Below are 357,599 nucleotides of genomic sequence, written 5' to 3' on the forward strand. Positions count from 1 at the left end.
TGGAGTTGCGCCTGCCGTCAGAGTGACTTACGCGCAGCCGGTGCTCGCGACGCCCGTCGTCGTCATGCATTGATCAATGCGATCCACGGCCGCCTCCTAGTATGGAGTTGCGCCTGCCGTCAGAGTGACTTACGCGCAGCCGGTGCTCGCGACGCCCGTCGTCGTCATGCATTGATCAATGCGATCCACGGCCGCCTCCTATACTGGATGAACCGCATCGGCGCAACTGCCGATGCGGCGGCGAGCCCGGCGCGTCGCGCCGTTTCATGGCGTTCCAACAGGAGGATCGAGCCATGCTATTCATCGTCAACTGGACTGCGCAACCCGAGGCCGAACGACTCGCGGCCGAGCGATTCCTGCAAACTCGCGGCGCGCCGCCCGACGGCATTCATCTGCTGGGCCGCTGGCATGCGATCGGTTCGATCTGGGGTATCGCCGTGTGCGAATGCGACAACGTCGAGCCGCTCGCGCAATGGGCGCACGAATGGGCCGATTTGTTCATGTTCGACATCAAGCCGGCGATCACGGACGAGCAGGTCGGAAAAATGCTCGCCGAGTATGCGCAGCGACAGTAGCGGGGCAAGCGGCCCGATTCGTCGTACGAACGCGCGTCGAGAGCTTAGGGTTTGCGTGGCTTGCAGCGGCACGGAGAATGCCTCAACATCACAAATGTACTAGTTAGTTCAAATTTGAGCGCCATATACGATCTCCGCGAAGTTGTTTCAAGCATGGCGCCGTCAAGGAGCGAAGCGTGACCCAATCCCCTACGAAAGAACCTTGCGTCATATCGGTTGCGATCACCGGCTCGGTGCCGCGCAAGAAAGACAATCCTGCCGTGCCGATCACGATTGCCGAGCAGATCGAAAGCACGCACGAGGCGTATGAAGCGGGCGCGACGCTCGTGCATCTGCATGTGCGCGACGAGGATGAACGATCGAGCTCGGACCGACATAGGTTCGCGGAATTGCAGGAAGGCATCCGCAAGCATTGCCCGGACATCATCATCCAGTTCTCGACGGGCGGGCGCGGGCGTTCGTTCGAGCAGCGCGGCGCGATGCTGGACTTGAAGCCTGACATGGCGTCGCTCGCGACGGGATCGGTCAACTTTCCGACGATCGTCTACGAGAATCCGCCCGATTTCGTGCGCTCGCTCGCGCAGACGATGCTCGATCACAACGTGAAGCCCGAGATCGAGATCTTCGATCTGGCGATGCTCTATAGCACCGTCGATCTCGTGAATCAGGGTTTGTTGAAATCGCCTGTGCACGTTCAGTTCGTGCTCGGCGTGAAGAACGCATTGCCCGCGCGACGCGAGATTCTCGAGTTCGAGGTCGAGCAGTTGAAGAAGAATCTGCCGGATGCCACGTGGACGGCTGCGGGCATCGGGCGCCATCAGCTCGAAGTGAATCATTGGACGTTGCAATTGGGCGGACATTGCCGAACGGGACTCGAAGACAACGTGCGCTGGGACAAGGACACGCTCGCGAAGAGCAATGCGCAACTCGTGAGCCGGGTGGCGTCGTTATGCGCGGAGTACGGTCGGCCGGTGGCGACGGCGAAGGAAGCGAGGAAGCTGTTGTCGATCTGAATTTCGATGGCGATGGCCGAAGCGCGCTTGCGGGAGACCGCGGGCGCGTTTTTGTTTACGCTGCGCAATATCGCTTCGCATGCCGAAATGTCATTCAACGCTCGCACTTCGCGTGCGGTGAAATACTGAGCATGGGACAGGCGGCTTGCGGTGCCTCGCGCGAAAAATCTGCCTGACAAAATCTTGCCTTACAATCGGTCTCCACCCTGACAAGCACGTCACGCGCGAACATGAACGAGCGTAAGTCATCCGGCCTCGCCGACCGGATTTATAGCGACATCCTCAACAGCATCATCGAAGGCGAGTTCAAGGAGGGCGACCGGCTCCTCACCGAACACGCGCTCGCGGAACGATTCGCCACCTCGCGTCCGACCGTGCGCGAGGCGCTCGCGCGGTTGCGCGCAGACGGCATCATCGTGACGCGGCGCGGATCGGGAACGATCGTGGGTCGCCGCCCCGATCCCGACGTGCGCCGCTTCGCTCCGCTGGAAACGCTATCCGACATTCGTCGCTGCTACGAATTTCGCGTGGTGACGGAGTCGGGCGCGGCGGAACTGGCCGCCGTCAAGGCCGAGGAGCAAGACGTCCGCGCGATTCAGGACGCGTGGGATCAGCTCGAACGCGTCGTCGAAACGCAGGAGGGCATCGGCGCGAAAGACGATTTCGCGTTTCATCTCGCGGTCGCGCGAGCGTCTAAAAATCAGTTCTTCATCACCGTGCTGTCGTTCATCGAAGAACAGGTCGAAGTCAGCATGAACCTGTCACGCAACCTGTCGTACGTGAAGACGCTCGAACGCCAGCGTCTCGTTCAGAGAGAGCATCGCGAAATCCTTGAAGCGATCCGCGCGCGCGATTCCGCCCGAGCCGGGCAAGCGATGAAGGCGCACCTCGAGAACGCGGTCGAGCGCATGTTCGGTGAATAATTTCGACCCGACAGTTGTCACACAACCTTAGCCAACTTGCGATAAACCGGCTCCCTCCCGGCAAAGTTGCTTGACAACTTTAACCCGCCTTGCTACCTTCTGCGGACCTTTTCCGTCGATTCAGCGAGGCGTCATGAATACCGATCCCATCGTCGTCAGCGAGTTTTCCGCATCCGTCATGGCGGTGCCGCCCCTGGCGCGTCGCCCGGATTATTCGCTCGATCCCGAAGCCAACCGCAGGCTGATCGCTCACATCGAGGCCGGCGGCGTGTCCACGCTGCTTTACGGCGGCAACGCGAATCTGTACCACGTCGCCGTCAGCGAGTTCCGGGAGTTGCTTGACATGCTGGCCGGGTCGGCTGGTCCGCGGACTCGCGTCATTCCGGCCATCGGCCCTGACTACGGGAAGATGCTCGATCAGGCGCGCATCCTCGCGCAGACGGGCTACCGCACCGCGATGATCCTGCCGCTCGCGGGTTTCACCACGCCGGAGGGCGTCGCGCACGGCCTCAGACGTCTTGCCGATGTGGCCGGCATGCCGTTCACGCTCTATATCAAGAGCGAGAGTTACATCGACGTGGACAGGCTTGCCGGCCTCGTCGATGACGGCACGCTGCTCGCGGTGAAATACGCGATTCAGCGGGCCAATCCAGCGGACGACGGCTATCTGCGGCGCTTGCTCGAAAGCGTGCCGGCGTCGAAGGTCGTGTCGGGCATGGGCGAGCGCCCCGCGCTGGTTCACACGCGCGACTTCGGTCTCGCGTCATGGACGACCGGCTCGGGATGCATCGCGCCGCACGCAGTGATGGCGCTGCTGCGCGCCGCAAAAGCAGGCGGCACCGGGGCCGATTCCATCCACGAGCACTTTATGCCGCTCGAAACCCTTCGCGACGAAGTCTCGCTGATCCGCGTTCTGCACGACGCCGTGACCTTATCGGGCATCGCCGACATGGGCCCGATACTGCCGTTGCTGAGCGCGTCGCCTGAAGCTGCCTTGCCGGCCATCGAACGTGAAGCGCGCGCGCTGCTCGCATTCGATGAAACCCTCCGCGTCTCCGGGAAACGTGAAGGAAACCCCAGTTAAATACAGGTTAAAGCGGGAGGTAACAAGCGCTCGGGGTATATCCCGAGACGGCTTGCAAAGCGCTATCGGCAGAGGAAAAAAGCCGGTTCGGCTGTTGGTAACAGCATCGGCGGGTTGCGATTTGCTTGACATCCTATAACCTCGTTAGCTATTTTTCAGCATCCAAGCCGCAACGAGGACGCACGCGCACGATAGACACGCAAGAATCAGAACGAAGTACAAACAGGCCGGCGATCAACACAATCGACAACATCGACGATCCGACCGGACCTCTTCCCGACCAGCGGTTGCGAGAGAAGTGAGGAGACAACATGGCTTTCAAGGCAGGACTGTCAGTGAAACTGGCGGCGATTTGCGTCGCCGTGAGCGCGGCTTTCGGCACGAGCGCGGCCCACGCGGCCGATCCCGTGTCGATCAACATCGTCGACGTTGCAGGCAATCTGCAACTGACGCAAAAGGGCTTCGAGGCGTTCAAGGCCAAGTATCCGGACCTCGTGTCCAGCATCACGTTCACGAATGCGCCGGCGCCGCAACTGCCGGGCAAGATCAAGGCGATGCAGGCGGCGGGGCGCTCGGACATCGACCTCGTCGTGACGGGCACCGACGCGCTCGCGGCCGGCATTCAGCAAGGTCTGTGGGAGAAGCTTCTGCCCGACAACGCCAAGGCATTCCCCGGCGTGCTCGACAAGTACGCGCCCGGTCCGCGCAAGATGCAGGACATCGCGCAGGGCTACGGTCTGGAAGTGACGTACATGCCAGCGGGTCCGCTGCTCGAATACAACCCGGCCAAAGTCACCGATGTCCCCAAGACGCCGGATCAACTGCTCGCGTGGTGCAAGGCGCATCCGAACAAGCTGATCTACGCGCGTCCGGCCAACTCCGGTCCGGGCCGCACCTTCCTGATGGGCCTGCCGTACGTGCTCGGCGACAAGGACCCGATGGACCCGATCAACGGCTGGGACAAGACCTGGGCGTTCCTCAAGCAACTGAACGACTGCATTCCGTACTACCCGGGCGGCACGTCGGCCGTGATGAAGGAGCTGGGTGAAGGCACGCGCGACATGACCGTCACCGTGACGGGCTGGGACATCAATCCGCGCGCGCTCGGCATCGTGCCGGCGGAATTCAAGGTCGGCGCATTCGACAACATGACGTGGGTCAACGACGCCCATTACATGGTGATTCCGAAAGGCGTGCCGAAGGAAAAGCTCGACGTGCTCTACAAGCTGATGAACTTCATGCTCGAGCCGGCGCAGCAGGCGCTGACATATGACGATGGCTATTTCTATCCGGGCCCGGCGGTGAAGGACGTGCCGCTCTCGATGGCGCCCGCGAAGAGCCAGGAAGTCATCCAGAAGTTCGGCCGTCCGGAATACGCGAAGCTCCTCGCCGACCGTCCCCACGTACTGCCGCTGAACGCGCAGGCGATGGTCGCCGCGTTCCAGAAATGGGACCGCGAAATCGGCGCGGCGAAGACGAAGTAAGTCGACGTATCGGTGTGATGAGACGGCGACGTTCCTCGCGAGGAGCGTCGCCGCTTGTACAAAAAAGCGCAGGAAATGTCATGAAGCACACTTTTGAGCAGTTGCGCCTCGACTCGGTCTCGCGCAGCTTCACCAACGCCGAAGGTCAGCAACTCGCGGCGTTGAAGGGACTCGATCTGAACATCCAGCGCGGCGAGTTCATCGCGCTGCTCGGACCGTCGGGCTGCGGCAAGTCGACCGCGCTGAACTGCATCGCCGGATTGCAGCCGTTGACCGGCGGCGGCATCTGGCTCGACGACAAACGTATCGACGTGCTGCCGCCCGAAAAGCGCGGCTTCGGCATGGTCTTTCAGAACTACGCGCTCTTTCCGCACATGTCGGTGCTGGACAACGTCGGTTTCGGATTGAAGATGCGCGGGGTATCCAAGGCCGAAGCGACGAAGCGGGCGAAAGCCGCGTTGCAACTCGTGCAACTGATCGGCCACGACGCCAAGCTGCCCGGTCAGCTTTCCGGCGGCCAGCAACAGCGCGTGGCGATCGCGCGCGCGATCGTCATCGAACCGCCGCTCGTTTTGATGGACGAGCCGCTCTCTAACCTCGACACCAAGTTGCGCATCGAAATGCGCGCCGAGATTCGCCGCATCCACGGCAAGCTGGAGCGCGCGACGATCTACGTCACGCACGATCAGGACGAAGCGCTCTCGATGGCCGATCGCATCGTCGTGATGAAAGAGGGCGTCGTGCAGCAGGTCGCGTCGCCGAAGGAAGTCTATTCGCGTCCCAAGAACCTGCACGTCGCGCGGTTCATGGGCTTTCGCAATGTCGTGCAGGCGACGCTCGAAGGCACGCAGGGCGATTGCGTCGCGGTGAACGCGAACGGCGTCAGGCTGCTCGGCACGCCGATGGAAGGCTTCGACAGCAAGCGCGTTGCGGTCGCGCTGCGTCCGGAAGACATGGAGCGCGTCGCGCCCGGCACGGAAAACGCGTTCGACGCGCACGTCGAAGTCGTCGAGTACGGCGGACGCGATTCGCTCATCATCATCGATACGGCGTTCGGCAAGCTCTGGGCGCGCATCGCGGGCGAATGCAGCGAAGGCGAGCGCATCACGCTGCGCGTCGCGCCTTCGAAGACGCTCGTGTACGGAGAAGAAAAATGATCGCGCTTCCCGCGCAGCGCGATCCGAAGGGCTGGCTCGTAGCGCCCGCGCTCGTCTTCATTCTCGCGCTGTTCATCTATCCGTTCGCCTACGGGCTGATGCTGTCGTTCAATCCGATGAACGGCGGCGGCATATGGGCGAACTACGTCACGTTCTTCACCGATTCGTCGATGTGGCCGACGATCATCGTCACGCTCAAGCTCGCCGTGCCCGCGACGATCATCAACGTCGGCGTATCGGTGCCCGTCGCGTTCGCGCTGCGCCGCACGTCGCCGTGGCAGAAGTTCGCGACGACGCTGCTCGTCGTGCCGGTGACGCTCGGCACCGTGCTGATCGCCGACGGCATGCTCACGTACTTCAGTCCGAACGGCTGGTTCCCGCAGGCGTTGCAGGCGCTGCATCTCTACGGCGATGAAGTGCGTCTCACGCACAACTACTGGGGCGTGCTGATTTCGCTGATCGTGTCGGGATTTCCGTTCGCGTTTCTGCTGACGCTTTCGTACGTGACCGGCATCGATCCGACGCTCGCGCGCGCGGCGGCCACGCTCGGCGCGAATCCGTGGCAGCAGTTCCGTCAGATCTATCTGCCCTTGCTGTTGCCCGGCCTCACGATGACCGCGTGTCTCTCGTTCGTGCAGGCGTTCTCGGTGTTTCCGTCGGCGGTGCTGCTCGGCGCGCCGGCCGGCCCGACGCGCGTGATCTCGATCGCCGCATCGGAGGCTGCGTTCGAAAACTACGACTACGCGCTCGCATCGACCATCGCGATCGTGATGGGCTTCGTGCAGTTGCTCGTGGTCGGCGGCATGCTCGGCGCGCGCCGCTTCTTCTATACGGGTCCGGTGACGGGAGGCAAGGGATAATGACGACCGATAACCGCGCGGCGTCCGGCTGGCAGGCCGGCGCCCCGACTCGAAGCACGGGCAAAAAGATGAAACAGCAAGCGAGCCTGCGCGCCAGGCTATGGAAGTTCTTCGTCTGGACGACGATGGCCTTCTTCCTCGTCAACGTGCTGCTGCTGATCGCGACGGTCGCCGTGAATTCGGTGGCGACGCGCTGGTTCGGCACGCTGCTGCCGCAGGGCTTCACGCTGCACTGGTACGCGCAGGCGTGGAGCGACTTCCAGCTTTCGAGCGTGCTGCTCGTGACGCTCGAAGTGGTCGGCGCGGTCGTGCTGCTGTCGATCGCGCTCGGCGTGCCCGCCGCGTATGCGCTCGCCCGCGTGCAATTTCCCGGCAAGCGTTTCGCGATGCTCGTCTTCCTGCTGCCGCTGATGGTGCCGCCCGTGACCTACGGCATCCCGATGGCGACGGTCATGTACAAGTTCCATCTCGCGGGCACGCTGACCGGCGTGATCCTCGCGAACCTGGTGCCTGCGCTGCCGTTCGTCATTCTCGTGATGACACCGTTCATCGAGCAGATCGATCCGAATCTGGAATCGGCCGCGCGCATCTTCGGCGCGAACACGGCGAAGTATTTCCGCTACGTGCTGCTGCCGCTGCTCGTGCCGGGCATGCTGGCTGCCGGCTTGCTGGTGCTGGTGCGGACCATCGGCATGTTCGAGCTGACGTTCTTCACCGCCGGTCCGACGACGCAGACGCTCGTCGTCGCGCTGTACTACGCGGTGTTCTCGACGGGCGTGCGCGCGCCGCAGTCCATCGACGCGATGGCGATGATCTACATGGCCATCACGATGATCTGGGTGCTGATCGCGTTGCAGTTCGTGAGCCCGACGCAGCTCGTGTCGCGCGTGAAGGAACAGAAGCAGTGACGAAATTTCGTGCAGTTGGAGAGCTGAACGCGGAACGGCGCCTGAGTATCGCGAGCGGGCCGCATGTGATCGAAATTGCGCCGATGGCGGGCGGGCGCATCACGCGCTTCGCCACGCGGGATGCGCGCGGATTGCATGACTGGCTCGCGCCGGTGACAGTCGCGAGCTGGTCTTGCGATGCGTGGCCCAAGGGCGGCAGCTATCCGCTCGTGCCGTTTTCGAATCGCGTGCGCGATGCGCGTTTTCCCGCGCCGGACGGTTCCGTCGTCGAACTGGCGACGTTTCCAGGCATGACGCACGCATTGCATGGATTCGGCCAGTACGCGGCGTGGAGCGTCGAGTTGCACGAGGCGGATTGCGTCGTGATGCGTTACACGCATGGCGAGGGCGAGCACGGCTGGCCGTGGGCGTTCGAGGCCGTGCAACTGATCGAGGCCAATGCGGATGGCGCGCGGCTGTCGATGCGTGTCGCGAACCGGTCGTCGAGCCCGATGCCGGTCGGCCTCGGTTTTCATCCGTATTTCGGCGCGCTGGAAGCCGAACTCCATACGACGACGCATTGGCGTCACGAAGCCGAAATCGCGATCGAGCCGACGGACGAACGTCCCGCGCTTCTCCACCAACGCGAGACGGAAGGGTACACGCGCTATCTGAGCGGCTGGGACGGCCGTGCGACGCTGCATTACGCTGACGGCCGCACGCTCGGATTGATCGCCGACGACGCGCTCGGTCACGTCGTCGTGCATTGTCCGGCCGGGGCGGGTTATCTGTGCGTCGAACCGGTGTCGCACGTGAGCGACGGCTTCAATCTCGCGGCGCAGGGCTTGCGCGGGACGGGCATCGCCGTCATCGAGCCAGGTAGTGAAATACAGGCGTCGCTCTCGATGGCAGCCGGCGCGAACCCGGCCCGGCACGACGGCGCCGCCGCCTGACGCGCGCTTCGACACAGGCGCGCTCGCGGACCGCGCGGCAGCGCGATGCGTTCGCGGGCAGCACGCCCCCGACGATGCAAATATCCGTGTTCATGGCGCACCTCCATCGACTCAGCGCGTGAGCGGCATCGAAAAGAACGATTCGACGAGATCGACGATGCGCCACGTCGCGCAAGGCCGGCGGCAATGGGCGTCGAAACCGGCGTCCTTGAGCGTCTGCACCGGATCGGCGGGCCACACGTTGCTCATCGCGACGAGCAGGCGGCCGGTGACATCGCCGTCCGTACTCAACGTGCGCAGAAAGACGTAGCCGGATTCGTTGTCAAGGCTCGTGTCGAGAAGCAGCGCGTGCGGATGCCAGCTATTGACCAGCGCGCGCACCGATTTCAGATCCTGCGAAAGGATGACCTGCAAGCCTTTGAGCCGAAGTTGCACGGCGAGCGAATCGCCGATCGACTTGTCCTTGTGGGCGATCAGCACACGGCGCGATGCGTCTCCGGTACGCGCCCGCTTGATGCGCCACAATGCGAATTCGCTTTCGCTGGCGGCCAGACGGCTTGACATCTCATCCTCCATTCTCGTTTTGGGTTACGTGGTGATTCGACTGCGTTCAGTTTCGGCCGAACGTGCCGGTCGCTAAACCCGGCGCGGGAGGGGAACGCGGGGGATTTTGGGAGACTGCCGAATGTATCCCTGCGAAAGGAGGGTGGAAGTCGGGCAAGGCGCGCGTAATATCGGAACCGTTCTCGGAGCGTCGCAATGGAAAATGGCTATTTCAAAACTGTGTTGCTAGTAGAGGACGAAGGGCTCACCAGGAGCGCGATGAAAAGCCTGATCCTGGCGAACGAGCCTTTGCTCGAAATCGACGAAGCCGATGGAGTCGAGCAGGCGAAAGCCAAGCTTTCCGCCAATACCTACGATCTGATGTTTCTCGACTACCACTTGCGCGGCCAGGCGACCGGCAGGGATCTGCTCAACTGGATCCGCGAAGAAGAACGCGAGGTCCAGACGATCATGCTGTCGGCGCAGGATGACCGCGACACGGTGCTCGAATGCATCAAGAACGGCGCGTGTGGATTCATCTCGAAGGGCAGCGAGCAGGGCGCGGGCGTGTTTCGCGAGGCGCTGAAAACGATCCTGAACGGGCGCGTCTATTTGCCGAATACGGTGCTGGGCAAGGGCGGCCACAGCCCGAAGCCGGTTTCGCCGCACGCGGGCGTGACGATCGAATCGCTCGAACTGCCGCCGCGCCTCACCGAGACGCTGCGCTATCTGCTGCAAGGGCTGTCGAACAAGGCGATCGCGCGAAAGATGAACATCAGCGAAAACACCGCGAAGGAATATTCGAGCGATCTGCTCGCGCGCTTTCACGTGACGCGGCGAACGTTTCTAATCGTCGAAATGGCGCGGCGCGGGATCGAAATGCCGATGAGCAATACGTCGTCGGCCTCCTGAGCCTCCCGTTTCTCTTCCTCGACGCGGGCGCACCGAAAGGGCGTCCGCGTCGTCTTTTTTTCATCGGTCCGATGAATCATCCCGGGGATGGTAAGGTAGAGCCCGGACTAAATTTGAGATGGGGTCAGCGTAGGTGATTCGCAGGATGACGTTCACGAAAATGCAAGGCGCCGGCACGGCATTCACGGTGACAGCGGCGCTGCTTCTTGGCGCATGTGCGCCGCTTCCGCAGCAGAACGACACGGACGCGGCCGCGGCGGCATCGGCGGCATCGGCCGCGCAAGCGGCTCAGGCGGCGGTCAAGGCGCCCGTCGCGCCGGCGCCGCCGGGGGAAAGGCGCATCATGGTCGGCACCGCGAACGGCTATCACCTGATGCTCAAGACGACGCCGCCATCGCAAGTCTGCGACGACAACGCGTTCGCCGACGGCGTGCGCTACGGCTATGCGCTGACATGGAACCGGCTCGTCAGCGAAGACGTGCGCAACGGCGGCAAGGCGAAGCGCAAGTTCGACGCATCGGCCGTTCATTCCCAGGACGATCAATACAAGATCCAGTGGGAAGGAAAGGAGCGCGTCAACGCGTGCGCGTCGGATGGTTATCTGATCGGGCGTGTCGTCGGGACGCATCTCGCCGGCGTCGACATGCGCAACGGCAAGCCCTCCTGAAGCGCGGAAACCGGGTTTAATCGCAGGTGTGCGTCGCGGTGACGTAGCGGCCGGCCGCCGCGATGTCGCCGTAGATCGTGTAGCCCGTGCCGTTCGCCGACGCCTGCGCGATGACGAGCACCAGTGACTGGCTCGTCAGGCCGCCGCTGGGCACGGAGACGGCCAGCGTGTCGGAGCTCGGCGAGTATTCGCGCACGCGCGGCGCGATCGGCGTCCATTTTTCCTTCACGCAGCGGATGAACTCGTACGGCTTGTACTGCGACGTGCCCGACCCGAACGGGACGGTCTTGAGCAGGGCGTCGTCGGTCGAAACGCAGGCGCTCAGGGCGCACGCGCCGATGGCGGCGAACAAGATCGATGTGGTTTTTCTCATGATTCCGATGCCTTTTTCTGTAGTATCCGCTTAAGCTACCGACCCGCGTCTATTCGATGCCCGACAAGCTTCACGGCCGTCGATCCTAACCGTTTCCCTGACAAACCGTAAAGCATGGGCGACCGCTCGTTCGTGCCGGTCGCGCCGTCCGGAACGCCGCGCCAGATCTGAAAGCAAGCTTTCGATCCGTAGTTTTCCCAATATTGGTCAAGTCGGGTCAACCATGGCCGTTATATAGGCGTTTCACACGTTGAAGCCTTTTGTATGGCGCGAGCGCGGGCGGCGGGAGCCGAAATGGCGCTCTCCGTCCGCGCGAAGTCCCGGCAATGCGTGGACCCCGATAACCTTGACGTACCGTTGCCGTCGTCGATTCGCTGACGAAACGCAGCGTGAGCCAGTTTCATAGAACGCATGTCTCGCACAAAGTTGCTCGCCCGGCTTCGCGCCATTTCCCCGATCGGACGTTTGTCCGGCGGCGTCGATCTTCAGCGGCTCGCCGCGCCCGTGCTCACGGTCGTCATCTGCGTGCTGCTGCTCGTCGTCTTCCAGCATCTTTCGCGCTCGGTCGATTACAAGTCGGTCATGCACTCGCTGCGCATGATGACGGCGCAAGCGTGGTTCGCCGCGCTGTTCGCCACCGCGCTTAGCTTCGCCGCGCTCGTCGGGCGTGACGCCGTGGGGCTGCGTCACATCGGCGTCGCGGTGCCGCGCTCTTTGTTGTGGGTCGGCGCGACGGTCGGTTCGGCGCTCGGCAACGTGACCGGTTTCGGCGCGCTGACGGGCGGCGCAGTGCGTTGCCGCGTGTACGGCGCGGCCGATGTCACGCCCGCGCAAGTCGGCCGTCTGACGATTTTCACGAGCATCACGCTCGCGCTGTCCCTCGCGTTCATGGCCGCCGCCGGCATGGTGTTCGGCGCGGAGACGCTCTCCGGCATGATGCACCTGCCGCCGGCCGCGTTGCGCGCGACCGGCGCGGCGCTGCTCGCCGTTTTCGCCGCGATGGTCATCGTCTGCGGCCGCGAGCCGCGCACTTTGCACTCGCGCTGGAAGTGGCTGTCGTTCACCGTGCCGGCGCGCCGCGATTTCGTCGCGCAGGCCGCGCTCGCCGTCGTCGACGTGTTCGGCGCCGGACTCGCGCTCTGGGCGCTCCTGCCGAATCCCCAGGTCGGCTTCGGCAAATTCATGACGGTCTTCTCGGCGGCGATGCTGCTCGGCATGATCGGCCATACGCCGGGCGGCGTCGGCGTGTTCGAGGCGGCGATGGTCTTCGCGCTCGGCGGCAGCGCACAGACGCCGGACGTCGTCGCCGCGCTGCTCGCGTATCGCGCGATCTACTTCGGCTTGCCGCTGATCCTGTCGGCCGGCGTCATGGCCGCCTTCGAAGGCCGCGCGCTGAAAGGCCGCTTCAATTTTCTGAGCCCGCATCACGTTTCGCAGCTTGCGCCGTTGTTCCTGTCGATCGTCACGTTCGCGGCAGGCTCGATGCTCGTCATCTCGGGCGCGACGCCCGCGTTCAAGATGCGTATCGCGCTGTTGCAGACCATCGTGCCGCTTTGGGTGCTGGAAAGCTCGCAACTGCTCGGCTCGGTGCTCGGCGTGCTGCTGCTGTTCGTCGCGCGCGGTCTCATGCGCCGCCTCGACGCCGCCTGGTGGCTCGCGCTGATTCTCGCGGTGGCCAACCTCGCGCTGTCGCTCGCGAAAGGTCTCGCGTTCGTCGAAGTGGGCGTGCTCGCGTTTCTCGTCGTGCTGCTCGTCCTGACGCGCGAGCGCTTCAATCGCCGTTCATCGCTCTTCGCCGAGCGTTTCACCGCGACGTGGCTCATTTCGATCGGCGTCGTGATGGCGCTCGCCGTGTGGATCATGTTCTTCGCCTTCCGCGACGTGCCTTATAGCCGCGATCTCTGGTGGCAGTTCGCATTCGACGAGCGCGCCCCGCGTGCGCTGCGCGCGACGCTCGCGGCGGCGCTGTTCGCGTCCGCGTTCGCGGTGTGGCAACTTCTGCGCCCGGCGGCGGGCCGCTTCGTGAAGCCCGCGCCGCAGGATCTCGCCGATGCCGCACGCATCCTGCGCGCGCAGGAACGCAGCGACGCCGGCCTCGCGATGATGGGCGACAAGAGCTTCCTCTTCTCCGAGTCGCGCGAAGCCTTTCTGATGTACGCGAAACACGGCCGCACGTGGGCCGCGCTGCACGATCCGGTCGGTCCGCGCCGCGAGTGGGCCGAACTGATCCGCAAGTTCGTCGAGCTCGCGCACGCGCACAACGGCCGCGCGGCGTTCTATCAGGTGCGCGCCGATGCGCTGCCGCTCTATCTCGACGCCGGCCTCACGCTGATGAAGCTCGGCGAGGAAGCGCATGTCGCTCTGTCCGACTTCGATCTGAAGGGCTCGCATCGCTCGCATTTGCGCTATGCGATCAAACGCGGCGAGCGCGACGGTCTGGACACCGAAGTCATCGGACCGGAGCGCATCGGAGCAAGCATGCCGATGTTGCGCGCCATCTCCGACGACTGGCTCGGCAGCCGCTCGGCGCGCGAGAAGAGCTTCTCGGTCGCGGCGTTCAACGAGGAATACCTCGCGGCGCAGTCGGTGCTGCTCGTGCGCCAGCAGGGCGAGCCGGTCGCGTTCGTCACTTTCATGACGACCGACATGAACACCGAAGCGACCGTCGGCGTGATGCGCCATGTTTCGGCCGCGTCACCCTATGCGATGGAATATCTCTTCACCAAGCTCGCGCTGCATCTGAAGGAAGCGGGTTTCAAGTCGCTGTCGCTCGGCATTGCGCCGCTGTCGGGCATGGAGCCGACGCCGCTCGCATCGCCGTGGCATCGGATGGCCGGACTGGTGTGGCGCTTCGGCGGCCGTTTCTACAACTTCCGCGGTCTGCGCGGATTCAAAAGCAAGTTCCAGCCGCGCTGGGAGCCGCGCTATCTGGCGGCGTCCGGCTCGGTCGGTGTATTTTTCACTTTGGCGGATCTTTCGCTCCTCGCGGGCGGCTGGCGTTCATGAAATTCCTTTGCAAGAAAGCGGCGGCGCTCGTGGTGGCCGCCGTCTGTGGTGTGTCCGTGACGGGTATGGCGCATGCCGCCGAGTCGATCTCCGGCGGACGTTACGGTCAAGTCCAACTCACGAAGCCTGCGGGCGACATGACCGGCTTCGTCGTGCTGTTTTCCGAGAAGAGCGGCTGGACGCCGGCCGATCAGCAGGCCGCCGATGCGCTCGCCGCCAAGGGCGCGATGGTCATCGGCGTCGACACGCCGCGCTATGCCGCGCGCCTCGCCGCCGACAAGACCGAGAAGTCCTGCCACAACCTCGTCGGCGATGCGGAAAACATGAGCCATCAGCTCGAACGCACCGTTCAGTCGAATCGATATTTTTCGCCGATTCTCGTCGGCAGCGGGCAGGGCGCGATGGTCGCGGAAAGCGCGCTGAAGCAGGCGCCGGACAACACCGTCGCGGGCGCGGTCTCGCTTGCGGCCGACCCGATGCTCGACCCGCGTTTCAATCCGTGCGCGCCGGATGCGACCATCATCCACGCAAAGGGTTTGCCGGGCTTCTTCGAATACACGGCCGTGCTGGAAGCGAACCGCTCGAAGGCCGACGCGCTCGTCGCGATGACGGCGCCGCGTCTGAAAAAAGCCGGGCGTCCGACCGAGAACGATGTCTCCGATCTCCCGCTGATCGAACTGCGCGCCGCGCAACCGACCGACTTGCTGGCGATCGTGATTTCCGGCGACGGCGGCTGGCGCGATCTCGACAAAACGATGGCGCTGGCGCTGCAACGCGATGGCGTGTCGGTGATCGGCGTCGACTCGCTGCGTTACTTCTGGAGCGAGAAGTCGCCGCAGCAAACCGCCGACGATTTGGCGCGAATCATCCGCACGTACAACGCGCGCTGGCATACGAGCCATGTCGCGCTCGTCGGCTATTCGTTCGGCGCGGACGTGATGCCGTTCGCGTACAACCGTCTGCCGGACGCAGTCCGCGCGCAGGTGTCGTATATCTCGCTGATGGGCTTCGCGCCCGACGCTGACTTCCAGATTCGCGTGACGGGCTGGCTCGGCATGAAGGCGAGCGACAAGGCGCTGAAGGTGCGGCCGGAATTCGACAAACTGCCGCCATCGATGGTGCAGTGCATCTACGGCGCGAACGAAGAAGACACGCTGTGTCCCGCGCTGACGAAGACGGGCATCGAAGTGGTGAAGCTGCCGGGCGATCATCACTTCGGCGGCGACTACGATGTGCTCGCGCGGCGGATTCTCGCGGGCTGGCGCAAGCAGATCGCGGCGCGGCAGCAATAACGCAGCGCCGCGACCGGCTTACTTGAGCGGGCCGAGATAATCCCGCTTGCCGATCGGCGCGCCGAGATGGCGCAGGATGTCGTGGGTCGTGACGACGTGGAAATAGAAGTTCGGCAAGCCGAAGCCGAACAGATAATCGTCGCCTGAGAACGAAGGCGAGAAATCCGGGAATTTCAGCGTGACGGTGCGCGTTTCGCAGCCGGCGAGCGAAGCCTTGTCGATGCTCTTCAGGAACGCGATCGTCTTCTCGATGCGCGCCTGCAGCGCCGGAAAGCTGTCCTCGTTGTCCTCGAAGCGCGGCGCCTCGATGCCCGCGAGACGCGCCGCCGAGAGCTTCGCCGTGTCGCTCGCGCGCTGGATCTGCGCGGCGAGCGGCAGCATGTCGGGCGCGAGGCGCGCGTTGATCACATCGGCGTGAGCGAGGCCTTTTTCATCGGCGAAGGCGGCGCCTTTCTTCAGCAGATCCGCGCAGACTTCGAGTCCGCGAATGAAGACCGGAATCGATGCGCGATACATCGTGAGGGACATGGGTTGCGCTCCTTGAGGTTCGGATTCGACAGCGACAGGGGTCACAAGCATAGCGCCGCGCCCGGTTGCCTGCTCGAATCGGCCGGAGTCACTCACGAACGGGAAGCCTGCGCATGCCGCGCTTCCCACGCGCGCACGTCGGCCTCGTAGCGCTCCAGCGCTTCCCTGTACAACTCGAACACGCACTGATTGCAGCCGCTGCGGCAGCAGTCTTCCGGCAGCGGACGCTCGGGCGGCGTCGGGCGAGGATCGTCGGCGGGGTGGGATGGATCGTTCATCGCTTCATTGTGCATCGGCTTCGCTGAGCGGACGCGGGCGGCTAGACTTTGGCTGCGGCGCGCGTCATGCGCAATGCGATACTGCGCGCGGGGCGGCGATTGCGCCCCGTCATCACGTCGATCGGATCGAGGAACTCACGCGATGAATCAGATCGTCAGCCTTGCGATCTCCGCTGCGCTCGCGAGCGCTTTGCTTGGCGGCTGCGCGGCGCCCGGCCAGCAGCCGGAGTCCGGCGCTCAAACAGCCTGGCACGCCGAAATCCGCCGCACGCAGGACGGCATTCCGCATATCCGAGCGGCCGATTGGGGCAGCCTCGGCTTCGGTTTCGGCTACGCGCAGGCGCAGGACAATCTCTGCACGCTCGCCGATGGCTTCGTCACGTATCGCGGCGAGCGCTCGGCGTATTTCGGCGCGGATGCACGCCCGACGTCGGCGGCGACGTTCGGTCAGCCGCGCAACATCGACGCCGATTTCTTCTTTCGTCTGGTCGGCGATCAGGCGGCCGTCGAGCGTTACCGTGCGGCGCAATCGCCCGAATTGCGCGATCTCATCGACGGCTTCGCGAACGGCTACGACCGCTATCTCGACGACCTCAACGCCGGCAAATTTCCCGAGGCACATGCGGCGTGCCGGGGCAAGCCGTGGGTCGACAAGATCAGCGCCGACGATATCTACCTGCGTCTGATCGCGGCGAATCTCGCGGGCGGCTCGGCGCGTTTCGTGACACCGATCGCGCTGGCGCATCCGCCGAAACCGGGCGCGGCGGCCCCGCGCGGCGACAACGCCGACGCCGACGCCGCGCGGACCGCGCTCGATTCGCTGCGGTTTCCGATAGGCGAAAATCCGGGCATCGGCAGCAATGCGCTCGCGTTCGGCGCGCAGATCACGCGCGACCGGCGCAGCATCCTGTTCGGCAATCCGCACTGGTTCTGGCGCGGCCCGGACCGTTTCTATCAGGCGCAACTGACGATTCCCGGCCAGATGAACGTCGCGGGCGTGTCCTTTCTCGGCGTGCCGCTGATCGTCCTCGGCTTCAACGAAAACATCGCGTGGACGCATACGGTGTCGAGCGCGCGGCGTTTCGGCATCTTTCAGTTGACGCTCGATCCCGCCGATCCGACGCGCTATCTCGTCGATGGCCAGAGCGAAGCGATGACGCCCGTGCCGCTCACCGTGCGCGCGCGCCGCGCCGACGGCACGTATGAGTCCGTGTCGCGCACGCTGTACAGGACGCGCTTCGGGCCGGTCGTCGATCTGTCCGCGATGGCGCAAGGCCTCGGCTGGACCGCGCAAACCGCCTTCGCGATCGCGGACGTGAACGTCGACAACACGCGCGCCTTTCAGAACTTCTTCGCGTGGAATCAGGCGCGCTCGCTCGCCGATTTCATGGCGATCCAGAAGCGCTACGCCGGCATGCCGTGGGTCAACACGTTCGCGATCGGTCGCGACGACGTGCGCGTCTGGTTCGCGGACATCGGCCCGATCCCGAACGTGCCTGACGCGCTCGCGCAATCGTGCACGCCGCCCGCCGGACGCGCGTTCGCGGCCCGCGCGCCGGGCGTGCCGTTCCTCGACGGCTCGAAAAGCGCGTGCGCGTGGCGCGTCGATGCGACGAGCGCGCAGCCGGGCGCGTTGCCGCTGGAGCAACTGCCGAGCGCCGTGCGCGGCGACTACGTCGGCAACTTCAACGACAGCTACTGGCTCACCAATGCGAATGCGCCGATGTCTGGCTATGCGCGTATTGCGGGCGCGGCGCGCGTCGAACAATCGCTGCGCACGCGCTACGGCCATCTGCTCGCGGCGCGTCTGCAGCGCGAACGCGGCGGCGTGACGCGCGAGGCGCTCGAATCGGCGGTGCTCGAGACGCACTCGATGTCCGAGCGGCTGTTCCGCCGGCCGCTGCTCGACGCCGTGTGCACGGTGAATGAAGCGGGCGGGCCGCTGCACGAAGCCTGCGAGGTGTTGCGCAAGTGGAACGGCACGGCGGATATCGACGCGCGCGGCGCGAACCTGTGGGACGAGTTCTGGCAGCGCGCGATGCAGATCGCGCCCGAGCGCCTGTACGAATCCGGCTTCGATCCGAACAAACCGCTCGCGACGCCGGGCGGCTTCAACATCGACAATCCTGCCGTCGTGCAGGACTTGCGTCAGGCGCTGGGCGGCGCGGCGCTCGCGCTGAAGCTGAACGGCTTCGCGCTCGATTCGCGGCGCGGCGACATCCTCTACACGACGCGCAACGGCGCGCGCGTGCCGCTTTACGGCGGCTGCGACGAAGCGGGCTATTTCACGATCGTCTGCGCGCGGCGTCCGCTCGATCCCAAGGGCTATCCGATGGACTCAAGCGGCCAGGGCGACAGCTACGTGCAAGTCGTCACCTTCGGCGAAAACGGCGTCGAAGCCGACACGATGCTGTCGCACTCCGAATCGGACGATCCGGCATCGCCCCATTCGGGCGACGCGACGCGCGCGTTCGCGGCGAAACGCTGGGCGCGCTTTCCCTTCACCGAACAGTCGATCGACTCCGATCCGGCGGTGACGCGCGTCGTCGTTTCGGGAACGCGCGACGGAGGGCCGGGCGCGCCGAAACGTTGAAAAAAGTCGCGGAAAACGTGCGCGCGCGGCGCGGTGGCGGTCGAACCGCGGGCAAATCCCGTCTATGATGGAAGTTTGCCTCGAAGGGAAACACAGTCATGACTATCGGCGACAGCACGCATCACGACGAAGCAGTACGGCTCGATTCCGTCGCGCTGCGGGATTTCGTGGATCGCAAATGGAATGACGAAATCGTGCCCGCGCTGACGGACTACATCGCCGTGCCCGCGAAAAGCCCGATGTTCGACAGCGACTGGGCGCGTCACGGCTTCATCGAACGCGTGGTCACGGACGCCGTCGACTGGATCAGGACGCAGCCGGTCAAAGGCCTGAAGGTCGAAATCGTCCGCTTGCCGGAGCGCACGCCGGTCATTTTCTTCGAGGCCCCCGCCACGCGCTCGGGCAGCACCGAAACAGTCGTGCTGTATGGCCATTTGGACAAGCAGCCGGAATTCGAAGGCTGGCGCAGCGATCTCGGTCCGTGGACGCCCAAGCTCGAAGACGACAAACTGTACGGCCGCGGCGGCGCCGACGACGGCTACGCGACCTACGCGAGCATCACCGCGCTGGCGGCGCTGGATGCGCAGGGCGTCGAGCGTCCGCGTTGCGTCGGCATCATCGAGACGTGCGAGGAATCGGGCAGCTACGATCTTTTGCCGTATATCGATGCCTTGCGCGACCGGCTCGGGGATGTCGGCCTCGTGATCTGTCTCGATTCCGGCGCGGGCAATTACGATCAGCTCTGGCTCACGACGTCCCTGCGCGGCCTCGTCGCCGGCGATCTCGAAGTGCAGGTGCTGGACGAGGGCATTCACTCGGGCGGCTATGGCGGCATCGCGCCGTCGGCATTTCGAATCTTGCGGCAACTGTTCGAGCGCCTCGAAGATTCGAGCACCGGCAATCTGCTGCCGGAAAGTTTTCATTGCCCGATTCCGATGCTGCGCCGGCGCGAAGCCGAAATGACCGCGCGCATTCTCGGCGACGATGTCTGGAAGAAGCTGCCGTGGGCGTGCGGCGCCGATGGCGGCAGCGTTCTGCCCACGACGACCGATCCGCGCGAGGCACTGCTCAATTCGACCTGGCGGCCGTCGCTCACGGTGACGGGCGCGTCGGGCCTGCCGCCGCTGGCCGATGCCGGCAACGTGCTTGCGCCGCGCACGGCGTTCAAGCTGTCGCTGCGCTTGCCGCCGCTCGTCGACGCTGCCAGTGCGATCGTCCGCCTGCAGCGGCTGCTCGAAATGGATCCGCCGTACAACGCCAAGGTGACGTTCAAGCCCGAAGCGGGCGCGGCGACGGGCTGGAATGCGCCGGATCTCGCGCCGTGGCTGCGCTCGTCGCTGAATGAGGCGTCGAAACGGCACTTCGGCGCGGATGTCGCATACATCGGGCAGGGCGGCACGATTCCGCTGATGAATACGCTCAAGGAAGGCTTCCCGCGCTCGCAATTCATGGTGTGCGGCGTGCTCGGTCCGAAATCGAACGCGCACGGTCCGAACGAATTCCTGCACGTGCCGTACGCGAAGAAGCTGACGGCGTCGGTGGCCGAGGTCATCGCGGCAGCGCCCTGAGGCCGGGCGGCCGAACTTCTGTCTGGAGAAAGCCCGGTTCATCCGGGCTTTTTTTCGGCCGATTTCAGCGATTTCGTAAAAACAAAGTGGTAAGGCCAGTTGATCGTCTGTAAAGTGATAATCCGCGCGCATCTCGAAAAGCAGAGCGCGAGCCATCAACTATGGAGACGAGTGTCGCAATGAATGCATCCCCCACGTCCACCCCATCCGCCACTGAACGGCGCATCGCCGCCGACACGCTGCACGCGTACGTCCGCGCCATCTGGGAGTCGGCCGGCAGCGCGCCGCGCGAGGCGGAACTGGTCGCGGATCACCTCGTGATGTCGAACCTTTCGGGCCACGATTCCCACGGCGTCGGCATGATCCCGCGCTATGTCGCGTCGCTCTCCGAAGGTCAGTTGCAGCTCAACACGCACGCCGAAATCGTGCGCGATGCGGGCGCGGTGCTGACCGTCGACGGCCGCAAGGGCTTCGGTCAGGTCGTCGCCTACGAGGCGATGGAGCACGGCATCGAGCGCGCGAAGAAGCTCGGCGTATGCGCGGTCGGCTTGCGCAACGCGCACCACATCGGGCGTATCGGCCACTGGGCGGAACAGTGCGCGAAGGCCGGACTCGTATCGTTCCACTTCGTGAACGTGGCGGGCGATCCGCTCGTCGCGCCCTTCGGCGGCATCGACCGGCGCTTCGGCACGAATCCGTTCTGCGCAGCCTATCCGCGCGACGGCAAGAGCCCGCTCGTGCTCGATTTCGCGACGGCGGGCATCGCGTACGGCAAGACGCGCGTCGCCTACAACAAGGGCGTAAAGGTCGCGCCGGGCATGTTGCTCGATCATGAGGGCAAGCCGACGATCGAGCCGAAGGTGATGCACGAGGAGCCGTTCGGCTCGCTCACCGCGTTCGGCCTGCACAAGGGTTCGGGCCTGGCCGCGCTGTGCGAGATCTTCGGCGGCGCGCTCTCGGGCGGCTACACGACGCACGAAGAGACGCTGGAGAAATCGAGTGCGATCATCAACTGCATGACTTCGGTGATCGTCGATCCGAACGCGTTCGATGCGCCCGCCGCGCAAGCAGAGGCCGAAGCGTTCCTCGAATGGATGAAGGCGTCGCCGCGCGCGGAAGGCGTCGATGCGATCTACGCGCCGGGCGAGCCGGAAGAGGCGCGTCGTGCGGACCGCGGCGCGAACGGCATCGCAATCGATCCGACGACGTGGCAGCAAATCCGCGATTCGGCGACGAAATCGGGCATGCCGGAAGCGGAAATCGAAAAGTTCGCGGCCGCGCTGCAGTAATTGCGCGAAGCGGTAGGCGCGGCAAATTGGTCAAGCCAATTTGCCGCGCTAAATTCACTCAAGCAGTCAATTCCTTCTCGATCCATTCGACCACCGACGTGCGCGACGGTTGCCAGCCCAGAATCTCGCGGGTGCGCTTGCTGCGCACGCGGCTGTTCGAGCCGAGGCCGTACGAGGCCATCTCGTAGCCCCATTCCTTGATCGCTTCTTCGAGCGGCCAGTCTTCCGGCCCGCGCAGATCGAGCGCCTTCGCCATCGCGACGGTCATGTCGCGGAATTGCGCCTCGCCGCTTTCGACGAAGTAGAACGTGCCCGCAGGCGACTTTTCGAGCGCGAGCCGATAGATGGTCACGACATCGTCGATATGCACGTTCGACCAGATGTTGAGGCCACGCCCCACATGGCGCACGATGCCGCTCTTGCGCGCCTGTCGTTCCAGACGCGGCAACTGCACGCTCGCGGTATCGCGCACCGCGCCGTGGCCGTAGATCAGCGTGTTGCAGAGCACCGTCGAGCGCACGCCACGCTTGGCGGCGTCGAGCACGAGATTGTCGATCGCTACGCGCGGCGCCTTGTCGGGCGTCGGCTCCGGCAGGTCGTCCTCGGTATAGATCTTCTCCGATGCCTCGCCGCCCGATGCGTCGCCGACGATGCTCGATCCGCTCGTATGCAGAAACGGCTTGTTCGTGCCTTCGAGCGCGCCGATCAGCGTTTCGACCGCGCCGCGATGATCGCTGCTCGCCGCGTTGATGACGGCATCGGCCGCGTGCGCTTCGGCGGCGAGCAAGGCCGCGTCGTCGAGACTGCCGATCACCGGTTCGATGTTCAGGCGTTTCAGTTCGTCGGCCTGTTCCGCGCGACGGATGAGGCCGCGCACGCGATGTCCGTTCCGCGCGAGTCCCGCCGCGATCGAGCCGCCGATGAAACCGCCCGCGCCCGTGATGAAAACGTCCATGTTCTTGCTCCGTTGAATGTTCAAACTGCGATGAACACAGTATGAGCCGCTTCGACTTTCGCAAAAACGGTGATAGTCTCAAATGAAACTTGACTCGGAATCAATAATCCGAGGCCATCCACCCAACGCGACCGACGATGCCACCGATCGAACTCATCAACGCTCCGGGCCTGCCGATTCCCGCCGGACACTACAGCCACGCGACGCGCGCCGGCAATCTCGTCTGCGTTTCGGGTCAATTGCCGATGCGCGCGGACGGCACGCATACCGGCGATCTCCCGTTCGACGAGCAGGCCGAACAGACGCTTTCGAATCTGCGCACCGTGCTCGAAGCCGCGGGTGCGAGCCTCGCGGATTGCATCGAGGTGACGGTGTATCTCGTCGGCGTCGAACACTGGAAAGCGTTCAACGAGATCTACGCGCGTCACTTCGGCGCCTGGAAACCGGCACGCGCCGTCGTGCCGGTCGGCGCGCTGCACTACGGCTATCTGCTGGAAATTTCCGCGCGAGCGTGGGTCGAACGCGTCTAGCCGTTACGCGAGATCGAGCGATTTTGTCAGGTCGCCGAGCGGCGCCTGACCGCTTGCGGCGAACGCGCGATCCCGCGCGGCCACGCCGTCCAGCGGCGCGAGATCGTGCACGCGCGAGATGAAGCGCAGGATCGAGTTCGTGTCATACACGGTGTGATCGACGTAGCCCTTCTTCGCGAACGGCGAAATCACGAGTGCCGGGATGCGCGAACCGGGCCCCCAGCGATCGCCCTTCGGCGGCGAGACGTGGTCCCACCAGCCGCCGTTTTCGTCGACGGTGACGATCACCACGGTGTTCTCCCATTGCGGCCCGCGCCGCAGACGCTCGATCACGTTCGAAATATGCCGATCGCCCGAAGCGACATCCGCATAGCCCGCGTGCATGTTGAGATTGCCCTGGGGCTTGTAGAACGTGACGGCAGGAAGGCGGCCCGCGTCGATGTCCGCGAGCAGCTTGTTCGTCGACGGATCGTCGCCAAGTCCCGCGTCGCGCAAATGCTGCGCCCGTGCGGCCGTGCCCGGCGCAAAGTTGGCGAAGTAATTGAACGGTTGATGGTGGTACTGGAAGTCCGGCACCGCGCCGGTGTCCCGATGTTCCAGTGCGTACTGCCACGCGCCGCTGTACCACGCCCAATCGACGTTCTTGTCCGACAGGCGGTCGCCGATCGTCGCGTACGTCTGCGGCGGCAATACCAGCGCGTTCGAGCGGTCCGCATAGCGCGAGTCGCCGCCTTGCGGAGGCGGCACGTTGCTCGGCTGATACGGCGGGAACATGGTGTTGACGGCGTATCCGTCCGCCGTGAGCGCGCCGTCGCGCACGTACTTCGGCGGGCCCTCGAGCGCGGATTTGGGCGAATCCGGGGCGAGCTTCAGGCGCGAACCGGCAGGATCGTCGCCTTCGACGACCGCGAGCAGCTTCGCAGCCGGGCTGCCTTTGACATCGGGATAGAAGGGCGCCTGCGCGGAAATGAGGAAGATGTGGTTCAGCCAGGAGCCGCCGAACGCCGACATGAAGAAGTTGTCGCAGAGCGTGTATTGCTGCGCGAGCCCCCAAAGTTTCAGCGTTTCGGGTGAGTTTTGGTAGTGCCCCATGACGAGGCCGCCCGAATCGCCCCACGCCGCGAACTGGTTGTTGCGCCCTGCGTTGATCTGCATCTGATTCTGATAGAACCGATGCACGAGATCGCGCGTGATGACGGAATTGGGCAGCGGCGCACCGTGCGCGTCTGCGATCTGGAAGGGCGCGTTGCGCAGATCGATGATCTGCTGCTCGGTGATCGCGTAGCGCTTGCCGTCGACTTCCTGCGCCTGCGGCACAAGCCCGCCCCAGATTTTCGGCAGCGTGGGCATGGGCGTGACGCCATCGCGATCGAGTTGCGTGTAGTGCGATGCCGGCACCGCCGACAGCGGATATTGCACGCCCGGATAGTTGCCGTAGAGATTCGTGAAGCTGCGGTTTTCCGCGTAAATCACGACGATGTGCTGCACTTTCGCGGCGAGCGTGCGGTCGAGTGCGATATCGGCGGCAGTTTTCGGGGTGGTCGGCTTGTTTTCGAACAGATTGCACCCGCCGAGCGACAGCCCCGCCAGGCCCACGCCCGCGGCGAGCAGCCGCCGCCGCGCGGGGTCGGCGGGTGCGTCGCCTGCTGGCGTATCGTTGCCGGAAGGAAGCTCGTGCTGCGGATGATCGTTTTCATTCATCGCCTGACTCCTCGTGAATATGCGGCCCACGCCCGTTGACGCACGCTGCATGATCGACGCCGAAAGATGACGCGCCCGTTACCGGCGCCCCGACTTGAACCGCTCTGCGTGCGGCTCAACTGAGTGGGGATGATGCCGCATCGTCCCGCCGCGGGAAACCCGGCCGAACGACATAGGCAAAAAACAGGAATATCGTACGAATCGGCCTATGTCTTTTGGCCGACTGGAAAGCGCGAACGACCGTGACTAACATCAACTGAACACGAGCTTTGCTCCGACGAGAACGAGCGTCGCGGCGAGAACGTGACGGAGTAACGCTTCCGGCGCCTTGGTCGACAGCATGCTGCCAAGGGCGATGCCGGGAATCGAGCCCACGAGGAGCGAGGCGAGCAAGGACCAGTCGACTGAGCCGAGCATCCAATGGCCAGTGCCGGCAATCAGCGTGAGCGGCACCGCGTGAGCCACGTCCGAGCCGACGATGCGCGCCGTCGCTAGACGCGGATACAGCAGCAGAAGTACAGTCACGCCGATTGCGCCTGCGCCCACGGAAGTGATCGAGACCAGCAGGCCGAGAATCGCGCCGGTGAAGACGGTCCACGCGGCGGTACGCGTCGGGTGTTCGGGGCGGCCATGTCCCTTTTTGTAGGCAAGGCGCGCGAGTTGCGGCCGGAAGATCAGCGAAACCGCCGTGATGAGGAGCGCGGTGCCGAGTATCAGCTGGATGAGCCGCGCGGTGCCCGGCGCTGTCAAACCGTGTTCGTGCAGAAAGTAGAGTGTGATGGCCGCAGCGGGCACGCTGCCCGCCGCGAGACGGCCGGTGATGCGCCAGTCGACCGAACCCTTGATGCCGTGCACGAGCGTGCCGGCCGTCTTGGTCGCGGTGGCGTACAGCAGATCGGTGCCGACGGCGGTCGCCGGATGTATGCCGAACAGCAGGACGAGCAGCGGGGTCATCAGGGAGCCGCCGCCGACGCCCGTCAGGCCGACCAGGAAACCCACTGCGAGACCTGAGGCAGAATAAAGTAAGTCGATATGCGGAAATGACATGCCGGACGCCCGCAACCCTTGCTGGGCGGGGCTGTTTAACGTTCATCCAAAATTTGTCCGAATCGCGACTCTTGGCTTCGGACATCCTTGTACGACTCGGTCATCGCGGCCGACCGACGCCCGAAAATTGCCCGGGCAAAATCCTTTACTTTTTCCTGCAAACGGAGGCGCGCCGAGAGCGGTCGGGTTTCGTGAGAACCTTTCGGCGTCGCGGCTTAGGGCGTCCCGATTTCGCGCGCGTCCGCGAAGTACTCTTTCAGCGATCGGAGCCCAAACGCTGCGCCGGCCTTCTAATGAAACCGTGCGCCTCCCGGCAGACGCCTTTTAGCGCTGGCCGGACAAAAGGGCTAAGAGCATAGCACTCTTCAGCTATGGCTCGCGGAGCCTATGCCGAACTGACCAGCCTGGCCGGCCTAGACCGCAGTTGGGCTTGCGCGTTGTCCCGATTCGATCGAGAACACGCGCGCGATTGCCGGAATGCGTCGAAGCAGGAAAACGAACCCGACGGCTAACGCCATTTCCGAAGCAGCGAAGACGAACCACGGCGTGGTCGGCGCGAACAGCCACTGAGCAAAAAGATTGAGGGGATAGTTGAACGCGAATATGGGCAGCGTGTTTTTACCGAGAAAACTGAGTGCGCGCGACGTCGCGGTGAGCCGGGCTAACCTGGCCAATGCCCATATCCCACATATTGATGCGAGGAGGAACAGCGCTGGATTACCGATAGTCTCGCCGGCGAGGTTCGCTGCTTTGGGATTCCACAGCGAAGCGATGATCCATCCGAGCGCGCAAAGTGGCAGCGTCCAAGCGGGAAAACGCCTGCCGTCCAGCATTTTGGATTCGGCTGCAACGAAACCCAGGTGGAAATAAAAGAGCGCGACAAAAGCGATCTTGATGTTCCAGGGTGAGAAGCCTTTCACGAAGGCCATTAACGTGCAGCCGACGACCAATGATGCGGCGATCACGACATGCACAACGTGTCGCGCGTACCGGGTCAACGCCGCGTACATGGCTTCGGTGCAGAACAGGCAAGTTAGAAACCAGAGCGGCGTGCAATAGAAAGTAAGATTCGATCGAGGTATGGAATACGCCGTACCCCCGAGTTGCACGAAGAATTGGGAGAGACTGGTTGTATTCCCAAATAGAATCGACGGGAAGATCGCGATTGCGGCGGCGACTGCGTACGGCATCAGAAGGCGTCGGGAATTCCTGCGCATGACCTCTAGCGGACTTCTCTTGCCGTTGAAAAGGTATCCAGACAGGAAAAAGAACAGAGGCATATGACACGAGTAAATGACTCGGAAGAGCCACTCTGGCAAACCAATGGCGTGTCCAAGGACAACAAGAACGATCCCGATCCCTCGGGCGGCGTCGATTGTTCTGTTGCGCAAATCCACCTCTGAGTTCGCTCAAAAGGCGCAATTTTAGCCCAAGCCATTGCCACATAAGGCCGAGAGGCTTATGGTCCGACATATCGAGATGACATTGCGCGCGGAGAACGCGTCAGGCGTGGGCGGGTCGAAAGGCTGTCGATGACAGCGGGTAAGCGCCCCCGAACGCCTCGCGAAACCCTTCAGATTACTTTCAGGAAGGTGCAATGAACACACAGGAACAGCAGCAACAGCAGCAACAGCAGCAACAACAGCAGATGCAGGTGTCGCAATCGAAGCTGCCGGACGAAGCGTTCATCCCGACGGAGCACCCGAACATACCGAGCGAACGCCAGTTCGTGCTGAAGTCGGGCAACACGTTCGCCGTCTACGATGCGAACGGCGATATCCGCGGCGACGACGACGGCCTCTTCGTCAACGACACGCGCGTGCTGTCGGAGCTCGTGCTGACGTTCGGCGGACGCGCGCCGTCGCTGCTTTCGGGCAGCGTATCGAGCGACAACGCCGTCTTTACCGCGCACCTGACCAACCGCCCGCTGCCGCCCATCGGCGGAGCACGCACGCCGGAAGGCGTAATCCACGTCGAACGCAAGCGCGTGCTGTCGGGGCATGTGCTGCACGAGAGCATCGTGCTGACGAACTACGGCACGGAGCCGTCCACCGTGCCGCTGTCGATCTCCTTCAAGGCCGACTTCCTCGACATGTTCGAGGTTCGCGGCGCGATACGTGGCAAGCGCGGGGCTTTGCGTCCGCCGGTCGTCGAGAACGGCGAGGTCGTGTTGCGCTATGTCGGCCTCGACGAGGTGGAGCGCACGGCGCGCATCCAGTTCACGCCCGCGCCGGACGTGCTTTCGCCCACCCGCGCCGACTACGCGCTGCATATCCAGTCGGAAACGGCCATTTCCGTGTACCTCTCGGTGACGGCCGTGACGCACGCGCTCTCGGACGCCAGCGAGCAAAGCAAGCGCAACGCCGCGGAAGCGGCCGAATGCGCGCCCGAATCGGGCCGTCCCGCGATCCGCGACGCGCTCGTGGAGGCGCATCGCCGCATGCGCGACCGGCGCCGCGCGAGCGCGCGCGTGCGTTCGAGCAATCCGCTCTTCAGCGAATGGATCGACCGTTCGCTCGCCGATCTCGGGCTGCTCACCACCGATCTCGAAACCGGCCCTTATCCGTACGCTGGCATTCCGTGGTTCTCGACGGCGTTCGGCCGCGACGCGATCATCACGTCGCTGCAAATGCTCTGGCTGCATCCGACGCTCGCGCGCGGCGTGCTGCGCTTCCTCGCCGCGAATCAGGCGCGTGAAGACTCCGCTTTCCGCGATGCCGAAATCGGCAAGATCATGCACGAGACGCGCAAGAGCGAGATGGCGGCAACCGGCGAAGTGCCGTTCGCGCTCTATTACGGCGGCGTCGACAGCACGCCGCTCTTCATCGTGCTGGCGGGCGCATACGCGGAACGCACCGGTGACACCGCCCTGATCGATGAAATCTGGCCGGCGCTGCAGCTCGCAGCGCAATGGGTCGCGCGCCATTGCGACAAGAATCCGCACGGTCTGCTCGACTACCAGCGCGCATCCGAGCACGGTCTGGCGAATCAGGGGTGGAAGGACAGCCAGGATTCGGTCTTCCACGCGGACGGCAAGTTTCCGATCGGCCCGATCTCGCTCGTCGAAGTCCAGGGTTACGCATCGACCGCGTTTTCCACGATGGCGCGTCTCGCCCGCGAGCGCGGACAAGGCGAGAACGCAAGCGAGTTCGAGCGGCGTGCGCGTCACATTCGCGAGCGTGTCGAAGAGATGTACTGGATGCCGGAGATGGATTTTTACGGCATTGCGCTCGATGGCAAGGGCGAGCTATGCCGCGTGCTGTCGTCGAATGCGGGGCATCTGCTCGCGTTCGATCTCGTCGAACGCGAACGCGGCGAGGCTGTCGCCAAGCAACTCGAATCGGCGCTCTTTCACACGGGCTGGGGCGTGCGGACGCTTGCGGCGGGGCAGCCGCGCTTCAATCCGATGTCGTATCACAACGGCTCGGTATGGCCGCACGACACCGCGCTCTGCGCACGCGGCCTCGCGCGCTACGGCGATCGCGGCGCGGCCGTGGGACTGCTGCAGTCGCTGTTCGAAGCCGCCGTCACGTTCGACATGCGTCTGCCGGAGCTTTTCTGCGGATTCACGCGCCAACGCGGGGAACGGCCGATCGCCTATCCGGTCGCGTGTCTGCCGCAGGCGTGGGCGGCGGGCGCGCCTTTCATGATTCTGGAAGCGTGTCTCGGCGTGACCGTCGACGCCGTCAAGGAAGAAGTGCGTATCGACCGGCCGGAGTTGCCCGAAGGCATCGACTGGCTCGAAATCGGCGATCTGCGGCTCGGCGACAAGACCGCGACGATCACGTTCCGGCGCGTCGGCGGGCAGGTCATTCCGTCCGTCGAAGGCGACGTCAGGGTCGTGGCCGTTCTGTAACGTCGACGACGCACGGCGCCGACCAAGCGCCGTGCGACCGGTCCGCGCTTATACCGCGACGCTGCCCACGTAATTTTCGGCGAGGGCAGTGGCGGCCGCGCGCGATGTCGTCACATGTTCGAGTTCGGCCACCTGCAGGCGCTGCTCGAACGGCGACGTATCGTCCAGCTTGTGCAGCATGCGCGTCATCCACCACGAGAAATGCTCGGCGCGCCAGACGCGCTTCAATGCCGCTTCCGTATAGTGGCTGAGCTTCTCGCCGTTGCCTTCCTGATAGAAATCGAGAAGCGCGGCGTTCAGTACGCGCACGTCCGACACGGCGAGGTTCAGGCCCTTCGCGCCGGTCGGCGGCACGATATGCGCTGCGTCGCCCGCGAGGAACAGCTTGCCCGACTGCATCGGCGTGGACACGAAGCTGCGCATCCCGACGATGTTCTTCTGGAAGATCTTGCCTTCGGTGATCTGCCAGCCATCGGCGGTATCGACGCGTGCGTGCAGTTCGGCCCAGATGCGGTCGTCGGACCAGGCATCGACCGTATCTTTCGGATCGCACTGGAAGTACATGCGCTGCACGCCCGGCGAGCGCGTGCTGATGAGCGCGAATCCGCGATCGTGCCGCGCGTAGATGAGTTCATCGGAGGAGGGCGGCGCTTCGACCAAAATGCCGAACCAGCCAAACGGATAGATGCGCTGATAATCCTGCCGCACCGCTTCGGGAATCGACTGTCGCGAAACGCCCTGCGAACCGTCGCAGCCGATGATGAAGTCGCATTCGAGTTCTTCGTCGCGGCCTTCGTGCTGATACTTGATGCGCGGCTTGCGATCGCTGCCATCCTGAAAGTCGTGCAGCGACACATTCGACACGTTGAACTTCAGCTCGCCGTTCGCCGCGAGCCGCGCCGCGACCAGATCCTTGATGACTTCGTGCTGCGCGTAGACCGTGATCGAGTGACCTGTGAGCTCGGTCAGCGCGATACGGCGGCGCTGGCCTTCGAACGCGAGCTCGAAACCGTGGTGCAGCGCGCCTTCGGCCTGCATGCGCGCGCCGAGACCGGCCTGAGTGAGCGTGTCCATCGTGCCTTGTTCGAGCACGCCGGCGCGGATCGTCGATTCGATGTCGTTCTGGCTGCGCGCTTCGAGCACGACCGATTCGATGCCGCGCAAATGAAGCAGGTGCGAGAGAAGAAGCCCGGCCGGGCCCGCGCCGACGATGCCGACTTGAGTACGCATGATTGTCTCCGTGAGGCAGTGGTGATGTTGTGCGTACAGTGTCGGCAGAGCGGCCTTATGCCGCAACGCGATAGGGAGGATAAGAACTATCTGATTCGGAGATAAAGCCCCTAAAACGCGGGAAAATCGCCTGAAGTACGGGTAAATCCCTAGCCGGCGCGGGCCGGTCGCCCGCGCCGGACGGCCTTACTCCGCCGCTTCCTCCTTCAACTGATTACGTCGATATTCGCCCTGGCGCGTGAGCATCCAGCCGGGATATTCCGACGGCAACTGGCTCACCTCATCGAGCGCGGCGAGTTCGTCTTCGTTGAGACGCACGTTGGTCGCCGCGATGTTGTCGTCGAGCTGCTCGACCCGTTTGGCGCCGACGATCACGCTCGACACGACCTTCTGATGCAGCAGCCAGGCAAGGGCGATCTGCGCGACCGATACACCCTTGGATTCGGCGATGCGGCGCATCACGTCGACGCAGTCGTACGCGCGTTCGACATTGACCGGCGGGAAGTCGAACTTGGTGCGCCGGCTGCCTTCTTCCTTGCCGCCTTCGCGCGTGAACTTGCCCGAAAGCAGGCCGCCCGCGAGCGGACTCCAGACCATCAGCCCGACGTTCTCGCTTTGCAGCAGCGGCACGATTTCGCGTTCCAGATCGCGGCCAGCGACCGTGTAATACGCCTGAAGCGACTCGAAACGCGCAAGACCGAGACGCTCGGAAATACCGAGCGCCTTCATGATCTGCCACGCCGCCCAGTTCGAAACGCCGATGTAACGCACGTGTCCATGCTGCACGAGATTATCGAGCGCGCGCAGCGTTTCCTCGATCGGCGTCGCCGGATCGAAACCGTGAATCTGGTACAGATCGACGTGATCGAGCTGCAGCCGCTTCAGGCTCGCCTTCACGCCATCGATGATGTGATAGCGCGACGCGCCGCGCGAATTCACGCCCTTGGTGCCGGTCTCGCCAAGGATTTTCGTCGCGACGACCACATTTTCGCGCAGCACGTTGAGGTTCTTCAGCGCCTGGCCGGTGATGATTTCGGATCGGCCGTCGGCGTAGACGTCGGCGGTGTCGATGAAATTGATGCCCGCATCGAGCGAACGGCCGATCAGCTTGTCGGCTTCCGCCTGCTGCAACTGACCGATGTTGTCCCAGATTCCGCCCGTTCCGCCGCCGAAGGTCATCGTGCCCAAGCACAGCTCCGAGACGAAAAGACCGGTGTTGCCGAATTTCCTGTAACGCATGGTTGCTCCCGAGTGACTGGAATGGCGCGGCATCGCACGACCTTCACGACAGGGTCCGCGCCGGCAATGCAGTATCGTCCCGGCGCGCGGCGGGTTCATAGCCTGATCCTGTTCAATCCTTGCCTGTTCCTGCAAACGCTGGGGGCGCGCGCGAGCAATCACGCGCTCGCGCGAGTAAGCTAACCAGACTTCTCCCATCTTGAAAATGGTCCGCAAACCATGGCTCTGAACGACACGCCCGGCTTCGCCGGAAAAGAAAGTCATGACCAGCCGAAAGAAACGCGTCATGACGCCGCGCTGGATCAGGCGCGCCTCGATCTCGTCGCGCTGCTCGACCGTTTCACCATCGGTTGCGAAGGCTCGGTCGAGACGCCGGTGCCGGGGCTGTTCCTGCATCGGATCATGAATCCGGGCGGGCCGAAGCACGGCATCCAGACGCCCGCGCTCGCGCTCATCGCGCAGGGCAGCAAGCGCCTCATGGTCGGCGACGAGGTCTATATCTACGATCCGATGCACTATCTGGTGTCGTCGGTGGATCTGCCGGTGTGCGGGCAGGTGTCGGTGGCGAGCGAGTCCGAGCCGTATCTCGGCATGCGGCTCGATCTCGATGTCGACGAAATCACGTCGCTGATCCAGGACGAAAGCCTGCCGCCCGCGACGCAGACCGACGCCTCGCGCGGTCTCTACGTGAACCGCCTCGGCAACTCGATGCTCGATGCCGTGTTGCGCCTTTTGCGGCTCGTCGACACGCCCGAGGACGTGCCGATCCTCGCGCCGCTCGTCAAGCGCGAAATCCTGTATCGACTGCTGATGAACGGCTCCGGCGCGCGTCTGCGGCAGATCGCGCTGCAGGACAGCCAGACGCAGCGCATCGCGAAGGCGATCCAGTTGCTGCGCCAGCATTTCGACCAGCCGCTGCGCGTGGAGGACATCGCGCGGGACGTGCACATGAGCGTGTCGTCGCTGCATCATCATTTCAAGGCGGTGACGGCGATGAGCCCGCTGCAATACCAGAAGCAGCTGCGGCTTCAGGAGGCGCGCCGCCTGATGATGCTCGATATCGTCGATGCCGCCACCGCCGCGCATCGCGTGGGCTATGAAAGCGCATCGCAGTTCAGCCGCGAGTACAGCCGGCTTTTCGGTGCGCCGCCGTTGCGCGACACCCGCCGCTGGCGCGACGCGACGGCCGCCGCCGCGGGGGCCTGAGCACCGAAATTTCAACGAAGCACTGGCCGAGCGCGCGCGAATGGTCTTGAATGGATTGCCGACAGGCGATGCGACGGCGCTGCCGCATCGATTTATTTCATCGTCCGCGGAATAGTGCAGCGCTTCCGAACGTTCTACGGATACTTCTACAACAAGGAAGATGAAATGAAGAAGCGTATCCAGATGTTCGTCGCTGCCGCAACGGTCGCTACCGCTTTTGCTTCGCTCGCGTCGTCCGCGCATGCTGCGGCGCCGAAAGAATCGAACGGCATGTTCGTCGATGAAAACGGCATGACGCTCTACACCTTCGACAAGGACACGAAAGGCGGCCCGAGCGCGTGCAGCGGCGGCTGTGCGCAGGCCTGGCCCGCCGCGATGGCGAGCGACTCCGACAAGCCGAGCGGGAAATGGACCATGGAATCCGCCGACGGCGGCAAACAGTGGGCCTATGACGGCAAGCGCGTCTATCGCTTCGCGAAGGACACGAAGCCCGGCGACAAGAACGGGGACAACTTCCGCGATGTCTGGCACGTCGTGAAGCCCTGAGCGCCTTCGCATCGATGCGGGCTCGCGGAATAAATCGGCGAGTCCGCCAGTCTTTCAATCAACAGGTAACGACCATGAAACGATCGATCGGCGTGACGGCGCTCCTGATCGCGCTCGGGCTCGCGCTCGGCACAGCGGGCTGCGCGAGCGGTACGCAAAGTGCGCCGCCTTCTTCTGGCGCGCCGAGCGGACCTGCCGGCGGAGGCAGCTACTGATGGCGAACGCCTCCGGCTCGCCCCGCACGCGCGAGGACGCACGGTCTTGAGCTTCGAGAGCGATCTTCTCGCGCATCTGCCGCAGTTGCGCCGCTACGCGCGCGCGCTGACGGGCGATCGCGCCTGGGCCGACGATCTCGTGCAGGACGCGACCGAGCGCGCGCTCAATCGCGCCCGGTCGTTTCATGCGGGCACGAATTTGCGCGCGTGGCTGTTCACGATCATGCGCAATCTGTATATCGACCAGTTGCGCGGTCGCCGCGATATCGCCGTCGATGATGAAAGCGCGCCCTGGCGGCAGATGGCCGCGCCGCGCGGGGAAGTCGACGGCCTCGTGCTGCGCGACGTGCAGCGTGCGCTGTACTGTCTGCCGGTCGAGCAGCGCGAAGTGATGCTGCTCGTGTGTGTCGAGGAAATGAGTTATCAGGAGGCGTCCGTGGTGTTGAATGTGCCGACCGGAACCGTGATGTCGCGCTTGTCGAGAGCGCGGGAGCACATGCGCGTTCTGCTCGGCGAGGAATCGGGCCGCAAGGCGTCGCCTTCGTCGCTGAAAGTGGTGAGCCGCTCATGACCAATCAAGACCGTCCATCCGAAGGCGGCGACCGTATGGGGCTGCCCAAACCCGATCGCGATCTGCAGGCGCTGTCCGCCTTTATCGACGACGAACTTCCCGGCAATGAGCGCGATGCCGTGGCCGAACGCGTCGCGGGCAATCCCGCGAGCGAGGCGACCGTCGCCGCGTATCGTGCGCAGGACAATGCGTTGCGCGCGCTCTTCGCCGATCAGAGCGAGCCGCAGATCGTGCGTCTGCGGCCGCGCTCGCGCGAGCGTTATCTGATCGCGGCAGGCTTCATGGCCGTCGGGGTCGCGTGCGGATTCCTGTTGCAGATGCTCCTTCCCGCGCTCGGCGACAAGCCGCGCTTCGCGGAACGCGCGGATATCGCGTATGCCGTGTACGCGCCCGAGCAGCGGCACGCGGTGGAAGTGGCGGCGTCGCAGCAAGATCATCTCGTCACCTGGCTCTCGAAACGGCTGAATCGCGCGGTGACGATTCCGTCGCTGGCCGAGTACGGATTTCAGCTCGTCGGCGGACGCCTGTTGCCGGACGCAGAGGGTCCGGCCGCGCAGTTCATGTATCAGAACGCGGCGGGCGAGCGCCTCACGCTCTACATGACGACCGCCACGATCAGGCGCAACGACAGCAAGATCCGCACGCTGAAGGACGGACAACGCACCACGTTCTATTGGGCGTGGAATCGCGTCGGCTATGCGCTTTCGGGGCAGATAGGCGAGGAAAAGCTGCAGGCAATCGCCTATGACACCTGCAAGGAGCTGGGCGGCGATCCGAAGAACTGGTGAGCCGGGAATCGATAAAAAGGCCGCAACGATGCGTGATCGTTGCGGCCTTTCTCATGCGCGATCGTGCTTATCGATAGCGATGCGGCGGAGGCGGCGCGACATGGTGATGATGGCGTTCCCATTCCTGACGCTGCCAGTAACGATGACCGTCCCAGTAGCGCTCGCCATGCCAGCCGACCGTCACGCGATGCGTGGGACCGTGATGGACGTCCGCCGACGCCGCGTTTGCGAGACCCATGCCCAGCGCGGCGGCAAGGGAAGCGATCAACAGGCTTTTCTTCGTCTTGTTCATGATGTGTGCTCCTTGGTCGTTTGCCTGGCGGTGAAACCGCGAGTCGATTGGTCGCAGTTCGGCCAAACTTTGGCGTGTGGTTCAGGACCGGCTTATCAACGGTAGTAATCGTGATGATGGTGATAACCGCCACCGTCCGGCACGACGATGCAGCCCGATAGCGCGCTACCCAACAACACGCTCAACGCTGCAAGGATCGCTAGTTTCTTCATGGGTTTCTCCGTGTGAATCCATGGAGACCAATTTAGCGGTTCGCAAAATGACAAGCCGTGTTCGTTTGTAAGCAAACGTGTAATCTGAAATATTCGCGACGGGCGTCTACAAGCTCCGTCGTGCGCCGTTGTACGGCGGATGCAGGACGCGCTATTCTGAACTCCGATTCGAAATGTCGGAGTGAACATGTCTCACATCAGCACGGGCGTCGAGTACGCGCTGCACTGCATGCTGTATCTCGCGGAGCCGCCACACGGCGTGCGCGAGGCGAGCGTGCGCGATCTGGCGGAATTGCAGGGCGTGCCTGCGGAATACGTCGCGAAGCTCTTCACGAAGCTGCACAAGGCGGGACTCGTCGTCGCGACGGAAGGGGCGCGCGGAGGTTTCGCGCTCGCGCGTCCGTCGAAGGAAATCAGCGTGCTCGATGTCGTCGACGCAATCGACGGCGACAAGCCTCTCTTCGAATGCAGGGAGATTCGCGCGCGCTGCGCCGTGTTCGGCGACGACGCGCCGCCTTGGGCGACGAGCGGCGTATGCGCGGTTCACGCGGTGATGAAGAACGCCGAAAAGCGCATGCGTGAAGCGCTCGCGGCGGATCGGCTGGCGGATCTCGCCGGGCGCATGCATGCGAAAGCGCCGCGCACGTTCGGGCCGCAGGTCGTCAAATGGCTCGGCGGGCGCACGGACCAGCGCCGCGCGGCCAAGCGCTGAAAGACTTTAGCGGACGATCTTCGGCTTCATGTTCGGCGTGAGCGATACGCCGACCACATGTCCGGCGCGCACGCCACAGCGGCTATCGACGCGCGTCCATTGCTCCTTGCCGCGCGCCTTCGCGAACGCGCGCATCACGATGACCTGATCGACCGGAATCGGGTTGCCGACACTGAAGATCGTAGTATCGTCGTCGATCTTCGCGGAGAGCACGCGGCGGTCGGGCACGATGAGCGTGTCGTACTTCGGCGCGTTCTCCACCCAGCGATCGAATGCGGCGACACATTGCGCGACGGCATCCGGTACGTGAAGCCTCGTCAGATACGAATAATCCTCGGGCACGTCCGGCGTTTCCTGCGCCTGGACGAGCTGAAACATCGACGCCGACAAAGCGAGCGCGGCCAGGGCGGAAGCAAGAATGTTCTTCATGCGATGGGCGATGAAAAGGGCGTTCGGAGATGTTCGGGCAGAGCGCGGATCGCCGGAGCACGGATCGCGTGAATGGCGCTGAACGTGCGGTGCGCGCGCCTGCGCAGGAATGGCGCGAAGTATACCGTGTGACGTTTTGTGACGTCGAGCGATTCGCGCAGGTCGAATGCCGATCGAAAGCCTCGCCCGCAGCGATGTATCCTTTGATGCCGATAAACACGCGAACGAGGTGCCCAATGAAAGCGGTGCGATGGTCGCAACAAGACGGCTCAGGGCTCGAGCATCTCGTTCTCGATGAGACGCGCGATGGCATCGTGATCGAAAGCGCGGTCGTGGGCGAAGACGAAGCGCGTGCCTTCGGTCTCGTGTATCGCATCGAATGCGATGCGCGCTGGCAAGTGACGCGGCTCGCGGTGAAGCTCGCGGGCGGCGCATCGCTCGATCTGCATCGCAGGGACGGCGACAACGGCGACGCGCACGCATGGACCGATGCGAACGGCGAGCCGCTCGAGGCGCTGCGCGGCTGTATCGACGTGGACATCACCGCGACGCCTTTCACCAACACGCTGCCCATCCGCCGCCTGAAACTCGAACGCGGCGAACGGCGCGTGATTCGCGTCGCCTATGTGCGCGTGCCCGAGCTCGGCGTGAGCGCGGTGGAGCAGGCTTATACGTGCATCGAGCCGGATTGTCGCTATCGTTACGAAGGGCTCGACACGGGCTTCACGGCGGATATCACCGTCGACGAAGACGGCCTCGTGATCGACTATCCCGGCCTCTTCACGCGCATCCGGCGATAATACGCAGACATTCGCCTCAACCGATTTCCACTATGACCGACACGACTTCCCCCCGGCTCACGAGCCTGTCCCACGGCGGCGGCTGCGGCTGCAAGATCGCGCCCGGCGTGCTCGCCGACCTGCTCAAGCGCGCGACGCCGCTGCCCGCGTTCCCGAATCTTCTGGTCGGCAACGACACCGCCGACGATGCCGCCGTCTACAAGCTCAACGACGAGCAGGCGATCGTCGCGACGACGGACTTCTTCATGCCGATCGTCGACGATCCATTCGACTTCGGCCGCATCGCCGCGACCAACGCGCTCTCCGACGTCTACGCGATGGGCGGCAAGCCGATTCTCGCGCTCGCGCTCGTCGGCATGCCGATCAACGTGCTGCCGCATGAAGTCATCGCGCAAGTGCTGAAGGGCGGCGAAGCGGTGTGCGCGGAAGCGGGCATTCCGGTGGCGGGCGGCCATTCGATCGATTCGGTCGAGCCGATCTACGGGCTTGCGGCGCTCGGCATCGTGCATCCGTCGCGCGTGAAGCGCAACGCGGCCGCGCGCTCGGGCGACGTGCTCGTGCTCGGCAAGCCGCTCGGCGTCGGCGTGCTGTCGGCGGCGCTGAAGAAGGACAAGCTCGACGCGGCGGGCTACAGGGCGATGATCGACGCGACCACCAAGCTCAATCGTCCCGGCGCGGAACTGGCGCAGCTCGAGGGCGTGCACGCGCTCACCGATGTCACCGGTTTCGGCCTGCTCGGTCACACGCTCGAACTCGCGCGCGGCGCGCAACTGACGGCGCGCATCCGTTACGCCGATCTGCCGTGGCTGCCGCAGGTGCGCGAATTCGTGCGCGCGGGCATCTACACGGGCGCGTCGGGACGCAACTGGAGCGCGTATGGCGACGACATCTCGTTGAACGTCGAAGGCAAGGAAGGTGAGGAGGCCCGCGCCTTGCTGACCGATCCGCAGACCTCGGGCGGCCTGCTCGTGTCGTGCGCGCCGCATGCCGTGAACGACGTGCTCGCGATCTTCCGCGCGGACGGCTTTCACGACGCGACAATCATCGGCGAAATGGTGGACGGCCGGGGCCACGTCGACGTCAGCTAAACAAACTCGAAACGCATGAAGGAAGAATCCCCGAAAGCCATTTTCTACGCGCTCGCCGCGAATTTCGGCATCGCCGTCTGCAAGTTCGGGGCGGCTGCCTTCACCGGCTCGGGCGCGATGTTCGCCGAAGCCATCCATTCCACGGCCGATTGCGGCAACCAACTGTTGCTGCTCTTTGGCCTGAAGCGCGCGCAGGCGCCCGCGAACGCGCTGCATCCGCTCGGGTCGGGGCGCGAAATCTATTTCTACGCGCTCATCGTCGCGCTGCTGCTGTTCTTCGTCGGCGGAGCGTTCTCTGTGTACGAGGGCGCGCATCGGTTGATGCATCACGAGCCGTTGTCGAACCCGATCGTCGCGCTCGTGATTCTCGGCATCTCCGTCGTGCTCGAAGCCTTTTCGCTCGCGGGCGCGATCCGCGAAATCCGCAAGGGCGCGCCGAACAAAACCTTATGGCGATGGTTTCGCGAAACGCGCGAATCGGAATTGCTCGTCGTCGCCGGCGAGGACGTCGCGGCGCTGCTCGGCCTTGCGATCGCGTTCGCCGCCGTGCTCATGACGATGCTCACCGGCAACCCGGCCTACGACGCCGCCGGCTCGATCGGCGTCGGCGTGCTGCTGATGATCATCGCGTTTCTCGTTGCGCGTGAAGTGAAGTCGATGATCGTCGGCGAATCGGCGAGCCCGGAAGTACGCAAGGCGATCGACGCGCACTTGCGCACGCGCCCGGAAATCACGCGCATCATCAGCCTCATTACGCTGCAATGGGGCAAGCACGTCGTGGTGGCAGTGCAGGCCGAAATGATCGATTACGCCAGCGGCCGCGCGATGATCGATGCGATCAACATCATCGAAGACGATCTGCAGCGCGCCTTTCCGCAAGTGCGCTGGGTGTTCTTCGAACCCGACGTAGCACGCGATCGCGGCGAGCCGACGGCCGCCTGAGGCGAGGGCAGGCCAGGAGCGCGGCGTGCTACGGCTTTCAGGGTCGTCCGGGACCGCTCCTGCCGCGCGGACGTCATCGCGCTAGCATATGGCGTGCGCGTCGTCCGCATCGAGTCCCTGAAATTCTGTGATCTTCATCCGACCCATGCGCAAATTGTTCCTTGCAGTGCTGCTCGTCGCCGTGGCGAGCATTCTCCCGATCTTTTCCCAGTCCTCGTTCGCCGCAGCCGCTTCCGCGCAGCACGCGTCGCAGCCGGCGGTCGCGCTGACGCCGCAGCAGGCGCGCGATGCGCTTGCCGTGCTCAACGATCCCGCGCGCCGTTCGCAAGTCGCGGATACGTTGCGCGCGATCGCCGCGGCCGGCGCGCTGGCCGCGCCCGCGAGCGCGCCGCAGGCGGCATCGTCCGCGGCGCCGGCATCGGGCGCATCGGGCGTGCTCGCGCATTCGTTGACCGCGAATGGGCTCGCGTCGCAATTGTCGCGGCAGGCGGGGCACTGGCTCGTCGAGATCGGCGCGGGGCTGCGGCATTCGACCGTCGCGCTGCTCGATTTCGGCTCCGTGATTTCGTGGTGGCGCGACCGTACGTCGAGCGACGCGGGGCGCGCGCTCATCGGCCATGTCATGTGGACCGTGCTGGCCTCGCTGATTCCCGCGTTGCTGCTCGAATTCTTATGCTTGCGCCTGCTGAAGCGCCCGCGCGCCCGGATCGCGGCACGCGGCGTCGCCGATGCTGAGGAGCAGGATCCCGACCTCGTGCGCGAACAGCACGCCGCCGAGCGCGCGGAAGACGCCGCCGCGCAAACCGGCGACGCCACCGCGATGCATCTCGCCGAGCGCAAGGCGGACACCGCGCGCGGCCAGCGTCACGCCGCGCGTCACTGGACGCTGTTGCAGCGCCTGCCGAGCGCGCTCCTGTACGGCTTGCTGTCGCTGGTTCCGCTGATCGTGTTCATCGGCGTGGTGACGTTGCTGATGTCGATCTTCATCGACGACAACACGGCCGAGGCGCGCGTCGCGGGCTCGCTCATCGACGTCTATCTGGCGTGCCGCGCCGTCGTGATCGTGAGCGGCTTTTTCGTCGCGCCGCGCGCGCCCGGACTGCGCCTCATCCAGATGCGCGATGCCGCCGCCGCGTACACGCATCGTTGGGTGCGGCGCATCGTGTGCACCGCCGGCGCGGGCATCGCGCTCGCCAATGCCGGCGAACCGATCGGCCTGTCGGGCGATGCGCGCATCGCGGTGCTGAAGGTCACGCTGCTGATCGTGCATCTGATGATCGCATTCGTGATCTTCCAGAGCCGCAATTCGGTGGCGGAGCGCATCCGGCAGCGCGTGCGTTCGAACCGCTCGGTGAGATTGGTCGGCGCGTGGTTCGCCGATATCTGGGCGGGCGTCGCGATCTTCTTCGTGATCGCGCTGTGGTTCGTGTGGGCGCTCGACGTGCAGAACGGCTACCGCACGCTGTTTCATCTCGGCGGCGTGTCCTTGCTCGTGCTGGTCGGCGCGCGCGTGCTCGCGATCGTCGCGTTCGGCGCGCTCGGCCGCGTTTTCCATCAGAACGACGAAGAGGATCTCGCCGGCGAGTCGATCGCGCGGCGTCGCGCGTATCGCTATTACCCGGCGCTGCGGCGCATCGTGCAGGCGCTGATTTCCGTCATCACCGTGGTCGCGCTGCTGCAGGTGTGGCACGTCGATATCGTGCATTTCTTCACGTCGGGCGGCGTCGGCAACCGGCTCGCGTCGGCGCTCGTCACCATCGTGATCGCGGCCGTGTTCGCCGTGCTCGTGTGGGAAGCGGCGAACATCGTCGTCGAACGGCGGCTCGAACAATGGACCGCGAGCGGCGAGCGTCTGCGCGCCGCGCGTCTGCGCACGCTGCTGCCGATGATGCGTACCGGCCTTTTCATCGTGATCGCGATGGTCGTCGTGCTGACGGGCCTTTCGGAACTCGGCGTGAACACCGCGCCCTTGCTCGCGAGTGCGAGCATCTTCGGCGTGGCGCTCGGCTTCGGCTCGCAGAAGCTCGTGCAGGATCTCATCACAGGCATCTTCCTGCTGATGGAAAACGCGATGCAGGTCGGCGACTGGGTGACGCTCGCGGGCGTGTCGGGCACGGTCGAATATCTGTCGATTCGCACGGTGCGCTTGCGCGGCGGCGACGGCTCGCTCTACACCGTGCCGTTCAGTTCGGTCTCGACGGTGAACAACACGAATCGCGGCATCGGCAATGCAGCGGTGCGCGTCTCGATCGCACTCGGTCAGGACGTCGATCTCGCCATTTCGACGCTCAAGGAAATCGGCGCCGCCTTGCGTGACGACGAAGCGTTCCGCGACGGCATTCTCTCCGACTTCAGTTTCTGGGGCGTCGATGCCGTCGACGGCTCGACCGTCACGCTCGCCGGCCAGATCCAGTGCCGCGACAGCGCGCGCTGGCCGGTGCAGCGCGAGTTCAACCGGCGCATTCTCAACGAGTTCACGGCGCGCGGCATCGAGATCGCGAATCCGCAGCGCAACTTCGTGATCGTGAACGGCGGCAATCAGGAAGGCGGCCCGGAAGGCGTTCAGGACGCGGACGAGGCGGGCGCGGATCAGCGCGGCGAGCCGTCGAAGGCCGCGCAGCATCCGACGGGCGAGGCGGCGGGTTCGGCGAACGTCGCGTCGAACGCGCCGCCGCCGCGGTCATCGCAAAGCGGCACCTGAGTTTTCGGTTAGCGCTCCTATAATCGTGCGGGTTGACCGCGCCCTGGCCGGGCGTGGTCTTCTTTCGAAGGTCGAACCCTTACGAGGATCCGCTCGCCATGAGAAAACTCCGCGCGTCACGATCGATAAAGCTCAGAAAAGCCGCCTGTGCGTCACTGTTCGCCGCCGGCCTCGCGACCCTGACAGGTTGCGCGTTCGCCCAGCCATCCGATGACAGCGGCCCCGAAGGCGGCCGCCACGTCAAAGTGATGATCGTCACGATGTTCGGCCCCGAGGGCCAGGTCTGGCTCGACAAGCTCGGTCCGTGGCAGGCGATCAAGGTGCCGGGACTGTCGCCGGATTATCCCGAGGTCAATTGCAATCGCGACGATGTCTGCGTCATCACGACGGGCATGGGTCACACGAACGCGGCCGCGTCGATGATGGCGCTGGCATTCTCCGACCGCTTCAATCTGCGGCACACGTATTTTCTCGTCGCGGGCATCGCCGGTATCGATCCGAAGCAGGGCACGGTCGGCTCGGCAGCCTGGGCGAAGTATCTCGTCGATTTCGGCATTCAATGGGAACTCGACGCGCGCGAGAAGCCCGCCTACTGGCCTTCGGGTTTCCTCGGCATCAACACGAAAAGTCCGTACGAGAAACCGCCGCTCGACTATCGGACGGAGGCGTTCGCGCTCAATGCATCGCTTGCGGATGCGGCCTTCGCGATCTCGCGCAACGTCACGCTCTCGGACAGCGATCAGGCGAAAGTCGCGCGCGCGAAATTCAACTACGCGCCGGCCAACCAGCCGCCGCGCGTGATCCAGTGCGACACGCTCGCCGGCGATACATGGTGGTCCGGCAAATATATCGGCGAGCGGGCGAGGGAGTGGACGCGCCTCCTGACCGACGGGCGCGGTGTCTATTGCACGACGCAACAGGAAGACAACGCGACGTACGAGGCGCTCAAGCGCGCGGCGAGCGTGAAACGGGTGGATCTGTCGCGCGTGGCGGTGCTGCGCGCCGGATCGGACTTCGACCGGCCGTACGAAGGGCAAGCCGCTTCGGACAATCTGCTCAATTACGCCGATCAGGGCGGCTTTGCGCCGGCCATCGAAAACCTGTATCGAACGGGCAATCCATTCATACAGGAGGTTGTTACACATTGGGGCGCCTGGCGCAAAGGCATCCCGCAAAAGTAACGCCACGGCGTTACAAAGCCGGTAACAAGGCCATGTTTCTGGCAGTAACAACTCTGTTACTGCGACCAAGTAACTATTACCTAACCTGCCGCGGATCGGTAATCGCCGATTTCGCGGCATTTTTTTGCTCTTTCACGTCCGATGAATGGCGAATAAAAGCTGGGTCTTGGCGTCAACGGAATCCCGTAAATGCCCGTTATATGGCGCGGAAGGCGATTATCAAGATAAAAACGAAGCCGCGCCGGGCGGACCTCGCAAACGTTAGACAAATACGGACCGGATCAAAGAATCGGTCAAATTCTCCAGACCGAAAAAATTACCGACCTAAAGTGTTGTTTGCAACAAAATATTATTGAGACACTCTTGCGTTAGGTTCAGACTGTTCTTAGAATCCGTCTCACAGTGGTTGTTACAAGATGTAACGCACTGAAACAAAGATTACGCAGTACGTAGCCGGGCAGAACGCGTCCGGTGAGGCACAAAAAAGACATCGGCAAAAAGCCGGCGGGAAATCGGGGATTTACTGGAAGTTGCAACCATGAACGGTCGCGAAACGCTGGAATCGATCCGGGAAATCAATTTGTCGTACATCATGCTCGCGCAGCGTCTGCTGCGCGAAGACCGCGCCATCGGCATGTTTCGGCTCGGTCTGTCGGCGGAACTCGCCGATCTGCTGTCGGGCCTCACGCTCGCACAGGTCGTCAAGCTCGCGTCGTCGGATAACCTGCTTTGCGCATTCCGCTTCAACGATCACACGATGCTGTCGGCCTTGGTGCAGCCCGCGAAGAACGCGGACATCGCGCCGACGCACGCGGCAATCCTGCTGGCTGGCCAGCCGGCCGAACAGTTCGCTTAAGTGATGACGGAGCGAGCCATGCTGAAGAAGAGCCTCACTGAAGACGCCCAGGAAGTGTTCCGCGCCATCGCGCTGATCGAGCTCGGCGCGCGCATGCAAGTGCTGGAGAGCGAACTCACGCTCTCGCGCGATCGCATGATCCGCCTGTATCGCGAAGTGAAGGGCGTGTCGCCGCCGAAGGGCATGCTGCCGTTCTCGGCCGACTGGTACATGACGTGGCTCGCCAATATCCACGCATCGCTTTTCTATAACACCTATACGTTCCTGAAGAACGAAGCCGGCTGTTCGCATCTCGATGCGTTGACCAAGGGGTATCGGCTGTATCTCGAGCACTGCAACCATAGCGGCGCCGAGGCGGTACTCGATCTTACGCGGGCCTGGACTCTTGTGCGCTTCTTCGACGCGGGCATGCTGCAGATGACGGCTTGCTGCCGCTGCACCGGGAAGTTTGTCGCACACAAACATGATTTGCAGAACAACGTGGTGTGCGGGGCCTGCCAGCCGCCGTCACGCGCGGGGAAGACCAAGAAAGCGGCGGCCGCGAAACAGGCCAGCAAAGAAGCCGCGCTGGAGGTAGTGATGTCGAAGAACGAAGTGCCGGAGCATGCGGAGCACACGGTACTCGCTAACGTAGCGGCAGTAGCGGCGTTACAGCCGCAACGAGCTAGCCTGGTCGCACAGGCTGCTTAGGCGGTAGCGGCCGCCGGCTTTCCTTCCGGGGACTGTCCGCGAGGATGGTGGATGTCCGGCTCGCCGCTACCGCGTTTTACTTCTCGTCCGTTTTCCCGAATCCATAGCCCGGCGCCGATTGGCGTGCCGGGCTTTTTTGTTTTGCCGCCCAGTAAAATGCTTCGATGGCACGCGCTCTCGAAGATAACGGCTTGGCTACCGCACAACAGGGTTTTCTGCTGACTCGCCACTGGCGCGACACCGCGGCAGGGACGGAAGTCGATTTCTGGCTCGCGACCGACGACGGCCCGAGAAAGATCCGCATCGCGACGCAGACGAGCGTCGCGTTCATTCGCGCCGAAGATCGCGCGAAGGCGGAGCCTGTCGTCGCCGGCGTGCGCGACACGTATCTGCGCGAGCTGCCGCTCAAGGACTTCCGTCAAAAGCCGGTGCTCGGGCTTTACTGCCCGCAGTATCGTCAGTTACTCGCGCTCGAAAAGAACCTGAGAAGCGCCGGCGTCAATGTCTTCGAGGCCGATATCCGTCCGCACGAGCGCTATCTGATGGAGCGCTTTATCACGGCGCCGGTGTCGTTCGAAGGCGCGCCGCGCGACGGTTACATTTGCAGCGAACTGAAGCCCGCGCCGGATTACCGGCCGTCGCTGAGCGTCGTGTCGCTCGATATCGAAACGAGCGTGAAGGGCGATCTCTATTCGATCGCGCTCGAAGGCTGCGGCGCGCGTCAGGTGTACATGCTCGGACCGCCGACCGGCGCCGCCGAGCCAGCGGATTTCGCGCTCGACTATTGCGACACCCGCGCCGACATGTTGCGCCGCTTCAACGCGTGGATCGCGCATCACGATCCGGACGCGATCATCGGCTGGAATGTCGTGCAGTTCGACTTGCGCATCCTCCAGCGGCACGCCGACGACTACGGCGTGCCGCTTACGCTCGGCCGCGACGGCGGCACGGTCGAATGGCGCGAGCACGGCATGAAGCGCAATCACTGGTTCGTGTCGATCGCGGGCAGGCTCGTCATCGACGGCATCGAGGCGCTGCGTTCGGCGACGTGGAATTTTCCGTCGTTCAGCCTGGAGTACGTCGCGCAATCGCTGTTAGGCGAGGGCAAGGCCATCGACAGTCCGTACGCGCGCATGGACGAGATCGAGCGGCGCTTTCAGGAAGACAAGCTCGCGCTCGCGCGTTACAACCTGAGCGACTGCGAACTCGTCACGAAAGTTTTCGACAAGACCGAACTGCTGCCGTTTTTGCTGGAGCGCGCGACCGTCACCGGTTTGCAGGCGGATCGCAGCGGCGGATCGGTCGCGGCGTTCACGCATCTGTATATGCCGCGGATGCATCGGCTCGGCTATGTCGCGCCGAATCTCGGCGACGTGCCCGAGGAAGCCAGTCCCGGCGGCTTCGTCATGGATTCGCGTCCCGGTCTCTACGATTCCGTGCTCGTGCTCGATTACAAGAGCCTGTATCCGTCGATCATCCGCACGTTTCTGATCGATCCGGCCGGGCTCGCGCAAGGCATGGCGGCTTCCGACGAGACCGCCACGGTTCCCGGCTTTCGCGGCGCGCGATTTTCACGCGACACGCACTGTCTGCCCGCGATCGTCGCGCAAGTGTGGGAAGCGCGCGAAGCGGCGAAGCGTCAGCGCAACAAGCCGCTGTCGCAGGCGCTGAAGATCATCATGAATTCGTTCTACGGCGTGCTCGGATCGAGCGGCTGCCGCTTTTTCGATCCGCGTCTCGCGTCGTCGATCACCATGCGCGGTCACGAAATCATGCATCGCACGCGCGAGCTGATCGAAGCGCGCGGCTACGGCGTCATCTACGGCGATACGGATTCCACTTTCGTCTGGCTGAGGCGCGCGCGCAGCGAGGAAGACGCGGGGCGCATCGGCCGCGCGCTCGTCGCGCATGTCAACGGATACTGGCGCGAGCATTTGCGCGAGACCTTCGGGCTCGACAGCGCGCTGGAATTGCAGTTCGAAACGCATTTCACGCGTTTTCTGATGCCGACGATCCGCGGCACGGAAGAGGGCAGCAAGAAGCGCTACGCCGGCCTCACGACGCGCGCCGACGGCAGCGAGGAAATCATCTACAAAGGGCTCGAAACGGTGCGTACCGACTGGACGCCGCTCGCGCAACGCTTCCAGCAGGAGCTTTACCTGCGCGTCTTCAAGGGTGAGGCATACGCGGACTACGTGCGCGAGTACGTCGGACGCACGCGGCGCGGCGAGCTGGACGAACTGCTCGTCTATCGCAAGCGCCTGCGCCGCACGCTCGGCGACTATCAGCGTAATGTGCCGCCGCATGTGCGCGCCGCGCGCATCGCCGATGAGTACAACGCGCGTGCCGGACGCCCGCTGCAATATCAGAACGGCGGCTGGATCAGCTATGTGATGACGGCGGCCGGTCCCGAACCGGTGGAAGCGCGCCACGCGCCGATCGACTACGAGCACTACGTCAGCAAGCAGCTTCAGCCGGTCGCGGACGGCATTCTGCCTTTCCTGCGCGACGATTTCACCGCGCTGATGTCCGGTCAGAAAGAGCTGTTCTGAGTTCCGAGTCTAGAAACGCACGCCGAAACCCGCTTCGATGATGTCCGCATCGCGGTCGTAACGCGTGACCATGCGATTCCACGTCACGCGCGCGAGCCATCGATCCGAGAAGCGGTAACTCGCCGACACCGATACGAGACCGGAGAAGCGTCCGTCGCCGGTGCGGTTCTGCGCCAGATCGTCGTTCTGCGTGATCGACAGATACGGCCCCGCGCCGACGCCGAGCGTCAGCTTGTCATTCAGGAACGCGCGCGTCGCCCAGAGTTGCGCGGCAACGCCGTCGCGGCGCGACTGGACGTGGCCGCCTTCGTGCAGATACGACGCGGTGAAGTCGAAGTAACGCCACAATCCGCGCCGATATTCGATGCTCTCCGCCAGATTCGTTTCCGAGTCGGGACTGTTGAGGATCGTCGTGCCGAGCATCACCGTGACTTCGTTGTTGGTGACGTTGGTCGTGCGCGACACGGGGCGCGCGCGCGGTCCGCGTCCTTCGGGCGCGTCGAGCTGATAGCCGATGCCGAAGAGCAGCGCGGTCGTGTCGGGACCGCCGAATGCCTGCACGCGATTGAGCTTCATCTCCGCGATCCAGCGGTTGTCGAAGTAATACGCCGCGCGCAGCGTGAACATCGCGCCCCAGCCGTGCGTGTTCGAGTATTCGCCGCCCGACTGCGCCTCGCTCGTATCGAAATAGCGATACGGCCCGGCGCCCGCCGACAATTCCAGCCGCTCGTTCCAGAGCGGCAGGCGTCCCCATAACTGCAGCGCCTGCCCGTCACGGTGATGATCGGGAATATGGCCCTCGTTGAGCCAGGAAAAGCTCCAGGCGGCGTAAGGCCCGAGCCCTTCACGATAATTCGCTTCCCACGAATACGTGTTCTGGCTGCTGCTCTGGAGTGCGCCAGCCAGAAACGAAAGTTCCTGCGAGTGAGCCGCGCTGCTCGCAATGCCGAGTAGCGCGAAAGCGATCGCGCGAAGGGCCGTTCTGCAATGTCGTTCGTTCTGGGTTCTTGTCATCGGCGAGGTCGGATTCGGAAGGTTCCGGCAACTTTCGTGCGGTCTGTTCCGATGCAGGATACAGACTTAGGAAAACTCCCGCAAAATTCTGACTAATTCTCATTTCCACCGACGGCAAGGTGAAACGTTTGCGCGGAACAATCGCTCGGCATGCGTTCGCAGCCACTCACACGCGGGGTTACGCGTTTCGCGGACCTTGCGTAGATTGAGTTCTCCCAGTGCATTCAGGCAAACGAGGTCAGCGATGGACTCCACCCCAATCGAATATCGAGGCTGTGAGCTTTCGGTCATCGTCCAGCATCGGGCTGGAGAATTCGTCGCGACGCTTCTGATCGAGCGGCCGGGCGGTGTGCGGCGCGCGATCGGGCCGATGCGCGCGTTTGCGACGGCGCAGGCCGCCGCGAACTTCGCGTTCGAATGCGGCAAGGCGGAACTCGACGGCGCATCCGCGATGCGCGCGCCGCGCGTGGCGGTGTCGGGGTGATGCCGCCGCTCAGGCGCCGCTCGTGCGCGGCTCGCCCGAAGTCGCCGCCGCGGCGCCGTCCGGCGTCGCCGGATGCCGCGCGCGATACACCGCGAGCGCGCACACGCTGACCGCAGCGATCGCGACCGGCACGGCTACCGCTTCGAAAACGCGCGGCGGCAACCAGGGCGCGCCGAGCATCGCGCCGCCCGTGCCGGTGCCCGTCACAAAGAGCGCACTCAGCGACAGCCACGCGAGCGCCGGTTTCCCCGCGAGATGTCCGAACGACGCGAGACTCGACGTCGCGCACACGAACGCCGCCGCGAGCACCTACTGCGGATTGACAAGAACACACGCAATAGCATCGCTGACCGCGCCGTCGACCCGTCTCAAGAAATGCTGAGAATCGGCCTATTCCTAGGGGCAATCCGCTGATTTGACGCAATAATTTACAAATCCACGAGACGGGCCGGATAAGCTCGGATGTTCCATCCGGGCGGGTCGTCCGTATCTGCTCGCTTTCCGTCTTCCGACTGTTGAACCGCCATGGTGACTCTGGTTAGCTGTTTCTCCGATCGCAACGCGACATCATCGCTCGACAATCACATCGAATATTGCCGGCGCGCGAACGCGAAGCATCGTTTCGAGCCGATATCCGGCTGCGTCGATTCGCTCGAATTGCGCACGCTCTACAAATACCAGTTGCTGAACGACGTACTGCGGGAGGCCGAAGAGGGCGAACTCGTCATTTTCGCCACGGAAAACGCGTTGTTCCTCCGCTTTCACGACTTCGAGCCGATCATGGCGGACCGCGACGTCCTGGTCACGAAAGGGCATTTCGGCATTAACACCGAGATGTTCGTGCTGCGAAACAATGAAGAGAACCGGCGCATGATTCGTGGCTTCGCCGCGCAATGCCGCAAATACTTCGAATACGGCAAGTTCGTCACGGAAGAGGAACTGCTCGAAGCCCTGCCGACCATGCCCGACTGGGACGACCTGAACGGCGTGGTGCCGATCGCGTCGATGTGGGCGAGCCAGCATCCGGATATTCGTGGCCGCGAAGTCGTCGCGGTGTCGATCGTCTACACGCCGCGCCTTTACAGCAAGTACGGGCCGCTGTGGCGCGCGGTGTTCGCGCGGCATGTGAGCGCGTGTCACGCGTCAGGCGATCTTCGCTTTTTCGACGATGCAGCGCCGATGTCGAGCGATTCGAACGAGCCGCTTTCTGTGTATCAGCCGGTACGTCCGATCGCGGTCGTGATGCTCTATACGCCCAACATCGCGAGCTATGCGCGCTTCGGCGAAGCGAGTCTGCGTGCGTACTGCGAGCAGCACGGTTATACGCTTTACGTGCATCGCGAAGTGCCGGCCGATTTCGGCCGCGATGCGTGCGGCAACTGGGCCAAGCCTTTTCTTCTCAGCAAGTACCTGCCGCAGCACGAATGGGTTTTCTGGATGGACGCGGACATCATCGCGATGAACCGGAGCGTGAAACTGGAGAAGTTCACCGAAGGGCGCGAACGCGTGCTGACCGCGGACATCTGCGGCTGGCGTTTCAATTCGGGCGTAATGGGCTTTCGCAACACCGAGGCGAATACGAACGTGCTCGACGCCGTGCTGGCGAAGGTGCGCGAGATCGAGGACATCCAGTACACGTTTTCGAGTCAGGGCGACCAGTATGTGTTCATGGAGCAACTGATCGCGCACGGTCTGTGTCCCGAGATGGATTCGCCCGAACTCGTGAGCTTTCGCGAACTGAACACGCCCTGGTATTACGCGGACCGGAACACGTTCCTCTGTCACTTTCACGGCCTGAGCACCGAGATGCGGGCGCTGTTCATGTCGATGGATTCGGTGCCGGAAGGCGGCTTCGAAGCCATCGAACATGCGGCGCCGCGCACGCCGCTCCTGATCCGCAAACCCGCGTGATCGCGGCTTACGCGCCGGCCATCTTTCTCATCAGGCGCACGCGGGGATCGACTGCTTCCTGCAGCGCCGGCTCCTCCGCGAAATGCCAGGCGAGGCTGCGCGCACGCACGCGGCGCGTCGGCTTGACGTGCTGACGCCGGCGCACCAGCGAGCGCACGGCGCGCCCCAGCGCCAGATCGATGGCTCCGCGCCAGTCGCGCGCAATCGACGTCGCGACGACCTTGTTTTCCCGATTCAACTGCACTTCCACCTGACAGCGCTTGTCGACGCCGCCGCGCGGCCCGTTGATGTCCGACAAGCTGACGGTCGCCTTCGAGATCAGCCACGCGAGACGGCGAAAGACGAATTCGCTGCGCGCTTTCGCAAGCTCGTGCATCGCAATGGCTTCGGGGTCGCGGGACTTGAACAGGACTTTCATTGACGCCTCCTCGTTGAACATGGATTCAGCGTAAAGGCCGGTCGCGATCCGAAAAAGCAGATTGAACGGAACGTGAGCTTCGAAAAAACCGAAGTTAGCTCGTGGCTCGCGCAAGCACCTGCTGAGTCAACGGATGATGCCGTCCGCGCCGCGACACGATCGCGTGCACTTCCTCTTTCACGTCCGGCGAGCGGCCGAGCCAGCGCAGTCCGCGCAACAGCGGCGCATCGCCCGCGCCGAATTCCGCGAGCGGAAACACCCCGAGGCCGCGCGCGCCGAACACGGCCATCAGCGCACTGTCCTCGAATTCGCCGACGATGCGCGGCGCGATGCCTTGCGCCTCCAGCCATCGATCGAGCCTTGCCCGCAGCGACGAATGGCCGGTCGGCAAAAGAATGGGCAGCGACGCGAGACTTTCAGGGAAACGATCGATCGCGCTCTTGCGCACGATCGAAGCCGGCCCGTACCAGTCGACCGGCGAGGCGATCAGCCGCTCGCTCGTGAGACGCAGATTGTGATTGTGCGGCGCGGGGTGGCTCGCGAGCACGAGATCGAGCCGATGCAGCGCCAGTTCGCCGAGCAGTTCGTCGGTCTCGCCTTCGTGACACAGAAGACGCAGCGACGGATTGCCGAGCACTGGCGCGAGCAGCGCGTGCGCAGCAAGCTTCGAAATACCATCCGACAGGCCGACCGCGAGACGCGCGAGCGCGCCGCTCGCCGCCTCGCGCACTTCGTCCTGAATCGACTGCCCGATATGAAAGATTTCCTCCGCACGCGCGAAGGCCACCTGTCCCGCTTCGGTCATCGTGACGCCGCGGCCTTCCGGCTTGAGCAGTTGATGCCCGAGCGATTTTTCCAGCTCACGCACTTGCGCGCTGATGGTTTGAACCGCCATGTCGAGCCGTTCCGCTGCGCGCGCGAACCCGCCTTCCTTCACGACAACCCAGAAATAATGCAGATGACGATAGTTGAGCATGTGCCGTGCGTCCTTTTCGATACATCGAAAAAACCGAAGTAGGGCTTCGATTATCGCTGATTTTTTCGAGTACGAGTTCAGCCGATCATGGCGCGATACGTTCAATCAAAAACCCTGTTGCTCATGGAATATCTCCTTTCGCTCGCCGCCGATCCCGCCGTCTGGGCCGCGCTCGTCACGCTGATCGTGATGGAAGTCGTGCTCGGCATCGACAATCTCGTCTTCATTTCGATTCTCAGCAACAAGCTGCCCGTGGCGCAACGCGCGCGCACGCAGCGCATCGGCATCATGCTCGCGCTCGTCATGCGGCTCGCGCTGCTCGGCACGGTCGCGTGGATCGCGCAACTGACCACGCCGGTGTTCTCCATGTTCGATCATGCGTTCTCGTGGCGCGACATCATCCTGCTCGCGGGCGGCCTGTTCCTCGTCTGGAAGGCGACGACGGAGATGCGTCATCACGTCGGACGCGAGCACGATGTCGTGCCCGGCGTCGCGTCGAGCGTCGGCGGCATGACGGCGTGGGCTGCGATCGGCCAGATCCTGCTGCTCGATCTCGTGTTTTCCGTCGACAGCATCATTACGGCGGTCGGCATGACCGAGCATCTGCCGATCATGTTTATCGCCGTCATCTTCGCCGTCGCGACAATGCTGTTCGCCGCGCAACCGCTCTCGCGTTTCATCGAACGCAATCCGACGGTCGTGACGCTCGCGCTCTCGTTCCTGCTCGTGATCGCGATGACGCTGATCGCCGAGGGTTTCGGCACGCACGTGCCGAAGGGCTACATCTACGCGGCGATGGGCTTCGCGGGATTCGTCGAAGGTTTGAACCTGCTTGCAAGGCGCGCGAAGGGCAAGCGCGAGGCGAGCGTTCCCGCGCGTAATTCCGCTTGCTTCTCGTCGTCCGAGTGACTACGTTATTCGTTAGCGAACGTCTAAGTTCTTTCGGGTCCCGAAATAATCAACCGACAAATTCGCGCGCGTCGCGGCCATGGCGACCAATCGTCGGCGGAATGCAGGCGACAGGAGCGAAGATGAGCCCGCATTGGGAGATCGGCACGGTGAGCGAGGCGTTCGAGCCCATCGCGCGGATCGATCCATACATCGTGTGGGCGCACGCGACGCGCTATCGCGATCTCGGCGGCATGCCGCGCGGCCGAATTCCCATCGCCATCGAGATGAAGCAGGGCGGCGAGACCGCGCAGCAGTTCGCGCAGACGATCGAGCGTAACGGCTGGCAACGCTGGATCTGGATGTCGGCGCTCTATCGCGATCCGCCCGCGGGGCTCGAAGCGACGCGCTTCTGCACGGCTCACGTGACGCGCGAATTCTTCGCGCATCTGAACACCGATCTCGCGGGCAAGTTCGAGCGCTTCACGGAGGCGCTGGCGATTCCAACGCACGTCGATGCGCGTACGGAACGCGTGCCTGCCGATCATGTACCGATGCGCGAAGGGCTGGGCAATGCGATCGTCGGCGTGTGCGATGAAGATATCGCGTTCACGCATCCGCGATTCTCCGAGGATGCAAACGGAACGCGCACGCGCTTTCAATGCTTCTGGAATCAGAACGATCCCGCCGACTCCGCAGCCGGGCTCGGTTACGGAAGCGAGCTGCTCAAACATCAGATGGACGCGCTTCTGGGCGACGCGCGCCTTCATGCGGAAGCGGCGGGCGCATGCATGTACGATCCGTCGCGCACGCAATCGACAGCCGATTGCGACGCGCCCTTGCCGATGATCGGCGTGCAACTCAAACGACGCTATCGCACGATGCGCGACGCGTTCGGCCCTTGCCCCGATGCGGAAGTACTCGACGCCGTCCGCTATGTCGTGCAGCGCGCGCAGGACATCGGCAGTGCGGCGTGTCATGCGCTCGTCAGTCTGAATATCGGCAATGTCGCGTGGCAGCAGGACGGCAGCTCGCTCATCGAATGCGCGCTCGACGAACTGATGGACAGCGGCGCATGCTCGGTCGTGCTTCCGTCCGGCAATGTCGACTTGTCGCGCTGTCGCGGTGCATCGACGCTCGCGGAGCGCGCGGAATCGGAGTGGCGCTGGCGCGTGCGCGCGCATTCCGAATCGCCGAGTCTCGCGGAAATCTGGCTGTCGACCCGTGATGGAACGCCTGGCGTCGACGTGCAGATCGTGCCGCCCGACGACGTCGCGAGTGCATGGATCGGGCTCGGCAACGTCGGCACGTTTACGCGCGGCGGCGATCCCGTGTGCACCGTCGTGCATCTCGGGCGCGGCGCGCGCGGCGAAGGGCACATGATCCTCGTCGCGCTCGCGCCGACCGCCACGCGCAGCGGCGTGCGCCGCGCGACCGCGGGCGAGTGGCTCATCCGCCTGAGGAACAACGCGCGCGCGACCGTCACGGCCTATGCGTGGATGCAGTGCGACGAAACATGGGCGCGCGATCCTGCTCAACCGCGCGCATGAAGCGCGATGATCTCCTGAAGATCGAGGTCGTGCTCCAGCGAATGCAGAAGCTCGTCGTGGATTTCCCCCGCGCGATGCATCCGCAGCAACTCCGTGCGCCCGGCGGCAATCGCGGCGAGCACGACGTCGTAGTGCGCGTGGCGGGCATCCGTCGGGAACTCCTCCATGTCCTCGAAGCGCTTCGTGAGTCCCGCGCGATACGTGTATTGCTCGAGCAGTCGCGGATGGATCACATTGCCATCGGCGTCGTGCACCAGTGGCTGGATCGCCGCCAGTTGCGCGGTCTCCATGCGCGCCCACGCCTGCGGCTCGCTGAGATGGCGTGACGAGCGCTCGTGACCGCGCGTGAGCGACAACAGCGCGATGAGCGGGCCGATTGTTGCGCCCTGCAGGAGCACGGTGACGAGAATCACCGCGAAGCCGGCAAACACAATCAGATCGCGGCCGGGCATCGTCTCGGGCAACGAAAGTGCGACGGCAAGCGTCACCACGCCGCGCATGCCGGCCCAACTGACGACCGTGGCCGCGCGCCAGTCGGGAACGCCTGCGGCGTCCGCACGCTTGCGTCCGGTGACAGTCCACGCGAGCCACTTCATCGCCTCGACGCCGAACACCCAGACAAAGCGCGATAGGATCACGACCGCGATCACCGCCGCCGTCGCGGGTCCGAGGAGAGAGAATGCATCGCCGACGCCGCCGAGCCGCACCGCGATGCCGCGCAGCGACAGTCCGATCAGCACGAACACGAGCGCTTCCAGCACGAACACGACAACCTGCCAGAACGCCGTGCCGCGCATGCGCTGCGCCGCCGTGAACACTTCGTGCTGGTGCCAGCCGACGACCATGCCGCACGTGACCGTCGCGATGACGCTCGATACGCCGAGCTCCTCGCCCGCGATATAGCTGACCCACGACGTCAGCATCGACGTGGTGATGACGAGGTAATCGTCCTCGAGCGCGCGCATGAGCTTCACCGCGATGAAGCCCGCGACGATCCCGACGACGATGCCGCCGATCGCCAGCCCCGCGAAGCTCGCGACGGCGCGTGGCGCGCTGAACACGCCGCTCATCGCGGCCACGAGCGCGAAGCGGAAGAGCACGAGGCCGGCGGCGTCGTTGAGCAGGCTTTCGCCTTCGAGCAGCACCATCAGCCGACGCGGCAGCGCGACGCGCTCCAGCACGGCCTTGGCGGCGACCGCGTCGGGCGGCGAGACGACCGCGCCGAGCGCGAAGCACGCGGCCCAGGGAAGTTGCGGCACGACGAGATGTACCGCGACGCCGACGACGAGCGTCGTGAACGCGACCGCGCCGATCGCGAGCAGCAGAATGCCGCTCAGGTTCCGCTTGAAGTCGTCCCACACGAAGAAGTACGCGCCGTACATCAGGAGCGGCGGCAGGAACACGACGAGCACGAGCTCAGGGTCGAGCTCGAATTGCGGCAGGCCCGGCACGAACGCCATCGCGACGCCGCCGACGAGCAGTGCGGCCGCGGGCGGCAGGCGCACGCGCTTGGCGAGCACTTCGAGCGCGATGATGGCGATCAACGAGACGAGCACCAGATTGAATGCCGTAGCGGCGTGCATGGAATGTCCTCGGATTGTTTGGGATTTTTTTGCGGCAGTGCGCGGCGGCCCACGCAGATGACACGCCTCGCGCTGCTACCATCGACGCGGGACCGGGCCGCGAGCCGGGGTCATCGTATCCGAAAGGGAGGAGTAATGAGACGAAAGTCGTCGGGCGTGGCTGTGGCGGCCGTTCTGGTGGGCGTCGCCGTGGCGGCTGTGGTCTATATCGCGAGCTTCGGCCGTTCGCGTCATGCGGATGCCCCCGTGCCGACGCCTTCCGTGCTCGCCGCGCAAGACGGCGCCGCGAGCGCGGCCGCTTTCGGCGACGCGCCGAAGCATCCGGAGACCGCACCGGGCGACCGGACCGCCGCGCGCTGATTCGCACTGTCTAGCGTTTGTCGCACGCATCGTAGCGGTCGCGTTCGACAGGAATATGACTTGCTCGATTTCCGACGATGTCATTCCACGCTCGTCGGGAGCACTTCGCGATGGGACACCATCCTGAGCAGATTCCACCGGCCGCGCTGCCCGTCGACGGGCGCGGCATGATCGGCAACATGAAGACCGCGGCGCTCGTGTCGCTTTGCGGCGCGATCGACTTCATGTGTTTCCCGCGCATCGACTCGCCCACGGTCTTCGCCGCGCTGCTCGATGGCGATCGCGGCGGCGCTTTCGCCATCACTCCGCGCGCGCCCAACGCGAACGTCAAGCAGATGTATCTGCCCGAAACGAACGTGCTCCTCACGCGTTTCATGACCGGCGACGGCGTGTGCGAGCTGCTCGATCTGATGCCGGTCGCATCGAACGGGACGCGCGCCGATGCGTTGCCGAACTGCGTGCTGCGCATCGTGCGACTCGTCTTCGGACGCATGACGCTCGACGTGCGCTGCGATCCGCGCTTCGATTACGCGCGCGCGAAGCACACGGCCCATGCGGTGGAGAAGGGCGTCGAATTCATGCGCGACGACGGTGCGCCGTCGTTGCGGCTGCGCTCGAATGTGCCGCTTACGATCGACGGCCAGAGCGCATGCGCGACGCTGAATTTGGAAGAAGGCGCTTGCGCCTGCTTCGTGCTCGGCGAGGCCGAAGGGCTCGCCGACATCGACGCGAATCACGACTCGATCCTCACCGAGACCATCGATTACTGGAAGGAATGGTCGTCGCGTTCGACGTATCGCGGGCGCTATCGCGAAGTCGTGCTGCGCTCGGCGTTGACCTTGAAGATGTTGAGTTCGGAAGAATTCGGCGCGATCGTCGCCGCGCCGACCTTCGGCTTGCCCGAGGCGCAGGACGGTTCGCGCCGCTGGGATTATCGCTTCACGTGGATACGCGACGCCGCGTTCTCCGTCTACGCGCTGCTGCGCCTCGGCTACACCGGCGAGGCGGAACGCTTCATGAAGTGGATCGCCGAGCGCAGCCGCGATTGCAGCGCGCACGGCCAGTTGCGTGTGATGTATTCCGTCGATGGCGCCGACGCGCCCGAAGAAAGCGAGCTGAAGAGTCTCGTCGGCGAAGTGCCGGGACGGATCGTGATCGGCAACGGAGCGCGCGAGCAGGTTCAGCTCGATGTCTACGGCGCGCTGCTCGATTCCGTCTATCTCTACAACAAGTACGGCGCGGCCATCTCCTACGATGGCTGGCGTCACGTGACGCGCACAGTCGATTACGTCGTCGAACACTGGCGCGAGCCGGACAACGGCATCTGGGAGTTCCGCAACGGCACGCGCGCATTGCTGCATTCGCGTCTGATGTGCTGGGTGACGGTGGATCGCGCGCTGCGGCTTGCAGAAAAGCGCTCGTTGCCCGCGCCGCTTGCGCGCTGGTTCGAAACGCGCGATGAAATCCATCGCGACATTCACGAACAGTTCTGGAACGACGACATCGAGAGTTTCGTGCAGACGCCCGGCTCCGACACGCTCGACGCCTCTGCATTGATGATGCCGCTCGTGCGCTTCATCGGCCCGAAAGATCCGCGCTGGATCGGCACGCTCGATGCAATCGGCCGCGAGTTGCGCGTCGATCCGCTGATCTTCCGCTATACGCGCGGCTCGACGCTCGATGGCTTGCCCGGCACCGAGGGCGGCTTCTCGGCCTGCTCGTTCTGGTATGCGGAGGCGCTCGCGCGCGCCGGACGTGTCGACGAAGGCCGGCTCGTGTTCGAGAAGATGCTCGCCTACGCGAATCATCTCGGGCTCTTCTCGGAGGAAGTGGCGACGAGCGGCGAGGCGCTCGGCAATTTTCCGCAGGCGCTGACGCATCTCGCGCTCATCAGCGCGGCGTATCAGCTCGACAGGAATCTCGATCGCGTGCACGTTCCCTGGACGTGATCGCATGAAGAGAAGAGGACGGGCGCGACCCCGTCCTTTGCCGATCAGTCGTACAGCACGGCGGCGATCTTCGGATCGTTCATGTTGGACTTGTCGTACCAGTAGAAGCCGGTATCGACCTTCTTCGGCAGCTTTTCGCCCTTGAGCGCCTTCATCGCCGAATCGACGACGCACCTGCCGATGCCGACCGGATTCTGCGTGATCGCACCCGCCATGAGGCCCGACATGATGTCTTCCTTCTGCTCCTTGCCCGAGTCGTAGCCAATCAGCACGAGCTTCTTGCCCGATTCCTTGATGCCGATAGCCGCGCCCGCGGCCGAACCTTCATTGGCGCCGAAGATGCCCTTGATGTTCGGGTTGGCCTGAATCATCGCCTTCGCGATCTCCGCCGACTTCAGATGATCGCCGCCGCCATACTGCACCGATACGATCTTGATGTTCGGATGCTTGGACTTCATCTGATTGAGGAAGCCGTCGCGCCGGTCGATGCCGGTGCGGCTCGTCTGATCGTGAACGATGACGCCCACTTCGCCCGCATTGCCGATGGCTTCGGCCATCTTGTCGGCGGCGAGCGCGGCGGCGGCGAGATTGTCGGTGGCGCAGGTGGTGAGCGGAATGTCGCTATCCACGCCCGAGTCGAATGCGATCACCGGAATCTTCTGGTTCTGCGCCCGCTTGAGCAGCGGAACGGCGGCCTTGCTGTCGAGCGCGGCGATGCCGATCGCCTGCGGCTTCTTCGCGAGCGCTGCGGAGAGCATGTCGATTTGCTTGTCGACCATCGCTTCGGTTTCGGGGCCTTCGAACGTGATGCGCGCTTTCTGCTCTTTCGCGGCCTGTTCCGCGCCCGATTTCACGGCTTGCCAGAACTGATGCTGGAAGCCTTTCGATATCAGCGGAATATACGGCTCGTCCGCATACGCGGCGCTCGTTGCGCCGACGAGCGCGCCCGCTCCGATCAGTGCGCCGATGATTCTTCTTTTCAGCATGATGGATCTCCTCCAAAGGTCAGGTTATCGATTTGTGCTCGCCGTGCGAGCTTTGATGCTCCCTGTCACGCTCCGCCTTTCTTGCGCCGCAGAATGTCCGCATACACCGCGAGAATGATGATGAGGCCGGTCACGACGATCTGCCATTCCTGAGCGACCGACATGATGCGCAAGCCGTTGGTCAGCACGCTCATGATGAACGCGCCGATGATCGTGCCGAGTATCGTTCCCGAGCCGCCCGATAGCGACGTGCCGCCGATGACGACCGCCGCGATCGCATCGAGTTCGTAGCCTTGTCCGAGCGCGGGCTGCGCCGAATTCAGCCGCGAGGCGATAAGCAGTCCGGCGATGCCGCAAATCGCGCCGCCCAGACCGTAGATGGCGATCTTCCATCGGTCCACGTTCACGCCCGAAAGACGCACCGCTTCCTCGTTGCTGCCGAGCGCGAACGTATAGCGCCCGAGCGCGGTGCGATTGAGCGTGATGGCGCTCGCGATCGCGAGAAAGAACAGGATCAGCACCGCGTTCGGAATCGGCACGCTCGGCAGGAAATAACCGATCAGCGAGTCCTGCGAGATCATGTAGAAGTTTTCGGTGTCGGTGAAGTAGATCGGCTTGTCGGACGCGACGACGAGCGACAAGCCCTTCAGCAGCATCATCATGCCGAGCGTCGCGATGAAGGGCGGGATCTTCATCTTCGCGGTCAGCGTGCCCGAGATGGTTCCGCATATCGCGCCGGTGACAATCGCGGCGATCACGCCGATCCACATCGGCAAATGCCAGTAGGTGAGGAACACGCCGCATATCACGGCGGTGAAGGTCATCAACGTGCCGACGGACAAGTCGATGCCGCCCGTGATGATGACGAACGTGGCCGCGATCGCGAGCACGCCGTTGACCGCCGTCGCCTGCAGGATGCCGAGGATGTTGTCCATCTGCATGAACGCGGGCGACGCGAAGCTGAAGAACGCCAGCAGCAAGATGAGGCTCGCGAACGCCAGCAGCTTCTGCAATGCAGTAGGCGAAAACACGCGCGCGCGCAGGCCGCCAATGCGTCGTTCGTTGGTGAGCGGCGCGGTATCCGTGGGTTGTGTCATGAGTTGACCTCGTGTGTTCGAAAGTCCGGCTTATGCCGCTTGCAAAGATTCGCGCCGCGTCGCGAGCTGCATGATGCGCTCTTGCGTCGCTTCGCCCGATGACAGCTCTCCGGTGATGCGCCCCTCGCACATCACGACGATGCGATCGCTCATGCGCAGCACTTCCGGAAGCTCCGACGAAATCATCACGATGGCCTTACCTTCCTGCGCCAGCGCGCGCAACAGCTTGTAGATCTCGCTCTTCGCGCCGACATCGATGCCGCGCGTCGGCTCGTCGAAGAACAGCACGTCGCAATCGCGCTCGAGCCACTTTGCGATGACGATCTTCTGCTGATTGCCGCCCGAAAGCAGGCGCGCGGGCTGAGTAGGCGAGGGCGTGCGGATCGCGAGCAGCTTGATGAAATGCGCGGCCGTCTTGCGAATCTTCGCGCGGCGCAGGAACATGCGGCCCGCGAGAAACTTGCCGAGGTTCGACATCACGATGTTCGATTCGACGTCCATGCCCGTTGCGAGACCGAAGCGCTTGCGGTCTTCCGACAGGTAGCCGATGCCGCGCTTCACCGCATCGCTCGGCTTTCTGATCGCGGCCTTCGCGCCTTTGACGAAAATCTCTCCCGATTCCACCGGGTCCGCGCCGAACACCGCGCGCGCGACTTCGGTGCGACCCGCGCCCATCAGGCCGGCGAAGCCGAGGATTTCACCGCGATGCAACTTGAAACTGACGTCCCGTACCAGCGGCCCGGCGTTCAGATGACGCACCTCGAGCGCCACTTCGCCCTGATGCGCGCCGCCGAGAAACGACGTGAGGTCGGTGAGCGTTCTGCCGACCATCATGCCGATGATCGTCTCGACGCTCGTCTCATGCGTGTTCACGGTCGCGACATATTCGCCGTCGCGCATCACGGTCACGCGATCGGAAATCTGCTTCAACTCGTCCATCTTGTGCGAGATATAGACGATGCCGACACCGCGCTCCTTCAATTGCCGGATGATGCGAAACAGCTCGGCGATTTCCGCATCGTTGAGCGCGGAAGTCGGCTCGTCCATGATGAGCACGCGCGATTCGAAGGACAGCGCCTTGGCGATCTCGACCATCTGCTGGCTCGCGACCGTGAGCGTGCCGACGACAGTGCGCGGATCGAGATTCACATGCATGCGTGCGAGAATCGCGCGGGCGTCGTCGTTGAGCTTGTCTTCGTCGAGCAACAAGCCCATGAGCTTGCGAGGCTCGCGGCCGATGAAGATGTTCTGCGCGATCGTAAGATGATTCATCAGTTGCAGTTCCTGATGAATGATGCCGATGCCCGATGCCTGCGCCTCGCGTGGACTCGTGAAGTCGACCGGCTTGCCGTCGACGAACATGTCGCCGGAATCGCGCGTATACACACCCGCGAGAATCTTCATGAGCGTGGACTTGCCCGCGCCGTTTTCGCCCATCAACGCATGGACCTCGCCCGGCATGACGTCGAAGCGCACTTCATGCAGCGCGCGCACGCCCGGAAAGCGCTTGCTCAACTGATTGACGGAGATGAGGGGTGTCATGGATGTGGCATGAATGCTCGGTTTCGTTGGACCTGTCATACGTGCGTCGAACGGCTATGGCGCGAACTGGTCGGGCCGTTCCTGCGCCGAACGGCGCAATTCCGCGACGACCTGATCGAGATGATCGTGCATCGCCTTCGCGGCAGTGTCGGCGTCGCCGCTGCGAATGGCGTCGAAGATGCGTTCGTGTTCATCGAGCGTATGGACGAGGCGCTCCGGACTCGCGAGAAGCTGTCTCGCGCGATCGAGCGCGCTGCGCGACACGGCGACGATCTCCTTCACGCGCGGCAGGTTGATCGCGTCGAGCAGGATTTCGTGGAAGGCGAGATCGAGCGTATGGAAGGCGAGACGCTGATCGGTCTTCAGCATCATCCGTTGCTGTTCGAGATTGAGCGCGAGCGCGTCGAGCGTCGCGGCCTCGCGAATGCGGGCGACGCCGCGCACCGTCTCGACTTCGAGCGCGCTGCGAATGAACAGATGCTGATGAATGTCTTCGAGCGCGATGGGCTTCACGCGCGTGCCGCGCTGCGGCAACACTTCGACAAGACCTGCGTGCTCGAGCCGGGCCAGCGCGGCGGAAACCGGAAATCGCGAGACGCCCATGCGCTCGCAGACGGCCAGTTTGTCGATCATCATCCCAGGCTCCAGCGCCAGCGTGACGATAGCTTCCCGCAACGCTGCCTCGACTGCATCGGTCAGGCTGCCGCGTTCGCCGCTGCCGATCTTGTGCAGTGCATCATAGGGAGTGCTGACGGTCGTCGCTGTATCGAGAGACGTGTTCACCGGCGCTTGATTTTCGAGATGGATGCTAGCATGCTAGAAAGCATCGACGGCGTTGTCAACGCGTGCATATGCCTAGTTCGAAGATTGGGACGTAGCGACTTTTTCATCGGTTAAATCGCAGACTCGACTTGGTCGACGACGCTTTCGGAGGGCGTTCATATGACAACGATCACCAGGCTGTCCGTGAGGGACATTCGCTTTCCCACATCGCGTTCGCTCGATGGCTCGGATGCGATGAACGCGGCGCCGGACTATTCCGCTACCTACGTCACGCTCGAAACCGATTCACCGGAAGGGCACACGGGCCACGGCCTGACGTTCACGATCGGCCGTGGCAACGAGATCTGCGTGGCAGCCGTGAATGCGCTGGCGCCGCAAATCGTAGGGAAGAAGCTCGCGGACATCACCGCGAACATGGGTGCGTTCTGGCGTGAATTCACGTCGGATAGCCAGTTGCGGTGGATCGGCCCGGACAAGGGCGCGATCCATCTCGCGACGGCCGCGGTCGTCAACGCGGCATGGGACCTGTGGGCGAAGTCGGAGGGCAAGCCGGTGTGGAAGCTGCTCGTCGACATGACGCCGGAAGAGCTCGTGCGTTGCCTCGACTTCCGTTACGTGACCGACGCCATCACGCCGTATGAGGCTATCGCGATTCTGAAGCGTCATGAAAAGACGCGCGGCGAACGTGTGAAGGAAATGCTCGAACAAGGTTATCCGGGCTATACGACGTCGGCGGGCTGGCTTGGCTACGACGACGACAAGATCCGCCGGCTCGCGCGTGAAGGCGTCGCGCAAGGATGGACGCATTTCAAGCAGAAGGTCGGCGGAAACATCGAGGAAGACGTGCGGCGCGCGCGCATCTTGCGTGAAGAGATCAGCGAAAAATCGAAGCTGATGATGGACGCCAATCAGGTATGGGACGTCGACGAAGCCGTGACCAACATGCGACGTCTCGCGGAGTTCAATCCATGGTGGATCGAAGAGCCGACGAGTCCCGACGATGTGCTCGGGCACGCGGCCATCCGCCAGCGCCTGAGTCCGCTGATCGGCGTCGCGACGGGCGAGCACTGCCAGAACCGCGTGATGTTCAAGCAGCTATTGCAGGCCGAGGCGATCGACTTCTGTCAGATCGACAGTTGCCGTCTTGGCGGGCTGAACGAGGTGATCGTCGTGCTGCTGATGGCGGCGAAGTTCGGCGTGCCGGTGTGTCCGCATGCGGGCGGCGTCGGGTTGTGTGAGTACGTGCAGCACATTTCGATCTTCGACTATGTTTGCGTGTCGGCGTCGCTGGAGAATCGCGTGCTCGAATATGTCGATCATCTGCACGAGCATTTTGTCGATCCGGTCGTGATTCGCAATGGGCGATACATGCCGCCGCAGAAACCGGGCTACAGCATCGAGATGAAAGCGGCGTCGCTCGACAGGCATCGCTTTCCGGACGGTGAAGCGTGGCAGGGTTTGAAAAGGAGTTGATGATCGTTTGGCTACGGGCCGTGCGGGTGATACCGGCGGCTCGTGGCGGCTGACACGCGGTATGGCTGCGGTGTTTCTCACTTGGGACCTACAAACAAAACTCCGATAATTTATGTTATGTCAACTTATCGCGACCGCAAGAAACGTCGCGAATCCGCAACAACTTCCACCCTTGCACTTGCTGCCTAACTGATTTATCGATCGATTTCCGCGTCGGGGTACGCGTTTAGCTTCTGCACACAACACGACTATAAAAAGTCAGGAGATCCCGATGCGCGATCTGTTCGGCGAGGTCGTCGTGACATACGACGACCTTTTCTCATGGGTAGAGGCCGTCGCACCCGCATTCACATCCAGCACGCGCGCCTTCGAGCATTATGTCCATGCGTGGAGCGTCGCCGACAAGGTGCGCGACGCCAAACTGCGCGGCACCTTCGAGAGCACCATCGAGAAAGCCCGCGAGCGACAGCAGTCGATCACGTCGCGACTCGGACTCTGGCAGTTCATGCCGCGTCTGCGGCACCCCGGGCGCTGACACGCGCGGCGCGCGCGGCCTTACCGAATCGCGCCGCTCAGCGAGCGTTCTTCCGAAAATGCGACCGAAGCTTATCTGTCGTCGGGTGGAGTTTCCCGCTGCTGCTTCCCCGCAGTTGGAGCGAGCGCTCCATCAGTTGCCGAGCTTCGAGGAAGTTTTCAAGGACTTGACGCATCACGCTCAATAGTTGTTCTGCAGAGACTGCATCGAGCCCTTTTGCGCGTAAATTCCGAACCCGCTCAGCCTGAGCGAGGACCCTCCGACGCCCATCGTTTATACGTTTATCGGCCAGAGCAAGGCAAGACACTTCGTGGTCAATATCGTCCATATGCCCCCCTTTTCGGATCGCCCTTCGATGGGCATAACTCATTCGCTAGTTGCTAAGCTTATGTCACGCGCCCGGATGTCGACCATCGCTGCGCGATCATGCGGCTGATTCAAAGGCCTTCGTAACATTCCTCAGTTCACAGGACCGTCAGAGGTGAGAATGCGGGACACATGGTTGAATTTTCCATACACAGGATATCTCATGGCGGCCGATCGTCTTCGATCCTTGATCGTCGTAGGAGACGTGTCGGACCGCTTTAAGATTCGTGATGAGATCCTGTTCCTGATTGACTTGGTCGATGCACGAAAGTCGTCCTCGCCTATTATCCAGTCAGCGCTGAACGTTGCCCGGTCACATGCAGTGTTAGGTCAACCTTTGCGAGCGTTGGGCCGTCTAGAAACGCTGCTGACGGAGAACCGATAACGTTCCGGACAGGACACGCCCAACGCTCCACCGATATCAGCTCCGTCAACTGCTTGTCTGGAACTGATCGCGACGATCCACTGGCGAGTTCGTGGATGCAGTGGGGGTAATTGCGTCACCGCGCTCCGCGAATTCTCCATTCCGACTCGACAACATCGCCCGGGCCAGTCACGCGCATGTTGGTGGACCAGATTTCGACTGTTACGAGTGAAGCCCCAAACTCGCCAGAAAGCTGCTATCACTTGCCGCTCTTTCGAAAATGCGACCGATGCTTGTCGGTCGTCGGATCGTCGCGCACTTCGAGCTCCAGCGCCGTGATAAATCCTGCATCGCCAGTGACCGTGTGCGTGACTTTCTTCACGAGCCACGGCGTGTCGTCGATGTCGGGCTTAAATCCGCTCACCGTCACGGGCAGCTCTGGAAAGAGCTCGGCGCGACCGCGCGCAAGCGTGTAATCGAGCGTGGCCTGCGAGCGCTGCACGCGCGCGAATTCGGCCTGCGCGGCCGCGCTCGCTTCCGCCTCGCTTGGATAGTCTTCAGGCAGCACCTTTACGTTGTGATTGTTCTCGCCACCGATGACGACCGACTGGCGCTTGCCCTTCCCGTTCGAATGCCAGTGCGCGCGTACGGCCGCATAGCTCTCGCGCTGCGCAATGTGGTAACGATGCTGATCGCCATCGCGACGCGTGAGCGCGATCTCAGAGAGCGTGCGCCCGCTTGCCGTCTTGCCGGTGCCGATTGGCATGAAAAGCAGGTTCAAGTCTTTGACGTTCATCACCGCGTCATAGCGCTTGGCGAGGCGCGTGAGAAACGACATATCGCTTTCGTGTGTCTGATCGATGTGCGCAATCGCGACTTTCGCGAGCGCCTCGGCGACGGCCGCTTTCAGCGAATGACGCGATGCGACGGTGCGCACGATCGAGCCGAGTGTTTGACCGTGCCAGCTCTGTTCGCGCCGCTCGTGCATGGCGTTGGTCATCGAGGCTGATCGTGCGCGAATCGTGATGATATCCGGTGTTCCGCTGTGCTCGACTTCGTCAACCGTGAATGTTCCCTTGTCGACGAGCGGCTCGCCGACCCATCCGATCATCACCCTGATATTCGCGCCTCGCTTCGGAATGGCGAATGTGTCTTTGGTGTCGTCAATGACGAGGTCGAGCATGTCGGATTCATCGGCGCGCGACTCCGACAGCGTGAGGCTGATCAGGTTAGGCGCGATCAGGCGCGACAGATCGCGGCCATCGAGCGTGATGCGATAGTCCGCCTGCGGCTGTTTGCGCGTGCTGTCCATCATGCTGCGGCCGCCGCTTTGGTCAGCACGAGCGCGATCGCGCTGCTCGCGGTCTGACCGTTGAGCTGCGAAATTTCCTTCGCCGCAGACACCACATTTGCGAGCGAAAGTCCGTTAGCAGTGCTCAGCCCCTTCGATACCGCACTCGCCGTGCTCGCGTCGACACCGTCCGTCACACTGACGACCGCAGAACTCAGGTTCGAGACGGTCGAGCTCTTTGCCGCAGTGATAACGGCCGCCGCAACGTTGGCGACTTTCTTCGCGTCCGATAGTACCGTCGACGCTTCGCTCGCCGTGGCCTTGCCAGCGTCGGTCGTCGATTTCACATCGGACGAGAGCGACAGCACATCATCGTCGACGCGCTTAATCGACAGATTGAATTCGATCTTGCGCGCGATGCCTTCGGCTGTGTGATACGTCGCCGTCTCGTTCAGCGAATCGATGATGAATGCGCCGTACACCGTGCCCGATCCGTCGACGAGCACATAGGCGTCACCGGTGTCGCCCATTTTGGCGAGTTCGTCGAGCGACGCGATCGTGCCAATCGAATTGTCCTGCGCGACCATGCCGTTAAGCGTGATCGTGTCATCGCCCGCGCCGGTGTACTGGCTTGCATCGCGCGCGCCGACGCGCGAGCTCGTTCGGTGCTTCCAGTTGCGCTGACGTTGCAGCTCTTTGAATGGTGCAGTCGTGAGACTGAAAACGAACTGTCCGAGTGAGAGCATCATGATCTGCTTTCCTTATCCCCTGTCCGACAGGCTCGACGAGAGGCGCGACTGCTTCGCGCGATCGCGCCGATCGAGCTCGACGGCGACGGCGCGCGCGATCGCCTGCGCGTCCGTGCCGGGTTGCGGGTAGATGTTGATGATCGCCGGCGACGCGGCGGCCGCCGCGCCGGCTGCGGCCGTCCCGCCTGAAAGCGGCCCGCGATTGTCAAACGGTACGGTCGGACGCACGAGCGCGCCCGCGCCGAATGAATTCACCGCGACGCCGGCCAGCCCGCTCGCCGCGCGCGCGACGCGCCCCTGCTCGTCTTCCATGCCGAGCGCTGCGCCCTGGCTGATGAATCCGCCGAGCTCGCCGAACACGCGGCTCGGACTGTGAATGCCGAGCTTCTCTTTGAACCATCCGACCGTCGAGCTCGCGACGTTCACGATCGCATCTTTGACCGTGCCGAGCCCGCTCGTGATTCCGTTCACGAGTCCCGCGATGATGTTCGAGCCGAAAGCGGCGAACGTCGCGGGCAACGTGCCAAACCATGTTGCGGCCGCCGAAAACGTTGCGCGCACGCCGTCCCACAGCCCGCCAAAGAATGTTTTGATCGGCTCCCAATACATATAGACCAGGCCGGCCGCGAGCGCGATCGCCGTGATCGCGAGCCCGATCGGGTTCATCAGCATCGCTCGCCCGACGAACATCACCGCCGAGCCGAGCAGTCGGAACGCGCTCGCGCCGAGGCCGAGCCCACGCGCAAGTAGCCCGCCCTGCATGCCGAGCATGGTCATGCTAAAGCGCAGCACCGCGAGCGGTCCGAGCACACCGGCGGCCGCGATCGTCAACGTGCCGACCACGACGAGCAGCGCGGCGAGCACCGTTAGCGCGGTAATGATCGCGGTCGCTGCTGTGCTGTGCTCTTTCATGAATCCGACGACCTTCTCAGTGATCAGCGCCGTCGCCTGCAGGCCCGCGTTATAGAGCGGCGACACCTTCTCGCCAATTTCTAACTTCAGGTCACGCAGTTGCGCGAGCGCCGCGACTTCGCGCCCGGTCGTCATTTGCTGGCCCTTCGCGTTGAGCTGGTCGATGCCGTCAGCGCCCGCGTTGAGCTTCTCATTCTTGTGAATCTGCGCACTTTGCATGTACATCGTCGTGAACAGATTCGCCGCCGTGCGATTCGTGAAAATCGTCGAGATCATGTCTTTGACCTTATCCGGGTCAGTGATCCCCTTCGCCGCGAGCTTCGGCAGCAGTACCTTTTCGAGCCATTCGAGCGGCGACGCCTTCAGCATGTCGCCGCCGGTCAGCGCGCCCGGCTTCACTTGCTTGAGCGTGCCGATCTTCGTGTATTCGACCATCTTCGGATCGAGCAGCCCGAGCGACATCATTTGCTTGGCAGCGCGAACCGTTGTCTTTCCCTGATAGACATTGCTGTATGCCGACATCAAACCAGTGCCGACCGCATGGCCGCCCATTTCTTGAATGAGCGGCTCCATCTGATAATAGAACGCGTCTTTGCGCAGTTGCTTCGCCGCGACGCCACCGGTCTGAATGAAATTGCGCCATTCATCGCCGCCCACGCGGCCGCCGGTTGCGGTGAGCACCTTCTGCACCATGTTCGCTTCGTCTTTGAACGTCGCTTCGTCTTTGGTGCCGCCGCGCAGCTCGATCACCTTCAACATGTTCATGAACTTCTCTTCGTTCGCGTGCGCATCTTCCGCACCAAACATCGATTCGTTCGCAAACTTCATCTTGGCGAGCGTCGGCATGACCATTTGCGCATGATGCTCGTCGGCAAAGATGGTGAGCGCGTCTCGCATCATCGTGAGATTGTCGGTCGTCGACACGCCATACATTTTCATGGCGCGCGCGTATTTGATCGCGTCTTCCGCCGCATGATCGCCGAGGCCGAGCGCCTTAATGCGCATGCCCTCGTTCTCCGCTTTCTTCGACTCGTCGAGCGTTTCGCGCAAGTCGCCGAGCACATGCGCGCCGGTGCTGCGCGTGGCGTAGCCGGCCACAGCCATATTCGCCGCGAAGCCCTGCACGCCCTGCATGCTCTTGCGCGCCGTGGCGACGCGCTTCTCACGATCGCTGATTTGCTGCAGCTTGGCGGCCTGCTCATTCATGGCCGCGTTGGTCGCCGCGATGTTGGTGCGCAGCTCGCGCTCATGTTGCGCGAGGTTGCGCGTATTGATGCCTGCGCCTTCGAGGCGCGTGCGCAGATCGTTGACCGTCTGCGCCTGTTGCTTTTGCTGTTGCGAGAGCGCGCGTGCGGCCTCGCGTGCGCTCTGCAAGTCCGCGATCATCTTCTGCGACGGCGGCCCCATGGTGCGCAGCGAGCCCGCCAATTCCTTCACGCGGGCGCGCGCGGTCGCGAGCTGCGCGCCGGTTGCTTCGAGGCCGGTGCGCATTTCACGAAACGAGGCGACGGCCTTTTGCGTCTTACCCATTTCGGCGAGCTCGCGCCGCGTTTCCTTCAATGACGCGGCGAGCCCCTTGTTTCCCGCGAGCATGGTTTTAAGGGGCTTGGTGATGTTGTCGACCATGTCGAACATCACGCGGAGTTTCAGCGCGTTATCCATCAGTCTTTTCGCTCGTATCGTTCACGCGCCCGCTCGCGCCAGTCCATCAGCTCCGACAGGCTGAATTCATTCATCGTCGCCGGCGTCCATCCGAACACGAGCGCGATATCGGCCATGGGGTCTTCTACCCGTTCAGGGATTCCAGCTTCGACTTCACGGCCTTCGGCGTCAAAAAACCTGCAAAGATGCCTCCCAGCATCACGAGGTCAGCCGGATCGATGTTCGCGACATCCTGCTCGGTCAGCGTCGGCGTGCTGATGCGCGGCAGCACCTTCGAGAGCGCAACCACGTCGAGATTCACGAGATCGGAGAGCGACGCGCCGCGCAGCTCGCCCGACTTCGGTTTGCGCAACGTGACCTTATCGATGGTCTGATTGCCGCGCACGAGCGGCGTGTCGAGCGTGTGCGTGTTCGGGTCTTCGACGAGCTCGGCGACAACGTCGACGGCGTCTTGCGTATTGGTCTGCTTGTTCGTTTTCATGCTGTCCCTTGTGGCGTGATGTGAATGATCGCGAGCCGGTCATGGCCGGCCCGCGTGTGGTTCGGTTACAGGCCGATCGCGGTGCGCAGCGCCGCGAGCAGATCAGTGCCGCCGACCTTTTCGATCATGTTGACGAAATCGAGCTCGATGATGTCTTCGCCGTTGATGCTCAGCTTGTAGTAGCTGGCGACGGTCGTCACCTTGAAAGACGTGTCTTCCTTCGCCTTCGCTGTGCCCGGATCGATTTCCATGTGACGACCCTTCACGACGATCTCGACGGAGTCGTACGAGGTCGAGTCTTCCGCCTGATAGCCGCCTGCGAATCGCAGCAGCACGCCGTCATGCTTCGTGATGCCGTATTGTGTGAGCACCGATTTCATGAGGCCGCCGGCGGTCCATTCCATCTGAATGCCTTCCTGACCGAAATCGACCTTGATCGGGCCGCTCATGCCGCCGCCCTGCCAGTCTTCCATCTTTCGCGTCAGCTTCGGCAGCGTGATTTCGCCGACTTGCCCGACGAAATTCTCGCCGTTGTGGAAGAGGTTGAACCCCTTCAGCTTACGAGGCATACCCATGTTGTGAGGCTCCTATACGTGCCGATATGGCGTGTGTGGTTACGCGTTCACGCGCGAGGCGAAGTCGGCGAGGTAACGATCGGTGATGCGTTGCTGCAGCACCAAGTTTTCGAGCGGCGGCACCGGCGTGTAGTCATAGTCGATGTACGCCTTGCCCGACTTCAGCACATCGGTCGTGTTCGGCTCCGGGTCAAACCACGACGAACCGCCGATCATGTAACCCTGCGACACCCACTCGCGGAACTTGCCGTTGATCGCTTCGATGATGTCGCGCGGCAGCGACGGATTGAGCGGGCCGTCGATGACAGGCATCTGCGCTTCTGCGATCGAATCCGCGATGACCTGCGCCGTGCGCGTGTAGTTCTCGAACTGAAAGAGCGGATCGTCGGAACAGGTACGCGAGCCCCAAAACCGATAGCCGTCTTTGTTGATGAGCGTCGTCACGTCGAGCTCGTTGAGATAGCCCGCGTCGGTCGCCGGGTCTTGCAAGTCCCACGACACATCAGCCGAGATTCCCACGACGCCATTCACGCCGACATTCGACAGGGTCTTATGCCAGCCGGTGTCGTTGTCGATCTTGGCGCGCAGGCCCATCGCATACGCGACGGCCGGCACTTCGACATTCGCGTTCGCCGTCGAATCCCAAGCGAGGAAATTCGGCCACATGATCATGACTTCGCGCTGGCTGAATTGAGCGCGATAGGTCGTGACTTCCTCTTTCGTCTTGCATCCGCTCGCATAGGCGTACACGAAACCGCGCAGCGATTGCGCGATCGCGGCGAGCGCGGCCGTGACGGGTTGCGTGTCGAGGTCCGGCGCACCGAGAATCCGCGGCTTGACGCCGAGCTGCGCCTGCGCGGCGAGCAGCGCTTTCATGCCGGTGTATTTGCCATCGGCCGTCACCGAACCGATGACGTTCGTCGTCGTCGCGGCCGCGTCCGCACCTTCAGCAACGCGCACGACAACCGTCACCGGCTTGGTTTGCTGACCGATCGCATTGAGCGTCTTGTACAGCGTGCCTTTGGTGCCGGCTTTTCCGAGCGCCGCGATAACGTTCGTGATCAATACTGGCGTATCGAGCGGGAACATCGTCGCGTCGGCGTCTTCGGCCGTGCACACGACGCCCACGACAGCAGTCGATACCGTGCGAATCGGGCGCGTGCCCGAATTGATTTCAACGACGCGTACGCCGTGGTGATAGTCCTGCGCCATGTTGTTTCACTCCGAGGGTGAGGTGATACGGGAAAGTGTTGCGGTCGAATCGTTCGATGCGCCGCTCTGGTTTTCGGGAAAGAGCGCGCGCGCACCTTCATCCGATTCGATCGACTTCAGGCAATGGTCTTTCTGCAGCAGATCGAGGCAACGACAGAGCACGCAGCCCCATCGCTTGCCCTCTTGCATGGCCTTGCCCGCGCGGCTCGATATCGTCTCGTCGGGATCGCCTAATGCGATCGCGTTCGCGAGCTGATCGAGCGCCACGAGCACATTTCGAAGCCAGCACGAGAACATGCTCAGCTCCACGCGATCGCGTTGACCGCGTCGACCGAATCGGCGGCCGCAACTTGCGCAGCGAGCTGCGCATTGCGCGCCATCGCGGCGAGGATTGCGGCTTTGCCGTCCTGGCCTACGCGCTGAATCTGCGCGGCCGTGTGCGCACGAAATTCCCATTGGCCGGATGCATCGGCGCACCAAAACGGCGTCGACCAATCGGCGGCATTGCCGGGCATCAGCGAGGCGAGCACGCTCGATGCGAGGTTTTGCTGATCGGTGTCTTTCGCCGGATAGCTGAAGAGCTCGCCGAGCGCGTTCGACGAAAAGCCTGCGTAGATCGCTGCTTTGCATTCAGCCGACAGCTCGGCGACTTTTGCGTCTTGCGCCGCCGCGATCAGCTCGGCGTTAGACGGTGGCGGCATATCGACGAGCGCGCCATCTTTCACGCCGCGTGTGCCTTGATTGTTGATGCAAAAAATCCATTCGTCATCCGTTATATCGACGACGCTCGCGGCTTCTGGCGCCGGGCTATCGACGGTGTCATAGAAAGCGATGATCGGCTTGACGAGCGCGAGGCTCGTTGCGTCGTATGCGGCTTGTTTTTGGCCCATGATTTACCACCCGAGTGCGATGAACTTGACGTTTGCGGAAGCGACCGCCGCCGCGTTCGCCGCATTGGTGGCAACCGCGACAAGCGCTGAAGCGCTAGAACTGCTCGAAATACTTGCCACGTTAGAAGTAAGCGCCGTTCCACCAACAATGTAGTTGGCCACGGCTTGACCAAGCCCATTAGGGAAGGCGATAGGCAGCGTCAGCGTTGCGACGCCACTGGAATTCGCCACGGCGGAACCCCACTGAATAATCAGGCCGGACGGCAGCTTTTGATAACCGCTCGATGCAAGTGATCTAGTAAATTGGCCGAGATATTGCGCGACGCCCGATCCGAACAGAAACCACGCCGCACCAGACCACACGAACGTGACTTGCTCGGCAATCTGGAGAACAAGCGGCGAAGACGGCGCGGTAGGGCCAGCGTTCATTGGCTCGCTGTTCGCCGCCGCAACGTTCATCGTTGTGGTTGTCGCGTTGATAATATCGACGCGCGCGCCAACGGGAAGGCCCAGCGCCGTTGCGCTAGGAAGGGTCAGCGTGATTACGCTTGTGCCCTTGCCGTACACGGTGCCGCCCACATGCGACAAATCAAGCGCCGTGTTGACGCTGTAGCTTTGGACGTTGGACGACTGAACGCCAAAGCGCTTCAACGCATCCATCGTCGCGACGCTCGTTCCGGTTGCAAACTGCGCCGGCGTAATAGAGCGCCTCACGCCTGCACTGTTCTCGATCAGGACCCATGCGCCGTTACCGCTATTCAACGCGGCATTCCATTGCACCGCGCACAGCCCATTCACGACAATCTCACCGCCGGTCAGTGGCGCGTGGTCGAGCCCATAGATCGGGCTCGGCGCGATGACCGGCGCATCGGTCGCGTTCGGCGTGAAAGTCGTCGCGCCGTTGTTCGCCGACGCGGCTTTGAAGCGCAACACCATGCCGTCTACGCGAGCGGTCACGACCGGCGTATACGATGCAGTGATCGCGTTCGCGGTGCCGCCGGCGAGCGAATAGCCTTTCGCGACGTTGAATATTTCGGCGATGCGATTGAATAGATACTTGGTGCGGTTCGCGAGCTGCTTGAGCGGCTTATTGTCGATGCCGTCCGGGCCGCCTTCGACCGGGTCAGACGTCTCGTACTGGTAAATCCCCGCTTCCCACTGATCCTGATCGACGATATTCGTCATGCTTGGACGCTCCCTCTTGTGTATTGGCCGTTGCGCAGCGCGACGCCGTTATGCCGAATTTCGGCTTGCTGATAATCGAGCGACACGAGCTGCGAGCGCTGCGGCGCATAGCGCTCTAGCACGGCGCGCAGATTCGTCGCTTGGTCAACCGTGATCGGCTGCGAGAGACGCACGATGTATTGCGCCCACGCCGACGCATCGCCATGCAGGTAGTCGCCATTGCGCGTCGTGCTGCCGTCGCGCCGACGAATGCGCCGGCCTTCTACGATCGTCACTTCACCGAATCCGAGCCGCCGAATCACTTCGCGCACCGCCCACGGCGTGCCGCGCTTCTGATGCAGTTGAATCGCGCCCTTGATCAGCGCGCGCCGTGCGGCGTCGGACTCGGCGAGCTCCCATCCGTCAACCGACACTTCGGCCGCGAGATACGGCAGCAGCGCCGCCGGGCACGTGTCTGGATTCCAATAGTCGCGAATCGGTATCGGCAGATCGTCGATCGCGCCGAGCGCGGTCGCGGTGCGCTTTTCGAGCGTGGTCGCATTCGGCGGCAGCAGATTAGGCATAGATTCCGCCGTTCTCGATCACGACTTCGAGGCAAAAGGACGCCTGCGTGTCGTCGATGACAAGGTCTGCGGCCGGCTCGATCAGTTCCGTCTTGGTGAGGCCAGCGGCCTGCAACACGCCGGTGATTGCCGACACTGCGACGCCGACGCCGATGCGGTGCACCTTGTCCGCATACGCCTGCGCATTCTTCGCGGCCTGCGCGAGCAGCACATCAGCACCCACAGCCGATTTCGTGTAGCCCTTCGCGTGAATGCGATACGTGACAATTTCCGCCGAGGCGACAAAGACGGTGTCATTGAGCGGCCGCTGATCTTCCGCGCTCAGTGCGGCGTCGACCGCGTCGATGATCGACTGCGGCACGGTGCCGTCGCCGTCGCGCGCGAGCAGCGTCACAAGCACATCGCCGGGTTGCGGGCGCGATGTCTTCGCATCGAGCAGTTGCCCGTCGACGGCGAGCGCCTTCGAGACATACGCGGCCGCCGGCCCGGCGACGCTGAAGCCTTGCGGCGCGAGCTGAATGCGCCGGCGCAGATCGTCGTCGTCTTCGTCGACTTCGTCGATGTTGTTGTCTGGATCAGCCGGCGTCACGACGAGACGCAGCAGGCCGAAGAGCGCCGCACGCTGTTCCAGGTCGTTTCCGTTCGCAAACGCGAGCATCACGGCGCGCGTCGCGTCGTTGATCCGCTGACGCAGCACGAGCTCGCGATAACTGTTTTCTTGCAGCAGACGCGCGAGCGGTTCGGATTCGAGCTCGACGGTCGCCGCGATATCGGCCTGCTCGTCTTCCGGCCACAGCGCAATGAGCGCGGCCTTACGCGTCGCGAGAATGCTCTCGAAATCGAGGACTTCGAGCACGTCAGGAAGCGGCAGGCTTGCGAGGTCGATCAATGCTGACGTGCTCATAGCGTTTGTCCGGTTGTCAGGTCGACTTTGGTCTGAACCGTGTCGCCGGTTTCGGTCGTATAGCCTTCGATGTCTAATACCTGCGCACCACCGAAAGTCGAATCGTCGGTGCTCAGTTGCACACGCGTGATCGTCAGACGCGGCTCGTAGCGCATGAGCGCCGTCGCGACTGCCGCATAAAGGCGCGTGCGCGCCGCGCCGTTGTTCGGTTGGTCGACGAGGTCAAAGAGCTCAGAGCCGAACGCGCGACGCTTCACGCACGAGGCGAGCGGCGTCGTCAGGATTTTTGCGATCGACTGATAAAGGTGCGAAAGGCCGCCGAGCGAGCGGCCGGTGCTAGCGTTCATCCCTTTCATATCGGCTCACCCACGGTCCCGCCTTGCGGATCGGCGTGCGAGTGGTGCGGCACGCTGACGCCTCCCGACTTCACTTCGCCGCTGAAATCAGCCGCGCCGTCGATCGTCATCGTCTTGCCTTCGCCTCCACTGCCCGTCATGCCCGATTCGAAAGCGAACTGGCCTTTCACCGTGAGTGACTTGGTGACGATCGTATCGCCATCGAGCGTGATCGAATCGGCTTTGACGTTCGCCGTCTGCGTCGTCACATTCACCGCGCCCGGCGCAATTACCTTCACCGTCGCGCCGGCCGGCAACGTCGCCGACAGCTCGTGCGCAGCATGGTCGTACTGCATAACTGCGCCATCTGGATAGACGGTCGTGTGCACGTCCGCGCTATGCGCCGGTGCCGGCGCGGCGTCGGAAAAGATGCCGGGCAGCGCGACGCCTTGCGCCGGATCGCCCATCGGACAAAAGAGCACGACCTGCTCGCCGACAGTCGGCGGATTCCATTCGCGCGTCGCGCCTGCGCGCGCAGCGAAAAACGGAATCCAGTTCGTCGTCAGGCCGGGATTGTTCGTGTCTTCGGGGTCGCCCACCGATACGCGCACGGTCGGCGGGTTCGTCGAGAGGTCGACCGCGAACACTGACCCTTTGCGGATCAGGTTGACAATCAAGCGGCGGAATTCGTTAGCGTCCATATCGGCCATGTTGCCGGCCATGCGCGCGCGAGGCGAGCGACGCGCTATGTGTTTCGTCTGGACACAAAAAAGCCCTGCGAACAGGGCTCGAATCGTTACTTGGTGATGTGCTTCAAGATCATGTCGCGGATCAGTTCGCGGTCTTCTGTCGTGAAGCCGAGCAGCACGCGCGCCGGGTATTTGTAGTCTTTCCCGCCGGGCGCGACGCGATCCGTCTCGCCGAACTGATGCACGCGCGCCACGCGCGACACGCGGCCAGAAAAGCCAATCGCGAGCCCGGTCGCGTCGACTTCTGTCTGCAGGTAACGCGCGGTGCGCAGCTTCATAAACATCGCCGTGCGCTTGATGCGGCCGCGCTTGTCGCGCAGCGCTTTGCCGCCGGGCTTGAGTCGCGGCTTTCGTGCATCGTAGCCGCTCCCGTCTGGATTGCGTTGCGCCGCGATGCGCGCCTGTTGACTGCGGCGCAGCTCACGCGCGATGTCGCGCATCGCCGCACGTCGCGCCGGCGCGTCGAGCTTCGTGAGCAGGCCGCCGAGCCAGTTTTCGAAGAGGTTCAGCTCTTCGGCCACGGTTCACCGGTCCATGTGATCGAGTCGGCAAGCGCTTGCGAATCGTCGATGTGCGTCACGGTGCGCTCGCCTGTCGGGCCGGTGCCGACGACGACGCTTTCTGTCATCTGCAGCTTGATCGACACATCGGCGGTCGCGTTGTCGAGAATGTCGATCTCGAACGTGATGCCGTTCGAGCGTTGATCGAAATTGCTCACGAGGTCCGACTGATACTTTCGCACCCAATCGACGATCGCAATAAAGAGGTCGTCGGCGTCGCCGGCGAAATCCAGCACGATCACGTTGAGCACGTAGCGATACTCGAACGAGCTCGATATCGTGCCGGTCGCTGCGAGCGATCCCTGATCGATGAATACCGTCAGCTTGTCGGGATTTTCCGCAAGCGTCGGGATAGCAGCGACGAGCGCCGCGCGCAGGCTCGCCGGCTTAATCATGCTTCGCCGGCGCGGCCTGCGCGTCGATTTCTGCCTGCGCGGCCGTCTGGCACGAAACGATCATGTCGACTTTGGCCGCACATGCACCCCATGCGCCTTTGGCGGTCGTGAGCGCCGCACGCAGCTCGCCATTAGTTGTCGGAGCCATCGCCGGCAGCGTGCACGGAGTGATCGTCTGACACTGCAGCACCGAAATCCGCGGTGCCGGTGTAAGCGGGGCTTGCTGACAGGCGCACAACGTCAGCAGGCAAAGGAGTATCGGCCCACGTGCGTACGGTCGGATTTTCATTGATCACCTTCTTGATTGCTTGGCGTTCGCTCGTGACGGCCGCATGAACGGCGGTCGTCGACTTGTCGAGCTGCGCTTGCTGCTTCGCTTTTTCGCTCGCGTTGCGCTGCAGGTCGGCGATCGTCTTGTTTCGGTCGACAATTCCCTGCTTCGCGGTTTCGAGCTGATGATTTGCATCGTCTAGCTCGGCGTGCAGCTCGCGCACGTAGAGCACGCCACCCACGAGCGCCGCGATCACGATCGCGCCGGCGACGAGTTTCGCGATGATCGGATTCATGCGGCCGCCTTTTCCGCCGGCGCATAGCGCTCGTACGCGCGCGCCAGCTTCACGTCATAGAGATTTTGCGCATAGGCCGCGCCGTTGTATCCCTTCGCGAACTGAACCCACTTGCGCGCCTTCAGCGCCGCGAGCAGATTCGCATCGGCCGCAACGAACCGCACGAAGGCGTCGAGCTGGTCGCCCTCGCCGTTTTCCATGCGCGACACGAACTCGTCGACGCTTGCATAGCCGAGCCGCTTCCAGTGCTCGCCCATCACCTGAAACGCGCCCCAACTCGCCGACTCGTACGCTGCGCCGGCGTCGATCAATTCGGCCGATGCGAGGCGCATGTATTCCGCCGGTCCGCCCTTATAGCCGCCGCGATCCTGCGCGACGATGTTCGGATAGCGCGCCGCGAGCGGTGCCGGATCGATGCCGCGCGCCTGCAGGCGTTGCCAGAAAATGTGACGCTCGAAGAGAATCACCGGCCGGCCATCAGAGAGGAAGCCCGAACCGCTCGACTCGACTTCATTCACCGCGCGCACGCATGCGACCTGCACGCCGAGCGCGGCGGCCGCCTGGACAATGTCCGCGTCGCCGAGGTGCTTCGGATCGCGCCGGCCGGTCGCGATCGCCGCGAGCGTCTTCGGTCCTGCGATGCCGTCGACGACGAGCCCGGTTTTCGTCTGGATCGCCTTGACGGCGGTTTCCGTTTCGTCGTCATAGACATGCGTCACGGCAAGCGTGTAGCCGGCCCGAATGAGCCGACGCTGCAGCAGGCCGACATCGTCGCCGAAGTCGCCGAGTCGATGCGTTTTCATTGTTCGTTGCTCCACAAGAGCCGCGCGATGTTGCCGCGCGCGGCGTACACGAAGAGCGCCAGTAGGACAGCCGTCGCCGCTTCGAAAAATCCGACGTGCTTCGCGTGCAGTGCGAGCTCGATCGCCGATCCGCCCGACACCGCAACGACCGCCCATGCGACCCACGAAACATGATGGCGGTGTCTGGCGCCGTTGCGCCGATAGAACAGGACACGCAGCATGGCCGCGACGTGAGCCGCGAGCGCGATCACCGCAAACGAGATGTGCATATCAGCCGCCTCGCTTCAGGAATGCCAGTAGATCGATGTTTTTCACGCGCTCGATCAGTTGCAACGTGACAGTTATCACGAGCGCGGCCGCAAAGAAGCCGGCGACGCCCGTCGATCGGATCGGCGTCGCGTTGACGATTTCGGGCGCGGCGAGATAGCCCATCACAAGCGAAATCAGCATGTACGCGATGCGCTGCAAAATGCCGATGTCTTTCGAGGTCACGACGACAAGCGCCGCGCCGGTGAAAGCGCCGATCAGCGCATTGCCGTCGATTCCGGGCGCAAGGCCGGCGAGTCCGATCGCAGCCGACAGCGCTGCGGCGGTTGTGGTGTTCGGTTCGGCCATGTCGCCAGCTCCAAAGATCAGTCAAACAATTGCAATAGCGGCGTCGTGCTCTCGACGGTCGAGAGCGCAGGCATATCGACGACAGTTCCGAGCGGCAGCACGAGGCCCAAATCGGCGAGGCCCGCGTTAGCTTCGAGCACCGCCTCAACGGTGCCATCGGTGCGACCGTAGATGCGCCAGCACAGCGCGTCTACTGTGTCGCCTTGTTGCGTCGTGACCTTCATCAGATCAACTCGACGGTCGATCGCGCGATGCCGCGCAAGTCGTTGAGCGCCCACCTGACGTTACGGCGCGCGCTGCAGATCGTCGCTTCGAGGTCTTCGGCCTTCTGCCCGCCCGACTTTGTCGTGTCCCAATCGCGATAGCGTTCGGTGAGGTCGGCGTGCGTCATGTTGAACACGGCGCGGCGGTATCGCGCGAGCTGCACGCTCTCGCCAGCGACGCGCGGCGCAGGCACATCGGCGAGCGTCGCGAATCCGGCCGCGAGCTTCTCGACGCGCCATGTGTAGAGCTCGGCGTTCACGCTCGCGACCGCGTCGATGGTCGCCTCGCGCAAACGCTCATGTGTCACGGTGCCATCGAGGCGCGTCGATGCGCGCAGCTCGTCGAGCGAGATATCGGGAAAGAAGCCGTCGTTTTCGATCGTCGCCGCGTCGGGCGTCGGCGGATTCGGTTCGGCGGTCGCGATAAAACTGCTCATAGCACGTGACTCGGAATAAGTGGACGGTGGACCGGCGTCGGTATCGCGTAGCGCTCAGCCGTTGCGATCGTCAGCCGGTGCCGTCCATGCCGGGGGGGCTCGTTACGTGCGGCCGGCCGCTTTGGCCGTCGCACTCCTCAACTCGTTTTCGAGTCGAGTGATGTCTTTTTTCACGCCGATCCGATCGTGCAAGTCGACGGCTCGGCGAAACATTTCAAGCGCTCGAACCGGGTCGGACTTCTCCAACGCGTAGCCGAGTGCCTTCTGCAGCTTTGCTCTGATCTGATCGTGCATGTCATACGATCGCGTCAGCTCGTCGACTTCCTGCAGGAAGCCGACCGGGAAAATTTCGCCGGTGCTGAAGGCGCGCAATGCAGCCTCCGCGAATTCTTCTGCGACCGCCGCCGGCAGCGCTCGCTCATAGTGCTCAGGCAATGTCATGGCGTGCCGCAGCGCATAGCGCGCGATATCTAGCGCGCCGGCATAGTCGCCCGCGTCGATACGCCAGATCATGACCGTTGCAATTACATCGTCTTGAGCGCCCCGCCCACCATCAAGCACGCCGGCGACGTAGTCGACGTATTCCGGCAGCACTTCGCGCTTCACATCGATCTTTCGTGCGACCGACTGAATCGACTTCAGTCGACGCTTATCGACCGCGAGCTTTGCGAGCATGAGCTCGTATTGCCGCGTGCCGGCGAGCGTCTTACCGGGCGCGACCGATGCGGCCGCTTGTGCTGCGCGAATGCGCGCTTGGTGTCGGCGAGCAGGGCTAGACATCGTTATGCCGCCTCAATCTCGATGTTTTCCACGACCGCGCCACAGCCGTAGTCTTCGACGACATACGCCTCGTTGCTCGATTCGTAGTTCTCGATCTGATCTCGCTTCGGGTTGTCCACCACCGTGCGACGGCGGCCGCCGTTCTGGTAATAGATCGACAGATTGTCGAGACGCGTGATCGCGAGCGTGTTCGCCGGGAAGAACGGCGCGCTCACGGCCTGTTTGCCGCCGATGCGCTTGCCGCTGATGACCATATCGAGCGCGGCCTGCTCGGTCGCAACGTTCGCCGAGCTCACGAGCGGGAAATACTTGTCATGCAGCAGCGCGCTACCGACCACGACCACCACGGCCGGATCATCGCGATACCACTCGTCGAGCAGTTGCAGCGCGTCGAGCACGAGCGCGTCGAGATTCTTGTAATCGGAGCCGGCGGCCGTGCCGACCTTGACCTTGTTCGAGCCTGCGACGGCTTCGTGCATCACGCGATCGGCGGCGTTTTCGCGCCACTTTTGCAGCCAGCCCTTATTCACGTCCTGCAGCAGCGGATTCGCTGCGCGGTCCGACGATGCGGCGCGCGACGTGCCATTGAAGCCGATGCAAATCCGGTCGAGTGCCGTGCGCTGCACGATCGCGTCGCGAATCAGCGTCTGGAATTCGGGCTTTTGCGCCCACGCATCGAGGCGCGAGTACTTCAGCGCCGTGTCGAAATTGGTCTGCGTGCAGAAGTAGCCGTTGTCGTCGAGCGTCGTCGGATCGACGGGCGTGCGATCTTTCGCGCTCGTGTCGGTCGTGCTGGCGATCGGTGCGCCGATGCCGAGGCCGATTTTCGAACCGGCCTGCTCTTCGACACCAATCATGTTGATGCGCTTCAGGAATTCGCTCGACGCCTGAATTCGGCCTTCGAGTGTTTGCTGCACGGACGGGTCGACCGTGAATTTCACCGACGCATCGGGCACGCCGTTGAGCTGTGCGATCGCGCCGAGATAGGCATTGAACAGCGCGCGGGTATTGTTGCGCATGAACTTCTCCAAACGTTGAGGGGTAAGCCGGGTCAGGTAGCGGAACGATCAGCAGTCGGTCGTTTGCACGCCGCTCGATCCGGTCGCCGGCGCGCGCGGTGCGCTGCTCGGCTGCGTCGACAGCTTTGCGGTGAGCTCTTCGAGTTGCTTCGCGGTCGATGCGTGTGCGCCCTTCTCTGCGTCGAGCTCGGTTCGCAAGGTGTCGAGCTGCGTCGACAGCTCTTCGACACGCGTCGCTTGTTCGTTACTGTGCGTTGCGAGTGCTTCGATTGCCTGCGCCGCATCGGCAAAGCGCTTTTCGTCCGATGCGCCCTTGGTGCGCACGAGGCCGATGATTTCGGCGACACGAGCGAAGAGGCCCGGTGATGTGATGCTCGGCGCGGTCTGCGTCGGCTCGATGCCTTCGAATTCGATCGCGGTTTCTTCCGCGACTGAAAAGACGTTGTCGGGGCTCTGCTTGCGGTGTGCCAGCGGATTCTTTGCGCCGAGGCCGGCCGCGAACTGCAGGATTTCCGTTCCGAGACTCGCCGGGCTATCCGTCACCGCGAGGCCCATGAGATAAGCCTGCTTCGTGTCAGCGAACGAATAGCTGATTTCGATCGACGTATAGATTTTCTGACCGGCATTCACGAGCGCCACGAGCGCCGGCGTCGGCTTGATCTGCGCATACAAAGCGAACTTACCTTTGAGCGGACCATCGGCGAGCGCTTCGGCCTTCAGTGCGATCACGTCGCCGTACGCGCCGAAAGGATTCGTTTCCGACAAGGGGGCATAGCCGCGAATGTGCTCGCAGTTCACGCGTGCGCCGTACTTCTCCGGGTCGTACGACGCGGCCATCTGCTCGATCCATTCGCGTTGAATGTTCCGGCCATCGGTCGTCGCACCTTCGACCGCGACTCGAAACCATTTCGAGGTCGTGTCGGCATGTGCGCCAACGCCAGTGATTTGACCGATGCCGAGTGCTGCGAGACTTGCCGCGCCGAACATCGGCGCGTGGCCGGTGAGCGCGCCGATCACGTCGACGTGGTTCATGAGCGCGGGCACAACGGCAGCGTGCGCGTACGCCGGCACCATCATGCAGACCACGGCGTAAATCCCGGCCGCGACGGCCAGCATCGTTTTACGTTTCATCGAAAAGCCTCTCAGGTTCAATTTGGGCGTTACCACATGTGACATGTGTAAGTGAATGTTGCACTTGGCTAGTCCGACAAACAACGAAGCGCATCAGTAATTCGTCGGAGTACAAACGACTCTTATGCGCGCGCGCGCGAGTGACCGTTACGCTTTCGGCATGCTAGAAAATGCCGAAACCCTCTCGCCTGACATCGAGCCGCGACGCATCGCGCGTGACCTTTACTGGAAAGGTTGGCGCGTGACTTCGATCGCGCGTCATCTGAACGAGCCGCGATCGACGATCGAATCATGGAAGCAGCGCGACGAATGGGATAAGGCCAGCATTGCGGAGAAGGTCGAGGCATCGCTCGAAACGCGCCTGATCCTGCTTATTGCGAAGGAAGTGAAAGACCCGGTCGACTTCAAAGAGATCGACTTGCTCGGACGCGAGCTCGAACGAATGGCTCGCGTGCGCAAGTACAGCGACACCGGCAAAGAGTCTGACCTGAATCCGAACATCAAGACGCGCAACGAAGGACCGAAGAAACGCGCACCGCGAAACCAGATCACGCCCGAGCAGCAGGCGAAACTGCATGACGCCTTTCTTGAATCGCAATTCGACTATCAAAAGGTCTGGTATCGCAATGGTCAGAATCGCACGCGCAATCTGCTGAAGTCGCGGCAGATCGGCGCGACGTTCTATTTCTCGCACGAAGCGCTCGACGATGCACTTGAAACCGGCCGCAACCAGATTTTTCTATCGGCCAGTAAGGCGCAGGTGCATGTCTTCCGACAGTACATTTGCGCGTTCGCGCGCGAGGTCGCCGAGGTCGAGCTCACCGGCGAAACGATCCTGCTTCCGAACGGTGCCGAGCTGATCTTTCTTAGCACCAACGCCAAGACCGCGCAGAGCTATCACGGCAATTTCTATTTCGACGAGTACTTTTGGGTCCACGGCTTTAAGACGCTGAACAAGGTCGCGTCTGGCATGGCGATGCACAAGCACTGGCGCAAGACGTACTTCTCGACGCCGTCGAGCATCACGCACGAAGCCTATACGTTTTGGACCGGCGATCACTTCAATCGCGGCCGCGCGAAGGCCGATCACATTCACCTTGACGTGTCGCACGGCGCGCTCGCAAGCGGCCGCGTATGCGAGGACCGTCAATGGCGGCAGATCGTCACCGTTGAGGATGCTGTCGCCGGCGGTTGCAATCTCTTCGACATGGACGAGCTACGGCTCGAATACAGCGCCGACGAGTATGCAAACCTGCTCATGTGTCAGTTCATCGACGATTCTGCGTCGATCTTTCCGCTCGCCGATCTGCAGCGCTGCATGATCGACACATGGGAAGAATGGGAAGACGTTGAATTCCTCGCCGAGCGCCCTTTCGGCTATCGCCCTGTATGGATCGGATACGACCCGGCGCACACCGGCGACTCCGCGGGCTGTGTCGTGATCGCCCCGCCGAGCGTTCCAGGCGGCAAATTCCGCGTGCTCGAAAAACTGCAGTGGCGCGGCATGGATTTCGAGGCGCAGGCCGAAAGCATCAGGCAGCTCACGAAGCGCTACAACGTCACGTACATGGCGATTGACACGACCGGCATGGGGCAAGGCGTGTATCAGCTCACGCGCCAGTTCTACCCGGCCGCCGTCGCCCTCAACTATTCGCCGGAAGTCAAAGGCCGGCTCGTATTGAAAGGTCTGTCAGTGATCGGCAAGGCACGACTCGAGTTCGACGCCGGCTGGACCGACTTCGCTCAATCGTTCATGCAGATTCGCAAGACGATGACCGCGAGCGGCCGGCAAGTTACGTATCACGCGAGCCGCAGCGAGGAAACCGGACATGCCGACTTGGCGTGGGCGTGCCTGCATGCGCTCGGCAATGAGCCGCTCGAAGGCTCCACGACGAATAACCGCAGCTTTATGGAGATTTCCTAATGAAAAAGAATCGCGGCCAATCCGGCGCGGGCGCGGCAGCAGTGCCGGCCATCGCGCCCACGGCCGAAGCAAGTGCATTCACGTTCGGCGATCCGATGCCGGTCATGTCGCGCGCCGAGATTCTCGATTACGTCGAGATTTATTCCAATGGCGAGTACTACGAGCCGCCCGTGAGCTTTGGCGGCCTCGCAAAATCGCTGCGCGCCGGCACACACCACGCGTCCGCGCTTTTCTTCAAACGCAACGTGCTCGCGTCGACGTTCATTCCGCACGCGAAGTTTTCGCGCGAGTCGTTTCGACGCGTCGCGCTCGATTTCCTGACGTTCGGCAATGGCTATATCGAGCGGCAGCTCAACCGGCTCGGCGGTGTCTTGCGCTATGAGTCTGCGCCGGGCAAATACATGCGCCGCAAGCCCGACATGCAAACGTACGTCATGACGGACGGCTTTCGCGTAAAGCATGAATTCGATCCCGGCTCGATCTTTCACTTGCTCGAACCTGACATCAATCAGGAGGTCTACGGCCTGCCCGAATATCTCGGCGCGCTTCACGCAGCATGGCTGAATGAGTCGTCGACGCTCTTCCGCCGCCGCTACTACGAGAACGGCAGTCACGCCGGATTCATCCTGTACATGACCGACGCAGCTCAGCAGCAAGGCGATGTCGATGCGATTCGCGACGCGTTGAAGTCGTCGAAAGGTCCGGGTAATTTTCGCAATCTCTTCGTGTATTCTCCGAACGGCCACAAAGACGGAATCCAACTGATCCCCGTTTCCGAGGTCGCCGCGAAAGATGAATTCTTCAACATCAAGAATGTCACGCGCGACGACCTTCTCGCTGCTCACTGCGTCCCGCCTCAACTACTCGGCATCGTGCCGAGCAACACCGGCGGTTTCGGCGCGGCTGACACCGCCGCCCGCGTCTTCGCCCGCAATGAGATCGCGCCGCTACAGGCGCAATTCCTCGCCTTCAACGATTGGGCGGGCGAGGAAATCATTCGGTTCGACCCGTACGTGATCCCTGCGGCGGAAAAGGCCGGGCCGGCGGCCTGATTTTTGCCTGATGAAACCCGCGCCGGCTCTGACCGCCGGCGCGTGACCGATGGATTTAGCATGTCGCCCGATTTCAAGCGCCGCATTCGAACATTGATCACCTTCCCCGCCGAGCGCGCCCTGCTCTCGGACGCCGGCCGCGCGCTGCGCACGCTCGTCGACTGCATCGGCGCGCTCTTGCTCTGGATCATCGCGCTCGCCCTCTTCCCGCTCACCGCCGGCGTCATTTTCGCCACCGATCGCGCCTCGCGGCGGCCGAAATCCCGCCGATAACGGTCCGAATTTCGGCCGCCCTGCGCGGCCGGCCCATTTTCAATGTAAACGGTGCATCACGCCCCGCCTTTTCGGCGTCAAATTGCGTCATTTTTACAACCGCGCTTACGGCTCGAACCCGCCAGCCGGCGCGCCTCGACGCCTTGCGCGCCCTTGCATCAAAAGTGGGGAGACAAGAAGCGGGCAGGCGGGGAGGGGGGACCGCGTTTCAGGAGAGCGTTCGTTCGTACGCAACGAGCATCCGGCCGCCCTTCGCCGCCTCGCCGGCCGCGTTTTCCGGCCCGCTGACGGGCCGCCGCGCCCTCGCCGACCCTGCGCGCGCCCCGCGAGCGGCGGCCGCGCCTGCGGCCTCTCCTGCCCTCGCCCCGCAGGACGCAAAAAGGCCGCCGCGTGTCGCCACGCCGGCGGCCTTCCCTGCCCGGCCGGTTCGACCGGCCCGCTATCGATCCGCGTCGACGAACTGCGCGAGCGCGACCGCGATCGCGGCGGCCCGGCTGATGCCGAGCTCGACGGCCCGCGCGTCGATACGAGCCAGTAACACCGGATCAATGCCAAGGCTGATTGTCTCTTTCTTGCGCCGCGCGACGCGCGCCGGCTCGTCGCCGCTCGCCGCGTCAGGCGCACGGCTGATGAATTCTCGGACGGCGGCCGCGCTTGGCGTCGCCGGCCTCTTCGTGATGCTCATGTGCTGATCCCCTTTCGATATTGAAACGATATCGCTTTGATATCGGTTCGATGTTGTTTCGATAGCGCTATGCCGTGAATACGGCGTGCGCGAGTCGGTCGACTTCAGCGCATGCGACAGGATCACGCCGCGTCATTTCTTCGACGTGCAGACCGGCACCGCTCGCGTTCGAGAATGCCTTGCGCCGATTCAGCCGGCAGTCGAGCAGCTCGATCGCGGGAAACTCGCGCATTGCTTCTGCCGCGTCTCGATTGTCCGCGCCTTGCGGATCGGCGAGATTCAGGAACGCCAGCGCGCGCAGCTCGTGCACGCTGCGCGCTTCGTCGACGAGCTCGGCGATGTCTTCCATCGCCCACACATCAAAGGAGCGCGGCAGAAATGGAATGAGCGCCGTGTCGGCGACGGTGAGCGCCGCGCGCAGCGCGCTCGAATCGCGGCCGCCGGCGTCGATGATGACGTGATCGTATGCGCCGGCCTGCGCCGTGACCTGTGCGCGCAGCGTCGGGCCGTGGGAGTAGGCAGACGCGGCGATGATCGAGCGGCCGCTTTCGGCGCGCACGGTGAGCGCGCTGATGCCGGTTTCTTGCCGATCGCCGTCGACGAACCAGACGCGCGCGCCGGCGATTGATAGTCCGAGCGCGAGCTGCAGCGCGGTCGTCGACTTGCCGACGCCGCCTTTCGTGTTGACGACTGCCACAACGTTTTTCATGTGCTCCCCCGAGCGTTGAACCTACATTGAACCGATATCGCCTCGATACCGTTTCACCATCTGTTTGATATCGCAACGTGCCGCGCCATCACCACGACTTTTTTCGTAACTCAAGCTGCTCGCGCTTCCTCGCCTCTTTGATGAATTGCTGCTCGATGTCGCGAGTTCGCGCGATGCGAGCCCGATAGGCACGTTGACGCTCTGCGTTGGAGTAGTGCTTTCTGATTCGGCCCATTTTCGTAACGTGAAGTACTCCGCGATCGCGGCGTGATCTTGGTCCGCGAGCTCCTCTGTTTCGTAACGCGAGAGCCCGCGATCGCACTCTGCGGCTACTGGCGAACCGCGCTAAGGTCTCCGGGCAGCGGCGGCCCGTCTTGCGGCTCGCGGACATACATCGGGCGGCCGTTGAGGCTTTCACGTCGATACGTCCTGAATTTGCTTCCGTCTGGCTCCCATACACCGGCCTCGCGGAATTGAGCAAGCGTGACGCGCTCGCTGATGGCGAGCTGGTGACGCAGCGATTCGACTTCGGATTGCAGCTCTCGAATCTCACGCTTAGCCGCCTCCAATTCCTTGTTGCCTTGTGCCGTCAGCGACAGCATCGAAACGTTCGGTGTTTTCGGCTCTTTGCTGCGTTCGTTCATATGCTCCCCCGAGCAGTTGAAACATCGTTGCTTCAATATCGGACCGATATCATTTCGATGTCGGTCCGCTGTCGATCACATATCGCGCTCGCGCTCCAACGCGATCACACTGGCAACCGCACCTTCGAGGTTTTGCCATGCTCCCCAAGACATGCGGACGCCGGTCACTTCGGCCTGTTCGACGATGTTCGTTTTATAGCGACGCGTCATCGCGAGCATTTCCGCCATGCGGTCGACGCGAGCTCGCATCGCGTATTGCTCGCGTTCCAACTGGCGAATGCGCTCGCGTGCTTCTTCCAATTCCGTACGTGAATGCACGATCGCGCGCAGCGCCGAGGCGTTTGCGCGTCTGGCGCCGTTCATGTTGATTCCCGACTTTCCTTTGTTCATGAGCTCCCCCGAGCCGTTGATACTGCGTTGCTTCGATATCGTTTGATATCGCTTCGATTTCGATCCGCTATTGTTTCGGCATCCAACGGATCGGGACAAGCCGGCACTTCGGATGCCCGGCGACATAAACCCATTCGGGCAGATAGGCGCAATTTCGAAAGCGGCGACGGTGCATGCGCTCATGTCCCGGCTTTTCGTGAGCGTGTTTGCACGTGCGGCAATTGCTCATGCTGCTGCAGCTCGCGCGATTGCAGCGCGCGCGTAGTCGATGCCCTGTAACTTCTCGACTTGCTGCTGCAGCACATACCGCTCGATCAGCATTGCGGCCGCGTCACGTGGCAGAGACGACCACACCGATACACGCGTGTTCGGATGAGTGACTTCCCAAATCAACGCGCGGCCGCCGGGAAGGTATCGGGCGCGTGCTTTCTTCGTCTGCATTTTTTATCTCGGTTGGTGATTGGTCAGAATTCGAGCTCTTGCGTGTCGCGGCGCGGCCGCTTCGGAATCGGCAGCTCCGGCGGAAACATTTCGAGCCGCGTGCGGTACGTGTGACCACATGTCACGTCATCGCACTGAAAATCGATTTGATATTCGGTGTCGGTGACTTTCTCCATCGCGCGCGCGATTCCGCGGGCACCGCAATGCGGGCATGCGATCGTGAATCTCACGGCCGGGCCTCGCGCATCTGCGTTGTCCTGGCGTTCACTGCACCACGCAACATCGTCGACGGCCGCACTTCGAGCTCGACGCCATCACGCGGCCGCGACGATGCGGACAGCGAGTAAAGGATTTCGAAGCCCGCCGGCGTGCGATAGCCGCAGTCTTCGCATACGAAGTACATGCGACGCAGCGTCGTCGACAAACCTTCTGTGTGCCGCGCGTCGATTTCGCCACCGCAGCACGGACATTCAATCTTCATCCCCGTCATTCCGGCCTCCATTCACTCTCGAAGTAGCCGCCTCCGGCCCATTCATCGTTATCGGCGAGCGGCGCACAGTCCGCTCGCGTGCTTGTTTCTCGTGTTTCGGCGTCATCTGCACGCGCGCGCGTACAGTTATTCACACGAGTCCGAGTGCTCGCGGCTGCGCCGCTGCGCTGAACCACCGTCCAAACATGGCGCGTCGCGGGAACGAAAATCTGCGTGTTGACGTGGTATGCGCAGATACCGTCTTGAATGAACGCCGTGCCGTATGCCTCGACGCCGTGCGGCACTTTCACCGGCGCGATGCCGTATCGGCCCTCGCGGTGCTCGGTCGTGTACTTCACGTGAATCAGACGCTTCTCGCCGGCGACGCCGCCCATCGCGCGCGCGTATTCAGCCCAGTTCGCGCGGTGCGTCTCCGTCTTCTGTGCGGCCTTCCATGCCGCAATGATTTCCGGCGACTCGTCTGCGTTCGGCAAGTCTTCTTCCTTGATGCGGCGCAGCTCGCGCCACACGCCGACCGGTGCGCCGCCGAATTGCTGAAATTGTCGAATGCCCCATTGAGCCGCCCACGCTTCAATGCGCTGTGAAGGCGTGATTTCGTCATCGCCGATCATGTCGGCTTGCACGACATAGCCCTCTTTCGTCTTGTGTTCGCCGACCGCGTGGCCGTCGATGTTCTTGCTGACGTACTTTGCGATGTAGCCCACCGCCGAGCCCTTCGCATCGTCGATCTGCGTCGTATGAACGCGATGCTCTGCCGCGCCTTTCTCGTCGCCTGAGTCGCGCAGCGCGTGCTTGCGCATGATTGCTTCGAAGCGCTCGATGTCGTTCGAGAAAACAAGGCCATGCCAATGGGGCGTGCCATCATGATTCGGCTCGGCAACGCGCATTCCGAAGTAGGTCACGCCCTCGCGCTTGAGTTGCGCACGAATGCGAGCCCACACCTTGCGCAGATAGACCTGCGCATCACGCGGCGAGGATTGGTCATATTTAGAATTCGGCCGAAACTTTGCGACGCCCGCTTGTTTAACGGCGTGAAACCGGCTCGGACAGGTCAGCGAGAACATGACGCCGCGAAATTTTGCGTCGACAGCCAAGTCTTCGCAGCCGCGCAGGCGCGTCATTAATTCGCCGCGACGCAATGCCTTGTTCGCGACACCGAACGCCGAGAGCTCGGCGAGCGTGAAACGCTGACCGAGCTCGTTCTCCATCGTCACCGATTCGAGCGTCTTCTCATTGCGGCGGTTTTGCGCGATTCGCCGGCGCACTGCGTCGTCGCTCGCATAGGGCTCCGAGCGGTAATGGACATAGTGCAGGCGAATGTTCGAGTGCTCCAACGCGCGGATATGCAGCCGCCGCAAGCGACGACGCCACCACAATTCACACTTCAGGCGGGCCATGATATCGGCGGCTTTGTCGAACTCTGGCAATTCGACGCCATATTCCGCGCACTTCGAGCTCGCGACAACGAGCGCATCGTCGCTCGACAGCCCGAGCGCGCGCAGCGTGACGTCATCGGCGATGCTGCGCGCCTTCATGCAGATTTCGAAGTCTGAGGCGTCCGGACGCACCGGCAGCGTGTCGGGTGCGTGCTCTTCAACGAATGTGCTAATCGACGCTTCGGCGGCGGCCATATCGAACATATGACTCGCACCGACCTGCACCGCGCTCTTTCTTCCGGCCTGCTTCGCTTGCCATAGAGCGCGAGATAGCCATTTCATCGGCAGACGCTTGCGTGCGCGCTGTGCAGCCTGAGTCTGGGGCAATGCTTGTTCTATGTCGCGAGCGTGAATCCACATGGCCGGGTTCTCGTCTTACGCGCTGCGCTTTACGCGCACGAGCTCGTCGGCCGGCACGCGGACGGCATGACTCTCGCCGGCAAGTTGGCACTCGACGAGCACGAGCCAATCGTCGCCATTCGCGACGCGGCCGCGCATTCCATCGGCGCTTGCGGTTTCGGGGCGCTTGGAATCAACCATGACGGGCTCGCCGATCTTGAATCGAGCGCCTTTCATCGCGCGCTGCCTTTCACGTACTTCAAATACCCGGACGCGTCATAGAACGCATGCAGAGCGTTGCGATAGTCCGCCGGCCGAATAACGCGGCCGCGTCGGGTCGTGCTTTGCCCGGCGCGGTTGCTGGCACGGTCGCGGTTGAGTATCCGATTTATCTGCGCGAGCGCTTCACTGCGAGCCCGGTCAAAATCGGCCGTGCGGCGCGGTGCCCACGGCGTGAAGACCGCGCCGGCTGAACCGACTGAGCCCGGCACGACTCGTGCGGAAACGTCTTCGGTCGTGTCGTCATACATCATCGCTCTACGCTCCCGTTGTCGTTGATGCGGACCATCGAGACGAGCAAAACGACCATCGCAATCGCAATCAGCCAGCCGATCAGGCCGCCGCTCGCGAAGCCGAACCAGTAATCAGCGTTCATTCGGAGCTCCATTCTTTTGCGTGTGCGTAGAGCATTGCGAACGCGCCGGCCACGAGCAGTAGGCCGGCCGCGATCAACAGAGAAAACGAAATCCAGTCGATGTCGACGCTTGCCGCCGTGCGGAGCAGTCCGAATACCGACATCGCCATAGAGAAGAGGACGCGCTTCACTTCGGCCGCCGCGAATAAACGAGGTCCATCAAGATGACGCCGGCGGCGAAGCCCGAGAGAAAGACGACCGTGAGAACTGGCGTCATGCGCGCTCCGCATTGGATTGCGCTTTGGGGAAACGGCGGATTGATGCGACGCGGCCGGCGCGGTATTCCACGCACACGGACACATCGGGAGTCTCGGAACGGTCGTGGGACCAGAACCATACTGGCTTGCCATCGACGATCTCGCGCGCCGGGCGCAGTAGACCGTCGACGAGCACCGGAAGAGTCTCGGACATTTCCGAGCGATTCAGGCGGGCGAATTCTTCGTGCAAACGGCGCACGGATTCCGTGTCGATGTCCGCTTTGAGTTCTGGCGCCGTGCCGCGCTGCTGCGGCCAGAAAGGTGCGTCTTCGAAGGCCTCAGGGGCGGCCGCGCTAGAATCGCCGTCGTCACTACCACCCTCAACAGGACGCACATGACCAAGAAAAAGATGACCAATTCGCCGGCGACGATGAGCGATGTCTTCAACGGCACCGAGGCCGCGCTCGGCTTCGCCGGCGCAGTCATGGCGCGTGTCATTCCGATTTTCCTGAGGCACCAGCCCGTAACCGCGAAGAATTTCAAGGCACTTGAGGAAGACCTTGAAGCGCTTGCCGCTGAGTACGAGAGGATCTCCCCGTACAGCGTCATTGTCATGGATGCGCTTCTGCATACGCTCGAAGTCGACCGCGCGCGCATCATCGGAGAACCGGGAAGCACCGCCTAGCTGGCGACGCTCATACTTGCTGACTTTGGCGTAACCGCCGAACGGCGAGCGACGAATTTGTAACGAATTCCCGCGCATGACGAACCCCCGCGACCCCAAGTTGAAAAAGGTGTCAGACCGCTCTAAAGGGGATCAGCCTTCAAACAGCGGGGTCTTGCTGTCGTTCTGCGGCCTGACGAACGGAAAGTTACGTCAACATCCTGATACAAGTCAACTGGCTGATCCGTTGCGGTCAGTTGACTATTTGCGTAACTTCCGTTTTGACGTAAGCCATTTCGCGCCGGGGGGCGACCATGAAAACCACTGTTGAGTACCTTGACGCCGTGAAAGAACGCCTAGGATTGCCGTCGGATTACGCGGCAGCGAAGGCGCTAAAAGTCACGCGCGCCGCAGTCAGCAAGTACCGATTGGGCAATGCGACGTTCGACGACACCACAGCTCTGCGTGTCGCCGAAATCCTTAATATTCAGGCAATTGAGGTGATCGCGGCCGCGAACGTTGAGCGCGCTCGGGACACTGAAACGCGTTCGCTTTGGGAGAACGCATGGGGAAAAGCGACGGGGGCTATCGCGCTGAACTTGATCGTTGGCGCGGTATTCGTATCGGCGGTAGCCCCCTCTCCGACCCAAGCAGCTACGCGTGGGGATAATCAGACGAATCGCGCAACACTTTGTGTTATGTAAACTGGCGAAGTTGCGGTGGAGCGGTCTTCACGTCCGAAAAATCCTCGATCAAAAATTTTCGCCTGAGAATCCCCACAACGCGAAACTTTCCCCTATAATTCGCGGCTTCCGTAGGCTCGTAGCTCAGCTGGTTAGAGCACCACCTTGACATGGTGGGGGTCGTTGGTTCGAGTCCAATCGAGCCTACCAACGACATTCAGACGCACCGTCGCGATCGTATCGCCACGGTGCGTTTTCATTTCAGGCGCGTCAGTCCCAGCAGTTGCGGAACGCCACCGCGACGATCACCGGCACCGTCAGCACGAGCGGAATCGCGAAGTACGGCACTTCGAGATGGACGATCCACGTATAGATCAACCAGGCGACGCCCAATGCGAGCGTGGCAAGTCCGATGAGCGCCGTCAGCACGTTGAGCGTGCGTGGCGTCATCCGCTTGTGGGAGGCTTCTTTGCCCGACGGAGTTTCCATGGCAGCGGGCGCATTCGAGCGCGATACGAGTACGTCTCAATTTTATACCGCCGTGCTCGCCGTCGTATTTCGAATTCTTTTGACGAAACCGTCCGCAAACATCAGCAATGAATGGCCATGGGAAGACTTTCCGAATCGAACTCGATGTCGTCGGGCAGACGGAATGTCGTTGCCGAAACGATTCGGCGCGCGGTCCATAACGCCGCGAATGCGTCGAGCACATCGTCCAGCGACGCTTGCGCGGGCTTGCGCGCCGCGAGCGCCGTATCGATCGAGCCGCCGAAGCATCGCACGAGCAACGCGCGACGCAATGCGAATCCCGATGCAATCGCCTTGCTTTCGCGCAGGCCGTGCGCCGGACCGCCCTGCTCCATTCGCAGATGCATGAAGCTCAACTCGGGATGCACTTCGAAGACGCGCACATCTTCATCGGCGAGCGTGCGCAGCATGTCATCGACTTCTGCAATCTTGTTGCGAATGTGAAATGCCTGAATGGAGATTCGTTTTCCGGTGACGGCCTGATTGACCGCACACGCTTCTTCATAGCTCGACGAGACTAAAGCCGCGCGAATCGGCGGCGTAAAGACAGAGCTTGCGCGCGGACGTCCGAGTATTTTTCGAGCGAGCGTGTCACACGTCCGAACGCCATTCGATGAAAGACCGATCGGCATATCCACAGCAACGATAGCATTCGCGCGCTTCCATTCGAGCAGATCTTCGAAGCGGCCGATAACTTTCGTCGCGATCGTTCCGGTGCGACCGCATTGCTTCGCGACGAACCAGCCCGCCTTGCAGCCATCGACTCCGTACAGATCGGCATGTACATCGCGCTTAATGTTCATGCTGCGATCGTATCAACGATCATGAAATCATGCGTATCTCTTGAACGCGGGAAAAAAGCCCGGCGGGAAATCGTTCCGGCCGGGTCAAAGCACGCCCCTGGAAATACTTAAAAGTTATGCCGTATGCCGAGCGTCACGGACAACTGGCGATCGCTGTTCGAATTCGGCAGATTGGGAATCTGCGCGTAATTCGCCGGTCCACCCGTCGCCGGATCGATGCCTAGTCCCGCGCCGACCGCCTTCTGCATGATCGCGACGCCATACAGCGCAGTACGCTTGGACAACGCATAGTTCGCGCCGACGTTCACTTGATGAAAACGCGTCGATGACCCCCCGTCCGGCTTCGCATTGTTATAGATATAGGCAAGCCCGAGTTGCAGGAACGGCGTCGCGGCATAAGTCAGATTCACTTCGCCGATATCGATCGCGATGTCGCGGCCCTGCGGATTAGCGCTATCGGCGAAGTACTGGCTATGCTCGAGACGACTATGCGTATAAGTCAGCGCGATAGTCGCCGGCCCGATTGCATAAGATGCGCCCGCGCCATACGCCTTCAACGCTTCCGCGTTCTGCAATTGACAATAGAGTGCCGACGGATTCGAACACGCGAAATCGCCGATGTAGCCGTTTGCTCCGCCCAAAGCCGCATCGAGCGGATTGTGCAGGTTCAGATAACCTGCGCTGATCGAGATGGGCAAACGCGTATAAGCCGCGGCGAACGAATATCCGCGCCGTTGCCCGAAGTCGCCTGCAATGCCGCCGAGGCTATAAGTGCCGCCCACCGAAAAGCCACTCCAGTCCGGGCTCGTGTATTTGATCGCGTTGTTGAAGTTGAACGCTTCGTTAAGGTTATCGACGTCGCCGATATGCGAACCATAAAGCGTCGCCCACGAATTGCTCGATACGTAAGGCCCGAGGAAATCGCTATACGAGTCGTATTGACGTCCGAGGGACAACGTGCCGAACTGTTCGTGCGCGAGGCCCACCCAAGCCTGACGGTTGAATAGCGCCCCGCCCTGCACCAGGCTTCCCGTTCCCGTATAGAAACTGTTCTCCACGTTGAATTTCGCTTGCAAGCCGCCGCCGAGATCTTCCACACCGAGCAAGCCGAAGCGTGAAGGCACGAGATTGCCGCCGGACAACGCGAAGTTATGCCCCGAACCGACGCTCCCGTCCGCATTGGTGACTTGCTGATTGGTCGTATAAGTCAGCCCTGCATCCACCGTTCCATACAGTGTCACATTGCTTTGCGCCGATGCGCTCGCGCACACGGCGAGCGCCGCTGTCGAGACAAGTTGCCGCGCGATCGTTTTAGTTGTCATGCAAGCGTCCTCACGCGTAGTTGATCAGCACCGACTTGGTCTCTGTGTACATGTCGATCACCGCGCGTCCGAGCTCGCGCCCGAAACCCGACTGCTTGAATCCGCCGAACGGCATCGCGTTATCCAGCAGCGAGTGGCAATTGACCCATACCGTGCCCGCCTTGATGCGCGGCACGAGCTTGTGAATTGCCGAGAGATCGTTCGACCAGATGCTCGCGCCGAGTCCATAAGGCGTGTCGTTTGCCTTGGCGACCACGCTGTCGATATCGTTGAACGGCATCGCGACGAGCACCGGTCCGAAGATCTCTTCGCGCACGACCTTCATCGAATGATCGGTATCGACGAGCACTGTCGGCTTCACGAAGAAACCGGCGCCGTCCTTGGGCGCACCGCCCGCGATAGCACGCGCGCCTTCATCGCGGCCCGCTTCGATATAGCTCAGCACACGATCCATTTGCCGTGCGGATACCAGCGGGCCGATCTGCGTCGATTCATCGAGGCCCGGTCCCATCGGCAAGGATTGCGCGATCGCCGCGACACGCTCCATCACGCGATCGAATACTTTCTCGTGCACATAGACGCGCGAGCCCGCAGTGCAGACTTGTCCCGAGTTGAAGAAGATCGCATTGGCGACGCCTTCTGCCGCTTTATCGATATCGACATCCGGCAGCACGATAACCGGCGATTTGCCGCCGAGTTCGAGCGACATGCGCGTCATGTTATCGAGCGCCGCGTGACCGATAGCTTTACCCGTCGGCGTGGAACCCGTGAACGCGATCTTGTCGATGCCCGGATGACGCGCGAGCGCCGCGCCCGCCGTGCGGCCGAGGCCGGTGACGACATTCACGACACCCTTCTCGATGCCCGCCTCTTCGATCAGCATCGCGAGCCGCAATGCGGAAAGCGGCGTGTCTTCCGCAGGCTTCAGCACGACGGTGCAGCCAGTCGCGAGCGCGGGCGCGAGTTTCCACGATGCCATCAGCAGCGGAAAATTCCACGGAATGATTGCGCCGACGACGCCGACCGCTTCCTTGCGCGTATAGCCGAAGAAATCGTTCGACGGGCTATATGGAATCGATGCTTCCAGCGTGCTGCCTTCGATCTTGGTCGCCCAGCCGGCCATATAGCGGAAGCATTGCGCGGCCATCGACACATCGAGCCCGTGGGCGACCGTGACCGGTTTGCCATTGTCGAGCGATTCGATTTCCGCGAGCTCGCGCGCGTTCGCTTCGATAAGATCGGCAACGCGCAGCAAGAGACGCTCGCGATCGGTCGGTTTCATGCGCGACCATGCGGAGTCGTCGAACGCGCGGCGTGCGGCTTGCACGGCGCGATCGACATCGATTTCGTCGGCGCTCGGCACGCGTGCGAGCAGTTCTCCATCGGCGGGATCGATCACATCGAGTGTCGCGCCGCTCGCGCTATCGACCCATGCGCCATCGATGAGCATTTTTTTCGCCGATGCGAGGAATGCGCGCGTGGAATCGAGCATCGCGGGATGCTGGCTGTTATTCATCGGGTTGTCTCCTAGTAATGTTCCGGGACGGCGTTCACGCCGTTCTCCTGCAATTCCTTGACGAGCTTCATGCGGATACGCGCGACATCGGTGAGCGCGGGTCTGCGATGCGCCGCAATTTCTTCCGCCGTATAAGGCTTGAACGATGCGGGCCGCGATTGCTCGTTCATCGTCGCGAGCAACCAGTTCAAGACGTTCGCGAGCTCTGCGTCGTTCAATGCGGAATTGGCAGCGCCCGGTACTCGCATCACAAACTGACGGCCGTCGGGAAGCGAGACGAAATGACCGAGCGAGTTGCGCAATGCGGGCACCTTGCCGGGAATGCCCGAGCCATCGGCGGTGTGGCATCCCATGCAATTGAGCACCCAGTCCTGTCGCGCGCGCGCCGCGTCGTACGCCTGCGTCTGCGATGCCGCCGTCGTCGACAGCGCGGCCAGCGTCCCAGCGACGAGCATCGCGCGCGGCTTCATAGCCCCAGGCCCTTCACGACTGCTTCGCGACGCTGATGCACGGCGGTCTGATCGAGCGGACCCGCGCGCCATGCCTTGACTTCGGCGACGTCGAAAGGCTTCGCTGAACCATGCTGCGCGTTCAGATCGAACACGACGTAGTTCAATACATCCGCGATCTCTTCATCGGAGAGCGATGCGAAGCTCGGCATCTTGAAGTTATAGCTTTTCTCCTTGACCTTGATCGGGCCGAACATGCCATAGAGCACGGTGTGCCCTAATTGCGCGCGGCCATCGGCAGAGCCCGCATATTTGCCGGGATATTCGACGAGCGGCGGCGCAAGTCCGTCCATGCCTTTTCCGCCTGCCTGATGACAGACCGCGCATTTGCCATCGAAGGTCGATTTGCCGCCCGGGTAATGCACTGTCTGTGCATAAGCGCCCGAAGCAAAGCTCATTGCGCCGGCGACCAACGCCGCCATCAAAACGCTTGCAGTCTTCATTGCGTTGCCGCTCCCAACAGGACCGATACCGAGCAGTGGTAATTCGAATTGCCGTTCGCCATGCACCAGTTGATATCGTTATTGAGCGATAGCTTGTAAAGCGGCTTTTCGCGTTCATTGCGATTGCAGAAGCAGCGTCCGCAGCTCGTCTTGCCGCAGCAGTCGTTGTAGGACACGATGTAATCCGAGCCGTCGTGCGGATTGCGGCACGTACCGATCCACGTGATCGGCGAAGGCGTCGTGCCCGGCGGGCAACTGCTCGACGTGCCGCCACAGCAGCTGCAAAGCCAGCCGTCGATCGCGCAATACTTCCAGTAGTCGCAACTCGTCGGATCATCGCTTGCCGATGAACCCGGCTTCTTCGGCTCCGTTGCATAGGCGGTGCGATCGACCGGCAACAGCGGCACCATTGCCGATCCGACCAGCACTTTCCCGAGCTTCGCCATCGCGCTGCGCCGCGAACTGCGTTGCGCGACGCCGCGTGCCTTATGTTCGAAGAATGAATCCAGCCATTTCATGGACGCTCACCTGTAGGAATGGAAAAGTTATCGGCGTCTTCAGGCGTGCTGCCCGACTTGCGCTTCGTGGTCGTGATGGCCGTGATGCGCGTGGTCATCGTGCTTGCCGTGCACGAATTCCTGCAGCGACGCGACACCGCGTTCCTTCGCTTCGAACAGGCTTTCCAGATGTTCACGCGTGTTCACGAGACCTTTCGCGCGGACCTTGCCTTCGTCATCGAGCAGCACGGCATAGGGCAGCTTGCCGATCTGATAAGAAAGGCCGAGTTCCTGCGACAGCACATACGGATATTGCGAAAGACCGGACTTGCGATAGAACGCGGCGTGCTCTTCGAATTCGCCATCGCTGGCAAGCACGATGTCGACCGAACCTTCGCGCGCCTGGATCGACGGAAGCAAAGGCAGCAGCTTCTTGCACACGGGGCACGTCGGCGAAAGGAAGAAGACGAGCGTGTTGCGCTTCGAGTTCGACAGGCCGCCGACCTTCACTGCGCGGCCGGCGATATCGCCGAGTTCGAACACCGGTGCGATCGCGCCGACGGCCGGTCCCTTGTCGATCATGAGCGCGCCCGCGGGCATCATGCGTTCATAGAGAATGCCGACTTGGCGAACAAGTGCGAGACAGATCGCGCCGAGCGCGAGCAAAGCGGCCCACGACAGTGCGGCCGAAATCATCAGGGCGGTTTGCATCATGAATTCCTCAGAGAATCGAGCTTGGGAAGATTGACCAGCAGCACGTCGAGCGTGAACCACGCGGCGACGGCGAAAAGCGTGCAGGCGCCTGCGCTCAGATAGTCGAACCACATCAGCGCGCGGCTCGTAGCGGGAATGAGTGCGGCGGCCGCGAGCGCGGCGAGCATCAGAGCACGCGCGACGTGCCACCATCCGATCGACTTAGGCGTGCGCGTCGATGAGCTTGCTGCGACGAAGCCCGAGCAGCCACAATCGATGTCGGTATGACCGCGCAGCACGTTGATCGCGAGCGCCGCGCCGAAGAGCACGAAAAGCGCGGCCAGCACGATGGCGCTGACCATGCGGGTATCGGCGAACAACACGCCGATCGCGCCAGCCGCTTCGAGTGCAGGCAACGCGAACGACAACGGCGTCACTGCGAACGACGGCAGCAAGGCGAACGCTTCGAGCGAAGCGCGAAAGCGTGATGGTTCGCGCCACTTCGGCGCCGTGCCCGCGAGTGCGATGATCGTCGCGCTTGCGATGCACACCATGAGAATGACGGGATCGATCATCTCGTCACCTCAAGGGTTGAGCAGCAACGTCGACGTCGTGCCGAGTTGCTTTTCGACATGCTGGCGCTTGCCGGTCGTCGCGTCCATCACGACGAGATCGGATGTCGGCGTGAGGCCGTAGAAGAGCGGCTTGTCATCGGTGCTGACCTGAATCGCGAGCAGCGGATCGATCTTCTGCTTCGCGAGATCCCAGCGTGCTACGCGCTTCTTGCTCTGCGTGTCGTAGACCCAGATCTCCGTGCCCGGCTCTTTATGCGAACCGTCCGCGCCCTTGTGCATGGCCACGTAAAGACGATGTGTGCCCACATTCAGCGCGGTCTGCTGCAAGCCTCCCGGACGCCAGCCTGCCTTGCGTTCCTGATCGCTCAGCAAGGACCACGACGTTCCGAACACCGGTGCATCGCCGGAGAAATCGGCGGTACGCACGTTGCCGTTGAACGTGGTGAAGAGATACTGGTTGCCGTCGCGCACCGCGTTGATGAAGGCCGGGTCTTTATCGACGTCGATGAACGCGTCGGAGAGCTTGCGGCTCGCTTCCTTGCCGCTTGCATCGAGCTTGATGGTGAGCGCCTTGCCGCTCTCGCACAGTGCCGAGAAGCGGTCATTGCCGCTCGGATACGCGAGCACGCAAGCATCGGTGTCGATCTCTCCGAGAACCTTCTTCGCGGCCGTATCGATGACCGTGACCGATGTCGACGGCGTGATGTTCGACACGTAAAGTCGGCTACCGTCTTCCGAGAGGATCGTGCTGTAAGGCGTCGGCACGGTCTGACCGTGCTTGGCCGGGATCACGATTTCATCGGTCACCTCGAGCGTCGTGTTATCGATGATCTCGACTACATCGGTGCGTACGCCATGGCTGCCGCGCGCGAAATACGTCGTCGCGACATAGCTCGTCTTGTGGTCGGGGGAGATCGTGAAGCCCGGAGCGAAGCCTGCATCGATCTCGCCGAGGAAGCGCTTCGTGTCGCCGTCGAAGACATGAACGCGCGCATCGGTCATGCTCGCAAACGACACATCCGTCACGAACACGCGATGCGGGCTATAGGGCGGGACCTTCGCAACCGTCAGTTCTTCCGGCTTTTCGGCCGCGCCCGCGTGCGGCTGACACGCAAGCAGTCCATACAGTAAGGCCCCCATGGCGGTGGTTAGCCGTCTCATCTCCATCTGTGCGTCTCCTTGTTTATCGTCGAAACGACTCTAAAGACGACAATAAAAAGAAGCACTTCGGAACCGGCAGCGCGTGCGTGCCGAAATGGAGCATTCGAAAGGGAGCCGACAGAGATCAGGCTTTTCGCGCAGATTTTCGAAGCACGAATGCCGATATCAAGCCGCGACAATGCGGCCTGTTATCGGCAACCAGGAATGCGTGAAGCGCTGTTCAGCGGGCGCGCGGCGTTTGAGAGGGAAGTTCGCCGAACAGGCTTTTGTAATCGCTCGCGAAGTGGCCGAGGTTGGAAAATCCCCAGCGCATTGCAGCCTCGCGAACCGGTACTTCGCTTTGCGATGTCGTTGTAAGAAGCCGTCTCACCTGAGCAAGGCGCACGGCTCGCAGATAACTTACAGGGTTCATCTGCGTGACGGATTGAAAGCTGTTTTGAATGGTGCGGCGGCTCACGCGCAGTTTTTCGCATAAATCCAGCACCGATATCGGCTGCTCCGGACGCGCAAGCACGAGATCGTGTGCGCGCCGCACGACGTCGGCGCGGCACGCATAAGTGAGCCGGTCCTCGCGCGTCGGTACATGAAACGTCAGGAGGTCGAGGATGCCTTCCGTGACCGTATGTGTGAAGCGATGCGCGCCATCATCGGACAAAATCGGATTCCGGTCCGCCAGCACGGTCTCGACCGCCGCGATGATGCGCTTACCCGCACGCGCGCCGGCCGCGCCGGGAATGCTCAGCACATGACGGCTGAGGATTTCGTCCTGCACATCGACGCCCGCCGCGTCCGCCGCTGAAGCAAGCAATTGCGCATCGATGGCGACGCCAAGCATCGACATATCGGGCGGCGAATGCAGAAGAAATTCCTTGTCGCCGGGCGCGACGACGAGCGCGTTTTCGTCGACCCGCACGCCCTGAAACGAGAACGGCGCGCCACCGCCGAGCACGAGTCCGAACGTGACGAATCCGGCCGGCAATTGCCCGCGCTGAACGATACGCACGTTCGCAGATTCCTGAAAGACCTGAACGCCCGCTAATGAAACCTGCTTCACCGTGCTGCGGAATGCGCCCTCGCCCACCTGGTCATAGCGCTGCTCCCACCCCGCCAGCGCATGCGCGTGATGGTCGGCGTCCTCGAAGGTTTCGTAGTTGGCGTACATGCCCTCCTCCTGCTGCTTGCGTCGCCTCGACGCGACTGCTTATAGGTTTTCAATTTTTTTGCGTCAAGCTTTTCGATTCTTCTCCTCTAGTGCCTGTTGCGCAATCCTAGGAATGCACGATTGAAAAACACATGCGCTCATGCGTAGGCGATCACGCGCTATCGCGAAGTTCAGTAATTACTTTAACAACTAGTTCGCAAGGATTGCACCCTGATAGTGCGCCCAAGAAGGTTCGCAGATCAGAAGTCTGCGTTTTGACCTCGCGACACGGCAAATCAGTCAAAAGCGCATCTATCGATAAATGCCGCCGATGTCGATTCAAATTTGCCTCACTGATGATCGCATCCCTTTTCGGCGAATTTGACGCCGATATCCTCCGCATCGACACTGCCTCACACCCGAACCTCACTTCCCAACCACCATGAAGCCCAAAAGCAAGCGCTATACATACGAGTGGTATGTCGTCGTGATCTGCATGCTGGCTTATGTGTTCTCGTTCATCGACCGGCAGGTGCTCGCGCTTATGATCGAGCCGATCAAGCGCGATCTGCATCTCAGCGATACGCAGTTCAGTCTCTTGCACGGCTTCGCGTTCTCGCTTTTCTACGCGGTGATGGGCATGCCGATCGCGTACCTCGCGGACCGTTTCGCACGTCCGCGCATCATCGCTGCGGGCATTGCGCTGTGGAGCGTCGCGACCGCGGCATGCGGCCTGAGTCAGAGCTTCGTTCACATGTTCGTCTCGCGCATGAGTGTCGGCGTGGGTGAAGCCGCCCTATCGCCGGGAACCTATTCGATGCTCGCGGATTTTTTTCCCAAGGAAAAGATGGGCCGTGCAATCGGCATCTATTCGCTCGGCTCGTTCATCGGCGGCGGCATTGCATTTCTTGTCGGCGGTTATGTGATTGCATTGCTCAAGCACGCGAGCGTGTTCGCCTTGCCGCTGGTCGGCGAACTACGCGCATGGCAATTGACGTTCTTCATCGTCGGATTGCCGGGTCTTCTCGTCGCCTTCGTCTTCATGCTGACGGTACGCGATCCCGCGCGCAAAGGACTTGCGCAGGACGGGTCGGGCAAGGTCAAGCGAGTCGCGATGGGCGATGCGCTGCGTTTCATCGCCAATCATCGCAAGACCTTTTTCTGCCACTACGTCGGCTTCTCGTTCTATGCGATGGGCCTGTACTGTCTGATGAGCTGGACACCTGCGTTCTATATGCGCCGTTTCGCTCTCTCGCCGGTCGAAACGGGTTATATGCTCGGCATCGTGATGCTCGTCGCCAATACGACGGGCGTATTCTGCGGCGGCTGGCTCAGCGACTGGCTGCTGCGTCGCGGACACACCGATGCGCCGATGCGCGCAGCGTGGATCGGCGCGGCATGCATGCTCGCTCCTGCGATCGCGTTCACTCAGACGACGAGCCTCGCCGCATCGCTCGCATGGCTCGTCGTGGCGATGTTCTTCGCGTCGTTCCCATTGCCGACTTCGGCCGCCGCCATGCAGGCACTTGCGCCGAACCAGATGCGCGCACAGATATCCGCGATGTTCCTGCTGGTATCGAATCTCATCGGACTGGGTCTCGGCACGACGCTCGTCGCGCTTATCACCGACAAGGTATTCGGATCGCCGCTCGCGGTTGGACACTCGATGGCCATCATCAATGCCGTGGCGATCGGGCTTGCTGCCGTGCTGCTTTTCGTCGGATGCAGTCAATACCGATCGAGTCTCGAACGCGAAACGCGTGAAGCGCGCGTGACGATCGATAGCCCGGGCCTGCATGAGAGCATGCCCAGCGGCGCAACGCCGACGCCTCGATATGCCGAGCGCTTGTGATCCATGTTGCTCACTCAACGCGCAACGTCGTGTCAATCCGTATGGTGCAACAAGGGCAACGCGAAGCAGCATTCCAGTCCGCCGCCCGCCGCGCGTTGCGCCCAGATCCGTCCTTCGTGACGCGACACGATGTTCTTGCACAGCGACAGGCCGATGCCGTTGCCGCCCGCCTTCGACGACGAGAAGCCGTCGAACAGGCGTTCGAGCGCATCATCGGGCACGCCTGGTCCGTCGTCGATCACATGCAGTTCGGCTGTCTTTCCGTTCATCATCGCGGCAAGCGTGACGGTGCCGGCAGACGGTTTCATGCCGCTCATTGCTTCGACTGCGTTGAATGCCAGATTGAGGATCACCTGACCGATAAGCACGCGCTCGCAACGTATCGGCAACGGCTCGTGCGATGGCTCGATCCTGACCGTCACGCCTTCGTCTCGCGCGCGCAACTGGATGAAGTAAGCGACATCCGCGAGCACGTCGCGAAGATCGGTCTGAGCTTCGGCAGGCTCCCGCTTCACGATGAACTCGCGCACGCTCTTGATGATATGCGCCGCGTGCTCTGCTTGCCGGTCCGCTGCACGCAGGCCCCAGATCGCGCTGTCGATGGAATCTGGCTGCGCGAGCCGCTGAATCGCGCCTTCGATGAAGTTGCGCACGGCAGCGAGCGGCTGGCTCAACTCGTGTGCGATCGCGGTCGCCATTTCGCCCATAGCGTTATAACGTCCCGCGTATTCGAGCATCCGCGCTTCGCTTCGCCGGGCTTCCTCGATCGCCACTTCATCGCTGATGTCGCGGAAATGAACCAGTGTGCCGTCTTCGATATCGATGCGCCTGCACGTTATGCGCAGCCATCGTTTCGCGCCGTCACGACGCGTGATCGCATAGCGTTGCGCGGGCGTCGAATGTTGGCGCGTCGCACTGCGCAACTGGGTGACGAGCCGGTCGCGATCGGATCTCGTGCAATAGTCGAGCGCGACGCCGAGCGGCGCATCGTTCGCGACACCGAGCACGCGTCGTCCCGATTCGCTGATGAAACTCACCTTGCCGCGCGGCGTCAGCACTGCAACGCCCTCACCCAGATCCTGCATGTATTCGCGCAAGCGTGTTTCATAGCGGCGCAATTTCTGCCGCATTGCATCTTCAGCGCTGATGTCGCGAAACTGCACCATCACAACTTCGCGTCCCGTGAGCGGTACGTATGTCGCGATTGCCTCGGACAGCATGTCGACGCCCGCGCGCGAGCGATAACACCACTCATAACTTTGCGGACCTTCCGTGATGGAGCGATCCATCGCATTCACGGCAATTTCGCGGCGATACCTGATGTCATCGCGCGTCATATCGTGCGCCTTGAGCGGAAGCAATTCTTCCACCGAAAAACCCAGCGCGATGCATGCTGCGCGATTGGCCCACACGATGGCCTTCGTTTCGGCGTCGTGTAGCAGCACGCATTGCGTCAGCGCATCGAGCAGGCGGTGGAAATCGTCTTCGGTGGGGAAGTTCATGTCGTGGCGCATGGGATACATGGTTGCAACGCTAACCATAGCATCGGCGCGTCCCGCACGTCCCTAAAGATTTCTTTAGCCGGACGGGAGGCTTCACCGAATCGCACGCTCGCCTTCCCAATTGTTTCAGCCTTTTTGCATTCCTAGACTGGCATTACTGCGTGTGGCTCGAAAGCACTTCAACTCAATCTCATGCGCCATACGAACGAAAAGGAGATGTCCCCATGTCAGCATCCGCGATTGCAGTCGCCCTTCGCGACGATCTGTCCAGTCAAACCGACGCGATAGCGCTCGACGATGTGATCGCCGAAATCGCCCGGCGTCGCGATGAATTCGACCGCGTGTCGCACGTACCGCGCGATGTCATCGACAAGCTCAAGCGCGCAGGTATCTATCGTGCGGCCACGCCAAAACGATTCGGCGGTGACGCGCGCGCACCGGGAGAATTTCTGCAGATGATCGAGCGCATCGCTGTCGCTGACGGCTCCGCCGCATGGGTCGCGAGTTTTGGATCAGCGAATCTCTATCTCGCCGCGTTGCCGCTTGCGACGCAAGCTGCAATCTACGCCGACGGTCCCGACCAGGTGTTTGCGGGCGGCCTCTTCCCCGTTCAGAACGCACAGCCAGCATCGGGCGGCTATCGCGTGAGCGGCACATGGAAGTTCGCGAGCGGCTGCAAGGGCGCGGACTGGCTCGGCGTCGGCATCGGCACCAGCAAGCCGGGTGAAGCACCAGGCAAGCCGCGTACGGCCGTGTTTCGCCCCGCGCAAGTCGAGATCGTCGAGAACTGGAACGTCGTCGGCATGCAGGGCACGGGGAGTCACGATTTGCGCGTGACGGATCAATTCGTTGCTGAAGACTGGACCTTCGTTCGCGGTGGCCCATCAACGGTCGATGAACCGCTCTATCGCTATCCGACCATCGCTTATGCGGCGCAAGTGCTCGCTGTCGTGAATCTCGGTCTGGCGCGCGCAGCGCTCGATGTCGCGAATCATATGGCCGGAGGCCGCAAGACAACGACAGGCGCGCCGCAACTCGCCGACCGCGCCTATTACCGGATCGAGCTTGCAAAAGCGGAAGCACAACTGCGCAGCGCACGGGCCTTCTTCTACGAATCGACCGACAGCGTATGGCAATCGATTCTCGCGGGCAATGAAGTTATGCCGGAACAAGTGAGCCTGCTACGCCTCTGCGCAACGCAGATTGCGCGTGAGGGCGCCGATGTCGTGAATCGCGCCTATCGACTAGGCGGCACGATGGCGATCTATCGCACGCATCCATTGCAACGCCTGATGCGCGACGCGATGGTCGTCACGCAACACGCATTTCTCGGCGAAGGGAACTACGACGGCGCGGGTGCCGTGTTCGTCGGTGTGCCGCCCATTCCCGGCTATCTTTGATCCCCATTCATCGCATAACGCATAACATCAGGAGTAACGCTTCATGACCGATAACCGAAACCTGCCTTTGCGCGTGCTCTTTTGCTGCGGCGTAACGCAGAACTTTTTTGATTTGCCGCGCGAGAAGATCGGCGAAGTATGGCAAGCCTACGGCAAGATGCTCGCTGCTGTCGAAGCGATGGAGAACGTGCGCGTGCTGGGCGTGATGGACGACGATCGTCTCGTCGTCGGCCAATCCGATGGCGCGCCGTGGACCTTCTACATCATGGCCGACGTAGCAGACTTCGATACGGCCGCCGCGGTATGCAATCTCTATCGCACGACGCCCGTCGGCGAATACAACCTGTGGCGTTATGGAAAGATCGAGGCGCGTGTCGGACGTGCATTGTCGGTGCCGTAACGCAACGCTCTGCACCGTCGCCGCATGCATTGCGGCCGCTCTCGCTCATTAGAAAGGGAACTCGAACATGTCCAACAGAATCGCGCTCATCACGGGTGCCGCGCGCGGCCTCGGCGCCGTGGTCGCGCGCCGCTTTCATGCCGCAGGCTATAGGGTTGCGCTGGCCGATATCGCAATCGAAGCAACGCAATCGCTCGCATGCGAGCTGAGTGCGGACCAGAGCAGCGCATTCGCCATCAGGCTGGATGTGACGTCGAAGACGGACTTCGAACACGCACGCGATGCCGTGCATGAACGCTGGGGCCGAATCGATGCGCTCGTCAACAACGCGGGTGCATCGAAAGTCGTGCCCGTGATGGAGATTACCGCAGAGCAGTTCGATCAGGTCATCGATATCAATCTGCGCAGCGTGCTCTTCGGCTGTCAGGTATTCGGCCTCTATTTCGCGGATCGCGGCGCGGGTCGCATCGTCAATATCGCATCGCTGGCGGGACAGAACGGCGGTTCGGCGACCGGCGCGCATTACGCGGCCGCCAAAGGCGGTGCGATTACATTGACCAAGGTTTTTGCGCGCGATCTGGCCGCGCGCGGCGTGACCGTCAACGCGATCTCGCCTGGTCCGCTTGACCTTCCGATCGTGCATGAGAGCCTGCCTGCCGACAAACTCGACAAGGTTATCGCCGGCATTCCCGTGGGACGTCTCGGCTCGGCCGATTACATCGCCGACGTGGCCGTGCTGCTCGCATCACCGGATGCGTATTTCGCCAACGGCGCATGCTGGGACGTGAACGGCGGCCTTTACATGCGTTAGCGAGTTCGACTCATGCGCGCTCGTCGCCGGACGGGCTCCATACTTCGAGCACATCGCGCACGAGCGTCGCGATGGATGCAGCTCCGAGCTTGTCCTTGATGCTCGCGCGATGCACGTCGACGGTCTTGACGCTGATCTGCAGATCGGCGGCGATGCGCTTGCTCGCTTTGCCCTCGATCACGCCGCGCAAGACCTCCTTCTCGCGCCCGGTCAGCGAGTCGACGCGCTCGCGCAACTCGCGTTGCCGCTGGTCTTTCGCGTGACGCTGCATCGCGAGCTTCATCGCGCGCTGCACGCGATCGAGCATTTGCTGCGAGTTATAGGGCTTCTCGACGAAATCGATCGCGCCATGCTGAAGCGCGCGAACGGACATCGGAATGTCGCCGTGACCGCTCACGAAGATGATCGGCAAAGTCGCACCGCGGCGGTTGAGTTCGGCTTGCACGTCGAATCCGCTAGCCTCCGGCATCCGTACATCGAGCACGAGACAAGCGGGACGACTCACATCGAATGCGCGCAGAAAATCGGCGGCATTGGCGAACCCTTCCGACTTCACGCCGACTGAATCGAGCAGCCATGCAAGCGAGGTACGCATGCCGTTGTCGTCATCGACGATATAGACCATGGGAGCGGAAGAATTCATTGCGATTGCTCTTTCGATGCGCGCATCAGGGACCAAGCGCGCCGGAGGATTCGGCTGTCTCATCGCAGGGTCTGTTTTTTGATGCGCCAATGATAACCAGCCGAAATTCGCCGCGAAAGTCCTTTCTTTACCTCGATGACGCGAGATAGGTAAAAGCTTTAGTGCGTTCGGTAACTACGCCGGGCGAGCGGGCGGGACGTGCCGATTTTATTTGTGCGGTTCAGCGCGTACGCTTGATTGACCATTTGCTATACACAACCTGAACATGAAACGAACAGGAGACGCTCCCATGTCCGCGCTGCCCCGTCCCGACCTTTCCGATATCGATCAGGTGCGCAAGCTGTTCCGCCAGGCCATGGCTCATCTGGGCGCAGCAGTGAATGTGATTACGACGACAGGCACGCATGGCCGCTGCGGCATTACTGCGAGCGCGGTGTGCTCGGTCACGGATGCGCCGCCTACGCTGCTCGTCTGCATCAACAGGTCGAGCGCCATGCATGCCGCATTCGTGAACAATCGCAATGTGTGCGTGAACGTGTTGCCGGGTCACCTCGAACAGATCGCGCGACACTTCGCCGGTCTCACGCAATTGTCGATGGACGAGCGCTTTTCGTTACCGGTGTGGGACGAAGGCGCGAACGGCGTGCCGGTGTTGCGCGATGCGCTCGCCAGCCTGCAAGGGACGATCGTCGAGGCGAAGGAAGTAGGATCGCACTCGGTGATGTTCGTGCAAACCACCGCGATCCGCGTGCGCGACGACGGCGATAGCCTGATTTATTTCGATCGAAACTTTCATCGCGTGCCGCGTGCATGTGATGCACGGTAGTGCGTGCGCGAGCCTGATTCGTTTTCCGGCTCGCGCACACCGATCAATTCAACGCCGAAAGACGCGTATTCAGCCGCGCACGCGTGATCGCTGCGATTTGCGCGAGCGCCTCATCGAGTTCCTGCTGCGTGCTGCGTCCAATGCGACGTTCGAGCGCGCTGAAGATGCCTTCGCGCGTGTAGTGCCGCACGCAGATGATGAACGGAAAGCCATGCCGCTCGAGATAAGCTCTGTTGAGACGATCGAGCGACGCTTCCTGTTCCATCGACATGGCATCGAGCCCGGCGCTCTTTTGTTCGGTATCGGAATCGGCCGTCATCGTTCCCGAGCGAATGTTTGCGCCCGATAACAACGGATGCAGGTTCAGAAATGCGCGCTGGCTTTTATCGTCCAGATTGCGGATGACATCCATCATTGCGTCATGCAAGGCATTGGCGGATGCGAACGGCCGCACGCTCCACGCGCCCTCCGCCGCTTGCGGAAAATGCTCGAACACGCTTGCGAATGCACCAATGAATGCCGCGCGGTCCAGCAAATTGACCGGCTCCAGGTTAATCGACTGTGACATGCTCGCGTCTCCTATGGCGTGTCGATGGCAATTCGTGCCGAGTATAGGAACCGCGCGATCGGGCGGCGAGACAGCCGATCCTATTGACCGCATAACAGAACACGATAGCGCTACGCGCGATGCATGTCGCGCAGCGCGCGCAATTCCTGAGCGGCCGCCGTCAGCATGCCGCGCAGCCAGACGTGCGATGCCGAGCGATGCCGCGACGGATGCCACAACTGATAAAAGCGCATGAATGGAAATTCGATCGGGGCGTCGAGCACAACGAGCGGAAGATGCTGCGCGTGATAATTCGCGAAATGCCTGCCGGTCGTGAGAATAAGATCGGTGCCCGGAATCAGGCTCGGCGCGAGATTAAAGTACGGGCAGCTCACGCGGTTATCGCGATGCACGCGCATGGTGCTGAGTCCCGTATCGACGACGCCGCGCTGATCGCGCGAATATGGCGTGGGCACGATATGCGATGCACTCAGATAGTCCTGGGCATCGAACTTGCCTGATTGCGCATAGACGCTATCGCGCGCGACCACGCACACGACATCGTCCTCCAGCAATACCGACAAATGAAGATGCTCGGGCGGATTGGGCCAGTTGCCGATCACGATATCGGGCGAGCCTTCGGAAAGCCCCTGTTCGTAATTGAATGAAGCCGAAAGCGGCACCGCAATGAGGCGCGCGCGTGGTGCAGCGTGCCTGAATTCGCGCACGACATGCGCAAAAAACGGGGGCGCCAGGTAATCGGGCATTCCGACGGTAAAGCTTTGCTCGGTTGTCGCGGGATCGAAATGATCGTCGGATACGAGCAGGTTATCGAGCGCACTCAATGCGGCCTGTGCGCTCTGCGCGAGCTGAATCGCGCGTTCGGTCGGCACCATCGCGTTCTTTTCGCGCGTAAGCAGCGGATCGTTGAAGATGGCGCGCAGACGCTTGAGCGCCGAGCTGATGGCCGGCTGCGACTGGTTCATACGAATGGCCGTGCGTGACACGCTGCGTTCCCCGATCAGCGTGCACAGCACGCGCAGCAGATAGGTATCGAATGGATCGTCGGTGCGATTCATGATGATTTCGGTGTCTCTATTGTTCGCGTGGCTGCGCCGCTATTTTGCCAGCCGGCACTGCGGGAACCGCTTCATGCGAGGCGCGCTAGGGTAATCCATAAGGCGTGAAAAGTGCGGCGAAAAACCGTGCAAAGCCCTATCGCACAAGGCTTTCGAACCCATATACATGTTGCTATGGGGCCTATTGGCTCGTCCCCCGTTCCCGATTTTTTGGCCGTTTCTATACTTGCTTCCAACCGAGCGCACGGCCGTGTCCGCGCGACGCAAACCGACTGGAAAGGAGAAACCATGTCGCTCATCAAACAGGAGATGCCGGTTTTCGCGAGCGCGGTCGAAAGCGCCGAAGCAAGCGTCTATCGCAAGGTTTCATGGCGCCTGCTGCCGTTCCTCGGCGTGCTGTGGGTGCTCGCTTGGCTGGATCGCGTCAACATCGGCTTCGCGAAGCTGCAGATGCTCGACTCGCTGCATTTCAGCGAAGCCGTATACGGTCTCGGCGCGGGCATCTTCTTCATCGGCTACTTTCTCTTCGAAGTGCCGTCGAACATGCTGCTGCAGAAGATCGGCGCGAAAAAGACCATCATGCGTATCACGATATGCTGGGGCGTCATCTGCATGTTGCAAACGCATGTCACCACGCCCACGCAGTTTTATGTCCTGCGTTTCCTGCTCGGCGCATTCGAAGCAGGGTTTTATCCGGGCGTCATTCTTTACCTCACTTACTGGTATCCGTCGCAGCGACGTGCGCGCGCCTTCGGCACGTTCATGTCGGCTTCTGCGATCGCGGGCGTGCTCGGCGGTCCTCTCGCCGGCTGGATCATGACGTCGATGGGCGGCGTGCACGGCATGCACGGATGGCAGTGGCTCTTCATCATCGAAGGTATTCCGTCGGTGCTGGCCGGTGTGTTCGCGTACTTCTACATGACCGACAAGCCCGAGCAGGCGCGCTGGCTTTCCGATGATGAAAAGCGCGTCGTGCTCGATGCCCTGCAACGCGACAACGCAGCGATGGGCGAACGCGGTCACGACTGGCGCTCGCTCTTCAAGAACCGCAAGGTGTGGCTGCTGATCGCGATCTTCTTCTGCCTGCTGTGTGCGAACTCGACACTCACTTTCTGGATTCCCACCGTCATCAAGGACGTTGGCATCAGCACGCCGATGGCGGTCGGCTGGATCGCGGCGGTCGCCTATTTGTGCGGTGCTGCGGGCATGATCATCAACGGCGCGCACTCGGATCGCGGCAATGAAGTGCGCTGGCACTTCAGCGGTGCGGCAATCGTCGGAGGCATATCGATGGCCGCGCTCGCGATGCTGATGGGTTTCGACAAGATCTCGCCGGTGATCGCGCTGCTCGCGATGACCGCATCGCTCATCGGCACCATGAGCGCGATTCCCGTTTTCTGGCAATTGCCCAACCGCTATCTCGCTGGCAGTGCGGCCGCAATCGGCGTGGCGCTCATCAATTCCGTCTCCAATCTCGCAGGCTTCGGCGCGCCCTATGTGATGGGACTCATCAAGAACGCGACGGGCAAGGTGACGACCGGCCTGTACCTCGTGGCCGTAATCGAAGTGCTGGCCGCGGTGCTCGTGATCGTCGGCATCCGCAAGCTCGGCAACAAACAAGGGGCCTGACATGCGCGACAAGAACACATCATCCCCTGCATTCGACGTGAGTCGCCGTCGCTTTGCTCTGCAATCTGTGGCACTTGGCGGCAGCATGCTGATCGCGAAGACGGCGCTGTCCGCCGATGCACCCGCGCCGAATCAGACGACCGGCCCGGTGCAACAGGATGGCCTGAGCCCACGCCTCACGATGCACGGCCTGGACACATGGCATGGCACGCCCGCTTCGGGTATGCGCGTCGAGCTGTTTGCGATCGACGACGGGCGTTCGAAGTTCCTTCAGACGATCACGCTGGCTGCAAGCGGACGCAGCGAGCCTCCCCTCCTGATCGGCGATACCTATCGCGCGGGGACTTATGAGTTGTTGCTGCATGTGGACGAATACTTCGCCGCACGCAAGGCGGATCTTCCGCAGCCGATGTTTCTCTCAAAGATCCCGCTGCGCTTTCGCATCACGGACGTCAATCAGCGCATTCATTTGCCGGTGCTGTTCGGACCGTGGAGCTACAACTACTACCGCGGCAGTTGAGCCGGAAAGTACTCGAACGCGAGATCAGGAGAAAACATCATGGCCGCAGGCATTACCACGCACGTACTCGACGTCGCACTCGGCAAACCCGCCGCCGGGATGCAGATCGAATTGTTCGATATCGGCAGCGAGCCGCCCACGCTGCTCGCGCGCACGCGCACCAATCGCGACGGACGCACCGACTCGCCGATCCTGCCGGCGGCGCAAGCGCGAGCGGGGAATTTCGAGTTGCGCTTCTGGGTCGCCGATTACTTCAAGACGCCCGATGTATTCGCGGACGTCGTGCCGGTTCGCTTCACGCTCGCCGATGCGACGCAGCACTATCACGTCCCGCTGCTTTGTTCGCCTTGGAGTTTCGGCACCTATCGCGGAAGTTGAATCAGCGCTTACTGCAATTGACGATTGATGTTTCGCAACATGGAGACGCGCACGAACGGATAAGAAAATGTCTAAAGCAACTTCCATTTCTTATTCGAACCGGAGTGAAATCTGGATTTGCAATGTGCGTCTCACCACTTACCGTCCTGGAGCGATATTCTAGACTTTCCACTGCTACGCATTTACACGAATCTCCTCTAGCGCATTGCGGATGTGCATGGCATAGTGCGATCGACGATATATTAGAGGTAACTCATGTCAACGCTAGAAAGTATTCAGGCGCGTATCGAAGCACTTCAAGCGAAAGCGGATGCGCTCGTTGCAAAACAATCCGAGAATGCGCTGCAAAAGATTCATCACCTGATGTCGAGCCATGGATTGACCATCTCGGACATCGAAAGCTATTCCGGTTCACGCAAGAAGGCGGGCAGTTCGGCTTCCGCGAAGAAGCCCGGCGCAGTCGCCTATCGGGATCCAAAGACCGGTGCGACCTGGAGCGGCCGCGGACGCGCGCCGGGCTGGATCGCCAATGCAAAGGACCGTAGCAAGTTTGCGGTTGGAGCAAGCGCGCAGGGAACCAAGGCTAAAGGAAAAACGCGCGCTGCTGTCAAGCGCAAAGCAAAGGGACAACCGCGCGGTCCTCAACCCGCGCTCTATCGCGATCCGGAAAGCGGCGCAACGTGGAGCGGTCGTGGCCGCGCACCCGCATGGCTCGCATCGGTTAAAGATCGGACGCCGTTTCTGATTGCCTGACACTGTATTCACACAAACGGCGGAGTTCGTGCACGACTCCGCCGTTTTCTTTGCGGTCCGGAGTTTCAATCTATACACGCGGATCGAAATCGAATTCGATCCTGATGCCGCCCGGTTCGTAAATCATCATGTGGCGCTTTGGACCGGCTCCTAGCAGTTCCGGCGCGAATTCCACTGCCACTCCCGGCCATGTCGACACGCGCTCGAGAATCGTCGCGAGTGCGGCTTCATCCGTTGCGCGCAATGCGAGATGATGAAGCCCGATATTCTTTCGCCGATCGAATGCTATAGGCGCCGATTCATCCTTCACCTGCCATAACGTAACCAGCAGCTTTCCGTCCGATACGAATACGGCGGGATACTCGGACCGCTCGCCGACGATCTGCCAGCCGAGACATTGAACGAAAAAGTCACGCGTTGCGTCGAGATTGCGCACAGTGAGACCTACGTGATCGATTCCAGATGTCAGCATCGCTTCCTCCGCGTGCATTCGAGCGTTCAGGAGAAAGGCCCCCGAACATTCGACATGCTTATGCCAGCGTCAATTTGACGTCGATATTATTGCGCGTTGCATTCGAATAAGGACAGACGATATGCGCCTTGTCTACAAGCGCCTGTGCCTCGCTGCGATCCATTCCCGGTAGCGAGATCTTCAATTCGACCTCGATGCCGAAACCGTTCGGGATTTGACCGATGCCCACGCTGCCATCCACCGCGACATCTTTCGGCAGCGTGATCTTGTCGCGAGCGGCGACGAATTTGATCGCGCCGATAAAGCACGCGCTATACCCTGCGGCGAAGAGTTGCTCGGGATTGGTGCCATCGCCACCACCGCCGCCGAGTTCTTTCGGGGTTGTCAGCTTGAGATCCAGATTGCTTTCGGGCACGGTCGCGCGGCCGTCGCGCCCGCCAGTGACATGAGCATGTGCACGGTATAGAACCGTTTCAATCGACATCGCCAGACTCCTGTGCGTTGTGTTGAGCGGATCTCGCGGCGCGCATGTGCCGGACGAAGTCCGCCGACATGAGTTCCCCACTGGACGCTGCCCGATATGGGCACGTTCCAATAGCGAAGGATACTCAAGTCACGGCGAGCTCGCCTGACGCATGACCGACGCGCCGAAGCAAGCTCGCTTCAATCACAAGACGACGGGTTCTCTGCCTGAAAAGACCGGATCTGCAACGGGCGATGTGTTTTCCTTCGCGATACGTTCGCACACCGCAACCACATGCGCCGAACCGGTCGTCATGAAGAGGGCGTGATCGAGGTCCGAAAAGATCGCCATTCGCACGGATGGATAGCGCGACAGTCGCGCGCCCTGCTTGCCGAAATGCGCGGCGATCAGATCCATGCCCGCATCGTACGCGCCATAGACGAGCGCTGTCTTTACGCCTTTGGCATCGAGCGCACGAATGATCGGTCCCGGTTCGGTCGCGAGCTCCGGCGCCGTGCTGCTCAGGCGGTCGAGCCTCAACACATCGACGATACGCGAACGCGCGCGCGTCGCCATATAGCCGAGCACGAAGCGCAATACGCGCATCAACTGCTTTTCGCCGCGCAGGATCGCTTTCCATTTCTGTGGATCGAGCATCGAGAATGCATAACCCGCCATGGAATTGCGCGTCGATTGACGCAAGCCGTCGGGCGCGACGTCCGCCGGTCTTTTAAACGTCGGCAGATTGACTGTGACGACACCGTTGATCGCATTCTCGGCGACCGCCGCCTTGAGCGCGTGATAAGCGCCCGAGCACACGCCGAATGCAAAGATCGACTTGTAGCCCTGCCGCGCGAGCCAGCGTGCGGCGGCCGCGGTGTCGTCAGTCGCGATCTGGTTATAGATTCGGCCGAACGCCGTATCCGATTGCACTGCGCCGGGCGCGGCCGGACTGTCGCCTCGGCCTCGCGCATCGAAACGCAATGATGCGATGCCGCGCCGCGCAAGCTCGCGTGCAATGCGAACGGATAGCCGGCTGTCGCCGACGCGCGCACTCGCCGATGTATTCGCAATGAGAAACACCGGACCTCGCGCGGCCCCCGTGCGCGGCTCGCACAAAATGCCGAAAAGCTTTTCGTCGCCGATGCGTACTGGGCGTTCGATAGCTTCGGGTGTGTCTATCTTTAGAGCGGACCAGTCAAAGGCATCGGCCGACGACGGCGCTTGCCTGTTTGATGAATCCTTGCCAGCGATCCATTCCACGACTTGGGCGAACGCTGCGCGCGGCAATGCGTTGAATGCAGTTTCCTGAAGAAAGCCAGTGAGATCTTCGAACGGACGCGCCTGTGCTTCCACGCCCTTTTCGATGAGCGCGTCGCACAATGGATCCGTGCCGCCCGCCTTCATATTCATGACCAACGCGCGACGCGCTGGTGCCGCCGCAGCGTCTCTTACGCTCGCGACGAGATCGATCGCCTGCAATGAGCCTTTGAATTCATCGCTATAAACCTGGCCGAGGACGTTGAGCCGCGCGTCGTCCTTTTGCATCTCACGCAAAGGCGGTGCAAGCAGTTCGAGCCATGTCTTGCGCACGATGCTCAACTCGCGCATATACACGCGGCCACTCGCAACGGGTGCGAGCAGTACGAGGTCATCGACCGGTTGACGCAATGCGGCCTCGAGCGCGAACGCGGCGCCCACGCGAAAGCCGCATAACGTGACGTGCTCTATGCCTGTCGATGTCTTCAGCCATTCGATGGCCGCGTCGACGTCATCGACCGACGATTGGAATTGATCCGGTGCGAGATCGGCGCCCGCCGAGTCGCCCGTGCCTCGATAGTCGAAACGCAGCACCCATATGCCTCGCGCGGACAGCGCTTCGGCGAGATGCCGCATGCCGCTATATGTCCACACGTATTCGTGCCCATAGGTATTGCAGAGCACTACGCCGCGCGTGCCGCTTCCGGCGTGCAGCCATCCAAATCGGTTCCCGAATACAACCGGTCTCATATCGATCTCGTCCTCGTCTTTGGTGGCGCGCAAGGATCGATGACTCGTCGTCCCGTTCTTGCAATGCCTGGCCGTCAACGTCCCGCCGAATACGGGATCGCGAGGTATTGAGACGATTATATTAAGCGTCCTCTTCGTAACACGGCTTGCACCGGCGAATAGGTGCGAATGAGCTACCTATTGGCGCATAAGACATAGCTTGTGTGAGCTACCGCTCATTTCTTTATGCAAGGTTCGTCGGCATAACGTCAGATTGGCCGCAGACGAGTCACCTCGCCTGCCTATATGACTTTTTGGAAGATCGATTCTCTATCAGAGATCCAATACGAGTACCTTGCTCGTCGCACGCGACACGCACGCGGTCAGAAAGTCGGTCTTTTCTTCTTCGCTCATGATGCAGTCGTTGTGCTCGACGTCTCCTTCGAGATAACGCACCTTGCACGTACCGCACAAGCCCGCGCAGCATGATGTCTCGATGAACACGCCCGCTCCCGCCAGTGCATCGGCAATGCTCTCGTCCTTCGTCACTTCGATTTCCTGTCCTGTGCTCGCGATACGCACGATGAAGCTGTCGTTCGCATCGTTGGCGGCCTGCTCGCCAGCGTTGCGCTCAGGTGCCTTGAAGTGCTCGAAATGCACCGTTCCGGACGGCCAGTGCCGCGCCGCAACCGCGCATGCTTGCATGAAGCCGCCTGGACCGCAGTAATAGACGTGCTCGCCTTCGCCGGGCGCATTCAGCAAGTCCCCGATATCGAGGCCCGCCGATGGATCGCCGCCATCGAAATGAAAATGCAGACGCCCGCTTGCGCGCATGTGCTCGAATTCCTCGGCGAACGCTGCGCTGCCCGCATCTTTCGCGCAGTAATGCATTTCGTATTCGATACCGGCATCGTCGAGTTCATGCGCCATCGCCTTCAATGGTGTGATGCCTATCCCGCCCGCGATCAGCAACACGCGGCGCGCGCCGTCGACGAGATGAAAGTTATTGCGCGGCCGGCTTACACGCACGATGTCCTGCACGCGCAATTGCTCGTGAAGCGCCTTCGAACCGCCGCGCCCGCGTTCATCGCGCAATACGGCGATCACATAGCGATGCCGCTCGCGTGGCGCATTGCTGATCGAATACTGCCGCACGACGCCGCCCGCGAGATGAATGTCGATATGCGCGCCCGCTGTGAAAGGCGGCAATGGCGCACCGTCGGGATCGACGAGTTCGTATGAATTGATGCCTCGGCCTTCGAAGCGGACCTGACGCACGAGCAGATTCAAGGTCTGACTCTGCGCGTCGGTCGAGATGGATTGTGTTGACATGGTCGACATTCCTCGAATCGATGATCCCGCATCGCGAGAGCGCCATGCGCCCTCGCGTCGGCCGGCTTATTGCTTCATCGCGAGTTCGAGTTCCTCGAAGCGTTCGCGTACGAATGCGGCACGCGCATCGCCCTTCAGCTTCTCGCTTTCCGCAAGGATCGCAACGATCTGCTTCGTCACCTTGCGACGGCGCATGACTTCTTCTTCGACGGTTTCGCCTTCGGGGATCTCGAACACATTGCCCGAGCAGAAGCTATTCGGCGCGCCCGCGTTCTCACGAAACCATTCCGCGAAGTTTTGCGCCGACGCGGCCGGATTCGAACCGCGCAACGCGTCGCGCAGCATCTTGCGGAACAGGAACAGGCCCGCGTCGAACTTCGTCGGATTCTCGAGCGCATGCACCGCGATTGGCCCTTGGCTGATGATGGCTTCGTAGTCGCCGGGCGCGTATTGCGCCTGCTTGTAGTTCGCACGCTCACGATGATTGGGCGGAATCGGCACGATGTCCTCGATCGTGTATTCGGCGAAGCGCTCGGGACGACGCATCGCGACCTGGCCGTCGAGGAAGTCGATCGACTCATAGCCCACCAGTTCCTTCTTGCCGATACCGCGCGTATCGATGCCGGGGCCCATGACGCGCCAGCCGATCATCTTGCTGTTTTGGTCGTCGACCGGAACCGTCCATCGGATGATATGAAAGCGGCTGAAGAGCTTCTTCTTCGAACCATCTTCCGATGTATAGGCATGCAGGCTCAGATTTGGCAGCACTTGATGCTGCACGCGCACGAACAAGCGGTCCTTGTTCACGCGGCGCGCGCCCGCGCACGCGAGACTGCGGCCTTGTTGGACCGGCTGAAAATGCATGTCGGGCGCGACTTCCATCGACGCTGCGCCGACTTCGTCGAACGTCGTGCCCTGGAACTGCCCTTTCACCACGTTCTTCGCGGCATGCAATGCGGTCGGATGAAAGTTATCGGCGGCGTTGTCCTGAACCTGCAACCAGTTGCAATGCTGGAAGTTGCTGTAGGGCACGAGTTCGTCGCCGGGCATCACGGTGTAGTCGCCTTCCCACTCCGGAAACGGCGGCTCGTTTTCCGGCGGTCCCATGTAAGCGAACACGAGACCGTGACGCTCGACTGCCTTATACGCACCCTGCCGAATGGAACACGCGTACTTTTCGGCCTCTTTCTCTTCGCCCTTCGGAAACGGCACATGCAGGCACGCGCCGTCCACGTCGAACACCATGCCGTGATAACAGCACATGATGCCGCGCTCTTGAATCGCGCCGTATTCGAGCGATGCGCCGCGATGCGCGCAATGCGCGTGCAGCAGACCCACACGCCCGCTGCCGTCGCGGAATGCCACCAGTTCTTCGTTGAGGATCTTCAGAAAGCGCGGCGTGTCGGTCAGCTCCATCGACATGCAGACCGGATGCCAGAAGGCGCGCATGTATTCACCCATCGGCGTCCCGGGGCCCGTCTCCGTCAGTTCCGGATCGTGGCCCGGCACCTTGTTCACGTAGTAACCGCCGTAGGGCACGAGCTTCTTGACTGTCGCGGCCGCGCCGCCGCTGCTCTGATGCCCTTCCAGCTTGTCCGATTTGATGGTCATGGGAAATCCTGTTTCGAGTGGGGTTGAATCGATCGATGCCTGAGACCTGAATTCTGCCTTCCGAACTCCGAACTCTGTATACAAAGATTAGCGATGTGGATCGGCGTTGTCTCTATGGGTAAACGTGAATGAAAACAGGCACGCGATAACGTTGCGTTGACGCGTAAGGCCGGCCCGCTGTACCCTTGCCGTATTCTGTATCCAGAACTTACGCTCGAATCATGCCCGCCAAACTTCTCAAGCTCCAGGCCCGCACCGACTATGTCGACGAGGTCTACAAAGTTCTGCTCGACGCCATCAGTTCGGGTTCGCTCGCGCCCGGCACGCGCATCACGCAGGAAGAGATCGCCGAACAGCTTGCGGTTTCGCGCTCACCCGTCCTGCAGGCGCTGCGTCTGCTGAAGAAAGACGGTCTTGTCGTCGATGCGCCCGGACGCGGTCTCCTCGTCACTCCGCTCGACCCCGCATGGATCAGTCATCTCTATGAGATTCGCGGCGCGCTGGATTCGCTCGCTGCGCGTCTCGCCGCCGAACGCGGCGCGAAGATCGACAAGGCGATCATCACCAATGGCAGGCGCGCGTCGAAGAGCGACGATGTCAAGGCGATGATCGATGCCGACATGGCCTTTCATAACGCGATCTACGTGGCATCGGGCAATCCGTTGATCGCCGAGACCGCGCAGACGCACTGGGTTCATCTGCGCCGCGTGATGGGCGCCGTGCTGCAGGCATCGGGACAACGCAAATCGATCTGGGACGAACATGCTGCCATCGCGGCGGCCATCGCGGAAGGCAACGGCCACCGTGCCGCCGAACTTACCGATCTGCATACCGCCAACGCGCGAAGAAACCTCGTCGAACGGCTCGGCGTCGTGCTGAGCGAGCAACGCGAACGGGAATCGGAAGCAACGTGATCTCACGCACGGGTTGCGAGTTGCATCGACGGCGAAAGCCCCTGTTTCAAGGGGCCGTTTCGCTTGGCGTGCGCGAGTCAGTCGCTGCGACGGCGGCTGTTCACGAGCGCGGCGGGCACCGCGAACACGAGCAGGCTGCCGATCACGCAACTCGCCGCGAGACCGAGCACGCCGCTGCCCGTCGAACCCGACTGCGTCTGGATCACGCCGATGAGCCAGGGACTCACGACGCCCGAGATGCTGCCCACGGAATTCGCAAGCGCAAGGCCCGCGGCCGCAGCGCCGCCGCTGAGAATCGCGGGCGGCAGAACCCAGAACTGCGAGATGGTCGTGACTACGCCCATCGTCGCGAGCGTGAGACCGATCATGCCGAAGAACGTGGAGTGCGCGTACATCACGCTCATAAAAAGGCCGAGCGCGCCGACGAAACCCGCGCCCGCAAGATGCCAGCGTCGCTCGCCACGCTTGTCCGAGCTATGGCCGACCGCGAGCATTGCAATGGCGCCCGCGGCATAGGGAATCGCCGAGAGCAGGCCGATATCGAGCGGATCGGTCACGCCGCTCGCCTTGACGAGCGTCGGCAGCCAGAAGCTCACGCCGTAGAGCCCCATCGTGAAGAAAAAGTACGTCACGGACAGCAGCAGTACTTTCGGATGCAACAATCCATCCTTTACCGAATGCAGCGCATGCGCCGGCTCTTCGTCGCGCAGATTGGCTTCGAGCATTGCTTTTTGCGAGTCGTTGAGCCACTTCGCATCGGCGACCTTGTCGTCGAGATAGAAGTACGCGACCACGCCCAGAACGGCCGTCGGAAGGCCTTCGAGCAGGAAGAGCCATTGCCATCCCGCGATGCCGTGCGCGCCGCCCATATGCGTCATGATCCAGCCGGACAGCGGCCCGCCAACGACGCCGGACATCGGAATGCCCGTCATGAAGAGCGCGGTTACTTTGCTTCGGCGCGAAGCGGGAAACCAGTACGTGAGATACAGCAGGATCGCCGGAATGAACCCTGCTTCGGCCACGCCGAGCATGAAGCGCATGATGTAGAAGCTCGTCGGCGTCGTGACGAACATCATGCCGGCAGAGATCACGCCCCACGTCACCATGATGCGCGCGATCCAGCGACGTGCGCCCACGCGCAACAGAATGAGATTGCTCGGCACCTCGAACAGCAGATAGCCGACGAAAAACACGCCCGCGCCCGCACCGTAGACGGCGTCGCTGAAATGCAGATCGTTGAGCATCTGCAACTTCGCGAAGCTCACGTTGATGCGATCGAGATACGCGCACAGATAGCACACGAAGAGAAATGGCAGCAGACGCCATGTCACCTTCGCATACGTCGACGATTCATCGCCTGTCAGATACGCAACCGGACTGTGGGAACTCATGCTTTGTCTCCTGGTTATGTCATGCGTCTGGATCGCTCACATGTTCGTCACCTCAAACCAGAAAGACAAACGATGCCTGTTCATCCATCCATGACAGGCTCTCATGCATAAGGTGTTTCCATGAGGCGCATTCCGAACTTCGTACTCCTGCGCGCATTCGAAGCAGCCGCGCGTCTGGAAAGCTTCACGCTTGCCGCAAGCGAGCTTCATCTCACGCAATCGGCGATCAGTCATCAGGTCAAGGAACTCGAGCAGTATTTCGGCAGGCCGCTCTTTCATCGGCGCAACCGGCGCGTGGAGACGACGTCCGAAGGCCGTCGCCTGCATGAAAGTCTCGGACGCGTGTTCGATGTCATCGAAGCCGCATGCGCCGAAGTCACGCTCGATCCGCTCGCGCAAGTGCTCGCCGTTCATTGCGCGCCGAGCTTCGCCGTGAAATGGCTCGGGCCGCGTCTGCCCGAATTCATGCAGGCCCATCCGAACGTGACGATACGTCTGTCGTCGGACGCTGAGCCCGCCGATCTCGCACGCGCGCGCGAAGTCGACGTTGCCATTTCATATGGCTTCGCACACGAACGTGCCGGTGTCGTCTCGCGCGCACTGGGCACGGAGCGCATCATCCCGATGTGTTCTCCGTCCTTGTTGCAGGAAGGCGTGCCAGCGCCGGAGCACATTGCGAGGATGACGCTGATCGACTCGCAACTCAGCCGTGTGACGTGGCCCGGCTGGTTCGAGCTCAATGGGCTCGACATGCCACGCGGGCCGCGGCCTTCGTTCGACCGTGCGGCGCTCGCGATATCCGCGGCGGTGGATGGCATGGGCGTCGCGCTGGAAACGACGCGCCTCGCCGAGCGCGAGCTTGCGCGCGGCGATCTGATCGAGTTGGGCGCGGGTGTGTTCGCGCCGCTCGCAAGGGCTACGCACTTTCTCTCTTATCGCGCCAACGAACGTGATGTCGAAAAAGTGAAATGTTTCTGTGACTGGGTGCTGGCGAAGGCTGGCCTTGAAGACGCGAAAGAAGTCGAAGCGTGAGGCGAAATCATGCCGCCTGTCTCGCCCGCTCCTCCTCGACCATCCGGGCGTGTGCATACACGCGATCGCGTTCGCGCGCGACGAGCGTGCGCTTGCGTGCAAGCGTCTGTCGATGATATTTCGGGTCACCCATCTGCATCACGTATTCACCGTGACGATGACGCAGGTAGCGCTGGAAAAACTCGGCGCCGGGCAAGCCGCTGTCGAGCGCCATGAGCACGCCGTAATCGATGTCGTGCACATCCCCGAGTGCCTTGATTGCGGATTCGAGCGCGGCATAACGCTGCGGCAGTGGCACCCCCTTGTCGCATAGCGCATGAAAGCGCTGATAAGTCAGCACTTGTCCGTGCGATGCACACCGCCATAACACTTTCGCAAGCCGTTGACTGAGTTCCGTTTCCACGTTTCCTCCCGCAAGGTGCGCGGATCGTATGAGTGTGACATTCCACCGTCATTCGGATTTCGAAGACGGCATGCGGTTGCCTGGAAAATCACCTGCAACGCCAGAAGATATGCGCAACGCTCGCCATTGCGCCAAATCGCCTTGCGCGCATCGCCGAAAGCGTCATGCAATGCGGCCAGGTCGAAGAAACCTGTCTATGAAGATTCAGTTGAGCACGTTTTAATAATTCGCATGTTTCTATTTCCCACGCTGAAAGAAAGAACTCATATAGCGAAGAACACGAAATGCGATAAACGTCTATGCTTATTAGACCTTTCACAATGCACCTATAGCATTGCGCACGAATCCGCACCGCTGCATGATGCAGCAGTGGGACTCGCGGGAACCTTCTGACACGAGCGACTCGGCGCGACTTGTGTGCGCTTTCGCTTAATATTGACCTCGGCGGGTCTTATTGATTGCCACGCCACAGCGCCGTAACTTTTGACCAGCAACCATGCGCGGCGGCTGCGACTCGATTATATGCTAGCAAACATATTGCAGGAAACCAAGGAAAGATTCCACATGAAAGAACGTTCCGCGCTTTCGCGCGGCTGTCGTTCGGCATTTTTTTCCATCGTCGCCTGCGGCCATATCGGCCGATCAATTCGCAATGCAATGAAGAGGAGCCTCTAAAGAAACCATATAACTTGCTTAAGCAAAGACGCCACGCAGATTACGCGCCGTTTCACCGGCTCCGCTCGACGCGCACTTCACACGCGGCACACTTCTTAAGATTGGTTTAAGTCTGAGAGACTAAAACGTCATCAAACGGGCAAGATAGTGCCCCTTGCAATTTGCTTCGTATCGGTTTTCACGAAAACGTCCACGCGGATGGTCAGGCCGGGCAACGCCGCACGCGCAATCCAACAGCGCGATCAGGCGCAGGCGACGACCATCCCATTCAGCCCGGCAGAAATGCCGGGCTTCTTTTTAACCGCGCCCTCCGCGCACTTGCGGCGCGCCATTGCCGGTCTGCGTAATGGCGACGGGCAGATCGAAGTGAAACGTGGTGCCCGTGTCTTTCGAATCGATCAGGCGAATCTGGCTGCCGTGCAATTGCAGCATGCGTTGTACGATGAGCAGCCCTAGCCCGCCGCGATGCGCGCCGCCCGAAGCGAACGGACGCATGAAAAGCGCCTTGCGCATTTCCGGCGGAATGCCCGTACCCGTATCGCTGATCGTGACTTCCACTCTGTCAGATTGTTCGCGCGCAAGTGCAAGTGTCACGTCGACGACGCCTTGCGCAGGCGTATGACGGATCGCGTTATCGAGCAGATTCGTGAACACGCGCTCGATCATGCCGAGATCCGCCGTTACGTTCGGCAAGCGTGGCGCGATCTGGGCATTCAGGCGCACGCCCCGCGATTGCGCGGGCAGTTCGAACTTTTCGAATACGTCCTGCACCAGATCGGCGAGTGAGAACGCCTCGGCTTCGGGCGCGACCATGCCGTGTTCGAGTTTCGCCAGTTCGAACAATGACTGCGCGAGATGACCCACCTTCGCGCTCTGTGCAAGCGCGATCGACAGATAACGACGCCGATCGGTATCCGGCAGCGTGTCGGACTTGAGCGACAGCGTCTCGAGATAACCATGCAGCGATGACAGCGGCGTGCGCAAATCGTGCGAGATGTTCGCGACCATCTCGCGACGCTCGCGATCCTGCTGACCCAGCGCGCGCCACTGCTCGCCGATGCGTTCCGCCATCTGCGCGAACGCGCTTTCGAGCACGACGATCTCGTCGCGTTCGTTCGCCCGCGCATCGGGCGTGTCGATGCGCGCGAGCGCCGGCGGTTCTGCTGGCGCGCCACGCGCGTCGAACTTGCGCATTGCTTCGGTGAGGCGGCGCAGCGGCCGCGTAACGAGCCCGAATGCAACCAGGCCCGCGACGAGCCCGAGCAATGTGACGAGGCCCATCGACGCGAGCGTGGTGCGCAACACCGCGCTCGCCGATGCCTTCGCAGCCAGCGCATCGTGCTCCTCGCCGAGCAGCACGACATAGACATAGCCGAACGGCGGCTTGCCGGGCGCGGCGAGCGGCGCTGCGCTGAAGACTTTGCGCTTGCCCTCGCTGCGCGGATCGTCACCGAGAATCGGCAACACGGCGCCGTCGAGGAACTGCCGCACCGGCGCGAGATCGACATGATCGCGCTTGAGATGTCCGGGCGGCGCATCGTCGGCACGCACGCGCCCCGTGTTATCGAGCAGATAGACTTCGACGCTCGGGTTCACCACCATCAACTGACTGAAGAGCCGGCGCACGGCGGGCGCATCGATGTCGTTGGCATCGGCGAGCGCACCGTCACGCGCGATATGCGCCGCAAGCCCGCGCGAAAGACTCTGAATGACTTCCTTCTCGCGCAGATCGCTCGCGCGAATCTGCAGCCACGCCGATGCGCCGCAGCACGCGAGCAACAGCACGCAGAACACCGCGAAGAGCCGTTGCGACAAGGTGAGTTTCACGACGCGCCATCCTTGCCGTCAGGCGATTGCGCCGCGAGCTTATAGCCGTGGCCCCATACCGTGAGAATGCGCTTCGGATCGGCGGCATCTTTCTCTACTTTCGCGCGCAAACGATTGATATGCGTATTGACCGTGTGCTCATAACCTTCATGCCGATAACCCCACACCGCATTGAGCAGGTCCATGCGCGAGAACACCTTGCCCGGATGACGCGCGAAGTGATAAAGCAGATCGAACTCGCGCGGCGTGAGTTCGATGCGCGCGCCATCCACCCATGCTTCGCGCGCGAGCGGATCGATCGCGATGCCCGCCACTTCGATGCGCCCCGTCTCCAGCCGCGAGTCCTTCGCGACCGCATCGACGCGGCGCAGCAGCGCCTTCACGCGCGCGACGAGTTCGAGCACCGAGAACGGCTTCGCAAGATAGTCGTCCGCGCCGAGTTCGAGGCCGAGAATGCGATGCACCTCGCTCGAACGCGCGCTCGTGATGATGATCGGCGTATAGCGTGTCATCGCGCGCGCACGCCGGCAGATTTCGAGGCCGTCGACGCCGGGCAGCATCAGATCCAGAATCAGCGCATCCCATCCGCCCTGTTCGAGCAGGCGCAGCCCTTCGGCGCCATCGGCGCTATGCACGACTTCGTAGCGTTCGTCGCGCAGGTTGAGACTCAGCACATCGGCGATATGCATGTCGTCTTCGACGATCAGAATGCGTTTCGGATGATCCATGAGGAATGTTATCGGCAGAGAAAAACACGCGCGCCCAATCCGCAGAACAATGGACGAGCGTCTGTGCCATTGTGCAGAAAAGCGCGCGGCCAAGTATCACATTTAATTTAACTTTCGGTGAGGACTCGGGGATGCGCGCGCGAATACGATGCCGCTACACCACTCGAACCCGAGGCACGCATCATGCAAACCCGCCGCCGCTTTCTCCTCACAGGCACCGCGGCCGCCGCCGCAGCGTTCGCACTGGGCGGACGCTTTCGCGCGCTCGCGGCCGATCCGAAGACGCAGGAAAGCTTCGAAATCGTCCATAGCGACGATGAATGGCATCGTCTACTCGATCCGGTGCAATTCGACGTATTACGCCGCGAAGGCACCGAACGCCCTTATACGAGCCCGCTCAACGACGAGCATCGCGGAGGCACGTTCAGTTGCGCGGGTTGCAAGCTGGCGGTGTTCTCCTCGCGCACCAAGTTCGACAGTCATACCGGCTGGCCCAGTTTCTGGGCGCCGCTCGATCATGCGGTCGCGACGCGCATCGACGGCTCGTTCGGCGTCGTGCGTACCGAAGTGCATTGCCGGCGCTGCGGCGGTCATCTGGGCCACGTCTTCGACGACGGTCCGAAGCCCACGGGCCTGCGCTACTGCATGAACGGCGTCGCGATGAACTTCACGCCCGGCGCAGCCTGAATCGCGCCAGCACTCCGATCAACCTCGACCACCCGATACCATCATGCTGCTCATCGTTCTTGCCTATCTCGGCGGCGCGCTGACGATTCTCAGTCCGTGCATCCTGCCGGTGCTTCCCTTCGTGTTCTCGCGCGCGGATCAGCCGTTCGTGAAAAGCGGCTTGCCGTTGCTCGCGGGCATGGGCCTGACCTTCGCCGTCGTCGCGACGCTCGCGGCCGTCGGTGGCGGCTGGGTCACGCAGGCCAATCAATACGGTCGCTGGGCGGCCATCGTCCTGCTCGCAGTGTTCGGCCTCACACTGCTGTTGCCGAGTCTCGCCGAGCGCGTGATGCATCCGCTCGTGAGCGCGGGCAATCGTCTCACCGCATTCGCGCAACGCGGCGACGGCAAGCCGAGCTTCGGCGGATCGTTCATGCTCGGCATCGCGACCGGTCTTCTGTGGGCGCCCTGCGCAGGCCCGATTCTCGGACTTGTGTTGACGGGCGCGGCGCTCAACGGCGCGAGCGTCGGCACGACTCTGCTCCTGCTCGCGTATGCAGCGGGCGCGGCGACCTCGCTCGCGGTTGCCTTGCTGATCGGCGGACGCGTGTTCGCCGCGATGAAGCGCTCGCTCGGCGCAGGCGAATGGGTGCGGCGCGGCATCGGCGGGGCGATGCTGCTCGGCGTTGTCGCGATCGGGCTCGGGCTGGACACCGGCGTGCTCGCTCGTGTATCGACGGTCGCGACCTCGGGCATCGAACAACAGCTCGTCGACAAGCTCTCGAACAAGAACCAGGGCGCGATGATGATGTCCGCGAACGCGGCGAAGGTCGATAACAACGGACCCGCGATGATGCGCGCGAGCACCGAGCCGCCGAAGTCGCCGAACCCCGCGCCGCTGCCCGTGGAAGGCACGCTGCCTTCGCTCGATGGCGCGGTGCAATGGCTCAACTCGCCGCCGCTTACAAAGGAAGCGTTGCGTGGCAAGGTCGTGCTCGTCGATGTATGGACGTACTCGTGCATCAACTGCCTGCGCACGTTGCCGTATGTGAAGACGTGGGCGCAGAAGTATCACGATCAGGGGCTTGTCGTGATCGGCGTGCATGCACCGGAGTTCGCATTCGAGCGCAACGTCGATAACGTGAAGAAGGCGGTTCACGATCTCGGTATCGATTATCCCGTTGCGATCGACAACAACTTCGCGATCTGGCGCGCGTTGAATAATCAGTACTGGCCGGCGCATTATTTCATCGACGCCAAGGGGGATATCCGCTATCACCACTTCGGCGAAGGCGATTATGCGCACTCCGAGCAGGTGATTCAGCAACTGCTTGCCGAAGCGGGTCACGGCGCCGCGCCTGCCATGGCGATGAGCGCGAAGCATGACGATAACGACATCGGTCAGGGCGCGATGATGCAGGCCGACAACGCGGACATGCGTTCGCCTGAAACGTATATCGGTTACGAACGCGCGCAGCAGTTCATGTCGCCGGGCGGCGAAACGCAGGATCGCATTCACGACTATGCCGCGCCCAACGCCCTCGACGTCAACGACTGGGGACTCGCGGGCGCGTGGAAGGTCGGCGCCGAGCACGCGACGCTCGAAGGCGCGACGGGGCGCATCGTGTATCGCTTTCATGCGCGCGATCTGCATCTCGTGCTCGGGCCGTCGAAAGATGGCAAGCCGGTGCGCTTTCGCGTGAGCATCGATGGCGCGGCGCCGGGCGCATCGCATGGCAGCGACATTCAGGCGGACGGAAGCGGCACCGTGACCGAACAGCGCCTCTATCAATTGGTGCGGCAGGCGGGCCCCGTCGCCGACCGCACGTTCACCATCGAATTTCTCGACCCCGGCGTCGAAGCGTATGCCTTCACGTTCGGTTGAATGCGACTTCTTGAGGAGCAGACATGTTCAGGACCAACAGCATGACATTCAAGGCCGTCAGCGTGGCCGTATTGTTCGCGGGCGCGTTCGCACTGCAGCGCGTCGCGCATTCGAGCGAGGAAGCCGTGAAGATTCCGCCGCCCGCGCATGACGAAAGCGCGACGGCCGTGCATACGGAAACGGCCGTATTCGCGGGCGGCTGCTTCTGGGGCGTGCAAGGCGTGTTTCAGCACGTTCGCGGCGTGAAGGAAGCGCTGTCGGGCTATGCGGGCGGCGCGGCCGGCACGGCGCAATACGATCGCGTGAGCGGAGGCGATACCGGTCATGCGGAATCGGTGCGGATCACGTATGACCCGGCGCAGGTGTCGTACGGCAAGCTGCTGCAGATCTTCTTTTCGGTCGCGCACAATCCGACGCAACTGAACTATCAAGGCCCCGATCACGGCACGCAATATCGCTCGGCCGTATTCCCGACGAACGCAGCGCAGCGCGAAATCGCCAATGCGTATATCGCGCAGCTCGACAAGGCGCATGTGTATGGCGGCAGGATCGTCACGAAGATCGAAGACTACAAGGGCTTCTATCCGGCCGAACGCTATCACCAGAACTATCTGACGGAGCATCCGGAAAGCCCTTATATCGCAATCAACGATCTGCCGAAAGTGGCGAACCTGAAGCAGATGTATCCGGACGCCTATCGTCAGGACGCGGTGCTCGTGACGGTCGCATCCAAATAGGCATCGACGATCGCGAGCACATCGGGCATGTTGCGCCTGCCGAAACCGAGGCGCACATGCTCGTCGCCGTGATCGACCAGCGTCGAGGGCAAGAGCAGGACGCCCGTGCGTTCGAGCAGTTCTGCGCAGAACCGCTCGGCGCTTTCGCGCTTCAACCGCACGAAACCGATCGTGCCCGCGCGCGGACGATGCCACTCGAAACGATCCGCATGGCGCGCGAAGAAGGCGTCTAGCACGCCCAGATTCGCGCGGATGATCGAAACATTGCGTTCGATAAGCGCATCAGTGTGGCGCACTGCAATCGCCGACAGATACTCGCTCGGCGCGCTGTTGCTGATGGTGAGATAGTCCTTGAACGTGCTCATGCGTTCGAGCACTTGCGCGCTCTTCGTCGCGATCCAGCCGAGGCGCAGGCCGGCGAGCCCGTGCGTCTTCGAGAGCGCACCGAGTGAAATCGCGCGCTCGTACACATCGCATGCGGCGGGCAGACGATCCGCGCGATCATGTTCGAGCCCGCGATACACCTCGTCGCTGAATAGCCATAGTCCATGCTTGCGCGCGAACGCGACGATCGCATCGAACACGTCGCGCGACGGCAGATAACCGGTCGGATTGTGCGGCACGCACATCACGAGCGCGCGTGTGACCGGCGTGACGAGCGTTTCGAGCTCCGCCGGATCGAGCGACCAGCCCGCTTCTTCGCGCGCCTTCCACGGCGCAACGCTCACGCCCAGCGCCTCGGCCACCGTGTAATGCGACTGATAGCCCGGCATATGCACGATCATGTGATCGCCTGGCGCGAGCATCGTGTTCATGAACGAATAGATCGCTTCCTGAGCGCCCGTGTGCACGATGATCTCGTCAGCATCGATGTTCTCGTACAGCGTCGCCAGTTCGCGCCGCAGCGCGGGTGCGCCGGGATATTCCGTATAACCGAGCCAGGTATCGCGCAGACCGTCGATCGAGTCCGGTTCATATGCAAGCAGTTCGCCGATCGACATCGATTCGGGATCGGAAGTGCACAACAGATGGCGCGCGGTGAATTCGTGCTGCGAGAAATAGCGTTCGAGTTTGAACGGGTTCGGTTGCATCGCGTCGCTTGATCGGAATGGAAGAAGGCTCTAGTTTGCGCGCCTGATGTACATTCACACAGCTAAACTTTCTAATTCCGATTAAGGAACGCTAATGCTCGACTACGCTCTCCTCGATTCGCTGCTTGCCGTCGTGCGCACCGGTTCTTTCGAGCGTGCGGCGCGCGAACTGAACGTCACGCCTTCGGCCGTCTCGCAGCGCGTGAAGCTCCTTGAAGAGCGCGTGGGCGCCCTGCTCGTCAAGCGCGGCCAACCATGCGAAGCAACTGCTTCCGGCGCGCTCTTGTGCCGCCACACCGAACGCGTGCAATTGCTCGAAGCCGAACTCGGCGGGCGCATGCCGGCCTTACCGGGCGCGCAGAGCGAGCGGCGCGCGAAATTGCGCATCGCGGTGAACGACGACAGCATGAGCACATGGTTCATCGACGCGGCGGCGGACTTTTGCATCGAACGTGAACTGCTGCTCGATGTCGTCGTCGACGATCAGGATCACACGGCGCAACGCATCCGCGAAGGCGATGTGCAAGGCGCGATCACCACGCAAGCCGAGCCCGTTCCCGGCTGGCGTTCGATGAAGCTCGGACGCATGCGTTATCGCGCGGTATGTTCGCCCGCGTACTTCGCGCGCTATTTCGCCGATGGCCTCACGCGCGATGCGTTGCGCCGCGCGCCCTGCGTCAATTTCAACGAAAAGGATGAATTGCAGAAGCGCTTCATCAAACGCATGAGCCGCGCGGAGATCGAACCGCCCGCGCATGTCGTGCCGCATGGCGAGGGCTTCGTGCGCGCGTGCACGTCGGGGCTGGCGTGGGGAATGTGTCCGCAACGGCTCGTCGCGCAGCACGTCGAAAACGGCGACCTGGTGGAAGTGTCGCCCGGTGCGCGCTTTGACGTCGATCTTTACTGGCAGAGCTGGCGTCTTTCGATCGGCTGGCTGGACGACTTCAGCGCGATGCTCAAACATCGCGCCAGATCGTTTCTCGATTGAGCATTACGCTTCGCGGGTTTCGATCGAATCCACGCGATCTCGATAGAACGCGAGATGATCTTTTATCGACGCAACAGCCTCATAAGGAGACTCATACGACCACACGGCGTTGGCCGACTTTTGTCCACCTGAAGGGATACTGTAATAGCTGCACTCGCCCTTGTAAGGGCAGTATGTCGTGTGCGACGTGCGTTCGAGTTGCGACATGTCCACGTCCTTGCGCGGCACATATAGCACCTCGGGATACGATGCCTCGCGCAATGAAAGCGCTTCGGTCGTATCGGCGATCACGCGTCCGCCCGCTTTGACCAGCACGCGCGACGGACTGCGCTCGATCGTGATCGGATGATCGGGACCGGGAATCTTGACGGCTTTATCCATGAGTGTCTTCCTGCGAACGAACGCACCATAGCGAACGGAAGAATCGATGGTAACGCCGTTGCGTCGAACACGCAGAACCCGGCCCCTCGCAGCATCAATGACCGAAATAAAGGGGCTTGGTGCCGTCGTTGTCCATCCGCGGCATCGCGCGCATGCCTGCAGCCGAGCGGCCGCTGGTCGCGCCGCCGTAGGAATTCATATCGGCGTTATAGGCATTGTTCTGCCCCGATGCGCGGCGCTCGGCGCGCTGGATATCCGACGGATACGAAGTCTGGTCCGAGCGCGACGGATCGTAGCCCGCTGCTTCGACCTGCCTCAGATCTTCCTTCACCTGACCCCGCGTAAGCGACGAATCGGTTTGCGCGAATGAAAGCGCCGGCGCCACCACTACAGCGGCGACGGCCACGGCTTTGACGAACGATTTCATGGTGAACCTCCGGTATGTTGGCCCTGCGCACGGTGATTTCTGTGCGTGCTTCATACTCAGCATCGCCCGTGCCCGGCAACGACCGTCGTCCGTCTAAAACGCGCCTACGAACCCTTGCTCTCGATTGCCTTGACGAGCGCATGCAGCACGTGATTCGCCGGCGTCGGCACGCCGAGCGCTTCGCCACGCCGCACGATCAGCCCGTTCAGATGATCGATCTCGCTCTTCTTGCCGCGCGCGAGATCCTGCGCCGTCGACGAGAACTGATTCGGCATCGTCTCGGCGATACGGCGCACGGCGGCATCGACATCGCCGGGAATCGTCACGTTGTCCGCTTTCGCGACCGCAAGGCATTCGTCGACGACATCGCGCATCGTGCGTGTAATGCCCTCGCCCTGCACGAGCTTTCCATAAGGCAACTGCGTGATCGCGGACAGCGCGTTGTAGGCGCAATTCAGCACGAGCTTCGCCCATAGCGCGCCGCGCACGTTGTCGGAGATTTCGGTCGGCACGCCCGCCGCCACGAGCGCACGCGCAACGCCTTCGCTCTTCGTCGATGGCTCGATCACGAGTTCACCGCGTCCGTTGTGTTTCACGTGCCCCGGCCCCGCCATTTCCGTCGCGACGTACACGACAGCGGCCGCCGCCTCTTGCGGCAACAGTTCGCGCAGGCGCTCCGCATTCTCGACGCCGTTTTGCAGCGACAGCAGCAGCGCATCGTGTTCGAGATAAGGCGCGAGTGCGTTCGCGGCGCTTTCGGTGTCCGTGGACTTCACGCAGAAGAGCACGAGTTGCGCGCCCTTCACGGCGCTCGCATCGGTGCTCGCGGCGACGTGTACCCGTTCGTCGAAATGCTGCGTGTCGAGCCGCAAGCCGTCGCGTTCGATCGCCTCGACATGCTGCGGCCGCGCGATCAGCACGACCTCGTGACTCGCGCGCGCGAGCATGCCGCCGTAATAACAACCGACCGCGCCCGCACCCATGACGGCGACTTTCATGTTTCGCTTCTCCCGTTGCGATGTTGAACTGTGGCTCGAAAAGGTAACACATGGCTGCGGACGGTCCGTTACGTCACGGATGTTGCGCAAACGCTTGCGGACTTCGCATGGATTCGCGCATCTGCCCGTGTCCACGCGATTTTGTGGTCGGACGCACCATAGTCAGTCGAATTCGCGGCTCACCATATTGTTAAAACGGGCCACGCACAATACGCTTCTTTCAGCGGATCGACGATGCTGTCCAAACAATGCCGACCGCTGCGGGGTGTGCGGCCAAGGCCGCATCGAGTAGTCAAATCCGGGGGACCAAATACACGGCGTGCCGGGCAAGCGCATCGCGCGAGCGGTCGACCGTGCGGCGCACCGAGGCGCCGTGAACTTAGACAAGCGCTGGCCTTGCCGCTCGGCGACGAGCAGCTCGAAGCCGCAGGCGCGGGCGTTATCACGAGAACAAAAACATGAATCATGGATATGAAGCATCGCTCGTCAAGCGCGTGGTGAATCAACTCGTCGCGGGCATCGTGAGCGGCGAATACCAGGACAACGTGCTTCCGCCACAAGTCATTCTTTCGAAGAAGCACGGTGTGAGCCGGACCATCATGCGAGAGGCGTTGAGCATTCTCATCTCGCGCCGCATGCTCGACGTGCGGCCCAAGACGGGGACGCGCATCAAGCCTGCACGCGAATGGCTCATCATGGACCCGGAAGTCGCCGAGTGGCGCATGCGTGCGCTGCACGATCCCGACTGCATCCGCAGGCTGATGGAATTTCGCGCGCTCGTCGATCCGCCTGCCGCCGCGCTCGCCGCGACGCGTGCCAACCGGCATCAGCGCATCGCCATCAACGCGGCCTATCAGCGGCTCCTGCATGCGAGCCCGTCCGAACCCTTGCAGTCCGCCGCCGAAGAGGCGCTGCAGGCCGCCATCGTCGATGCAAGCGGCGATGAAGTGCTACGGCAGATGGGCAGCGTCGTGCGCGTCGGCATCCGCACCATGAAGGCGGCGCTGCGCAATCAGCCCCATGCGCTGCCGCGCGTGCCCGATTCGCAGCTCGGCGATTACGGCAGGCTCGTGCGCGCGATCGAAACCGCCGACGGCGACGGCGCGCGAGCGGCCATGTCGCAAGTGCTGTCGCGCACTGCCTCGCTCTGGATCGAAGAAATCGCCTGAAGCCGGTTCTGAATCACCATTCGGATGCAGCGGCGGGCAGGCCGCCCGCATCGCCTTCATGGCCCGCCGGGAGCGCATCTTGCGCGCCCGGACGCCGCACTTTCGCCTCGCATGCGCCGCGCGCGTGACTACAATGAGTCATGCCTGTGCATGCGCGGCGTTGAAAAACGGAGGCAAGAATGGCAGAGCTCGAAAAGGAAAGGGTCGTCGGCGTCCTGAACAAGATTCTCGAATCCGAACTGGCGGGTGTCGTGCGTTACACGCACTATTCGTTTCTCGTCTTCGGCTTCGGACGCATTCCCATCGTCTCGTGGCTGCGCGCGCAGGCCGATGAATCCCTGCTGCACGCGCATCAGGCCGGCGAATGGATCACGACGCTCGGCGCGTATCCGTCGCTTGAAATAGGCCCGCTGCTCGACAATCACACGTTCGACATCGCGACGATCCTGCGCGAATCGCTGCAATCGGAAAACGTCGCGCTCGGTCATTATCGCGAGTTGCTCTCGCTCGTCGAAGACCGTTCCGTCGCGCTGGAGGAATACGCGCGGCAGATGATCCAGGTCGAGGAACTGCACGCGGGCGAAGTGGACAAGATGCTGCGCAGGCCCGGCGAAGTCGAAACGTCGCCCGAGCGACGCACGGGGCATAACTGAGCGAAATGAAAAGCGCCGGTCCGCATTTCGCGGGCCGGCGCCTGAGACGCCCGGAAGCGCCGTGTCTTACTTCGGCTGCGCGACCGTGCGCAGATAGGGCTTCAGCGTCTTGAAGCCTTCGGGATACTTCTTCTTCGCGTCTTCATCCGAGACGGACGTCGGAATGATGACGTCATCGCCCGGCTTCCAGTTCACCGGCGTCGCGACCGTGTGCTTCGCGTTCAGTTGCAGCGCGTCGAGCAGGCGCAGCACTTCGTCGAAGTTGCGGCCCGCGCTCATCGGATACGTGAACGTGGCCTTCACCTTCTTGTCCGGACCGACGATGAACACCGCGCGGATCGTCGCGTTGTCGTTCGCCGTGCGCGGATTCGCGCCGCTCGCGTTCGGATGGATCATGTCGTAGAGCTTCGCGACGTTGAGATCCGCGTCGCCGATCATCGGATAGTTGACCGCCGTGCCCTGCGTTTCCTCGATGTCCTTCGCCCACTGCGAGTGATTCGTCACCGGGTCGATCGAGAGGCCGATCACCTTCGTATTGCGCTTGTCGAACTCGGGCTTGAGCTTGGCCATATAACCGAGCTCGGTCGTGCAAACCGGCGTGAAGTCCTTCGGATGCGAGAACAGGATTGCCCATTTGTCGCCGATCCACTCGTGAAAGCGAATCGTGCCTTCGGTCGTCTCTGCCGTGAAATCGGGGGCTTCATCACCAATGCGTATAGCCATATCAAATCTCCACGTGAGGAAAAGGCCGGTGAACGTTCCATATGCATAAGAACGGTTTCCGGGTTAAGGATTGCAATCGTGAATGTGATTATAGTGCGCGATGCATCGGCAATTGATGACCGCTGGCGTCGTGTGGTCATGCGTCGCGCCGCACGAGCCACGGCGGATATAGTCAGCGGCACGTTTCCTGCTCCGTACCCGCGACGCCGTGAATAAGCATATTTCGTAAATGTCCGTTGCTCGCGTTTCGCACGGCGCCGCGCTCGAATTCGCCGGCGAAATCTGCTATCACGAGACACATACGTCAGACCGAACGTGCAAGTGCAAGGCCGCAGGCACCTGGATCATCGCGCAGTCGAACAGGCGACAGAATTCGCCGCGCCACCCGGCGTGGCCACGCTGCCGCCGCATAAGGAGGCGATCGTGACCGTCATGCAAAGAAAGTCCGTTGCTGCGTTGCAAAGCGAAGCGGCCGAAAGCGAGGAAGTGCTTCAGGAACACGGCGGCCACGCGCTGAAGCGTTCGCTCACCGCGCTCGATGTCGTGTTGCTCGGCATCGGCTGCATCATCGGCGCGGGGATTTTCGTGCTGACGGGCCACGCGGCCGCCACCAACGCCGGCCCCGCGATCATCATCTCTTTCGTGCTCGGCGCAATCGTTTGTGCGCTCGCTGGCCTGTGTTATGCAGAGATGGCTTCCACCGTGCCCGTATCGGGGAGCGCGTACACCTACGCTTATGCGACGATGGGCGAACTGATTGCGTGGCTCATCGGCTGGGATCTGATACTCGAATACGCGGTCGGCGCAACGACCGTCGCGATCGGATGGTCGGGTTATGTCGTGAGCTTTCTGCATTCGATCGGCATCGACATACCCGAACAGCTTGCGAAAGCGCCTTTCGCTTACGATCCCGGTCACGGCTGGAGTCATGTCGGCGCGATCCTCAACGTGCCCGCGATGGTGATCGTCGGGCTCATCACGATTCTTCTGGTTATCGGCATACGCGAGTCGGCGCGTGTGAACAGCTTCATCGTCGTCATCAAGGTGCTGATCGTGCTCGCGTTCATCGCGGCGGGCATCGCCTATGTCGATACGAACCACTGGGTCACTCCGCAAAATCCGACCGGCGCGTTCATACCGCCGAATACCGGCGAGTCGGGCGTGTTCGGCATGAGCGGCGTCTTGCGTGGCGCGGCCGTCGTGTTCTTTGCCTATATCGGTTTCGATTCGGTATCGTGCGTCGCGCAGGAGACGCGCAATCCGCGACGCGACATGCCGATCGGCCTTCTCGGTTCGCTCACGATCTGCACCATTCTCTACGTGCTCGTTTCGTACGTACTCACCGGCATCGTGTCTTACGACAAGCTGAACGTGTCGGACCCGATCGCAGTCGGCGTCGATGCGATCGGCATGCGCTGGCTTTCGCCCATCGTGAAACTGGGCGCGATTTTCGGTCTGACGTCGGTGATTCTCGTGCTGTTGCTGTCGCAGCCGCGCATCTTCTATTCGATGGCGAAGGACGGACTCTTGCCACCGTTCGCATCGAAGATTCACCCGCGCTTTCACACGCCCTATATCACGACCATCATCACCGGCATCATCGTGATGATTCTTGCGGGACTGTTGCCCATCGGTCTCGTCGGTGAACTCGTGAGCATCGGCACGCTGTTCGCGTTCATGGTGGTGTGCATCGGCGTGCTCGTGTTGCGCATCACGCAGCCGAATCTCGAACGCGCATTCAAGACGCCCGCGGTGTATGTGGTCGCGCCGCTCGGCGCGTTGTCATCGCTCTTTCTGATGTCCGGCCTGCCCGCCGATACGTGGATACGGCTCATCGTCTGGATGGCGATCGGCGTCGTCATTTACTTCGGCTACGGCATACGTCATAGCAGGCTGCGCAATCAGCGAGAAGCCGCGCCGCGTCGCCCCGCTCGCGGATGACATTCGAAGGGCCGCTCGAATCGCGGCCCTTGCTTCATTCCGACGCGCGTTTCGATTCGTGTTCGCGCGCTTCTTCAGGGCTTTCGTAGATATACGGCGCGACGCCGCGACGTTTCAGTGCGTCGCCGAGTTTCAGCCTTAGAAAGCTGCTCGTCGTATAGCGCGTCACGCGGTCATAGTGTCCATCGACGAGCTCCGTGACCATTTCCGAATACGCGTCGAGCATGTCGGGGCGAATCGAAAAGTTATCGTAGTTCACGATCGCGTGCGGCTTCGTCGTCACGCCCGCTAACTGCTTTTCGACTTCGCGGCGAATCGCTTCGACATCGCTCAGGCTCTTCACTTCATGGCCTTCGAAGTTGATGAAGAAGAGATTCTTCTCCGCGTCGTAGCTGAAGCGTTCGGAGAGATCGAGCCTCAGCAGGATATTGCGCAAGCCCATTGGCGCATCGCGGAAGATGCGTTCGTCCATCAGACGCGGCGGCGTGTCCATGATCGGCGCGAAACCCATTTGCGCGACGATGTCTCGCTCGATATCGACGCCCGGTGCGACCTCGGTCAGCGCAAGTCCCTTGTCCGTGAGTTCGAACACGCAGCGCTCGGTGATATAGATCACGGTCTGCCCGCGCTCCGCCGCATAACGCCCGCTGAACGTGCGATGCTCGACGGCATCGACGAACTTGCGGCATTCGCCTTCGCGGCGAATCTCGAGCTTGCCTTCGTTGATCGCGACATCGAGCTTGCCCGCATTGAAAGTGCCGACGAACACGACCTTCTTGGCCGCCTGGCTGATATTGATGAAGCCGCCCGCGCCCGCGAGCTTCGGCCCGAACTTGCTCACGTTGAGATTGCCTTCGCCGTCCGCTTGCGCAAGGCCTAGGAACGCGATGTCGAGGCCGCCGCCATCGTAGAAGTCGAACTGATACGGCTGATCGATGATCGCCTGCGTATTCGTCGCCGCGCCGAAATTGAGGCCGCCCGCGGGAATGCCGCCGATCACGCCCGGCTCCGTCGTCATCGTGAAGAGATCGATCACCTGCTCTTCGTTCGCGACGCTCGCGATGCCCTCCGGCATGCCGATGCCGAGATTCACGACGCTATTGGCCATCAATTCGAACGCCGCTCGCCGCGCGATGATCTTGCGTTCCGTAAGCGACATCGGCGGCACCGAACTCGCGGCCACGCGCAATTCGCTCGAAAACGCCGCGCTGTATTGCTCGCCGAAGGTCTGCCAGTGATTGTCGGGCTTCGCCAGTACGACGCAGTCGACCATCACGCCGGGTATCTTCACTTGGCGCGAGTTGAGCGTGTTCGATTCCGCAAGCCGCTCGACTTGCGCGATCACGATGCCGCCCGAATTGCGCGCGGCCATCGCGATGGACAACGCTTCGAGCGTCAGCGCTTCCTTTTCCATCGTGACGTTGCCGTTGAGATCGGCGGTCGTTCCGCGCACGATGGCGACGTCGATCGGAAAGGTCTTGTAGTAGAGATAATCCGTGCCGTCGATCTCCATGAGCCGCACGAGATCTTCCGTCGTGCGCGCATTGAGCTTGCCGCCGCCGTTGCGCGGATCGACGAAGGTGCCGAGCCCGACCGTCGAAAGTTGCCCTGGCCGATGCGCGGCGATATCGCGAAAGAGCTGCGAGATCACGCCTTGCGGCAGGTTATACGCTTCGATGCGATTCTCTATCGCCATCTTCTGAAGGCCCGGCACGAGTCCCCAGTGCCCGCCGATCACGCGCTTGACGAGCCCTTCGCGCGCCAGATGATTGAGGCCTTTGCTGCGGCCATCGCCCTGGCCCGCCGCATACACGAGCGTGAGGTCCGCGATCGGATCGTCGCCTTCGACGAAGCGTTCTTCGAGCGCGATCGCCACTTCCTCCGCGAAGCCGATGCCGACGAAACCGCTCGTCGCGATCGTGTCGCCCGAGCGGATCAGACGCACGGCCTCGCGCGCGGACGAGATCTTGCCGCGTTCGACGAGGCGCGCTGTCGATGGAAACGGATGGCGGGTCGGCGTGTTGCTGGCGGTCATGGCGTCTCCTGTCTGCCGCATTTCTTATCGTGAGTTTCGCTTGAATACGCGCCGCCTGCTTGCGTCGAACGCACGCAAATCATCTGATTTGCGCCGTTATATCTCGACGCGCGCGCCGAGTTCGATCACGCGATCGGCCGGTAATCGCAAATAGGCCGCGACGTTGCCGACATTGTGCAACATGATCGCGAACAGCCGTTCGCGCCATAAGGCCATGCCGGCGCCGGGCGTCGGCACGACGGTCGCGCGCGACATGAAGTACGAGATCGTCGCGCGATCGAATTTCAGCCCGGCCCCGCGGCACTTTTCCAGCGCGGCGGGAAGATCGACTTCGTCCTTGAAACCGTAGTTCACCGTCACCTGGAAGCAGCCGTTGCCGAGCGTTTCGATCGACACGCGGCGCGCTTCGTCGACCCATGGCACAGGCTCGGTCGCGACCGTCAAAAAGACCGTGTGTTCGTGCAGCACGCGGTTATGCATGAGGTTGTTCAGCAGCGAATGCGGCACGCCGCTCGGATCGTTCGACATGAAGATCGCCGTGCCTTCCACGCGCGCCGGCGAACGTTCGAGCAGGTTGGCGAGAAACGGCTTGAGCGGCATCGTGCCCGCACGCGCGCGCGCTTCCTGAATCATCATCTGCGCACCGCGTCCCCACGTCGCCATGATCGTGAACATCACGAGACCGATCGCCACCGGGAACCAGCCGCCGTCCGCAATCTTCAGGCAATTCGCCGAAAAGAACATCGCGTCGATCACGAAGAAGAATGCGGTGGCGAAGATACATAGTGCCCAGTTGTATCGCCACGCATAGCGGATCACGAAGAACGTCAGCAACGTGGTGATGAGCATCGTGCCCGTGACCGCGATGCCGTATGCGGAGCCGAGCGCCGTCGACGAGCCGAAGCCGAGCACGGCCGCGACCACTGCGAGCAGGAGCGTCCAGTTGATGCCCGGCACATAGATCTGCCCGATCTCCCGCGCCGATGTGTACACGACGCTCATGCGCGGCAGAAAGCCGAGCTGCATCGCCTGCTTGGTCATCGAATAGGTGCCCGAGATCACGGCCTGCGATGCGATCACGGTCGCGATGGTGGAGAGCACGACCATCGGATACAGCATCCACGATGGAAAGAGCCGGTAGAACGGATTCTGCAACGCGGCGGGATCGGCGATAAGAAGCGCGCCCTGACCGAGATAGTTGAGCGCGAGCGCGGGGAAGACGATCGCGAACCATGTCAGGCGGATGGGCCGCGAACCGAAGTGGCCCATGTCGGCATAGAGCGCTTCGGCGCCCGTGAGCGAAAGCACGACCGCGCCCAGCGCAACGAACGCGAGCCACCGATGCCGCATGCAGAACTCGAGTCCTTCGAGCGGATTGAGCGCCGCGAGGATATGCGGCGATTCCTTGATGTTCATGAGCCCCGACACGGCCAGCACGATGAACCACAGCACCATCACCGGCCCGAAGACCGCGCCGATGCCCGACGTACCGTGCTTTTGCATCACGAACAGCGCGACCAGCGCGACGAGCGTGAGGGGCACGACATAAGGCTGAAGGCCGGGCGCCGCCACTTCGAGGCCTTCCACTGCGCTCAGCACGGAAATGGCGGGCGTGATGACGCCATCGCCGTAAAAGAGCGCCGCGCCCATCACGCCGACGAGCAGCAGCACATGCTTCAGCCGCTTCTTCGATTCCACCGACGATGCCGCGAGCGCGAGCAGCGCCATGATGCCGCCTTCGCCGTGATTGTTGGCGCGCAGGATCAGCGTCACGTACTTGAGCGACACGATGATGGTGAGCGACCAGAAGATCAGCGACACGATGCCGATCACGTTCGCCGGCTGCAAAGGCAGGCCGCCCGCGGGATCGAACACGGTCTTGAGCGTATAGAGCGGACTCGTGCCGATATCACCGTAGACTACGCCGAGCGCCGCGAGCGAGAGCCCCATCAATGCCGGATGGCCGTGCGGCTTCGGCGCGTGATTGTCATCGGCCGGCAAGCCGGGTGCAGTCGATCCCATGATTCCTCCCTGCTTTTCCGAGCCGCGCATACGGGCGGCCTATTTGTCAGAGGATGAGCGTCTGCCTTGCTGTGTCGATAAAAGTATAGGAACGAAGCGCGGTTATGTCCGCGCAGGCTTCGTTACGCGTATTTGATCTGAGCGACCGCGCGCAGCTCGTCGGCAGTGGCGGTGCCGTAGCCGAAGAACTCCAGATACGCCGGAATCATCTCGAACAGCATGTCCGTGCCGACCTGCACGGCGCAGCCCTTGTCTTTCGCGGCGCGCAGGAGCGGCGTGTATTCCGACTTCATCACCACTTCGCCGACGAACGTGCCTGGCGCGATGCGGTCGATATCGAACGGCAGCGGGTCCGTGTCCTTCATGCCGAGCGGTGTCGCGTTGACGATGACGTCGAAGCCGTCGGGATCTTTCGTATCGGTTCTGACGATCAGGTTCGGATAGTGCTCGCGCAAGCGCGAGGCGAGCCCTTCGACGGACGCCGTGTTGGTGTCGAAGATAGCGAGTTCCGCGACGCCCGCCGCCGCGAGCGATGCCGCGATCGGCGAGCCGACGCCGCCGCTGCCGAGCACGAGCACGCGTGTGCCCGCGAGTTTGCGGCCCTTGCGCTCGACGCCGCGCACGAACCCAGCGCCGTCGAACTGATCGCCGACGAGCGTGCCGTCTTCGCGCTTCAGGATTGCGTTGCAGGCTCCGGCGATGCGCGCGGTGGGACTCACTTCATCCATCAGGCCGACGGTCGTGATCTTGTGCGGCATGGTGACGAGCGCGCCGCGGATGTTCGTCAGCTTGAACAGATGCGGCAGGAACGCGACGTAATCGTCGGGTTTGACGCCCATCGGCACGACGACCGCATCGATGCCCTGTTTGTCGAACCAGGGGTTGTAGATCATCGGCGCCTTGAACGCTTCGGTCGGGTAGCCGAGGTGAGCAATCAGAGTGGTCTTGCCGCTGATCATGGCAGCTCCTTTCACGATGTCGGACGCGCGCGGTCGCGCTCCGATCATGATAGAGCGGATTGCGTCTGCCGCAGTGCGGCAATCAGTGACTCGCGCCGAGGTAGGCCGCCTTCACCGACGGATCGTTGCGCAACTGCTCTGCGGGGCCGTGCGTCGCGACGCGTCCGTTTTCGAGCACGTAGCCGTAATCCGCGACATTGAGCGCTGCGGCTGCGAACTGTTCGACTAGCAGCATCGTGACGCCGTCCGCTTTGAGGCGCTCGATGATGCGAAAGACTTCGTCGACGAGAATGGGCGCGAGACCCATCGACGGCTCGTCGAGCAGGACGAGGTCCGGATTGAGCATGATGGCGCGCGCCATGGCGAGCATCTGCTGTTCGCCGCCCGATAGCGTGCCGGCGAGTTGATTGCGGCGTTCTTTCAGACGCGGAAAGAGTTCGATCGCGCGTTCGAGATCGGCGCTGACATCGCCCTTCGGGCGCGACCATGTGAGACGCGGGAAAGCGCCGAGCAGCAGGTTATCGGTGACGGACATGGTCGCGAATACGCGGCGTCCTTCTGGTGAATGCGCGAGTCCGAGGCGCGCGATCTTGTGCGAATCGAGCGAATCGATGCGCTTGGAGTTGCTGCCGACGCCCATTGTGATTTCGCCCTCGGTCGGCTTGATCATGCCGGAGATGGCGCGCATCGTCGTGGTCTTGCCGGCGCCGTTCGAGCCGATCAGCGTGACGACTTTTGCCTTCGGCACGGTTAGTGAGATGCCGTGGAGGACTTTGACTTTGCCGTAGCCGGCGTGGAGGTTTGTTATCGTCAGCATTTTTCTTTTTCGGCTTTTGGGGGAATCCTGTGATCGTGTCGGTCTATTAGCACTGCCCCTGTGCGGGGCGGCACTCACTTTCTTTGCTGCTGCAAAGAAAGTAAGCAAAGAAAGCAGCTTCCGATACGCCCGCGGTCACACGCAATTTGGGTAGTCCTCTCGTCCATCGTGGGCTGCCTAAAGAGTGCCCTCATAGGCCCCATCGGGCTTGGCTCGCGCACGGTCTGTCTCATCGCACCACACACCAAACTGGTTCAGCACCAAATAGCTCCGGCCCGCTTCGCGGCCGACCGGTCAATCGGGTCCGCGCGTGCTTCTCTACTAACGTCTCCATCTCACTGCAATCGCCGCCCTTTGGTTTCCCTTGCATACCCAACGGCAGCGCGTAGCGCTGTGCCGAAGCTCTTTCGTGCTGAACCAGTGTCCTCAGCGCTTTCGGGCGGCGGACCGTGCGCGATCCAAGCCCGATTGGTCCTTTGAGGGCGACACTTAGCCGAGTGCCATCGAGGACGAGAGAACTACCCAAATTGCGTGTGACCGCGGGCTTTAAAAGCTGCTTTCTTTGCCTACTTTCTTTGCAGCAGCAAAGAAAGTAGGTGCCGCCCCGCACAGGGGCAACGCTAATAGACCACTAAAAAAACGGGATCCGGCGAAAACAAAACCTAAGCCACCTGCGCCGCCTGTCCCCCCAAATAAGCCTCGATAACCTTCTCATTAGCCTGAATCTCGGAAGGCTTCCCTTCGGCGATTTTCTGCCCGAAGTCCAGCACGGAAACCGTATCGCAAACGCTCATCACCACATCCATATGATGCTCGATCAACACAAGCGTGATGCCATGATTGCGCACCTTGCGAATGATCGCGACGAGTTCGCGAATATCCGGCGCGGTCAATCCGGCCGCGGGTTCATCGAGCAGAAGCAATTGCGGATCGAGCGCCAACGCACGCGCGATTTCAAGCAGACGCTGCTTGCCGTAGGGCAGATTGCGCGCTTCCTCTCCGGCGACATGCTCCAGGCCCACAAAACGAAGCATGTTGAACGCACGCTCACGCGCCGAGCGCTCTTCGCGCCGATATCGCGGACTCATCACGCCGACATCCGCGATGTTCGATCTGAACGTGTGATGCAAGCCGACGAGCACATTCTCCAGAGCCGTCATCTCGCCGAAGAGCTGCACGTTCTGAAACGTCCGAGCGATGCCCGACAGCGCAATCTTCGACGATGTACGCCCCGCGAGCGATTGCCCCTCGTATTCGATCGCGCCAGCAGTCGGGACATAGATGCCCGTCAGCACGTTCATCATCGTGCTCTTGCCGGAACCGTTGGGACCGATGAGGCCGTGGATCGTGCCGCGCTTCACAGTGAGATTCACATCGTTCAACGCCTTCAGGCCGCTGAACTGCATCAGCACGCCGCGCACGTCGAGGATCGTATCCGCGCCTTCCGTATCGACCGCCGCGACGGCATCGTCCTGGCGCGTATGGCTCGCGAGCTCATCGGTATCGACCTTCGTCACGCGCACGCGGCCAAGGTTCAGCGTCTTGCGCACGAAGCCGACGATGCCATCCTGCAGGTAATAAACGACGAGCAGGATCATCAGACCGAAGATGGTCAGACGCCAGTCGGTGAGCGCCTCGATCCAGAACGAAAACACCGCTAGTCCCGCCGTGCCGACGATCGGCACCGCAACGCGCTGCGGCGTCGTGGTCTTCTTCGCGAGCGCAAGCGCGGCGCCCGCGACGACGACGACCGCCAGCGCCGTCGCGACGACGCGGAAGTTGGAGATATCGTCGAGCAGCTTGGGTAACATGACGATCACCGTCGAACCGATGATCGCGCCCGTGCGCGTCTTGCGTCCGCCCATGATGATGGCGAGCAGGAAGAGGATGGTCAGTTCGAAGTTATAGGTGTTAGGCGAAATGTATTGCTCGGAATACGAGTACAGGCAGCCCGCGAGGCCCGCGAATCCCGCACTGATTACGAATGCAATTACCTTGTAGCGATACACCGACACGCCCATGCAGTCCGATGCGATGGGGCTGTCGCGCAGCGCTTCGAATGCGCGCCCGAGATGCGACTTCAGCACGCGATGCACGACGATCAGCGACACGACGAGCAGCGCCGCGACGAGCCAGTAGTACTGCACCTCATCGAGCCTGTGTCCCGCGAACATCGGCTTCGGGATCTTGAGACCCATCGGTCCGTTGGTGAGGAAATCCATCTCGTTGATGAGAATCTGGATGATCGTGCCGAACGCGAGCGTCACCATCGCGAGATACGGACCGGACACGCGCAGCGCGGGCAATGCAAGGATCGCGCCGAAGCCGGCTGTGATCAGAATCGAAAGCGGCGCGGTCAGATAGAACGGCATGCCGAGCTTGATGAACAGCACGCCCGCCGTGTATGCGCCCACGCCGAACAATCCCGCGTGACCGAGCGACACTTGCCCCGTGTAACCCACGACGATATCGAGCCCGAACAGCAGGATCGCGTAGATCATGATGGTTTCGACGAGGTGGATGTAGTACGGATTGCCCGACGCCACCGGGAAAATTGCGAGTGCGGCGAGTCCGACGAGCGCCGCGATCCAGTTCTTTGCTTTCATCGTCGCCGCCTCAGACTTTCTTGATCGCCGTCTTGCCGAAGAGACCTGCGGGCTTGACCGCGAGCACGATCAAGAGCAGCACGAGTCCCGGCACGTCCTTGTAGCCGGTGGAGATATAGAAGCCGGTCGTCGTCTCCGCGATGCCCAGGATCATCCCGCCGACGATGATGCCCATGCCGCTCGACAAGCCACCGATGATCGCCACGGCAAACGCCTTGAGGCCGAGCACCGCGCCCATCGTCGCGCCGGTCAATGTCAGCGGCGCGATCAAAACCCCTGCAAATGCAGCGGTCAACGACGAAAGCGCATATGAAAACGTGATGACGAGGCCGGTGTTGATGCCCATGAGCGACGCTGCATCGCGATCGTTCGCGGTCGCGACCACGGCCTTGCCGAAGATCGTCTTGCGGTTGAAGAACTCGACCGCGAGCATCATCACGAGCGCGCCGCCGACGACGAGCAGTTCCATCGGCAGCACGTTTGCGCCGAAGACCTTCAGTGGCGCTTCGGGCAGGGGCGAAGGAAAGCGCAGATCGTCGCGGCCCCAGACGTTTTCCGCGACGTTCTTGAAGATGATGCCGAGCGCGATCGTCGACATGATCCAGCCGAACTCGGACTTGATCTTGATGGCGGGCCGCACGCCGATGCGTTCGACGAACGCGCCCTGCGTGAGGCCGAAGAGACACACGAGCGGAATCATCAGCCAGTAGTTGACGCCAGCGGATACGAGCGTGAGGCCGACGAGCGCGCCGAGCATCAGGGCATCGCCCTGGCCGAAGTTCAGCGTGCCGGATGTGGCGAAGGTGAGTTGATAGCCGAACGCGATCACGGCGTAGATCATGCCGAGTGCTATGCCGCTATAGACGAGTTGAAGGAGGATCATGGTCGGGGTTTTTCTTGTGCAGGTCTGCGCTTCTTGAGATTCCTGATTTCGCTTCGGTCTATAGCTTTTGCGTGATGCTGTTTTGCTGGATCGCGTTTTCGTGTCGGCTCGGTGTCGTCGCCGGATCCCGCTCTCGCGTCGGTCTATTAGCACTGCCCCTGTGCGGGGCGGCACTCACTTTCTTTGCTGCTGCAAAGAAAGTAAGCAAAGAAAGCAGCTACTGATACGCCCGCGGTCACACGCAATTTGGGTAGTCCTCTCGTCCATCGTGGGCTGCCTAACGAGTGTCCTCAAACACCTAATCGGGCTTGGCTCGCGCACGGTCCGTCTCATCGCACCACACACCAAACTGGTTCAGCACCAAATAGCTCCAGCCCGCTTCGCGGCCGACCGGTCAATCGGGTCCGCGCGTGCTTCTCTACTAACGTCTCCATCTCACTGCAATCGCCGCCCTTTGGTTTCCCTTGCGGACCCGGCGGCAGCGCGTAGCGCTGTGCCGAAGCTCTTTCGTGCTGAACCAGCGCCCTTCGAAAACTGGTTCGTCAGACCGTGCGCGAGCCAAGCCCGATTGGTCCTTTGAGGGCACTCTTTAGGCGAGTGCCATCGAGGACGAGAGAACTACCCAAATTGCGTGTGACCGCGGGCTTGAAAAGCTGCTTTCTTTGCCTACTTTCTTTGCAGCAGCAAAGAAAGTAGGTGCCGCCCCGCACAGGGGCAACGCTAATAGACCGACACGAATACGGGATCCGGCGATATAAAAAAATCAATTCGAAGCAGTAGTGGTCTGCTTGGACCGCAGAGTCCCGCCGCCTTTCTTATCGGCGTCATACGCATAGATCACCCGCCCGCCCTTCACCTCCCCGATAACCGGCACATTCGGCGTAATAGCCTCGTGATCGCCCTTCGTAAAGGGCTTGTCGTACACCATCACGACACCTTCGACCTTAGTGTTCAAATTCTCGAGCGCTTCCTTGACCTTCGGCCCATCCGTCGTCCCCGCCTGCTTGATGGCCGCAGCAAGCAAATACACCGAGTCGTAACCTTGGGCAGCAGAAACCGGCGAATCGATCCGCTCGTTCTTCGGCTTGAATTCCTTCAGATAAGCCTCGATGAAGGCCTTGCGCTTCGGCGTGTTCGCTTCCTGAATGAAAGTCTGCGGCATGCGCGCACCTTCGCCGTTAGTGCCGGCATTGTCGATGTAATTGGCCATCGAAAGCGTCCAGCTACCGATCAAAGGCACCTTCCATCCAAGCTTGGCCATGCCGTTCGCGATCTGCGCAAGCTCGGGCCCGATGCCGTAAGTCAGCACCGCTTCCGCACCGGCCTCCTTCGCCTTCAGCAACTGGGCCGTCATGTCGACGTCCTTGATGTTGAACTTCTCCACGGCGACGGGCTTCACGCCTTTCGCGGCAAGCGCCCTTTCCAGATCCTCGCGGCCGAGCTGGCCGTAGTTGGTCGAATCGGCGAGAATCGCGACCTTCTTGAAGCCTCGCTTCGTCACCTCTTCCTCGTCGATCATCGGCGCCTGAATGCGATCGGCGGCAGCGTTGCGGAACACGTAGTTATCGGGCTGATCGTCGAATTGCTTCGTCACCACCGTGCCGGTCGCGACATTGTTGAACACCGGAATCTTCGCTTCCTGAAAGAAGCGCTGCGATGCGAGCGCTACGCCCGTGTTGATATAGCCGACAACCGCGACAACCTTCTCCTTGTTGATGAGCTCCTGCGCGATCTGCACGCCGCGCTCGTTCTTCGCTTCGTCATCGCGCTCGACCAGCACGATCTGACGCCCAAGCACGCCGCCCGATTTGTTGATCTCGGCGGTGGCAAGACGCACGCCATCGCGCATGCTGACACCCATGGAAGACGAACCGCCCGTGAACGGACCATCGACGCCGATCTTGATCGGGTCGGCCGCGTGCGCCAACGAGAAAACGCCGAACGCGAGCGTGCTCGCAATGAGCTTCATCTTCATGTGTGTCTCCGTCGCCTGATTCGTTATTTGAAAGTCCCATGCAACGCGGCGAATTTCGCAATGCCCTTTAAACGCATTCCGCGTTATCGATTACATAGACTGTGAGCGAGTTTAGAAAAATGTAAGGATATGACCATATTCGGACATACCCGAAGAGCACGAGCGTTAGCCCACACCCGATGCATCGCAACTGTGCAAAGCCCGGCATAACCCGGAAAAGATGCGAATTTAGACAGCATCCCAAAGCGTTTTCATGGCTTTCGAAACGGAGAAAACAGCGGGTATACGCGTAACGCCAAAGAAAAAAACGCGCGGCATCCCGGAGGATGACCGCGCGTAACCTTGCGCACTCTTCAGGCTATCGCAGCGATGACAGCGTTTGCGCGATGCACTTGTTATCGCGGCGCACCGGTTTCGATCGCGTGCGCGAACTGACGCAGCACCGCGCCCGATGCATCGGTGACGGCCCAGAACGTCATGCCATCGCGATTCCAGCGCGCGAGCGCGTAACCATCGTCGGATTGCGTGACGACCGGCTCCGTCTTCGCTTCGCCCTTGCGCTCGGGAAATACGTACACGTCGATCGGATGCTTCAGGTAGCGATACACGACGACCGCCACCGGCCGATGATCGATGTAATCCAGCCGTCCGCCGACGAGCGCGAAGCCCGGACCCGCCGGATCGATCACCGGCGGCGCATAGTCGATCCGGCCGTTGAACCACGGCTTCACGGTGTGCTTGTCGCTGGACAACACGTCGATCGGACGATCCGACATCAGCGCGCGCACATGGCTCGACACGATCTCCTGCGCGATGGGCGAGCCCGTCGATACGGACGAGACGAGCGGCAGCGCCTGGAACCACAGCATCGTGCCGAGCACGAGCGCCGAGAGCGTCGCGCCCGCGAATGCGCCGCCGAAGAACGGCCACGGCGCGGCAAACGGATTGCGCGAGCCGCGTTTCGCCGGACGCGCCGGCTCGCGCCTGCACGCCTCTTCCTCGGCCTGAGCCCGCACGCGCGCCAGCACTTGCGTGCGCAGATGCACCGGCGCGCGCTGATACAGCGAACCATCGGTAAGCCTCGCATCGAGCGAGGCAATGTCGTTATTTTCCATTTCCCGACTCCTCTGCGTGACCCGGTCCCGCGCGGCGCACGAGGCGCACGCTCGGCTTGTCCTGCCCGCCCTGGGCCGCGCGCACCGCCCCCGCCAGCATCTTGCGGCCGCGCGCGAGCCGTGACATCACCGTGCCGATCGGCACGCCGGTCACGGATGCAACTTCCTTGTAGCTCATGTCTTCGAGTTCGCGTAACACCAGCACCTCGCGAAAGGCGATCGGCAGCGCCTCCAGCGCGCGATGCACCAGATGAATTTCGTCGCGGCGCACGGCGAGCGTTTCGGGATCGGCCGCGCCTTCCTCCGACCATCCCGGCAAGGCTTCGTCGCCGCCCAGTTCCTCGTCGTAGGGCGTCGCGTCGGCGAGTTGCACGCGCCGCCGCCACTCCGTGAACCACGTATTGCGCACGATCGCGAGCAGCCACGCACGCGCGTTCGCCTCCTCGCCGCCTTCGAATCCGCCGAAGAAACGGAACGCGCGCAGATAGGCTTCCTGCACGACATCGTCGGCATCGTTCGCGCTTCCCGACAGCCAGCGCGCGAGGTTGTACGCGGCGTCCAGATGCGGCATCACCGTCGCTTCGAAGCGCGCGTGTGCCGCCTCGGCGTCCGCCTGGCCGCGGCGCCCGGACCTGTCTTCTTTCGACCTGCCTGGCCACATCGCGCGGGTCTCCTTTCCACAATCACGTTCGGAAAACTTCGTTCGGGCGCGGCGGCATCGCTTTTCCGCGCCTTCCCATCCGTTACTCCTCACGCGGGCGCTTTATTCCCGTTTGCAACGGCGACTCAAAAAAATATAGCGGGAATATCCCGCCGCATTCGCTGGTTCGATGGACGGATGCCAACGTGATCCTGCCCGCCGCAACGGGCATCGCCGGCTTCGCGCCCATGCACCGAGCCGCCGTGGGCCCGACTTCACCGATTCGAACGACAAGAACCGCGGCCGTCATCATCAAAGGAACCATCATGAAACCCGACCCGAACGCACTGCCGCCCGCGCAGCAACGCGACGAACTCGACGAGCACGGCAAGCGCCGCCGCACCGCACTTTCGTGCATGGCCTGGGCGGGCGCCGGCGTCATCTGGACGGTGAGCGGCGGCGTGCCCGTTTCGCGCCTGATCTCGTCGGCGGAAGCGGCCGAGCAGACCGGCTCGTTTAGCTTCGTGCAGATCAGCGACAGTCACATCGGCTTCAACAAGGATCCGAACACGGAGCCGACGAGCACGCTCGAAGAAGCCATCAACCGCGTAAGCGCGATGGAAAAACGCCCCGCGTTCATGATCCACACGGGCGACATCACGCATCTGTCGAAGCCCGCGCAATTCGACACGGCGACGCAGATCATCGGCAAGTCGGGCATGGACGTGCATTACGTTCCCGGCGAGCACGACGTGCTGGTCGAAGAAGGCAACGCGTTTTTCGACCGCTTTTCCGGGCAATACGGCAAAGGCAGCACGCGTCACTGGTACAGCTTCGATCAGGGCGGCGTGCATTTCATCGGCCTGACCAACGTGATCGACCTGAAGGGCGGCGGCCTCGGCTTTCTCGGCGATGCGCAGCTCGCGTGGCTCAAGGCGGATCTGCAGGGCAAATCGAGCAGCACGCCGATCGTCGTGTTCGCGCACATTCCGCTGTGGGCGTTGTATCCGCAATGGGGATGGGGCACCGACGACAGCGCGCAGGCGCTCGCGCTCTTGAAACGCTTCGGCTCGGTAACGGTGCTGAACGGCCACGTCCATCAGGTGGCGCAGAAAGTGGAGGGAGAGATGCGCTTTTATTCAGCGATGTCGACGGCGTTTCCGCAGCCCGCGCCGGGCGCACCGTCCGGTCCGGGGCCGATGAAAGTGCCATCCGAACAATTGCGCACGATGCTCGGCCTGCGCGAAGTCACGCATATCGCGGGACGCGGGCAACTTGCCGTCACCGATACGTCGCTCGCGGGGGTGCAGTCATGATCGCATCGACGATTGCGCACTACGTTTCGCCCGACAATCTCCGCCCGCTCGCCGGCAAGCTGCTGCGCCAGGCCGCGCTTGCGCTGGTCGTGAAAGGCGTCATCGGCGTGGCGATTCCGTCGGCGTGCGCGGCAGAACCCGCGCAACAGGTCGCGCTGGCGAACGCGCCGACCGTTTCCATCGACAACTTCGCGTTCAATCAGGCGACGATTACCGTGCCCGTCGGTACGAAGGTGACGTGGGTGAATCACGACGACATGCTGCATACCGTCGCCGACGAGGGAAAGAGCTTCAAGTCCGATCCGCTCGACAGCGGCGACAGCTTCTCGCATGTGTTCGACAAACCGGGCACGTACAAGTACTTCTGTTCGCTGCATCCGCACATGACGGGGACGGTCGTCGTGCAATGAGTCGCGTCAGCCGCGCGCCTTCGCGATCGCGGCGAGATTGCCCTCGCCGAATCCGTGATGCCCGCGCCGCTCGACGATCTCGAAGAACATGTCGCCGGGCTTGCGCTCGACGAACGTCTGCAGAAAAAGCTGCGGCGTGCCGTCTCCGAGAATCTCGCCGTCGACGAGAATGCCGCGCGTGCGCAGCTTTCCGATGTCGAGACCGTGGCCCGGCAGACGCTCGTCGATCTCGTCGTAATAGCGCGGCGGCGGCTGCAGGAAGCGCACGCCGCGCGCCATCAATGCATCGACGGAAGCGAAAATATCCGCCGATGCCAGCGCGATATGCTGCACGCCCTCGCCTTCGTGATCGGGCAGATATTGCTGCATCAGATCCGTGCGATAGGTGCCTTCCTCGTACACCGGAATGCGGATCGAGCCGCACGGCGAAAGCGTGACGGCGGAATCCTGCGAGACGTGCCAGTCTGGATGCACCTGATGAATCTCCGAGAAGTGCAGCACTTCCCGATAGAAATCGAGCCATTCCTGAATGCGGCCTGCGCCGACCGTCTGCGTGAAGTGGTCGACTTCGAGCAGGCCGGTGCCGTTGAGATCCGCGCGTGCTCCCGGAATCGGACGAAAGTCGATGTCGTAGATCGATGTCTCGCCGCTGTTCTTGCCCGGCCAGTGATCGACGAAATAGATATGCGAATCGCCGATGCCTTGAATCGCCGGAATCGCAAGCTCGTTCGGGCCGATTTTTTCGCCCTCGAAATCCCACGCGCCGTATTCGAGCGCGCGCTCGTGGGCGACCTGCGCATCGAGCACGCGAATGCCGATCGCCGCGATGCCGACGCCATGCGACTCGGCAAAGCGCGACGCGAACGAGTCCGGCTCCGCGTTCAACAGAAAATTCATGCTGCGCTGGCGAAAGAGCGTCACCGCCTTGCTGATGTGCTGCGCGACGGGCACGAAGCCGAGCGTCTCGAACAGTCGGGCGAGCCCTTCAGGATCGGGGCTGGAAAACTCGACGAACTCCAGCCCCGCGATGCCGAGCGGATTGTCGCCGAGGTTCGAATCGGGCGTCGCGCGGGCGGAGGAAGAGGAGTCGGGCTGGGTCATCGGCAATACCTCGAAAATGTACGATCTGGTTCACGGACGCAAAACTACCACGACCTGCTGCTTCCGTGCGACCGGCGGCTTCATCCAAATGGCCGCGACGATGCGCCTAGAGTAGCGGCAGCGGGATTGCCGTGTCAAAGCCGGGGCCGCCCGACGCGTCCCGGCCGATCGTACGCGCCTTCAGGCGGCGAGGCGCGCCGCGCTCATCGACGGACGCTTCGCTTGCGGCGGAAACACGTTCCAGGTGCCGTCGTCATGGCGGAAGAAGATGATCGCGAGCGGGCCGCCCGGATGCTGCGCCTCGATGCAGACGTAGCGCGCGCCGGTGACATGCGAACGGCACAGACGCACGACGCGTGCCGGATGCGCGGCAGTCGGGGCGAGCCATTTGTCGACGGCCCAGTGCAGCGAGTTTTCGGTGGTTTGCATGATGGTCTCCTCGGAATCGATCGGCAAAACGTGAGGTTCAGGCTGCGAGCGCCACGTTCATGCGGCGGCGGCGTTCGGCGGCGACATAGGCGCGGAAGAGTCCCGCCACGGCTCTGACGGCCGCGTGGGGATCGATGAAGCACGCTTGCACCTGACGGCTGCGGGCGCGGCCGTCGAGGCACCACGTAACGAAGTGCTCGCAGTTGTTGGTGAGCAGGTGATAGTTGTCTTCGCCGAGGCGGCTGCGGGCGCGGCGCACCGCTTCCATGCCGACGAACTTCGCGGCCGGGTTCTGGCGGATCGTGACTTCATGACCGGCGGCGAACTGCTCGACCGGGACTTCCTCGACCGGGCCGCGATGCAGCGACTTCGCGAAACCGGCATAGTGGATGACCATGCCGTTGCCGGCGTAGATGCCGTGATGTTCATAGCCGGAACGGCGCGTGACGAGTTCGGTGCCGAGCGCGGGTTCGTCGTCGAGCGAGAAGCCGTTCGCGGCGGCTTGCTGTTCGATCAGTCCGATTTGCTGGTTGGTTGACATGGCTGGCTCCGATTTTTCTTTGCTGGCGCCAGGTGTTTGTTCGGCGCCGGGTTGCCTAGCCTTTTGCATCTTCCTTGCCAGTTTCGATAAGCCATTGATTACGTGTGGTTATTGCGGAATCGCGAGCGTGTTTCGACAGCGTTGTGTTTTTCATCGGCCAACAGTTTTCTTGCGTGTTTGTTGGACCTGCTGCACCAGAATTCGCGTCGTGCGGGCCGATCGGACGCGCGCCGCGTGTGTTGGTTATGCGGCGCGACGCCAACATCGCTTGTTGGCGACGACCCAACGGATGCGATTCGGCATGCAGCCATTTCGTTTGCGCCGATGCCGCCAGAACGCAGCCCCATCGGCGATTCGGACGCAATCTCCGCCATTTGGCGTGCGTCGGCATGGGCCTTGCATTGATCCGTGCGTCCTGCTCACAGGCCATCCCGGAGAAACGACATGTGCGCCTTGACCGTCAGCGATCTCGAATACGACCGCGTGCTGGATCACGCGGCGATGTCGGCCATCAGCGGCGGAGGCGGTGCGCCGTGGGTGTTCGGCTGGATCACGCCTTTCGTGGAGCGTTCATCGGGCGGCGGGGCCGCAGCCGGCGCGATTACCCTGATCGATGTGACCAACAACATCTACGCGGTCACGAACAACATCACCAATAACGTGACGAACATCACGGTCGGCCAGATGGTCAATCAGTTTCAGAACGTCGCGGTCAGCAATACGGGCAACGGCGCGACCCTTACCGTCAGCCCGAATTCGGTCGCGGGGAATCGCGCGGGCTAAAGCGGTGCAGATCAAGATTCGCTTCGGACGCGCGTTGGTACACAATGAGCGGGATCGTCCGCAAGGCCCGCCCGACGCCGCGTCACCCAGCATTCCGGAGGTTGCCGTGACCTTCACCACCGAGTTTCGATGGACATCCGCCGCCCGCACCGACACCGGCTGCGTCCGGCAGATCAACGAAGACGCGCTGCTCGATGCGCCCGAGCGCGGACTGTGGGCCGTCGCCGATGGCATGGGCGGCCACGCGGTCGGCGATCTGGCGAGCCGGATGGTGATCGAGAGCCTCGCGAAGGTATCGCCGGCGAACGATCTTGCGGGCACCATCGCCGATGCCCGCGCGCGTCTTCTCGACGTGAACGACAAGCTGCGTGCGGAAGCGGCGCGGCGCCAAGTGTCGCGCATCGGCAGCACGGTCGTCGTGCTCGCTGCGCGCGATGGCGCGTGCGGTTATGTATGGGCCGGCGACAGCCGCATCTATCTGCTGCGCCAGGGACGGCTCGTGCAGCTCACGCGCGATCACAGCCACGTCGAGGAACTGAAGGCGCGCGGGCAACTCACGGCGGAAGAAGCGCTGCATCATCCGGCGCAGCATCTGATCACGCGCGCGGTCGGCGCGCTCGATGTGCTCGAACTCGACGAGAACACGCTTGCCCTGAACGACGGCGATACGTTCCTGCTATGCAGCGACGGTTTATCGAACGAAGTCAGCGAAGCCGAAATGATGAGCGAGCTCGCGCCGGGCAATTGCGATGTCGCCGCGCAAAGGCTGCTGGAAATCGCGCTCGCGCGGGGCGGGCGCGACAACATTTCAGTGGTCGTCGCGCATGCGGTCGATTTGATGGCGACGGATAAGACGCAGGTGAATCCGTCGATTTAAAGGCGGCTCAACCGCCCGCCTCCTTGTTCTTCTGCGCCGCCGCTCGAAACTCCTTCGAATGCAGCCCGTGCTTTTTCAAAAGCATCTGCAGATGCGAGCGGTTCATCTCGTACCGTCTCGCAAGCTCGGCCACCGTTCCGCCGGTTTCCTGCAAGCCTCGTTCGAGAAACGCGCGCTCCGCTTCGTCGCTGGCGACGCGCTTCGCTTCCGCGAGCGAGCTCGCCGTCGCGATGCCGTTTCCGCTCGCCGCCGGCCCGCCCATTGCGAGCGAGAGCGATGACTTCGGCCGTATGTCGACCGGCAGATGATCGATGTCGGCCATATCGCCCGCAAGACACGCGAGGCGGTACACCACGTTCCGCAACTCGCGGATGTTCCCCGGATAGTCATAGTTGCGCAGAAAATCCCGTAGCCGCGGCGACAACTTCACCGGCCGGCGCTTCAATGTCCCGGCCGCTTCGTCGCCGAAATACGCGAGCAGCAGCGGAATTTCATCGCGCCGTTCACGCAAAGCAGGCAGCGTCAGATGAATGACGCTCAGCCGATAATACAGATCCTCGCGAAAACGCCCCTCGTCGCAGAACTTGCGCAAGTTGCGATTGGTTGCCGCGACGATGCGCGTATCCACCGCAATGGGCTCGTCCGAACCCACGCGCTGAATTTCATGCGCTTCCAGCACGCGCAACAGCTTCACCTGCCCCTGCAAAGGCAGTTCGCCGATCTCATCGAGAAAGATCGTGCCCGTGTGTGCGCTTTCGAATTTTCCCTTGCGATCATTGCTCGCTCCGGTGAACGCGCCCTTGCGATGCCCGAATAGTTCGGACTCCAGCAGATTGTCCGGAATCGCGCCGCAGTTCACCGAGATATACGGCTTGTCGGCACGCGATCCGTTCGCGTGAATGACCTTCGCCATCAATTCCTTGCCGGTGCCGCTTTCGCCATCGATCAATACCGGCAAGTCCGTCGGCGCGGCTTTTTCCGCGATTTCCAGCGCTTCCAGCAACTTCGGGTTATCGCCGAACGTGCCTTCGAATACGAAGCTGCGTTCGATCAGCGCCTGCCGCCGCGCGCCCGGCGGAAGATCGCGCTTCGGTTCGGCGGCCGCCGCCTGCACGAAGCGCTCCTTGTGCGACAGTTGCATGACTTCGTCGCGCAGGGTGCTCGCCTGCCGCAACAGCTTTTCGATCTCGGGACGCTCGAGCCGCGAGGTCCATCGAAGCGTCGAGCGCAAGATCTCGATCTTCTCGATGAGCCCCGCATACGAAATCGCCGATGACGCGGGCGCGCTGGTATCGCTTTCCGGTTGGTCGAGTATTTTCATGCTGCGCTCAGTTGCTTTTGCACGAGTTGGTAGTACATGCCCTTTCTCGCGACGAGTTCGTCATGCTTGCCCTGTTCGACGATGCCGCCTTCGTACAGCACGAGAATCTTGTCGGCGCGCATGATCGTCGAAAGGCGGTGCGCGATGATGACCGCCGTGCGCCCTTTCAAAATCTCCTGCATGTTGCCGAGAATATTGCTTTCCGATTGCGTATCGAGCGCGGACGTCGCTTCGTCGAATACGAGCAGACGTGGATCGTGATACAGCGCCCGCGCGATGCATAAGCGCTGAATCTGTCCGCCCGACAACCCTACGCCGCGCTCGCCGACCACCTGCTCATAACCGAGCGGCATCTTCGCGATGAACGCGTGCGCGTCGGCCATCTTCGCGACTTCTTCGATACGCCTTCTGTCCGGCGCTTCATCGCCGCTCGCGATGTTCTCCGCGATCGTCCCCGAAAACAGCAGGTTGCTCTGCATCACATAGCCGATCTGCGCGCGAAAGAAACCTTTATCGACGACGTTGATATCGTAGCCATCGACGGTCATCTTGCCTTCGCTCGGCGCATAGAAACCGACGAGCAGTTTCGCGAGCGTCGTTTTACCGGAGCCGCTGCGCCCGACGATCGCAATCAGCTCGCCCGGCTTGATATCGAAGCTGATGTTCTCCAGCACGTAGGGCGCATCGCCTTCACCATAACGGAAGTACACGCCGTTGAAACTGATATCGCCCTGCAGGTCGGGCAGCATGACGCGCTGCTGCATGTCTTCGGGCTTCTGCTCCGGCTCGATATCGAGCACGTCGCCGAGCCGCTCCATCGCGACGCCCGCATCGTTCAGCAGGCTCCACAAGTTGATGAGACCCATCAGCGGCGCGAGCACGCTGCCCATGTAGGCATTGAACGCGATCAGTTGCCCGATGGTCAGTTCGCGCGCAAGCACGAGATTCGCGCCGACCCATAACACGCCGATGGTCGTCGCCGCATTGAGCAACTGGCTGCACAAGCCCACCACGATATTGAAGCGCTGCGACTTGTATTGCACTTCGAGCGACTTCGCATACTTCTTTTCCCACTTGAGACGCACCGCGCGCTCGATACCCATGCCCTTCACCGTTTCGACGCCGCCGAGTGCTTCCATCAGATACGAACGCGCATCCGTTCCCGCTGAGAACGTTTCGCGCGCGTTCTGCTTGATGCGCGGCGTCGCGACGACCGTGAGCACCATCATCGGGATGACGAACGCGATCAGCAGCAACGTGAGCTTCACGTTGTAGAGGAACATGATCGTGAAGTAGATGAAGATCATCAGCAGGTTCAGCACGGTCGATACCGTCGATTCGGTGAGAAACGCGCGAATCGTGTGATTCTCCTGAAAGCGCGCGAACACATCGCCGGTCTTGCGCTTCGCGAAGAAGCCGAACGGCAGCGAGAACGTGTGCCTGAAGAACTGCGACATCATCGCGAAGTCCATGTTGCGGACCATGAAGTTCGCGAGATACGCGCGTATCGTCGTCATGAGCTGCGTGAACAGGCTCGCGATGATGAGCCCTGCGATCAGCACATGAAGCAGGTTCACGTTCTGATGCACGATCACGCCATCGAGAATGTTCTGGATGATGAGCGGCGGTATCACGCCCAGCACTTGAATGACGAAGGTCGCGAGAAAGAGATGCAGCAGGATCTTCTTGTACGGCTTCAGATAGCCGACGAAACGCAGCCACGGCGAACGCGACACGGCCTTTTGCGTGAGATCCTGCCCCGGCGTGAAAAGCAGACACGTCCCGCTCCAGCCGCGCTCGAACTCGCCGACAGTCATCTTCCTGAAGCCGATCGCCGGGTCCGCGACCCATACGTTCTCGCTCGACACGCCATAGACGATGATGTAGTGGTATCCCTCCCAATGCGCGATGAACGGCATCTCGAAGCCGCGCAACGATTCGAACGTGCACTGCACGCCGCGCGTCGTGAATCCGAGCGATTCGCCGGCGCGTGCGAGTGAATCCAGCGTCGCGCCGGATGTCGTGACGTTGGCCAGTTCGCGCAGCTTGCCGAGCGTCATGTTGATGCCGTAGTGACGGCAGATCATCGCGAGACAGGCCGCGCCGCAATCCATCTCCTCCGCCTGCTCGATCCACGCGAAGCGCTTGATGACGCGCTCGCCCAGTTCGGGCTTCGTGTGCAGATCGAGCATTGCGGGCAGCTTGCGGCGCTCGGTGATCTTCTTCTGCCGCTGCAATTCGCGCTCGGTGAAGCGGATGCGCTCTTCGAGCACTTCGCGCAGCTTCACGTTTCGCTCGATGATGAAGTGCACGGTCTTCTCGGGAATCACGAGCAGGCGCGTATCGGTGCTCGCGATGGCGGAGGCCATCTGCTCCTGGCGCATCACGCAGGCCTTCTCGCCGAAGATCTCGCCGGGACCGAGCGTCGCGAGCACATGCCGCTCGCCGCCCTCTTCGCGCACGATCCGCACTTCGCCTTGCCGCACGACATAGAGACGCCGGTCGTCGCGCGACTCCTGCTTGAGAATCTCCTTGCCTTCCGCGACACGCTTCACGCCGACGCTGCGCACGCATTCTTCGAGTTCGGCCTTGTCGAGCTTGCCGCGCAGATCGAAGAGCTTTGCGACGAAACCGCCCGCCGAGTTAATGGCGACATAGCTCGTGACGAAGGCGAGCGCGGCGGGATTCTTCGCGATGACGGGGTCGATCGCCGTGCGCGGGATGAACAGCAGCTCGGTCTTGCCGGAGGAGCGCACCGACGACTCATGGCGATAATCGCGCAGCATCGCGATATCCGCGAAGGTCTCGCGCTCCTTCTTCACCCCCATGCTGATTTCCTTGCCGTGCTCTTCGGTGAAGATGCGCACGGACCCCGCTTTCACGATATAGAGTCCATCGGCCGCATCGCCCGCGTTGCACACGGTCTCGCCAAAACCGAAGCGCCGCGACTCCGCTTGCGCCGCGAATTGCTCGATTTCCTCGCGCGTGAAGGGCGAAAGAATCTCCACCGACGAAAGAAAGTCAGCGGGCGAATCAAGGCTCGATGGAGCGTCCATGTCGTGTCGCGTTCCGGTCGATCAGCGTGCTTCGATGACGTGTTCCTGCGCACGCGCCATCATCCAGTCTTCGCGCAGCAGGCGGCGAATTTCCGCGGACACGTCCTCGTCGAGCTTCGCCGGATACTTCGCCGTCACCGCGAAAATCTCATACGATGCGCCGTCCGCCGATACGAACGGCCCGAGCAGATCGCCGACCTCCGCGTTGAAGACTTTCGCTTCGACGTCCGGTTTCATCTGTCCGCGCATCACGCGGCCGATCACGCCGCCCGCGTCGCGCGTGTCGGCGAGCGAGTGCTCGCGCGCCATGTCGGCGAAGCTGTCGGGATCGTCGTTCAGATACGAGATCATTTCCTTCGCGCTGCCTTCGGTGTCGAGCAGGATATGACTGACTTCGATGCTGTCGAACTTCGGCGAGTTGAGCTGGAAGTACTCTTCGATCTCGCGCGCCGTGCCTACCTTGTCGAGCATCTTTTCCTGATACAGCGTGTCGGTGATGAAGACCTCGAACTCGTCGAGGCTCACATGCAGCGCATCGAGATAATTGTTCATGTCCGCCGCGCGATGCAGACCGCGAATGCGCCGGAACTGATCGGCGCGATTCTGGATTTCATCGTCGCTCACGGCGATACCCGACTTCTTCGCCGCGCGCACCGTGAGCTTGTCGCGCACGAGCTGCTCGATGAGACTGTCGAACTGACCATTCAACTTCAATAACCTGATGAATTCGCCGACGTCGACCACTTCGTCGTCGATACGCACAATCGCCGTCATATCGTTCTCCGTTCGGTTCCATGTTGAATTGCGCATCATGTTCGCGTTGCGGCGCCCGTGTAACCCCCCATATTTATCCCGCTACATTGCGGAACGGATCCAGCCCGAGATCGATGAGGCGCCGCTCGCGCACGACGATCTCAGCGGTCGCCGTCATGCCGTAACGCAGCGGATACTTCGTGTCCGCGATCTGATAGGAATCGCGATCGAGCGTCACGCGTCCTTCGTAGACGGGTTGCTTGCTCGTCGGGCTCGGCTTGGTCGCGGGCGAAATGAACGCGAGCGTGCCCTCGATCACGCCATAGCGCTGATAAGGAAACGCATTGAACTTGAGCTTCACCCGCTGCCCTTCGCGCAGAAACGCGCGGTCGTGCTCGGCGATCTCGATCTTGAGCACCGGCTTCGCATTGGCCGGCGCGATGCCGCCGAGCGGCGTGTTCGCCTGTATCTTGTCGCCGGGCTGCGTCGATGTCACGTCCGTCACCACGCCGGACACCGGCGCGAGAATCAACAGGAAATTGTCCTTGTCGATGTTCTCGAACTTGATGCGCGCGGCCGCATCCGCGACGAGGCGCGCGGTCTGTAGTTGCAAACGCAACTTGTCTTCGGTGCTCGCGACTTCGCGCATCGCGGCTTCGTATTGCAGACGCAGGCTCGTCGCTTCCTGACCGCTCGTTTCCAGTTGACGCTTGGCCTGCGTGAAATCGTGACTCAGACGGAAGTCGAGTTCCGCGAGCCGCGATTGCTCGACGCGATACGCGCCGTCCGCTTCGAGATAGGCATTGCGTTTCTGATCGACCTGCGCTTCCGCAATGCCGCCGCCGCCCGGCAACGCGAGCAGACGCTGAAAGCGGTCGAGTTCGACCTTCGCGGCATCGCGGGCGCGGCGCGCGTTTTCGAGCGTGCTGCGCGCTTCCTGCAACTGCGCCTTCTGACCTTCCGCGAGCTTGCTCGTGCCTTCGGCCACGCGCTGCTGATGTTGGTGCTCTTCCACATCCATCTGATCCTTGAGCGCGGCGATCTTGCGCTCCATCAGCAGCTTCTTTTCGGGGAACTGCTTCCATTCGCGCTCGGCATCGTCGAGCTTGAGCTGCGCTTCGAGCGCATTGGTCGCCGCTTCGATCGCACCGCGCGCATTCAGGCGCGCGACGACATCGTCCTTGCGCACGGGCTGCCCTTCGGCGATATAGAGATCGGCGAGCTCGCCGTCGATCGGCGCATAGAAACGCCGCACTTCCGATTCCGGCGCGAGCGTGCCTTGCGCCGTCACCATCACGTCCGCATGGCCGACGAACGACCACACGAGCGCCGACGCGACGAGCGCCACCATCGCGAAGACAAGGCCCTGCGTGAGCCGCGCGGGTTCCGCCGTGAGAATCGCGATGCCTTCGGCGCCGTGTTCGCCTAGCGCCTCCGACAGCGGCTTAAGGTGTGCGTCTCTCTTCACTGCTCGTGCCTCCGCCGATCAGACTCAGCTTGGTATTGAGAAGCCCCGGTTCGAGCACCATCCGCAGATCCTGCAGCGAACGCCGTTGCAGATCCGCTTCGGTGTCGATCTCATTGGCGAGCGCGGTCCACTTCGCCGTCGCGCTGTCCGCCTTCACCTGCCGGAAAATACGCATGCCGCGCGTGGCCGCGTCTTCCGCGTCGGACAGCAGCCGTGCCTGCGTCCGGAACACATCCGACACGCCCGATTCGAGCCGCTGCGATCCGCCGATGCCGCCGTTCGTCCGATACTGCTGCCACGACGTTTGCGCCTGCGTCATCAACGCTTGCGCGCGGGCCGTCGCCCTGTCCTTCAACGCGGTGAATTCCGGCGCGACGGCTTTCGCGTAGAACGCGTCGCTCTCGAGATCGAGCGTCTCGTAGAACGACAGCAGCGCGTCTTCGTAGCCCTTCGAGCCGCGCGCCTTTTGCAGCTCGGCGAACTGCGCGGCCACGGCTTTCTTGTGCGCGAGTTCCTTCTGCACGGTCTGCGTCCACGAGCCTTGAGGCAGCTTTTGCAGCGCGTCGATCGCCTGCGCGCTCTGTCCGCGATTCCATGCATCCGCGACGCTCGTGTATTGCGCGAGCACGTCGGGCGGCGGCAACTGGCTCGCGGTCATCTGCCGAAATTTTTCCTGGAACGGCGGCGTCGAGAAATGGGCCTCGCTGACCGAACCCGCGAGCGGCGCGAGGCTCGCACCGTTGATGCTGCGTCGCAAGCCCGCGTAGGCATCGAGATCGGCGCGCACGCGATCGAGACCCGCGAGCCGCGGATACTTGTCCGCATATTCCTTCAACGCCGCGCCGATCGCATCGGGATCGTCCTGGCCGAGATTCTTCGCGATGCTCGCATCGAGCCTCTCGATGGCCGCGAGATACACCGAATCGTCGCTTTGCAGCTTGCGCAGATGACTCAGCGCGAGCGCATACGGATCGCGGAACTCGGGCACATAGCCCGCGATGCGGTCCAGATCGCGCTGATGTCCCGCCGCGTCCGCTTCCCAATGCTTCAGGATTGCGCCGATGCGCGGCTCGTCGCCGTACATGCGGATCGGCGCTTCGGCGCCGCCACGGCTCATCACAAAACTTTCCAGCTTGCCGATCCATTCGAGTTCGTCGATAAGCGAATGCACGTCTGCGTTGTGCTCGCTGAGCGAGCGCATCTGCGCGATGATCGCGTCCGCGTTCGCGAAATCGCCCTTTTTCAGTGCAGCAAGCCAGCGCGGCACGTTCGACTTGAGCACGGCCTCGGTGTTCATCGACGTGAACGGCGCGTCCTTCGGATGCGTCTTCAGATATTCGTTCGTGACGGCCGCGGCCTCGGCGTACTCGCCGTGCTCCATCAGCGATTTGGCCTCACGCTCGTTCGAACCGCTATAGAAAAGCGCGGCGCCGACTGCAACGAGCGCCGTCAGCACGCACGCCACGATGATGCGCGTGCGGCGCGCGGCGCGCGCATCGTCGTTCGCGAGCACACGGCGCAACTCCGACACGAAGAGCCCGAACTTGCTGCGCTTCGCGGCGCGCGCGTCCGGGCGCTTTTCCTCGGCGGGTGTCGGCTGCGCCTCTTCGTTGACTTCATCCTCGCGCGCCGCGGCCTGATCGACGCAGAATATGTCGAGAAACGAATGCGCCGAGCCGACGAAGGTCGTCTTGTCGCTGTCGGATTCGTCGTCGTGCGATGGCGCGGCGACCTGCGCGACGATTTCCGTGAGCGTCGATTCGCTTTCGTCGCCGTGCAGATGCACCACGTACGCGAAGTGCGTTCCGCCGAACGCGACGGTATCGCCGTTCTTCAGTTCGACCGCCGACGCGCCGAGCCGCTCGCCGTTCACGAACGTGCCATTGGTGCTGCCGAGGTCTTCGACGAACGGCGCGCCGCTCTTGATGAACACATGCGCGTGGCGCCGTGACACGTAATTGACCTGATGCGGATACTCATCGCGATAACGCGAAAACGTGTCGTCGGTCTTGCTGACGAGAAACGGAAACTGCGCGAGTTCGATCGGCTGAAGACCGAGATCGTCGCGCTGCGGCGTAAGCGTGAGGCCGATTGGTTTCGGCACATTCAGACGCCGCGCGCGCGGCGCGAACTGCACGCGATACGACAGCTTGCTGCCGAACGAAATGACATCGCCGCTTCGCACGCGCGCGGGCGTCTCGCGCACGGGCGTGCCATTTACGGCCGTGCCGTTCTTGCTGGCGAGATCGGCGATATAGACGAACCCGTGCTCGATGAAGATGCGCGCATGACGGCGCGAGAGCTGCGCCACGGCTTCGGGCGGACTCGTATCGAACGGCGCTTCGGCGCGGCCGATAGCGAAGAGATTTTCGTCGATACGGATCTCCGTGAGTCTCTCCGCCAGCTCGCGCGCAAGCTCGCCATGCGGCGCGGGCTTCAGGACGACGTCGAACGCCTCGCCCACGCTCGGCTGCGGATCCGCCACGGAAAAGCCTTGAGCCATGTCCATGTCACGAGGTACGTCCAGCCGCTGCCGCCGACGCGCCAGAGGATTGCCCGGCAACGTCGGGCGCATGGACAAGTTGGACCGCGCCGTAATCGAAGTCATTTGCAGCCGGCGGCTGTTGAGAGTTTAAGTCACGCATCGTCGTAGTCAATCGTGCTGCACCGCTGCATCACGCCATCCATAAGCGATTCGGCACGATCGTTAGCAATTCATATTATTAATTTGGTGCACATTATTCATGGAGTGCTTCACTTCAATCCGTCCTTGCTTGCGCTTTGTACATCGACGGTCGGCCAGCCGCCGCCGAGCGCCTTATAAAGCGTCACCGTGTCCGACAGAATTTGCTGATGGTTCGCGAGCAGCGCGAGTTGCGCCGCGAGCAGCGTGCGCTCCGTCTCGAACACCTGAAGCTGCGAGATCACGCCCTCTTTCAGTTGCGCGTCGATCTGCGCGGCGACGATCGTCAACTGATCCACTTCCTGTTGCAGCTCGACGCGCTGCTTCGTATGCGAATCGAGATTGACCAGCGCGTTCTCCACTTCTTCGAACGCGTTCATCACCGTGCTGCGATATTGCTGTTCGGCCACCGTCGTCTGCGCCTCGGTCGTCTTGACGTGAGCGCGCACGGACGGATCGAGAATCGGGATATTGATGCTCGGCACGAAACTCAGCGTGAAGATCTTCAGGAGATCGGTCAGTTGAAAGCTTGCAGTGCCCGCGCGTCCAGTCAGGTTGATGGTCGGCAGTTGCGCGAGCTTCGCCTGGCCGACGAGGTCATACGCTTCGAGCACGCGATATTCGGCCGCGATCAGATCGGGGCGGCGCGCGAGCAACTGCGATGGCAATCCCTCCGGCACCGGCGGAATCTGCACGCGCTTTTGCAGCTTGCCGTCGGGCATCCGGAACTCGCCTGCCGGCACGCCCATCAGCGTCGAGAGCGCGTTGTTCGCGAGATCGCGCGAGCGGCGCAACTCCAGCAACTCGCGCGTCAGCCGGTTGAGTTCGGCGCGCTGCGTGAGCACCTGCGTCTTCGGCACGAGGCCGTTCTTCTGCATGCCCTCGAAGATCGTCAGGATCTGCTGGTTGGTCGCGATGGTCTGCTTCTGCTGATCGATCTGATCGTCGAACTGGAGAATCTGGAAGTACGTCGTCGAGACGAGTGCGACGAGTTCGAGATAACCGGCGCGCCAGTCGGCCTCGGTCGCGCGGAATTTGGCTTTCTGCGCCTGCACGCCCTTCTCCACCGAGCCCCAGATATCGATGTCCCAGCTCACCTGCGTCGCCAGGTTGTACTGCTTCGAGAACTGCTGGCCGGTCGTCTTCTCGAAGCTCGCGCCCGCGCCGAGATCCATCGACGGCAACGCGCCCGCGCGCGCCTCGCCGATCTGCGCGCCCGCCACCTGGATGCGCGCGGCCAGCACCTTGATGTCGAAGTTGCCGCTGATGGCCTTTTCAACCAGCGAGTCGAGATACGGGTCGTTGAACTGCTTCCACCAGTCGGGCCGGATCGTGTCGGATGCGGCGACCTTCGCTGCGTCGGTCTTCGTGAAGGCGGTTTTCTCGGGCGTGTCGGGCCGCTGATACGTCGGCGGCGTCACGTCGATGCAGCCCGAAAGCAGCGCGGCTGCAACCAGCCCTAACGATGGCAACAAGGCTCGCACGATCTCGCTCCCGGTGAACGCGCACCGACGGTCAGTTTCATGGGTGAGAAGCACGGCGCCGGCCGTCCGGTCATTCAAGTAAATCACACGGCGCGCCGCGACTCCATACGGGTTAAGTCACGTTGCGCGCGCGTGCTCTTGAGGCACGTCGCGCGTCGTCGTGACGCGGTCCGGCGACGGATGCGACCCGCGCGCGAACCACTACGCCCGATGCTGAGGGCGGTGTTACGGCGAAGCTCCCCGCGCCCCGCCTTTGCTGCGACTACCTCGATGCTTACCGCACCGATATGCGGTTCATTCCTCGCGACGTTTCGCTTATGCGAGATCGCCCGCGATGCCGAAGTTCACGTTGGCGATGTTCTTCGCGCTCTGCGTCGGCGTGACCGTCGACTGCGACTTCAGCGCTTCGGCGAAGGCGATGTTGCTGCCGTTCTGATTGAACGTCGTCTGCGTCTGATTGATGATCTGCTGCGGATTGAACGGCATCGAGAGCGTCGTGCCGTTCATCGAGATGAAGCCGGGAAACAGGACCGCGGAGCCGCCGCGCACCGCCGACATTGCACGCGTGTCGAGATCTTCGGTGACGGGAAGGTCCTTGATGGTCAGCGTCTTCATTTCCGCTCTCCTTGGGTGCGCATCGCGCATTCGGTGGTGGCTCGGAGCAACTTGTCTGCTCGCCGCCATTCAATGCACAGGCTGTGCCAATCGCGTCATGCGTCATGCGTTTTTCTCTGCGCGCCGTGCTGCATATGGGCTGCGCCGATTTACGCTGCATCTGTCCTTCTAAGCCGATGATGCTGCCCGCCCGACACTTCCGATCTTCACTGTCTGTTGCCCGGCGACACCCGTGCGATTTGCAGGGGACGAACGATCCCCTCCGCGATACGCACGCGGATACGAGTTGGATGAAAGCAACCGGGAAAGGCGCCGCTCGATGCATCACGCGGCGCCCGGACTTACTTGACGTAGATCGTGATCTTTCGGGAATAGACGGGCGGGTTATGCGGTATGTGCTTGTCATCGCCCATCAAAAGCTGAAGCGTGTGCTTGCCCGGCGGCAGTTCGATCATCGTTTCGGTTTCGCCGGCGCCGTAGTGCAGATGATTGCGATCCGATGGAATCTCCTGATCCATCGGCGGCAGGTCTACATCGATCAGCAGATGATGATGCCCCGTGTTCGGAAACTTCACGCCGCGCGGCGCGACGCCCATGAAACGCAGCCCGAACCAGACGCGGAACGGCTTGCCCGCGGGCACGGTCTGGCCATCGTTCGGAAAGCCGATGTACGCATACGCGTTGGCCGGCGCGGGCGTCGTCCCGGCGAGCGCATGAGACGCGGCGAACGCCGTCGCGAGCGTGGCGGCGACGAGGAGCGAACGCGGCAGCGCGAGCGCATCAGCGGATCGTTTTTTCATGTCATGTGCCCTCGGCAAGTGCACAGCTCATTTCACGATGATCGTGATCTTCTTCGAATACACCGGCGGGTCGTGCGGAACGTGGTTGTAGTCGCCCATCAGCAACTGCAAGGTGTGCTTGCCCGGCGGCAATTCGAGGCGAGCATCGGTTTCACCCGCGCCGTAATGCAGGTGATTGCGATCGGACGGGATCTCCTGATCGAGCGGCGGCAGATCGGTATCGACGAGCAGATGGTGATGCCCCACGTTCGGCAGATCGACGCCCTTCGGACATACGCCCATGTTGCGCAAGCCCATGCGCACCCAAAGCTTGCCGCCCGTGATCACGGCGCCGTCCGGCGGCCAGATGATGTACGCCTCGGCGTTCGGCGGCGCGGGCGTGCGGGCACGCGCGGCGGAAAACGACGAATCGGCGGCCAATGCGGCCAGGGAAGCCAGCGCGCCAAGCACGGTTCTTCTCAGCATGTTATGCACGCCTCTCTCGTTGAAAGGCCTCGCGGATGGGCCAGGGAAATCGCTCCGGGCACGGACGAACGCTCGTGCTCGAGCGCGATGCGGATTACCTGATGCTGCGTCGCTGGTTTTTAGATTAGGACGTAACGTTTAAAAAAGATACGGTCACGCGGGGGGCCTGATTAACCTCATGACGGATACCTCCTTTCAGGGGATTAAGCGGCGTCTGAGCGCGTGCTATCGTTGTTGATGCCGTACCCGAAGCGTTGGCATCGCACGCGAATGCAGTGCGATGCCCTCCACTCAAAGCCGGACGGACAGGGTGTGAACATGTGGCGAACTCTTCTTATCGCGAGCGTTGTCCTGACGATCGGCCAGACGCTCCTATCAGCGAACGCGGCATCGGTCACAGCGCCGCCCTCTTCCCCGATCTCGACGATCGCACACGCGCCCCGTCATCTCGCGCTCGTGATCGGCAATGCCGACTATCTCGATCGGCCGCTCGCGAGCGCATCGCGCGATGCCGACGACATGAGCATCGCGCTGAACGCGCTCGGTTTCGACGTCACGCGCCGCACGAATCTCGACGAAGCCGCGATGCGCCAGGCACTCGATGCGTTCGCCGCGCGCCTCGGCCCCGACGATACGGCGCTCGTCTATTTCGCCGGCCACGGATTGCAGGCGGGCGGCGATGCGTTGCTCGTGCCGCTCGACGCGCGCGAGCAACGCCCCGCGACGCTCGTGCGCGATGCGATTTCCGCGCGGGACATCGTCGAGCGCATCACGCGGGCGCGGCCGGACGCGGCGAACATCGTCGTGCTCGACATGTGTCTCACCGATCCCTTCGAGACAACGCGCGCGCGGGCGTGGACGCTGCCGCCGCGCACGCTCGTCGCGTATGCGGCTGCGCCGGGCGATGCCGCATCCGAAGACGCGCGCAACGGTCGCTATACCGCGGCGTTGCTGCACGCGTTGGGCGCGCGGTCATCGGTGACGCCGGCGGCGTTCGCTGCGGCGGCATCGGATGTCGCGCGGGCATCGCATGGCGCGCAGCGGCCGTGGGTCGCGTCCACGCTCGATGACGGCTTCGCGATCACCGATACGACGTCGAACATGCGTATAGCGGACGCGACCGCCATCGTGCCTGCCGAATCCGCCAGCATCGTCCGCACGCGCGGCATTCTGCCGAAAGACAGCAACGAGCAGTACGAACTGACGTTCTGGGATTCGATCAAGGACAGCACCTATCCGAGCGATTACGAAGCCTATTTGAAGGCTTATCCGAACGGCCGATTCGCGGCGCTCGCGAAGGCGCGCATCGAGCGTTTGCGCGCAGCCGGAAATGCAAAGCCCGCCGCTTCCGCGCCACCTGCCGCGACCGCCGCACCGGCCGCACCCGCACCCGCGCCGAAGCCGACGCCCGCGCCGTCCGCGCCGGCTACCGCTGCCGCGCCTGAAAAACCGCGCCCGAGCACGACGGCAGCGCCTGCCGCGCCGCCCGCCGCCGTGACCACGAAACCGGCCGCCAAGACGGCGAGCGGCGGCGAGATCAAGGATTGCCCGGCGTGCCCTGTGCTGATCCCGATCGCCGCGGGCAGCTTCACGATGGGCAGCAACAACGACGATCCCGCCGAGAAGCCGCCGCATCGCGTGTCGGTCGGGCGTGCGTTCGCCATCGGCAAATACGAAGTCACCGTCGAGCAATGGAACGCCTGCGCCGATGCGGGCGCATGCACGCGCGTCGCGCCCGAAGGCGAATCGACGCCGCCCGGCAACGCGCCGATGCGCAACGTGAGCTGGGACGACGCGCAGGTCTACGTCAAATGGCTGAGCAAGGTGGGCGGCAAGCCGTATCGCTTGCCGACGGAAGCGGAATGGGAATACGCCGCGCGCGGCGGCACGCAATCGACGTACTGGTGGGGCGATCAGATGAAAAAAGGCACCGCCGACTGCAAGGATTGCGGCGATCCGTACAAGCCCGAAGCGCCGACGCCGGTCGGATCGTTCGCCGCGAACCCGTACGGCCTCTACGACATGAACGGCAGCGTCTGGGAATGGGTCGCCGACTGCTGGCACAGTTCCTACAAGAACGCGCCCGCCGATGGCCGCGCCTGGGACGATCCGTCGTGCAGCGTGCGCGTGATTCGCGGCGGCTCGTGGCGCGAAGGCGCGGCCTACATGCAGTCGGCGACGCGCTTCAAGTACAGCTCGAGCGTGCGGCAATCGCAGAACGGCTTTCGCGTCGCGCGGGACATGGAGTGAGGTTCATCCGCCCAGCGCTTTCAGGATGATCTGCGCCTGCGTGTCCCGCTCGATTTTCTTGAGCAGCGGCAGCGCCGCCCGAAAATCGTCGGGCGTGCAGACTTGCCTGCCGAAGCGGGCGTCGAGCGTGCGCGATATCTGGATCACGTTGGTCGACGGATCGAACACATAGCGCGCGCGATAACGAAAAACATCGCTTGTCAGATCGAGATCGTCGGGCACTTCGGCGACGTGCGTCGTCTTCGGCAGCGTGATCTGCGCGGTTTCGTCGAACGTGCCGCCGATGCACAGATACGGCTGCGTGCGCGCGCGCTCGGCGAGCCAGTTGCGCACCGCCGTCGCGATGCCGCCCGACAGGCTCGACAGCGCGGGCAATGCCGTCGTGCCCGTCGGCCAGACGATGTCGTCGAGCGTGCCGCGCAGCGTCGTCGCGAACGGGCCGCCGGTTGCATCGACGTCGCTCGTCGTCAACGCCCCCGCGCCGCGCAGATTCGTGTAACGGAGCCGGTCCGCCGCGATCTGGTCGCGCCGTTGCGCATTCGCGAGACGCAGGTTGATCCGCTCGATTTCCGCGCTCCATCCCGCGTCCTCGACCCAGTAGGCGAAATTCGCCTCGCCCTTGTCCGCGACCTCGATCTGCAGCCGTGCCGTGCGCGCGAGCGGCTGCGTCGCGGGCGTGCGGGCCAGCGCGCCGGTATTCACGAGCAGCGCGGGCCGGTCCATGTCGGCGAGCGGCAGAAAGCCGAATTCGACGCTCGCCGCCGTGCTGTCCGCGAACACGTTCAGATCCGGCAGCCAGGTGACGATGTGGTTGATCGCGCCCGATCCGTAACCCGGCACCGACGGCAGCGTATAGACCGAACCGAGCCCGATGAGCGCGGGCTCGTTGCGAATGCCGACGGCATCGAGCAGCGCGCCGTAGAGCGCGACGTGATCCTTGCAATCGCCGTAGCGATTCGCGAGCACGTCCGTCACGCGATGCGGCACGGCCGGACTCTGCCCGATGAACATCGCGACGTAGCGGATATGGTGACGCACCCAGTCGTAGAGCGTTTTGGCTTTGGCGCGGTCGTCGGCGTCGTTCTGCGTGAGCGATTGCGCGAGCGCGCGGATCGCGGGATCGGTCGCGCCCGGATCGGCGGCGGCGTCGCGGTAGGCCTTCGCGAAGCTCGCGTAATCGGGAAAGGTCGTGACCATCAGCCGATCGCCGTATTGCGCATAGCCCACGGAGCCGCTTTCGATGCGCGCGAAACGATCGTGCCGGTACGTGAACGCGTAACGCGTGCGCCCGTTCGCCGTGACGGGCGGCTCGGCGACATAGCCGCGCGCATCGGCATAAAGCGGCTTGTCGGCGGGCAGATCGAAGACGAGCGTCTGCTGCACGACGGGCCGCTGCCCCGGATCGACGTAATAGTTGAATTGCCCGGGAATGACCGCCGCCGCCTGGCTCTTGCGAAAACGCAGATGCACGGTCGAGCCGATGCCCATCGCCGGAAAGATCACCGCGCGCAGTTTCGCGTCCTGAAACGTCGGCGCGCCCGCCGAGCGCGGCTCCTGAACGTCGCGGATCTGATCCGGCGAGACGTCGTGGCGCGCGCCGCTCGCATCGATCGAATAGGCCTCGACGATCTCGACCTTCGACACGCTCTTGTCATACCAGACGTAGCGCTGCGCGATTTCGTCGACGCCCGCCGACGTGTTCGCGCGCAGCACGGTGATGTCGTCTTCGGTGAGCGAGCCGTCGCTCGCGACGACGAACTCATGAACGTCGCTGACGATCGTCGACGGGTCTTCGTCCGCCGCGACCGCCGCGCACGGCCACGCGCACGCGAACGCGATGTAGCACGCCATCCGGGAAATGTTGCGACGTGCCATGTCGAAGTGTCCGCGCCGCGCAAGGGAAAACTCATCGTACAGGAGGACATGGCGGCCGCGCACGCCCGTTCAACCGGATCAAAAGTGCGACGAATCCTGGGACGAATCGAAGCGCGCGACAATTTGTATCATATTGCGATACAATTTCACGATTGTCGCACGCTTGCTTTTCGCGCCCTCGATCCGGCCAGCCAGTGTGACCTTCCACTGACTCTTCCCGGAACGCTGAAAAGTGACGCGTATCGCATTGCTTCGCTGGCTCCAAGGCTTTCTTCCCGCTCCGGTCACGCTGCGCTGGACCGAGCGATTGCGCGCGGGGCTCGGCGCGCTGATCGGCATTGCGCTGACGGGCGGGCTGGCGCATCTGCTGATCGGCGATGCATCCGCGATTCCGTATCTCATCGCGCCGATGGGCGCGTCCGCCGTGCTGCTCTTCGCCGTGCCCGCGAGTCCGCTCGCGCAGCCGTGGTCGATCATCGGCGGGAACATCGTGTCGGCGACGGTCGGCGTCAGCTGCGCGATGTTCGTTCACGATCCCGTCGACGCTGCCGCGCTCGCCATCTGTCTCGCGATCTGCGCGATGTTCGCGCTGCGCTGCGTGCATCCGCCTTCGGGCGCGGTCGCGCTGACCGCCGTGCTCGGCGGGCCGTCGATTCACGCGCTCGGCTATGGCTTCGTGTTCGCGCCGGTGGCGATCCAGTCGGCGGCGCTGCTCGTGTCGGCGATCGCATTTCACGCGCTCACCGGGCATCGCTATCCGCACGGCCACGCCGCGCCGAAACCCGCGGTCGCGCCGCCCGGCGCCGACTCGTTCACGCGCGCCGACCTGCAGGCCGTGCTGTCGCGCCGCAGCGAATTGCTCGACGTCGATCCGGACGATCTCGAAGCGCTGCTTCGCGAAGCGCAGTTGCAGGCCTACGCGCGCCGGTTCACGGAGTTCACGTGCGCCGACATCATGTCGCGCGCGATCGTCTCCGTCACGCCCGAGACGAGCGCGCAGGCGGCGCTCGCGCTCATCGACAGGCATCAGGTGAAGGCGCTGCCGGTGATCGACGCGACGCGCCGCGTGTGCGGCATCGTCACGCGCGCGGACCTGGCGCCGGTGCGCCGCGACGGCATCGGGCAACGCGCGCAGCAGGCGATCGAGCGGCTGATGCGCGGCCCGTCGACGACGCCGCCGCTCGTCGCCTCGCTGATGACAACCGACGTCTGCACCGTGAAGACGAGCACCGCCATCGCCGATCTGGTGCCGATGTTCGCGCACTTGGGGCATCACCACATTCCGGTGGTCGGCGCGCACGATCAGCTCGCGGGCATGATCACCGAAGCCGATCTGATCTCCGGCCTCTATCGACAATCGTTCGCGGGCGAGCGCAAGACCGCCTGAGCGCGTCCACTGAAATCCGATGAACACTCCGCGCAAACTCGACAAGCCGGACTTCGAGCAACTGTCCGAATTCCGCTATCAGATGCGGCGCTTCGAGCGCTTCTCCGAGCAGGCCGCGCAGAACGAAGGCATCACGCCGCTGCAATATCTGCTGCTCCTGCACATCAAGGGCTATCCGGGCCGCGAATGGGCAACGGTCGGCGAACTCGCGGAGCGGCTGCAATCGCATCATCACGGCGTGGTGGCGCTGGTCACGCGCTGCGAGGCGGCCGGGCTCGTGCGACGCGCGCAGAGCGAAGAGGATCGCCGTCAGGTGCGAGTGCATCTCGAAGCGCGCGGCGAAGAAGTGCTCACGCGCCTCGCCGCGCTGCATCGCGCGGAGATCAAGTCTCTCGATGGCGCGTTCCGCGTGCCGCAGATCGATTTCTGAATTCCTGGAGCGCCTTCATGGACCATCACAAACGTGACTTTTCGGTCAACGACCGGCTGCTGAAAATATGCGGACTCGCCGCCGTCATCGGCGGCATCGCCACGCTCGCGGCCGTCGTGCTCCTTGCGCTCATCCATCTGTTCACGAACCTGTTTTTCTTCGGCACGCTTTCGCTCGAGGACAACTCGCCCGCGCTCAATACGCTCGGGCCGTGGGTGATCGGCATTCCGGTGATCGGCGGACTGATCGTCGGCATGATGGCGCGCTTCGGCTCGGACAAGATTCGCGGACACGGCATTCCGGAGGCGATCGAGGCGATCCTGTTCGGCAAGAGCCGCATGTCGCCGAAGGTGGCGATCCTGAAGCCGCTGTCGTCGGGGATCGTGATCGGCAGCGGCGGGCCGTTCGGCGCGGAAGGCCCGATCATCATGACGGGCGGCGCGCTCGGCTCGCTGATCGCGCAATGCATCGACGTGACCGCCGCGGAGCGCAAGACGCTCTTGGTCGCGGGCGCGGCGGCGGGCATGACGGCCGTGTTCGGCACGCCGGTCGCGGCGGTGCTGCTCGCGGTCGAACTGCTGCTATTCGAATGGCGGCCGCGCAGCTTTCTGCCGGTCGCGCTCGCTTGCGCGGTCGCGGGCTTCGCGCGCGCGGCGGTATTCGGTACGGGCGCGCTCTTTCCGCTCGAAACGCCGCCGCCGCACATGATTTCGCTGCTTTCGTGCCTCGTGGCCGGGCTGTTGTCGGGCGCGCTGGCGTCGGGGCTGTCGGCTGCGCTCTACAAGCTCGAAGACCTGTTCCACAAGCTGCCGATTCACTGGATGTGGTGGCCGGCGCTCGGCGCGGTGATCGTCGGTATCGGCGGATATCTCGAGCCGCGCGCGCTCGGCGTGGGCTACGACGTGATCGGCGATCTGCTGCATCAGCACATCGCGATTCAGGTGGCGCTGTCGATTCTCGCCGTGAAGGCGATCATCTGGGTCGTCGCGCTGGCTTCGGGCACCTCGGGCGGCGTGCTCGCGCCGCTATTGATGCTCGGCGCGGGCCTCGGCACCGCGCTCGGCGCGATCCTGCCCGGCCACGACACTGCGCTCTGGCCGCTCGTGTGCATGGCCGCGACGCTCGGCGCGACGCTGGGCGCGCCGCTCACCGCGATCGTCTTCGCCTTCGGCCTCACGCACGATGCGAACGCGCTCCTGCCGCTGCTCGCCGCGACGCTCGTCGCGCACGGCTTCGCGACCGTCGTCATGAAGCGCTCGATCATGACCGAGAAGATCGCGCGGCGCGGTTATCACATCTATCGCGAATACGGCGTGGATCCGCTGGAGCGCCATCACGTCGATGAAGTCATGACGCGCGACGTGCTGACGATCGACGCCGCCACGCCGCTTTCCGACGTGCTCGCGAAGCATTTCGGGCCGCAGCAGGTGCACCGGGCGTATCCGGTGGTGCGCGACGGCGTGCTCGTCGGCATGCTGGACCGGGCGTCGCTCGGGACGTTGATCGGGGCGTCGCCGGTGGCGCAGTCGGGCGTCAGCATCGGCGATGCCTTGCAGCGCATGGAGCACGGCGCGCCGGCGTTCGCGCTGCCGGGCGAGCCGTGCCGCCTTGCCGCGACGCGTCTCGCCGTGCATGAACTGGAGCGCCTGCCGGTAGTCGCGGACGAGGCGTCGCGGCGGCTCGTCGGCATCGTGTCGCGCAGCGATCTCGTGAAGCCCGCGCGCGCGCACTTCGACGAGGAACATCGGCGCGAGCGCTTCAGGGGCTTTCGGCGGACGGCGCCGGCGCTGAAGAAGCACTGAAGGATACGAGGTCGGCGCAGAGATCGGCGAGCGGCTGCGTCCAGTCGCCCAGTTCGGTCTGACGATAGAGCCGCATCGACGGATACCACGGCGTGAAGCGCTGACAGTCGAGCCAGCGGCTGTCGCAGGCCCGCGACAGCAACACCCGCACCGGCCGATTCAGCGCGCCGGCGAGATGCCCCGTGCCTGTATCGATAGTGACGAGCAGATCGAGCTTCTCCAGCACGCGGGCCGTGTCGCCGAAGGTCGAGAGATGCGGCGCGATATCGGTCACGCCGTGGCGGTTCATGATCGCGCGTTCGTCGTCGCCGAGTTCGCCGACTTGCAGCGAACAGAACTGACAAGCCTGATTCGTCAGCAAGGATTCGAGCCGCTGAAGCGGCATCGAACGATACGGTTCGTGCCGCACGCCACTCGCGCTTCTCCAGATCAGGCCGATTTTCGGGCGCGTCGTTTCGACGTTCAACAGCGCATTGGCGTCATCGGACAAACGCTTGGCCGGATCGATGGCGATGCGCGCGGCGGGATTTTCCATCGGAAAGTATGGCGAGCGTTGATAGCGCGCGTAGAGACTGAAACCGAAGGTCACGCTATCGCAGCACGCGAGTTCGGCCGCGCGCTGCTCTTGCGTCGCCATCGACAGCCTGACCTGCTCGCTCTGTCGGAAGACTTCCTCCCAACCCGAAAATTGCTCGGAGACGATCATGCTCGCCCCTTCGCGCAGCAGCGCGTCGATGTAGCGCGAGAACTGCACGAAATCGCCGAAGCCGCCCTCCGCGGAAATGAAAATTCGCTTGCCCGCGACGGACTCGTCCATGCCGAGCAGCTTGTCCGGGAGCGCGCCGGCCCAATCGGGATCGGATTCGAGAACGAGTTGATGAAAGACTTCGGCATACGATCTGCCGCGGATCGTGCGATAGCGTTCGTTCGCCTCGTGAAACTTGCCGAGGGCGAACTGCACCATGCATAGCTCTTCGGTCAGCGCGTATCGATTGGCCTGCGAAAGCGGCTCTTCGAGTCCGAGCTTCAGGAATTTCTCGGCTTGCGCGTGCATCCCGAGAAAGCTCAGGTCGACGCCGAGTTGGGCAAGCCAGCAATCCGGGTTCGCCGACGCGGCGAGTTGCCCGGCGAGCGCACAGGCTTCGGCGGCGCGTCCTGCTGCTCGCAAAGTGCGGATGAGGTCGAGCGGCGCCATGTCTCGTATGTTGTCGATATCGGCCATGCTGATTTTTTGTAGGAAGGCTGCGGGCGGGAGGCGGTATGTTAGTTCCCCGATGCATCGCGAGCGCAAAAAAGCGTCAATCCAAGGTAGATGTATCGGCCCAATGGGGGAAGGCACTTTGCGTCAAAAGGCGTTTCGGGGAGAGAAAGAATCGTGGGTGGCACTGGGCTGTGCCGATGAAAGCATCGGCGTCGGATTGCGCGTTCGCTGACGAACGTTCGAAACGGATCGCCCGATGTTCTCTACTATGCAAACTCCCCCGCTGACATCGCCCCGCCCATGCCCAACCGCCGCGCTTTCCTCCGCCTGACCGCCGCCGCGCTCGCCACGCAGGCATTCGACACGGCACAGGCAGCCCAACCCATGCACACCCGCCCGATCCCGTCGACGAAAGAGCCTTTGCCCGTCATCGGCTGCGGCACCTGGCGCACCTTCGACGCCGGCGACGACCCCGCCCGCCGCCGCGAGCTCGCCGAGGTCCTGCGCGCGCTTTTCGCCGCGGGCGGCTCGGTAATCGATTCATCGCCGATGTACGGCTCCTCCGAAGCCGTCGCGGGCGCGCTGCTCGCGCAATCGCATACGCGCGACAAAGCGTTCATCGCGACGAAAGTCTGGACCGACGGACGCGAGGCCGGCATCGCGCAGATGGAGCAATCGCTGCGCTTGTGGCAGACCGATCGCGTCGATCTCATGCAGATTCACAATCTGCTCGACTGGCGCACGCATCTCGCCACGCTGCGCGACTGGAAAGCCGCCGGCAAGGTCCGCTACATCGGCGTCACGCATTACACGTCGAGCGCGTTTGCGCAGGTCGAGGCGGTGCTGCGCTCGGAGCGCATCGATTTCGTGCAGATCAACTACGCCGCCAACGACCGCGATGCCGAAGCGCGCCTTCTGCCGCTCGCCGCCGAGCGCGGCGTCGCGGTCATCGTGAATCAGCCGTTCGGCGGCGGATCGCTGCTCGCGGGCCTGCGCAACCGGCCGCTGCCGGATTTCGCGCAGGAAATCGGCTGCACGTCGTGGGCACAGCTCCTGCTGAAGTTCGTGCTGGGCAACCCGGCCGTGACCTGCGTGATCCCCGGCACCGGACGCCGCGAATACATGATCGACAACGCGCGCGCGGGCATCGGCAACTATCCCGATGAAGCGATGCGAAAGCGCATCGCCGATGCGGTCGCGTAAGGAGATGAGCATGAGCGATCCGTACGACCTGCAGCGTTTCGTCGACGCACAGGAAAGCGTCATCGACGACGTGCGCGCCGAGCTTTGCGCCGGCCACAAGCGCACGCACTGGATGTGGTTCGTGTTCCCTCAGATCGTCGGCCTCGGGCACAGCGCAATGGCGCAGCACTACGCGATTTCGTCGCGCGACGAAGCCCGCGCCTATCTCGCGCATCCCGTGCTGGGCGCGCGGCTCGTCGAGCTGACGCGTATCGTCAACGGGCTGCAGGGACGCACTGCCGGGCAGATTTTCGGCTATCCGGACGACATGAAATTCCATTCGTCGATGACCCTTTTCGCGCACGCCGCCGACGATCCCGCCGTCTTCGAAGAAGCGCTGCGCCGATATTTCGACGGCCAGTCCGACGAGGCGACGCTTTCCCGCCTGACATGACGGGCATGGCCGTTGCGCTTCGGGAAACGTCGACTTTTTCCGGGAGCGCAAGCCATGGGCCAATCCTTCAAGCTGCACGATCACGTCCGCTGGAATACGCCGCAAGGCGAAACGACGGGCCGCATCGTGCGCATCGTCACCGAGCGCACGACGCTCGACGGCCACACGGTCAACGCATCGCACGACGATCCGCATTTCGAAGTCGAAAGCGACAAGAGCGGCAAGCGCGCCGTTCACAAAGGCGACGCGCTCAAGCGGATCTCGCATTGACCGCGCGCACCGCACGTTCGCACTATTGCAGTGCGCGCGACGCCACCTGACACCGTTCCTGCAGAAACCACGATAAACGTTCAAACTTCTACCGCGCTGGAAGCTTGAATCGCGCATTTCAATTGAACCGGATTGCCCCAATCCTTTGAGGAATCGAACCAATGAAATCGAAACTCGTGGCACTGCTCGTTGCATCGTCGGCACTTGGCCTGACTTCCACGGCATCGTTCGCCCAAGTCGCAGGCACGCAGCCGCTCGGCGTATCCGTCGAAGTATCGACCGCCATCATCGATGGCTGGAGCATCAAGAAATCCGTGTTGAACAAGCCGGTCGTCAACGAACAGGGACAACGCGTCGGCGTCATCAACGACATCATCGTCGCGCCCGACAAGTCCGTTTCGTTCGCGATCATCGCCGCTAACAAGTTCCTCGGCGTGGCGCGTCACGACGTCGCGATTCCGATCGAGCAACTGGACGTGAAAAACGGCCAGTTCGTGCTCGCGGGCGCGACCAAGGAGGCGATCAAGGCGCTGCCCGAGTTCCAGTACAACAAGGTGAAGGCGACGCCGATCCCGCGCGCGCAATTCGAGCATCATTGATTCGCCGTAGTGCCTGACGGGGCGGCCGCGCGCCGCCTCGCCCGCATTCAACCGGAGCCAGCCGATGTTCAAAGCCCTCATCCTCGACAAACAGGACGACCGCACGGTCGCGTCCATTCAGTCGATCGACGAAGCCCGACTCGCTTCATCCGGCGATGGCGGCGACGTGCTCGTGCGCGTCGACTTCTCCACGCTCAACTACAAGGACGGACTCGCGATCACCGGCAAGGCGCCCGTCGTACGCACCTGGCCGATGGTGCCGGGCATCGACTTCGCGGGTGTCGTCGAGACGAGTTCGCATCCGGATTACAAGCCCGGCGACAAAGTCGTGATGAACGGCTGGGGCGCCGGCGAAACGCATTGGGGCGGGCTCGCGCAGAAGGCGCGCGTGAGCGCCGCTCATCTGATCGCGCTGCCCGCGAACATCACGACGCGCCAGGCGATGGCCGTCGGCACCGCGGGCTATACCGCGATGCTTTGCGTGCAGGCGCTGGAAAAGCACGGCATCGGCGCACAGGACGGCGACGTGCTCGTGACGGGCGCGAACGGCGGCGTCGGCAGCTTCGCGGTCGCGATTCTGGCAAAGCGCGGCTATCGCGTGATCGCGTCGACGGGCCGTCCCGAGGAAGCCGCGCGGCTGCGCGAACTGGGCGCGGCGGATATCGTCGAGCGCGCGACGCTTTCCGAGCCGGGCAAGCCGCTGCAGAAAGAGCGCTGGGCGGCGGCCGTCGATTGCGTCGGCAGTCACACGCTCGCGAACATCTGCGCGAGCCTGCGCTATGGCGGCGCGGTCGCCGCGTGCGGCCTCGCGCAAGGCATGGATCTGCCGGCGTCGGTCGCGCCGTTCATCCTGCGCGGCGTCGCGCTGCTCGGCGTGGACAGCGTCTACGTGCCGCGCGAGCGGCGCATCGCGGCGTGGCGGGCAATCGCCGATGAAGTGCCGGTCGCGACCATCGAAAGCGTCGCGACGACGATCCCGCTCGCCGATGCGCCCGACGTCGCCGCGCGTCTGCTGCGCGGCGAGGTGAAGGGGCGCGTGATCGTCGACGTGAACGCCTGAAGCGGCGTCAGAACGTGCTCCAGCCGTCGGCGGTGGCGGGCTGCGCCACGGCCGCTTGAGCGACGCGCGGCGCGGCTTTCGCAACCGGCGTGCGCGGCGCGTGCGCCACGCGCGGCGCGGCCTGCGTGATCGCAGCCGCCGCGCCTTCCACCGTGAAGAACGCGACCGCCTCGTTGAGCCTGCGCCCCTGCTCTTCGAGCGACGTCGCGGCGGCGGCGGCTTCTTCGACGAGCGCGGCGTTCTGCTGCGTGACCTCGTCCATCTGCGTGATCGCGAGATTCACCTGCTCGATGCCGCGCCCCTGCTCCGCGGACGCCGCCGCGATCTCCTGCATGATGTCCGTCACGCGCGCGACGGCCTGCGTCACTTCGGCCATCGTCGTGCCCGCTTCGCTTGCCAGCAGCGAGCCGTCGCGCACCTTGCCCACCGAATCCGCGATCAGTTCCTTGATTTCCTTCGCCGCCGTCGACGAACGCTGCGCGAGGCTGCGCACTTCGCTCGCGACGACCGCGAAACCGCGGCCCTGCTCGCCCGCGCGCGCCGCTTCCACGGCCGCGTTGAGCGCGAGAATGTTGGTCTGGAACGCGATGCCCTCGATGATGCCCGTGATATCCGCGATCCTGTCCGAGCTGTCGCTGATGCCGTTCATCGTGTTCACGACTCGGCCGACGACATCGCTGCCCTTCTTCGCGATATCCGACGCGTTCGATGCAAGCGAACTCGCCTGCTGCGCGTTCTCGGCGTTCTGACGCACCGTCGACGTGAGCTCTTCCATGCTCGCCGCCGTCTCCTGCAGGGAAGCGGCCTGCTCTTCGGTGCGCTGGCTCAGATCGGTATTGCCGGTCGCGAGCTCCTTTGCCGCGCCGCCGACCGCGCCGCTGCTTTCGCGCACGCGGCTCACGATGTCGGTGAGGCGCGCGTTCATCGTGGCGAGCGCGCGCAGCAAATCGCCCGTTTCGTCCTTCGTATTCGCGACGATGCGGCTCGTCAGATCGCCGCGCGCCACCGTCTGCGCGATGCCGACCGCCTCGCCGATCGGCGCCGTGATCGAGCGCGTGACCAGCACGCCGCCGATCACCGCGAAGAGCGCCGCCACCACGCACAGCGCGATCAGCACGTTGCGCTGCGTCCGATAGCTCGCCTGATCCGCGCGCACGATTTCCTCGCGGCGCGTCGCGGTGTAGGCCGCGTAGTCGTCGGTGGCCTTGACGAGTTGCGCGAGCAGCGGACGGCACTCGTCGTCGAGCGCCGTCACCGCTTCCTCGTGCTTGCCCGCGAGCGCCAGCCCGGCGATCTTCGTCGCAACGGGACCGTACAGCGCCTCCACGCGCATCATTTCGGCGGCGAGACTCTTCGCCTTGTCGCTCGTATCGCTCGCGCTGGCGAGCATGTCGTTGAGTTGCTTCAGGCGCGCCTGCACGTCCTCGTGGGCGCGCGTGGCTTCGGCTTGCTCGAGTTCGATATCGGACGGTTTCGTGACGAGCACGAGATTGCGCGCGGCGATCGCGCGGCGGTCGACGGCCGTGCGAATCTGACCGGCGACATCGGCGCGCGCGTTGATGCCGTTGACATAGTGCGCGAAGCCGTCCGTCGCGACGGACAGCGCGCGCAGCGACATGCCTGCCACCAGCACGACCAGCACCGCCAGAATGCCGAAGCCAGCGATCAGCCTGTTCTTGATCGTGATGTTCTTGAGGTTCATTTTCAGGGTTCTCTCAGGGTCCGTTCGGGGGACATACGGCGTCCGTGTGATCGCTTCGCGCGGCATACTGCTACGCGAGCGAACGATCGAGCGCAAAAGATGCGCGACGCTCTAAAGCTGATTACGGCTCACGATTTTTGGACTGAAGGGAAAAGATGCAAATAGTCTGCACTTTGTCCACGACGTTCGGTAATACCGTTACCATACAGATGCGCGAAGTTAGGTAAGCATTTCATTTTCTTTCCACGAACTTCTACATTCCGATGCCCGAGATCCTCGATCAGCGCACGCCCGGATTCGCCGATGCGCTCGCGACGCTTCCGCCGACGCCAACCGCCGGTCTCGCCACGAACGAACGCTACTGGGATGCGGTGCGCGCGCTGTGGCGTCACTCCGACGAGCTCATCAACCTTGAGAACGGCTTCTGGGGTGCGATGACCGAGCCGGTCAAGGCGATGTTCCATTACTGGACCGAGCGCGTGAACCGCGAGACGACGCTTCTGATCCGCCCGCATCTGATGTCGCTGTATCAGGGTTTGCGGGAGCGCGTCGCGATGGAAATGGGCTGCGCGGTCGAGGAGATCGAGCTGACGCGCAACGCGACCGAAGCGCTGCTCGCGCTCATCAGCGGCTACAACCGCCTCGCGCCGGGCGACACGGTGCTCTACAGCGATCTCGATTACCCGTGCGGCAAGGACGCGATGGAATGGCTGCGCGAGCGGCGCGGCGTCACGCCCGTGCGTATTACGATGCCGGAGCCCGCGACGCGCGAAGCGGTGCTCGACACCTACGCGAAGGCGCTGCGCGCGCATCCGCGCACGCGGCTCGTGCTGTTGTCGCACGTCTGCTTCGCGACGGGCCTCGTGATCCCGGTCGCGGAGATTTCGGCGATGGCGAAGGAAGCCGGCGCGGACGTGATCGTCGATGCCGCGCATTCGTGGGGGCAACTCGCTTTCGACGTGCCCGACTTGAACGCGCCGTTCGCCGCGCTGAACCTGCACAAGTGGATCGGCGCGCCGCTCGGCTGCGGCGCGATCTACATCCGGAAGGGACACGTCGCGTCGATCGATCCGTATCTCGGCGACCGCTCCTGGCCCGCCGACGATATCCGCGCGCGCGTGCATACCGGCTCGCCGAACTTCGCCGCGTGGTTCACGCTGCCGTCGGCGCTGGACGTGCATCGGCGCATCGGTGCGAAGGCGAAGGAAGCGCGTCTGCGTGCGTTGCGCGATGCCTGGGCGAAGCCCGCGAGCGAGCTTCCCGGCGTGCAGATCCTGACGCCGCACGATCCGTCGATGACCGCCGGCATCACTGCGTTCCGCCTGAACGGGCGCGCGACGAAAGCAGGTTGCGATGCGATCGTCGCCGCGCTGCGCGATCGCTTCGGCGTCTTCACGGTGACGCGGCCCGGCCCCGACGCGGGCGAAGTCGTCCGCGTGACGCCCGCGCTCTTCTCGCGCATGTCGGATGCCGAGCGTCTCGTCGAAGGCATCGCGGCGCTTGCGCGCGAAGCGAAGTAAGCGTCAGCGCGTCACCGGCCGTGCGTCGAGATGCTCGATCAGGCGTTCGAGCGCGTCCGAGCACGGCGCTTCGACTTTCAGCGCGAGGAGCGCGTCGGCGCGTGTCTTGCCGATGTTGATGGCCGCGATCGGCTTGCCGCTTTTCGCGGCCCACTCGCAAAAGCGATAGCCCGAATACACCATCAGCGATGAGCCGACGACGAGCATCGCATCGGCGGCTTCGAGCGAGCGTGCCGCGTCGTCGACGAGCGCGCGCGGCACGCTCTCGCCGAAGAACACGACGTCGGGCTTGAGCACGCCGCCGCAGCGCGTGCAGCCGGGCACGTCGAAGGCGGCGAAATCGAGATCTTCGATATGCGCGTCGCCGTCGGGCACCGCGGGCGCCGTATAGCCGACGAAATCCGGATTCGCCGCTTCCAGCATCCGCTGCACGGCCGCGCGCGTATGCCGCTCGCCGCATTCGATGCAGCGCACTCGCCCGATATTGCCGTGCAGCTCGATCACATCGGGATTGCCGGCGCGCGTGTGCAATCCGTCGACATTCTGCGTGACGAGCCGATGTACCCGGGAACGCGCGGCGAGCGCGCGCAGCGCGTGATGCGCGGCGTTCGGCTGCGCGTTCTGCACGACCGGCCAGCCGATGAGGCTGCGCGCCCAATAACGCCGGCGCGCGTAGTCCGAACCGAGAAAGTCCTTCAGCAGAATGGGCGCGCGGCCCGTGCGCTGGCCTTCGCGATCGCGATAACAGGGAATGCCCGATTCCGTGCTGATGCCCGCGCCCGACAGCACGAAAAGCCGCGGATACCGCTCGACGAATTCATGAAGCTGCTGCACTTGCCGTCCTTTTTTCGCTTGTCCGAGCGATTTGCTCTGGTGGAAATATAAGGCGAAACCGCCCGCGCCGCTGGCTGCGCATCCGGCCTTACCACTTTTTCGATATTGAAATTGGCTTGACCAAATCGGCGCGCATCGTTAGATTGACGGACGCCCCACTCCAACGACATATCGAGACATCCAGCATGCTGACCGTCATCTGCGAAACGCCCGGAACCCTGAAAGCCGAACAGCGCGAGAAACCGCAGCGCGCCGACAACGAAGTGCTGCTGCGCGTGAAGCGCGTCGGCGTGTGCGGCACGGACCTGCACATCTTCACCGGCAATCAGCCTTATCTGTCGTATCCGCGCGTGATGGGCCACGAGTTGTCGGGCGTGATCGAGGAAGCGGACGCATCGAGCGGGCTGAAGGCGGGCGACACCGTCTACGTGATGCCGTATCTGTCGTGCGGCAAGTGCATCGCGTGCCGTCAGGGCAAGACGAATTGCTGCGTGAACATTCAAGTGCTCGGCGTGCATCGCGATGGCGCGTTCACCGAATATCTGAATCTGCCCGCGCAATTCGTCCATAAGGCCGAGGGCGTCACGCTCGATCAGGCCGCGATGGTCGAATTCCTCGCGATCGGCGCGCACGCCGTGCGTCGCGCGGACGTGCAGCCGGGGCAGCGCGTGCTGGTTGTCGGCACGGGTCCGATCGGCATGGCGGCCATCACCTTCTCGCGGCTGCGCGGCGCGAACGTCACCGCGCTCGATACGCGCGAAGACCGGCTCGCGTTCTGCAAGCGCGAACTGAAAGTGGACGCGACCGTGCAGATCGGCGAGCAGGACAAGGAACAACTGTCGACGCTCACGAATGGCGAATTCTTCGATGTGGTGTTCGACGCGACCGGCAATTCGCGCGCGATGGAACGCGGCTTCGAATTCATCGCGCACGGCGGGAAGTACGTGCTGGTGTCGATCGTGCCGGATCGCATCTCCTTCGCCGATCCGGAGTTCCACAAGCGCGAAGCGACGCTGCTCGCGAGCCGCAACGCGACGCCCGAGGACTTCGAGACCGTGCTCGCCGCGATGCGCAAGGGCGAAGTGCCGACGGATGCGCTCAACACGCATCGTCTGACGCTGAGCGATGTGCCGACGCAGTTCTCGTCGCTGCTCGATCCGAAAGCGGGCGTTGTGAAAGCGATCGTCGAATGCTGACGGGTTGAATCAGGGCGCGCCGCGTACAAAGCGCGGCCGTCCTTGCGCGTCGTGCCACGGCTCGGCGCTTTTGCACCAGATTTCGTACTGCGGCGGATAAAGGCCGGTTTCATCGAAGATGCCGGTCGGCACCTCGATTTCGTCGACGCCGTCGAACGCCAGATAGACCGGCGATCCGCACAGCGGGCAATGATGCCGCCTGCCCGTCGCGGAGCTCGCCCACGCGACCGTGTCGCCCGTCACGGCAAACGCATCGCGCGGAAAGATCGCGTAAACGCCGAACGGCGCACCGTGGATGCGCCGGCACGTCATGCAGTGACACAGATTCACTTCCTTCGGCGCGCCCGCGACGCGCACCCGCACCGCGCCGCACGCACATCCGCCTTCGTGAAGCGGCTGATTCATCGGGTGAAGTAGCCGCGGTTCTGCATGCATTCGCTGTAGGCGCGCCAGTAGCGCGTCATCGGCGGCTCGGGCGGCGGCAGCGGCGGCATCTTCATGTCGCCGCCGTAGATCGCGTCGGATGCGCCGGATGCGCCCGCCGCCATCGATGCGGGCATCGCCGGCATGCCGGGCATCGCGCCGGATGCGGGATGCGGCAAGGCGGTCACGCCCGTCGCGCCGGACGCACCCGACGCGGCGATCGCCGCCGATGCGCCCGATGCAGGCGCCGCCGCAGACGCCGCGAGCGCACCCGATGCGCCCGCCGCACTCGCCGGCAACGGCGGCTCGACCGGACGCGGCGGCGTGAGCGTGCGCGTGTCGCGCTGCGCCTGAGCGTCGCGCGATGGCGCTTGCGACTCGCGCGCCATGTTCACTTTGGTCGTCTGATTGGCGTAGCCGTAGCAGGCGGCGTTATCGATCGATTGCTGCCACGCGCTCTGGCTGCGGCCTGGCACGGTGAGCGGCTGTTGCGCGAAGGCGGCGCCACACGCCGCGAGCAAAACGAATCCCGCGTAAGTGGAAGGTCTCATTGGCTTGCAGTTCCCCGATGCGGTTTTATTAGTCGTTGCAGTTTCTTGCGCCGCTCGGACACACTTCGAGCGACGCGAGTCTGCGCCGGGCCTGCTGTCAAGGATACCGCGCCCGCCGAACCGTCCACGCCAGAAGCACTGGCATCTTCCGCCAACTTTCAGACGATGCGCGGCGCGGCGCACATTTGCCGCGATGAACCGCGCATCAGAACTTCATGCCGACGCCAAGGCCGATCACCCACGGATCGATCTTGAGCGAGCCGAGATCGGCGCCGCCCGCCGATGCGCTCGTTCGCATCCAGATCTTCTTCACGTCGGCGTTGACGAACAAATTCTTCGCCACCTGTACGTCGACGCCCGCCTGCAACGCCGGGCCGAAGCTGCTGTGCTTGATCGACACCGGCGTGTCGCCCGCCTTGAGCTTGTCGTTGTAGAAGTACGTATAGTTCACGCCCGCGCCGACATACGGACGCACGCGCCCCGCGTGATTGAAGTGATATTGCAGGAGCAGCGTCGGCGGCAGCACGCCCACGCCGCCAAGCCCGCCGATGTTCGATGTCACCTGATGCCGCGACGTGCCGAGAATCAATTCCACACCGATGTCATCGCGGATCATGTACGTGAAATCGAGCTCCGGCACGATCGCGTTGTTGACGTTGACACCGAGCGTGCCGAGCGTGCCCCCCGCTGTCACATCGGGCTGAATGCTGATCGCGCGCAGGCGAACCAGCACATCGCCGGCGTGGATGCCGCCCATCGCATCGCTCGACGATGCATCGCCTGCCGCCTGCGCCGCGCCCGCGAACAACGCCGCGCATGCCATGACGATTGCCCCGAGACCCTTTCTCATTTTTAGCTCACTCACGTTAAAAGTGAGAATTGTCCGAGCGAGGGTCGGTCGCGCCTTTGACCACAATCAACGCGCGCCAGACGCGCGCCGCCTATCGCGGCAAGCCTTGCGCGCGGACAAGCATGCTTTACGCATCGGCGGGTCTGCGACCGCGCGCCACTTGCGGGCGGGTCCGCGCCTTGCTGAACGAAGAGAACGTGCAGAACAAAGGGAGGAAGCAGATGAGACCCACAATCGGCACACTCGGGCGCATGACGGGGATTCTTCTCGGCGGCACATTGGCCGTCGTGGCGAGCGCGCAGCAGGCGCCGCAAAAACCGAACAAGCTCGATTACGACAGTACGCCCGCGTATCAGGAGAAAAACGTGACGCCGCCCGCTGCGGCCGCCGCGAATGCCAGCGATGCGCTGAAGACGCGGCCGGGCAAGACGTCATCGGGCAAGGGCGCAGCGCCCGACCGGCCGAACGGGCTCGGCTTCGACTCGGGCGCGAGCGGCATGAGCAAGAAGCAGTAGATCACGCGTCGGCCGGCTTGTCCGGCCACGGCCACGTCGAATAGCGCGACGGCTTTTCCGCTTCCGCTGCCGGCGTGGCTTCGTGCACAGGCGCCGCGCTCGTTGCGACTTCGGAGAGATCCTCGCCGAACCACGGCACTTCCTTGCGCCGCTCTTCCATGTAGGCGTTCCAGCCCTTCGCGTTGTCCGCGAAGAGATCGTGCTTCACGGTGTTCGCCAGCATCGGGCGATTCAGCGTTTCATCGAGCAGCGCTTTCGGCCAAACGAAAAACGCGCCCGATGCACGGCGGATGAAATCGCGCGGCGGCATGGTCGCGTCGACGAAGCCGAGCAGCGTGAAGCCCGCGAGCGCGTCGTTGCCCTTCACCGCTTCGCCGATGCTCGCGTATTCGTCGGCGCATTGGCTCAGGCAAAACACGGACTCCAGCACGTCGCCGAGATGCAGCAGCAGTGCGCGTCGTTCGTAGGGATCTTGCGTGGCGGTCTCTTGTTTCGTCATTCGCTGTTCCGATATGTCGAGGGTGGATTCTGCGGCGCGCGCACTGTCGCACGGGCCGCGTTCATCTCGAATTTTAGCGAACCCGGCGTCACGCGTCGGCGCGCCAGCGCCCCGATCACTTCACAAAGCGCGTGCGAAAGCTCAGTCGATAATCATTCGGCGATACACCGAGCCGCCGCGTGAACACGAGCCGCATGCGGTCCGCCGTGCCGAAGCCGCAGTCGTAGGCGACGGTTTTCAGCGGCGTGTCGCCGCTTTCGAGCATATTGCGCGCCGCGTCGACGCGCGCCCGTTCGACGAACTCGTGCGGCGTCAACTGCGCGAGTTGCACGAAGGCGCGCGCGAAGTTGCGCTCGCTCATGCCCGCGACGCTCGCCATGCGCGCGACGGACAGCCGCTCGCCGATGTGCTCCATGACGTACGCCTGCACTTTCGCGACCGGCGACGTGTCGTCGGCGGGGGCGCTCAGATACGGGCTGAACTGCGATTGTCCGCCGCGCCGCTGCGCGAATACGACGAGCCGTTTCGCGACCGCGAGCGCGACTTGCGCGCCGTGATCTTCGGCGACGAGCGCGAGCGCGACATCGATGCCCGCCGTCACGCCCGCCGACGTGACGAGATTGCCGTCGCGCATATAAATGCGATCGAGTTCGACGCGTGCGCGCGGAAAACGCTCCGCGAGCCGCGGCGCATTCTGCCAGTGCGTGGTGACATTGCGGCCGTCGAGCAGGCCCGCGTGACCGAGCGCGAATGCGCCGGTGCAGATCGAGCCGTAACGCTCGCAGCGCGACGCCGTATCGACGAGCCAGTTGCAGAGGCGCGGATCGGGTTCATCGACGGGAAGGCTCGGACCGCCCGCGACGAGCGCCGTGCCGTAATGGCGATCGGCTTTGTCGAACGGCAGATCCGCGACGAGCCGCGTGCCGTTCGACGCGCGCACGATGCGCTCCTCCGGTCCGACAAGCGTGATCTCATACGCGTCCGAGGCAGCGATGAAGCCGTTCGCTTCCGCGAAGACATCGACGGGACCGGCCACATCGAGCGCCTGCACGCCCTGAAAGATTGCGATTGCAACTGTCGGCATCGGAGAGAAAGTCGGTGATGAGCGCGCGTGGCGGAAGACGGCGTGCGCCTGGCAGAGTTCGACGCGTCGTTTCGATTGAGACGCGAGCGCCTTTTGAAGAGACTGAAGGCATCGGACGCGCTGCGCGATTTTAGCAACGCACGACGCTTCGCGTCTTTCATCGACTCACATTCCGGAGCTTCAAACATGAGCGAAATCATCGCAGGCATCAGCATTCCCGACAGCCAGATGGCGCGCGAAGCCACGCAACTCGTACGCGATACGGAACCCGACCTGCTCTATCATCACTCGCGCCGCGTGTTCCTGTTCGGCGCGCTCGCGGGCGAACGCAAGCGGCTGAAATACGATCCCGAACTGCTTTATATCGGCGCGATGTTCCACGACATGGGCCTCACCGATGCATACAGCAGCCCGCACGACCGCTTCGAAGTCGATGGCGCGAACGCGGCGCGCGATTTCCTGCGCGGGCATGGCATCGGCGAAAGCGAGATCGAGCAGGTGTGGGATGCGATCGCGCTGCACACGACGCCCGGCATTCCGCAGCACAAGAAACCGGTGGTCGCGCTCGTCACGGCGGGCGTCGAGATGGATGTGCTCGGTCTCGCCTACGACGAGTTCAGCGCCGATCAACGCCGGCTCGTCGTTGCGGCGCATCCGCGCGAGGCGAACTTCAAGGAAGGCATCATCGACGCCTTCGCCAAAGGGACGATCGCCAAGCCGGAATCCACTTTCGGCAACGTCAAGGCCGATGTCCTCGCGCTGAAAGACCCGAACTACAGGCGCCTGAACTTCTGCAGCATCATCCTCGGATCGGCGTGGAACGATCAGCCGCACGATCATGCGACCTGCCGCAATCCTTCGCATCGACACGCGTAGTTCAGCGACAAACGCGATACGGACCCATGTCGACGTGAAAGTGCGTCTTGTGCAAGGCGTTGTAGTCGGGGCCTAATGTGGTATCGAAGGCATGACACGCGCCTTCGTGAACGCGGCGCAGGAACTGGCCGTCGGGCGACGCGGCATCGTCCCAACGAGCGAGCGTGATGCGGCGTCCGTCATCGAGCACGAAGCCGGTCAGATCGATGGCGTTCGCGCTCGCGTGCTGGCTCAGCGCCGCGTCCTGCTGATGATTCACATTGCGGCAAGCATAACTGCCGACATGCTCGATGCGCGCGATGCGCTCGCCATACGTATCGAGCGCGGCCGCCTGAAGATATTGATGCTCGAAGTAGGCGATGCCGAGCGCGAGCGGACACGTCGCGAGAAACGGCGCGCTGAAGCGCACGTCTTGCGATTGCGTGACGCGTACGACGCTTTGGAGCGCGCATCCGCCCGGTCCGGTCGCATCGGCCATCTCGCGATAGACGAGACCCGAGCGCGCGAGCGCGGCATCGCAGCGTTGCGCGTCGTGCATCGTGCGCCATAGTTTGAAGCGCGTGAGCGGACCTTGCGGCGCGCGCACGTCGAGCGGTGCGAAAGGATCGTAACGCTCGGGCAGCACGATGCGTTTCGAATAGACCGCGTAGCCGAACATCGCCGCGCCGGCGAGCAACGCGAGGAACAGCCATCCGACGATGCGTGCGATCACGCGTGATCGGCCGTGTGCGCCGCGCTCACGCGCTCGGCGAGCTTGGCGTCGTAGCTCGAATGTACATGCACGCGCTTTTTCTCGGGATACGCGTACGAATACGCCTTGCGCAACGCGAGCGACGCTTCGTGAAAGCCCGACAGAATGAGCTTCTGCTTGTTCGGATAGTTGGCGATATCGCCGACTGCGAAAATGCCCGGCCGCGACGATTCATAGTTGGACGTATCCACTTCGATGCGGCCGCCGCGCACGTCGAGATTCCATGTCGCGATCGGCCCGAGCTCCGACACGAGACCGTAGAGCGCGACGATCTTGTCGACGGCCAGATCGGTCGAGCCTTCCACCTGCTTGATGCGTGCGCCGCGCAGCACGCCATCGGGCGCATCGAGCGATTCGATCATGCCGACGACGAACGACATCTCACCGGCTTCGACCGCGCGCTTCATCGTCGCGACGGAATTCGCGGCTGCTGAAAACCCGTTGCGCCGATGCACGAGCGTGAGCTTCCTGGCGATGTCCTTCAATGCGAGCGCCCAGTCGAGCGCCGAGTCGCCGCCGCCCGCGACGATGATCTCCTTGTCCGCGAAATCGGCCGCGCGCGAGACGCTGTAATGCACGTCGCGGCCTTCGAGCGCGGCGGCTTCGGGCAACTGCAGACGCTGCGGAACGAACGCGCCGTTGCCCGCGGCGATGAGGATCGCGGCGCAATCGAAAGTCATGCCGTTTTCGGTAGTCACGGTCCAGCGATGATCGTCATCGCGCTGCGTGACGGATTGCACGCGTTGATCGAGGTGGATCGGCACGTCGAAGGGACGAATCTGTTCCAGCAGGCGATCGACGAGTTCGCGCGCGGTGCATGAGGGAATCGCGGGGATATCGTAGATCGGCTTGTCGGGGTAGAGCTCGATGCACTGTCCGCCGATGCGGCCGAGCGTATCGACGATCTGGCACGAGAGGCCGATGACGCCCGCCTCGAAGGCCGCGAATAGCCCGACCGGGCCCGCGCCTATGATCAACACGTCGGTTTTTATCGCTTCGCTTTGAGGTTCCATTTCGGGGTTCTTTCCTTGGCCTGCTGACTTTTTCAGCATTCTTCGGGCCACGATACAGAAAGCGTTCTCTCGCGGCAACGAAACCCCTTGCGGCTTAGCGGCGATTGCTTTCAGGCGTCAGGCGCGGGCATCGAAGGCTTCGTCGAAAGAAACGGTTCCGGCGGGGACTTTTTCGCTGAAAGCTAACGCCTGGAAGTATTCGGCGGGCACACCGGGGAGCGTGAGCGCGGATTCGGGTCGGAAGCCGAAGCGTCCGTAATAACCTGGATCGCCGAGCACGACGCAGCCCGCGGCGCCATCGCGCTTCAGGTGCGCGAGCGCTTCCTTCACGAGTTCGCCGCCGATGCCTTCGCGTTGACGCGCGGGCGTCACGGAAAGCGGACCGAGGCCGAACCAGCCGCTCGCGGTTGCGCTGATGCTGATGGGCGAGATCGCGATATGCCCAATGATGTCGCCGTTTTCCACCGCAACGAGGGATAGCGTGAGGCGGCCCGTTTTGCGCAATGCGTTGACGATGAACTGCTCGGTGTGGCTCGAATAGGGCATATCGAGAAATGCGGCAGTGGTCAGTATTTCGATCGCGTCGATGTCGCTGAGTTGCTCGTGGCGGATTGATGTGGATGCCTTCATAGCGTGCTCTGTCTTGCGGTGGTGAGGCGTGCATTCTAGCTCTGGGCTATGTCGCCGGATCCCGTTTTCGTGTCGGTCTGTTGGCGTTGCCCCTGTGCGGGGCGGCACTCACTTTCTTTGCCGCTGCAAAGAAAGTAAGCAAAGAAAGCAGCTTTTCAGGCCCGCGGTCACACGCAGTTTGGGTAGTTCTCTCATCGCAGATGGCACTCGCCTAAAGAGTGCCCTCATAGGCCTAACCCAGCTTGGATCGCGCACGGTCTGCCGCCCGAATGCGTTGAGCGCGCTGGTTCAGCACGAAAAAGCATCGGCACAGCGCTACGCGCTGCCGCCGGGCATTCAAGGGAAACCATCGGTTTGCGCACGCAGTGCGATAGCGATGTCACTAGCGAAGCACACGCATCCCCGATTGCCAAATCGCGCATGACCGCGGGCCTATCAGTAGCTGCTTTCTTTAGTTTTAGTTACTGCAGCCCCGCACAGGGGAAGTGCCAATAGACCGACGCGTAATCGGATTTGATAGAAGCCGAAGGCAAACCAAACATCACTTCGCATTCGCCCCCGAATTCAACTCCCGCGCGTAATACATGGCAGCAGCATCGATCTCCTCGGGCGTCATGTTGCGCGCGACATTGCGCATGACCCCATCGATATCGTTGGTCCGCGTCCCATTGGCAAACGCCAGCAACTGCGATTTGGTGTAAGCCGCCGGCAGGCCATCGAGCCACGGACTCCCCGCCTTCGTATCGATGCCCCCATGACACACCGCGCAAGGAGCGATATTTCTCATCGGCGCACCGTGCGCGACGATCGGCGGCGCAAGCGCACTGCTCACCTTGCGCTGCGCCGGCGGCCGCGGCAAGTTCGCGTAATACGCAGCGAGATCGCGCATGTCCTGATCCGAAAGATTCATCGCCATCGGCGACATCACCGCGTTGTTCCGCGCGCCCTTCTGAAAATCGATCAACTGCTTGTAAATCACCGACGCATATTGCCCCGCCAGATTCGGCGAGTTGGCCTCGCTCATGCCACGCTCGCCGTGACACATCGTGCAGCGTAGAGCCAGCGTCGCGCCACGTCCGATCGAATTCGCGCTCACCTTGTCGAGCAGTTGAGGCGTCATCTCCACGCTCGTCAGCTTCTCTTTCGGCTCGACCGCCGCGCCGCCCGCATACCACTCGCGCGGCACGCCCGCCGCGCTGCAGATCGCATTCCAGATGCCGGCGAACTGCGCATCGCGCTGCACCGAAGGCAGCCACACGAACCCTATCAGCGCCGATACCACCGCAACCGCGATCGTCCCCAATACGCTGACCGTGAACCAGCGATTGCGAAATGTGAAGAGGCGTTCGTCGCTCATCGCTGCGCTCCGATCGGCACCGCAGGCACCGCCGTGTCCGAACGCGCCAGCAACTGCGCAATCGGATAGCCGTAGTTGACGAGCGTAAGCCCGATCATCAGCACGAGCCACAGCGCAAAGCTGTTCAACGCCACCGGAAGCGTGCGCGGCTCATGCACCGCGCGGCTGAAGCGGAACGCCTCGGGCTGCACCAGCGGCGCGCGATGTCCCCTTATCAGCACGATGAAAAACAGCACCGCCGACACAACCAGAATCAGCCCGCCGACAACCGATATGACGACGGACAGCGCCTGCGCCGCAAGCGCCGGATCGTTGTAGTCGTAGAACGCCATGCGTCGCGGCATGCCAAGAATGCCGACGAAATGCCACGGAAAAGTCAGCACGATCATGCCGATGAACCACAGCCACAATTGCCAGCGCATCAGCTTCACGCTCTGCAATGCGCGGCCCGTCAGATGCGGCCACAGATCGTAGGCGATCACGAAGTACATGATGACGATCGCGCCGCCGAAGATCAGATGGAAATGCCCCGTCACCCATTGCGTGTTGTGCACGGTCGAATCGAGCTGATAGCTCATGTTGATGAGCCCGCCCGCGCCGCCGAAACCGAGCATCACGAACGAGAACGCGAGCGCAAGCATCATCGGGTTATCCCACGGCAACGCCTTGATCCAGCCGAGCGGGCCGCGTCCGCCGCGCAGCCGCGCCGCAATCTCCACCGACGCGCAGATCGTGAACACGGTCAGCAACGTCGGCACGGCGACGAGCGTCGTAAAGACCGAATGCATGAACTTGAAGCCCGAGCCGACTTGCGGATCGGCAAACAAGTGATGAATGCCGATGGGCATCGACACGACGAGGAACAGGATGAACGAGATGCGTGCCATCGCATCGCTGTAGAGACGGCCGCCGATCGCGCGCGGAATGATCGTGTAATACGCGATATACGCCGGCATCAGCCAGAAGTAGACGATCGCGTGCAGCGTCCACGAGAAGAACACGCGCGCGAGTCCCGCGTCGATGGTCGTCTTCCAGCCGATCGCGACAGGCAGAATCATGAACAGCACTTCGATGGCCGCGCCCACCGCCGTCCAACCCCACAGATACGCGCCCGCGACGGTCGCGAACATCGCGAGCGGGATCGGCTTGCCGCGATTCTCGCGCTTCCACGACGCGAGATTCACCGACATCAGCGCCACCCAGACCCACGATCCGACCACGACGAACACGACGCCGACGTAATAGAACACGTTGCCGATCATCGGCGGATAAAAGGTATAGAGCACGGATGCGAGACCCATCGCGACGGGCACAGTAGCCGTCACCGCGCCGATCGCGACGAGCCAGAAGCCGAGCCACGCGAAGCGCAAACCCACGAGCGGGCGCTTCAACGCAAGCTCGCTGACTGCATAGCCGAAGCCCATCGCGATGAGCGTCGGGAACGCGTAGCCCATCACCGTGCCGTGCTCCGTCACCGAGCGATAGTAAAGCTCCGGATTCTGCAGCCACGGATGCAGCGGACTGCGCACGAGCATCTGCCATGCGCCGAGCAGCAGCGCGACACCGAAGGCGATGAACGCCAGCCAGAAATGCGCGAGGACGAGGCGCTTGCTATTGAACACAGGACACTCTCCGCGAATTGGCCGGCATCTTGTCGGCCATCTGCATGAATTCGGCGCGATCCACCACCTTCACATGCGCCCACATGTTCTGATGCCCGGTGCCGCAATACTCGTGACAAGGCATCAGATGGTCGCCCGGCTTGTCGAAGGTCGTCTTGAAGGTCGAGACATAGCCCGGCTCCAGCATCGAATTGATGTTCGTGTCGGTGATCAGAAAGCCGTGCACGACATCCGAACTCGTCGCGCGGAACGTGACCGGCACGCCCGCCGGCACGACAAGACATTGCGGCGTGAACGAATACTGCTGCGCGACGATACGCACCGTCACGGAGCCGTCCGCCTCGGGCGCGCTGCCGAGATTGCTTTCGATGAATTCGCCCGATACGTGCAGCGTTTCCGGGCGGACCGTCTCGACGCGCGAGGGCGGCATCATCGCCCAGTGCACGCCGGTGTAGACGACCATGCCGACCAGCACGACGACGATCGCGAGCACGAGAATCGCCCAGCGCCGTTCGACCCGTTCGGCGACATCGTGCGAGCTTGGATGGATGGCCATATGCGACGCCTTAATGAATCACTGGATCACGCCGCGCGGCAGGAACACGGCGAAGTAAAAGATGAACCAGATGCCGATCACGATCGCGGTCGAAATGCCCGCGAGCGCGATCGCGCCCGACGGGCCGCGCTTCACGATCTCGTCGAGTTGCGCGTCTTCCTTCGCGAGTTCATTCGGGTCTTCGGTCATGGTGTCGTCGATGCTCAATGAAGTGGCGCCGAACGCAGCTCGTTCACTTCCTTCACGGAAACCGGCGTGCCGTGGTTGCCCCACGCGGTGCGGATATACGTGACGACCGCCGCGACCTCGACATCCGAGAGCGACTGCGCGAACGGCGGCATGCCGTAAGGCTTCGGGTTCTTGAACGTGCCCGGCGGATAGCCGCCGTTCAGCACCATGCGGATCGGATTCACCGACGAGTTCATCACGATCGATTGATTGTTCGCGAGCGGCGGGAAATCGGGTGGCTTGCCCTGGCCTTGCGTCGCGTGACATTCGGCGCAGTGCTGGTCGTAGACCTTCTTGCCGAGCGGCGCGAGATCCGAGCGCGCCTCGACGGCCGCCTGGCTCGGCGGCGCGGGCTTGTCGCCGGAACGCGCGGGCAGCGCCTTCAGATAGACGGCCATCGCGCGCACGTCTTCCTCGCTCAGATATTGCAGACTGTCGTAGACAACTTCGGCCATCGGTCCATACACCGCGCCGCGATTCGACACGCCCGCATGCAGCAGGCCGACGATGTCCTCCATGCTCCAGTCGCCGAGACCCGCTTCCTTGTTCGACGTGAGCGACGGCGCGTACCAGTTCTGGATCGGAATCAGCCCGCCTTCGAACGCCTTCGACTTCACATTGCCGCCGAGCGCGTTGATCGCGGTGTGGCACATCGAGCAATGACCGAGCCCTTCGACGAGATACGCGCCGCGGTTCCATTCCGCGGATTGCGTCGCGTCCGGCTGATACTCGCCCTCGCGAAAGAAGAGCGAACGCCAGCCGTACAGCAGCTCGCGTCGGTTGAACGGAAAACGCAATTCGTGCGGCCGGTTGGGCTGATGCACCGGCGGCGTGGACATCAGGAATGCATAGATTGCGTCGGAGTCGGCGCGCGTGACTTTTGTATAGGACGTATAGGGCATCGCGGGATAAAGCAGCGAGCCGTCGCGTGACTTGCCCGAGTGCATCATCGTGTAGAACTCGCCGGCGCTCCAGTTGCCGATGCCCGTCTCCTTGTCCGACGAGATGTTGGGCGTGAAGAGCGTGCCGAAGGGCGTGTCCATCGGACGGCCGCCGCCGAACGTCTTGCCCGCCGGCAGCGTATGGCACGCGATGCAATCGCCCGCGCGCGCGAGATATTCGCCGCGCTTGACGGTCGCGGCGTCGGCGCTCTGCGCGATGGCATGTTCGATCGGCGCGGCGCACGCCGCCATGAAGACCGCGACGGTCAGCGCTCGGAATGGGCGAAAACGGAGCACGTCGGGTCCTCGCTTAGTTGTGGACGCTGCCGCACGCGAGCGGCATCTTGAGCGAACCGGCGGCGACCGGCACCGGATCGGCCGGCGCGGGCAGCGTCGCGAGGTAGGCCGCGATCGCGGTGATGTCGCGGTCGGAGAGCAGTTTCGCGACCTGCCCCATGCAATCCGGCGCGACCGTCGAGCGCGTGCCGTATCGCCATGCGCCGAGTTGCGCGCTGATGTAGTCGGCATGCAGGCCGAGCAGACCGGGAATCGCCGGCTCCATGCCGGTCATCGACGCGCCGTGGCAGCTCACGCAGGCGGGCACGTTGCGCGTAGCGTTGCCCTTCGTGACGAGCGTCTTGCCGAGCTCGAGCGTCTTCGAATCGACGGTGACGGGCGACGGCGGCGGAAACGGCGGATGTTCGCTCGCGAAGTATTCCGCGATCTGCTTCAAATACGCGTCGGGAAGATACGCGAGCAGGTAATTCATCGGCGGATACTTGCGCCGGCCGTCGCGAAAAGCGAGCAGTTGGTTGTACAGATAGCCGACGGGCTTGCCGGACAGACGAGGGAAGTAGTCGTTGTCGGTGCCCTGGCCCTGCGAGCCGTGGCATGTGGCGCATCCCATCACGCGGGCCTGCATCGTGTCGGGCGCGCGCTCCAGCGGCGCGTTGTCGGCCGCGAACGCTCCGATGCTGAAAAACGCGAAGAGCGCGGACCAAAAGAATGTGCCGAGCTTTGCCACGTTTCGCACGTAACCCCCGTTGTCGATTTGCCGTGTTCGATGTGCCGGGCGCGTGCTGCTCGTCCGGCTCGGTTCTTCAAGGCGCTGCAATGTTCTTGCTGCAGATGGGTTGCGCTAGGCTTTTCTGATCTTAGAAGAGATCGCCCGTTTTTCCCAACTCAGAGATTGTCTCAATCTGTCACATCGATGCGCGTGACAAATCCAAGTGTTTTTTGCGTTCGAACAATGAACCGCATCTTTTTGAGACGAGCAACGACGTCGACCCGATCTGCTAAGGACTGTAGATAGTCGCTTTGCGCGGCCATGTCCATCATTTCGAGATGAACGAGGTGTTGCTCATTTGAGCCCGAGGCGCTTGGCGAGGCGATTGAGATTCGCGCGATCCAGACCGAGCTCGCGCGCCGCCGACGCCCAGTTCTGGTTGTGACGCTTCAACGCGTCGAGGATGAGCGTGCGTTCGTAGGCCGTCACGGCGTCGCGGAAGTCGGCGCCCGGCGTGGGCAGCGGCGCGGCTTCGACGCGCGTCGCGGCATCGGCGGCCAGTGCGGTGTCGCCGGCGAGCGTGAGGTCGGCGGCGGTGAGCGTGAGGATGCGCGGACGTTCGCGATGCGCCGCGAGCGCCTTCAATGCGCTGCGTCCGATCAGATGCTCCAGTTCGCGCACGTTGCCGGGCCAGCGATACGCGAGCAGCGCGGCTTGCGCATCGGCGGAAAGACGCAGGCTCAGGAGGCCGAGGCGCGAGCGGTTCTCTTCGAGAAAGTAGCCGGCGAGCAGCAAGACGTCGCGTCCGCGTTCGCGCAACGGCGGCACGACGAGCGGATACACCGACAGCCGATGATAGAAGTCCGCGCGAAAGCGCCCTTCACGCACTTCCTCGGCGAGATCGCGATTGGTGGCGGCAATGAGCCGCACGTCGACCTTGTGCTCGCTGTCCGAGCCGATCCGCTGCAACTGGCCGTTCTGAAGCACGCGCAGCAGCTTGGCCTGCACGGGCAGCGGCAGCTCGCCGACTTCATCGAGAAAGAGCGTGCCGCCATCGGCGAGTTCGAACTTCCCGCGCCGGTCCGACGACGCGCCCGAAAACGCACCGCGCACATGCCCGAAGAGCTCGCTTTCGACGAGCGTATCGGGCAGCGCCGCGCAATTCAGGCTGACGAGCGGTTTGTCGGCGCGCGGCGAAAGCGCGTGAATCTCGCTCGCGACGAGCTCCTTGCCGACGCCCGTCTCGCCGGTGATGAGCACGGTCAGATCGCTCGACGCGACGATCGCAATCTCTTCCTGCAAGCGGTTATGCGGCTCGCTGCTGCCGATCATTTCGCGCCTTCGCGGCCCGCTCGCCTGCCGATACACCTCCGCACGCTGACGCTCGGCCTCGCTCGATTTCGCGAGCGCATCGATGCGCTCGGCGACGCTCACGGTCGCCGCCGCGAGACTCAAGAACGCCTGCAGCGAAGCCATGTCGATGCCGTCGAAGCGCGCGGGATCGAGCGCGTCGAGCGTCAGCAAGCCCCACGCGCGCCCGTTGATGACGAGCGGGCAGCCGAGACAATCGTGCACCTCCAGATCGCCGCTCACGCCCTTGACCAGTCCGTCGTAGGGATCGGGCAAGTCAGAGCCGGCGGCGAAGCGCGTCGGTTCAGCGCGCGCGAGAATGCGTGCGAACCGCGGATGCTCGCTCACGCGAAAGCGCCGGCCGAGCGTATCGCCCGAAAGACCGTCGATGGCGAGCGGCACGAGCGTGTCGCCGTCGAGCCGCAAGAGCGCGGACGCATCGCTCGGAAACAGCGCGCGCGATGTGTGCAGCAAACGGCGGTAGCGCTCGGTGTCGGGCATCTCGCTCGACAGGTCCTCGATAAGCGGAACGAGCGCATCGAGCAGCACGCGTGAAGTCATTGCGACTACGTCAGCAGTCCTTTTGACTAGAGTCGAATCGACCATGTTTGATAATAAACGATTGATTTATCGACGATTCTACTCTGGCACGGATCGTGTATGGATTCTGCCGAAGAATTCAGACGCGAAAGCGCCCCGCTTTCGCCTTTATCACACGAGGAAACGAACAATGCTGTCAGCAGAACACCGTGCCATCGTCAAAGCGACCGTTCCCCTTCTGGAAAGCGGCGGCGAAGCCCTCACCACGCACTTCTATAACAAGATGCTCAGCGAGTATCCCGAGGTCCGCCCGATGTTCAACCAGGCGCACCAGGCAAGCGGCGCGCAACCACGCGCGCTCGCCAACGGCGTGCTGATGTACGCACGGCACATCGACGAACTGGAGAAGCTCGGAGGGCTCGTCGGCCAGATCATCAACAAGCACGTCGCGCTGGACATCCAGCCGGAACATTATCCGATCGTCGGACGCTGCCTGCTCGCGTCGATCCGTGAGGTGCTCGGCGCGGAAATCGCCACCGACGCCGTCATCGAGGCGTGGGCCGCGGCCTACGGGCAACTTGCGGATCTGCTGATCGGACTCGAGGAAGGCATCTACAGCGAGCGCGAAAACGCGCCGGGCGGCTGGCGCGGCACGCGGCGTTTCGTCGTCGCGCGCAAGGAGAAGGAAAGCGACGAGATCACGTCCTTTTATCTCGTGCCGGAAGACGGCGGCGCGCTGCTCGACTTCCATCCGGGTCAGTACATCGGCTTGCGCCTGTTCATCGACGGCGAGGAACTGCGCCGCAACTACTCGCTCTCGGCCGCACCGAACGGCCGCGAATATCGCATCAGCGTGAAGCGTGAGGCGAATGGCAAGGTGTCGAATTTCCTGCATGAACACGTCGGCGAAAACAGCGTGCTCGATCTCTATCCGCCCGCAGGCGACTTCAAGCTCGAACACAACGACAAGCCGCTCGTGCTCATCAGCGGCGGGGTCGGCATCACGCCGACGCTCGCGATGCTGCAAGCCGCGCTCAAAACGCAACGCCCGGTGCACTTCATCCACTCGGCGCGGCACGGCGGCGTGCACGCGTTCCGTGCGGCGATCGAGGAACTGGCGGCGCGCCATCCGCAACTGAAGCGCTTCTACTGCTACGAGCACAAGCGCGATGGCGATCTCGAAGCGCACGGCATCGGCTTTGTCGACGAAACGCTGCTCGATACGTGGCTGCCGAAGAACCGCGATGTCGATGCCTACTTCCTCGGGCCGAAGGCGTTCATGAAGGCGGTGAAGAAGCATCTGAAGGCGCTCGGCGTGCCCGAAGCGCAGAGCCGCTACGAGTTCTTCGGCCCGGCCGCCGCGCTCGACTGATTCCGTGCGTGGTGCGGCCCTCTCGACCCGCGGCGCATTTGGCCGCGGTTTTTTTTGCGCGTTCCAGCCTTTGCAAGTGGTTACCTCGATTTTGTAGAAACCGGCCATTTCAAAAGGCCAGCCAGACGCCTAATCTGCTCTTGCCGCGCCGATCTGGCGCACTTTCGGAACCCAGGCAAAGAGGATACGCAAAATGGAACCCCGTCTCGACTTCTACAAAGCCAATCCCGCAGCAATCAAGGCGCTGGTCGGCGTCGAGGAGCGCATCGCGAAGTCCGCGCTCGAGAAATCGCTGACCGAACTGGTACGGCTGCGCGCATCGCAGATCAACGGCTGCGCGTTTTGCGTCGACATGCATACGACCGATGCGCGCAAGGGCGGCGAAACTGATCGGCGGCTGGCGACGGTCGTTGTCTGGCGCGAGACGCCGTTCTTCACCGATCGCGAACGCGCCGCGCTCGAATGGACCGAGGCGTTGACGCTGGTGTCGCAAGACCACGTACCCGATGCCGTGTGGGAAGCCGTGAAGCCCCATTTCAGCGACGATGAAATTGTCGACCTGACGCTGCTCGTTTCCGCGATCAATAGCTGGAACCGTTTCGCGATCGCTTTCCGCAAGCTGCCGGCGTGAGGGCATCGACATGAGAAAGCGCGAAATTCTCGTGCTGGCGGCCGCGCTGATGATCGGTGCAGCGAGCGCCGGCGCGCACGACGCGGCGGGCGCGGAACTCGTCACGCCGATGATCAAGCAGGCCGTGCCGGAAGTGGCCGGCAAGAACGTGCTGATGGCGACCGTCTCGTACAAGCCGGGACAGTCGTCGGAGGCGCACATGCATCCGGGGTCGATCTTCGCTTACGTGCTGGAGGGCCGCGTGACATCGCAGCTCGAAGGCGGAAGCGCGAAGACGTATGGCCCCGGCGAATCGTGGTACGAACCGCCGGGCGCGCATCACATCGTGTCGAAGAATGCGAGCGCGACGAAGCCGGCAAAGCTGCTCGTGTTCGCGATCGTCGGCGATGGCGATCCGGTCAAGCAGCCGATCCCGCATTGAGGACAACATGAAGATCGCAGAACCCGACACCGTTTTCATCGCGACGCCGCAGAAGCGTTCGCCGGAGCATCGGCCGCGTTCCGCGCTGTTCGACCTCGGCTTCAGGCCGTTCTATCTGTGCGGCGCGGCGTTCGGCGCGCTCTCGGTGACGGTGTGGCTACTGGTGCTGTCGGGCGTGCCGCTCTTCGGCGGCTATCTGCTGCGCGCGGATCCGGTCGCTTGGCACGCGCACGAGATGGTGTTCGGGTTCGCGGCGGCGATCGTCGCCGGCTTTCTGCTGACGGCCGTGCGCGCGTGGACGGGACGCGACACGGCCAAGGGCGCGACACTCGCATCGCTCGTGCTGCTGTGGCTCGCCGGGCGCGTGCTCGTGTGGAGCGGCCCGGCGCTGCCGGCGGCGATCGTCGATAGCGCGTTCCTGCCGGTCGCCGCGATTCTGCTGCTGCGGGTGCTCGTCGAGGCGGGCAACCGGCGCAACTACTTCATCGCGGTCGTTGTGTTCGCGTTCGGCGCGCTGAACGCCGCGTTCCACGCGTTCGCGATCGACGCGCGCCCCGATCTCGCGATGCGCGCGGTGTGTGCGTCGGCGGGCATCGTCGTGTTGCTCGTCGGCGTGATCGGCGGACGCGTGATCCCGATGTTCACCGCCAATGCAATGCCCGGTTTCATCGCACGGCGCTGGCGCTTCGTCGAGTTGATGGCCGCGCCGCTCACGATCGCGGCGTTTGTCGCGGACGCCTTCGCGCTCGATGGCGCGATCGTCGCGCCGATCGCCTTGCTGGCCTGCGGCGTGCATCTCGCGCGGATGATCGGCTGGCGCTCGTACGCGGTGCGCGGCCGGCCGATTCTCGCGATCCTGCATCTCGCTTATGCGTGGCTGCCGCTCGGCTTCGCACTGCTCGCGCTGTCGGCGCTCGGATGGACACGCGTGCCGCACAGTCTCGCGATGCATGCGTTCGCGGCTGGCGCGATCGGCGGCGCGATCATCGCGATGATCACGCGCACCGCGCGCGGGCATACCGGACGGCCGCTCGTCGCGGACACGCGCGATGTCGCGTGCTACGCGCTCGTGATGTCAGCGGGCGCACTGCGCGTGCTCGGGCCGCTCGTCGCGCCTTCGTGGCATTCGACGTGGGTCTTTGCGGCTGGGTCGTGCTGGGTTCTTGCGTTCGGGCTCTACGTCGCCGCTTATGCCGCGCCGCTCTTCAAGCCGCGCGCGGATGGCAAGCCAGGTTGAGACGGCGACGGATTTTGACATCGGGAAGCGAGGGTTCCGCGAGAATCGCGTCCGGCTTTCCCGATTCCGATTCCGATCCCGCCATGAAGCACCTTCGTTCTCTTTGCGCCGCGGCGACGCTCATCGCCGCTTTGCTCGCCCTTTCCGGCTGCGGCCTCTTCGGATGCAGCGGCTTTGCCACCAACGGCGGCGGCTTCGGCGGCTGCAGCGTCGGCACGCGGTTCTGATTCGATGGCGCGAGGCGGGCGACAAGCCGGGTCGCAAGGATCATCGTCATCACAGCGCAACGCCGCCCGCGGCCTTCGCCTTTTTGGCGCCCGAATACCTCGCCTTCAATCCGAGCGCCTGCTTCTCGATCAAATACCAAGAGAGCGCGCCCGCGAGCCAGGAACCGGGCAGCGCGATCAGCATCATCTGTAGCGCGGAGCCGTCCGGATAGAAGTGATTCACGACCTGCTGAATCGGCCAGCCATAGAGATAGATCCCGTACGAATAGTCTTCGATGGGTCCGAGATTGAGCTTTGGCGCGAAGGCGATCATGAACACGCCATAGGCAATCACCGCGCCGCAGGCAATCTCGAACGCCGGCTGACGGTAGGAAAGCACCGCCGCAAGCAGCAGCGCGAAGAGACCCTGGCGGTTCAGCGGGATGAAATCCCGGTTGACGTAGAGAAAGACACCAGCGGCGAAAAACACGGCAACGCGAAGGTTGGACGGATCGCCCGTGATGAACGGCATGTACGTCGGCGCGAAGAGTCCGATCGCGACCAGGGCGGCGATGCAGAGGTTAGCGACCCATCGACTGCGAAGCGCGCCGAGCGCGCCGAACACCAGTACCAGGACGTAAAGCCGGACCTCGACCCAGATGCTCCACAGCGTTCCGTTCACGGCGTTCCGCGCGTGATTGTCCGCGAAGACGCCGGGCAAGCGCTCGGCATACTCATACAGAGAGGCGTTGCGCCAGACAAAGCCGTACGTCTCGGGTGACTCGAAGTAGATTCCGCGCGAAAGCGTCGTCAACGACGGTCCGAGCACGAAGGCGAGCAGCGCCATGCAAACGACCAGCGCCGGGAACAGACGCAGGGCGCGCGAGATGACGAAGTCTTTCACGCTGTGCCGACGATCGAAGCTGAACGTGATGAGAAATCCGCTGATGACGAAAAAGATATGCAGACCGAGATCGCCCGAATATCGGTAATGCAGGATCGACGTCGTGAAATCTCTGAGACCGTTGGTCGTGGCGGCAAGCGCGAACGAATGCCCATAGACAACGAGCGAAGCGGCGATAAGACGCAACAGCAGGAAATTATTACTGTCCTCTCGGCCGTTCTTATTAAAAGCTTGTCCCAGCGTTCTCATGAATGCCGCCTATGTGGAAGGCGGAATTGTAACGCGGTGTGACACAAATTAATAAGTTGCCGAAGCGGCGGCCCGTTTGACCCGCTCCCTTCTCCGCGCGGCTTCAGCCGAAGACGCGCGGAGAGGACCTTCACACGAGCACTGCTCGGCCACGAACCGGCACAAGGACGTTCGCGGACGACAGTGAAAACCAGGCTAATTTCAGGAAGATATCTGGTTCGTTTTGGTTAGCCCTTGTTGCATGAGACTTTGCTGGGTCTGCGAATGTGCATTGCGCATCGGCTTCAGCACGAAAAGCGCGAGCAGCGCCGATATCGCCGCCATCCCCGCCGCAAGCATGAACACGGCGTGCCAGCTGCCGGTCATCGTCGTGATGACGCTCGAGAACGGCACCAGCAACGCCGCCGTGCCCTTCGCCGTGTACAGCAGGCCCGCGTTCGTCGCCGCGAACTTCGGACCGAAGGTATCGCCGCACGTCGCCGGGAAGAGACTGTAGATTTCGCCCCACGCGAAGAACACGATGCCCGTCAGCACGACAAACGCGATCGGGCTATGCCCGTACTTCGACAACGCGACGATGCCCACCGCCTCGATCGCGAACGCGACGAACATCGTGTTTTCACGTCCGATGCGATCCGAGACCCAACCGAAGAACGGCCGCGTCAGACCGTTGAGCACGCGGTCGATCGTGAGCGCGAAGGTCAGCGCGGGCAAGGTCAAGCCGAGTATCGACACGGGCGAATCGTGCAAGCCGAAGTCCTTCGCGATCGGACCGAGCTGCGCGGTCGCCATCAGGCCGCCGGCGGCCATCATCACGAACATCAGATACATGACCCAGAAGATCGGCGACTGCAGCACCTGCTTCGGACTCGCGTTGTAGACCGCGGCCTTGACCGTGCTCTTCACCGTCGCGAGCAACTGCGCGGGCGGCGCATAGAGCGCCATGCCGAGCAGGAAGACCACGAGGCCCTGGCCGAGACCGAACCACAGGAACGTCGCTTCATAGCCGCTCGATTTGATCATGTGCGCGATCGGCACGACGGTCGCGGCGGAACCCATCCCGAAGCCTGCCGCCGTGATGCCCGCAGCAAGTCCGCGCCGCGTCGGGAACCACTTGAGCGCGTTGCCGACGCACGTGCCGTACACCGCGCCCGCACCCACGCCACCGACCGCCGCGGCGAAGTACAGAAGCGGCAGCGACGACGCCACCGAGTTGATCGCCCACGCGATCGCGCATAGCAGCCCGCCACCGACCACCACCGGCCTTGGACCGTACTTGTCGACGAGATAACCCTCGATAGGCACGAGCCATGTCTCCGTCACGACGAAGATCGTAAACGCCACCTGAATGGCCGCGCGGCCCCAGTGGTACTTCTCGTCGATCGGATTGACGAAGAGCGTCCAGCCGTACTGCATGTTCGCGATCATCGCCATGCAAATCACGCCGAAAACCAACTGCACCCACGGCGACGCGAGGCGCGACGCCTTGTCATCGCGGCCCATCTGGTTCATTCCCATGCCTGTCTCCTTGGCAAATATGCCTTGTGTATGCGGACGTCGAACGACGCCTCCCGCGACGCCCATTCATGCTGCGCGCATATACACAGTATGTGATATATCAAGTAAGTCAAGCGAAAGAAATGGCGGGGTTTTCACTTAGAGGATGAAACGGTGTAAGCGCATGAAAGCTGCAGTGGGCGCGGATCGTACAGACGAAAAAAAGCCCGGCAGAGGGAGACCTGCCGGGCGATGAGCGTGGGCGAGACATGGCAATCCGCAGCACGCCCTCTCTTTATAAATGAAAGTTAAACGTAATGTAAACGGGTATTTTTGTAGGGTTTACGCTGCGGTGTTTTTAGGCGTTTTCAGAACACGTTCACGGGGACATTGACCATCAGCCGGTAGACGTCGCTCGTGCCGTCCGGATAGTACGCGCTATTGCTGTGGTGATGCATGTAGTAGAACTTGATCGACGTGTTCTTGAACTTGCCGTCGGGAATCGTGTAGCTCGGGATCACGCCGATTTCGTAGTGCGTACCGCTGATCGGCTTGCCGTTCACCAGATAGTTAGCCGCCTGAGCGCTGTCGCCGTTAGCCATCGCGCTGCCATCCGCGCCCCAGCCGTAAGCACCCCACAACGCGAACTTCGCGCCGGGCAGGCCGTATTCCTTGAGGTTGAGCGAATACGACAGGCTCACCGATTTTTCATGCGGCTGGTTGTAGTCGACATCGAGCGAGTTCGACAGATAATCGCCCGCAGATTGCCCCATGTAGTCGAACGTCTGATCGCTCACGATCTGCTGGAACGCGAACTGCACCGTATGCGCGCCGTGCGTGCCGGCGAGCGCGAGCGAATACGCGTTATTGTTGATCGACCCTTGACGCTTGTCGCCGATCGCGCCGGTGTAGTAGTAGTTCAACGAACCCGTCCAGCGGATGCTCTTCGGATCGCCGATGCTCTGCGTCGCCGTCAGGTAGTACTGCTGCCATACGTTGTTCGCGACGCTGCCGTAGAGCGAGACGGCCGTATCGTCACCGTGTGTCCAGTCGCCGCCGAAGTACGTGAACTGCGAGACGTGCGTGCCGCCGTATTCCGTCGTGAGGCCGGTGACGGTCGTCATGCCGCGCGCGATCACGCCATCGACCGTGCCGGCCTTGAGCGTCAGGTTCTTGATCTCGTCGCTGGCAAGCGAGAAGCCGCGATACGTCGGCGGCAACGCGCGGTTGTCGTGCGGCACGAGGAACGGGTTATCGAAGAGTTGCTGACCGTATTTAAGCACCGTGTTCGACACGCGCGCCTTCACGTCCCACACGCCCGGATACGCCCACGCGAGCTGGTTCGCGCCGCTCGGGTCGCCGCTCGAGGAAACGTGCACGCGATTGCCCGCGCCCTGCCCGCCGTTCAGCTTGAACGCACCGAAGAGCGACACGTCCGCACCCACGCCGATCAGCCCTTTCGTATAGCCCGACTCGAACACGGCCTGCGCACCGAGGACCCACGCGTCCTTCTTGCCTGCGCCCTTGAATTCGTCATGCTCTGTGAAGGACCGCATCAACAGATTCAAGTGCGAATCCTCGATGAATCCCTTCGATTTCGCCTGATTGCTGACGGGCGCATCGGCTTCCGTGTTGGGCGGCGAATCCGGTGCCAGCGCCTTTTGACGCGTGAGCAGATCATCGTCGGCGGATGGCTGCTGCGCCTGCGCGGCCTGCGTCGGCGCCTGTTGCGCATGTGCCGGAACGGCTGCGGCGATATAAGCGCCGAAAAGCAAAATGGACAATGCCGCTGACGTTTTTTGTTTTTTCATGAAAAGTATCTCCACTGACTCGACCCGCAAACAACATGAAATGAACAACTAGAAAGGATTCCGAATTACCTGATGAAGTGAACCGTACCCGTCGATCGCGAAGGATCGGCACGAACGGTCCGTTCAGGGACGCGCTAGTAAAAGAGAAAGTGTCCCTTTACGCCGGGGCCATCACGCATACAGACAGGCGGCCGACGAACTCTCACCAAGCGCGCGCAACACCGGTACTTCGCGTGCGCAACGCGCGTCGGCCATCGGACAGCGCGTATGAAACACGCAGCCCGAAGGCGGATCGATCGGGCTCGGAATGTCGCCCGACAGAATCTGCACGGTCTTTGCGCGCTCGACGGCCGGATCGGGTACCGGTACCGCCGACAGCAACGCCCGCGTATACGGATGACGCGGCGTGTCATAGAGCGCGTGCTTCTCCGCGAGCTCCATCACGCGGCCGAGATACATCACCATCACGCGATCGGAGATGTGCCGCACCACGGCCAGATCGTGCGCGATGAAGATAAGCGCGAGCTTCATCTCTTTTTGCAGCGACTTCAGCAGATTGACGATCTGCGCCTGAATCGATACATCGAGCGCGGACACCGGTTCATCGCAGATGACGAGCTTCGGCTCGACGATCAGCGCCCGCGCAATGCCAATGCGCTGACACTGCCCGCCCGAAAACTCGTGCGGATAGCGGTTGATCATCTGCTCGCGCAGACCGACCTTGGCCATCATCGCGCGCACGCGTTCTTCGACTTCGCGCGTGTTCATGCCCGGCCGATGCTCGACGAGCGGCTCCGCGATGATCTGCCCGATCGTCATACGCGGATCGAGCGATGCGAGCGGGTCCTGAAAGATCATCTGCACGTCGCCGCGCACGCGATGCCATTCACGCGTCGAAGCGCCCGACAAGCGCGCGCCCATCCACACGATGTCGCCGCTCGTCGCGGGAATGAGATTGAGGATCGCGCGCGACAACGTGGACTTGCCGCAACCCGATTCGCCGACGACGCCGAGCGTCTCGCCCGCCTTGAGATCGAAGCTCACGCCGTCGACGGCCTTTAGCGTGCGGCGCGCCGCCCACGGCAGACGGTTCTTCGGCTTCACCTGAAAATGCACGCGCATGTCGCGCACGGAGAGAATCGGCGCGTCAGACATGGCTCGCTTCCTTCTTGATCAGATGAACCGGACGATGACAGGCCCGCAGCCAGCCCGGTCCGATCGCCTTGAGCGCGGGCGCATCGACGGCGCATTCATCGCTTGCATCGGCGCATCGTTCGTGGAACGGACAGCCCGCCGGCGGATGGGCCATGTTCGGCGGATTGCCGGGGATGCCGGTCAGCTCGCCGCCGTCGTGATCGAGACGCGGCAACGCGCGCAATAGGCCGACCGTGTACGGATGCGAAGGCTGCGCGAACAACGTGTTCGCATCGCACTGCTCCATCACACGCCCGCCGTACATCACCATGACTTTTTCGCACAAGCCGGCGACGACGCCGAGATCGTGCGTGATCAATACGATCGACGTGCCGAAGTCATGCTGGAGATTGCGCAACAATTGCAGAATCTGCGCTTGCACGGTGACGTCGAGTGCGGTGGTCGGCTCGTCGGCGAACAGCACTTCGGGCTCGCACAGCAACGCCATTGCGATCATCACCCGCTGACGCATGCCGCCCGACAACTCGTGCGGATACTGCCCGATGCGATGCGCGGCCTCGGGAATGCGCACGGCTTCGAGCATCGAGATTGCGCGCTTCTTCGCTTCGCGGCGCGTGACGTTCTTGTGCAGTTCGAGCACTTCGGTCATCTGCCGCTCGATCGTGAGATACGGATTGAGCGAGCTCATCGGATCCTGGAAGATCATCGACAGGCGATTGCCGCGGATGCGGTTCATCGCGCGATTCGTCATGCCGATGAGATTCTCGCCGCGATACATCGCGCGTCCGCTCGCGCGCCCATTCGATGCGAGCAGGCCCAGCATCGCGAGCACGCTCTGGCTCTTGCCCGAGCCCGACTCGCCGACGATGCCGAGCGTCTCGCCCTCTTCCAGCGTGAAATTCACGCCGTTGACGGCGCGCACGGCGGCGTCGTGCGTCCTGAATTCGACTTGCAGATCGTTGACTTCGAGTAGCGGCATGGCTCACCTGTCCTTCGGATCGAGCGCGTCGCGCAGCCCGTCGCCGACAAAGTTGATGCAGTAAAGCGTGATCGAGAGCAGCGCCGCCGGGAACAGCAGAATCCACGGCGACGACTCCATCACGCCGACGCCGTCTTGAATCAGCACGCCCCAGCTCGTCATCGGTTCCTGCACGCCGAGGCCGAGGAACGACAGCACGGATTCCGTGAGGATGACGGCAGGCACGGTGACAGTCGTATAGATCGCGACGATGCCGAGCAGATTCGGCACCACATGCCGCGCGATGATGCGCCGCGTCGGCACGCCGATCGCGCGCGCCGCTTCGACATATTCCTTGGAGCGGATCGACAGCGTCTGGCCGCGCACGACGCGCGCCATGTCCATCCACGAAAAGATCGTGATGGTGATGACGACGAGATAGAACTCGCGGCCGAGCAGCGTCACCATCAGAATCGCGATGAGCAGATACGGAATCGCGTACATCATGTCGACGATACGCATCATCGCGTTATCGACGCGTCCGCCGACGAAGCCCGCGACCGCGCCCCACAGGATGCCGAGCGTCACCGACGTGAGCGTGGCGAGTGCGCCGATCATCAGGGACACGCGCCCGCCGATCAGGCAGCGCACGAGCAGATCGCGGCCAGTGTCGTCGGTGCCGAACAGATGCCAGTTGGCGAGCGTCGGCGCGACGCTCGTCGCGTTCCAGTCGGTCGAATCGAATTCGTTCGGCAACAACCACGGTCCGACGATGCACGCGAGCGTGATCAGCACGAGCAGCACGAGACTCACGACCGCCGCCTTGTTGCGCAGGAAACGCGCGCGCGCGTCCTGCCACGGGCTGCGGCCGGCGACCGCCCTTTCGAGCATCGGTGCAAGAGAAGCAGATTTCATCGCGCGCCCTTTCAGTAACGAATCTTCGGATCGAGCCACGCATACGCGAGATCGACCAGCAGGTTGAGCAGCACGGCCACCACCGTGACGAGCACGACGAGTCCGAGCACGAGCGTGTAATCGCGATTGGCCGCGCCGTTCACGATCAGCTTGCCGATGCCCGGCAGCGAGAACACCGATTCCGTGACGACCGCCGCCGTGATCGACGAGATCGCGAGCGGGCCGATCACCGAGACGACAGGAATGAGCGTCGGCTTCAGCGCATGGCGCAGCACGATGGTGCGCATCGGCAAGCCTTTCGCGCGCGCGGTGCGGATGTAGTTCGTGTTCAGCACTTCGATCAGACTCGCGCGCGTCACGCGGCCGACCGTGGCGACGTTGATCATCACGAGCAGCGCGACGGGCAGCGCCATATAGCGCAACTGGAAGTCGTTCCAGCCGCCCGCGGGCAGCCACTTGAGCAGGATCGCGAAGACGAGGATCAACACCGGCCCGAGCACGAACGACGGGAACGCATTGCCCGCGTTGCTGGCGAGCATCAGCACATAGTCCGCGATGCTATTGCGGCGCAGTGCCGCGGCGATGCCGAGCGCGACGCCGATCACGATGGCAAGCAGCATCGACACGCCGCCGATCGTCAGCGACACCGGCAGCGCACGAAGCACGAGATCGTTCACGCTCCAGTCGGCATAACGGAACGACGCACCGAGATCGCCGTGCAGAAGGTCTCGAAGATAGAACACATACTGCTTCCACAGCGGCTCGTCGAGGTGATACTTCGCCTGCAGATTCGCGAGCACTTCCGCCGGAATCTTGCGCTCGCCATCGAACGGACCGCCCGGCGTTGCGTGCAGGAGCAGATAGCAGATCGTCACGACGATCAGCAGCGTCGGCAGCGTGAGCAACACGCGCCGCAAGGTATAGGACCACATGAAAGGCTCCTTGCCGTCAGTGCTTGACGATGTAGAGATCCTTGCTGCCGTAATGATCCATCGGATTCTTCAGCGAGTATCCGCCGACGTAGCTCTTCACGAGGCGCGGCAGGCCGTATTGCAGGAGCGGCAGCATCGGATAGTCGTCCATTACGATCTTCGCGGCCTGCGTCTGCAACTGCGTGCGCTTGGCTTGATCCGTGGTTTCGCCGGCTTCCTTGATGAGCGCGTCGGCCTTCGGGTTGCAGCTGAAATTGTCGTTCTGCTCCGACTTGCATTGCACGAGCGTGAGGAAGGTCGTCGCGTCGTTGTAATCGGCGACCCAGCCGTTGCGTGCGATCTGATAGTCGCCTTCATGGCGCTTCTTCAACAGCACCTTGAACTCCATCGATTCGATGTCCATCGTGAGGCCGAGCTTCGACTTCCATTCCGATGCGACGAAGATCGCCATCTTCTTGTTGTAATCGCTCGTGTTCATCGCGAATCGCAGCTTCGTCCCGGGCTTCACGCCCGCCTGTTCGAGCAGCTTCTTGGCTTCCTCGACCCGCTTGGCCATCGGCCACGTCGCCCATTCGTAGTTCGACACGTCGGCGCCGCTCACGCCCTTCGGCAGCAGGCCGTAAAGCGGCGTCTGACCATCGGCGGTCACGCGTTGCGCGAGCAGGTCGCGGTCGATGACCATCGAGAGCGCCTTGCGCACGCGCACGTCCTTCAGCAGCGGATCGCGATTGTTGAAGCTGTAGTAGCGCGTGCCGAGAATCAGCGAGTTGCGGATGTCCTTCGGGAACTGCTGGCTGTACTTCGCATAGGTGCCGGTCGGAAGCTGATACGTCATGTCGTTCTCGCCGGACTGGAACAGCTTGACGTCGGTGTTCTCGTCTTCGACCGGCAGATACGTGACTTGCGTCAGTTGAACGTTCGCCTTGTCCCAGTAGTTCGCGTTCTTCGTCAGCACGAGCTTGCTGTTGACCTGCCAGTCCTTCAACTGGAACGCGCCGTTGCTGACGATGTTGCCCGGCTTCGTCCATTCCTTGCCGAATTTCTCGATCGTCGCGCGATGCACCGGCCCGAGGTTCGGATTCGACATCAGTTCCGGCAGGAACGGCACGGGTCCGGCGGTCTTGATTTCGACGGTGCTCGCGTCGATGGCGCGCACCCCGAGCGCGCTCGCCGGCTTCTTGCCCGCGGCGATATCCGCGCCGTTCAGCAGGAACGGGCCGTACACGCTCGCATACGACGACGCCGTTTTCGGGTCGAGGAAGCGCTGGCAGCCGTACACGAAATCGTTTGCGGTGACGGCGTCGCCATTGGACCAGCGGGCGTTCTTGCGCAGATGGAAAATCCAGGTCGTCGCGTCCTTCTGTTCCCATTTTTCCGCGACACCGGGCACGACCGTGCCGTCCGAATTCGTCGCGGTCAGGCTCTCGAACAGGTCGCGCGAGACGTTGGCCGCCACCACGGTTTCGACCAGCGCCGGATCGAGCGTCTCGACCTCCGAGCCGTTGTTGCGCACGAGTTCCTGCTTCGCGGCGAGCGCAACACCCGGCGGCACGATGGCGGCCGACGCGTTCAGCGCGGAGAACGCGAGCAGCGCCGCGGCGGCGGCGAGTTTCGTGCGTTGGATCGATGCGTGGGGAACGGCAAAAAACGTCATGGGGAATCCTCTTTCCTGTCTCGTTTATCGATTGTTGCCTTTCGCCGGGCTTTCGGAATTTGGCAGTCCTTCGTGTAGCGGATCGTTTATCGCCGTTGGGATAAACAAAGCAGCTTCAAGCCCGGAGAATCTAACGTATTGCTTTCTATCTTCTGTCGGCGCGCCAATGCCGATAACTCGTTGAAAACCGCGCGTCTGGCGGATATTTCTTACGTAGACGCTTTCATTCGTGCTTCAGGCTGGCGGCGAGTATTTCGTATCAATAAGACGGATGCCACTCACATGTGCTTATAGTCACTAAATTTTTCGAATAGTCGTTCAATTTGTTGGTTTAACGCACTTTCGGGCTTCGGTTAGCTGAACAGGGTTAAGGCAGCAAGTGTTTGTTTCCTATAAGATTGCGTCGCCGTATAACCGCCGCTTCAGAGCCGTCCGAAAGATGATCCGTTTCCGCCAGATCGAGGCATTTCGCAGCCTCATCATGACCGGCACCAGTGTCGGCGCAGCAAAAAAACTCCATGTGACGCAGCCCGCAATCAGCCGCCTGATCGCCGATCTCGAAGCCGATCTCGGCTTCAGCCTGTTCTCGCGCATCGGCGGCCGTCTCAATCCGACGACCGCCGGCCTGCGCTTCTACAAGTCCGTCGAGGAGAACTTCCTCGGCCTGGAGCGCTTGAAGCAGGTCGCCGCAATGATTCGCGAGGAAGCTTCAGACAGCCTCACGGTCGCATGCATGCCCGTGCTCGCGACCACGCTTTTGCCGCCCGTACTCGCCGATTTCACCGAACGTCATCCCGGCGTGCCGATCAAGGTCGATTCGGTGAAAGTGCCGGAAGTGCTGGTGAACCTGCAGAACCACAAGGCCGATGTCGCGTTGAGCCTGGCGTTTCCGGCGGTCGCGGGCATCGAGGTGGAGACGCTGCTCAAGGCGCGCGCGTCGTGCGCGATGCCCACGACGCACAAGCTCGCGAAGAAGAAGATCGTGCGCCCTTCCGACTTGCGCGGCGAAAAGCTCATCGGCTGGCTGCCGAACGCGCGCCAGCCGTACGAGGCGGAGCAATCGCTGATTTCATCGACGGAAGACCGGCCGCGTTACACCGTTTTCACCGACACGGCGCACACGCGTTACGCGATGGTGGCGGGCGGGCTCGGCATTTCGATCGTCGAGCCGTTCGCGGCCAAGGTCTGGCGCGCGCACGGCGTGGTCGTGCGGCCGTTCGAGACCGACATCGAATATGAATACGTGCTGTCGTATCCGAGCAGCGGCATCCGCTCCGATCTCGTCGCATCGTTCCGAAGTTCGGTGAAGCGCGTGGTCGAGCACTATTCGTTCGAGGCCGCCGAAGAAGCGCCTCTCGCGGAGGACTGACGCGCCGCGCGCCACTCGGCCGCCGATCGGTTTTCCGTTTCATACTCTCGTCTGTTGCGCCCGCTTCAAACCCTCATCCATACGGAGCACACATGCACGATCTGAAAGGCAAGTCGATTCTCATCACCGGCGCGAGCACCGGCATAGGCGCGGCGGCGGCGCGGGCGTTCGCGCAATACGGCGCGAATGTCGCGGTGCACTACAACAGCTCGAAAGACAAGGCCGAGGAAGTCGCGAAGGACGTGCGCGCGCTCGGCGTCACGGCGATCACCGTCGGCGCGGATGTGCGCGATTCAAAAGCCATCGATGCCGCCGTCGCGCAAGTCGCCGATACCTTCGGCAAGATCGACGTGCTCATCAATAACGCGGGCAGTCTCGTGAAACGCGAGCCGATCGCGTCCGCGAGCGACGAGCTCTTCGACGAGATCATGCACATCAACGCGCGCTCGGTCGTCGCGTTCACGCGCGCGGCGCTGCCGTCGCTGCGCTCGGGCGGCGGCGGCTCGATCATCAACGTGACATCGGTGGCGGCGCGCAACGGCGGCGGGCCGGGCGCGCTCCTCTACGCGGCGTCGAAGGGCTTCGTCAGCACCATCACCAAGGGCATGGCGAAGGAACTGATGCCGGATCGCATCCGCGTGAATGCGGTCGCGCCCGGCGTGATCCAGACGCCGTTTCAGGAGCGCTTCACATCGCCGGAACAACTCGAATCCTTCCGCAAGGCAATTCCCATGGGCTTCATCGGCGAGCCGGACGATTGCAGCGGCGCGTTCCTCTATCTCGCGTCGGAAGCGATGTCGCGCTATGTGACGGGCCAGATCATCGACGTGAACGGCGGCCAGTTGATGCCCTGAGCGTCGCGCGGCTCGTGGTATATAAAGCGCTGGTCTTTCGTCGCATGCAATAAAGGAGAACGCAGGAGATGCTTTTGAAAAAGGAACTTCGCATCCGCTCGGTCGCACTCGGCGCCATCGTCGCGTCGGCGCTCATGACGGCGGGATTCGTCGAGACGGCGCCGGCTTACGCAAAAACCACCGACAATCAGCCGGCGGTGCTGACCGCGTCGGCTGTCGCGGTCGCCGACAAATACGCCGCCGACACCGCGGAACAAATCTTCAAGCTGGGCGGCAATGCGGTCGATGCGGCCGTCGCGATCGCCTTCACGCTCGCCGTGACGTATCCGGAAGCGGGCAATATCGGCGGCGGTGGCTTCATGACGCTCTACGTCGATCATCGTCCGTACTTCCTCGACTATCGCGAGCGCGCGCCGCTTTCGGCCACGCGCAACATGTATCTCGACGACAAGGGCGAGGTCATCAAGGGCATGAGCCTCATCGGGCATCGCGCGGTGGGCGTGCCGGGCACGGTCCAGGGCATGTGGGAAGCGCAGAAGCGCTTCGGCAAGTTGAAGTGGAAACAGGTGCTCGCGCCGGCCATCAAGTACGCGCAGGACGGCTTCGAAGTCGACGATCAGCTCGTTTCGCGACGCGACAACGCATCGAAGGAGTTCGCCGGCAAGACCAACTTCGATCTGTACTTCGGCGGCATGAAGGCCGGTCAGGTGTTCAAGCAGCCGGATCTCGCCAAGACCTTGCAGCGCATCTCCGATAAAGGCGCGAAAGGCTTCTACGAAGGCGAAACCGCCGAGCTGATCGCCAAGTCGATGGAAGGCCACGGCCTCATCACGACGCGCGACCTGAAGGACTACAAGGCGGTGTGGCGTCAGCCGATCACGGCGAGCTGGAACGGCTATCGCGTGATCACCGCGCCGCCGCCGAGCTCCGGCGGCGTCGGCCTCGTGCAGTTGCTCAAGATGAAGGCCGACCTCAAGGACAAGTTCCAGGACGTGCCGCTCGATTCCGCGCAGTACATCCATCTCGTGGCCGAAATCGAGAAGCGCGTGTTCGCGGACCGCGCGCAATATCTCGGCGATCCGGACTTCTACAAGGTGCCGGTCGCGCAGCTCACCAACGACGACTACATCCTGAAGCGTGCGCAGGAAGTCAATCCCGACAAGCCTTCGGACACGAAGAGCGTGCAGCCGGGACTCGGCACGTCGATGTCCGAGAAGGCGGAAACGACGCACTTTTCGGTCGTCGACAAATGGGGCAACGCGGTGTCGAACACGTACACGATCAACGGGTATTTCGGCTCGGGCGTGATCGCGGAAGGCACGGGCGTCGTGCTCAACGACGAAATGGACGACTTCGCGTCGAAGCCGGGCGTGCCGAACATGTTCGGCGTCGTCGGCAGCGATGCGAACGCCATCGCGCCGAAAAAGCGTCCGCTTTCGTCGATGACGCCGACCATCCTCACGAAGGACGACAAGGTCGCGATGGTGATCGGCACGCCGGGCGGCTCGCGCATTTTCACGTCGATTTTCCAGGTCATCACGAACGTGTACGACTTCGACATGCCGCTGGCGGAAGCCGTCGGCGCGACGCGATTCCATCATCAGTTGCTGCCGCCGGACACGATCTATCAGGAGCCGTTCCATCAGCTCGACGCGAGCGTCGTCAAGCAGCTCGAAGACAAGGGCTACAAGTTCACGATGCAGAACTTCAATGGCGACATTCAGGCGATCCGCATCGACGGCGACAAGCCCGAACCGATGTCCGATCCGCGCGGACGCGGCGTGTCGCGCGTCATCCAGTAACGCGCCTTACAACGTCGAACGAGTAAAATAGCGGCCCGGTCCGGACTAGGCGTTTCCCCTAGTCCGGCCTTTTTTCGCTCATGCGGGAGCCCCGTCCCGCGCGGGATTCGCGGCATATAAGCCGCTCGGCATGAGCGGCATGTTTTTCATGGGATTGGACCCCGCGTTCTGTTCCCCTAGTCTCTGTCCTGACCGAGTGCAGCCATCGGAGCGCGTCACCCGGCATTCATCCAGAACTACATACGAGACGACCCTGACGATGGACCCGCGGTGCCGGCGAGCTGACAAGCGCGGCGCACGGCGTTCCGTTTCAGCGTGCTGATAAAGGAGCAGCTCATGTTGGAATCCTCCGCCCAGCAGCTTGGCGACATCGACATCACCCCCACAGAACGAGAGGAAAGCGTTCAGACCGCCAGCGGCGGATTTCTCGATCGCTATTTCGGCATTTCCAAAACCGGCAGCACGGAAAAACGCGAGATCGTCGCGGGCGTTACGACGTTCCTCGCGATGGTCTACTCCGTGTTCGTCGTGCCGGGCATGCTCGGCAAGGCCGGCTTCGACACGAGCGCGGTGTTCGTCGCGGTGTGCCTCACGACCGCGTTCGGCTCGCTGCTGATGGGCGTGTGGGCGCGTCTGCCGATCGCGATCGGCTGCGCAATCTCGCTGACTGCGTTCACGGCCTTCGGTCTCGTGCTCGGCAAGGGATTGACGCCGAACATCGCGCTCGGCGCCGTGTTCCTGATGGGCGTCGTGTTCACCGCGATCTCCGTCACCGGCGTGCGTTCGTGGATCCTGCGCAATCTGCCGACGGGCGTCGCGCACGGCACGGGCATCGGCATCGGCTTGTTCCTGCTGCTGATCGCATCGAACGATGTCGGGCTCATCATCAAGAATCCCGCGCCCGGCATGCCGGTGTCGCTCGGGCATATCACGGCGTTTCCGGTGCTGATGTCGGTGGCGGGCCTCGCCGCGATCTTCGGTCTGGAGCGCCGGCGCGTGCCGGGCGGCATCCTGCTGGTGGTGATCGGCCTGTCGGCGATCGGCCTGATCTTCGATCCGTCCGTGCGCTTTCATGGCGTGTTCGCGCTGCCGGCGTTGTCGGCGCCGGGCCATGCATCGCTGATCGGTGCGATGGACATCAAGGGAGCACTCTCGATGGCCGTACTGCCGAGCGTGCTCGCGCTCGTGATGACCGCCGTGTTCGACGCGACCGGCACGATCCGCGCGGTCGCGGGCCAAGCGGGCCAGATCGACAAGAACGGACGCATCGTCAACGGCGGCCGCGCGCTGACCGCCGATTCGCTCAGCTCGATCTTCTCCGCCTGCTTCGGCGGCGCGCCGGCTGCGGCGTATATCGAATCGTCGGTGGGCGTGGCGGCGGGCGCGAAGACGGGTCTCGCGGCAAGCGTCGTCGGCGTGCTGTTCCTGGTGGTGATGTTCCTGTCGCCGCTCGCCGCGCTCGTGCCTTCCTACGCGACGGCGCCTGCGCTGATGTACGTCGGCCTGCTGATGCTCGGCAACGTGAGCAAGCTGCATTTCGAGGACACGGTCGACACGATGTCGGGCCTCGTTTGCGCGGTGTATATCGTGCTGTCGGCGAATATCGTGACGGGCATCATGCTCGGCTTTTGCACGCTCGTGATCGGCCGCATCGTCGCGGGCGAATGGCGCAAGCTGAATGTCGGCACGGTGGCGATCGCGGTCGTGCTCGCGGTTTTCTATCTCGGCGGCTGGGCGATCTGATCGACGGCTCGATCGCGTGAAGCGAAACGGCGCGCTGCCCGAGAGGACAGCGCGCCGTTTTTCATGGCCGTGTTACTTCGTGACGAGCGCGACGGAACCCGTCTCCAACAACGACTTCAAATTCGACAGAATCTTCGGCCATCCGCCCGACACGGCCTCGATGAACGGTTTGCTCTCGCTGACGTGCGTGACCGTGAGCTTGACCGCATCGCCGAGCGCCTCGATGTCGTAGGTGCAGCGCGACCAGCCCGCGTCCTTCAGATCGTCGCGAAATTCGTTGCGCCATTTCAGCACGAGGCGTTTGCCCGGCTCGGCTTCGAGCACTTCTCCGGCATCCGCGACGCGTCCATCGGAAAACAGCATCTTCCACGCGGAGCCTGCTGACCAGTCGGATTCCTGATGCATCCCGAACCAGTACTGCCGAACGAACTCAGGCGTCGTCAGCGCTTCCCACAGCTTTCCCGGCGTCGTGCGGATGTAGGTCACATACACAAACGTGTCGCTACTCATGATCGTCTCCTTCAAGCGTGCGTTTCAGGTCGGACAAAGCGTCCAGCCGCGGACGCTCGAACTTGCTGATCCAGCGTTGCGCGATCTCGTGGATCGGCACCGGATTAAGGAAATGACGCTTCTCGCGGCCATGACGCTGCGTCGACACGAGATTCGCGTCTTCGAGTATCGCGAGATGCTTCGACACGGCCTGCCGCGTCATGACGAGGCCGTCGCATAAATCGCCGAGCGTCTGGCCGTTCGCCTCGCGAAGCCGGTCGAGCAGTTGCCTGCGGCTCGCGTCGGCGAGCGCGCGAAAAACCGAATCGTCATCCATGAACGGATTATGCAACCATTTGGTTGCATGTCAAGCGCAAAAACGACAACGCCCCGGAAGCTCTTCACTTCCGGGGCGTTGCGGATGATGCTCTTGACCGGGATGCTGTCGCGCGCGGCTTACTTGCGGCGATACGATTCGACGAGAATCTCGCAGTTCTGGAGATGCAGTTGCAGCGCACGGTTCCACTCACGACGCACCGCAGCCTTTGCCGCGCGCAGCCAGGAACCGAACGAAACGACCAGGGATTGTTGTGCGGTGGTTTTCATGTGGGTCTCTCAGGGTAAGTAGCTAGGGAATAACCCTAACTATACGCCTTTCTCGCTGCACCGCAACACGTTTTCAAAAAAGCAACAGGGTATTCCCTAGGTCGATCGGTCAATTTTTCTCCGGCGCGTCGGGCGCCAACTGCACGCCCTTTTTGAAAATGAAGCAGCCGTAACCCCGAGATTCGCCGGTGGCGATCACGCAATACGCGTTCTTCGCGCGCTCGTAGAAGGCAAAACGCTCGATCGACGCCAGCGGCACGGCGCGCCCCTCGGCGTCATCGACTTCACGCTGCGCTTCGCGTTGCACGGCGGGCAGCGCGGCCGCGTCGCCGACGACCTCCATGCGCTGAGCAGGATGATCGACGAACGTATCGAGCGGCAGCACCGACAGCACCGCCCGCACCGCGCGCGGCGAACTCACGCCGTCGAGCCGCAGCACGCGCCCGAGCACCGTCTGTCGCGCGACGGAATCGGCGGGAAAGTTGGCGTCGCAGATCACGACTTCGTCGCCGTGACCCATCGCGCAGAGCGCGTGCAGGATGTCGGCGTTGAGCAGCGGATCGATGTTCTTGAGCATGTTTCTTGTTCTCCATGACGTAAGGCCAGCCGAATCTATGGTACCCGCCGCCGCGCAACCGAGGCGCAGCTAAGGCACGAGCAGGTCGCCCTGCCGCGCCGCGTCCGCGCCCGCGATGCGCGCGACCAGCATTCCCGCCGTCGCGAAGCGCGTCCAGTGCCGCGCGTAGAGCAGCCCTTCCGTCTGCGCCACGAGCGGCACGAGGCGATCGTCGAGCGGATCGAGCACGTCGGCGATGACGTCGCCCGCGCGAATCCGCTCGCCGATTTCCCGCCGATGCAGAATCACGCCCGACATCGGCGCGTGGATGTACTCGCATCCCGCAAGCGGCGTCGCGGGATTGCGCAGCGGCGGCGGCTTCGGCGCATCGCCTGCGATCATGCCGATGTGCGTCAGATAATCGACGATCGCCTGTGCATCGCGCGCCGCCATCTCGTGCGACACGTCCCGCACGCCGCGCAGTTCGAGCGTGACGGATTGCGCGCCCATCGGAATCGGAAAGCGCTCGCCGAGCGCACCGCGCAGATAGCGCCACGCCGCCGTGCACGCCTCGTCGAACGGCTCGCCGCCCGACACGTCCGCAAGCAATTGCGCCTCGCTGCCGAGATAGCGCGCGAGCGGTTCGATCGCGGGCCACGCGCCGGGCGTCGTGTAGAGATGCGCGACGGCTTCCCAGTCGCAATGCAGGTCGATGACGAGATCCGCGTCGCACGCGAGTTTCATCAGCTCGATGCGTTGCGATTCGAGCTCGGTCGCCGCTTCGAGCGCCGCCAGATGCTCGCGCAGCGCCGCGCGGATGAGCCGAGCGTTCCGCGTCGCGTCGCCCGTCAGACGGTTCTTGAGTTCGAGCGCCAATTCCGCGCCGAACTCGGGAAAGCGCCGGTTGAAGTCCTGCCCCGAGCGCATCTCGAAGCGGCCCATTTGCGTGCCGAACCAATGCTGGTTCAATCCCGCCGGATTCGCGACCGGCACGACTACGACACGCGCGTTCAGCTTCCCCGCTGCTTCCAGTTCGGCGAAGCGCCGCTTCAGATACCACGCGACGACCATGCCCGGCAATTCGTCGGCATGCAGCGAAGCCTGGATATAGACCTTCGGCGCCGCGTCGCCGTCTTGCGGACCGAATCGATAGCTCGTGATCGCGCGCCCTGTGCCGAGCGACGCGCCGACGAGCGGATGATGATGAACCTGCATCTTCGATGTATCTCTCGTCGAAAGCGAAAAGAAAAGGCATCGCGAACGATGCCTTTCCGGTCGAAAACGAATGCGGCGGGCGGCGCTTACCGGATCGAGATATCCGTCTCGAAATACTTCGCCATGATGCGCTTGAACGTGCCGTTCTTCTTGATCTCGGCGAACGCGTTGTTCAGGCCGTTCTTCAGATCGGCGTCGCCCTTGCGCAGACCGATGGCCGTGCCCGGACCGATGATCGCCTTGTCCTCGACGATCGGGCCGACGAGCGCGAACGGCTTGCCCTGCGGCTTCTTCAGAAAGCCGATGGCGGCTTGCGCGGCGTCGGTGAAGATCGCGTCGATGCGGCCCGCGACGAGATCGGCCTCGACCTGTTCCTGATCGCCGTAAGCCACGACGGTCACGCCTTGCGGCTCCCATTTCACTTTCGCGTAACGCTCCTGCACCGTGCCTTGCTCGACGCCGACGCGCTTGCCCTTCAATGCCTGCGGCGTCGGCAGGATGCCCGAGCCGGCGCGCGCGACGAGTTGCGCGTGCGTGTCATAGAGCGGATCGGTGAAATCGATCTGCTTCAGGCGCTCTTCGGTGATGCCCATGTCGGACAACACGGCGTCGAATTTGCGGGCCTTGAGGCCGGGAATCATGCCGTCGAAATTGTTTTCGACCCACACGCACTTGACCTTCATCTGCGCGCAGAGCGCATTGCCGAGATCGATATCGAAGCCGGCGAGCTTGCCGTCGGCCTGCTTGGATTCGAACGGCGGATAGGACGGATCGACGGCGAAACGGATTTGCGTGATTTCCTTCGCTTGCGCCGAGAACGACACGGCGGCGAGTGCTGCAAGCATCGCGAACGATGCGGACTTCTTCAATGACATGCTTTTCCTTCAGGACTTTCGATGAGACCGCGAAACGTCGCGCGCGGACGCGCGAAAAACCGTGAATGGTAACAAAATCGCACGATTGATCGGACGACGCGCGTCAAGGCACGACCGAAAGAAACAGGAAAGCCGCAAAGATCACGAGATGCACGACGCCTTGGAGCACGGTCGAGCGGCCCGTGCCGAGCGTAATGACGGACACGAGCAGCGTGAGCGCGAGCATGACGATTTCCTTGGGCGCGAGCCCGAGCGAAATCGGCTGGCCCATGAAGATCGACACGACGGCCACTGTGGGAATGGTCAATCCGATGCTCGCGAGCGCCGAACCGAGCGCGAGATTCAAGCTCGTCTGGAGGCGGTTCAGGCGCGCCGCGCGCAAGGCGGCGAGTCCTTCCGGCAGCAGCACGAGCGCGGCGATCACCACGCCGACCACAGCCTCGGGCGCGCCCGCCGCTGCGACGCCCGCTTCCACCGCCGGCGACAGCAGCTTCGCCAGCCCGACCACCGAAACCAGCGAAAGCATCAGAAAGATGAGCGCGACCCACGCCTCCCGGTTGCTCGGCGGCGGCGCGTGCGGCGCCTCGTCCTCGTCCTGCACGCCCGCGGCGGCCGGCGGCGTGAACGGCAGGAAATAATCGCGATGGCGGATCGTCTGCACGAACACGAACGTCACGTACAGCACGAGCGAAATCACGCCGACGAAGATCAGTTGCGACGTCGAAAGCGCGGGACCGGCGACCGTGCTCGTGAAATTCGGCAAGACCAGTGTAAGCACGGAAAGCGCGCACAGGATCGCGAGCGCGGCGCTCGCGCCTTGCAGCTGAAAATCCTGCACGTGATGCCGCAAGCCGCCGATCAGCAGACACAGCCCGACGATCCCGCAACTGCAGATCATGATCGCGGCGAACACCGTGTCGCGCGGCAGACCGGCTTTTTCCGGACCCCCGGAAAGCATCACGGAGACGATCAGCGCGACTTCGATCACCGTGACGGCGACCGCGAGCACCAGCGTGCCGAACGGCTCGCCGACGCGATGCGCGACCACTTCCGCGTGATGCACCGCCGCGAACACGGCGAACGCCAGCGCGATGGCCGCGAGCACGATCAGCGCGCCGCTGTGTATGAAAGCGGCCGCGGCCAGCACGACGAGCGCGAGAATCGGGGAAACGAGGGTCCAGTCCAGCTTGAATTTCATCGGCGCTCCGGGCGGATCGGTTGAATGGGATCGTCGGCTCTTGCGATGTAGCCACGAGGTTGCAGCAAAAACGCGCCGAATGCATCGGACCTGCGCGAGCGCCGCGCGTGCGAAGGAATTGCCGTGACAAAGGGCCGCAGACCATCGGCATCATAGCGAAAACGCAACCGCGCGCCTTCGGCACGAACGGGTGTATTTATTGCGCAATTGTCAGAGAATAACGGCTCCAGTGGTTACGTTAAGCACGGAGACACATGCTCGTCGCACCGATACCCGAGAACGAATCCGCCCGCCTTGCCACCCTGCGCACGCTCGGCATCCTCGATACGCCCGCCGAAGAACGCTTCGACCGGTTGACGCGTCTCGCGCGCCGCGTCTTCGACGTACCCATCGCGCTCGTCTCGCTCATCGACGAAAACCGTCAGTGGTTCAAGTCGTGCGCGGGTCTCGGCGTGCAGGAAACCCCGCGCGACATTTCTTTCTGCGGACACGCGATCCTGCAAGACGACGTCTTCATGATTCCCGACGCCCGCGCAGACGTCCGCTTTCACGACAACCCGCTCGTCTCGGGCCATCCGGGCATCCGTTTCTACGCCGGTCAGCCGCTCATGGTGCCCAACGGCAGCAAGCTCGGCACACTCTGTCTCATTGACACGCGCCCGCGCGAGCTGGACGGCGACGAACGCGGCCTGTTGCGCGATCTCGCGCATATCGCGGAACAGGAGATCGCGGCGATCGAGCTCGCGACCGTCGACGAGCTGACGCTCATCGCGAACCGGCGCGGCTTCGAAGCGCTCGCGCAGCATGCGCTGAACGTCTGCAAGCGCCTTGAGCGCGACGCGTCGCTGCTCTTCTTCGATCTCGACGATTTCAAGCAGATCAACGACACCTTCGGTCATGCGGAAGGGGATCGCGCGCTCGTGACCTTCGCCGCCGCGCTGCGCGAATCGCTGCGGGAGAGCGATGTCATCGGCCGTCTGGGCGGCGACGAATTCGTCGCCCTTCTGACCGACGCCCGCGAAGACGAAACGCGCCGCGCGCTCGATCGCCTGCGCGAATTGCTCGCCGCGAGCAATGCGGCATCGGCGCCGGGTTATCGGATTCGCTTCAGCGTCGGGCAGACACAGTTCGACGCCGCTCGGCATTCGTCGGTGATCGATCTGCTCGCGGCAAGCGACAGCAAGATGTACGCGCAGAAAGCCGCGCGCAAAAGCGCTCCGGCGCGCTAGCGCCAACGAGCATTGCGATCTGTGCATTGATCCGAAAGAGATTGCGCTTATTCAAATAAAAGGCGTCGCAGGCAGCGATTGTCCAGCGCGACGCCAAACGAAATACTTATTCAACGCGCCGAAAATACGGGAGGGAATAAGTTCGACGTCAAAAAACGTAATAATCGCGTCACCCGGGCACGAAGCAAAAACCGAAAATCAGTGTTTCAGTTGAACTGACGCACTTCCATCATATAATTTATTTCAATCGGCAAAGAAAATTTACGCGGACTAAATCATGTTCCTATAACAAAAAGGTATTCTCTGATGATTATCTCGTCGAATTTCAATCATCAATTCAGGAGAAGACAATGACGACTATCTTCGCGAAACTCGCGCTGTGCGCCGCGGTTGCAGGCGCGTTATGCAGCATGGTAAGCGCATCGGCGAAGGAAACGGCGACCGCGCATAAACCAGATCCCGCCGCAATGGAAGCGCTGGCCAAAATGAGCGCTTATATGCAAACCGTGAAGCAGTTCGTTCTGGATGTCGATTCGACGACAGATCAAATCATGGTGGACGGTAAAACGGCACAATTGGTCCAGTTGTCGCACACGACGAAGCTGACCGTAAATCGCCCCGATCATCTCAAGGCGGATATTTCCGGCGGTGCGCCTGGCAGCAGTCGTCACGCCTATTTCGACGGAAAGCACTTCACGCTTTACACTGAGCCGGGCAAATACTATGCGACGGTGCCGGCGCCAGCCACCATCAAGGAACTGATCAGCGATCTCGGCGACAAGTACGGAATCGAGTTGCCGTTAAGCGATATTTTCACGCTGGGAGCGAATTCGGACGACATGAAAAGAGTGCTTTCCGCCGCCTATCTCGGTGACGAGACAATAAACGGCGCGACGTGCTCACATTATGCATACCACGAAAAATCGGTCGATTGGCAGCTCTGGGTTCAGAAAGGCGATAAACCGCTGCCGTGCAAGTTGAATATCGTGACATTGTCGGACAAGGAGCGGCCGCAATACACGGCGATTTATCGCTGGAATCTCAATCCTGAAATCGGAAACGGCGCATTCGCATTCTCGGCCCCTGAGAACGCGCGCGAAATCAAAATCGTGCAGGTCAAAGACACGCAATAATCGATTAATGTAGAGATCATCATCATGAATTTGAAGAACTTCTCAAGCACGGCATGCGCGGCGCTCTTACTGGCAGCAATCGCGTCGACCGCAAGCGCCTTTCAAGTCCGCGGCGGCGCTCAAACGTCCGTGAATAGCGGCGCCTGGCAGAGCGCGCATGAAACCAATGTCGCGACACGGCAAGCCAACCGCACGACGCGTGAGGGCAACCGGCAGGACACCGTTCAGCAGGTCAGTTCGAACCGAACGAACGCGGCGACAAACATCAGCAATAACCGGATGAATGCGGCGCAGAACATCAGTGACAACCACGGCTGCTGCTACAACAACGGCGGCTGGTACAACGACCATCCGGTGGCAACCGCTGCCGCCGTCACGACAACCGTGGTCGCGACGGCAGCCATAGTCGGCTCCATCGTTCATACACTGCCGCCCAGTTGCTCCGCGATCAGCGTCAACGGCGTGACGTATCAGCAATGCGGCTCGACGTGGTATCAGCCGCAATACTCGGGCACGTCCGTTCAGTACGTGGTGGTCAACGCGCCTCACTGACCGGCGGTCGAGTTCGCTTCACTCGCTGCCGCTCTCGCGGAAATACAGGCGGCGCGGCAGGCCCCACACGATCAGCATCGCGCCCAGCAGGCACGCGCACGCGATCGCATAGAGGCCGGGCGTCGCGCTGCCGGTCATCGTCTTCACTTTGCCGACCATGTACGGACTGATGATCCCGCCGAACTGCCCGACCGAATTGATGAGCGCGATGCCGCTCGCCGCCGCGATACCGGTGAGAAAGCGCGTCGGCAGAATCCAGAACAGCCCGAGCGACGTAATGATGCCCGTCGCGGCGATCGTGAGGCCGATCACGAGCATCACCGTGTTCGTCGGGAAGAAGCCGCACAGCACGTAACCGATCGTGCCCGCGAGCGCGCATGCGCCGAGGTGCCAGCGCCGTTCGCCGGTCCGGTCCGAATGCTTGCCGATCAGGATCATGCCGATGCCCGCGACCGCGTAAGGCAGCATCGAGATCAGGCCGATCATGAACGGATCGCTCGTGCCCGCGGTTTTCACGAGCTGCGGCATCCAAAAGACGAGCCCGTAGATGCCCATCGCGAGGAACAGATAGATGAGCGCCATCACGAGCGTGACGGGCTGGCTGAACGCGGCCTTCAGCGAATGCACTTCGCCGACTTTCGGATCGCGCGCGAGTTGCGCTTTCAGCGCGCGCTTTTCGCCGGCGTCGAGCCACTTTGCGTGATCGACGTCGTCATCGACGAACGCGAGCACGACAAAGCCGAGCAGCACCGACGGAATGCCTTCGAGCAGAAAGAGCCATTGCCATCCGGGCATGCCGTTCAGGCCATCGCAGAACTTCATGATCGCGCCCGACAGCGGGCTGCCGATGATCCCGCACAGCGCGATCGACGCCATGAAAAACGAGTTGATGCGCCCGCGCCGCGACGACGGAAACCACTTCGTGAAGAAGTACAGCGCGCCCGGCACGAAGCCCGCTTCGAGCGCGCCGATCAGAAAGCGCAGCACGTAGAACCACGTTTCGCTGCGCACGAACATCATGCACGCCGACGCGATGCCCCACGTAATCATGATGCGCGCGATCCAGCGCTTCGCCCCGACGCGATGCAAAACGATATTGCTTGGCACTTCGAATAAAAAGTATCCGACGAAGAATACGCTCGCCCCGAAGCCGTACATGGCGTCGGAGAAGCCGAGCTCGCTTTGCATCTGCAGCTTCGCAAAGCTGATGTTGATGCGATCGAGATACGAAAACACGAAGCACGCGACGAACAGCGGCACGAAGCGCCAGAACACTTTCTTGTAGATGCGGCTGTCGTCGAGCGTCGCCTCGCGCGGGGCGGCGAAGGTATTCATGTGGCTTGTCTCCTTGATTTTCTTGTCTTGACGCGTGTGTTCAGTAAGTCGCGCGTCCTCCGGAGAGATCGAAGACCGCGCCCGTCGTGAACGAGTTCTCCGACGAAGCGAGGAACGCGACCATCGATGCGATCTCGTTCACTTCGACGAAGCGTCCGCGCGGAATCTTCGACAGCATGTAGTCGATGTGCTCCTGCTTCATCTGCTCGAAGATTTTCGTGCGCGCGGCGGCGGGCGTCACGGCGTTCACCGCGATATCGAGGCCGGCCGTTTCCTTGCCGAGACTCTTCGTCAGCGCGATCACGCCCGCCTTCGCCGCACTGTACGCCGACGCGTTCGGATTGCCTTCCTTGCCCGCGATCGACGCGATGTTGACGATGCGTCCATAGCCGCGCGCGATCATCGCCCTGACGATCGCCTGATTCACATGGAACGCCGCGTTGAGGTCGACGTCGATCACGCGCGACCATTCTTCCGGCGCGTAATCGGCGACCGTCGCGTTCGCGCCCGCGATGCCCGCGCTGTGCACGAGCACGTCGATTTGCCCGAAGCGCTCCAGCGTGCGCGACGTCGCGTTGGCAACTGCATCGCGATCCGTCAGATCGACGAGCACGGTCTGAACGTCGCCCAGACGCGCGCGGGCATTCGCCAGCGCGGCTTCATCGCGATCCCACAACGAGACGCGCGCGCCGCCTTCGAAGAGACGCTGCGCCACCGCGTAGCCGATGCCCTGCGCACCGCCCGTCACGACAGCCGCGCGATTCGTGAAGTCGTATCGGTTCATGCGTCCACCGTGCGTTGTTGTTGAACGCCCAGACCTTCGATGCCGAGGCGCATCGTCTGTCCCGCGCGCAAATAGATGGCGTCCGGCTTCTGCCCCATGCCGACGCCCGGCGGCGTGCCCGTCGAAATGACATCGCCCGGTTGCAGGCTCATGAAGCGCGAGAGATACGCGACGATCTCGCCGACCTTGAAGATCATCGTGCTCGTGTTGCCGTTCTGATAACGCTTGCCGTCGACTTCGAGCCAGAGCGGGAGCTTGTGCGGATCGGGCACTTCGTCGGCGGTGACGAGCCACGGACCGATCGGGCCGAACGTATCGCAGCCCTTGCCCTTGTCCCAGGTGCCGCCGCGCTCGATCTGATATTCGCGCTCGGAGACATCGTTGATGACGCAATAACCGGCGACGTGACTCATCGCATCGGCTTCGTCGATATACGCGCCGCCCTTGCCGATCACGACGCCCAGTTCCACTTCCCAATCAGTCTTCTTCGAGCCGCGTGGAATGCGCACATCGTCGTTCGGGCCGACGACCGCCGAGAGCCACTTGTTGAACACGACCGGCTCCGACGGCACCGGCAGATTCGATTCCGCCGCGTGATCGGCGTAATTGAGCCCGATGCAGATGAACTTGCCGATGCGTCCGACACACGGCCCGATGCGTTCGTTCGAAGGCACGACGGGCAGCGTCGATGGATCGAGCTTCGCGAGACGTGCGAGCGATTCGGGCAGGAGCGCATCGCCCGCGATATCGCCGACGACGCCGGACAAGTCGCGGATCGCGCCGCTGGAATCGAGAAGGCCGGGTTTTTCGCGGCCGGGAGCGCCGTATCGCAGCAGCTTCATGAGTCGGTATTTCCTTGAAGAGGTGAACGGAACCCACAATGTAGAGAACGCTGCATCGCTTGAATAATGAAAGCTGCTGCCGGGGCAATAACTTTCCGTTACCTTCTCGTTGTCCCTATGCCTGCCGAAACCATGCTGCCGAATGCCGATTCCATCGCCGCGCGCTTGCGGCTCAAGCAACTGCGCCTGCTGATCGCGCTCGACGATCATGGCTCGCTGCATCGCGCCGCCGACGAAATGGCGCTTACGCAGCCCGGCGCGACCAAGGCGCTGCGCGAGATCGAAGCGACGCTCGGCGCCACGCTCTTCACGCGTTCGGCGCAAGGCATTCAGCCGAACGAACTCGGGCGCTGCGTGATCCGCTATGCGCGGCTGATTCACATGGACGTCGCGCATTTACGCGAGGAAATGGCGGGCATTCTGCAAGGCACGGGCGGACGGCTCGCCATCGGCGCGATCACCGGCGCGGTGTCGGGCGTGCTCGTCGATGCACTCGCCCGACTGCGCGAGCGGCAGCCGGCGCTGACCATCGAAGTCGTCGAAGACACGAGCGCGCGCCTGCTCGCGCTGCTGGATCAAGGCAGGCTCGACGTCGCGATCTGCCGTGCGAGCGTCGCGCGTCAGCCGGATCATTACCACTACGTCGAGTTGCGCGACGAACCGCTCGCGATCGTCGCGGGCGTCTCCCATGCGCTCGTCGATGCACCGCGCGTCGAGTTGAGCGAACTCGCTTCGAGCCGATGGATCGTCTATCCGGCCATCATGCCGATCCGCAGCCTCTACGAGCGCGAGTTCAAGGAAGCGGGGCTGCCGCTGCCCTTGCATCCGATCGAAACGGCATCGACCATCACGACCGTCCTGCTGCTGCAGCGCGATCCGACGCTCGTCGCGATGATGCCGCTCGACATGGCGACGTTTCTCGCCGGACACGGACTCGCGAAGCGGCTTGCCATCGCGGTGCGTTCGCGCACGGAGCCGTATGGCGTCGTGACCAGAAAAGGCGCGGCATTGCCGGCGCCCGCGCGGCTCATCATCGAGGAACTGACGCGCGAAAAAAACGCGGACGGGTGATGTGCCCGTCCGCGTTTTCGGCTTCGACTGCCACGCCGCTTACGACACCAGCTCGGCGTTCAACGTGATCTTCGCGTTGCCCGCAAACAGCTTCGACACCGGACAGCCCTCTTTCGCGGCCTGCGCAGCCTTGTCGAAAGCGGCTTTGTCGGCGCCGGGAATCTTCGCCTTGAGATCGAGCTGGCAGGCGGTGATCGTGAAGCCGTCGCCGTCTTTATCGAGCGTCACGGTCGACTTGGTTTCGAGGCTCTCGGCCTTCATGCCGGCCAGCTCGAGTTGCAGCGAGAGCGCCATCGTGAAGCAGCCCGCGTGCGCCGCGCCGATCAGCTCTTCCGGATTGGTGCCCGGACCTTCCTCGAAGCGCGACTTGAAGCCGTACGGCGCCTCGTTGAGCACGCCGGTCTGCGTCGAGATGAAACCCTTGCCGTCCTTGATGCCGCCGCTCCATTTTGCCGATGCTGTCTTTTGCACGAGAGTTCTCCAGAAGATAAATTGGAACCGACGATTCGCACGCGCCGTGCCCGAACGGCGCCCTTCGATAGCCCGAGCGCTTGCATCGTAGCCGATCGCTCGAGCGGGTGCAGGGAGCCTGCGCATTGGACTATCATCGCCCGTTCGCGTTTAACACAACACCACATCACATGGGTCCACCTACCGAACGCATCACCGAAGACCGCACGCCGCCCGATCACGTCGATGTCGTCGTCGTGGGCGGCGGCGTCATCGGCATCAGCACGGCGCGCGCGCTCGCCGAAAAAGGCTTGTCGGTCGCCGTGTGCGAAAAGGGCTATATCGCCGGCGAGCAATCGAGCCGCAACTGGGGATGGTGCCGCGCGACGCATCGCGACCTGCGCGAACTCGAACTGAGCCTCGAAAGCCTCAAGCTCTGGCGGCGCATCGATGCGGAACTGGGCATCGACACCGGCTTTCGCGAATGCGGCATTCTCTACGCCGCCGACGATGCCAAAGCCCTCGCCGATCACGAAGCATGGCTCGCGCGCGCCGTCGCGCTCGTCGGCCGCGACGCGCTCGATTCGCGTATCACGTCGCCCGACGAAACCGGCGCGTTGATGTCCGGCACGTCGCGACGCTTCGCGGGCGGCATCTACACACCGAGCGATGGCCGCGCGGAACCGCAACGCGCCGTGCCCGCCATGGCCGCAGCGCTGCGCGAACGCGGCGTGAAAGTGCTCACGCCCTGTGCGGTGCGCGGCATCGAAACGAGCGGCGGCGCGATACACGGCGTGGTCACGGAACACGGACGCATCCGCTGTTCGAGCGTGGTCATCGCGGGCGGCGCGTGGACGCGCTATTTCGCGGGCAGTCTCGGCGTAGATGTGCCGCAACTCATGGTGCGTTCGTCGGTCACGCGCACCGCGCCGCTCGACGGCGGACCCGACGTCAGCGCGTGCAATCAGGAAATGGGCTATCGCAAGCGTCTGGACGGCGGCTACACCATCGCGAATGCGTTTCACAGCTATCACGACATCACGCCCGACAGCTTTCGGCTCCTCGTCAAATTCCTGCCCGCGCTCAGGAGCCAGATCGGTTCGATCAAGCTCGGACTCAACGCGCGCTTCTTCGAGGAACTTCGACGCCCGCGCCGCTGGCCGCTCGACCGGCCGACCGTCTTCGAAACCGCGCGCACGCTCGATCCGGTGCCGGTCGAATCGTTCAACGAAGCGGCGGTCACGGAGTTCCGCAAGCTCTTTCCGGCGCTGAATCCATTGCGCATCGAACAAGCGTGGGCGGGCTATATCGACGTGACGCCAGATGCCGTGCCGGTCATCTCCCGCGTGGATGGCAAACCGGGGCTTTTCATCGCGACGGGTTTCTCGGGGCACGGCTTCGGCATCGGTCCGGGCGCGGGCCGACTGATGGCGGATATCGTCGCGAACGACGCACCGATCGTCGATCCGCGCGCGTTTCGCCTGTCGCGCTTCTTCGACGGCACCAAGATCGAGCTCGACGGCGGATTCTGATGCGTCGCGCGACCGCGCGTCGGCGGCGCGCACGCGCTAACATACCGGTTTTGCGGACGTCGCCGGAAACGCGGCGTTCGCCCGGTTCAGTCAAACGGCGCAAACACGCGCCGTTCGTTTTTGAGGCTCACATGGCATCCACGTCAGTTCTTTATATCGACGTCTGGTCGGACTTCGTGTGTCCGTTCTGCTATCTCGAGACGCCCGTGCTCGACCAGTTCCGCAACGCATACGGCGATGCGGTCGAGATTCGCTGGCACGCGTTCGAATTGCGTCCGGAGCCGACGCCGCTCGTCGATCCGAACAGCGAGCAGATCGTCGAATCGTGGGAGAAATCGGTGCGTCCGCTCGCGGAAGAACGCGGCGTGACGATGCGTATGCCGCCGGTCGCGCCGCGCAGCCGCAAGGCATTCGAGACGGCGATGTTCGCGCGCGAATCCGGCCGTTACGATCTCGTGCATCGGGCGATTTTCAAGGCGTATTTCGAGGAAGGCATCGATATCGGCGATACCGACGCGCTGCTCGACATCGCGGCGACCTGCGGCGTCGATCCCGAACTGCTCGAGGAAGCGCTCGATGACGGCACGTACACCGATCTCGTGATCGAAGACGAAGAGTTCGCGAAGAAGCTCGGCGTGACGGGCGTGCCGTTCGCTGTGCTGTCGCGCGAGCCCGCGCCCGGCCAGGAACCGCCGCCGCCGATCGCGCTGCGCGGCGCCGCGCCGATTCAGCATTTCGAGGCTGCGGTCGAGCGGCTCTTTCCCGACGGCTTTCCGGGCGCCTGAAGCGCGTCGAGGCCGCTTAGCTGTGCTCGGCCATGAACGATTTCAGCGCGATCCGCTGCGACGGTTCGAGCGTTTCGAACTCGAGCCCGTACGCCGCGCTGCCATCGGCAGGTTCGGTCGCGCCGACATGGCGCACGATCGCGATGGTCTCGATCTTCACCTCGACGCCATCGGTCCTGAACTGAAATGAAAGTTGCAGACGCTCGCCCATGTGCGCGACCGGATTCGCGACGGTCAGCGACATGCCGTACGGACTGATGTCGCTCACGCGGCCCAGTTGCAGGGCGCTCTGCGGCTCCCCGACGGCCGCGAAATGCGCCGCGAGACGAGTCGGCATCCGCGCGAACTTGCGCGTGCGCAATCGGCGGATCGCGCCCGGCGCCGATAGCACCGCGTAATTGAACGGCTCGCGGCAGGTGGCATCGACGGTGCAGGCGAAGCGGAACACGCCCCGCCCCGTCAGCGCGACCAGATCGACCTGCTCGCCCAGCGTCAGAACGAGCGGATCGAATCCCGCCATCAAAGGCTGCGTCACGAAGAGCGAACGCTCGCCATTGCGGCGCGGCGTCGAAAAGCCGATCACGCGGCTCGCGTACATGGCAGAACCCGTGCCGCCCGTGCCGCGCAAGCCGACCCGCGCGCCGATCGTGAGACCGATGTCCTCCAGCGTCAGCGGCCCGTCCTTCGCGAACTCTTCCTCGGGCGCGCTCGGCGCTGCCGCCTGAATCGCACGATTCGGCTCGAAGTGCCGGAACATGAATTCGAGCGCCGCGCCGTCCGGCACGACGGCGCCGGCGTCGAACAACATCGCGCCATCTGCGGCGACGATCGGCCATTCGAGCGGCGTGCCAAGCGGAATCTCGGACGGTTCGAGACGCGCCAGCGACTGGCGCGCATCTGCGACGGTTTCTTCGGTCATCTTATCGGACGATTCTTAGGTGTTTTCCGCAATCGTCGTGCTTGCCGGGGTTGCCGTCAAGTGCTGTATGGCAAGTTTTACGTTAGCGTACTGATATTTTTACCGCGCGATGGATTTTCTACCGGGCCAAGCGTCGGCATGAGTTTATGCGCACAAAGTTTCGCTGCGACGCATGTTCAGCGAACCGTAGCGCCCGATTCGGCCGAATGAGGAACGGGTTTTTGCGGCGAATTCGTCACGCTTTCGATGGCAGCCAGCACTTGCGGCACGTCGGGAGGTGCGCCCTCTTCGCCGATCGACGCCGACCGTCCGGGATCATTCACGCCGAAATGCTCTCGCGAGGTCGCGGCAAACAACATGACGGTGCGGCGCTGCAAGGCGTGCGCGAGATGCACGAGCCCGGTATCCGCGCCGACAACGAGTTCAGACGCCTGAATCCAGTGGGCGCATTCCACGACCGACAGCTTCGGCAGCACGGTCGCACCCGGCACGAGCGCGGCGATGGCTCGCGCCTCGTCCTGCTCGCGCTCCGTTCCCCACGGCAGCGCGATCGAATAACCGCGCGCGGTCAGCCAGCGGCCGACTTCGCCCCAATGCGACTGCGGCCACTTCTTCACGTCCGCCGACGTCGCATGAAACAGCATCGCGATGCGCGCGTCGCGCGGAATGTTCAGCTCGCGGGTGGGCGCGGGCAGGCGGATGTTGAAGTCGGGCGGGTCTTCCAGACGATAGCCGAGCGCATCCGCGACGCTCACGCGCATGCCGCGCCAGGCATCGGTGAGCGGACGCGGACCGAAGCGCGCGTTGTACGCGAAAGCCGCGCCGCGCTCGCCGAGATCCTGATTCAGATACCCGTAACGCCGCCGTCCGCGCGCGATGAACGCGATGATCGCGCTCTTGTAGACACCGTGAATATCGACGATCACGTCGTATTTTTCGACGCGCAACTCACCGATCGACGCGCCGATCTCCTTCAGATCGTTCCAGCTGCGCGCCTTCTTGAACTTGCGCAAGGGCGCGCTCAGCACGCGATCGACGCCGGGATTCCAGCGGATGATATCGGCGAAGGCGGCGTCCGCGGCCCAGTCGATTTTGGCTGAAGGAAATGCGCGCCGCAGATCGGCAACGACGGGTAGCGTCTCGACGATATCGCCGAGAGACGTGACTTTGACGATCAGAATTCGCTTCATGAACGGGACGAGAATGTTCCGGTGCGAGTCGCGGCCAGCGGCAATGCTGGGCCGAACCCCGAAAACCAGCGATTCTAATGAATTTGAGACGAACGCGATGTCAGCGTTTGTAAGGACTATCCGGAAACGGACGCTGCGACGGCTTCAGAATAGACCAATTCGCACCGTCCGGTTGCCGCGACGCGCGCCCGTCGATCAGAGCGAACGCGTCGAGAACGTGTCGCACTGGGCGACATCGCCCGATGACATGCCGCGCCGCAGCCAGCGCTGGCGTTGCGCGCTCGTCCCGTGCGTGAACGCCTCGGGCACGACGCGACCTTGCGATTGCTGTTGCAGACGGTCATCGCCGATCGCGGCCGCCGCGTTCAAGCCTTGCTCGAAATCGCCCGGCTCGATCAGCTTGGCGTTCTCGCGCTGCGCGACCGCGGCCCAGACGCCCGCGAAGCAATCCGCCTGCAACTCGACGCGCACCGACAGCGCGTTCGCCTGCTCGCGCGACATTCGCGAGCGCGCCTGATCGACCTTGTTCATGATGCCGAGCACGTTCTGAACGTGATGCCCGACTTCATGCGCGATCACATACGCCTGCGCGAAATCGCCGCTCGCGCCGAAGCGGTCGCGCAACTCGCGATAGAACGAAAGATCGATGTACACCTTGCGGTCGTTCGGGCAATAGAACGGGCCCATGGCTGCCTGCCCGGTGCCGCACGCGGTTTGCGTGGCGCCGGAAAACATCACGAGCCGCGGCGCCGGATAGTCCTGATTGAACTGCGCGCGAAAGATGTGCTGCCACGTCTGTTCCGTGTTGCCGAGCACGCGGCGCACGAACACGGCGCCGGGATCGTTGGCCGGCTGCGCATTGGACGGCGCGGCCTGCTGTTGCGGCGCATTGCCATGCAGAACTTGCGCGCCGTTGATGATCGTCATCGGATTGATGCCGAAGAAATACGACGCCGCGAGCGCCACGACGATCGTCCCGATGCCGATCGATCCGCCGCCCATTCGAAAACCGCCCCCGCCGCGCCGGTCCTCTACATTCTGACTTTCCTGCTGGTCATCGAGGCGCATGATGCTTCTCCTTCCTACGCGCACGTCGCGCGTGTCAAAAGCGATTATGGTAACCGCGCCTGTCGCACGTCCCGTGCCGCGACAACGTAAAAGTTCTTTCTGAACCGATCAAAACCGGCGCCTCTTGCGCGCGGCGATTCCAGTGCGGTCGATTGTCGCGAAAACGCGTGCGCGATCTTGCCGCAGCGCACTAAATCTCCATCTCGAAATCATCGAGAAATCAATCCGATAGCGGTGCTAAACCCTTGAAACTGCGGCATTTGCGCGCAATGACAATTCACTGACGCATCGCAACACCCGTCTCGAAACAGAGCTAAGCTCCGGCCCGTCGCACGTCTCGATCAGCACAGGACACAACCGCTCCCGACTGCGGGCGCGCGTGAATTTCAAGGCACAAGTCATCATGCATTCGACTCCCGAAGCACTCGATCTGGCGCGCATCCAGTTCGCGTTCACCGTCTCGTTCCACATCATCTTTCCGGCGCTTTCCATCGGGCTCGCGAGTTTCATCGCCGTGCTCGAAGGCGCGTGGCTCAAAACCGGCAAGCCGGTCTACAAGGAGCTGTGTCTCTTCTGGTCGAAAGTCTTTGCCGTCGCGTTCGGTATGGGCGTCGTGTCGGGCGTCGTCATGGCGTACGAATTCGGCACCAACTGGGGCGGCTTTTCGAGCTTCGCCGGTCCGATCACCGGGCCGCTGCTCACCTATGAAGTGATGACCGCGTTCTTCCTCGAAGCGGGCTTCCTCGGCATCATGCTGTTCGGCTGGAACAAGGTCGGCCCGAAGGCGCACTTCGGCGCAACGCTGATGGTCGCCATCGGCACGCTCATCTCCACCTTCTGGATTCTCGCCTCGAATAGCTGGATGCAGACGCCGCAGGGCTTTCGCATCGAAGGCGATCATGTCGTGCCGGTCGACTGGTGGGCGATCATCTTCAATCCGTCGTTTCCGTACCGGCTCGCGCATATGGCGATTGCGGCGTTCATCGTGGCGGCGCTCGTCGTGGCCGCGACCGGCGCGTGGCATCTGCTGAAAGGCCGGCGCGATCCGGCCATCAAGAAGATGTTTTCGATGTCGCTCTGGCTGCTGCTCGCCCTGACGCCGATTCAGGCGCTCGTCGGCGACGCGCACGGCCTCAACACGCGCGAACATCAGCCGGCGAAGATCGCGGCGATCGAAGGCATCTGGGAAACGGAGAAAGGCGGCACCGCGCTCAATCTCTTCGGCATTCCCGACATGGAAGCCGAAACGACGAAATACGCCGTGCAGATTCCGCATCTCGGCAGCCTGATCCTCACGCATAGCTGGGACGGCGAGATTCGCGGCCTGAAGGAATTCCCGAAGGAAGATCGTCCGAACTCGACGCTCGTGTTCTGGAGCTTCCGCGTGATGGCCGGACTCGGCGTGCTGATGATCGTGATGTCGTTCGCGGCGTGGTGGCTGCATCGCAGGCGCAAGCTGTTCGAGGCGCGCTGGTTCCATCGCTTTGCGCTTGCGATGGGTCCGAGCGGATTCATCACGCTGCTCGCGGGCTGGGTCACGACCGAAGCCGGACGCCAGCCTTGGGTCGTGTACGGCGTGATGCGTACTGCCGATGCCGTCTCGCCGGTCACGGCGCAGCAAGTCGGCGTGTCGCTGCTCGCGTTCGTGATCGTCTACACGATCGTCTTCGGCACGGGCATCTACTACTTGCTGAAGCTGCTGCGTCACGGCCCCGCGTTGCCGGGCGCGTCGACGCAGCCGTCGGACGGCAGCGCGCGGCGTCCGCTCAGCCTTCCGAATCAGTCCATCGAAGGAGCTTAAGAACATGGACCTCACACTCGCCTGGGCCGCGATCATCGCGTTCGGCCTGTTCCTTTACGTCGTGCTCGACGGCTTCGACCTCGGCATCGGCATTCTCTTCCCGTTCTTTCCGGATCAGCACGATCGCGACGTGATGATGAACACCGTCGCGCCCGTCTGGGACGGCAACGAAACGTGGCTCGTGCTCGGCGGCGCGGGATTGTTCGCCGCGTTCCCGATGGTTTATTCGACCGTGCTGTCCGCGCTGTATCTGCCGCTCGTGCTGATGCTCGTGTGCCTGATTTTCCGCGGCGTGTCGTTTGAAATCCGCGCGAAGGCGCAGCGCACGAAGCATATGTGGGATCTGGCGTTCATCGGTGGATCGGCGGGCGCGACGTTCTTTCAGGGCGTGGCGCTCGGCGCGTTTCTCGACGGCATTCCGGTCGCCGACGGCCGTTTTTCCGGCGATGCCTTCGGCTGGTTCACGCCCTTCTCGATCTTCACGGGCGGCGCGCTGGTCGTCACTTATGCGCTGCTCGGCGCGTGCTGGCTGATCGCGAAAACGGAAGGCGATCTGCAGCGGCGGATGTATCGCGTCGTGTGGCCGCTGACCGTTCTGCAACTCGCGACGATCGCGGTCGTCAGCATCTGGACGCCGTTGCAAGACGCGGGCATCGCGTCGCGCTGGTTCGATTCGCCGTGGTTCTATCGCATGTTGCCGGTGCCCGTGCTCGTCGCGGTTTGCGCGTGGGCGATGCGCCGCTCGATCGCATCGCGTCACGAGAAACGGCCGTTTGCCGTCGCGCTCGGCTTCGTGTTTCTCGGCTACTCGGGTCTGGTGCTGAGCGTGTCGCCGCACGAGATTTTCCCCGGCGTTTCGATCTGGGATGCGGCCGCGCCCCGTTCGAGCCAGCTCTTCACGATCGTCGGCGCGGCGGTGATTCTGCCTGTGATCGTCGCTTACACGACGCTAGGCTATTGGGTCTTCAGAGGAAAGGTGCGTCATGGCGAACATCACTACCATTGAGCGCGCGCGCAAGGTGTTCTGGTTCGTCGCATTGTGGATAGCGGGCGTCGGCGGCGCGATGCTGCTCGCGCTGCCGTTCAAGTTGCTGATCAAGGCGGGCGCGGCGATTCATTGAGGCGCCGCTCGCGTTCAGAACACCGCCGCCGCAATCACCCCGCCAACGATCCCGAACACCACGACCGACGCGGCCACGAACGCGAGCACGCGCGGCGGAAACGACCGCGCGAGCATCGCGAGCGACGGCACGCTGACGGGCGGCAAGGTCATCAAGAGCGCGCCGGCCGGTCCCGTCGCCATGCCGAGCGAAAGCATCGCCTGAATGATGGGCACTTCGCCGGCGGTCGGAATCACGAAGAGCGTGCCCGCGACGGCAAACGCCGCGATCCACCACATGCCGTTGCCGATATCCGGACCGATGTGCGGAAAGAGCCAGGCGCGCGCCGCGCCAAGCAGCAGCACGAGCACGATGTATTCGGGCACGAGCCGCAACGTCATGCGTCCGAGAATTTTGATCCAGCGCGAAAACGCCGTGCCCGGCTCGTCCTCTTCGATCAGCTTGGCAAGCGCCTGACGCGACGACGCCGCCTGCGCCGGCGTCACCATCCGGTTGATCGCGTAGCCGAGGCCGAACACCATCAACACGCCGAGCACGAGCCGCAAACCGGTCCACTGCCAGCCGAGCACGAAGCCCATGAAAACCAGCGCCGCCGGATTGAGCACGGTATTGCCGAGCCAGAACGCGACGGCCGCGCCCGGCGCCGCTTCGCGCGCACGCAGCCCCGCGACGACGGGCGCGGCGCAACACGTGCACATCATGCCGGGCAAGGACATCAACCCGCCGTTCACGACGCTGCCGAAGTTGTGCTCGCCCAGCGCCCGCGCGACCCAGCGCGGCGGAATCAGCGCCTGCACCGCGGAGCCGAGCAGAAGGCCGAGCACCATCGCCTGCCAGATGGCCTTGCCGTAGGCGATCGCGTAGTCGAGCGCGGCTTGCCACGACGGCTCCGGCGCGCTCGCCGACGTGCCCATCAGAATGGATTTGCCGATCGAATGCTGGCTCGCCGCGACGAACGCGCGGTTGTAGTACGGAAACCATTTCACGTAGAACAGGCCCACGACGGCGATCAGCAGGAATACCAGCCAGCCGCGTGCGACGCGAGGTTGTGAAAACGTGGTCATATCTTTTTCTTTCGAGTGATGAGGTTGAATCAGAGCGCGGGCGTCGTCTCGGCGAGCCGGGCGAGCAAGGCTTTCGCCTGATCGACGCTGTCCGCGTCGTTCGGACGGAACAGCACGTGCGCCGCATGCGGCAGCTTCGTATAGAGCGCCTGGCTGCTGCGTCCATACGCCGGATCGTAATGACGGTCGATCAGTTCGGCGAAAAGCTCCGCGCGCGCGTTGTCATCGATCAGCCGATGCCAGTGCGCGACGCGCTCCCGGCTATGCAGCGCGACGAGCTTCGACAATTGCGCCTTGAAAAACGCGGGATCGTCGAAAAGATGCGCGTAATCCTGCAGCAAGAACGCGATGCGGTCCTCGCGCCGCGCCTCGACTTCCACGCACGACGCCGCGTGCAGATTGTCGAGGATGGCGTCGGGCATCGTGATCGATCCGATGCGCCGCCCTTCCGCTTCGACAAAAACCGGTTTCGCCGGATCGAAGCCCGAAAGCGTCTTCAGGAGCGCCGAATCGAACGCTTTTTGCGTCGGCTGCGGGCGTCCCGGCAGCGCGCCGAGCAAGGAACCGCGATGCGCGGCGAGTCCTTCGAGATCGAGCGTCTGCGCGCCGGCCGCGTCGAGCGCCTTCAGCAGCCGCGTCTTGCCGCTGCCCGTATGGCCGATCAGCGCGACATAGCGAAAACGTCCGGGCAGCGTGCCGAGCCGCTCGATCACGTCGCGCCGATAGCTCTTGTAGCCGCCGTCGAGTTGCCGGGCCTGCCAGCCGATCATGTTGAGCCACGTCGTCATCGAGCCGGAGCGCTTGCCGCCGCGCCAGCAATAGACGAGCGGACGCCAGTTGCGCGGCTTGTCGGCGAAGATCGTGTCGAGATGCATCGCGATATTGCGCGCGACCATCGCCGCGCCGACGCGCGTCGCCTCGAACGGCGAGACCTGCTTGTACATCGTCCCGACGATCACGCGCTCTTCGTTGCTGAGCACGGGCGCGTTGATCGCGCCGGGAATGTGATCCTCGGCGAATTCGAGCGGTGTGCGGACGTCGACGATTTCATCGAACTCGCTCAGGCGATCGATGGGAACGAGCAGGTTTTTCACGGGCTTGCGGGCGGGTTTTGGCTGAATCGAGCGAAAAATTATCGCATGCGGGCGGATTTCGGCCCGGACGCGCTTTTTTTGACCGACGCGCGATGCCCGCGAAAGCGGCTAAAGTGCATGAATCGATGCTTCCGAGAGGAAAGCGATGAGCTTTCACGAGACGATTGGCGCGCGCCGCTACCGCTTCGACGATCTGATGACGCTGCTCGCGCGCGCCAGCCCGCGGCGCTCCGGCGACGAACTCGCGGGCATCGCGGCCGCCACCGAGGAAGAACGCGTGGCCGCGAAAATCGCGCTCGCGCAGGTGCCGCTCGCCGCGTTTCTCGACGAGCCGCTCATTCCCTACGAGGACGACGAAGTCACGCGCCTCATCGTCGATACGCATTCGCGCGAAGCGTTCGCGCCGATCGCGCACCTGACGGTCGGCGAATTCCGCGAGTGGCTGCTCGCCGATACCACCGACACCGCCGCGCTCGAACGCATCACGATGGGCGTGACGCCGGAGATGGCCGCCGCCGTTTCCAAGCTGATGCGCAATCAGGATCTGATCCTCGCTGCCAGAAAACGCCCGGTCGTCACGCGCTTTCGCACGACGATCGGCCTGCCGGGGCATCTCTCGGTGCGCCTGCAGCCGAATCATCCGACCGACGATCCGAAGGGCATCGCCGCATCGATGCTCGACGGCCTGTTGTACGGCTGCGGCGATGCCGTCATCGGCGTGAATCCCGCATCGGATTCGCCCGCCGCCATCGGCAAGCTGCTCGCGATGATGGACGATTTCCGCCAGCGCTACGACGTGCCGATGCAGTCGTGCATCCTCACGCACGTCACCAACACGCTCGCCGCCATCGAGCAAGGCGCGCCCGTCGATCTCGTGTTCCAGTCCGTCGCGGGCACGGAGCGCGCGAACGCGAGCTTCGGCGTGTCGCTCGCGTTGCTGGAGGAAGCGCGCGACGCGGCGCTCTCGCTCAAACGCGGGACCGTCGGCGATAACGTCATGTACTTCGAGACGGGGCAAGGCAGCGCGCTGTCGGCGAACGCGCATCACGGCGTCGATCAGCAGACCTGCGAAGCGCGCGCGTACGCGGTCGCGCGCCGCTTCCAACCGCTTCTGACGAACACGGTGGTCGGCTTCATCGGCCCGGAATATCTCTATGACGGACGGCAGATCATCCGCGCGGGACTCGAAGACCACTTCTGCGGCAAGCTGCTCGGCGTGCCGATGGGCTGCGACATCTGCTATACGAATCACGCCGAAGCCGATCAGGACGACATGGACACGCTCCTCACGCTGCTCGGCGTGGCGAACGTCAACTTCATCATGGGCGTGCCGGGCGCGGACGACGTGATGCTCAATTATCAAAGCACGTCGTTCCATGACGCGCTCTATATCCGCCGCGCGCTGAACCTGAAACGCGCGCCGGAATTCGAAGCGTGGCTCGCGAAGATGCGCGTCACCGATGGCCGCGGCAATCTGCTCGCCGCGCCCACGCAACCTTTGCTCGACTGGATCGACTCATGACGAACGCCGATGCCTGGGACGCGCTGCGGCGCTTCACCAACGCGCGCATCGCGCTCGGCCGCGCGGGCAGCAGCCTGCCGACCGCGCCCTTGCTCGCATTCGAACTCGCGCATGCGCAGGCGCGCGACGCGGTGCATCAGCCGCTCGATACGGCCGCGTTGCGCGAAGCCGTTCGCGCCGCCGGCTTCGATACGCTCGATGCGCAAAGCGCCGCGCCGGATCGCGATCGCTATCTGCGTCGGCCGGATCTGGGCCGCGTGCTGAACGATGAAAGCGCGCAACGGCTTGCAGCGCACGCATCCGAAAGCGATATCGTTTTCGTCGCCGCCGATGGCTTGTCGGCCTTCGCCGCGCAACGTCACGTCGCGCCCTTGCTCGCGACATTGCGTGCGCGGCTCGACGGCTGGAACGTCGGTCCCGTCGTGGTCGCGACGCAGGCGCGCGTCGCCCTCGGCGATCGCATCGGTGAGCTTTTGCGGGCGCAGATCGTCGTCGTAATGATCGGCGAACGGCCGGGGCTCAGTTCGCCCGACAGCCTCGGTCTTTACGTGACCTACGCGCCGCGCGCCGGACGCAACGACGCCGAGCGCAACTGCATATCGAATGTGCGGCCCGAAGGACTCGACTACGAAATCGCCGCATTCAAGCTGATGTGGCTGCTGAACGAAGCGCGCCGCCTGAAGCTCACCGGCGTCGGGCTGAAGGATCACAGCGGCGCGTTGCCCGCGTCCGACGCGAAATTGCCAGCCGATTAAACGCGCAACTTCCGATACAGCGTCGTGCGCGATATGCCGAGCGCGCGCGCCGTCGCGGATACATTGCCGCCGTGCGCCTTGAGCGCGGCGCTCACCGCGCTCGCTTCGATGTCGACAAGACGCGCGCCGTTCGCGGGCGGCGTTGCGTTATCGAATTTGGGCTGTTCGCCGAGTTCATCGACGAAATCGTGCGGAAGATGTTCGATGCGGATATGCGTGTCGTGATCGTCGAGCATCGCGGACGCCGTGCGCAAGACGTTGCTCAACTGCCGTATGTTGCCCGGCCACGGATGACGCGCGAAGAGCGCGAGCACGTCGTCGTCCACGTGCACGACGCGCCCGGCGAAACGCTCGTGCCGCAGAATCTTGTCGACGACCGCGCGCAGGTCGGAGCGCGCGGCAAGCGGCGGCAGCGTCACCGAAAGACCGTTGATCCGGTAATACAAATCTTCGCGGAATTCGCCCTGCGCGACGCGCTCGCGCAGCTTGCGATTGCTCGCGCAGACGAGCATGAAATCGACCGGCACCGCGCGCGCGGCGCCGAGCGGCTCGACGACGCGTTCCTGCAGCACGCGCAGCAGACGGCTTTGCATCGCGAGCGGCATGTCGCCGATTTCATCGAGAAAGAGCGTGCCGCCGTTCGCCTGCACGATCTTGCCGATCGCGCCGCGCTTCGCCGCGCCCGTGAACGCGCCCTGCGCATAGCCGAAAAGCTCCGATTCGATCAGCGTCTCCGGCAGCGATGCGCAGTTCACCGCAACGAACGGCCCCGCGCGGCGCGGCGAATCGTCGTGGATCGCGCGCGCGAGCATTTCCTTGCCCGCGCCCGTTTCACCGCCGATCAGAATCGGTATGTTCTTGCCGATGACCTTGCGCACGCGCGCGACGATGTCGTTCATCTGCGCATCGCCGGTACAGAGATCGGCGAGGCTCGAACCGGCGCGCTCGCGTGTGGGAGTCGTGCTCGTCGTGCTCGGGACGCTCGACATGTTCCGCGCGTGAAAATCGACGCTCGCGAACACCGCGACGCCGCTAGGCAGTTCGAGCCGGCAAGGCGCATCGCCCGCGCGCGCGATGAGTTCATCGACGCGCTCGCCGAACAGCGCATCGAGCGTCTGCGAACGCAAAGCGCCGAGTTCGAGACCGAGCTGAAACTGCGCGCTGCGGTTCGCGCAGAGCAGGCGCCCGTCGAGATCGAATACGGCGATGCCTTCCATCAACGTGCCGATGAACTCCGGCCGGCTATGGAAACGGATGCGCAGGCCGTCGCTGAACCCGCTCGCGATCAGGCGGTTCTCGATCATCTGCGCGGACATTTTCACGAGCGCCATCGTGTGCTGGTGATAGCCGCGTCGGTCGCCGGTGACATCGAGCACGCCGGAGAGATTGCCGTGCGGATCGAGGATCGGCACGCTGGAACACGTCAGAAAGTGATTGGCGCGCAGGTAGTGCTGGTCGCCTTGCACGGTGACGGCCGTGCGCTCGGCGATCGTCGTGCCGATCGCGTTCGTGCCCTGATGCTCCTCGCTCCAGAGCGCGCCCGCGCGCAGCGCGACTTTTTCGGCGCGCGCGAGGAAGTCGTCGTCGCCGAGTGAATGCAGGATCAATCCGCTCGCGTCGGTGAGCGCGATCATGCTGTGCGTATTGGCGATCTGCGCGTACAGCGTTTCCATCACCGGCAGCGCGTGAGCGAAGAGCGCACGGCTTTCATCGAGCTTGACGGCGAGCTCCGTGCCCGACAGCACGGCGTAATCCGGGCGCATCGTCTCGCACAGCCCGAACGTGGCCGAGCGCTCGTGCGAATGACGGATGACGTCGCGTTGCGCCGGCTGCAAGGCCGCGCCGATGGCATGCTGCATCGCCTCCTCCTTTTCGATTCACGGTCGCGTGAATGTCTTCTCGGGGCAATGTAACACCGTCGCCGCACGCGGGTCGATGCGAGGAACCACGCGGTACGGCGCCCGGCGCTTTCCCTCGCTACAGCACGAGCGAGCCCGCCGAAATCGCGACGACGAGGAATATGACGAACAGAATCAGGAAGATGAAGAAGCAGATCTTCGCGATGCCCGCCGCACCCGACGATACGCGCGTAAAGCCGAAGAATCCGGCGACGACAGAAATGATCGCGAAAAGAATGGCGAGCTTGAGCATGGCAGGTCCGATTTTTGTGTTGTGTTCGGTGACTGCTTGCAAGACCTGTGCCTCGGTTCTTCGCGGGCGGTGCTTATCGAAGTCGGCGGCAAAATCAGACCGTTAGTTGCAATGAAAGCGCGATAAAAAAGCGGGCAGTTCGACTGCCCGCTTCGAAGAGATCACCGTATGCCGCGCGCCCGATTGTCGGCTGCGGCGACCGTCGCGGGTGCGGCGGCGGCCGTCGCCGGGACCGGCTGACGGGTGCCGAGCCAGTTCGAGATCCGCTGATGCACATGCGGCACGGCAAGCAGCGCGCCGATCGCGATGGCGTCGGCGGCGAGTCCGGCAGGCACGTTGATGAGGCCATCGGTCAACGTGAACAGGATCGAATCGACGACGAGCGAAATCACCGTTCCCGCCACGAATGACACCATGCCCGCGCGTCCCAATGCGCCGACCCACGGCAGGCGCGTCGCCACCGCCTTGACGACGCCGTAGCGCGCCAGATTCGCCGCGATCCACGCGATGGCGAGGAAATTCACGACGCGCGGACCAGCAAGGTCGCGCTTGAAGGCGCTGTCCAGCACCGGCGGCAGCACGAGCAGCTTGTAGTACGCCATGCCGGCGATCAGCGCCACGGCGCCCGCGCTCACGATCCAGCCGAAGCGGTTCGCGCTCACGCGTTGATAGATCGGCTGGCAGCGCGCCAGCACGCCGAGCACGAACATCAACTGCCAGGCGGCGGGATTGAAGTCCCACAGATTGTCGTCGACGGACGGCATGAATTCGCCGATCTGCGCCGCGAACGCCCACAACGCGAGGCTTAGACCGAGCAGCAGCCAAGGCTTGCTGCGCGCGAGCGGCAGCATGAGCGGCACGGCGAGTGCGAAGAGCGCGTACATCGGCAGGACGGCCGAGAGATAAGGCTGGCGCTCGAATGTGAGAATTTCCGCGATCGAGGAAACCGGCTGCGACATCAGCGTGTCCAGATCATGCAGCGCGAGATTCGGCGCGTGGCCAAAAAAGGGCCGCAGCAGGAACGATGCGACGAGCATCAGCGCCGCCGTGACGAGAAACGCGCGATAAAGCTCGAACGCGCGTTTCACGAAGCGCCTGCGCGCCGCGCTTTCGGAGCGGCGCTCCGCGAGCGACGCGTAGGCCGTCGCCGTGGCGAAGCCGCCGAGGAACACGAAGACTTCGGCGGCGTCATTGAGCGCGAAGGCATGCAGCGTGAAACGCGACACCATGCTGCCGCCGATATGATCGACGGCGATGATCAGCAGTACCAGTCCCCGGAAGAAGTCCAGCTCGACGAGACGTTTTGATTTTTGCTGCATGCGGCTTGCTCAGTGTCCTTGCGGCGACAGTTAAACACGGCCGCGAACACGCGGCGCGAAAGCATTGGAGTTTACCCGTATTTGCGGCAGTGCATCACGCGAACAGATGCAAATAAGCGTTTCAAATCCGATATTTGTCGGTTTGAACAACATCTCGCGTCGGGGATTGCCACCGGCTGGTTTCGATCAGGCGCAAGCTTTCAAGTTCATTTCATTTTTCCCGCCGAACAGGCTAATATCTCGCCCTCATCTCGAACGCTCCCGAACCATGGACTATCTCGTTGCCCTTCTCGCCGATCCCGCCGCCTGGGCCGCACTCGCGACGCTCGTCGTCATGGAAGTCGTGCTCGGCATCGACAACCTGATCTTCATTTCGATCCTGACCAACAAGCTGCCCGCGGCGCACCGCGAACGCACGCAGCGCATCGGCATCGCGCTCGCGCTCGTGATGCGGCTCGGCCTGCTCGGCACGGTCGCGCTGATCGTCCGCCTCACCACGCCGATCTTCGAAGCGTTCGGGCACGGCTTTTCCTGGCGCGACCTGATTCTCATCGCGGGCGGCGTGTTTCTCGTCTGGAAGGCGACGACGGAAATCCGCCACCACGTCACGCACGACGCCGACGAACACGCCGGCCCCGCGTCGGGCAAGAGCCTGACGCCGCTGTCGGCGATCGGCCAGATCCTGCTGCTCGATCTCGTGTTCTCCATCGACAGCATTGTGACGGCGGTCGGCATGACCGAGCACATTCCGATCATGTTCGTCGCGGTGATCGCCGCCGTCACCGTGATGCTGTTCGCGGCCGGTCCGCTGTCGCGCTTCATCGAGCGCAATCCGACGATCGTCATGCTCGCGCTCGGCTTCCTGCTCGTGATCGGGATGACGCTGATCGCCGAAGGCTTCGGAACACACGTGCCGAAGGGCTACATCTATGCGGCGATGGCGTTCTCGGCGCTGGTGGAGGGCCTGAACATGCTCGCGCGGCGCGCCAAGGGACGCGTTCGCGAGTAACGCGCGGGCGGACGTTCGCTAAAGTTTCGGCGCCATCCGGCCGATATCGGACGGATGAGCACCCAACCCGCTTCCATCGAACGCGCGCCCGGTCGGCGCTGGCTCAACGGCTCGCGCGTGAGCGCTTATTGCGCGACGATCCTCGTCGTGCTCCAGTGTTACGGGCTCGTTCTCGCCGTGCGCAGTGCCGTGGCGGAGAAAGGTCATCCGGCCGGCTGGGACTTTCTGACGTTCTGGTCGGCTGCGCGCCTCGCGCTCGCGGGGCATCCGCTCGACGCCTATTCGGCGGACGCGATCAAGCACGTCGCGCAGCAACTGGGGCCGCACATCATCCTGCCGGGGCCGTGGTTCTATCCGCCGAACTTTCTGCTGCTGGTGCAGCCGTTCGGCTTCCTGTCGGCGCCGCTTGCCTACGCGCTGTTCGCTTCGATTTCGTCGGTCGTCTTCGTGCTGCTGGTCCGCCGCGCGCTGCCGATCCCCGACATGATCATGTGGATCGTCGCGTTTCCCGGCCTCTGGCTCAACGCGGCCCAGGGACAGAATGCCGCGCTCACCGCGAGTCTCGCGCTCGCCGCATTTCTCTCGATGCCAAAACGGCCGATGCTCGCGGGCGTCTTCATCGGCCTGCTTTCGATCAAGCCGCATCTGGCCATCCTGTTTCCGCTCGCGCTGGCGTGCGCGGGCATGTGGACGACCTTCATCGCCGCCGCGCTGACGACGATCCTGTTCACCACGGTTTCGGTCGCCGTCTTCGGCCTCGACATCCTGCCGGTCTTTCTCCACGGACTGCACGATGCCAACGGTTTCACCGCGAGCGGCAGTCTTCCTTGGTTCCAGATGGCGAGCCTCTTCGCGAGCCTGCGCATGGCGCACGTCGCGACCGGTCCCGCCTATGTCGCGCAGGCGTGTCAGGCGACCGTGGCGATCTGCGCCGTCGCGTGGGTATGGCGCAATGCGAAAGGACTGGAAGTTCGCGCGACGGCGCTCGTCGCCGCGACGTTCATGATCAGCCCCTACATCTATAACTACGACGGCGTGTGGCTCGGCATCCCGCTGGCACTCATCGCCGCGCGCGCGCTGCGCGACGGATGGCTGCGCGGCGAGCCCGCGATCCTGTTTTTCGCGTGGATCTATCCGCAGTTGGGAAATCAGTTGGCCAAGGACTGCGGCGTAGGTGTAGGACCGCTGGTTTTCGCGTTGCTGATTTTCGTGGCGGTGCGGCGCGCGCGTCTCGAAGCCGCGGGCGCCGATCCGTCGCGTTAGAGCGCGTCAGAAAGGCAGTTCGCGCTGCGGATTGTCGGGCGCGGGCTGGTTCGACGCCGCCGGCAGCGGTTGCGCGCGCAGCCAGCGTTCGATGGCATCGACGACATGTTGGCGCTCGGCGTCGTCGAGCGCTTTTCCCGCCGCGATGCCGTGCCATTTCGCGAGACACGAGCGGCAGCACGTCGCCGTCGCGTGCTGCGCGATGAAGACAGGATGCCCGCGAAACGGTGTCTGCTTGCCGTCGTTCAGCGGCGCTTGCGGCGCAAGCCGCTTGCCGATCAGCTCATGCGCCTGCGCGACGACCGTGTCGACGCCCTTCTCCCTTAAAACTTTTCCCTCACGCACGCCGAGCGCGAAACGGCGTCGGAATGCCGATTTCGCGAGCGCATCGAAGACGGCGTCGAGGTCGCGCATCGCGTCATCGATCCTTCGCGTAGAGCGTGGACTCCGCGAAGCCGTCGGCGGCCAGCACGCGTCCGACGAGAATCATCGCCGTGCGTTCCATGCCCGCCTCGCGCACTTTCGGCGCGATGTTCGCGAGCGTCCCTTCGACGCGCGTCTCGTCCGGCCAGCTCGCGCGAAACACGACCGCGACGGGACAGTCCGCGCCGTAATGCGGCACGAGCTCCGCGACGATGCGCTCGATATGCCGCACGCCCAGATGAATCGCGAGCGTCGCGCGATGACGCGCGAGATCGGCGAGGCTCTCGCCTTCGGGCATCGACGTCTTCGTCGCGTAGCGCGTGAAGATCACGGTCTGCGAGATGCCGGGCAGCGTCAGTTCGCGCTTTAGCGCCGCCGCCGATGCCGCCGTCGCCGTGACACCCGGCACCACTTCGTAGGGAATCGCGAGCGCGTCGAGCCGGCGAATCTGCTCGCCGATCGCGCCGTACAGCGACGGATCGCCCGAATGCACGCGCGCCACGTCGTGCCCGTTCGCGTGCGCTTCCTGCAGGAGCGCGACGATCGCGTCGAGATCGAGCTCGGCCGTGTCGATGCATTTCAGCGCGCGATGGCCGTCGAGGGCTTGCGTCGGCACGAGCGAGCCGGCGTAGAGAATCACGGGACATGCGCGGATCAGCCGCTGCCCCTTTACTGTGATGAGTTCGGGATCGCCCGGTCCGGCGCCGATGAAATAAACGGTCATGGTCTGGTGAGCCAGTGTTGAAGCGCGTCGCGGGCGCTGGCGGCGTCGTCGAAAATACGGTCGGCGTCGGGAAGCGCGGGCCGCGTGAGCATGACGACGGCGATACCGCGTTCCCGCGCGACCGCGAGCTTCGCCTCGGTCGCCCGCCCGCCGCTGTTCTTGCTGACGACGACATCGATACGCGCCGCGTCGAACAAGGCGCGCTCGCCGGCGAGATCGAACGGACCGCGCGCATCGACAATGCTCGCGCGCGCGTTGCCCGGATGCGCGTCGAGACAGCGAATCGTCCAGTGCTGCGACGCGGGAATGTCGTGCAGATGCGCGAGCGCCTCGCGCCCGAGCGTGAAAAGCGGCCGATGAAACGGCGCGATGCATTCGACGATCTCGCGCCAGTCCGACGCCTCGCGCCAGTCGTCGCCCGCCTGCGGCTGCCATGCGGGACGGCGCACCGCCCAGAGCGGCACGTCGGCGAGCGCGCAGGCATCGAACGCGTGGCGGCTCATCTGCGCGGCATAGGGATGCGTCGCATCGACGACGAGCGTGATGTGCTCGTCGCGCAGATATCGCACGAGCCCGTCGATGCCGCCGAAACCGCCGACGCGCACCGTGCACGCCAGATCGCCCGGCACGCGCCCGAGGCCCGCGAGACTGTAGACGTGCGTCGCAGGAAGCGCACGCGCGATCGCGAGCGCATCGCCGGTGCCGCCGAGCAGCAGCACGCGCGTCATGCCGCGCTCCCGACGATATTGCCCTGCCGGTCGATCGCGAAGGTCTCGACTTCGATGCCCGGCGGCAGCGCGTCGAGCGCGACATCGCGCGCGCGTCGGCAGACGATATCGCCGAGCGCGATGCCTTCGGCGCGTGCGAGCTTGAGCGCTTCCTGACTCGTGTTGGCCGCGCGCATCGACGCCAGCAGTTCGGCGTTCGCGCCCGCATCGGCGGCCCAGACGGCGAGCAGCGGCAAGTCGATGCTCGAACTGCGGCTGTGCAGATCCATATGCCCCGCCGCGAGCTTGGACAGCTTGCCGAAGCCGCCGCACAGGCTCAGCTTGTCGACGCTCGCGCGGCGCAAATGCTTGAGCACCGCGCCCACGAAATCGCCCATTTCGATCAATGCGATGTCGGGCAGGCCGTAGCGCGCGCGCATCGCGTCCTCGCTCTGGTTGCCGGTGCACGCGGCGATATGCCGATACCCGTTCGCCCGCGCCACATCGATGCCCTGATGAATCGACGCGATGTACGCCGAGCACGAAAACGGTCTGACGATGCCGGTCGTGCCGAGTATCGACAATCCGCCGACGATGCCGAGGCGCGGATTCATCGTCTTCTGCGCGAGCGCTTCGCCGTTCTCCACGCCGATGGTCACGTCGAAACCGCCGCGATAGCCGACGCTTTTTGCGAGCGCGTCGAGATGCTCGGTCATCATCTTGCGCGGCATCGGATTGATCGCCGGTTCGCCGACGGCGAGCGCGAGGCCCGCGCGCGTCACCGTGCCGACGCCCGCGCCCGCATGAAAACGCACGCCCGGTTCCTCCGACAGTCGCACGCGCGCGAACACGAGCGCACCGTGCGTGACGTCGGGATCGTCGCCCGCATCCTTGATGACGCCGGCTTCGGCGGCGGCGCTTTCATCGGGTAAACGGCGGCAGAACGAAAGCATCATCGTCACGCGCTGGCCCTTCGGCAGGACGATCTCCGCGCGCTCGCTCGTCTCACCGAGCAGCAAGAGGCGCGCGGCCGCGAGACTCGTCGCGGTCGCGCAGCTTCCTGTCGTGTAGCCGCTGCGCAGCGGCGCGGCTTTCTCCGGCGTCTCTTCACGCATGACGCATCACGGTTTGCTCGCGTGCAGGACGGTGATCGGCAGCGCCTGACGCCACGTGTCGAAGCTGCCGAGCGGTTCCGCCTGCGCGACGCCGATGCGCGTCAGCTCGCCGCCGTGGCGCGCGCGCCATTCGACGAGCGCCGCCTCGCTTTGCAGCGTCACCGCATTGGCGACGAGCCGCCCCCCCTGACGCAGACGCGCCCAGCACGCATCGAGCAGGCCCGGCACCGTCAATCCACCGCCGATGAACACCGCGTCCGGCGCGGGAAGGCCGTCGAGCGCGGCGGGCGCTTCGCCTCTGACGAGTTGCAGCGCGGGCACGCCGAGCGCATCGCGGTTGTATTCGATGAGACGCTGACGGCTCTCGTTCGCTTCGATCGCGATCGCCCGACACGCGCCATGCGCGCGCATCCATTCGATGCCGATCGAGCCGCAGCCCGCGCCGACGTCCCACAGCAGTTCGCCGGGCTGCGGCGCGAGGCGCGCGAGCGTCACGGCGCGCACGTCGCGCTTCGTCAACTGGCCGTCGTGGCGGTAGGCGTCGTCGGCGAGACCGGGCGTGAGCGGCGGCCCGGCGTGGCCGGCGTGCGTCCGGCACTCGATCGCGATGAGATTGAGCGCGGCAACGACGGGCTCGCGCCAGTCGTCGGCACGCTCGTCGATGCGGCGTTCGTCGCTGCCGCCGAGATGCTCGAAGACGGTCATGCGGCTCGCGCCGAAACCATGCGCGGTCAGAAGCGTGGCGACGGCGGCGGGCGTCGTGCCGTCCGCGCTCAGCACGATGAGGCGCACGCCGCGATGCAGATTCGCGAGCAGCGACGCCGCCGGCCGCCCGACGAGCGATACGCAGACGGCGTCTTGGAGCGCCCAGCACAGGCGCGCCGCCGCGAGCGACAGCGACGACGGCGCGGGAATGACGCGCATTTCGCCGTTGGCGACTTCGCGCGCGAGCGTCGCGCCGACGCCGAAGCACATCGGATCGCCGCTCGCGAGCACGCAGATGCGCGTTTTGCCGTCGCCGCGTTCGGCGAGCACGGCATCGAGCGAAAAGGGTTTCGGCCACGGCATGCGGCGCGCGGCGATGCGATACGGCAGCAACGCGAGATGACGTTCGCCGCCGTGAATCGACTGGGCGTCGAGAAGCGCGCGACGCGCGGCGCGGGAAAGTCCGTGCCAGCCGTCTTCGCCGATGCCCACCACGGTCAGCCAGTTCGACATGCGCGGTCTCCTTGCTGCGATTCCGATCGCGTTCCCGGATACATGCCGGAAGCGCTCGGAGGGTCGATAAAAGCGGGCATAATACAGGTCCGTCGGCGCCCGGGGTCGTGAGACCGAGGGCTTAAAAGGGAACACAGCGAAACTGTGGCTGCCCCCGCAATTGTACGCAGCGAGTCCGCGCTCCACTGCCACTGGTTTTTACCGGGAAGGCCGGCGCGAATGTCGACCTGCCAGCCAAGAGACCTGCCGACCCAACGCATTCGCGCGACGCCGACCGGGCGGGGTGTACCGGTTCGCTCATCACGCGCGAAGCCCAACGGGTCACGCTTTTGAATTCTTTCGACCGCTCATCGCTCAACGCAACGCCGCGTGCTTCCGCATGCCCGGGCCTGATGCGCATCGTGCCCGCGCGCGATGGCGGCCTTGCGCGTCTGCGTCTCGCGGGCGGCGTGTTGAGCACGCGGGCGGCGCGGGCCGTCGCGCGCGCGGCTCGCGAGTGCGGCTCGGGCGTGATCGAAGTGACCAATCGCGCGAATCTGCAACTGCGCGGCATTCGCGACGATGCCCACGCCGCGCTCGTCGACATCGCCCTCGACGCGGGCCTCGGCCCGTCGACGGCGGGCGCAGACGACATCCGCAACGTAATGCTGAGCCCGCTCGCGGACGACGGCACGCGCGCGCTCGCCGCGCGGATCGTCGATGCGATGCAGGCCGATGCGTCGTTGCATGCGCTGTCGCCGAAATTCGCGCTCCAGCTCGACGCCGGCGAGCGCCTCGCGATGCTCGATCATCCGCACGATCTTTGGCTTTCCGCCATCGACGATGGCGCGCGCTTCGCATTCGGCCTCGCCGGAACGATGCGCGATCCGGCGCTCGGCGCGATCTCGCGCGACGATCTCGTGATGTTCGTCCTGAACGTGTTGCGCAGCTTTCTCGCGCTGGCGACGCCTGAAGAACATCGCATGCGCGATCTGCTTGCGCGTATCGGCGTTGCGCGCTTTCTCGACGCCTTGCGTTTCGACGCCGATATCGCGACATGGACACGCGCACCCGCCGATGCATCGCTGCGTCTCGGCGCGCACGAGGAGCCGCATCGCGCGACGTGGTACGCGGGTGCGCAAACGCCGCTGGGCCGTCTCGATGCGACGACGCTCGAAGCGCTCGCCAATCTCGCCGACGCACACGGCGCAAGCCGCCTGACGATGACGCCGTGGCAAAGCGTGCTGATTCCCGGCCTCGCGGCGCATTCAGCGCATGATGTGCTGCAAGGGCTGCACGCGCTCGGCCTCGCAACGGGCGCGCACGAACCGCTCGCGCGCCTCATCGCGTGCGCGGGTTCGGAAGGCTGCGCAAAGAGCCGTGCCGACACCAAAGCCGATGCTCACCGGCTCGCCGCGCTCCTGCCTTCGGATGACGGGACGCAGGTGCATCTGAGCGGCTGCGAGCGTTCGTGCGCGGCGGCGCATCCGGTTCCGGTCACGCTCTACGCAGTCGCGCCCGGACGATACGACTTACATCGCGACGCACGAGCCGTCGCGCGCAATCTGACCATCGAAGAGGCGGCCGAACGGCTCGCCCGGAGCCATGCCGATGCTTGACTACATCCGCGACGGCGCGGAGATTTATCGTCAGTCCTTTGCGACGATCCGCGCCGAAGCCGACCTCGCCGCCATTCCCGCCGATCTGGAGAAGCTCGCCGTGCGGCTGATCCATGCGTGCGGCATGGTGGATATCGTGAGCGATCTGCGCTTCTCGCCCGGCGCGGGCAGCATCGGAAGAAAGGCGCTTGCAGCAGGCGCGCCGATCCTGTGCGATGCGCGCATGGTCGCCGAGGGCATCACGCGCGCGCGCTTGCCCGCCGACAACCGCGTGATCTGCACCTTGAGCGATCCCTCGATTCCCGAGCGCGCCCGCGCGATGCGCAACACGCGCTCGGCCGCCGCGCTCGAACTATGGCGTGCGCAACTCGAAGGCGCGATCGTCGCGATAGGCAACGCGCCGACCGCGCTCTTCCATCTGCTCGACATGATCGATGCCGGCGCGCCGAAGCCCGCGCTCATTCTCGGCTTTCCGGTCGGTTTCATCGGCGCGGCGGAATCGAAAGCGATGCTCGCCGCCGATAGCCGCGGCGTGCCCTTCGTCGCGCTGCTCGGCCGGCGCGGAGGCAGCGCGATGGCAGCGGCCGCAGTGAACGCACTTGCTTCGGAGGCCGAATGATGCGTGGACGTCTCTTTGGATTAGGCGTCGGTCCGGGCGATCCGGAGCTGATCACCGTGAAGGCGCTGCGGCTTTTGAAGGCCGCGCCGGTGGTCGCGTATTTCGTCGCAAAGGGCAAGAAGGGTAATGCGTTCGGCATCATCGAATCGCATCTCGACGATACGCAGATGCGCCTGCCGCTCGTCTATCCGGTGACGACCGAAGCGCTCGAACCGCCGCTCTGCTACGAGACGATCATCAGCGCGTTCTACGACGAAGCCGCGCTCACGATATCCGGTCATCTCGAATCCGGACGCGATGTCGCCGTGATCTGCGAGGGCGATCCGTTTTTCTACGGCTCATACATGTATCTGCACGATCGTCTCGCAGCACGCTTCGATGCAGAGGTCGTGCCGGGCGTGTGCTCGATGCTCGGCGGCGTGGCCGTGCTCGGCGTGCCGCTCGTGTATCGCAATCAGAGTCTGTCGGTGCTGTCGGGCGTGCTGCCTGAAGACGATCTGAAGCGCCGTCTCGAAGCAGCCGATGCGGCCGTCATCATGAAGCTCGGCCGCAACTTCGAGAAAGTGCGGCGCGTGCTGGGCGAACTCGGCCTCGACGATCGCGCGTTGTATGTCGAGCGCGCGACGATGGCCAACCAGCGCATCGTGCCGCTCGATGAAGTCGATCCGATGGCATCGCCGTATTTCTCGCTGCTCGTCGTGCCGGGGAAAAAATGGCGCGCATGAAGGCTTCCATGCCGATGGCGATCGTCGTGCTCGGCGCGGGCGCGCTCGATACCGCGCGTCGCATTCAGGCGCGCTTTCCGCAATCGCGCGTGCATGGACTGGCGAGCCGCGTGAGCGCGGACATCGCGTATGACGACTTCGGCGCGCACGTGCGTGGTCTGTATGCGTCGGGCGCGGCGATCGTCGCGCTGTGTTCCGCGGGCATCGTGATTCGCGCGCTTGCATCCTGTCTCGGCGACAAAGGCAACGAACCGCCCGTGCTCGCCATCGCGCAGGATGGCAGCGCCATCGTGCCGCTGCTCGGCGGCATGAGCGGCGTGAATGTGCTTGCGCGCGAGATCGGCGACGCCTTGCAAGCCGCACCCGCGATCACGACGAGCGGCGAATTGCGCTTCGGGAAATGTCTGCTGGCGCCGCCCGAAGGTTATGCACTTGCGGATATCGAGCAAGGCAAGCGTTTCGTGTCCGACCTGCTGGCGGGCGCGACGACGCGCATCGAAGGCCACGCGCCCTGGCTCGACGATGCCGCGCTGCCTCGCAACGACGATGCGCGTCTTGCCGTTCGCATCACGCCGCTTGCCACGCGCGATGAAAACAGCCTCGTGATTCATCCGCGTTGCGTGCTTGCGTGGATCGAAGATATTTCACACGACGATGACGTCGCCGAACGCGTGCGAGCTGCCTTGAACGAACGTGGTCTCGCACCGCTTGCGCTCGCGGCGTTGACCGCGCCCGCTCGCTACATGGCTTCGCGTCCGCTCGAAGATGCGGCGCGTGCGCTCGATGTGCCGTTGCGCTTCTGCGATGCCCCGCCATTCGCTCCCAACGATGCGCGAGGCGTTGCGCTGCACGTCAGCGATACGCCGATCGATGCGGGATCGATCGGCCGTGCGCGCGGCACGCTGACGGTGATCGGCCTTGGTCCCGGCAAGGCGGAACTGATGACGCCCGCCGCAAGAAGCGCGCTTCACGACGCACAAGACGTGCTCGGTTACGAGACGTATGTGCGTATGGCGGGACCGTTTCGCGACGACCAGCGCGTGCATATCACCGACAATCGCGAGGAACTGCAGCGCGCGCGACACGCGTTCGAACTCGCGAGTGAAGGACGACGCGTGATCGTGGTGTCATCGGGCGATCCCGGCGTGTTCGCGATGGCCGCAGCGGTGCTCGAAGCACTCGACGAAGGACGCGCCACGCATCCCGAATGGAATGCGGTGAAGCTTCAGATCGTGCCGGGCGTGTCGGCCTCGCTCGCGACGGCCGCGCGCGCGGGTGCGCCGCTCGGCCATGACTTCTGCGTGTTGTCGTTGTCGGATAACTTGAAGCCGTGGAGCGTGATCGAGAAGCGCATCGCGCATGCAGGCGAAGCGGATCTCGTGATGGCCTTCTATAACCCGCTGTCGAAGGCGCGGCCGTGGCAGTTCGATCGTGCGATCGACGTCGTGAAGCGATATCGGGACTCGGACACGCCGGTCGTGCTGGGAAGAGATATCGGACGTCCGGCGGAGGCTTTGCGCGTCATTGAGCTCGGTGAACTGAAGAGCGAGCTCGTCGACATGAGGACGATGGTCATCGTCGGATCATCGATGACGCGTGTCGTCGGGGATTGGGTTTATACGCCGCGGTGGTATGACTGAGGATGCGTCGAGAGTCAATGCTTGCCCGCTTTTGAACGCGAACGTACCGTCCAGTCAGGGTGCGCTACCCGTCGTTTGACCAGCCGCTCCAATTCCTTGCTGTGGTACAGGTCGAGGCACTTGAGAAAATCGAAGCGAATGTCCGCTCCCTTCGCTTCGGCCTCGACAAGCGGATTATAGTAATCGCGCCGTAGATGCTTGCGCACTAGCGCCTCCACTTCCGCAGGACTTTTATCGAGGTCGTAATAAGTCCAGTCTCTCAGTGCGCTCGCGCTACTTCCGGCATCGACGGCTGCGTCGTTACTGCCTTTGTACGCTGTGGCGACGCATATGGCCAAGACCATGTCCTTGTAATTCTGGGCGTAGGTGCGCGATGGCGCTTCCGGCGAGTTTTCGTTGGGGGGAATGGTCTGTCCGCTTGCCGTAGCGCACGCCAGCGCGAGAATCACCAGGCTGGTCCATCGCTTCATGACAGGCTCCAAAAATGCGCCTGGTCGGTCCTGTATCGAACCCCAGGTTCGTTGAAGTAACAACTGTCGTAGCAAACGATACCGTTGTACAAGGTGGCATGACCTTGTGCGTCTCGCCATCCCGACGTTCCAAAGAGAATCACACCTTTTTTGCCTGCGAGCCTGCCGCCTCCCGAGGGCGGATATTCAATCGTTTCCGGCTTGCCCCAACGCTGTTTGAGAAATTCGATGAGGTCCACCACGCGAAAGAAGTAGCGTCGACGATCAGCGCCTGAAACCGTCTTCCCATCGATGGCTGGAACGGTCACGCCCGAGTGATTCAAGATATAGCTCATTCGAACCGCGCATGTATTCTTCCACCTCGCTTCCGCACCCACCTCGTTGATGTTGGCGGCTACCTTCCCACCAATCACCGTCGCGATCTTCCCCTCGGATTCGATGGATCGAAGATTTCCATGGATGCCGACCACGCGGCCGCAAAGCTTGGTCTGTACATTTGTTATCCTAATTATTCATAGCCAAACAACTCCGAAATATGCAGGCGATTATAAAGTCGATATGGCTCGCTGAATCGCTGCAAGCCTGATCGCGCAAAATTCGGACAATCACCGTGGCAGTCGGCAATATTCGAATCGATTGCTCAACAATCCGAGATTCTTATCAGCGCATCCGCAAGCACATATCTCGCGCTCCACTCGCGCGCGAGCGCCTCGCCGCGCCCGACCCGAATCGCGCCTTCCTCGAAATCGACGACGACGATCTCATCCGCTGCGTGAGGTGCTTGCGGTTGCTCGTTCGTTCGCCCGTCGGTGAGCACCCACAAGCAGCGCCGTTGCACTGGTCTGCGCCGAGCCGCTCTCTCAAGCACCGTTCCCGCGCTCGCCAGCCCAAGCGCGAGAGGCGTGCCGCCACCGCCGCCGATCGGCGCGACCCACCGCTCATTGAACCAGTGCGCCGCGCCCGGCTGACGACGCACTTTCGCGCGTGCACCGCCGAAACATATCAGCGCAATCTCCGCCCGCTCACGATAAGCGCGATCGAACAGCGCGACGAGCATGCCCTTCGCGCGCGCAAGGCGCTCGCCGGCGAGCATCGAGCCGGAGCAATCGAGCAGAAAACAATGCAGCACCGCACCGTCGCCCTGCGTGCGCCGGTATCGCAAATGCTCCGTAGCAAAGCGCGCGGAACGCTTTGCGCGCAATGTCGCCATCCAGTCGATCGACGCGCTGACTTCGCCCTCGCGCGTCGCGCTGCGGCCTTTCGCGAACGCTTCGTTCCATCGAAGACGATGCCTTGTGTCGAAGGCATTCGCGTCGCGCCTTCGATGGTTCAGGCTTTTTTTGCGGCGAGCGGCCTCACTTGCTTGACCTTCGCGGTTCCCGTCGGCTCCGGCGGCATGTAGCCCCAATCCGCTTGGTTCGAGCCTGCATCGGGCGACGTCGACTCGCGGCCTGCCGGTTCGCGTGAAGGCGCTTCCCCTTCTCTTCGCCGATGCTTGAGCACCGCATCGGCGACGCGTTCGACGTGCGTGACGTTCACGCCCGCTGCTTCCTCCAACGCAGCCAGCGCACGCGCCGCGCGCAGCATGACGATGTCCGCACGCAAGCCGTCGACATGCGCCTCGATGCAAAGCTCGCTCACGCGCGCGTGAACCGCATCATCGAAATCGAATGACGACAATGCCGCGCGCGCCGCGTGAATGCGCGATTCCAGCGAAGCCTGCTCGTCACGATGCCGCGCGCGAAACGCATCAGGATCGGCATCGAATGCAAGACGCGCCTTGACGATACGTTGCCGCACGAGCGCATCGAAGCAATTGTTCATCTCCACGGCAAGACCGAAACGATCGAGCAATTGCGGCCGCAACTCGCCCTCTTCCGGATTCATCGTGCCGATTAGCACGAAGCGCGCGTCGTGCCGATGCGAAATGCCATCGCGCTCGACGATGTTCACGCCGCTCGCCGCGACATCGAGCAACTGATCGACGAGCGGATTCGGCAGGAGATTCACTTCATCGACATACAGCACGCCCCGATGCGCCTTCGCAAGCAGGCCCGGAGAAAACTTCACACCGCCGTCGCGCAATGCGCTTTGGATGTCGAGCGTGCCGATCAACTGTTCCTCGCTCGCGCCGAGCGGCAAGGTCACGAGCTTCCCTTCGGGCAGCAACTCCGCGAGTGCGCGCGTCGCGGTGGATTTCGCGGTGCCGCGCGGCCCGCTCACGAGCACGCCGCCGATCGAAGGATCGACGGCCGCGAGCAAAAGCGCCTGCTGCAAGGGCGCTTGTGCGACGAGCGCCGAAAAAGGAAACACGGCAGATGTGATGGATTCGTTCAAGAATGTCGGCCTTCGATGTGCTGTTCGACATCGAGCAGATGCCGTTCGACCTGCTCGCGATAGCCAGCGGGTTGCTGCCACAGACCGCGTTGCATCGCTTCGAGCAGACGCTCGCAGATCGATTGCAACGCGTGCGGATTGTGCTGCGCAATGAACTCGCGCGTGTCGGCATCGTTCAGATAGGCATCGGTGACCAGCGCGTACTGATGATCCGACACGACGCGCGCGGTGGCGTCGTAGCCGAACAGGTAGTCGACGGTCGCCGCGAGTTCGGACGCGCCCTTGTAACCGTGCCGCTTCACGCCATCGATCCACTTCGGATTGACCACGCGTGAACGCACCACGCGCGCAATCTCTTCGTTCAGCGTGCGAACGCGCGGCGCAGCGGGATTGCTGTGATCGGCGTTATACGTCTGCGGCTGCACGCCCGACAGATAGCGCACGGCCGCGACCATGCCGCCCTGGAACTGGTGATAGTCGTTCGAATCGAGCAGATCGTGTTCGCGATTGTCCTGGTTCTGCACGACGACATCGAGCGTCGATAGCCGCGCGCCGAAGCTCGCGCGTGCTTCGACGCCATCGCCCGATTGCGAATACGCGTAGCCGCCCGCGCTTTGATACGCGGCGGAAAGATCCGCATCGGTCTGCCATTGCTTTGCGTCGATCAGTTCCTGCAGACCCGCGCCGTATGCGCCCGGCTTCGTGCTGAACACGCGCCAGCCCGCTCGACGCCGCGCGTCCTTCGTCTCGATGCCGCGCGCGATCAGCTCGTCGCGCTCACGAAGGATGCGCGCGCGGATCGGGTTGACATCGGCGGGCTCGTCGTCCAATTCGGCGACGGCCTGCACCGCCGCATCGAAGAGATGAATGAGATTCGCGAACGCATCGCGGAAGAAGCCCGATACGCGCAATGTCACGTCGATGCGCGGCCGGTTGAAGATCGAGATCGGCAGAATCTCGAAGTCGGTCACGCGATGACTGCCCGCCGCCCACTTGGGCCGCACGCCGATCAACGCGAACGCCTGCGCGATATCGTCGCCGCCGGTCCGCATCGTCGCCGTGCCCCACACCGACAAGCCGATTGCCCGCGGAAAATCGCCGTGATCCTGCACATGGCGTTCGACCAATGCGTTCGCCGACTTTACGCCGAGCGACCATGCGGCTTGCGTCGGCAATGCGCGCGTATCGACGGAATAGAAGTTGCGGCCGGTGGGCAGCACGTCCGGTCTGCCGCGCGAAGGCGAGCCGCTCGGACCCGGCGGCACGAAACGGCCTTCGAGACCTCGCTTCAGTTGCGTCAGCTCTTGCGGGCCGCACGCATCGAGCCGCGCGAGCACATCGCCACGCAGACGTTCGAGCACGAGCGATGCACGCGGTCCGGGCGCGGCTGCGTCAGCATCGGACAATAGTTGCATCGCTAACGATTCGAGGCGCTCGCGCGTATCGCCTTGATGACGCCACGGCGCTTCGCTCACATCGGCAAGTGCTTGCGGACGCGGGCCGGTCCACGGCGCGGCCCAATCCGCATCGAGCGGATCGAAGATATCGGGCAATTGCAGATCCCGTGCGATCGCGACGATCAGGCTCGCGTTCGCGCCCTGGCCGTCGCCGATCGGAAAGCGGCCGAGCGCGAGCAGCGTGTCGCGTCGTTGCACGCCTTGCGGCGAGACACCGAATACATGCAGGCCGTCGCGAATCTGCGCTTCCTTCAGTTCGCAGAGATAGGCATCGGCGCGCGTGAGCAACGCGTCTTCACCCACGGTATCGCGTGGCGCATCCAGCCCGAGTTCCTCGTGCAGCCGGTTCTCGACGATGTTCGCGAGAATCGTCTTGCGCAGCAGCTTCGCGCGGCGCACATCGACCATCAACGCTTCGTAGTATTCGTCGACCTGACGCTCGAGATCCTGCAATGGCCCATAGTTCTCGGCGCGCGTGAGCGGCGGCATCAGATGATCGATGATCACGGCCTGCGCGCGGCGCTTCGCCTGACTGCCTTCGCCCGGATCGTTGACGATGAACGGATAGAGATGCGGCATCGGTCCGAGAATCGCATCCGGCCAGCACGATGACGACAACGCGACGCTCTTTCCCGGCAGCCATTCGAGATTGCCGTGCTTGCCGACATGCACGAGCGCATCCGCCTGAAAGCGCAGACGCAGCCAGAAGTAGAACGCGAGATAGGAATGCGGCGGCACGAGTTCGGCATCGTGATAGCTCGCGTAATCGTTGCGCTGCCGCGAACGCGAGGGCTGAATGCCGATGAACACTTCCCCGCAGCGATAGCCCGCGATCATGAAACGGCCGCGTCTGATCGTCGGGTCGTCTTCGGGTGCGCCCCAGGTTTTTTCGAGCGCGGCGCGCGCATCGGCGGGCAGCGTGCGATACGCGTCGAGATAGTCATCGAGCGAAAGACTCTGCAACGCAGGGCGCATATCGCGGACGACGGGATCGTTGGTCACGCCTTCCGTCAACGCGGCGATGAGCGCATCGCCGTTCGCCGGCATCGTGCCGACGCGATAGCCTTCTCGCGCGAGCATCGACAGAATGTTGATCGCGGATGCAGGCGTATCGAGTCCCACGCCATTGCCGATGCGCCCTTCGCTCGCCGGGTAGTTCGCCAGCACGAGCGCGATGCGCTTCTGCGCGTTCGGCGTATGACGCAGCTTGGTCCACCGCCGGCTCAGTTCGGCGACGAAGCGCACGCGCTCCGCGTCGGCCTGATAGCGCACGACATCCACCTGCGTATGCTTGCAGTGATATGCGAGCCCCTTGAAACTCACGGCGCGCGTGATGATGCGGCCATCGACTTCGGGAAGCGCGACATGCATGGCGACGTCGCGCGAATTCAGGCCGTGATTGTCCTTCTGCCAGTCATCGCGATTGCCGCCGCTCAGGATGACTTGCAGCACGGGCGCCTCACCCGCCACTTCGAAAACTTCGTCCTCGCCGATCACGCTCGCCGCAAAAGCCGTCGTGTTCAATACGAGCGATGCGCGATGCTGCGCGCACAAACGCTCGACCACTTCGCGGCTCACGCTTTCCTTGAGCGACGAAATCGCGATCGGCAACGGATTCATGCCTTCTTTTTCGAGCGCTTCGATGAGCGCATCGAACACGGCCGTATTGCCCGATTGCAAATGCGCGCGGTAAAACAGAATCGCGGCGACGCTCGCGCCTTCGGTCCAGCGCGCCTGCCAGTCGTCGATGCCCGCGATATCGCGCTCGGGATGATAGATCGCGACGGCGGGCAGCGGACTCGGCGGCTGCGGCTCGCGCCCGAAGCCGAACGCGCGATGCGCGATCGCGCGTAGAAACTCCTCGGCATTGCGCGCGCCGCCTTCGCGCAGATAGCGCGACAGCTCGCGGCAAAACGCTGCATCGGCCGTGCTCTTGCCGATAAGATTCGGGTCCTCGGTGAGATCGCCCGAAAACATCGCGAGCATCTGCTTGCGCTCTTTCGCGAGCGCGACGAGCCGCTCGATGCCGTACGGCCAGTACGATTCGCCGCCGAGATGATCGACGATCACGACCTTCGCGTGACGCAATACATCGTCGACATAGAAATCGACCGATGCGGGCTGACGCAGAAACGATTGATTCGCGAGCCGCACGTCGGGAAAGCCGGGCTCGAGACGCGGAAACGCGCTCGCGAGCAACGCGAGCGTCGTATCGGCGGAGCTGAGCACGACGATCGGCGCGCTCGTCTGATCGATACGCATGACGCCCTGCGCGTCGTCGACGAAGCCTCCCGGCGTCGTGCGGAGCAGATGCATCGCGGTTACGCCTGCACGGGCGCGCTCGCGAGCGCGGCGTCGAACGCGCGTTGCAGCGTCGCGCGTTCGAGGTCTTCGCCGATCAGCACGAAGCGGCTTTGGGTCTTCGCTTCGCCCGCTTCCCAGCGGCGGTCGAAATAACTGTCGAAGCGTCGTCCGACGCCTTGCACGACGAGCCGCATCGCCGCGCCCGGCAACGCAGCGAAACCCTTCACGCGATAGATCGTGTGCTGCTCGACGAGCGCATGCAGCGCGGCCAGCGCCTGCTCGCGCGATTCGACGTTGCCATGCACGACGACCGAATCGAACTCGTCATGATGATGATCGGCGTGGCCTGCTTCATCGGGCGAACCGTGATGATCGTGCCGCAAATGAATCGTCTCTTCCGATGCCGATTCGAGACCGAGCAATGTATGCACATCGAGCCTGCCCATCTGCGCGGGCACGATCTTCACTTCGGGCGGAATCTCGGGCCGCACGAGCGCTTCGACCTTTCGCAGCGCTTCATCATCCATGAGATCGGTCTTGTTGACGATGACGAGATCGGCAGACGAAAGCTGGTCCTCGAACAGTTCATGCAGCGGCGATTCGTGATCGAGATTGGGATCGGCCTTGCGTTGCGCATCGACGGCGACGGGATTCGCCGCGAACTGACCGCTCGCGGCAGCGGGTCCGTCGACCACGGTCACGACGGCATCGACGGTGAATGCGTTCTTGATCGACGGCCAGTTGAACGCCTGCACGAGCGGCTTCGGCAAAGCGAGACCGGACGTTTCGATCAGCACGTGATCGATGCTCTCGCGCCGCTCGACGAGTTGTTCCATGACCGGATAGAACTCTTCCTGCACGGTGCAGCAGAGACAACCGTTCGCGAGCTCGTACAGATTGCGGTCTTTGGAGCCGGCTTCATCGTCGCAACCGATGCCGCAACCTTTCAAAATCTCCCCGTCGATGCCGAGCTCGCCGAACTCGTTGACGATCACCGCGATGCGCTGGCCTTGCGCATTGGAGAGGATATGCCGCATCAGTGTGGTCTTGCCGCTGCCGAGAAAGCCGGTCACGACCGTGACGGGAATCTTGCGGGTTTGCATCGTCGCTCCGTGGCTTCGGTTGCATGCGCTTCATGTCGCGCGATGCCTGGCAACGCGGCTGGATGAAAGGGAAACGCACGCTTTTATGGATCATGGGCCGCGCCGCATCCCCGCGACAGCAAGCCCCGCTCAAAGTCTGGCCGGTATCCGGGCTGACGACGACGCCGCTTCGCCTTCCCGCGCGTTTCTCACGCGCAGTGGCTTCGAAGCCGGCTTCCCGTACACGCGATGAAAATGCCGTGCGCGGTGAATCGCTTACCGTTGCGGGGGCAGCGCAGGTTGACGTGCGTTCGACGAATCGAAAGGAACGCGCCCTGCTTCCCGTTTAACTGCGCACGAGAGAATCCGCGCGCGAGCACCAAAACTGCGTGAAAGTCTAGGCCCGGCGGGCGCGAGCGTCAAGAAAGGTGGTAAGGTCGGCGCACATGGAATCCGTCATCGCTCACATGAATCAGCCCCCTGTCACGCGTCTTGCCGTGGGGATCGGCTGCAGGCGGGGCGCGAGCGCCGACGCAATCGAGCACGCCGTGCGCGGCGCTTTGGGCACGCTTGCGTTCGGCGACATCGCCATCATCGCGAGCATCGACGCGAAACGGCACGAGGCGGGACTGCTCGCGTTCTGCGAGCGTCATCGTCTGACATTGCGCTTCTACGGCGCCGATGAAATCGCGCAAGCGCCGCGCACGGCGATATCGCATCATGCAATGGCGCATATGAACGTCGATGGCGTATGCGAGCCTTGCGCGCTGCTCGCGGGCAACGCGCGAACGCTCATCGTGCCAAAGACGATCGATTGTGGCGTAACCGTCGCGATCGCAGCGATGCATGCGCCCCGCGCGAACGGAACATGAATACCGGTCTTGCGGTCGTGCGCGGACGCGGCGTTTCGGCGAGCGGCTTCGCCACGACCGGTTTGAACTTGTCGCGGCAAAGCCAGACGAGAACGCCAAGCGCGACGAGTTCCAGATAGAGATAGAGCGCGTCCATTTGCTTGCTCCTAGAGTCGGTGATTACGTTGATTGCATGATGCCTGCCGTCTGTTAGCGCAGAATTAAGCCGCCGCCTGTTGTACGATACGGCCGTGTTTCTCTGGAGCTCCCGTGAAAACCGATACCGAATCGCATCTGCGCATGACCCAGCGCCGCAAGGAAGGCCACGAGAAAAAGCAGGCCGCCGCCGATCACGAGAAAGGCCTTTTGATCGTGAATACCGGCAACGGCAAGGGCAAGACAACGGCCGCGTTCGGCATGGCGGTGCGCGTGCTCGGACACGGCATGAAGCTCGGCGTCGTGCAGTTCATCAAGGGCGCGCTGCATACATCGGAACGCGATTTCCTCGGCGCAATCGCGCATTGCGATTTCGTCACCATGGGAGATGGCTACACCTGGAACACGCAGAATCGCGAAGCCGACATGGCCACCGCGCGCAAGGGCTGGAACGAAGCGCGCCGCATGATCGAGAGCGGCGAATATCAGATGGTCGTGCTCGACGAACTCAACACCGTGCTCAAGTACGAGTATCTGCCGCTCGATGAAGTGCTCGACGTGCTGAAGGCGCGGCCCGCGATGCTGCATGTCGTCGTGACCGGTCGACACGCGCCCGATGAGTTGATCGAACTTGCCGATCTCGTCACGGAAATGCGGCTCGTGAAGCATCCGTATCGCGAGCAAGGCGTGAAAGCGCAACGCGGCGTCGAGTTCTGAGCGATGCCCGACTGCCCCGCTCTCTTCATCGGCGCGAGTGCGTCGCATCAAGGCAAGACCACGGTGACGGCGGCGCTTGCGCGTCATCACACGCGCCGAGGACTGAAGGTACGCGTGTTCAAGACCGGCCCGGATTTTCTCGATCCGATGATTCTCGAACGCGCATGCGGCGCGCCCGTTTATTCGCTGCATCTGTCGATGGTCGGGCTCGATGCGTGCCGCGCGTTGCTCGCCAAGGCCGCGCGCGAGGCCGATCTCATTCTCATCGAAGGCGTGATGGGTCTCTTCGACGGCACGCCGAGCAGCGCCGATCTGGCCGCCACGTTCAACGTACCGGTGCTCGCGGTGATCGGCGCGCACGGCATGGCGCAGACGTTCGGCGCCATCGCGTTCGGGCTCGCGCGTTATCGCGAAGATGTGCCCTTTCATGGCGTGCTCGCGAATCGCGTTGCATCGGCGCGTCATGCGCAGATGTTGTCGGAGACTATCCCCGTCGACTTGCGTTATTGCGGCCATCTGTCGAATGCGGACGATATCGCCTTGCCCGAGCGTCATCTCGGTCTCACGCAGCCCGATGAAATCGCGGGCCTCGACGCACGGCTCGACCGCGCCGCCGATGCAATCGCGCAAACGACGCTCGCCGATCTTCCGCCGCCCGTTCATTTCGACGATGCGACGCTGCCCGCGCCGCCGCGTCTGCTCGACGGCGCGCATATCGCCATCGCTCGCGATGCGGCGTTCTCGTTCGTGTATCCGGCGAATGTCGATGTGCTCATCGCCATGGGCGCGCGCATCAGCACGTTTTCTCCGCTCGCCGACGAACCCGCGCCGCACGATGCCGACGCGCTCTATCTTCCCGGCGGCTATCCCGAACTGCATGCCGCGGCGCTCGCTTCGAACGAACGCGCGCGTGCATCGGTCGTTGCGCACGTCGAGCGAGCGAAGCCCGTGGTCGCGGAATGCGGCGGCATGCTGTATCTGCTCGACACGCTGACCGACATCGAAGGCACGCGGCATGCGATGCTCGGCATCCTTCCCGGCGACGCGGCGATGCAACGCAAGCTGTCGCGCCTCGCGATGCAGCGCATCGACACGACGCATGGCGCGATGACGGGTCACACATTCCACTACTCGACGCTCGACACGCCGATGCAGCCGGCACTCAAGGCCGCTCATGCCACGACCGGCACCGAAGGCGAAGCGCTCTATCGGCATGGTTCGGTGTCGGCCACTTACATGCACGCTTACTGGCCGTCGAATCCGGCCGCGGCCGCTGCGCTCTTTCGCGGCGAATCACTATGACAACGACGCAAGACGATCTCCCTTTCACCATCGAACGCGCGAAAGCGCAGGAACCCATCGGCTCGCCATGCACCGATGTCTGCAAGCTCGATCAGGAAACGGGCCTGTGCCTCGGGTGCTTCCGAAGCCGCGAGGAAATCAAGACCTTCAGATCGATGGACGATGCCGCGAAGCTCGATCTGTTCGATGAATTGCTCAAGCGTCGTGCGGCGAAAGAGCAAACGAAAAGCCCGCGTTCCTGACGAAGCGCGGGCTTCATGAGCGACGCCGAACCGATTACGCCGCAGCCATTCTTCTCACCGCCGGCCGCTCGAGTTCACGCGCTGCGAGCGCACCGAACACGAGACCGAGCGTCGTCCATAACAGCGCCTGCATGCCGATAGCGGCCACGCGGAAATTCCACAGCAGCGAAGCGGAGAAATCCGCGGGCACTTCATCGACGGACGGCAGCGCGACCTGCGCCGCCACGATCACGACGATATACGCAGCCGCCGCGATGAGCGTCGCGTTCCACCCGCCATGCCGCGCCACCATGCGCCGCTGCAAGCGCACGGCGAAGACGGCAGCCGCGATGGAAATCGCCACCATGCCGAAGAAAAGCGCCGTGCGCGGCCCGATGGTCTCGGCATTGCCGACAGCGGGCGGATTGGGCGGGTACTTGAGGAACGGCACGATGGCGACGCTCACGAAGCCGAACAGCGCGAGCAATGCCGACGTGCCGCGCGCGCGCAACGCGCCGAGCCGTCCATAAGCAAACGCGAACACGAGCGAGAAGAGACCGCCGAGCGCGGTGCCGAACACGGCGACGCCGGTCAGAAGGCCGAGGCCCGCTTGCGTATCGCGAGACACGAGCGCTTCGTCGCCGTGATCGTGCGAATGCGCTTGCGTGGCAGCCGCATCGGCATGACCGTGCTCATGTTCGTGTTCATGCTCGTGCTGTTCCTCGAACGCGATGGCGCGTGCCACCGACGGTTCACCGAACGCACGCGCGAAGCCGAAGCCGATCAGGCCCGCGACCAGTCCCGCGATCATGCCGCGTATCAGCAAAGTGCGAATCATGATGCTTCCTCAGTGGCACGGAAAGCCGAGCAAATGCCGGCCGTCATGCACGAATTCGTGGACGTACGTGCCCGAGAAAATCGACGTCGCGCCCTGTTCGGCGCCGACGAAATAGATTGCGATCAGCAGAATGAGGCCGATGAAGACGGCCCACGGCAACACTTCACGCACCGGAATGGGCACGGGTGCATCGAGTGACGGGGAAACCGGAGCGGAAAAGACCGGCGCGTTGGAAGCATTCATGGTGGTTCTCCAGGGAAAAGCGCGTCCCGATTGACGAAGAGCATGCAGCGGGGTCTGACTCGCGGCGCCGCGCTTTCGCGTTGACGTACCGCACACAGTGGCGCGACCGTGCCGGGTTTGCACCGGCTTCCTCGCACTGCAAGCTTGCCATTCTATGATGATCCGCTGCAAAGTAAAACGATTCCGATTCGACCGCCACCTGCCTTGGAACTCATTCTTCTCTGTCACGCCGCCACGCGCGCGATGAAAACCGGGCACTTTCCCACCGGCGACGAACCTCCCGAGCGCGATGCGCGCGCGCAGCTCGCGTCATTGCACGCCTTGCCCGACACGCGCGTGATTGCGAGTCCCGCGCGCGTCGCGCGTGAAACGGCGGCGTGGATCGCGGATGCATTCGAGATCGTTCCCGCGTTCGACGACATCGACTATGGCCGCTGGCGCGGGCATTCGATACGCGAAACGGGCGAGCGCGAACCGGAACATGTCGCTGCATGGCTCGCGGGTCCCGATGCGCGTTCGCACGGCGGCGAAAGCGTCGCCATGCTCGCTGCGCGCGTCGCCGAGGGCTTCGCTTCGATCGACCGGCTCGACGCGGGGCGCTGCATCGTCGTCACGCATGCGATCGTCGTGAAAGCGGCGCTCGCGCATGCGCTTCGCCTGCCGCTCGCATCGATCTATGGGATGAACTTCGCGCCGCTCTCGTCCACGGTGCTGGAACGCGCCTCGCCCGCCGATACGTGGACCGCCCTGAACTTCGCTCCATACGAATAGCTCAAAGCAGACAGCGCATCGCGTGCGCGGTGCGCGTTCGACTCAACCAGGAGACTCAGATGGCGCACTACGTGGATGGATTCGTCGTACCTGTACCGATCGACAAGGTCGACGCTTATCGCCGCATGGCCGAAGCCGCCGGCAAGATCTGGCTGGAATACGGCGCACTGGAGTTCGTGGAAACCATCGCCGACGACGTGAAGCCCGGCAAGCTCACATCGTTTCCACAGAGCGTGCAGATGAAGGAAGGCGAGACCGTCGCGTTCTCGTATATCGTCTACGAATCGCGCGAGCAGCGCGATAGCGTCAACGCCAAAGTGATGGAAGACCCGCGCCTCAAAACGATGATGGAATCCGGCGAGACGCCGTTCGATCCTCAACGCATGTTCTTCGGCGGCTTCACGACCATCGTCGAACTCGGGCGCGACTGATCGTTCTTATCCGCTCAATCGAGTCACTACTTCGAAGGAACCGCATCGACATGTATATCGCCATGAACCGCTTCAAGATCGTGCCCGGCGCCGAAGCCGACTTCGAACGTCTGTGGACGAGCCGCGATACGCATCTGAAGGATGTGCCCGGGTTCGTCGAGTTTCATCTGCTCAAAGGGCCGGTGAAAGACGATCACGTTCTGTATTCGAGCCATACGATATGGGCGAATCAGGCAGCCTTCGAAGACTGGACGCGTTCGGACGCGTTTCGCGCCGCGCATCGCAATGCCGGCGGCGAGACGCGCCAGCTTTATCTCGGTCATCCGGAATTCGAGGGCTTCGAAGTCATTCAGACCGTCAAATAGAGCGGTCAAGGCGCAACCGAACGTTCGCGCACTTTTCAGCGAGCACGCGCGTTTTACACACGTGTGAAAAAACGCGCTTCGCCGAAGCTGTCTTTTCAGACGTGTTTTCTAGGCCTTTGCGCCGCGCGCCATGCGCTGCAGCGTCGATGAATCGATCGCCGCCGCGCAGATTCGCACCGCTTCCTTCAGCGTGCGCGGACGCCCCGCACCGAATTGCGATTCCAGCATCGCGACGGCGCGCAGACGCTCGTCATTGCCGAGTTTCTCGCCCGTCGCAAGCTCAAGAACCGAGATGAAATAAGCCGCAGGCGGCGCCGCGCTCGCATGCGGAGTCGTCTGGCGTTCCCCGTCCGCCGCGCCACCCGCGCCCTCACGTCCGTCGTCGCGCGCCGGAATCCACGGGTGCCACTTGCTGTCGTATCGACTTTTCATGGGTTAGTTCGCTGGCTCGATTGCTGTGGCGCACCTTGGCGCCGTTTGTCATGTGACGCTTATGGCGTCTCTGTCATTAAAGAGACCTACAGCAAGTACCGTTCCAAGCTGGCGTTCCCTTGCACGGCCTAGCGCGCCGCGATGCTTTCCTCCGACAAAACCGCACGCGCGACGCGACATGCCGCAAGATCCCAAGCCGCGCAGCCGACCGATTTGAACATCACCGGTTGCAATGCATCAACGGCTTTGGACGGCGCCGCGAGCGCGAGCGCCAATGCGTGCACATCGTTCCATTCGACGCCCGCGAGAATGAAATCGCCTGCTTCGTGACGCGCGCCCGCAGGGTCGTCGACGTAAAGCGCGCTTGCATGCACGGTCGCGGCGGCGATCTCGGCGGCATCGGCGGTGAATGCGCCCACGCCGATCACGAGGCGGCCCGCGCGCGCGGGCAGCGTATAGACCGGCGTCTTGCTCGTGGTCGCGGCGATGACGACATCGATCGAATCGGGAATCGTGGTCTCGTCGAGCGCGGCAAGCTGCTTCGAAAGCGATGCATGCGCCGCACAGAACTCGCGCGCGCGCCCGGGACGCGAGCCTTGCACGACGATGCGCGCATCGGGATAAATAGCGGCGAGCGCCTCGACGTGATACGCAGCCTGCTTGCCCGTACCGATGACGAGCACCTCGCGCGGCGCGGCATCGTGAAGCGCGCGGATCGCGAGCATCGATACCGCCGCCGTGCGCCGGCCCGTCACCGTCGGGCCATCGAGCATGAATTGCGGCACGCCCGTCATGGCATCGTAGGCGGTCACCTGACCGTGGATCGTCGGCAGGCCGAGCGCGCCGTTGCCCGCGCAAACGTTCACGAGCTTGTGCATCGCGAGATCGGCGGCGCTCGCGGGCATCGACAACATCACGCCGCCTTCGATCGGCACCACCATGCGCTCTGGACTCACGATGCGTCCCGCCGCGTAATCGAGCATCGTCGCGGCGAGGGTGTCGACGAGCCGATCATACGGCACGAGGCGCGCGGTTTGAGCTTCGTCGAAACTATGGATCGTTGCGGTCATCGCGTTCGCTCGCTTGATATGGGGAAGATGAAATCGAACTTCAAAATGCCATCGAAGTGCCGGAACATTCTAACGGCGCGCGACGCCGCGTCATAAAGCAGCGAATCGCTCGCTAGAATGAACGAATCAGCCGCTGTCATGTGACTGCCATCGAATGTCGTCACAATCGGCCGTCCCGCGCCGCGACCGTCATCGCGACGGCGGCAGCCCAAGAACGCCACGGAGCCCCTCATGAACACGACGGAAAAGCAGCGCCGTTTCCACGCCGACATCATCGACAGCTACGACGAAGAGTTCGAGATGGAGATCGACGATCGCTTCCTGGACGGCGAATCGACTTTCTCCGATGAAGAGCGTCAGTTACGCAAGACCTATTTTCGCGAGCTGTTTCGCTTGCAAGGCGAACTCGTGAAGCTGCAGGACTGGGTCGTGCACGAGGGGCATCGGCTCGTGGTGCTGTTCGAGGGACGCGATGCGGCGGGCAAAGGCGGCGCGATCAAGCGCATCACGCAACGGCTGAATCCGCGCGTGTGCCGCGTGGCCGCCCTGCCCGCGCCGAACAATCGCGAGCGCACGCAATGGTATTTCCAGCGCTACGTGTCGCATTTGCCGGCGGCGGGCGAGATCGTGCTGTTCGATCGAAGCTGGTATAACCGCGCGGGCGTCGAGCGCGTGATGAACTTCTGCACGGACGAAGAGTATGAGGAATTCTTCCGCTCGGTTCCCGAGTTCGAGAAGATGCTCGTGCGAAGCGGCATTCAGATCGTGAAGTACTGGTTCTCGATCACCGACGACGAACAGGAAGTGCGCTTCCAGGCGCGTATCGAAGATCCTTTGAAGCAGTGGAAACTGAGCCCGATGGACCTGGAGAGCCGCCGCCGATGGGAGGCCTACACGGCGGCCAAGGAAGTGATGCTTCAGCGCACGCACATTCCCGAAGCGCCGTGGTGGGTCGTGCATGCCGTCGACAAGAAACGTGCGCGCCTGAACTGCATTCATCACTTGCTGAGTCAGGTGCCGTATCACGATGTCGAGCATCCGCCGATCGAACTGCCCGACCGCGTGTTCAATCCCGATTATTTGCGCCAGCCCGTGCCGGATGAGATGTACGTTCCCGAAGTGTATTGAGGTCGATAGCGCGGCGCGCGTCAGCAGCAGTTGTTGCAGGGCAGATGCTTCACGCTCGCGCCATTGCGCTGACGCGAAACCGCATGACGCAGCGCGAACTGATATGCGTGCTGCGAACCTCTCAATACCATTACGAACATTACTTGCGCGAGATTGAAGTCGAGCGTGACCATCAGGCGCGTCAACAGTAGCAGTGGCAACACCACCGCCGGCTGATACAGTTGTTTTGCGATCAAGTCTTTCATCATCGGCTCCCTATCCCATGATTGGAATTCTATGGATTCGAGCCGTGCGGATAAACGCCCCGCAGGTGAAGACATATGTTCCGGGGGGCGAACAATCGAGCTGTCATCGATGCGCGCCCCGAGAAAAAATGGCCCTGCGCGATGCAGGGCCATCTTCATGCTACTTCTGCGCGAGACTCGGCTCGGGCACCGGCGTGGGCTTCGCATCGCCCCAGCCGCCGCCCAGTGCGCGGATCAAATTCACCGTCGATACCGCCTGCGTGCCCCGCAACTGCACCGAGGCGCGCTGCGTCTGCAATACGGTGCGCTCCGCATCGATCACGTCGAGGTAATTCACCGCGCCTTCGGTGTACTGCGTGCGCGACAACTGCGCGGCACGCACCGACGCCTTCACTGCATCGTCCTGCGTCGCGGTCTGATCTTCGAGGATGCGCAGATCCGACAGATTGTCCTCGACCTCGCGGAACGCAACGAGCACCTGCTGACGATAGTTCGCCGAATCCTCTTCATATATCGCGCGCGCATTCGCGAGATTGCCCTTGCGACGGCCGCCATCGAAGATCGGGATATTCAGCGCCGTACCCGCGAACGGCCCGAGCAGGAACGTGCGGCTCGACCACTTGAAGAGATCGCCGAGCGTCGCGGATTCGAAGCCGCCCGAGCCCGTCAACGTGAGCGACGGGAAGAACGCCGCCTTCGCCACGCCGATACGCGCGTTGGCCGCAGCCATCGCGCGTTCCGCCGCCGCGACATCGGGACGACGTTCGAGCAGCGCCGAAGGCAAACCGGGCGGCACGCGCACCGTTACCGGCTTGAGCGGATTCGCGGCCATCGTGAATTCGGCGGGCGACTTGCCGAGCAATACCGCGAGACTATGTTCCGATGCCGCGCGCAGACGTTGCACCGTCATCGCATCCGAACGCGCTGTCGCAAGCTCGGACTTCGCGCGGGCCACGTCGAGTTCGCTGATATCGCCTTCGGTGTAGCGGCGTTGCACGAGCTTCAACGCTTCCTCGCGTAGCTGCACGGTGCGCGTGAAGACATCGCTTTCCGCATCGAGCTCGCGCAGATTGAAGTAGTTCTGCGCGACGTCAGCCTGCAATGCCAACTGCACCGAACGGAACAACGCCTCGCTTTGCTGCGTGTCCGCGTTCGCGGCTTGCACCGAGTTCGACACGCGGCCGAACAGATCGACTTCATACGACACGCTCGCCTGCGCGCGCCACAGCGTTTGCGCAGGCACGTTGCCATCGGCGGGCAGGAACTGCGATGCCGGCGAGAACTTCTCGCGCGTCGGGCCGAAGCCCGCATCGAGCGTCGGGAACAAGCCCGCGCGCGCCGTCTGGTTGATCGCGCGCGCTTCCTTCACGCGCGCGGCCGCCGCCTTCAGGTTCTGGTTCGCGTCCTGCGCCTGCTTTTCCAGATCGTTGAGCGTGGCGTCGTCGAAGATCGTCCACCATTCGCCGCGCATCATCTCTTCGGACGGCTGCGCGGTCTTCCACGTACCCGCTTCCGATGCATCGAGCGTCTTTTGCGGCGTTTCCTTGTAGGCGGACGGCGCATTGACGTCGGGCTTCTCGTAGGTCGGCGCGAGCGAGCAGCCCGCGACCAGCAACAATGACGCCATCAGACTCGATAAAACATGCAGCTTATTCATCATTCACCTCACTGCGCTTCGACCGAAGCACCAATACCGCGCATCTGCGGATGCGTGCCGTGCTTGTCCGTTACGTGCTCGGTGCGCGAGAGCTTGCGCAGGATCACGTAGAACACCGGCGTCAGCATGAGGCCGAAGAGCGTCACGCCCAACATGCCGAAGAACACCGCCACGCCCATTGCATGACGCATTTCCGAACCCGCGCCCGTCGACAGCACGAGCGGCACCACACCCATGATGAACGCGATGGACGTCATCAGAATCGGGCGCAAACGCAGGCGGCTTGCTTCGATCGCGGCCTGCACGATCGTGCGTCCTTGCATCTCCAGTTCGCGTGCGAACTCGACGATCAGAATCGCGTTCTTCGCCGACAAGCCCACGAGCACCATCAAACCGATCTGCGTGAAAATGTTGTTGTCGCCATCGGTGAGCCATACGCCGACCAGCGCGGACAAAATACTCATCGGCACGATCAGAATGACCGCGAGCGGCAGCGTCAGGCTTTCATACAACGCGGCGAGCACGAGGAACACGAGCAGCACGCTGATCGGGAAGACCCACAGCGCAGCGTTGCCCGCGAGGATCTGCTGATACGTGAGATCGGTCCATTCGAACTTGATCCCGCGCGGCAGCACTTCGGCCGCGATGCGTTCCGCCGCCGCCTGCGCCTGGCCCGATGAATAGCCGGGCGCAGGACCGCCGTTGATATCGGCGGCGGTATAGCCGTTGTAGCGCACGACCATCTCCGGACCATACGTCGGCGTCACCTTCACGAGCGACGACAAGGGCACCATGTCGCCATTCGCGTTACGCGTCTTCAGCAAGCCGATGTCTTCCGGATTCGCGCGGAACGGCGCATCCGCCTGCACGCGCACCTGATACACGCGTCCGAAGCGATTGAAGTCGTTCACGTAGAGCGAGCCGAGATACACCTGCATCGTGTCGAAGACGTCCGTCACCGAGACGCCCAGTTGCTTCGCCTTCACGCGATCCAGATCGACGTTCAACTGCGGCACGTTGATCTGATAGCTCGAGAACGTCGGTCCAAGCTCGGGCGTTTGCGATGCGCGCTTGATGAACGCCTGGGTCGCATCGGCGAGTGCCGCATAGCCGAGCGCGCCGCGATCTTCGAGCTGCATCTTGAAGCCGCCGAGCGTGCCGAGACCGAGCACCGGCGGCGGCGGGAACACGGCGATGAACGAGCCCTTGATGCCCGCGTACTTCTGATTCAGCGCGCCGGCAATCGCGCCTGCGGACAGCGCCTTGTCATGCACGCGCTCCTTGAAGGGCTTCAGCGTGACGAACACGATGCCCGCGCTCGACGAGTTCGTGAAGCCATTCACCGACAAGCCCGGAAACTCCACCGCGCTTTCCACGCCCGGCTGCTTCAGCGCGATATCCGACATCTGACGGATCACGCCTTCCGTGCGATCGAGCGATGCGCCGTTCGGCAACTGCGCGAAGCTGATGAGGTACTCCTTGTCCTGCGCGGGCACGAAGCCGCCCGGCACGATCTTGCCCATCAGCACCGCGCCGCCGAGCAGCACGGCATACACGACCATCATCAATGCCTTGCGGTTGATGACGCTCTTCACGCCCTTGCCGTACGCATCCGAACCGCGATGAAAGACCTTGTTGAAGCCGCGGAAGAAGCCGCCGAACACGCGGTCCATGCCTCGCGTGAGCCAGTCCTTCGGCTCGTCGTGGCCTTTCAGCAGCAGCGCGGCGAGCGCCGGCGACAGCGTCAGCGAGTTGAAGGCCGAGATCACCGTCGAGATGGCGATGGTCATCGCGAACTGCTTGTAGAACTGGCCCGTGAGACCCGACATGAACGCGAGCGGCACGAACACGGCAACGAGCGTCAATGCAATCGCGATGATCGGCCCGCTCACTTCGCGCATCGCCTGATACGTCGCTTCTCTCGCCGATAACCCCGCTTCGATGTTGCGCTCGACGTTCTCGACGACCACGATCGCATCGTCGACGACGATACCGATCGCAAGCACCATCCCGAACAATGACAACGCGTTGATCGAGAATCCGAATGCAAGCAGCAGCGAGAATGTGCCGACGATCGACACCGGCACCGCGAGCAGCGGGATGATCGACGCGCGCCACGTTTGCAGGAACACGATCACGACGAGCACCACCAGCGCGATCGCCTCAGCGAGCGTGTGAATCACGGCTTCGATACTGGAGCGCACGAACTGTGTCGGGTCATAGACGATCTCGTATTCGAGACCCGCGGGCATGTCCGCCTTCAGTTCCTTCATCGTCTTGCGGACTTCGTCGGAAATCTGCAGCGAGTTCGCGCCCGGTTGCTGATTGATTGCGATTGCAACTGCCGACTTGTTGTCGAGCAACGAACGCAGACCATATTCCGATGCAGCCAGCTCGACGCGCGCGACATCGGAGAGATGCGTGACCGCGCCATCGGGCGACGTCTTCAGCACGATGTCGCGAAACTCCGACTCGTTCTGCAAGCGGCCGCGCGCATTCACGTTCAGTTGCAGCGGCACGTTCGGCAGCGTCGGCGATCCGCCGATCACGCCCGCCGCGACCTGCACGTTCTGCTCGCGGATCGCGTTGACGACATCGGTCGCGGTCATGCCGCGCTGCGCGACCTTTTGCGGATCGAGCCACACGCGCATCGAGTAATCGCCCGAGCCCCACAGCTGCACTTCGCCCACGCCCGCGATGCGTTCGAGCCGGTCCTTCACGTTGATCAGCGCGTAATTGCGCAGATACGTCATGTCGTAACGGCCGTTGGGCGAATTGAGGTGAACGACCATCGTCAGCGTCGGCGACGATTTGATCGTCGTCACGCCGAGACGCTGCACGTCCTGCGGCAGACGCGGCAATGCCTGGTTCACGCGATTCTGCACGAGCTGCGTGTTCTTGTCCGGATCGGTGCCGAGCTTGAACGTTACGGTCGTCGTGAGATTGCCGTCGCTGTTCGCTTGCGACTGCATGTAGAGCATGTCCTCGACGCCGTTGATCTGCTCTTCGAGCGGCGAGGCCACGGTCTCCGCGATCACCTTCGGGTTTGCGCCGGGATACTGCGCATGCACGACGACCGAAGGCGGCACGACTTCCGGATATTCGGAGATCGGCAGCTTGAACATCGCGATGACGCCCGCCAGCAGCACGACCACCGATAGCACGCCCGCAAAGATCGGGCGATCGATGAAAAATTTGGATATGTTCATGACGAGTTCTGTCTGTTGCGGATGACGCGCATCACTGTGCGGATGCCGTCTTCACGGCGGGCGCTTTGTCGTCGTCATTCATCGCGACGTTGTTGGCCTTGATCACATCGTTGGGACGCACGCGCTGCAGGCCGTTGACGACGATGCGCTCGCCCGGCTGCAAACCCTTCGAGATCACGCGCAGGCCTTCATGCGTCTGACCCAGCGTGACTTCGCGATACTGCACGCGGTTGTCCTTGTCGACGACCATCACGTACTTCTTGTCCTGATCGGTGCCGATCGCTTCGTCTTCCACGAGCACGGCCGGATGCGGCGAGCCGCCGCCGACCTTCACGCGTGCATAGAGCCCGGGCACGAGCGTGCCGTCGGGATTGTTGAAGCGGGCACGCACGCGGATGGTGCCGGACGTCGTATCGAGCCGGTTATCGACGGAATCGACGACGCCTTCGCGCGAATAGCCATCTTCGTTCGCGAGACCGAGCGACACCGGCACCGTGCTGCCCGCATCGCGGCCGAGATAGCGCAGATACGTCTGTTCATCGACATCGAAGGATGCGTAGATCGGCGATACGGAAACAAGCGTCGTGAGCAAAGGCGCGTTCGCGCCCGTCGACACGATGTTGCCCACAGTAAGTTCCGCGCGCGACACGCGGCCCGACACCGGCGCGACGATATGCGTGTACGCGAGATTGATCTTCGCGGCTTCGAGCGCAGCCTGCGCGGCCTTCAGGTTGGCGACGGCCTCGCGCGCAGCGTTCTGTTTCTCGTCGTAGTCGCGCTTGGCGATCGCGTTGTCGGCGAGCAGGCGTTCGGCGCGCGCCGCATCCGTCGACGTATAACCATTGCGCGCCTGCGCCGCCGCGAGCTGCGCCTGAGCGCGGTCCACTTCGGCTTCGTAAGGACGCGGATCGATCGTAAAGAGCGCATCGCCCTTCTTCACGAGCTGGCCGTCCTTGAAATGCACCGCGACGATCGTGCCGGGAACGAGCGGACGAATGTCGACGTGATCGACCGCTTCGAGCCTGCCCGAATAGCTTTGCCAGTCGGTGATGGTCTTCGACACGACCGCTGCGACGTCCACTTCCGTTGCAGTCGGGCTGTGCGCGGCGGCTTTGGCTTCGTTGATCGCCGAATCGCCGTGGCCGCGCAAGGCGGTATAACCGCCCGCGCCGGCGACGATCAGCACCGCGCCTAGCGCGGCGTAGATGCGTTTGCGAGTGAATGACATGGTGAAGGCTCCGGTTAGCGTTGAGATTGTTGTTGTGTGATGCGTGGCTGGCGTGCCGAATCTTGCGGTTATCTTTCGCGCTTACTTCGCGCTTACTTCGCGCGTGCGAGGCGCTTCCTGAAGAACGCGACGACATCCGCGAGCGCTTCGGGATGCGCGGCGAGCGCCTGATGCGAGGTCTTGCAATGACGCGTGACTTCGGTCGGCACACCCGCTGCGATCAATTCGCCCGCGTATTTCTCGGCCTCGATATGCAGCAGATCGTGCTCGGCGCTCGCGATCATCGCGGGCGGCAATCCGCCGAGACGTCGCGATTCGAGCGGCGCGGCGTACGGATGCAGACGTTGCGACGGATTCGGCAGATACGCGCGATACCACTGCGCGCATTCGCATGCTTCGAAATCGGGGCACAGCACTTTGCGTTCGTCGGCGAGGCGCGTCATGCTCGGGTCGAGCAACGGCGCGAGCAGCGCTTGCGCGGACATGCGAATATCGCCGCGATCGCGCGCGATGGCCGCGACGCAGGTCGCGAGATTGCCGCCCGCGTCATGGCCCACGACGCCGATGCGCTGCGGGTCCGCGCGCTGCGAACGCGCATGCGCGACGGCCCATTGCGCGGCGCGATAGCCGTCTTCGGGCGCGGCGGGAAACGGAAACTTCGGCGCGAGCGAATAGCCGACGGACACGACCCACGCGGGTGTATCGCGCGCGATCGTCGCTGCTGCGATATCCGCGTCGTCGAGTCCGCCGCGAATGAATCCGCCGCCGTGGAAGTAAAGAACGATGGGCAGGATCGTGCCGTCCGATGCGGGACGATAGCTGCGCAGCGTGATCGGCTGCGCGTGTCCCGTGATGTGCACATCTTCGATGCACAAGCGCGGACTCGACTCCAGATCCAACAGTGTTGCCATGGTTATTCTCGGTGCGAGGCCCATGCTGCAAGGCCTTCACGCATAAGTTGCGATGCTGCGAATTCTGGAGGCCGCGCCTTTTTTAATAAATGCCTATAATCCGGCAACACAATTCGGTCGCACCGAACAATCGTGGTTATCCCTCGCGATTGTTCTTCCGTCATTCTTTAGCGCGCGCTTAAATAGTTGCATCGCTAAGTAAAGAAGGTGAGAGAACATGGATCGGCTTCAGGCAATGCAGGTCTTCACTCGCGTCGTCGACACCAACAGCTTTTCCCGCGCAGCGGACACGCTCAATCTGCCGCGCGCCTCGGTCACGACGATCATCCAGAATCTGGAAGCGCATCTGAACGTGCGGCTGCTTCAGCGCACGACGCGCAGGCTCAATCTCACGCCGGACGGCGCAGCGTATTACGAGCGCTGCGTACGCATCCTCGCGGACATCGAAGAAGCGGAAGGCTCGTTTTCGAACAACGGGAAAGGCCCGCACGGCAAGTTGCGCGTGGACATGCCCGGCGCGATCGGGCGGCTCATCGTGATGCCGCAGCTATGCGATTTCCACACGCGCTATCCGGAAGTCGAACTAATGATGGGCTTCGGCGACAAGCCGGTCGATCTGATTCAGGAAGGCGTCGATTGCGTGATTCGCGTGGGCACGCTGCAGGATTCGAGTCTCGTCGCGCGCCGCATCGGCGTGTTTCAGGGCGTGACGGTGGCCGCGCCCCAATATCTGGAACGCAACGGCACGCCGAAAACCATCGACGATTTGCAGAATCACACGGCGGTGAATTATTTTTCGAGCCGCACGGGCCGCATCATGGACATGGATTTCGTCGTCGACGATGAAACCATCGAAGTGAAGATGCGCGGCATGATCGCGGTGAACGACGCCGAAGCGTATCTGAGCTGCGGCCTGAAGGGCGTCGGCATCATCCAGGTGCCGCGCTTCATGGCGCTGCCGCATCTGCGCGCGGGCGAGCTCATCGAAGTGCTGCCGCAATGGAATCCGCTGCCGATGCCTATTTCCGCGGTGTATCCGCATAACCGGCATCTGTCGCCGAAGGTGCGCGTGTTCGTCGACTGGGCCGCGGAGTTGTTCGAGCGCTGCCCGTTGCTGCAAGGTCAGAAGGATGCAGAGGAACGCTGCCTGCCGACGAGCACGCCGTCGCCGACCATCGTGCGGCATGGCACGCCGGAAGTCGCGGGCACCGAGGACATAGTTGCATAGCTAAGCATCTGCCGAGAGGCGGCCACGGAAAACAAATCATGAACAATGAGATTACCGTGCGCCGCCTCGGCGCGAATGAAGTCACGCGGTATATCGAAGCGCTGGCGGACGTGCTCATCGATTGCGTCGAAGGCGGTGCGTCGGTCAGTTTCATGTTGCCTATTTCGCGCGCGACCGCCGTCGAATTCTGGACGCGCGTCGCCAATGGCGTCGTGCGCAACGAACGCATCCTGCTCGTTGCAGAGAGCGCGGACGGGCATGTGCTCGGCACGGTGCAGGTCGTCATCGATCAGCCGGAAAATCAGCCGCATCGCGCCGATATCGCGAAGATGCTCGTCGCGCGCCGCGCGCGACGCCGTGGCATTGCACAGCATCTGATGAGCGCCGCCGACGATGCCGCGCGTGCAGCCGGCAAGTCCGTTCTCGTGCTCGATACCGTCACCGGCGGCGATGCAGAACGTCTCTACCAACGCGCCGGATGGCAGCGTGTCGGCGTCGTGCCGAACTACGCCTTGATGCCCGACGGCACGCTCTGCGGGACTACGTTCTTCCATAAGCAGCTTGCCTAGCGCGCCCTGCAAACGCCCACGCATCAAGCCTCTGCGCGATTATTCGCCGAAATCGATAAATCTATTCGCTGATACGGCATTTATCCGCCGGTATCGCGCGGCTACATTCAATCCCAACGCAGCACGCTCAACGCCGAATGCAATCCGCATTTGCCCGCACGCTGCATCGGAATGAAAGGAGTCGCAAGCATGAAACAACTCATCACGGGGTTTTCTCTCGCAGCCATCTCCGCCGTCGTCACGACGACCGCTTTCGCGGAGAGCGGCCAGGGCATCGGCCACGCAGGCACGTATCAGGTTCAGACGCAAACTCAGGCCAATGCGAGCGATACGCCCAAGACACGAGCGCAAGTGCGTGCCGAACTCGCGGCCGCGTACTCGAACGGCTCGTTGCCGGCATTGAATCGCAACACGTATCCGGATCGCAGCATGTGGGGCGATGCCATCGCCGCGCAAAGCGATCAACGCGCACGCGATGCGGCGCAAGCGGAAGCGCGCAATCGCGGGATCGTCGAATACGCCAATGGCTCGGCGACGCAAGGCAACGTGATCGCGCGTTGATTGCGCGATTGGCAAAAGAATCAAGAGGTCATCATGTTCGAAAACACGTCGCTCGATCAGTTCTCGCTTCTCGACGAACTGCCAACGCTCACGCCGGTGTGGCATCCGTTCACGCAGCACAGCGCGCATGAACCGGGCGTTGCACAAGATACGAAGCAGGACAGCACTGAACGCTCGCATTGAGCGTGACAGGAAGGCGCGGACGAATGCCCGCGCCTTTTTTTCAACTCAACCGCACGCGCCGATTTCGCCGCATGCCGTGCAGAAGTCGCAGCCGTCCTTGCGGATCACTGCATTGGCGCCGCAGGTCGCGCATTTACGGCCGTGCATCAGGGGCAGGCTATGTGGATCGATTTCGCCTTGCGCGGCACCTTCGGATATGTCATCGCGTTCATCGGCTACAGCTACCGGATGCGGCGCGCGATCGGCGCCCTTGCGCGCAAGCACGCGCGACGGTACCTGGTTGCCTTCTGCATCGAGAAAACCGCGTCGATGAAGAATCTGCTGGATCGCATACGCTAGCGCGGCCACTTCCGAATCGTGCCAGCGCGGACTGCGATGTCCGTCGAGCCTTTCGACATCGCCGAGACGCACTTGTCCGCGATCCCACGACACTTTACGCATGTCCTGAAGCGTGCGCGCCGCGAAGCCGCCGCGCGCGGCCAGCGAGATCGAACGCATCGTCGCCGTGATCCATTGCTGTGATTCGTCGCGCTGCCCGGTGGGAATGAAGAACTCGATGGGCCGTTCGATCGTCACGTCCTCGCCGCCGATGCGCCCCGTCACTTCGATGAACGACACCGCCAGATAGAGCGACTTCTTGCCCGCCTGCGTCAGATACTCGACCTTCTCGATGATCGCAGGCAGCTCTCCTTTGGGCCGATGATCGATCGCGATGCGCAACGGATCGAGATCGAGCTCGGGGTCCGGCGAATCGCTCGGCGTTTCGGCAGGCGCGACGGACAGCACCGCGCCCAGCGTCTCGTTGGGCCGATACGTTGCAAGCCCTTTCAAGCCGCGCCGCCACGCTTCGAAATAGAGATCCTGAAACTTGTCGAACGGATAATCGGCGGGCACATTGACGGTCTTCGAGATCGACGTATCGACGAAAGGCTGCACCGCCGCCATCATTTCCATGTGATCGTGCGCGGACATGTCCAGCGCGCTCACGAAGTAGTCGGGCAACGCATTCACATCGCCGCCCATCTCGCGATACAGCCGGTATGCGTGATCTTCGACAGCGAAGGTCTGACGCGAACCGTCGCCCATGCGCTTCGTGCGCTGATACGTCCACGAGAACGCGGGCTCGATGCCATTCGATGCGTTGTCCGCGAACGCGAGGCTCACGGTGCCTGTCGGCGCGATCGAAAGCAGATGGCTGTTGCGAATGCCGTGCTCGCGAATCGCGCGCTTGATGTCGTCCGGCAAGCGCGAGGCGAATGTGCCCTCTTGCAGATAATGCTTTGCATCGAAGAGCGGAAACTTGCCGCGCTCCTTCGCGAGCTCGACGGATGCGCGATATGCTTCGTCGCGCATCGTGCGTGCGACGCGCGTAGCGAAATCGCGGCCCTCCTGCGCGTCATAGCGCAAACCGAGCATCACGAGCGTATCGCCGAGGCCCGTAAAGCCCACGCCGATGCGCCGCTTCGCCGCCGCTTCGCGCGCCTGTTCTTCGAGCGGCCAGAGCGTGACGTCGAGCACGTCGTCGAGAAAACGCACTTGGGTGCGCGTCGTGCGCGCGAGGCCGTCCCATTCGAACGACGGCGCGCCGCCACGCATCTGCGCAAACGGATCGTGCACGAAGCGCGTGAGATTGAGCGGGCCGAGATTGCAGCAACCGTATGCGGGCAGCGGCTGCTCGCCGCATGGATTGGTCGCGCGGATCGACTCGATCGCGCGCAGGTTGTTGTCATCGTTCATGCGCGACATGAACACGACGCCCGGCTCCGCGACATCGTAGGTCGAGCGCATGATCGTGTTCCACACTTCGCGCGCCTGCACTTCGCGATAGACCCACAAGCCATCATCGCGCTGATGCATGTCCGCGGCTGCGCGTTGCGCGGGCGATGGCTCGGCCTTGTGCACGAGCTGCCACGACGCGTCGTCGGCGACGGCCTGCATGAACTCGTCCGTCACCGCGATCGATACGTTGAAATTGTTCCAGCGTCCTTTCGTGTGCTTCGCCGCGATGAATTCGAGCAGATCGGGATGCGTGCAGTCGAGAATGCCCATTTGCGCACCGCGCCGCGCGCCGGCGCTTTCGACCGTGCGGCACGATGCATCGAATACATCCATGTAGCTGCATGGGCCTGACGCCGCCGATCCGGTCGAATGCACACGCGCGCCTCGCGGACGTATGGCGGAAAAGTTATAGCCGACGCCGCCGCCGCGACGCATCGTCTCGGCCGCTTGCAACAGCGCGACGTAGATGCCCGGCAAGCCGTTGCTATCGACGCCCTGTATCGCATCGCCGACCGGCTGCACGAAACAGTTGATGAGGGTCGCATCGATGCCCGCGCCCGCCGCGCTCATGATGCGCCCCGCGCCTAGCGCGCCGCGCTTGAAGTTATCGACGAACTCCGCTTCGATCTTCGCGCGCGTTTCTTCAGGCTCGGCCCGCGCGACACCGCGCGCCACGCGGCGATAAATATCGTCGACGCGAGTCTCGTCGCCCTTGGCGTATTTTTCGAGCATCACGTCGATGGAAAACTGCTGCGGTGCGATAGCGGTGCTGGGATTGTCTTCGGCCATGTCGGTTCCTTGAATCACTGAGGCGGCAGGCGTCGGGGTCGGAAACCCGCTATGCGCCGACGCGTTCCGCCGCAAAGGCAATGCCCGACGATAGCGCGATTTCTCCCCGCTCGCCATCGAGCCGTTAAACTCGCTTGATCGAAACCAGAACAATCAGCCGACCATTCGCATGAACTCGCGCATGAACTCGCGTCATCCGCCGCTCTTCGGCATCTCGGGCCGCTCGGGCCAAGGCAAGACCACGTTGATCGAAGCGCTTCTGCCGTGGCTGCGCGCACGCGGCGTCACCGTCAACGTCATCAAGCACAGTCATCATTCGATCGAGCTCGAACCGCCCGGCAAGGACAGCGCGCGCTTTCGTCGCGCGGGCGCGGGAGAAGTGTTGATCGCATCGCCGTACCGCTATGCGATCGTGCGCGAGTTGAATGGCGACGCAGAGCCGCCGCTGAGCGAACTGGCCGCGCGACTCAGTGACGCAGACCTCGTGATCGTCGAAGGATTCGCGCGCGAAACAATGCCGCGCCTCGAAGTCGTGCGGCCCTCGGCGGGCCGCGATCCGCTTTACAAGAGCGATGTGGAGATAGTTGCAATCGCAACCGATGATGCCGCCGCCCTCGATTCAAACTTGCCGAAGCTCGATCTGAACGACATCGCGAGCATCGGCGCGTTCATTTGCGAGCGCATGGGCATCGCGCTGAACGACTAGTTCGCGGCGAGGCCCTGACGCGCCACGGCGAGCGCTTCTTTCAACACTTCGTTATCGCCGATGTGATTCGCGAGCAGCAACACGAGCTTCGCGTTGAGCATGTGGCTGGCTTCGTCGGAGAGGCCGTTGTGCGTGTCGATGAGGCGCTCGTAGAACGCATCGTGATCGGCGATATTCAGTTCGAGATTGAGCTTCATACGATTCATCATCCGTTGCAGGTTGCACGCTTGACCGCAGCCGTCACCGATGCGGCATCGAAGGCACGCCAGCGCGCGCATACGTGCTGATCGGGACGCAGCAGATAGAACGTGCCGGGACGCGCGTCGAAGCGATGCGCGACCATGCCTTCCACATCTTCCACGACCGTCACGCCGGGCACGGTACACATCATGCCTCGCGGCACGACGACGAGCGCATGAACCGGAAGCCGCCCGTTCGACAAAGCAGCCAGACTTTGCGCGCAGACTTCCGGGCCGTGTCCGAGCCCGCAGAAATAGATGCCCGTGAATGCGCTGCCGTGCGTCTGCGGCAACAGCCATGCGTCGCGGTCATCGACGCGCACGGGCGCATCGACGCACGGCGCGCCGGGAATCATCGCGCAATTGAAGGCGTCGCCTTCCTTGTCGGGCGTATTGAGTGTCGAGTCGCGCAGCACCGCGGGCACCGAGAGCCGTCCACTGTTCGCCATGCGTCTTGCGAACGCGCAGTCCCTCGCGAGATTGAGCGTCGCATCGCGAAAGAGCCTCGAAACCGCGCTCTTCGGCGTGATGAAGTCGGTGGCGCGCGTCGAGTTGAGGATGTTTTCGTCGGCGGCGTATTCGCGCTCGGATGCGTAGGTGTCGAGCAGCGTATGCGGCGCATCGCCGTTCACGACCAGCTTCAGTTTCCAAGCGAGATTGTCCGCATCCTGCACGCCGCTGTTCGCGCCGCGCGCACCGAACGGCGACACGCCATGCGCGGAATCGCCCGCGAAGATGATGCGTCCGTGCCTGAAGTCGTCCATACGCAAACAGGAGAACGTGTAGACGCTCACCCATTCGAGTTCGAATTCGGCGTCTTCGCCAAGCAACGCCTTCACGCGCGGAATCACACGCTCGGGCTCTTTTTCCGCGACCGGGTCCGCGTCCCAGCCGAGCTGAAAATCGATGCGCCATACATTGTCCGGCTGACGATGCAGCAGCACCGACTGATTGCGATGGAACGGCGGATCGAACCAGAACCAGCGTTCGGTCGGGAACGGCGCCTTCATCTTCACGTCGGCGATCAGGAAGCGGTCCTTGAACGTGCGGCCGTGGCTGTCCAGACCGAGAAGCTTGCGCATCGCGCTGCGAGAACCATCGGCGGCCACCACGTAGCGCGCCTTGAGCGGATACGCGCCATCCGGCGTTTCGACTTGCAGCTCGACGTGATCCTCGTGCTGCGTCACGCCGGTCACGTTGCTCTTCCAGCGCAGTTGCAATGGCTCCAGTTGCATCGCTCGTTCGGCGAGAAAGCCTTCGACGTAGTACTGCTGCAGGTTGATGAACGCGGGTCGCGAATGGCCGGTTTCCGGCAGAAGATTGAACGTGTAGACAAGCTCATCCTGCAGAAATACCTTGCCGACATTCCAGCTCACGCCCTTCTCGATCATCCTGTCGCCGCAGCCCAGACGATCGAAGATTTCCAGCGTGCGCTTGGCGAAGCAGATCGCGCGCGAGCCGCTCGACACGGTGTCGTCGTTATCGAGCAGCACGGTACGCACGCCCTGCTGCGCGAGATCGATGGCCGTGGCCAGTCCGACCGGACCTGCGCCGACTATCGCAACGGGATAAGGCGACGACGCGGGCGCATCGTGATCGGGCGCGCGTTCATATTCGAAGCGCAGAGAGGCGTAGTTCACGGACATTCGGTCGTCTCCATCGTCGAGTCGCTTTTGTCTGACAGGACTCGGTCGGCTCGGGCGCGAATCGCTTCGCTTTCGGTTAGTTGTTCATCATTGTACAAGCCGTTTTACAGTGTTGAATTTAGGTTTACCCGAATGCCACGGACGAGCGCTTGCATCCGCTTACGGTTTCTTCAAGGTACGCCCGTTCACGGGAATGCGGCGTGCAAACGCAGCAAAGCCCATATGGACTTCAGAGGATGAAAAGTGAATGCCGGGGCACTGGCGCCCCGTTTGATCGCGCGACTTCGATCAGACCGCGACGAAGCCGAGCATCTTCGATACGCGTTGCGCGCACGCGTGCAGCGCCGTCGCGATGTCGCCGTTCCACGCGCCGTCGAACGATCCGCTCGGACCGATCGCCGTGATCACGAGCACGATATTGCGCGTGTGATCGAAGACCGGCGCGCTCATCGCGCTGATGCCCGCGACGGGCTCGTCGATCGCCCGCGCGATGCCGTGCTCGCGCACTTCGGCGAGCATCGCGTCGGTTTGCGCACGCGTGTAGTCGCGCCGTTGCGCGCCGACCTGCAACGCGCCCGCACGCTCGATGGCGACGAGCGCTTCGACGGTCATCGGCGGCAGATAAGCCGCGAATGCGCGGCCCGTCGCCGTCTGCAGCAACGACATCACCGTGCCCGTACGCATCGTGACGTGGATGGGCACGCTCGCCTGCTGGATGTGAACGATGGTCGGTCCATAGCTGCCCGCAGTCGCGAGCGCGACGGTATGCTCGATGCGGGGCGTCACGTTCGCTACTTCCGCAATCGCGAGGCGCACCGGATCAACGCGCTGCAGACTGATCAGACCCATTTGCAGCGCGAACGGCCCGAGTTCATAGCGGCCCGTCGCGGGATCCTGCTGAATCAGGCCGAGATTGCCGTAAGACACGAGATAAGGATGCGCCTTCGCCGACGGCATGCCGGCTTTCTTCGCGAGATCGCCGAGCAGCATCGGGCCGCCGTGGTCCACGAGCGCGCGCAAAAGCGCTCCGCCTACTTCGATCGATTGAATCCCGCGGCGCACTGCGCTCATGCCTGACCTTGTGTTGTTGTCCACGATGCGCGCGATGATAACCGCACTCGCGTGCGTACCGTCATACTTCGGGGTTCAGGCGCTCTATCAATTCGCGATGTTGCGGATAGCGCGCCTCCAGCGTGCCCGGCACGGCCAGTTCGAACTCGCTGAACTCGAAACCCGGCGCCACCGTGCAGCCGACGAGCGATACGCCTTCTCTATCGTGACATTCCGCCGCGAACCAGTCGCCCGCTTCGACGACGGTCTGAAACACGGCATCGGCACGATCGAGCGCATTGCCGAGCCGATGCGTGACTAGCGTTCGGTTCGCTTTGAGCACATGCACGTCGATCGGATCGCCTGCGTAGAAGTGCCAGACTTCATCGGAGCGAATGCGATGCCATGCCGAATGCGCGCCATCGCAAAGCAAAAAGTAGATCGCGGTGGACGCCGAACGCGTTTCGCGTTCGTTCTCGCGCACGACGTTGCCGCTCGCGCGATACGTCTCGCGAAAGAAGCCGCCTTCGGGATGCGGCTCGAGCTTCAGACGCCGAATGATTTCGCTGCTGTCGATGCGTTCGCGTTGCATGTCGTTCCTTTGGCAGAGCGGTTGCGGTTCGCGTATTCTGCATCGGATTGCTCGTATCGCCATGCTCTTCAACTCATCGACCAACACCATGACTCTTTCTTCTTCCTTGCTCAACGCTTTCGCGCCGACCGGCACGCTGCGCGCGTCGATCAATCTCGGCAATCCGATCCTCGCGCATCGCACCGACAGCGGCGAGCCGGGCGGCGTATCGGTGGACATCGCGCGCGAGCTGGCGTCGCGGCTCGGCGTGCCTGTCGCCTTCACGTCGTTCGACCGGGCCGCCGAATCGGTCGAAGCCGTCACGAACGAAAGCGCGGACGTCGGCTTCTTCGCGATCGATCCGCTGCGCGGTGCGGGCATCGCGTTCACCGCGCCGTACGTGCTGATCGAAGGCTGTTATCTCGTGCGCGAGGCATCGCCGCTCACGCGCAATGAAGATGTGGATCGCGAAGGCAATCGCATCATGGTCGGCAAGGGCAGCGCGTATGACCTCTTTCTCACGCGCGAGATCAGGCATGCGCAGATCGTACGCACGGCGTCGTCGCAGGCCGTCGTCGAAGCCTTCCTGCGTGACGGCCTCGAAGTCGCCGCGGGCGTGAAGCAGCAACTCGAAGCCGACGCGTCACGCACGCCCGGACTGCGCCTGCTCGACGGACGCTTCATGGTGATCCAGCAGGCGATGGGCTTGCCGAAGCGCCGCGGCGACGAAGCCGCGCTTTATCTGCGCGACTTCGTGGAGGATTTGAAGCGCTCGGGCTTCGTCGCCGCTGCGCTTGCACGGCACGGTATCAAGGGGGCATCGGTTGCCCCGGCAGCGTAATCGCTCACGCGTCGATGAACGCCGGCGTCACGCTCGGCATCACCGACTGGATCGACGCGACGTTCGAGCGCGACGTCGCGGGCGGGCTTGCCGCGTTCAATCGCGCGCAACTCGGGCCGAGCCATCAACGCGATCTGGCGGTGTCGCTCTATCGCGATGACGACTTTCTGGGCGGGCTCGCAGGCTACACGGCGTGGGACTGGCTCTTCGTGAAATGGCTGTGGATACGCGAGGACGCGCGCGGCGCCGGACTCGGCGCACGCGCGCTCGAAGCCGCCGAAAGCGAAGCGAAAAAACGAGGATGCCGCGCCGCGTGGCTCGATACGGTCAACCCCGCAGCGCGCGCCCTCTACGCGCGCTGTGGTTACGAGCTTTTCGGCGAACTCGCGGATTTTCACGCCGGTCAGCCGCGCTACTTCATGCAAAAGCGCTTCTAGTCATTTGGCGTTTTGCATTTGGCATGCATGAGACCAAAACGCATTTTGAATTAAACATGCGATTTCAGCCGTTCCGCGACACGCGCCGTGATCGCACTGCGCGCGGCCAGCGACGGCGCGCAACGCTCGCGCACATCGTTCGCGACCGCGGCGGGCGCGCGCGCCGGATCGCCCGAGTCGAACGGCGGCGCCGGCGCGTATTCCATCTGCAATTGAATCGCCTGCGCTTCGTGCTCGCCGACGAGTTCGGCCGCGAGCGTCAGCGCGAAATCGATGCCCGCCGTGATGCCGCCGCCCGTGAACAGGTTGCCGTCGCGCACCACGCGCTCGTGCACCGGAATCGCGCCCAAATCCGGGAGCAGATCGTGATACGCCCAGTGCGTCGTCGCACGCTTGCCGCGCAAAAGCCCCGCCGCGCCGAGCACGAGCGAGCCGGTGCAAACCGAGGTCACGTAGCGCGCGCCCGCCGCCTGTTCGCGGAGAAAGGCGAGCGTTTCCTCGTCTTCCATCAGATCGCCGACGCCTGAACCGCCCGGCACGCACAGCACATCGAGCGCGGGGCAATCCGCGTAGGTCACGTCGGGCGTCAGGATCATGCCGGCGCTCGACCGGACGGGCTCGCGCGTCTTCCAGACGAGATGCACCTTCGTGTCGGCCATGTGCGCGAACACGTCGTAGGGGCCGGTCATGTCGAGTTGCTGCACGCGAGGAAACAGCAACAGGCCGATATGTAGCGTCATCGTTTTCTCCTTGATCGAGCGTGTTTTTCGTGTGGACGAACCGATGCTACGCCGCTACGCTATGGCGAATTCGACACATAACCCACGTTTTACGCCAACTTGTCTTTCGTGGAAAACGCCATGCGAACCATCGACGTGCTCGCCTTCCCCAATGTGCAGTTGCTCGACGTCGCCGGCCCGTTGCAGGTGTTCGCGTCCGCCAATGACCTGGCGGTCGCGGCGGGCTTGCAGCGGCCGTATCAGCCGCGCGTGGTTGCGCGGGGCGGCACGGTGAACGCGTCGGCGGGACTGGGGCTCGTCGGCGAGGCATTGCCCGATGCGAGCGAAGCGTGCGACACGCTGATCGTCGCGGGCGGCTGGGGCGTGCACGAAGCGGTGCACGACCGTGAACTGGTCGATTGGGTGCGCGCGCGTTCGGCGCACGCGCGGCGCACGGCGTCCGTTTGCACGGGCGCGTTTCTGCTTGCCGCCGCCGGCCTTCTCGACGAACGCCGCGCCGTGACGCACTGGACGCGCTGCGGGGAACTCGCCACGCGCTTCCCGGCGATCCACGTCGAGCCCGATCCGATCTTCATCCGCGACGGCGACGTATGGACATCCGCGGGCGTCACGGCGGGCATCGACCTGTCGCTTGCGCTCGTCGAAGACGATCTCGGCCGCGCGCTCGCGCTCGACGTCGCGCGCCATCTCGTCGTGTTCCTCAAGCGCCCCGGCGGGCAGGCGCAGTTCAGCGCGGCGCTGTCGTTGCAGAAGTCGGGCGAACGTTTCGGCGAGCTGCATGCGTGGATCGCTGAAAATCTCGCGGCGGATCTTTCGGTCGGCGTGCTTGCCGCGCGTGTCGGCATGAGCGAGCGCAGCTTCGTGCGCCATTACCGCGCGCAAACCGGCATGACGCCCGCGCGCTCGATCGAACGCATGCGCCTCGAAGCCGCGCGCCGCCTGCTCGGCGATACGGCGCTTCCCGTAAAGCGCATCGCCGCGCGCTGCGGATTCGGCACCGAGGAAACGATGCGGCGCGGTTTTCTGCGTTCGCTGGGCGTGTCGCCGCAGGCGTATCGCGAGAGATTTACCGGGCACGATCGCGTCGAAACCGCGCATCCGGCATGAATGCCCGTATGCATTGCGGCACGAGCGGCTTTTTTTGAACCTCATGCTCAAGGCTGTATGCTCCGTGCCGTTACCCATATAGAGCCTTTGCTTGTTACGCGCGTCCGGAGCAGCGTGCGAGCGCAGTCGCTGAACGAGACCCGCCCGACGTGGCGGCAATATGGCCTGGAGCGCCGATGAGTGTGTTTCCCGCGTACGACGCGCAGGTTGCCCGCGCAACCGCGGTCGAGCCTGCAACCGTGGCGGCGACCGATGAAAAGATTTTCGCGAGCGTGGCGTCATCGATCGACGCATTGCTGCGCGAGGCCGCCGCGATGGGCTGCCCGCAGCAATGGGCGTGGTATCGCGCGGGCGAGCAGTTGCATCTCGAGCGGCGCGGCGATGCAGCGCTTCCCGATGCGCAGGAATGGCCGCATGGCATCGCCGAGGAACGCCTGACGGAGGTGTGCATCGATAACGGCTGGCACTGCTGGCCGACCGGACGCGGCGAGAGCGTGCTCGGCTGGCTGCTCGCGCCGGTCACGCATCGCGACGACGCGCATCTCGCCGAACTCGCGCGCACGCTCGGCGAGCGCGTGCAGGCCGATGCCCTCGCACGCGCGCAACTCACGCAGCGCGTGCTTTATGAAATCGCCTATCTGGCGAGTTCCGTGCCCGAGCGCGCCGATTTTCTGCGCGGCGTGCATGAACGGCTCGGCACGCTCATCGACGCGGAGAACTTCTATCTCGCACTCTACGATCGCAAGACGGGCAAGATCACGTATCCATATTATGTCGACGTCATCGATACCGACGTCGTCGCGGCCGAAAACTACGACATCCTGAATCCGGAACGTCTTTCGATGACGGGTCGCGTGCTCACGAGCGCGCAGCCGCTTTTCATCACCGCCGGGGATATTTGCGCGGCGGAGCGCGCGGGCCATTTCTATTGCATCGGCGACCGCCCCGAGTTCTGGATGGGCGCGCCGCTCAAGAATGCGAGCGACGAGGTATTCGGCATGCTCGCGATGCAGGTCTATGACGTATCGCGCATTTATACCGTCGAGGACCGCGCGCTCTTTCTGGTCGTCGCACGACATGTGGCGATGGCGCTCGACCGCATCCTGCATCGCGCCGATCTCGAAGAGCAGGTCGCGCACCGCACGTCCGAACTGTCGAAGCTCAACGCGGCGCTGCGTCACGGCATCGCCGAGCGCGAACGATCCGAGCATCTGCAAGCTGCGCTCTACCAGATCGCAGAATTGTCGAGCCGTCCCGGCGACATGATGGAGTTCTTGCGCAGCCTGCATGGGATCGTCGGCGAATTGCTTTACGCGCGCAATTTTTATATCGCACTCATCGAACCGGAAACGGACGAAGTGTCGTTCCCGTATTACGTCGATGAAATCGTGCAGGAGCGCCCCGCGCCGCGACGCGGACAACGCGGCCTCACCGAATATGTGATCCGCGAGCGGCGCGCGCGGCTGATCGATCATGCGGAGGCGCTGCGTCTCATCGAAGAAGGCGCGTTCGAGATCGAGCATAGCGAAGTGCGTCTGCGATCGTGGCTCGGCATTCCGCTCTTCGATGGCGATGTCGTGCGCGGCGTGCTCGCCGTGCAAAGCTATTCGCCGCTCGTGCGCTATTCGCTGCGCGATCAGGAACTGCTCACCTTCGTGTCGCGGCATATCGATACGGCGCTTTCGCGTCGGCGCGATGCCGAAGCGCTGCATGCCGCGAACCTCGAACTTGAAGCGCGGGTCCAGGCGCGCACGCGCGAACTCGACGATGTCAACGCACGCCTGCTTTATGAGAACTCGCACGATTCATTGACGGGCTTGCCGAATCGAAGCCATCTGATGCACAAGCTGCGCTGCGCATGGCAGGACTATCAGACGCGCGGCGACCAACTCTCGGTGATGTTCATCGACCTCGACCGATTCAAGGTCGTGAACGACAGCCTCGGCCATCACTTCGGCGACATGCTGCTGGTTCAGGCCGCGGCGCGCTTGCGCGATTGCCTGCGTTCGACGGATCTGCTCGCGCGCCTCGGCGGGGACGAATTCGCCGTGCTCTCCCCGGATGCACACGTTCGCGATGCGGTGTCGATCGCCAAGCGTATTCTGGCCGCGTTCGATCTGCCCTTTCACATCGAAGAGCATGTCGTGTTTTCGTCGTGCAGCATTGGCATCGTGAGCGCGGACAGCCAGTTCCATACCGAGCCCGCCGACCTGTTGCGCGACGCCGATACCGCGATGTATCGCGTGAAAAATGCGGGACGCGACAGCTTCGTCGTGTTCAATCAGGAACTGCGACGTCAGGTGTCGGACCAGGTGGAACGTGAGGGCGCATTGCGCAATGCGATCAAGCGCGATGACGAACTGCTGCCTTATTTCCAGCCTATCGTCGACGTAAAGAGCGGTGAGATCGTCGCGCTCGAAGCGTTGATCCGCTGGCATCAACCCGATGGCCATATCGTCGGGCCGGGTGAATTTCTTCCTTCGGTCGAAGGCTTGAGGCTCATCGGCAGACTCGATCTATACATGCTCGAACGCGTTGCCGCGATTCTCTCGAATGCGCGCTTCGCGCACTGGCCGCCGGTGCATGTGAACTGCTCCAGCTATAGCATGACGCGCCCCGAATTCGCCGATGACGTTCTGGCGCTATTGCGTCGCTATCGCGTCTCGCCGTCGCGCGTGTGCCTCGAGCTTACCGAAGGCGCGCTCGTGGCCGAGCCCGATCTCGCGCGGCGCACCATGCAGCGACTGGCCGACAACGGCATGTCTGTCGTGCTCGACGATTTCGGCGCGGGTTTTTCGTCGCTCAGTTATGTGCATCAATACCAGTTCACCGGCCTCAAGATCGACAAGTCGTTCATTCTCGAACTGACTGAAAGCCCGCGCAGCCGTGCGATCGTGCGCGCGATCGTGCGCATGGCGGAATCGCTCGATCTGACGCTCGTCGCGGAAGGCGTCGAAGATGCGGCGACGCTCGCCGTGTTGCGCGACATGGGCGCGGCGCAGGCGCAGGGCTATTTCTTCGACAAGCCGCTGCCGCTCGACGCGCTCACACGCACCGCGCTCGCTCCGCGCGCGACGACGGCAAGCGCGGCACTGTAGCCGCGTGCATCAAGGCATGCCGCCCAGCGACGGTGAAATGATGCTGCCCGGCTCGCCCTTCGGCGCACCGCTCTCATCGGCCACGGCGCGTGTCGACACCGGCGCGTGGTTCTTCGCGCAGGTCTCGACCGAGTCGCTGCCGAGGCATTGCTGAAAGCCATCGGCAGTTACCTTGGTGTCGAAGCTATAGATGATCTCGCCGACCTTGACTTCGGTGTCGGAGATGCGGTCTGCTGCAATAGCCATGTTATGTCTCGCCTCGATTTCGGTTGGAACGTATCGACAATTCAGCATCAAGCGATCCCGGTGACGGGTACGCGCGTTGCTGAATCGTCAGGGTTATCGTCGAATCGAAAAGGAGGCGGAAATGGCACAGCATCCCGCGCATTCGCAGAATCACCGGCATCCGGATGAGCCGCGCCCGGAAGAAATCGCGCGCGTGCTGAAGGGCGCCGACTATCCGATGGGCAAGGAAAAACTTCTGACGCTCGCGAAAAGCAATGGCGCGGACGGCGAGGTCTTGGCCGTGCTCAACAAAATGACCGATCGCAATTTCGACAGCGAAGATGCGGTGCTGCGCGAAGCCACGCGCGTCGAGTAACAGCGACATAAATTTCGCTTATTCCGCAATGCGGCATTCAATCCTGCCGCCCCACGCTTTCGATCTTTCCGCAAGGCACGTGTTTGACGAGGAAAATGTAATGGCCGAAAAACCCGCAGCTCCCGATACGCACGACAAGCCGCGTGCGCCCGGAGGCAATAATCTGAGCAATATCGACCCTGCTGAAGCAGACCGGGTCATCCCTCGGCCGGGAGAGGCAATGGAACCCGACCCGGTCCATGATCCTGACAAGATCGGCACGACACCTGACGATTCGGGCAATCGCCCGAGACCGCTATAAAAAATTTAAATGAACGCCGGTGCAATTTCCAATCGTGTCATACCTGTTCTCGCGCTAGCATCTAAAGTGCGTCGATTTGGGATGCGCGGCTTTGCACGGCGCCTGCAGCAGAAGAACCGCGCAATGGCCCGGCATCCGTCTGGCCAATCATTGCACAAGGAGGCTCTATGAAGTGGGAAACCCCGAGTTTCACGGATATGCGCTTCGGCTTTGAAATCACGATGTATATCGCGACGCGCTAATCGGAAATGACAAAACGGCCACCTGAGCGGCCGTTTTGTTTTATGGGCGCGTCGAATCGATGCGTCAATCTTTGCCCGGCGTCCTGGATTGTTCGTTCGCGGGATCGGGAAGATCTGCGTTCTGTGCGTCAAGCCCGCCCTTTCCTGCAATTTCCGGCTCATTGCCCGATCCATAGGGCACTTCCGCCGTCTGATGCGGATGCTGATCGAGCCGACGGTTCTCCGGTTCGATCTCCGCTGCATTCGGGTGAGGCGCGGAATGCGGTTGCTGATGGCGTTTCTCTTCGCTCTCGCTCATCGTGAATCTCCTTTCGATGGGGCACCGAAGATTACTCAGCAACGCACGTTCCTTCAGACTCGCAAAAAGGGCCCGCAATGCTTCGCGAGCCTCTGCCAACACAACTACCCATACCGCTACTCAAGAGAATCAGATCGCTTGCGTAGCGAGTGCCGAGCCGATAACTTCGTTCGCCACCGCATCCACGGCCTGCTTCACGATGCCGACGATTTCGTCCGCTTCTTCACGCGTCGTGACGAGCGGCGGCGCGAAGCCGAGGATATCGCCATGCGGCATGGCGCGCGCGATCACGCCGCGTTCGAGTGCTGCAGCCGATACCTTGGGGCCGACCTTCAGCGCGGCGTCGAACGGCGTGCGCGCGTCCTTGTCGGCCATGAATTCGAGCGCCGCGAGCATGCCCGCGCCGCGCACTTCGCCGACGAGCGGATGCGAATCGAAAGCCGTGTGCAATTGCTGCTGGAAATACGCGCCGACATCGGCGGCATTCTGCGTCAGGTTTTCGCGCTCGAGGATATCGAGGTTCGCGATAGCAGCAGCCGCGCAAATGGGATGCCCCGAATACGTCCAGCCGTGTCCCATCGGACCATGTTCCCGCGAGCCCTTCTCGATCACGTCCCACACCTTCTCGCCGACGATCACGCCCGACAGCGGCGCATAGGCGCTCGTCAGGCCCTTCGCGACCGTGATGAGATCGGGCTTGATGCCGAAGTGCTGCGCGCCCATTTTCGAGCCGAGACGGCCGAAGCCGCACACGACTTCATCGGAGATCAGAAGAATGTCGTGCTTCCGCAGAACATCCTGGATAGCTTCCCAATAACCTTGCGGCGGCGCGATGATACCGCCCGTGCCCATGACCGGTTCGGCGATGAATGCAGCGATCGTATCCGCGCCTTCTTTCGCAATCAGCTTTTCGAGTTCATCGACGCAATACGCGGTGAATTGCGCTTCGCTCATGCCGGCGGGCGCCTTGCGATACCAGTGCGGACAAACCGTGTGCTTCACGCGGTCGATCGGCAGATCGAAGTTCTGATGAAAGCTCGGCAGGCCCGTGAGACTGCCCGTCACGATGCCCGAACCGTGATAACCGCGCTCGCGCGAGATGATCTTCTTCTTGTTCGGACGGCCGAGAACATTGTTGTAATACCAGACGATCTTGATCTGCGTTTCGTTCGCATCCGATCCCGACATGCCGTAATACACCTTCTTCATGCCCTCGGGCGACCAGTCGATGATGCGCGACGACAGCTCGATGATCGTATCGGTCGAGTGACCGACATACGTGTGGTAATACGCGAGCTTCTTCGCCTGCTCATAGATTGCGTCGGCTACTTCGGTGCGGCCATAGCCGATGTTCACGCAATAGAGGCCCGCGAATGCGTCGATATAACTTTTACCTTGATGATCCTGAATGCGGATGCCCTTCGCGCCCGCGACGATCTTGCCGGGCAGCGCGCCGCTCGCGTGATCGTGTGCATGCGTGGACGGATGCATGAAGTGCGCGCGGTCTTCGGCGAACAGTTGCTCGAGCGATTGATTCTGCTGGGTCATGTGCTTCTCCTTGATATGCGGTACTGCGTGTCTCTGAGGATAGGTCTTCAGGCCGCGCTCGTGAGCGGCAGGCCGAGATTGCCGAGGCAAAAGTATTTCGTTTCGACGAAGGGCTCGAAGCCTTCCGCGCCGCCTTCGCGTCCAAGGCCCGATGCCTTCATGCCGCCGAACGGAATCGGCGCGCCGGTGAACTTCACGCCGTTGACCGACACCATCGCGAAATCGAGTCGGCGCACGAGCTGGAAGATCGTGTCGATGCGCGTCGCACAGACGTAGGCGGCGAGGCCGTATTCGGTGTCGTTGGCGCGCGTCACGGCTTCGTCGAGCGTATCGAACGGCGAGATCGCGGAGATCGGCGCGAAGTTCTCTTCGTCGTAGATACGCATGCCCGGTCTGGCATCGGCGACGACGGTCGGTTCATAAAACCAGCCACCGAGCGCATGAGCTTTGCCGCCGACGGTGATGCGCGCGCCTTGCGCCTTTGCATCCTCGACACGAGCGACGGTCGCATCGAATGCGGCCTGATGCATGAGCGGACCGACATCGACATTTGCTTCGAAGGCCGTCCCTACTTTCAGCGCTTTCACCGCTTGCGTGTAGCGTTCGACGAACCGTTCATAAAGCGGACGCGCGACGAGAATGCGGTTCGCAGCGCAGCAATCCTGCCCCGAGGTTTGAAACTTCGCGCCCACTGCAACGCGCACGGCCTGTTCCAGGTCCGCGTCTTCCGTCACGATGAAAGGCGCGTTGCCGCCCAGTTCCAATGCGAGCTTCTTGATGCCCGCCTGCGCTGCCGTCTTCGCAACGAGACCGCCGACGCGCGTCGACCCCGTGAAGCTCACGGCGCGCACGCGCGTATCGCTGACGAGCGTTTCCATCGCCATTTGTGGCTCGCCGATGACGACGTTGAACACGCCCGCCGGAAAGCCTGCTTCTTCGGCGAGTTGTGCGAGTGCGATAGCGGAGAACGGCGTTTCGTGCGCAGGCTTCACGACGACGGTGCAGCCCGCGGCAATCGCGGCGGCGGCCTTGCGCGTGATCATCGCGACGGGGAAATTCCACGGCGTGATCAATGCCGCGACGCCGACCGGTTCCATCACGGTGCCGAGATGCGCGCCATCGATATGCGTCGGAATGGTGCGGCCCGCCAGGCGTTTCGCTTCGTTCGCGAACCATTCCACAAAGCTCGCCGCATAGGCGATTTCGCCTTTGGATTCCGCGAGCGGCTTGCCTTGCTCGAGCGACAAAATGCCGGCAAGGTCCGATTGATGACGCATGATGAGTTCATGCCAGCGCAGGAGCAGCGCACTGCGCTTTTGCTGCGGCATCCAGCGCCATGACTGGAATGCGCGATCGGCGGCATCGATCGTCGCGACGATTTGCGCCTGATCGAGCATCGGGACATGGCCGATGACGTTCTGATCGGCGGGATTGGTTACTGCAATCGATGCGGCGCTGTCGCTGTGAATCCAGCGGCCGTCGACATAACAGAGGGATTTGAATAGAACGGGATGGCCCAGCAGCATGTTCGTCTCCTTGCTCAAAGCGTGCTTGATTTGCATGGTTCGATGGGTCCACTTTAAGGGCGTTGCCGCGATGGAGTTTTTTGTTATTGCCCTCGGGCGGTTGGTGTTTTTTCTGTTTTTTCTGTGCTTCTTTTTGCGTTTTTTTGGGCTTCCCCGAGCCGACACAAATACGGGATCCGGCAACCAAAAAATAACTAAACCACATCGTCAACCCAATCCGGCGGCCCTTCCGTACTATTCTTCACGACTTTCGTAACGATATAAGTGAAGTACCGCTCGATACCCAACTCTTCGACAAGCAAAGAATCGATGAACCGCTGATAGTGATCGATATCCCGCGACACGACGTGCAGCACGTAATCCACGCCGCCGCCGGTGGCATAACACTGCACGATCTCGGAAGCCGCCGCGATGCGCTCCTCGAAGCGCCGCATATCTTGCGCGGTATGACGCGAAAGCGTCACCTCAACGACAATACGGCTGCCCTTGAAAGCAGCCGTCCAGTCGATATCCGCGCGATAGCCCTTGATAAGCCCGCTGTCTTCGAGTTTCTTCACACGCTCCCACGCGGGCGAGATCGACAAATTGACCTCTTCCGCAAGGCGCGATTTCGTTATGCGGCCATCCCGCGCAAGAATGCGCAGAATGGCCAGATCGTAGCGGTCGAGCTTGATCAACTTACACGCTCACGGCAATGTTGCGTTCGACGATATCCGCGACCACGGCCACGGTGTCGCCCATCTGCACGAGGCCCGGAAAATGCCGCGCCGCAAGCAGTCCGTCACGCTTCGCGCGATATTCAACCGGCGTCGCGCCCGTGCGCGTAACGTCATACACGCGCGCAAGCACATCGCCCGCTCTCACCATGTCGCCGAGATCGCGGCACATTTCGAGCAGGCCCGTATGCTCGCTCGTCGTGTAGCAGGAACCATCCGGCATGTCGAGCAACGTCGTCGTGCGCGCTTCGCCGCGAACCACCTCCTTCTCGATGATGCCCGCATACGCGAGAAAGCCGTACACGCCGCGCTCCGCCACCGCGACGCTCTTCGCCGTCGACGAACCGCCACCGCCCAGTTCCGTCGAGACGAACACCTTGCCCGCTTCCTCGGCCGCGCTGTCATACAGACCGATGCTGTCGAGTTCGAGCATCCGCATCGAATACGGCGCCCCGAATGCGCGCATTGCGGCTTCGCAACGCGACTGCTGCGTCCCGTCGTTCAATACATGAATGGCCGCAAACGGCAGAAAATCGAGCGTGCGGCCGCCCGCGTGGATATCGAGCACGTAATCGGCGAGCGGCAACAGATGACGCTGAAAGTAATCCGCGATCTTTTCCGTCACCGTGCCGTCGGGCTTGCCCGGAAAGCTGCGATTCAGATTGCCCGCGTCGATCGGCGAAGTGCGCGAACCCGCGCGAAACGCCGGATAGTTCATGAACGGCACGATGACCACACGGCCGTTCACGTCGCTTGCCTTCAACGTCGATGCGAGCTTCGCCAGCGCGATCGGCCCTTCGTATTCGTCGCCGTGATTGCCGCCCGTGAGCAGCGCGGTCGGTCCGTCGCCGCGCTTGATTACGGTGACGGGAATCATCACGGCGCCCCACGCGGAATCGTTGCGCGAATACGGCAGCTTCAGAAAGCCGTGCTGTTCGCCCTCTGCATCGAAGTCGACGGTCGGGCTGATCGGTGACGCGCGCATCGTGCTACTCCTTCACGAACAATTTGCGAGGCGTGTTGCAGAAGGTCTCGACGCCGGTGTCGGTAATCAGGATGCTCTCCGTGATTTCGAGGCCCCAGTCGTCGAGCCACAGCCCCGGCATGAAGTGGAACGTCATGCCGGGTTCGAGGACGGTCTGGTCCCCGGGACGCAGGCTCATCGTGCGCTCGCCCCAGTCCGGCGGATAGCTCGCGCCGATCGGATAACCGCAACGGCTATCCTTCTCGATGCCGAACTTGCGCAACACCGCGAAGAATGCATTGGCGACGTCCTCGGTCTTGTTGCCCGGCTTCGCCATCGCGAGACCCGCCTCGATGCCTTCGACGACCGCCTTCTCGCCTTCGATGAAATGCTGCGGCGGGCGGCCGAGATACACCGTGCGCGAGAGCGGGCAGTGATAGCGCTTGAAGCATCCGGCGATTTCGAAGAACGTGCCAGCATTCGCCGTGAACGTCGAGTCGTCCCATGTGAGATGCGGCGCGGCGGCGTCGGAACCCGTCGGCAATAGCGGCACAATCGCGGGATAGTCGCCGCCATAACCTTCGACGCCCGTGATGCCCGCTTCGTAAATCTGCGCGACGAGATCGCTCTTCTTCATGCCCGGCTCGACCGTGTCGAGAATGCGCGCATGCATCTTCTCGACGATGCGCGCCGCGACGCGCATGTACTCGATCTCGCGCTTCGACTTCACTGCGCGCTGCCAGTTGACGAGCGCGGTCGCATCGACGAACTTCGCGTTCGGCAGATGCTGCGTCAGCGACGCATACGCCTTCGCGCTGAAGTAATAGTTGTCCATCTCCACGCCGATGCGCAACGTGTCCCAGCCACGCGCGGCAATTACTTCGGATGACAGATAATCCATCGGATGGCGCACCTGCGACTGCACATAGTGATCCGGGTAGCCGACGATATCGTCGTGCGACATGAACACCGTGCGCTTCGCGCCGTTCGCGTCCTGGCCACGGCCGTACCAGACCGGATCGCCGTGCATCGCGAGCAGCACGCATTGATGCACGTAGAACGACCAGCCGTCGTAACCGGTGAGCCACGCCATGTTGGTCGGGTCGGTCACGATCATCAGATCGATGCCCGCTTTCTCCATCGCGCGCCGTGTCTTCGCGATCCGCGCGTCGTACTCGCTGCGTTCGAACGGCAGGCGTACCACGGGCGCCCCTCGTTCATCCGGCTTCTTCTGTTGCGTGATTTCGGACATCGTCCCCTCTATCAAGCGGTCACATCGTTGTGGAAAATGGTTCCTGCCTGTGCCGCGCGCGCTCGCTGAATGGCGAGCGTCGCGATCGCGGTGTCTTGCGCGCCGGTGCCGGTCAGATCGCACACGGTGATCTCGTCATCGCTCATACGGCCTTGAGCCTGTTGCGCGATGACTTCGCCAAGCTCGGCAAAAGATGCATCAGCATCCGTCACGCCCGCTTCGATCGCATGATGCAGCTCGCCGAGCACGCGCACTTGCTGAAGGCGGTCGCACACATAGCGCGCTTTGGCGAACACGTCCGGAGCGAATTCATTCTTGTGCTCCGCATCCGATCCCATCGCGGTGATATGCAAGCCCGGATGCAGATCGCGTGCGTGTATCAGTGGCTCGCGGCTCGGCGTCGTCGTGATGGCGATATCGGCGTGCTTCAACGCCTGGTTCACGCTGTCGGCGACATCGCATGGCAAGTCTTTGCAGTCACGCGCGAACTGCTGCGCGCTCTTCGGATCGCGCGCCCATACGGTCACATGCCCGATGTCGCGCACGAGCCGCAACGCCTTCAATTGCAGACGCGCCTGCTCGCCCGCGCCGATAATCGCGACGCGCTTCGCATCCTTGCGCGCGAGCCAGCGCGATGCAACCGCGCCCGCCGCAGCGGTACGCACGGCGGTGAGATAACCGTTGTCGAGCAACACGGCTTCCGTAAGACCGGTGCGCGCGGACAGCACGAGCATCAGGCCATTGAGGCTCGGAAGTCCGAGCGACGGATTGTTGAAGAAGCCAGGGCTCACCTTGATCGCGAAGCTCGGAAAGCGCGGCAAATAAGCGGTTTTCACGTCGACTTCGCCGGCGTGCTCGGGAATGTCGAGACGCAGGATCGGCGGCATTGCGACGGCTTCGGTCGCGAGCGACTTGAACGCGGCTTCGACTTGCTCGATCGCGTCGAGGTCGAGCGGCACGAGCTTGCGCAATTGCGCCTGCCCGAGCAGCACGGTGGAGGTATCGATGTTGGACATGGGTTCAGGCCGCTCCGATGAGTCGACGATGCGTTGCGATATCGATGTTGCTGCCGCTCACGACGATGACGATCGGTCCGTTCGCGGCTCCAATCGCGCCGTCGAGCAAAGCCGCGATGCCGACCGCCGCCGCCCCTTCTACAACGAGCCGCTCTTCGCGATACGCGTGCACGATGCCGCGCGCGATCGACACTTCATCGAGCAGCACGACATCGTCGATGAGATCGCGCGTCATCGCGAACGTATGTCTGTTATCGAGGCCGATGCCGCCGCCGAGCGAATCGGCGAGTGTTTCGAGTTCATCGACGAACACCGGCTTGCCTGCCGCGAGACTCGCATGCATCGCAGCGCCGCGTTCCATCGACACGCCGATCATCTTCACGTCGGCACGAATGCTTTTCGCCGCGAACGCGACGCCGCTGAATAAGCCGCCGCCCGACAAGGGCACGACGATGCTCGCCGCATCGGGCAGCGCTTCGAGAATTTCAAGGCCGATGGTGGCTTGCCCCGCGATCACGCGTTCATCGTCGAAGGGCGGCACGAATGCATAGCCTTCTTCGCGCACGAGACGTTGCGCTTCGACCTGTGCATCGTCCTGACTCTTGCCGACGATGACGACACGCGCGCCGAGCGCGGCCACCGCATCGACCTTGTTCTTCGGCACGAGCGACGACATGCACACTGCAGCTTCGATGCCGAGCGCGCGTGCCGCGTGTGCAACCGCGCGGCCATGATTGCCCGTCGATGCGGTGACGACACGCTTGCAGCCTTGCTCCGCGATCTGTGCGAGCGCATTGGTCGCGCCGCGCAGTTTGAAGCTGCCCGTAGGTTGCAGCGTTTCGAGCTTTAGATGAACGGGCACGCCCGCGATGCGCGAGAGCGACAGCGAATGAACCAGCGGCGTGACGAGCGCGCGGCCTTCGATGCGCTGGCGGGCGCGGTAGACATCGGCGAGCGTGAGTGCGGACATGTGCGGCTGAATTGCGTTTGAGCTAACCATGCAACTCAGTCTAATGTCCTAAAAAATCGTTTTCGATTGTCCTAGTTCATTTAGTTGAAGTCATGCACATGCGGGTACTGACCGAAGACTTCGCGCATCGTTTCGACCGCGCTGCGAAACGTGCTTTCGCCGACTTCCGCGCCCACGCATAGCCGCACCGCATTGGGCCGGTCCGCGCCGCGCACGAGAAACGGATCCGGCGACGTCACGGCGATATTGCGATTGCGCAATTCACGCGTGATGCGCTCCGCTTCCCATTCGTCGGGCACACGCAGCCATACCGAAAGCGCGTTCGGATGACTGCCGAGCACGTATTCGCCGAGCACTTCGCGCACGACGCCCTGGCGTGCCGCGAGCCGCTCGCGCTGAATCTCCACGAGACGTTGCGCCGTGCCATCCGTGATCCAGCGCGCGGTGACTTCCGCGATGGGCGACGTCGCCATCCAGCAACTGACGCGCAGCACGCTTTCCGCACGCAACGCAAGACGCCGCGGCACCGTCATGAAGCCCGTGCGCAAGCCGCTCAATACGGACTTGGTCATGCTCGTGCAGTAGAAAGCGAGTTCCGGAATGAGGCTCGCGATAGGCGTCTGCGTTTTCGCGGGCAACGCGCCATAGACATCGTCCTCGATCACATAGACGCCATAGCGTTCCGCGATGCGCGCAATCGCGCGGCGGCGGGAGTCGGGCATCATCGCGACCGTGGGATTGTTCAGCGTCGGCGTGCAGACGAGCGCGCTCACGCGTTCGCTGTCGCAGACTTCCTCGAAGTGCTCAGGGCGAATGCCGTGCTCGTCGATCTCAAGACCTTTGAGCGTAAACCCCAACACGTTCGCCGATCCGATTACGCCGTGATCGGTGAGGCTTTCGCACAGCACCGTATCGCCCGGCCCGACGATGCTCGCCAGCGCAAGGAAGATGCTATGCGCGACGCCGTTGGTGACGAGCAGCGTCTCGACCTTCGCGGGCATGTTGAGCGAAGCGAGCCATTCGACGCCCGCCTGTCGATGACTGTCGAAGCCCGCAATCGGCCGGAACGCGCGTATCCACGGCTGATCGTCGATGGTCGAAAGCGTCGCGCAGACCTTGCGCCACATCGCGTCATGCTCGGGCGTATGGACGATGCGCGCGATCGAGAAATCGACGACCGAGCGCTCGGCGGTGTCGAGCATGTAATTGGACATCGTTTCGGTCACGCGCGCGCTGACGAAGCTCCCGCGTCCGACCTCGCATCGAATCAGCCCTTGCCGTTCGAGTTCCTTGTAGGCATTGGTGACGGTCTGCACGCTGATCGCGAGATCGGCGGCGACTTCGCGTTGCGGCGGCAACCGTTCGCCCGATGCGAGCGCGCCGCTTTCTATATCGGCGGCCATCGCCTTGACGAGCCGCTTGTACTTCGACTGCACGCCCTGCACGGTACGCACGGCGTCGCGCCATCTTTCATTCACTTGCTGTTCCTCGCATGCCTGGTTCCATGCGCAATAGTGGCCCAAAAGCGCGCGCGAAAATAATTGTCCTAGAGCAATCGGAACAAATATATGGCTTTGTATTCTGCGTCGGTGGCTATGCGGCGAGTGACTCCAAAGCCCCTTGGAGTAAGGGTTTTCCTCGGTCTCTCACATGCAGCGCCGCCCCACTCGACCACGCTTGAAGAACCATTACTACGGGAACGATATGAACACGAAGCGACTGTCTGGAATGCTGGCGGCGGCGTGCGTCGCGGCAGCGAGTCTTGCCGCCTATGCCACGAGCGCGAACGCGGAAACCACGTTGCAGCGCATCCAGCGCACCGGCGAGGTGCGTATCGGCTATGCGAACGAAACGCCCTTCGCCTACACGACGCCCGATGGCACCGTAACCGGCGAATCGCCCGAGATCGCGAAGAAGGTGTTCGCCAAGCTCGGCGTGAAGAAGGTCGATGCGGTGCTGACCGAATGGGGCGCATTGATTCCGGGCCTCAAAGCCGGCCGCTTCGACGTGATTGCAGCGGGCATGTACATCACGCCCGAGCGTTGCAAGCAAGTGGCGTTCGCCGATCCGCAATATCAGATTCCCGACACGCTGCTGACGATGAAGGGCAATCCGAAGAACCTGCACAGCTATGCCGATGTCGCGAAGCAGCCGGACACGAAGCTTGCTGTAATGGCAGGTACGGCGGAACTCGGTTATGCGCGCGCGGCGGGCATCAAGGACGACCAGATTCTTCAGGTTCCGGACACGACCGCGCAATTGCAGGCCGTGCGCGCGCGTCGCGCCGACGCGGCTGTCGGCACCGCATTGACGATGAAGGGCCTCGCCGAAAAAGGCGGCTCGTCGGTCGAGGCGATCAAGCAGTTCAACGACGATCCGAAGCACACAGGCTATGGCGCGCTCGCGTTCCGACCCGAAGACACCGATCTGCGCGACGCCGTCAACAAGGAGCTGCATCAGTGGCTCGGCACCGACGATCATCTGAAGACGGTCGCGCCCTTCGGCTTCGACAAGTCCAACGTGACAGCGAAGAAAGCGCCGGAACTGTGCGCCGGTTGAGCATCGATGCATCGCGACGCGCAGCTTCATCTACTAGCGAGGAACCGTCATGAGTGACCTCCGTGAGCTTCTGCCCTTGATGATGAAGGGCACACTCGTCACGATCCAGATCGCCTTCATCAGCATCCTGCTTGCGATCGTCATGGCGGGCGTCGCGACGGCGTTGCGCGCCGCGCCATACCGTGTCGTGCGATGGATCGGCAACGTGTATGTCGAAGTGTTTCGCGGCACTTCGCTGCTCGTGCAGTTGTTCTGGCTCTTCTTCGTGCTGCCGCTGCCGCCGTTCAACGTGCAACTGACGCCCTTCACGGTCGCCATCGTCGGGCTCGGGTTGCACTACGGCGCGTATGGCTCCGAGATTCTGCGCGGCGCGCTGCGTTCGGTGCCGGGCGGACAGTACGAAGCGGCGCTCGCGCTGAACATGCCGGCCACGGCGCGGCTGCGTCGCATCGTGCTTCCGCAGGCGATGATCAACGCGCTGCCGCCCGCGACGAATCTGATGATCGAACTGTTGAAGGGCACATCGCTCGTCTCGCTGATCACGCTGTCGGATCTCACGTTCCGCGCGCGCCAGCTCGACGAAGCGACCTTCAAGACAGCGGAAATCTTCGGGCTCACGCTGCTCATCTACTTCGTGCTCGCGCAGGTGATCGTCGCCGTGATGCGCGTGTTCGAGCGGCGCGTGAGCAGTCATGTCGCGATCCGTCGCGCGAGCCGCACCTTACCGGGGGCCGCATCATGACGTCGCTGGGTCAACTCTTCGATGTGAAATACGCGCTGCATATCCTGCCGGAACTCGCGCGCGCGGCGACTTATACGATCGGCATCACGCTCGTCGGGTTCGCCATCGCGCTCGTGCTCGGCCTCGTTCTCGCCATCATGCGGCGCAGCGATTTCGCGCCGCTCGCGAAGACGACTGCGTTCTTCATCGAGTTCATACGCAGCACGCCGCTGTTGATTCAGGTGTACGTGCTCTTCTATGTCGCGCCGCTTTACGGCTTCACGATGTCGGCGTTGACGGCGGGCACGCTCGGCATCGCGGTCCATTACGCATGCTATGTGTCCGAGGTGTATCGCGCGGGACTCAACGGCGTTGCTCGCGGACAATGGGAAGCATCGTGCGCGCTGTCGCTCAGGCCGTGGCGCACCTATACCGGCGTGATTCTGCCGCAAGCGATCCGCCCGGTGATTCCCGCGCTCGGCAACTACCTTGTTGCGATGTTCAAGGACACGCCGGTGCTCTCCGCGATCACCGTCGTCGAACTGATGCAGCAGGCGAAGAACATCGGCTCCGAGACCTTTCGCTATCTCGAACCCATCACGATGACCGGAATCTTCTTTCTCATCATCAGCGTGACGTTCGCTTCGGGCGTGCGTCATATCGAACGGCGCGTGAGGCTGCCATGACCGCGACTCAATACCAGGAGCAGCAGATGAAACGGGATTTCGACCCCGCGCTCGGCCGCGCAGCCGACGCCAGCGCGAACACGCCGATGGTGCGCTTTCGCAACGTCACCAAACGCTACGGCCCGCTGACCGTGCTCGACGGCCTCGATCTCGATGTCGCGCCGAACGAGAAGGTGGCGATCATCGGGCCGAGCGGCTCGGGCAAGTCCACGCTATTGCGCGTACTGATGACGCTCGATCCGCTGACCGATGGCGTCATCGAAGTGGACGGGCAGCCGCTCACGCACGAAATGCGCGGCGGCAAGCTCGTGCCCGCATCGCCGCGGCATGTTCGTCAGGTTCGCAGCAAGATCGGCATGGTGTTTCAGAGCTTCAATCTCTTTCCACACATGACCGCGCTCGCGAATACGATCGAAGCGCCAATGAGCGTGCTCGGATTGTCGAAGAAGGAAGCGACCGAGCGCGCGCGCGAACTGCTGTCGCTCGTCGGCCTCGCGGAGAAGTGCGAGCATTACCCGTCGCAATTGTCGGGGGGACAGCAGCAGCGCGTCGCGATTGCGCGAGCGCTCGCCATGCGGCCGAAGATCATGCTGTTCGACGAAGTGACATCCGCGCTCGATCCCGAACTATGCGGCGAAGTGCTCAACGTGATTCGCCGTCTCGGCGAAGAACACAACCTGACGATGCTGATGGTCACGCACCAGATGGGCTTCGCGAAAGAGTTCGCCGATCGCGTGTGTTTCTTCTCGCAAGGCAAGATCATCGAACAGGCGCCGCCGCAGCAGTTCTTCAGCGCACCGCAGCATGAGCGCACGCGGCAGTTCCTGCGTGCGGTGACCGAGGCGCTTTGATTCGTTGCTGCGCGCGGCGCGGGTGCGGCTTACTGCGTGCTCGCCGTCAGCGGCGTATAGGTTCCCGTGAGTGCCTTGAGGAACGCGACGATCGACTCGACATCCGCTTCCGATAGCTTCGTTCCCACTTCGTACTTCGCCATGTCGCGAACGGCCTGATGCAGGTCGTTCACGTTGCCGTCGTGGAAATACGGCGCGGTCAGCGCAACGTTGCGCAGTCCCGGCACCTTGAAGCGATGCAGATCGCCCGGATCGCGTGTCACGTTCGCGCGGCCTTTGTCCGCATCCGTCAATGCAACGCCGCGCGCCGCGAAGTAATCGCCGGCGAGTCCCATCCGTTCATACGACTGGCCGCCGAGATTCGCGCCGACGTGACAGGTCGCGCAACGGTTCGCCTTGAATAGCTGATAGCCGCGCAATTCCTGCTCGTTGAGTGCGGTCTTGTCGCCGCGAAGATAGGCGTCGAAACGGCTCGGCGTGAGCAAGGTCTTTTCGAATTCGCCGATGGCGTCCGTGATGTCGTCGCCCGACCAGCCGCGTTCATACACACTCGTGAAGGCGCGCGTGAACTCCGCATCCTTGTTCAGCTTCCCGATGATCTGATCCCACGAAACCGAAGCCATCTCGACCGGATTCAGCGGCGGCCCGCCCGCCTGATCCTGCAGCGTCGCGGCACGTCCGTCCCAGAACTGCGCGTGATTCAGCGCCGCGTTGAATACGGTCGGCGCGTTCACGCCGCCGAGTTGACCGCCCACGCCGAGCGATAGCTTGCGGTTGTCGACGCCGCCGGTTCCGAGGCCATGACAGCTCGCACACGAGATCGAATTGTCAGACGACAGGCGCGGATCGTGGAACAGGCGCATGCCGAGCGCGACCTTGCGCGCATCGACGGGCAGCGATGCCGGCAAGGGCTGCACCGGCTCGTTCGCGAATTCGTCGCTTACGCCGTGCGTCGCATAGTTCGCTTTGCGGACATCGGCGATCCATTCGAGCAGCATGTCGCGATCATCCTGCGTCAGGCCCGTGCTCCAGTGCACGGCGCGGAACGCAGCGGGCGGCATCGTGCCGTCTTTCACGACTGTTTCGAGCTTGGCGATATCGGCTTCAGGCGCGGGCGTGCCGTCTTCGAGAGCGTTGTACAGCGCGTCGATACGGAAATGACGCAGCCCTTTCTCGACGTCATGCTTCGATAACTGCGCGATGCCAGGCCATGTCGAATACGACGGCAATTCGGCCTTCGTCGAATGGCAGTAATAGCATGCGTTGCGGTTCAGCACGTTGCGAATGGAACCCGCTTGCGCCGACGACACCGGTCCTTCTGCGGCCTTGCTCGCATACGCCGTGTCGTGCAGATACGCATAACCCGACATGCCCAGATATCCTGCAATGAAGACCCCCGCGACCGCTAACAACGACTTCTTCAACATGTTTGACATCGACTGGCTCTAGCTTTCGAATTAGTTGGCTAGCGATGCTAACGAACGCGGCCGGAATCGTGGTTGAGAGCCGTCAACGTTCTTTCCCGGACAACTTGTCGCGCTTGATGCGTGGCGTCGAATGCCGTGCGCCATGGCGTCGCATGAGCGTCGAGGACCGTTTATTGCTTCCCGCTCATTCGATGACCACCGGAGAGTGCGATGCCCCCCACCCTGCATAAAGTCGCGCGTTTCGCGGATCTGTCCGCCGGGCGCGGCACGCGCGTGTGCGTCAAGAGCGAAGACAAGGACGCGAAGGACATTCCGATCCTCCTCGTGCGCGACGGAGAGAATGTGCGCGCGTACACCGCCAAATGCCCGCATGCGGGCGGACCGCTCGACGAAGGCGCGATTTGCAACGGACGCATCGTGTGTCCGTGGCACAAAGGCACGTTCGATGTCGGCGACGGCAGTCTCGTCGAGCCGCCGCCTTTGAAGGCGTTGACGCGCTATGAAGCGATGCTCAAGGACGGCGATGTGTATGTGTCCGCGCAACCCATGGAGAGCGGCGACGTATCGCAGAAGCAGACCAACGATAACCGGACCATGCTCATCGTGGGCGCGGGCGCGGCGGGCGCGGCCGCTTGCTCGGCGTTGCGCGAAGCCGGTTTCGGCGGACGCATCGTGTTGGTCGGCGGCGACGCGCGCGAGCCGTACGATCGCACCTCGCTCAGCAAGTTCACGCTCGCGGGCGACATGCCACCCGACGACGTTCCGCCCCTGCTCGACGACGATTTCTTCGCGAAGCACGACATCGAACGCAACGAATCGCCTGCCGTTCATCTCGACGCGAAGAACCGGCGCGTCGAACTCGCAAACGGACACAAGATCGATTACGACGCCGCGCTCGTCTGCACCGGCGGCGTGCCGAAGCCGCTCACGATGCCCGGCGCAAACCTCGCGCATGTACATCTGCTGCGCACTCGCGACGATGCGCGTGCGATCCTCGGATCGCTCGAACAGCACAAGCGCGCGGTGATCGTCGGTGCGAGTTTCATCGGGCTCGAGGCGGCTTCATGTCTGAGGAAGCGAAACGTCGACGTGACCATCGTCGCGCCGGGCAAGGTGCCGTTCGCGAAGCAGTTCGGCGAGCGCATCGGCGAGATGTTCAGAAAGCTGCACGAGAAGAACGGCGTGACGTTTCATATGAATGCACGCGTAAGCACATTCAGGGGCGGCAACGCGGTAAGCGAAGTGATCCTCGATTCCGGCGAGAAGATCGCAGCCGATGTCGTGCTCGCGGGCACGGGCGTCGATCCCGCCACGTCGTTTCTTGCGGACGTCGAGCTCGCGGACGATGGCGGCATCGATGTGGACACGTCCATGCTCGCCGCGCCCGCGCTCTATGCCGCCGGCGATATCGCGCGCTTTCCGTTGCCGCGCTCGGACCAGCGCGTGCGCATCGAGCATTGGCGTGTCGCGCAGCAACATGCGCGCGTCGCCGCGTACAACATGGCGGGCAGCGCACGCACGTATGTCGGCGTTCCTTACTTCTGGACCTATCACTACGAGAAGACCTTCGACTATCTTGGACATGTCAGCGAGCCCGACAGCATCGAAATAGACGGCGATCTCGAAGCGCAGCATTTCATCGCGTATCTGATGAAGGATGGACGCGTGGGCGCGGTGGTCGCGTGCGAACACGACGCCGCCGTGTGCCGTCTCGCCGAAGCGATGCGCGAGCCGCTCACGCTCGAAGACGCACGTCGCATCGCCAACGCCTGAGCGCGCGAACATGGCCACGAAACGCGCCGATATCGACCCGCAACAGACGCCCGCATCGCTCGACGAATGCCGGCGTTGCGCGCTCTGGGAACACGCGACGCAAGCGGTGCCGGGCAACGGTCCGCGTCATGCCCCGATCATGATCGTCGGCGAGCAGCCGGGCGATCAGGAAGACTTGCAGGGCAAGCCGTTCGTCGGGCCTGCCGGCGCGATGCTCGATCGCGCGCTCGAAGAAGCGGGCGTCGCGCGCAAGGAGGTGTATGTAACGAACGCGGTCAAGCACTTCAAGTGGGAACCGCGCGGCAAGCGGCGTCTGCACAAGACGCCTGCGCAGCGCGAGATCGATGCCTGCCATTACTGGCTCGATCGCGAGACAGGCGATGTTGCGCCGCAAGTGATCGTCGCGCTCGGCTCGACTGCGCTCAAGTCCGTGTTGCGCGATTCGAAGGCGACCCTGCAGGCCTCGATGGGGCACGCGCTCGAACACGAGGGACATGCGATCGTCGCGACCTATCATCCTTCGTTCGCGTTGCGCGCGCCCGATCCGGAGACACGCGAGCGTGCATACAAGGCAATCGTCGAAGCGTTGCGCGATGCACATCGGCTCGTCGCGCGTCATCGGAAATAGCGTTGAGGGAATGACTATGACAACGAGCGCAAAGTCAGCAGCGAAAAAGAAGAATAGCGGCAAGCGGCCCAGCACGCGCCAGCGGCATTCGCTTGCGAGCGTCCGCAAGAAGCCGGAGCGCACGACGCATCGCTGGTCGCATCATGTGATGGAAACGAGCGATGCAATGGATATTCAGCGCGACATCTTCAAGACCGGCAACGCGCAGGAGATCGCCGATTCGCTCAAGCGCTCGTCGACGCGCAGCACCCGCCGCAAGGGCTCGCCGTTTCAATCGGCAATGTCGATGCTGAACTTCTACATCAATCGCGCGGGGCGCAATCTGCCGAAGTCGCGCAAGAGCACGCTGGAACGCGCGAAAAAACGCTTGCGCGAAGCGTTCGGACGCAAGCCCTGAAACGTCCGCGCGGCCTCGTCGGAACGAGGCCGCGCGCGTTGCGTGGCTACCGCTTCTCCATGAAGATCAGGGTTGCCGCTGACCGCCCTGATGCTGTGGCAACGGCTGATTCTGCTGCTGCTGACCGCTCTGCTGATCCTGTTGCGGTTGCCCCGGCGACCGGTCTTGCTGGCCGTGCTGCTTGGGCGTCGATGGCTGATTGCCCGTTTGCTTTTGATTTCCGCTCATGAAGCCCTCCTGGCTAAGTCATCGCGTAGGTTAAAAGCCGCGGCTTGCGCCGCACGATAGTGCGAGCATCGCGCGTACCAGAACGGACGTCCACATTATGCGGGCGCTTCGCAACGTCACGAGGAACGTCTCTTGCTCCCGCTAAAAGACGATGCGACCCGCTCAAAGGAGACAGCAATGGCGCAAGAACCTCCTCTCAATCCCGGCGATGAAGCCGAGCCCGGCGTGCCCGGTACCGGCGAAGACATCTGTCCGGACTGCAACGGCTCGGGCAAGTTCGAAGGCGCCGACTGCAAGATGTGCGGCGGAACGGGCAAGGTGACGCAAGGCATCGGCGGCGGTTGAATCGACGTTTCAGGAGTCACGTTTGAAAACGCATCCGAGCCATCTGGCAGGCACGGTCGCGCTCGCGTTGTTGCTCGCGAGCGGCGCGGCCATCGCCGACGATTACGCGAACGACTTTGGCCCGAACCCGACGCTGCCCGCACCGCGCAGAGCGATGATGCCGACGGTGAACATCGCGCCTGCCAAACCTTGGGCGCAGGGACAAAAACCCATCGCGCCCGAGGGTTTCGATGTGACCGCGTTCGGCACGGGGCTCGAACATCCGCGCTGGCTTGCGACGCTGCCCAATGGCGACGTGCTCGTCGCCGAAAGCAATGCGCCCGCGAAGCACGACGAAAACGCCGGCATCAAAGGCTTCGTCATGAAGAAGGTGATGAAGCGCGCGGGCGCGGCCGTTCCAAGCCCGGACCGCATCATGCTGCTGCGCGATGCCGATGGCGACGGAATCGCTGAAACGCGCAGCGTGTTCATCGACAAGCTGCATTCGCCGTTCGGCATGGCGCTCGTCGGCGACGATCTCTACGTCGCGGATACCGACGCGATCCTGCGCTTCAAGTACGAAAACGGCACGACGCAAATCACGACGCCGGGCGAGAAGTTCATCGACTTGCCTGCCGGCGATATCAACCATCACTGGACGAAGAACATCATCGCGAGCCGCGACGGAAGGAAGCTCTACGTGACGGTCGGCTCGAACAGCAATGTGGCGGAGAACTGCATCGACGCGGAGAACGGCCGCGCGGCGATCATGGAAGTCGATATCGAATCGAAGCAGTCGCGCCTCTTCGCGACGGGCTTGCGCAATCCGAACGGCATGGCGTGGCAGCCGCAGAGCGGCGCGCTCTGGACCGTGGTCAACGAGCGCGACGAACTCGGCAACGACCTCGTGCCGGACTATCTGACCTCCGTGAAAGACGGCGCTTTCTATGGCTGGCCATACAGCTATTACGGTCAGCATGTCGATGATCGCGTGAAGCCGCAACGCGCGGATCTCGTGCAATCGGCGATCGCGCCGGACTATGCGATCGGCGCGCACACCGCTTCGCTCGGTCTCGCGTTTTATGACGGCACCGCATTTGCGCAACGCTATCGAAATGGCGCGTTCATCGGTCAGCATGGTTCGTGGAATCGCAAGCCGAGAAGTGGCTACAAGGTTATCTTCGTGCCCTTCGACAATGGCAAGCCTTCAGGACCGCCCGAAGATATTCTGACGGGCTTTCTGTCGTCGGATGGTCATGCGCTCGGCCGTCCTGTCGGCGTGGCGATCGATGGCAAAGGCGCATTGCTCGTCGCCGACGATATCGGCAATACGGTGTGGCGGGTCGCGCCCGCCGCGAAATAAATGGCCGCGCGAAAGTCGGCACGCGGCGCGCCAGGTCTCTTCGCGCTCGCGGAAAAGCAGATCGTCGGGCTTTACGATGCGGGCGTGATGTCGCCTGCGGTGCTGCATCACGTCGTCGCGGCTTACGCGAATAGCAGCATCGACTGGAACGAAGATGGCACGCTGAAAACCGTCGATGGCCATACGGTGCACGAAGCCGTCGTGCTCGTGATGATGCCGGGACGTGCGTTGAAGAACGCACGCAAGGACTTCATCTCCGTGGTCGAACATCTCGCGGGCGGCGCGCGCGAGACGCAAGAGGACGAAGCGCAAGCCGAGGACGACGAAGATCTCCTGACTCAACTGGGCGGCGACCCATCGCCGCCGCGCGCGAAGGCGCGCGCCGCGAAGAAGAGCACGGAAGAAGAAGCCGAGCCGAAGCGCGCGGCGTTCAATCCGCTCGTCGGCGCGCGTGCCGTGCGCAAGTAGCGGCATCACGGCACGCGCCGGTCGCGATCAATGCGGCACGCCCGGCGCGATGAGATCGAGCAGATCGTCCATGTCGAATGGCTTCGCGAGAATGGGCACGCCGAGATGCTTCGCGCGTTCGAGTTCATCGGCATAACCCGTCATCAGCACGAGCTTCTGCGATGGCAAACGCGACATGATCTGCTCGGCCAGATCGATGCCGTTCATGCGGCCCGGCATCTGCACATCCGACAACACGAGATCGAATCCATAACCTTCGCCCAATAGCGCGAACGCGGCATCGGCGCTTTCTTCGTGATGCACCGCGCAGCCGAGCACTTCGAGCACCGCCGTCACGCCCGCCGCGACATCCGCGTTGTCTTCCACGAGCAGCACCGACGTGCCGCGCAACGGCTGGTCTTCTTCATCGGATAAGGGCACGATCGGCGGCGTCTCGACATCGGGCGGCACATAGGCCTTCGATTCCTTCGGTGCCGGACCATGATGGCGCGGCAAATAGAGGCGCACGGTCGTGCCCGATCCCGCCACGCTCGTGATGCGCGCCGTGCCGCCCGCCTGCTCGCACGCGGCGAGCACCTGCGTGAGGCCGAGGCCCGTGCCCGCGCCGCGCTGCTTCGTCGTGAAGAGCGGCTCGAACGCGCGGCGCTGCACTTGCTCGGTCATGCCTTCGCCGTTGTCGGTGATCGAGACGAGCACGTATTCGCCATCGGGAATATCCGTTTCCGCGCCGCGCACGCGCGCGTTCTGGCAACGGATCAGCACGCGCCCGCCGTGCGGCATCGCATCGCTCGCATTTACCGCGACGTTCACGAGCGCGATCTCCAGTTCGACCCGATCGGCCATGACGCGCCACAGATCGGGCGATAACTCCAGCGTCACCGCGACGGACGGATGCACCGATTTCTTCACGAGATCGAGCACGCTTCGCAGCCAGTCGGCGGGATCGACGAGCTCGCGTTTCAGCGGCTGCTTGCGCGCGACGCTCATCAGCCGCCGCGCGAGCGATTCGGCCCCGGCCGTGGCACGTTCCACCGCGAGCACTTCGCTTTCGACGTCGTTGAAGCGCTTGTGTCGGGCAAGCTCCATGTTCGAGCCGACGACCATCAGCAGATTGTTGAAGTCGTGCGCGACGTTCGCGACGAGATTGCCGAGCGCGCCCATGCGCCGCAATTGCCGGCTCGACGCCTCGACGGAAAGGCGCGTCGCGACTTCGGCCTGCCAGCGTTCCCATGCGGCCTGCTCGGCATTGAGCCGGCGGATCGAGAACAGGATCAGCAGCCACACCGCGATGCACGGCACGAGCGCGATCGTCGCGACGAGCGCAAGGTGATTGCGCCAGCGAGCGAGAACAGCGGAGGCCGCATAGCCCGTCGACACATAGAGCGGATAGTCGCCCACGCGTCTGAACGCGAGCAAGCGATCGACGTGATCAACGGTCGAACGAAGACGCATGCTGCCGTAAAGCTCGTTGTTGCGAAACGCGGCGGTAAAGGGTGTATTGGTCGCGGGTTGCCTGCTCTCCATGGCGGCCGGAAAGCGCGCGAGGATATTGCCGTCGCGCCGATAAAGCCCGATGACGACCGCCTTGTCGCCCGCCGCGAGTTCGCGATAAAAGTCGGTGAGGTAGTCGCGCTTCAACGCAATCGACACGACGCCCAGAAACTTCCCGTTTCGGCCGATGCGTCCCATCGTCGTCGTGAAGACATCCGAGCGCGCCACCTTGCCGCGCAAGGGCAACGAAAAGTACGTGACGGGCGCCACCGCACGCGCGGACTGAAAATCGTCGCGATCCTCGATCGATATCGCGGGCGCGGGATACCACCGGCTATTGGCGAGCAGCGCGCCTTTCTCGCCGAACACGGAGATCGCCGCGATTTGCGCGAGCGTGCCGCTCATGTCGTCGAGCGTGCGATGCAGCTCCGCTTCGCGGCTCTTGATGAGCGCGTCGTCGCTATCGCCGAGCAGATCGACGATGCGCGTCTCCAGTTGCTGATTGAGGTCGATCACTTTCAGCGCGTGCTCGTCGGCGACGCGCGTGAGGCGTTCCGTGAGTTCCCGCGCATCGGCGAAGCGGCGCTGATGATCGTAGTAGCCGTAGATGCAAAGGCACGCGACCGGAATGACGATGGATGCGCCCAATACGAGCAGCAGCACCTTGCGCATCGATGCGAAATGGCGGGCAGGCAGCGGCAGATCGAATGTCGCGGTCTCTGTGGAGTCCAAGCGTTGCGTCTCCGAGGAAGTCGACCGGCATATCGTAACCGGCGAGGAGTCGGAGCGGTATGAAGAATGAAGAAAACGCCGGCATTCTCTTTAAACGCGGCGAGTGCATCGGTCGCCGGCGGCCTTTCTTCTGATTTAGCCAGGCGCATGCCTGGCCACTCGTCGCAGGGCTTGTGGACCCGGCGCGAGCGTCGGCTTCAGCCGGCCATTTCGCGATCGGGCGTCGCGGATATGCGATGAATCGCGAGATCGGCGCCATTGAACTCTTCTTCGCGATCGAGCCGCAGGCCCACTGTCATCTTGATGGCGCCATACACGAGCGCACCGCCCGCGAGCGCGAGCACGACGGCGCCCGCCGTGCCGATGAGCTGCGACCCGATCGATACACCGCCGATGCCGCCGAACGCCTTCTGCCCGAACACGCCCGCCGCGATGCCACCCCACGCGCCGCACATGCCGTGCAGCGGCCACACGCCGAGCACGTCGTCGATGCGCCAGCGGTTCTGCACGCAGGTGAACATCTGTACGAAAAGCACGCCCGCGACCGCGCCGACGATCAGCGCGCCGAGCGGATGCATGAGGTCCGAGCCCGCGCATACCGCGACGAGACCCGCGAGCGGCCCGTTATACGTGAAGCCCGGATCGTTGCGGCCCGCGAACCATGCGGCGAGCGTGCCGCCGACCATCGCCATCAGCGAGTTGACGGCGACGAGGCCGCTGATCTTGTCGACGGTCTGCGCGCTCATCACATTGAAGCCGAACCAGCCGACCGCAAGCACCCACGCGCCGAGCGCGAGAAACGGAATGCTCGACGGCGGATGCGCGGCGATGCGCCCGTCCTTGTGATAACGCCCGTGACGCGGCCCGAGCAGCAGCACGGCGGGCAACGCGACCCAGCCGCCGAACGCATGCACGACGACCGAGCCGGCGAAATCATGAAACGGCGCGCCGAACGCGTGCGTCAGCCACGCCTGAATGCCGAAACGCTCGTTCCACGCGACGCCTTCCAGTAAGGGATAAATGAAGCCGACGATCACGCAGGTCGCGAACAGTTGCGGATTGAACTTGGAGCGCTCCGCAATGCCGCCCGACACGATCGCCGGAATCGCCGCGGCGAAGGTCAGCAGAAAGAAGAAGCGCACGAGCGCATAGCCGTTGTGCTGCGCGAGGATATCGGCGCTGTGCATGAACTGCACGCCGTACGCGATGTTGTAGCCGATGAAGAAGTACGCAAGCGTCGATACGGCGAAGTCCACGAGGATCTTCACGAGCGCATTCACTTGATTCTCGCGGCGCACGGTGCCGAGTTCGAGAAAGGCGAAACCTGCGTGCATCGCAAGCACCATCGCGGCGCCTAACAGCAGAAAAAGAGTGTCGGTTCCGGATTGGAGTGCCTGCATGATTCGAGCGATTGGTCTGAAAGAGGCGCACGTTTTGCAAGTTCCGGGCCAACTTGGCGCAGACGGCATCCAAACGGTGCAGACGCTTTGCGCAGCGCGGATTGGCATGGTGCAACAGGCCGCGACGCTAACTTTTTCGGTGCGCCCGATCTTGGTGCAGTGCCCCGTTGCATGGCATTGAATGCACCGCGCAAGAGCCAAATATTTCGATGCGAAGGGACGTCGTAGGCTTATCGCAAGCACGCGATGCGATGCACGTTCGCGTTGCGCGGCGAGTATTCTGAAGACTGGTCGCGTGCAAAACGGAGTGGCCATGACCTCACGCATCGAACGATTTGGCGAGCACGTACGCATGGAATCGCATGAGCGCGATCCGCGTGTCGTCACGGTCGTGCTCGATCGGCCCGCGCGTCGCAATGCCGTCGATCGTTCCATGGCCGACGCATTGCGAGAGGCGTTCGAGCGCTTCGATGCCGACGATGCGTTATCCGTCGCCGTGCTATGGGGCGCGGGCGGCACGTTCTGCGCGGGCGCTGATCTGTCCGCACTCAACGATGACGCGCGCCGCAACGAGATCCATGCCGACGGCAGCGGCCCCGGCCCGATGGGACCGACGCGGCTCGCGCTGCACAAACCCGTGATCGCCGCCATCGCCGGTCATGCGGTCGCGGGCGGACTCGAGCTTGCCGCGTGGTGCGACCTGCGCGTCGTCGAGGAACACGCGGTGCTGGGCGTGTTCTGCAGACGCGTCGGCGTGCCGCTCATCGATGGCGGCACGATACGGCTGCCGCGTCTCATCGGCATGTCGCGCGCGCTCGATCTGATCCTCACTGGCCGCGCCGTCGATGCTGACGAAGCGCTCGCTATCGGCCTTGTGAATCGCATTGCGCCGGCGGGCGAAGCGCGCAATGTCGCCGAAGCGCTCGCATGGGAACTGGCCGCGCTGCCGCAGGCCGCGTTGCGCGCCGACTTATGCTCCGCGCACGACAACGCGTTCGAAGCCGACCTGGGCCGCGCCTTGCAGCGCGAAGGCGCGAGCGGATATCGCGCGGTGTTCGATGAAGGTCTCGAAGGCGCGACGCGTTTCATCGCAAGACATCGGGACTGAAAGGACGAGCGACATGAACTCAGTGTTCGAGAACCGTAGGGAAGCGGGCCGCGAGCTCGCGCAGCATCTCGGCGCGTATGCGGACCGTGACGACGTCACCGTGCTCGCATTGCCGCGCGGCGGCGTGCCCGTGGCATACGAAGTCGCACGTGCATTGCGCGCACGGCTCGATGTGCTCGTCGTGCGCAAGCTCGGCGTGCCGGTGCAGCCGGAACTCGCGATGGGCGCGATCGCATCCGGCGATGCGTTCTTTCTCGACGAGCGCATCGTGGAATATGCAGGCGTCGGGAAAGACGAACTCGATCGCGTGATCGCGATGGAGCGCGCCGAGCTCGAGCGGCGCGAGGCGCTGTATCGCGGCGACATGCCGCCGCTCGATATGAACGGACGCGTGGCGATCGTCGTCGATGACGGCATGGCGACCGGCGCAACGATGAAGGCCGCGGCGATGTCCTTGCGTCATGCGCGCCCGTCGAAGATCGTCGCGGCGCTGCCCGTTGCGCCGCTCGATTCGGAAGCGCGCGTGGAAGATATCGTCGATGAATTCGTCTGCGTGATGCGGCCGCATCGATACTTCGGCGTCGGGCAGTTCTACATCGACTTCGATCAGACGAGCGACGACGAAGTGCGCGAGTTGCTCGATGCGGCCCGCAAGGATGTTTAGCGCAGCCAGGGCGCGTCGTGCGATTCCTGCGTCTTGCCGTATTTTTCACGCGCGGCCTTCAACGACTGCTTCTCGATGACGCCTTCGTCCACGAGCGATTTCAGCGCGGCGATGACGATCGATACGCGATCCACTTCGAAGAACTCACGCAACGATTGACGCGTATCGCTGCGGCCGAAGCCATCGGTGCCGAGCGTGACGTAACGGCGCGGCACATACGCGCGAATCAGTTCGGGCACCGCGCGCACATAGTCCGTCGCCGCGATCACCGGCCCGCGCGATGATTCGAGCGCGCGCGTGACGAAGGGCACGCTCGCATCGTCGTCGGAGAGGCGCGCCGCGCGCTCGCATGACGCGCCATCGCGATGAAGCTCCGTGAAGCTCGTCACGCTCCACACGGCGGCGTCGATGTTCCAGTCGTCTTTGAGCATCATGCGCGCGGCGATCGCTTCGTTGAGGATCGCGCCCGAGCCGAGCAATTGCACTTGCGCATTGGCATCGCCGCCGATGCGATAGATGCCGCGCAAAATGCCTTCGCGCGTGGACGCATTCAGCGCACTGCCGGGCGCGGAAGGCTGCGCGTAGTTTTCATTCGTCACCGTGATGTAATAGAACACGTCGTTCTGGCGTTCCATCATCTCCTGCATGCCTTCATCGACGATAGCCGCGACTTCGTACGCGAACGCGGGATCGTAAGCGCGGCAGTTCGGAACCGTCGATGCAGAGAGATGGCTCGTGCCGTCCTGATGCTGCAAGCCTTCGCCGCCGAGCGTCGTGCGGCCCGCCGTCGCGCCGATGAGAAAGCCGCGCGAACGCTGATCCGCGGCCGCGAAAATCAGATCGCCGATGCGCTGAAAACCGAACATCGAGTAATAGATGTAGAACGGCAGCATCGGCAGATCGTGCACGCTGTATGAAGTCGCCGCCGCGATCCACGACGACACTGCGCCCGCCTCCGAAATGCCTTCTTCGAGAATCTGCCCGCGCGTGTCCTCGCGGTAATAGAGCATCGAGCCCATGTCTTCCGGCTCGTATAACTGGCCGAGCGGCGAATAGATGCCCACTTGCCTGAAGAGATTCGCCATGCCGAACGTGCGCGCCTCGTCCGCGACCACAGGGACGACGCGCGGTCCGAGCGTCTTGTCCTTCAGCAAGCTGCCGAGCATGCGGACGAAAGCCATCGTCGTGGACATTTCCTTCGCTGATGCGTCGAGCGCGAACTGGCCCCACGTAGCGAGCGCGGGCGGCGTGATGCCAAGCGAAGCCTTCGCGCGCCGTCGCGGCAGATAACCGCCCAACGCCGCACGACGCTCGTGCAGATAGCGCATTTCGGGCGCGTCATCCGCGGGCTTGTAGAACTTGAGCTGCTCGACATCGTTATCGGAGAGCGGCAGGCGGAAACGATCGCGGAACTGCTTGAGATCGTCGAGATCGAGCTTCTTCTGTTGATGCGTCGTCATGCGGCCCTGCCCCACCGCGCCCATGCCGAAGCCCTTCATCGTCTTCGCGAGAATCACCGTCGGCTGGCCCTTGTGCGAAAGCGCCTTCGCATAAGCGGCGTGGAGCTTGCGCACGTCGTGACCGCCACGGCGCAAACGGTCGATATCTTCATCCGACATATGCGCGACGAGCGCCGCGAGTTCCGGATTCTGCCCGAAGAAGCGCTCGCGGTTATAGCGGCCGTCATTCGCCGAGAAAGTCTGGAATTGGCCGTCGACGGTATGCGCAAATGCGCGCAGCAATGCATTGGAGCGATCGCGCGCGAACAGCGCGTCCCAGTCCGAGCCCCACAAGACCTTGATGACGTTCCAGCCCGCGCCGGTGAATTGCGCTTCGAGTTCATCGACGATGCGCCCGTTGCTGCGCACAGGGCCATCGAGCCGCTGCAGATTGCAGTTGATGACGAACACGAGGTTATCGAGCTGCTCGCGCGCTGCGAGCGACAGCGCGCCGATCGATTCCGGCTCGTCCATTTCGCCATCGCCGAAGAAGCCCCAGACCTTGCGGCCTTCCGTGTTCTTGAGATTGCGGTTCTGCAAATAGCGCATGAAGCGCGCTTGATAAATGGAATTGATAGGACCGATGCCCATCGACCCAGTGGGGAACTGCCAGAAATCCGGCATCAGCCAGGGATGCGGATAAGAGCACAAGCCCGGTCCCGCGATCTCGCGCCGATAATGCTTCAGATGTTCTTCGCCGAGAAAGCCTTCGAGAAACGCGCGCGCATAGACGCCCGGCGACGAATGCGGCTGAAAGTAGACGATATCGCCGCCATGCGTTTCATTCGCGGCTTCAAAGAAGTGATTGAAGCCGACCTCGAAAAGATCCGCCGCCGATGCATAACTTGCGATATGGCCGCCGAGTTCGCCATAAGCCCGATTCGCGCGCACGACCATCGCGAGTGCATTCCAGCGCAACACCGCGGCGAGCTTTTCCTCGATGTCGAGATTGCCGGGATAAGGCTGTTGCTGCGCCACGGGAATCGTATTCGCATAAGGCGTCGCGCGCGCCCGCGCCGATTCGACGCCGACCGACAGCGCGTGCTCCGCGAGCCGGTCGAAAAGATACTGCGCGCGATCCTTGCCTACGTGTTCGACGACCGCATCGAGCGCCTCCAGCCATTCGGCGGTCTCGCCGGGATCGATGTCCTCGCGTCCCTTGGCAATGGAAAGAAGCTGGGTGGTACCGCTCGACAAGTCCGTCATGGCGCGACTCCGCGTTGGCTAGAGAATACGCTCAAGCATATCCAATGATGCGCAGAATGTGCGTCTCATTTGGCTGCCTTCTCGCTTTGCTGTAGTGTGTTTATTCTTCGGAAACGCCAAAAACCAGAATCTTTCGACTATGACAGCACACTCGAAGCAGCGCCTCGACCGCATCGACATTGGCATATTGAATGAGCTACAGCAAAACGCGCGCATCACCAATTCGGAACTCGCCCGCGCCGTCAATCTTTCGCCGACGCCCTGCTTCAACCGCGTGCGCGCGCTGGAGAAGGCGGGCCTTTTCAAGCAGCACGTCACCTTGCTGAATCCGGAAGCGCTCGGGCTTTCCATCAACGTCTTCATTCAGGTCAGTCTGGAAAAGCAGATCAAGGATGCGCTTGCCCGTTTCGAGCAAGCGATCAGCGAGCGGCCCGAAGTGATGGAGTGTTATCTGATGACGGGCGATGCCGATTACCTGTTGCGCGTCGTATTGCCAGACGTCGCCGCGCTGGAGCGCTTCATCCTGGAACGGCTCACGAAGATGCCAGGCGTTTCCAACATTCGTTCGAGCTTTGCGCTCAAACAGGTGCGCTATAAAACCGCGCTGCCGTTGCCCGCCTCGGGATTGACCCTGCCCGATCAGAATGCCGACGAGGCAGAATGGACCTGATGGATAGTGCAACGAGCGGTCGATCCTTCCGACAGCACTAAACATTCCTGTAATTCTTGCGATGACGCGGTGCATCGCCTATAACTCGTGTGGCCTGTGCGGCATGTTTTCCCGGCTTGACGTGTTCTCCGACGAATTACCACGCACGCGAGAAAGACATGAACATCGAAACCGTACGTGTATTCATCATGACGCGCGGCGTCGATTTCGCGATCATGGTGATCGGCGCGATCGCGCTGTGGATCATCGGGCGCTGGCTGATCGGTCTCGTCACGAGCACGATGCGCAAGCTTCTTTCGCGCAACGGCCGCGTCGATCCCACGCTCGCGCATTATCTCGGCTCCATCGTCGGCGTCATTCTCAATCTGCTGCTCGTACTCGCGATTCTGCAGATTTTTGGCGTGCAGACGACGTCTTTCGCGGCGTTGCTCGCGGGTCTCGGTCTCGCTATCGGCACGGCATGGGGCGGGCTGCTCGCGCACTTCGCGGCAGGCGTGTTCATGCAGGTGTTGCGGCCTTTCAAAGTGGGCGATTTCGTGACCGCGGGCGGCGTGACCGGCACCGTCACTGAGCTTGGTCTTTTCGGAACGACCATCACGACGCCCGACAACGTCGCGGCCATCATCGGCAATAACAAGATCTTCTCCGACACGATCTGGAATTTCAGCTTGCTGCCGCATCGGCGCGTCGAACTGAGCGCGAAGATCGCGAATGGCGTCGATCCGCTCGATGCCATCGCGCGTCTGAAGGAAGCCGTCGCGAAGATACCGAACGTGGCGACCACGCCGCCGCCCGATGTCGAAGTGCTGTCGTTCACGCCGGAAGGACCGCTTCTGTGCGTGCGGCCTTACACCAATACCAACGACTATTGGCAGGTCTATTTCGACACCAATCGCGCGATCATCGAAACGTTCAGGCAAGCCGGCTATCCGACGCCGGAAACGCCGCTCGTGCGCCGCGTCGTCAACTGATTTTCACGCGCGAATGCTGAACTAGAATGAGTGGAACCGGCGTGCCTTGCGCCGGATCACCGGTCGCGCGCGGGAGGATGCCATGCCGACTTATCAATACCGTTGTCAGGATTGCGGCGAGACCTTCGAGCACGCGGAGCACATCGTCGAGCATGCAACGGTGCAACTCAAATGCCCGAAGTGCGGCAGCGAGAAGGTCGCGCACGCACCGGCGCCGTTCGTCGCGAAGACCACGAAGAAAAGCTGAACTTCAAGCCGCGCGAAACCGCACTTCGTGCGACGGCAGGCCGCCCAGACGTTGCGCGACGTGATCGATGAACGCGCGCAAGCGCGGCGCTTCGTGACGGCTCGGCGGCCATAGAATCTGAAACACGCCTTCCGTACGCATGTGTGCGCCGAGCACCGCGCGCAGCATGCCGCCGTCCATCGCGCTCTTCGCGACGAAATCCGGCACGCACGCGAGCCCCAATCCGGAGATGCAGGCTGCGAGCACGGCTTCCATGTCGTTGAACGTGAGCGTCGCGTGCGGATCGATTGCGAACGTGTGATCGTCACGCGCGAGCCGCCAGGGCTCGGGACGGCCGCTCGCCGGAGAACGGAAGCGGATGCACGCATGGCCATCGAGATCGCCGGGCGTCGCGGGCTCGCCATGACCCGCGAAGTATGCGGGCGAGCCAATCACGACCGGACCGTATTGCGTGAGCGGGCGCGCGAGCAATTGCGAATCGGCGAGACGCCCTGTGCGGATCACCGCGTCATACCCTTCCTGCGTGACATCGACTACGCGATCGCTGAATTCGATATCCAGTTCGATGTCCGGATAGCGCCGCCTGAAGTCCGGCACGAGCGGCATCAATAGCCGCGTGCCGAGCGACGGCGCGCTGATGCGCAGGCGTCCGCGCGGCGACGACGTCGAATGGAACAGCTCGTTCTCTGCTTCTTCGAGATCGGCGAGCATGCGTTTGCAGCGCGCGAAGAAACGTGCGCCTTCGTGCGTGAGGCCGATCCTGCGCGTCGTGCGATTGAGCAGTTGCACGCCGAGCTTCGCTTCGAGCCGCATCACGCTCTTGCCTACTGCCGAAGCCGACAATCCGAGCGCGCGCCCTGCCGCGACGAAGCTGCCCGACTCGGCGGCGCGCACGAACGCGACCATGCCGGAAAGACTTTCTGTCGATGGAGGCGCCCCGGACGAAGTCGCCGTGAGAGACCCGTGCGAAGCCTGCGATGGAACGGTGGTCATATTCATGTTCTGGCGAAAAAGAAGGCGCGACGGATTGCGCCTGTCTTCTGCAAGAACGTGCGTGATGCCGATTTATTCCCGACTTACCCGCTCTCGTGTAGTGCGGCGCGTCAGCCGTTCAGTTCCTCGTGCAGCGCGACGTATTCCTGCGCGAGCTTGTGACGCGGTTCGAGATAGATCATCGGCCGCGCGTGCTGATGGCTCTCGCGGATTTTCACGGAGAGCGACAGATGCGAATTGAGCACAGGCAAATCTTCGCCGCGTAGTTCCTCGACGAGTTGCTGGGGCAGGCTTGCGCGCGGCTGAAACTGATTGATGACGATGCCTTCGACGCTCAGATCCGGATTGTGATCGTGGCGGATCTCCTGCACGTTATCGAGCACCGAATAGAGCGCGCGGCGCGAGAAGTCGTCGCAATCGAATGGAATCAGACAGCGCTCCACGGCGATCAATGCGGAGCGCGTGAAGAAGTTGAGCGCGGGCGGCGTGTCGATATAGACGGCGTCGTAGTGTTGCAGTCCCTTCAATGCGTCGCGCAGCTTATAGATCTTGTAGCGCGATTCGAGCTTGCTTTGCAGCGCTTCGAGATTCGGATGCGACGGCACGATGTCGAGATTCTCGAATGGCGTTGCATGAATGAAGGACTCGAACGCCGGTTCGCGAAAGCTATAGCTCAATGCGGATTCGAAGAAGCTTGCGAGATTCGGCTGTGCATCGCGGGCTTGTTCGCCTAGCAGGTACTGGCTTGCATTGCCCTGCGGATCGAGGTCGATGACGAGTGTGCGCAGGCCCCGGGAAGCGCTGATCGCGGCGAGATTGCAGACGATGGTGGACTTGCCTACGCCACCCTTTTGATTGAAGACCACACGGCGCATCGGGTTTTTCTTCCTGGGTTTGTGAACGCTCGTTTCTTTGAGCGTTCTGGCTGGGGTTGAGCGGTTCCAGGGATGTGATCTTATCGCATCAATATGGTTGCGGTTTTTGGCTTTGGGTTTTTGTTCGTTTGTTCGGGAGGTGTCGCTGGATCCCGTATTCGTGTCGGTCTATTAGCACTGCCCCTGTGCTAATAGACCACTAAGAAAACGGGATCCGGCGAAAGCGAAAAAATCAAGGAAAAGCCGGAATCGTAGGATCGGCCCCTTCGACATCGGCCTCCGGATGATGACTCTTCACCAGCGCCTCGATCTCCTCGACACGATCCTTCGGCACATCGACCATCATCAGCAATTCGCCATCGTCGATCGCCTGCTCGAACCGCCGCAAGCGCGTATTGGGAATGCCCACGCCGATCATCGTCGCGGCCCATGCGCCGAAGCCCATGCTCGCCAGCGTCATGCAAACGACCGCGCCGCCGGCAATCGTCAAACCCGCAGGCGGAAATGCCATCGCAACAAGTCCGGCGAGCGCGCCCGTCACGCCTCCTGCAGCCGTTCCGCGAGCAAGCGCAGGCAAGAGATCGGTGCGTTGAACGAGTGTCGCTTGAGGCAAATCCTCCAGCGGTTCATGAGGCCGCGCAAGCACATGGATATGCCGCCATTCGATTCGCTTCAGCAGCAATTCGTCGATGATCCCCTTCGCGCTCGCCACACTCGGCAGCAGAAAATAGATGCGCCTCATCTCGCACCTCCATATCGGAGCGTCATGAATCCAATATAGACGACGCGCACAGGAACGCTTTTCAACACGCACGAAGCAAGTCACCGTGCTTGGGTATCACCATGCAGGCAGCGCACGCTTATGCGAGTATCTCCGGATTCGTTCGAACGATTCGCATTCGGAAAAGGAGCAGCATGACGCACATGAACACCCCTTCGTGGCAGGACGTAATCATGCAAACCGAACGCGCACTCGCATGCGGCGCACTGCGTTCGTTCGATACCGCGCAAAGCGTGATCGAAGATGGCGGCGTGCGCTTTCTCGTACGACAGGCCGCTAATATCGCGCGCAAGGAGCAGGCATCGAAACTCGCGGCAAAGTCCGCCGCCGATGCCGCGAGCGCATGGCGCGATCCATTCTCGCCATGCGAGGAAGCGCTGCGTGTCGGCGATATCGGCGAGCGGCATTTTCTGTTGCTCAACAAGTTCAACGTGCTCGCGCATCATCTGCTGATCGTGACGACGGACTTCGAGCCGCAAGAGACGCTCATCAGCGAGGACGACTTCGCCGCGCTCTCTGCCTGCCTCGATCGTTTCGATGCACTCGGCTTCTATAACGGCGGCAGCATCGCCGGATCGAGCCAGCCGCACAAGCATCTGCAGATGGTGCCGCTGCCGCTCGATGGTCAGGCATTGCCGATCGAAGCGGCCATCGAAGCGGCGCGCACGAGCGGCATCTTTCGCGTGCCGCAACTCGCGTTCGCGCACGCAGCCGCATGGCTCGACGATGACAGCATCGCCAACGTGCACGCAACCTATCTGCAACTGCTGAACGTGATCGGCGTGCAACCGCTCGATGTCATGGGCGTCGAACATCAAAGCGCGCCTTATAACCTGCTCGTCACGCGTCGATGGATGCTCGCGGTGCCGCGCAGCGTATCGCATGTCGAGGGCGTCGCGGTGAATGCGCTCGGATTCGCCGGCTCGCTCTTCGTTCGCGACGACGCACAGCGCGAGGTCGTCGAAGCGCTGGGTCCGATGAAACTACTTGCAAACGCAACTATCTCTTGAAATCGGCTCCGGCGACCCGCATGTCCGCATCCAGACATCGGGAGTTCAAGGAACATGGGAAGCCGGCCTCAATTCATCGACGATCTTGCGCGCGGGGCGCAGGACGCCGCGCCCTCCACCCCGCTCGACCCCATCGACGCTATCGACGATGGGGCCCTGCTCGACGCCTATTCGCGCACCGTCATCGGCGCGCTGGAGCGCGTGCAGCAAGCAGTCGTGTTCATTTCCGTCGAACGTCAACTGGCCGACGCGCGCGGCGCGCGACGCAGTGTCGGCGGCACGGGCTCGGGATTCATCTTCACGCCCGACGGCTATCTGCTGACCAATAGTCACGTCGTGCACGGCGCGACGCATATCGTCGTCACGCTCGCCGATGGCACGCGCTTCGACGCCGATCTCGTCGGCGACGATCCCGCAAGCGATCTCGCGGTGCTGCGCATCGGCTCGCCGGAGCCGCTGCCGCATGTCGAACTGGGCGACTCGGGCCGCCTTCGCGTAGGACAGATCGCGATCGCGGTAGGCAATCCGCTCGGGCTCGCGCAGACCGTCACGACGGGCGTCGTCTCCGCGCTCGGCCGAACGCTGCGCTCGACTTCGGGCCGCATGATCTATGACGTCATCCAGACCGATGCCGCGCTCAATCCCGGCAACTCGGGCGGGCCGCTCATCAATTCGGCAGGCCAGGTGATCGGCGTGAACACCGCGATCATCGCCGGCGCGCAGGCCATCTCGTTCGCGACCGCGATCGATACGGCGAAGTGGGTCATCATGCAGATCTTCGCGTACGGGCGCGTGCGGCGCGCGTATATCGGCGTGGCGGGTACGACGACGCCGATCTCGCGGCGCGTGCAGCGCTTTTTCGCGCTTCCGTCGGCAAGCGGCGTGCATGTGATGGAGATCGTCAAAGGCAGTCCGGCCGCGCTCGGCGGCCTGCGCACAGGCGATCGGATCGTCGCGGTGGATGACGTCGCCATCGATAGCGTCGACAGTTTGCAGCGCACGCTGGACGCATCGCGCATCGACAGGCCGGTGAAGATCGCGGTGCTGCGCGGCACGCAGAAGCTCGATATAGACGTGACGCCCGTCGAGCAGACGGGCTGACGCGGCGGCGGCGCGTGCCTCGATGCGCACGCGCCGCCTCCCAACGCTTCGCTTCACTTCCTGCTGCCGGTCTCCCGCGCCGCTTGTCCGGCGTACCCCGTGTTTCGTGCGCGCGCATCGGCGAAAACATCGGCCAGACGCTCGCGCAGCGCGTCGGCGTCGCGGCGCAACGGCGCGTTCGCCGACGCATCGATCAACGCATCGATACGCCGTTGCCAGTACGCCTGCTGCATGACGGCATGCCGCATCGGCTCCCCGCGTGCTTTCGCCGCCACGCGCTCAAGCTCCGCGATCATCCGGCCGATGTGCGCGAGTTCCTCCTGCGCGAGCTGATCGACGCTCACAGGCTCCTCCTCGTTCCGCGTCTGTCATGGAGCGCGGTTCCATGAATGCTAAACGTCGCAACCGAAGGCTTTATTCCAGCGGCGCAAGGAAACGAAGCGATTCCGCACCCTGGCCCGCGCTTTGCGCTGTTTGCAATGTCTCGACGGCTATGTGCGCTAACGACCGGTCGCGCGTGCGCGGCTCCGGCCTAATGTGGAAGCAGCAGACAGTGTTCGCGCGCACGGGCCGCCCCGTTCGAACGAGCCTGCCCTGTCCGGGAAGGTCCTAGAAAAAGGATTGCCATGACCACGCACAAGAAAAACCAGACGGCGATGCGCCGCGAAGCGTTCCGTTGCACTGGCGCACAACTCGACGCCATCCTGCGATTCGGCGAGGAACGCAAGCTGGAGAATCAGCCGTTGCATATCGTCGTCGCTGAATACTGGCGCTATCAGGCGCACGCGAAAGCCGCCTGATCGTTCGTACTTCTCGCCGGTTTCGAAGCATCGCCCGTGCGGGCCGCGCGGCGCTATGTCCCCGCTATTGTCCCGACAGCACCCGCTGCTTCAGCACCCAGATTGCCGTGGGCACTGCGTAGTAAGCGCTGACATTGCCCGTGACGAGCTTGCCCGTCAGTTGAATGCGTGCGTTCTCCGTGGGCGTCGCATCGATGATCTGGACCGCCGACACATTCGTCTGCTGGCGACCGCCTTGTCCTGTGCTCGCGCTCATCACGCACACCGGACGCGACAGCGATAGCACCCACGCGGGCTTGGGGGACGCATCGCCTTCGCGTGCGGCCTGGCGCGTCGCCGTGCCTTCGAGCGTGACGACATCGCCATCGTTATAGCAAGGCGCCGCCGCTGCGGAGCCTGCCATCAGCACGAGCACCCAAGCACAGGCTTTCGCAATCATTCGAACCTCGCGAAGAGCGCGTCGCGTGACGCGCGGATCCGGGAAAGAAGCTCAGTTACTTTAGGTGATCGGCGTTGGGGTCGCAACCTGCGGACGAATGGTCATCCTCGGCGCTCCTTTCAAAACCTTCATTCGGGAACGCGTGTTGCTGCACTTCATCTGACGAATCGAAAGAGCGCGGATCATGACTGCGAAAGACCGCGCATGAAGACATTGCCGGTCCGCGACTCATTCGGACTGACAGAGGGGGCGACGATGAATCAGGTCATAGTTGGTGTGTTCGGATCCTATCGGGACGGACACGACGCGCTTCGCGCATTGCAGCTCGCGGGTTTGCGACGCGACGACGCGCATCTTTATCGGGCCGGACGTGGCGAGAGCGATATCGATGCTCTGCTGCCGCCCGCGCACGACGAGGACGATGCGGAGTACGTCGCTCATGGCGAGCATCAAGGCGTGATCTGCGCGCGCAATCGGTTCGTGCCGCACGAGCCGGTCTCGCCGCGCCCGCCCGCGTCTCATGCCGCCGACGACGCCACGCCACAGCGCACGCTGCTCGTCATCCGCATCAACGATGACATCAAGCCGGGCGCGATCGGCGAAATGCTGCACGAGCACGGCGCGATCGCGGTCAAGGACGCGAGCGGCCACTGGCGCTTCTCGCCGTTCAGGAATCCGGCGGGCGTCTGAGCGCAGCGTTTTCAGTGCATGCCCGGATGAGGCTTGCGAACGACGGACGGCGCTTCGGACTCGGCGCGCTCATCGTCTTCCGATGGGTCGTCGGACGAAGGCTCGTTGGCGAGATCGCGCGCTTCCTGCGCCGCCGCCGCCGCACGCAACGTGCGACAGCGCGCCGAGTGGCGGAACGTCGCGAGCATGCGAACGACTTCGCGTGTTCTCGTTCTCATTGTTGCCTCCTTCGAAGCAGTTGAGAAACTACTTTAAGTGTAGGCGGCAAATGCTCAGGCGCAAGGCGTTCCATCGAAATAATGTGCGCCGGCGCATGCGCGTGCATGCGTTTCGGACGCGCATGAAAAAGCCGGACGGATGCTTGCGCACACGTCCGGCTCTTTTCTCACTTTCACGTCACGTTTTACTGCTGCTGCGGATACTGCCTTGCTTCTACTGCTTCTACTGCTGAAACACCCGTACCTGCTCCGGGGCCGCACGAGCGATCGGGAACGTATCGGCGGCGCTGTAACTGTTACTCATCGACATGAATGCGATAAGGCTCATCGACATCATGGCGGCCGCAAGGATGATGCGCTTCTTTTGCATGGCTGCTATTCGTTCTCTCGTTTGGCGTGCAACGAATAGTAGAGCGTCGAAGATAGGAAAGCGCTAATCCGCGTCTTAATTCAAGGCACAAAAAACTAGGAGCGAAAAGCACGACCGCCAGCAATCGGCATGAGCGCAGCATGCGATTGTTCGAACCGTCTAGTACATTTCCCGCGTCGTGCCCTGTGCGCAACACGGCGGAAAAGAACTTTACTGTTGCCTTGCCAGCGTCCTGCGATGCCGGGAGAATTGAAGCAACGGCCTAAAAACCGTTCCTTCACTACCACGAGAGTTCGATGGCAACCTTAGAGGGCAAGGCGCAATACCGCATTGATACCGATAACACGGCAGCCGGTATCGCCATCATGATCCTGACGACCGCGACTTTCGCGGCAAGCGATTCCACCGTCAAGCTGATCGGCACCGCCGTCCCTCTGCTGGCTTTGCTCTGGGTTCGCTATCTTTTCCAGATGATCGTCATGGGCGCGTGGCAGATACGCCGCCGCGCGTTCGGCCTCTTTCGCACGGGCAGCGTCAAGTTGCAGATCGTGCGCGCGGTGCTGCTGCTGACCAATTCCGCGTGCACGTTCGCAGGGCTGCGGCATCTTCCGTTGCCCGTCAGCACGTCCCTCGCGATGCTCGCGCCACTCATCTCCACGCTGCTCGCCGCGCTCGTGCTGAAAGACGACGTGCCGCGCAGCAAGTGGGCGCTGGTCGCGATCGGTTTCGTCGGCATGCTGCTGGTCGTGCGGCCGGGCGGCAGCTCGTTTAGCTGGACGGTGATCTATCCGATCGGCGCGGCGACGACGTTCGCGTGTTTCCAGGTGGTGTCGAGCCATCTTTCGCGCGTCGACGACGCGATCACGACCAACTTCCTCACGGCGCTCGTCGCGACGCTCATGCTGTGCGTGCTCGTGTGGATGGATCAAGCCGAAATGCTGCCCGCGCTCGCGCAGGTACGATTCGAAAGCTGGCTGCTCGTCGTCTTCATGGCGACGATGGCGACCACCGGCCACGGACTCATGCTTCAGGCGCTAAAGCGCGCGCCGCTCTCCGTGCTGACGCCGCTCGGCTACGGCCAGCTCGCGTTCGCCGCCCTTTTCAGCTGGTTGCTCTTCGGACAAGTGCCCGACTTCTGGATGGCGATCGGCATGTGCGTGATCGCGGCGAGCGGCATCGGCACCGTGCTCCTGCATGGACGCAAGGCGGCGCCGGCCGTATCGGCGGATGTCTGACGATAACGAAACGCTCAGTTGGCGGCTTGCGCGCGCTCGGCCTGGCCCGTGCAGAGCCAATGCGGATCGATGTCCAGCGCCTTCGCGATGCGATTGAATGCCGCGAACGGCGGAACCGTGATGCCGCGGCGCCAGAATTGCACGTCGTGCTCGCTCACGTCGAGCCAGCCAGCGGCTTTTGCGGAACTGATGTTTGCCTTCTGCAAGGCCCGGTCGAGTCGTGCGGCCATGGCGCGCCGCAAGGCGTTGTCTTCGTGACTGCGTTCAAGGTGGCCAAGGGTTTGGGAATGTCGCCCCATTTTCTTCAAGTCTCTCGATTTATATCTTTATGCCGTTCAGCGCCGGCTCATTAGCGCGAGGTGAATCCTACTGATTCACGATGACGCGGCAGTGACAGAAATACCGGAAAATCGTCCGTTCTACCGAAAGCCCGTCGCGCATGTTGCAGTGCGAGATTCTTCCAATTAACGCATCAATGCGTCAAGTGGGGAAACAACGCATTCGGTAACTTTTGTCTTAGGGGTTTACGACAGGCCGCGCCTGGACGCCTGCAGCAAGCGTTTAATGAACGCACGTTCGCAGGCCGACTGGTCGGGATTATTTCTTTTCTACCTGCATTCGTGTGATGTGTGATGAGTCCTTAATCGCTCCGATTATTTACTTTGCGCTCACTGTTATTTTTGAATGAACGGCTGAGTGGTTTAAAGTCAAGCCGGGAAAACGTAATTGACACACCACACGCTTGCCTTAAAATAAGTCGTTCGCTGCATTGCACAAATACATCGGCAATCAATTGGCAATTTCCATATGGAGTCGAGCATGAGCAATCTTGCGCCCGAAAATGTAATCGCGTCACAAAAGGCGGGGGTCGACACCACGTTCGGTGTCGCCGCACAAGCCGTCGAAGGCTTCGAAAAGCTGATCGATCTGAACGTGCGTACGGTCAGGACGGCGCTCGACGAGCATCAGGCGCTCATCGCCAGAACGCTCTCCGTGCGCGATCCGCAGGCGTTCTTCGCGCTTCAGAACCAGCACCTGCAAGACAGCGCCCAGCGCGTTCAGGCCTATTGGCTCGGCGTCTATGAGATCGCGTCGGGCGTGCGCGGCGGCTATCTGGAAGCCGCGCAGGACCAGATCGCGAAGTCTCAGCGCAATGTGCAGGCGTTCGTCGAGAGTCTCGCGAGCAATGCGCCGGTCGGCAGCGAAGCCGTCGTTACGGCGTGGCGCACGGCGATCGATGCCGCGACGGAATCGGCGAATTCCGCTTACGAAGCGGCGAAGAAGGCCGCGCAGCAAGTGGTGGAGGCCGCGCAAAACGACGCCTCGGTGGCTGGCCAGACGGCCGTGCGCGTGGTGTCGTCGAAGACGGCAAGCGCGAAGAAGTAACTCGCCGGCGATCCAGCAAAAGGCGGACGCGGTCCGCCTTTTTTACGTCTCAACCGCCCAGACTCTTCAGCGAGAGTTCGTGCGAACGGCCGATCCACACCGCCGAGTCGCGATGATCGACGAGCGCGTCGCCCGTATTCGGATGCATGAAGACATCGAGCGCGCCGTGATTCAGCGTGAGCCACGCGAGCATCGGCGCGAGCAGCGCATCGCCGAATCCCAACTGGAACGACCACATCGGATGCGGTCCGACCGGGCGCTCGTGAAAGCGGCCCAGACGCAGCGCGCCATCCTGCAATTCGGTCGCAAACCGCTGCTCGATCACGAGCCGAAGCTGCCACGCGGCGTCGCGGCTCGCGGCATCGAAATAGACATGCGCGTGCCAGTCGGCGATCGTGCGTGTGTCCGTGGCGTTCATCGTTTCGTCCGTGCGCGGCAATATTGAGATGCGTGTCATTTTAGCGAACCGCGTTCAGCAACGTTCGAGCGTCCAGAGCACGGCGCCGTCACCGAACGTTCGATGATGCGTCGCGCGCATGCCGACGCCTGCGCCGAGTTGAGACAACACGAACGCATCGGCGTAGCGCGTGATGCCACCGATCGCATGCGACGACGACAGGCGTTCGAACCACAGCCAGCCCGCATCGCCCGACAGAGATGCGATCTGCGCGCCCGTCAGACGCGCGCGCCGCACGATGATGCCGCCTTGCGGCAAGTCCCCGTCGACGACCCACGTGCGCGCCGATGGCCGCGTCGCGCCGCCGAACGGCATCCACGGCACGACGCCCATCGCGATAAGAAACGCGCGCCGTGTCGTCATCGCCAGATGCCCTGCTTGCCGGGCGACAGAATCCCGTTCGGATCGAGCGACGCCTTGATCGTCTTCGAAAGCCGCATCAGCGCGTGATCGTTGAAATCGTATTGCGCGGCGGCGAGGTCCATGTACGACAGATGCGTGCGATATTGCCCGTAGCCCGCCGCGCCCGCATCGCGGATCAGCGTTTCGACGAGCGCGCCGGCATCGCGCGATTGTTTCGGATCGTCGCGATCGAAAATCGCCGCGAAGATGTGATGCATCGCGCGCTCGCCGGCCGTGAATCCGCCGTAATAATCGAAGCCGAATTGCGCGGCGCGCTCGCGCACCATGCGGACCTGCTTCACGGCATCGCGTCCGATGGGCGGACAGATCGGCGAGAAATCGATGTGCGCGCCCGAGCCGCCGCGCCAGTTGAGCAGATTGAACGCTTCGAGTCCCGGAATGCCGACTTGCGCGCGATCGCCGCCGCCTTCCGGCTCGACCGATGCATCGCGATACGGCATCTCGAAGAGCGTCGCGCCCGCGATCGGCCTGTAGCGCGCATGCACGATATCGCGCCGCGCCTCGACGAGCGCTCTCGGCCCATACAGGCAGAAGCGCAGGTTCCAGCGCCCGATGCCGATCTTGCGCGCCATGGCGTCGATGGCGTCGTCGGGCATCGCGCCGTCGCCGTCGAACCATTGCTTGCGCGTCGACACGCCTGCCGCCCAGCGCACCGCGCTTTCGATGACCGCGTTGCTCTGGATGGTGCCGTCCATCTTCAGCGGGCGCAGCGTATCGACGACGCGTTCGAGATCGTCCTCGCGCGCGAATGCGTAGCGGCAGATCATGTAGCCCTCGGGCGCGGGCATGAGCCAGACGCCGAGCTTCGTGACGACGCCGAAGTTCGATTGCATGAACATGCCGTCGTACGAAGGCCCGAAGCCGCTCTTGAATACCTGCCAGTCGCGGCTCGACGACATCGCGCCCATGCCGGTGCGTACGACATCGCCGTTCGCGAGCACGACTTCCATGCCGCACTGATTCGCCGCATGGTCGCCGTATGGCGTTGTGCCGTAACCGCGTTCGAGCGTGTTGCCGATCACGCTGCCCCATCCGGCCGCGGGCGGATCGAGCCAGAAGCGCCGCGGCGTGCCGAGCGCGCGATACAGGTCGTAATACGTCACGCCCGGTTCGACGAGCGCATAAGCCAGCGTTTCATCGATCTCGACGATGCGATTCATCCGCCGCAAATCGAGCACGACGCAACCAGGCATACGCGGCGCGGCGCCGCCGTAAGCGAAGTTGCGCCCCGTCGATACAGTCCAGAGCGGCACGCGATATCGATTCGCGACCGCCAATGCCGCACGCACGCCTTCGACGTCCTTCGGCAACACGACAGCAGATGGCGCGTGTGCGGATGCATCGCCGGGCGCGAACGGATCGAGATACGAAGCGATATCGTCCGCGAGCACCGCATCGTTGCCGAGCGCCGACTTGAACGCCGCGAGCGCCGCGGGCAAATACGGCATCAATATCCGCCGCTGCTGCCGCTGTTCGATGTCGTGCCCGACGCGCCCGAGCTGCCATCGGTCTGACATCCTGCGAGCAGGCCGGCGAGCAGCGCGAGCATGACTGTTGCGATTTTGGCGAGCTTCATGGAACCACCTCCGAAAGATTGAAAAGCGGGCACGGCGATTAAGCCGCTTATTCATTAAACGCGCGGCGGGGCGTCGATATTCCGTCGATAAAGCGTGAGACAATTTCGCGCCCTTTCACCGATACCCGCGATGAAGCGCTACCAAGCCCTTGCCGACACGATGGCCGCCGAGATACGCGCGGGCCGCCTGCCTGTCGGTGCACGGCTGCCTTCGGTGCGGCATTTGACGACGCAATACGGCGTCGGCCAGTCGACGGTCTTTCGCGCGTACTACCTGCTCGAAGAATGGGGCTTGATTCGCGCGCGCGAACGTTCCGGCTATTACGTCGCGCCGGGCGCCGCACTCGCGCCGAAAGAGAGCGCGACGCTGAAAGAACCCGCGCCAATCGACGTAAGCAGCCTCGTGTTCTCCGTGCTCGACGCCGTGAAGCGCCCGGACGTCGTGCCGCTCGGCTCCGCGTTTCCATCGCCGGCGCTCTTTCCGTTGCAGCGTCTTGCGAAGTCGCTCGCGCACGCGGCGCGGATGCTCGATCCGTGGAGCACCGTCGTCGACATGCCGCCGGGCAACGAGGCGTTGCGCGGACAGATCGCTCTGCGTTATATCGGCATGGGCATCGCGCAGCCGATGGACGAACTCATCGTCACGAACGGCGCGATGGAAGCGCTCACGCTTTGCCTCATGGCCGTCACGCAGCCGGGCAATGTCGTCGCGATCGAATCGCCGTGCTTCTATGCCGCGTTGCAGGCTATCGAGCATCTCGGCTTGCGCGCGGTGGAGATTCCGGTCGATCCGCAAGACGGTCTCGATCTCGACGTGCTCGCCGAAGCGCTCGACAAGCATCCGGTGCGCGCGTGCTGGTTCATGACGAACTTTCAGAATCCGACCGGCGCGACGCTTTCCGTCGAGAAAAAGCGCGCGCTCGTCGCATTGCTCGCGAAGCACGAGGTTCCGCTGATCGAAGACGATGTCTACGGCGAACTGCATTTCGCGCAGGATCGTCCGCCGCCCGCGAAAGCTTTCGATACGAACGGGCTCGTGATGCATTGCGCATCGCTGTCGAAGACGCTTGCGCCGGGGTATCGGCTCGGCTGGGTCGCGGCGGGCCGTTTCGCCGATGCGATCCGGCGTCTCAAGCTGATGACGAGCATTTCCACCAGCGTCCCGATTCAGGCGGGCATCGCCGATTATTTGCAGCACGGCGGCTTCGACAAGCATTTACGCAAGCTGCGCGGCGCGCTTCTCGCGCAACGCGATGCGATGGAGCACGCCATCGCGCGCTGGCTGCCGTCCGACGTCGCATATCGGCGGCCGGACGGCGGCTATTTCCTGTGGCTGCAACTGGCCGATCACGTCGACGCGATGCAGTTGCATCGGCGGGGACTCGAACACGGCATCAACGTGACGCCGGGGCCGATCTTCTCGGCGCGTCACGATTTCGGGAATCATGTGCGCGTCAATTTCGGTCATCCATGGTCGCCGCAAATCGACAACGCGATGAAAACGCTCGGAGAACTGCTGCGCGCGGCTTCGTGAAAGGCGCGTGCTAGACTCCTGTACATGCATACAGTATCCGAGCCCGCCTACACCGTCGCCGTGCGCGCGCTGTGCGAGTTCACGGCGAAACAGGGCGATCTCGATCTACGCTTTACGCCGACGCCGAGCGCGCAGGAAGGCGTCGCCGGCCATGTCACGGTGACGAACCGTCGGCCGGACGGATATCAAAAGGAAATTTCGCTTTCGGAAACCTACGGCCCGCTACTCGTGCGCGGCCGCGCCGATGGCTACGATCCCGCGCTCAACCGGCTCGAGGAAATCAAGACGCATCGCGGCAAGCTCGAATCGATGCCGGAGAATCATCGGCGTCTGCATTGGGCGCAGGCGCGCGTCTACGGACATCTGATGTGCCGAAAGCTCGGGCTGGAAGCCATCGACATCGCGCTCGTTTATTTCGATATCGTCGATGAAACCGAAAGCGTGCTCGTCGAGACGCAAACGGCCGCAGCGCTCGCCGTGCATTTCGAGGCGCAGTGCGAACGCTTCATCGCGTGGGCGCGGCAGGAACTGGCGCACGGGGCGGCACGCGACGAAGCGCTGAAGACGCTCGCGTTCCCTCACGCCGATTTCCGCCCCGGCCAGCGCGCGCTCGCGGAAGCGGTGTATCGCTCGGCGGTATCGAAGCGCTGTCTCGCCGCGCAAGCGCCGACGGGCATCGGCAAAACGGTCGGCACGCTCTTTCCGCTCCTGAAGGCGTGGCCCGGCCAGCAACTCGACAAGATCTACTTTCTCACCGCGAAAAGCGCGGGACGGCAACTCGCGCTCGACGCGCTCACGACGCTCGCCGCGAAGCCGTTGCGCGTCGTCGAACTCGTCGCGCGTGACAAGGCTTGCGAATATCCCGATCGCGCGTGTCACGGCGAATCGTGTCCGCTCGCGCGCGGCTTCTACGATCGCCTCGCCGATGCGCGCGCCGCCGCGCTCCAATGCACGCAGCTCGATCGGGCGTCGGTCGCCGAGGTCGCGCGCCGGCATGACATCTGTCCGTACTATCTGAGCCAGGAATTGTCGCGCTGGAGCGATGTGATCGTCGGCGACTACAACTACTACTTCGACACGAGCGCGATGCTCTTCGCGCTCGCGGAGGCGAATCGCTGGCGCGTGGCGGTGCTCGTCGACGAAGCGCACAACCTCGTCGAACGCGCGCGCGGCATGTATTCCGCGACACTCGATCAGTCCGCCTTCAACGCGATGCGCCGCGGCGCGCCGGGCGTGCTCAAGAAGGCGCTCGGGCGCGTCGCGCGAAGCTGGAGCGAGACGGCGAGCGAGCAGCACGCGTCGGGCATCGAGTACGCGGCGCATACGGAGCCGCCCGCGCGCTTTTTGACCGCGCTCGGGCAAGCCGTTTCGCTGATGACAGAAACGCTCGGCGAACAGCCCGACGCCTTCACGCCCGACACGCTGCGCTTCTATTTCGATGCCGTGCATTTCACGCGCATCGCGGAGCGTTTCGGGTCGCATTCGATCTTCGACATCACGCTTTCCGGCGCGAACGCAAACGCGAGCGCAAACGCGAAGAAGCGCAATGCCACGCTCTGCCTGCGCAACGTGATTCCCGCGCCGCATCTCGCGCCGCGATTGGCGCGCGCGCACAGCGTCGCGCTCTTTTCGGCGACGCTCACGCCCGCGCACTTTTACGCCGATACGCTCGGCTTGCCGGCATCGAGCGTGCGGATCGACGTCGAATCGCCCTTCTCCGCCGATCAGCTCGACGTGCGCGCGATCGCCGATCTTTCGACGCGCTATCGGGATCGCGAGCGCTCGGTGGATCGCATCGCCGATCTCATCGCCGCGCAATACTTCCGCGCCGAGGGCAACTATCTGAGCTTCTTCAGCAGCTTCGACTATCTGACGCAAGTGGCGGCGGCGCTGGCGGCGCGTCATCCGTCGATTCCCTGCTGGCAGCAGTCCCGCGCGATGAGCGAGGCGGCGCAACGCGAGTTTCTCGCGCGCTTCGTCGCCGATGGACGCGGTATCGGATTCGCGGTGCTGGGCGGTGCGTTCGGCGAGGCGATCGATCTGCCGGGCACGCGTCTCATCGGTGCGTTCGTCGCGACGCTCGGGCTGCCGCAACTCAATCCCGTCAATCAGCAAATGAAAGCGCGCATGCACGAGGCGTTCGGCGAGGGCTATGCGTACACGTATCTTTTTCCCGGCTTGCAGAAAGTGGTGCAGGCGGCGGGACGCGTGATTCGCGGACCGCTCGATCGCGGCGTGCTTTATCTGATCGACGACCGCTTCGCGCGCGCCGAAGTGCGGCGGCTGCTGCCCGCGTGGTGGCAGGTGAAAGTGCTGCGCCAACGCGACTTGAGCGAATCGAGAAATACCACTATCTAGACGCGCGCACCGCCGCCGTTAACTGATCCATAGCGGGCATTCGTCTTGCTTTTTTACGGCACCTTGGGGACACGCAGATGTCGCTACCGGGCCGACAGAGCCCACTATTGGAGAACCCCATGTCCACCGCTCAAACCCCGCGACCCATCGATGCGCTCGACATGCTCGAAGCCGATCACCGCGCCATCGAACAATTGTTCGATGCCTTCGAACGCGCGGACCACGACGATTTCGAGCGGAAGAACTCGCTCGTGCAGCGCGCGTGCGAACTGTTGACGATCCATACGATCGTCGAGGAAGAATTGTTGTATCCGGGCGCGCAGAACGCGCTCGAAGCGGACCGGCGCATCGACGTGGACGAAGCCTACGTCGAGCATTTTCTGGTGAAGACGCTGATCGAACGATTCGCGAACCTGCGCGCCGGCGAAGACGGTTTCGACGCGACGTTCAAGGTGCTGAAGGAAAACGCGGTGCATCACATCGAGGAAGAGGAAACCGTACTCTTCCCGGCCGTGCGCAAGACGCAGATGGATCTCGTCGCGATCGGCGCGAAGATGGCCGCGCGCAAGGCCGCGCTGCACGAACGCATCGCGGAGACTGCGGCCGCGCATTGAATTGCACAGCAAGAGCCGGAGTGCGTGCGTCGCGTCGCGGGCGCACACTTCATTCGAATTCACGCACATCCGGAGGAACGACATGAAGGTGCTCGAACGCGCGACGGCAGACGATATCGGCGATCGCATCGACGCGCTCGACTGGGCCGATCTCGAAGCGCAACTCGATAGCTTCGGCTGCGCGACGGCGTCGGCGCTTTTTTCGCGCGACGAATGCGAGGCGCTCGCGGCGCTTTACGATCGCGACGGCATTTTTCGCAGCCGCGTCGTGATGGAGCGCCACGGCTTCGGGCGCGGCGAATACAAATACTTCGCGTATCCGTTGCCGGGCGCGCTCGAACGCGTGCGGCGCGCGGTGTATCCGCATCTCGCGCCGGTCGCGAATCGCTGGAACGAGGTGATGGGCATCGAGACGCGCTATCCGCGCGAGCATGCGGCGTTCATCGAGCGCTGTCATCGCGCGGGGCAGACACGGCCGACGCCGCTCTTGCTACGTTACGTGCCCGGCGATTTCAACTGTCTGCATCAGGATCTCTACGGCGAGCACGTCTTTCCGATTCAGATGGCGATCCTGCTTTCCGCGCCCGGCCACGATTTCACCGGCGGCGAATTCGTGATGACGGAGCAGCGTCCGCGCATGCAGTCGCGTGCGGAAGTCGTACCGCTTTTGCAAGGCGATGCGGTGTTCTTCGCGGTGCATCATCGGCCGGTGCAGGGCACGCGCGGGCCGTATCGGGTGAACATGAAGCACGGCGTGAGCCGCCTGCGCTCGGGACGCAGGCATATGCTCGGGGTAATTTTTCACGACGCGCAGTGAGCGCGCGCACTGTCGGGCTTACTCGTTCTCGTCGAAGTAATGCCCGAAGCGCGCCTGCTTCGTCTTGATATAGCGCTCGTTTTCCTCGCGCATCGGGATGGCGAGCGCGACGCGTTCGCATACGGGAATATCGTGCCTGAGCAGCGTGTCGAACTTCGACGGATTGTTGCTCATCAATCGCACCGACTTCACGTTCATGGAACGCAGGATCGCGGCGGCGGAATCGTATTCGCGGGCGTCGTCGGGCAGGCCGAGATGCAGGTTCGCATCGACGGTATCGAGCCCCTGTTCCTGCAGCGCGTATGCACGGATCTTGTTCGCGAGGCCGATGCCGCGCCCTTCGTGGCCGCGCAGATACAGCAGAATCCCGCGAGCCTCCGCGGCGATATAGCGCAATGCCAGATCGAGCTGCTCGCCGCAGTCACAGCGGTACGAGCCGAAGACATCGCCGGTCACGCATTCGGAGTGCAGGCGCGTCAGCACGGGTTCGCCGCTGCTCACGTCGCCCATCACGAACGCGATGTGCTCCACATCCGTGTGCTTCACGCGATAGACGTACGAAGCGAAAGTGCCGTAGCGGGTCGGAATGGTGGCGGTCGCCACGAGTTCGACGTCCGCGCACTCGTCGCACTCGCCGAAGCGGTGTTGCGGGTTCTGCACGTCCTGCGTAGGAGAAGCGGTTTTCATAGTCAATCTGCGAGTCCACGACGCCGGACGGCGGCTGCATTTTTGCGCCAGCCCGGTTCGTCATGTTAAAGCCCATCGGGAAAGTTTGCAGATTGTCTCACGGCGCGCGCGCGTTCCCGCGCTTTACCGTACGGTCTTTCGCTTCTACGCGGGTTGGTCGAAGGTGCCGGGACTCTTGTCCGTCGCGCGCCATTCGGGCTTGCGCACCGGATCGGCCTTCTGAAGCGCCGCGCGCAGGCCGGCGGCGTCGAGATCGGCGGTGTAGACGGGCGTCGCGGGCTGCTGACGCCAGGAATCGTCGATCTGGCCGGCATCGACCGGATCGAAGCCGATCTCATCGACGAGCTTCATCACGACGGCCTTTGCCTGCGCGTCATCGCCCGCGACCGGCAGCGCGATGCGGCCCGGCGTTCCCGGCGGCTTGCCGCGGTTCTTCAGGTGATCCGCATAGATATTGTTGAACGCTTTCACGACCGGCCGACCGATCTGCTGCTCAACCCAGCGGCTCTCGGGCGTGCCCTTTTCGATGCCTTCGATCCGCCCGTCGCGCTGCTGCGGATAGTAGTTACCGGTGTCGATCACGACGACGCTCGCCGGCACGCCCGCAAACATATCCGTCGGCAGGTTCGGCACCTTGGCTTCGGGAATCGTGACGACGACGACTTCGGCGTCCTTCACCGCGTCCCGCGCTTCGACGGCCTTCGCGCCGGTCTCGCGCTCGATATCCGCGAGCGACGCCGGGCCGCGCGAGTTCGCGATACGCACGTCATGCCCTTTCTCGGTGAAGCGCAGTGCCAGCACCGAACCGATATTCCCCGCTCCGATGATTCCTATTTTCATACTGCCTCCTTGAAATGAAAGTGAAAGCGACCAAGTCTGTTTAAGGAACCTGCGAAGGCGCATGCAATCAGAATGCCTTGTGCGGGAAAACGCCAAAATATCGCGTCGATAGCCCGGCGCTATCCCGACAATAAAATCAATCCACTTCGCAAGTACGATAGCTTTCCTGTATAGTTCACTTACTTCTTCAACACCACTCCAAAAGGAAACTGGTAATGCCCATCATCAACAGTCAAGTCAAGCCGTTCAAAGCAACCGCCTATCACAATGGCGAGTTCGTGACCGTCACCGATGAAAGCCTGAAGGGCAAGTGGTCGGTGTTTGTGTTCTACCCGGCCGATTTCACGTTCGTCTGCCCGACCGAACTGGGCGACCTGGCTGACCGCTACGAAGAATTCAAGAAGCTCGGCGTGGAAATCTACTCGGTTTCGACCGACACGCACTTCACGCACAAGGCATGGCACGACACGTCGGACACGATCCAGAAGATCAACTATCCGATGATCGCCGACCCGACGCTCGCGATCTCGCGCAACTTCGACGTTCTGATCGAAGAAGAAGGCCTGGCGCTGCGCGGCACGTTCGTGATCAACCCGGAAGGCGAGATCAAGCTGTGCGAAGTGCACGACAACGGCATCGGCCGCGACGCTGGCGAACTGCTCCGCAAGGTTCAGGCTGCTCAGTACATCGCGAAGAATCCGGGTCAAGTGTGCCCCGCCAAGTGGACGCCGGGCGCTGAAACGCTGACCCCGTCGCTCGACCTGATCGGCAAGATCTAAGTCTCGTACTTCACGAGCGCTGTATCGAACTTGCCGCGGTTCTGCGGCAGGTTCACCCCAAAAAACGTGTTCGTCCGGCGCTGCGAATTTCGCAGCGCCGCGGCGGAACACGTCTGCAATATCCCAAGTCAAGGAACGGACATCGCCATGCTCGACGCCAATCTCAAGAATCAATTAAAAGCGTATCTGGAAAAAGTCACCCGGCCGATCGAACTCGTCGCCTTCCTCGACGACAGCGACAAGTCGCGTGAGCTGAAAAGCCTGCTCGACGAGATCGCTACGCTGTCTGAGCGGATCAGCGTCGTCGAGAAAGAGGACGCCAGCGTGCGTCGTCCGTCCTTCACCATCGGCGAGGCGGGCAAGGCTGCGGGCATCCACTTCGCCGGCATCCCGATGGGCCACGAATTCACGTCGCTCGTGCTCGCGCTGTTGCAAGCCGGCGGCCATCCGATCAAGCTCGACGACGCCATCATCGAGCAGATCAAGAATCTCGACGGCGACTTCGCGTTCGAGACGTATTTCTCGCTGTCGTGCCAGAACTGCCCGGAAGTCGTGCAGGCGCTGAACGTGATGGCGATCATCAACCCGCGCATCAAGCATGTCGCGATCGACGGCGCGCTGTTCCAGCAGGAAGTCGAGGAACGCCAGGTCATGTCCGTGCCGATGATGTTCGTCAACGGCGAGAGCTTCGGCTCGGGCCGCATGGGCGTGAAGGAAATCCTCGCGAAGCTGGACACGGGCGCATCGGCGCGCGCGGCGAAGGAACTCGAGAACAAGCCGGTGTTCGACACGCTGATCGTCGGCGGCGGTCCTGCCGGCGCGGCGGCGGCGATCTATTCGGCGCGCAAGGGCATCGCGACGGGCGTCGTCGCCGAGCGCTTCGGCGGTCAGGTGCTCGATACGATGGCCATCGAAAACTTCGTCTCCGTCAAGGAAACCGAAGGGCCGAAGTTCGCCACGGCGCTGGAGCAGCACGTCAAGAGCTACGAAGTCGACATCATGGACGTGCAACGCGCCGAGAAGCTGGTGCCGGGCCGCATCAATGAAATCCATCTCGCGAGCGGCGCGGTGCTGAAGGCGAAGACCGTGATTCTGTCGACCGGCGCGCGCTGGCGTGAAATCAACGTGCCGGGCGAGCGCGAGTATCGCGGACGCGGCGTGGCGTACTGCCCGCACTGCGACGGCCCGCTCTTCAAGGGCAAGCGCGTCGCCGTGATCGGCGGCGGCAATTCGGGCGTGGAAGCGGCGATCGACCTCGCGGGCATCGTGTCGGCGGTGACGCTGATCGAATTCGGCAACGAGCTGCGCGCCGACGCGGTCCTGCAGAAGAAGCTGCGCAGCCTGCCGAACGTGACGATCGTCACCGAGGCACAGACGACCGAAGTCACCGGCGACGGCAAGAAGGTCGACGGCATCACGTACACGGACCGCGCGACGGGCGCGAGCCATCACGTCGAGCTGGAAGGCGTGTTCGTGCAGATCGGCCTCGTGCCGAACACCGAATGGCTGAAGGGCGTAGTCGAGTTGTCGAAGCACGGCGAGATCGTCGTCGATGCGAAGGGCGCGACCTCGCTGCCGGGCGTGTTCGCCGCGGGCGACGTGACGACGGTGCCGTACAAGCAGATCGTGATCGCGGTCGGCGAAGGCGCGAAGGCGGCGCTCTCGGCGTTCGACCATCTGATCCGCGCGTCGGTGGAAGACGAAGCAGTGGTCGAAGAAGAAGCGGCGGCCTGAGCATCGTTCAGGCGTCGTGGTGACCGGAAGGCGGACGGGGCGACCCGTCCGCCTTTTTTCGCTTATTGAGCGTCGGAAGCCTTCGGTTCCAGCACCATCGGGAACGTCACTTCGAACACGCTTCCGCGCCCTTTCGACGACTGGAAGCGCAGTTCCCCTTCCAGCGTGCGCGACAACTCCTTGACGATCGCAAGGCCGAGCCCGGCGCCGGGAATGTCGTCATCGGCGGCGCGCTCGAATTCCTCGAACACGCGCTCCTGATCCGCCACGCTGATGCCGACGCCCGTATCGGCGACGCGCAATTTCCAGCGCTGATCGGGCGCGGCGGCGATCGACAGTGCGATCTCGCCCGACGACGTGTACTTGATCGCATTCGACAGCAGATTCAGCGCGACCTGCTTCACCTTCAGCCGGTTCGACGTCACCTCACCGAGCGCCGGATCGAGATGGCCGATCAGCTTCAATCCCTTCGATTCGGTCGCGACGCGGCAGGCTTGCATCAGCTCGTCGAAGAGACCGACGAGATCGAACGGCTCGACCGTCAGCACCGAATCGTCGCCCAGCACTTTCGAATATTCGACCATCTCGTCGACGAGCGACGCCATGTCGGCGACTTGCCGGTTCGCCAGTCCGAGCGCCGTCTCGCGCTTCGCGGCCGAGCGCGCGGCCAGTTGCAGCGCCGTCGAGAACACGTTGAGGAAATTGCGCAGATCGTGCGCGACGCGCCGCGTGACCTGCATGCGCGTCTCGTACAAATCGCTGATGAGCTTTTGCCGCAGCGTCAGCTCGTAGTTGGCGCGCTCCAGCATGCCGGTGTATTCGTCGATCTTGCGATCGCGCTCGCCGATCGCCTCGCGAATCGACGCCAGCGTGACGAAGCTCACGACTTCATCGGTCATGAGGCGCGCGTGCTCTTCGTCGGCGCGCGAAAGATCGTCATGGGCGCCCGCGTATTCGCCGATCGCGAGCAGCAACACCTGACGAAAAAGATCGAGTTCGCGCACGAGTTCATCGATACGGTAGCCTTGCTGCCAGCGCCATTGCCCGTGTTGGCGCGCGTCGCGCTCGATCGCGCCTTCCTGGTCGCGCAGATTGCGCGATTCCAGCACGATGCAGATTTCATCGAAGATGCTCGGCAGATGATCCGCAAGCTGCCGATACGTGAGCTGATCCGAATGTTCGACTTCCTGATCGCCGAACACGAGCTTCATCCAGCGTTCGGTGAGCGCGTCTTGCTGCGCGCGCAGCGCGTCCACGAGACCCTTCAAGCCGCCGACTGACGTGTCGCTCATCTGCGAGTCCCCGAGTGCTTAAGGCGCCGGAGGGCGGCGCGAATGATGTTCGTGATATGCATGCGAAAGCAAGTTCCGATATTGCCTGGAACCGCCCGCGAATGCTTCGCAAGTATAGGCGCGATGCCCGCGCGAAAGGGACATATCCGAGTTTTTTCAATGACTCGCGTGCACATCGGATTCAGCGTTCCATTCAAAGGCCGTCGCGCGGCTTTGGATCGGCGCGGCCCGCGCATCTAGCAGGCTGTTGAAATACCCTCTGCGTGGGTCATCCGTGCGCAAGGGAGAAACGTTGATTCAAGGAATCGAACGACACTGAGACCGAAACGATGCG

The 357,599-nt window shown here is 62.9% G+C and carries 364 protein-coding genes, 1 tRNA gene, 2 pseudogenes and 3 riboswitches; of the genes and pseudogenes, 153 read left to right on the plus strand and 214 right to left on the minus strand.

Annotated elements, in window-relative coordinates:
- Positions 1 to 293: 293 nt before the first annotated feature.
- The 9 genes from QCE49_RS28645 (at position 294) to QCE49_RS28685 (ending at position 8,936) form a co-directional block, all read left to right on the plus strand.
- Positions 294 to 575, plus strand: coding sequence for a DUF3303 domain-containing protein (locus QCE49_RS28645; RefSeq protein WP_008353429.1), 282 nt, complete (start codon positions 294 to 296; stop codon positions 573 to 575).
- A gap of 176 nt (positions 576 to 751) precedes the next feature.
- The gene (locus QCE49_RS28650) at positions 752 to 1,588 is read left to right on the plus strand and encodes a 3-keto-5-aminohexanoate cleavage protein (protein ID WP_008353428.1); all 837 of its coding nucleotides are present in this window, start codon (positions 752 to 754) and stop codon (positions 1,586 to 1,588) included.
- A 230-nt stretch (positions 1,589 to 1,818) separates the two neighbouring features.
- Complete coding sequence (locus tag QCE49_RS28655) at positions 1,819 to 2,511, plus strand: FadR/GntR family transcriptional regulator (RefSeq protein WP_250435735.1); 693 nt, start codon at positions 1,819 to 1,821, stop codon at positions 2,509 to 2,511.
- A 133-nt stretch (positions 2,512 to 2,644) separates the two neighbouring features.
- Positions 2,645 to 3,595, plus strand: coding sequence for a dihydrodipicolinate synthase family protein (locus QCE49_RS28660; protein WP_250456738.1), 951 nt, complete (start codon positions 2,645 to 2,647; stop codon positions 3,593 to 3,595).
- Between the two features lie 311 nt (positions 3,596 to 3,906).
- The gene (locus QCE49_RS28665; RefSeq protein ID WP_008353424.1) at positions 3,907 to 5,079 is read left to right on the plus strand and encodes an ABC transporter substrate-binding protein; all 1,173 of its coding nucleotides are present in this window, start codon (positions 3,907 to 3,909) and stop codon (positions 5,077 to 5,079) included.
- 80 nt (positions 5,080 to 5,159) lie between these two features.
- Positions 5,160 to 6,236: an ABC transporter ATP-binding protein gene (locus QCE49_RS28670; protein WP_008353423.1), complete on the plus strand. Its 1,077-nt coding sequence runs from the start codon at positions 5,160 to 5,162 to the stop codon at positions 6,234 to 6,236.
- Positions 6,233 to 7,096: an ABC transporter permease gene (locus QCE49_RS28675; RefSeq protein ID WP_250440584.1), complete on the plus strand. Its 864-nt coding sequence runs from the start codon at positions 6,233 to 6,235 to the stop codon at positions 7,094 to 7,096. The genes QCE49_RS28670 and QCE49_RS28675 overlap by 4 nt, the downstream gene beginning before the upstream one ends.
- Positions 7,096 to 8,004, plus strand: a complete 909-nt coding sequence (locus tag QCE49_RS28680) for an ABC transporter permease (protein WP_250456739.1) — start codon at positions 7,096 to 7,098, stop codon at positions 8,002 to 8,004. The genes QCE49_RS28675 and QCE49_RS28680 overlap by 1 nt, the downstream gene beginning before the upstream one ends.
- On the plus strand, positions 8,001 to 8,936 hold the full coding sequence (locus tag QCE49_RS28685; protein ID WP_250456740.1) for an aldose epimerase: 936 nt from the start codon (positions 8,001 to 8,003) through the stop codon (positions 8,934 to 8,936). Before QCE49_RS28680 ends, QCE49_RS28685 begins: the two co-directional genes overlap by 4 nt.
- 111 nt (positions 8,937 to 9,047) lie before the next feature.
- On the opposite strand, the gene QCE49_RS28690 is transcribed toward QCE49_RS28685, so the two are convergent.
- Positions 9,048 to 9,500, minus strand: coding sequence for a response regulator (locus QCE49_RS28690; protein ID WP_008353416.1), 453 nt, complete (start codon positions 9,498 to 9,500; stop codon positions 9,048 to 9,050).
- Positions 9,501 to 9,695: 195 nt separating this feature from the next.
- Between QCE49_RS28690 and QCE49_RS28695 the strand changes: the two genes are divergently transcribed.
- Positions 9,696 to 10,391, plus strand: a complete 696-nt coding sequence (locus QCE49_RS28695) for a response regulator transcription factor (RefSeq protein ID WP_284508307.1) — start codon at positions 9,696 to 9,698, stop codon at positions 10,389 to 10,391.
- Between the two features lie 145 nt (positions 10,392 to 10,536).
- Positions 10,537 to 11,058, plus strand: coding sequence for a hypothetical protein (locus QCE49_RS28700; RefSeq protein WP_008353414.1), 522 nt, complete (start codon positions 10,537 to 10,539; stop codon positions 11,056 to 11,058).
- A 16-nt stretch (positions 11,059 to 11,074) separates the two neighbouring features.
- Here QCE49_RS28700 and QCE49_RS28705 read toward each other — a convergent pair whose 3' ends face one another.
- Positions 11,075 to 11,431, minus strand: a complete 357-nt coding sequence (locus QCE49_RS28705; protein ID WP_008353413.1) for a hypothetical protein — start codon at positions 11,429 to 11,431, stop codon at positions 11,075 to 11,077.
- A 411-nt stretch (positions 11,432 to 11,842) separates the two neighbouring features.
- Between QCE49_RS28705 and mprF the strand changes: the two genes are divergently transcribed.
- Together mprF and QCE49_RS28715 are read left to right on the plus strand one after the other, a co-directional pair.
- Positions 11,843 to 14,437 carry a bifunctional lysylphosphatidylglycerol flippase/synthetase MprF gene (mprF, locus tag QCE49_RS28710; protein WP_250456742.1) on the plus strand — a complete coding sequence of 865 codons (2,595 nt, stop codon included), beginning with the start codon at positions 11,843 to 11,845 and terminating at the stop codon, positions 14,435 to 14,437.
- Complete coding sequence (locus tag QCE49_RS28715; RefSeq protein WP_008353411.1) at positions 14,434 to 15,729, plus strand: virulence factor family protein; 1,296 nt, start codon at positions 14,434 to 14,436, stop codon at positions 15,727 to 15,729. The genes mprF and QCE49_RS28715 overlap by 4 nt, the downstream gene beginning before the upstream one ends.
- A gap of 18 nt (positions 15,730 to 15,747) precedes the next feature.
- Here QCE49_RS28715 and QCE49_RS28720 read toward each other — a convergent pair whose 3' ends face one another.
- Complete coding sequence (locus tag QCE49_RS28720) at positions 15,748 to 16,257, minus strand: DUF1993 family protein (protein WP_008353409.1); 510 nt, start codon at positions 16,255 to 16,257, stop codon at positions 15,748 to 15,750.
- Between the two features lie 92 nt (positions 16,258 to 16,349).
- Positions 16,350 to 16,535 (minus strand): oxidoreductase-like domain-containing protein, encoded by a 186-nt coding sequence (locus tag QCE49_RS28725; protein ID WP_235366212.1) that lies wholly within the window; start codon positions 16,533 to 16,535, stop codon positions 16,350 to 16,352.
- Between the two features lie 142 nt (positions 16,536 to 16,677).
- On the opposite strand from QCE49_RS28725, the gene QCE49_RS28730 reads away from it, so the two are divergent.
- The 3 genes from QCE49_RS28730 to QCE49_RS28740 all read left to right on the plus strand — a co-directional run bounded on the left by QCE49_RS28730 (position 16,678) and on the right by QCE49_RS28740 (position 21,985).
- Entirely contained in the window at positions 16,678 to 19,128 is a 2,451-nt protein-coding gene (locus QCE49_RS28730) for a penicillin acylase family protein (protein WP_250456743.1), read from the plus strand.
- Positions 19,129 to 19,226: 98 nt separating this feature from the next.
- A complete protein-coding gene (locus QCE49_RS28735) occupies positions 19,227 to 20,696 on the plus strand; it encodes a M20 family metallopeptidase (protein WP_034471776.1) in 1,470 nt (489 codons plus the stop codon).
- A gap of 179 nt (positions 20,697 to 20,875) precedes the next feature.
- The gene (locus QCE49_RS28740) at positions 20,876 to 21,985 is read left to right on the plus strand and encodes a malate/lactate/ureidoglycolate dehydrogenase (RefSeq protein ID WP_008353401.1); all 1,110 of its coding nucleotides are present in this window, start codon (positions 20,876 to 20,878) and stop codon (positions 21,983 to 21,985) included.
- 58 nt (positions 21,986 to 22,043) lie between these two features.
- Here QCE49_RS28740 and QCE49_RS28745 read toward each other — a convergent pair whose 3' ends face one another.
- The gene (locus QCE49_RS28745) at positions 22,044 to 22,940 is read right to left on the minus strand and encodes an NAD-dependent epimerase/dehydratase family protein (protein WP_250456744.1); all 897 of its coding nucleotides are present in this window, start codon (positions 22,938 to 22,940) and stop codon (positions 22,044 to 22,046) included.
- A gap of 137 nt (positions 22,941 to 23,077) precedes the next feature.
- On the opposite strand from QCE49_RS28745, the gene QCE49_RS28750 reads away from it, so the two are divergent.
- On the plus strand, positions 23,078 to 23,470 hold the full coding sequence (locus QCE49_RS28750) for a RidA family protein (protein ID WP_008353398.1): 393 nt from the start codon (positions 23,078 to 23,080) through the stop codon (positions 23,468 to 23,470).
- Positions 23,471 to 23,473: 3 nt separating this feature from the next.
- On the opposite strand, the gene QCE49_RS28755 is transcribed toward QCE49_RS28750, so the two are convergent.
- The 3 genes from QCE49_RS28755 to QCE49_RS28765 form a co-directional block, all read right to left on the minus strand.
- A complete protein-coding gene (locus QCE49_RS28755) occupies positions 23,474 to 25,171 on the minus strand; it encodes an acid phosphatase (RefSeq protein WP_008353396.1) in 1,698 nt (565 codons plus the stop codon).
- Between the two features lie 252 nt (positions 25,172 to 25,423).
- Entirely contained in the window at positions 25,424 to 26,218 is a 795-nt protein-coding gene (locus QCE49_RS28760; RefSeq protein ID WP_175979322.1) for a sulfite exporter TauE/SafE family protein, read from the minus strand.
- A 413-nt stretch (positions 26,219 to 26,631) separates the two neighbouring features.
- Entirely contained in the window at positions 26,632 to 27,615 is a 984-nt protein-coding gene (locus QCE49_RS28765) for an acyltransferase family protein (RefSeq protein ID WP_250456745.1), read from the minus strand.
- A 251-nt stretch (positions 27,616 to 27,866) separates the two neighbouring features.
- On the opposite strand from QCE49_RS28765, the gene QCE49_RS28770 reads away from it, so the two are divergent.
- The gene (locus tag QCE49_RS28770; protein ID WP_235366214.1) at positions 27,867 to 30,074 is read left to right on the plus strand and encodes an amylo-alpha-1,6-glucosidase; all 2,208 of its coding nucleotides are present in this window, start codon (positions 27,867 to 27,869) and stop codon (positions 30,072 to 30,074) included.
- A 48-nt stretch (positions 30,075 to 30,122) separates the two neighbouring features.
- Here the strand turns inward: QCE49_RS28770 and QCE49_RS28775 are convergent, their stop codons facing one another.
- Together QCE49_RS28775 and QCE49_RS28780 are read right to left on the minus strand one after the other, a co-directional pair.
- Positions 30,123 to 31,304, minus strand: a complete 1,182-nt coding sequence (locus QCE49_RS28775; RefSeq protein ID WP_250456746.1) for a 4-hydroxybenzoate 3-monooxygenase — start codon at positions 31,302 to 31,304, stop codon at positions 30,123 to 30,125.
- Between the two features lie 186 nt (positions 31,305 to 31,490).
- A complete protein-coding gene (locus QCE49_RS28780) occupies positions 31,491 to 32,543 on the minus strand; it encodes an aldo/keto reductase (RefSeq protein ID WP_250456747.1) in 1,053 nt (350 codons plus the stop codon).
- Positions 32,544 to 32,762: 219 nt separating this feature from the next.
- Here QCE49_RS28780 and QCE49_RS28785 point away from each other — a divergent pair, with 219 nt between their 5' ends.
- From QCE49_RS28785 to QCE49_RS28805, 5 genes are all read left to right on the plus strand, one after another.
- On the plus strand, positions 32,763 to 33,749 hold the full coding sequence (locus QCE49_RS28785; RefSeq protein WP_008353388.1) for an AraC family transcriptional regulator: 987 nt from the start codon (positions 32,763 to 32,765) through the stop codon (positions 33,747 to 33,749).
- 165 nt (positions 33,750 to 33,914) lie between these two features.
- The gene (locus tag QCE49_RS28790; protein WP_033536167.1) at positions 33,915 to 34,295 is read left to right on the plus strand and encodes a lipoprotein; all 381 of its coding nucleotides are present in this window, start codon (positions 33,915 to 33,917) and stop codon (positions 34,293 to 34,295) included.
- A gap of 74 nt (positions 34,296 to 34,369) precedes the next feature.
- Positions 34,370 to 34,510 carry a hypothetical protein gene (locus QCE49_RS28795; RefSeq protein WP_160172887.1) on the plus strand — a complete coding sequence of 47 codons (141 nt, stop codon included), beginning with the start codon at positions 34,370 to 34,372 and terminating at the stop codon, positions 34,508 to 34,510.
- 46 nt (positions 34,511 to 34,556) lie between these two features.
- Positions 34,557 to 35,081: an RNA polymerase sigma factor gene (locus tag QCE49_RS28800; RefSeq protein WP_008353386.1), complete on the plus strand. Its 525-nt coding sequence runs from the start codon at positions 34,557 to 34,559 to the stop codon at positions 35,079 to 35,081.
- Positions 35,078 to 35,869, plus strand: a complete 792-nt coding sequence (locus QCE49_RS28805) for an anti-sigma factor (protein WP_250456748.1) — start codon at positions 35,078 to 35,080, stop codon at positions 35,867 to 35,869. Before QCE49_RS28800 ends, QCE49_RS28805 begins: the two co-directional genes overlap by 4 nt.
- 67 nt (positions 35,870 to 35,936) lie before the next feature.
- Here the strand turns inward: QCE49_RS28805 and QCE49_RS28810 are convergent, their stop codons facing one another.
- A complete protein-coding gene (locus QCE49_RS28810; protein ID WP_008353384.1) occupies positions 35,937 to 36,161 on the minus strand; it encodes a hypothetical protein in 225 nt (74 codons plus the stop codon).
- A gap of 399 nt (positions 36,162 to 36,560) precedes the next feature.
- On the opposite strand from QCE49_RS28810, the gene QCE49_RS28815 reads away from it, so the two are divergent.
- Positions 36,561 to 37,085, plus strand: a complete 525-nt coding sequence (locus tag QCE49_RS28815; protein ID WP_175979329.1) for an Rrf2 family transcriptional regulator — start codon at positions 36,561 to 36,563, stop codon at positions 37,083 to 37,085.
- Between the two features lie 6 nt (positions 37,086 to 37,091).
- Here the strand turns inward: QCE49_RS28815 and QCE49_RS28820 are convergent, their stop codons facing one another.
- Complete coding sequence (locus QCE49_RS28820) at positions 37,092 to 37,514, minus strand: BspC domain-containing protein (protein ID WP_250456749.1); 423 nt, start codon at positions 37,512 to 37,514, stop codon at positions 37,092 to 37,094.
- 236 nt (positions 37,515 to 37,750) lie between these two features.
- On the opposite strand from QCE49_RS28820, the gene QCE49_RS28825 reads away from it, so the two are divergent.
- The 8 genes from QCE49_RS28825 (at position 37,751) to QCE49_RS28860 (ending at position 48,324) form a co-directional block, all read left to right on the plus strand.
- Positions 37,751 to 38,314: a putative glycolipid-binding domain-containing protein gene (locus QCE49_RS28825; RefSeq protein WP_250435749.1), complete on the plus strand. Its 564-nt coding sequence runs from the start codon at positions 37,751 to 37,753 to the stop codon at positions 38,312 to 38,314.
- 32 nt (positions 38,315 to 38,346) lie between these two features.
- Positions 38,347 to 39,402, plus strand: a complete 1,056-nt coding sequence (selD, locus tag QCE49_RS28830; protein ID WP_250435750.1) for a selenide, water dikinase SelD — start codon at positions 38,347 to 38,349, stop codon at positions 39,400 to 39,402.
- Positions 39,403 to 39,417: 15 nt separating this feature from the next.
- Positions 39,418 to 40,344 (plus strand): cation diffusion facilitator family transporter, encoded by a 927-nt coding sequence (locus tag QCE49_RS28835; protein WP_175979332.1) that lies wholly within the window; start codon positions 39,418 to 39,420, stop codon positions 40,342 to 40,344.
- 145 nt (positions 40,345 to 40,489) lie between these two features.
- Positions 40,490 to 43,045 (plus strand): mechanosensitive ion channel domain-containing protein, encoded by a 2,556-nt coding sequence (locus tag QCE49_RS28840; protein WP_309806697.1) that lies wholly within the window; start codon positions 40,490 to 40,492, stop codon positions 43,043 to 43,045.
- Between the two features lie 98 nt (positions 43,046 to 43,143).
- Complete coding sequence (locus QCE49_RS28845) at positions 43,144 to 44,226, plus strand: purine nucleoside permease (RefSeq protein WP_250456750.1); 1,083 nt, start codon at positions 43,144 to 43,146, stop codon at positions 44,224 to 44,226.
- 538 nt (positions 44,227 to 44,764) lie between these two features.
- Positions 44,765 to 45,082, plus strand: a complete 318-nt coding sequence (flhD, locus tag QCE49_RS28850) for a flagellar transcriptional regulator FlhD (protein WP_008353371.1) — start codon at positions 44,765 to 44,767, stop codon at positions 45,080 to 45,082.
- Positions 45,083 to 45,100: 18 nt separating this feature from the next.
- Positions 45,101 to 45,772: a flagellar transcriptional regulator FlhC gene (flhC, locus tag QCE49_RS28855; RefSeq protein ID WP_008353370.1), complete on the plus strand. Its 672-nt coding sequence runs from the start codon at positions 45,101 to 45,103 to the stop codon at positions 45,770 to 45,772.
- Between the two features lie 164 nt (positions 45,773 to 45,936).
- Positions 45,937 to 48,324, plus strand: coding sequence for a DNA polymerase II (locus tag QCE49_RS28860; protein ID WP_250456751.1), 2,388 nt, complete (start codon positions 45,937 to 45,939; stop codon positions 48,322 to 48,324).
- A 9-nt stretch (positions 48,325 to 48,333) separates the two neighbouring features.
- On the opposite strand, the gene QCE49_RS28865 is transcribed toward QCE49_RS28860, so the two are convergent.
- A complete protein-coding gene (locus tag QCE49_RS28865; RefSeq protein ID WP_250456752.1) occupies positions 48,334 to 49,338 on the minus strand; it encodes a hypothetical protein in 1,005 nt (334 codons plus the stop codon).
- 244 nt (positions 49,339 to 49,582) lie between these two features.
- Between QCE49_RS28865 and QCE49_RS28870 the strand changes: the two genes are divergently transcribed.
- Positions 49,583 to 49,822, plus strand: a complete 240-nt coding sequence (locus tag QCE49_RS28870) for a hypothetical protein (RefSeq protein WP_008353367.1) — start codon at positions 49,583 to 49,585, stop codon at positions 49,820 to 49,822.
- Positions 49,823 to 49,831: 9 nt separating this feature from the next.
- On the opposite strand, the gene QCE49_RS28875 is transcribed toward QCE49_RS28870, so the two are convergent.
- A complete protein-coding gene (locus tag QCE49_RS28875; protein WP_250456753.1) occupies positions 49,832 to 50,113 on the minus strand; it encodes a hypothetical protein in 282 nt (93 codons plus the stop codon).
- 234 nt (positions 50,114 to 50,347) lie between these two features.
- On the opposite strand from QCE49_RS28875, the gene QCE49_RS28880 reads away from it, so the two are divergent.
- Positions 50,348 to 51,733, plus strand: a complete 1,386-nt coding sequence (locus QCE49_RS28880; RefSeq protein WP_250456754.1) for a hypothetical protein — start codon at positions 50,348 to 50,350, stop codon at positions 51,731 to 51,733.
- A 7-nt stretch (positions 51,734 to 51,740) separates the two neighbouring features.
- Here the strand turns inward: QCE49_RS28880 and QCE49_RS28885 are convergent, their stop codons facing one another.
- On the minus strand, positions 51,741 to 52,151 hold the full coding sequence (locus tag QCE49_RS28885) for an HPF/RaiA family ribosome-associated protein (RefSeq protein ID WP_008353363.1): 411 nt from the start codon (positions 52,149 to 52,151) through the stop codon (positions 51,741 to 51,743).
- Between the two features lie 94 nt (positions 52,152 to 52,245).
- Positions 52,246 to 53,127 (minus strand): LysR family transcriptional regulator, encoded by an 882-nt coding sequence (locus tag QCE49_RS28890; RefSeq protein WP_008353361.1) that lies wholly within the window; start codon positions 53,125 to 53,127, stop codon positions 52,246 to 52,248.
- 123 nt (positions 53,128 to 53,250) lie between these two features.
- On the opposite strand from QCE49_RS28890, the gene QCE49_RS28895 reads away from it, so the two are divergent.
- Positions 53,251 to 54,036, plus strand: coding sequence for a TerC family protein (locus QCE49_RS28895; protein WP_008353360.1), 786 nt, complete (start codon positions 53,251 to 53,253; stop codon positions 54,034 to 54,036).
- 122 nt (positions 54,037 to 54,158) lie between these two features.
- Positions 54,159 to 55,565, plus strand: a complete 1,407-nt coding sequence (locus QCE49_RS28900; protein WP_250456755.1) for a hypothetical protein — start codon at positions 54,159 to 54,161, stop codon at positions 55,563 to 55,565.
- Here the strand turns inward: QCE49_RS28900 and QCE49_RS28905 are convergent.
- A complete protein-coding gene (locus QCE49_RS28905) occupies positions 55,550 to 57,148 on the minus strand; it encodes a Na+/H+ antiporter (protein WP_175979337.1) in 1,599 nt (532 codons plus the stop codon). The two genes, QCE49_RS28900 and QCE49_RS28905, sit on opposite strands and share 16 nt — an antisense overlap.
- Positions 57,149 to 57,283: 135 nt before the next feature.
- On the opposite strand from QCE49_RS28905, the gene QCE49_RS28910 reads away from it, so the two are divergent.
- A complete protein-coding gene (locus QCE49_RS28910; RefSeq protein ID WP_008353357.1) occupies positions 57,284 to 57,508 on the plus strand; it encodes a hypothetical protein in 225 nt (74 codons plus the stop codon).
- 110 nt (positions 57,509 to 57,618) lie between these two features.
- Positions 57,619 to 59,457 (plus strand): glycoside hydrolase family 15 protein, encoded by a 1,839-nt coding sequence (locus tag QCE49_RS28915; protein ID WP_250435764.1) that lies wholly within the window; start codon positions 57,619 to 57,621, stop codon positions 59,455 to 59,457.
- Positions 59,458 to 59,501: 44 nt separating this feature from the next.
- Here the strand turns inward: QCE49_RS28915 and QCE49_RS28920 are convergent, their stop codons facing one another.
- The 4 genes from QCE49_RS28920 to QCE49_RS28935 form a co-directional block, all read right to left on the minus strand.
- Complete coding sequence (locus QCE49_RS28920; RefSeq protein WP_008353355.1) at positions 59,502 to 60,443, minus strand: ABC transporter substrate-binding protein; 942 nt, start codon at positions 60,441 to 60,443, stop codon at positions 59,502 to 59,504.
- A gap of 65 nt (positions 60,444 to 60,508) precedes the next feature.
- The gene (locus tag QCE49_RS28925; RefSeq protein ID WP_008353353.1) at positions 60,509 to 61,540 is read right to left on the minus strand and encodes an ABC transporter permease; all 1,032 of its coding nucleotides are present in this window, start codon (positions 61,538 to 61,540) and stop codon (positions 60,509 to 60,511) included.
- 30 nt (positions 61,541 to 61,570) lie between these two features.
- On the minus strand, positions 61,571 to 63,082 hold the full coding sequence (locus QCE49_RS28930; protein ID WP_175979339.1) for a sugar ABC transporter ATP-binding protein: 1,512 nt from the start codon (positions 63,080 to 63,082) through the stop codon (positions 61,571 to 61,573).
- Positions 63,083 to 63,136: 54 nt separating this feature from the next.
- Positions 63,137 to 63,865, minus strand: coding sequence for a GntR family transcriptional regulator (locus QCE49_RS28935; RefSeq protein WP_175979340.1), 729 nt, complete (start codon positions 63,863 to 63,865; stop codon positions 63,137 to 63,139).
- Positions 63,866 to 64,024: 159 nt separating this feature from the next.
- Here QCE49_RS28935 and QCE49_RS28940 point away from each other — a divergent pair, with 159 nt between their 5' ends.
- Positions 64,025 to 65,338, plus strand: a complete 1,314-nt coding sequence (locus QCE49_RS28940; RefSeq protein WP_250456756.1) for an L-fuconate dehydratase — start codon at positions 64,025 to 64,027, stop codon at positions 65,336 to 65,338.
- Between the two features lie 271 nt (positions 65,339 to 65,609).
- Positions 65,610 to 65,873, plus strand: a complete 264-nt coding sequence (locus QCE49_RS28945) for a hypothetical protein (RefSeq protein ID WP_250435766.1) — start codon at positions 65,610 to 65,612, stop codon at positions 65,871 to 65,873.
- A gap of 989 nt (positions 65,874 to 66,862) precedes the next feature.
- On the opposite strand, the gene QCE49_RS28950 is transcribed toward QCE49_RS28945, so the two are convergent.
- From QCE49_RS28950 to QCE49_RS29075, 26 genes and pseudogenes are all read right to left on the minus strand, one after another.
- Positions 66,863 to 67,918 carry a phage late control D family protein gene (locus QCE49_RS28950; RefSeq protein ID WP_250435767.1) on the minus strand — a complete coding sequence of 352 codons (1,056 nt, stop codon included), beginning with the start codon at positions 67,916 to 67,918 and terminating at the stop codon, positions 66,863 to 66,865.
- A 305-nt stretch (positions 67,919 to 68,223) separates the two neighbouring features.
- A pseudogene (locus QCE49_RS28955) lies at positions 68,224 to 68,643 on the minus strand (phage tail protein); the annotation flags it as partial.
- A 12-nt stretch (positions 68,644 to 68,655) separates the two neighbouring features.
- A complete protein-coding gene (locus QCE49_RS28960) occupies positions 68,656 to 71,217 on the minus strand; it encodes a phage tail tape measure protein (RefSeq protein ID WP_250456757.1) in 2,562 nt (853 codons plus the stop codon).
- Positions 71,217 to 71,333, minus strand: a complete 117-nt coding sequence (locus QCE49_RS28965) for a GpE family phage tail protein (RefSeq protein ID WP_250435769.1) — start codon at positions 71,331 to 71,333, stop codon at positions 71,217 to 71,219. Before QCE49_RS28965 ends, QCE49_RS28960 begins: the two co-directional genes overlap by 1 nt.
- Before the next feature lie 8 nt (positions 71,334 to 71,341).
- On the minus strand, positions 71,342 to 71,698 hold the full coding sequence (locus QCE49_RS28970) for a phage tail assembly protein (RefSeq protein ID WP_250435771.1): 357 nt from the start codon (positions 71,696 to 71,698) through the stop codon (positions 71,342 to 71,344).
- Positions 71,699 to 71,763: 65 nt separating this feature from the next.
- Positions 71,764 to 72,273 carry a phage major tail tube protein gene (locus QCE49_RS28975; RefSeq protein WP_250435772.1) on the minus strand — a complete coding sequence of 170 codons (510 nt, stop codon included), beginning with the start codon at positions 72,271 to 72,273 and terminating at the stop codon, positions 71,764 to 71,766.
- Positions 72,274 to 72,312: 39 nt separating this feature from the next.
- Positions 72,313 to 73,485, minus strand: coding sequence for a phage tail sheath protein (locus QCE49_RS28980; RefSeq protein ID WP_250456758.1), 1,173 nt, complete (start codon positions 73,483 to 73,485; stop codon positions 72,313 to 72,315).
- Positions 73,486 to 73,491: 6 nt separating this feature from the next.
- Complete coding sequence (locus QCE49_RS28985) at positions 73,492 to 73,782, minus strand: hypothetical protein (RefSeq protein WP_250456759.1); 291 nt, start codon at positions 73,780 to 73,782, stop codon at positions 73,492 to 73,494.
- Between the two features lie 2 nt (positions 73,783 to 73,784).
- Positions 73,785 to 74,375 carry a hypothetical protein gene (locus tag QCE49_RS28990; RefSeq protein WP_250456760.1) on the minus strand — a complete coding sequence of 197 codons (591 nt, stop codon included), beginning with the start codon at positions 74,373 to 74,375 and terminating at the stop codon, positions 73,785 to 73,787.
- A 3-nt stretch (positions 74,376 to 74,378) separates the two neighbouring features.
- Positions 74,379 to 75,560, minus strand: a complete 1,182-nt coding sequence (locus QCE49_RS28995) for a gp53-like domain-containing protein (RefSeq protein ID WP_250456761.1) — start codon at positions 75,558 to 75,560, stop codon at positions 74,379 to 74,381.
- Positions 75,557 to 76,123 carry a phage tail protein I gene (locus QCE49_RS29000; protein ID WP_250456762.1) on the minus strand — a complete coding sequence of 189 codons (567 nt, stop codon included), beginning with the start codon at positions 76,121 to 76,123 and terminating at the stop codon, positions 75,557 to 75,559. Before QCE49_RS29000 ends, QCE49_RS28995 begins: the two co-directional genes overlap by 4 nt.
- A complete protein-coding gene (locus QCE49_RS29005) occupies positions 76,116 to 77,027 on the minus strand; it encodes a baseplate J/gp47 family protein (RefSeq protein WP_250456763.1) in 912 nt (303 codons plus the stop codon). The genes QCE49_RS29000 and QCE49_RS29005 overlap by 8 nt, the downstream gene beginning before the upstream one ends.
- Entirely contained in the window at positions 77,024 to 77,383 is a 360-nt protein-coding gene (locus QCE49_RS29010; RefSeq protein WP_250435781.1) for a GPW/gp25 family protein, read from the minus strand. Before QCE49_RS29010 ends, QCE49_RS29005 begins: the two co-directional genes overlap by 4 nt.
- Positions 77,380 to 78,063 (minus strand): phage baseplate assembly protein V, encoded by a 684-nt coding sequence (locus tag QCE49_RS29015; protein ID WP_250435977.1) that lies wholly within the window; start codon positions 78,061 to 78,063, stop codon positions 77,380 to 77,382. The genes QCE49_RS29010 and QCE49_RS29015 overlap by 4 nt, the downstream gene beginning before the upstream one ends.
- Before the next feature lie 95 nt (positions 78,064 to 78,158).
- Positions 78,159 to 78,632, minus strand: a complete 474-nt coding sequence (locus QCE49_RS29020; RefSeq protein ID WP_250435782.1) for a phage virion morphogenesis protein — start codon at positions 78,630 to 78,632, stop codon at positions 78,159 to 78,161.
- The gene (locus QCE49_RS29025; protein WP_250435784.1) at positions 78,617 to 79,066 is read right to left on the minus strand and encodes a phage tail protein; all 450 of its coding nucleotides are present in this window, start codon (positions 79,064 to 79,066) and stop codon (positions 78,617 to 78,619) included. Before QCE49_RS29025 ends, QCE49_RS29020 begins: the two co-directional genes overlap by 16 nt.
- Positions 79,059 to 79,304 (minus strand): Rz1-like lysis system protein LysC, encoded by a 246-nt coding sequence (gene lysC, locus QCE49_RS29030; protein ID WP_250435785.1) that lies wholly within the window; start codon positions 79,302 to 79,304, stop codon positions 79,059 to 79,061. Before lysC ends, QCE49_RS29025 begins: the two co-directional genes overlap by 8 nt.
- On the minus strand, positions 79,198 to 79,632 hold the full coding sequence (gene lysB, locus QCE49_RS29035) for an Rz-like lysis system protein LysB (protein WP_250435786.1): 435 nt from the start codon (positions 79,630 to 79,632) through the stop codon (positions 79,198 to 79,200). The genes lysC and lysB overlap by 107 nt, the downstream gene beginning before the upstream one ends.
- Positions 79,629 to 80,435: an N-acetylmuramidase family protein gene (locus QCE49_RS29040; RefSeq protein ID WP_250435787.1), complete on the minus strand. Its 807-nt coding sequence runs from the start codon at positions 80,433 to 80,435 to the stop codon at positions 79,629 to 79,631. The genes lysB and QCE49_RS29040 overlap by 4 nt, the downstream gene beginning before the upstream one ends.
- Positions 80,432 to 80,704, minus strand: a complete 273-nt coding sequence (locus QCE49_RS29045) for a phage holin family protein (protein WP_250435788.1) — start codon at positions 80,702 to 80,704, stop codon at positions 80,432 to 80,434. The genes QCE49_RS29040 and QCE49_RS29045 overlap by 4 nt, the downstream gene beginning before the upstream one ends.
- A 1-nt stretch (position 80,705) precedes the next feature.
- Positions 80,706 to 81,050 carry a putative holin gene (locus QCE49_RS29050; RefSeq protein WP_250435789.1) on the minus strand — a complete coding sequence of 115 codons (345 nt, stop codon included), beginning with the start codon at positions 81,048 to 81,050 and terminating at the stop codon, positions 80,706 to 80,708.
- 17 nt (positions 81,051 to 81,067) lie between these two features.
- Positions 81,068 to 81,274, minus strand: coding sequence for a tail protein X (locus tag QCE49_RS29055; RefSeq protein ID WP_250435790.1), 207 nt, complete (start codon positions 81,272 to 81,274; stop codon positions 81,068 to 81,070).
- The gene (locus tag QCE49_RS29060) at positions 81,274 to 81,750 is read right to left on the minus strand and encodes a head completion/stabilization protein (RefSeq protein ID WP_250435791.1); all 477 of its coding nucleotides are present in this window, start codon (positions 81,748 to 81,750) and stop codon (positions 81,274 to 81,276) included. The genes QCE49_RS29055 and QCE49_RS29060 overlap by 1 nt, the downstream gene beginning before the upstream one ends.
- Positions 81,751 to 81,852: 102 nt before the next feature.
- A complete protein-coding gene (gpM, locus tag QCE49_RS29065; protein WP_250435978.1) occupies positions 81,853 to 82,536 on the minus strand; it encodes a phage terminase small subunit in 684 nt (227 codons plus the stop codon).
- Entirely contained in the window at positions 82,533 to 83,549 is a 1,017-nt protein-coding gene (locus QCE49_RS29070) for a phage major capsid protein, P2 family (protein ID WP_250435792.1), read from the minus strand. The genes gpM and QCE49_RS29070 overlap by 4 nt, the downstream gene beginning before the upstream one ends.
- Positions 83,550 to 83,597: 48 nt before the next feature.
- Positions 83,598 to 84,680: a GPO family capsid scaffolding protein gene (locus tag QCE49_RS29075; RefSeq protein ID WP_250435794.1), complete on the minus strand. Its 1,083-nt coding sequence runs from the start codon at positions 84,678 to 84,680 to the stop codon at positions 83,598 to 83,600.
- A 160-nt stretch (positions 84,681 to 84,840) separates the two neighbouring features.
- On the opposite strand from QCE49_RS29075, the gene QCE49_RS29080 reads away from it, so the two are divergent.
- From QCE49_RS29080 to QCE49_RS29090, 3 genes are read left to right on the plus strand one after another with little or no spacing between them, the layout of a single operon-like run.
- Positions 84,841 to 86,604, plus strand: coding sequence for a terminase ATPase subunit family protein (locus tag QCE49_RS29080; protein WP_250456764.1), 1,764 nt, complete (start codon positions 84,841 to 84,843; stop codon positions 86,602 to 86,604).
- The gene (locus tag QCE49_RS29085; protein ID WP_250456765.1) at positions 86,604 to 87,656 is read left to right on the plus strand and encodes a phage portal protein; all 1,053 of its coding nucleotides are present in this window, start codon (positions 86,604 to 86,606) and stop codon (positions 87,654 to 87,656) included. Before QCE49_RS29080 ends, QCE49_RS29085 begins: the two co-directional genes overlap by 1 nt.
- Positions 87,657 to 87,716: 60 nt before the next feature.
- On the plus strand, positions 87,717 to 87,929 hold the full coding sequence (locus QCE49_RS29090) for a hypothetical protein (RefSeq protein ID WP_250435799.1): 213 nt from the start codon (positions 87,717 to 87,719) through the stop codon (positions 87,927 to 87,929).
- 439 nt (positions 87,930 to 88,368) lie between these two features.
- Here QCE49_RS29090 and QCE49_RS29095 read toward each other — a convergent pair whose 3' ends face one another.
- The 13 genes from QCE49_RS29095 to QCE49_RS29155 all read right to left on the minus strand — a co-directional run bounded on the left by QCE49_RS29095 (position 88,369) and on the right by QCE49_RS29155 (position 94,717).
- Positions 88,369 to 88,614, minus strand: coding sequence for a hypothetical protein (locus QCE49_RS29095; protein WP_250456766.1), 246 nt, complete (start codon positions 88,612 to 88,614; stop codon positions 88,369 to 88,371).
- A gap of 67 nt (positions 88,615 to 88,681) precedes the next feature.
- On the minus strand, positions 88,682 to 89,323 hold the full coding sequence (locus QCE49_RS29100) for an AAA family ATPase (protein WP_250456767.1): 642 nt from the start codon (positions 89,321 to 89,323) through the stop codon (positions 88,682 to 88,684).
- 329 nt (positions 89,324 to 89,652) lie between these two features.
- Positions 89,653 to 89,967, minus strand: a complete 315-nt coding sequence (locus QCE49_RS29105) for a hypothetical protein (protein WP_250456768.1) — start codon at positions 89,965 to 89,967, stop codon at positions 89,653 to 89,655.
- Between the two features lie 75 nt (positions 89,968 to 90,042).
- On the minus strand, positions 90,043 to 90,357 hold the full coding sequence (locus QCE49_RS29110) for a hypothetical protein (protein WP_250456769.1): 315 nt from the start codon (positions 90,355 to 90,357) through the stop codon (positions 90,043 to 90,045).
- A gap of 225 nt (positions 90,358 to 90,582) precedes the next feature.
- Positions 90,583 to 90,798 carry a hypothetical protein gene (locus QCE49_RS29115; protein WP_250456770.1) on the minus strand — a complete coding sequence of 72 codons (216 nt, stop codon included), beginning with the start codon at positions 90,796 to 90,798 and terminating at the stop codon, positions 90,583 to 90,585.
- Between the two features lie 23 nt (positions 90,799 to 90,821).
- A complete protein-coding gene (locus QCE49_RS29120; protein ID WP_250497270.1) occupies positions 90,822 to 91,028 on the minus strand; it encodes an ogr/Delta-like zinc finger family protein in 207 nt (68 codons plus the stop codon).
- Entirely contained in the window at positions 91,025 to 91,279 is a 255-nt protein-coding gene (locus QCE49_RS29125; RefSeq protein WP_250456771.1) for an ogr/Delta-like zinc finger family protein, read from the minus strand. The genes QCE49_RS29120 and QCE49_RS29125 overlap by 4 nt, the downstream gene beginning before the upstream one ends.
- Positions 91,280 to 91,284: 5 nt before the next feature.
- On the minus strand, positions 91,285 to 93,084 hold the full coding sequence (locus QCE49_RS29130) for a replication endonuclease (RefSeq protein WP_250524181.1): 1,800 nt from the start codon (positions 93,082 to 93,084) through the stop codon (positions 91,285 to 91,287).
- Positions 93,085 to 93,099: 15 nt separating this feature from the next.
- The gene (locus tag QCE49_RS29135; RefSeq protein ID WP_250435812.1) at positions 93,100 to 93,264 is read right to left on the minus strand and encodes a hypothetical protein; all 165 of its coding nucleotides are present in this window, start codon (positions 93,262 to 93,264) and stop codon (positions 93,100 to 93,102) included.
- Positions 93,265 to 93,296: 32 nt separating this feature from the next.
- Positions 93,297 to 93,596 carry a hypothetical protein gene (locus QCE49_RS29140; RefSeq protein ID WP_250435814.1) on the minus strand — a complete coding sequence of 100 codons (300 nt, stop codon included), beginning with the start codon at positions 93,594 to 93,596 and terminating at the stop codon, positions 93,297 to 93,299.
- Entirely contained in the window at positions 93,593 to 93,718 is a 126-nt protein-coding gene (locus tag QCE49_RS29145; RefSeq protein WP_284502558.1) for a hypothetical protein, read from the minus strand. The genes QCE49_RS29140 and QCE49_RS29145 overlap by 4 nt, the downstream gene beginning before the upstream one ends.
- Positions 93,715 to 93,888 carry a hypothetical protein gene (locus QCE49_RS29150; RefSeq protein WP_250435817.1) on the minus strand — a complete coding sequence of 58 codons (174 nt, stop codon included), beginning with the start codon at positions 93,886 to 93,888 and terminating at the stop codon, positions 93,715 to 93,717. The genes QCE49_RS29145 and QCE49_RS29150 overlap by 4 nt, the downstream gene beginning before the upstream one ends.
- Positions 93,889 to 93,970: 82 nt before the next feature.
- Complete coding sequence (locus QCE49_RS29155) at positions 93,971 to 94,717, minus strand: hypothetical protein (protein WP_250435819.1); 747 nt, start codon at positions 94,715 to 94,717, stop codon at positions 93,971 to 93,973.
- Between the two features lie 215 nt (positions 94,718 to 94,932).
- On the opposite strand from QCE49_RS29155, the gene QCE49_RS29160 reads away from it, so the two are divergent.
- Positions 94,933 to 95,322: a hypothetical protein gene (locus QCE49_RS29160; RefSeq protein ID WP_250435821.1), complete on the plus strand. Its 390-nt coding sequence runs from the start codon at positions 94,933 to 94,935 to the stop codon at positions 95,320 to 95,322.
- Between the two features lie 112 nt (positions 95,323 to 95,434).
- Positions 95,435 to 95,511 (plus strand) — tRNA-Val (locus QCE49_RS29165).
- Positions 95,512 to 95,571: 60 nt separating this feature from the next.
- On the opposite strand, the gene QCE49_RS29170 is transcribed toward QCE49_RS29165, so the two are convergent.
- From QCE49_RS29170 to QCE49_RS29220, 11 genes are all read right to left on the minus strand, one after another.
- The gene (locus tag QCE49_RS29170; RefSeq protein WP_250456773.1) at positions 95,572 to 95,790 is read right to left on the minus strand and encodes a hypothetical protein; all 219 of its coding nucleotides are present in this window, start codon (positions 95,788 to 95,790) and stop codon (positions 95,572 to 95,574) included.
- A 101-nt stretch (positions 95,791 to 95,891) separates the two neighbouring features.
- Positions 95,892 to 96,632, minus strand: a complete 741-nt coding sequence (locus QCE49_RS29175) for a DUF429 domain-containing protein (RefSeq protein WP_250456774.1) — start codon at positions 96,630 to 96,632, stop codon at positions 95,892 to 95,894.
- A gap of 107 nt (positions 96,633 to 96,739) precedes the next feature.
- A complete protein-coding gene (locus QCE49_RS29180; RefSeq protein ID WP_309806699.1) occupies positions 96,740 to 97,954 on the minus strand; it encodes a porin in 1,215 nt (404 codons plus the stop codon).
- Between the two features lie 10 nt (positions 97,955 to 97,964).
- Entirely contained in the window at positions 97,965 to 99,470 is a 1,506-nt protein-coding gene (locus tag QCE49_RS29185) for an aldehyde dehydrogenase family protein (protein ID WP_250456776.1), read from the minus strand.
- An 11-nt stretch (positions 99,471 to 99,481) separates the two neighbouring features.
- Positions 99,482 to 99,940, minus strand: a complete 459-nt coding sequence (locus tag QCE49_RS29190) for a c-type cytochrome (protein ID WP_409017557.1) — start codon at positions 99,938 to 99,940, stop codon at positions 99,482 to 99,484.
- Positions 99,937 to 100,422, minus strand: coding sequence for a cytochrome c (locus QCE49_RS29195; RefSeq protein WP_250456777.1), 486 nt, complete (start codon positions 100,420 to 100,422; stop codon positions 99,937 to 99,939). The genes QCE49_RS29190 and QCE49_RS29195 overlap by 4 nt, the downstream gene beginning before the upstream one ends.
- A complete protein-coding gene (locus tag QCE49_RS29200) occupies positions 100,419 to 100,940 on the minus strand; it encodes a methylamine dehydrogenase light chain (RefSeq protein ID WP_008353338.1) in 522 nt (173 codons plus the stop codon). Before QCE49_RS29200 ends, QCE49_RS29195 begins: the two co-directional genes overlap by 4 nt.
- A gap of 39 nt (positions 100,941 to 100,979) precedes the next feature.
- Positions 100,980 to 101,633: a methylamine dehydrogenase accessory protein MauD gene (gene mauD, locus QCE49_RS29205; RefSeq protein WP_250435832.1), complete on the minus strand. Its 654-nt coding sequence runs from the start codon at positions 101,631 to 101,633 to the stop codon at positions 100,980 to 100,982.
- The gene (locus QCE49_RS29210) at positions 101,630 to 102,187 is read right to left on the minus strand and encodes a MauE/DoxX family redox-associated membrane protein (protein ID WP_008353336.1); all 558 of its coding nucleotides are present in this window, start codon (positions 102,185 to 102,187) and stop codon (positions 101,630 to 101,632) included. The genes mauD and QCE49_RS29210 overlap by 4 nt, the downstream gene beginning before the upstream one ends.
- A gap of 9 nt (positions 102,188 to 102,196) precedes the next feature.
- Positions 102,197 to 103,354 carry an amine dehydrogenase large subunit gene (locus tag QCE49_RS29215; protein ID WP_409017559.1) on the minus strand — a complete coding sequence of 386 codons (1,158 nt, stop codon included), beginning with the start codon at positions 103,352 to 103,354 and terminating at the stop codon, positions 102,197 to 102,199.
- 214 nt (positions 103,355 to 103,568) lie between these two features.
- Complete coding sequence (locus QCE49_RS29220) at positions 103,569 to 104,510, minus strand: helix-turn-helix domain-containing protein (RefSeq protein WP_250456779.1); 942 nt, start codon at positions 104,508 to 104,510, stop codon at positions 103,569 to 103,571.
- Positions 104,511 to 104,931: 421 nt separating this feature from the next.
- Between QCE49_RS29220 and QCE49_RS29225 the strand changes: the two genes are divergently transcribed.
- Positions 104,932 to 106,341, plus strand: a complete 1,410-nt coding sequence (locus tag QCE49_RS29225; protein WP_250456780.1) for an MFS transporter — start codon at positions 104,932 to 104,934, stop codon at positions 106,339 to 106,341.
- A 32-nt stretch (positions 106,342 to 106,373) separates the two neighbouring features.
- On the opposite strand, the gene QCE49_RS29230 is transcribed toward QCE49_RS29225, so the two are convergent.
- The gene (locus tag QCE49_RS29230; protein WP_175979350.1) at positions 106,374 to 107,843 is read right to left on the minus strand and encodes a sensor histidine kinase; all 1,470 of its coding nucleotides are present in this window, start codon (positions 107,841 to 107,843) and stop codon (positions 106,374 to 106,376) included.
- 224 nt (positions 107,844 to 108,067) lie between these two features.
- Here QCE49_RS29230 and QCE49_RS29235 point away from each other — a divergent pair, with 224 nt between their 5' ends.
- From QCE49_RS29235 to QCE49_RS29245, 3 genes are all read left to right on the plus strand, one after another.
- Entirely contained in the window at positions 108,068 to 109,243 is a 1,176-nt protein-coding gene (locus QCE49_RS29235; protein WP_175979351.1) for an acyl-CoA dehydrogenase family protein, read from the plus strand.
- A 43-nt stretch (positions 109,244 to 109,286) separates the two neighbouring features.
- Complete coding sequence (locus QCE49_RS29240; protein WP_175979352.1) at positions 109,287 to 109,643, plus strand: hypothetical protein; 357 nt, start codon at positions 109,287 to 109,289, stop codon at positions 109,641 to 109,643.
- A 67-nt stretch (positions 109,644 to 109,710) separates the two neighbouring features.
- Positions 109,711 to 110,454 (plus strand): SDR family NAD(P)-dependent oxidoreductase, encoded by a 744-nt coding sequence (locus QCE49_RS29245; protein WP_250456781.1) that lies wholly within the window; start codon positions 109,711 to 109,713, stop codon positions 110,452 to 110,454.
- Between the two features lie 10 nt (positions 110,455 to 110,464).
- Here the strand turns inward: QCE49_RS29245 and QCE49_RS29250 are convergent, their stop codons facing one another.
- Complete coding sequence (locus QCE49_RS29250; RefSeq protein ID WP_175979354.1) at positions 110,465 to 111,097, minus strand: response regulator transcription factor; 633 nt, start codon at positions 111,095 to 111,097, stop codon at positions 110,465 to 110,467.
- Positions 111,098 to 111,386: 289 nt separating this feature from the next.
- On the opposite strand from QCE49_RS29250, the gene hpaC reads away from it, so the two are divergent.
- Positions 111,387 to 111,923 carry a 4-hydroxyphenylacetate 3-monooxygenase, reductase component gene (gene hpaC / locus QCE49_RS29255; RefSeq protein ID WP_008353320.1) on the plus strand — a complete coding sequence of 179 codons (537 nt, stop codon included), beginning with the start codon at positions 111,387 to 111,389 and terminating at the stop codon, positions 111,921 to 111,923.
- A gap of 43 nt (positions 111,924 to 111,966) precedes the next feature.
- On the opposite strand, the gene uraD is transcribed toward hpaC, so the two are convergent.
- Together uraD and QCE49_RS29265 are read right to left on the minus strand one after the other, a co-directional pair.
- The gene (gene uraD, locus QCE49_RS29260; RefSeq protein ID WP_250456782.1) at positions 111,967 to 112,491 is read right to left on the minus strand and encodes a 2-oxo-4-hydroxy-4-carboxy-5-ureidoimidazoline decarboxylase; all 525 of its coding nucleotides are present in this window, start codon (positions 112,489 to 112,491) and stop codon (positions 111,967 to 111,969) included.
- A gap of 110 nt (positions 112,492 to 112,601) precedes the next feature.
- Complete coding sequence (locus tag QCE49_RS29265; RefSeq protein WP_008353318.1) at positions 112,602 to 113,549, minus strand: LysR family transcriptional regulator; 948 nt, start codon at positions 113,547 to 113,549, stop codon at positions 112,602 to 112,604.
- Positions 113,550 to 113,837: 288 nt separating this feature from the next.
- Between QCE49_RS29265 and QCE49_RS29270 the strand changes: the two genes are divergently transcribed.
- The 4 genes from QCE49_RS29270 (at position 113,838) to QCE49_RS29285 (ending at position 116,829) form a co-directional block, all read left to right on the plus strand.
- Positions 113,838 to 115,178 (plus strand): MFS transporter, encoded by a 1,341-nt coding sequence (locus QCE49_RS29270; RefSeq protein ID WP_250456783.1) that lies wholly within the window; start codon positions 113,838 to 113,840, stop codon positions 115,176 to 115,178.
- A 1-nt stretch (position 115,179) separates the two neighbouring features.
- Positions 115,180 to 115,698, plus strand: a complete 519-nt coding sequence (locus tag QCE49_RS29275) for a hydroxyisourate hydrolase (protein ID WP_175979356.1) — start codon at positions 115,180 to 115,182, stop codon at positions 115,696 to 115,698.
- 39 nt (positions 115,699 to 115,737) lie between these two features.
- Positions 115,738 to 116,076, plus strand: a complete 339-nt coding sequence (gene uraH, locus QCE49_RS29280) for a hydroxyisourate hydrolase (protein WP_008353315.1) — start codon at positions 115,738 to 115,740, stop codon at positions 116,074 to 116,076.
- Positions 116,077 to 116,331: 255 nt separating this feature from the next.
- A complete protein-coding gene (locus QCE49_RS29285) occupies positions 116,332 to 116,829 on the plus strand; it encodes an H-NS family nucleoid-associated regulatory protein (RefSeq protein ID WP_008353314.1) in 498 nt (165 codons plus the stop codon).
- A 70-nt stretch (positions 116,830 to 116,899) separates the two neighbouring features.
- Here QCE49_RS29285 and QCE49_RS29290 read toward each other — a convergent pair whose 3' ends face one another.
- From QCE49_RS29290 to QCE49_RS29310, 5 genes are all read right to left on the minus strand, one after another.
- Positions 116,900 to 117,301: a VOC family protein gene (locus QCE49_RS29290; RefSeq protein WP_033536174.1), complete on the minus strand. Its 402-nt coding sequence runs from the start codon at positions 117,299 to 117,301 to the stop codon at positions 116,900 to 116,902.
- Between the two features lie 58 nt (positions 117,302 to 117,359).
- A complete protein-coding gene (locus QCE49_RS29295) occupies positions 117,360 to 117,785 on the minus strand; it encodes an organic hydroperoxide resistance protein (protein ID WP_250456784.1) in 426 nt (141 codons plus the stop codon).
- A 183-nt stretch (positions 117,786 to 117,968) separates the two neighbouring features.
- The gene (locus QCE49_RS29300; RefSeq protein WP_033536175.1) at positions 117,969 to 119,774 is read right to left on the minus strand and encodes an alpha/beta fold hydrolase; all 1,806 of its coding nucleotides are present in this window, start codon (positions 119,772 to 119,774) and stop codon (positions 117,969 to 117,971) included.
- A 312-nt stretch (positions 119,775 to 120,086) separates the two neighbouring features.
- Positions 120,087 to 121,085 carry a PDR/VanB family oxidoreductase gene (locus QCE49_RS29305; RefSeq protein ID WP_250456785.1) on the minus strand — a complete coding sequence of 333 codons (999 nt, stop codon included), beginning with the start codon at positions 121,083 to 121,085 and terminating at the stop codon, positions 120,087 to 120,089.
- A gap of 66 nt (positions 121,086 to 121,151) precedes the next feature.
- The gene (locus QCE49_RS29310) at positions 121,152 to 122,696 is read right to left on the minus strand and encodes a Rieske 2Fe-2S domain-containing protein (RefSeq protein ID WP_250456786.1); all 1,545 of its coding nucleotides are present in this window, start codon (positions 122,694 to 122,696) and stop codon (positions 121,152 to 121,154) included.
- 221 nt (positions 122,697 to 122,917) lie between these two features.
- Between QCE49_RS29310 and QCE49_RS29315 the strand changes: the two genes are divergently transcribed.
- Positions 122,918 to 123,610 carry a GntR family transcriptional regulator gene (locus QCE49_RS29315; RefSeq protein ID WP_008353303.1) on the plus strand — a complete coding sequence of 231 codons (693 nt, stop codon included), beginning with the start codon at positions 122,918 to 122,920 and terminating at the stop codon, positions 123,608 to 123,610.
- 77 nt (positions 123,611 to 123,687) lie between these two features.
- Here the strand turns inward: QCE49_RS29315 and QCE49_RS29320 are convergent, their stop codons facing one another.
- Complete coding sequence (locus QCE49_RS29320) at positions 123,688 to 125,001, minus strand: MFS transporter (RefSeq protein WP_175979360.1); 1,314 nt, start codon at positions 124,999 to 125,001, stop codon at positions 123,688 to 123,690.
- A 120-nt stretch (positions 125,002 to 125,121) separates the two neighbouring features.
- Between QCE49_RS29320 and QCE49_RS29325 the strand changes: the two genes are divergently transcribed.
- Positions 125,122 to 126,033 carry a LysR substrate-binding domain-containing protein gene (locus QCE49_RS29325; protein WP_250456787.1) on the plus strand — a complete coding sequence of 304 codons (912 nt, stop codon included), beginning with the start codon at positions 125,122 to 125,124 and terminating at the stop codon, positions 126,031 to 126,033.
- A gap of 7 nt (positions 126,034 to 126,040) precedes the next feature.
- Here the strand turns inward: QCE49_RS29325 and QCE49_RS29330 are convergent, their stop codons facing one another.
- From QCE49_RS29330 to QCE49_RS29340, 3 genes are all read right to left on the minus strand, one after another.
- Complete coding sequence (locus QCE49_RS29330) at positions 126,041 to 126,436, minus strand: hypothetical protein (RefSeq protein ID WP_033536146.1); 396 nt, start codon at positions 126,434 to 126,436, stop codon at positions 126,041 to 126,043.
- 972 nt (positions 126,437 to 127,408) lie between these two features.
- Positions 127,409 to 128,938, minus strand: a complete 1,530-nt coding sequence (locus QCE49_RS29335; RefSeq protein ID WP_250435852.1) for a HAMP domain-containing sensor histidine kinase — start codon at positions 128,936 to 128,938, stop codon at positions 127,409 to 127,411.
- Positions 128,935 to 129,666 carry a response regulator transcription factor gene (locus QCE49_RS29340; RefSeq protein WP_008353297.1) on the minus strand — a complete coding sequence of 244 codons (732 nt, stop codon included), beginning with the start codon at positions 129,664 to 129,666 and terminating at the stop codon, positions 128,935 to 128,937. Before QCE49_RS29340 ends, QCE49_RS29335 begins: the two co-directional genes overlap by 4 nt.
- A gap of 183 nt (positions 129,667 to 129,849) precedes the next feature.
- Between QCE49_RS29340 and msrB the strand changes: the two genes are divergently transcribed.
- From msrB to msrA, 3 genes are read left to right on the plus strand one after another with little or no spacing between them, the layout of a single operon-like run.
- The gene (gene msrB / locus QCE49_RS29345; RefSeq protein ID WP_175979364.1) at positions 129,850 to 130,353 is read left to right on the plus strand and encodes a peptide-methionine (R)-S-oxide reductase MsrB; all 504 of its coding nucleotides are present in this window, start codon (positions 129,850 to 129,852) and stop codon (positions 130,351 to 130,353) included.
- Between the two features lie 43 nt (positions 130,354 to 130,396).
- A complete protein-coding gene (locus QCE49_RS29350; protein ID WP_250456789.1) occupies positions 130,397 to 132,217 on the plus strand; it encodes a cytochrome c biogenesis protein DipZ in 1,821 nt (606 codons plus the stop codon).
- A 41-nt stretch (positions 132,218 to 132,258) separates the two neighbouring features.
- On the plus strand, positions 132,259 to 132,954 hold the full coding sequence (gene msrA / locus QCE49_RS29355) for a peptide-methionine (S)-S-oxide reductase MsrA (RefSeq protein ID WP_250456870.1): 696 nt from the start codon (positions 132,259 to 132,261) through the stop codon (positions 132,952 to 132,954).
- Here the strand turns inward: msrA and QCE49_RS29360 are convergent.
- On the minus strand, positions 132,918 to 134,045 hold the full coding sequence (locus QCE49_RS29360; protein ID WP_250456790.1) for an aminotransferase class I/II-fold pyridoxal phosphate-dependent enzyme: 1,128 nt from the start codon (positions 134,043 to 134,045) through the stop codon (positions 132,918 to 132,920). The two genes, msrA and QCE49_RS29360, sit on opposite strands and share 37 nt — an antisense overlap.
- 94 nt (positions 134,046 to 134,139) lie before the next feature.
- Between QCE49_RS29360 and QCE49_RS29365 the strand changes: the two genes are divergently transcribed.
- The gene (locus QCE49_RS29365; RefSeq protein ID WP_250456791.1) at positions 134,140 to 135,033 is read left to right on the plus strand and encodes a LysR family transcriptional regulator ArgP; all 894 of its coding nucleotides are present in this window, start codon (positions 134,140 to 134,142) and stop codon (positions 135,031 to 135,033) included.
- A 3-nt stretch (positions 135,034 to 135,036) separates the two neighbouring features.
- On the opposite strand, the gene QCE49_RS29370 is transcribed toward QCE49_RS29365, so the two are convergent.
- From QCE49_RS29370 to QCE49_RS29380, 3 genes are all read right to left on the minus strand, one after another.
- The gene (locus tag QCE49_RS29370) at positions 135,037 to 135,414 is read right to left on the minus strand and encodes a DUF427 domain-containing protein (RefSeq protein ID WP_175979368.1); all 378 of its coding nucleotides are present in this window, start codon (positions 135,412 to 135,414) and stop codon (positions 135,037 to 135,039) included.
- A gap of 94 nt (positions 135,415 to 135,508) precedes the next feature.
- Entirely contained in the window at positions 135,509 to 135,841 is a 333-nt protein-coding gene (locus tag QCE49_RS29375; RefSeq protein WP_008353289.1) for a DUF4148 domain-containing protein, read from the minus strand.
- A gap of 104 nt (positions 135,842 to 135,945) precedes the next feature.
- Positions 135,946 to 136,839 carry a ketopantoate reductase family protein gene (locus QCE49_RS29380; protein WP_250456792.1) on the minus strand — a complete coding sequence of 298 codons (894 nt, stop codon included), beginning with the start codon at positions 136,837 to 136,839 and terminating at the stop codon, positions 135,946 to 135,948.
- A gap of 458 nt (positions 136,840 to 137,297) precedes the next feature.
- Between QCE49_RS29380 and QCE49_RS29385 the strand changes: the two genes are divergently transcribed.
- Positions 137,298 to 138,008, plus strand: coding sequence for a FadR/GntR family transcriptional regulator (locus tag QCE49_RS29385; protein ID WP_008353287.1), 711 nt, complete (start codon positions 137,298 to 137,300; stop codon positions 138,006 to 138,008).
- Between the two features lie 13 nt (positions 138,009 to 138,021).
- Here the strand turns inward: QCE49_RS29385 and QCE49_RS29390 are convergent, their stop codons facing one another.
- Positions 138,022 to 138,150, minus strand: a complete 129-nt coding sequence (locus tag QCE49_RS29390) for a hypothetical protein (RefSeq protein WP_268811586.1) — start codon at positions 138,148 to 138,150, stop codon at positions 138,022 to 138,024.
- A 37-nt stretch (positions 138,151 to 138,187) separates the two neighbouring features.
- Here QCE49_RS29390 and QCE49_RS29395 point away from each other — a divergent pair, with 37 nt between their 5' ends.
- Positions 138,188 to 138,661, plus strand: coding sequence for a bacterioferritin (locus QCE49_RS29395; RefSeq protein WP_175979372.1), 474 nt, complete (start codon positions 138,188 to 138,190; stop codon positions 138,659 to 138,661).
- 66 nt (positions 138,662 to 138,727) lie between these two features.
- Here QCE49_RS29395 and QCE49_RS29400 read toward each other — a convergent pair whose 3' ends face one another.
- Positions 138,728 to 139,384 carry a peroxiredoxin gene (locus tag QCE49_RS29400; protein ID WP_008353285.1) on the minus strand — a complete coding sequence of 219 codons (657 nt, stop codon included), beginning with the start codon at positions 139,382 to 139,384 and terminating at the stop codon, positions 138,728 to 138,730.
- Positions 139,385 to 139,816: 432 nt separating this feature from the next.
- Between QCE49_RS29400 and QCE49_RS29405 the strand changes: the two genes are divergently transcribed.
- Positions 139,817 to 141,325: an amino acid permease gene (locus QCE49_RS29405; RefSeq protein ID WP_175979570.1), complete on the plus strand. Its 1,509-nt coding sequence runs from the start codon at positions 139,817 to 139,819 to the stop codon at positions 141,323 to 141,325.
- 34 nt (positions 141,326 to 141,359) lie between these two features.
- On the opposite strand, the gene QCE49_RS29410 is transcribed toward QCE49_RS29405, so the two are convergent.
- From QCE49_RS29410 to QCE49_RS29450, 9 genes are all read right to left on the minus strand, one after another.
- Positions 141,360 to 143,360 carry an acyl CoA:acetate/3-ketoacid CoA transferase gene (locus tag QCE49_RS29410; RefSeq protein ID WP_250456793.1) on the minus strand — a complete coding sequence of 667 codons (2,001 nt, stop codon included), beginning with the start codon at positions 143,358 to 143,360 and terminating at the stop codon, positions 141,360 to 141,362.
- 96 nt (positions 143,361 to 143,456) lie between these two features.
- Entirely contained in the window at positions 143,457 to 145,382 is a 1,926-nt protein-coding gene (locus QCE49_RS29415) for a potassium transporter Kup (protein WP_175979374.1), read from the minus strand.
- Positions 145,383 to 145,504: 122 nt separating this feature from the next.
- Positions 145,505 to 146,341 carry a shikimate dehydrogenase gene (locus QCE49_RS29420; protein WP_250440629.1) on the minus strand — a complete coding sequence of 279 codons (837 nt, stop codon included), beginning with the start codon at positions 146,339 to 146,341 and terminating at the stop codon, positions 145,505 to 145,507.
- Between the two features lie 82 nt (positions 146,342 to 146,423).
- Positions 146,424 to 147,158, minus strand: a complete 735-nt coding sequence (locus tag QCE49_RS29425) for an ABC transporter ATP-binding protein (RefSeq protein WP_175979375.1) — start codon at positions 147,156 to 147,158, stop codon at positions 146,424 to 146,426.
- A gap of 662 nt (positions 147,159 to 147,820) precedes the next feature.
- Positions 147,821 to 149,764 (minus strand): ABC transporter permease subunit, encoded by a 1,944-nt coding sequence (locus tag QCE49_RS29430; RefSeq protein ID WP_175979376.1) that lies wholly within the window; start codon positions 149,762 to 149,764, stop codon positions 147,821 to 147,823.
- Positions 149,765 to 149,774: 10 nt separating this feature from the next.
- Complete coding sequence (locus QCE49_RS29435) at positions 149,775 to 150,647, minus strand: branched-chain amino acid ABC transporter permease (RefSeq protein ID WP_008353273.1); 873 nt, start codon at positions 150,645 to 150,647, stop codon at positions 149,775 to 149,777.
- A gap of 763 nt (positions 150,648 to 151,410) precedes the next feature.
- Entirely contained in the window at positions 151,411 to 152,622 is a 1,212-nt protein-coding gene (locus tag QCE49_RS29440; RefSeq protein WP_309806700.1) for an ABC transporter substrate-binding protein, read from the minus strand.
- A gap of 395 nt (positions 152,623 to 153,017) precedes the next feature.
- The gene (locus QCE49_RS29445; protein ID WP_250456795.1) at positions 153,018 to 153,737 is read right to left on the minus strand and encodes an anti-sigma factor; all 720 of its coding nucleotides are present in this window, start codon (positions 153,735 to 153,737) and stop codon (positions 153,018 to 153,020) included.
- Positions 153,727 to 154,398 carry an RNA polymerase sigma factor gene (locus QCE49_RS29450; protein WP_250440631.1) on the minus strand — a complete coding sequence of 224 codons (672 nt, stop codon included), beginning with the start codon at positions 154,396 to 154,398 and terminating at the stop codon, positions 153,727 to 153,729. The genes QCE49_RS29445 and QCE49_RS29450 overlap by 11 nt, the downstream gene beginning before the upstream one ends.
- Before the next feature lie 305 nt (positions 154,399 to 154,703).
- Here QCE49_RS29450 and QCE49_RS29455 point away from each other — a divergent pair, with 305 nt between their 5' ends.
- Together QCE49_RS29455 and QCE49_RS29460 are read left to right on the plus strand one after the other, a co-directional pair.
- The gene (locus QCE49_RS29455; protein WP_175979380.1) at positions 154,704 to 155,693 is read left to right on the plus strand and encodes a metallophosphoesterase; all 990 of its coding nucleotides are present in this window, start codon (positions 154,704 to 154,706) and stop codon (positions 155,691 to 155,693) included.
- Positions 155,690 to 156,103 carry a cupredoxin family copper-binding protein gene (locus tag QCE49_RS29460; RefSeq protein ID WP_008353264.1) on the plus strand — a complete coding sequence of 138 codons (414 nt, stop codon included), beginning with the start codon at positions 155,690 to 155,692 and terminating at the stop codon, positions 156,101 to 156,103. Before QCE49_RS29455 ends, QCE49_RS29460 begins: the two co-directional genes overlap by 4 nt.
- 6 nt (positions 156,104 to 156,109) lie before the next feature.
- On the opposite strand, the gene QCE49_RS29465 is transcribed toward QCE49_RS29460, so the two are convergent.
- The 4 genes from QCE49_RS29465 to QCE49_RS29480 all read right to left on the minus strand — a co-directional run bounded on the left by QCE49_RS29465 (position 156,110) and on the right by QCE49_RS29480 (position 158,565).
- A complete protein-coding gene (locus QCE49_RS29465; RefSeq protein ID WP_250456796.1) occupies positions 156,110 to 157,204 on the minus strand; it encodes a 4-hydroxyphenylpyruvate dioxygenase family protein in 1,095 nt (364 codons plus the stop codon).
- A 180-nt stretch (positions 157,205 to 157,384) separates the two neighbouring features.
- Positions 157,385 to 157,633 carry a hypothetical protein gene (locus QCE49_RS29470; protein ID WP_033537064.1) on the minus strand — a complete coding sequence of 83 codons (249 nt, stop codon included), beginning with the start codon at positions 157,631 to 157,633 and terminating at the stop codon, positions 157,385 to 157,387.
- Between the two features lie 37 nt (positions 157,634 to 157,670).
- Positions 157,671 to 158,174, minus strand: coding sequence for a lecithin retinol acyltransferase family protein (locus QCE49_RS29475; RefSeq protein WP_008353261.1), 504 nt, complete (start codon positions 158,172 to 158,174; stop codon positions 157,671 to 157,673).
- A 55-nt stretch (positions 158,175 to 158,229) separates the two neighbouring features.
- Positions 158,230 to 158,565: a hypothetical protein gene (locus QCE49_RS29480; RefSeq protein ID WP_250456797.1), complete on the minus strand. Its 336-nt coding sequence runs from the start codon at positions 158,563 to 158,565 to the stop codon at positions 158,230 to 158,232.
- A gap of 53 nt (positions 158,566 to 158,618) precedes the next feature.
- On the opposite strand from QCE49_RS29480, the gene QCE49_RS29485 reads away from it, so the two are divergent.
- A complete protein-coding gene (locus QCE49_RS29485) occupies positions 158,619 to 158,957 on the plus strand; it encodes a hypothetical protein (protein WP_175979382.1) in 339 nt (112 codons plus the stop codon).
- Positions 158,958 to 159,063: 106 nt separating this feature from the next.
- Positions 159,064 to 159,834 (plus strand): protein phosphatase 2C domain-containing protein, encoded by a 771-nt coding sequence (locus QCE49_RS29490; RefSeq protein ID WP_250435870.1) that lies wholly within the window; start codon positions 159,064 to 159,066, stop codon positions 159,832 to 159,834.
- 7 nt (positions 159,835 to 159,841) lie between these two features.
- Here the strand turns inward: QCE49_RS29490 and QCE49_RS29495 are convergent, their stop codons facing one another.
- The 9 genes from QCE49_RS29495 to QCE49_RS29535 all read right to left on the minus strand — a co-directional run bounded on the left by QCE49_RS29495 (position 159,842) and on the right by QCE49_RS29535 (position 172,479).
- Entirely contained in the window at positions 159,842 to 161,155 is a 1,314-nt protein-coding gene (locus QCE49_RS29495) for a sigma-54-dependent Fis family transcriptional regulator (RefSeq protein WP_250456798.1), read from the minus strand.
- Complete coding sequence (locus tag QCE49_RS29500; RefSeq protein WP_008353255.1) at positions 161,152 to 164,211, minus strand: peptidase domain-containing ABC transporter; 3,060 nt, start codon at positions 164,209 to 164,211, stop codon at positions 161,152 to 161,154. The genes QCE49_RS29495 and QCE49_RS29500 overlap by 4 nt, the downstream gene beginning before the upstream one ends.
- Before the next feature lie 21 nt (positions 164,212 to 164,232).
- Positions 164,233 to 164,985 (minus strand): peptidylprolyl isomerase, encoded by a 753-nt coding sequence (locus QCE49_RS29505; RefSeq protein ID WP_008353254.1) that lies wholly within the window; start codon positions 164,983 to 164,985, stop codon positions 164,233 to 164,235.
- A 73-nt stretch (positions 164,986 to 165,058) separates the two neighbouring features.
- Positions 165,059 to 166,432, minus strand: coding sequence for an HlyD family efflux transporter periplasmic adaptor subunit (locus QCE49_RS29510; protein ID WP_008353252.1), 1,374 nt, complete (start codon positions 166,430 to 166,432; stop codon positions 165,059 to 165,061).
- Complete coding sequence (locus tag QCE49_RS29515) at positions 166,410 to 168,935, minus strand: FHA domain-containing protein (RefSeq protein WP_250456871.1); 2,526 nt, start codon at positions 168,933 to 168,935, stop codon at positions 166,410 to 166,412. Before QCE49_RS29515 ends, QCE49_RS29510 begins: the two co-directional genes overlap by 23 nt.
- Before the next feature lie 251 nt (positions 168,936 to 169,186).
- Positions 169,187 to 170,599 carry an efflux transporter outer membrane subunit gene (locus QCE49_RS29520; protein ID WP_250456799.1) on the minus strand — a complete coding sequence of 471 codons (1,413 nt, stop codon included), beginning with the start codon at positions 170,597 to 170,599 and terminating at the stop codon, positions 169,187 to 169,189.
- 315 nt (positions 170,600 to 170,914) lie between these two features.
- Positions 170,915 to 171,214, minus strand: coding sequence for a hypothetical protein (locus QCE49_RS29525; protein WP_008353246.1), 300 nt, complete (start codon positions 171,212 to 171,214; stop codon positions 170,915 to 170,917).
- Positions 171,215 to 171,555: 341 nt separating this feature from the next.
- Positions 171,556 to 172,014 carry a DUF4399 domain-containing protein gene (locus QCE49_RS29530; RefSeq protein WP_250440635.1) on the minus strand — a complete coding sequence of 153 codons (459 nt, stop codon included), beginning with the start codon at positions 172,012 to 172,014 and terminating at the stop codon, positions 171,556 to 171,558.
- Between the two features lie 27 nt (positions 172,015 to 172,041).
- Positions 172,042 to 172,479: a DUF4399 domain-containing protein gene (locus tag QCE49_RS29535; RefSeq protein ID WP_033537047.1), complete on the minus strand. Its 438-nt coding sequence runs from the start codon at positions 172,477 to 172,479 to the stop codon at positions 172,042 to 172,044.
- Positions 172,480 to 172,797: 318 nt separating this feature from the next.
- On the opposite strand from QCE49_RS29535, the gene QCE49_RS29540 reads away from it, so the two are divergent.
- Complete coding sequence (locus QCE49_RS29540; RefSeq protein WP_250456800.1) at positions 172,798 to 174,729, plus strand: SUMF1/EgtB/PvdO family nonheme iron enzyme; 1,932 nt, start codon at positions 172,798 to 172,800, stop codon at positions 174,727 to 174,729.
- A gap of 3 nt (positions 174,730 to 174,732) precedes the next feature.
- Here QCE49_RS29540 and QCE49_RS29545 read toward each other — a convergent pair whose 3' ends face one another.
- On the minus strand, positions 174,733 to 176,580 hold the full coding sequence (locus QCE49_RS29545) for a DUF3857 domain-containing transglutaminase family protein (RefSeq protein ID WP_409017613.1): 1,848 nt from the start codon (positions 176,578 to 176,580) through the stop codon (positions 174,733 to 174,735).
- Between the two features lie 256 nt (positions 176,581 to 176,836).
- Between QCE49_RS29545 and QCE49_RS29550 the strand changes: the two genes are divergently transcribed.
- Genes QCE49_RS29550 through QCE49_RS29560 form a run of 3 tightly spaced genes read left to right on the plus strand, consistent with a single transcriptional unit; the run spans position 176,837 to position 180,223 of the window.
- Positions 176,837 to 177,991: an HPP family protein gene (locus QCE49_RS29550; protein WP_008353239.1), complete on the plus strand. Its 1,155-nt coding sequence runs from the start codon at positions 176,837 to 176,839 to the stop codon at positions 177,989 to 177,991.
- 19 nt (positions 177,992 to 178,010) lie between these two features.
- Positions 178,011 to 178,421, plus strand: coding sequence for a MarR family winged helix-turn-helix transcriptional regulator (locus QCE49_RS29555; protein ID WP_008353238.1), 411 nt, complete (start codon positions 178,011 to 178,013; stop codon positions 178,419 to 178,421).
- Between the two features lie 17 nt (positions 178,422 to 178,438).
- Positions 178,439 to 180,223, plus strand: coding sequence for a chloride channel protein (locus QCE49_RS29560; RefSeq protein ID WP_250456802.1), 1,785 nt, complete (start codon positions 178,439 to 178,441; stop codon positions 180,221 to 180,223).
- Here the strand turns inward: QCE49_RS29560 and QCE49_RS29565 are convergent.
- Positions 180,180 to 181,445, minus strand: a complete 1,266-nt coding sequence (locus QCE49_RS29565) for a glycosyltransferase family 9 protein (RefSeq protein ID WP_250456803.1) — start codon at positions 181,443 to 181,445, stop codon at positions 180,180 to 180,182. The genes QCE49_RS29560 and QCE49_RS29565 overlap by 44 nt on opposite strands.
- Before the next feature lie 279 nt (positions 181,446 to 181,724).
- On the opposite strand from QCE49_RS29565, the gene QCE49_RS29570 reads away from it, so the two are divergent.
- The 5 genes from QCE49_RS29570 to QCE49_RS29590 all read left to right on the plus strand — a co-directional run bounded on the left by QCE49_RS29570 (position 181,725) and on the right by QCE49_RS29590 (position 184,989).
- Positions 181,725 to 182,627, plus strand: coding sequence for an aldo/keto reductase (locus tag QCE49_RS29570; RefSeq protein ID WP_008353233.1), 903 nt, complete (start codon positions 181,725 to 181,727; stop codon positions 182,625 to 182,627).
- Between the two features lie 10 nt (positions 182,628 to 182,637).
- On the plus strand, positions 182,638 to 183,060 hold the full coding sequence (locus QCE49_RS29575) for a DUF1810 domain-containing protein (RefSeq protein ID WP_250456804.1): 423 nt from the start codon (positions 182,638 to 182,640) through the stop codon (positions 183,058 to 183,060).
- 54 nt (positions 183,061 to 183,114) lie between these two features.
- On the plus strand, positions 183,115 to 183,330 hold the full coding sequence (locus tag QCE49_RS29580; protein WP_034471954.1) for a DUF2945 domain-containing protein: 216 nt from the start codon (positions 183,115 to 183,117) through the stop codon (positions 183,328 to 183,330).
- 161 nt (positions 183,331 to 183,491) lie between these two features.
- The gene (locus QCE49_RS29585; protein ID WP_008353227.1) at positions 183,492 to 183,929 is read left to right on the plus strand and encodes a PRC-barrel domain-containing protein; all 438 of its coding nucleotides are present in this window, start codon (positions 183,492 to 183,494) and stop codon (positions 183,927 to 183,929) included.
- Positions 183,930 to 183,993: 64 nt separating this feature from the next.
- Positions 183,994 to 184,989, plus strand: coding sequence for an MDR family oxidoreductase (locus tag QCE49_RS29590; protein ID WP_008353225.1), 996 nt, complete (start codon positions 183,994 to 183,996; stop codon positions 184,987 to 184,989).
- A gap of 7 nt (positions 184,990 to 184,996) precedes the next feature.
- Here QCE49_RS29590 and QCE49_RS29595 read toward each other — a convergent pair whose 3' ends face one another.
- Positions 184,997 to 186,691 carry a methyl-accepting chemotaxis protein gene (locus tag QCE49_RS29595; protein WP_250456805.1) on the minus strand — a complete coding sequence of 565 codons (1,695 nt, stop codon included), beginning with the start codon at positions 186,689 to 186,691 and terminating at the stop codon, positions 184,997 to 184,999.
- A gap of 263 nt (positions 186,692 to 186,954) precedes the next feature.
- Between QCE49_RS29595 and QCE49_RS29600 the strand changes: the two genes are divergently transcribed.
- The gene (locus QCE49_RS29600; protein WP_250456806.1) at positions 186,955 to 188,211 is read left to right on the plus strand and encodes an aminotransferase class V-fold PLP-dependent enzyme; all 1,257 of its coding nucleotides are present in this window, start codon (positions 186,955 to 186,957) and stop codon (positions 188,209 to 188,211) included.
- Positions 188,212 to 188,214: 3 nt separating this feature from the next.
- Here QCE49_RS29600 and QCE49_RS29605 read toward each other — a convergent pair.
- A pseudogene (locus tag QCE49_RS29605) lies at positions 188,215 to 189,051 on the minus strand (NAD-dependent protein deacetylase); the annotation flags it as partial.
- 179 nt (positions 189,052 to 189,230) lie between these two features.
- Between QCE49_RS29605 and QCE49_RS29610 the strand changes: the two are divergent.
- Complete coding sequence (locus tag QCE49_RS29610; protein WP_008353221.1) at positions 189,231 to 190,241, plus strand: zinc-binding alcohol dehydrogenase family protein; 1,011 nt, start codon at positions 189,231 to 189,233, stop codon at positions 190,239 to 190,241.
- 9 nt (positions 190,242 to 190,250) lie between these two features.
- Here QCE49_RS29610 and QCE49_RS29615 read toward each other — a convergent pair whose 3' ends face one another.
- From QCE49_RS29615 to QCE49_RS29625, 3 genes are all read right to left on the minus strand, one after another.
- Positions 190,251 to 190,646 carry a GFA family protein gene (locus QCE49_RS29615; RefSeq protein WP_250435883.1) on the minus strand — a complete coding sequence of 132 codons (396 nt, stop codon included), beginning with the start codon at positions 190,644 to 190,646 and terminating at the stop codon, positions 190,251 to 190,253.
- Positions 190,643 to 191,215, minus strand: a complete 573-nt coding sequence (locus tag QCE49_RS29620; protein WP_033537049.1) for a hypothetical protein — start codon at positions 191,213 to 191,215, stop codon at positions 190,643 to 190,645. Before QCE49_RS29620 ends, QCE49_RS29615 begins: the two co-directional genes overlap by 4 nt.
- A gap of 205 nt (positions 191,216 to 191,420) precedes the next feature.
- Positions 191,421 to 192,038: an OmpW family protein gene (locus QCE49_RS29625; RefSeq protein ID WP_250435981.1), complete on the minus strand. Its 618-nt coding sequence runs from the start codon at positions 192,036 to 192,038 to the stop codon at positions 191,421 to 191,423.
- Between the two features lie 248 nt (positions 192,039 to 192,286).
- Between QCE49_RS29625 and QCE49_RS29630 the strand changes: the two genes are divergently transcribed.
- Complete coding sequence (locus QCE49_RS29630) at positions 192,287 to 192,580, plus strand: hypothetical protein (protein WP_144403815.1); 294 nt, start codon at positions 192,287 to 192,289, stop codon at positions 192,578 to 192,580.
- Between the two features lies 1 nt (position 192,581).
- Here QCE49_RS29630 and QCE49_RS29635 read toward each other — a convergent pair whose 3' ends face one another.
- A complete protein-coding gene (locus QCE49_RS29635; RefSeq protein ID WP_250456807.1) occupies positions 192,582 to 193,079 on the minus strand; it encodes a hypothetical protein in 498 nt (165 codons plus the stop codon).
- Positions 193,080 to 193,194: 115 nt separating this feature from the next.
- Complete coding sequence (locus QCE49_RS29640) at positions 193,195 to 194,163, minus strand: GlxA family transcriptional regulator (protein WP_250456808.1); 969 nt, start codon at positions 194,161 to 194,163, stop codon at positions 193,195 to 193,197.
- Between the two features lie 186 nt (positions 194,164 to 194,349).
- Between QCE49_RS29640 and QCE49_RS29645 the strand changes: the two genes are divergently transcribed.
- On the plus strand, positions 194,350 to 195,039 hold the full coding sequence (locus tag QCE49_RS29645) for an HD domain-containing protein (protein WP_175979397.1): 690 nt from the start codon (positions 194,350 to 194,352) through the stop codon (positions 195,037 to 195,039).
- Between the two features lies 1 nt (position 195,040).
- Here QCE49_RS29645 and QCE49_RS29650 read toward each other — a convergent pair whose 3' ends face one another.
- The 10 genes from QCE49_RS29650 to norR all read right to left on the minus strand — a co-directional run bounded on the left by QCE49_RS29650 (position 195,041) and on the right by norR (position 205,099).
- Positions 195,041 to 195,751 carry an extensin family protein gene (locus tag QCE49_RS29650; RefSeq protein WP_008353209.1) on the minus strand — a complete coding sequence of 237 codons (711 nt, stop codon included), beginning with the start codon at positions 195,749 to 195,751 and terminating at the stop codon, positions 195,041 to 195,043.
- Entirely contained in the window at positions 195,748 to 196,803 is a 1,056-nt protein-coding gene (locus QCE49_RS29655) for an NAD(P)/FAD-dependent oxidoreductase (RefSeq protein WP_175979399.1), read from the minus strand. Before QCE49_RS29655 ends, QCE49_RS29650 begins: the two co-directional genes overlap by 4 nt.
- 117 nt (positions 196,804 to 196,920) lie before the next feature.
- The gene (locus QCE49_RS29660; RefSeq protein WP_250440648.1) at positions 196,921 to 197,433 is read right to left on the minus strand and encodes a GNAT family N-acetyltransferase; all 513 of its coding nucleotides are present in this window, start codon (positions 197,431 to 197,433) and stop codon (positions 196,921 to 196,923) included.
- Between the two features lie 541 nt (positions 197,434 to 197,974).
- A complete protein-coding gene (locus QCE49_RS29665; protein ID WP_250435891.1) occupies positions 197,975 to 198,790 on the minus strand; it encodes a cytochrome c in 816 nt (271 codons plus the stop codon).
- Complete coding sequence (locus QCE49_RS29670; RefSeq protein ID WP_008353201.1) at positions 198,787 to 200,412, minus strand: b(o/a)3-type cytochrome-c oxidase subunit 1; 1,626 nt, start codon at positions 200,410 to 200,412, stop codon at positions 198,787 to 198,789. Before QCE49_RS29670 ends, QCE49_RS29665 begins: the two co-directional genes overlap by 4 nt.
- A complete protein-coding gene (locus tag QCE49_RS29675; protein WP_175979402.1) occupies positions 200,402 to 200,968 on the minus strand; it encodes a cupredoxin domain-containing protein in 567 nt (188 codons plus the stop codon). The genes QCE49_RS29670 and QCE49_RS29675 overlap by 11 nt, the downstream gene beginning before the upstream one ends.
- Positions 200,969 to 200,986: 18 nt before the next feature.
- On the minus strand, positions 200,987 to 201,157 hold the full coding sequence (locus tag QCE49_RS29680; protein ID WP_033537070.1) for a hypothetical protein: 171 nt from the start codon (positions 201,155 to 201,157) through the stop codon (positions 200,987 to 200,989).
- 14 nt (positions 201,158 to 201,171) lie between these two features.
- Positions 201,172 to 202,389, minus strand: coding sequence for a cytochrome c (locus tag QCE49_RS29685; protein ID WP_250456872.1), 1,218 nt, complete (start codon positions 202,387 to 202,389; stop codon positions 201,172 to 201,174).
- A gap of 58 nt (positions 202,390 to 202,447) precedes the next feature.
- The gene (locus tag QCE49_RS29690) at positions 202,448 to 203,059 is read right to left on the minus strand and encodes a c-type cytochrome (RefSeq protein ID WP_250456873.1); all 612 of its coding nucleotides are present in this window, start codon (positions 203,057 to 203,059) and stop codon (positions 202,448 to 202,450) included.
- A gap of 438 nt (positions 203,060 to 203,497) precedes the next feature.
- The gene (gene norR / locus QCE49_RS29695) at positions 203,498 to 205,099 is read right to left on the minus strand and encodes a nitric oxide reductase transcriptional regulator NorR (protein WP_250456809.1); all 1,602 of its coding nucleotides are present in this window, start codon (positions 205,097 to 205,099) and stop codon (positions 203,498 to 203,500) included.
- A gap of 124 nt (positions 205,100 to 205,223) precedes the next feature.
- Here norR and hmpA point away from each other — a divergent pair, with 124 nt between their 5' ends.
- The 5 genes from hmpA (at position 205,224) to QCE49_RS29720 (ending at position 208,921) form a co-directional block, all read left to right on the plus strand.
- Positions 205,224 to 206,405 carry an NO-inducible flavohemoprotein gene (gene hmpA / locus QCE49_RS29700; RefSeq protein WP_008353194.1) on the plus strand — a complete coding sequence of 394 codons (1,182 nt, stop codon included), beginning with the start codon at positions 205,224 to 205,226 and terminating at the stop codon, positions 206,403 to 206,405.
- Positions 206,406 to 206,598: 193 nt separating this feature from the next.
- Positions 206,599 to 207,036 (plus strand): carboxymuconolactone decarboxylase family protein, encoded by a 438-nt coding sequence (locus QCE49_RS29705; protein ID WP_008353193.1) that lies wholly within the window; start codon positions 206,599 to 206,601, stop codon positions 207,034 to 207,036.
- Between the two features lie 10 nt (positions 207,037 to 207,046).
- Positions 207,047 to 207,457, plus strand: coding sequence for a cupin domain-containing protein (locus tag QCE49_RS29710; RefSeq protein WP_008353191.1), 411 nt, complete (start codon positions 207,047 to 207,049; stop codon positions 207,455 to 207,457).
- A 7-nt stretch (positions 207,458 to 207,464) separates the two neighbouring features.
- A complete protein-coding gene (locus QCE49_RS29715; protein ID WP_250456810.1) occupies positions 207,465 to 208,694 on the plus strand; it encodes an NnrS family protein in 1,230 nt (409 codons plus the stop codon).
- An 83-nt stretch (positions 208,695 to 208,777) separates the two neighbouring features.
- On the plus strand, positions 208,778 to 208,921 hold the full coding sequence (locus QCE49_RS29720; protein WP_167561851.1) for a hypothetical protein: 144 nt from the start codon (positions 208,778 to 208,780) through the stop codon (positions 208,919 to 208,921).
- Positions 208,922 to 208,970: 49 nt separating this feature from the next.
- Here QCE49_RS29720 and QCE49_RS29725 read toward each other — a convergent pair whose 3' ends face one another.
- The 8 genes from QCE49_RS29725 to QCE49_RS29760 all read right to left on the minus strand — a co-directional run bounded on the left by QCE49_RS29725 (position 208,971) and on the right by QCE49_RS29760 (position 218,975).
- Positions 208,971 to 210,053, minus strand: coding sequence for an acyltransferase (locus QCE49_RS29725; protein ID WP_250456811.1), 1,083 nt, complete (start codon positions 210,051 to 210,053; stop codon positions 208,971 to 208,973).
- 201 nt (positions 210,054 to 210,254) lie between these two features.
- Positions 210,255 to 211,571, minus strand: coding sequence for an oxalate/formate MFS antiporter (gene oxlT, locus QCE49_RS29730; RefSeq protein ID WP_008353183.1), 1,317 nt, complete (start codon positions 211,569 to 211,571; stop codon positions 210,255 to 210,257).
- A 347-nt stretch (positions 211,572 to 211,918) separates the two neighbouring features.
- Positions 211,919 to 213,361, minus strand: a complete 1,443-nt coding sequence (locus QCE49_RS29735) for an OprD family outer membrane porin (RefSeq protein ID WP_008353181.1) — start codon at positions 213,359 to 213,361, stop codon at positions 211,919 to 211,921.
- 171 nt (positions 213,362 to 213,532) lie between these two features.
- Positions 213,533 to 214,516, minus strand: a complete 984-nt coding sequence (oppF, locus tag QCE49_RS29740; protein ID WP_250456812.1) for a murein tripeptide/oligopeptide ABC transporter ATP binding protein OppF — start codon at positions 214,514 to 214,516, stop codon at positions 213,533 to 213,535.
- On the minus strand, positions 214,509 to 215,495 hold the full coding sequence (locus tag QCE49_RS29745; RefSeq protein WP_175979411.1) for an ABC transporter ATP-binding protein: 987 nt from the start codon (positions 215,493 to 215,495) through the stop codon (positions 214,509 to 214,511). Before QCE49_RS29745 ends, oppF begins: the two co-directional genes overlap by 8 nt.
- A gap of 3 nt (positions 215,496 to 215,498) precedes the next feature.
- Positions 215,499 to 216,389, minus strand: a complete 891-nt coding sequence (locus tag QCE49_RS29750; protein ID WP_372492481.1) for an ABC transporter permease subunit — start codon at positions 216,387 to 216,389, stop codon at positions 215,499 to 215,501.
- Between the two features lie 11 nt (positions 216,390 to 216,400).
- On the minus strand, positions 216,401 to 217,321 hold the full coding sequence (gene oppB, locus QCE49_RS29755) for an oligopeptide ABC transporter permease OppB (protein WP_008353177.1): 921 nt from the start codon (positions 217,319 to 217,321) through the stop codon (positions 216,401 to 216,403).
- Between the two features lie 16 nt (positions 217,322 to 217,337).
- On the minus strand, positions 217,338 to 218,975 hold the full coding sequence (locus QCE49_RS29760) for a peptide ABC transporter substrate-binding protein (protein WP_008353176.1): 1,638 nt from the start codon (positions 218,973 to 218,975) through the stop codon (positions 217,338 to 217,340).
- Positions 218,976 to 219,414: 439 nt separating this feature from the next.
- Here QCE49_RS29760 and QCE49_RS29765 point away from each other — a divergent pair, with 439 nt between their 5' ends.
- The 4 genes from QCE49_RS29765 to QCE49_RS29780 all read left to right on the plus strand — a co-directional run bounded on the left by QCE49_RS29765 (position 219,415) and on the right by QCE49_RS29780 (position 224,743).
- On the plus strand, positions 219,415 to 220,344 hold the full coding sequence (locus QCE49_RS29765; RefSeq protein ID WP_008353175.1) for a LysR substrate-binding domain-containing protein: 930 nt from the start codon (positions 219,415 to 219,417) through the stop codon (positions 220,342 to 220,344).
- 92 nt (positions 220,345 to 220,436) lie between these two features.
- A complete protein-coding gene (locus QCE49_RS29770) occupies positions 220,437 to 221,198 on the plus strand; it encodes an SDR family NAD(P)-dependent oxidoreductase (RefSeq protein ID WP_008353174.1) in 762 nt (253 codons plus the stop codon).
- Positions 221,199 to 221,332: 134 nt separating this feature from the next.
- A complete protein-coding gene (gene ggt / locus QCE49_RS29775) occupies positions 221,333 to 223,000 on the plus strand; it encodes a gamma-glutamyltransferase (protein WP_409017615.1) in 1,668 nt (555 codons plus the stop codon).
- A 336-nt stretch (positions 223,001 to 223,336) separates the two neighbouring features.
- Positions 223,337 to 224,743: an NCS2 family permease gene (locus QCE49_RS29780; protein WP_008353171.1), complete on the plus strand. Its 1,407-nt coding sequence runs from the start codon at positions 223,337 to 223,339 to the stop codon at positions 224,741 to 224,743.
- 72 nt (positions 224,744 to 224,815) lie between these two features.
- Here the strand turns inward: QCE49_RS29780 and QCE49_RS29785 are convergent, their stop codons facing one another.
- The 7 genes from QCE49_RS29785 to QCE49_RS29815 form a co-directional block, all read right to left on the minus strand.
- Positions 224,816 to 225,253: an SRPBCC family protein gene (locus QCE49_RS29785; RefSeq protein ID WP_008353168.1), complete on the minus strand. Its 438-nt coding sequence runs from the start codon at positions 225,251 to 225,253 to the stop codon at positions 224,816 to 224,818.
- Entirely contained in the window at positions 225,246 to 225,569 is a 324-nt protein-coding gene (locus tag QCE49_RS29790; RefSeq protein ID WP_250456814.1) for a helix-turn-helix transcriptional regulator, read from the minus strand. Before QCE49_RS29790 ends, QCE49_RS29785 begins: the two co-directional genes overlap by 8 nt.
- 119 nt (positions 225,570 to 225,688) lie before the next feature.
- Entirely contained in the window at positions 225,689 to 225,838 is a 150-nt protein-coding gene (locus QCE49_RS29795) for a hypothetical protein (RefSeq protein WP_157695790.1), read from the minus strand.
- Positions 225,839 to 225,947: 109 nt separating this feature from the next.
- Entirely contained in the window at positions 225,948 to 226,415 is a 468-nt protein-coding gene (locus tag QCE49_RS29800) for an RbsD/FucU family protein (RefSeq protein WP_008353164.1), read from the minus strand.
- A gap of 69 nt (positions 226,416 to 226,484) precedes the next feature.
- Positions 226,485 to 227,609 carry a succinylglutamate desuccinylase/aspartoacylase family protein gene (locus QCE49_RS29805; RefSeq protein ID WP_008353162.1) on the minus strand — a complete coding sequence of 375 codons (1,125 nt, stop codon included), beginning with the start codon at positions 227,607 to 227,609 and terminating at the stop codon, positions 226,485 to 226,487.
- A gap of 86 nt (positions 227,610 to 227,695) precedes the next feature.
- Positions 227,696 to 228,484, minus strand: coding sequence for an ABC transporter substrate-binding protein (locus QCE49_RS29810; RefSeq protein ID WP_175979415.1), 789 nt, complete (start codon positions 228,482 to 228,484; stop codon positions 227,696 to 227,698).
- A gap of 103 nt (positions 228,485 to 228,587) precedes the next feature.
- Entirely contained in the window at positions 228,588 to 229,682 is a 1,095-nt protein-coding gene (locus QCE49_RS29815; RefSeq protein WP_175979416.1) for a calcium:proton antiporter, read from the minus strand.
- Between the two features lie 254 nt (positions 229,683 to 229,936).
- On the opposite strand from QCE49_RS29815, the gene QCE49_RS29820 reads away from it, so the two are divergent.
- From QCE49_RS29820 to QCE49_RS29830, 3 genes are all read left to right on the plus strand, one after another.
- Positions 229,937 to 230,911 (plus strand): diguanylate cyclase, encoded by a 975-nt coding sequence (locus QCE49_RS29820; RefSeq protein ID WP_250456815.1) that lies wholly within the window; start codon positions 229,937 to 229,939, stop codon positions 230,909 to 230,911.
- A gap of 350 nt (positions 230,912 to 231,261) precedes the next feature.
- Positions 231,262 to 232,044 carry a DUF2092 domain-containing protein gene (locus QCE49_RS29825; protein ID WP_250435905.1) on the plus strand — a complete coding sequence of 261 codons (783 nt, stop codon included), beginning with the start codon at positions 231,262 to 231,264 and terminating at the stop codon, positions 232,042 to 232,044.
- Positions 232,045 to 232,173: 129 nt separating this feature from the next.
- Positions 232,174 to 232,596, plus strand: a complete 423-nt coding sequence (locus QCE49_RS29830; RefSeq protein ID WP_309792415.1) for a DUF6515 family protein — start codon at positions 232,174 to 232,176, stop codon at positions 232,594 to 232,596.
- Positions 232,597 to 232,614: 18 nt separating this feature from the next.
- Here QCE49_RS29830 and QCE49_RS29835 read toward each other — a convergent pair whose 3' ends face one another.
- From QCE49_RS29835 to QCE49_RS29845, 3 genes are read right to left on the minus strand one after another with little or no spacing between them, the layout of a single operon-like run.
- Complete coding sequence (locus QCE49_RS29835) at positions 232,615 to 233,931, minus strand: MFS transporter (protein ID WP_008353154.1); 1,317 nt, start codon at positions 233,929 to 233,931, stop codon at positions 232,615 to 232,617.
- Positions 233,932 to 233,971: 40 nt separating this feature from the next.
- Entirely contained in the window at positions 233,972 to 234,715 is a 744-nt protein-coding gene (locus QCE49_RS29840; RefSeq protein WP_008353153.1) for an SDR family NAD(P)-dependent oxidoreductase, read from the minus strand.
- Positions 234,712 to 235,557 (minus strand): fumarylacetoacetate hydrolase family protein, encoded by an 846-nt coding sequence (locus tag QCE49_RS29845; RefSeq protein ID WP_008353152.1) that lies wholly within the window; start codon positions 235,555 to 235,557, stop codon positions 234,712 to 234,714. Before QCE49_RS29845 ends, QCE49_RS29840 begins: the two co-directional genes overlap by 4 nt.
- A gap of 132 nt (positions 235,558 to 235,689) precedes the next feature.
- Between QCE49_RS29845 and QCE49_RS29850 the strand changes: the two genes are divergently transcribed.
- A complete protein-coding gene (locus QCE49_RS29850; protein ID WP_008353151.1) occupies positions 235,690 to 236,628 on the plus strand; it encodes a LysR family transcriptional regulator in 939 nt (312 codons plus the stop codon).
- Between the two features lie 39 nt (positions 236,629 to 236,667).
- On the opposite strand, the gene QCE49_RS29855 is transcribed toward QCE49_RS29850, so the two are convergent.
- Positions 236,668 to 237,099 (minus strand): OsmC family protein, encoded by a 432-nt coding sequence (locus QCE49_RS29855; RefSeq protein ID WP_008353150.1) that lies wholly within the window; start codon positions 237,097 to 237,099, stop codon positions 236,668 to 236,670.
- A gap of 170 nt (positions 237,100 to 237,269) precedes the next feature.
- Here QCE49_RS29855 and QCE49_RS29860 point away from each other — a divergent pair, with 170 nt between their 5' ends.
- Together QCE49_RS29860 and QCE49_RS29865 are read left to right on the plus strand one after the other, a co-directional pair.
- On the plus strand, positions 237,270 to 238,610 hold the full coding sequence (locus QCE49_RS29860) for an FAD-binding oxidoreductase (protein WP_250456817.1): 1,341 nt from the start codon (positions 237,270 to 237,272) through the stop codon (positions 238,608 to 238,610).
- 131 nt (positions 238,611 to 238,741) lie between these two features.
- Positions 238,742 to 239,395: a DsbA family protein gene (locus tag QCE49_RS29865; protein WP_033537055.1), complete on the plus strand. Its 654-nt coding sequence runs from the start codon at positions 238,742 to 238,744 to the stop codon at positions 239,393 to 239,395.
- Positions 239,396 to 239,411: 16 nt separating this feature from the next.
- On the opposite strand, the gene QCE49_RS29870 is transcribed toward QCE49_RS29865, so the two are convergent.
- From QCE49_RS29870 to QCE49_RS29880, 3 genes are all read right to left on the minus strand, one after another.
- Positions 239,412 to 240,314, minus strand: coding sequence for a flagellar brake protein (locus QCE49_RS29870; RefSeq protein ID WP_250456818.1), 903 nt, complete (start codon positions 240,312 to 240,314; stop codon positions 239,412 to 239,414).
- Positions 240,315 to 240,490: 176 nt separating this feature from the next.
- Positions 240,491 to 241,504, minus strand: a complete 1,014-nt coding sequence (gene waaC, locus QCE49_RS29875; protein WP_250456819.1) for a lipopolysaccharide heptosyltransferase I — start codon at positions 241,502 to 241,504, stop codon at positions 240,491 to 240,493.
- 195 nt (positions 241,505 to 241,699) lie between these two features.
- Positions 241,700 to 242,572 (minus strand): neutral zinc metallopeptidase, encoded by an 873-nt coding sequence (locus tag QCE49_RS29880; protein ID WP_250435911.1) that lies wholly within the window; start codon positions 242,570 to 242,572, stop codon positions 241,700 to 241,702.
- A 403-nt stretch (positions 242,573 to 242,975) separates the two neighbouring features.
- Here QCE49_RS29880 and QCE49_RS29885 point away from each other — a divergent pair, with 403 nt between their 5' ends.
- Genes QCE49_RS29885 through QCE49_RS29895 form a run of 3 tightly spaced genes read left to right on the plus strand, consistent with a single transcriptional unit; the run spans position 242,976 to position 245,494 of the window.
- Positions 242,976 to 244,373, plus strand: coding sequence for a cytochrome ubiquinol oxidase subunit I (locus QCE49_RS29885; protein WP_175979424.1), 1,398 nt, complete (start codon positions 242,976 to 242,978; stop codon positions 244,371 to 244,373).
- 4 nt (positions 244,374 to 244,377) lie between these two features.
- Positions 244,378 to 245,379: a cytochrome d ubiquinol oxidase subunit II gene (gene cydB, locus QCE49_RS29890; protein WP_008353140.1), complete on the plus strand. Its 1,002-nt coding sequence runs from the start codon at positions 244,378 to 244,380 to the stop codon at positions 245,377 to 245,379.
- Positions 245,357 to 245,494, plus strand: coding sequence for a hypothetical protein (locus tag QCE49_RS29895; RefSeq protein WP_250456820.1), 138 nt, complete (start codon positions 245,357 to 245,359; stop codon positions 245,492 to 245,494). Before cydB ends, QCE49_RS29895 begins: the two co-directional genes overlap by 23 nt.
- Before the next feature lie 14 nt (positions 245,495 to 245,508).
- On the opposite strand, the gene QCE49_RS29900 is transcribed toward QCE49_RS29895, so the two are convergent.
- Positions 245,509 to 246,558, minus strand: coding sequence for a permease (locus QCE49_RS29900; RefSeq protein WP_008353139.1), 1,050 nt, complete (start codon positions 246,556 to 246,558; stop codon positions 245,509 to 245,511).
- Between the two features lie 29 nt (positions 246,559 to 246,587).
- Positions 246,588 to 247,652 carry a tRNA 2-selenouridine(34) synthase MnmH gene (mnmH, locus tag QCE49_RS29905; RefSeq protein ID WP_008353138.1) on the minus strand — a complete coding sequence of 355 codons (1,065 nt, stop codon included), beginning with the start codon at positions 247,650 to 247,652 and terminating at the stop codon, positions 246,588 to 246,590.
- A gap of 145 nt (positions 247,653 to 247,797) precedes the next feature.
- Between mnmH and QCE49_RS29910 the strand changes: the two genes are divergently transcribed.
- Together QCE49_RS29910 and eutC are read left to right on the plus strand one after the other, a co-directional pair.
- On the plus strand, positions 247,798 to 249,174 hold the full coding sequence (locus QCE49_RS29910) for an ethanolamine ammonia-lyase subunit EutB (RefSeq protein ID WP_250456821.1): 1,377 nt from the start codon (positions 247,798 to 247,800) through the stop codon (positions 249,172 to 249,174).
- Complete coding sequence (gene eutC / locus QCE49_RS29915) at positions 249,171 to 249,929, plus strand: ethanolamine ammonia-lyase subunit EutC (RefSeq protein WP_250456822.1); 759 nt, start codon at positions 249,171 to 249,173, stop codon at positions 249,927 to 249,929. Before QCE49_RS29910 ends, eutC begins: the two co-directional genes overlap by 4 nt.
- Here eutC and QCE49_RS29920 read toward each other — a convergent pair.
- The 3 genes from QCE49_RS29920 to opgC all read right to left on the minus strand — a co-directional run bounded on the left by QCE49_RS29920 (position 249,926) and on the right by opgC (position 253,399).
- Positions 249,926 to 251,788 carry a sigma-54-dependent Fis family transcriptional regulator gene (locus QCE49_RS29920; protein ID WP_250456823.1) on the minus strand — a complete coding sequence of 621 codons (1,863 nt, stop codon included), beginning with the start codon at positions 251,786 to 251,788 and terminating at the stop codon, positions 249,926 to 249,928. The genes eutC and QCE49_RS29920 overlap by 4 nt on opposite strands.
- Before the next feature lie 118 nt (positions 251,789 to 251,906).
- Entirely contained in the window at positions 251,907 to 252,080 is a 174-nt protein-coding gene (locus QCE49_RS29925; RefSeq protein ID WP_008353131.1) for a DUF1328 domain-containing protein, read from the minus strand.
- A gap of 161 nt (positions 252,081 to 252,241) precedes the next feature.
- Positions 252,242 to 253,399: an OpgC domain-containing protein gene (gene opgC / locus QCE49_RS29930; protein ID WP_250456824.1), complete on the minus strand. Its 1,158-nt coding sequence runs from the start codon at positions 253,397 to 253,399 to the stop codon at positions 252,242 to 252,244.
- A gap of 268 nt (positions 253,400 to 253,667) precedes the next feature.
- On the opposite strand from opgC, the gene QCE49_RS29935 reads away from it, so the two are divergent.
- Entirely contained in the window at positions 253,668 to 254,408 is a 741-nt protein-coding gene (locus tag QCE49_RS29935) for a TerC family protein (RefSeq protein WP_008353127.1), read from the plus strand.
- Positions 254,409 to 254,462: 54 nt separating this feature from the next.
- Positions 254,463 to 255,671: a glycosyltransferase family 87 protein gene (locus QCE49_RS29940; RefSeq protein WP_250456825.1), complete on the plus strand. Its 1,209-nt coding sequence runs from the start codon at positions 254,463 to 254,465 to the stop codon at positions 255,669 to 255,671.
- 6 nt (positions 255,672 to 255,677) lie between these two features.
- On the opposite strand, the gene QCE49_RS29945 is transcribed toward QCE49_RS29940, so the two are convergent.
- The 5 genes from QCE49_RS29945 to cbiE are packed head-to-tail and all read right to left on the minus strand — an operon-like array spanning position 255,678 to position 259,858.
- Entirely contained in the window at positions 255,678 to 256,085 is a 408-nt protein-coding gene (locus tag QCE49_RS29945) for a DUF4186 domain-containing protein (protein ID WP_008353123.1), read from the minus strand.
- A gap of 4 nt (positions 256,086 to 256,089) precedes the next feature.
- Positions 256,090 to 256,818 carry a precorrin-4 C(11)-methyltransferase gene (gene cobM, locus QCE49_RS29950; protein ID WP_250456826.1) on the minus strand — a complete coding sequence of 243 codons (729 nt, stop codon included), beginning with the start codon at positions 256,816 to 256,818 and terminating at the stop codon, positions 256,090 to 256,092.
- On the minus strand, positions 256,815 to 257,546 hold the full coding sequence (locus QCE49_RS29955; RefSeq protein WP_175979432.1) for a cobalt-precorrin-6A reductase: 732 nt from the start codon (positions 257,544 to 257,546) through the stop codon (positions 256,815 to 256,817). Before QCE49_RS29955 ends, cobM begins: the two co-directional genes overlap by 4 nt.
- Complete coding sequence (locus QCE49_RS29960) at positions 257,543 to 258,640, minus strand: cobalt-precorrin-5B (C(1))-methyltransferase (protein ID WP_175979433.1); 1,098 nt, start codon at positions 258,638 to 258,640, stop codon at positions 257,543 to 257,545. The genes QCE49_RS29955 and QCE49_RS29960 overlap by 4 nt, the downstream gene beginning before the upstream one ends.
- Positions 258,641 to 258,646: 6 nt before the next feature.
- Positions 258,647 to 259,858, minus strand: coding sequence for a precorrin-6y C5,15-methyltransferase (decarboxylating) subunit CbiE (cbiE, locus tag QCE49_RS29965; RefSeq protein WP_250481941.1), 1,212 nt, complete (start codon positions 259,856 to 259,858; stop codon positions 258,647 to 258,649).
- 76 nt (positions 259,859 to 259,934) lie between these two features.
- Positions 259,935 to 260,124: riboswitch (cobalamin riboswitch) on the plus strand.
- Between the two features lie 63 nt (positions 260,125 to 260,187).
- On the opposite strand from cbiE, the gene cobG reads away from it, so the two are divergent.
- From cobG to cobJ, 4 genes are read left to right on the plus strand one after another with little or no spacing between them, the layout of a single operon-like run.
- Entirely contained in the window at positions 260,188 to 261,456 is a 1,269-nt protein-coding gene (cobG, locus tag QCE49_RS29970) for a precorrin-3B synthase (protein ID WP_250456828.1), read from the plus strand.
- Positions 261,449 to 262,075 (plus strand): precorrin-8X methylmutase, encoded by a 627-nt coding sequence (locus tag QCE49_RS29975; protein ID WP_008353117.1) that lies wholly within the window; start codon positions 261,449 to 261,451, stop codon positions 262,073 to 262,075. The genes cobG and QCE49_RS29975 overlap by 8 nt, the downstream gene beginning before the upstream one ends.
- Complete coding sequence (locus tag QCE49_RS29980; RefSeq protein ID WP_250456829.1) at positions 262,072 to 262,800, plus strand: precorrin-2 C(20)-methyltransferase; 729 nt, start codon at positions 262,072 to 262,074, stop codon at positions 262,798 to 262,800. Before QCE49_RS29975 ends, QCE49_RS29980 begins: the two co-directional genes overlap by 4 nt.
- Positions 262,788 to 264,440: a precorrin-3B C(17)-methyltransferase gene (gene cobJ, locus QCE49_RS29985; RefSeq protein WP_250456830.1), complete on the plus strand. Its 1,653-nt coding sequence runs from the start codon at positions 262,788 to 262,790 to the stop codon at positions 264,438 to 264,440. Before QCE49_RS29980 ends, cobJ begins: the two co-directional genes overlap by 13 nt.
- 14 nt (positions 264,441 to 264,454) lie before the next feature.
- On the opposite strand, the gene QCE49_RS29990 is transcribed toward cobJ, so the two are convergent.
- The 6 genes from QCE49_RS29990 to cobW form a co-directional block, all read right to left on the minus strand.
- Positions 264,455 to 264,910 carry a type VI secretion system amidase immunity protein Tai4 gene (locus QCE49_RS29990; RefSeq protein ID WP_250456831.1) on the minus strand — a complete coding sequence of 152 codons (456 nt, stop codon included), beginning with the start codon at positions 264,908 to 264,910 and terminating at the stop codon, positions 264,455 to 264,457.
- The gene (locus QCE49_RS29995; RefSeq protein WP_250456832.1) at positions 264,907 to 265,380 is read right to left on the minus strand and encodes a type VI secretion system amidase effector protein Tae4; all 474 of its coding nucleotides are present in this window, start codon (positions 265,378 to 265,380) and stop codon (positions 264,907 to 264,909) included. Before QCE49_RS29995 ends, QCE49_RS29990 begins: the two co-directional genes overlap by 4 nt.
- Positions 265,381 to 265,550: 170 nt before the next feature.
- Positions 265,551 to 266,120, minus strand: coding sequence for a VWA domain-containing protein (locus QCE49_RS30000; protein WP_250456833.1), 570 nt, complete (start codon positions 266,118 to 266,120; stop codon positions 265,551 to 265,553).
- Positions 266,121 to 266,239: 119 nt separating this feature from the next.
- Entirely contained in the window at positions 266,240 to 267,247 is a 1,008-nt protein-coding gene (locus tag QCE49_RS30005; RefSeq protein ID WP_008353107.1) for an ATP-binding protein, read from the minus strand.
- Positions 267,244 to 271,020, minus strand: a complete 3,777-nt coding sequence (gene cobN / locus QCE49_RS30010; protein ID WP_250456834.1) for a cobaltochelatase subunit CobN — start codon at positions 271,018 to 271,020, stop codon at positions 267,244 to 267,246. The genes QCE49_RS30005 and cobN overlap by 4 nt, the downstream gene beginning before the upstream one ends.
- Before the next feature lie 5 nt (positions 271,021 to 271,025).
- Positions 271,026 to 272,111: a cobalamin biosynthesis protein CobW gene (gene cobW, locus QCE49_RS30015; RefSeq protein ID WP_250456835.1), complete on the minus strand. Its 1,086-nt coding sequence runs from the start codon at positions 272,109 to 272,111 to the stop codon at positions 271,026 to 271,028.
- A gap of 120 nt (positions 272,112 to 272,231) precedes the next feature.
- Positions 272,232 to 272,489: riboswitch (cobalamin riboswitch) on the minus strand.
- 47 nt (positions 272,490 to 272,536) lie between these two features.
- On the opposite strand from cobW, the gene QCE49_RS30020 reads away from it, so the two are divergent.
- From QCE49_RS30020 to QCE49_RS30035, 4 genes are all read left to right on the plus strand, one after another.
- Positions 272,537 to 272,962: a cobalamin biosynthesis protein gene (locus tag QCE49_RS30020; RefSeq protein ID WP_250481943.1), complete on the plus strand. Its 426-nt coding sequence runs from the start codon at positions 272,537 to 272,539 to the stop codon at positions 272,960 to 272,962.
- Between the two features lie 249 nt (positions 272,963 to 273,211).
- Positions 273,212 to 273,814 (plus strand): cob(I)yrinic acid a,c-diamide adenosyltransferase, encoded by a 603-nt coding sequence (cobO, locus tag QCE49_RS30025; RefSeq protein WP_250456837.1) that lies wholly within the window; start codon positions 273,212 to 273,214, stop codon positions 273,812 to 273,814.
- A gap of 3 nt (positions 273,815 to 273,817) precedes the next feature.
- Entirely contained in the window at positions 273,818 to 275,116 is a 1,299-nt protein-coding gene (locus QCE49_RS30030) for a cobyrinate a,c-diamide synthase (protein WP_250456838.1), read from the plus strand.
- On the plus strand, positions 275,113 to 275,358 hold the full coding sequence (locus tag QCE49_RS30035; protein ID WP_250456839.1) for a DUF1289 domain-containing protein: 246 nt from the start codon (positions 275,113 to 275,115) through the stop codon (positions 275,356 to 275,358). Before QCE49_RS30030 ends, QCE49_RS30035 begins: the two co-directional genes overlap by 4 nt.
- A gap of 34 nt (positions 275,359 to 275,392) precedes the next feature.
- On the opposite strand, the gene QCE49_RS30040 is transcribed toward QCE49_RS30035, so the two are convergent.
- Positions 275,393 to 276,175 carry a CbtA family protein gene (locus tag QCE49_RS30040; RefSeq protein WP_250440672.1) on the minus strand — a complete coding sequence of 261 codons (783 nt, stop codon included), beginning with the start codon at positions 276,173 to 276,175 and terminating at the stop codon, positions 275,393 to 275,395.
- A 9-nt stretch (positions 276,176 to 276,184) separates the two neighbouring features.
- Positions 276,185 to 276,418, minus strand: coding sequence for a CbtB-domain containing protein (locus QCE49_RS30045; protein WP_034471940.1), 234 nt, complete (start codon positions 276,416 to 276,418; stop codon positions 276,185 to 276,187).
- A gap of 31 nt (positions 276,419 to 276,449) precedes the next feature.
- Positions 276,450 to 276,600, minus strand: a riboswitch (cobalamin riboswitch).
- A gap of 22 nt (positions 276,601 to 276,622) precedes the next feature.
- Here QCE49_RS30045 and QCE49_RS30050 point away from each other — a divergent pair.
- Genes QCE49_RS30050 through QCE49_RS30060 form a run of 3 tightly spaced genes read left to right on the plus strand, consistent with a single transcriptional unit; the run spans position 276,623 to position 277,985 of the window.
- Positions 276,623 to 277,189: a histidine phosphatase family protein gene (locus QCE49_RS30050; RefSeq protein ID WP_250456840.1), complete on the plus strand. Its 567-nt coding sequence runs from the start codon at positions 276,623 to 276,625 to the stop codon at positions 277,187 to 277,189.
- Positions 277,190 to 277,248: 59 nt separating this feature from the next.
- Complete coding sequence (locus QCE49_RS30055) at positions 277,249 to 277,620, plus strand: DUF1428 domain-containing protein (protein WP_250456841.1); 372 nt, start codon at positions 277,249 to 277,251, stop codon at positions 277,618 to 277,620.
- Positions 277,621 to 277,670: 50 nt separating this feature from the next.
- Positions 277,671 to 277,985: an antibiotic biosynthesis monooxygenase gene (locus QCE49_RS30060; RefSeq protein ID WP_008353090.1), complete on the plus strand. Its 315-nt coding sequence runs from the start codon at positions 277,671 to 277,673 to the stop codon at positions 277,983 to 277,985.
- Between the two features lie 108 nt (positions 277,986 to 278,093).
- Here QCE49_RS30060 and QCE49_RS30065 read toward each other — a convergent pair whose 3' ends face one another.
- Positions 278,094 to 278,417 (minus strand): hypothetical protein, encoded by a 324-nt coding sequence (locus QCE49_RS30065; RefSeq protein ID WP_008353089.1) that lies wholly within the window; start codon positions 278,415 to 278,417, stop codon positions 278,094 to 278,096.
- Between the two features lie 128 nt (positions 278,418 to 278,545).
- Positions 278,546 to 279,487: a bifunctional Delta(1)-pyrroline-2-carboxylate/Delta(1)-piperideine-2-carboxylate reductase gene (lhpI, locus tag QCE49_RS30070; RefSeq protein WP_250456842.1), complete on the minus strand. Its 942-nt coding sequence runs from the start codon at positions 279,485 to 279,487 to the stop codon at positions 278,546 to 278,548.
- 231 nt (positions 279,488 to 279,718) lie between these two features.
- Here lhpI and ppk2 point away from each other — a divergent pair, with 231 nt between their 5' ends.
- Positions 279,719 to 280,615: a polyphosphate kinase 2 gene (gene ppk2, locus QCE49_RS30075; RefSeq protein ID WP_008353084.1), complete on the plus strand. Its 897-nt coding sequence runs from the start codon at positions 279,719 to 279,721 to the stop codon at positions 280,613 to 280,615.
- Between the two features lie 20 nt (positions 280,616 to 280,635).
- Here ppk2 and QCE49_RS30080 read toward each other — a convergent pair whose 3' ends face one another.
- The 5 genes from QCE49_RS30080 to QCE49_RS30100 form a co-directional block, all read right to left on the minus strand.
- Positions 280,636 to 281,019 (minus strand): hypothetical protein, encoded by a 384-nt coding sequence (locus QCE49_RS30080; RefSeq protein WP_309806701.1) that lies wholly within the window; start codon positions 281,017 to 281,019, stop codon positions 280,636 to 280,638.
- Between the two features lies 1 nt (position 281,020).
- Positions 281,021 to 282,520, minus strand: a complete 1,500-nt coding sequence (locus QCE49_RS30085) for an efflux transporter outer membrane subunit (protein ID WP_033537058.1) — start codon at positions 282,518 to 282,520, stop codon at positions 281,021 to 281,023.
- 5 nt (positions 282,521 to 282,525) lie between these two features.
- On the minus strand, positions 282,526 to 285,726 hold the full coding sequence (locus tag QCE49_RS30090; RefSeq protein WP_008353078.1) for an efflux RND transporter permease subunit: 3,201 nt from the start codon (positions 285,724 to 285,726) through the stop codon (positions 282,526 to 282,528).
- Between the two features lie 31 nt (positions 285,727 to 285,757).
- Positions 285,758 to 286,954 carry an efflux RND transporter periplasmic adaptor subunit gene (locus QCE49_RS30095; protein WP_175979449.1) on the minus strand — a complete coding sequence of 399 codons (1,197 nt, stop codon included), beginning with the start codon at positions 286,952 to 286,954 and terminating at the stop codon, positions 285,758 to 285,760.
- Positions 286,955 to 287,046: 92 nt separating this feature from the next.
- Positions 287,047 to 287,865, minus strand: coding sequence for an alpha/beta hydrolase (locus tag QCE49_RS30100; protein ID WP_008353075.1), 819 nt, complete (start codon positions 287,863 to 287,865; stop codon positions 287,047 to 287,049).
- A gap of 217 nt (positions 287,866 to 288,082) precedes the next feature.
- Between QCE49_RS30100 and QCE49_RS30105 the strand changes: the two genes are divergently transcribed.
- The 4 genes from QCE49_RS30105 (at position 288,083) to QCE49_RS30120 (ending at position 290,406) form a co-directional block, all read left to right on the plus strand.
- On the plus strand, positions 288,083 to 289,093 hold the full coding sequence (locus QCE49_RS30105) for a LysR family transcriptional regulator (protein ID WP_008353073.1): 1,011 nt from the start codon (positions 288,083 to 288,085) through the stop codon (positions 289,091 to 289,093).
- Between the two features lie 38 nt (positions 289,094 to 289,131).
- Positions 289,132 to 289,662 (plus strand): GNAT family N-acetyltransferase, encoded by a 531-nt coding sequence (locus QCE49_RS30110; RefSeq protein WP_008353072.1) that lies wholly within the window; start codon positions 289,132 to 289,134, stop codon positions 289,660 to 289,662.
- Between the two features lie 189 nt (positions 289,663 to 289,851).
- On the plus strand, positions 289,852 to 290,223 hold the full coding sequence (locus QCE49_RS30115) for a DUF4148 domain-containing protein (RefSeq protein WP_008353071.1): 372 nt from the start codon (positions 289,852 to 289,854) through the stop codon (positions 290,221 to 290,223).
- 33 nt (positions 290,224 to 290,256) lie between these two features.
- Positions 290,257 to 290,406 carry a hypothetical protein gene (locus QCE49_RS30120; protein ID WP_239294398.1) on the plus strand — a complete coding sequence of 50 codons (150 nt, stop codon included), beginning with the start codon at positions 290,257 to 290,259 and terminating at the stop codon, positions 290,404 to 290,406.
- 45 nt (positions 290,407 to 290,451) lie between these two features.
- On the opposite strand, the gene QCE49_RS30125 is transcribed toward QCE49_RS30120, so the two are convergent.
- Positions 290,452 to 292,974 carry an adenosylcobalamin-dependent ribonucleoside-diphosphate reductase gene (locus QCE49_RS30125; RefSeq protein WP_250456843.1) on the minus strand — a complete coding sequence of 841 codons (2,523 nt, stop codon included), beginning with the start codon at positions 292,972 to 292,974 and terminating at the stop codon, positions 290,452 to 290,454.
- 181 nt (positions 292,975 to 293,155) lie between these two features.
- Here QCE49_RS30125 and mobB point away from each other — a divergent pair, with 181 nt between their 5' ends.
- Positions 293,156 to 293,680: a molybdopterin-guanine dinucleotide biosynthesis protein B gene (gene mobB, locus QCE49_RS30130; protein ID WP_008353068.1), complete on the plus strand. Its 525-nt coding sequence runs from the start codon at positions 293,156 to 293,158 to the stop codon at positions 293,678 to 293,680.
- Here the strand turns inward: mobB and QCE49_RS30135 are convergent.
- The 4 genes from QCE49_RS30135 to QCE49_RS30150 all read right to left on the minus strand — a co-directional run bounded on the left by QCE49_RS30135 (position 293,677) and on the right by QCE49_RS30150 (position 297,207).
- Complete coding sequence (locus QCE49_RS30135) at positions 293,677 to 293,877, minus strand: DUF2783 domain-containing protein (protein WP_175979452.1); 201 nt, start codon at positions 293,875 to 293,877, stop codon at positions 293,677 to 293,679. The two genes, mobB and QCE49_RS30135, sit on opposite strands and share 4 nt — an antisense overlap.
- Positions 293,878 to 293,885: 8 nt before the next feature.
- Positions 293,886 to 295,565 (minus strand): FAD-dependent oxidoreductase, encoded by a 1,680-nt coding sequence (locus tag QCE49_RS30140; protein ID WP_175979453.1) that lies wholly within the window; start codon positions 295,563 to 295,565, stop codon positions 293,886 to 293,888.
- A 288-nt stretch (positions 295,566 to 295,853) separates the two neighbouring features.
- A complete protein-coding gene (locus QCE49_RS30145; RefSeq protein ID WP_250456844.1) occupies positions 295,854 to 296,636 on the minus strand; it encodes an IclR family transcriptional regulator in 783 nt (260 codons plus the stop codon).
- A gap of 61 nt (positions 296,637 to 296,697) precedes the next feature.
- Entirely contained in the window at positions 296,698 to 297,207 is a 510-nt protein-coding gene (locus tag QCE49_RS30150) for a cupin domain-containing protein (RefSeq protein WP_250456845.1), read from the minus strand.
- A gap of 88 nt (positions 297,208 to 297,295) precedes the next feature.
- On the opposite strand from QCE49_RS30150, the gene QCE49_RS30155 reads away from it, so the two are divergent.
- Positions 297,296 to 298,027, plus strand: coding sequence for an ABC transporter substrate-binding protein (locus QCE49_RS30155; RefSeq protein WP_175979455.1), 732 nt, complete (start codon positions 297,296 to 297,298; stop codon positions 298,025 to 298,027).
- A gap of 14 nt (positions 298,028 to 298,041) precedes the next feature.
- Entirely contained in the window at positions 298,042 to 298,464 is a 423-nt protein-coding gene (locus tag QCE49_RS30160) for an N-acetyltransferase (RefSeq protein ID WP_250456846.1), read from the plus strand.
- Positions 298,465 to 298,514: 50 nt separating this feature from the next.
- On the opposite strand, the gene QCE49_RS30165 is transcribed toward QCE49_RS30160, so the two are convergent.
- The gene (locus tag QCE49_RS30165) at positions 298,515 to 299,204 is read right to left on the minus strand and encodes a DJ-1/PfpI family protein (RefSeq protein WP_250456847.1); all 690 of its coding nucleotides are present in this window, start codon (positions 299,202 to 299,204) and stop codon (positions 298,515 to 298,517) included.
- Between the two features lie 120 nt (positions 299,205 to 299,324).
- Here QCE49_RS30165 and QCE49_RS30170 point away from each other — a divergent pair, with 120 nt between their 5' ends.
- Together QCE49_RS30170 and QCE49_RS30175 are read left to right on the plus strand one after the other, a co-directional pair.
- Positions 299,325 to 300,311 carry a GlxA family transcriptional regulator gene (locus tag QCE49_RS30170; protein ID WP_008353055.1) on the plus strand — a complete coding sequence of 329 codons (987 nt, stop codon included), beginning with the start codon at positions 299,325 to 299,327 and terminating at the stop codon, positions 300,309 to 300,311.
- A gap of 176 nt (positions 300,312 to 300,487) precedes the next feature.
- Positions 300,488 to 303,409, plus strand: a complete 2,922-nt coding sequence (locus QCE49_RS30175) for an EAL domain-containing protein (RefSeq protein WP_008353053.1) — start codon at positions 300,488 to 300,490, stop codon at positions 303,407 to 303,409.
- Between the two features lie 9 nt (positions 303,410 to 303,418).
- On the opposite strand, the gene QCE49_RS30180 is transcribed toward QCE49_RS30175, so the two are convergent.
- Complete coding sequence (locus QCE49_RS30180; RefSeq protein ID WP_250435947.1) at positions 303,419 to 303,655, minus strand: hypothetical protein; 237 nt, start codon at positions 303,653 to 303,655, stop codon at positions 303,419 to 303,421.
- Between the two features lie 121 nt (positions 303,656 to 303,776).
- On the opposite strand from QCE49_RS30180, the gene QCE49_RS30185 reads away from it, so the two are divergent.
- The 3 genes from QCE49_RS30185 to pqqA all read left to right on the plus strand — a co-directional run bounded on the left by QCE49_RS30185 (position 303,777) and on the right by pqqA (position 304,553).
- Entirely contained in the window at positions 303,777 to 304,010 is a 234-nt protein-coding gene (locus QCE49_RS30185; RefSeq protein WP_008353051.1) for a DUF2795 domain-containing protein, read from the plus strand.
- 100 nt (positions 304,011 to 304,110) lie between these two features.
- Complete coding sequence (locus tag QCE49_RS30190; RefSeq protein ID WP_144403816.1) at positions 304,111 to 304,311, plus strand: hypothetical protein; 201 nt, start codon at positions 304,111 to 304,113, stop codon at positions 304,309 to 304,311.
- A 167-nt stretch (positions 304,312 to 304,478) separates the two neighbouring features.
- Positions 304,479 to 304,553: a pyrroloquinoline quinone precursor peptide PqqA gene (gene pqqA / locus QCE49_RS30195; protein WP_008353049.1), complete on the plus strand. Its 75-nt coding sequence runs from the start codon at positions 304,479 to 304,481 to the stop codon at positions 304,551 to 304,553.
- Positions 304,554 to 304,617: 64 nt separating this feature from the next.
- Here pqqA and QCE49_RS30200 read toward each other — a convergent pair whose 3' ends face one another.
- The 9 genes from QCE49_RS30200 to QCE49_RS30240 all read right to left on the minus strand — a co-directional run bounded on the left by QCE49_RS30200 (position 304,618) and on the right by QCE49_RS30240 (position 314,321).
- Positions 304,618 to 304,851, minus strand: a complete 234-nt coding sequence (locus tag QCE49_RS30200) for a hypothetical protein (RefSeq protein ID WP_008353048.1) — start codon at positions 304,849 to 304,851, stop codon at positions 304,618 to 304,620.
- A 129-nt stretch (positions 304,852 to 304,980) separates the two neighbouring features.
- Positions 304,981 to 306,399: an aspartate aminotransferase family protein gene (locus QCE49_RS30205; protein WP_250456848.1), complete on the minus strand. Its 1,419-nt coding sequence runs from the start codon at positions 306,397 to 306,399 to the stop codon at positions 304,981 to 304,983.
- A gap of 47 nt (positions 306,400 to 306,446) precedes the next feature.
- Positions 306,447 to 307,925 (minus strand): NAD-dependent succinate-semialdehyde dehydrogenase, encoded by a 1,479-nt coding sequence (locus QCE49_RS30210; protein WP_250481944.1) that lies wholly within the window; start codon positions 307,923 to 307,925, stop codon positions 306,447 to 306,449.
- Between the two features lie 194 nt (positions 307,926 to 308,119).
- The gene (locus QCE49_RS30215) at positions 308,120 to 308,599 is read right to left on the minus strand and encodes an Lrp/AsnC family transcriptional regulator (protein ID WP_175979575.1); all 480 of its coding nucleotides are present in this window, start codon (positions 308,597 to 308,599) and stop codon (positions 308,120 to 308,122) included.
- A 4-nt stretch (positions 308,600 to 308,603) separates the two neighbouring features.
- Complete coding sequence (gene doeB / locus QCE49_RS30220; RefSeq protein WP_250435951.1) at positions 308,604 to 309,626, minus strand: N(2)-acetyl-L-2,4-diaminobutanoate deacetylase DoeB; 1,023 nt, start codon at positions 309,624 to 309,626, stop codon at positions 308,604 to 308,606.
- Positions 309,627 to 309,630: 4 nt separating this feature from the next.
- Positions 309,631 to 310,857 carry an ectoine hydrolase DoeA gene (gene doeA / locus QCE49_RS30225; protein WP_250456850.1) on the minus strand — a complete coding sequence of 409 codons (1,227 nt, stop codon included), beginning with the start codon at positions 310,855 to 310,857 and terminating at the stop codon, positions 309,631 to 309,633.
- Positions 310,858 to 310,868: 11 nt separating this feature from the next.
- Positions 310,869 to 311,873 carry a cyclodeaminase gene (locus QCE49_RS30230; RefSeq protein WP_250456851.1) on the minus strand — a complete coding sequence of 335 codons (1,005 nt, stop codon included), beginning with the start codon at positions 311,871 to 311,873 and terminating at the stop codon, positions 310,869 to 310,871.
- Between the two features lie 4 nt (positions 311,874 to 311,877).
- Positions 311,878 to 312,843 (minus strand): hydroxyectoine utilization dehydratase EutB, encoded by a 966-nt coding sequence (eutB, locus tag QCE49_RS30235; protein WP_250456852.1) that lies wholly within the window; start codon positions 312,841 to 312,843, stop codon positions 311,878 to 311,880.
- Positions 312,844 to 312,923: 80 nt separating this feature from the next.
- Positions 312,924 to 314,321 carry a PLP-dependent aminotransferase family protein gene (locus tag QCE49_RS30240; protein ID WP_008353032.1) on the minus strand — a complete coding sequence of 466 codons (1,398 nt, stop codon included), beginning with the start codon at positions 314,319 to 314,321 and terminating at the stop codon, positions 312,924 to 312,926.
- A 226-nt stretch (positions 314,322 to 314,547) separates the two neighbouring features.
- Here QCE49_RS30240 and ehuB point away from each other — a divergent pair, with 226 nt between their 5' ends.
- From ehuB to ehuA, 4 genes are read left to right on the plus strand one after another with little or no spacing between them, the layout of a single operon-like run.
- The gene (gene ehuB / locus QCE49_RS30245) at positions 314,548 to 315,402 is read left to right on the plus strand and encodes an ectoine/hydroxyectoine ABC transporter substrate-binding protein EhuB (protein ID WP_175979466.1); all 855 of its coding nucleotides are present in this window, start codon (positions 314,548 to 314,550) and stop codon (positions 315,400 to 315,402) included.
- 49 nt (positions 315,403 to 315,451) lie between these two features.
- On the plus strand, positions 315,452 to 316,144 hold the full coding sequence (gene ehuC, locus QCE49_RS30250) for an ectoine/hydroxyectoine ABC transporter permease subunit EhuC (RefSeq protein WP_008353030.1): 693 nt from the start codon (positions 315,452 to 315,454) through the stop codon (positions 316,142 to 316,144).
- A 5-nt stretch (positions 316,145 to 316,149) separates the two neighbouring features.
- The gene (gene ehuD, locus QCE49_RS30255) at positions 316,150 to 316,809 is read left to right on the plus strand and encodes an ectoine/hydroxyectoine ABC transporter permease subunit EhuD (protein ID WP_208456975.1); all 660 of its coding nucleotides are present in this window, start codon (positions 316,150 to 316,152) and stop codon (positions 316,807 to 316,809) included.
- 26 nt (positions 316,810 to 316,835) lie between these two features.
- Positions 316,836 to 317,660: an ectoine/hydroxyectoine ABC transporter ATP-binding protein EhuA gene (gene ehuA, locus QCE49_RS30260; protein ID WP_284508313.1), complete on the plus strand. Its 825-nt coding sequence runs from the start codon at positions 316,836 to 316,838 to the stop codon at positions 317,658 to 317,660.
- A gap of 29 nt (positions 317,661 to 317,689) precedes the next feature.
- Here ehuA and QCE49_RS30265 read toward each other — a convergent pair whose 3' ends face one another.
- The gene (locus QCE49_RS30265; protein WP_250456853.1) at positions 317,690 to 319,096 is read right to left on the minus strand and encodes a cytochrome c peroxidase; all 1,407 of its coding nucleotides are present in this window, start codon (positions 319,094 to 319,096) and stop codon (positions 317,690 to 317,692) included.
- 201 nt (positions 319,097 to 319,297) lie between these two features.
- On the opposite strand from QCE49_RS30265, the gene QCE49_RS30270 reads away from it, so the two are divergent.
- From QCE49_RS30270 to QCE49_RS30280, 3 genes are read left to right on the plus strand one after another with little or no spacing between them, the layout of a single operon-like run.
- Positions 319,298 to 320,860, plus strand: a complete 1,563-nt coding sequence (locus QCE49_RS30270) for an FAD-dependent oxidoreductase (protein WP_250456854.1) — start codon at positions 319,298 to 319,300, stop codon at positions 320,858 to 320,860.
- A 10-nt stretch (positions 320,861 to 320,870) separates the two neighbouring features.
- Entirely contained in the window at positions 320,871 to 321,488 is a 618-nt protein-coding gene (locus QCE49_RS30275) for a UdgX family uracil-DNA binding protein (RefSeq protein ID WP_250456855.1), read from the plus strand.
- Between the two features lie 16 nt (positions 321,489 to 321,504).
- Positions 321,505 to 321,885, plus strand: coding sequence for a DUF3175 domain-containing protein (locus tag QCE49_RS30280; protein ID WP_250435960.1), 381 nt, complete (start codon positions 321,505 to 321,507; stop codon positions 321,883 to 321,885).
- 66 nt (positions 321,886 to 321,951) lie between these two features.
- On the opposite strand, the gene QCE49_RS30285 is transcribed toward QCE49_RS30280, so the two are convergent.
- Entirely contained in the window at positions 321,952 to 322,113 is a 162-nt protein-coding gene (locus QCE49_RS30285) for a hypothetical protein (protein WP_167561849.1), read from the minus strand.
- A gap of 177 nt (positions 322,114 to 322,290) precedes the next feature.
- Between QCE49_RS30285 and QCE49_RS30290 the strand changes: the two genes are divergently transcribed.
- The 3 genes from QCE49_RS30290 to QCE49_RS30300 are packed head-to-tail and all read left to right on the plus strand — an operon-like array spanning position 322,291 to position 324,268.
- Positions 322,291 to 322,458 carry a hypothetical protein gene (locus QCE49_RS30290; RefSeq protein WP_250456856.1) on the plus strand — a complete coding sequence of 56 codons (168 nt, stop codon included), beginning with the start codon at positions 322,291 to 322,293 and terminating at the stop codon, positions 322,456 to 322,458.
- A gap of 22 nt (positions 322,459 to 322,480) precedes the next feature.
- Entirely contained in the window at positions 322,481 to 323,800 is a 1,320-nt protein-coding gene (locus tag QCE49_RS30295; protein WP_409017583.1) for a PQQ-dependent sugar dehydrogenase, read from the plus strand.
- Positions 323,801 to 324,268 carry a hypothetical protein gene (locus QCE49_RS30300; RefSeq protein ID WP_250456857.1) on the plus strand — a complete coding sequence of 156 codons (468 nt, stop codon included), beginning with the start codon at positions 323,801 to 323,803 and terminating at the stop codon, positions 324,266 to 324,268. It abuts the gene before it with no gap.
- A 27-nt stretch (positions 324,269 to 324,295) separates the two neighbouring features.
- On the opposite strand, the gene QCE49_RS30305 is transcribed toward QCE49_RS30300, so the two are convergent.
- The gene (locus tag QCE49_RS30305) at positions 324,296 to 326,491 is read right to left on the minus strand and encodes a hybrid sensor histidine kinase/response regulator (RefSeq protein WP_250456858.1); all 2,196 of its coding nucleotides are present in this window, start codon (positions 326,489 to 326,491) and stop codon (positions 324,296 to 324,298) included.
- 197 nt (positions 326,492 to 326,688) lie between these two features.
- Complete coding sequence (locus tag QCE49_RS30310; RefSeq protein WP_008353013.1) at positions 326,689 to 327,891, minus strand: ammonium transporter; 1,203 nt, start codon at positions 327,889 to 327,891, stop codon at positions 326,689 to 326,691.
- A 313-nt stretch (positions 327,892 to 328,204) separates the two neighbouring features.
- Between QCE49_RS30310 and QCE49_RS30315 the strand changes: the two genes are divergently transcribed.
- Both QCE49_RS30315 and QCE49_RS30320 read left to right on the plus strand, forming a co-directional pair.
- On the plus strand, positions 328,205 to 328,999 hold the full coding sequence (locus QCE49_RS30315) for a crotonase/enoyl-CoA hydratase family protein (protein ID WP_250456859.1): 795 nt from the start codon (positions 328,205 to 328,207) through the stop codon (positions 328,997 to 328,999).
- Between the two features lie 13 nt (positions 329,000 to 329,012).
- A complete protein-coding gene (locus QCE49_RS30320) occupies positions 329,013 to 329,663 on the plus strand; it encodes a phosphoribosyltransferase (protein ID WP_034471932.1) in 651 nt (216 codons plus the stop codon).
- Here QCE49_RS30320 and mdeB read toward each other — a convergent pair.
- Entirely contained in the window at positions 329,660 to 332,368 is a 2,709-nt protein-coding gene (gene mdeB / locus QCE49_RS30325) for an alpha-ketoglutarate dehydrogenase (protein ID WP_250456860.1), read from the minus strand. The genes QCE49_RS30320 and mdeB overlap by 4 nt on opposite strands.
- 139 nt (positions 332,369 to 332,507) lie before the next feature.
- Between mdeB and QCE49_RS30330 the strand changes: the two genes are divergently transcribed.
- From QCE49_RS30330 to QCE49_RS30340, 3 genes are all read left to right on the plus strand, one after another.
- Complete coding sequence (locus QCE49_RS30330; protein WP_008353006.1) at positions 332,508 to 333,038, plus strand: Lrp/AsnC family transcriptional regulator; 531 nt, start codon at positions 332,508 to 332,510, stop codon at positions 333,036 to 333,038.
- A 158-nt stretch (positions 333,039 to 333,196) separates the two neighbouring features.
- Positions 333,197 to 334,009 carry a mechanosensitive ion channel family protein gene (locus QCE49_RS30335; RefSeq protein ID WP_250435972.1) on the plus strand — a complete coding sequence of 271 codons (813 nt, stop codon included), beginning with the start codon at positions 333,197 to 333,199 and terminating at the stop codon, positions 334,007 to 334,009.
- An 82-nt stretch (positions 334,010 to 334,091) separates the two neighbouring features.
- Positions 334,092 to 334,256, plus strand: a complete 165-nt coding sequence (locus tag QCE49_RS30340) for an FmdB family zinc ribbon protein (RefSeq protein WP_008353004.1) — start codon at positions 334,092 to 334,094, stop codon at positions 334,254 to 334,256.
- A 3-nt stretch (positions 334,257 to 334,259) separates the two neighbouring features.
- Here the strand turns inward: QCE49_RS30340 and QCE49_RS30345 are convergent, their stop codons facing one another.
- The 3 genes from QCE49_RS30345 to QCE49_RS30355 all read right to left on the minus strand — a co-directional run bounded on the left by QCE49_RS30345 (position 334,260) and on the right by QCE49_RS30355 (position 336,866).
- Positions 334,260 to 335,162 (minus strand): LysR family transcriptional regulator, encoded by a 903-nt coding sequence (locus QCE49_RS30345; protein ID WP_250456875.1) that lies wholly within the window; start codon positions 335,160 to 335,162, stop codon positions 334,260 to 334,262.
- Positions 335,163 to 335,359: 197 nt separating this feature from the next.
- Complete coding sequence (locus tag QCE49_RS30350; RefSeq protein WP_175979479.1) at positions 335,360 to 336,124, minus strand: ParA family protein; 765 nt, start codon at positions 336,122 to 336,124, stop codon at positions 335,360 to 335,362.
- 232 nt (positions 336,125 to 336,356) lie between these two features.
- The gene (locus QCE49_RS30355) at positions 336,357 to 336,866 is read right to left on the minus strand and encodes a DUF1269 domain-containing protein (protein ID WP_175979480.1); all 510 of its coding nucleotides are present in this window, start codon (positions 336,864 to 336,866) and stop codon (positions 336,357 to 336,359) included.
- 173 nt (positions 336,867 to 337,039) lie between these two features.
- On the opposite strand from QCE49_RS30355, the gene QCE49_RS30360 reads away from it, so the two are divergent.
- Both QCE49_RS30360 and QCE49_RS30365 read left to right on the plus strand, forming a co-directional pair.
- Positions 337,040 to 337,915, plus strand: a complete 876-nt coding sequence (locus tag QCE49_RS30360) for a DUF4922 domain-containing protein (protein ID WP_250456861.1) — start codon at positions 337,040 to 337,042, stop codon at positions 337,913 to 337,915.
- A gap of 54 nt (positions 337,916 to 337,969) precedes the next feature.
- Positions 337,970 to 339,016, plus strand: coding sequence for a S1C family serine protease (locus tag QCE49_RS30365; RefSeq protein ID WP_008352997.1), 1,047 nt, complete (start codon positions 337,970 to 337,972; stop codon positions 339,014 to 339,016).
- Positions 339,017 to 339,069: 53 nt separating this feature from the next.
- Here the strand turns inward: QCE49_RS30365 and QCE49_RS30370 are convergent, their stop codons facing one another.
- Positions 339,070 to 339,360, minus strand: coding sequence for a hypothetical protein (locus tag QCE49_RS30370; RefSeq protein ID WP_008352995.1), 291 nt, complete (start codon positions 339,358 to 339,360; stop codon positions 339,070 to 339,072).
- 282 nt (positions 339,361 to 339,642) lie between these two features.
- Between QCE49_RS30370 and QCE49_RS30375 the strand changes: the two genes are divergently transcribed.
- Positions 339,643 to 339,816, plus strand: coding sequence for a hypothetical protein (locus QCE49_RS30375; protein WP_160172894.1), 174 nt, complete (start codon positions 339,643 to 339,645; stop codon positions 339,814 to 339,816).
- A 64-nt stretch (positions 339,817 to 339,880) separates the two neighbouring features.
- Here QCE49_RS30375 and QCE49_RS30380 read toward each other — a convergent pair whose 3' ends face one another.
- Positions 339,881 to 340,255 carry a hypothetical protein gene (locus QCE49_RS30380; RefSeq protein ID WP_175979482.1) on the minus strand — a complete coding sequence of 125 codons (375 nt, stop codon included), beginning with the start codon at positions 340,253 to 340,255 and terminating at the stop codon, positions 339,881 to 339,883.
- A gap of 255 nt (positions 340,256 to 340,510) precedes the next feature.
- Here QCE49_RS30380 and QCE49_RS30385 point away from each other — a divergent pair, with 255 nt between their 5' ends.
- Entirely contained in the window at positions 340,511 to 340,945 is a 435-nt protein-coding gene (locus tag QCE49_RS30385; RefSeq protein ID WP_008352992.1) for a hypothetical protein, read from the plus strand.
- 11 nt (positions 340,946 to 340,956) lie between these two features.
- Here the strand turns inward: QCE49_RS30385 and QCE49_RS30390 are convergent, their stop codons facing one another.
- Both QCE49_RS30390 and QCE49_RS30395 read right to left on the minus strand, forming a co-directional pair.
- Positions 340,957 to 341,163 carry a hypothetical protein gene (locus QCE49_RS30390; protein WP_250435991.1) on the minus strand — a complete coding sequence of 69 codons (207 nt, stop codon included), beginning with the start codon at positions 341,161 to 341,163 and terminating at the stop codon, positions 340,957 to 340,959.
- 223 nt (positions 341,164 to 341,386) lie between these two features.
- Positions 341,387 to 341,533 (minus strand): hypothetical protein, encoded by a 147-nt coding sequence (locus tag QCE49_RS30395; protein WP_250435992.1) that lies wholly within the window; start codon positions 341,531 to 341,533, stop codon positions 341,387 to 341,389.
- A 296-nt stretch (positions 341,534 to 341,829) separates the two neighbouring features.
- Between QCE49_RS30395 and QCE49_RS30400 the strand changes: the two genes are divergently transcribed.
- Positions 341,830 to 342,768: a DMT family transporter gene (locus QCE49_RS30400; RefSeq protein ID WP_008352989.1), complete on the plus strand. Its 939-nt coding sequence runs from the start codon at positions 341,830 to 341,832 to the stop codon at positions 342,766 to 342,768.
- Positions 342,769 to 342,782: 14 nt separating this feature from the next.
- Here QCE49_RS30400 and QCE49_RS30405 read toward each other — a convergent pair whose 3' ends face one another.
- On the minus strand, positions 342,783 to 343,067 hold the full coding sequence (locus QCE49_RS30405; protein WP_250481950.1) for a helix-turn-helix domain-containing protein: 285 nt from the start codon (positions 343,065 to 343,067) through the stop codon (positions 342,783 to 342,785).
- A 520-nt stretch (positions 343,068 to 343,587) separates the two neighbouring features.
- On the opposite strand from QCE49_RS30405, the gene phaP reads away from it, so the two are divergent.
- Complete coding sequence (gene phaP, locus QCE49_RS30410) at positions 343,588 to 344,154, plus strand: TIGR01841 family phasin (RefSeq protein WP_250456863.1); 567 nt, start codon at positions 343,588 to 343,590, stop codon at positions 344,152 to 344,154.
- 49 nt (positions 344,155 to 344,203) lie between these two features.
- Here phaP and QCE49_RS30415 read toward each other — a convergent pair whose 3' ends face one another.
- Genes QCE49_RS30415 through QCE49_RS30430 form a run of 4 tightly spaced genes read right to left on the minus strand, consistent with a single transcriptional unit; the run spans position 344,204 to position 346,610 of the window.
- Entirely contained in the window at positions 344,204 to 344,572 is a 369-nt protein-coding gene (locus QCE49_RS30415) for a DOPA 4,5-dioxygenase family protein (protein WP_033537083.1), read from the minus strand.
- Between the two features lie 54 nt (positions 344,573 to 344,626).
- Positions 344,627 to 344,974, minus strand: coding sequence for a hypothetical protein (locus QCE49_RS30420; RefSeq protein WP_250435996.1), 348 nt, complete (start codon positions 344,972 to 344,974; stop codon positions 344,627 to 344,629).
- On the minus strand, positions 344,971 to 346,482 hold the full coding sequence (locus QCE49_RS30425) for an FAD-binding oxidoreductase (protein ID WP_250440694.1): 1,512 nt from the start codon (positions 346,480 to 346,482) through the stop codon (positions 344,971 to 344,973). Before QCE49_RS30425 ends, QCE49_RS30420 begins: the two co-directional genes overlap by 4 nt.
- A complete protein-coding gene (locus tag QCE49_RS30430) occupies positions 346,482 to 346,610 on the minus strand; it encodes a hypothetical protein (RefSeq protein ID WP_284508314.1) in 129 nt (42 codons plus the stop codon). The genes QCE49_RS30425 and QCE49_RS30430 overlap by 1 nt, the downstream gene beginning before the upstream one ends.
- 130 nt (positions 346,611 to 346,740) lie before the next feature.
- Between QCE49_RS30430 and QCE49_RS30435 the strand changes: the two genes are divergently transcribed.
- The 4 genes from QCE49_RS30435 to QCE49_RS30450 all read left to right on the plus strand — a co-directional run bounded on the left by QCE49_RS30435 (position 346,741) and on the right by QCE49_RS30450 (position 351,933).
- Positions 346,741 to 348,144, plus strand: a complete 1,404-nt coding sequence (locus QCE49_RS30435; protein ID WP_250456864.1) for a PLP-dependent aminotransferase family protein — start codon at positions 346,741 to 346,743, stop codon at positions 348,142 to 348,144.
- Between the two features lie 24 nt (positions 348,145 to 348,168).
- Complete coding sequence (locus QCE49_RS30440) at positions 348,169 to 350,502, plus strand: ATP-dependent DNA helicase (protein ID WP_250456865.1); 2,334 nt, start codon at positions 348,169 to 348,171, stop codon at positions 350,500 to 350,502.
- A gap of 119 nt (positions 350,503 to 350,621) precedes the next feature.
- Positions 350,622 to 351,116 (plus strand): hemerythrin domain-containing protein, encoded by a 495-nt coding sequence (locus QCE49_RS30445; RefSeq protein WP_250436001.1) that lies wholly within the window; start codon positions 350,622 to 350,624, stop codon positions 351,114 to 351,116.
- Positions 351,117 to 351,198: 82 nt separating this feature from the next.
- Positions 351,199 to 351,933: a 2OG-Fe(II) oxygenase gene (locus QCE49_RS30450; protein ID WP_033537062.1), complete on the plus strand. Its 735-nt coding sequence runs from the start codon at positions 351,199 to 351,201 to the stop codon at positions 351,931 to 351,933.
- 18 nt (positions 351,934 to 351,951) lie between these two features.
- Here the strand turns inward: QCE49_RS30450 and ribA are convergent, their stop codons facing one another.
- Both ribA and QCE49_RS30460 read right to left on the minus strand, forming a co-directional pair.
- The gene (gene ribA, locus QCE49_RS30455; protein WP_008352974.1) at positions 351,952 to 352,620 is read right to left on the minus strand and encodes a GTP cyclohydrolase II; all 669 of its coding nucleotides are present in this window, start codon (positions 352,618 to 352,620) and stop codon (positions 351,952 to 351,954) included.
- Between the two features lie 144 nt (positions 352,621 to 352,764).
- Positions 352,765 to 353,523: an NADPH-dependent F420 reductase gene (locus tag QCE49_RS30460; protein WP_284508315.1), complete on the minus strand. Its 759-nt coding sequence runs from the start codon at positions 353,521 to 353,523 to the stop codon at positions 352,765 to 352,767.
- A gap of 152 nt (positions 353,524 to 353,675) precedes the next feature.
- Between QCE49_RS30460 and ahpC the strand changes: the two genes are divergently transcribed.
- Positions 353,676 to 354,239, plus strand: a complete 564-nt coding sequence (gene ahpC / locus QCE49_RS30465) for an alkyl hydroperoxide reductase subunit C (protein WP_008352971.1) — start codon at positions 353,676 to 353,678, stop codon at positions 354,237 to 354,239.
- Between the two features lie 147 nt (positions 354,240 to 354,386).
- Positions 354,387 to 355,973, plus strand: a complete 1,587-nt coding sequence (gene ahpF / locus QCE49_RS30470; protein ID WP_250456867.1) for an alkyl hydroperoxide reductase subunit F — start codon at positions 354,387 to 354,389, stop codon at positions 355,971 to 355,973.
- 62 nt (positions 355,974 to 356,035) lie between these two features.
- Here the strand turns inward: ahpF and QCE49_RS30475 are convergent, their stop codons facing one another.
- Positions 356,036 to 357,265: a sensor histidine kinase gene (locus QCE49_RS30475; RefSeq protein WP_250456868.1), complete on the minus strand. Its 1,230-nt coding sequence runs from the start codon at positions 357,263 to 357,265 to the stop codon at positions 356,036 to 356,038.
- Positions 357,266 to 357,599: the final 334 nt, after the last annotated feature.

It is taken from the genome of Caballeronia sp. LZ008, from assembly GCF_031451435.1.
GTDB lineage: Bacteria > Pseudomonadota > Gammaproteobacteria > Burkholderiales > Burkholderiaceae > Caballeronia > Caballeronia zhejiangensis.

What these genes read in the sequence shown, in the direction of transcription:
- QCE49_RS28645 (WP_008353429.1), top strand. Translation starts at nt 294, where the DNA reads ATGCTATTCATCGTCAACTGGACTGCGCAACCCGAGGCCGAACGACTC.
- QCE49_RS28655 (WP_250435735.1), top strand. Translation starts at nt 1,819, where the DNA reads ATGAACGAGCGTAAGTCATCCGGCCTCGCCGACCGGATTTATAGCGAC.
- QCE49_RS28660 (WP_250456738.1), top strand. Translation starts at nt 2,645, where the DNA reads ATGAATACCGATCCCATCGTCGTCAGCGAGTTTTCCGCATCCGTCATG.
- QCE49_RS28665 (WP_008353424.1), top strand. Translation starts at nt 3,907, where the DNA reads ATGGCTTTCAAGGCAGGACTGTCAGTGAAACTGGCGGCGATTTGCGTC.
- QCE49_RS28670 (WP_008353423.1), top strand. Translation starts at nt 5,160, where the DNA reads ATGAAGCACACTTTTGAGCAGTTGCGCCTCGACTCGGTCTCGCGCAGC.
- QCE49_RS28675 (WP_250440584.1), top strand. Translation starts at nt 6,233, where the DNA reads ATGATCGCGCTTCCCGCGCAGCGCGATCCGAAGGGCTGGCTCGTAGCG.
- QCE49_RS28680 (WP_250456739.1), top strand. Translation starts at nt 7,096, where the DNA reads ATGACGACCGATAACCGCGCGGCGTCCGGCTGGCAGGCCGGCGCCCCG.
- QCE49_RS28690 (WP_008353416.1), bottom strand. Translation starts at nt 9,500, where the DNA reads ATGTCAAGCCGTCTGGCCGCCAGCGAAAGCGAATTCGCATTGTGGCGC.
- QCE49_RS28695 (WP_284508307.1), top strand. Translation starts at nt 9,696, where the DNA reads ATGGAAAATGGCTATTTCAAAACTGTGTTGCTAGTAGAGGACGAAGGG.
- QCE49_RS28700 (WP_008353414.1), top strand. Translation starts at nt 10,537, where the DNA reads ATGACGTTCACGAAAATGCAAGGCGCCGGCACGGCATTCACGGTGACA.
- QCE49_RS28705 (WP_008353413.1), bottom strand. Translation starts at nt 11,431, where the DNA reads ATGAGAAAAACCACATCGATCTTGTTCGCCGCCATCGGCGCGTGCGCC.
- mprF (WP_250456742.1), top strand. Translation starts at nt 11,843, where the DNA reads ATGTCTCGCACAAAGTTGCTCGCCCGGCTTCGCGCCATTTCCCCGATC.
- QCE49_RS28715 (WP_008353411.1), top strand. Translation starts at nt 14,434, where the DNA reads ATGAAATTCCTTTGCAAGAAAGCGGCGGCGCTCGTGGTGGCCGCCGTC.
- QCE49_RS28720 (WP_008353409.1), bottom strand. Translation starts at nt 16,257, where the DNA reads ATGTCCCTCACGATGTATCGCGCATCGATTCCGGTCTTCATTCGCGGA.
- QCE49_RS28725 (WP_235366212.1), bottom strand. Translation starts at nt 16,535, where the DNA reads ATGAACGATCCATCCCACCCCGCCGACGATCCTCGCCCGACGCCGCCC.
- QCE49_RS28730 (WP_250456743.1), top strand. Translation starts at nt 16,678, where the DNA reads ATGAATCAGATCGTCAGCCTTGCGATCTCCGCTGCGCTCGCGAGCGCT.
- QCE49_RS28735 (WP_034471776.1), top strand. Translation starts at nt 19,227, where the DNA reads ATGACTATCGGCGACAGCACGCATCACGACGAAGCAGTACGGCTCGAT.
- QCE49_RS28740 (WP_008353401.1), top strand. Translation starts at nt 20,876, where the DNA reads ATGAATGCATCCCCCACGTCCACCCCATCCGCCACTGAACGGCGCATC.
- QCE49_RS28745 (WP_250456744.1), bottom strand. Translation starts at nt 22,940, where the DNA reads ATGGACGTTTTCATCACGGGCGCGGGCGGTTTCATCGGCGGCTCGATC.
- QCE49_RS28750 (WP_008353398.1), top strand. Translation starts at nt 23,078, where the DNA reads ATGCCACCGATCGAACTCATCAACGCTCCGGGCCTGCCGATTCCCGCC.
- QCE49_RS28755 (WP_008353396.1), bottom strand. Translation starts at nt 25,171, where the DNA reads ATGAATGAAAACGATCATCCGCAGCACGAGCTTCCTTCCGGCAACGAT.
- QCE49_RS28760 (WP_175979322.1), bottom strand. Translation starts at nt 26,218, where the DNA reads ATGTCATTTCCGCATATCGACTTACTTTATTCTGCCTCAGGTCTCGCA.
- QCE49_RS28770 (WP_235366214.1), top strand. Translation starts at nt 27,867, where the DNA reads ATGCAGGTGTCGCAATCGAAGCTGCCGGACGAAGCGTTCATCCCGACG.
- QCE49_RS28775 (WP_250456746.1), bottom strand. Translation starts at nt 31,304, where the DNA reads ATGCGTACTCAAGTCGGCATCGTCGGCGCGGGCCCGGCCGGGCTTCTT.
- QCE49_RS28780 (WP_250456747.1), bottom strand. Translation starts at nt 32,543, where the DNA reads ATGCGTTACAGGAAATTCGGCAACACCGGTCTTTTCGTCTCGGAGCTG.
- QCE49_RS28785 (WP_008353388.1), top strand. Translation starts at nt 32,763, where the DNA reads ATGGCTCTGAACGACACGCCCGGCTTCGCCGGAAAAGAAAGTCATGAC.
- QCE49_RS28790 (WP_033536167.1), top strand. Translation starts at nt 33,915, where the DNA reads ATGAAGAAGCGTATCCAGATGTTCGTCGCTGCCGCAACGGTCGCTACC.
- QCE49_RS28795 (WP_160172887.1), top strand. Translation starts at nt 34,370, where the DNA reads ATGAAACGATCGATCGGCGTGACGGCGCTCCTGATCGCGCTCGGGCTC.
- QCE49_RS28805 (WP_250456748.1), top strand. Translation starts at nt 35,078, where the DNA reads ATGACCAATCAAGACCGTCCATCCGAAGGCGGCGACCGTATGGGGCTG.
- QCE49_RS28810 (WP_008353384.1), bottom strand. Translation starts at nt 36,161, where the DNA reads ATGAACAAGACGAAGAAAAGCCTGTTGATCGCTTCCCTTGCCGCCGCG.
- QCE49_RS28815 (WP_175979329.1), top strand. Translation starts at nt 36,561, where the DNA reads ATGTCTCACATCAGCACGGGCGTCGAGTACGCGCTGCACTGCATGCTG.
- QCE49_RS28820 (WP_250456749.1), bottom strand. Translation starts at nt 37,514, where the DNA reads ATGAAGAACATTCTTGCTTCCGCCCTGGCCGCGCTCGCTTTGTCGGCG.
- QCE49_RS28825 (WP_250435749.1), top strand. Translation starts at nt 37,751, where the DNA reads ATGAAAGCGGTGCGATGGTCGCAACAAGACGGCTCAGGGCTCGAGCAT.
- selD (WP_250435750.1), top strand. Translation starts at nt 38,347, where the DNA reads ATGACCGACACGACTTCCCCCCGGCTCACGAGCCTGTCCCACGGCGGC.
- QCE49_RS28835 (WP_175979332.1), top strand. Translation starts at nt 39,418, where the DNA reads ATGAAGGAAGAATCCCCGAAAGCCATTTTCTACGCGCTCGCCGCGAAT.
- QCE49_RS28840 (WP_309806697.1), top strand. Translation starts at nt 40,490, where the DNA reads ATGCGCAAATTGTTCCTTGCAGTGCTGCTCGTCGCCGTGGCGAGCATT.
- QCE49_RS28845 (WP_250456750.1), top strand. Translation starts at nt 43,144, where the DNA reads ATGAGAAAACTCCGCGCGTCACGATCGATAAAGCTCAGAAAAGCCGCC.
- flhD (WP_008353371.1), top strand. Translation starts at nt 44,765, where the DNA reads ATGAACGGTCGCGAAACGCTGGAATCGATCCGGGAAATCAATTTGTCG.
- flhC (WP_008353370.1), top strand. Translation starts at nt 45,101, where the DNA reads ATGCTGAAGAAGAGCCTCACTGAAGACGCCCAGGAAGTGTTCCGCGCC.
- QCE49_RS28860 (WP_250456751.1), top strand. Translation starts at nt 45,937, where the DNA reads ATGGCACGCGCTCTCGAAGATAACGGCTTGGCTACCGCACAACAGGGT.
- QCE49_RS28865 (WP_250456752.1), bottom strand. Translation starts at nt 49,338, where the DNA reads ATGACAAGAACCCAGAACGAACGACATTGCAGAACGGCCCTTCGCGCG.
- QCE49_RS28870 (WP_008353367.1), top strand. Translation starts at nt 49,583, where the DNA reads ATGGACTCCACCCCAATCGAATATCGAGGCTGTGAGCTTTCGGTCATC.
- QCE49_RS28880 (WP_250456754.1), top strand. Translation starts at nt 50,348, where the DNA reads ATGGTGACTCTGGTTAGCTGTTTCTCCGATCGCAACGCGACATCATCG.
- QCE49_RS28885 (WP_008353363.1), bottom strand. Translation starts at nt 52,151, where the DNA reads ATGAAAGTCCTGTTCAAGTCCCGCGACCCCGAAGCCATTGCGATGCAC.
- QCE49_RS28890 (WP_008353361.1), bottom strand. Translation starts at nt 53,127, where the DNA reads ATGCTCAACTATCGTCATCTGCATTATTTCTGGGTTGTCGTGAAGGAA.
- QCE49_RS28895 (WP_008353360.1), top strand. Translation starts at nt 53,251, where the DNA reads ATGGAATATCTCCTTTCGCTCGCCGCCGATCCCGCCGTCTGGGCCGCG.
- QCE49_RS28900 (WP_250456755.1), top strand. Translation starts at nt 54,159, where the DNA reads ATGAGCCCGCATTGGGAGATCGGCACGGTGAGCGAGGCGTTCGAGCCC.
- QCE49_RS28905 (WP_175979337.1), bottom strand. Translation starts at nt 57,148, where the DNA reads ATGCACGCCGCTACGGCATTCAATCTGGTGCTCGTCTCGTTGATCGCC.
- QCE49_RS28910 (WP_008353357.1), top strand. Translation starts at nt 57,284, where the DNA reads ATGAGACGAAAGTCGTCGGGCGTGGCTGTGGCGGCCGTTCTGGTGGGC.
- QCE49_RS28915 (WP_250435764.1), top strand. Translation starts at nt 57,619, where the DNA reads ATGGGACACCATCCTGAGCAGATTCCACCGGCCGCGCTGCCCGTCGAC.
- QCE49_RS28920 (WP_008353355.1), bottom strand. Translation starts at nt 60,443, where the DNA reads ATGCTGAAAAGAAGAATCATCGGCGCACTGATCGGAGCGGGCGCGCTC.
- QCE49_RS28925 (WP_008353353.1), bottom strand. Translation starts at nt 61,540, where the DNA reads ATGACACAACCCACGGATACCGCGCCGCTCACCAACGAACGACGCATT.
- QCE49_RS28930 (WP_175979339.1), bottom strand. Translation starts at nt 63,082, where the DNA reads ATGACACCCCTCATCTCCGTCAATCAGTTGAGCAAGCGCTTTCCGGGC.
- QCE49_RS28940 (WP_250456756.1), top strand. Translation starts at nt 64,025, where the DNA reads ATGACAACGATCACCAGGCTGTCCGTGAGGGACATTCGCTTTCCCACA.
- QCE49_RS28945 (WP_250435766.1), top strand. Translation starts at nt 65,610, where the DNA reads ATGCGCGATCTGTTCGGCGAGGTCGTCGTGACATACGACGACCTTTTC.
- QCE49_RS28950 (WP_250435767.1), bottom strand. Translation starts at nt 67,918, where the DNA reads ATGATGGACAGCACGCGCAAACAGCCGCAGGCGGACTATCGCATCACG.
- QCE49_RS28960 (WP_250456757.1), bottom strand. Translation starts at nt 71,217, where the DNA reads ATGGATAACGCGCTGAAACTCCGCGTGATGTTCGACATGGTCGACAAC.
- QCE49_RS28965 (WP_250435769.1), bottom strand. Translation starts at nt 71,333, where the DNA reads ATGGCCGATATCGCGCTCGTGTTCGGATGGACGCCGGCGACGATGAAT.
- QCE49_RS28970 (WP_250435771.1), bottom strand. Translation starts at nt 71,698, where the DNA reads ATGAAAACGAACAAGCAGACCAATACGCAAGACGCCGTCGACGTTGTC.
- QCE49_RS28975 (WP_250435772.1), bottom strand. Translation starts at nt 72,273, where the DNA reads ATGGGTATGCCTCGTAAGCTGAAGGGGTTCAACCTCTTCCACAACGGC.
- QCE49_RS28980 (WP_250456758.1), bottom strand. Translation starts at nt 73,485, where the DNA reads ATGGCGCAGGACTATCACCACGGCGTACGCGTCGTTGAAATCAATTCG.
- QCE49_RS28985 (WP_250456759.1), bottom strand. Translation starts at nt 73,782, where the DNA reads ATGTTCTCGTGCTGGCTTCGAAATGTGCTCGTGGCGCTCGATCAGCTC.
- QCE49_RS28990 (WP_250456760.1), bottom strand. Translation starts at nt 74,375, where the DNA reads ATGGGCCAAAAACAAGCCGCATACGACGCAACGAGCCTCGCGCTCGTC.
- QCE49_RS28995 (WP_250456761.1), bottom strand. Translation starts at nt 75,560, where the DNA reads ATGACGAATATCGTCGATCAGGATCAGTGGGAAGCGGGGATTTACCAG.
- QCE49_RS29000 (WP_250456762.1), bottom strand. Translation starts at nt 76,123, where the DNA reads ATGCCTAATCTGCTGCCGCCGAATGCGACCACGCTCGAAAAGCGCACC.
- QCE49_RS29005 (WP_250456763.1), bottom strand. Translation starts at nt 77,027, where the DNA reads ATGAGCACGTCAGCATTGATCGACCTCGCAAGCCTGCCGCTTCCTGAC.
- QCE49_RS29010 (WP_250435781.1), bottom strand. Translation starts at nt 77,383, where the DNA reads ATGAAAGGGATGAACGCTAGCACCGGCCGCTCGCTCGGCGGCCTTTCG.
- QCE49_RS29015 (WP_250435977.1), bottom strand. Translation starts at nt 78,063, where the DNA reads ATGGACGCTAACGAATTCCGCCGCTTGATTGTCAACCTGATCCGCAAA.
- QCE49_RS29025 (WP_250435784.1), bottom strand. Translation starts at nt 79,066, where the DNA reads ATGATTAAGCCGGCGAGCCTGCGCGCGGCGCTCGTCGCTGCTATCCCG.
- lysB (WP_250435786.1), bottom strand. Translation starts at nt 79,632, where the DNA reads ATGAATCCGATCATCGCGAAACTCGTCGCCGGCGCGATCGTGATCGCG.
- QCE49_RS29040 (WP_250435787.1), bottom strand. Translation starts at nt 80,435, where the DNA reads ATGAAAACGCATCGACTCGGCGACTTCGGCGACGATGTCGGCCTGCTG.
- QCE49_RS29045 (WP_250435788.1), bottom strand. Translation starts at nt 80,704, where the DNA reads ATGCACATCTCGTTTGCGGTGATCGCGCTCGCGGCTCACGTCGCGGCC.
- QCE49_RS29050 (WP_250435789.1), bottom strand. Translation starts at nt 81,050, where the DNA reads ATGGCCGAACCGAACACCACAACCGCCGCAGCGCTGTCGGCTGCGATC.
- QCE49_RS29055 (WP_250435790.1), bottom strand. Translation starts at nt 81,274, where the DNA reads ATGAAGGTCACGACGCAACAAGGCGACACAGTAGACGCGCTGTGCTGG.
- QCE49_RS29060 (WP_250435791.1), bottom strand. Translation starts at nt 81,750, where the DNA reads ATGAGCAGTTTTATCGCGACCGCCGAACCGAATCCGCCGACGCCCGAC.
- QCE49_RS29070 (WP_250435792.1), bottom strand. Translation starts at nt 83,549, where the DNA reads ATGCGCAACAATACCCGCGCGCTGTTCAATGCCTATCTCGGCGCGATC.
- QCE49_RS29075 (WP_250435794.1), bottom strand. Translation starts at nt 84,680, where the DNA reads ATGAAACGTAAAACGATGCTGGCCGTCGCGGCCGGGATTTACGCCGTG.
- QCE49_RS29080 (WP_250456764.1), top strand. Translation starts at nt 84,841, where the DNA reads ATGCTAGAAAATGCCGAAACCCTCTCGCCTGACATCGAGCCGCGACGC.
- QCE49_RS29085 (WP_250456765.1), top strand. Translation starts at nt 86,604, where the DNA reads ATGAAAAAGAATCGCGGCCAATCCGGCGCGGGCGCGGCAGCAGTGCCG.
- QCE49_RS29090 (WP_250435799.1), top strand. Translation starts at nt 87,717, where the DNA reads ATGTCGCCCGATTTCAAGCGCCGCATTCGAACATTGATCACCTTCCCC.
- QCE49_RS29095 (WP_250456766.1), bottom strand. Translation starts at nt 88,614, where the DNA reads ATGAGCATCACGAAGAGGCCGGCGACGCCAAGCGCGGCCGCCGTCCGA.
- QCE49_RS29100 (WP_250456767.1), bottom strand. Translation starts at nt 89,323, where the DNA reads ATGAAAAACGTTGTGGCAGTCGTCAACACGAAAGGCGGCGTCGGCAAG.
- QCE49_RS29105 (WP_250456768.1), bottom strand. Translation starts at nt 89,967, where the DNA reads ATGAACGAACGCAGCAAAGAGCCGAAAACACCGAACGTTTCGATGCTG.
- QCE49_RS29110 (WP_250456769.1), bottom strand. Translation starts at nt 90,357, where the DNA reads ATGAACAAAGGAAAGTCGGGAATCAACATGAACGGCGCCAGACGCGCA.
- QCE49_RS29115 (WP_250456770.1), bottom strand. Translation starts at nt 90,798, where the DNA reads ATGCAGACGAAGAAAGCACGCGCCCGATACCTTCCCGGCGGCCGCGCG.
- QCE49_RS29125 (WP_250456771.1), bottom strand. Translation starts at nt 91,279, where the DNA reads ATGAAGATTGAATGTCCGTGCTGCGGTGGCGAAATCGACGCGCGGCAC.
- QCE49_RS29130 (WP_250524181.1), bottom strand. Translation starts at nt 93,084, where the DNA reads ATGTGGATTCACGCTCGCGACATAGAACAAGCATTGCCCCAGACTCAG.
- QCE49_RS29135 (WP_250435812.1), bottom strand. Translation starts at nt 93,264, where the DNA reads ATGGTTGATTCCAAGCGCCCCGAAACCGCAAGCGCCGATGGAATGCGC.
- QCE49_RS29140 (WP_250435814.1), bottom strand. Translation starts at nt 93,596, where the DNA reads ATGATGTATGACGACACGACCGAAGACGTTTCCGCACGAGTCGTGCCG.
- QCE49_RS29145 (WP_284502558.1), bottom strand. Translation starts at nt 93,718, where the DNA reads ATGAACGCTGATTACTGGTTCGGCTTCGCGAGCGGCGGCCTGATCGGC.
- QCE49_RS29155 (WP_250435819.1), bottom strand. Translation starts at nt 94,717, where the DNA reads ATGCGCGGGAATTCGTTACAAATTCGTCGCTCGCCGTTCGGCGGTTAC.
- QCE49_RS29160 (WP_250435821.1), top strand. Translation starts at nt 94,933, where the DNA reads ATGAAAACCACTGTTGAGTACCTTGACGCCGTGAAAGAACGCCTAGGA.
- QCE49_RS29170 (WP_250456773.1), bottom strand. Translation starts at nt 95,790, where the DNA reads ATGGAAACTCCGTCGGGCAAAGAAGCCTCCCACAAGCGGATGACGCCA.
- QCE49_RS29175 (WP_250456774.1), bottom strand. Translation starts at nt 96,632, where the DNA reads ATGAACATTAAGCGCGATGTACATGCCGATCTGTACGGAGTCGATGGC.
- QCE49_RS29180 (WP_309806699.1), bottom strand. Translation starts at nt 97,954, where the DNA reads ATGACAACTAAAACGATCGCGCGGCAACTTGTCTCGACAGCGGCGCTC.
- QCE49_RS29185 (WP_250456776.1), bottom strand. Translation starts at nt 99,470, where the DNA reads ATGAATAACAGCCAGCATCCCGCGATGCTCGATTCCACGCGCGCATTC.
- QCE49_RS29190 (WP_409017557.1), bottom strand. Translation starts at nt 99,940, where the DNA reads ATGAAGCCGCGCGCGATGCTCGTCGCTGGGACGCTGGCCGCGCTGTCG.
- QCE49_RS29195 (WP_250456777.1), bottom strand. Translation starts at nt 100,422, where the DNA reads ATGAAGACTGCAAGCGTTTTGATGGCGGCGTTGGTCGCCGGCGCAATG.
- QCE49_RS29200 (WP_008353338.1), bottom strand. Translation starts at nt 100,940, where the DNA reads ATGAAATGGCTGGATTCATTCTTCGAACATAAGGCACGCGGCGTCGCG.
- mauD (WP_250435832.1), bottom strand. Translation starts at nt 101,633, where the DNA reads ATGATGCAAACCGCCCTGATGATTTCGGCCGCACTGTCGTGGGCCGCT.
- QCE49_RS29210 (WP_008353336.1), bottom strand. Translation starts at nt 102,187, where the DNA reads ATGATCGATCCCGTCATTCTCATGGTGTGCATCGCAAGCGCGACGATC.
- QCE49_RS29215 (WP_409017559.1), bottom strand. Translation starts at nt 103,354, where the DNA reads ATGGAGATGAGACGGCTAACCACCGCCATGGGGGCCTTACTGTATGGA.
- QCE49_RS29220 (WP_250456779.1), bottom strand. Translation starts at nt 104,510, where the DNA reads ATGTACGCCAACTACGAAACCTTCGAGGACGCCGACCATCACGCGCAT.
- QCE49_RS29225 (WP_250456780.1), top strand. Translation starts at nt 104,932, where the DNA reads ATGAAGCCCAAAAGCAAGCGCTATACATACGAGTGGTATGTCGTCGTG.
- QCE49_RS29230 (WP_175979350.1), bottom strand. Translation starts at nt 107,843, where the DNA reads ATGAACTTCCCCACCGAAGACGATTTCCACCGCCTGCTCGATGCGCTG.
- QCE49_RS29235 (WP_175979351.1), top strand. Translation starts at nt 108,068, where the DNA reads ATGTCAGCATCCGCGATTGCAGTCGCCCTTCGCGACGATCTGTCCAGT.
- QCE49_RS29240 (WP_175979352.1), top strand. Translation starts at nt 109,287, where the DNA reads ATGACCGATAACCGAAACCTGCCTTTGCGCGTGCTCTTTTGCTGCGGC.
- QCE49_RS29245 (WP_250456781.1), top strand. Translation starts at nt 109,711, where the DNA reads ATGTCCAACAGAATCGCGCTCATCACGGGTGCCGCGCGCGGCCTCGGC.
- QCE49_RS29250 (WP_175979354.1), bottom strand. Translation starts at nt 111,097, where the DNA reads ATGAATTCTTCCGCTCCCATGGTCTATATCGTCGATGACGACAACGGC.
- hpaC (WP_008353320.1), top strand. Translation starts at nt 111,387, where the DNA reads ATGTCCGCGCTGCCCCGTCCCGACCTTTCCGATATCGATCAGGTGCGC.
- uraD (WP_250456782.1), bottom strand. Translation starts at nt 112,491, where the DNA reads ATGTCACAGTCGATTAACCTGGAGCCGGTCAATTTGCTGGACCGCGCG.
- QCE49_RS29265 (WP_008353318.1), bottom strand. Translation starts at nt 113,549, where the DNA reads ATGAATCGCACCGACGATCCATTCGATACCTATCTGCTGCGCGTGCTG.
- QCE49_RS29270 (WP_250456783.1), top strand. Translation starts at nt 113,838, where the DNA reads ATGTCGCTCATCAAACAGGAGATGCCGGTTTTCGCGAGCGCGGTCGAA.
- QCE49_RS29275 (WP_175979356.1), top strand. Translation starts at nt 115,180, where the DNA reads ATGCGCGACAAGAACACATCATCCCCTGCATTCGACGTGAGTCGCCGT.
- uraH (WP_008353315.1), top strand. Translation starts at nt 115,738, where the DNA reads ATGGCCGCAGGCATTACCACGCACGTACTCGACGTCGCACTCGGCAAA.
- QCE49_RS29285 (WP_008353314.1), top strand. Translation starts at nt 116,332, where the DNA reads ATGTCAACGCTAGAAAGTATTCAGGCGCGTATCGAAGCACTTCAAGCG.
- QCE49_RS29290 (WP_033536174.1), bottom strand. Translation starts at nt 117,301, where the DNA reads ATGCTGACATCTGGAATCGATCACGTAGGTCTCACTGTGCGCAATCTC.
- QCE49_RS29295 (WP_250456784.1), bottom strand. Translation starts at nt 117,785, where the DNA reads ATGTCGATTGAAACGGTTCTATACCGTGCACATGCTCATGTCACTGGC.
- QCE49_RS29300 (WP_033536175.1), bottom strand. Translation starts at nt 119,774, where the DNA reads ATGAGACCGGTTGTATTCGGGAACCGATTTGGATGGCTGCACGCCGGA.
- QCE49_RS29305 (WP_250456785.1), bottom strand. Translation starts at nt 121,085, where the DNA reads ATGTCAACACAATCCATCTCGACCGACGCGCAGAGTCAGACCTTGAAT.
- QCE49_RS29310 (WP_250456786.1), bottom strand. Translation starts at nt 122,696, where the DNA reads ATGACCATCAAATCGGACAAGCTGGAAGGGCATCAGAGCAGCGGCGGC.
- QCE49_RS29315 (WP_008353303.1), top strand. Translation starts at nt 122,918, where the DNA reads ATGCCCGCCAAACTTCTCAAGCTCCAGGCCCGCACCGACTATGTCGAC.
- QCE49_RS29320 (WP_175979360.1), bottom strand. Translation starts at nt 125,001, where the DNA reads ATGAGTTCCCACAGTCCGGTTGCGTATCTGACAGGCGATGAATCGTCG.
- QCE49_RS29325 (WP_250456787.1), top strand. Translation starts at nt 125,122, where the DNA reads ATGAGGCGCATTCCGAACTTCGTACTCCTGCGCGCATTCGAAGCAGCC.
- QCE49_RS29340 (WP_008353297.1), bottom strand. Translation starts at nt 129,666, where the DNA reads ATGGATCATCCGAAACGCATTCTGATCGTCGAAGACGACATGCATATC.
- msrB (WP_175979364.1), top strand. Translation starts at nt 129,850, where the DNA reads ATGCAAACCCGCCGCCGCTTTCTCCTCACAGGCACCGCGGCCGCCGCC.
- QCE49_RS29350 (WP_250456789.1), top strand. Translation starts at nt 130,397, where the DNA reads ATGCTGCTCATCGTTCTTGCCTATCTCGGCGGCGCGCTGACGATTCTC.
- msrA (WP_250456870.1), top strand. Translation starts at nt 132,259, where the DNA reads ATGACATTCAAGGCCGTCAGCGTGGCCGTATTGTTCGCGGGCGCGTTC.
- QCE49_RS29360 (WP_250456790.1), bottom strand. Translation starts at nt 134,045, where the DNA reads ATGCAACCGAACCCGTTCAAACTCGAACGCTATTTCTCGCAGCACGAA.
- QCE49_RS29365 (WP_250456791.1), top strand. Translation starts at nt 134,140, where the DNA reads ATGCTCGACTACGCTCTCCTCGATTCGCTGCTTGCCGTCGTGCGCACC.
- QCE49_RS29370 (WP_175979368.1), bottom strand. Translation starts at nt 135,414, where the DNA reads ATGGATAAAGCCGTCAAGATTCCCGGTCCCGATCATCCGATCACGATC.
- QCE49_RS29375 (WP_008353289.1), bottom strand. Translation starts at nt 135,841, where the DNA reads ATGAAATCGTTCGTCAAAGCCGTGGCCGTCGCCGCTGTAGTGGTGGCG.
- QCE49_RS29380 (WP_250456792.1), bottom strand. Translation starts at nt 136,839, where the DNA reads ATGAAAGTCGCCGTCATGGGTGCGGGCGCGGTCGGTTGTTATTACGGC.
- QCE49_RS29385 (WP_008353287.1), top strand. Translation starts at nt 137,298, where the DNA reads ATGAATCATGGATATGAAGCATCGCTCGTCAAGCGCGTGGTGAATCAA.
- QCE49_RS29390 (WP_268811586.1), bottom strand. Translation starts at nt 138,150, where the DNA reads ATGACTCATTGTAGTCACGCGCGCGGCGCATGCGAGGCGAAAGTGCGG.
- QCE49_RS29395 (WP_175979372.1), top strand. Translation starts at nt 138,188, where the DNA reads ATGGCAGAGCTCGAAAAGGAAAGGGTCGTCGGCGTCCTGAACAAGATT.
- QCE49_RS29400 (WP_008353285.1), bottom strand. Translation starts at nt 139,384, where the DNA reads ATGGCTATACGCATTGGTGATGAAGCCCCCGATTTCACGGCAGAGACG.
- QCE49_RS29405 (WP_175979570.1), top strand. Translation starts at nt 139,817, where the DNA reads ATGCAAAGAAAGTCCGTTGCTGCGTTGCAAAGCGAAGCGGCCGAAAGC.
- QCE49_RS29410 (WP_250456793.1), bottom strand. Translation starts at nt 143,360, where the DNA reads ATGACCGCCAGCAACACGCCGACCCGCCATCCGTTTCCATCGACAGCG.
- QCE49_RS29415 (WP_175979374.1), bottom strand. Translation starts at nt 145,382, where the DNA reads ATGGGATCGACTGCACCCGGCTTGCCGGCCGATGACAATCACGCGCCG.
- QCE49_RS29420 (WP_250440629.1), bottom strand. Translation starts at nt 146,341, where the DNA reads ATGATCAGCGGCAAGACCACTCTGATTGCTCACCTCGGCTACCCGACC.
- QCE49_RS29425 (WP_175979375.1), bottom strand. Translation starts at nt 147,158, where the DNA reads ATGCTGACGATAACAAACCTCCACGCCGGCTACGGCAAAGTCAAAGTC.
- QCE49_RS29430 (WP_175979376.1), bottom strand. Translation starts at nt 149,764, where the DNA reads ATGAAAGCAAAGAACTGGATCGCGGCGCTCGTCGGACTCGCCGCACTC.
- QCE49_RS29435 (WP_008353273.1), bottom strand. Translation starts at nt 150,647, where the DNA reads ATGATCCTCCTTCAACTCGTCTATAGCGGCATAGCACTCGGCATGATC.
- QCE49_RS29440 (WP_309806700.1), bottom strand. Translation starts at nt 152,622, where the DNA reads ATGAAGATGAAGCTCATTGCGAGCACGCTCGCGTTCGGCGTTTTCTCG.
- QCE49_RS29445 (WP_250456795.1), bottom strand. Translation starts at nt 153,737, where the DNA reads ATGGAAAATAACGACATTGCCTCGCTCGATGCGAGGCTTACCGATGGT.
- QCE49_RS29450 (WP_250440631.1), bottom strand. Translation starts at nt 154,398, where the DNA reads ATGTGGCCAGGCAGGTCGAAAGAAGACAGGTCCGGGCGCCGCGGCCAG.
- QCE49_RS29455 (WP_175979380.1), top strand. Translation starts at nt 154,704, where the DNA reads ATGAAACCCGACCCGAACGCACTGCCGCCCGCGCAGCAACGCGACGAA.
- QCE49_RS29460 (WP_008353264.1), top strand. Translation starts at nt 155,690, where the DNA reads ATGATCGCATCGACGATTGCGCACTACGTTTCGCCCGACAATCTCCGC.
- QCE49_RS29465 (WP_250456796.1), bottom strand. Translation starts at nt 157,204, where the DNA reads ATGACCCAGCCCGACTCCTCTTCCTCCGCCCGCGCGACGCCCGATTCG.
- QCE49_RS29470 (WP_033537064.1), bottom strand. Translation starts at nt 157,633, where the DNA reads ATGCAAACCACCGAAAACTCGCTGCACTGGGCCGTCGACAAATGGCTC.
- QCE49_RS29475 (WP_008353261.1), bottom strand. Translation starts at nt 158,174, where the DNA reads ATGTCAACCAACCAGCAAATCGGACTGATCGAACAGCAAGCCGCCGCG.
- QCE49_RS29480 (WP_250456797.1), bottom strand. Translation starts at nt 158,565, where the DNA reads ATGCCGACGCACGCCAAATGGCGGAGATTGCGTCCGAATCGCCGATGG.
- QCE49_RS29485 (WP_175979382.1), top strand. Translation starts at nt 158,619, where the DNA reads ATGTGCGCCTTGACCGTCAGCGATCTCGAATACGACCGCGTGCTGGAT.
- QCE49_RS29495 (WP_250456798.1), bottom strand. Translation starts at nt 161,155, where the DNA reads ATGAAAATACTCGACCAACCGGAAAGCGATACCAGCGCGCCCGCGTCA.
- QCE49_RS29500 (WP_008353255.1), bottom strand. Translation starts at nt 164,211, where the DNA reads ATGGACGCTCCATCGAGCCTTGATTCGCCCGCTGACTTTCTTTCGTCG.
- QCE49_RS29505 (WP_008353254.1), bottom strand. Translation starts at nt 164,985, where the DNA reads ATGACGGCGATTGTGCGTATCGACGACGAAGTGGTCGACGTCGGCGAA.
- QCE49_RS29515 (WP_250456871.1), bottom strand. Translation starts at nt 168,935, where the DNA reads ATGGCTCAAGGCTTTTCCGTGGCGGATCCGCAGCCGAGCGTGGGCGAG.
- QCE49_RS29525 (WP_008353246.1), bottom strand. Translation starts at nt 171,214, where the DNA reads ATGAAGACGCTGACCATCAAGGACCTTCCCGTCACCGAAGATCTCGAC.
- QCE49_RS29530 (WP_250440635.1), bottom strand. Translation starts at nt 172,014, where the DNA reads ATGAAAAAACGATCCGCTGATGCGCTCGCGCTGCCGCGTTCGCTCCTC.
- QCE49_RS29535 (WP_033537047.1), bottom strand. Translation starts at nt 172,479, where the DNA reads ATGCTGAGAAGAACCGTGCTTGGCGCGCTGGCTTCCCTGGCCGCATTG.
- QCE49_RS29540 (WP_250456800.1), top strand. Translation starts at nt 172,798, where the DNA reads ATGTGGCGAACTCTTCTTATCGCGAGCGTTGTCCTGACGATCGGCCAG.
- QCE49_RS29545 (WP_409017613.1), bottom strand. Translation starts at nt 176,580, where the DNA reads ATGGCGTGCTACATCGCGTTCGCGTGCGCGTGGCCGTGCGCGGCGGTC.
- QCE49_RS29555 (WP_008353238.1), top strand. Translation starts at nt 178,011, where the DNA reads ATGAACACTCCGCGCAAACTCGACAAGCCGGACTTCGAGCAACTGTCC.
- QCE49_RS29560 (WP_250456802.1), top strand. Translation starts at nt 178,439, where the DNA reads ATGGACCATCACAAACGTGACTTTTCGGTCAACGACCGGCTGCTGAAA.
- QCE49_RS29565 (WP_250456803.1), bottom strand. Translation starts at nt 181,445, where the DNA reads ATGGCCGATATCGACAACATACGAGACATGGCGCCGCTCGACCTCATC.
- QCE49_RS29570 (WP_008353233.1), top strand. Translation starts at nt 181,725, where the DNA reads ATGCCCAACCGCCGCGCTTTCCTCCGCCTGACCGCCGCCGCGCTCGCC.
- QCE49_RS29575 (WP_250456804.1), top strand. Translation starts at nt 182,638, where the DNA reads ATGAGCGATCCGTACGACCTGCAGCGTTTCGTCGACGCACAGGAAAGC.
- QCE49_RS29580 (WP_034471954.1), top strand. Translation starts at nt 183,115, where the DNA reads ATGGGCCAATCCTTCAAGCTGCACGATCACGTCCGCTGGAATACGCCG.
- QCE49_RS29585 (WP_008353227.1), top strand. Translation starts at nt 183,492, where the DNA reads ATGAAATCGAAACTCGTGGCACTGCTCGTTGCATCGTCGGCACTTGGC.
- QCE49_RS29590 (WP_008353225.1), top strand. Translation starts at nt 183,994, where the DNA reads ATGTTCAAAGCCCTCATCCTCGACAAACAGGACGACCGCACGGTCGCG.
- QCE49_RS29595 (WP_250456805.1), bottom strand. Translation starts at nt 186,691, where the DNA reads ATGAACCTCAAGAACATCACGATCAAGAACAGGCTGATCGCTGGCTTC.
- QCE49_RS29600 (WP_250456806.1), top strand. Translation starts at nt 186,955, where the DNA reads ATGCCCGAGATCCTCGATCAGCGCACGCCCGGATTCGCCGATGCGCTC.
- QCE49_RS29610 (WP_008353221.1), top strand. Translation starts at nt 189,231, where the DNA reads ATGCTGACCGTCATCTGCGAAACGCCCGGAACCCTGAAAGCCGAACAG.
- QCE49_RS29615 (WP_250435883.1), bottom strand. Translation starts at nt 190,646, where the DNA reads ATGAATCAGCCGCTTCACGAAGGCGGATGTGCGTGCGGCGCGGTGCGG.
- QCE49_RS29620 (WP_033537049.1), bottom strand. Translation starts at nt 191,215, where the DNA reads ATGAGACCTTCCACTTACGCGGGATTCGTTTTGCTCGCGGCGTGTGGC.
- QCE49_RS29625 (WP_250435981.1), bottom strand. Translation starts at nt 192,038, where the DNA reads ATGGCATGCGCGGCGTTGTTCGCGGGCGCGGCGCAGGCGGCAGGCGAT.
- QCE49_RS29630 (WP_144403815.1), top strand. Translation starts at nt 192,287, where the DNA reads ATGAGACCCACAATCGGCACACTCGGGCGCATGACGGGGATTCTTCTC.
- QCE49_RS29635 (WP_250456807.1), bottom strand. Translation starts at nt 193,079, where the DNA reads ATGACGAAACAAGAGACCGCCACGCAAGATCCCTACGAACGACGCGCA.
- QCE49_RS29640 (WP_250456808.1), bottom strand. Translation starts at nt 194,163, where the DNA reads ATGCCGACAGTTGCAATCGCAATCTTTCAGGGCGTGCAGGCGCTCGAT.
- QCE49_RS29645 (WP_175979397.1), top strand. Translation starts at nt 194,350, where the DNA reads ATGAGCGAAATCATCGCAGGCATCAGCATTCCCGACAGCCAGATGGCG.
- QCE49_RS29655 (WP_175979399.1), bottom strand. Translation starts at nt 196,803, where the DNA reads ATGGAACCTCAAAGCGAAGCGATAAAAACCGACGTGTTGATCATAGGC.
- QCE49_RS29660 (WP_250440648.1), bottom strand. Translation starts at nt 197,433, where the DNA reads ATGAAGGCATCCACATCAATCCGCCACGAGCAACTCAGCGACATCGAC.
- QCE49_RS29665 (WP_250435891.1), bottom strand. Translation starts at nt 198,790, where the DNA reads ATGAGCGACGAACGCCTCTTCACATTTCGCAATCGCTGGTTCACGGTC.
- QCE49_RS29675 (WP_175979402.1), bottom strand. Translation starts at nt 200,968, where the DNA reads ATGGCCATCCATCCAAGCTCGCACGATGTCGCCGAACGGGTCGAACGG.
- QCE49_RS29680 (WP_033537070.1), bottom strand. Translation starts at nt 201,157, where the DNA reads ATGACCGAAGACCCGAATGAACTCGCGAAGGAAGACGCGCAACTCGAC.
- QCE49_RS29685 (WP_250456872.1), bottom strand. Translation starts at nt 202,389, where the DNA reads ATGGCGGCGTGCGCCGCGCCGATCGAACATGCCATCGCGCAGAGCGCC.
- QCE49_RS29690 (WP_250456873.1), bottom strand. Translation starts at nt 203,059, where the DNA reads ATGCAGGCCCGCGTGATGGGATGCGCCACATGCCACGGCTCGCAGGGC.
- norR (WP_250456809.1), bottom strand. Translation starts at nt 205,099, where the DNA reads ATGGTCGATTCGACTCTAGTCAAAAGGACTGCTGACGTAGTCGCAATG.
- hmpA (WP_008353194.1), top strand. Translation starts at nt 205,224, where the DNA reads ATGCTGTCAGCAGAACACCGTGCCATCGTCAAAGCGACCGTTCCCCTT.
- QCE49_RS29705 (WP_008353193.1), top strand. Translation starts at nt 206,599, where the DNA reads ATGGAACCCCGTCTCGACTTCTACAAAGCCAATCCCGCAGCAATCAAG.
- QCE49_RS29710 (WP_008353191.1), top strand. Translation starts at nt 207,047, where the DNA reads ATGAGAAAGCGCGAAATTCTCGTGCTGGCGGCCGCGCTGATGATCGGT.
- QCE49_RS29715 (WP_250456810.1), top strand. Translation starts at nt 207,465, where the DNA reads ATGAAGATCGCAGAACCCGACACCGTTTTCATCGCGACGCCGCAGAAG.
- QCE49_RS29720 (WP_167561851.1), top strand. Translation starts at nt 208,778, where the DNA reads ATGAAGCACCTTCGTTCTCTTTGCGCCGCGGCGACGCTCATCGCCGCT.
- QCE49_RS29725 (WP_250456811.1), bottom strand. Translation starts at nt 210,053, where the DNA reads ATGAGAACGCTGGGACAAGCTTTTAATAAGAACGGCCGAGAGGACAGT.
- oxlT (WP_008353183.1), bottom strand. Translation starts at nt 211,571, where the DNA reads ATGGGAATGAACCAGATGGGCCGCGATGACAAGGCGTCGCGCCTCGCG.
- QCE49_RS29735 (WP_008353181.1), bottom strand. Translation starts at nt 213,361, where the DNA reads ATGAAAAAACAAAAAACGTCAGCGGCATTGTCCATTTTGCTTTTCGGC.
- oppF (WP_250456812.1), bottom strand. Translation starts at nt 214,516, where the DNA reads ATGTCTGACGCGCCGATTCTCTCCGTGCGCGACATGCGCGTGCATTTT.
- QCE49_RS29745 (WP_175979411.1), bottom strand. Translation starts at nt 215,495, where the DNA reads ATGCCGCTACTCGAAGTCAACGATCTGCAAGTCGAATTCAGGACGCAC.
- QCE49_RS29750 (WP_372492481.1), bottom strand. Translation starts at nt 216,389, where the DNA reads ATGAAATCTGCTTCTCTTGCACCGATGCTCGAAAGGGCGGTCGCCGGC.
- oppB (WP_008353177.1), bottom strand. Translation starts at nt 217,321, where the DNA reads ATGTGGTCCTATACCTTGCGGCGCGTGTTGCTCACGCTGCCGACGCTG.
- QCE49_RS29760 (WP_008353176.1), bottom strand. Translation starts at nt 218,975, where the DNA reads ATGACGTTTTTTGCCGTTCCCCACGCATCGATCCAACGCACGAAACTC.
- QCE49_RS29765 (WP_008353175.1), top strand. Translation starts at nt 219,415, where the DNA reads ATGATCCGTTTCCGCCAGATCGAGGCATTTCGCAGCCTCATCATGACC.
- QCE49_RS29770 (WP_008353174.1), top strand. Translation starts at nt 220,437, where the DNA reads ATGCACGATCTGAAAGGCAAGTCGATTCTCATCACCGGCGCGAGCACC.
- ggt (WP_409017615.1), top strand. Translation starts at nt 221,333, where the DNA reads ATGACGGCGGGATTCGTCGAGACGGCGCCGGCTTACGCAAAAACCACC.
- QCE49_RS29780 (WP_008353171.1), top strand. Translation starts at nt 223,337, where the DNA reads ATGTTGGAATCCTCCGCCCAGCAGCTTGGCGACATCGACATCACCCCC.
- QCE49_RS29785 (WP_008353168.1), bottom strand. Translation starts at nt 225,253, where the DNA reads ATGAGTAGCGACACGTTTGTGTATGTGACCTACATCCGCACGACGCCG.
- QCE49_RS29790 (WP_250456814.1), bottom strand. Translation starts at nt 225,569, where the DNA reads ATGGATGACGATTCGGTTTTTCGCGCGCTCGCCGACGCGAGCCGCAGG.
- QCE49_RS29795 (WP_157695790.1), bottom strand. Translation starts at nt 225,838, where the DNA reads ATGAAAACCACCGCACAACAATCCCTGGTCGTTTCGTTCGGTTCCTGG.
- QCE49_RS29800 (WP_008353164.1), bottom strand. Translation starts at nt 226,415, where the DNA reads ATGCTCAAGAACATCGATCCGCTGCTCAACGCCGACATCCTGCACGCG.
- QCE49_RS29805 (WP_008353162.1), bottom strand. Translation starts at nt 227,609, where the DNA reads ATGCAGGTTCATCATCATCCGCTCGTCGGCGCGTCGCTCGGCACAGGG.
- QCE49_RS29810 (WP_175979415.1), bottom strand. Translation starts at nt 228,484, where the DNA reads ATGTCATTGAAGAAGTCCGCATCGTTCGCGATGCTTGCAGCACTCGCC.
- QCE49_RS29815 (WP_175979416.1), bottom strand. Translation starts at nt 229,682, where the DNA reads ATGAAATTCAAGCTGGACTGGACCCTCGTTTCCCCGATTCTCGCGCTC.
- QCE49_RS29820 (WP_250456815.1), top strand. Translation starts at nt 229,937, where the DNA reads ATGCTCGTCGCACCGATACCCGAGAACGAATCCGCCCGCCTTGCCACC.
- QCE49_RS29825 (WP_250435905.1), top strand. Translation starts at nt 231,262, where the DNA reads ATGACGACTATCTTCGCGAAACTCGCGCTGTGCGCCGCGGTTGCAGGC.
- QCE49_RS29835 (WP_008353154.1), bottom strand. Translation starts at nt 233,931, where the DNA reads ATGAATACCTTCGCCGCCCCGCGCGAGGCGACGCTCGACGACAGCCGC.
- QCE49_RS29840 (WP_008353153.1), bottom strand. Translation starts at nt 234,715, where the DNA reads ATGAACCGATACGACTTCACGAATCGCGCGGCTGTCGTGACGGGCGGT.
- QCE49_RS29845 (WP_008353152.1), bottom strand. Translation starts at nt 235,557, where the DNA reads ATGAAGCTGCTGCGATACGGCGCTCCCGGCCGCGAAAAACCCGGCCTT.
- QCE49_RS29850 (WP_008353151.1), top strand. Translation starts at nt 235,690, where the DNA reads ATGCTGCCGAATGCCGATTCCATCGCCGCGCGCTTGCGGCTCAAGCAA.
- QCE49_RS29860 (WP_250456817.1), top strand. Translation starts at nt 237,270, where the DNA reads ATGGGTCCACCTACCGAACGCATCACCGAAGACCGCACGCCGCCCGAT.
- QCE49_RS29865 (WP_033537055.1), top strand. Translation starts at nt 238,742, where the DNA reads ATGGCATCCACGTCAGTTCTTTATATCGACGTCTGGTCGGACTTCGTG.
- QCE49_RS29870 (WP_250456818.1), bottom strand. Translation starts at nt 240,314, where the DNA reads ATGACCGAAGAAACCGTCGCAGATGCGCGCCAGTCGCTGGCGCGTCTC.
- waaC (WP_250456819.1), bottom strand. Translation starts at nt 241,504, where the DNA reads ATGAAGCGAATTCTGATCGTCAAAGTCACGTCTCTCGGCGATATCGTC.
- QCE49_RS29880 (WP_250435911.1), bottom strand. Translation starts at nt 242,572, where the DNA reads ATGCGCCTCGATGACCAGCAGGAAAGTCAGAATGTAGAGGACCGGCGC.
- QCE49_RS29885 (WP_175979424.1), top strand. Translation starts at nt 242,976, where the DNA reads ATGCATTCGACTCCCGAAGCACTCGATCTGGCGCGCATCCAGTTCGCG.
- cydB (WP_008353140.1), top strand. Translation starts at nt 244,378, where the DNA reads ATGGACCTCACACTCGCCTGGGCCGCGATCATCGCGTTCGGCCTGTTC.
- QCE49_RS29895 (WP_250456820.1), top strand. Translation starts at nt 245,357, where the DNA reads ATGGCGAACATCACTACCATTGAGCGCGCGCGCAAGGTGTTCTGGTTC.
- QCE49_RS29900 (WP_008353139.1), bottom strand. Translation starts at nt 246,558, where the DNA reads ATGACCACGTTTTCACAACCTCGCGTCGCACGCGGCTGGCTGGTATTC.
- QCE49_RS29910 (WP_250456821.1), top strand. Translation starts at nt 247,798, where the DNA reads ATGAGCTTTCACGAGACGATTGGCGCGCGCCGCTACCGCTTCGACGAT.
- eutC (WP_250456822.1), top strand. Translation starts at nt 249,171, where the DNA reads ATGACGAACGCCGATGCCTGGGACGCGCTGCGGCGCTTCACCAACGCG.
- QCE49_RS29920 (WP_250456823.1), bottom strand. Translation starts at nt 251,788, where the DNA reads ATGCAGCATGCCATCGGCGCGGCCTTGCAGCCGGCGCAACGCGACGTC.
- QCE49_RS29925 (WP_008353131.1), bottom strand. Translation starts at nt 252,080, where the DNA reads ATGCTCAAGCTCGCCATTCTTTTCGCGATCATTTCTGTCGTCGCCGGA.
- opgC (WP_250456824.1), bottom strand. Translation starts at nt 253,399, where the DNA reads ATGCAGCAAAAATCAAAACGTCTCGTCGAGCTGGACTTCTTCCGGGGA.
- QCE49_RS29935 (WP_008353127.1), top strand. Translation starts at nt 253,668, where the DNA reads ATGGACTATCTCGTTGCCCTTCTCGCCGATCCCGCCGCCTGGGCCGCA.
- QCE49_RS29940 (WP_250456825.1), top strand. Translation starts at nt 254,463, where the DNA reads ATGAGCACCCAACCCGCTTCCATCGAACGCGCGCCCGGTCGGCGCTGG.
- QCE49_RS29945 (WP_008353123.1), bottom strand. Translation starts at nt 256,085, where the DNA reads ATGCGCGACCTCGACGCCGTCTTCGATGCGCTCGCGAAATCGGCATTC.
- cobM (WP_250456826.1), bottom strand. Translation starts at nt 256,818, where the DNA reads ATGACCGTTTATTTCATCGGCGCCGGACCGGGCGATCCCGAACTCATC.
- QCE49_RS29955 (WP_175979432.1), bottom strand. Translation starts at nt 257,546, where the DNA reads ATGACGCGCGTGCTGCTGCTCGGCGGCACCGGCGATGCGCTCGCGATC.
- QCE49_RS29960 (WP_175979433.1), bottom strand. Translation starts at nt 258,640, where the DNA reads ATGCGTGAAGAGACGCCGGAGAAAGCCGCGCCGCTGCGCAGCGGCTAC.
- cbiE (WP_250481941.1), bottom strand. Translation starts at nt 259,858, where the DNA reads ATGTCGAACTGGCTGACCGTGGTGGGCATCGGCGAAGACGGCTGGCAC.
- QCE49_RS29975 (WP_008353117.1), top strand. Translation starts at nt 261,449, where the DNA reads ATGCTTGACTACATCCGCGACGGCGCGGAGATTTATCGTCAGTCCTTT.
- QCE49_RS29980 (WP_250456829.1), top strand. Translation starts at nt 262,072, where the DNA reads ATGATGCGTGGACGTCTCTTTGGATTAGGCGTCGGTCCGGGCGATCCG.
- cobJ (WP_250456830.1), top strand. Translation starts at nt 262,788, where the DNA reads ATGGCGCGCATGAAGGCTTCCATGCCGATGGCGATCGTCGTGCTCGGC.
- QCE49_RS29990 (WP_250456831.1), bottom strand. Translation starts at nt 264,910, where the DNA reads ATGAAGCGATGGACCAGCCTGGTGATTCTCGCGCTGGCGTGCGCTACG.
- QCE49_RS30000 (WP_250456833.1), bottom strand. Translation starts at nt 266,120, where the DNA reads ATGGCGACATTGCGCGCAAAGCGTTCCGCGCGCTTTGCTACGGAGCAT.
- cobN (WP_250456834.1), bottom strand. Translation starts at nt 271,020, where the DNA reads ATGCATCTGCTCCGCACGACGCCGGGAGGCTTCGTCGACGACGCGCAG.
- cobW (WP_250456835.1), bottom strand. Translation starts at nt 272,111, where the DNA reads ATGCAAACCCGCAAGATTCCCGTCACGGTCGTGACCGGCTTTCTCGGC.
- QCE49_RS30020 (WP_250481943.1), top strand. Translation starts at nt 272,537, where the DNA reads ATGGAATCCGTCATCGCTCACATGAATCAGCCCCCTGTCACGCGTCTT.
- QCE49_RS30030 (WP_250456838.1), top strand. Translation starts at nt 273,818, where the DNA reads ATGCCCGACTGCCCCGCTCTCTTCATCGGCGCGAGTGCGTCGCATCAA.
- QCE49_RS30035 (WP_250456839.1), top strand. Translation starts at nt 275,113, where the DNA reads ATGACAACGACGCAAGACGATCTCCCTTTCACCATCGAACGCGCGAAA.
- QCE49_RS30040 (WP_250440672.1), bottom strand. Translation starts at nt 276,175, where the DNA reads ATGATTCGCACTTTGCTGATACGCGGCATGATCGCGGGACTGGTCGCG.
- QCE49_RS30045 (WP_034471940.1), bottom strand. Translation starts at nt 276,418, where the DNA reads ATGAATGCTTCCAACGCGCCGGTCTTTTCCGCTCCGGTTTCCCCGTCA.
- QCE49_RS30055 (WP_250456841.1), top strand. Translation starts at nt 277,249, where the DNA reads ATGGCGCACTACGTGGATGGATTCGTCGTACCTGTACCGATCGACAAG.
- QCE49_RS30060 (WP_008353090.1), top strand. Translation starts at nt 277,671, where the DNA reads ATGTATATCGCCATGAACCGCTTCAAGATCGTGCCCGGCGCCGAAGCC.
- QCE49_RS30065 (WP_008353089.1), bottom strand. Translation starts at nt 278,417, where the DNA reads ATGAAAAGTCGATACGACAGCAAGTGGCACCCGTGGATTCCGGCGCGC.
- lhpI (WP_250456842.1), bottom strand. Translation starts at nt 279,487, where the DNA reads ATGACCGCAACGATCCATAGTTTCGACGAAGCTCAAACCGCGCGCCTC.
- ppk2 (WP_008353084.1), top strand. Translation starts at nt 279,719, where the DNA reads ATGAACACGACGGAAAAGCAGCGCCGTTTCCACGCCGACATCATCGAC.
- QCE49_RS30080 (WP_309806701.1), bottom strand. Translation starts at nt 281,019, where the DNA reads ATGAAGATGGCCCTGCATCGCGCAGGGCCATTTTTTCTCGGGGCGCGC.
- QCE49_RS30085 (WP_033537058.1), bottom strand. Translation starts at nt 282,520, where the DNA reads ATGATGAATAAGCTGCATGTTTTATCGAGTCTGATGGCGTCATTGTTG.
- QCE49_RS30090 (WP_008353078.1), bottom strand. Translation starts at nt 285,726, where the DNA reads ATGAACATATCCAAATTTTTCATCGATCGCCCGATCTTTGCGGGCGTG.
- QCE49_RS30095 (WP_175979449.1), bottom strand. Translation starts at nt 286,954, where the DNA reads ATGTCATTCACTCGCAAACGCATCTACGCCGCGCTAGGCGCGGTGCTG.
- QCE49_RS30100 (WP_008353075.1), bottom strand. Translation starts at nt 287,865, where the DNA reads ATGGCAACACTGTTGGATCTGGAGTCGAGTCCGCGCTTGTGCATCGAA.
- QCE49_RS30105 (WP_008353073.1), top strand. Translation starts at nt 288,083, where the DNA reads ATGGATCGGCTTCAGGCAATGCAGGTCTTCACTCGCGTCGTCGACACC.
- QCE49_RS30110 (WP_008353072.1), top strand. Translation starts at nt 289,132, where the DNA reads ATGAACAATGAGATTACCGTGCGCCGCCTCGGCGCGAATGAAGTCACG.
- QCE49_RS30115 (WP_008353071.1), top strand. Translation starts at nt 289,852, where the DNA reads ATGAAACAACTCATCACGGGGTTTTCTCTCGCAGCCATCTCCGCCGTC.
- QCE49_RS30120 (WP_239294398.1), top strand. Translation starts at nt 290,257, where the DNA reads ATGTTCGAAAACACGTCGCTCGATCAGTTCTCGCTTCTCGACGAACTG.
- QCE49_RS30125 (WP_250456843.1), bottom strand. Translation starts at nt 292,974, where the DNA reads ATGGCCGAAGACAATCCCAGCACCGCTATCGCACCGCAGCAGTTTTCC.
- mobB (WP_008353068.1), top strand. Translation starts at nt 293,156, where the DNA reads ATGAACTCGCGTCATCCGCCGCTCTTCGGCATCTCGGGCCGCTCGGGC.
- QCE49_RS30135 (WP_175979452.1), bottom strand. Translation starts at nt 293,877, where the DNA reads ATGAAGCTCAATCTCGAACTGAATATCGCCGATCACGATGCGTTCTAC.
- QCE49_RS30140 (WP_175979453.1), bottom strand. Translation starts at nt 295,565, where the DNA reads ATGTCCGTGAACTACGCCTCTCTGCGCTTCGAATATGAACGCGCGCCC.
- QCE49_RS30145 (WP_250456844.1), bottom strand. Translation starts at nt 296,636, where the DNA reads ATGAGCGCAGTGCGCCGCGGGATTCAATCGATCGAAGTAGGCGGAGCG.
- QCE49_RS30150 (WP_250456845.1), bottom strand. Translation starts at nt 297,207, where the DNA reads ATGCAACGCGAACGCATCGACAGCAGCGAAATCATTCGGCGTCTGAAG.
- QCE49_RS30155 (WP_175979455.1), top strand. Translation starts at nt 297,296, where the DNA reads ATGACTCTTTCTTCTTCCTTGCTCAACGCTTTCGCGCCGACCGGCACG.
- QCE49_RS30160 (WP_250456846.1), top strand. Translation starts at nt 298,042, where the DNA reads ATGAACGCCGGCGTCACGCTCGGCATCACCGACTGGATCGACGCGACG.
- QCE49_RS30165 (WP_250456847.1), bottom strand. Translation starts at nt 299,204, where the DNA reads ATGACGCTACATATCGGCCTGTTGCTGTTTCCTCGCGTGCAGCAACTC.
- QCE49_RS30170 (WP_008353055.1), top strand. Translation starts at nt 299,325, where the DNA reads ATGCGAACCATCGACGTGCTCGCCTTCCCCAATGTGCAGTTGCTCGAC.
- QCE49_RS30175 (WP_008353053.1), top strand. Translation starts at nt 300,488, where the DNA reads ATGAGTGTGTTTCCCGCGTACGACGCGCAGGTTGCCCGCGCAACCGCG.
- QCE49_RS30180 (WP_250435947.1), bottom strand. Translation starts at nt 303,655, where the DNA reads ATGGCTATTGCAGCAGACCGCATCTCCGACACCGAAGTCAAGGTCGGC.
- QCE49_RS30185 (WP_008353051.1), top strand. Translation starts at nt 303,777, where the DNA reads ATGGCACAGCATCCCGCGCATTCGCAGAATCACCGGCATCCGGATGAG.
- QCE49_RS30190 (WP_144403816.1), top strand. Translation starts at nt 304,111, where the DNA reads ATGGCCGAAAAACCCGCAGCTCCCGATACGCACGACAAGCCGCGTGCG.
- QCE49_RS30200 (WP_008353048.1), bottom strand. Translation starts at nt 304,851, where the DNA reads ATGAGCGAGAGCGAAGAGAAACGCCATCAGCAACCGCATTCCGCGCCT.
- QCE49_RS30205 (WP_250456848.1), bottom strand. Translation starts at nt 306,399, where the DNA reads ATGACCCAGCAGAATCAATCGCTCGAGCAACTGTTCGCCGAAGACCGC.
- QCE49_RS30210 (WP_250481944.1), bottom strand. Translation starts at nt 307,925, where the DNA reads ATGCTGCTGGGCCATCCCGTTCTATTCAAATCCCTCTGTTATGTCGAC.
- doeB (WP_250435951.1), bottom strand. Translation starts at nt 309,626, where the DNA reads ATGCGCGCGTCACCGATCAGCCCGACCGTCGACTTCGATGCAGAGGGC.
- doeA (WP_250456850.1), bottom strand. Translation starts at nt 310,857, where the DNA reads ATGTCCGAAATCACGCAACAGAAGAAGCCGGATGAACGAGGGGCGCCC.
- QCE49_RS30230 (WP_250456851.1), bottom strand. Translation starts at nt 311,873, where the DNA reads ATGTCCAACATCGATACCTCCACCGTGCTGCTCGGGCAGGCGCAATTG.
- eutB (WP_250456852.1), bottom strand. Translation starts at nt 312,843, where the DNA reads ATGTCCGCACTCACGCTCGCCGATGTCTACCGCGCCCGCCAGCGCATC.
- ehuB (WP_175979466.1), top strand. Translation starts at nt 314,548, where the DNA reads ATGAACACGAAGCGACTGTCTGGAATGCTGGCGGCGGCGTGCGTCGCG.
- ehuC (WP_008353030.1), top strand. Translation starts at nt 315,452, where the DNA reads ATGAGTGACCTCCGTGAGCTTCTGCCCTTGATGATGAAGGGCACACTC.
- ehuA (WP_284508313.1), top strand. Translation starts at nt 316,836, where the DNA reads ATGAAACGGGATTTCGACCCCGCGCTCGGCCGCGCAGCCGACGCCAGC.
- QCE49_RS30265 (WP_250456853.1), bottom strand. Translation starts at nt 319,096, where the DNA reads ATGTCAAACATGTTGAAGAAGTCGTTGTTAGCGGTCGCGGGGGTCTTC.
- QCE49_RS30270 (WP_250456854.1), top strand. Translation starts at nt 319,298, where the DNA reads ATGCCCCCCACCCTGCATAAAGTCGCGCGTTTCGCGGATCTGTCCGCC.
- QCE49_RS30275 (WP_250456855.1), top strand. Translation starts at nt 320,871, where the DNA reads ATGGCCACGAAACGCGCCGATATCGACCCGCAACAGACGCCCGCATCG.
- QCE49_RS30280 (WP_250435960.1), top strand. Translation starts at nt 321,505, where the DNA reads ATGACAACGAGCGCAAAGTCAGCAGCGAAAAAGAAGAATAGCGGCAAG.
- QCE49_RS30285 (WP_167561849.1), bottom strand. Translation starts at nt 322,113, where the DNA reads ATGAGCGGAAATCAAAAGCAAACGGGCAATCAGCCATCGACGCCCAAG.
- QCE49_RS30290 (WP_250456856.1), top strand. Translation starts at nt 322,291, where the DNA reads ATGGCGCAAGAACCTCCTCTCAATCCCGGCGATGAAGCCGAGCCCGGC.
- QCE49_RS30300 (WP_250456857.1), top strand. Translation starts at nt 323,801, where the DNA reads ATGGCCGCGCGAAAGTCGGCACGCGGCGCGCCAGGTCTCTTCGCGCTC.
- QCE49_RS30310 (WP_008353013.1), bottom strand. Translation starts at nt 327,891, where the DNA reads ATGCAGGCACTCCAATCCGGAACCGACACTCTTTTTCTGCTGTTAGGC.
- QCE49_RS30315 (WP_250456859.1), top strand. Translation starts at nt 328,205, where the DNA reads ATGACCTCACGCATCGAACGATTTGGCGAGCACGTACGCATGGAATCG.
- QCE49_RS30320 (WP_034471932.1), top strand. Translation starts at nt 329,013, where the DNA reads ATGAACTCAGTGTTCGAGAACCGTAGGGAAGCGGGCCGCGAGCTCGCG.
- mdeB (WP_250456860.1), bottom strand. Translation starts at nt 332,368, where the DNA reads ATGACGGACTTGTCGAGCGGTACCACCCAGCTTCTTTCCATTGCCAAG.
- QCE49_RS30330 (WP_008353006.1), top strand. Translation starts at nt 332,508, where the DNA reads ATGACAGCACACTCGAAGCAGCGCCTCGACCGCATCGACATTGGCATA.
- QCE49_RS30335 (WP_250435972.1), top strand. Translation starts at nt 333,197, where the DNA reads ATGAACATCGAAACCGTACGTGTATTCATCATGACGCGCGGCGTCGAT.
- QCE49_RS30340 (WP_008353004.1), top strand. Translation starts at nt 334,092, where the DNA reads ATGCCGACTTATCAATACCGTTGTCAGGATTGCGGCGAGACCTTCGAG.
- QCE49_RS30345 (WP_250456875.1), bottom strand. Translation starts at nt 335,162, where the DNA reads ATGGTCGCGTTCGTGCGCGCCGCCGAGTCGGGCAGCTTCGTCGCGGCA.
- QCE49_RS30350 (WP_175979479.1), bottom strand. Translation starts at nt 336,124, where the DNA reads ATGCGCCGTGTGGTCTTCAATCAAAAGGGTGGCGTAGGCAAGTCCACC.
- QCE49_RS30355 (WP_175979480.1), bottom strand. Translation starts at nt 336,866, where the DNA reads ATGAGGCGCATCTATTTTCTGCTGCCGAGTGTGGCGAGCGCGAAGGGG.
- QCE49_RS30360 (WP_250456861.1), top strand. Translation starts at nt 337,040, where the DNA reads ATGACGCACATGAACACCCCTTCGTGGCAGGACGTAATCATGCAAACC.
- QCE49_RS30365 (WP_008352997.1), top strand. Translation starts at nt 337,970, where the DNA reads ATGGGAAGCCGGCCTCAATTCATCGACGATCTTGCGCGCGGGGCGCAG.
- QCE49_RS30375 (WP_160172894.1), top strand. Translation starts at nt 339,643, where the DNA reads ATGACCACGCACAAGAAAAACCAGACGGCGATGCGCCGCGAAGCGTTC.
- QCE49_RS30380 (WP_175979482.1), bottom strand. Translation starts at nt 340,255, where the DNA reads ATGATTGCGAAAGCCTGTGCTTGGGTGCTCGTGCTGATGGCAGGCTCC.
- QCE49_RS30385 (WP_008352992.1), top strand. Translation starts at nt 340,511, where the DNA reads ATGAATCAGGTCATAGTTGGTGTGTTCGGATCCTATCGGGACGGACAC.
- QCE49_RS30390 (WP_250435991.1), bottom strand. Translation starts at nt 341,163, where the DNA reads ATGAGAACGAGAACACGCGAAGTCGTTCGCATGCTCGCGACGTTCCGC.
- QCE49_RS30395 (WP_250435992.1), bottom strand. Translation starts at nt 341,533, where the DNA reads ATGCAAAAGAAGCGCATCATCCTTGCGGCCGCCATGATGTCGATGAGC.
- QCE49_RS30400 (WP_008352989.1), top strand. Translation starts at nt 341,830, where the DNA reads ATGGCAACCTTAGAGGGCAAGGCGCAATACCGCATTGATACCGATAAC.
- QCE49_RS30405 (WP_250481950.1), bottom strand. Translation starts at nt 343,067, where the DNA reads ATGGGGCGACATTCCCAAACCCTTGGCCACCTTGAACGCAGTCACGAA.
- phaP (WP_250456863.1), top strand. Translation starts at nt 343,588, where the DNA reads ATGAGCAATCTTGCGCCCGAAAATGTAATCGCGTCACAAAAGGCGGGG.
- QCE49_RS30415 (WP_033537083.1), bottom strand. Translation starts at nt 344,572, where the DNA reads ATGAACGCCACGGACACACGCACGATCGCCGACTGGCACGCGCATGTC.
- QCE49_RS30420 (WP_250435996.1), bottom strand. Translation starts at nt 344,974, where the DNA reads ATGACGACACGGCGCGCGTTTCTTATCGCGATGGGCGTCGTGCCGTGG.
- QCE49_RS30425 (WP_250440694.1), bottom strand. Translation starts at nt 346,482, where the DNA reads ATGCCGTATTTGCCCGCGGCGCTCGCGGCGTTCAAGTCGGCGCTCGGC.
- QCE49_RS30430 (WP_284508314.1), bottom strand. Translation starts at nt 346,610, where the DNA reads ATGAAGCTCGCCAAAATCGCAACAGTCATGCTCGCGCTGCTCGCCGGC.
- QCE49_RS30435 (WP_250456864.1), top strand. Translation starts at nt 346,741, where the DNA reads ATGAAGCGCTACCAAGCCCTTGCCGACACGATGGCCGCCGAGATACGC.
- QCE49_RS30440 (WP_250456865.1), top strand. Translation starts at nt 348,169, where the DNA reads ATGCATACAGTATCCGAGCCCGCCTACACCGTCGCCGTGCGCGCGCTG.
- QCE49_RS30445 (WP_250436001.1), top strand. Translation starts at nt 350,622, where the DNA reads ATGTCCACCGCTCAAACCCCGCGACCCATCGATGCGCTCGACATGCTC.
- QCE49_RS30450 (WP_033537062.1), top strand. Translation starts at nt 351,199, where the DNA reads ATGAAGGTGCTCGAACGCGCGACGGCAGACGATATCGGCGATCGCATC.
- ribA (WP_008352974.1), bottom strand. Translation starts at nt 352,620, where the DNA reads ATGAAAACCGCTTCTCCTACGCAGGACGTGCAGAACCCGCAACACCGC.
- QCE49_RS30460 (WP_284508315.1), bottom strand. Translation starts at nt 353,523, where the DNA reads ATGCGCCTTCGCAGGTTCCTTAAACAGACTTGGTCGCTTTCACTTTCA.
- ahpC (WP_008352971.1), top strand. Translation starts at nt 353,676, where the DNA reads ATGCCCATCATCAACAGTCAAGTCAAGCCGTTCAAAGCAACCGCCTAT.
- ahpF (WP_250456867.1), top strand. Translation starts at nt 354,387, where the DNA reads ATGCTCGACGCCAATCTCAAGAATCAATTAAAAGCGTATCTGGAAAAA.
- QCE49_RS30475 (WP_250456868.1), bottom strand. Translation starts at nt 357,265, where the DNA reads ATGAGCGACACGTCAGTCGGCGGCTTGAAGGGTCTCGTGGACGCGCTG.